At 65.1% G+C, this 452012-nt stretch carries 405 protein-coding genes, 9 tRNA genes and 5 pseudogenes (1 of these 419 running past the window's edge); 223 read left to right on the top strand and 196 right to left on the bottom strand.

The features are described 5' to 3' along the window. Together KVG96_RS06480 and galU are read right to left on the bottom strand one after the other, a co-directional pair. Window positions 1-245, bottom strand: the 5' portion of a protein-coding gene (locus tag KVG96_RS06480) for a phosphohexomutase domain-containing protein (RefSeq protein WP_217891280.1). Its footprint begins 172 nt before the window's first position; 245 of the gene's 417 nt are visible here — the first part of the coding sequence; the start codon lies at window positions 243-245; the stop codon falls past the left edge of the window. A 51-nt stretch (window positions 246-296) separates the two neighbouring features. Then, window positions 297-1130: a UTP--glucose-1-phosphate uridylyltransferase GalU gene (gene galU / locus KVG96_RS06485; RefSeq protein ID WP_217891281.1), complete on the bottom strand. Its 834-nt coding sequence runs from the start codon at window positions 1128-1130 to the stop codon at window positions 297-299. A 387-nt stretch (window positions 1131-1517) separates the two neighbouring features. Between galU and galE the strand changes: the two genes are divergently transcribed. The 6 genes from galE (at window position 1518) to KVG96_RS06515 (ending at window position 7722) form a co-directional block, all read left to right on the top strand. Next, entirely contained in the window at window positions 1518-2534 is a 1017-nt protein-coding gene (gene galE / locus KVG96_RS06490) for a UDP-glucose 4-epimerase GalE (protein ID WP_217891282.1), read from the top strand. Between the two features lie 229 nt (window positions 2535-2763). Beyond that, window positions 2764-3000 (top strand): hypothetical protein, encoded by a 237-nt coding sequence (locus KVG96_RS06495; protein WP_217891283.1) that lies wholly within the window; start codon window positions 2764-2766, stop codon window positions 2998-3000. Window positions 3001-3090: 90 nt separating this feature from the next. Continuing rightward, the gene (locus tag KVG96_RS06500; protein WP_217891284.1) at window positions 3091-4206 is read left to right on the top strand and encodes a polysaccharide biosynthesis/export family protein; all 1116 of its coding nucleotides are present in this window, start codon (window positions 3091-3093) and stop codon (window positions 4204-4206) included. A 14-nt stretch (window positions 4207-4220) separates the two neighbouring features. After that, the gene (locus KVG96_RS06505) at window positions 4221-4886 is read left to right on the top strand and encodes a YjbF family lipoprotein (protein ID WP_217891285.1); all 666 of its coding nucleotides are present in this window, start codon (window positions 4221-4223) and stop codon (window positions 4884-4886) included. After that, a complete protein-coding gene (locus tag KVG96_RS06510; RefSeq protein ID WP_217891286.1) occupies window positions 4883-5647 on the top strand; it encodes a capsule biosynthesis GfcC family protein in 765 nt (254 codons plus the stop codon). Before KVG96_RS06505 ends, KVG96_RS06510 begins: the two co-directional genes overlap by 4 nt. Continuing rightward, window positions 5644-7722, top strand: coding sequence for a YjbH domain-containing protein (locus KVG96_RS06515; RefSeq protein WP_217891287.1), 2079 nt, complete (start codon window positions 5644-5646; stop codon window positions 7720-7722). Before KVG96_RS06510 ends, KVG96_RS06515 begins: the two co-directional genes overlap by 4 nt. A 460-nt stretch (window positions 7723-8182) precedes the next feature. On the opposite strand, the gene KVG96_RS06520 is transcribed toward KVG96_RS06515, so the two are convergent. The 3 genes from KVG96_RS06520 to KVG96_RS06530 all read right to left on the bottom strand — a co-directional run bounded on the left by KVG96_RS06520 (window position 8183) and on the right by KVG96_RS06530 (window position 11667). Then, window positions 8183-9577 (bottom strand): undecaprenyl-phosphate glucose phosphotransferase, encoded by a 1395-nt coding sequence (locus KVG96_RS06520; protein ID WP_217891288.1) that lies wholly within the window; start codon window positions 9575-9577, stop codon window positions 8183-8185. 383 nt (window positions 9578-9960) lie between these two features. Further along, window positions 9961-10620: a winged helix-turn-helix domain-containing protein gene (locus KVG96_RS06525; protein WP_217891289.1), complete on the bottom strand. Its 660-nt coding sequence runs from the start codon at window positions 10618-10620 to the stop codon at window positions 9961-9963. A gap of 303 nt (window positions 10621-10923) precedes the next feature. Continuing rightward, window positions 10924-11667 carry a winged helix-turn-helix domain-containing protein gene (locus KVG96_RS06530; RefSeq protein ID WP_217891290.1) on the bottom strand — a complete coding sequence of 248 codons (744 nt, stop codon included), beginning with the start codon at window positions 11665-11667 and terminating at the stop codon, window positions 10924-10926. A 536-nt stretch (window positions 11668-12203) separates the two neighbouring features. Between KVG96_RS06530 and KVG96_RS06535 the strand changes: the two genes are divergently transcribed. Continuing rightward, window positions 12204-13034 carry an undecaprenyl-diphosphate phosphatase gene (locus KVG96_RS06535; RefSeq protein WP_217891291.1) on the top strand — a complete coding sequence of 277 codons (831 nt, stop codon included), beginning with the start codon at window positions 12204-12206 and terminating at the stop codon, window positions 13032-13034. Between the two features lie 44 nt (window positions 13035-13078). On the opposite strand, the gene dusA is transcribed toward KVG96_RS06535, so the two are convergent. Both dusA and KVG96_RS06545 read right to left on the bottom strand, forming a co-directional pair. Beyond that, entirely contained in the window at window positions 13079-14074 is a 996-nt protein-coding gene (gene dusA, locus KVG96_RS06540; RefSeq protein WP_217891292.1) for a tRNA dihydrouridine(20/20a) synthase DusA, read from the bottom strand. A 254-nt stretch (window positions 14075-14328) separates the two neighbouring features. Beyond that, window positions 14329-15708 carry an AlbA family DNA-binding domain-containing protein gene (locus tag KVG96_RS06545; protein ID WP_217891293.1) on the bottom strand — a complete coding sequence of 460 codons (1380 nt, stop codon included), beginning with the start codon at window positions 15706-15708 and terminating at the stop codon, window positions 14329-14331. A 525-nt stretch (window positions 15709-16233) separates the two neighbouring features. Between KVG96_RS06545 and KVG96_RS06550 the strand changes: the two genes are divergently transcribed. Both KVG96_RS06550 and KVG96_RS06555 read left to right on the top strand, forming a co-directional pair. Then, complete coding sequence (locus KVG96_RS06550) at window positions 16234-16596, top strand: DUF6124 family protein (protein ID WP_217891294.1); 363 nt, start codon at window positions 16234-16236, stop codon at window positions 16594-16596. Between the two features lie 141 nt (window positions 16597-16737). Beyond that, window positions 16738-16947 (top strand): hypothetical protein, encoded by a 210-nt coding sequence (locus tag KVG96_RS06555; protein WP_085584364.1) that lies wholly within the window; start codon window positions 16738-16740, stop codon window positions 16945-16947. 2 nt (window positions 16948-16949) lie between these two features. Here the strand turns inward: KVG96_RS06555 and KVG96_RS06560 are convergent, their stop codons facing one another. The 6 genes from KVG96_RS06560 to KVG96_RS06585 all read right to left on the bottom strand — a co-directional run bounded on the left by KVG96_RS06560 (window position 16950) and on the right by KVG96_RS06585 (window position 22577). Further along, window positions 16950-17741 (bottom strand): transporter substrate-binding domain-containing protein, encoded by a 792-nt coding sequence (locus tag KVG96_RS06560; RefSeq protein WP_217891295.1) that lies wholly within the window; start codon window positions 17739-17741, stop codon window positions 16950-16952. Window positions 17742-17865: 124 nt separating this feature from the next. Then, window positions 17866-18546, bottom strand: coding sequence for a SinI family restriction endonuclease (locus KVG96_RS06565; RefSeq protein WP_217891296.1), 681 nt, complete (start codon window positions 18544-18546; stop codon window positions 17866-17868). A gap of 74 nt (window positions 18547-18620) precedes the next feature. After that, a complete protein-coding gene (copD, locus tag KVG96_RS06570) occupies window positions 18621-19550 on the bottom strand; it encodes a copper homeostasis membrane protein CopD (RefSeq protein WP_217891297.1) in 930 nt (309 codons plus the stop codon). A 3-nt stretch (window positions 19551-19553) separates the two neighbouring features. Beyond that, window positions 19554-19928: a copper homeostasis periplasmic binding protein CopC gene (gene copC, locus KVG96_RS06575; RefSeq protein WP_085584356.1), complete on the bottom strand. Its 375-nt coding sequence runs from the start codon at window positions 19926-19928 to the stop codon at window positions 19554-19556. A gap of 50 nt (window positions 19929-19978) precedes the next feature. After that, on the bottom strand, window positions 19979-20854 hold the full coding sequence (locus KVG96_RS06580; protein ID WP_217891298.1) for a copper resistance protein B: 876 nt from the start codon (window positions 20852-20854) through the stop codon (window positions 19979-19981). Between the two features lie 10 nt (window positions 20855-20864). Continuing rightward, window positions 20865-22577 carry a copper resistance system multicopper oxidase gene (locus tag KVG96_RS06585; protein WP_217891299.1) on the bottom strand — a complete coding sequence of 571 codons (1713 nt, stop codon included), beginning with the start codon at window positions 22575-22577 and terminating at the stop codon, window positions 20865-20867. 214 nt (window positions 22578-22791) lie between these two features. Between KVG96_RS06585 and KVG96_RS06590 the strand changes: the two genes are divergently transcribed. After that, entirely contained in the window at window positions 22792-23484 is a 693-nt protein-coding gene (locus KVG96_RS06590) for a hypothetical protein (protein ID WP_217891300.1), read from the top strand. A gap of 25 nt (window positions 23485-23509) precedes the next feature. Here KVG96_RS06590 and KVG96_RS06595 read toward each other — a convergent pair whose 3' ends face one another. Further along, the gene (locus KVG96_RS06595) at window positions 23510-23992 is read right to left on the bottom strand and encodes a hypothetical protein (protein WP_217891301.1); all 483 of its coding nucleotides are present in this window, start codon (window positions 23990-23992) and stop codon (window positions 23510-23512) included. A 165-nt stretch (window positions 23993-24157) separates the two neighbouring features. On the opposite strand from KVG96_RS06595, the gene KVG96_RS06600 reads away from it, so the two are divergent. Further along, window positions 24158-24826, top strand: a complete 669-nt coding sequence (locus KVG96_RS06600; protein ID WP_217891302.1) for a ribonuclease T2 — start codon at window positions 24158-24160, stop codon at window positions 24824-24826. A 354-nt stretch (window positions 24827-25180) separates the two neighbouring features. Beyond that, entirely contained in the window at window positions 25181-26752 is a 1572-nt protein-coding gene (locus KVG96_RS06605) for a sensor domain-containing diguanylate cyclase (RefSeq protein WP_217891303.1), read from the top strand. A gap of 18 nt (window positions 26753-26770) precedes the next feature. Here KVG96_RS06605 and KVG96_RS06610 read toward each other — a convergent pair whose 3' ends face one another. After that, entirely contained in the window at window positions 26771-27361 is a 591-nt protein-coding gene (locus KVG96_RS06610) for a GNAT family N-acetyltransferase (RefSeq protein WP_217891304.1), read from the bottom strand. 199 nt (window positions 27362-27560) lie between these two features. Here KVG96_RS06610 and KVG96_RS06615 point away from each other — a divergent pair, with 199 nt between their 5' ends. Next, window positions 27561-28388, top strand: a complete 828-nt coding sequence (locus tag KVG96_RS06615; RefSeq protein ID WP_217891305.1) for an arylamine N-acetyltransferase family protein — start codon at window positions 27561-27563, stop codon at window positions 28386-28388. Between the two features lie 3 nt (window positions 28389-28391). Here KVG96_RS06615 and KVG96_RS06620 read toward each other — a convergent pair whose 3' ends face one another. Both KVG96_RS06620 and KVG96_RS06625 read right to left on the bottom strand, forming a co-directional pair. Further along, entirely contained in the window at window positions 28392-28718 is a 327-nt protein-coding gene (locus KVG96_RS06620; RefSeq protein ID WP_217891306.1) for a BrnA antitoxin family protein, read from the bottom strand. A gap of 3 nt (window positions 28719-28721) precedes the next feature. Further along, complete coding sequence (locus tag KVG96_RS06625) at window positions 28722-29006, bottom strand: BrnT family toxin (protein ID WP_217891307.1); 285 nt, start codon at window positions 29004-29006, stop codon at window positions 28722-28724. A 255-nt stretch (window positions 29007-29261) separates the two neighbouring features. Here KVG96_RS06625 and KVG96_RS06630 point away from each other — a divergent pair, with 255 nt between their 5' ends. Further along, entirely contained in the window at window positions 29262-30782 is a 1521-nt protein-coding gene (locus KVG96_RS06630) for a nucleobase:cation symporter-2 family protein (RefSeq protein WP_217891308.1), read from the top strand. A gap of 121 nt (window positions 30783-30903) precedes the next feature. Here KVG96_RS06630 and KVG96_RS06635 read toward each other — a convergent pair. The 3 genes from KVG96_RS06635 to KVG96_RS06645 form a co-directional block, all read right to left on the bottom strand. Then, window positions 30904-30979: transfer RNA gene (locus KVG96_RS06635), tRNA-Asn, on the bottom strand. Between the two features lie 70 nt (window positions 30980-31049). After that, on the bottom strand, window positions 31050-31250 hold the full coding sequence (locus KVG96_RS06640) for a hypothetical protein (RefSeq protein WP_217891309.1): 201 nt from the start codon (window positions 31248-31250) through the stop codon (window positions 31050-31052). 145 nt (window positions 31251-31395) lie between these two features. Continuing rightward, window positions 31396-32592, bottom strand: coding sequence for an amino acid aminotransferase (locus KVG96_RS06645; RefSeq protein WP_217891310.1), 1197 nt, complete (start codon window positions 32590-32592; stop codon window positions 31396-31398). A 337-nt stretch (window positions 32593-32929) separates the two neighbouring features. On the opposite strand from KVG96_RS06645, the gene uvrB reads away from it, so the two are divergent. Then, on the top strand, window positions 32930-34945 hold the full coding sequence (gene uvrB / locus KVG96_RS06650; protein ID WP_085584325.1) for an excinuclease ABC subunit UvrB: 2016 nt from the start codon (window positions 32930-32932) through the stop codon (window positions 34943-34945). 121 nt (window positions 34946-35066) lie between these two features. Here the strand turns inward: uvrB and KVG96_RS06655 are convergent, their stop codons facing one another. Beyond that, window positions 35067-36617: an MDR family MFS transporter gene (locus KVG96_RS06655; RefSeq protein ID WP_225927221.1), complete on the bottom strand. Its 1551-nt coding sequence runs from the start codon at window positions 36615-36617 to the stop codon at window positions 35067-35069. Beyond that, the gene (locus KVG96_RS06660) at window positions 36607-37656 is read right to left on the bottom strand and encodes an HlyD family secretion protein (RefSeq protein WP_217891311.1); all 1050 of its coding nucleotides are present in this window, start codon (window positions 37654-37656) and stop codon (window positions 36607-36609) included. The genes KVG96_RS06655 and KVG96_RS06660 overlap by 11 nt, the downstream gene beginning before the upstream one ends. A 231-nt stretch (window positions 37657-37887) precedes the next feature. Here KVG96_RS06660 and gltX point away from each other — a divergent pair, with 231 nt between their 5' ends. From gltX to KVG96_RS06720, 12 genes are all read left to right on the top strand, one after another. Then, complete coding sequence (gene gltX / locus KVG96_RS06665; RefSeq protein WP_085584319.1) at window positions 37888-39369, top strand: glutamate--tRNA ligase; 1482 nt, start codon at window positions 37888-37890, stop codon at window positions 39367-39369. Between the two features lie 214 nt (window positions 39370-39583). Next, a tRNA-Ala gene (locus tag KVG96_RS06670) sits at window positions 39584-39659 on the top strand. A gap of 80 nt (window positions 39660-39739) precedes the next feature. Then, window positions 39740-39815: transfer RNA gene (locus KVG96_RS06675), tRNA-Glu, on the top strand. A 53-nt stretch (window positions 39816-39868) separates the two neighbouring features. Continuing rightward, window positions 39869-39944, top strand: a tRNA-Ala gene (locus KVG96_RS06680). Window positions 39945-40021: 77 nt separating this feature from the next. Then, a tRNA-Glu gene (locus KVG96_RS06685) sits at window positions 40022-40097 on the top strand. A 181-nt stretch (window positions 40098-40278) separates the two neighbouring features. Then, complete coding sequence (locus KVG96_RS06690) at window positions 40279-40818, top strand: TetR/AcrR family transcriptional regulator (protein WP_085579529.1); 540 nt, start codon at window positions 40279-40281, stop codon at window positions 40816-40818. Between the two features lie 30 nt (window positions 40819-40848). Continuing rightward, window positions 40849-41682, top strand: a complete 834-nt coding sequence (locus KVG96_RS06695) for an alpha/beta fold hydrolase (protein WP_217891312.1) — start codon at window positions 40849-40851, stop codon at window positions 41680-41682. 47 nt (window positions 41683-41729) lie between these two features. Next, window positions 41730-42179 carry an acyl-CoA thioesterase gene (locus tag KVG96_RS06700; RefSeq protein ID WP_217891313.1) on the top strand — a complete coding sequence of 150 codons (450 nt, stop codon included), beginning with the start codon at window positions 41730-41732 and terminating at the stop codon, window positions 42177-42179. Window positions 42180-42271: 92 nt separating this feature from the next. After that, window positions 42272-43231: a tRNA dihydrouridine synthase gene (locus KVG96_RS06705; protein WP_217891314.1), complete on the top strand. Its 960-nt coding sequence runs from the start codon at window positions 42272-42274 to the stop codon at window positions 43229-43231. Window positions 43232-43350: 119 nt separating this feature from the next. Next, entirely contained in the window at window positions 43351-43797 is a 447-nt protein-coding gene (locus KVG96_RS06710; RefSeq protein ID WP_217891315.1) for an Hsp20 family protein, read from the top strand. 184 nt (window positions 43798-43981) lie between these two features. Beyond that, window positions 43982-44677 (top strand): DUF1266 domain-containing protein, encoded by a 696-nt coding sequence (locus KVG96_RS06715; RefSeq protein WP_217891316.1) that lies wholly within the window; start codon window positions 43982-43984, stop codon window positions 44675-44677. Continuing rightward, window positions 44674-47370 (top strand): DUF805 domain-containing protein, encoded by a 2697-nt coding sequence (locus KVG96_RS06720; RefSeq protein ID WP_217891317.1) that lies wholly within the window; start codon window positions 44674-44676, stop codon window positions 47368-47370. Before KVG96_RS06715 ends, KVG96_RS06720 begins: the two co-directional genes overlap by 4 nt. Here KVG96_RS06720 and KVG96_RS06725 read toward each other — a convergent pair. The 3 genes from KVG96_RS06725 to KVG96_RS06735 form a co-directional block, all read right to left on the bottom strand. Beyond that, complete coding sequence (locus tag KVG96_RS06725) at window positions 47355-49046, bottom strand: molecular chaperone HscC (RefSeq protein WP_217891318.1); 1692 nt, start codon at window positions 49044-49046, stop codon at window positions 47355-47357. The two genes, KVG96_RS06720 and KVG96_RS06725, sit on opposite strands and share 16 nt — an antisense overlap. A 109-nt stretch (window positions 49047-49155) precedes the next feature. After that, window positions 49156-52434, bottom strand: coding sequence for a PAS domain S-box protein (locus KVG96_RS06730; RefSeq protein ID WP_217891319.1), 3279 nt, complete (start codon window positions 52432-52434; stop codon window positions 49156-49158). A gap of 69 nt (window positions 52435-52503) precedes the next feature. After that, window positions 52504-53394 carry a LysR family transcriptional regulator gene (locus KVG96_RS06735; protein WP_085579547.1) on the bottom strand — a complete coding sequence of 297 codons (891 nt, stop codon included), beginning with the start codon at window positions 53392-53394 and terminating at the stop codon, window positions 52504-52506. 141 nt (window positions 53395-53535) lie between these two features. On the opposite strand from KVG96_RS06735, the gene leuC reads away from it, so the two are divergent. From leuC to asd, 5 genes are all read left to right on the top strand, one after another. Continuing rightward, complete coding sequence (gene leuC / locus KVG96_RS06740) at window positions 53536-54966, top strand: 3-isopropylmalate dehydratase large subunit (protein WP_217891320.1); 1431 nt, start codon at window positions 53536-53538, stop codon at window positions 54964-54966. Between the two features lie 2 nt (window positions 54967-54968). Then, the gene (leuD, locus tag KVG96_RS06745; protein WP_217891321.1) at window positions 54969-55613 is read left to right on the top strand and encodes a 3-isopropylmalate dehydratase small subunit; all 645 of its coding nucleotides are present in this window, start codon (window positions 54969-54971) and stop codon (window positions 55611-55613) included. A gap of 219 nt (window positions 55614-55832) precedes the next feature. Beyond that, entirely contained in the window at window positions 55833-56600 is a 768-nt protein-coding gene (locus tag KVG96_RS06750) for a class I SAM-dependent methyltransferase (protein WP_217891322.1), read from the top strand. 57 nt (window positions 56601-56657) lie between these two features. Beyond that, window positions 56658-57740, top strand: a complete 1083-nt coding sequence (leuB, locus tag KVG96_RS06755) for a 3-isopropylmalate dehydrogenase (RefSeq protein WP_217891323.1) — start codon at window positions 56658-56660, stop codon at window positions 57738-57740. A 66-nt stretch (window positions 57741-57806) separates the two neighbouring features. Further along, window positions 57807-58919, top strand: a complete 1113-nt coding sequence (gene asd, locus KVG96_RS06760) for an aspartate-semialdehyde dehydrogenase (protein WP_085579557.1) — start codon at window positions 57807-57809, stop codon at window positions 58917-58919. 63 nt (window positions 58920-58982) lie between these two features. Here the strand turns inward: asd and KVG96_RS06765 are convergent, their stop codons facing one another. From KVG96_RS06765 to KVG96_RS06775, 3 genes are read right to left on the bottom strand one after another with little or no spacing between them, the layout of a single operon-like run. Further along, entirely contained in the window at window positions 58983-60020 is a 1038-nt protein-coding gene (locus KVG96_RS06765; protein ID WP_217891324.1) for a purine-nucleoside phosphorylase, read from the bottom strand. 15 nt (window positions 60021-60035) lie between these two features. Next, a complete protein-coding gene (locus KVG96_RS06770) occupies window positions 60036-60995 on the bottom strand; it encodes a nucleoside-specific channel-forming protein Tsx (RefSeq protein WP_217891325.1) in 960 nt (319 codons plus the stop codon). After that, entirely contained in the window at window positions 60996-61184 is a 189-nt protein-coding gene (locus tag KVG96_RS06775) for a hypothetical protein (protein WP_217891326.1), read from the bottom strand. A 363-nt stretch (window positions 61185-61547) separates the two neighbouring features. Between KVG96_RS06775 and KVG96_RS06780 the strand changes: the two genes are divergently transcribed. The 3 genes from KVG96_RS06780 to mnmH all read left to right on the top strand — a co-directional run bounded on the left by KVG96_RS06780 (window position 61548) and on the right by mnmH (window position 74348). Further along, entirely contained in the window at window positions 61548-72065 is a 10518-nt protein-coding gene (locus tag KVG96_RS06780; RefSeq protein WP_217891327.1) for an autotransporter-associated beta strand repeat-containing protein, read from the top strand. A 145-nt stretch (window positions 72066-72210) separates the two neighbouring features. Then, window positions 72211-73245, top strand: a complete 1035-nt coding sequence (gene selD, locus KVG96_RS06785) for a selenide, water dikinase SelD (protein WP_217891328.1) — start codon at window positions 72211-72213, stop codon at window positions 73243-73245. After that, window positions 73245-74348, top strand: a complete 1104-nt coding sequence (gene mnmH / locus KVG96_RS06790) for a tRNA 2-selenouridine(34) synthase MnmH (RefSeq protein ID WP_217891329.1) — start codon at window positions 73245-73247, stop codon at window positions 74346-74348. The genes selD (KVG96_RS06785) and mnmH overlap by 1 nt, the downstream gene beginning before the upstream one ends. 121 nt (window positions 74349-74469) lie before the next feature. Here mnmH and KVG96_RS06795 read toward each other — a convergent pair whose 3' ends face one another. After that, window positions 74470-75144 carry a histidine phosphatase family protein gene (locus KVG96_RS06795; RefSeq protein ID WP_217891330.1) on the bottom strand — a complete coding sequence of 225 codons (675 nt, stop codon included), beginning with the start codon at window positions 75142-75144 and terminating at the stop codon, window positions 74470-74472. A 233-nt stretch (window positions 75145-75377) separates the two neighbouring features. Between KVG96_RS06795 and KVG96_RS06800 the strand changes: the two genes are divergently transcribed. Both KVG96_RS06800 and hemB read left to right on the top strand, forming a co-directional pair. Then, window positions 75378-76076, top strand: a complete 699-nt coding sequence (locus KVG96_RS06800; protein ID WP_217891331.1) for a glutathione S-transferase family protein — start codon at window positions 75378-75380, stop codon at window positions 76074-76076. A gap of 194 nt (window positions 76077-76270) precedes the next feature. Next, entirely contained in the window at window positions 76271-77245 is a 975-nt protein-coding gene (hemB, locus tag KVG96_RS06805; RefSeq protein WP_217891332.1) for a porphobilinogen synthase, read from the top strand. 61 nt (window positions 77246-77306) lie between these two features. Here hemB and KVG96_RS06810 read toward each other — a convergent pair whose 3' ends face one another. Continuing rightward, window positions 77307-78836, bottom strand: coding sequence for an FAD-dependent monooxygenase (locus KVG96_RS06810; RefSeq protein WP_217891333.1), 1530 nt, complete (start codon window positions 78834-78836; stop codon window positions 77307-77309). A 176-nt stretch (window positions 78837-79012) separates the two neighbouring features. Between KVG96_RS06810 and KVG96_RS06815 the strand changes: the two genes are divergently transcribed. Further along, window positions 79013-80101, top strand: a complete 1089-nt coding sequence (locus KVG96_RS06815; protein WP_217891334.1) for a DUF1615 domain-containing protein — start codon at window positions 79013-79015, stop codon at window positions 80099-80101. 73 nt (window positions 80102-80174) lie between these two features. Here the strand turns inward: KVG96_RS06815 and KVG96_RS06820 are convergent, their stop codons facing one another. Beyond that, entirely contained in the window at window positions 80175-80537 is a 363-nt protein-coding gene (locus KVG96_RS06820; protein WP_217891335.1) for a hypothetical protein, read from the bottom strand. Between the two features lie 226 nt (window positions 80538-80763). Here KVG96_RS06820 and KVG96_RS06825 point away from each other — a divergent pair, with 226 nt between their 5' ends. Further along, window positions 80764-81387: a glutathione S-transferase N-terminal domain-containing protein gene (locus KVG96_RS06825; protein WP_217891336.1), complete on the top strand. Its 624-nt coding sequence runs from the start codon at window positions 80764-80766 to the stop codon at window positions 81385-81387. 374 nt (window positions 81388-81761) lie between these two features. Here KVG96_RS06825 and KVG96_RS06830 read toward each other — a convergent pair whose 3' ends face one another. Then, window positions 81762-82202, bottom strand: coding sequence for a CBS domain-containing protein (locus KVG96_RS06830; RefSeq protein WP_085579584.1), 441 nt, complete (start codon window positions 82200-82202; stop codon window positions 81762-81764). 220 nt (window positions 82203-82422) lie between these two features. Here KVG96_RS06830 and KVG96_RS06835 point away from each other — a divergent pair, with 220 nt between their 5' ends. Next, window positions 82423-84783: a DNA polymerase II gene (locus KVG96_RS06835; protein ID WP_217892449.1), complete on the top strand. Its 2361-nt coding sequence runs from the start codon at window positions 82423-82425 to the stop codon at window positions 84781-84783. Here KVG96_RS06835 and KVG96_RS06840 read toward each other — a convergent pair. From KVG96_RS06840 to KVG96_RS06850, 3 genes are all read right to left on the bottom strand, one after another. After that, a complete protein-coding gene (locus KVG96_RS06840) occupies window positions 84748-85218 on the bottom strand; it encodes a DUF1810 domain-containing protein (protein ID WP_217891337.1) in 471 nt (156 codons plus the stop codon). The genes KVG96_RS06835 and KVG96_RS06840 overlap by 36 nt on opposite strands. A gap of 29 nt (window positions 85219-85247) precedes the next feature. Next, on the bottom strand, window positions 85248-86069 hold the full coding sequence (locus KVG96_RS06845; protein ID WP_217891338.1) for an aldo/keto reductase: 822 nt from the start codon (window positions 86067-86069) through the stop codon (window positions 85248-85250). A gap of 92 nt (window positions 86070-86161) precedes the next feature. Continuing rightward, complete coding sequence (locus tag KVG96_RS06850) at window positions 86162-87310, bottom strand: aldose epimerase family protein (RefSeq protein WP_217891339.1); 1149 nt, start codon at window positions 87308-87310, stop codon at window positions 86162-86164. A gap of 273 nt (window positions 87311-87583) precedes the next feature. Between KVG96_RS06850 and KVG96_RS06855 the strand changes: the two genes are divergently transcribed. Together KVG96_RS06855 and KVG96_RS06860 are read left to right on the top strand one after the other, a co-directional pair. Then, window positions 87584-88321 carry a hypothetical protein gene (locus tag KVG96_RS06855; RefSeq protein WP_217891340.1) on the top strand — a complete coding sequence of 246 codons (738 nt, stop codon included), beginning with the start codon at window positions 87584-87586 and terminating at the stop codon, window positions 88319-88321. Window positions 88322-88507: 186 nt separating this feature from the next. Further along, a complete protein-coding gene (locus KVG96_RS06860; RefSeq protein ID WP_217891341.1) occupies window positions 88508-89293 on the top strand; it encodes a sulfite exporter TauE/SafE family protein in 786 nt (261 codons plus the stop codon). Between the two features lie 24 nt (window positions 89294-89317). Here the strand turns inward: KVG96_RS06860 and KVG96_RS06865 are convergent, their stop codons facing one another. Continuing rightward, entirely contained in the window at window positions 89318-89782 is a 465-nt protein-coding gene (locus tag KVG96_RS06865) for a GNAT family N-acetyltransferase (RefSeq protein ID WP_217891342.1), read from the bottom strand. Between the two features lie 210 nt (window positions 89783-89992). Here KVG96_RS06865 and KVG96_RS06870 point away from each other — a divergent pair, with 210 nt between their 5' ends. Continuing rightward, complete coding sequence (locus tag KVG96_RS06870) at window positions 89993-90562, top strand: DUF4174 domain-containing protein (RefSeq protein ID WP_217891343.1); 570 nt, start codon at window positions 89993-89995, stop codon at window positions 90560-90562. Between the two features lie 75 nt (window positions 90563-90637). Here the strand turns inward: KVG96_RS06870 and ampC are convergent, their stop codons facing one another. Next, complete coding sequence (gene ampC, locus KVG96_RS06875) at window positions 90638-91804, bottom strand: class C beta-lactamase (protein ID WP_217891344.1); 1167 nt, start codon at window positions 91802-91804, stop codon at window positions 90638-90640. A 160-nt stretch (window positions 91805-91964) separates the two neighbouring features. Here ampC and KVG96_RS06880 point away from each other — a divergent pair, with 160 nt between their 5' ends. After that, a complete protein-coding gene (locus KVG96_RS06880; RefSeq protein ID WP_217891345.1) occupies window positions 91965-92837 on the top strand; it encodes a LysR family transcriptional regulator in 873 nt (290 codons plus the stop codon). A 103-nt stretch (window positions 92838-92940) separates the two neighbouring features. On the opposite strand, the gene gudD is transcribed toward KVG96_RS06880, so the two are convergent. Both gudD and KVG96_RS06890 read right to left on the bottom strand, forming a co-directional pair. Then, on the bottom strand, window positions 92941-94284 hold the full coding sequence (gene gudD, locus KVG96_RS06885; RefSeq protein ID WP_217891346.1) for a glucarate dehydratase: 1344 nt from the start codon (window positions 94282-94284) through the stop codon (window positions 92941-92943). Window positions 94285-94297: 13 nt separating this feature from the next. Then, window positions 94298-95644, bottom strand: coding sequence for an MFS transporter (locus KVG96_RS06890; RefSeq protein ID WP_217891347.1), 1347 nt, complete (start codon window positions 95642-95644; stop codon window positions 94298-94300). Window positions 95645-95999: 355 nt separating this feature from the next. On the opposite strand from KVG96_RS06890, the gene KVG96_RS06895 reads away from it, so the two are divergent. Then, complete coding sequence (locus KVG96_RS06895; RefSeq protein ID WP_217891348.1) at window positions 96000-96713, top strand: FadR/GntR family transcriptional regulator; 714 nt, start codon at window positions 96000-96002, stop codon at window positions 96711-96713. Window positions 96714-96882: 169 nt separating this feature from the next. On the opposite strand, the gene trhP is transcribed toward KVG96_RS06895, so the two are convergent. Then, window positions 96883-98220, bottom strand: a complete 1338-nt coding sequence (gene trhP / locus KVG96_RS06900; protein WP_217891349.1) for a prephenate-dependent tRNA uridine(34) hydroxylase TrhP — start codon at window positions 98218-98220, stop codon at window positions 96883-96885. 158 nt (window positions 98221-98378) lie between these two features. Here trhP and KVG96_RS06905 point away from each other — a divergent pair. The 4 genes and pseudogenes from KVG96_RS06905 to KVG96_RS06915 form a co-directional block, all read left to right on the top strand. Then, window positions 98379-98963 (top strand): annotated as a pseudogene (locus KVG96_RS06905) (AI-2E family transporter); the annotation flags it as partial. A 74-nt stretch (window positions 98964-99037) separates the two neighbouring features. Further along, entirely contained in the window at window positions 99038-99340 is a 303-nt protein-coding gene (locus KVG96_RS27490) for a transposase (RefSeq protein ID WP_225927222.1), read from the top strand. Window positions 99341-99357: 17 nt separating this feature from the next. After that, a complete protein-coding gene (locus KVG96_RS06910; protein ID WP_264082376.1) occupies window positions 99358-100173 on the top strand; it encodes an IS3 family transposase in 816 nt (271 codons plus the stop codon). A 24-nt stretch (window positions 100174-100197) separates the two neighbouring features. Continuing rightward, window positions 100198-100686: pseudogene (locus KVG96_RS06915) on the top strand (AI-2E family transporter); the annotation flags it as partial. Here the strand turns inward: KVG96_RS06915 and KVG96_RS06920 are convergent. The 3 genes from KVG96_RS06920 to KVG96_RS06930 form a co-directional block, all read right to left on the bottom strand. Beyond that, entirely contained in the window at window positions 100683-100865 is a 183-nt protein-coding gene (locus KVG96_RS06920) for a hypothetical protein (RefSeq protein WP_217891350.1), read from the bottom strand. The pseudogene KVG96_RS06915 and the gene KVG96_RS06920 sit on opposite strands and share 4 nt — an antisense overlap. Window positions 100866-100966: 101 nt before the next feature. Beyond that, window positions 100967-101161, bottom strand: a complete 195-nt coding sequence (locus KVG96_RS06925; RefSeq protein WP_085579616.1) for a hypothetical protein — start codon at window positions 101159-101161, stop codon at window positions 100967-100969. 231 nt (window positions 101162-101392) lie between these two features. After that, the gene (locus tag KVG96_RS06930) at window positions 101393-101740 is read right to left on the bottom strand and encodes a hypothetical protein (RefSeq protein WP_217891351.1); all 348 of its coding nucleotides are present in this window, start codon (window positions 101738-101740) and stop codon (window positions 101393-101395) included. 255 nt (window positions 101741-101995) lie between these two features. On the opposite strand from KVG96_RS06930, the gene KVG96_RS06935 reads away from it, so the two are divergent. Next, window positions 101996-102814 (top strand): shikimate 5-dehydrogenase, encoded by an 819-nt coding sequence (locus KVG96_RS06935; protein WP_217891352.1) that lies wholly within the window; start codon window positions 101996-101998, stop codon window positions 102812-102814. A 120-nt stretch (window positions 102815-102934) separates the two neighbouring features. Here the strand turns inward: KVG96_RS06935 and KVG96_RS06940 are convergent, their stop codons facing one another. Continuing rightward, entirely contained in the window at window positions 102935-103582 is a 648-nt protein-coding gene (locus KVG96_RS06940) for a YceH family protein (RefSeq protein WP_217891353.1), read from the bottom strand. Between the two features lie 125 nt (window positions 103583-103707). On the opposite strand from KVG96_RS06940, the gene KVG96_RS06945 reads away from it, so the two are divergent. Continuing rightward, window positions 103708-104217 carry a DUF1993 domain-containing protein gene (locus tag KVG96_RS06945; RefSeq protein WP_217891354.1) on the top strand — a complete coding sequence of 170 codons (510 nt, stop codon included), beginning with the start codon at window positions 103708-103710 and terminating at the stop codon, window positions 104215-104217. Window positions 104218-104369: 152 nt separating this feature from the next. Here the strand turns inward: KVG96_RS06945 and sstT are convergent, their stop codons facing one another. Continuing rightward, on the bottom strand, window positions 104370-105602 hold the full coding sequence (gene sstT / locus KVG96_RS06950; protein ID WP_217891355.1) for a serine/threonine transporter SstT: 1233 nt from the start codon (window positions 105600-105602) through the stop codon (window positions 104370-104372). Window positions 105603-105940: 338 nt separating this feature from the next. Between sstT and KVG96_RS06955 the strand changes: the two genes are divergently transcribed. Beyond that, entirely contained in the window at window positions 105941-107101 is a 1161-nt protein-coding gene (locus tag KVG96_RS06955) for an MFS transporter (RefSeq protein ID WP_217891356.1), read from the top strand. Here the strand turns inward: KVG96_RS06955 and nhaR are convergent. After that, entirely contained in the window at window positions 107098-107997 is a 900-nt protein-coding gene (gene nhaR, locus KVG96_RS06960) for a transcriptional activator NhaR (protein ID WP_217891357.1), read from the bottom strand. The genes KVG96_RS06955 and nhaR overlap by 4 nt on opposite strands. 149 nt (window positions 107998-108146) lie before the next feature. On the opposite strand from nhaR, the gene KVG96_RS06965 reads away from it, so the two are divergent. Together KVG96_RS06965 and KVG96_RS06970 are read left to right on the top strand one after the other, a co-directional pair. Further along, window positions 108147-108386 (top strand): hypothetical protein, encoded by a 240-nt coding sequence (locus KVG96_RS06965; RefSeq protein ID WP_217891358.1) that lies wholly within the window; start codon window positions 108147-108149, stop codon window positions 108384-108386. Between the two features lie 28 nt (window positions 108387-108414). Next, window positions 108415-109164, top strand: a complete 750-nt coding sequence (locus KVG96_RS06970) for a TerC family protein (protein ID WP_217891359.1) — start codon at window positions 108415-108417, stop codon at window positions 109162-109164. A 72-nt stretch (window positions 109165-109236) separates the two neighbouring features. Here KVG96_RS06970 and KVG96_RS06975 read toward each other — a convergent pair whose 3' ends face one another. Beyond that, entirely contained in the window at window positions 109237-109407 is a 171-nt protein-coding gene (locus KVG96_RS06975; protein ID WP_217891360.1) for a hypothetical protein, read from the bottom strand. A gap of 228 nt (window positions 109408-109635) precedes the next feature. On the opposite strand from KVG96_RS06975, the gene KVG96_RS06980 reads away from it, so the two are divergent. Further along, complete coding sequence (locus KVG96_RS06980) at window positions 109636-110307, top strand: peptidase C39 family protein (protein WP_217891361.1); 672 nt, start codon at window positions 109636-109638, stop codon at window positions 110305-110307. 98 nt (window positions 110308-110405) lie between these two features. After that, the gene (locus tag KVG96_RS06985; protein WP_217891362.1) at window positions 110406-110609 is read left to right on the top strand and encodes a hypothetical protein; all 204 of its coding nucleotides are present in this window, start codon (window positions 110406-110408) and stop codon (window positions 110607-110609) included. Between the two features lie 52 nt (window positions 110610-110661). Here KVG96_RS06985 and pbpG read toward each other — a convergent pair whose 3' ends face one another. Together pbpG and folD are read right to left on the bottom strand one after the other, a co-directional pair. Continuing rightward, complete coding sequence (gene pbpG / locus KVG96_RS06990) at window positions 110662-111600, bottom strand: D-alanyl-D-alanine endopeptidase (protein WP_085580083.1); 939 nt, start codon at window positions 111598-111600, stop codon at window positions 110662-110664. A 228-nt stretch (window positions 111601-111828) separates the two neighbouring features. Next, window positions 111829-112683: a bifunctional methylenetetrahydrofolate dehydrogenase/methenyltetrahydrofolate cyclohydrolase FolD gene (folD, locus tag KVG96_RS06995; protein WP_217891363.1), complete on the bottom strand. Its 855-nt coding sequence runs from the start codon at window positions 112681-112683 to the stop codon at window positions 111829-111831. A 275-nt stretch (window positions 112684-112958) separates the two neighbouring features. Here folD and KVG96_RS07000 point away from each other — a divergent pair. The 12 genes from KVG96_RS07000 to KVG96_RS07055 all read left to right on the top strand — a co-directional run bounded on the left by KVG96_RS07000 (window position 112959) and on the right by KVG96_RS07055 (window position 123718). Continuing rightward, window positions 112959-113035, top strand: a tRNA-Arg gene (locus KVG96_RS07000). Between the two features lie 32 nt (window positions 113036-113067). Beyond that, window positions 113068-113143 (top strand) — tRNA-His (locus KVG96_RS07005). Window positions 113144-113200: 57 nt separating this feature from the next. After that, window positions 113201-113285 (top strand) — tRNA-Leu (locus KVG96_RS07010). 77 nt (window positions 113286-113362) lie between these two features. Continuing rightward, window positions 113363-113438: transfer RNA gene (locus KVG96_RS07015), tRNA-His, on the top strand. 310 nt (window positions 113439-113748) lie between these two features. Beyond that, complete coding sequence (gene tig, locus KVG96_RS07020) at window positions 113749-115059, top strand: trigger factor (RefSeq protein ID WP_085579642.1); 1311 nt, start codon at window positions 113749-113751, stop codon at window positions 115057-115059. Window positions 115060-115151: 92 nt separating this feature from the next. Beyond that, entirely contained in the window at window positions 115152-115787 is a 636-nt protein-coding gene (clpP, locus tag KVG96_RS07025) for an ATP-dependent Clp endopeptidase proteolytic subunit ClpP (RefSeq protein WP_085579644.1), read from the top strand. Between the two features lie 113 nt (window positions 115788-115900). Beyond that, window positions 115901-117184: an ATP-dependent Clp protease ATP-binding subunit ClpX gene (gene clpX / locus KVG96_RS07030; RefSeq protein WP_085579646.1), complete on the top strand. Its 1284-nt coding sequence runs from the start codon at window positions 115901-115903 to the stop codon at window positions 117182-117184. A 241-nt stretch (window positions 117185-117425) separates the two neighbouring features. Next, complete coding sequence (lon, locus tag KVG96_RS07035; protein WP_085579648.1) at window positions 117426-119822, top strand: endopeptidase La; 2397 nt, start codon at window positions 117426-117428, stop codon at window positions 119820-119822. A 148-nt stretch (window positions 119823-119970) separates the two neighbouring features. Then, a complete protein-coding gene (locus KVG96_RS07040; RefSeq protein ID WP_008077714.1) occupies window positions 119971-120243 on the top strand; it encodes an HU family DNA-binding protein in 273 nt (90 codons plus the stop codon). 230 nt (window positions 120244-120473) lie between these two features. Next, complete coding sequence (locus KVG96_RS07045) at window positions 120474-122345, top strand: SurA N-terminal domain-containing protein (RefSeq protein ID WP_217891364.1); 1872 nt, start codon at window positions 120474-120476, stop codon at window positions 122343-122345. Window positions 122346-122571: 226 nt separating this feature from the next. Continuing rightward, complete coding sequence (locus KVG96_RS07050) at window positions 122572-123450, top strand: DUF2242 domain-containing protein (protein ID WP_217891365.1); 879 nt, start codon at window positions 122572-122574, stop codon at window positions 123448-123450. Window positions 123451-123574: 124 nt separating this feature from the next. Next, window positions 123575-123718, top strand: coding sequence for a hypothetical protein (locus tag KVG96_RS07055; RefSeq protein WP_217891366.1), 144 nt, complete (start codon window positions 123575-123577; stop codon window positions 123716-123718). 17 nt (window positions 123719-123735) lie between these two features. Here KVG96_RS07055 and KVG96_RS07060 read toward each other — a convergent pair whose 3' ends face one another. Both KVG96_RS07060 and KVG96_RS07065 read right to left on the bottom strand, forming a co-directional pair. Beyond that, entirely contained in the window at window positions 123736-124776 is a 1041-nt protein-coding gene (locus KVG96_RS07060; RefSeq protein WP_217891367.1) for an AraC family transcriptional regulator, read from the bottom strand. A gap of 2 nt (window positions 124777-124778) precedes the next feature. Further along, window positions 124779-125909, bottom strand: a complete 1131-nt coding sequence (locus KVG96_RS07065; RefSeq protein WP_217891368.1) for a nitrilase-related carbon-nitrogen hydrolase — start codon at window positions 125907-125909, stop codon at window positions 124779-124781. A gap of 206 nt (window positions 125910-126115) precedes the next feature. Here KVG96_RS07065 and KVG96_RS07070 point away from each other — a divergent pair, with 206 nt between their 5' ends. Both KVG96_RS07070 and KVG96_RS07075 read left to right on the top strand, forming a co-directional pair. After that, a complete protein-coding gene (locus KVG96_RS07070; RefSeq protein WP_217891369.1) occupies window positions 126116-128155 on the top strand; it encodes an oxidoreductase in 2040 nt (679 codons plus the stop codon). Between the two features lie 218 nt (window positions 128156-128373). Continuing rightward, complete coding sequence (locus KVG96_RS07075) at window positions 128374-129297, top strand: 1-aminocyclopropane-1-carboxylate deaminase/D-cysteine desulfhydrase (protein WP_217891370.1); 924 nt, start codon at window positions 128374-128376, stop codon at window positions 129295-129297. Window positions 129298-129329: 32 nt separating this feature from the next. Here KVG96_RS07075 and KVG96_RS07080 read toward each other — a convergent pair whose 3' ends face one another. The 3 genes from KVG96_RS07080 to KVG96_RS07090 all read right to left on the bottom strand — a co-directional run bounded on the left by KVG96_RS07080 (window position 129330) and on the right by KVG96_RS07090 (window position 132084). Next, window positions 129330-129878, bottom strand: coding sequence for a cytochrome b (locus tag KVG96_RS07080; RefSeq protein WP_217891371.1), 549 nt, complete (start codon window positions 129876-129878; stop codon window positions 129330-129332). A gap of 193 nt (window positions 129879-130071) precedes the next feature. After that, on the bottom strand, window positions 130072-130899 hold the full coding sequence (phnX, locus tag KVG96_RS07085; RefSeq protein WP_217891372.1) for a phosphonoacetaldehyde hydrolase: 828 nt from the start codon (window positions 130897-130899) through the stop codon (window positions 130072-130074). A 75-nt stretch (window positions 130900-130974) separates the two neighbouring features. Next, window positions 130975-132084: a 2-aminoethylphosphonate--pyruvate transaminase gene (locus KVG96_RS07090; RefSeq protein WP_217891373.1), complete on the bottom strand. Its 1110-nt coding sequence runs from the start codon at window positions 132082-132084 to the stop codon at window positions 130975-130977. A 112-nt stretch (window positions 132085-132196) separates the two neighbouring features. Here KVG96_RS07090 and KVG96_RS07095 point away from each other — a divergent pair, with 112 nt between their 5' ends. Next, complete coding sequence (locus KVG96_RS07095) at window positions 132197-133057, top strand: LysR substrate-binding domain-containing protein (RefSeq protein WP_217891374.1); 861 nt, start codon at window positions 132197-132199, stop codon at window positions 133055-133057. A 21-nt stretch (window positions 133058-133078) separates the two neighbouring features. Here the strand turns inward: KVG96_RS07095 and KVG96_RS07100 are convergent, their stop codons facing one another. Then, a complete protein-coding gene (locus KVG96_RS07100; protein ID WP_217891375.1) occupies window positions 133079-134482 on the bottom strand; it encodes a type VI secretion system Vgr family protein in 1404 nt (467 codons plus the stop codon). 221 nt (window positions 134483-134703) lie between these two features. Between KVG96_RS07100 and KVG96_RS07105 the strand changes: the two genes are divergently transcribed. Next, window positions 134704-135408 carry a YebC/PmpR family DNA-binding transcriptional regulator gene (locus KVG96_RS07105; protein WP_085630602.1) on the top strand — a complete coding sequence of 235 codons (705 nt, stop codon included), beginning with the start codon at window positions 134704-134706 and terminating at the stop codon, window positions 135406-135408. 46 nt (window positions 135409-135454) lie between these two features. Here KVG96_RS07105 and KVG96_RS07110 read toward each other — a convergent pair whose 3' ends face one another. Together KVG96_RS07110 and zapE are read right to left on the bottom strand one after the other, a co-directional pair. Next, window positions 135455-136768: a leucine-rich repeat-containing protein kinase family protein gene (locus KVG96_RS07110; RefSeq protein WP_217891376.1), complete on the bottom strand. Its 1314-nt coding sequence runs from the start codon at window positions 136766-136768 to the stop codon at window positions 135455-135457. 111 nt (window positions 136769-136879) lie between these two features. After that, entirely contained in the window at window positions 136880-138010 is a 1131-nt protein-coding gene (zapE, locus tag KVG96_RS07115) for a cell division protein ZapE (protein WP_217891377.1), read from the bottom strand. A 291-nt stretch (window positions 138011-138301) separates the two neighbouring features. Here zapE and KVG96_RS07120 point away from each other — a divergent pair, with 291 nt between their 5' ends. The 7 genes from KVG96_RS07120 to KVG96_RS07150 all read left to right on the top strand — a co-directional run bounded on the left by KVG96_RS07120 (window position 138302) and on the right by KVG96_RS07150 (window position 144758). Beyond that, the gene (locus KVG96_RS07120; protein ID WP_217892450.1) at window positions 138302-138823 is read left to right on the top strand and encodes a Csu type fimbrial protein; all 522 of its coding nucleotides are present in this window, start codon (window positions 138302-138304) and stop codon (window positions 138821-138823) included. Between the two features lie 116 nt (window positions 138824-138939). Next, on the top strand, window positions 138940-139473 hold the full coding sequence (locus tag KVG96_RS07125; RefSeq protein ID WP_217891378.1) for a Csu type fimbrial protein: 534 nt from the start codon (window positions 138940-138942) through the stop codon (window positions 139471-139473). Window positions 139474-139492: 19 nt separating this feature from the next. Beyond that, window positions 139493-140029, top strand: a complete 537-nt coding sequence (locus KVG96_RS07130; protein ID WP_217891379.1) for a Csu type fimbrial protein — start codon at window positions 139493-139495, stop codon at window positions 140027-140029. 3 nt (window positions 140030-140032) lie between these two features. Further along, a complete protein-coding gene (locus tag KVG96_RS07135) occupies window positions 140033-140533 on the top strand; it encodes a Csu type fimbrial protein (protein ID WP_217891380.1) in 501 nt (166 codons plus the stop codon). Window positions 140534-140567: 34 nt separating this feature from the next. Beyond that, window positions 140568-141350 (top strand): fimbrial biogenesis chaperone, encoded by a 783-nt coding sequence (locus KVG96_RS07140; protein ID WP_217891381.1) that lies wholly within the window; start codon window positions 140568-140570, stop codon window positions 141348-141350. Window positions 141351-141432: 82 nt separating this feature from the next. Beyond that, entirely contained in the window at window positions 141433-143790 is a 2358-nt protein-coding gene (locus KVG96_RS07145; protein WP_217891382.1) for a fimbria/pilus outer membrane usher protein, read from the top strand. Next, window positions 143787-144758, top strand: a complete 972-nt coding sequence (locus tag KVG96_RS07150) for a Csu type fimbrial protein (protein ID WP_217891383.1) — start codon at window positions 143787-143789, stop codon at window positions 144756-144758. The genes KVG96_RS07145 and KVG96_RS07150 overlap by 4 nt, the downstream gene beginning before the upstream one ends. 108 nt (window positions 144759-144866) lie before the next feature. Here the strand turns inward: KVG96_RS07150 and KVG96_RS07155 are convergent, their stop codons facing one another. Together KVG96_RS07155 and KVG96_RS07160 are read right to left on the bottom strand one after the other, a co-directional pair. Then, a complete protein-coding gene (locus KVG96_RS07155) occupies window positions 144867-145619 on the bottom strand; it encodes an anti-sigma factor family protein (RefSeq protein WP_217891384.1) in 753 nt (250 codons plus the stop codon). After that, on the bottom strand, window positions 145616-146122 hold the full coding sequence (locus KVG96_RS07160) for an RNA polymerase sigma factor (RefSeq protein ID WP_217891385.1): 507 nt from the start codon (window positions 146120-146122) through the stop codon (window positions 145616-145618). Before KVG96_RS07160 ends, KVG96_RS07155 begins: the two co-directional genes overlap by 4 nt. A 423-nt stretch (window positions 146123-146545) precedes the next feature. On the opposite strand from KVG96_RS07160, the gene KVG96_RS07165 reads away from it, so the two are divergent. From KVG96_RS07165 to KVG96_RS07185, 5 genes and pseudogenes are all read left to right on the top strand, one after another. Further along, entirely contained in the window at window positions 146546-147442 is an 897-nt protein-coding gene (locus tag KVG96_RS07165) for an AMP-binding protein (RefSeq protein ID WP_437180481.1), read from the top strand. After that, a pseudogene (locus tag KVG96_RS07170) lies at window positions 147385-148290 on the top strand (hypothetical protein); the annotation flags it as partial. The gene KVG96_RS07165 and the pseudogene KVG96_RS07170, both read left to right, overlap by 58 nt. Window positions 148291-148341: 51 nt before the next feature. Continuing rightward, window positions 148342-148650 (top strand): enoyl-CoA hydratase-related protein, encoded by a 309-nt coding sequence (locus KVG96_RS07175; RefSeq protein WP_217891386.1) that lies wholly within the window; start codon window positions 148342-148344, stop codon window positions 148648-148650. 120 nt (window positions 148651-148770) lie between these two features. Then, window positions 148771-149889 (top strand): catalase family peroxidase, encoded by a 1119-nt coding sequence (locus tag KVG96_RS07180; protein ID WP_217891387.1) that lies wholly within the window; start codon window positions 148771-148773, stop codon window positions 149887-149889. Further along, window positions 149886-150431, top strand: a complete 546-nt coding sequence (locus KVG96_RS07185) for a cytochrome b (RefSeq protein WP_217891388.1) — start codon at window positions 149886-149888, stop codon at window positions 150429-150431. The genes KVG96_RS07180 and KVG96_RS07185 overlap by 4 nt, the downstream gene beginning before the upstream one ends. Before the next feature lie 80 nt (window positions 150432-150511). On the opposite strand, the gene KVG96_RS07190 is transcribed toward KVG96_RS07185, so the two are convergent. Beyond that, entirely contained in the window at window positions 150512-151663 is a 1152-nt protein-coding gene (locus KVG96_RS07190; protein WP_217891389.1) for a M14 family metallopeptidase, read from the bottom strand. A 475-nt stretch (window positions 151664-152138) separates the two neighbouring features. Beyond that, window positions 152139-152477, bottom strand: coding sequence for a DUF6124 family protein (locus KVG96_RS07195; RefSeq protein ID WP_085579703.1), 339 nt, complete (start codon window positions 152475-152477; stop codon window positions 152139-152141). A 130-nt stretch (window positions 152478-152607) separates the two neighbouring features. Between KVG96_RS07195 and KVG96_RS07200 the strand changes: the two genes are divergently transcribed. Continuing rightward, entirely contained in the window at window positions 152608-153264 is a 657-nt protein-coding gene (locus KVG96_RS07200; protein WP_217891390.1) for a LexA family protein, read from the top strand. A 39-nt stretch (window positions 153265-153303) separates the two neighbouring features. On the opposite strand, the gene KVG96_RS07205 is transcribed toward KVG96_RS07200, so the two are convergent. The 4 genes from KVG96_RS07205 to KVG96_RS07220 form a co-directional block, all read right to left on the bottom strand. Then, window positions 153304-155253 carry an acetyl/propionyl/methylcrotonyl-CoA carboxylase subunit alpha gene (locus KVG96_RS07205; protein ID WP_217891391.1) on the bottom strand — a complete coding sequence of 650 codons (1950 nt, stop codon included), beginning with the start codon at window positions 155251-155253 and terminating at the stop codon, window positions 153304-153306. Next, window positions 155253-156068, bottom strand: a complete 816-nt coding sequence (locus KVG96_RS07210; protein ID WP_217891392.1) for a gamma-carboxygeranoyl-CoA hydratase — start codon at window positions 156066-156068, stop codon at window positions 155253-155255. Before KVG96_RS07210 ends, KVG96_RS07205 begins: the two co-directional genes overlap by 1 nt. 118 nt (window positions 156069-156186) lie before the next feature. Beyond that, window positions 156187-157791: a carboxyl transferase domain-containing protein gene (locus tag KVG96_RS07215; protein ID WP_217891393.1), complete on the bottom strand. Its 1605-nt coding sequence runs from the start codon at window positions 157789-157791 to the stop codon at window positions 156187-156189. Between the two features lie 104 nt (window positions 157792-157895). Continuing rightward, on the bottom strand, window positions 157896-159059 hold the full coding sequence (locus tag KVG96_RS07220) for an isovaleryl-CoA dehydrogenase (protein ID WP_217891394.1): 1164 nt from the start codon (window positions 159057-159059) through the stop codon (window positions 157896-157898). Between the two features lie 315 nt (window positions 159060-159374). On the opposite strand from KVG96_RS07220, the gene KVG96_RS07225 reads away from it, so the two are divergent. Next, window positions 159375-161072 (top strand): AMP-binding protein, encoded by a 1698-nt coding sequence (locus KVG96_RS07225; RefSeq protein ID WP_217891395.1) that lies wholly within the window; start codon window positions 159375-159377, stop codon window positions 161070-161072. 637 nt (window positions 161073-161709) lie between these two features. Here the strand turns inward: KVG96_RS07225 and KVG96_RS07230 are convergent. From KVG96_RS07230 to KVG96_RS07240, 3 genes are all read right to left on the bottom strand, one after another. After that, window positions 161710-162609, bottom strand: a complete 900-nt coding sequence (locus tag KVG96_RS07230; protein WP_217891396.1) for a hydroxymethylglutaryl-CoA lyase — start codon at window positions 162607-162609, stop codon at window positions 161710-161712. 144 nt (window positions 162610-162753) lie between these two features. Then, the gene (locus KVG96_RS07235) at window positions 162754-163155 is read right to left on the bottom strand and encodes a MerR family transcriptional regulator (RefSeq protein ID WP_217891397.1); all 402 of its coding nucleotides are present in this window, start codon (window positions 163153-163155) and stop codon (window positions 162754-162756) included. Window positions 163156-163331: 176 nt separating this feature from the next. Continuing rightward, window positions 163332-164261, bottom strand: coding sequence for a LysR family transcriptional regulator (locus KVG96_RS07240; protein WP_085579719.1), 930 nt, complete (start codon window positions 164259-164261; stop codon window positions 163332-163334). 159 nt (window positions 164262-164420) lie between these two features. Here KVG96_RS07240 and KVG96_RS07245 point away from each other — a divergent pair, with 159 nt between their 5' ends. Continuing rightward, on the top strand, window positions 164421-165650 hold the full coding sequence (locus tag KVG96_RS07245; protein ID WP_217891398.1) for an acyl-CoA dehydrogenase: 1230 nt from the start codon (window positions 164421-164423) through the stop codon (window positions 165648-165650). A 49-nt stretch (window positions 165651-165699) separates the two neighbouring features. On the opposite strand, the gene KVG96_RS07250 is transcribed toward KVG96_RS07245, so the two are convergent. Together KVG96_RS07250 and xthA are read right to left on the bottom strand one after the other, a co-directional pair. Beyond that, on the bottom strand, window positions 165700-167040 hold the full coding sequence (locus tag KVG96_RS07250) for a substrate-binding domain-containing protein (protein WP_217891399.1): 1341 nt from the start codon (window positions 167038-167040) through the stop codon (window positions 165700-165702). Window positions 167041-167244: 204 nt separating this feature from the next. Continuing rightward, on the bottom strand, window positions 167245-168057 hold the full coding sequence (gene xthA, locus KVG96_RS07255) for an exodeoxyribonuclease III (RefSeq protein WP_217891400.1): 813 nt from the start codon (window positions 168055-168057) through the stop codon (window positions 167245-167247). 198 nt (window positions 168058-168255) lie between these two features. Between xthA and KVG96_RS07260 the strand changes: the two genes are divergently transcribed. From KVG96_RS07260 to KVG96_RS07290, 7 genes are all read left to right on the top strand, one after another. Beyond that, the gene (locus tag KVG96_RS07260) at window positions 168256-168906 is read left to right on the top strand and encodes a GNAT family N-acetyltransferase (protein WP_217891401.1); all 651 of its coding nucleotides are present in this window, start codon (window positions 168256-168258) and stop codon (window positions 168904-168906) included. Window positions 168907-168972: 66 nt separating this feature from the next. Then, window positions 168973-170700 (top strand): autotransporter assembly complex protein TamA, encoded by a 1728-nt coding sequence (locus KVG96_RS07265; protein ID WP_217891402.1) that lies wholly within the window; start codon window positions 168973-168975, stop codon window positions 170698-170700. Continuing rightward, on the top strand, window positions 170697-174371 hold the full coding sequence (locus KVG96_RS07270) for a translocation/assembly module TamB domain-containing protein (protein WP_217891403.1): 3675 nt from the start codon (window positions 170697-170699) through the stop codon (window positions 174369-174371). Before KVG96_RS07265 ends, KVG96_RS07270 begins: the two co-directional genes overlap by 4 nt. A gap of 262 nt (window positions 174372-174633) precedes the next feature. Further along, window positions 174634-175116, top strand: coding sequence for a MarR family winged helix-turn-helix transcriptional regulator (locus KVG96_RS07275; protein WP_217891404.1), 483 nt, complete (start codon window positions 174634-174636; stop codon window positions 175114-175116). After that, window positions 175106-176575 carry an efflux transporter outer membrane subunit gene (locus tag KVG96_RS07280; RefSeq protein WP_217891405.1) on the top strand — a complete coding sequence of 490 codons (1470 nt, stop codon included), beginning with the start codon at window positions 175106-175108 and terminating at the stop codon, window positions 176573-176575. The genes KVG96_RS07275 and KVG96_RS07280 overlap by 11 nt, the downstream gene beginning before the upstream one ends. A gap of 15 nt (window positions 176576-176590) precedes the next feature. Beyond that, on the top strand, window positions 176591-177793 hold the full coding sequence (locus KVG96_RS07285) for an HlyD family secretion protein (protein WP_217891406.1): 1203 nt from the start codon (window positions 176591-176593) through the stop codon (window positions 177791-177793). Window positions 177794-177983: 190 nt separating this feature from the next. After that, on the top strand, window positions 177984-179513 hold the full coding sequence (locus tag KVG96_RS07290) for a DHA2 family efflux MFS transporter permease subunit (protein ID WP_217891407.1): 1530 nt from the start codon (window positions 177984-177986) through the stop codon (window positions 179511-179513). A gap of 127 nt (window positions 179514-179640) precedes the next feature. Here KVG96_RS07290 and lpxH read toward each other — a convergent pair whose 3' ends face one another. Then, complete coding sequence (gene lpxH / locus KVG96_RS07295; RefSeq protein WP_217891408.1) at window positions 179641-180393, bottom strand: UDP-2,3-diacylglucosamine diphosphatase; 753 nt, start codon at window positions 180391-180393, stop codon at window positions 179641-179643. Next, window positions 180390-180896 carry a peptidylprolyl isomerase gene (locus KVG96_RS07300; protein WP_217891409.1) on the bottom strand — a complete coding sequence of 169 codons (507 nt, stop codon included), beginning with the start codon at window positions 180894-180896 and terminating at the stop codon, window positions 180390-180392. Before KVG96_RS07300 ends, lpxH begins: the two co-directional genes overlap by 4 nt. Window positions 180897-181149: 253 nt before the next feature. On the opposite strand from KVG96_RS07300, the gene KVG96_RS07305 reads away from it, so the two are divergent. Both KVG96_RS07305 and cysS read left to right on the top strand, forming a co-directional pair. Further along, a complete protein-coding gene (locus KVG96_RS07305; protein WP_217891410.1) occupies window positions 181150-182847 on the top strand; it encodes a glutamine--tRNA ligase/YqeY domain fusion protein in 1698 nt (565 codons plus the stop codon). A gap of 18 nt (window positions 182848-182865) precedes the next feature. Next, window positions 182866-184248 carry a cysteine--tRNA ligase gene (cysS, locus tag KVG96_RS07310; protein ID WP_217891411.1) on the top strand — a complete coding sequence of 461 codons (1383 nt, stop codon included), beginning with the start codon at window positions 182866-182868 and terminating at the stop codon, window positions 184246-184248. 201 nt (window positions 184249-184449) lie between these two features. Here cysS and KVG96_RS07315 read toward each other — a convergent pair whose 3' ends face one another. Next, window positions 184450-186282, bottom strand: coding sequence for a sigma-54-dependent Fis family transcriptional regulator (locus tag KVG96_RS07315; RefSeq protein ID WP_217891412.1), 1833 nt, complete (start codon window positions 186280-186282; stop codon window positions 184450-184452). Between the two features lie 250 nt (window positions 186283-186532). Between KVG96_RS07315 and KVG96_RS07320 the strand changes: the two genes are divergently transcribed. From KVG96_RS07320 to KVG96_RS07345, 6 genes are read left to right on the top strand one after another with little or no spacing between them, the layout of a single operon-like run. Continuing rightward, window positions 186533-187627 carry an ABC transporter ATP-binding protein gene (locus KVG96_RS07320; protein WP_217891413.1) on the top strand — a complete coding sequence of 365 codons (1095 nt, stop codon included), beginning with the start codon at window positions 186533-186535 and terminating at the stop codon, window positions 187625-187627. Further along, window positions 187627-188742: an ABC transporter ATP-binding protein gene (locus tag KVG96_RS07325; protein WP_217891414.1), complete on the top strand. Its 1116-nt coding sequence runs from the start codon at window positions 187627-187629 to the stop codon at window positions 188740-188742. Before KVG96_RS07320 ends, KVG96_RS07325 begins: the two co-directional genes overlap by 1 nt. Beyond that, window positions 188739-189605 carry a carbohydrate ABC transporter permease gene (locus KVG96_RS07330; RefSeq protein WP_085579755.1) on the top strand — a complete coding sequence of 289 codons (867 nt, stop codon included), beginning with the start codon at window positions 188739-188741 and terminating at the stop codon, window positions 189603-189605. Before KVG96_RS07325 ends, KVG96_RS07330 begins: the two co-directional genes overlap by 4 nt. Window positions 189606-189614: 9 nt before the next feature. Then, the gene (locus KVG96_RS07335) at window positions 189615-190415 is read left to right on the top strand and encodes a carbohydrate ABC transporter permease (protein ID WP_085579757.1); all 801 of its coding nucleotides are present in this window, start codon (window positions 189615-189617) and stop codon (window positions 190413-190415) included. A 10-nt stretch (window positions 190416-190425) separates the two neighbouring features. After that, window positions 190426-190698, top strand: a complete 273-nt coding sequence (locus KVG96_RS07340) for a DUF2160 domain-containing protein (protein WP_085580095.1) — start codon at window positions 190426-190428, stop codon at window positions 190696-190698. A 47-nt stretch (window positions 190699-190745) separates the two neighbouring features. Further along, on the top strand, window positions 190746-192488 hold the full coding sequence (locus KVG96_RS07345; RefSeq protein WP_217891415.1) for an ABC transporter substrate-binding protein: 1743 nt from the start codon (window positions 190746-190748) through the stop codon (window positions 192486-192488). Between the two features lie 59 nt (window positions 192489-192547). Here KVG96_RS07345 and KVG96_RS07350 read toward each other — a convergent pair. From KVG96_RS07350 to KVG96_RS07365, 4 genes and pseudogenes are all read right to left on the bottom strand, one after another. Beyond that, window positions 192548-192649 (bottom strand): annotated as a pseudogene (locus tag KVG96_RS07350) (PIN domain nuclease); the annotation flags it as partial. A gap of 41 nt (window positions 192650-192690) precedes the next feature. Continuing rightward, on the bottom strand, window positions 192691-192933 hold the full coding sequence (locus KVG96_RS07355) for a type II toxin-antitoxin system Phd/YefM family antitoxin (RefSeq protein ID WP_225927224.1): 243 nt from the start codon (window positions 192931-192933) through the stop codon (window positions 192691-192693). A gap of 365 nt (window positions 192934-193298) precedes the next feature. Next, window positions 193299-194699, bottom strand: a complete 1401-nt coding sequence (locus KVG96_RS07360) for a heavy metal sensor histidine kinase (protein WP_217891417.1) — start codon at window positions 194697-194699, stop codon at window positions 193299-193301. Next, window positions 194696-195370: a heavy metal response regulator transcription factor gene (locus KVG96_RS07365; RefSeq protein WP_085580099.1), complete on the bottom strand. Its 675-nt coding sequence runs from the start codon at window positions 195368-195370 to the stop codon at window positions 194696-194698. The genes KVG96_RS07360 and KVG96_RS07365 overlap by 4 nt, the downstream gene beginning before the upstream one ends. A 467-nt stretch (window positions 195371-195837) precedes the next feature. Between KVG96_RS07365 and KVG96_RS07370 the strand changes: the two genes are divergently transcribed. The 7 genes from KVG96_RS07370 (at window position 195838) to KVG96_RS07400 (ending at window position 203482) form a co-directional block, all read left to right on the top strand. After that, window positions 195838-197118, top strand: a complete 1281-nt coding sequence (locus tag KVG96_RS07370; protein WP_217891418.1) for a TolC family protein — start codon at window positions 195838-195840, stop codon at window positions 197116-197118. 58 nt (window positions 197119-197176) lie between these two features. After that, window positions 197177-198376, top strand: coding sequence for an efflux RND transporter periplasmic adaptor subunit (locus tag KVG96_RS07375; RefSeq protein ID WP_217891419.1), 1200 nt, complete (start codon window positions 197177-197179; stop codon window positions 198374-198376). Window positions 198377-198400: 24 nt separating this feature from the next. Beyond that, window positions 198401-201550, top strand: coding sequence for a CusA/CzcA family heavy metal efflux RND transporter (locus tag KVG96_RS07380; RefSeq protein ID WP_217891420.1), 3150 nt, complete (start codon window positions 198401-198403; stop codon window positions 201548-201550). A 150-nt stretch (window positions 201551-201700) separates the two neighbouring features. Further along, complete coding sequence (locus KVG96_RS07385) at window positions 201701-201901, top strand: co-regulatory protein PtrA N-terminal domain-containing protein (RefSeq protein WP_085579771.1); 201 nt, start codon at window positions 201701-201703, stop codon at window positions 201899-201901. Between the two features lie 79 nt (window positions 201902-201980). Further along, the gene (locus tag KVG96_RS07390; protein ID WP_217891421.1) at window positions 201981-202313 is read left to right on the top strand and encodes a DUF2790 domain-containing protein; all 333 of its coding nucleotides are present in this window, start codon (window positions 201981-201983) and stop codon (window positions 202311-202313) included. A gap of 213 nt (window positions 202314-202526) precedes the next feature. Next, window positions 202527-203000, top strand: coding sequence for an Xre family toxin-antitoxin system antitoxin (locus tag KVG96_RS07395; RefSeq protein ID WP_217891422.1), 474 nt, complete (start codon window positions 202527-202529; stop codon window positions 202998-203000). Then, window positions 202997-203482: an RES family NAD+ phosphorylase gene (locus tag KVG96_RS07400; protein WP_217891423.1), complete on the top strand. Its 486-nt coding sequence runs from the start codon at window positions 202997-202999 to the stop codon at window positions 203480-203482. The genes KVG96_RS07395 and KVG96_RS07400 overlap by 4 nt, the downstream gene beginning before the upstream one ends. Before the next feature lie 106 nt (window positions 203483-203588). Here KVG96_RS07400 and KVG96_RS07405 read toward each other — a convergent pair whose 3' ends face one another. From KVG96_RS07405 to KVG96_RS07520, 24 genes are all read right to left on the bottom strand, one after another. Continuing rightward, window positions 203589-204914, bottom strand: a complete 1326-nt coding sequence (locus KVG96_RS07405; RefSeq protein ID WP_217891424.1) for an OprD family porin — start codon at window positions 204912-204914, stop codon at window positions 203589-203591. Window positions 204915-205088: 174 nt separating this feature from the next. Then, entirely contained in the window at window positions 205089-205403 is a 315-nt protein-coding gene (locus tag KVG96_RS07410) for a helix-turn-helix domain-containing protein (protein WP_217891425.1), read from the bottom strand. 260 nt (window positions 205404-205663) lie between these two features. Then, the gene (nuoN, locus tag KVG96_RS07415) at window positions 205664-207127 is read right to left on the bottom strand and encodes an NADH-quinone oxidoreductase subunit NuoN (RefSeq protein ID WP_085579783.1); all 1464 of its coding nucleotides are present in this window, start codon (window positions 207125-207127) and stop codon (window positions 205664-205666) included. Window positions 207128-207134: 7 nt separating this feature from the next. Then, complete coding sequence (gene nuoM / locus KVG96_RS07420; protein ID WP_217891426.1) at window positions 207135-208667, bottom strand: NADH-quinone oxidoreductase subunit M; 1533 nt, start codon at window positions 208665-208667, stop codon at window positions 207135-207137. A gap of 39 nt (window positions 208668-208706) precedes the next feature. Next, window positions 208707-210560, bottom strand: coding sequence for an NADH-quinone oxidoreductase subunit L (gene nuoL, locus KVG96_RS07425; RefSeq protein ID WP_085579787.1), 1854 nt, complete (start codon window positions 210558-210560; stop codon window positions 208707-208709). After that, a complete protein-coding gene (gene nuoK / locus KVG96_RS07430; protein ID WP_003180046.1) occupies window positions 210557-210865 on the bottom strand; it encodes an NADH-quinone oxidoreductase subunit NuoK in 309 nt (102 codons plus the stop codon). The genes nuoL and nuoK overlap by 4 nt, the downstream gene beginning before the upstream one ends. Before the next feature lie 3 nt (window positions 210866-210868). Further along, window positions 210869-211369 carry an NADH-quinone oxidoreductase subunit J gene (gene nuoJ, locus KVG96_RS07435; RefSeq protein ID WP_217891427.1) on the bottom strand — a complete coding sequence of 167 codons (501 nt, stop codon included), beginning with the start codon at window positions 211367-211369 and terminating at the stop codon, window positions 210869-210871. A gap of 9 nt (window positions 211370-211378) precedes the next feature. After that, the gene (gene nuoI / locus KVG96_RS07440; RefSeq protein WP_085579791.1) at window positions 211379-211927 is read right to left on the bottom strand and encodes an NADH-quinone oxidoreductase subunit NuoI; all 549 of its coding nucleotides are present in this window, start codon (window positions 211925-211927) and stop codon (window positions 211379-211381) included. A gap of 11 nt (window positions 211928-211938) precedes the next feature. Continuing rightward, on the bottom strand, window positions 211939-212946 hold the full coding sequence (gene nuoH, locus KVG96_RS07445) for an NADH-quinone oxidoreductase subunit NuoH (RefSeq protein ID WP_085579793.1): 1008 nt from the start codon (window positions 212944-212946) through the stop codon (window positions 211939-211941). Next, window positions 212943-215657 carry an NADH-quinone oxidoreductase subunit NuoG gene (gene nuoG / locus KVG96_RS07450; RefSeq protein ID WP_217891428.1) on the bottom strand — a complete coding sequence of 905 codons (2715 nt, stop codon included), beginning with the start codon at window positions 215655-215657 and terminating at the stop codon, window positions 212943-212945. The genes nuoH and nuoG overlap by 4 nt, the downstream gene beginning before the upstream one ends. 138 nt (window positions 215658-215795) lie before the next feature. Next, window positions 215796-217151: an NADH-quinone oxidoreductase subunit NuoF gene (gene nuoF / locus KVG96_RS07455; RefSeq protein ID WP_217891429.1), complete on the bottom strand. Its 1356-nt coding sequence runs from the start codon at window positions 217149-217151 to the stop codon at window positions 215796-215798. Further along, complete coding sequence (gene nuoE / locus KVG96_RS07460) at window positions 217148-217645, bottom strand: NADH-quinone oxidoreductase subunit NuoE (RefSeq protein WP_085579799.1); 498 nt, start codon at window positions 217643-217645, stop codon at window positions 217148-217150. Before nuoE ends, nuoF begins: the two co-directional genes overlap by 4 nt. Before the next feature lie 2 nt (window positions 217646-217647). Next, window positions 217648-219432 (bottom strand): NADH-quinone oxidoreductase subunit C/D, encoded by a 1785-nt coding sequence (gene nuoC, locus KVG96_RS07465; protein WP_217891430.1) that lies wholly within the window; start codon window positions 219430-219432, stop codon window positions 217648-217650. A 72-nt stretch (window positions 219433-219504) separates the two neighbouring features. Beyond that, the gene (locus KVG96_RS07470; RefSeq protein ID WP_085579803.1) at window positions 219505-220179 is read right to left on the bottom strand and encodes a NuoB/complex I 20 kDa subunit family protein; all 675 of its coding nucleotides are present in this window, start codon (window positions 220177-220179) and stop codon (window positions 219505-219507) included. A gap of 10 nt (window positions 220180-220189) precedes the next feature. Continuing rightward, entirely contained in the window at window positions 220190-220603 is a 414-nt protein-coding gene (locus KVG96_RS07475) for an NADH-quinone oxidoreductase subunit A (protein ID WP_003223812.1), read from the bottom strand. A gap of 613 nt (window positions 220604-221216) precedes the next feature. Further along, window positions 221217-222542 carry an isocitrate lyase gene (gene aceA, locus KVG96_RS07480; protein WP_085579805.1) on the bottom strand — a complete coding sequence of 442 codons (1326 nt, stop codon included), beginning with the start codon at window positions 222540-222542 and terminating at the stop codon, window positions 221217-221219. A 475-nt stretch (window positions 222543-223017) separates the two neighbouring features. Beyond that, entirely contained in the window at window positions 223018-223779 is a 762-nt protein-coding gene (locus tag KVG96_RS07485) for a secretin N-terminal domain-containing protein (RefSeq protein ID WP_217891431.1), read from the bottom strand. Window positions 223780-223935: 156 nt separating this feature from the next. Beyond that, window positions 223936-224361, bottom strand: a complete 426-nt coding sequence (locus KVG96_RS07490; protein WP_217891432.1) for a GNAT family N-acetyltransferase — start codon at window positions 224359-224361, stop codon at window positions 223936-223938. Further along, window positions 224354-225526, bottom strand: coding sequence for a ribosomal protein uL16 3-hydroxylase (locus tag KVG96_RS07495; RefSeq protein ID WP_085579811.1), 1173 nt, complete (start codon window positions 225524-225526; stop codon window positions 224354-224356). Before KVG96_RS07495 ends, KVG96_RS07490 begins: the two co-directional genes overlap by 8 nt. Before the next feature lie 86 nt (window positions 225527-225612). Then, on the bottom strand, window positions 225613-226983 hold the full coding sequence (gene purB, locus KVG96_RS07500) for an adenylosuccinate lyase (RefSeq protein ID WP_217891433.1): 1371 nt from the start codon (window positions 226981-226983) through the stop codon (window positions 225613-225615). Between the two features lie 127 nt (window positions 226984-227110). Then, window positions 227111-227734: a high frequency lysogenization protein HflD gene (gene hflD, locus KVG96_RS07505; RefSeq protein WP_217891434.1), complete on the bottom strand. Its 624-nt coding sequence runs from the start codon at window positions 227732-227734 to the stop codon at window positions 227111-227113. Then, window positions 227731-228855, bottom strand: coding sequence for a tRNA 2-thiouridine(34) synthase MnmA (gene mnmA, locus KVG96_RS07510; RefSeq protein WP_217891435.1), 1125 nt, complete (start codon window positions 228853-228855; stop codon window positions 227731-227733). Before mnmA ends, hflD begins: the two co-directional genes overlap by 4 nt. 59 nt (window positions 228856-228914) lie before the next feature. Continuing rightward, complete coding sequence (locus KVG96_RS07515) at window positions 228915-229361, bottom strand: NUDIX hydrolase (protein ID WP_217891436.1); 447 nt, start codon at window positions 229359-229361, stop codon at window positions 228915-228917. A gap of 135 nt (window positions 229362-229496) precedes the next feature. Beyond that, window positions 229497-231722, bottom strand: a complete 2226-nt coding sequence (locus KVG96_RS07520) for an NADP-dependent isocitrate dehydrogenase (RefSeq protein ID WP_217891437.1) — start codon at window positions 231720-231722, stop codon at window positions 229497-229499. A gap of 483 nt (window positions 231723-232205) precedes the next feature. Here KVG96_RS07520 and icd point away from each other — a divergent pair, with 483 nt between their 5' ends. Next, entirely contained in the window at window positions 232206-233462 is a 1257-nt protein-coding gene (icd, locus tag KVG96_RS07525) for an NADP-dependent isocitrate dehydrogenase (protein ID WP_085579824.1), read from the top strand. Window positions 233463-233542: 80 nt separating this feature from the next. On the opposite strand, the gene KVG96_RS07530 is transcribed toward icd, so the two are convergent. Continuing rightward, the gene (locus KVG96_RS07530) at window positions 233543-233824 is read right to left on the bottom strand and encodes a cold shock domain-containing protein (RefSeq protein WP_217891438.1); all 282 of its coding nucleotides are present in this window, start codon (window positions 233822-233824) and stop codon (window positions 233543-233545) included. Between the two features lie 224 nt (window positions 233825-234048). On the opposite strand from KVG96_RS07530, the gene clpS reads away from it, so the two are divergent. Both clpS and clpA read left to right on the top strand, forming a co-directional pair. Next, window positions 234049-234411, top strand: coding sequence for an ATP-dependent Clp protease adapter ClpS (clpS, locus tag KVG96_RS07535; protein WP_015094394.1), 363 nt, complete (start codon window positions 234049-234051; stop codon window positions 234409-234411). A 30-nt stretch (window positions 234412-234441) separates the two neighbouring features. Next, on the top strand, window positions 234442-236712 hold the full coding sequence (clpA, locus tag KVG96_RS07540) for an ATP-dependent Clp protease ATP-binding subunit ClpA (RefSeq protein WP_085579827.1): 2271 nt from the start codon (window positions 234442-234444) through the stop codon (window positions 236710-236712). Window positions 236713-236994: 282 nt separating this feature from the next. Here clpA and infA read toward each other — a convergent pair whose 3' ends face one another. The 3 genes from infA to aat form a co-directional block, all read right to left on the bottom strand. Next, window positions 236995-237213, bottom strand: a complete 219-nt coding sequence (gene infA, locus KVG96_RS07545; protein WP_002553999.1) for a translation initiation factor IF-1 — start codon at window positions 237211-237213, stop codon at window positions 236995-236997. 113 nt (window positions 237214-237326) lie between these two features. Then, complete coding sequence (locus KVG96_RS07550) at window positions 237327-238034, bottom strand: arginyltransferase (protein WP_217891439.1); 708 nt, start codon at window positions 238032-238034, stop codon at window positions 237327-237329. Between the two features lie 57 nt (window positions 238035-238091). Next, the gene (gene aat / locus KVG96_RS07555; protein WP_217891440.1) at window positions 238092-238772 is read right to left on the bottom strand and encodes a leucyl/phenylalanyl-tRNA--protein transferase; all 681 of its coding nucleotides are present in this window, start codon (window positions 238770-238772) and stop codon (window positions 238092-238094) included. A gap of 495 nt (window positions 238773-239267) precedes the next feature. Between aat and KVG96_RS07560 the strand changes: the two genes are divergently transcribed. The 6 genes from KVG96_RS07560 to cysG all read left to right on the top strand — a co-directional run bounded on the left by KVG96_RS07560 (window position 239268) and on the right by cysG (window position 246829). Next, window positions 239268-241679 (top strand): DNA translocase FtsK, encoded by a 2412-nt coding sequence (locus KVG96_RS07560; protein ID WP_217891441.1) that lies wholly within the window; start codon window positions 239268-239270, stop codon window positions 241677-241679. Window positions 241680-241758: 79 nt separating this feature from the next. Beyond that, window positions 241759-242379, top strand: coding sequence for an outer membrane lipoprotein periplasmic chaperone LolA (lolA, locus tag KVG96_RS07565; RefSeq protein ID WP_085579835.1), 621 nt, complete (start codon window positions 241759-241761; stop codon window positions 242377-242379). Between the two features lie 61 nt (window positions 242380-242440). Further along, window positions 242441-243766 (top strand): replication-associated recombination protein A, encoded by a 1326-nt coding sequence (locus tag KVG96_RS07570; protein WP_085579837.1) that lies wholly within the window; start codon window positions 242441-242443, stop codon window positions 243764-243766. Beyond that, window positions 243763-244137, top strand: coding sequence for a fluoride efflux transporter CrcB (gene crcB, locus KVG96_RS07575; protein WP_217891442.1), 375 nt, complete (start codon window positions 243763-243765; stop codon window positions 244135-244137). The genes KVG96_RS07570 and crcB overlap by 4 nt, the downstream gene beginning before the upstream one ends. A 15-nt stretch (window positions 244138-244152) precedes the next feature. Next, entirely contained in the window at window positions 244153-245433 is a 1281-nt protein-coding gene (gene serS, locus KVG96_RS07580; RefSeq protein ID WP_217891443.1) for a serine--tRNA ligase, read from the top strand. Window position 245434: 1 nt separating this feature from the next. Next, window positions 245435-246829: a siroheme synthase CysG gene (gene cysG, locus KVG96_RS07585; protein ID WP_217891444.1), complete on the top strand. Its 1395-nt coding sequence runs from the start codon at window positions 245435-245437 to the stop codon at window positions 246827-246829. 100 nt (window positions 246830-246929) lie between these two features. Here cysG and KVG96_RS07590 read toward each other — a convergent pair whose 3' ends face one another. The 7 genes from KVG96_RS07590 to KVG96_RS07620 all read right to left on the bottom strand — a co-directional run bounded on the left by KVG96_RS07590 (window position 246930) and on the right by KVG96_RS07620 (window position 251192). Then, a complete protein-coding gene (locus KVG96_RS07590; protein WP_217891445.1) occupies window positions 246930-247937 on the bottom strand; it encodes a glutathione S-transferase family protein in 1008 nt (335 codons plus the stop codon). 90 nt (window positions 247938-248027) lie between these two features. After that, a complete protein-coding gene (locus KVG96_RS07595; RefSeq protein ID WP_217891446.1) occupies window positions 248028-249029 on the bottom strand; it encodes a glycosyl transferase family protein in 1002 nt (333 codons plus the stop codon). Continuing rightward, a complete protein-coding gene (locus KVG96_RS07600) occupies window positions 249026-249361 on the bottom strand; it encodes a TusE/DsrC/DsvC family sulfur relay protein (RefSeq protein WP_217891447.1) in 336 nt (111 codons plus the stop codon). The genes KVG96_RS07595 and KVG96_RS07600 overlap by 4 nt, the downstream gene beginning before the upstream one ends. Next, on the bottom strand, window positions 249358-249651 hold the full coding sequence (tusB, locus tag KVG96_RS07605; RefSeq protein ID WP_217891448.1) for a sulfurtransferase complex subunit TusB: 294 nt from the start codon (window positions 249649-249651) through the stop codon (window positions 249358-249360). Before tusB ends, KVG96_RS07600 begins: the two co-directional genes overlap by 4 nt. Beyond that, window positions 249651-250007, bottom strand: coding sequence for a sulfurtransferase complex subunit TusC (gene tusC, locus KVG96_RS07610; protein WP_217891449.1), 357 nt, complete (start codon window positions 250005-250007; stop codon window positions 249651-249653). Before tusC ends, tusB begins: the two co-directional genes overlap by 1 nt. A 1-nt stretch (window position 250008) precedes the next feature. Beyond that, the gene (tusD, locus tag KVG96_RS07615) at window positions 250009-250401 is read right to left on the bottom strand and encodes a sulfurtransferase complex subunit TusD (RefSeq protein ID WP_217892452.1); all 393 of its coding nucleotides are present in this window, start codon (window positions 250399-250401) and stop codon (window positions 250009-250011) included. A gap of 86 nt (window positions 250402-250487) precedes the next feature. Next, a complete protein-coding gene (locus tag KVG96_RS07620; protein WP_217891450.1) occupies window positions 250488-251192 on the bottom strand; it encodes a YoaK family protein in 705 nt (234 codons plus the stop codon). Window positions 251193-251338: 146 nt separating this feature from the next. On the opposite strand from KVG96_RS07620, the gene KVG96_RS07625 reads away from it, so the two are divergent. Beyond that, window positions 251339-251689, top strand: coding sequence for a hypothetical protein (locus KVG96_RS07625; RefSeq protein ID WP_217891451.1), 351 nt, complete (start codon window positions 251339-251341; stop codon window positions 251687-251689). Window positions 251690-251786: 97 nt separating this feature from the next. Here the strand turns inward: KVG96_RS07625 and KVG96_RS07630 are convergent, their stop codons facing one another. Further along, window positions 251787-252212, bottom strand: a complete 426-nt coding sequence (locus tag KVG96_RS07630) for a GNAT family N-acetyltransferase (RefSeq protein WP_217891452.1) — start codon at window positions 252210-252212, stop codon at window positions 251787-251789. 317 nt (window positions 252213-252529) lie between these two features. Between KVG96_RS07630 and KVG96_RS07635 the strand changes: the two genes are divergently transcribed. From KVG96_RS07635 to KVG96_RS07645, 3 genes and pseudogenes are all read left to right on the top strand, one after another. After that, entirely contained in the window at window positions 252530-253165 is a 636-nt protein-coding gene (locus tag KVG96_RS07635) for a lytic polysaccharide monooxygenase auxiliary activity family 9 protein (RefSeq protein WP_085580105.1), read from the top strand. A 40-nt stretch (window positions 253166-253205) separates the two neighbouring features. Then, window positions 253206-254207, top strand: a pseudogene (locus KVG96_RS07640) (chitinase); the annotation flags it as partial. Window positions 254208-254372: 165 nt separating this feature from the next. Further along, window positions 254373-254963 (top strand): NUDIX domain-containing protein, encoded by a 591-nt coding sequence (locus KVG96_RS07645; RefSeq protein WP_217891454.1) that lies wholly within the window; start codon window positions 254373-254375, stop codon window positions 254961-254963. 21 nt (window positions 254964-254984) lie between these two features. Here the strand turns inward: KVG96_RS07645 and KVG96_RS07650 are convergent, their stop codons facing one another. Then, a complete protein-coding gene (locus tag KVG96_RS07650) occupies window positions 254985-255500 on the bottom strand; it encodes a methylated-DNA--[protein]-cysteine S-methyltransferase (protein ID WP_217891455.1) in 516 nt (171 codons plus the stop codon). Between the two features lie 288 nt (window positions 255501-255788). Between KVG96_RS07650 and ggt the strand changes: the two genes are divergently transcribed. The 3 genes from ggt (at window position 255789) to KVG96_RS07665 (ending at window position 259324) form a co-directional block, all read left to right on the top strand. Then, a complete protein-coding gene (gene ggt, locus KVG96_RS07655; protein WP_217891456.1) occupies window positions 255789-257516 on the top strand; it encodes a gamma-glutamyltransferase in 1728 nt (575 codons plus the stop codon). 68 nt (window positions 257517-257584) lie between these two features. Further along, window positions 257585-258118, top strand: coding sequence for a cysteine hydrolase family protein (locus tag KVG96_RS07660; protein ID WP_217891457.1), 534 nt, complete (start codon window positions 257585-257587; stop codon window positions 258116-258118). A gap of 186 nt (window positions 258119-258304) precedes the next feature. Next, window positions 258305-259324: a lysozyme inhibitor LprI family protein gene (locus KVG96_RS07665; RefSeq protein WP_217891458.1), complete on the top strand. Its 1020-nt coding sequence runs from the start codon at window positions 258305-258307 to the stop codon at window positions 259322-259324. A 35-nt stretch (window positions 259325-259359) separates the two neighbouring features. On the opposite strand, the gene KVG96_RS07670 is transcribed toward KVG96_RS07665, so the two are convergent. Continuing rightward, the gene (locus KVG96_RS07670) at window positions 259360-260001 is read right to left on the bottom strand and encodes a TetR/AcrR family transcriptional regulator (protein WP_217891459.1); all 642 of its coding nucleotides are present in this window, start codon (window positions 259999-260001) and stop codon (window positions 259360-259362) included. Window positions 260002-260125: 124 nt separating this feature from the next. Between KVG96_RS07670 and KVG96_RS07675 the strand changes: the two genes are divergently transcribed. Next, window positions 260126-260584 carry a GNAT family N-acetyltransferase gene (locus tag KVG96_RS07675; RefSeq protein ID WP_217891460.1) on the top strand — a complete coding sequence of 153 codons (459 nt, stop codon included), beginning with the start codon at window positions 260126-260128 and terminating at the stop codon, window positions 260582-260584. A 5-nt stretch (window positions 260585-260589) separates the two neighbouring features. On the opposite strand, the gene KVG96_RS07680 is transcribed toward KVG96_RS07675, so the two are convergent. Next, window positions 260590-260886 carry a DUF7693 family protein gene (locus tag KVG96_RS07680; RefSeq protein ID WP_217891461.1) on the bottom strand — a complete coding sequence of 99 codons (297 nt, stop codon included), beginning with the start codon at window positions 260884-260886 and terminating at the stop codon, window positions 260590-260592. 139 nt (window positions 260887-261025) lie between these two features. Here KVG96_RS07680 and KVG96_RS07685 point away from each other — a divergent pair, with 139 nt between their 5' ends. Then, a complete protein-coding gene (locus tag KVG96_RS07685; protein ID WP_217891462.1) occupies window positions 261026-262471 on the top strand; it encodes a SulP family inorganic anion transporter in 1446 nt (481 codons plus the stop codon). Between the two features lie 194 nt (window positions 262472-262665). Here KVG96_RS07685 and KVG96_RS07690 read toward each other — a convergent pair whose 3' ends face one another. After that, entirely contained in the window at window positions 262666-263178 is a 513-nt protein-coding gene (locus KVG96_RS07690; protein WP_085579881.1) for a carboxymuconolactone decarboxylase family protein, read from the bottom strand. Window positions 263179-263311: 133 nt separating this feature from the next. Between KVG96_RS07690 and KVG96_RS07695 the strand changes: the two genes are divergently transcribed. After that, window positions 263312-264133, top strand: a complete 822-nt coding sequence (locus KVG96_RS07695; protein ID WP_217891463.1) for an AraC family transcriptional regulator — start codon at window positions 263312-263314, stop codon at window positions 264131-264133. Between the two features lie 3 nt (window positions 264134-264136). Here KVG96_RS07695 and KVG96_RS07700 read toward each other — a convergent pair whose 3' ends face one another. Then, window positions 264137-265030: a DMT family transporter gene (locus KVG96_RS07700; protein ID WP_217891464.1), complete on the bottom strand. Its 894-nt coding sequence runs from the start codon at window positions 265028-265030 to the stop codon at window positions 264137-264139. 90 nt (window positions 265031-265120) lie between these two features. On the opposite strand from KVG96_RS07700, the gene KVG96_RS07705 reads away from it, so the two are divergent. Then, complete coding sequence (locus KVG96_RS07705; protein WP_217891465.1) at window positions 265121-266452, top strand: aminotransferase-like domain-containing protein; 1332 nt, start codon at window positions 265121-265123, stop codon at window positions 266450-266452. A 91-nt stretch (window positions 266453-266543) separates the two neighbouring features. Further along, window positions 266544-266948 (top strand): c-type cytochrome, encoded by a 405-nt coding sequence (locus KVG96_RS07710; protein WP_217891466.1) that lies wholly within the window; start codon window positions 266544-266546, stop codon window positions 266946-266948. A 41-nt stretch (window positions 266949-266989) separates the two neighbouring features. Here KVG96_RS07710 and KVG96_RS07715 read toward each other — a convergent pair whose 3' ends face one another. Then, window positions 266990-268666 (bottom strand): sensor domain-containing diguanylate cyclase, encoded by a 1677-nt coding sequence (locus KVG96_RS07715; RefSeq protein WP_217891467.1) that lies wholly within the window; start codon window positions 268664-268666, stop codon window positions 266990-266992. 174 nt (window positions 268667-268840) lie between these two features. On the opposite strand from KVG96_RS07715, the gene KVG96_RS07720 reads away from it, so the two are divergent. After that, window positions 268841-269176 carry a hypothetical protein gene (locus KVG96_RS07720; protein WP_217891468.1) on the top strand — a complete coding sequence of 112 codons (336 nt, stop codon included), beginning with the start codon at window positions 268841-268843 and terminating at the stop codon, window positions 269174-269176. 77 nt (window positions 269177-269253) lie between these two features. Here the strand turns inward: KVG96_RS07720 and KVG96_RS07725 are convergent, their stop codons facing one another. Together KVG96_RS07725 and KVG96_RS07730 are read right to left on the bottom strand one after the other, a co-directional pair. Beyond that, window positions 269254-269655, bottom strand: coding sequence for a hypothetical protein (locus KVG96_RS07725; RefSeq protein WP_217891469.1), 402 nt, complete (start codon window positions 269653-269655; stop codon window positions 269254-269256). Window positions 269656-269790: 135 nt separating this feature from the next. Continuing rightward, window positions 269791-270330, bottom strand: coding sequence for a chorismate mutase (locus tag KVG96_RS07730; protein ID WP_217892453.1), 540 nt, complete (start codon window positions 270328-270330; stop codon window positions 269791-269793). Window positions 270331-270565: 235 nt separating this feature from the next. Here KVG96_RS07730 and KVG96_RS07735 point away from each other — a divergent pair, with 235 nt between their 5' ends. Together KVG96_RS07735 and KVG96_RS07740 are read left to right on the top strand one after the other, a co-directional pair. Then, window positions 270566-271507 (top strand): DUF4347 domain-containing protein, encoded by a 942-nt coding sequence (locus tag KVG96_RS07735; protein ID WP_217891470.1) that lies wholly within the window; start codon window positions 270566-270568, stop codon window positions 271505-271507. Between the two features lie 125 nt (window positions 271508-271632). Next, window positions 271633-272988 carry an MATE family efflux transporter gene (locus tag KVG96_RS07740; RefSeq protein WP_217891471.1) on the top strand — a complete coding sequence of 452 codons (1356 nt, stop codon included), beginning with the start codon at window positions 271633-271635 and terminating at the stop codon, window positions 272986-272988. A 52-nt stretch (window positions 272989-273040) separates the two neighbouring features. On the opposite strand, the gene KVG96_RS07745 is transcribed toward KVG96_RS07740, so the two are convergent. Next, window positions 273041-274474 (bottom strand): amidase, encoded by a 1434-nt coding sequence (locus tag KVG96_RS07745; RefSeq protein ID WP_217891472.1) that lies wholly within the window; start codon window positions 274472-274474, stop codon window positions 273041-273043. A gap of 120 nt (window positions 274475-274594) precedes the next feature. On the opposite strand from KVG96_RS07745, the gene KVG96_RS07750 reads away from it, so the two are divergent. Both KVG96_RS07750 and KVG96_RS07755 read left to right on the top strand, forming a co-directional pair. Continuing rightward, on the top strand, window positions 274595-275500 hold the full coding sequence (locus KVG96_RS07750; RefSeq protein ID WP_217891473.1) for a LysR family transcriptional regulator: 906 nt from the start codon (window positions 274595-274597) through the stop codon (window positions 275498-275500). 51 nt (window positions 275501-275551) lie between these two features. After that, window positions 275552-276109 (top strand): YceI family protein, encoded by a 558-nt coding sequence (locus KVG96_RS07755; protein WP_217891474.1) that lies wholly within the window; start codon window positions 275552-275554, stop codon window positions 276107-276109. A 6-nt stretch (window positions 276110-276115) separates the two neighbouring features. Here the strand turns inward: KVG96_RS07755 and KVG96_RS07760 are convergent, their stop codons facing one another. Together KVG96_RS07760 and KVG96_RS07765 are read right to left on the bottom strand one after the other, a co-directional pair. Beyond that, window positions 276116-276328, bottom strand: coding sequence for a YXWGXW repeat-containing protein (locus KVG96_RS07760; RefSeq protein ID WP_085637608.1), 213 nt, complete (start codon window positions 276326-276328; stop codon window positions 276116-276118). Between the two features lie 41 nt (window positions 276329-276369). Then, window positions 276370-276696, bottom strand: coding sequence for a YXWGXW repeat-containing protein (locus KVG96_RS07765; protein WP_217891475.1), 327 nt, complete (start codon window positions 276694-276696; stop codon window positions 276370-276372). 247 nt (window positions 276697-276943) lie between these two features. On the opposite strand from KVG96_RS07765, the gene KVG96_RS07770 reads away from it, so the two are divergent. Then, window positions 276944-277630 (top strand): GNAT family N-acetyltransferase, encoded by a 687-nt coding sequence (locus tag KVG96_RS07770; protein ID WP_217891476.1) that lies wholly within the window; start codon window positions 276944-276946, stop codon window positions 277628-277630. A 203-nt stretch (window positions 277631-277833) separates the two neighbouring features. Here KVG96_RS07770 and KVG96_RS07775 read toward each other — a convergent pair whose 3' ends face one another. After that, window positions 277834-278463, bottom strand: a complete 630-nt coding sequence (locus tag KVG96_RS07775; RefSeq protein ID WP_217891477.1) for a TetR/AcrR family transcriptional regulator — start codon at window positions 278461-278463, stop codon at window positions 277834-277836. A 99-nt stretch (window positions 278464-278562) separates the two neighbouring features. Here KVG96_RS07775 and KVG96_RS07780 point away from each other — a divergent pair, with 99 nt between their 5' ends. Continuing rightward, on the top strand, window positions 278563-279150 hold the full coding sequence (locus KVG96_RS07780) for an NAD(P)H-dependent oxidoreductase (protein WP_217891478.1): 588 nt from the start codon (window positions 278563-278565) through the stop codon (window positions 279148-279150). Window positions 279151-279171: 21 nt separating this feature from the next. Here KVG96_RS07780 and KVG96_RS07785 read toward each other — a convergent pair whose 3' ends face one another. Both KVG96_RS07785 and KVG96_RS07790 read right to left on the bottom strand, forming a co-directional pair. Next, window positions 279172-280287: a DmpA family aminopeptidase gene (locus tag KVG96_RS07785; protein WP_217891479.1), complete on the bottom strand. Its 1116-nt coding sequence runs from the start codon at window positions 280285-280287 to the stop codon at window positions 279172-279174. Window positions 280288-280452: 165 nt separating this feature from the next. After that, the gene (locus tag KVG96_RS07790) at window positions 280453-281556 is read right to left on the bottom strand and encodes an extracellular solute-binding protein (protein ID WP_217891480.1); all 1104 of its coding nucleotides are present in this window, start codon (window positions 281554-281556) and stop codon (window positions 280453-280455) included. Window positions 281557-281667: 111 nt separating this feature from the next. Between KVG96_RS07790 and KVG96_RS07795 the strand changes: the two genes are divergently transcribed. Further along, complete coding sequence (locus tag KVG96_RS07795) at window positions 281668-282441, top strand: helix-turn-helix transcriptional regulator (protein ID WP_217891481.1); 774 nt, start codon at window positions 281668-281670, stop codon at window positions 282439-282441. 171 nt (window positions 282442-282612) lie between these two features. On the opposite strand, the gene KVG96_RS07800 is transcribed toward KVG96_RS07795, so the two are convergent. Continuing rightward, a complete protein-coding gene (locus KVG96_RS07800; protein WP_217891482.1) occupies window positions 282613-283554 on the bottom strand; it encodes a class I SAM-dependent methyltransferase in 942 nt (313 codons plus the stop codon). Window positions 283555-283742: 188 nt separating this feature from the next. On the opposite strand from KVG96_RS07800, the gene KVG96_RS07805 reads away from it, so the two are divergent. After that, window positions 283743-284159, top strand: coding sequence for a response regulator (locus KVG96_RS07805; RefSeq protein WP_217891483.1), 417 nt, complete (start codon window positions 283743-283745; stop codon window positions 284157-284159). A 65-nt stretch (window positions 284160-284224) separates the two neighbouring features. Then, window positions 284225-284905, top strand: a complete 681-nt coding sequence (locus tag KVG96_RS07810; protein ID WP_217891484.1) for an HAD-IA family hydrolase — start codon at window positions 284225-284227, stop codon at window positions 284903-284905. 227 nt (window positions 284906-285132) lie between these two features. On the opposite strand, the gene KVG96_RS07815 is transcribed toward KVG96_RS07810, so the two are convergent. After that, window positions 285133-285792, bottom strand: coding sequence for a methyltransferase family protein (locus KVG96_RS07815; protein WP_217891485.1), 660 nt, complete (start codon window positions 285790-285792; stop codon window positions 285133-285135). Window positions 285793-285957: 165 nt separating this feature from the next. Here KVG96_RS07815 and KVG96_RS07820 point away from each other — a divergent pair, with 165 nt between their 5' ends. Together KVG96_RS07820 and KVG96_RS07825 are read left to right on the top strand one after the other, a co-directional pair. Then, window positions 285958-286878: a pyridoxal-phosphate dependent enzyme gene (locus KVG96_RS07820; RefSeq protein WP_217891486.1), complete on the top strand. Its 921-nt coding sequence runs from the start codon at window positions 285958-285960 to the stop codon at window positions 286876-286878. A 215-nt stretch (window positions 286879-287093) separates the two neighbouring features. Beyond that, window positions 287094-287687 (top strand): DinB family protein, encoded by a 594-nt coding sequence (locus tag KVG96_RS07825; RefSeq protein ID WP_217891487.1) that lies wholly within the window; start codon window positions 287094-287096, stop codon window positions 287685-287687. Here the strand turns inward: KVG96_RS07825 and KVG96_RS07830 are convergent. The 3 genes from KVG96_RS07830 to KVG96_RS07840 form a co-directional block, all read right to left on the bottom strand. After that, complete coding sequence (locus KVG96_RS07830; RefSeq protein WP_217891488.1) at window positions 287608-288528, bottom strand: LysR substrate-binding domain-containing protein; 921 nt, start codon at window positions 288526-288528, stop codon at window positions 287608-287610. The two genes, KVG96_RS07825 and KVG96_RS07830, sit on opposite strands and share 80 nt — an antisense overlap. Before the next feature lie 102 nt (window positions 288529-288630). Further along, window positions 288631-290025, bottom strand: a complete 1395-nt coding sequence (locus KVG96_RS07835) for a sensor histidine kinase (RefSeq protein WP_217891489.1) — start codon at window positions 290023-290025, stop codon at window positions 288631-288633. Continuing rightward, a complete protein-coding gene (locus KVG96_RS07840; RefSeq protein ID WP_217891490.1) occupies window positions 290003-290686 on the bottom strand; it encodes a response regulator transcription factor in 684 nt (227 codons plus the stop codon). The genes KVG96_RS07835 and KVG96_RS07840 overlap by 23 nt, the downstream gene beginning before the upstream one ends. Window positions 290687-290861: 175 nt before the next feature. Between KVG96_RS07840 and KVG96_RS07845 the strand changes: the two genes are divergently transcribed. From KVG96_RS07845 to hcnC, 5 genes are all read left to right on the top strand, one after another. Then, window positions 290862-291188 carry a YdcA family protein gene (locus KVG96_RS07845; protein ID WP_217892454.1) on the top strand — a complete coding sequence of 109 codons (327 nt, stop codon included), beginning with the start codon at window positions 290862-290864 and terminating at the stop codon, window positions 291186-291188. 192 nt (window positions 291189-291380) lie between these two features. After that, entirely contained in the window at window positions 291381-292304 is a 924-nt protein-coding gene (locus KVG96_RS07850; RefSeq protein ID WP_217891491.1) for a hypothetical protein, read from the top strand. A gap of 373 nt (window positions 292305-292677) precedes the next feature. Beyond that, on the top strand, window positions 292678-292992 hold the full coding sequence (locus KVG96_RS07855) for a (2Fe-2S)-binding protein (RefSeq protein ID WP_217891492.1): 315 nt from the start codon (window positions 292678-292680) through the stop codon (window positions 292990-292992). After that, window positions 292989-294398 carry a cyanide-forming glycine dehydrogenase subunit HcnB gene (hcnB, locus tag KVG96_RS07860; RefSeq protein ID WP_217891493.1) on the top strand — a complete coding sequence of 470 codons (1410 nt, stop codon included), beginning with the start codon at window positions 292989-292991 and terminating at the stop codon, window positions 294396-294398. Before KVG96_RS07855 ends, hcnB begins: the two co-directional genes overlap by 4 nt. After that, on the top strand, window positions 294391-295650 hold the full coding sequence (gene hcnC / locus KVG96_RS07865; RefSeq protein ID WP_217891494.1) for a cyanide-forming glycine dehydrogenase subunit HcnC: 1260 nt from the start codon (window positions 294391-294393) through the stop codon (window positions 295648-295650). Before hcnB ends, hcnC begins: the two co-directional genes overlap by 8 nt. 262 nt (window positions 295651-295912) lie before the next feature. Here the strand turns inward: hcnC and KVG96_RS07870 are convergent, their stop codons facing one another. After that, window positions 295913-297721, bottom strand: coding sequence for a monovalent cation:proton antiporter-2 (CPA2) family protein (locus KVG96_RS07870; RefSeq protein WP_217891495.1), 1809 nt, complete (start codon window positions 297719-297721; stop codon window positions 295913-295915). A gap of 1270 nt (window positions 297722-298991) precedes the next feature. On the opposite strand from KVG96_RS07870, the gene KVG96_RS07875 reads away from it, so the two are divergent. From KVG96_RS07875 to KVG96_RS07925, 11 genes are all read left to right on the top strand, one after another. Then, on the top strand, window positions 298992-302627 hold the full coding sequence (locus KVG96_RS07875; protein WP_225927225.1) for an indolepyruvate ferredoxin oxidoreductase family protein: 3636 nt from the start codon (window positions 298992-298994) through the stop codon (window positions 302625-302627). A 72-nt stretch (window positions 302628-302699) separates the two neighbouring features. Then, window positions 302700-303785: an AfsA-related hotdog domain-containing protein gene (locus tag KVG96_RS07880; RefSeq protein ID WP_217891497.1), complete on the top strand. Its 1086-nt coding sequence runs from the start codon at window positions 302700-302702 to the stop codon at window positions 303783-303785. Beyond that, window positions 303782-304963, top strand: coding sequence for an oxidoreductase (locus KVG96_RS07885; protein ID WP_217891498.1), 1182 nt, complete (start codon window positions 303782-303784; stop codon window positions 304961-304963). Before KVG96_RS07880 ends, KVG96_RS07885 begins: the two co-directional genes overlap by 4 nt. After that, a complete protein-coding gene (locus KVG96_RS07890) occupies window positions 304960-305733 on the top strand; it encodes an SDR family NAD(P)-dependent oxidoreductase (protein ID WP_217891499.1) in 774 nt (257 codons plus the stop codon). The genes KVG96_RS07885 and KVG96_RS07890 overlap by 4 nt, the downstream gene beginning before the upstream one ends. After that, the gene (locus tag KVG96_RS07895) at window positions 305733-306539 is read left to right on the top strand and encodes an SDR family oxidoreductase (protein WP_217891500.1); all 807 of its coding nucleotides are present in this window, start codon (window positions 305733-305735) and stop codon (window positions 306537-306539) included. Before KVG96_RS07890 ends, KVG96_RS07895 begins: the two co-directional genes overlap by 1 nt. A gap of 40 nt (window positions 306540-306579) precedes the next feature. Then, complete coding sequence (locus KVG96_RS07900; protein WP_217891501.1) at window positions 306580-306891, top strand: hypothetical protein; 312 nt, start codon at window positions 306580-306582, stop codon at window positions 306889-306891. Window positions 306892-306923: 32 nt separating this feature from the next. After that, a complete protein-coding gene (locus tag KVG96_RS07905; protein ID WP_217891502.1) occupies window positions 306924-308282 on the top strand; it encodes a class I adenylate-forming enzyme family protein in 1359 nt (452 codons plus the stop codon). 35 nt (window positions 308283-308317) lie between these two features. Further along, window positions 308318-308560, top strand: coding sequence for an acyl carrier protein (locus tag KVG96_RS07910; protein ID WP_085579971.1), 243 nt, complete (start codon window positions 308318-308320; stop codon window positions 308558-308560). A 2-nt stretch (window positions 308561-308562) separates the two neighbouring features. Beyond that, complete coding sequence (locus KVG96_RS07915) at window positions 308563-309615, top strand: ketoacyl-ACP synthase III (RefSeq protein WP_225927226.1); 1053 nt, start codon at window positions 308563-308565, stop codon at window positions 309613-309615. Window positions 309616-309708: 93 nt separating this feature from the next. Then, window positions 309709-310326 (top strand): DUF2867 domain-containing protein, encoded by a 618-nt coding sequence (locus KVG96_RS07920; RefSeq protein WP_217891503.1) that lies wholly within the window; start codon window positions 309709-309711, stop codon window positions 310324-310326. 78 nt (window positions 310327-310404) lie between these two features. Then, the gene (locus KVG96_RS07925) at window positions 310405-311313 is read left to right on the top strand and encodes a LysR family transcriptional regulator (protein WP_217891504.1); all 909 of its coding nucleotides are present in this window, start codon (window positions 310405-310407) and stop codon (window positions 311311-311313) included. Here the strand turns inward: KVG96_RS07925 and KVG96_RS07930 are convergent. Both KVG96_RS07930 and KVG96_RS07935 read right to left on the bottom strand, forming a co-directional pair. After that, on the bottom strand, window positions 311303-312070 hold the full coding sequence (locus KVG96_RS07930; RefSeq protein WP_217891505.1) for a substrate-binding domain-containing protein: 768 nt from the start codon (window positions 312068-312070) through the stop codon (window positions 311303-311305). The genes KVG96_RS07925 and KVG96_RS07930 overlap by 11 nt on opposite strands. A gap of 10 nt (window positions 312071-312080) precedes the next feature. Further along, window positions 312081-313373, bottom strand: a complete 1293-nt coding sequence (locus KVG96_RS07935; protein ID WP_217891506.1) for an MFS transporter — start codon at window positions 313371-313373, stop codon at window positions 312081-312083. A gap of 426 nt (window positions 313374-313799) precedes the next feature. On the opposite strand from KVG96_RS07935, the gene KVG96_RS07940 reads away from it, so the two are divergent. Then, window positions 313800-314108 (top strand): RcnB family protein, encoded by a 309-nt coding sequence (locus KVG96_RS07940; RefSeq protein WP_217891507.1) that lies wholly within the window; start codon window positions 313800-313802, stop codon window positions 314106-314108. Between the two features lie 54 nt (window positions 314109-314162). Here the strand turns inward: KVG96_RS07940 and KVG96_RS07945 are convergent, their stop codons facing one another. Next, window positions 314163-315239: a sensor domain-containing diguanylate cyclase gene (locus KVG96_RS07945; RefSeq protein ID WP_217891508.1), complete on the bottom strand. Its 1077-nt coding sequence runs from the start codon at window positions 315237-315239 to the stop codon at window positions 314163-314165. Between the two features lie 187 nt (window positions 315240-315426). Here KVG96_RS07945 and KVG96_RS07950 point away from each other — a divergent pair, with 187 nt between their 5' ends. Beyond that, the gene (locus tag KVG96_RS07950; RefSeq protein WP_217892456.1) at window positions 315427-315765 is read left to right on the top strand and encodes an FKBP-type peptidyl-prolyl cis-trans isomerase; all 339 of its coding nucleotides are present in this window, start codon (window positions 315427-315429) and stop codon (window positions 315763-315765) included. A gap of 73 nt (window positions 315766-315838) precedes the next feature. Here the strand turns inward: KVG96_RS07950 and KVG96_RS07955 are convergent, their stop codons facing one another. The 3 genes from KVG96_RS07955 to KVG96_RS07965 all read right to left on the bottom strand — a co-directional run bounded on the left by KVG96_RS07955 (window position 315839) and on the right by KVG96_RS07965 (window position 317064). After that, window positions 315839-316174, bottom strand: coding sequence for a hypothetical protein (locus tag KVG96_RS07955; RefSeq protein WP_217891509.1), 336 nt, complete (start codon window positions 316172-316174; stop codon window positions 315839-315841). 194 nt (window positions 316175-316368) lie between these two features. After that, complete coding sequence (locus tag KVG96_RS07960; protein WP_217891510.1) at window positions 316369-316638, bottom strand: hypothetical protein; 270 nt, start codon at window positions 316636-316638, stop codon at window positions 316369-316371. Between the two features lie 54 nt (window positions 316639-316692). Next, on the bottom strand, window positions 316693-317064 hold the full coding sequence (locus KVG96_RS07965; protein WP_217891511.1) for a DUF6124 family protein: 372 nt from the start codon (window positions 317062-317064) through the stop codon (window positions 316693-316695). 626 nt (window positions 317065-317690) lie between these two features. Here KVG96_RS07965 and KVG96_RS07970 point away from each other — a divergent pair. Both KVG96_RS07970 and dmeF read left to right on the top strand, forming a co-directional pair. Continuing rightward, window positions 317691-317966 carry a metal/formaldehyde-sensitive transcriptional repressor gene (locus KVG96_RS07970; RefSeq protein ID WP_085656575.1) on the top strand — a complete coding sequence of 92 codons (276 nt, stop codon included), beginning with the start codon at window positions 317691-317693 and terminating at the stop codon, window positions 317964-317966. A gap of 11 nt (window positions 317967-317977) precedes the next feature. Then, complete coding sequence (gene dmeF, locus KVG96_RS07975; RefSeq protein ID WP_217891512.1) at window positions 317978-318901, top strand: CDF family Co(II)/Ni(II) efflux transporter DmeF; 924 nt, start codon at window positions 317978-317980, stop codon at window positions 318899-318901. Between the two features lie 88 nt (window positions 318902-318989). Here dmeF and KVG96_RS07980 read toward each other — a convergent pair whose 3' ends face one another. The 5 genes from KVG96_RS07980 to KVG96_RS08000 all read right to left on the bottom strand — a co-directional run bounded on the left by KVG96_RS07980 (window position 318990) and on the right by KVG96_RS08000 (window position 325203). Continuing rightward, entirely contained in the window at window positions 318990-320009 is a 1020-nt protein-coding gene (locus KVG96_RS07980; protein WP_217891513.1) for a branched-chain amino acid aminotransferase, read from the bottom strand. Between the two features lie 242 nt (window positions 320010-320251). Further along, entirely contained in the window at window positions 320252-321625 is a 1374-nt protein-coding gene (gene lpdA, locus KVG96_RS07985; RefSeq protein ID WP_217891514.1) for a dihydrolipoyl dehydrogenase, read from the bottom strand. A gap of 7 nt (window positions 321626-321632) precedes the next feature. Then, entirely contained in the window at window positions 321633-322907 is a 1275-nt protein-coding gene (locus KVG96_RS07990) for a dihydrolipoamide acetyltransferase family protein (protein ID WP_217891515.1), read from the bottom strand. After that, entirely contained in the window at window positions 322908-323966 is a 1059-nt protein-coding gene (locus KVG96_RS07995; protein WP_085583401.1) for an alpha-ketoacid dehydrogenase subunit beta, read from the bottom strand. Window position 323967: 1 nt separating this feature from the next. Beyond that, complete coding sequence (locus tag KVG96_RS08000) at window positions 323968-325203, bottom strand: 3-methyl-2-oxobutanoate dehydrogenase (2-methylpropanoyl-transferring) subunit alpha (RefSeq protein WP_217891516.1); 1236 nt, start codon at window positions 325201-325203, stop codon at window positions 323968-323970. A 185-nt stretch (window positions 325204-325388) separates the two neighbouring features. Here KVG96_RS08000 and bkdR point away from each other — a divergent pair, with 185 nt between their 5' ends. Further along, window positions 325389-325877, top strand: a complete 489-nt coding sequence (gene bkdR / locus KVG96_RS08005) for a Bkd operon transcriptional regulator BkdR (RefSeq protein WP_007976593.1) — start codon at window positions 325389-325391, stop codon at window positions 325875-325877. On the opposite strand, the gene KVG96_RS08010 is transcribed toward bkdR, so the two are convergent. Next, window positions 325874-326737 carry an MBL fold metallo-hydrolase gene (locus KVG96_RS08010; RefSeq protein ID WP_217891517.1) on the bottom strand — a complete coding sequence of 288 codons (864 nt, stop codon included), beginning with the start codon at window positions 326735-326737 and terminating at the stop codon, window positions 325874-325876. The genes bkdR and KVG96_RS08010 overlap by 4 nt on opposite strands. A 104-nt stretch (window positions 326738-326841) precedes the next feature. Between KVG96_RS08010 and KVG96_RS08015 the strand changes: the two genes are divergently transcribed. The 3 genes from KVG96_RS08015 (at window position 326842) to KVG96_RS08025 (ending at window position 329383) form a co-directional block, all read left to right on the top strand. Further along, entirely contained in the window at window positions 326842-327192 is a 351-nt protein-coding gene (locus KVG96_RS08015; protein ID WP_217891518.1) for an ArsR/SmtB family transcription factor, read from the top strand. 136 nt (window positions 327193-327328) lie between these two features. Next, window positions 327329-328573, top strand: a complete 1245-nt coding sequence (locus KVG96_RS08020) for an NAD(P)/FAD-dependent oxidoreductase (protein WP_217891519.1) — start codon at window positions 327329-327331, stop codon at window positions 328571-328573. A gap of 9 nt (window positions 328574-328582) precedes the next feature. Further along, window positions 328583-329383, top strand: a complete 801-nt coding sequence (locus tag KVG96_RS08025; RefSeq protein WP_217891520.1) for a sulfite exporter TauE/SafE family protein — start codon at window positions 328583-328585, stop codon at window positions 329381-329383. Between the two features lie 49 nt (window positions 329384-329432). Here KVG96_RS08025 and KVG96_RS08030 read toward each other — a convergent pair whose 3' ends face one another. After that, the gene (locus KVG96_RS08030) at window positions 329433-330383 is read right to left on the bottom strand and encodes a polysaccharide deacetylase family protein (RefSeq protein WP_217891521.1); all 951 of its coding nucleotides are present in this window, start codon (window positions 330381-330383) and stop codon (window positions 329433-329435) included. Between the two features lie 367 nt (window positions 330384-330750). On the opposite strand from KVG96_RS08030, the gene KVG96_RS08035 reads away from it, so the two are divergent. After that, a complete protein-coding gene (locus KVG96_RS08035; protein WP_217891522.1) occupies window positions 330751-332406 on the top strand; it encodes an MFS transporter in 1656 nt (551 codons plus the stop codon). Beyond that, complete coding sequence (locus KVG96_RS08040) at window positions 332403-333542, top strand: HlyD family secretion protein (RefSeq protein ID WP_217891523.1); 1140 nt, start codon at window positions 332403-332405, stop codon at window positions 333540-333542. Before KVG96_RS08035 ends, KVG96_RS08040 begins: the two co-directional genes overlap by 4 nt. A gap of 162 nt (window positions 333543-333704) precedes the next feature. Here KVG96_RS08040 and copD (KVG96_RS08045) read toward each other — a convergent pair whose 3' ends face one another. From copD (KVG96_RS08045) to KVG96_RS08055, 3 genes are read right to left on the bottom strand one after another with little or no spacing between them, the layout of a single operon-like run. Then, window positions 333705-334553, bottom strand: a complete 849-nt coding sequence (gene copD / locus KVG96_RS08045; protein ID WP_217891524.1) for a copper homeostasis membrane protein CopD — start codon at window positions 334551-334553, stop codon at window positions 333705-333707. Between the two features lie 3 nt (window positions 334554-334556). Then, on the bottom strand, window positions 334557-334916 hold the full coding sequence (gene copC / locus KVG96_RS08050; RefSeq protein WP_217891525.1) for a copper homeostasis periplasmic binding protein CopC: 360 nt from the start codon (window positions 334914-334916) through the stop codon (window positions 334557-334559). 48 nt (window positions 334917-334964) lie between these two features. Next, window positions 334965-335399 carry a GNAT family N-acetyltransferase gene (locus tag KVG96_RS08055; protein ID WP_217891526.1) on the bottom strand — a complete coding sequence of 145 codons (435 nt, stop codon included), beginning with the start codon at window positions 335397-335399 and terminating at the stop codon, window positions 334965-334967. A gap of 147 nt (window positions 335400-335546) precedes the next feature. Between KVG96_RS08055 and KVG96_RS08060 the strand changes: the two genes are divergently transcribed. Continuing rightward, a complete protein-coding gene (locus KVG96_RS08060) occupies window positions 335547-336167 on the top strand; it encodes a TetR/AcrR family transcriptional regulator (RefSeq protein ID WP_085583427.1) in 621 nt (206 codons plus the stop codon). A gap of 429 nt (window positions 336168-336596) precedes the next feature. Here KVG96_RS08060 and preA read toward each other — a convergent pair whose 3' ends face one another. The 3 genes from preA to hydA all read right to left on the bottom strand — a co-directional run bounded on the left by preA (window position 336597) and on the right by hydA (window position 340860). Then, on the bottom strand, window positions 336597-337871 hold the full coding sequence (gene preA / locus KVG96_RS08065) for an NAD-dependent dihydropyrimidine dehydrogenase subunit PreA (RefSeq protein ID WP_217891527.1): 1275 nt from the start codon (window positions 337869-337871) through the stop codon (window positions 336597-336599). After that, window positions 337872-339239 (bottom strand): NAD(P)-dependent oxidoreductase, encoded by a 1368-nt coding sequence (locus tag KVG96_RS08070; protein WP_217891528.1) that lies wholly within the window; start codon window positions 339237-339239, stop codon window positions 337872-337874. A gap of 181 nt (window positions 339240-339420) precedes the next feature. Further along, window positions 339421-340860, bottom strand: coding sequence for a dihydropyrimidinase (gene hydA / locus KVG96_RS08075; RefSeq protein WP_217891529.1), 1440 nt, complete (start codon window positions 340858-340860; stop codon window positions 339421-339423). 623 nt (window positions 340861-341483) lie between these two features. Between hydA and KVG96_RS08080 the strand changes: the two genes are divergently transcribed. The 8 genes from KVG96_RS08080 (at window position 341484) to sigJ (ending at window position 350028) form a co-directional block, all read left to right on the top strand. Beyond that, the gene (locus KVG96_RS08080; protein ID WP_217891530.1) at window positions 341484-342968 is read left to right on the top strand and encodes an NCS1 family nucleobase:cation symporter-1; all 1485 of its coding nucleotides are present in this window, start codon (window positions 341484-341486) and stop codon (window positions 342966-342968) included. Between the two features lie 148 nt (window positions 342969-343116). Further along, window positions 343117-344400: a Zn-dependent hydrolase gene (locus KVG96_RS08085; protein WP_217891531.1), complete on the top strand. Its 1284-nt coding sequence runs from the start codon at window positions 343117-343119 to the stop codon at window positions 344398-344400. A gap of 188 nt (window positions 344401-344588) precedes the next feature. Next, on the top strand, window positions 344589-345638 hold the full coding sequence (selD, locus tag KVG96_RS08090; protein ID WP_217891532.1) for a selenide, water dikinase SelD: 1050 nt from the start codon (window positions 344589-344591) through the stop codon (window positions 345636-345638). 1 nt (window position 345639) lies between these two features. Next, window positions 345640-346410 (top strand): sulfite exporter TauE/SafE family protein, encoded by a 771-nt coding sequence (locus KVG96_RS08095; protein ID WP_217891533.1) that lies wholly within the window; start codon window positions 345640-345642, stop codon window positions 346408-346410. 123 nt (window positions 346411-346533) lie between these two features. Next, window positions 346534-347715, top strand: coding sequence for a cysteine desulfurase family protein (locus KVG96_RS08100; protein WP_225927228.1), 1182 nt, complete (start codon window positions 346534-346536; stop codon window positions 347713-347715). Beyond that, entirely contained in the window at window positions 347715-348656 is a 942-nt protein-coding gene (locus KVG96_RS08105) for a DHH family phosphoesterase (RefSeq protein ID WP_217891535.1), read from the top strand. Before KVG96_RS08100 ends, KVG96_RS08105 begins: the two co-directional genes overlap by 1 nt. A 40-nt stretch (window positions 348657-348696) precedes the next feature. Further along, complete coding sequence (locus tag KVG96_RS08110) at window positions 348697-349131, top strand: carboxymuconolactone decarboxylase family protein (RefSeq protein WP_217891536.1); 435 nt, start codon at window positions 348697-348699, stop codon at window positions 349129-349131. Between the two features lie 3 nt (window positions 349132-349134). Further along, window positions 349135-350028, top strand: coding sequence for an RNA polymerase sigma factor SigJ (gene sigJ, locus KVG96_RS08115; RefSeq protein WP_217891537.1), 894 nt, complete (start codon window positions 349135-349137; stop codon window positions 350026-350028). Between the two features lie 73 nt (window positions 350029-350101). On the opposite strand, the gene KVG96_RS08120 is transcribed toward sigJ, so the two are convergent. Then, a complete protein-coding gene (locus tag KVG96_RS08120; protein WP_217891538.1) occupies window positions 350102-350311 on the bottom strand; it encodes a hypothetical protein in 210 nt (69 codons plus the stop codon). Between the two features lie 165 nt (window positions 350312-350476). On the opposite strand from KVG96_RS08120, the gene KVG96_RS08125 reads away from it, so the two are divergent. The 3 genes from KVG96_RS08125 (at window position 350477) to KVG96_RS08135 (ending at window position 352770) form a co-directional block, all read left to right on the top strand. Beyond that, window positions 350477-351973, top strand: a complete 1497-nt coding sequence (locus KVG96_RS08125; protein ID WP_217891539.1) for a helix-turn-helix transcriptional regulator — start codon at window positions 350477-350479, stop codon at window positions 351971-351973. 167 nt (window positions 351974-352140) lie between these two features. Continuing rightward, window positions 352141-352395, top strand: a complete 255-nt coding sequence (locus KVG96_RS08130; RefSeq protein ID WP_217891540.1) for a DUF1652 domain-containing protein — start codon at window positions 352141-352143, stop codon at window positions 352393-352395. Between the two features lie 204 nt (window positions 352396-352599). Further along, window positions 352600-352770, top strand: coding sequence for a hypothetical protein (locus tag KVG96_RS08135; protein WP_217891541.1), 171 nt, complete (start codon window positions 352600-352602; stop codon window positions 352768-352770). A gap of 296 nt (window positions 352771-353066) precedes the next feature. Here the strand turns inward: KVG96_RS08135 and KVG96_RS08140 are convergent, their stop codons facing one another. Both KVG96_RS08140 and KVG96_RS08145 read right to left on the bottom strand, forming a co-directional pair. Next, entirely contained in the window at window positions 353067-353834 is a 768-nt protein-coding gene (locus KVG96_RS08140) for an SDR family oxidoreductase (RefSeq protein WP_217891542.1), read from the bottom strand. A 36-nt stretch (window positions 353835-353870) separates the two neighbouring features. Further along, window positions 353871-354938: a phosphotransferase family protein gene (locus tag KVG96_RS08145; protein WP_217891543.1), complete on the bottom strand. Its 1068-nt coding sequence runs from the start codon at window positions 354936-354938 to the stop codon at window positions 353871-353873. Between the two features lie 190 nt (window positions 354939-355128). Between KVG96_RS08145 and KVG96_RS08150 the strand changes: the two genes are divergently transcribed. Continuing rightward, on the top strand, window positions 355129-355524 hold the full coding sequence (locus tag KVG96_RS08150) for a DUF4280 domain-containing protein (RefSeq protein ID WP_085656565.1): 396 nt from the start codon (window positions 355129-355131) through the stop codon (window positions 355522-355524). 24 nt (window positions 355525-355548) lie between these two features. Here KVG96_RS08150 and KVG96_RS08155 read toward each other — a convergent pair whose 3' ends face one another. The 11 genes from KVG96_RS08155 to tssB all read right to left on the bottom strand — a co-directional run bounded on the left by KVG96_RS08155 (window position 355549) and on the right by tssB (window position 368409). Further along, entirely contained in the window at window positions 355549-356091 is a 543-nt protein-coding gene (locus KVG96_RS08155; RefSeq protein WP_217891544.1) for a toxin-antitoxin system YwqK family antitoxin, read from the bottom strand. A gap of 15 nt (window positions 356092-356106) precedes the next feature. Further along, entirely contained in the window at window positions 356107-358116 is a 2010-nt protein-coding gene (locus KVG96_RS08160; protein WP_217891545.1) for a type VI secretion system Vgr family protein, read from the bottom strand. Window positions 358117-358133: 17 nt separating this feature from the next. Then, a complete protein-coding gene (locus KVG96_RS08165) occupies window positions 358134-358964 on the bottom strand; it encodes a ubiquitin domain-containing protein (protein WP_217891546.1) in 831 nt (276 codons plus the stop codon). 57 nt (window positions 358965-359021) lie between these two features. Beyond that, a complete protein-coding gene (locus KVG96_RS08170; protein ID WP_217891547.1) occupies window positions 359022-359957 on the bottom strand; it encodes a hypothetical protein in 936 nt (311 codons plus the stop codon). Between the two features lie 55 nt (window positions 359958-360012). Beyond that, on the bottom strand, window positions 360013-362553 hold the full coding sequence (gene tssH / locus KVG96_RS08175) for a type VI secretion system ATPase TssH (protein ID WP_217891548.1): 2541 nt from the start codon (window positions 362551-362553) through the stop codon (window positions 360013-360015). A gap of 1 nt (window position 362554) precedes the next feature. Continuing rightward, a complete protein-coding gene (tssG, locus tag KVG96_RS08180) occupies window positions 362555-363580 on the bottom strand; it encodes a type VI secretion system baseplate subunit TssG (RefSeq protein ID WP_217891549.1) in 1026 nt (341 codons plus the stop codon). Then, on the bottom strand, window positions 363544-365337 hold the full coding sequence (gene tssF / locus KVG96_RS08185; protein ID WP_217891550.1) for a type VI secretion system baseplate subunit TssF: 1794 nt from the start codon (window positions 365335-365337) through the stop codon (window positions 363544-363546). Before tssF ends, tssG begins: the two co-directional genes overlap by 37 nt. Continuing rightward, a complete protein-coding gene (gene tssE / locus KVG96_RS08190) occupies window positions 365321-365764 on the bottom strand; it encodes a type VI secretion system baseplate subunit TssE (RefSeq protein WP_085639884.1) in 444 nt (147 codons plus the stop codon). Before tssE ends, tssF begins: the two co-directional genes overlap by 17 nt. Before the next feature lie 15 nt (window positions 365765-365779). Next, entirely contained in the window at window positions 365780-366277 is a 498-nt protein-coding gene (locus KVG96_RS08195; RefSeq protein WP_217891551.1) for an Hcp family type VI secretion system effector, read from the bottom strand. A 77-nt stretch (window positions 366278-366354) separates the two neighbouring features. Then, window positions 366355-367836, bottom strand: coding sequence for a type VI secretion system contractile sheath large subunit (tssC, locus tag KVG96_RS08200; RefSeq protein ID WP_085583471.1), 1482 nt, complete (start codon window positions 367834-367836; stop codon window positions 366355-366357). A gap of 30 nt (window positions 367837-367866) precedes the next feature. Beyond that, window positions 367867-368409, bottom strand: coding sequence for a type VI secretion system contractile sheath small subunit (tssB, locus tag KVG96_RS08205; RefSeq protein WP_217891552.1), 543 nt, complete (start codon window positions 368407-368409; stop codon window positions 367867-367869). A gap of 228 nt (window positions 368410-368637) precedes the next feature. On the opposite strand from tssB, the gene KVG96_RS08210 reads away from it, so the two are divergent. From KVG96_RS08210 to tssA, 5 genes are read left to right on the top strand one after another with little or no spacing between them, the layout of a single operon-like run. Then, the gene (locus KVG96_RS08210) at window positions 368638-369084 is read left to right on the top strand and encodes a type VI secretion protein (RefSeq protein ID WP_217891553.1); all 447 of its coding nucleotides are present in this window, start codon (window positions 368638-368640) and stop codon (window positions 369082-369084) included. A 47-nt stretch (window positions 369085-369131) separates the two neighbouring features. Next, window positions 369132-370463 carry a type VI secretion system baseplate subunit TssK gene (gene tssK, locus KVG96_RS08215; RefSeq protein WP_217891554.1) on the top strand — a complete coding sequence of 444 codons (1332 nt, stop codon included), beginning with the start codon at window positions 369132-369134 and terminating at the stop codon, window positions 370461-370463. An 18-nt stretch (window positions 370464-370481) separates the two neighbouring features. Then, window positions 370482-371246 carry a DotU/TssL family secretion system protein gene (locus KVG96_RS08220; protein WP_217891555.1) on the top strand — a complete coding sequence of 255 codons (765 nt, stop codon included), beginning with the start codon at window positions 370482-370484 and terminating at the stop codon, window positions 371244-371246. Then, window positions 371243-375064, top strand: coding sequence for a type VI secretion system protein (locus KVG96_RS08225; RefSeq protein ID WP_217891556.1), 3822 nt, complete (start codon window positions 371243-371245; stop codon window positions 375062-375064). Before KVG96_RS08220 ends, KVG96_RS08225 begins: the two co-directional genes overlap by 4 nt. Further along, window positions 375061-376161 (top strand): type VI secretion system protein TssA, encoded by a 1101-nt coding sequence (tssA, locus tag KVG96_RS08230; protein ID WP_217891557.1) that lies wholly within the window; start codon window positions 375061-375063, stop codon window positions 376159-376161. Before KVG96_RS08225 ends, tssA begins: the two co-directional genes overlap by 4 nt. Window positions 376162-376300: 139 nt before the next feature. Here tssA and KVG96_RS08235 read toward each other — a convergent pair whose 3' ends face one another. Next, window positions 376301-377269 carry a 2-hydroxyacid dehydrogenase gene (locus KVG96_RS08235; protein ID WP_217891558.1) on the bottom strand — a complete coding sequence of 323 codons (969 nt, stop codon included), beginning with the start codon at window positions 377267-377269 and terminating at the stop codon, window positions 376301-376303. 174 nt (window positions 377270-377443) lie between these two features. Next, window positions 377444-377827 carry a tautomerase family protein gene (locus tag KVG96_RS08240; protein ID WP_217891559.1) on the bottom strand — a complete coding sequence of 128 codons (384 nt, stop codon included), beginning with the start codon at window positions 377825-377827 and terminating at the stop codon, window positions 377444-377446. A gap of 267 nt (window positions 377828-378094) precedes the next feature. Here KVG96_RS08240 and KVG96_RS08245 point away from each other — a divergent pair, with 267 nt between their 5' ends. The 5 genes from KVG96_RS08245 to KVG96_RS08265 all read left to right on the top strand — a co-directional run bounded on the left by KVG96_RS08245 (window position 378095) and on the right by KVG96_RS08265 (window position 382476). Beyond that, window positions 378095-378289 carry a hypothetical protein gene (locus tag KVG96_RS08245; protein WP_217891560.1) on the top strand — a complete coding sequence of 65 codons (195 nt, stop codon included), beginning with the start codon at window positions 378095-378097 and terminating at the stop codon, window positions 378287-378289. A gap of 69 nt (window positions 378290-378358) precedes the next feature. Then, entirely contained in the window at window positions 378359-378544 is a 186-nt protein-coding gene (locus tag KVG96_RS08250) for a hypothetical protein (RefSeq protein ID WP_217891561.1), read from the top strand. Between the two features lie 254 nt (window positions 378545-378798). Next, entirely contained in the window at window positions 378799-380079 is a 1281-nt protein-coding gene (locus KVG96_RS08255) for an HAAAP family serine/threonine permease (RefSeq protein ID WP_217891562.1), read from the top strand. A gap of 125 nt (window positions 380080-380204) precedes the next feature. Continuing rightward, window positions 380205-380822: a ParB-like protein gene (locus KVG96_RS08260; RefSeq protein ID WP_217891563.1), complete on the top strand. Its 618-nt coding sequence runs from the start codon at window positions 380205-380207 to the stop codon at window positions 380820-380822. Then, window positions 380812-382476, top strand: a complete 1665-nt coding sequence (locus KVG96_RS08265; protein ID WP_217891564.1) for a SulP family inorganic anion transporter — start codon at window positions 380812-380814, stop codon at window positions 382474-382476. The genes KVG96_RS08260 and KVG96_RS08265 overlap by 11 nt, the downstream gene beginning before the upstream one ends. A 306-nt stretch (window positions 382477-382782) precedes the next feature. Here the strand turns inward: KVG96_RS08265 and acnB are convergent, their stop codons facing one another. Further along, the gene (gene acnB, locus KVG96_RS08270; RefSeq protein ID WP_085583490.1) at window positions 382783-385392 is read right to left on the bottom strand and encodes a bifunctional aconitate hydratase 2/2-methylisocitrate dehydratase; all 2610 of its coding nucleotides are present in this window, start codon (window positions 385390-385392) and stop codon (window positions 382783-382785) included. A 468-nt stretch (window positions 385393-385860) separates the two neighbouring features. Between acnB and KVG96_RS08275 the strand changes: the two genes are divergently transcribed. Further along, on the top strand, window positions 385861-386331 hold the full coding sequence (locus KVG96_RS08275; RefSeq protein ID WP_085583492.1) for a DUF1289 domain-containing protein: 471 nt from the start codon (window positions 385861-385863) through the stop codon (window positions 386329-386331). Between the two features lie 119 nt (window positions 386332-386450). On the opposite strand, the gene KVG96_RS08280 is transcribed toward KVG96_RS08275, so the two are convergent. Continuing rightward, a complete protein-coding gene (locus KVG96_RS08280) occupies window positions 386451-387314 on the bottom strand; it encodes a universal stress protein (protein WP_217891565.1) in 864 nt (287 codons plus the stop codon). Between the two features lie 158 nt (window positions 387315-387472). Here KVG96_RS08280 and KVG96_RS08285 point away from each other — a divergent pair, with 158 nt between their 5' ends. From KVG96_RS08285 to KVG96_RS08295, 3 genes are all read left to right on the top strand, one after another. Beyond that, entirely contained in the window at window positions 387473-388081 is a 609-nt protein-coding gene (locus tag KVG96_RS08285) for a MiaE family protein (RefSeq protein WP_085583496.1), read from the top strand. 144 nt (window positions 388082-388225) lie between these two features. Beyond that, window positions 388226-388933 (top strand): response regulator, encoded by a 708-nt coding sequence (locus tag KVG96_RS08290; protein ID WP_217891566.1) that lies wholly within the window; start codon window positions 388226-388228, stop codon window positions 388931-388933. Continuing rightward, complete coding sequence (locus KVG96_RS08295; RefSeq protein ID WP_217891567.1) at window positions 388934-390220, top strand: ATP-binding protein; 1287 nt, start codon at window positions 388934-388936, stop codon at window positions 390218-390220. Window positions 390221-390426: 206 nt separating this feature from the next. On the opposite strand, the gene KVG96_RS08300 is transcribed toward KVG96_RS08295, so the two are convergent. Together KVG96_RS08300 and KVG96_RS08305 are read right to left on the bottom strand one after the other, a co-directional pair. Beyond that, on the bottom strand, window positions 390427-391044 hold the full coding sequence (locus KVG96_RS08300) for a DNA-3-methyladenine glycosylase family protein (protein ID WP_217891568.1): 618 nt from the start codon (window positions 391042-391044) through the stop codon (window positions 390427-390429). Between the two features lie 100 nt (window positions 391045-391144). After that, window positions 391145-392227, bottom strand: a complete 1083-nt coding sequence (locus KVG96_RS08305; protein WP_217891569.1) for a bifunctional transcriptional activator/DNA repair enzyme AdaA — start codon at window positions 392225-392227, stop codon at window positions 391145-391147. A 109-nt stretch (window positions 392228-392336) separates the two neighbouring features. Between KVG96_RS08305 and KVG96_RS08310 the strand changes: the two genes are divergently transcribed. Beyond that, a complete protein-coding gene (locus KVG96_RS08310) occupies window positions 392337-392753 on the top strand; it encodes a VOC family protein (RefSeq protein ID WP_217891570.1) in 417 nt (138 codons plus the stop codon). Between the two features lie 32 nt (window positions 392754-392785). On the opposite strand, the gene KVG96_RS08315 is transcribed toward KVG96_RS08310, so the two are convergent. After that, entirely contained in the window at window positions 392786-393469 is a 684-nt protein-coding gene (locus KVG96_RS08315; RefSeq protein ID WP_217891571.1) for a type 1 glutamine amidotransferase domain-containing protein, read from the bottom strand. 194 nt (window positions 393470-393663) lie between these two features. Here KVG96_RS08315 and KVG96_RS08320 point away from each other — a divergent pair, with 194 nt between their 5' ends. Next, window positions 393664-394554: an AraC family transcriptional regulator gene (locus KVG96_RS08320; RefSeq protein ID WP_217891572.1), complete on the top strand. Its 891-nt coding sequence runs from the start codon at window positions 393664-393666 to the stop codon at window positions 394552-394554. Between the two features lie 4 nt (window positions 394555-394558). On the opposite strand, the gene KVG96_RS08325 is transcribed toward KVG96_RS08320, so the two are convergent. After that, complete coding sequence (locus KVG96_RS08325; protein WP_217891573.1) at window positions 394559-395179, bottom strand: LysE family translocator; 621 nt, start codon at window positions 395177-395179, stop codon at window positions 394559-394561. Between the two features lie 170 nt (window positions 395180-395349). On the opposite strand from KVG96_RS08325, the gene KVG96_RS08330 reads away from it, so the two are divergent. Then, on the top strand, window positions 395350-395937 hold the full coding sequence (locus tag KVG96_RS08330; RefSeq protein ID WP_217891574.1) for a LysE family translocator: 588 nt from the start codon (window positions 395350-395352) through the stop codon (window positions 395935-395937). Window positions 395938-395993: 56 nt separating this feature from the next. Here KVG96_RS08330 and KVG96_RS08335 read toward each other — a convergent pair whose 3' ends face one another. The 3 genes from KVG96_RS08335 to KVG96_RS08345 form a co-directional block, all read right to left on the bottom strand. After that, window positions 395994-399671, bottom strand: a complete 3678-nt coding sequence (locus KVG96_RS08335; protein WP_217891575.1) for a hypothetical protein — start codon at window positions 399669-399671, stop codon at window positions 395994-395996. A 189-nt stretch (window positions 399672-399860) separates the two neighbouring features. Next, a complete protein-coding gene (locus tag KVG96_RS08340; RefSeq protein ID WP_217891576.1) occupies window positions 399861-400694 on the bottom strand; it encodes an AraC family transcriptional regulator in 834 nt (277 codons plus the stop codon). Between the two features lie 35 nt (window positions 400695-400729). Continuing rightward, entirely contained in the window at window positions 400730-401233 is a 504-nt protein-coding gene (locus KVG96_RS08345) for a VOC family protein (RefSeq protein WP_085632643.1), read from the bottom strand. Between the two features lie 255 nt (window positions 401234-401488). Between KVG96_RS08345 and KVG96_RS08350 the strand changes: the two genes are divergently transcribed. Continuing rightward, window positions 401489-401746 (top strand): transmembrane sensor/regulator PpyR, encoded by a 258-nt coding sequence (locus KVG96_RS08350; RefSeq protein WP_217891577.1) that lies wholly within the window; start codon window positions 401489-401491, stop codon window positions 401744-401746. Next, on the top strand, window positions 401739-402893 hold the full coding sequence (locus KVG96_RS08355) for an NnrS family protein (RefSeq protein ID WP_217891578.1): 1155 nt from the start codon (window positions 401739-401741) through the stop codon (window positions 402891-402893). The genes KVG96_RS08350 and KVG96_RS08355 overlap by 8 nt, the downstream gene beginning before the upstream one ends. A gap of 169 nt (window positions 402894-403062) precedes the next feature. Here the strand turns inward: KVG96_RS08355 and KVG96_RS08360 are convergent, their stop codons facing one another. Then, window positions 403063-403734, bottom strand: a complete 672-nt coding sequence (locus KVG96_RS08360) for a class I SAM-dependent methyltransferase (RefSeq protein WP_217891579.1) — start codon at window positions 403732-403734, stop codon at window positions 403063-403065. Window positions 403735-403786: 52 nt separating this feature from the next. Beyond that, complete coding sequence (locus KVG96_RS08365) at window positions 403787-404935, bottom strand: GGDEF domain-containing protein (protein ID WP_217891580.1); 1149 nt, start codon at window positions 404933-404935, stop codon at window positions 403787-403789. Between the two features lie 106 nt (window positions 404936-405041). Between KVG96_RS08365 and KVG96_RS08370 the strand changes: the two genes are divergently transcribed. After that, window positions 405042-405434, top strand: coding sequence for a GFA family protein (locus KVG96_RS08370; RefSeq protein WP_217891581.1), 393 nt, complete (start codon window positions 405042-405044; stop codon window positions 405432-405434). 36 nt (window positions 405435-405470) lie between these two features. Here the strand turns inward: KVG96_RS08370 and KVG96_RS08375 are convergent, their stop codons facing one another. Then, window positions 405471-406301: an alpha/beta fold hydrolase gene (locus KVG96_RS08375; RefSeq protein ID WP_217891582.1), complete on the bottom strand. Its 831-nt coding sequence runs from the start codon at window positions 406299-406301 to the stop codon at window positions 405471-405473. Window positions 406302-406527: 226 nt separating this feature from the next. Here KVG96_RS08375 and KVG96_RS08380 point away from each other — a divergent pair, with 226 nt between their 5' ends. From KVG96_RS08380 to KVG96_RS08405, 6 genes are all read left to right on the top strand, one after another. Next, the gene (locus KVG96_RS08380; protein ID WP_217891583.1) at window positions 406528-407451 is read left to right on the top strand and encodes an acetoacetate decarboxylase family protein; all 924 of its coding nucleotides are present in this window, start codon (window positions 406528-406530) and stop codon (window positions 407449-407451) included. A 5-nt stretch (window positions 407452-407456) separates the two neighbouring features. Next, the gene (locus tag KVG96_RS08385) at window positions 407457-408140 is read left to right on the top strand and encodes a type 1 glutamine amidotransferase domain-containing protein (protein WP_217892457.1); all 684 of its coding nucleotides are present in this window, start codon (window positions 407457-407459) and stop codon (window positions 408138-408140) included. A gap of 137 nt (window positions 408141-408277) precedes the next feature. After that, window positions 408278-408733: a (2Fe-2S)-binding protein gene (locus tag KVG96_RS08390; RefSeq protein ID WP_085583535.1), complete on the top strand. Its 456-nt coding sequence runs from the start codon at window positions 408278-408280 to the stop codon at window positions 408731-408733. A gap of 21 nt (window positions 408734-408754) precedes the next feature. Then, window positions 408755-410917 (top strand): xanthine dehydrogenase family protein molybdopterin-binding subunit, encoded by a 2163-nt coding sequence (locus KVG96_RS08395; protein WP_217891584.1) that lies wholly within the window; start codon window positions 408755-408757, stop codon window positions 410915-410917. A gap of 1 nt (window position 410918) precedes the next feature. After that, window positions 410919-411497, top strand: coding sequence for a hypothetical protein (locus KVG96_RS08400; protein WP_217891585.1), 579 nt, complete (start codon window positions 410919-410921; stop codon window positions 411495-411497). Between the two features lie 40 nt (window positions 411498-411537). Continuing rightward, window positions 411538-412503 carry a GGDEF domain-containing protein gene (locus tag KVG96_RS08405; protein ID WP_217891586.1) on the top strand — a complete coding sequence of 322 codons (966 nt, stop codon included), beginning with the start codon at window positions 411538-411540 and terminating at the stop codon, window positions 412501-412503. A gap of 413 nt (window positions 412504-412916) precedes the next feature. On the opposite strand, the gene fabI is transcribed toward KVG96_RS08405, so the two are convergent. The 8 genes from fabI to gloB form a co-directional block, all read right to left on the bottom strand. After that, window positions 412917-413711: an enoyl-ACP reductase FabI gene (fabI, locus tag KVG96_RS08410; protein WP_217891587.1), complete on the bottom strand. Its 795-nt coding sequence runs from the start codon at window positions 413709-413711 to the stop codon at window positions 412917-412919. A 19-nt stretch (window positions 413712-413730) separates the two neighbouring features. After that, a complete protein-coding gene (locus KVG96_RS08415; RefSeq protein WP_217891588.1) occupies window positions 413731-415341 on the bottom strand; it encodes an ABC transporter ATP-binding protein in 1611 nt (536 codons plus the stop codon). 1 nt (window position 415342) lies between these two features. Further along, window positions 415343-416362 carry an ABC transporter permease gene (locus KVG96_RS08420; protein WP_217891589.1) on the bottom strand — a complete coding sequence of 340 codons (1020 nt, stop codon included), beginning with the start codon at window positions 416360-416362 and terminating at the stop codon, window positions 415343-415345. Window position 416363: 1 nt separating this feature from the next. Next, on the bottom strand, window positions 416364-417437 hold the full coding sequence (locus tag KVG96_RS08425; RefSeq protein WP_217891590.1) for a microcin C ABC transporter permease YejB: 1074 nt from the start codon (window positions 417435-417437) through the stop codon (window positions 416364-416366). Between the two features lie 4 nt (window positions 417438-417441). Beyond that, window positions 417442-419283, bottom strand: coding sequence for an extracellular solute-binding protein (locus KVG96_RS08430; RefSeq protein WP_217891591.1), 1842 nt, complete (start codon window positions 419281-419283; stop codon window positions 417442-417444). Further along, entirely contained in the window at window positions 419280-421112 is a 1833-nt protein-coding gene (locus KVG96_RS08435; protein WP_217891592.1) for an extracellular solute-binding protein, read from the bottom strand. The genes KVG96_RS08430 and KVG96_RS08435 overlap by 4 nt, the downstream gene beginning before the upstream one ends. 258 nt (window positions 421113-421370) lie before the next feature. Then, window positions 421371-422837, bottom strand: coding sequence for a transglycosylase SLT domain-containing protein (locus KVG96_RS08440; protein WP_217891593.1), 1467 nt, complete (start codon window positions 422835-422837; stop codon window positions 421371-421373). A 99-nt stretch (window positions 422838-422936) separates the two neighbouring features. Further along, window positions 422937-423704, bottom strand: a complete 768-nt coding sequence (gene gloB / locus KVG96_RS08445; RefSeq protein WP_217891594.1) for a hydroxyacylglutathione hydrolase — start codon at window positions 423702-423704, stop codon at window positions 422937-422939. A gap of 65 nt (window positions 423705-423769) precedes the next feature. On the opposite strand from gloB, the gene KVG96_RS08450 reads away from it, so the two are divergent. The 5 genes from KVG96_RS08450 to KVG96_RS08470 all read left to right on the top strand — a co-directional run bounded on the left by KVG96_RS08450 (window position 423770) and on the right by KVG96_RS08470 (window position 429199). Then, a complete protein-coding gene (locus KVG96_RS08450; RefSeq protein WP_085583558.1) occupies window positions 423770-424528 on the top strand; it encodes a class I SAM-dependent methyltransferase in 759 nt (252 codons plus the stop codon). 91 nt (window positions 424529-424619) lie between these two features. Then, window positions 424620-425072: a ribonuclease HI gene (gene rnhA / locus KVG96_RS08455; RefSeq protein WP_217891595.1), complete on the top strand. Its 453-nt coding sequence runs from the start codon at window positions 424620-424622 to the stop codon at window positions 425070-425072. Between the two features lie 191 nt (window positions 425073-425263). Then, entirely contained in the window at window positions 425264-426007 is a 744-nt protein-coding gene (dnaQ, locus tag KVG96_RS08460) for a DNA polymerase III subunit epsilon (RefSeq protein WP_085583562.1), read from the top strand. Between the two features lie 307 nt (window positions 426008-426314). Next, the gene (locus tag KVG96_RS08465) at window positions 426315-428570 is read left to right on the top strand and encodes an Orn/Lys/Arg family decarboxylase (protein ID WP_217891596.1); all 2256 of its coding nucleotides are present in this window, start codon (window positions 426315-426317) and stop codon (window positions 428568-428570) included. Between the two features lie 14 nt (window positions 428571-428584). After that, entirely contained in the window at window positions 428585-429199 is a 615-nt protein-coding gene (locus tag KVG96_RS08470; RefSeq protein ID WP_217891597.1) for a GNAT family N-acetyltransferase, read from the top strand. On the opposite strand, the gene KVG96_RS08475 is transcribed toward KVG96_RS08470, so the two are convergent. Beyond that, window positions 429165-430058 (bottom strand): LysR family transcriptional regulator, encoded by an 894-nt coding sequence (locus KVG96_RS08475; RefSeq protein ID WP_217891598.1) that lies wholly within the window; start codon window positions 430056-430058, stop codon window positions 429165-429167. The two genes, KVG96_RS08470 and KVG96_RS08475, sit on opposite strands and share 35 nt — an antisense overlap. An 85-nt stretch (window positions 430059-430143) precedes the next feature. Then, window positions 430144-430380 (bottom strand): hypothetical protein, encoded by a 237-nt coding sequence (locus KVG96_RS08480; RefSeq protein WP_217891599.1) that lies wholly within the window; start codon window positions 430378-430380, stop codon window positions 430144-430146. Window positions 430381-430563: 183 nt separating this feature from the next. Between KVG96_RS08480 and KVG96_RS08485 the strand changes: the two genes are divergently transcribed. After that, window positions 430564-431121, top strand: coding sequence for an NADPH-dependent FMN reductase (locus tag KVG96_RS08485; protein WP_085583572.1), 558 nt, complete (start codon window positions 430564-430566; stop codon window positions 431119-431121). A 306-nt stretch (window positions 431122-431427) separates the two neighbouring features. Further along, on the top strand, window positions 431428-432711 hold the full coding sequence (locus tag KVG96_RS08490; protein ID WP_217891600.1) for an arsenic transporter: 1284 nt from the start codon (window positions 431428-431430) through the stop codon (window positions 432709-432711). Between the two features lie 11 nt (window positions 432712-432722). Here KVG96_RS08490 and KVG96_RS08495 read toward each other — a convergent pair whose 3' ends face one another. Beyond that, window positions 432723-433673, bottom strand: coding sequence for a DUF1853 family protein (locus KVG96_RS08495; RefSeq protein ID WP_217891601.1), 951 nt, complete (start codon window positions 433671-433673; stop codon window positions 432723-432725). A gap of 113 nt (window positions 433674-433786) precedes the next feature. Between KVG96_RS08495 and KVG96_RS08500 the strand changes: the two genes are divergently transcribed. Genes KVG96_RS08500 through pepN form a run of 6 tightly spaced genes read left to right on the top strand, consistent with a single transcriptional unit; the run spans window position 433787 to window position 440303 of the window. Next, window positions 433787-434677 (top strand): NAD(+) kinase, encoded by an 891-nt coding sequence (locus tag KVG96_RS08500; protein ID WP_085583578.1) that lies wholly within the window; start codon window positions 433787-433789, stop codon window positions 434675-434677. Next, window positions 434677-435648, top strand: a complete 972-nt coding sequence (locus KVG96_RS08505; RefSeq protein ID WP_217891602.1) for a metallophosphoesterase — start codon at window positions 434677-434679, stop codon at window positions 435646-435648. The genes KVG96_RS08500 and KVG96_RS08505 overlap by 1 nt, the downstream gene beginning before the upstream one ends. Then, window positions 435645-436514, top strand: a complete 870-nt coding sequence (locus KVG96_RS08510; protein WP_217891603.1) for a rhomboid family intramembrane serine protease — start codon at window positions 435645-435647, stop codon at window positions 436512-436514. Before KVG96_RS08505 ends, KVG96_RS08510 begins: the two co-directional genes overlap by 4 nt. A gap of 33 nt (window positions 436515-436547) precedes the next feature. Beyond that, window positions 436548-436808 (top strand): YeaC family protein, encoded by a 261-nt coding sequence (locus KVG96_RS08515; protein ID WP_085583584.1) that lies wholly within the window; start codon window positions 436548-436550, stop codon window positions 436806-436808. Next, window positions 436805-437635, top strand: coding sequence for a DUF2797 domain-containing protein (locus KVG96_RS08520; protein WP_217891604.1), 831 nt, complete (start codon window positions 436805-436807; stop codon window positions 437633-437635). Before KVG96_RS08515 ends, KVG96_RS08520 begins: the two co-directional genes overlap by 4 nt. Before the next feature lie 10 nt (window positions 437636-437645). Then, window positions 437646-440303 (top strand): aminopeptidase N, encoded by a 2658-nt coding sequence (gene pepN, locus KVG96_RS08525; RefSeq protein ID WP_217891605.1) that lies wholly within the window; start codon window positions 437646-437648, stop codon window positions 440301-440303. A gap of 140 nt (window positions 440304-440443) precedes the next feature. On the opposite strand, the gene katG is transcribed toward pepN, so the two are convergent. Beyond that, window positions 440444-442711, bottom strand: a complete 2268-nt coding sequence (katG, locus tag KVG96_RS08530) for a catalase/peroxidase HPI (RefSeq protein WP_217891606.1) — start codon at window positions 442709-442711, stop codon at window positions 440444-440446. A gap of 327 nt (window positions 442712-443038) precedes the next feature. Here katG and KVG96_RS08535 point away from each other — a divergent pair, with 327 nt between their 5' ends. Beyond that, window positions 443039-445069: a TonB-dependent receptor gene (locus KVG96_RS08535; protein WP_217891607.1), complete on the top strand. Its 2031-nt coding sequence runs from the start codon at window positions 443039-443041 to the stop codon at window positions 445067-445069. Between the two features lie 49 nt (window positions 445070-445118). Here KVG96_RS08535 and KVG96_RS08540 read toward each other — a convergent pair whose 3' ends face one another. Continuing rightward, entirely contained in the window at window positions 445119-447329 is a 2211-nt protein-coding gene (locus KVG96_RS08540; RefSeq protein ID WP_217891608.1) for an LTA synthase family protein, read from the bottom strand. 287 nt (window positions 447330-447616) lie between these two features. On the opposite strand from KVG96_RS08540, the gene KVG96_RS08545 reads away from it, so the two are divergent. Continuing rightward, window positions 447617-448645, top strand: a complete 1029-nt coding sequence (locus KVG96_RS08545; protein WP_217891609.1) for a sterol desaturase family protein — start codon at window positions 447617-447619, stop codon at window positions 448643-448645. A 194-nt stretch (window positions 448646-448839) separates the two neighbouring features. Continuing rightward, window positions 448840-449256: an organic hydroperoxide resistance protein gene (locus KVG96_RS08550; protein ID WP_217891610.1), complete on the top strand. Its 417-nt coding sequence runs from the start codon at window positions 448840-448842 to the stop codon at window positions 449254-449256. A gap of 49 nt (window positions 449257-449305) precedes the next feature. On the opposite strand, the gene KVG96_RS08555 is transcribed toward KVG96_RS08550, so the two are convergent. From KVG96_RS08555 to KVG96_RS08565, 3 genes are all read right to left on the bottom strand, one after another. After that, complete coding sequence (locus KVG96_RS08555; RefSeq protein WP_217891611.1) at window positions 449306-449785, bottom strand: copper chaperone PCu(A)C; 480 nt, start codon at window positions 449783-449785, stop codon at window positions 449306-449308. Next, window positions 449785-450390, bottom strand: coding sequence for an SCO family protein (locus KVG96_RS08560; protein ID WP_085583603.1), 606 nt, complete (start codon window positions 450388-450390; stop codon window positions 449785-449787). The genes KVG96_RS08555 and KVG96_RS08560 overlap by 1 nt, the downstream gene beginning before the upstream one ends. 141 nt (window positions 450391-450531) lie before the next feature. Next, window positions 450532-451944, bottom strand: coding sequence for an efflux transporter outer membrane subunit (locus KVG96_RS08565; protein WP_217891612.1), 1413 nt, complete (start codon window positions 451942-451944; stop codon window positions 450532-450534). Window positions 451945-452012: the final 68 nt, after the last annotated feature.

The following is a 452012-nucleotide window of genomic DNA, read 5'->3' on the forward strand; positions in this document are numbered from 1 at the left end:
TCATCGATTTCCAGCGCCTGTTCGCCGTACAGCCGCTTCAGGTGGGCGAGCAGGGGATAGGGATCGGCCAGCGGCCGGCGGATGTCGCCGGACGAGGGAAACATGCCGATGCGCTCCACCAACAGGATCGTGCCCAGCCAGGACTCGTTGGCGCTGGGCAGCGGCTGATGGCGGGACAGCCAGCTCATCACGCCGAGGTTGTCCACCGACCGTTCAAGGTCCGCCGCGTGTTGTGCAATGTTCATAGGGGTTTGCCTGAATGAGGGGTGGACGTTACGGGTGCGCCGGCGCGGGGCTCAGCGCCCCTTCCGGTAGACGTTCTCGTAGCAGAAGTTGGTCGCCTGGAGGTAGCCCTCGGCGTCGCCGCAGTCGAAGCGCAGGCCCTTGAACTTGTAGGCCAGCACGCAGCCGTTCTGCGCCTGTTTCATCAGGGCGTCGGTGATCTGGATTTCCCCGCCCTTGCCCGGCTGGGTGTCGGCGATCAGGTCGAAGATGTCGGGGGTCAGGATGTAGCGGCCGATGATCGCAAGGTTGGACGGGGCGTCCTGCGGGGCGGGTTTCTCCACCATGTTGTTGACGCGGTAGAGGCCGTCGCTGATCGGCTCGCCGGCGATCACGCCGTACTTTTGGGTCTGGTCGCGGGGCACTTCCTGGATGGCCACGATGGAGCAGCGGAAGCGCTTGTACAGCTGGATCATCTGGGCAAGCACGCCGTCGCCCTCCAGGTTCAGGCACAGGTCGTCGGCCAGCACCACGGCGAAAGGTTCGTCGCCGATCAGCGGACGGCCGCTGAGGATCGCGTGGCCCAGGCCCTTCATTTCCACCTGACGGGTGTAGGAGAAGGTGCAGGTGTCGATCAGCTCGCGGGTGCCGGCCAGGAACTTCTCCTTGTCGGTGCCGCGGATCTGGTGTTCGAGCTCGTAGCTGATGTCGAAATGGTCTTCCAGCGCGCGCTTGCCCCGTCCGGTGACGATCGCCATGTGCTGCAGGCCGGCGTCCCGGGCTTCTTCGACGGCGTATTCGATCAACGGTTTGTTGACGATCGGCAGCATTTCCTTGGGCATGGCCTTGGTGGCCGGCAAGAAACGCGTGCCATAGCCGGCCGCGGGGAACAAGCATTTACGAATCATAGAAATATCCTGGACATTCATGGCACACAGCCAATGGCGTGCAATAACGAAAGGTTGCAAGTTTCAATGTTGATTGAACGCCTACTTTAATACCTGAGTCAGGTAATTGATGGCAAATGGCAATGTGTGCGGAAGGCGACAATGTTATTAGATGTCGGCCTTATTGTTGTTGGTTATTTTTAGTCGGTATCTGCCGATAGTGGCAAGTGGGCGGGAGTGTTAATAAGTAGCGGGCAATACAGTTTGGGCTGGATAAATATTTTTCGCCAGTCGTTGAACTTGTTTTGTTTATGGTTGTTGTCGGCCTAGTTTGTGTGAATTGCGACACATATTCAACAGGCCAGGCTTGACGCGCTACTGGGAAGTTTCCCGACTAAGGACCGCGCTATGAAGATTCTGGTAACCGGTGGCGCCGGCTATATCGGCTCGCACACCACACTTGCGCTGCTTGAGGCAGGCTATGAAGTTGTTGTCCTGGATAATCTCTGCAACAGCAGCGATGCGGCCTTGCACGCGGTGGAGGCCATCTGCGGCAGAAGTGCGCAGATGATCCGCGGCGACGTCTGCGACAGGGCGCTGCTGGACCGGATCTTCCGGGAGCACGCGATCGATGCGGTGCTGCACTTCGCCGGGCTCAAGGCCGTGGGCGAGAGCGTGCGCAAGCCGCTGGAATACTACGAGAACAACGTCGGCGGCAGCGTGACGCTGTGCCAGGCGATGGCGGCGGCCGGGGTGTTCCGCCTGGTGTTCAGCTCGTCGGCCACGGTGTACGGGGCGCCGGAGCAGATGCCGATCCGCGAAGACTTCCCCACCGGCCAGCCCACCAGCCCCTACGGCCAGTCCAAGCTGATCGTGGAGAACGTGCTGCGCGACCTGTGCCAGGCCGAGCCGCGCTGGAGCATCGCGCTGCTGCGTTACTTCAACCCGATCGGCGCGCACCACAGCGGCCGGATGGGCGAAGACCCCAACGGCATCCCCAACAACCTGGTGCCGTACATCAGCCAGGTGGCGGTCGGCAGCCTGCAGGAGCTGTCGATCTTCGGCAACGACTACCCCACGGCCGACGGCACGGGCGTGCGCGACTACATCCACGTCGTCGACCTGGCCGACGGGCACCTGAAGGCCCTGGAGACCATCGCCGGCCGCACCGGCATCCACACCTGGAACCTGGGCACCGGCGACGGCTACAGCGTGTTGCAGGTGCTCCACGCGTTCGAGCAGGCCTGTGGCCAGCCGGTGCCGTACAAGGTGATGCCGCGCCGTTCCGGGGACGTGGCCGAGAGCTGGGCCGACCCGTCCAAGGCCGCCGCGGAACTGGGCTGGAAGGCCACGCGCAGTCTGCAGGACATGGTGACCGACACCTGGCGCTGGCAATCGAGCCACCCGCAGGGCTACCGCGGATGATGTCAAATTGGACCGATGTTAGTTTCGGTCAGACTGTTAGATAACGTCGGGAAATTACGCTGGAATTGCCCGGTTCAAGTCCGTAGATATAAACGTGCCGTTCGACATTTATAAGTCGGGATTGATTGTGAATGAACGACGGCTCATGTTCGCGCAGTTTGCGACGTGATCCCTAACATCCAGCGGACGGCCTGATGTTATTAAAGTCGAATGCCGGAAAGGAGTGGGTATGAAAAAAGTGATGGCGATCGCCTTGTTGTCGATGTTCGGCAACTTGGCCATTGCAGCCGAAGCGCCGCTCACGGCGGTGACCAATGTGTCGGGCAACGTGGCGGCTTCTCAAGCGCCCGCCGCCAGTACCGCAATGGTTGCCAGTGCCGTAGCGGCATCCAACAGCGGTGGAAGTGCGAACGGCGGTACAACCGGTACCACTGGTACGACGGGTACAACCGGCACGCACAACTAACGGCAGTAACTGTTGGTGCAGTACAAGGTCGCCCGACGCAAGTCGGGTGACTTTGTTTTTGGATTCGCCCTTGAATAGCGTAGTGCCATTATGACTCGTAGTGTTTATCTTTTAATGTTGGCAAGTCTCGCTCTGCAAGGTTGCATGTTTTCCCCCGGCCAGCACCTGAACACCTTCGGCATCACCCGCCAGGGCGCCAGCGAAAGCAGCCGGGTCGAACTGATCCCGATCACCCCCAAGCTGATCTCCATGAACCGGGCCACCCAGAAGCGCGAAACGCTGCCGCCCGAGTTGCTGGAGGCGCCGGCCGAGTACCGCATCGGCCGCAACGACGTGCTCTACATCACCGTCTGGGATCATCCCGAACTGACGGCCCCGTCCGGCGCGCAGCAACAGATCGACGCCAACGGCCGACTGGTGCGCTCCGACGGCACGCTCTATTACCCGTTCATCAAGGAAGTCCAGGCGGCCGGCCGCACCATCCAGCAATTGCGCTCGGACATCGAGCAGCGCCTGTCGGCCTTCATCGCCGAGCCGCAGGTGGATGTCGCCGTGCTGCGGTTCGCCAGCCAGAAGGTCGTGGTGTCCGGCGCCGTCGCCAAGGCCGGCCCGCAGGCCATTTCCACCAACCCGCTGAGCGTGGTCGAAGCCCTGGGCTCGGCCGGCATCGACACCAACAACGCGGATCTGTCCGGCCTGCTGCTGACGCGCAACGGGCGGGTCTACCCGCTGAATCTCGACACCCTCAACCAGCAGGATTCCGAGCTGCAGAACGTCTACCTCCGGGGTGGCGATCAGCTGTACCTGCCGTACAACGACAACAAGCGCATCTACGTCATGGGCGAGGTCAACCAGCCCCGTGCGCTGAGCTTCAAGACCGCCACCATGAACCTCTCCGACGTGCTCGGCTCGGTCGGCGGGCTGAGCCAGACCACCGCCAACGGCAACGCCGTGTACGTCATCCGCGGGGTCGAGAACCTCGATGTCGAGCCGGCGAAGATCTACCAGCTCGAAGCCGAATCGCCCACGGCCATGGTGCTGGCCACGCATTTCGAGGTGCGTCCCCAGGACGTCGTCTACGTCGGGCCTGCCAACGTGACTCGCTGGAACCGTCTCATCAGCCAGTTGGTGCCGTCGGCGTCGATTGTCGGTACGGGCGCTTCCGCTGCGAAGAACTGGAGCGAATTCAGTAACAACAGCAAATAAGGCCGGGCCCGACAGTGAAAACGTTGAAGACAGGCATCGGCCTGAGCGCGGTCCTGTGGCTGTGCGGCTGCAACCCGTTGATGGTCGCGTCGTTGACCAACCTCAAGTCGGCGGCCGTCGGCCCGGATGAGCTGGAAGTGACGGCGGCTCAGGTGGCCGAGGTGCGCTATCCGCAACTCAAACTGACGACGCCTTCCGGCTCCGGTGTGCTGGCGCTGGTGCGTGAGCGCGGGGACCTGCAGTTCTGGGTCGCCTCCGGCAAGCAGGTGCTGCTGATGCGCGACGGCCTGGCGGTGCGCAGCATCGGCCTGGGCCTGGAAGGCGACCTGGACGGCACGCGGCTGTCCGACGCCGCGCCGTTCAAGCAGGGCCTTCAGCACGTCGCCGACGGCTACACCAGCCAGCGCTGGATCGACCTCTACAAGGGCCAGGAAGTCGGGTTGCAGGTCAACAGCCGCTTCACGCGCAAATCCATGGAAACCCTCGACATCCTCGACAAGGCATACGCCGTGCTGCGCATCGACGAGCGGATCGACGTACCGGCCATCGGCCTGCGCGCGACCAACCGCTATTGGGTCGACCCGAAGGACGGCTTCATCGTGCAGAGCGAGCAGCAACTGACCTCTCAACTGCGGGTGAAGATCGTGCACCTGACCCCAGACCGCAGGCATGTGCCATGAAGCGGCTGAGGATGTTGTCGGCCGGCCTCCTGCTGGCGGCCGGGGCAGGGCAGGCGGCGGTGCTGGTGTCCGGCGACGTGGCCAATCCGGGGCCGGTGGAATTGCCGGCGGGCGGGCGTTTGACCGACGTGATCAGCGTTGCGGTGCCCAACGCCGAAGGCTACTGGCTGGCGGGGGTGCTGCTGCGTCAGTCCTTGCTGGAGCAACAGACCCGGCTCAAGGCCGGGGTGCTGTTCGACCTGGACGTGCTGCGGCGCATGGCTGCGCTGTTCGACCGCCCGAGCCGCGAAGCCCTCGCGGTGCGCACGGCCCAGGAGGTGCGGCAGATGCCGGTCACCGGGCGCCAGGTCGCGAACCTGGATCCGGTGGCGCTGGAGGTCGGCTTCGCCCTCAACCTGCGGCTGGACGACGGCGACCGGCTGATCTATCCGGCGCGGGTCGATGAGGTCGAGGTGCTGGGCGCCGTCGCCGAGCCGTGCCGCTTGCCCTATCAGCCGTTGCAGGAGGCCCGCGACTACCTGCAAGGCTGCGCGCTGCTCGAGGACGACGCAGACGCCGATTACCTGTGGCTGATCCAGCCGGACGGCGCGGTGCGGCGGATCGGCATCGCGCACTGGAACCGCGAGAGCGGGCACTTGCCGGTGGCGGGCGCCCGGATCCTGGTGCCGTTGAAGAACGACGACCTGGATCCGCCCATTCCTGAACTGAATCAGCAGTTGGCCGAGTTCATTGCCACGCAGTTGGCTGAGGTGGTTCGTTGAAGTTACGTTTTGCAGCCGTGTTGCTATTGCCGTGCGGGTTGGCCCAGGCCGAGCCGCGCATCACCCAGAACGATTTCGGCGGCGCGGGCCTGTTGCAGACCCCCACCGCACGGATGTCGCCCGCCGGCGAGTTGAGCGTGAACGCCAACCGCACCAGCCCCTATAGCCGCTACAGCGTGTCGCTGCAGCCGCTGGACTGGCTGGAAGGCTCGTTCCGCTACACCGCCATCACCAACCGGCCCTACGGTCCGTCGTCGATGAGCGGTGACCAGAGTTACAAGGACAAGGCGGTCGACGTGAAGGCCCGCCTGTGGGAGGAGACCCACTGGGCCCCCGAAGTGGCCCTGGGCTTCCGGGACGTCGGCGGTACGGGCTTGTTCGCCAGTGAATTCGTGGTGGCCAACAAGCGTTTCGACAACCTCGATTTCAGCGCCGGCCTCGCCTGGGGCTACATCGGCAACCGCGGCGACATCGACAACCCGTTCAGCGTGCTCGGCGACCGGTTCAAGACCCGGCCGGCCATGGAAGGCACCGGCGACGTCAACGCCGGATCGTACTTTCGCGGCAGCCCTTCGTTCTTCGGCGGCGTCAGCTACCAGACGCCCTGGGACCGGCTGAGCCTGAAGCTCGAATACGAAGGCAACGACTACAAGCACGAACCCAAGGACAACGTGATCAAGCAGGACTCGCCGATCAACCTCGGCGCGGTGTTCAAGGTCACTGACTCGGTCGATGTCAGCGCGGCGTGGGAGCGGGGCAACACGGCGATGTTCGGCATCACCTTCCACACCAACTTCGTCAGCCGCAAGGCCCCGGCCAAGACCTTCGACCCGCCGGCCGAGCCGCTGCCGGCCAAGGCGCCGGTCCAGCCGATGGAGCAGGTCGACTGGGCCGACGTGTCGCAGCGCCTGCAACAGAACGCCGGCTACAAGGTCGAGCGCATCAGCCAGCGCGGCTCCGAACTGCTGGTGTACGGCGAGCAGCAGCGTTACTTCCACTCGGCCAAGGCGGTCGGCCGGGCGAGCCGGATTCTGGACAACAGCGTCAACGACGAAATCGACTGGTTCACCGTGGTCAACAAGCGCTACGACCTGGCGCTGGAAGAGACCAGCGTGCCCCGGCAGACCTTCCGCGAAGTGATCAACAACGAAGAGCCGCTGCAGTCGCTGCACCGCACCACCGAGGTCAACCCGGCGATGCCGCACAACGAGAAGACGCTCTACACCCAGCCGCTGCAGCGGTTCAGCTACGGCATGGGCCTGGGCTTCAAGCAGAACGTCGGCGGCCCGGACGGCTTGCTCTACCAGTTCAGCGCGGATGCGGACGCCGAGTTCCGCTTCACCCGCAACACCTGGTGGAGCGGCATGCTCAGCCAAAACCTGGTGAACAACTTCGACAAGTTCACCTACGACGCGCCCAGCGGCCTGCCGCGGGTGCGCACGGACCTGCGCCAGTACCTGACCACTTCCGACACCACCATGCCGCTGTTCCAGCTCAGCCATGCCGAGCAGTTGGACAAGGATCTGTACGGCATGGTCTACGGCGGCTATCTGGAGTCAATGTTCGCCGGGGTCGGGGCCGAGGTGCTGTTCCGGCCGACCGGCGAGCGCTGGTCGGTCGGCGCGGACCTGAACTACGTGCGTCAGCGCGAATTCGACCAGGGCTTCGACCTGCGCGACTACTCGGTGTTGACCGGCCACATCACCGGCTACACCGACTTGCCCTACGAAACCCTCGCCGCCATCAGCGTCGGCCGCTACCTGGCCGGCGACTGGGGCGTGACCTTCGACATCTCGCGGGAGTTCTCCAACGGCGTGCGCTTCGGCGGCTGGGCGACGATGACCACCGCCAGCGGGGCGGAGTACGGCGAGGGTAGCTTCGACAAGGGCATCTACCTGTCCATCCCGTTCGATGAAATGATGAGCATGTCGACCATGCGCCGCGCCAACCTCGTCTGGGCGCCCCTGACCCGCGACGGCGGCGCGCGGCTCAACCGCAGCTTCCAGCTGCACTCGATGACCGACAGCCGCGACGACGACATGTTCTACCGCAACTTCGAGAAGATCACCGAGTGACCTGAAACCCTGTGGGAGCTGGTGCCCGCAGAATCCATGTGCATCACAAAACCTGTAGGGGCTTGCCTGCAAGCGATGGGGCCGGCACTGCCGACATCTCTATTGCCTGATCCACCGCCATCGCCAGCAGGCTGGCTCCTACAAGGGATCTCAGTTGTCCGCGACATCCCAGCACACCACAGAACCGTGTGGGAGCTGGCTTGCCAGCGATGAGGCCGGCACTGCCGACATCTCTGTTGACTGACCCACCGCCATCGCTGGCAAGCCAGCTCCCACAGGTATCCCGGGTGACCGCAGAATCCATGTGCACCTCAAAACCCTGTGGGAGCTGCGGTGCGACGATTCGACTTGCCGGCGATGGCGCCCTTGCAGGCGCCGCAGGCAAACGCACTCTCCACACAAAAACAGCGCCCACAAAAAAGGGGACTTTCGTCCCCTTGCGGTGCCTGCTGCCTTGCCCTCAATAGATGTCCTTCGACAACAACGTGAACGGCGTCTTCACCAGAATCTTCACATCCAGCCACAACGACCAGTTGTTGATGTACTGAAGATCGATCTCCACGCGCTTCTGCATCTTGTCGAGGGTGTCGGTCTCGCCCCGGCAGCCGCTGATCTGCGCAAGGCCGGTGATGCCCGGTTTGATTCGGTGACGCGCCATGTACGCGAGAATCTTGCCCGAGTAGTAGTTGTTGTGCGCCACGGCATGCGGACGCGGACCCACCAGCGCCATGTGCCCTTGCAGCACGTTGAACAGCTGCGGCAGTTCGTCCAGCGAGGTGCGGCGGATGAAGCGGCCGACCGCCGTGATGCGCGAATCGTTGCGGCTGGCCTGCTTGACCTCACGGTCGTCGTGCACGCGCATCGAGCGGAATTTCCACACCTGGATCACCTTGCCGTTCCAGCCGTGACGGTCCTGCTTGAAGAACACCGGGCCCGGCGAGCTGAGCTTCACGGCCAGCGCGATCAGCAGCAGCACCGGGCTCAGCAGGAGGATGGCCACCAGCGCCACGGCTTTCTCCACCAGGCTTTTGCTCAGCGCCGCGGTCGGTCGGCTGGTCAGCGGGCTTTCGTTCAGGTAGATCGCCGGCAGGCCGTCCACGACTTTCACCGAATGGTTGAGCAGCGTCAGGCTGTTCAGGTCTGGCACCCACACCACGTCGACGTTGGCGTCCAGCAGATCGACGTACATGGCTTCGATCTTCGCCGCTTCGCTCAGGGGCAGGGTGATGTACAGGCGACGGATGCCATGGCGGCGGATCAGTTCCAGCAGTTCCTCCTGGGCGCCGACGACGCGCGGTGCGCCTGCCTCCAGCGCGGGAACGGTGCCGTTGCTCACCAGCCCCACCAGCGGCAGGTTTTCGCTCTGGTTCAGCTTCTTCGCCAGGCCCAGGGCCAGTTCGCCGGTGCCGACGATCAGGGTCTTGTGCTCGCTCTTGCGGGTGCGCTGGTAGTACTTGGAGAACGCGTGCAGCGGCGCGTACAACAGCGCCTGGCCGAGGAAGCCGTACACGGCCCAGTCCAGGATCACCGGCGGCGAAAACAGCTCATCGGCCTTGCACACGAACGCGATGAACGCCAGGGCGCCCATGGTCATGGACCAGCCCGCCAGCAGACGGCCGAGCCCGGTCAGGTAGTTGTCCCGCTTTCGGTACGCGCCGCTGAACGTGTAGGCCGGCACCGAGGCCAGCACCGCCAGCATGGTGCACATCCGGTAATAGAACTCGACCTTGCCGGTGTGCTGCTCGGCCAATATGAACAGCAGTGAAACAATAAAGCACTGCGCCAATGCCCATTGACCCCAGAAGGTAAGTCCCTTGAGGCCGGTGTTTCTGTTGATACGAAGAGAAAGATCCATACGATATCCCCAAAAGACGTCCATTCAGGTTTCGACAGTTGAAAACCGAGTTGTTAAATAGACTTGTTGTTTTTGTTGGAGCCAGTGTCCTGAGGTAACAGCGTCGATATGCCGAACTGTCGTCATTGAATAGACTAAGTTATTGCCGGGGATGGTGTCTGACGAGTTCTAACAAGATGGCAAAGTGCCAACTATTGAGTGGCAATAAGTGTCGGACGTTAGAAAAGGTCAAAAGCGGAGGGGTGAATAAATGATGTTGTGTTTGATACTGTAGGAGGCGTGGGAGGCGGGATCGTTTGGAAAAGGGAGGAGGTCAAACAGGAGTGCTTTTTTATTTTTGTTTTTGCACTGTTTCCGTTTGTTTTACATCTGCAAGGCCGTGGTTACGCGACGACTTCCTGAATCAGGCAGTAGCCTCGGTTGCGCACGGCACGAAACAGACGTTCACCGTTGCTGGCGCTCTTGAACTTGTCTTGCAGGCGGCTCAGGCACATCTCCAGTCCGCGGTAGTGCTCAGGCTCCCGGCCGATGCTGAGGATCAGTTCGTCACGGCTGACGACGCGCTCCTCATGGTGCAGCATCTTGCGCACCAGAGCCGTCTCAAGGCCGGTGAGGCTGATCTCCACTCCCTGCTTGACCAATACGCCATGATCGTCGTCCAGGTGCCAGGCCTCGGTGCCGCCGGCGTCGACGTCGATCGTTCGGGCAATGCCGCCGGTGTCCGCCGTCGCGGCCGGATGACTGTGGAACGGGTTGGCCGATTGGGCCGCCAGCCACTCGGATTCGAGGGTGGCCAATATCTTTTGCGTGTCATGTTCGATACTGCGCGCGACATTCTTCCTTGTGACGCTCGGGTAGGTGAACTCCATCAGCATGGGGGCGGAAGAGGGCGACGCAACACCTTCGATGAACATTTGTGCCTGGGACGTGCCGAACGAGTTGAACCGCTCACTGGACAGGATCGATTCAAGTTCACGTTGCGACGAAGTGCTGTGAGTCACGACGACAAAATATTTTCGGTGGAGGGTGGTACTGGTTTCCATGTCTCTCTCCTAAAACTGCACGCCAAAATTTGGCTAAAAGATATTCGGCAGGCGAGTAATGACCACCTTGGCAATAACCATAAGGCAGGGTCTGGGCTCGAAAGTGGCCCTCGAATAGACTTCACTCGATCTGCTGCGTGAAACAGGGCGTTATTGTTATGGTTCGGTGTTGCCACCGCGCTCATGCAATCGACAACTTATTATTGAATTTGAAACATGAATGAAACGACGAGATCCAGGATCTTTATATGGTTGCATCAGACGCTCCTTCGTATGCATGCAAAAAAACGGCTTATCCTTGGTTCAGGCGGTTGAGATCAACCCCCTCATCAGACGGTATCCGTATCCACGGATACTCTGAATGGCGTTTGTACCATACATGTCTTTGATTTTTCCACGTAGACGGCTGATCGACTTCTCCAGCGCCCGGGGGTCGTAGAAATTGGTGTTGAGCCCCATGATGTTGGCGATTTCATCATGGCTGAGTATGTGATTGCCGGTCTGCGCAAACGCTTCCAGGATCTTCATTTCAGCGAAGGAGATGTCCAGCTTCTTGCTGGTGTCGGACAGGCAGATGCGTGTGGGATCCAGCACCAGGTCGATATCCCGTTGCCATTCTTCGCTGTTGAAGAACTCGGCAAGCAGTTCTGCGCTTTCGTCGGCGAGGGTATTGAGCTTGATGCAGAAGTCGGCGCCGGCCAGATAGTACTTGATCTTGTTGAAGGCGCCGCGGCCGGTGAGCACGGCGCAAATGATCGGCTTGAGATTGTCGCTGCGCAGCGCTTCCACCAGCGCCAGGCTTTCTTCGAGCGCCTGGGGGCTGTCGATCACGATGAAGATGGCCCGGTACGAACCGCAATGTTCATGCTGCTTAAATGAGCGGCCGTACGAGTTGGCCTCGATCTCCATGTCGGCCCGCACATGCCTGGCGACCAGCGCACTGAAATGTTCAGCCACGCCACGGGTGCGGGCCAGGGTGAGGACACCTGGCTCGTCGTTTGTCCGGCGTTGGCTTCTAGTGGTCGCCAAGTTCCCTGTAAGCATCATGCATTGACTCGAAAAAGTGCTGACATCGGGATGTTAAAGCACAGTTTCTCATCTGTGACTGACAATTGGTAACATTTGCGCGGATTTTAGACGTGGCTCCCGAGTTTTCTAACAATAACTAAGCTTTTCAAGCTTTTAGTTGATTTTCTCGGAGGGGTGAACTAGTGGAAGAGGGGGCGTTAGATGATGGCGATGTGGAATTGTGCCATCATTTTGTATCTGTGGCGATTTGTTTTTTATGCCCTTTTGCCACTATCTGCCTGTGCATCGATCATTGTTCAAGTGAATGGATAATGTGAGGCGGGTCACATTTTATTGGGCCAAAGCCGATTTTTCTACCCGGGGCCTAAATTTATTTCGATGAATTCGTATCCGGACGATTAATAACATGGCTTGAGTGCGTCTTTTGATAAGGCCTATTCTCCGTCGCCGAGTAGAACAGTCGGGTATGGATACACGAACTGTTTAACATCATAGACGCAATTTCTGAATGCAATCGACGAAGTGCTCTTCAAGAGCGGTCTGACGGAGGATTAATGGATTTCTGGACCTTATTCCAGGTGTTGATACTAGGGGCGGTGGAAGGACTGACCGAGTTCTTGCCCATTTCCAGCACAGGCCACCAGATCATTGTCGCGGATCTGCTGGAGTTCGGCGGCGAACGCGCCATGGCGTTCAACATCATCATTCAACTGGGTGCGATCCTGGCCGTGGTCTGGGCGTTCCGGCCCAAGATCTTCGAAGTCGTCAAAGGCCTGCCGACCCAGCGCAATGCCCAGCGTTTCACCGCGAACCTGCTGATCGCCTTTTTGCCGGCCGTGGCGCTGGGCGTGCTGTTTGCTGACCAAATCCATCATTACTTGTTTAACCCGATCACCGTCGCCGTCGCGTTGGTGGCGGGCGGGGTGGTGATGCTGTGGGCAGAACGGCGGGAACACGTGGTGAGCGTCGATCATGTCGACGATATGCGTTGGTCTGACGCGTTGAAGGTGGGTTTCGTACAGTGCCTGGCGATGATTCCGGGCACTTCCCGCTCCGGGTCGACCATCATCGGTGGCTTGCTGTTCGGCCTGTCGCGCAAGGCCGCCACCGAGTTCTCGTTCTTTCTGGCGATGCCCACCATGGTCGGTGCGGCGGTGTACTCGGGCTACAAGTACCGCGAACTGTTCCAGGCCGGCGACCTGCCGGTGTTCGCCCTGGGTTTCGTGATTGCCTTCATCTTCGCGATGATCGCCGTGCGCGGGCTGTTGAAGTTCATTGCGAACCACAGCTACGCGGCGTTCGCCTGGTATCGGATCGCCTTCGGTCTGCTGATCCTGGCGACCTGGCTGTTCGGCTGGGTGAACTGGACCGCTGCGGCGGCCTGACACCTATTCGGCCAAGTGGAGCGATCCGCCTGGCCAAACAGTTTTCAACGTCCTTCGAGCAGCCCGGCGGCTTGGTCCAGCAGCGCCAGCGGATCCTTGGCCTTGTGGATGTCCACCGACAGCAACTGACGAAACTTGCGCGCCCCCGGAAACCCGGTGCCCAGCCCCAGCACGTGGCGGGTGATGTGGTGCATCGCACCGCCGGCCAGCAGATGCTCGGCGATGTAAGGCCGCAGCTGCGCCAGTGCTTCGGCGCGGCTGATCACCGGCGTCTGGCTGCCGAATAGTTGTTGATCCACCTCGGCCAGCAGGTAAGGGTTGTGGTACGCCTCGCGGCCCAGCATCACGCCGTCGAAGGTCTGCAGATGCTCGTGGCAGGCCTCCATCGTCTTGATCCCGCCGTTGAGGATGATCTCCAGCTCCGGAAAATCCGCCTTCAGCCGCGCCGCCACGTCATAGCGCAGCGGGGGAATGTCACGGTTCTCCTTCGGCGACAGCCCTTCCAGAATCGCAATCCGCGCATGCACCGTGAAACTGGTGCAGCCGGCGTCACGCACCGTGCCGACGAACTCGCACAGCTCTTCATAACTGTCCCGCCCGTTGATCCCGATCCGGTGCTTCACCGTCACCGGAATCGACACCGCATCACGCATCGCCTTCACGCAATCGGCCACCAACTGCGGATGCCCCATCAGGCACGCGCCGATCATGTTGTTCTGCACCCGGTCGCTCGGGCAGCCGACGTTCAGGTTCACCTCGTCATACCCATGCGCCTGCGCCATGCGCGCGCACGCCGCCAGATCCAGCGGCACACTGCCGCCCAACTGCAACGCCAACGGATGCTCCGCCTCGTTGTGCCGCAGGAAACGCTCGTGATCGCCGTTGAGCAACGCACCGGTGGTGACCATTTCGGTGTAGAGCAGAGCATTCTTCGACAGCAGGCGTAGGAAGAACCGGCAGTGACGGTCGGTCCAGTCCATCATCGGCGCGACGGAAAAACGACGGGAGAGCGGAGCGGGTGCGGCGGTAATCGGGGACATGGGCGGTTCTGGAGTGGGTGGGGCTGGGAGGTGGGGGAGTTTATCAGGAATGGGGGAGCTTGGTTTGGAGGGGGGCACTCAGGGGGTATTTGATGCTCTGGAGGCTGTTGGATGCCTCAAGCAGCAGCCATTGAAACAGATTTCCATTTTTTTGCTCTTCGTTTTTTTGATCCTATGTTGGTTTCATCCAGTGTGAAATTTATTATAAAAGCGGTAAGTATGTTTTTGGGAAAAACACCTACCGCTATCGTATACTAATATTTATTATTCAGCTGCTCTCTCGCAATTTCTTCGATGACGGTCTTCGAAAGACGCATTCCGTTAAACGAGCTAAAGAGGTCGCCAACTATGTCAGGAATTAGTGATGGTATTGATGAGGGCGCAAGGTCAAGCGGGATGTTTGTGTGGCTAATTATTTCGTCGTCGCCACATATTCTTCCGGGAGAGATGTAGCGTGCTGGATTGTATGCGCTTAGTTGTCGTCCTGCTAGCCCACTCCAACGAAATGCAAATTCAAGAGTTGTATCGGTAGCTGGAAACTCCATAGAGTTGGCGAAAGAAATTGCCACGGATATAGCTTCCGCTACTCCGTTAATTACAAGGTCTATTGAGAAGAGTTCGTTGGGGTTGTTACCGTTTTTGATGGCGATTGCGTCATCCAGTAAAATACGAGCGTGATAGAAACTGCCTGGGGGCTCTACTCTCCAGAAATCTAAATGGGGAAGGATAAATGAGCCGATATAATCCTCAATCAGCACCTCCCATCCTCCAGAGCGAGTTCTTGGTCTATCACTAGGCTTTGAAAAACCACGTGTATCCATCCATAAAGGCCATCCAGAGTGATGAGGGTTGGCGTACATAAATGATGATAGAAAATCATCATCGGCTCTAATCCCTTGGCGTACCTCCGCGCTGTTGATTATGAATGCGTACTCAACCCGTCCTATACCCAGATCTTTTGCATCGTCAGACTTTGGAATCTCTATAAATCTTTGACGGCATTGGTTTAGGAATGCATCAACTGCTGTTATTTGTGATTCTACTGGTTCGCCGCTTAATTGCTTGAGCAAGCTGGGGATGTCTATTCCTGTAAGGTGCCGTCTTACAAAATTTCCGATATCTGCTTCTCTGTTGTCAAAGCATACGTTCATAATCTGCGGCCAATCACTGAACAGTGCTGCAGCAGTGCTTGGCGTGTTGTTGGCACCTAAGGTTCTAACGTAGACCGTGTCCTTTTTTACTAACTCTTTTGGCGGGGTGCTTTGGTCTAGAATTCCAACTTTAGCAGCTACGGGAGTGCGAGTTCCGGGCGGAATTACTATGAATGGAAAGCGTACTCCCTGGAATTTTCCAAATTTGACTGATATTTCAAAGGTCTCTGAGGAGTGTCGAGTTATTAGGGCTTGGATCGTATCTTGGTGAAAATGGTTGTCTAAGTTTTTTGGTGCGTCAGAGGTTAGCGGGACGCCTTCGTCAGAGATTCCAATTCCCAAGTGTCCACCGTTAAAGTTTCGAAGAGCAATTGCAGCTTTAACAATCTTTGCTTTCCCCTCTGGGGTAGAGGGGTCGATCCAAGATTTTAGTTCGATGTTTAAGCTCTCGCGGGGTGCTAGTAAAAACTCATCTAAATCCATTTTTTTATCCTTTAAGTGTTGCTTGATCTATTTGTGCTCTTTCCGATGGAAAAGATAATAGTACGAAAAGGAAGGTGGATCTATTTTCTAGATTTGTGCGACGAAAAGGATAAATTGTCCTGCCTGGATCAGTTTTGCCTATATGGCAGGACGGAGATTTCAACGTCGCTCGTCAGGCTTGTTTAAAGAACCATCGAGCCGTAATCCCACCCCTACACCACCTTGCACCACCCCCTACACCTAAGCCAGAATCCGCCGACTTGTGCGTCTAGATCACGGGTTTTATCGTTCCAGGGTCGCTGAAAACCAGTGATCGGGTTTGGTAGCCCGTTTCGTTTCTAGATGTGCAGTGTCCCCATGTGCAGCCGCTTTTTCAGGGCTTCGATTTCATGGTGGTCATGCGTGGGGCCCATCCGTGGGCGCCGGGTTCTAGTGCGACCGGTCTACCAACCCGCGTATGGCCGCCACCCTCGTTTGGTAGCGAGGTTGATGGCTTCCCTAATGTTCGCGCTAGAGGTTCCATCCATGATCAAACCAACACCCAACCCACCCCTCACCGACCCCGCATCCCCCTACGAATCCATCGATTCCAGAAAACTCAACGAAGCCGCCGAACGCGCCCTCGACCATTACCTCAACCCCGCCGCGCAGATCATGGGCGCCCCCCATGAATCGGAACCCATGTACCTGGCCAACCCGGTGTACGACACCGAATCCCTCCTGGCCAACGCCAGTGAGAACCTCGGTTCGGCGTCGGAGATGCTCAATAACTTCGCCGCCGTGCTGGGCGCCGGGCAGCGGCGGATGGCGTTGGGCATTGCGCAGTTGGTGATGTTGAGCGAGGTGGCGGTGAATCAGGCGCTGGATAACGTCGAGCCGAAGACGTAATTCAGGGCCACCTGTCGCCGATAGGGCAGGACAGGGCGGCAATGCTGAACCCCGGCTGTCGAGCCGTGAAGTTTCATGTTGCCGCCCGCCGCAGGCGCCTAGGATGGGAGCGACAAGACCGCATCCCAACGGAGCCCAGCCATGCATGCCCGACTTATTCACGCGCTGTTGATCGTCGCCGCCGTTTCAGCCCTGAGCGCCTGTTCGGGCGGCGGCATGACCACCACCACGTGCTTCTCCGCCGACTGCCAGTCGCTGGACGGCCGTAACGCCAACACCCTGAAGTTCGGCGGGAGCAGCATCGGCAACAACTTCAACCAGTACAGCTCGGGCCTGCTGCACGACGATTGAGGTCACGGCGCCGTGGGCGCCGCGATCCATTCGCCCAGCACTTTCTGGTATTTGCCGGTCACCTTGCTCAGGTGCAGCCACTGGTCGACGTAGAGTTTCCAGCTGATGTCGTCGCGGGGCAGCAGGTAGGCCTTTTCGCCGTACTGCATGTACTTGTCCGGGTTGACGGCGCACAGGCCCGGTTTGAGTTTTTGCTGGTAACGCGCTTCGGACGCGTCGGTGATCATCACGTCGGCCTTGTTGTCGAGCAGTTGCTGGAAGATCGTCACGTTGTCGTGCAGCGCCAGTTGCGCCTTGGGCAGGAAGGCGTGGACGAAGGCTTCGTTGGTGCCGCCGGCGGGTTCCACCAGGCGCACGCCGGGCTGGTTGATCTGTTCGACGGTCTGGTACTTGGCCTGGTCGGCGCAGCGCACCAGCGGGATCTTGCCGTCGACGTCGAGGGTGTTGCTGAAGAAGGCCTTTTTCTGCCGCTCCAACGTCACCGAGATGCCGCCCATGGCGATGTCGCATTTGCCCGCCAGCACGTCCGGCATCAGGGTTTTCCAGGTGGTCGGCACCCATTCGGCCTTGACCCCGAGGCTGTCGGCGAGGGTGCGGGCCATGGCGATGTCGATGCCTTCGTAGTCGCCGTCTTCGCGTTTGAAGGTGTAGGGCTTGTAGTCGCCGGTGGTGCAGACGCGCAGCCGGCCCTGTTGCTGGACGCTGTCCAGGTGCGAAGGGGTGGGCTCTGCCTGGGCGACGCCGGCCAGGGTCAGCAGGCCGCAGAAGATCATCCGTGTGGTTGGGGTGGTCATGGGCGAGGGGCTTCTGTGGGGAGTGGAGGTGGACGCAGTGTAGTGCGAGGGTGGGCCAGAATGGGCAGGCATCCATGAAAAAGGGCGATCTTGCGGATCGCCCTTTGGTTTTGCGGCCGGTGGATTACGTCGGGTTGTTCGAGGTCATCTGTTGGACGACGTAGGCCTGGAAATCCTGCTCGGACAACTGCGGCGCCAGTTGCGTGTCCGGGAAGTTGTGCCAGTTGGAGCCTTCCTTGCGGGCGAACGTGCGGTGCCATTTGAGGATGTTCGTGCCTTCGCGCACGGAGCGCGAGGACGAGTTCTCGGAGTTGTCGCGGTTCTTGATCTGGAGGATTTTCCAGTCGCCGGAGCCGTCGTCCGCGCGCTTGATGAAGTCGGCCTTTTTGGTGGTGTAGCCGGAGCACTGCACCCAGCCGGTGGGTTCGGCCTTGCTGGCGATGTAGTCTTCGAGCAGGTCGCCGGTGAGGTTTTCGGCGGCCATGGCGATGGCATGGGCGGTCTGCATCTTCTGCAGCTCTTCGGGCGCGAAGTTGCCGTGCGCGCCCATGATCACCGGGATGATCGGGTCTTGGACGGTTCTGGGCAGTTTCAGCTGTTTGGCGGCGCGGCCGTCGGAGAACTTCTGCGCCAGCCGGCCGATGTAGGCGTTGCTGCCCAGCGGCGCCGCTTTGGTGGCCTTGGGGGCGAACTCGGGGTTGGCGCTGAGGAACTCGACGACCGTGGCGAACGGGTCGACCAGGTCCGGGTTGACGTCTTCCATGGCCGCACGGGCGGCGGCTTGGGCATTGGCTGGGAACGGCATGCGGTGTCCATACATCGTGGAGGGTGCGGCGTTGATATCACTTTGATGTTGTTTTGTACAACACCTGGATCCAATCACTGTCCCTCTATTGCGGGGCTCAGCGTCCCCAGCCACGCCACCAGACCCACGATCACCAACGCAATCCCCAACTCCACCGCCACGCTGCGGCGCAGTGCGTTCGCCGCCACCCGGTGCTGTCCGTCGCGCAGCGACCGCTCCAGCAACGGCCCGAGGTGGAAGCGGTTCAGCACCGCCAGCACCAGCATCCCGGCAAACAGGAACACCTTGACCGCCAGCAGGATGCCGTAGGCGCCGAGCAGGATATCGCCCAGCGTCGGGCCGACGATGAACAGGTAGTTCGCCACGCCGGTGACCGTGAGCGTCGCCACAATCACCGCGCCTACCCATTCGAAGCGTTTGACGGCAAAGGCTAGAAGCCGAAGCCGCGCTTCGTCGAACCGGGCATCGGTGCGCGCCATCAGCACCAAAGCGAGCAGGGCGCCCAGCCATGCGCCGGCGGCGAGCAGGTGCAGGATGTCGCTGAGCAAGTGCCAGACGCGGCGCGACCCTTCGTCCATCGCGCCGTGCCCGCTCCAGGCCAGCGAGGCGAGGGCGACGGCGCCGGCCAGCGAGGCGATCCACAGGCTCAGGCCGGGCCTGCGCGAATGGATCGTCAGCGCCAGGCCCACCAGCGCCAACGCGCCGACCCGCACCGCCCACGCCATCCCCACATCGGTTTCGCGCAGCATCATTTGCAGGTGCGGCCACAGGGCGGCGAGGTCGGTCTCGCCGCTCATGCTGCGGGTCACCATCACCAGGCCGGCCACCGACAACAGAACGCCCGATGCGGCCAAAAAAGCCAGCATCGGGCGCAGCGCCAGCACTGCGCCGGAGCGCCGCTGTTCGCCGCGAAGGCTGTACACGCCGAACGACGCCACGCCGAACACCAGCAGCAGATCCCCATACAACGCCAGGCGCAGCAGGCCGTTGATCAGCGCATCCATCGGTCACTTCACCTTGAACGTGACGTTGCCGGTGATCGGGTGGGTGTCCGACGACACGGCGCGCCACTGCACCTGATAGGTGCCGGCGGGCAGCGGTGCCAGCGGGGTGACCAGCATGGTCTTGGGGTCGCTGCCGGCGCTGATCCGGGCCTTCATCGGCATGGGCGAGTGGGCCATGCCGGGCATTTCGGTCATCACCAGTTTGGCGCCGGAGAACTGGGTCGTCAGCGGCTCGGAGAAGCGCAGTTCGATCTTCTCGGGGGCGGCGCCGTCCGCGCCTTCGGCGGGGGTGGACGACAGCAGTTTCGGGTGGGCCAGGACCTGGGCGCTCAGCAGCAGTCCGGTGGCGAGTACGACGGCGGTTTTGATGGTGCGCATGCAAGGCCTCTTTCCGCTCGGGGCGGTGTTTTTTGGGATGGGTGAAGGGGTCAGAACCACAGCCGCACGCCGAGCACCAGGCGCGTTTCGCTGCGGTCTTCGCCTTCCTCCCGTGCGAAATCGGCGGTGTTGCCGTAGGTGCGGTTCCAGGTGACGCCGATGTACGGCGCGAATTCGCGGCGGATCTCATAGCGCAGGCGCAGACCGGCCTCGGTGTTGGCGAGCCCGGCGCCGAGGCCGCGCTGCGGGTCGTTCTGCCCGTAGACGTTGAGTTCGGCGGTCGGCTGCAGGATCAGGCGGTTGGTCAGCAGAATGTCGTAGTCGCCCTCCAGCCGGATGGCGCTCTGGCCGCCCTCGCCGAGGAACGCCGTGGCTTCGGCCTCGAAGTTGTACAGCGCCATGCCTTGCAGGCCGAACGCGGCCCAGGTCTGCGGGGCGCCGGGCTTGAAGTCCTGGCGCACGCCGCTGACCACGTCCCACCACGGCGAGATCGCATGGCCCCAGAGGGCCTGGAGTTCGGCGTCTTCGGTGCGGCCGTTGCTGCGTTCGCCCTCGGAGCGCAGCCACAGGCGATCGGTGTCGCCGCCGATCCAGCCGGACACGTCCCAGGCCAGTACGCTGGCGTCGTCGGCGTCCTGCCATTCGAGCTTGTCGGCGAGGAAGTAGGTGTGGACGGCACTGTTATGCACCTTGTGCCCGCCGGGGCTGTTGAACACGGCGGCGCGGTCGGCGTCGGTCAGGGCCGGGATCGGCGTGCGGCTTTCGGTCGGCGCGGCGGGCTGCATGCCGCCGTCGTCCATCGTCTGCAGGGTGGAAGCGTCCATGCCGGGCATCTGGCTGTGGTCCATGCCGGCCATGTCGCTGGCAGCCATGGCCGTGGACAGGGTGCCGGTGAGCAAAACGGGTAACGCTGCGAATCGGATCATGGTCGGCCCCTCATTCTTCCACGCGGACTTCACGAAACATGCCCATTTCCATGTGGTACAGGAGATGGCAGTGGTAGGCCCAGCGGCCGAGCGCGTCGGCGGTCACCCGGTAGCTGCGGCGGGTGCCGGGGGGCATGTCGATGGTGTGCTTGCGCACCTGGAAGTCGCCGTTCCCGTCCTCCAGGTCGCTCCACAAGCCGTGCAGGTGGATGGGGTGGGTCATCATGGTGTCGTTGACCAGCACCAGGCGGATGCGCTCGCCGTACTTCAGGCGCAGGGGCTCGGCGTCGGAGAATTTCACGCCGTTGAACGACCAGACGAACTTCTCCATGTGCCCGGTCAGGTGCAGTTCGATAGTGCGGCCGGGGTCGCGGCCGTCGGGGTCCTCGAAGGCGCTGCGCAGGTCGGCGTAGGTCAGCACCTTGCGCCCGTTGTTGCGCAGGCCCAGGCCCGGGTCGTCGAGTTTCGGGGCGGTGGTCATGGCTTGCATGTCCACCAGCGGGTTGTCCTTTTCGCTGGCGGGGTGCGCCTGCATCGGGCCCATGCCCATGGCCGAATGATCCATGCCGGCCATGTCGTCCATGCTCATGCTGCCGTGGTCCATGCCGCCCATGCCCATGTCGTCCATGGTCACCAGCGGCCGCGGATCCAGCGCCGGCACCGCCGCCGTCAGGCCGGCGTGGGTGGCGAGGGTGCCGCGGGCGTAGCCGGTGCGGTCCATGGCTTGGGCGAACAGGGTGTAGGCCTCGGCGACGGGCTCGACGATGACGTCGTAGGTTTCCGCCACGGCGATGCGCAGCTCATCCACCGTGACCGGTTTGACGTGCAGCCCGTCGGCGGCGACCACGGTCATCTTCAGCCCCGGGATGCGCACGTCGAAGTAGGTCATGGCCGAGCCGTTGATCAGGCGCAGGCGCAGCTTCTCGCCGGGGCGGAACAGGCCGGTCCAGTTGACGTCGGGCGCCTGGCCGTTCATCAGGAAGGTGTAGGTGGCGCCGCTGACGTCGGCGATGTCGGTGGGGTTCATGTTCATCTGCGCCCACATCGTGCGGTCGGCGACGGTGGCGCCCCAGCCCTTGTCGCTGACGTCGTGGATGAAGTCGGCGACGGTGCGCTTGTGGAAGTTGTAGTAGTCGGACTGCTTCTTCAGGGTCTTCATCAGGCTGTCCGGGTCTTCGTCGGTCCAGTCGCTGAGCATCACCACGAAGTCGCGGTCGTAGCGGAACGGCTCCGGTTCCTTGGCGTCGATGATCAGCGGGCCGTAGACGCCGGACTGTTCCTGGAACCCGGAATGGCTGTGGTACCAGTAGGTGCCGTTCTGCCGCACCTTGAACCGGTAGACGTACACGCCGCCGGGCTCGATGCCGTGAAAGCTCAGCCCCGGCACGCCGTCCATGTCGGCCGGCAGCAGGATGCCGTGCCAGTGGATCGAGGTGCTGTCCTTGAGCCGGTTGCGCACGCGCAGCGTCACGGTGTCGCCTTCGCGCCAGCGCAGCAGCGGGCCGGGCAGGCCGCCGTTGATGGTCATGGCGGTGCGGGGAGAACCGGTGAAATTGACCGGGGTCTCGCCGATGAACAAATCGAATTCGCTGCCGCTCAAGGCGTTGGGCAGGCCCGCGTCGCCCAGCGCCCAGACCGGCGTGCGCCACAGCCCGAGGCCGCCGAGCAGCCCGCCGGCGGCCAGTCCCTTTACGAAAGTGCGTCTGGAGGTGTTGGAATGCATGCCCTGAATATCCCCGTCGAGCCGTCTGGTCCGGCAATGACGGGGAGGCTAGCGGCCGGCAGCTTTCAGTTGGCTGAGGGGCGGATTACAGTTTTGACAGGTTGTCATGACCACGGCATTGGCGGTTTTGCGGATTGCCTCTAGGCTTGCGCTTGTGTCGGTTGCCCGATGTTCTGCGGGCAGTCTCCGTTGCCTCTTGAAGAAGGAGCCAAGGATGGTCGATCCCTACATCGAGTTGGGCCTTGCGGCAATCCAGTACACCCGGAGCCAGGGAATACTGGCGTCCAACCGCGAGCATGACCGGCGGCTCAACCATGATCTGGATGCGGCGGTGACCGCAGCCTCCATGGAGTATCTGCGGTTGCACAGTGAGGAGGGGGACCGCGTGATCGAAGAGTACCGGCGCAACAACAACCGGGGGCCGACGGAAGTCTCATGGCAAAACGAGATGAAGCTGAAGGCCCGGGCCGCCGTTTCCCTGGGGGCCGGCAACTGTGAGTCCCAGAGCGCAGTCGCTTTCGGCTACCTTGCAGCCTTGCCGAATCACCCGAAGCTGGAAATGATGAGCGTGGACGGCAGGGCGTTGCCTGACCCGTTCGTTGTCAGGGACTGGCCGGTGTTGAACCAGGCCACAGACCGCTATGAGCTTGAGCAGCAGATCCATACCCCCACAGGCTATGTGCCGTACGAAGGGCCGGATCATGTCTTCGTGGTCATCAACCGGGTGGCGGGGCAAATCACCAACCCGGACACGTGGAACCACAATGCGGTTGTCTGCGATCCTTGGGCCAAGCGCTGTTACCGAGCGAACCGCCTGCAACTGGAAATGCAGTTGATCGGGCGGGTGACGGGCGGCATCACCCGCTTCACCCAAATGCACGAGCTGGCGGCCGGGGCTGCGTGGTAGAGGTTCGCCGGGCCGCCGCAGGTGCTTACAGTCCGAGCCCTTCCTGAACCACCAGCAGCAGGTTGTTCTCCGTCAGGGCGATGGCGTCCAACTGCTGTCCGGTTTCGAGGGTCTGCAGCCACCAATGGCTTTCGCCGTGTTCATCGACGGTGCGCAGCAACGAGGTCTCCTTGCCCGGCAGGTTGATCTGCACGCGGCCGGCGCCGTCTTCGGTGAACCGCGCGATCGGGTCGAACGTCAGGCTGTGCTGGTTGGCTTCGATCACCAGTTGGTCGATGGCGTAGTCGTGGGTTTCGCCGTCGGGCGAACTTTCGCAGACGTGGGTGGGGTTGCGCCGGACCTTCAGGCCGACTTCAGCCACCGGTTGCAGCCAGCCTTCGATGCGGTGGTAAAGGGCGTAGACTTGCGCGGGCCAGCAGTCGATCTCGAGTTCGGCGCAGGTGATTTCGTCTGCATGGGTGTGCCGGGTCTGTTTGAGTTTCGCGGCCAGTTCGTCTGCTTTACTCATGTCGGTTCCCTGTGGTGATGTCAGCTCGATCGTAGTCCTTTCAAAGTAATGCACGTTTTGCCCTGCGTCATGCGCTTGCAACACAAGCGTGACCCAATCGTCTCCTGGCCCGAACCGGGTCAGCTCACCAAAACCACGGACGCAGACGTCCCAAGGAGCGGGAACATGAAAAAGCTTTTTACAATTGTGGCGCTGATCGCGCTGACGGCCGGCGGCATGCAGACGGCTGCGGCGCGTCAGAGCCATGCCAGCAAGCAGGCGGCCACGGAGTCGGTGGCGGGGGTGTTCGACTACTACCTGCTGACGCTGTCGTGGTCGCCGACCTTCTGTCTGACCCACAAGGATGACGTGCAGTGTTCCGGCAAGGGCTACGGCTTCGTCCTGCATGGCTTGTGGCCGCAGTACGCCGGGGGCGGCTGGCCGGAGTCCTGCCCGCCGGTGACGACGCTGTCGGCGGCGGAAACCGCCAAGGGCCTGACCCTGTTCCCGACGCCCAAGCTGCTCAACCACGAATGGGCCAAGCACGGCACCTGCAGCGGCCTCGGCGCGATGGGTTACCTGGATGCGGCGGACAAGGCCGTGGCCGCCGTGAAAATTCCTGAAGAGCTGCAGCCGTTCAGCAAGTCGTACTATTTCGAGGCGCAGGAGATCGCAGACCTGTTCCGCAAGAGCAACCCGGGCATCCCGTCGAACGGCATCGCCGTGATCTGCAGCGGCCCTGAACTGTCGGAAGTGCGCGTGTGCATGGGCAAGGACCTGCAGTTCGGCGCCTGCGGCAAGGGCGTGAAGACCCAGTGCCGTTCCGGTGACATCCGCGTGCCGCCGTCCCGCTGATCCAGGGCGCCAGACAGACCGCATCGCCCGCAGGCTGGCTCCCGCAACAGATTGCGCAATCACCGCAGTTCCCGTGGGAGCGGGCTTGCCCGCGATGACGTCAGCCCATCCAGCACCGATGCGTCAGACATTCCACCACCGCAGGCAGGTCGGTTCCTACAGTTCTCTTCGCTCCACAGCCCAAGAAAAATAAATTGACGCGCAACGGTTATCCAAAACCGTTATGTGCCGATATCCATCGGGCCGGGATTGTGCCGGTAGCACCCGGTTGCCCCTTACAATCGGGTGGACTACGCTCACGGAAACCAAGGGTTTCGGGCCCGCGCCCTTGCAGTACCTGCCCAGGACACGTTTTTGCCAATCCCAATCCACGACCCGCACCAGCCGCCCGGCGGCACGTTGAAACGCCTGCCGCTGCGCAAAGCGGCGGCGCTGTTCATCGTCGCGGTGTGCCTGTGCCTGTTCGGTCTGCTGTACCTGCAACTGGAGCAGTCGCGGCGCCAGGACCTGGCGATTGCGCAGATGGCTTCGGCCAACCTGACACGGGCGATGGCCCAGCAGGCCGAAGACACCTTCCAGGCGGCGGACCTGGTGCTCACCAGCCTGGTGGACTGGATCCAGGATGACGGCTACGGCGCAGCCCAGCGGCCGAGGCTGCAAAGGACCCTCGCCCGGCGGGTGCAGCAACTGGAGCAGTTGCACGGCCTGTTCCTGTTCGACCGCCAGGGCCAGTGGGTCATCACCTCGTTTCCCGACTTGCCCCGGGGCAATGGCGTGGCGGACCGCGAGTACTTCAAGTTTCACCAGCAGAACGAGTCGACGGTGGCGCACATCGGCCCGGCGATCCGCAGCCGGGAGAACGGCGAATGGATCATCCCGATCTCCAAGCGGGTGAACGACCGGCTCGGCAACTTCCAGGGCGTGCTGCTGGCCGGGATCAAGATGTCGTACTTCGACAGCTTCTTCAAAAGCTTCAGCCTCGACGACAACGGCACCATGTTCCTCGGCCTGACCGACGGTACCTTGCTTGCCCGCCGGCCCTTCGACGATGCATTGATCGGCACGTCGCTGGCCCAGGGCGAAATCTATCAGCGGCTGCTGCCCAACGCGCCGGCGGGCACCGCGATGATCGATTCGGTGATCGACGGCGTGACGCGGCTGTATGGCTACCGGCAGTTGCAGTCCTTTCCGCTGGTGGTCGCGGCGTCGTCCTCCCGGGACACGATCCTGGAGGGCTGGCACGCCCGGGCCTTTCAGTCCAGCGTGATCGTGGCGCTGGTGATGCTCGGCGTCGGCCTGTTCGGCTGGGTATTCATCCATCAGGTGCGCGACGGCGAGCGGATCGAGAAGAACCTGCGCAAGGCCCAGCGCGCGCTGGAGCAGATCGCCACCCATGACAGCCTGACCGGGCTGGCCAACCGGCGCCTGTTCGAGCAATCGTTGGCGGTGGAGTTCGCCCGGGGGGCGCGACAGTCGAGCCCGGTGAGCCTGATCATGCTCGATATCGACTTCTTCAAGCGTTACAACGATGCCTATGGCCATGTGGCGGGCGATCACTGCCTGGCGCAGGTCGCCCAGGCGGTGAAGGGCTGCTGCCAGCGCAAGTCCGACCTGGCGGTGCGCTACGGCGGCGAAGAATTCGCGGTGCTGCTGCCGGACACCGACATCAACGGGGCGCTGGCGATTGCCGGGCAGATCCGCCGCAGCGTCATGGACCGGAACATTTCCCACAGCGGTTCGCCCACCGGCTACGTGACGGTGAGCCTGGGCTGCTATGCATTCATCCCCAATGGCCGGGACAGCATCGAAGCGTTCATCCAGCGCGCCGACGCAGCGCTGTACCAGGCCAAGAACGCCGGGCGCAACCGCGCGGCGGTGTTCTCCTACGACGGCGGCATCGGCGAGCTGATGCGCTCGGACCGCTGATCGCTTGCAGGGGCCGGCTCAGTCGCCGATGGCGTAGCCGGCCAGTCTCTTCTCAAGGTTCAGGCGCACCTGCGGCCATTCGTCGTCGATGATGCTGAAGCGCACCGAGTTGCGCTTGCGGCCGTCGGGCATGATCCGCTCATGGCGCACGATGCCTTCTTGCTGTGCGCCGAGGCGCAGGATGGCGTTGCGCGATTTCTGGTTGTTCTCATCGGTGGTGAACTGCACCCGCACGCAGCCGAGCACGTCGAAGGCGTGACGCAGCATCAGGTACTTGGCTTCGGTGTTGACGAAGGTCTTCTGCCAGCTCGCGGCGATCCAGCTGCTGCCGATCTCCAGCTTGCGGTTGAGCGGGTCGATCTTCCAGAAACGGGTCGAGCCGATCACCTGGCCGGTGGCCTTGAGCACGATCGCAAAGGGCATGACGGTGCCGGCGTCACGGCCGTCCAGGGCCTTCTTCAGGTAGCCGTCGACGGTGAGCGCCGAAGGCACCACGGTGACGGTCAGGTTCCACAGTTCGCCGTCGGCGGCGGCCTGGAGCAGGGCGTCGGCGTCGGCGTACTGGAGAGGGCGCAGGACGATGCCCCGGCCTTCCAGGGTGGTTTGCATGGCGGGCGGCTCTCGGCGGTTCGGGCGGGCGACCATTACGCCGCACCGGGCAGGCCTTATGCAAGCGCAGAGGTGGGTCGGAGCCGGAAGGAGCGCCCGGAGCGATTGGCGAAATCAATTGTCGATTCCCGGTCGGGACCCCGTATACATGTCGGCCATCGGCGGAATGATCCGCGGCCCCATGCATAAGGACCCAGCAATGACCGAGCCACGCCTGAGCGATTCGACACTGTATCTGCGGCGCCTGGGCTTCGAGGCGCCCCCGGCGCCGACCCTCGAGACCCTGCGCCAGCTGCAGTTGCGCCATACCGGCGCCTTTCCCTTCGAGAACCTGTCGACGATCGCCGGCCGACCGGTGCCGATCGACCTGGCGTCGGTGGAGCGCAAGGTCCTGCATGAAGGGCGCGGCGGCTACTGCTACGAACTCAACAACCTGTTCCTGGCTTTGCTGCTGGAGCTGGGGTTCGACGCCCGCGGCATCAGCGGCCGGGTGGTGATGAACCAGCCCGAGGGCAGCTGGACGGCGCGGACCCACCGCCTGAGCCTGGTGACCCTCGACGGCGTGCGCTACATCACGGACGTCGGCTTCGGCGGCATGGTGCCCACCGCGCCGCTGGCGCTCGACACCGAAGCGCAGCAGCGCACGCCCCACGAACCCTACCGCATCGAGGCGCAGGCCGACGGCTACATGCTGCAAGCTCATGTCGCCGGCGAGTGGCGGCCGATGTACCTGTTCGATCTGCAGCGTCAGGAAGACATCGATTACACCCTCGGCAACTGGTACGTCTCGACCCACCCCGAGTCGCCGTTCGCCCAGCGGCTCATGGTTGCGCGCACCGGGGACGGCTGGCGGCGCACGTTGAACAACGGCAGCTTCGCCATCCACCGCGTCGGTGCCCAGAGCGAGCGCCGCGAGGTGACGGACGTCGATGAACTGATCGGGCTGCTGGAAGGCGAGTTCGGGCTGAGGGTGCCCATGCACGAGCAACTGCGCCCGGCGCTCGAAAGGCTGATCCGGCCGTCGTGAGCCCTAGGGCTTGGCGTCCGGCTCCAGTACCCGGCGGATTTCGCCTGCGGCCGCCGCCAGCTTCTTCTCCAGGGCCTTGAGGTCGGCGGCGCTGATGCCCGGCTTCAGGCGCCCGCCGTCGCCGGCCTGGGCGGACGTGCCGCTGCCGTCGAGCAATGTGTGGCGCAGGGTGTTGTTGATCACCGTCTGGTAGCCGTAGCCCTCGCGCTCGGCCACTGCGCGGGCGGCGTCGATGACGGCGTCGTCGAGCATGATGGTGATGCGCGTCTTGCCTTTGGAGGCGGAGACGGATCCCCGTTTGGCGTTGCTGAAGTCGTATTCGTCTTTCATGGTTCAAGTCTCCCAAAAGTACTGGCGCCGCTCGCTCGGCGTAGCGGTGCGCGCAGAAATGATTCGAACGACATTCGGTTCCCGGTAGCTGTAGGCGACCGCCAGCAGCCGGTCCTTGCCGTCGAGGCCGAGGGTGATCCAGCGTGGTTCGTCATGGTCGTTATCCTCCAGCGTCAACACGCGTTCGTCGTAAAACACCGGTTCCGTCTCGGCAAGGCTGATGCCCTTGTGCTTGAGTTTGTTGGCGGCGTTCTTGGCTTTGTCGTATTGAATCTCGAATGAACTCATTATGCATACTTTATATGTATATAGAGGTGCGCGGCGCAACCGCCGGTCGCCATGAACACTTCAGCCTAGAGGGATAACGGAAGGGGCCCGGCTCGGATGTATTGCCGGATTTGTGGGGGATGAAAGCGCCGGGCCAGAAGGTCCGGTGGCTGCCGAACCACTTTGTGACCGACAAGTTGTATACAAGTCTATGGACATTTGTCCCGACTCTTGAATACAGTGTGCGCACAACAAAAACCAGGGAATCCCCCCACCATGAAAACGCCCCATGTCTCACACCCACGGCCCGAGGACGAAAATCTCGGGGTCGGCGCGAATATGGCTTACGGCCTGCAACATGTTTTGACCATGTATGGCGGTATCGTCGCGGTGCCTCTGATCATCGGCCAGGCGGCCGGGCTCTCGCCGGCGGACATCGGTTTGTTGATTGCCGCGTCGTTGTTTGCGGGGGGATTGGCCACGTTGCTGCAAACCCTGGGTCTGCCGTTCTTCGGCTGCCAGTTGCCGTTGGTGCAGGGCGTGTCGTTTTCCGGCGTCGCGACCATGGTGGCGATCGTCAGCAGCGGCGGGGAGGGCGGCTTTCAGTCGGTGCTCGGTGCGGTGATCGCGGCGTCGCTGATCGGCTTGCTGATCACGCCGGTGTTTTCACGCATCACCAAGTTCTTTCCGCCGCTGGTCACCGGCATCGTCATCACCACCATCGGCCTGACGCTGATGCCCGTGGCGGCGCGTTGGGCCATGGGCGGCAACAGCCATGCCGAGAACTTCGGCAGCATGGAGAACATCGGCCTGGCGGCGGTGACGCTGGTGCTGGTGCTGCTGTTGAGCAAGATCGGCAGCGCGACCATTTCGCGCCTGTCGATCCTGCTGGCGATGGTGATCGGCACGGTGCTGGCGGTGTTCCTCGGCATGGCGGATTTTTCCGGCGTCAGCCAAGGGCCGATGTTCGGCTTCCCGACGCCGTTCCATTTCGGCATGCCGACGTTCCATTTCGCCGCGATCCTGTCGATGTGCATCGTGGTCATGGTGACGCTGGTGGAGACCTCGGCGGACATTCTGGCGGTCGGCGAGATCATCGACACCAAGGTCGATTCCAAGCGCCTGGGCAACGGCCTGCGGGCGGACATGCTGTCGAGCGTGCTGGCGCCGATCTTCGGCTCCTTCACCCAGAGCGCGTTCGCCCAGAACGTCGGGCTGGTGGCGGTCACCGGCATCAAGAGCCGTTACGTGGTGGCCACCGGCGGCCTGTTCCTGGTGATCCTGGGGCTGCTGCCGTTCATGGGCCGGGTGATCGCGGCGGTGCCGACCTCGGTGCTCGGCGGCGCGGGCATCGTGCTGTTCGGCACCGTGGCGGCCAGCGGCATCCGCACTTTGTCCAAAGTCGATTACCGCAACAACGTCAACCTGATCATCGTCGCCACCTCGATCGGTTTCGGCATGATCCCGATCGCCGCGCCGAACTTCTACGATCACTTCCCGAGCTGGTTCGCGACCATTTTCCATTCCGGCATCAGTTCCTCGGCGATCATGGCGATCATGCTGAACCTGACCTTCAACCACTTCACGGTCGGCAACTCGGACCAGCAGTCGGTGTTCGCGGCGGCAGCCGAGCGGGTGCTGCGCTATCAGGACCTGGCGGCGCTGCGCGAAGGGGACTACTTCAGCGACGGCAAGCTGCATGACTGCGACGGCAACGAAGTGCCGGTGGTCGAAGCGGATCATGACCATGGGCACGGTGCCCCGAAGGCGCACAGCAAGAGCGGCGAGCACGTCTGACCGGCGCCTGAAACGAACAACGCCGCGCTGTCGACAGGACAGCGCGGCGTTTTGCTTGGCGGATCTTTTCCGTCGGCCACAAAAAAGCCCCTGAACCTTTCGATTCAGGGGCTTTGCTATTTGGCTCCACAACCTGGACTCGAACCAGGGACCCAGTGATTAACAGTCACTTGCTCTACCAACTGAGCTATTGCGGAATTGGTGCGTATCTTACTGATTTAATTGGACTAGTCAAGCATCCGCATGAAACTTTTTGGCCAGGGCGCATCAGCCGCCGAAGGTCAGGGTGCCCATCAGCAGCTTGGCGTACAGCGCGGTGGCCCCCAGTTGCACCAGCCACAGGGCCAGGCCGCCGAGAAACACCCCGGCCGCCACCTGCAGCACCAGGCTGCGCTCGCGTTTGCCGGACGTACGGGGAGGATAGTAGTCGAGCTCGTCGCGGTCGGCGCGCAGGTCGTCGTTTTTCATGTCGGTTCTCGCTGGGGATTCAAAAAATGCGCAGTGCTCCGAGGGAGCGGGCGATATGTGCAGTCTAGAGGGTGTGGGAGATTATTCCGCGCCCATAAAAAACGGGAAGCCCGAAGGCTTCCCGTTCTTCAAGCGCAAGGCCGGATCAGATGACCTGGACGATGGCGTCCGTCACGACCTTGATGTTGTTCTGGTTCAGCGCGGCCACGCAGATGCGGCCGGTGTCCAGGGCGTAGATGCCGAACTCGTTGCGCAGGCGGTGAACCTGTTCGACGCTCAGGCCCGAGTAGGAGAACATGCCGCGCTGACGGCCGACGAAGCTGAAGTCGTGCTGCGGCGCCTTCTGCGCCAGCAGGTCGACCATCTGGTCGCGCATGCCGCGGATGCGCAGGCGCATTTCCGCCAGCTCGGCTTCCCACTGGGCGCGCAGTTCCGGGCTGTTCAGCACGGCGGCCACGATGCTTGCGCCGTGGGTCGGCGGGTTGGAGTAGTTGGTGCGGATCACGCGCTTGACCTGCGACAGCACGCGCGCGCTTTCTTCCTTGGACTCGCTGACGATCGACAGGGCGCCGACGCGCTCGCCGTACAGCGAGAACGACTTGGAGAACGAGCTCGACACGAAGAAGGTCAGGCCGGACTCGGCGAACAGGCGCACTGCGGCGGCGTCTTCGGCGATGCCGTCGCCGAAGCCCTGGTAGGCCATGTCGAGGAACGGGATGTGGCCTTTGGCGCGGACGGCTTGCAGGACGTTCTTCCAGTCTTGCGGGTTCAGGTCAACGCCGGTCGGGTTGTGGCAGCAGGCGTGCAGCACAATGATCGAGCCGTTCGGCAGGGCGTTGAGGTCTTCGAGCATGCCGGCACGGTTCACGTCGTGGGTGGCGGCGTCGTAGTAGCGGTAGTTCTTCACCGGGAAACCGGCGGTCTCGAACAGCGCGCGGTGGTTTTCCCAGCTCGGGTCGCTGATCGCCACGACGGCGTTCGGCAGCAGTTGCTTGAGGAAGTCGGCGCCGATCTTCAGGGCGCCGGTGCCGCCGACGGCCTGGGTGGTGACCACACGGCCGGCCGCCAGCAGCGGCGAGTCGTTGCCGAACAGCAGCTTTTGAACGGCCTGGTCGTAGGCGGCGATGCCGTCGATCGGCAGGTAGCCACGGGAAGCGTGCTGAGCGGCGCGAATGGTTTCGGCTTCGATGACGGCGCGCAGGAGTGGAATTCGCCCCTCTTCGTTGCAGTACACACCTACACCCAGGTTGACCTTGTCGGTGCGGGTATCGGCGTTGAATGCTTCGTTGAGGCCCAGGATTGGATCGCGGGGTGCCATTTCGACAGCGGAGAACAGGCTCATTATTACGGCGGCTCTGAATGGAGAATGGAGGGACGTGTCACGCTCCAGCCGAATGCACTAGAGCGGTGCACAAACGGGGAGCTAGTATAGAGGCCATCGGCGACCGAAGGCGACAGGCGAATCGGCATTTAGCTTAAGTTTTTCCGATTATTTCGCGACCGTCAGTCGAACGGTCATGGCCGGGTCTGCGCGGGATGTAGGACGTTTACCTTGAAACCCAAAGAATTAGGCTCCACATTGAGCACATTCTTCGTTTTTCCTTGAGCGACATCGGTCGTTGACGGTCTTCCCCGTGGGGCTCCGGTTTGCCCGGAACGCCGCGCTGCCAGAGGTGTGTATGTCCGAATTCCAGCTTGTCACCCGTTTCGCGCCGGCCGGCGACCAGCCGGAGGCCATCCGCCAGATGGTCGAAGGCATCGAAGCCGGGCTCGCGCACCAGACGCTGCTCGGTGTGACCGGTTCGGGCAAGACGTTCAGCATCGCCAACGTGATCGCCCAGGTGCAGCGGCCGACGCTGGTGCTGGCGCCGAACAAGACCCTGGCCGCGCAGCTGTACGGCGAGTTCAAGTCGTTCTTCCCGAACAACGCCGTGGAGTATTTCGTTTCCTACTACGACTACTACCAGCCCGAAGCCTACGTGCCGTCGTCCGACACCTTCATCGAGAAGGACGCCTCGATCAACGACCACATCGAGCAGATGCGCCTGTCCGCCACCAAGGCGCTGCTGGAGCGCAAGGACGCGATCATCGTCACCACGGTGTCGTGCATCTATGGCCTGGGCAGCCCGGAAACCTACCTGAAGATGGTGCTGCACGTGGACCGCGGCGACAAGCTCGACCAGCGTGCGCTGGTGCGGCGCCTGGCGGACCTGCAGTACACCCGCAACGACATGGATTTCGCCCGGGCCACCTTCCGGGTGCGCGGCGACGTGATCGACATCTACCCGGCGGAATCGGACCTTGAGGCGATCCGCATCGAGCTGTTCGACGACGAGGTGGAGAGCATCAGCGCGTTCGACCCGCTGACCGGCGAAGTCATCCGCAAGCTGCCGCGTTTCACGTTCTATCCCAAGAGCCACTATGTGACGCCGCGCGAGACCCTGCTCGATGCCGTCGAGGGCATCAAGGTCGAGCTGCAGGAGCGTCTGGAATACCTGCGCAACAGCAACAAGCTGGTCGAGGCCCAGCGTCTGGAGCAGCGCACCCGGTTCGACCTGGAAATGATCCTGGAGCTGGGCTACTGCAACGGCATCGAAAACTACTCGCGCTACCTGTCCGGCCGGCCCGCCGGGGCGCCGCCGCCGACCCTCTACGATTACCTGCCGGCCGACGCCTTGCTGGTGATCGACGAGTCCCACGTCAGCGTGCCGCAGGTCGGGGCGATGTATAAGGGCGACCGTTCGCGCAAGGAAACCCTGGTGGAGTACGGTTTCCGCCTGCCGTCGGCGCTGGACAACCGGCCGATGCGCTTCGACGAGTGGGAAGGGGTGAGCCCGCAGACGATCTTCGTCTCGGCGACGCCCGGCAACTACGAGGCCGAGCACGCCGGGCGGGTGATCGAACAGGTGGTGCGGCCTACCGGCCTGGTGGATCCGCAGGTCGAGGTGCGGCCGGCGCTGACCCAGGTCGATGACCTGCTTTCGGAAATCACCAAGCGGGTGGCGCTGGAAGAGCGCGTGCTGGTCACCACCCTGACCAAGCGCATGGCCGAGGACCTCACCGATTACCTGGCCGACCACGGCATCCGTGTGCGCTACCTGCACTCGGACATCGACACCGTGGAGCGGGTCGAGATCATCCGCGACCTGCGCCTGGGCACGTTCGATGTGCTGGTGGGGATCAACCTGCTGCGCGAAGGCCTGGACATGCCGGAAGTGTCGCTGGTGGCGATTCTGGATGCGGACAAGGAAGGCTTCCTGCGTTCCGAGCGCTCGCTGATCCAGACCATCGGCCGGGCGGCGCGCAACCTCAACGGCCGGGCGATCCTGTACGCCGACCAGATCACCGGCTCGATGGAGCGCGCCATCGGCGAGACCGAGCGGCGCCGCGACAAGCAGATCGCGTTCAACGCGGCCAACGGCATCGTGCCCAAAGGGGTGGTCAAGGACATCACCGACATCATGGAAGGCGCCAACGTGCCCGGCTCGCGCAGCAAGAAGCGCAAGGGCATGGCCAAGGCCGCCGAGGAAAACGCCAAGTACGAGGCCGAACTGCGCTCGCCGAGCGAGATCACCAAGCGCATCCGTGCGCTGGAAGAGAAGATGTACCAGTTGGCCCGGGACCTGGAGTTCGAAGCGGCGGCGCAGATGCGCGACGAAATCGCCAAACTGCGCGAGCGTTTGCTGAACGTCTGATGCCACAGTGGCACGGCATGCATCGGTCCATGGTGGTGTCCATAAATCTCGCGAACACTTGAGAGACCTGTGGGGGCTGGCTTGCCAGCGATAGGGCCGCCACAGGCTACGCAGATTTCGGCTAGTGCGCCTCTCCGGCCTTCAGCCCTGCCGGCAGTTTCTTGGTCAGCAGGATCGCCAGCATGCTGATCCCCAACGCGATCCCGACAAAATGGAACGCATCGTTGTAGGCCATGATCAAGGCCTGCTGGTGGGCGATCTCATTCAGTTTGCCCAGCGCCGCGGTGTCACTGCCGAACCGGTCGGCCATCGACGCCAGCCGCTCGGCCACCTGCGGGTTGGTGGGCACGACGGATTCGCGCAGGTAATCGAAGTAGGTCTTGGTGCGCGCATCGAGCAGGGTGGCGAGCAGGGCGATGCCGATGGCGCCGCCGAGGTTGCGCAGGATGTTGAACAGGCTCGACGCCGAGCCCGCGTCCTGCGGCAGGATGTAGGCGGTGGCGATCAGCGAGATGGTCACCATGATCAACGGCTGGCCGAGGGCGCGGATGATCTGGATCTGGTTGAACTGCGGCCCGGCGAAATCCGGGTTGAGCACGCCGGACGAAAAGCTCGCGAACCCGAACAGGCCGAAGCCGAGGGTGCACAGCCATTTCGGCGAGACGAATTTCATCAGCTTCGGCACCAGCGGAATCAGGAACAGCTGCGGCACGCCCATCCACATGATCACATTGCCGATCTGCAAGGCGTTGTAGTTCTGGATCTGCGCCAGGTACAGCGGCAGCAGGTAGATCGAACCGTACAGCCCGACGCCCATGCCGAGGCTGGAAATGCTCGACAGGCCGAAGTTGCGGTTGCGCAGGATGCCCAGGTTGATCAGCGGATGGGGCTTGGAGACCTGCACGATCACGAAGGTGATCAGGCTGAGCAGGGCGATGCTGCCGAGGGTGACGATCAGGCCCGATTCCAGCCAGTCCTTGCGGTGGCCTTCCTCCAGGAACACCTGCAGGCAACCGAGGCCGACGCCGAGGGTGAGGATGCCGGCGTAGTCGGTGCTTTTGAGCAGCTCCCAGTGCGCTTCCTTCTTCTCCAGTCCGTACATCAGCCCGGCAATCATGATCAGCCCCGGCGGGATATTGATGTAGAAGATGTACTCCCACCCCCAGTTTTCCGTCAGCCAGCCGCCCAGGCTCGGCCCGATGGACGGGGCGAACGTGGCCGTCATGGCGAACATCGCCATGCCCTTGGCGCGGTGGTGTTCGGGGAGCTTGATCAGGGTCAGGGTGAACGCCAGCGGGATCAGCGCGCCGCCGGTGAACCCCTGCATGGCCCGGAACACGATCATGCTCTCCAGGCTCCAGGCCATCGAGCACAGCAGCGACGACACCAGGAAGCCCAGCGACACCCACACCGCCAGCCGCCGCGCCGAGAGCAGCTGCACCAGCCAGGCGGTCAGCGGGATCATGATGATTTCCGCCACCAGGTAGGAGGTGGAGATCCACGAGCCTTCCTCCAGGGTCGCCGACAGCGCGCCCTGGATGTCCTTGAGCGAAGAGTTGGTGATCTGGATGTCGAGCACGGCCATGAATGCGCCCAGCATCACGCTCATCACCGCGATCCAGTCCCGCCGGGTCGGTTCGCCGACCGGGCGGATCAGCTGATCACCGGCCATTGTCCGGGGCGTCTTTGATGTTCACGGTGGCGGTGACCGACATGCCCGGCCGGATCTTGCCGCGCAGCGGATTGTCGGCCTTGAACGTCAGCTTGACCGGAATCCGCTGCACGACCTTGGTGAAGTTGCCGGTGGCGTTGTCCGGCGGCAACAGGCTGAACTGCGCGCCGGAGGCAGCGAACAGGCTGTCGACCCGCGCCTCGATGGGCGTGTCGCTGTAGGCGTCGAACGTCAGCTCGGCCTTCTGGCCCGGCTGCATGCGGCCGATCTGGGTCTCCTTGAAGTTGGCCTGCACCCAGATGTCCTCGTCCGGCACGATCGACAGCAAGTAGGCACCGGCCTGGACGACCTGGCCGTTGCGTGCGGCGCGCTGGCCGATCAACCCGCTGATCGGGGCGTGGATTTCGCTGCGGGTGAGGTTCAGCCGAGCCTGGGCCAGGTCGGCCCGGGCGTTGGCGATCTGGGCGTCGAGGCGCTTGACCTCCGCGGTCAGCGCGTTGACCTGCTGGCGTTGGCTCTGGGCGTCCGCTTGGGCCTTGGCCACCTGCGAGCGGGCGATGTGGGCGTCGGCGGAGAGGGTGGTCACCCGTTCCTCGGAAATGAAGCCGGGCTTGCGCAGGGCCTGTGCGCGGTTCAGGTCGATCTGCGAGCGGCCCAGGGTGGCCTCGGTGGTGGCGACTTGCGCTTCGCTGGCGGCGATCAGGCTGGATTGCTGGGTCAGCTTGCTCTGGGCCTGCTGACGCTCGGCTTCACGGGTGGCGAGGGCGGCATTGGCGCGATCCACCGCCAGGCGGAAATCGTCGCCTTCGAGGCGCACCAGCAGCTGGCCTTTTTCCACGTGCTGGTTGTCCTGCACCAGGACTTCGTCGACGCGCGCGCTCAACTGGCTGGAGATGCGCGTGATTTCGCCCTGCACGTAGGCGTTGTCGGTGCTCTCGTAGAAGCGTCCCTTGAAGAACCAATGGGCGAACACTCCGCCGGCGATCAGCAGGACCAGCAACAGGAAAAGGGATAGGCGACGCTTGAGTTGGGCAGGCATGGGGCAAACTGTAGTCGAGGAATTGTAAGGAAAATTATCAGGGGTCGAATCTGGCAGATAGCCGACAAGCGGTAAATGCCATCGGCTGACAGGCGGCCATTCAGGCGGGCCAAAAGGCGTTATAGGCGCAACCTTGGCTTAAATGCCCTGCCTGCTGGAGCGGGGCGGGTGTCGCCTGTTACCATTCGCCGCTTGATTGTTCTTTGCTTTTCATTCTTTTCGAGACATGCCATGACCACCGTCCGCACTCGCATCGCGCCATCGCCTACCGGGGATCCCCACGTCGGCACTGCTTACATCGCACTGTTCAACTACTGCTTCGCCAAGCAGCACGGCGGTGAGTTCATCCTGCGGATCGAAGACACCGACCAGTTGCGCTCGACCCGCGAGTCCGAACAGCAGATCTTCGACGCCCTGCGCTGGCTCGGCATCGACTGGAGCGAAGGCCCGGACGTCGGCGGCCCGCACGGCCCGTACCGGCAGAGCGAGCGCGGCGACATCTATAAGCAGTACTGCCAGCAACTGGTCGACATGGGTCACGCGTTCCCGTGCTTCTGCACCGCCGAAGAGCTGGACCAGATGCGCGCCGAGCAGATGGCCCGCGGCGAAACCCCGCGCTACGACGGCCGTGCGCTGCTGCTGTCCAAAGAAGAGGTCGCGCGTCGCCTGGCCGCCGGCGAGCCTCACGTGATCCGCATGAAGGTGCCGACCGAAGGCGTCTGCGTGGTGCCGGACATGCTGCGTGGCGATGTCGAGATCCCGTGGGATCGCATGGACATGCAAGTGCTGATGAAGACCGACGGCCTGCCGACGTACTTCCTGGCCAACGTGGTCGACGATCACCTGATGGGCATCACCCACGTGCTGCGCGGCGAAGAGTGGCTGCCGTCGGCGCCGAAACTGATCCTGCTGTACGAATACTTCGGCTGGGAAAAACCGACCCTGTGCTACATGCCGCTGCTGCGCAACCCGGACAAGAGCAAGCTGTCCAAGCGCAAGAACCCGACCTCGGTGACCTTCTACGAGCGCATGGGCTTCATGCCTGAGGCGATGCTCAACTACTTGGGCCGCATGGGTTGGTCGATGCCGGACGAGCGCGAGAAGTTCTCGCTGCAGGAGATGGTCGACAACTTCGACCTGTCGCGCGTGTCCCTGGGCGGGCCGATCTTCGACATCGAGAAGCTGTCGTGGCTCAACGGCCAATGGCTGCGCGACCTGCCGGTGGAAGAGTTCGCCGCGCGCATCCAGAAATGGGCATTCAATGCCGACTACATGATGAAGATCGCGCCGCACGTCCAGGGCCGTGTCGAAACCTTCAGCCAGGTCGCACCGCTGGCCGGGTTCTTCTTTGCCGGCGGCGTCAGCCCGGATGCCAAGCTGTTCGAATCCAAGAAGCTGTCGGGCGACCAGGTCCGGCAACTGATGCAACTGATCCTGTGGAAGCTGGAAAGCCTGCGTCAGTGGGAGAAGGACACCATCACCGCGACGATCCAGGCGGTGGTCGAATCCCTGGAGCTGAAACTGCGTGACGCGATGCCGCTGATGTTCGCGGCGATCACCGGGCAGGCCAGTTCGGTGTCGGTGCTCGATGCGATGGAAATCCTCGGGCCGGACCTGACCCGCTTCCGGTTGCGCCAAGCCATTGATTTGCTGGGCGGTGTCTCGAAGAAAGAAAACAAAGAGTGGGAAAAACTGCTGGGCGCCATCGCTTAATTGCGATCGGCGTTCGGTGGAGCCGCCGGGGGCTGCGATCTTTTGATCCTGCCTTGCGGCGGTTTCCCCCCGTATTTTCGGGGGGAGGGCGGTAAGTGATTGTTATGCCGACAAAAAATTTTAAAATTTTTGAAAAATAAGTTTGACAGGCTTCCGATACGCCCTTAAGATTCGCCCCGTCCTCAACGACGAAGCAACAACGAAGCGACATTGAGGGGCTATAGCTCAGCTGGGAGAGCGCTTGCATGGCATGCAAGAGGTCGACGGTTCGATCCCGTCTAGCTCCACCAAATTTACACTTCAAGGTCTGGCCAATTGGGCCTTGAAGCGATCAGCACTCAGCGTTGATCAGATGTACAGAAGGGTTTGCGTCCCCTTCGTCTAGTGGCCTAGGACACCGCCCTTTCACGGCGGTAACAGGGGTTCGAGTCCCCTAGGGGACGCCAGTTTCACAGAAGCGATGTCGCAAGATGCCGCTCCGCCGCGAGGCGAAAAATCTGGGGCTATAGCTCAGCTGGGAGAGCGCTTGCATGGCATGCAAGAGGTCGACGGTTCGATCCCGTCTAGCTCCACCAATTTACACTTCAAGGTCTGGCCACTCCGGCCTTGAAGCGATCAGCACTCAGCACTGATCAGTTGTAGAAGGGTTTGCGTCCCCTTCGTCTAGTGGCCTAGGACACCGCCCTTTCACGGCGGTAACAGGGGTTCGAGTCCCCTAGGGGACGCCACGATTACCCGCCTTGCGGGATTTTTAAGGGTCATTCAATCATTGAATGGCCCTTTTGTTTGTCTGGCGTTTGGCCAATCTCCCTTTTTCCTTACACTGTGCTTCAGACCAGCGGTCATATTTGTGACTTGCAGAATATTATTATGAGAATAATATTCTAATCGTAATATTCGGAGGCGACGATGAACGACAAGAAAGCTCAAACCCGCGAACGCATCCTCAAGGCTGCCAGCGCCGCGCTGATTCAGCGCGGCCCGGCGGAACCGAGCGTGGGTGAAGTGATGGGCGCGGCCGGCCTGACCGTCGGCGGCTTCTACGCCCACTTCGAAAGCAAGGACGCCATGATGCTCGAAGCGTTCAAGCAACTGCTGGGGCGGCGCCGTGACCTGATCGACGACATGGACGCCGAGTTGACCGGCGAAGAACGCCGCGCCTTGGTCGCCGCCTTCTATCTGTCGCGCAAGCACCGAGATTCCAGCGAGGCAGCGTGCCCGATCCCGGCCTCCATCGGTGAGCTGGGACGGTTGCCGGAGGCTTTCCGGATCGCACTGAACGAACACATGGAGTTGATGGTGGCGCAGTTGGCCTCAAGCCCTGAAGACACCGACAAGGCCTTGGCCGACATGGCCCTTATGGTCGGCGGCCTGGCGCTGGCGAGGGCCTTGGGGCCGGGGGACTTATCCGATCGATTGCTGCGCGCCGCCAAGTCGGCGGTGCGTTGACCTGAAGGCGACAGGCCTGAGGAGAGAGCGATGAACGCGTTGAAGTGGGTTCGCGGCGTTAACGGCACCTTGGGCTGGTTCGCACCGAAACTGGTGGCGAACAAAATGCGTCTGGCATTCATGACGCCACGGGAACATCCGCCACGGGACTGGGAGTTGCCGCTGCTGGCGAAGTCCGAACGGATCACGCTGCGCTTCGGCCTGTCGGCCCTGCGTTGGGGCCAGGGGCCGACCGTGCTGCTGATGCACGGCTGGGAAGGGCGGCCGACCCAGTTCGCGTCATTGATCAACGCGCTGGTCGACGCCGGCTACACGGTGGTCGCCCTGGACGGCCCGGCCCACGGCCGATCGCCGGGGCGTGAAGCCAACGTCGTGCTGTTCGCCCGGGCCATGCTCGAAGCCGCCGCCGAACTGCCGCCGCTGCAGGCCGTCATCGGCCACTCGATGGGCGGGGCCAGCGCGATGCTTGCGGTACAACTGGGGCTGCGCACCGAGACGCTGGTGAGCATCGCCGCGCCGGCGCGGATTCTGGGGGTGCTGCGTGGCTTCGCCCGTTACGTCGGCATGCCGCCCAGGGCCCGTTCGGCGTTTATCCGCCGGGTCGAGCAAGACGTCGGCATGCGCGCCGCCACCCTCGATGTCGCGCATTATCAACTGGACATGCCGGGTCTGATCGTCCATGCCGAGGACGACACGTTTGTCCCGGTCAAGGAATCGCAGTTGATCCACGAAGCCTGGTTCGACAGCCGCCTGCTGCGCCTGGCGGACGGTGGCCATCAGCGCGTGCTGGCCGACCCCCGCGTGATTGATGGGGTGCTATCACTGCTCGCCGGGCGCAGCCTTCAGGCGCGGCAATCGGCGTAGGCATCCGTTACACTGCCCCAGTCGAATAATCTGACCGGGAGAGGGGCATGGGCTGGGATCGGGCAACGCCGTTTACGATTGATCTGCAAGTGGGCGCCGAGGACATCGACGGGCTGGGGCACGCGAACAACGCGGTGTACGTGACCTGGCTCGAGCGCTGCGCCTGGCGCCACTCGCAGCGGCTGGGGCTGGATCTGGTCGAATACCGGCGCCTGGACCGGGCGATGGCGGTGGTGCGGCATGAGATCGATTACCTGGCCGCCGCCTACGAAGGCGACGAACTGCAATTGGCGACCTGGATCGTCGATTGGGACCAGCGTCTGAGGATGACCCGGCAGTTCCAGTTGATCCGCCCCAGCGACAACACCACGCTGCTGCGGGCCCGCACTACGTTCGCCTGCATCGAACTGTCCACCGGTCGGCCCAAGCGCATGCCGGCGGAGTTCATCGAAGGCTACAGCCCGGCGATCCAGGCGTCGGAAAGCCTGCAAAGCTGACTCTTTGCGGGAGCGAGCGTGCTCCCGCCCCTGCAGAACCCCTCGATAATCCAGTAAACTGCCGCACGTTTTTCCTTGAGTGTGTTTTTTCCATGCAAATTGCCCTGGCGCCGATGGAAGGGTTGGTCGACGACATCCTGCGCGATGTGTTGACCCGTGTCGGCGGTATCGACTGGTGCGTGACCGAGTTCATCCGGGTCAACGACCAACTGCTCACACCGGCCTATTTCCACAAGTTCGGCCCCGAACTGCTCAACGGCGCGCGCACCGCGGCCGGTGTGCCGCTGCGTGTCCAGCTGCTGGGTTCCGACCCGGTGTGCCTGGCGGAAAACGCCGCGCTGGCCTGTGAGCTGGGTTCGGAGGTGATCGACCTCAACTTCGGCTGCCCGGCCAAGACCGTCAACAAGTCCCGGGGCGGGGCGGTGCTGCTCAAGGAGCCGGAGCTGCTCAACCAGATCGTCGAGCATGTCCGCCGCGCAGTGCCGGCGCACATTCCGGTCACCGCCAAGATGCGCCTGGGCTTCGACAGCCCGGACGGTTCGCTGGTGTGCGCCACGGCGCTGGCCGAAGGCGGCGCCGAACACATCGTCGTCCACGCCCGCACCAAGACCGACGGCTACAAGCCGCCGGCCCATTGGGAGTGGATCCCCCGCGTGCAGGATGTGGTCAAGGTGCCGGTGTTCGCCAACGGCGACATCTGGAGCGTCGAGGACTGGCGCCGTTGCCGCGAAATCAGCGGCGTGGAAGACATCATGCTCGGCCGGGGCCTGGTCTCGCGCCCGGACCTGGCCAGGCAGATCGCCGCCGCCCGGGCCGGCGAAGAGGTGGTCGAGATGACCTGGGCCGAGCTGATGCCGCTGATCCAGGACTTCTGGCTGCAAGCTAAAGCGCAGATGACGCCCCGCCAGTCGCCGGGCCGGCTCAAGCAGTGGCTGGCCATGCTCACGCGCAATTACCCCGAGGCGGTGGAGCTGTTTTCCGTCCTGCGCCGCGAGACCGATGTCGATCAGGTCTCGCGCCTGCTGGGTGTGCCGGTGGCCGAGGCGGCCTGAAAAATTCTTCGCAAGTTCTCTTGAAATGCAATCGGCGGTCCCTATCTAAGGGTTACGCGATGCCGAATCCGGGTCGCGGAGACAAAAAACTTGCTGATTGTTTTCAGGAGATTTGAACCATGAGTACTGCATTTTCCCTCGCCCCGCTGTTCCGTTCCTCGGTGGGTTTCGACCGTTTCAACGACCTGTTCGAAACCGCCCTGCGCAACGAGCCCGGCAGCACCTACCCGCCCTATAACGTCGAAAAGCACGGTGACGACCAATACCGCATCGTCGTGGCTGCCGCCGGTTTCCAGGAAGATGACCTGGACCTGCAGGTCGAGAAGGGCGTGCTGACCATCAGCGGCGGCAAGCGTGACGCCAACGAAGGCGTCACTTTCCTGCACCAGGGCATCGCCCAGCGTGCGTTCAAGCTGTCCTTCCGGTTGGCCGACCACATCGAGATCAAGGCCGCCGGCCTGAGCAACGGCCTGCTGAGCATCGATCTGCTGCGTGTGGTTCCGGAAGAGGCGAAAGCCAAGCGCATCCCGATCAACGGGGCGCAGAAGCCGGCCCTGCAGCACTGATTCATGTGCTGACACACAATCGTCCAAAAGGACGGTAAGCCGTGCGATGAAGGCCCCGACACTGTCGGGGCCTTTTTGCATGCGCACAAAAATCTCCGCACGCTTTGCCGCCCCTCGGCGGTTTCTCTACAATCCGCGCAGTTTTGCCGACCCACTCCTTTCGGTCGGTCTGGAGCCTCTTTTCATGGACGAGATTCAACAGCGCTGGCTGTTCGCCCTTTCAGCGCCGATGGCGGCGCTCAACCCCGGTGCCGGGTACGCGGATCCCGCGTTCTGCGACGATCAATACATCAACCTGCAAGGCAGTTGGGGGATCGACGACCGTGCGCAACTGCTGGACATGCTCGACGGCATGACCGACGGCGGCCATGCGCGGCATCTCGCCCCGGCCTACCGCGCCTGGCAGCGCTGCCTGCCGAGCGAATGGCAGTCGCTGCTCGACACCCTCGAACCCCGCGAACGCATTCTTCACGAGTTCGCCAGCCGCACGTTCGGCAGCTGCGGGCCGGGCGGGATCCTGTCCTGGGACTACGGGCGCATGGGGTTCCTGTTGCGCTGCGGCGTGCGCAACCTGTGGATCGACGAGGCCGAGAGCCTCTGGCTGCACAGCCGGCTGGCGGTGCGGGCGCAGTTTCATTACGGCAGTTGGCTGGCCTATTTCAACGGTTTCATGGTCGGGCGCTCGTTCTGGGGCTGCCTCGACAACCCTGACGATGAACTGGCCCACGAGCTGGACCGGCAGGGGCAGAACGCCAATACCGCATTGATCGCCAAGGGCCTGGGGCAAAACATGCCGGTCTTCCTTGCGGACTTGCCCTGGCACCTGGATCTGGACTTGCCGCCACGCCCGGCATCGCTTGAGGCATTCGACTGGTCATGAGTTGCTGGATACGTTTGGGCATTGATCCCACCTCCGATGAAACGCTGATTCGCAATGCGTACCGGGCACGCCTGCCGGCCCATCATCCGGAAACCGATCCGGAGGGTTTCCAGGCCTTGCGCGAGGCCTACGAAAGCGCGATCCGGCTGGCCCGCGATGACGAGCCGGAAGATGTTGAGGACGCGACACCGGATTCGTCGCAGGTACGGCAAGTGTTCATCGACTTCGACGGGTTGCTGAAGGATCCGGCGCGACGCTTCAACGCCGATGCCTGGCAAGCCTTTGTCCAGAGCCTGGATCGGTTGCCGCTGGGCGAACTGGACGATCTGCGCTGGGGCCTGTTCCGCAAGTTGAGGGAAAACGGTCCGTTCTCCGCCGACGGCGCAGGGCTGTTGGCCCGGCGCATGGACTGGGACCGGCATTTGCTGGAGCTGGGCTTCGATCATGCCCGGCACGTCGAGGATTACCTGGCGCGGCTCGACGATCCGGCGCCGTTCGACACCACGGTCATGGACTCCTGGTCTGCGCCCGCGCAGATCGAAAGCCTCTGGTACGCGCGCACCCTCGACTTCATTTTCAACCAGCGTCCGCTTCACGAGTTCGAGCATTTCGCCCGTCAGCACACCTGCCTGCCGCTGCCCAGCGATCCTGCGTTCATCCGGCGCCTGCTGGTGCAGTTCACTCAGGCGGGCATCGGCGGCGCCGATTTGCTGCAGATGTGCCTTGAACACTGGCGCGAAGCGCCGGATGACGTGGACGGGCTGTATCTGCTCGCCTGCCAGCACACCTTGCTGGGGCAGGACGATCAGGCGTTGCCCCATTGGGTGCGGCTGTGGCGGGAGCACCGTCATCCCAAGGCCGAGAGCCAGTTGCTGGCGCTGTGCGCCAAGCGCCAGCCGGATGTGTTGCCGCTGTTGATCCAGTCCTTCGACCGGCTGGGGGATTTCAGCGAATGGTCGGCCGACCTCGGTCACGTCAGCCAGGAATACGGCAGCCCGTCCCAACGCCCCGAAACCCTGGCGCGCTGGATGGGCGCCGGCCGGCTGCCGCTGCAAGGGTTGGCCCAGTGCTTCGTCGACTGGCGCACGGGCGGCGACGAATGGCCGCTGCTGGCGCTGTTGCTCGACCATCAAGACGACGCCCGGCTGCAACGCCTGTACCGGCACGCCTGGGCGCTGCACCGGGGCGACGTTGCGCTGCTGCGGCAGGTGCTGGATGAACCGGAGCCCATCGATGCCCTTGAAGGGCTGGTGTTGAGCGGATTGCAGCATCAGGCCGAACAACACGTGCGCTGGCTGACCGGGGCGCCCGTGCCGTTGGCGATGGAGCGCTTCGTCGATGGGAACGGGGCGCCCGGCCCGCTGCCGGCCGCGCTCGAAAAGGGCGAAGCGCACAAGGTCTGCCGGGTGTGGCTGCGCCGTTGGCGTCCGTACAGCCGCGGCGGCCTGGAGCGCATCGCCCAGGCGTTCAAGCTCGATGACCCGAAGGCCGACAGCGACCTGTCGACCTTGAGCCTGTTGCTGGAGTTGAGCGAGAGCGGTGCCCTGTTGCCGGCGCCGGGGCAGGGCGAGGCCGTCTGGCAGTGGCACGCCCAAACGGCGTTCCTGCTGGCGCTGCTGGATCAGCCGGAGGGCTGGCTGGGCATGGTCGATGCGCCATGCCTGGAGCGCCTGGCGTTCGACCCCGCCCACCCGCTCAGCCGGGTGCAGCCGTTGTTGAGCCGATTGACGCGCGAGCACGGCGACCTGAGCGCGCTGTTCGGCTGGCTGCAGCCGTCGGATCCGGTGCACGCCGCGCTCGCCCGGCGGCTGCTGGGTGTCCGGCAGGCGCTGGGCAGCCCCCGGTTGCCGGGCAACGACCGTCTGCTCGAATGCCTGCGCAGCGACATCCATGCCTTTGACGATGACCTGCTCGGGCGCATGCTGCTGACCGCCGTGCTGTACCACGACCCGTTGTTCGATGCCCGGCAGCGCCGGTTCCTGCTCGACAGGATCACCGAAGTGGTGAATCCCCAGGACTGGTTCGACGGATTGCGCCACGGCCTGATCAAGGGCGAGCCGCCGCGTCCGCCACGTCAGGCGCTGGAGGACGAAGGGGTCGCCAGCGACGCGTTCTATCTGGCGCTCGATACGCTCAAGGATTTGGTGCGGTACGGCGGCGCGGGCGTGCCGCGCCAGAAAACCCTGCTGCGCCTGCAACAGGCCAAGGACAACCCGGCGCTCGGGCTCGGCCTGCGGTTCGCCTTCAGTGCGTTGCTGTCCCGGTGCGAATGCCTGCTGCTGGCCAAGGGCGACAGCCGTCCGGTGCCCGCCGGCGCCTTCTGGCGGTTGGGCACCCGGTTGGGGCGTGGAGCGTTCATCGGGCAGGTGATCGCAGCGCTGCTGGTCACGCCGTTGGCCGCGCTGCTCAGCGGCGCGGCGCTGACCGGGATCGCCGTATCGTTGCTGGGCCTGATCTTTCTGGTCGGCGCCGTGCTTCGGCGCCTGCACGACATCGGGCGCGGCATCCCGACATTGCTGGTGCTGGCGTGCCTGTCGCCGTTCTTTCCGTTTCTGCCGCTGATCCTGTTTGCCTTCCCCGGCGACCGGTTGCCCAACCGTTACGGCGTTGCGCCGGACAGTGCGGGCAACGACGCGCTGGCCGGCGGTCTGCAGGCTGCGTTACGGCAGCTCGGCGGTCAGAGGCACAGCTGATCCAGCGCTTCGTTGAGCCGGTTGCGCTGGCTGGCGATCTCTGACGGTCGCTGGCCGGCGAGCACGGTGGTGAAGGCGTCCAGCCAATCGGCGATCCGCTGGCGTTCGTCCCCCAGGCTTTGCGCCCAGGCCCGTTCCAGGCGGGCCAGCAGCGTCCGGTTGGGCAGCGTGTCGCGGGGGTGGGTCTTGAGGGCGGTCAACCGCTCTTGGCTGGCCTGCCTGGCCTGTTCGTCGAGCCCGGTGGGGCTGCGGTCGATGCTGTGGCTGTGGCGCTCGCCGGTGGCGAGCAGGGTCACGTCCACTTCCAGCAGGCCGTTGATGTCGTAGCTGAAGCGCACATCCAGTTCCTGGGTCTGTTCGCTGGGCGCCACTTCCACGTCGAAGGCGTCGATGAAAATGTTGTCGCGCACCCACGGCCGTTCCCCTTGGTACACCTCGATGCGGATCAGGTTCTGATACGCATGGGTGGTGTAGAACTTCTGCACCCGGGACGTCGGGATCACCGTGTTGCGCTCGATGATCGGCGCGAAGGCGCCGGTGATTTCATCGCTGCGGCGGGTGGAGATGCCCAGTGTGTAAGGGCACACGTCGGTCAGGATCAGCTCTTCGATGGCGCCGTCGCGTGCCTTGCAGGCCGCCTGTGTGGCGGCGCCCAGGGCGACGATGGTGTCCGGATCGAGGTGGCGGTGGGGCAGGCGGCCGAACAGCGTCGCCACCATCTGCTGCACCGCCGGCATGCGCGTCGCGCCGCCCACCAGCACCAGACTGTCGAGGTCGCGGGGCTTGAGGCGGGCGTCGCGCAGGGCCTGCTCGATGGGCGCGCGCAGGCGGGCCAGCAGCGGCTCCCAGATCTTCAGCGCGCCGGCTTCGTCCAGCGTCCATTCGTACGGTGTGTCGCCGTGGCGCCAGCTCAATGACTGCGGACCGTCGGCGAGTTTGCGCTTGAGCTGTTCCAGGGCGTCGCCGAGGCTGGCCATGGCCTGGACGTCGATCTGCGCCGGCGTGAGCCGCCAGTCCTTGAGGCAGGCCTGCAGCAACGCTTCGGTGAAGTCTTCGCCGCCCAGGAAGTTGTCGCCGGTGGAGGCGTGGACCTCGATCAGCGGCAGCGCGTATTCCAGCACCGTCACGTCGAACGTGCCGCCGCCCAGGTCGAAGATCAGCGTGCGCTCGAACGTCTGCTCGTGCAGGCCGTAGGCCATGGCGGCGGCGGTGGGTTCGTTGATCAGCCGCGACACCTTCAGGCCCGCCAGTTCGGCGGCGAACAGGGTGCGTTTGCGTTGCTCGTCGCTGAAGTACGCCGGCACCGAAATCACCGCTTCCTCCACAGGATGGCCGAGCCAGGCTTCGGCGTCCTGCTTGAGCGCGCCGATCACCAGGGCCGAGAGCTCTTCGGGGCTGAACGAGCGGTCGCCCAGCTCCAGGCGCTTTTCGCTGCCCATGAAGCGCTTGAAGGCCGCCGCCGTGCGCTGCGGATGGGTGGTCAGGCGGGCGCGGGCGGCCTTGCCCACCAGGACGCTGTCGTCCTCGTCGAGGCTGACCACCGACGGGGTCAGCACATCGCCCAGGGCGTTGGGAATCAGCCGGGCCCGGCCGTCCTGCCAGACGGCGATGAGACTGTTGGTGGTGCCAAGGTCAATGCCCAGCATGGCCGGGCGGGGAAGGGTTGCATCCTGCATGAGCGATCTCGTTGGAGCCGGGTGAAAGACCGCGACCCTACAGGTTGCGGCAAGCACTGGCAAATGCCGGCCCGGCGATGACGCGGGCGGTTACGAAACGCCCCGGGCTTCACTTGAGCAGCGCCTTCAGCGCCTCCAGCGGCAAGGGGCGGCTGTACAGGTAACCCTGATACAGGTGGCAGCCCAACCCTTGCAGGAATTCCAGCTGTTGCGGGGTCTCGACGCCCTCGGCGATGATCTCCAGCGCCAGGCTGCGGGCCATGGCGACGATGGCACGGATGATCTCGGCGTCGTTGGGGTCGCTGGTGGCGTCGCGGATGAACGACTGGTCGATCTTCAGCGTGTCCACCGGCAGGCGCTTGAGGTAGGTCAGGGACGAATAGCCGGTGCCGAAGTCGTCCATGGCGAAGGTCACGCCCAGCTTCTTGAGGCGGCGCATCTTGCTGATGGTGTCTTCCAGGTTCTGGATCACGATCCCTTCGGTGATCTCCAGCTTCAGCAGCGAGCAGGGCAGGCCGTGGCCGGTCATGCTCTGCTCGATGCGTTCGACGAAGTCGTTCTGGCGGAACTGGCGCGGGCTGATGTTCACGCACAGGGTGAAGTTGAGCGGGTCGATCAGGTGCTCGGCGATCAGTTGCTTGAAGGCGTCGCAGGCCTCGTCGAGGATCCAGGTGCCGACCTCGAGGATCAGCCCGCTGTCCTCCAGCACCTTGATGAATTCGGCGGGGGACTGCGCGCCGAGCTCCGGGTGGTTCCAGCGCACCAGGGCCTCGGCGCCGATGATGCGGTTGTCCTTGGCGTCGATCTGCGGCTGGTAGTGCATGGTGAATTCGTTGCGCGACAGCGCCAGGCGCAGGTCGGTCTCCATGCGCTGGCGCTCGCTGGCCGCCTTCTGCATGGTGTTGTGGTACATCTGCGTGGTGTTGCGGCCGGAGTCCTTGGCCCGGTACAGCGCGATGTCGGCGCGCTTGAGCAGGTCGGTCGGGGTGGAGCCGTGGTCGGGGATCAGCGCCACGCCGATGCTCGGCGTCACTTGCAGGCGCTGGCCGTCGAGGAACATCGGCTCCGACAGCAGCTCGCGGATGGTGTCGGACAGCTCCCGCACCTGGCTGCTGACTTCGTTGCGCGTGCCCTCCAGGCCGCTGAGCAGCACCACGAACTCGTCGCCGCCCAGGCGCGCGACGGTGTCTTCCATGCGCACGCTGGCCTCCAGGCGTGCGGTGATGATCTTGAGCACCGTGTCGCCGACCGGGTGCCCGAGGGAATCGTTGATGTGCTTGAAGTGGTCCAGGTCCAGGAACAGCAGCGCGCCGCGCAGGTTGTGGCGCTTGAGCAGGGCGATCTGCTGGCTCAGGCGGTCCATCAGCAGCGCGCGGTTGGGCAGGTTGGTCAGCGGGTCGTGGTAGGCCAGGTGGCGGATCTGCGCCTCGGCGTTCTTGAGCAGGCTGACGTCCCGGGCGGTGAGCAGCAGGCAGGCGGTTTCGTTGAGGGTGATCGGCTCCACCGAGACCTCCACCGTCAGCAGTTCGCCGCGCTTGTTGCGCCCGAGCATTTCCTGGTGGTGCACGCGGCCCTTGATCTGCAGTTCGGCCAACAGGGCCGAGCGCTGTTTCTCCTCGGCCCAGATGCCCACCTGGTACATGGTCTTGCCGATCACTTCGTCGGCGCGGTAGCCGGTGAGGCGGCAGAAACCGTCGTTGACCTCCAGGTAGCGCCCGGTGTCGCGTTCGCTGATGGTGATGGCGTCGGGGCTGGAGTGGAACGCCTTGGCGAATTTCTCTTCGCTGGCCTTGAGCGCCGCTTCCGAACGCTGCTGCTGGGTGATGTCGCGCAGGGTGGTGACGATGCAGGGCTGGTTGCCGACGCTGATCTGGCGGCTGGAGATCACGCAGGTCAGGGACTGGCCGTCCTTGTGCTGGACGATGATCGCCACGTTGCTCAGGCCCTGCTCGCGGATCACCCGCTCGATGCGCTGCAGGCTCTTGGCCGAGGCGTCCCACAGGCCGATGTCTTCGGCGGTGCGGCCGATCACGTCGGCGGCGCTCCAGCCGAAGGTCTGGCTGAAGCTGGAGTTGATCTCGATGAATTCGCCGGTTTCCTGGCGGGTCACGCAGATCGGGTCGGGGCTGACCTGGAACAGCGTGGCGAATTTCTCTTCGGACGCCACCAGGCGCTGTTCGCGTTCGACCTGATCGGTGATGTCCAGCAGGGTGCCGGCCATGCGCAGGGGCACGCCGTTCTCGTCGCGGTAGAGGCGGGCGCGGCTTTCCAGGTAACGGGAACTGCCGTCGGGCAACTGCACGCGGTAGGTCAGCTGATAATTGCCCGCCGGGCCTTCGCGCAGGCTGCGGTAGGCGTCGCGCATGCTGTCGCGCTCCTCGCCGGGCACGCCTTCGAAGAACTCCTCGAACGATTCGTGGAAGGGCTTGGGCTCCAGGCCGTGCAGTTGCGCCGCCCGGGCCGAGCCGTAGAGCATGCCGGTGGGGATGTCCCAGTCCCAGGTGCCCAGCTGCGCCGAGTCCAGGGCCAGGTCCAGGCGCTCCTGGCTGTCCTTGAGGGCGTGCTCGGCGGCTTTGCGTTCGGTGGTGTCGAGGAACGTGCTGAGCAGGTACGGCTGGCCTTCGAGCTCGACCTTCTGCGCGCTGAGGATGCCGTCGTGGATCTGGCCGTTGCTGGCGCGAAACTGTACCTCGCGGCTGACCAGCTCGCCCTTGGCCTTGGTGGCCTTGACCAGCTCCGCCCGCTGCTCCGGGTGCACCCACAGGCCCAGTTCCAGGGTGGTGCGGCCGATGGCGTCCTGCACGGGCCAGCCGAACAGGCTTTCGAAATACTGGTTGGCTTCGCTGATCAGGCCGTCTTCCTGGCGGGTCAGCAGCACCATGTTGGGGCACAGGTGAAACAGTGTGGCGAAACGTTTCTCGGAACTGGTGAGGGCCTGTTCCCGCTGGCGCTGGTGGGTGATTTCGCGGATCACCCCGATCATTCGGGGCCGGCCGTGCTTGTCCGGCAGCAGGCTGCCGTTGATCTCCAGCCAGTGCAGGCTGCCGTCGGGCCAGCGGATGCGGTGGTGCATGGCCTGTTCCAGCGGGGCGCCGGCGATCACGGCATGGAAGGCGCGGACGGTCTTGGCCCGGTCTTCCGGCGGCAGCAGGTCGAGGTATTCCAGGTCTTCGGGCAGCGGTTGCCGCGGATCGAAGCCGAACAGCGCCTGGGTGCCGCGCGACCAGCTGATCTTGCCGCGCTCGATGTCCCAGTACCAGGCGCCCAGCCGCGCGCCGTTGAGCGCCGCCAGCAGCTGCGGCGCGCTTTCCCAGCTCTGCTCGGAACGCCGCGGGTCAATGGCCTGAATGCGTGGCATCGGCGGAATACGGTCGACAGATTTCGGCATTGTTGACGGGCCTTGAGCTAATTTGGGCGTTAGGCACAGGGAAAGGCGGCTCTATAGGAGTAGCACAAGTTAGCCGTGAGTCCCTGGCAGATCGATTTGTGCATCCAGCAGGGCCATGAAGGCCCGCGCGGCGTTCGACAGCGTCCGTTCGGTGTGCAGGATATAGCCTAGCTGGCGACTGAGCTGTATGCCCGGCAAAGGTATGCGCGCCACCTGATCGTCGAGCATGGTGCGCGGCAGCACGCTCCAGGCGAGGCCGATGGAGACCATCATCTTGATGGTTTCCAGATAGTTGGTGCTCATGGCGATGTTCGGCGTCAGGCCCTGGGCCTCGAACAGCTTCTGCACGATGTGGTGGGTGAAGGTGTTGCCGCCGGGGAACACTGCCGGATGGCCGGCGATGTCCGCCAGGTTGACGGCGCCGTTGCCGAGCAGCGAATGCTCCGGGGCGACCACGAAATCCAGTGGGTCGTCCCACACCGGCGTGGCCTTGACCAGCGCGTGGGGCTCCGGGGCCAGGGTGATGACCGCCAGTTCGGCCCGGCCGTGGAGGATTTCCTCGTAGGCCACTTCCGAATCGAGGAACTGAATGTCCAGCGCGACCTGTGGGTAACGGCGGGTGAATTCGCGCAGCAGCGGCGGCAGGCGGTGCAGGCCGATGTGGTGGCTGGTGGCCAGGGTCAGGCGGCCGCCGACTTCGCCGGTCAGGTTGGTCAGGGCCCGGCGGGTGTCGTCCAGCACGTTGAGGATCTGGTAGGCCCGCGGCAGCAGGGCCCGGCCGGCCTCGGTCAGGCCGACTTCGCGGCCCAGCCGGTCGAACAGGCGCACCTTCAATTGCTGTTCCAGGCCGGCGATGCGTTTGCTGACGGCCGGTTGCGTCAGGTGCAGGCGTTCCCCGGCGCCGGAGAAGCTGCCGGTCTCGGCGATCGCGATGAAGGCATTGAGGTTGGCCAGATCCATTTTAGTATTCCAGTTGGTTATTCAAAGCATAAAAAATATGAATTTGAGTTATTCAATCTAACGCCATAGGATCGACCTCACAAGCCAAAGGGTTATCGATAAGCCCAGGGCATAGAAACAAGCTGATGAGGAAACCGTCTGATGGCCGGCAAAACGCTCTACGACAAGCTCTGGGATTCGCATTTGGTCAAGCAGCGCGACGATGGTTCGGCGCTGATCTACATCGACCGTCACATCATCCATGAAGTGACCTCGCCGCAAGCCTTCGAAGGCCTGCGTCTGGCCGGGCGCAAGCCGTGGCGCATCGATGCCAACATCGCGACCCCGGACCACAACGTGCCGACCACGCCGGAGCGCAAGGGCGGCATCGCCGCCATCGCCGACCAGGTCTCGCGCCTCCAGGTCCAGACCCTCGACGACAACTGCGACGAATATGGCATCGTCGAATTCAAGATGAATGACGTGCGTCAGGGCATCGTGCATGTGATCAGCCCCGAGCAGGGCGCGACCTTGCCGGGCATGACCGTGGTCTGCGGCGACTCCCACACCTCCACCCACGGCGCGTTCGGCGCGCTGGCCCACGGCATCGGCACCTCCGAGGTCGAGCACGTGCTCGCCACCCAGTGCCTGGTCGCCAAGAAAATGAAGAACATGCTGGTGCGCGTCGACGGCCAATTGCCGTTCGGCGTGACCGCCAAGGACATCGTCCTGGCCGTGATCGGCAAGATCGGCACCGCCGGCGGCAACGGCCACGCCATCGAGTTCGCCGGCAGCGCCATCCGCGACCTGTCCATCGAAGGCCGCATGACCATCTGCAACATGTCCATCGAGGCCGGCGCCCGCGTGGGCCTGGTGGCGGCGGACGAAAAGACCGTCGAATACGTCAAGGGCCGTCCGTTCGCGCCCAAGGGCGCGCAGTGGGAGCAGGCGGTCGAGGCCTGGAAGGACCTGGTGTCCGACGCCGACGCCCGTTTCGACACCGTGGTCGAGCTCGACGCCGCGCAGATCAAGCCGCAGGTCAGCTGGGGCACGTCGCCGGAAATGGTGCTGGCCGTTGACCAGAACGTGCCGGACCCGGCCAGGGAAGCCGATCCGGTCAAGCGCGACTCCATCGTCCGCGCCCTGAAGTACATGGGCTTGACCGCCAACCAGGCGATCACCGACATCCAGCTCGACCGCGTGTTCATCGGTTCCTGCACCAACTCGCGGATCGAAGACCTGCGCGCGGCGGCCGAGATCGCCAAGGGCCGCAAGGTGGCCTCGACCATCAAGCAGGCCATCGTGGTGCCGGGCTCGGGCCTGGTGAAGGCCCAGGCGGAAGCCGAAGGCCTGGACAAGATCTTCCTGGAGGCCGGTTTCGAATGGCGCGAGCCGGGCTGCTCGATGTGCCTGGCGATGAACCCGGACCGGCTGGAGTCCGGCGAGCACTGCGCCTCGACCTCCAACCGCAACTTCGAAGGCCGTCAGGGCGCCGGTGGCCGCACCCACCTCGTCAGCCCGGCCATGGCCGCTGCGGCGGCGGTGAACGGTCGTTTCATCGACGTTCGTGAATTGATCCAGGGAGCACAGTAACCATGAAGGCTTTCACTCAACACCAGGGACTCGTCGCGCCGCTGGACCGTGCCAACGTCGACACCGACCAGATCATCCCCAAGCAATTCCTCAAGTCGATCAAACGCACCGGCTTCGGCCCCAACCTGTTCGACGAATGGCGCTACCTCGACGTGGGCCAGCCGTACCAGGACAACTCCAAGCGGCCGCTGAACAAGGACTTCGTGCTCAACGCCGAGCGCTACCAGGGCGCCAGCGTGCTGCTGGCCCGGGAGAACTTCGGTTGCGGCTCCAGCCGCGAACACGCGCCATGGGCGCTGGACGAGTACGGTTTCCGCAGCATCATCGCGCCGAGCTACGCCGACATCTTCTTCAACAACAGCTTCAAGAACGGCTTGCTGCCGATCATCCTGAGCGAAGAAGAAGTCGATGAGCTGTTCAGGCAGGTCGAGGCCGAGCCGGGCTACCAGTTGCAGATCGACCTGCAGGCGCAGACCGTGACCCGCCCGGACGGCAAGGTGCACCGCTTCGAGATCGACGCGTTCCGCAAGCATTGCCTGCTCAACGGCCTGGACGACATCGGCCTGACCCTGCAGGACGGCGACGCGATCGCCTCGTTCGAAGCGGCGCACCGCAAGAGCCAGCCGTGGTTGTTCCGCGACGCGTAACTGATTCGGGATTCATGTTGCCTGCGCCGGCCTCATCGCTGGCAAGCCAGCTCCCACAGTGATTTGCGGTGTTCACAAAACTGTGGGAACTGGCCGAACAGGCACAACGAGATCAAGGGAAACTCCCACAGTGATTGGCGGTGTCCGCAAAACCTGTGGGAGCTGGCTTGCCAGCGATGAGGCCGTAACAGGCACAACAAGATCAAGGGAAAGTCCACCATGAGCACCACCGCCCAGCACACCCAGGTCGTACAGAAACAGTTCGGTGAACAGGCCGCCGCCTACCTGAGCAGCGCCGTTCACGCCCAAGGCGCCGAGTTCGCGCTGCTGCAGGCCGAACTGGCCGGGCAGGGCGGGGCACGGGTGCTGGATTTGGGCTGCGGTGCGGGCCATGTGAGCTTTCACGTCGCCGCCCTGGCCAAAGAAGTGGTGGCCTACGACCTGTCGCAGCAGATGCTCGACGTGGTCGCGGCCGCCGCCGTCGACCGGGGCCTGGGCAACATCGTCACGGTGAACGGCGCCGCCGAGCGCCTGCCGTTCGCCGACGGCGAATTCGATTTCGTGTTCAGCCGCTATTCGGCGCACCATTGGAGCGACCTCGGGCTGGCCCTGCGCGAAGTCCGGCGGGTGCTCAAGCCCGGTGGCGTGGCGGCGTTCATCGATGTGCTGTCGCCCGGCAGCCCGCTGTTCGACACGTACCTGCAAAGCGTCGAAGTGCTGCGCGACACCAGCCATGTGCGCGACTATTCGGCCGGCGAGTGGCTGCGCCAGGTCAGCGAGGCCGGTCTGCACACCCGCAGCACCGCGCGCCAGCGCCTGCGTCTGGAATACAACAGCTGGGTCGAGCGCATGCGCACGCCCGAGGTGATGCGCGCCGCGATCCGCCAGTTGCAGCAGTCGATGGGCAACGAAGTGCGCGAATATTTTGAGATTGAGGCCGACGGTTCGTTCAGTACAGATGTACTGGTGCTGATGGCCGAACGCTGAATACATTTTTCCGGGCGCGCCGGTCAGCGGCGCACCGACTGAAGACATGAGGAAAGCATGAGCAAGCAGATTCTGATTCTCCCGGGTGACGGCATCGGTCCGGAAATCATGGCCGAGGCGGTCAAGGTGCTGGAACTGGCCAACGACAAGTACGGCCTGGGCTTCGAGCTGAGCCACGACGTGATCGGCGGCGCCGCCATCGACAAGCACGGCGTGCCGCTGGCCGACGAGACCCTGGAGCGCGCCCGCGCCGCCGACGCGGTGCTGCTGGGCGCCGTGGGCGGCCCGAAATGGGACACCATCGAGCGTGACATCCGCCCGGAGCGCGGCCTGCTGAAGATCCGGGCGCAACTGGGCCTGTTCGGCAACCTGCGCCCGGCGATCCTCTACCCGCAACTGGCCGACGCGTCGAGCCTGAAGCCTGAGATCGTCGCCGGCCTGGACATCCTGATCGTCCGCGAGCTGACCGGCGGCATCTACTTCGGCGCCCCGCGCGGCACCCGTGAGCTTGCGAACGGCGAGCGCCAGTCCTACGACACCCTGCCGTACAGCGAAAGCGAGATCCGCCGCATCGCCCGCGTCGGCTTCGACATGGCCCGCGTGCGCGGCAAGAAACTGTGCTCGGTGGACAAGGCCAACGTCCTGGCGTCCAGCCAGCTGTGGCGCGAAGTGGTCGAGCAGGTGGCCAAGGACTACCCGGACGTCGAACTGAGCCACATGTACGTCGACAACGCCGCGATGCAACTGGTGCGCGCACCGAAGCAGTTCGACGTGATCGTCACCGACAACATGTTCGGCGACATCCTGTCCGACGAAGCGTCGATGCTCACCGGTTCCATCGGCATGCTGCCGTCGGCCTCGCTGGACGCCAACAACAAGGGCATGTACGAGCCTTGCCACGGTTCGGCGCCGGACATCGCGGGCAAGGGCATCGCCAACCCGCTGGCGACCATTCTGTCGGTGTCGATGATGCTGCGTTACAGCTTCAATCTGCAGGACGCGGCCGATGCCATCGAGAAGGCCGTCAGCGTGGTCCTGGACCAGGGCCTGCGCACCGGCGACATCTTTTCGACCGGTTGCACTAAAGTCGGTACGCAGGAAATGGGTGACGCAGTAGTCGCCGCGCTGCGGAATCTGTAATCTCTCGGGCCCGCTGCGAAATTCAATGCGAAGCAGCGGCCCACTTTTCAAGAAGGTGTAGTTGCGATGAAACGTGTAGGTCTGATCGGTTGGCGCGGCATGGTCGGTTCCGTGCTCATGCAGCGGATGCTGGAAGAGCAGGATTTCGATCTTATCGAGCCGGTGTTTTTCACCACTTCCAATGTCGGTGGCCAAGGCCCGTCCGTGGGCAAGGACATTGCTCCGCTCAAGGACGCTTACAGCATTGAAGAGCTCAAGACCCTCGACGTGATCCTGACCTGCCAGGGCGGCGACTACACCAACGAAGTCTTCCCCAAGCTGCGCGAAGCCGGCTGGCAGGGCTACTGGATCGACGCGGCGTCCAGCCTGCGGATGAACGACGACGCGGTGATCATCCTCGACCCGGTCAACCGCAAGGTCATCGACCAGCAGCTCGACGCGGGCACCAAGAACTACATCGGCGGCAACTGCACCGTCAGCCTGATGCTGATGGGCCTGGGCGGCCTATTCGAGGCCGGCCTGGTGGAGTGGATGAGCGCCATGACCTATCAGGCGGCGTCCGGCGCCGGCGCGCAGAACATGCGTGAGCTGATCAAGCAGATGGGCGCGACCCACGCCGCCGTGGCCGACCAGCTGGCCGACCCGGCCAGCGCGATCCTGGACATCGACCGCCGCGTGGCCGAAACCATGCGCAGCGAAGCCTACCCGACCGAGAACTTCGGCGTGCCGCTGGCCGGCAGCCTGATCCCGTGGATCGACAAGGAACTGCCGAACGGCCAGAGCCGCGAAGAGTGGAAGGCCCAGGCCGAGACCAACAAGATCCTGGGCCGCTTCAAGAGCCCGATCCCGGTCGACGGCATCTGCGTGCGCATCGGCGCCATGCGTTGCCACAGCCAGGCGCTGACCATCAAGCTGAACAAGGACGTGCCGATCGCCGACATCGAAGGGCTGATCAGCCAGCACAACCCTTGGGTCAAGCTGGTGCCGAACAACCGCGACATCAGCATGCAGGAGCTGAGCCCGACGAAAGTCACCGGCACCCTGAACATCCCGGTCGGCCGTCTGCGCAAGCTGAACATGGGTTCGCAGTTCGTCGGTGCGTTCACCGTCGGCGACCAACTGCTGTGGGGCGCGGCCGAACCGCTGCGTCGCATGCTGCGGATCCTGCTGGAGCGTTGATCCGACGCTGAGACGAACGAACCCGCACCTTGCCGAAGGTGCGGGTTTTTTCTTGCCCGGCGGTCAGGCGTCGGGCACGCCCTTTTCCCACACCGGCCAGTGCTCGAGGATGTCCTGCACCAATGGATTGCCCGTGCGGTAGAGGTTTTCCAGGGCCGGCGCGAAGCCGCCCTGATCGGCGTACTTGAGCAGGTTGTCCACTTCGCTGCCGCCCGGCGCGGGGCGGTCGAAGTCCGAGCCGGCCCGCACCACCGCCAGGCGCTGCACGTCCACCCGGCCTTCGCGGCTGGCGCGCAGCAGGGCCTCGTAGGTGGAGTTGTCTTCCTGCTGGGTGGTGCAGTATTCGCCCTTGCCGTCGGTCAGCAGCCGCGTCCAGACCTCGGCCCGTTCGCTCAGGCGGGTGCCGGAGAACCACGTGTTGCCCGCCAGCGTGTCGCAGCGCGTCACCGTCGGCGGCTGGTTGGCCGGGGCCTGCGGGTACTTCAGGCGCCAGGCCGCCGACTCCTTGCTCTCGCTGAGCGTGACATGGCGGCTCAGGGCAAAGGCCTTGGCCTGCAGCCGCGGGTTGAGCTCGAACACTTCGGTCTTGTAGTCCAGCGGCGGCTTTTCGTTTGGCCCGCGGGTGTTGATGCCCAGGTAGCCGGTCGGCCAGTCCTTGGGCGCGTCACGGGCGTCCAGCTCCCACTGGGTGCCGAACTCCACCAGGTAGTGCGCCCATGCGGCGGTGCCGAGGGTGCCGTGCCTGGGGCTGATGCCGGCGATGCCGGCGATCAGGAAGTAGCTCTTGCGCAGGTCGAACTGCGGCGACAGGGCCAGGGCCAGGGTCGAGGCGGCGGCGTTGGTCTGGCCCATGCCGGTGACCATCAGGCACACCTGCTGCGCATTGCAGCGCACCGTCGGGTACTCGGCCGACAGCCCCGGCACGCGCACTTCCCGGGTCAGGTGCAGGCGGTCGATCCAGTGCTGCGCCTCGGGGGCGAACATGGTGATCAGCACCACCTTGGGCCGCAGCGGCCCGGGTTGGGCCGGCGCGGTCGCCGCCCAGGCGGTGGAAGAGAGCAGGGCCGCAGCGGCCAGGGAAACACGCATCATTGCCTTCATGAAAACCTCCTGTGATCAGAACTGGTAACCGATGCCGGCGTAGTAACCCCAGCCGTTGGAGCGTGCGCGGAAGTCGCCGTCGCCGAAGTTCAGCTCGCTGCCGTCCTCCCAGTTGCCGCCGTTGTGGAAGTAACGGCCCACCAGGGTGAAGCGCAAGTGGGTGAACGAGTACAGCAGCACGTTGGTCGCCACCGTGGCGTTGGCGGTGCGGGCGGGGTTGTCCTTGTGCAGGTCCGAGCCGAAGTCGAAGTTGGTGAAGCCGATGTAGGTCAGCGACGCGCCGTTGCTGAAGCGGTCGATGGGCACGATGTACTTGAGCTGCGCCCGGTAGCCGTCCCACGAGTACTCGTTGCTGGCGCCGTAGTTCTCCCACTGGTAGCGGCCGTACAGGTTGGCCGACAGGTTGACCCGCGAATGGGTGTCGATGTCGGTGCCCAGGCCGCTGTAGAGCGTGTTGGCGCGGTTGGCGCTGTTGCTGCCGTGGTCGTAGATCCAGTCGAAGGCCACGTACCACTCCTTGAACGGGCCGATGGCCAGGCTGCGGCCGGCCAGGTGGTCGATGGAGATGCGCGGTTCGTGCTCCATGAACACCGGCGAGCCGTGGTCCCACACGCCTTTGTCGTGGCTGTTGCCGATGTTGAAGATCTTCGGGATGTCGATGTAGCCGTACAGCTCGAACGGGCCCTTGCGGCCGAAGTATTCGTATTCCAGGTAGATGTCGTCGGCCGGCCGCGGACCGAAGCTGATGTCCTTGCTGCCGATCAGGGTCAGGTTCTGGTTGTACCAGTCCGACAGGTAGGCGCCTTTTTTCGGCGGACTGGCTTCGGGGCTCAGGGTTTCGCCCTGGGCCGACTCTTCGCCGGCCGCCGGCTGCGCCAGAAGGCTGTCGCTGAGAAGTCCGGTAACGCCGGCCAGTAGCAGGGAAACGGCAAATGTGCGCGCGCCGCGGGAAGGGCGGCAGGAGGGAACGTGCATTCAAAGTCCTTTTTTGCGGATCCAGGCCCGGAATTCCGGGCTTGTACGGTTCTGGGTCGAAATGGCCGGGATAAACGGCTCGCAAACGTTTGCACAAGCCGTACCAGTTTTCAAAGAACCCGCAGGCCCGGCATCCCGACCCGGCATCGCCGGTGCCTGATCCACCGCCATCGCCAGCAGGCTGGCCACAGAGGATTCCGGTTGTCCGCAGCATCCCTGCACACCACAAAACCCTGTAGGAGCTTGCCTGCAAGCGATGAGGCCGGTACTGCCGACATCTCTGTTGCCTGACATTGCCGGCATCGCCAGCAGGCAGGCGCCCACAAAAGGCCCGAACACCGCACAGGCCGTGGCTCTGGATCCATATTTCAAAAGCGTCTAGCGCCAAAGTATTAACACCATTTGAAGAATGCCCCATCGCGGGGCATCAACTAGCGTGTGTCGGGAATGTCACGGTTTTGTGATGACCGTCGCAGTCTTGATTCGCGTGCGGAATAAGCGGTGCAAAGCACGCCCCTCAAGGAAGATTTTGGCCACGACAAGGAGCAGTCCGTGTACACAAGGTCCGCTATCGCCCTCGTTTCGCGTTTTTCCCCACTGTCACTTGCCGTGCACCTGAGTGTCGCCGGACTGCTGTTCGGCGGCGTCAGCCAGCCGGCGCTCGCCACCTGTTCGGTGGCCGGTTCCACCGTGACCTGCACCGGCGTGCCGAGCCTGCCGCTGTTTCTCAACAACTACGCCAGCGCGACCAACGGCCTGACGGTCAACGTCAACGCCGGCGCGCAGATGAACGCCACCCTCGGCGGTCGGGTGCTGGACCTGACCGGGGTCAACATCACCCTGAACAACTCCGGCACCCTCGACCCGGCGCTGCTGGGGCTGGTGTCGGTGCTCAGCGGCGGTGCGTTCATCGGCACCGGCGCGGCGAGCACGGTTACCGTCCTCAACAACGCCAGCGGCATCATCCGCGGCACCGGCATGGTGCTGGGCCTGAACCTGACCAGCATCGACGGCCTGGGCATCGGCGTGAACAACGCGGCCGCCGGCACCACCAGCATCACCAACAACGGCACGATCACCTCCACCGGCCTGTCGGTGGGCGGCATCAGCCTGGCCGACACCCCGGTGGTGGGCGTGTACGGCGGCTCGACGGTGAACATGACCAACAACGGCAGCGTGCAGGGCCGGGTGGCGTTCGAGACGTCCGCCGCCGGCAACACGTTCACCAACACCGGCAGCATCACCGGCAGCGTGTCGATGGGGGTGAACAGCACCAACACCTTCACCGCGGTGACCGGCTCCAGCGTCAACGTCGGCGACGGCGTGCAGGTCACCGTCGGCCTCGGCGGGCTGATCGGGGTCAACCTGACGTTCGCCCCGACCGGGCAGATCGACGGCGGCGCCGGCGGCACCAACGCCCTGGTGCTGCAGAACACCCTCGGCGTGGGCGGCGGCACCAGCGGCAGCGGCACGGTGTCCAGCGCCACTTACGTCAACTTCAACAACCTCACCGTCAACAGCGGCACCTGGACCTTGCAGGGGCCGGTGGTCAGCGGCAGTTCGACCCTCAACGGCGGGGTGGTGCAGTTCAACAACAACGCGGCGTTCGGCAGCGGCGTGCTGACCGCCAACGGCGGGATTCTCCAGGCCAGCAGCGCCGGCCTGAGCCTGGGCAACCTGATCACCCTGGGCGCCGGCGGCCTGACGGTGCAAGGCGCCAACGACCTGAGCCTGACCGGCGTGCTGTCCGGCACGGGCGGCCTGACCAAGTCCGGCGCCGGCCAGTTGAGCCTGGGGGCGGCGAACACCTTCACCGGCAACACCACGATCAACGCCGGCAGCGTGCAGGTGGGCAACGATCAAGCGTTCAGCGGCGGCACCGTCACCATCGGCGGCGCGGCGACGTTGACCGCGCCCGGCACCGTCAACCTGGCCAACGCCATCACCCTCAACGGCGCCCTGACCGCCAGCGGCGCCGGGGCGCTGACCCTGAGCGGCGCGCTCACCGGCGCCAGCGGCCTGACCAAGACCGGCAGCGGCAGCCTGACCCTCAGCGGCGTGAACACCGGCTACAGCGGCACCACCACCCTGAGTGCCGGCACGTTGCGGGTCGGCAACAACAACGCCTTGGGCAGCGGCGCCCTGAACACGGCCGCCGGCACCAGCCTGGACAGCACCGCCAACGTCACCCTGAACAACAACGTCGGCCTGACCGGCAGCCTCACCGTGCTGGGCAGCAACAACCTGACCCTGGGCGGCGTGCTCTCCGGCACGGGCGGCCTCACCAAGAGCGGCGCGGCCAGCCTGACCCTGACCGGCAACAACACCCAGAGCGGCGCGACCGCCCTCAACGCCGGCACGCTGTTGGTGGGCAGCAACACCGCGTTGGGCACCGGCGCCCTGAACACCGCCGCCGGCACCACGCTGGACGCAACCACCTCAGTGAGCCTGGCCAACGCCGTCAACCTGGCGGCGAACCTGGTCATCGGCGGCACCCAGGCCCTGGCCCTGGGCGGCGTAGTCAACGGTGCCGGCGGGCTGGTCAAGAACGGCACCGCCGCCCTGACCCTGGGCGGCAGCAACGGGTTCGCCGGCGGCACCTCGCTCAACGCCGGCACGCTGATCGTCGGCGCCAACACGGCGCTGGGCAGCGGCGGCCTGAGCACGGCGGCGGGCACCACGCTCGACGCCAACACGACGGTGTCGCTGGGCAACGCGGTCACCCTGGGCGGCAACCTGAACATCGGCGGCAGCGCCAACCTGACGCTCGGCGGGGTGGTCGACGGCAGCGGCGGGCTGACCAAGAACGGCGCCGCCAACCTGATCCTCAACGGCGCCAACACCTTCCTGGCCGGCACCACCCTCAGCGCCGGCACCCTGACCGTCGGCAATGCCGGCGCGCTGGGCAGCGGCGATCTGACGGTCACCGGCGCCGCGACCCTGGACAGCAGCACCAGTGTGGCGCTGGCCAACAACGTGGTGCTCAACGCCGACCTGAGCATCGGCGGCAGCAACGGGCTGACCCTGGGCGGCGTGGTCAGCGGCGCCAGCCGGCTGATCAAGAACGGCACGGCCAACCTGACCCTCAACGGCAGCAACACCTACAGCGGCGGCACCACCCTGAACGCCGGCAGCCTGACCGTCGGCAACGCGGCGGCACTGGGCAGCGGCGGCCTGACCGTGGGCGGAGCGAGCACCCTCAACAGCAGCGGTGCGGTCACCTTGGGCAACGCCATCACCCTCAACGCCAACCTCACGGCCGGCGGCGCCAACGCGCTCACCCTGGGCGGCGTCATCGACGGTGCCGGCGGGCTGATCAAGACCGGCGCGTCCAGTCTGACCCTGACCGGCAGCAACACCTACACCGGCTCCACGTCGCTCAACGCCGGCACGCTGATCGTCGGCTCCGCCACCGCGCTGGGCACCGGCAACCTGAACGCGGCGGCCGGCACCACGCTGGACGCCAGCACCGCCACCAGCCTGGCCAACAACGTCAACCTGGGCGGCAACCTGACCGTCGCCGGCAGCAATGCGCTGACCCTCACCGGCACGGTGTCCGGCGTCGGCGGGCTGATCAAGAACGGCGCCGCCGACCTGACCCTCAACGGCGCCAACACCTACTTCGGCAACACCGCGCTCAACGCCGGCAAACTGATCCTCGGCAACAGCACCGCACTGGGCAGCGGCACGCTGAACGCGGCGGCCAACACCACGCTGGACGCCAACACCGCCGTCAGCCTGGGCAACGCCGTGAACCTGGCCGGGACCCTGAACATCGGCGGCACCGCGGACCTGACCCTGGGCGGCGCGGTGAACGGCGTCGGCAGCCTGGTGAAGAACGGCACGGCCAACCTGACCCTCAACGGCACCAACGCTTACGCGGGCGGCACCACGCTGAACGCCGGGACGCTCACCGCGGGCAACAGCTCGGCGCTGGGCAGCGGTGCGTTGACCGTCGCCGGGGCCGCGACCCTGGACAACACGTCGCCGCTGGTCAACCTGAACAACACCGTCACCCTCAACGCCGCCCTGACCGTCGCCGGTTCGCAGGACCTGGCCCTGGGCGGCGTGATCAACGGCACGGGCTCGCTGGTCAAGAACGGCACGGCGAACCTGACGCTCAACGGCATCAATACCTACCAGGGCGGCACCACCCTCAATGCCGGCACGCTGACCCTCGGCACCGCGGCGGCATTGGGCAGCGGCGCGCTGACCGTCGGCGGCGCCGCGACGCTGGACAACAGCTCGGCCCTGGTCCTGGGCAACGACATCACCCTCAACGCCGGGCTGACCGTGGCCGGCAACAACAGCCTGGTGCTCAGCGGCGTGGTCAGCGGCACCGGCAACCTGATCAAGAGCGGGCTCGACGACCTGTCGCTGGCGGGCAGCAACACCTTCACCGGTGCGCTGAACATCCTCGCCGGCAGTGTGTCCACCCTGAGCAGCGGCGCGCTGGGCAACGCCTCCGGCGCCGACGTCAGCGCCGGGGCCAGCCTCAACCTGGGCAGCGACGCGAGCCTGGGCGGGCTGAGCGGCAGCGGCAGCGTGCAGGTCGGCGCCGGCAGCACCCTGACCGTGGGCGGGGTCAGCACCACCAGCACCTTCGACGGCGACGTCAGCGGCAGCGGCGGCCTGACCAAGGTCGGCACCGGCACCCTGAACCTCACCGGCATCAACGGCCTGACCGGCAATACGCTGGTGAGCGGCGGCACCCTGAACCTCAGCGGCTCGCTGGCCAGCGCTCAGGTGAATGTCGGCAGCGGCGCCACCTTCACCGGCAACGGCACGGTGCTCGGCCAGCTGAGCGTCGCCAACGGCGGCCATCTGGCCCTGTCTTCGGGCAACCAACTGTCGGCGGGCGCCTTGACCCTCGGCGCCAGCGGCAACCTCGACGTGGCCCTGGCCGCGCCGTCGACCACGTCGCTGATCGATGTCAGCGGCAACCTGACCCTGGACGGCAACCTCAACGTCACCGACGCCGGCGGTTTCGGCGTCGGCGTGTACCGCCTGATCAACTACACCGGCAGCCTGACGGACCTGGGCCTGGACGTGGCCAGCGTGCCGGTCGGCTTCGGCCTCGGCGACCTGGTGGTGCAGACCTCGGTCGGCAACCAGGTCAACCTGCTGGTGTCGGCGCCGAACGCCAACATCCGCTTCTGGGACGGCAGCCAGACCGTGCCCAACGGCACGGTGGACGGCGGCAGCGGCACCTGGAACGCCGCCGGCTCCAACTGGACCAACGTCAACGGCACCCTGAACCAGGCCTGGGCCGGCGATTTCGGCGTGTTCCAGGGCACCGCCGGCACCGTGACGGTGGACGGCACGCAACTGTTCACCGGCCTGCAGTTCACCACCGACGGCTACAGCCTGGTCAACGGCACGGCGGGGCAACTGACCGCCGTCAACGGCACCGGCGGCACCACGGCGGTGCGGGTCGATCCGGGCGTGACCGCGACGGTCGGCGTGGGCATCAACGGCAGCGGCATCCTCAACAAGCTCGACAGCGGCACCCTCGTCCTCAACGGCGCCAACAGCTACAGCGGCGGCACCGCGCTGGACGGCGGCAAACTGGTGGTCGGCAGCAACACCGCGCTGGGCACCGGCACGCTGACGGCGGCGACCGGCACGCAGTTGGACAGCAACGCGGCGGTCACCCTGGGCAACGCCGTGACCCTCAATGGCAATCTGACCGTGGCGGGCAGCAACGCACTGACGCTCAACGGCGTGATCGGCGGCACCGGCGGCCTGATCAAGAACGGCGCGGCCAGCCTGACCCTCGGCGGCAACAACGCCTTCCTCGGGCCGGTGGCGCTGAACGCCGGCGGACTGGTGCTGGCGTCCAACTCGGCGCTCGGTTCCGCCACCCTGAACGCGGCCGGCGGCACCACGCTGGATGCCGCCAGCGCCGTTTCGGTGAACAACGCGGTGAACCTGGCCGGCAACCTCGCCGTCACCGGCAGCAACAACCTGACGCTGGCCGGGGCCATCAACGGTGCCGGCAGCCTGACCAAGAACGGCGCGGCCAACCTGACGCTGTCCGGCGCCAACGGCTTCCTCGGCGGCACCACGCTCAACGCCGGCACCCTGACCGTCGGCAACGCCACCGCCCTGGGCCTGGGCAACCTGACCGTGGCCGGCGCCTCGAGCCTCGACAGCAGCGGCGCCTTCGCCCTGGGCAACGCGCTGGTGCTCAACGCCAACCTGACGGTGGCCGGCAGCAATAACCTGACCCTGGGCGGCGCTATCAGCGGCACAGGCGGGCTGGTGAAAAACGGCGCGGCCAACCTGACCCTCAACGGCACCGGCACCTACAGCGGCGGCACCACGCTCAACGCCGGCACCCTGACCCTCGGCACCGCCGGCGCGCTGGGTTCCGGTGCGTTGACCGTGGCGGGCGCCTCGACCCTCGACAACACCTCGACGCTGGTGCTGGGCAACGACGTCAACGTCAACGCCAACCTGACCGTGGCCGGCAGCAACGACCTGACCCTGGGCGGCGTACTCGCCGGGGCCGGCACGCTGACCAAGAGCGGCGCATCCGACCTGACCCTGACCGGCGCCAACACCTTCAACGGCACCTTCGACGTGCAGGCCGGCAGCCTCACCACCGTCGGCAACGCGGCGCTGGGCAACAACGCCGGGGTCAACCTCGCGGGCGGCACCACCCTCAACCTCGGCGGCTCGGCGGCCATCGCCAGCCTCACCGGCAGCGGCACCGCCGACGTCGGCGCCGGCCAGTCGCTGAGCATCGGCGGCAACAACCTGAGCAGTACCTTCGCCGGCATCCTCACCGGCAGCGGCGCCCTGAACAAACTGGGCACCGGCACCCTGACCCTGACCGGCGCCAGCACCCTGACCGGCGACACCACGGTCGGCGCCGGCACCTTGCGGGTCAACGGTTCGCTGGACAGCGCCAACGTGCAGGTCAACAGCGGCGGCACCCTGGGCGGCTCCGGCAGCCTTGCGGGCGCGGTCGCCGTGGCCGACGGCGGGCACCTGGCGCTGGCCACCGGCAGCGCACTGTCGGTGGGCTCGCTGGCGCTCAGCGGCAACTCGAACCTGGATGTCGGCCTCGGCGCGCCGGTGTCCGGCGGCGGCAGCGCGCTGCTCAACGTCAATGGCAACCTGACCCTGGACGGCACCCTCAACGTCAGCGACCTGGGCGGTTTCGGCAGCGGGGTCTACCGGATCATCAACTACACCGGCGGCCTGACCGACAACGGTCTGCTGTTCGGCACCTTGCCGGGCAGCGTCACCCCCGGCGACCTGCAATTGCAGACCAGCGTCGGCAACCAGATCAACCTGCTGGTCACAGCCCCAGGCGTCACCGTGCAGTTCTGGGACGGCAGTCAGTTGACCGGCAACGGCGCCATCGAAGGCGGCAGCGGCACCTGGGGCAGCGGCACCACCAACTGGACCGACGTCAACGGCACCGTCAACCAGGCCTGGGGCAACAGCTTCGCGGTGTTCCAGGGCAGCGCCGGCACCGTGACGGTCAACGGCGCGCAGACCATCACCGGCCTGCAGTTCGTCACCGATGGCTACAGCCTGCAGAACGGCACAGCCGGTTCGCTGAACCTGGTCAACGGCGCATTGGGCAACGCCACCGTGCGGGTCGACCCGAACGCCACCGCCACCCTCGGCGTGGCGCTCAACGGCAGCGGCACCCTGGGCAAATACGACGCCGGCACCTTGGTGCTCAACGCCGCCAACGGCTACACCGGCGGCACCGCCCTCAACGGCGGCAAACTGGTGGTGGGCAACGACGTGGCACTGGGCACGGGCACATTGACCGCCGCCAACGGCACGGCGCTGGACAGCAACACCGCCGTCACCCTGGCCAACGCCGTGGTGCTCAACGGCGGGCTGGCCATCGCCGGCAGCAACGCCCTGACCCTCGACGGCACGGTCAGCGGCAGCGGCAGCCTGTCCAAGGCCGGCGCCGCGAGCCTGACCCTCAACGGCAACAACACCTACAGCGGCGGCACGCAACTGTCCGGCGGTTCGCTGGTCCTGGGCAACAACAGCGCCATCGGCAGCGGCGCGCTCAGCGTCCTGGGCAACGCCACCCTCGACAGCGCCAGCGCGCTGCAACTGGCCAACGCCATCGGCCTGGGCGCGCAGCTCACCTTGGCCGGCAACCAGAACACTAGCCTGATCGGCGCCATCAGCGGCAACGGCGGCCTGGTGAAGAACGGCAGCGGCGACCTGGCGCTCAGCGGCGCCAACACCTACACCGGCGGCACCACGCTCAACGGCGGCAGCACCCGCGGCGACACCAGCAGCCTGCAAGGGGCCATCGTCAACAACGCGGCGCTGACCTTCGAGCAGAACAGCGACGGCACCTACACCGGCAACCTCACCGGCGCCGGCACCTTGACCAAGGCCGGCACCGGCGCCTTGCTGCTGACCGGCACCAACGGCTTCACCGGCAACACCGACGTGCAGGCCGGCACGCTGCGGGTCAATGGCGTGCTCAACAGCGCCAGCGTCAATGTCGCCAGCGGGGCGAAGATCGGTGGCGGCGGGCAGTTGGGCGGCAACGTGCAACTGGCCAGCGGCGCGACCCTGTTGGGCGGCGGCACGGCGACGCCGCTGTCGGTCGGTTCGCTGGCGCTGTCCTCCGGCAGCGTGCTGGACTTCACCCTCGGCTCGGCCGCCAGCTCCACCACGGTGGTCAACGTCGCCGGCAACCTCACGCTGGACGGCACCCTCAACATCACCAACGCCGGCGGCTTCGGCACCGGGATCTATCAGCTGTTCAGCTATGGCGGCACCCTCACCGACAACGGCCTGACCTACGGCAGCCTGCCGGTGCCGACGGGCAACCTGTCGTTGCAGACCGCCTTCGCCAACCAGATCAACCTGCTGGTGCAGGGCTCGCCGGGCGAAGTGCAGTTCTGGAACGGCGGCAAGACCAACCCCGACGGCAGCATCGGCGGCGGCAGCGGCGTGTGGGGCCCCGGCACCAACTGGACCGACCCCACCGGCACCCAGGCGCTGGGCGCCAATGGCCAGTTCGCGGTGTTCGGCGGGCAGGGCGGCACGGTCAGCGTGGTCGGCAACCAAGCCTTCACCGGCCTGCAGTTCCTGGTCGGCGGCTACAGCCTGACGGCGGGTGCCGGCGGCAGTCTCACCCCGGTCAACGGGCCGGACGGCAGCCTGGCGCCGGTACGGGTCAATGCCGGAGGCAGCACGGAAATCTCCGCGCCGCTGGTGGGCACCGGCGGCATCGAAAAACTGGACGCCGGCACGCTGGTGCTCAGCGGCGCCAACACCTACAGCGGCGGCACCACGGTCAGCGGCGGTACGCTGATCGGCAACAGCACCAGCCTGCAAGGCAACATCCTCGACAACGCCTCGCTGGTGTTCCAGCAGAACGTCGACGGCCAGTTCAGCGGCCGGCTCAGCGGCATCGGCGCACTGGCCAAGCGCGGCACCGGCCGCTTGCTGCTGACCGGTGACCAGCCGTTCAGCGGCGCGGTGTCGGTGGATCAAGGCGTGCTGCAGGTCGGCAGCCGCGCGGCGCGCGCCTCCCTGGCCGGGCAGGTCACCGTGGCCAACGGCGCAGCGCTGAGCGGCAACGGCAGCGTCGGCGCGATCGTGAACCATGGCGTGGTGGCCTCCGGCGGCACCGACGGCACCTTGAGCGTCACCGGCAACCTGACCAACGCCGCCGACGGCCTGCTGGCGCTGACGGTCAGCTCGCCGACCGCCACGCCGCTGGCCGTCGGCGGCACCGCGACCCTCGGCGGCGGCCTGCTGGTCAACAGCCTGGCGCCGTTCTCCGGCAACACCACGTATTCGCTGATCACGGCGGGCGGCGGCGTCACCGGCACCTTCAGCTCGGCGGACCTGCCGCAGTACGCGTTCCTCAACACCAGCCTTGTGTACAGCGCCAATGCGGTAAACCTGGCGGTCAGCCGCAACGGCAATTCGTTCGCCGACGTCTCGGCCACCGGCAACCAGCGCAGCACGGCCCAGGCCTTGTCGCGCAACGGTGCGGCGGGGGCGGCGTTGCAGAACGAGATCGTCAACCTCAGCGTGGCCGGTGCGCGCAACGCGTTCGACAGCCTGTCCGGGGAGATCCACGCCAGCACCGCCAGCGCCGTGCTGGAGGACTCGCGCTATGTGCGCGACGCGGTCAACGACCGCATGCGCCAGCCGTCGTGCAGCGCGCCGGACGATCCGCGCCGGGCCCTGGCGCCGAGCGACAACCAGTTGAGCAGCAACGGCTGCCACGGCGAGATGGTCGGCTGGATCCGCGCGCTCGGCGCGTGGGGCGAGTCGGACGGCGACAGCAACAGCGCCAAACTCGACCGCAACCTCTCGGGCTTCCTGCTCGGCACCGACAAGCAACTGGACGACCAGTGGCGCGCCGGCATGGCCGCCGGCTACACCCGCAGCGACCTCGACGCCCACGACCGGCGCTCGGACGCCACGGTCGAGAGCTACCACCTGGCGGCGTACCTGAGCTCGCAGTTCGACGCCCTGGCGGTGCGCCTCGGTGCGGCCTACAGCTGGCACGACATCGAAACCAAACGCGACGTCAGCGTCGGCAACTACAACGACCGGCTGAAGGCCGATTACGACGCGCGCAGCGCCCAGGTGTTCGGCGAAGTCGGCTACACGCTCGAGGCCGCCGGCATTGCGCTGGAGCCGTTCGCCGGGCTGGCCTACGTCAACTACGACACCGACTCGGCCAAGGAAAAGGGCGGGGTAGGGCGGCTGAAGGCCGATGCCGACCAGGACATCACCTTCTCCACCCTCGGGGTGCGCGCCGGCAAGCTGATCACCCTGGCCAACGGCGGGCAGTTCACGCCACGGGCGGCCATCGGCTGGCGGCATGCCTTCGGCGACACCAAGCCCGACGCCGACCTGACCTTCATCGACGGCGGCGCCTCGTTCAGCACCCAGGGCGTGCCGATCGCCGAGGACAGCGCCATCGTCGAGGCCGGCGTGGACTTCCAGATCAGCCCGACCGGCAAACTGGGGATCGGTTATTCCGGGCAACTGTCCGGCGACGGCAACGATCATGCGATGACCATCAGCTTCAGCCTGGGCTTCTGAGTTTTCATGGCCGGAGCGCTTTAGCCGCCCGCAAGGGCGGTTTTTTTTGTCGTGCGCCTGGCTTCTGTGGCGAGGGCCGCGCGCGAAACATCCGTTGCGGGCGCCTCTGCTAGAATCGGCCCCATTCACAGCCTGAGAACTTTTCATGAGCGAGCCGATTCGTCTGACCCAATACAGCCACGGCGCCGGTTGCGGCTGCAAGATTTCCCCCCAGGTGCTGGAGGTGATCCTGGCCGGCAGCGGGGCGCAGAACCTCGACCCGAAACTGTGGGTCGGCAACGCCTCGCGCGACGACGCGGCGGTGTATGAGATCGACGCCGAGCGCGGCGTGGTCTCGACCACCGACTTCTTCATGCCGATCGTCGACGACCCGTTCGACTTCGGCCGCATCGCCGCCACCAACGCCATCAGCGACATCTACGCCATGGGCGGCGATCCGCTGATGGCCATCGCCATCCTGGGCTGGCCGGTCAACGTGCTGGCGCCGGAAGTGGCGCGGGAAGTGATCCGCGGCGGGCGCTCGGTGTGCGACGCGGCGGGCATCCCGCTGGCGGGCGGGCACTCGATCGACGCGCCGGAGCCGATCTTCGGCCTGGCCGTCACCGGCCTGGTGGAAAAGCGCCACATGAAGCGCAACGACACCGCCACCGCCGGCTGCCGGCTGTACCTGACCAAACCGTTGGGCATCGGCATCCTCACCACCGCCGAGAAGAAGGGCAAGCTGCGCAACGCCGACATCGGCCTGGCCCGCGACTGGATGTGCACCCTGAACAAGCCCGGCAGCCGCTTCGGCAAACTGGCCGGGGTCACGGCCATGACCGACGTCACCGGTTTCGGCCTGCTCGGGCACCTGGTGGAAATGGCCGACGGCAGCCACCTGACGGCGCGCATCGCCTATGACCGGGTGCCGCGCCTGGCCAGCATCGAATACTACCTGGAACAGGGCTGCGTGCCCGGCGGCACCTTGCGCAACTTCGACAGCTATTCGGGCAAGGTCGGCCGCCTGCAGGAGCTGCACAAGCGCGTGCTGTGCGACCCGCAGACCAGCGGCGGCCTGCTGATCGCCGTCACCCCCGAAGGCGATGCCGGGTTCCTCGCGGTGGCGGCCGAGCTGGGCCTGAGCCTTGAGCCGATCGGCGAGCTGGTCGAGCGACAGACCCACGCGGTCGAGGTGGTTTGATGCGCTTCGACTGCACCGATTACCGCGACATCTTCCTCAACGACCGGCCCCTGATGGATGCGCGTGCGCCGGTCGAGTTTCTCAAGGGCTCGTTCCCCGGCGCGGTCAACCGGCCGCTGATGAACGACCACGAACGCCAACGGATCGGCACCTGCTACAAGCAGCACGGCCAGCAGGCCGCCATCGAGCTGGGCTATCGCCTGGTGTCCGGCGCGGTCAAAGCCGAACGCATCCAGGGCTGGGCCGACTTCGCCCGGACCCACCCCGACGGGCTCCTGTATTGCTTCCGCGGCGGCCTGCGTTCGCAGATCACCCAGCAATGGCTGAGGGACGAGGCCGGCATCGACTACCCCCGGGTCGGCGGCGGCTACAAGGCGATGCGCACCTTTTTGATCGACACCCTCGAACAGGCCATCGCCCAGTGTGATTTCGTGCTGCTGGGCGGCATGACCGGCACCGGCAAGACCGAAGCGCTGGCGCTGCTCGACAACGGCCTGGACCTGGAGGGCCACGCCAATCACCGGGGCTCGAGCTTCGGCAAGCGCGCCACCGGCCAGCCGTCGAACATCGATTTCGAGAACCGCCTGGCCATCGACATCCTCAAGAAGCGCGACGCCGGCATTGGCCAGTTCGTGCTGGAGGACGAGAGCCGGGTGGTCGGCAGTTGCGCGCTGCCGTTGCCACTGTACCAGGGCATGCAGCAGTACCCGATGGTCTGGTTGGAGGACCGTTTCGACCAGCGCGTGGAACGCATCCTGCGCGATTACGTGGTGGACCTGTCGGCGGAGTTTTCGGCGGTGCACGGCGAGGCCGGGTTCGCGCTGTTCTCGCAACGTCTGCTGGACAGCCTCAACAACGTGCACAAACGCCTGGGCGGCGAACGGCACCGGCGGATGCTGGAACTGATGGAGCAGGCCCTGACCGAGCAGGGCCGCAGCGGCGCGGTGGAACTGCACCGGGGCTGGATCGAGGGCTTGCTGCGCGAGTACTACGATCCGATGTACGTGTTCCAGCGCGAGAAGAAGGGCGCGCGGATCGAGTTCGCGGGGGAACGGGAAGCGGTTGTCGAGTACTTGCGGGCGCGGGTGAGCCAGCGGGGCTGACGGTGCGGGTGCCGCCCGTCGCCAGCAGGCTGGCCCCCACCCGGATCGGTGTCGAAGGCAAAAATTGTAGGCGCCAGCCTGCAGGCGATGGCGTCAGTGGGGGCAGTGCAGGTTCGGGAACTCAGGTCGGGCAGGTGACCTTGCCGTTGTCCAGCCCCTGCTTGTAGCTGTGGCTCTGCAGGCTGGCCTTGCCGTTGTGCCAGGTCAGGGTCAGCACGTACAGCGAGTCGAAGTCCCCGGCGTCCCAGTCGTCGGTGATGGTCTGCCGCTCGCCCACGGCCTTGCCGGCCACCTTGTTGATCAGCTCCGGCAGGTAGCCGTGGGACCAGGCGGTGTAGATGGTCGCGTTGTGGTACTTGTCTTCGATCAGTTCCCGGGCCAGGTCGCTGGTGTCGTTGGCGGAGAACTCGATGTTCACCGGCAGGCCGAGCCGGATCGCGGCCGGGCTGATGGTCATCAGCGGGCGGATGTAGCTGTAGGCGTTGTCCAACTCGCCTTCCTCGACGTTGCGCGTGGGGTTGGCGGCGAACACGTAGTCGGCCTTGCCGAACTTCTCCGGCAGCAGGGTCGACAGTTCTATCGCCCGGTTCAGGCCCTGGCAGTTGAGCTGGCCCAGGCCGCCGGCGGGTTTTTCGGCGTGGCGCAGGAACACCAGGGTCTGTGTGCCGTCCACCGGTTGCGCGCGGCTTTCGCTGGACTCAAGGGAAAGGAACAGCGCACTGGCCGCCAGCAGGGAAGGCAGGGCCACGTAGGGGCGGTGCTTGAAGCGTTTGGCGAAACTCATCAGGTTCGTCATGGGCAAAGGATTCTTCAGCGGATTCGGTCAAGGCGGACAAGCCTGTGCACCTCGGGCTCCCAGCGCCGGGTGTGTTCCCTGTCTTCGATGGCGTTCCTTGCGAAGTGTGTGCGCTCAGAGTCCCCTGAAGCCCGGTTGGTTCGATCCGTGCCCCGGCAGCCTAACCACAAGATGTTACGGTTCGGCGGAGCCTCCATTATGATCGGGGCTTCAATTGTGACTGGATGCTTCCCATGACCGATCTGTCCGCGTTCCCGATCACCCGCAAATGGCCGGCGCAATGCCCCGACTGGATTCAGCTGTATTCCCTGCCGACTCCCAACGGCGTCAAGGTGTCGATCATGCTTGAAGAGATCGGCCTGCCCTACGAGCCGCACCGCGTGGGCTTCGACACCCAGGACCAGATGTCCCCGGAATTCCTGTCGCTGAACCCGAACAACAAAATCCCGGCGATCCTCGACCCCCACGGGCCGGACGACAAGCCGCTGCCGCTGTTCGAGTCCGGGGCGATCCTGATCTACCTCGCCGACAAGAGCGGCCAGCTGCTGGCCCACGAAGGCGCGTTGCGCTACGAAACGATCCAGTGGCTGATGTTCCAGATGGGCGGCATCGGCCCGATGTTCGGCCAACTCGGCTTCTTCAACAAATTCGGCGGCAAGGACTACGAAGACAAGCGCCCCCGCGACCGTTACGTCGAAGAGAGCCGGCGCCTGCTCAGCGTCCTCAACCAGCGTCTCGAGGGCCGCGACTGGATTATGGGCGAGCGCTACACCATCGCCGACATCGCCACGTTCCCGTGGGTGCGCAACCTGATCGGCTTCTACGAGGCGGGCGATCTGGTGGGCATCGGCAATTTCCCCAACGTCACCCGGGTGCTGGAGCGCTTCCTGGCGCGGCCGGCGGTGGTGCGCGGCCTCACGATTCCTTCCTGACGGTTGCCCTGCAGGAGCGAGCCTGCTCGCGATGACGGCCCTGACGTCACCGCAACGGGCTCGCTCCCACAGCCCATTGTTGCGCGCGCGGTAACGCACTCTTGATTGATCCAGGTTTGTACGCCGCCCTGCGCAAGGCATAAGCTTCGCCCCCTACGACTTTCGTCTCATCCGCCGTTTTCAGGAAAGGCCCCATGTCCAGTCAGTTCCCCGAAGCACGTCCACGCCGTCTGCGCCGCAATGCGAGCCTGCGCAGCCTGTTCCAGGAAACCGAATTCACCCTCAACGATCTGGTGCTGCCGATTTTCGTCGAGGAAGAGATCGACGACTTCGTGCCGATCAAGAGCATGCCCGGGGTGATGCGCATTCCCGAGCGCAAGCTGGCCGGCGAGATCGAGCGTTACGCCCGGGCCGGGATCAAGTCGGTGATGACGTTCGGCGTGTCCCACCACCTGGACGCCAGCGGCAGCGACACCTGGCGCGAGAACGGCCTGGTGTCGCGCATGTCGCGGATCGCCAAGGACGCCGTGCCGGAAATGATCGTGATGTCCGACACCTGCTTCTGCGAGTACACCGACCACGGCCATTGCGGCGTGATGCACAACCATGAAGTGGACAACGACCAGACCCTGATCAACCTCGGCAAGCAAGCCGTGGCCGCCGCCCGCGCCGGGGCCGACGTGATCGCGCCGTCGGCGGCGATGGACGGCCAGGTGCAGGCGATCCGCCGGGCGCTGGACGAGGCCGGGTTCGCCCAGACCGCGATCATGGCCTACTCGACCAAATTCGCCTCGGCCCTCTACGGCCCGTTCCGCGAGGCCGGCGGCAGCGCGCTCAAGGGCGACCGCAAGAGCTACCAGATGAACCCGATGAACCGCCGCGAAGCCCTGCGCGAATCGCTGCTGGACGAGCAGGAAGGCGCCGATGCGCTGATGGTCAAGCCGGCCGGCGCGTACCTGGACATCATCCGCGACATCCGCCAGGCCTCGAACCTGCCGCTGTCGGCGTACCAGGTCAGCGGCGAGTACGCGATGATCAAGTTCGGCGCCCAGGCCGGCGCCATCGACGAGGACCGTGTGGTGCGCGAAAGTCTCGGCGCGATCAAGCGGGCCGGTGCGGACCTGATCTTCACCTACTTCGCGATGGACCTGGCCCTGGCCGGGATCTGACCGATCCCGCCAGCCTGGATGTGGGCGCCGACGGCGTCAGTCCGGGCGCCGCCGGGCCGGGTCAGTTGAAGAACGGCCGGATCCCGTGATCGCGCAGGTAGCGCTCGATCACCTTCGGGTCGGCGCTGTTGTCGGCGACCGCCACGTAGGTGTCCGGGCGCAGCAGGTAGAAGCCGTTGCGCCCCAGGCCCGCCGCCTCGAAGGCCGGGCGCCAGTCGAACACGTGCAGCGGCAGGTTGTGGGCGTGGCACCAGGCGATCATCTCGTCGCTGGTGTCGCCGTACACATGCACCTGCCAGCCGGGGTGGCGCAGCGGTTCGTAGTTGTCGCCTTCACCGTCGTGGGCCCACGGCAGGCGGTCGCCGCCGTGCACATGGCCGGCCAGCCCTTCGCTCAGCGGCATGCCGCGGTAGTTGAGGGTGATCTGCGACACGGTGCGGAACAGGAACTCGCGGCTGGTCTCGAACGACGCCATTTTCGGGATCAGGAACGGCGCCAGCCGCGTGCGCAGCAAGTCGGCCATGCGCCCTTCGGCGGTGACGAAGCTGAACACCTTGTCGGTGGTCGACACCAGGCGCCGGGCGAAGGCGATGCGCTCGGTCTCGTAGCTGTCGAGCAGTTTGGGCGTGGCGCCGCCGCCGAGCACCGCCGCCAGCTTCCAGGCCAGGTTGATCGCATCGCCGATGCCGGTGTTCATGCCTTGGCCGCCGGCGGGGCTGTGCACGTGCGCCGCATCGCCGAGCAGGAACGCCCGGCCGCTGCGGAAGAACTCGGCCACCCGGTGATGCACCCGGTAGGTGGAGAACCAGTGGACGTCTTCGATGTGCACCTTGAGGTGCTCGATGGCGCGGCTGCTGACATCGGAGAACTGCAGGGTCTCAGCGCGCTCCGCCCGCTCGTCGCGCACGGTGCCGATCAGCCGCGCACGGCCTTCGCCGGCCAGCGGAAACACGGCGAGGAAGTCCGCTTCGTCCAGGTCCAGGTGCAACTCGCCGTTGAGCGCAGGACCGCTGGCCCGGACATCGGCGACGTAGAAAATCTGCTGGTAGGTGCCGCCGGGGAACCCGCTGTCCAGGGTCTTGCGCACCACCGAACGGGCGCCGTCGCACCCGGCCAGGTAGCAGGCCTGGCAGGTTTCCTGTTCGCCGTCGGGCAGGCGCAGCCGGGCGGTGATGCCATCGCCGGTTTCCTCGAAACTTTCCAGGGTGGTGTTGCGTTCGACGGTCACGCCGTAGTCTTCCAGGCGTTCGATCAGCAGCTGTTCGTGTTCGTCCTGCGGGTAGATCTCCAGGAACGCATAAGGCGTCAGGCCTTCGCCGATGCGGTGCAGCGGCAACTGCGCCACAGGCTTGCCCTTGACCCAGAAATTGGCCGCCTGCACCCGGTGGCCGCTGCGCACCACGGCGTCGGCCAGGTCCAGCTGGCGGTACAGCTCCAGGGTGCGCGCCTGCACCGCCAGCGCCCGGGAGGTGGTGCCGGGGGCGGAGGTCTTGTCGATGATGCGCACGCGCACCGCCAGTTTGCTCAGCCACAGGGCCAGCACCAGACCGGTGGGGCCGGCGCCGATGATCAGTACGTCGCTGCGGTTCATGGCGGTTCTCCCAGGCAGGTGCAACGGCAAGTATGGATCAGCCGGGGAGGGTGGCCAGTCGGGCTGCTCAACGGAATCCGGCCGGGGCCCTGTGGCGAGGGAGCAAGCGCCCTCGCCACGGAACGGGGCAGAATGCCGGGAGTCATAGCCTGCACCGGATCCTTGGACTGAACCTTATGCCCACCTTTCGAATGCTCGTCGGTCTTGCCGTCTTGGCGGTGCTCGCCGGTTGCGCCGGCCAGCGCGGCGAAGGGCCGGCCGCACGCTCGCCGGCCGAGGTCAAGGCGCAGATCGTGCGGCTGCTGCCGGCCGGCACGGCCGACCGTCAGGGCTGGGCCACCGACATCTATGCGGCGTTCGCCGCCCAGAACCTCGACCCGAGCACCGCCAACCTGTGTTCGGTGCTGGCGGTGGCCGAGCAGGAATCGACCTTCCAGGCGGATCCACCGGTGCCGGGCCTGGGCAAGATCGCCCGTGACGAAATCGACCGCCGTGCCGGCAAGGCCCACATTCCGGGGCTGCTGGTCAGCGCGGCGCTGGCGGTGCGCTCGCCGAACGGCAAGACCTACAGCGAACGCTTGAGCGCCGCCCGCAGCGAAAAGGAACTGAGCGGTATCTTCGATGACTTCATCGGCATGGCGCCGATGGGCCGCACACTGTTCGGCGGCTTCAACCCGGTGCACACCGGCGGGCCGATGCAGGTGAGCATCGAATTCGCCGAGCGGCACGCCAAGGACTATCCCTATCCGGTGGACGGGACGATCCGCCGCGAGGTGTTCAGTCGCCGGGGCGGCATGTACTTCGGCATCGCCCACTTGCTGGGGTATCCGGTGAGCTACCGCGAGCCGCTGTACCGCTTCGCCGACTTCAACGCCGGTTGGTACGCCAGCCGCAACGCGGCGTTCCAGAATGCGGTGAGCCGCGCGTCAGGCATCCCGCTGGCGCTGGACGGCGACCTGATCCGGCCGGGGTCGATCATGCCCGGCAGCACGGAGCTGGCCGTGCGGGCGCTGGGCAAGTCATTGGACATGCGCAATCCGGTGATCCGTGAGCAACTGGAGAAGGGCGACACGCTGGGATTTGAAGACACCCGGGTGTACCGACGGGTGTTCGAGCTGGCGGAGCGGGCCGAGGGCAAGCCGCTGCCCCGTGCGGTGTTGCCGGGGATCGTGCTGCAGAGCCCGAAGATCACCCGCAAACTGACCACCGCGTGGTTCGCCAAACGGGTGGACAAGCGCTACCGGCGCTGCATGGCCAAGCAATGAAAAACCGAAAGGCATAAAAAAACCCGGCTGACGGAGCCGGGTTTTTTCTGGGCTGTTGCGGTGAGGCGAAGCATCAGGCCACGCGACGTTCGATCAGACGATCCGAACCGCCTTCGGCGACGCGGCGTTCCAGCAGGCGATCCGAACCGCCTTCGGCGACGCGACGTTCCAGCAGGCGGTCCGAGCCACCTTCGGCGACGCGGCGCTCCAGCAGACGGTCCGAACCGCCTTCGGCGACGCGGCGTTCCAGCAGACGGTCCGAGCCACCTTCGGCGACGCGGCGTTCCAGCAGACGATCCGAACCACCTTCGGCCAAACGGCTTTCGATCAGTTTGTCCGAGCCGCCTTCGGCGACCGTCGTGTGGGCGGAAGGGGCTGCAACAGCGTTCAGTGCAAGTACCGAGAAAGCGATGCCGAGGATGGTTTGGCGTTTCATGATCGTGTGCTCCAGAGGGTGTTGTCGGTTGGTATGGAGCTGATGTTACGCCCGGGATTTTTTAAGAGAACTTCATTGCCGTGATGGTGGACATCGACGCCGATGATGGTTTGGCGCACGGGCCGTCGGTCAGCGTGATGGGGCCGCATCCGTTCGGGGGCGGCGTTATTCGCCGGGCCTTCTACACTGCAAGCGTGAAGCGCAACCGGCAGCCTTGGGAGGGCGCATGTATCAACTGTACGGGCACAGGAATTCGGGCGCGGCGGCCATCGAGGCGGCGCTGGAGCTGTGCCAGATCGCTTACCGTTTCATCGACGTCGAGGCCAGCAGCGAGGCGGCCCAGGAGTTGGCCCGGCTCAACCCGCTGAAGCAGATCCCGACCCTGCAGTTGCCGGACGGCCGCGTCATCACCGAAAGCGCGGCGATCCTGGTGCACCTGGGCCTGAGCTTTCCGGAGTCCGGCCTGCTGCCGGCCGACGCCGCCGACCGCGACCAGGCGATCCGCGGCATGGTGTACATCGTCAGCAATTGCTATGCGGCCATCGGCGTCATCGATTACCCGGAACGCTGGCTGGTGATGCCGGACGAGGCCTCGCGGCAGAACCTGATGGCCGGCGCCCGCGAGCGGCTGCACTGGACGTGGGAGGTGTTCGCCGACCTGTTTTCCGCCGAGCTGTACCTGGACGACGAAAAGCCGGGGGCGCTGGATCTGCTGGCGGCGGTGGTGACCCGCTGGGCCGGTTCCCGCGAGCATCTGCGCCAGGCCCGCCCCGGCTTCCATGCCTGGCTGGCGCGCATCGATCGCCATCCCGTGCTGGCCCCGGTGTTTGCGCGGCACTGGCCCGCCTGAACGGGTGGGCTTGCCTGCCGACGACTGCGGTGGCAGACCCGCCGCCATCGCGGGCAAGCCCGCTCCCACAGTGGCTGCGGGTGTCGCAGTATCTATGTTCACCACAAAAACCTGTGGGAGCTGCGGTGCGACGATTCGACTTGCCAGCGACGAGGCCGGTACAGGCGCCATCACTGTTGCCTGACCCACCGCCATCGCGGGCAAGCCCGCTCCCACAGTGGCTGCGGGTGTCCGCAGTATCTATGTTCACCACAAAAACCTGTGGGAACTGCGGTGCGACGATTCGACTTGCCAGCGATGAGGCCGGCACTGCCGGCATCAGTGGTGGCTGATCCACCGCCATCGCCGGCAGGCTGGCTCTCACCGTGGAGGGCTCATTCCCCGCGGATGTAGCTCTCCAGCTGCCGGATCAGGTCCGCCTGTTCGGCCAAGGCTTCCTTGACCAGGTCACCGATGGACAGCAGGCCGATCAATTGGCCATTCTCCACCACCGGCAGGTGGCGCAGGCGTTTGTCAGACATGATGCCCAGGCAGGTGTCGACGGTCTGGTGGGTGTCCACGGTGATCACCGGCGACACCATGATGTCGCGCACCGGCGTGCCCACCGACGAGCGTCCCTTGAGCACCAGCTTGCGCGCGTAGTCGCGCTCGCTGATGATCCCCTCGACCCGGCCGTCCTTGACCACCAGCAACGCACCGACGTTCTTCGCGGCCATGTCCATCAGGGCCTGCAGCACCATGTCGTCCGGCGAGATGGTGTGCACTTTCTGGTTTTTCTCATCTTTGAGCTTGAGCAGCTGGGCGACGGTCTTCATGGCGGTTACTCAGGGGTTGTCGTTGTTGTTCCTGAAGCATCGTAGACGCCGGCGCGCAGGGCAAGGCCGCAAAACGGCAGATAACACGCAAAAAACGTCATTCGGCAAAAAAATGCCGGTTCTGCCGGTGTGGCGGGGGCGTTCCGGGAAACGGGAGCAAGCTCCCTCGCCACGGGCCGGGTAGAATGGCCGCCAGATTCCGTTTCACGAGGTTGCAGTGGTGGATGTACAGCAGGGCTTCGTCCTGACCCGGCATTGGCGCGACACCCCGGCCGGCACCGAAGTCGAGTTCTGGCTGGCGACCGACGCCGGCCCGCGCCGCGTGCGCCTGCCGCACCAGCCGTCGGTGGCGTTCATCCCTGCCGAACAGCGCGGGCAGGCCGAGCGTGTGCTGGCGGACGAAAAGAACGTCGAACTGCGTCCCCTGGCCCTGCAGGATTTCGAACACCGCCCGGTGCTGGGGCTGTATTGCCGGCAGCACGGCCAGCTGATGCGCCTGGAGACCGCGCTCAACCGCGCCGGCGTCGACGTGTTCGAAGCCGACGTGCGTCCGCCCGAACGCTACCTGATGGAGCGCTTCATCACCGCGCCGGTGCGGTTCGGCGGCACGCCGGACGCCGATGGCGTGCTGACCGACGCCCATCTCAAGCCCGCGCCCGGCTATCGGCCCACGTTACGGCTGGTGTCGCTGGACATCGAGACCACCGAGCAGGGCGAGCTGTATTCCGTTGCCCTGGAAGGCTGCGGCGAACGGCAGGTGTACATGCTCGGCGCACCGAACGGCGATGGCAGCGCCGTTGACTTCGACCTCGAATACTGCGACTCGCGCACCCTGATCCTGAAGAGACTCAACGACTGGTTCGCCCGCCACGACCCCGACGCGATCATCGGCTGGAACCTGGTGCAGTTCGACTTGCGCATCCTCCACGAACACGCCCGGCGCCTGGGCGTGCCGCTCAAGCTGGGGCGCGGCGGGGAGGAGATGCAGTGGCGCGAACATGGCAGCCGCACCCATTTCTTCGCCTCGGCGGCGGGGCGGCTGATCATCGACGGCATCGAGTCGTTGCGCTCGGCGACCTGGAGCTTTCCCTCGTTCAGCCTGGAGAACGTCGCCCAGACCCTGCTCGGCGAGGGCAAGTCCATCGACAACCCGTACCAGCGCATGGACGAAATCAACCGCATGTTCGCCGAGGACAAGCCGTCGCTGGCCAAGTACAACCTCAAGGACTGCGAGCTGGTCACGCGGATCTTCGCCAAGACCGACCTGCTGGACTTCCTGCTGGAGCGCGCCAGCGTCACCGGCCTGCCGGCCGACCGCAGCGGCGGCTCGGTGGCGGCGTTCACCCATCTGTACATGCCGCTGATGCACCGCCAGGGCTTCGTGGCGCCGAACCTGGGCACCAACCCGCCTCAGGCCAGCCCCGGCGGCTTCGTCATGGACTCGCGGCCGGGGCTGTACGAGTCGGTGCTGGTGCTGGACTACAAGAGCCTGTACCCGTCGATCATCCGCACGTTCCTGATCGACCCGGTGGGCCTGATCGAGGGCCTGCGCCAGCCCGGCGACGCCGAGTCCGTGCCGGGCTTTCGCGGCGCGCGGTTTTCCCGCACACGGCATTGCCTGCCGTCCATCGTGGCGCGGGTCGCCGAGGGTCGGGAACAGGCCAAGCGCGAGCGCAACGCGCCGCTGTCCCAGGCGCTGAAGATCATCATGAACGCCTTTTACGGCGTGCTCGGTTCCAGCGGCTGCCGGTTCTTCGATACGCGGCTGGCGTCGTCGATCACCCTGCGCGGCCACGAAATCATGCTGCGCACCCGCCAGTTGATCGAAGCCCATGGCCACGCGGTGATCTACGGCGACACCGACTCCACCTTCGTCTGGTTGCGCCGGCCCCACGGCCAGGAAGAGGCGGCGCAGATCGGCCGGGCGCTGGTGCAGTCCGTCAACGACTGGTGGCGCGGGCACGTGCGTGAGCAGTACGGGCTGGAGAGCGCCCTGGAGCTGCAGTTCGAGACCCATTACAAACGCTTCCTGATGCCGACCATCCGCGGTGCCGAGGAGGGCAGCAAAAAGCGCTACGCCGGCCTGGTGACCCGGCCCGACGGCCGCGAGGAAATGGTCTACAAGGGCCTGGAGACCGTGCGCACCGACTGGTCGCTGCTGGCCCGCCAGTTCCAGCAGGAACTGTACGAACGGATTTTCCGGCGCGAGCCCTATCAGGATTACGTGCGCGAGTACGTGCGCCAGACCCTGGCCGGCGCGTTCGACGACCGGCTCGTCTACCGCAAGCGCCTGCGCCGCACCCTCGACGACTACGAGCGCAACGTCCCGCCCCATGTGCGCGCCGCGCGCCTGGCCGACGACTACAACGCGCAGCACGGCCGGCCCCGGCAGTACCAGAACGGCGGCTGGATCAGCTACGTCATCACCCTGGCCGGCCCCGAGCCGCTGGAGGCGCGCCGGGCGGCCATCGACTATGACCACTACATCACCCGCCAGCTGCAACCGGTGGCGGACGCGATCCTGCCGTTTGTCGACGACGATTTCTCAACCCTGGTCGGGGGGCAGATGGGCTTGTTTTGAGTCGAGCAGCTGCAGCGTCCATTCGTCCTGGATGCCATGGAAATAGCGCTCCAGGGCTTGATGGAACACGCTGCCGGCGTCGGTGAACTGGGCGAAGAGGGTGGTCGAGGAATGGAACTTCAGGTCGTCCGGATGCCCGAAGATCTGCGCCACCGAGCGCTGCGGAACGTTGAGCACCAACTGCGTGCAGGTGCGCAGCCGGGCGCCGAGCAGGTCATGGGCCAGATAGGCCCGAGCCTCGGCCGCCGAACCGATGGCGAAACGCCGGGACATTTCGCTGCCGCCGAGCCCGGCGAACTGCGGGAAGACGAACCACATCCAGTGGCTGCGCTTGTGGCCGTCGTCGAGCTCGCGCTGCACCCGCTCGAACACCGGATCCTGGGCCTGGACGAAACGTTTCAGGTTGAACGGGTCGTACTGATCTGTGCTTCTCATGCCGAAGCCCTCGGCCAGTCGGTGGTGGCTCAGACCATGGCCAGCCGCCGCTTGCGGTGTGGCGCCTGAAACACCCGGTCCAGCGCCGCCAGATCCCCGGCGTCCAGTTGAAGCTGCGCCGCCTGTGCATTGAGTCGCACGTGCTCCGGGCGCACGGCCTTGGGGATCGCAATCACACCATCCTGACGCAGAATCCACGCCAGCGAAACCTGTGCGGGGGTGACGCCGTGACGAGCGGCGATCTCTTGCAGCACAGGCTCGGCCAGCAGCGCGCCGCCCTGGCCGATCGGGCAGTACGCCATCAGCGGCATGCGCTGATGCTGGCACCACGGCAGCAGGTCGAATTCGATGCCGCGTTCCTCCAGGTTGTACAGCACCTGATTGGTGGCGCAGGTCGGCACCGACAGTTCCTCCAGGTCATCCACGTCGAAGTTCGACACGCCCCAGCGGCCGATCTTGCCGTCCTCGCGCAGGCGCTCGAAGGCCTCGACGGTTTCCTCCAGCGGATACTGGCCGCGCCAATGCAGCAGATAGAGGTCGATGCGCTCGGTGCCGAGGCGGCGCAGGCTGCGCTCGCAGGCCTGGGGAACGCCTTTGCGGCTGGCGTTGTGCGGGTAGACCTTGCTCACCAGGAACACCTGATCGCGCAGGCCGGCGATGGCTTCGCCCACCACGGTTTCGGCGCCGCCTTCGCCGTACATCTCGGCGGTGTCGATCAGGTTCATGCCCTGCTCGATGCCGGAGCGCAACGCCGCCACCTCGCTGCGGTGCGCCGAGCGGTCTTCGCCCATGCGCCAGGTGCCTTGGCCGATCACCGGCACCGGTACGCCGGCGAGTTCGAGTGTACGCATGCAAACCTCCTGTTCTTGAGCGGTCGGGACTTTGGTTGGTCAGCAGGATAGCCCAACCTGATCCGGCAGGAGGTCTGCGGCGGGGATCCGCCTTACTGCGCCGAGAACCGGAACACGACCGATTGGGTGTAGGTCTGGCCGGGATCCAGCCGTGTGCTGGGGAAGCCTTTCTGGTTCGGCGAATCCGGATAGTGCTGGGTCTCCAGGGTGAACGCACCCCAGTGCGGGTACGCCTTGCCGCCCTTGCCCTTGACGGTGCCGTCGAGGAAGTTGCCGGTGTAGAACTGCACCCCCGGCTCGCTGGTGTACAGCTGCAAGCGGCGGCCGGAGTGCGGGTCGCTGACCTCGGCGGCCGGTTTGGCCAGGTCGCCCTTGGCGTCCAGCACCCAGTTGAAGTCGAAGCCGCCCTGGTTCGGTTCGGCGAACGTGAGCTGCGGATGGTCGGCCTTGATGCGTTGGCCGATGGCGGTGGCCTGGGTGAAGTCCATGGGCGTGCCTGCCACCGGCGCCCGTTCGCCGGTGGGGATGAGCTTGGCGTCGATCGGCGTGTAATGGCTGGCATGCAGGGTGGCGAGTTGCTTGAGGACGTCGCCGTTGCCTGCGCCGGCCAGGTTGAAGTAACTGTGGTTGGTCAGGTTGATTACCGTGGGTTTGTCGGTGGTGGCCTTGTAGTCGATGCGCAGTTCGTTGGCGTCGGTGAGGCGGTAGGTCACTTCGGTGGTGAGGTTGCCGGGGAAACCCATTTCGCCGTCCGCCGACAGGTAGGTCAGGGTCACGCCCACCGAATCCTTGTCTTTCGTCTCGCGGGCCTTCCAGACCTTCTTGTCGAACCCCTGGGGGCCGCCGTGCAGGGCGTTGGTCTTGTCGTTCTGCGGCACCTGGTAGCGCTGGCCGTCAAGCTCGAACGCACCGTCGGCCAGACGGTTGCCGAAACGGCCGATGGTCGCGCCGAAGTACGCGGTGCCGCGCTGGTAGCCTTGCACATCGTCGAAGCCGAGCACGATGTCATCGAGCTTGCCGTGGCGGTCCGGCACCCGCAGCGCCTGCAGGGTGGCGCCGTAGGTGATGACGGTCGCCTGCATGCCGTGGCGGTTGCGCAAGATGTATTGCTCGACGGGGGTGCCGTCATCGGTCTTGCCGAAGGCTTTGTGTTCGCCGTAAAGGCCGGCGGCGTGGGCGGGCAGGGTCGTGAGCATCAGGGACAGTCCGAGGCCGGGGAGCAGGTGACGGGATTGAAGCATGGTGACCTTCCTTTTTGTTGTTTTGGCGGTGGCGTCAAACGGTGAAGGCTTTCGCTGAAATCGCTTATTTAGTCATACTAAATAAGCGTGGACTTAGATTTATAGTCGTAGAAATGAGTTAGTCCAATTAAAAGTCTGACTAGAATGCGTGGCGCGACATGCCAAAGGTCGGTTGGTCGATGCGGGCATCGCACTTTTGCCCGATCCCCGGCTCTATGCAGGGGCAGGTTGCGGCGAGCCCCGTCGCGCAGGAACGAGACTGCCGAAGCATTGATGACCCGTTTGTTCGCCCTTATCCAACGCCCGTGCCTGTTGCTGGCCTGCCTGGCGACGCCGCTGCTCGGCGGTTGCAGCCACCAGGACGGCAACGGTTTCATCAGCCAGATCCGCGATGGCCAACCCCAGGAATTCCTCCAGACCAGCGTCGACCGCATGGCCACCCTGGCCATGCGCGACAACCTCAACAGCCTCTACCGATTGATGGGCAAGCTGTACCTGCGCAACCCCGACGAGCTGCGCAAGTCCGGTTTCCTGAACATCGGCGTTGCCGTCAAACAGGTGCGGCTGGCCATCGAGCAGCAACAGCCGCTGCCGGTGCTGGGCGGCCGCAAGGACCTGGCGGCGCTGAGCTATGCCATGAGCCCGGAGTTTCTCGGCGACCGGGTCGGCGCGTTCATCTACGCCATCGGCAGCATGCTGGTCACCGCCCACGGCAACCGCACCGAGTTCTACATGACCGACGCGATCAACCCGACCTTCGTCCACAACGCTGCGCGCAACATCGAGAAGGCCACGTGGATCCTGGCCCAGCGGCAGAACAAGGAAGGCCAGCCTCTGCTGTTCTCCAACGAGATCTCGGAGGAGGGCAGCAACCTGAGCTTCGCCACCGAGTTCGGCAAGATCGTGGCGCGCCTGGATCTGCTGACCCAGATGCTCGACGAGCGCTACCGGCGCATCGGCCTGAACTATGCGCAGAGCTTGCTGTTCCTGAATTTCCTGCCGGTGCAATAGAGCGGCTGCCCCCCAGGCGCGAAAGCGGTGTGTCAGATTGCGATGATGTGGCTGACACGGCGTCATCGCGAGCAGGCTCGCTCTCACATAAATGGCATAACGATAGATCCCATCGATATAGGGAGTTATAAGAAAACTCGCTATGCTGCGGGCCATATTTTTCCTGTGGTTTTTCTGGGCGTCTTCATGGAATTGGCAAATTTCGGCCTGGTGGTTGCCGGGCTGGTGGTGGGGTTCATCGTCGGCATGACCGGTGTCGGCGGCGGTTCGCTGATGACGCCGATCCTGCTGTGGTTCGGCATCAACCCGGCCACGGCGGTGGGCACCGACCTGCTGTACGCCGCCATCACCAAGTCCAGCGGCGTGCTGGTGCACAAGAAAAACAACAACATCGACTGGGCCATCACCGGATGGCTGACCCTCGGCAGCGTGCCGGCGGTGGCGATGACGCTGTGGTTCCTCAGCACCCTGCACGCCGCGCCGGACGCGATGAACGCGATCATCAAGCAGGCCCTGGGCTTCGTGCTGTTCGCCACGGCGCTGGCGATCCTGTTCAAGAAGCGTCTGCTGGAGTTCGCCCACAAGCGTGCCGGCGGCAACTACAACCCAAGCGGTGCGCGCCTCAACGCCATGACCGTGGTCACCGGGCTGATCCTCGGCACCATGGTCGCGCTGACCTCCATCGGTGCCGGCGCCCTGGGCACCGTCGCGCTGTTCATCCTTTATCCGCTGCTGCCGACCCGCCGCCTGGTCGGCACCGAAATCGCCCACGCCGTGCCGTTGACCCTGGTCGCCGGCCTCGGCCACGCCAGCATGGGCAACATGGACTGGGGCGTGCTGGGCTTTCTGCTGATGGGCTCGCTGCCGGGGATCTGGCTGGGCAGCCACCTGACCGGCCGCGTCTCCGATGAGCTGCTGCGGCCGTGCCTGGCGACCATGCTGGTGCTGATCGGCTACAAGCTGGCGTTCTGACCGCGCAGCGAAACCGCGGCGGCCTCAACGGGTGACGGCGTACTTCATCAGCGTCACCGGCAGCCCGTCATAGTCCAGCTCTTCGACCACCTCCCAGCCCAGTCGCGCATACAGCGATTGCGAGGCGTCGGTGTACAGGAACAGTTCCGGCACGCCCAGCGCGGCGGCCTCTTCGACGATGCGCTTGACCAGTTGCGAAGCGATGCCGCGGCCCCGGTGTTCGGCCTTCACGTAAACCCCGGCCAGCCAGGGCGTCAGTTGCGGGCGCAGGTCCAGGTCGCTGTCGATCAGCAGGGCGCCGCCGAGCAACGTCCCGTCTTCGATGGCCACCACCACGCTGGGCACCGCGCCTTTGCCGCAGGCCGCCCGCATGCGTTCGGTGCGGGCTTCGAGCGTATCGCCGGGCCGGTAGTGGCCCCATTCCTTGAAATTGAGCTCGGCCAGTTCCCCGATCAGTTGGGGGTGGTCGCACAGGTAATCGATCTGCATGCCGCTTGAACTCCTTTTCATGGGGGCAGCGGACACCCTAATGCGGTCATGCCCCGTAATCAAATTCACGTCGGGGCTGGCGCCGTGCGGTTGCGCAATGTCGGCCCTGTCCTAAGCTTGGGACATGGCGAAACACTTTTACCGGGGCCGACCCGGAACGATCGCCATGGTGCGCAATCAGTAGAGCGTGGATATCAAAAGGAGATGCGCATGCTCATCAGGTCACTGACCCTGACAATCTTGCTGGCGTTCGCCGGCCCCCTGTTCGCCGCCGCCGACAGCGACTCCCCGTTGGACATCGACAAGGGGCGCGCCCGGCCACTGATCGTGATCACCTCCAGCACCGTCGACTCCGAATGGCTGCGCCTGAAGAAGTCCCTGGAGGATCCGGCCAACAAGCAAGGCGTCAGCGACCGCAACATCCGCGTCTATACCGTGCTGAACATGTCCGGCCAGCTCGACGGCAAGGATCTCGGCCAGCAGGACACCATGGCCCTGATCCGCGCCCTGAAGCTCGGCGCAGGCGCATTGCCCAAGGTGATCCTGGTGGGCAAGGACGGCGAGAAGAAGCTGGAGAGTTCGGGGGACGACACCAAGACGGTGGACCTGAAGAAGATCTTCGACACCATCGATGCATTGCCGGCCGCCGAGAAGGAAATGACCGCGACGGTGGTCACCGCACCGACCGCCACGGAACCGGCCCCGGCCAAAGGCGCCAAGGGCGCCAAACCTGCGAAGCCGGCCAAACCGGCCAAGCCGCCGGAGCAGCCGGATGATTGAGGGGCATCTTGTGATGCCGAAACGAAAACGGGCGACCTTAAATAGGTCGCCCGTTTTTTTTTTTTGCCTTGGGCGTTACTCGGTCAGCGCGCCGAGGATCTTGTGCGCCATCTTCACCCGTTCCGGAATCGGGTAGTTGCGGTTCGCCAGGATCACGATCCCGACCTTCTTCGACGGCACGAACGCCACGTACGCGCCGTAACCGCCGGTGGAGCCGGTCTTGTTGATCAGTACGTTTGCCGGTTCGGGCTGCGGCGGGTTGAGCCAGTTGACCTTGTGCGCCTCCATGGCCATCGGCGTCGAATTGCCGGCCAGCAGGCGGTCGAGGCTGATCGGGTAGGCGTAGCGTTCCCAGCCCAGGCCCTGGGTCATGTCGCCGACGGTGTAGTAGCCGGTGTGGGTGAGGGCGATGGCTTTTTGCAGCGGCGTTTCGAGTCTGGCGGTGTCGAGGTTGGCTTCGACGTAGTGCAGCAGGTCCGCGGCGCTGGTCTTCACGCCGTAGGCTTCGGAGTCGAGTGCGCCGGGGGTGACCCGAACCGGTCGGTCGTTCTTGTCGTAGCCCTGGGCGTAGAGCTTCTGTTCAGACGCGGGCACCGACAGGAAGGTGTGCTTGAGTCCGAGCTTCGGCAGCAGGGTATCGGTCATGGCCCGGTCGAACGGCTGGCCGAGGCTCTTGGCCGCCAGATAACCGAACAGGCCGATGCTCGGGTTGGAGTACAGGCGATGGCTGCCGGCGGGATAGGTGGGTTGCCACTGTCGGTAATAGCCGAGCATCTTGTCGGAGGAGTCTGCGGCGGCCGGGAATTGCAGCGGCAGGCCGCCGGCGCTGTAGGTGCCCAGTTGCAGCAGGCTGATGGTGTCGAAGGCGCTGCCTTCGAGTGCCGGCCAGTGCTGGCTGGCCTTGTCGGAGAAGGCCAGTTTTCCGTTGGCCTGGGCGTAGGCGGCGAGGGTGGCGGTGAAGGTCTTGCTCACCGAACCGATCTCGAACAGGGTGTTTTCGCTCACCGGTTGCCCGGACTTTTTGTCGGCGACACCGTAGTTAAAGTAATGCGCTTTGCCATCGACGGTCACGGCGACGGCCAGGCCCGCGATGTTCTCTTGCTGCATGACCGGCGTCACGCTGGCATCTACCAGGGCGTGCAGCGGGTCGTCGGCTTGAGGGGCAGCCAGGCAGCTGGCGGCGCTGAAGAAAAGTCCGCAAGCGCTGAAAGACTTGAGTTTGTTCAGGTTGATCGATGGCATGGTTGAACCACTCTCCATGAGTGCTGATGGTGTTATCCCGCTACACTGCGAGCGTTGTCCGTTGGGCCGGCTGATCGGCGCCGCCAAATCTAGGCAGTCCGGCGGTATTCGGCAAACGATGAAAACTCGGACGAGCCATTAGAAAGATTTGGGACGTGGCATGATTCGACCTCAATTGCCTCTGAATGCGTTGCGCGCCTTCGAAGCCTCCGCGCGTCATTTGAGCTTCACCCGCGCCGCCGTGGAGCTGTGCGTGACCCAGGCCGCCGTCAGCCATCAGGTGAAAAGCCTGGAGGCGCAGCTCGGCGTCGTTTTGTTCAAGCGTCTGCCCCGCGGGCTGATGTTGACCGGTGAGGGTGAAACCCTGTTGCCGGTGCTGACCACGTCCTTCGATCATATCGCGCAGATGCTGGAACGCCTCGCCGGCGGGCAGTACCGGGAGACGCTGACGGTCGGGGCGGTGGGCACGTTCGCCGTGGGTTGGCTGCTGCCCAGGCTGGCGGACTTTCAGGCCAAGCATCCGCTGATCGATCTGCGCCTGTCGACCCACAACAACCGGGTGGACGTGGCCGCCGAAGGGCTGGATTACGCGATCCGCTTCGGCGCGGGGGCCTGGCACGGGATCGAGGCGACCCGCCTGCTGGAGGCGCCGCTGTCGGTGCTGTGCGTGCCGGAGATCGCCCGGCAACTGCAAGCGCCGGGGGATCTGCTGCAACAGCGTTTGCTGCGTTCCTACCGCAGCGACGAATGGCCGCAATGGTTTCAGGCGGCGGGTCTGGCGACCCACGCGGCACCGCCCCAGAGCATCGTGTTCGACTCGTCGCTGGCGATGATGGACGCGGCCTTGCAGGGGAGCGGGGTGGCGCTGGCGCCGCCGCTGATGTTTGCCCGGCAATTGGCGGCGGAGGCGATCTGTCAGCCGTTCGCGATCGAGATCACCACGGGGAGCTACTGGCTGACGCGGTTGCAGTCGAAACCGGAAACCCCGGCGATGCTGGCGTTCAGGCACTGGCTGCTGCAGATGTCTGCCTGACGCCGACCCGATGCAGGAGCGAGCCCGCTCGCGATGCCGGATGTGCCGCCGCCATCGCGAGCAGGCTCGCTCCCACAGAGGGGTTGTGGTTCCGTCAGAGGACTCAGCGCACCAGGCACGGCTTCTTGTTATCGAACGCCCAACCCGGGATCAGGTACTGCATCGCCACGCTGTCGTCCCGCGCACCGAGCCCCATGCCTTTGTACAGTTCATGGGCCTTGGCCACCTGATCCATGTCCAGCTCCACGCCCAGCCCCGGCTTGTGCGGCACCTTCACGCAACCGTCGACGATCTGCAACGGTGCCTTGGTCAGGCGCTGGCCGTCCTGCCAGATCCAGTGGGTGTCGATGGCGGTGATGTCGCCCGGCGCGGCGGCGGCCACGTGGGTGAACATCGCCAGGGAAATGTCGAAGTGGTTGTTGGAGTGCGAGCCCCAGGTCAGGCCCCATTCGTGGCACATCTGCGCCACGCGCACCGATCCCTGCAGGGTCCAGAAGTGCGGGTCGGCCAGGGGGATGTCCACCGACTGCAACTGGATCGCGTGGCCCATTTCGCGCCAGTCGGTGGCGATCATGTTGGTGGCGGTCTTGAGCCCCGTGGCGCGGCGGAATTCGGCCATGACTTCGCGGCCCGAGTAGCCGTTCTCCGCGCCGCACGGATCTTCCGCGTAGGCCAGCACATGATGCTGGTCGCGGCACAGGCGGATGGCTTCCTTGAGCGACCAGGCACCGTTCGGGTCAAGGGTGATGCGCGCCTCGGGGAAACGTTCGGCCAAGGCGGTCACGGCCTCGATTTCCGCATCGCCGGCCAGCACGCCGCCCTTGAGCTTGAAGTCCTGGAAACCGTAGCGGGCGTGGGCGGCTTCGGCCAGGCGCACCACGGCGTCGGCGGTCATGGCTTGTTCATGGCGCACGCGGAACCAGTCGTTGTCGGCGTCCGGTTCGCTGCGGTAGGCCAGGTCGGTCTGCCGGCGGTCGCCGACGTAGAACAGGTAACCGAGCATCTTGACTTCGTCGCGCTGCTGGCCTTCGCCGAGCAATGCGGCCACCGGCACGTCGAGGTGTTGGCCGAGCAGGTCGAGCAGGGCGGCTTCCAGGGCAGTGACCGCGTGGATGGTGATGCGCAGGTCGAAGGTCTGCAGGCCGCGCCCGCCGGCGTCGCGTTCGGCGAAGGTCTGGCGCACCTGGTTGAGGATCTTCTGGTAGGTGCCGATCGGGCTGCCGACCACCAGGCTGCGGGCGTCTTCGAGGGTCTGGCGGATGCGTTCGCCGCCGGGCACTTCGCCGACGCCGGTGTGGCCGGCGTTGTCCTTGAGGATGACGATGTTGCGGGTGAAGAACGGTCCGTGGGCGCCGCTCAGGTTGAGCAGCATGCCGTCGTGGCCGGCCACCGGGATGACCTGCATGTCGGTGATGATCGGGGCTTTGGCGATGTCGTGTACGGTCATTTCGGGTGTCCTTTCAGGCGTGTTTCGGCGCAGCGTCGGCGGTGACGGCGGCGGGCGAGGATTGGGGGGCGGTGCGGGCGGCGAACACGATGACGGCAGCGATGACCGACGTCGCGGCCAGGCCGTAGAGCCCGCCCTGGATGGAACCGGTGTGTTCTTCCAGCAGGCCGAAGGTGGTCGGCGCCACGAAGCCACCCAGGTTGCCCACCGAGTTGATCAAGGCGATCACGGCCGCGGCGATGCGTGCGTCCAGATACGCCTGGGGGATCGGCCAGAACAGCGACGAGGCGGACTTGAAGCCCAGTGCGGCGAAGCAGATCGCGACGAAGGCGAAGACCGGCCCGCCGGTGGTGGACAGGAACATCCCCGCCGCCGCGATCAGCAGGGCTGCGGCGACCCAGGCTTGCGGGTGTTTCCATTTGGCCGAGAACGACGCGAACGCGTACATGCCGATGATCGACAGCAGCCACGGGATCGAGTTGAACAGGCCGACCTGGAAGTCGCTCATCTCGCCCATCTTCTTGATGATGCTCGGCAGCCAGAAGGTCGCGGCGTAGATGGTCAACTGGATGAAGAAGTAGATCAGGCAGAACAGGATGATCTGGCGGTCCTTGAGCAGTCGGCCCAGCGACGGCCTGACCGTGGTCGCCGCCTCCCGCGCCCGTTGCTCGTCGTCGATGGCCTTGACCAGCGCGTCCTGTTCGGCGCGGCTCAGCCATTGGGCGTCGTGGGGCTTGGCGTCGAGCCAGAACCAGACGAAGACGCACAGGCCCACCGAGAACATCCCTTCGATGAAATACATCCACTGCCAGCCGTGCAGGCCCAGGCCGCTGATCTGCAGGAGCAGGCCGGACAGCGGGCCGGATATCAACGAGGCCACCGCCGAGCCGCTGAGGAAGATCGCGATGGCCTTGCCGCGTTCGGCGGCCGGCAGCCAGCGGGTGAAGTAGTAGATCACCCCCGGAAAGAACCCGGCTTCGGCCAGGCCGAGCAGGAAACGCAGGATGTAGAAGTGGGTTTCGTTCTGGATGAACGCCATGCCGGCGGCCACCAGGCCCCAGGTGAGCATGATGCGGGTCAGCCAGATCCGTGCGCCGACCCTTTGCAGCAGCAGGTTGGAGGGGACTTCGAACAGCGCGTAACCGATGAAGAACAGGCCGGCGCCGAACCCGTAGGCTGCGGCGCCGATGCCCAGGTCGTGTTCCATGTGGGTGCGGACGAAGCCGATGTTCACCCGGTCGATGTAATTGACGATGAACATGATCACGAACAGCGGCAGGACGTGGCGTTTGACTTTGGCGATGGCCGAAGACAGCGCTGGATCGGCGGCCTCGTTCAGCCCGGCGATGGATGGTTTCACTTGGTTTTCTCCCACTCGTTATTTTTATGCGGGGTATGTCTGGGTGTTGCGTTGTTGATAGACATCATACAACTAGATTTTTTTGTCAGACAAGTTGTGCGTACCAACGAAATGATTTGATGACGGTCTGTTTTTATTCGATTTGTGGTTTTTGTGCCGTAATTGCTGAGGTTTCTGTGGTCGTGAGGCCGGTTTTGTCTATTGGGTTTGGGGAGGTGGGGAGTGAGATTTTGGCTCGGGTGAATGATTTATTTGAGTGTTGTCATACAAGTTGTGCCGTGTTGTGAGCTAAAATCCGCTCAATGCCCCGCCGCCGCAGTGCTACGATCCGCAAGCCCCGCCATTGGAACCGACCATGCAAGACGAACTCGACGCTCCCGCCCGCAAGCGCGCCCACAACCTGGCCCATGACCTGGTCGAAAAGCTGACCCAGGGCATCCTGCTCGGCCAGATGCTGCCCGGCGACAAGCTGCCGTCCGAGAATTCGATCGTCCGGGAGCATGGCGTCAGCCGCACGGTGGTGCGCGAAGCCATTTCCAAGCTGCAGGCGTCGGGGCTGGTGGAGACGCGTCACGGCATCGGCACGTTCGTGATCGAGCGGGCACCGGAGCAGGGCTTGCGGCTCAATGTCGAGACCGCGCTGGGGGTGCGCGGCATCCTCGAACTGCGCATGGGGCTGGAGACGCAGGCGGCAGCGCTGGCGGCGCAGCGCCGCAGCGAACAGCAACTGACGCAGATGCGTCAGGCCCTGGACGATTACCGGCGTCTGTTGGCCAACAACGACAGTTGCGTCGAGGCCGACCGGCGCTTCCACTTGCTGATTGCCGAGGCCACCGGCAACGTGTGCTTCACCGAAATCATGCAGCAGCTGGGGAGCGCGATGATCCCGCGCGCCCGGGTCAACGCCGCCGAGCGCGGCGCGGTGGACCTGAGCAAGCTGGGGGAGCTGGCCAGCCAGGAGCACGAGGCGATCCTCAATGCGATCAGGCGCCAGGATCCGGACGCGGCCCGGGCGGCCATGTGGCTGCACCTGACCAACAGCCGGGACCGGTTTCTGGCCCAGGGCTGAACCGGGGGAAGAGGTCGGTACGACTGACCTCTTCATCGCCTGACACACCGCCATCGCTGGCAAGCCAGCTCCCACAGGTACCTGCGGTGGCCTGCCATTTTTGCGAACGCCACCGAACCCTGTGGGAGCTGGCTTGCCAGCGATGGCGCCGGTGAGGGCGCCGTCAGGATCAGGCCGTGCCGATGTCCCGCATCAGCAGCCCGAAGCGCAGGTCCACCGCATCCGGGATCGGCAGGTACACGGTGTGTCCGTCCCCCGGTGCCACGTCGATGGCTTCGTCCTTGAGGTTGTGCAACTGGTGCAGGTCGAAATGGAAGTTGCCCTTGGGCGTCATCAGTTCCAGGTGATCGCCCAGGGCAAAGCGGTTCTTCACCTTGACCTCGGCCAGCCGGCCCCGGCGCTCGCCGGTCAGCTCGCCCACGAACTGCTGGCGCTCTGAGACCGAGCTGCCGTTCTGGTAGTTCTGGTATTCGTCATGCACATGGCGGCGCAGGAAGCCCTCGGTGTAGCCGCGTTGGGCCAGCGATTCCAGGTCGTTCATCAGGCTGCGGTCGAACTCGCGGCCGGCCACGGCGTCGTCGATGGCCCGGCGATAGACCTGGGTGGTGCGTGCGCAATAGAAGTGCGACTTGGTGCGTCCCTCGATCTTCAGCGAATGCACGCCCATGCGGGTCAGGCGCTCGACGTGCTGCACGGCGCGCAGGTCCTTGGCGTTCATGATGTAGGTGCCGTGTTCGTCCTCGAACGCCGGCATCAGTTCGCCGGGACGGTTGGCCTCCTGCAGCAGGAACACCTGTTCGGTGGGGGTGCCGAGGCCAAGGGTCGGCTGCGGTTCGCAGGTCTGCACGATTTCGCCGAGCTGGTTTTGCGTGGCCTCCTGCGCCGAGTACTTCCAGCGGCAGGCGTTGGTGCAGGTGCCCTGGTTGGCGTCGCGCTTGTTGATGTACCCCGAGAGCAGGCAGCGGCCGGAGTAGGCCATGCACAGGGCGCCGTGGACGAACACCTCCAGCTCCATGCCCGGCACCTGTCCGCGGATTTCGCCGATCTCCTCCAGGGACAGTTCGCGGGACAGGATGATCCGGCTCAGCCCTTGCTGCTGCCAGAACTCCACGCTCGCCCAGTTCACCGTGTTGGCCTGCACCGACAGGTGGATCGGCATCTGCGGGAAGTGCCGGCGCACCAGCATGATCAGGCCCGGGTCGGACATGATCAGCGCGTCCGGCGCCATCTCGATCACCGGCGCCAGATCCTTGAGGAAGGTCTTGAGCTTGGCGTTGTGCGGGGCGATGTTGACCACCACGTAGAAGCGCTTGCCCATGGCCTGGGCTTCACGGATGCCGAGGGCGAGGTTGGCGTGGTCGAATTCGTTGTTGCGCACCCGCAGGCTGTAGCGCGGCTGTCCGGCGTACACCGCATCGGCGCCGTAGGCGAAGGCGTAGCGCATGTTCTTCAGGGTGCCGGCGGGAGCCAGCAGTTCCGGGGCGGTAAGGGGCAGGGTGGCGGTCATGGCGGCATCGCTGGCAAAAGCGCGGGAGGGTAAGGCAGCGGCGACGAGGATTCATTGATCTGGATCTATGCTCCATGAACAAAAAGGGCACTTGTGCCGGCGCGGGTTGACCAAGTCCGGATGGGCGCACGGGGCGCCCCGGCCGACGTGGATCGCACATGAACCGAAAGAGCCTGCAATTCAAATCCCTCACGGTGCTGCTGGTGCTGGTGACCGTCGCCTTCATCTGGATCCTGCTGCCGTTCTACGGCGCGGTGTTCTGGGCGGTGATCCTCGCCATTCTGTTCGCGCCGATGCAGCGCCGCCTGCAGTTGCGGTTCGCGTGGCCGCGCAACCTGACGGCGTTGTGCACCTTGGGCGTTTGCCTGGTCATCGCAATTTTGCCGGTGATCGTCATCGGGATGCTGCTGGTGCAGGAAGGGGCGACGCTCTACAAAGGCATCGACAGCGGCGAGATCGACATCGGCGCCTACCTTGCGCAGTTCAAGCACAGCCTGCCGCCGTACTTCCAGCACCTGCTCGACCGCATGGGCGTCGGTGAGCTCAACGCCTTGCGCGAGAAGATCGTCAAGGCCGCGCTGCAAGGCAGCCAGGCGTTGGCGACGCAGGCGTTCAGTGTCGGCCAGGGCACGTTCGAGTTCGTGGCGGGTTTTTTCATCATGTTGTACTTGCTGTTCTTCTTTTTGCGCGACGGCGCCGAACTGGCGCGCAAGGTGCGTACGGCAATGCCGCTGGAGGAGCAGCACTGAACTGGCCTAATAATTCTGGACACCTCAATCGGGCGCTATGATGGCGCCCAAATCTGAGGTGTTTGGATATGCGTAATTCTTATTCCAGTGAGTTCAAACTCAAGGCGGCCGGCATGGTATTGGACGAGGGGCTATCGGTTCCCGAGGTCTGCTCCAGTTTGAGTGTTGGCCCTACGGCTCTGCGTCGCTGGGTTGAACAGGTTCGTCAGGAGCGCCAGGGATCGACTCCGGTCGGGGCCAAAGCGATTACTGCTGATCAGCGAGAAATCCAACAACTCAAAGCCTTGCTCAGGCAAAAAGACCGGGATATCGAAATCCTAAAAAAGGCCAGTGCTCTCCTGCTATTGGACGCCAAAGATCACTCTCGCTGATCGATGAGCTGGGTGAGCTGTACGGCGTTAACGAATGCTGCCGCGTGCTGGGAATCGGCCGCAGCAGCTTTTACGCCTGGCGTCAGCGCCAAGGCCGGGTGCGTCCCGAACGAGAAAAGCTCAAAGCCTTGCTGGTCAAGCACCACAAGGCCTCCAGGGCCTCTGCCGGTTCGCGCACCTTGGCCAAGGTGCTGCAAGCCAATGGGCATCGTGTCGGACGGTACATGGCGCGCAGCCTGATGCGAGAAGCCGGCATCGCCAGTCGGCAGCGTCGGCGTCACAAGTACAAGTCTTCGGGCGTGGAAGCGCTGGTGGCGCCGCATGTACTCAAGCGCCAGTTTGAGGTCACGGCGATCAACCAGGTGTGGTGCGGCGATGTCACGTACATCAAGGTCGGCAAGCGCTGGCTGTATTTTGCCGCGGTACTGGATCTGTTCGCCCGCCGGATTGTGGGCTGGTCGTTTTCGATGATCTCTGATGCCACGTTGACCTGCGAAGCCTTGCGGATGGCCGTCGAGCTACGGGGACACCCCAAAGATGTGCTGTTTCACTCCGACCAAGGCTGCCAGTACACCAGCCATAAGTTTAGAAGTGAGCTGCTGAAACATGGTCACCGGCAAAGCATGAGTCGTAAGGGCGAGTGCTGGGATAACGCCCCGATGGAGCGTTTCTTTGGCAGTTTGAAATCGGAGTGGGTGCCCGAAACAGGCTATGGCTCGGAGCATGAGGCCCGAGCGGATGTACAGCGCTATGTCACGCGCTACAACACCACCAGGCCTCACAGTTACAACAACTATTGGTCGCCGGTCGCGATGGAGAAACTGACGGCGTAAACCGTAATCGGTGTCCAGGATTACTTGACCAGTTCACACAAGCGCCGTCTGCAACTGAAGTTCAACCGGGTGGTGCGCGCCACGGTGAAGGGCAATCTGCTGGTGGCGGTCACGCAGGGGGCGCTGGGCGGGGCGATCTTCTGGTTCCTGGACATTCCCAGCGCGTTGCTGTGGGCGGTGCTGATGGCGTTCCTTTCGCTGTTGCCGGCGGTGGGGGCGGGCCTCGTCTGGGCGCCGGTGGCGCTGTATTTCCTGTTGAGCGCAATGATTTGGCAGGGGGTGGTGCTGGGGCTGTTCGGGGTGTTCGTGATCGGGCTGGTGGACAACCTGATGCGTCCGCTGCTGGTGGGCAAGGACACGCGCATGCCGGACTACATGATCCTGGTCTCGACGTTAGGCGGCCTGGCGGTCTTCGGCCTCAACGGCTTTGTGATCGGCCCGCTGATCGCGGCGCTGTTCATGTCGAGCTGGGCGCTGTACCTCGAGACCCGGCCGAAGGTGCAATTGCCTTAGGCGCCGAGCGGGCCGTCGAGCATGGCCCGGGACAGTGCCTGGGCGTCCGGCAGCGAACGGAGCGGGCCGCTGATCTGCTCGCCGTCGCGCACCACGTACCAGCAGGCGAGCAACCCCAAGGCCCGGAGCGAGGCGGGGACGGCGCTGCCGATGACAGACATGATTTGAACCTGAGCCATTGCCGATACCTCCATCAATCGATGGGGCTACCTTATGCAATCGCCGCCCCGGCGGAAAATCAACGCTTTCGATAGTGGACATCGACGCCGGAGGGGGCTGTTCAGTCGACCACTTGATCGAGCATGTGCACCACTTCCCGCTCGTTGAGCAGGCCCTTGCGCACCAGGTTTTCGGTCAGCAGCGAAAGGAACTTGGCGCTGCGGTGGCCTTCCAGGTGCTTGAGCTCGGTCAGGGCGCTGTAGACCTTGCTCGAGGTGCATAAACCGACGATGCGGTGCGGGTTCTGTGTGGGCATGGCTGTCGTCCTTGTTGTTTTCAACCTGTTGTTTGCGGACGGATTCAGAGTGCGGCTCCGTCATGACAAAGGGATGACCGTCGGATGACCGGGCGCTCCGGGTCTTGTCCATCATGCCGACTTTAACGGTCGGCATTGTCTTCGGAGCGACCTTGACGCGGTGTATACAGACGCGGCCGACGGACGGTCATAAAAAAGCCCCGCTCAAAAGCGGGGCTCCCAGGGGTGCGGTTACCAGCGCGGGCCGCCGTAGTAGCGCGGATGGCCGTAGTAGCCGCGGGGCGGGCCGTAGTAGACGGGGCCCGGCACGTACACCGGCTGTTGCACATACACCGGTGCCGGCTGGTAGTAGACCGGTGGCGGCGGTTGCTGGACGTACACCGGCGCCGGCTGAGCGTAAACAGGCTGTTGGACGTAGACCGGCCGATCCTGGTTGATGAGCGCCGAGCCGATGATGGCCGAGCCGACGATCGCACCGAACACCGCCGGGCCCTGCCAGCCACCGCCGTGGGCTTCTGCCTGACCTGTGACAGCGAATGCACCAATCAACAAGGCCACGATGGGGAGTTTACGAATCATGATAATTCCTCGGTTCTTCGACCCGGCGTCCGGGCCTGCAACAGGCACGGGATGGCGCGGGGATACCTCTATGACAACGAATTTCTGAAAATCAGCACGGCCGCTGGGTAAATTTTGTGTAAGGTCTGTACCGGCTCCGTTACCCGGTTCGCGGCATCGGCTGCGATGCCCGGAACAGACCGGCCCATGATCGTTCAGAACCCGGTGGCCTGGCTAACCCCGTCCATCCGAAAGTGCATTCCGAGGAGATTCTTCATGCAGATGAACCCCAACAAAGACACCCAACTGTGCATGTCCCTGTCTGGGCGTCCCGGGAACTTCGGCCTGCGTTTTCATAACCACCTGTACGAGCAGTTGGGCCTGAACTTCTATTACAAGGCGTTCAGCAGCCAGGACCTGCCGGGCGCCGTGGGCGGGATCCGCGCGCTGGGCATCCGCGGCTGCGGCGTGTCGATGCCGTTCAAGGAGGCCTGCATCGAACTGGTCGACGAGCTGGACGCGTCGGCGGCGGCGATCCAGTCGATCAACACCATCGTCAACACCCAAGGCCACCTCAAGGCTTACAACACCGACTACATCGCCATTGCGCAACTGCTGCAGACCCATGCGGTGCCCAAGGACTCGACCTTCGCCCTGCGCGGCAGCGGCGGCATGGCCAAGGCGGTGGCCAGCGCCCTGCGCGACGGCGGTTACCGCAACGGCCTGATCGTCGCCCGCAACGAACGCGCCGGGCGGGCGCTGGCCGATGCCCTGGGCTACCGCTGGGCGGCAGACCTGGGTGACGAGCGGCCGCAGATGCTGATCAACGTCACCCCCATCGGCATGACCGGCGGGCCCGAGGCTGACCAACTGGCGTTCGCGCCGCAAGCGATCCGAGCGGCGGACACGGTGTTCGATGTGGTGGCGATCCCGTCGGAAACGCCGCTGATCCTGCGTGGCCGGGCCGAGGGCAAGCGGGTGATCACCGGTCTTGAGGTGATCGCCATTCAGGCGCTGGAGCAGTTCGTGCTCTACACCGGCGTGCGGCCGACAACGGAGCAGTTCGAGGCGGCGGTGGCGTTTGCCCGCAGCTGAGATCGGCGGGGGTCTTCATCGCCCGACCTGCCGCCATCGCTTGCAGGCAAGCTCCCACAGGGTGCGGCGGTGTTCGCGGAAATGGCTGGCCACCGCAAATCCTGTGGGGGTTGGCGGCGGTTATTCCAGGCGGGCCAGGCGTTCTTCCAGTGCGGCGATCCGCGCTTCCAGCTCCTCGATGCGCTCGACCGACACACCGCCGGCCGTGCTGCGCTCTCCGGCATGCTGCCGCGCCGCGATGATCGCCTCGATGTCCGCCGGGTCGCCCAGGGCGTGGGTGTAGCGGTCTTCGCGTTGGCCGGCCTGGCGCGGAATCAGCACCGCCAGGCCGCGGGCGATCAGGCGTTCCAGCTGATGCACCACCTGTTCGGCATCTTCGAAGTCATGCATGCGGCCGCTGCGGGTCAGCAGCTCGTTGACGGTCTGCGGGCCGCGCAGAAACATCAGTCCCGTCAGCACCAATTGCGCCGGCACCAGTTCCAGCGCCTTGTCGACCTTGTGTTCCCAGCGGTCGGCGCGGCTGCCCATCACCAGCCTGGCCATGCCCTGGCTCTCGAGGGCGCGCAGGCTCTGGCCGATCTGGCCTTGGGTCAGGTTCATCACCGGTTCGCGGCTGGTCTTCTGGTTGCAGGCCAGCACGAGGGCGTTGAGGGTCAGCGGATAGGTTTCCGGGCTGGTGGCCTGCTTCTCGATCAACGAGCCCAGAATGCGGATTTCCGTGGCGTTGAGCCGCGGTTCGTCGAAAGTGGTCTCTGATTCGGTGGTCATCGCGGGCTCCCTGTGCAGTCGAAGGCGCCTAGCCTAATCCTTGCACGACAAAAGACAAGCCGCACCGGCGCAAGGCATGGCTATAATCGCCCACGTTTGACCACCCGCCACCACGCGAGACTGCCATGACCCTCTCCCTGTACGCCGCATCCGTCCCGGTTTTCCAGCAAATGCTCAACGCCCTGAGCGATGTGCTGAAAAAGGCCGAAGCCCACGCCACCGAGAAAAACATCGACCCAAACGCCTTCCTGCAGGCGCGCCTGTACCCGGACATGTTCCCGCTGGTGCGCCAGGTGCAGATCGCCGTGGACTTCGCCAAGGGCGTGTCAGCCCGCCTGGCCGAGGTCGAGCTGCCGAAGTACGACGACAGCGAAACCACCTTCGCCGAGCTGCAAGCCCTGCTGAGCAAAGTCCTGGCCTTCATCGGCGAGATCAAGCCGGAGCAGATCAACGGCAAGGAAGGCATCGAGATCGTGACCCGTCCGGGCACGCCGAAAGAGAAGCGCTTCACCGGCCAGGCCTACCTGCTGACCTACGGCCTGCCGCAGTTCTTCTTCCACGTCACCACCACTTACGCGCTGCTGCGCCACAACGGCGTGGAAGTGGGCAAGCGCGATTACATGGGCGCGTTCTAAACCGCCCGGCTTCGCAAAGCCATGAAAAAGCCCGCCAAGGCGTAAACCTTGGCGGGCTTTTTCATGCCGTTCTTCTGTAGGTGCGAGCCTGCTCGCGAAGAGGCCGGTACAGACACCGCCAGGGTGCCTGCCGGACTCCTGCAGGTTTGGCCTCAGGCCGGGCGTTGGGCCTTCTGCTCTTCGCCCAGGCAGGCGGCGGCGGTGAACAGCACGTCGGTGGAAGAGTTCAGCGCGGTCTCGGCGGAATCCTGCAGCACGCCGATGATGAAGCCCACGGCCACCACCTGCATGGCGATCTCGCTCGGGATGCCGAACAGGCTGCACGCCAGCGGGATCAGCAACAGCGAACCGCCGGCCACGCCCGAGGCGCCGCAGGCGCAGATCGCCGCGACGACGCTGAGCAGGATCGCGGTCGGGATGTCCACGGCGATGCCCAGGGTGTGCACGGCGGCCAGGCTCAGTACGGTGATGGTGATCGACGCGCCGGCCATGTTGATGGTGGCGCCGAGCGGGATCGACACCGAATAGGTGTCTTCGTGCAGGCCCAGGCGCTTGCTCAATTCCAGGTTGACCGGAATGTTGGCCGCCGAGCTGCGGGTGAAGAAAGCGGTGATGCCGCTTTCGCGCAGGCACTTGAGCGTCAGCGGATACGGGTTGCGGCGCAGTTTCCAGAACACGATCAACGGGTTCATCACCAGCGCCACGAACAGCATGCAGCCCAGCAGCACGGCCAGCAGGTGCGCATAGCCGATCAGCGCGCCGAAGCCCGAGGTCGCGAGGGTCGAGGCCACCAGGCCGAAAATGCCCAGCGGAGCGAAACGGATCACCACCCGCACGATTACGGTCACGCCGTTGGACAGATCGTCCAGCACCTGACGGGTGGTGTCGCCGGCGTGGCGGATCGCGACGCCCATGCCGATGGCCCAGGCCAGGATGCCGATGAAGTTGGCGTTCATCAGGGCGCTGACCGGGTTGTCGACCACGCTCAGCAGCAGGCTCTGCAGCACTTCGCCGATGCCGCCCGGCGCGCTCACCGCGACGTTGTCGGTGGAGAGCACCAGGCTGGACGGGAACAGCGTGCTGGCGATCACCGCCACCACGGCGGCGCCGAACGTCCCCAGCAGATAAAGGAACAGGATCGGCCGGATGTGGGTTTCCTGGCCGTGCTTGTGGTTGGCGATCGAAGCCATGACCAGCACGAACACCAGCACCGGCGCCACGGCCTTGAGGGCCGAGACGAACACTTTGCCGATGAACGCCGTGGCTTTGGCCGCTTCCGGCGCGAACAGCGCCAGGGCGATGCCGGCCGCCAGGCCGATCAGGATCTGCGTGACCAGGCTGAGGTTTTTCAGGCGGTGCAGGAGAGAAGGGGATGAAGCGGTCATTAACGGCATCTCTGAATTTTTATGGGGAAGCAGGTCGCGTGCGCGGGCGACAAGGCGGGGGCAGGCCCGGCTCACGAACCGAAAGTGTCGGCGCGCCAACGACGCCGGCAAACGGGTCGTTGAACAGGGTGTACGTTTTGCAGGGCGCGGACTTTACCACAGCGCAGGCGCCTTCCTTCAGACCTGTGACGATCCGCCGCCCGAACGGTCGGCAAGATCGGCAGCTTTGTGCAAGCCTGGGCGCAAACACTTCTGTTAACATCCGCCATCCTCATTTTCAGATTTGCCGGCGGGCCTTCGGGTCGGACGCCGGTGCCGCCGTTTCGCTGGAGTTTCCCATGCTGTTTCCGATCCTTCTGTTGTCCGCCGCCGGCTTCACGGTGCTGACCACGGAATTCATCATCGTCGGCCTGTTGCCGGCGATCGCCCGAGACCTTGAGGTCACCATCCCGCAGGCCGGGTTGCTGGTGACGCTGTTCGCCTTCACCGTGGCGATGTTCGGGCCGTTCCTGACGGCGTTCTTCGCCCGGTTCGAGCGGCGCCGGCTGTTCATCACCATCCTGATCATGTTCGGCCTGGCCAACACCCTTGCGGCCCTGGCGCCGAACATTTGGGTGATGGCCGTCGCCCGGCTGATCCCGGCGCTCGGGCTGCCGGTGTTCTGGGCCCTGGCCAGCGAAACGGCGGTGGACATCGTCGGCCCCGACCACGCCGGCCGCGCCATCGCCAAGATCGGCTTCGGCATCGTCTGCGCCACGGTGTTCGGCATTCCGGTCGGCACGCTGATTTCCGATGCGTTCGGCTGGCGCAGCGCGTTCGCCATCCTGGCGGTGATCGCGTTCGCCAAGGCGTTGCTGCTGTTCGTCTACCTGCCCAAGACCAATCTGCACCAGCATCAGGTCAGCTTCGCCTCGCAGTTCAAGATCCTGCGCAGCCCGCTGATGCTGGGCCATGTGCTGCTGTCGATCGTGGTGTTCAGCGGCATGTTCACCGCCTACACCTACCTGGCGGACATCCTGGAGCGGCTGGCCGGGTTCAACGGCACCGTGGTCGGCTGGTGCCTGATGGGCTTCGGCGCAGTGGGGCTGATCGGCAACTCGCTGGGCGGCCGCGCGGTGGACCGTCATCCGCTGGTGGCGTCGATCATGTTCTGCACCTTCATGATCGCCGGCATGGTGGCGCTGGTGCCGAACATCCATTCGCCGGTCGGGCTGGCGGCGGCGATGGGCATCTGGGGCGTGACCCAGGCGGCGCTGTTCCTGGTCAGCCACGTGCGCCTGATGAAGGCGGCGCCCGAGGCGCCGGCCTTCGCCGCGTCGCTGAACATCGCCGGGGCCAACCTGGGCATCGGCCTGGGCGCGATGGTCGGCGGCCGGGTGATCGACAGCGCGGGCCTGGGATTCGTCGGTTTCGCCGCTGCCGGCTTCATCCTGCTGTCGATCGTCCTGGCCATGGTGCTGATGGCGCTCAAGCCCCGTGAGGCCTGTGCCGAGGCCTAAAGGGCGGTGAACAGCTCGCGTCGGGCACCTTCGGTGATCGCAACGATGCCGGGGTGCTTGACCTTGCGTTCCACGGAAATCGCGTAGAACGATTCGCTCACCGCGTCGGTCTGGCCGATCGCTTCGACGCCGCACTGACGCTTCACTTCATCGGCGATCACGCTGGGGCCGATGAAGATCCCGCTGCCGGACTGGCCGAACGCCTGCATCAGTGCGCTGTCATCGAACTCGCCGACGATCCTCGGCTGGATCTGCTGTTCGGCGAACCAGCGCTGCAGGCGGCTGCGCACCACGGTTTCCGCGCCGGGAATCAACAGCGGCGCACCGTGCAGGCTGCGCGGAAAGTCCTTTCCGTACTGCGCCGCCAGTTCGGCGGTGGCGAAAAAACTGATCCCGCATTCCCCCAGTTTCTGGCTGTAGCCTTTGATGTCCAGGTGCGACGGCATCGGGCTGTCGGAAATCACCATGTCCAGCCGCTGGATCGCCAGGTCCGCCAACAGCCGTTCCAGCTTGTCCTCGCGGCAGGTGATGCGCAAAGGCTCGCTCAGTTCCATGGTCGGCGCGATCAGGCGGTAGACGATGGATTTGGGCACCACATCGGCCACGCCGACGCGGAACAGAATCTGTTGCTCATTGGGCTGGGTGCGCAGCATCCGCTCCAGCTCGCCGCCCAACTGAAACATCTGTTCGGCATAAGGCAGGGTCTGGCGCCCGGCTTCGGTGAGCTCCAGCTGACGGCCGACCCGGCGGAACAGTTCGATGCCGTAGGTCTCTTCGAGCAGGGAAATCTGCCCGCTGATGGTCTGCGGGGTCAGGTTCAACTGCTCGCAGGCGCGCACGATGCTGCCGGTCTTGGCCACCACCCAGAAGTAATGCAGTTGTCGGTAATTGAGCATGGCGTTCTTCTGTGAAATGTTTTGTTCGTAAAAACCGAAGTATAGCCGGTAAAAATACGAATTTTTCTGAAGTGTCACCTTCCCTAGAATGCCCAGCCATCGACGGCCCGCCTGTGGGGCCGCTGTCTGATCCAATCGAGGGAAGCAAGATGAAACTCAAAGCCACGGCGGTGCTGATCGCGTCTTTACTGGTACTGGCCGGATGCGACCAGGCCGAAAAGAGCGCCCAGCAATTGATGGGGCAAGCGGCGGAAGCGGCCAAGCAGGCCATCGACGACACCCACAAGGCGGCGGAGCAGGCGCTCAGCGATGCCACCGGCAATCTGGCCGGCAAGAAAGAATCGAAGGATGACGACGGAAAATCCGAATCGTCCTCCCAGGAAATCTAAAACGTCTTACAAGAACCAGGACTGAACCATGGAATATCTGTTGGAACTCGCCGCCAGCCCCACCGCCTGGATTGCGCTCGCCACCCTGGTGGTGATGGAAATCGTGCTCGGCATCGATAACCTGATCTTTATCTCGATCCTGACCAACAAGCTGCCCGAGCAGCACCGTCAGAAAGCGCGGCGCATCGGCATCGGCATGGCGCTGATCCTGCGTCTGGGCCTGTTGAGCACCATCGCGTTCATCGTCCAGCTGACCGAGCCTGTGATCGAGATCTTCGGCCACGCGTTCTCCTGGAAGGACATCATCCTGATCGCCGGCGGCCTGTTCCTGCTGTGGAAAGCCACCACGGAGATCCATCACAGCATGGATCCGGCGCCGGAGGATCCGAAGACCGCCAGCTCCACGGTGACCTTGGGCTTCGCCGCCGCCATCGGGCAGATCCTGATGCTCGACCTGGTGTTCTCCATCGACAGCATCATCACCGCCGTCGGCATGACCGAACACCTGCCGATCATGATCATCGCGGTGCTGGTGTCGGTGTTGGTAATGCTCTTGGCGGCCGATCCGCTGGCCAAGTTCATCAACGACAACCCGACGGTGGTGATGCTGGCCCTGGGCTTCCTGATCATGATCGGCATGACGCTGATCGCCGAAGGTTTCGGCGCCCACGTGCCGAAAGGCTATGTGTATGCGGCGATGGCGTTCTCCGCGGCCATTGAGGTGCTGAACATGATGTCGCGCCGGGCCAGGCAGAAGCGCTTGCCGGCCGAAGGCTAAGCACCGCTGAACGAAAAGGCCGCCCGGGCTCTCGCGAGTCCGGGCGGCCTTTTTTGTTTTGGCGGTTATCGATCAGTGCGCGGTGACATGGCGGGCGCGGTGCCTGGCGGCCTTTTGCGCAGGTTCGGGGCGGGGCGGATGAGGGTGGTGGCGCCGGGCGATGCGCAGCACGCCCCACAACATGGCGGCGGCCACGGCCAGCCAGCCGGCTATCAGCATCATGATGGTCATCGTCAGGCTCATCGGTGCCTCCTCTTTGCCCTGCGTCGGGCGCACGCGTTCTCTGTCTTCAAGCCACAGTCTAGACGCTGGCGTGTTTCAGGCTATTGACCGAAGGTCGGGGGCGGCCAATCAGTTCGCTCTATGCCGGCGACGGGTCTGCGGTTTCGGGCTATACCGCAGCGTTGCGCCGTCCTATGATCGTCGGCCAGGCCGGAACACGACGACCGGCGTCTTTGATAGAGAGTGACGATGGTGCAGGTATTTTCTCGGATCCGCGCGGCGCTGCTGGCGGCAGGTTGCGCGGCCGCTCTGGCGGGATGCGCGGGCAGTGTGGCGCCGGAAGTCCAGCGCCTGCCGGAGCGGGTCGAACTCAGCGGCACGTTCTACCGCGGCGAGGCCAACCAAAGCGGGCCGCAGGTGCTGGCCAGCCTGTTGTCGCAGCAGGGCATCGTGATCACGCCGGGCCTTTTGGAGAAGCCGCTGCACCTGCCCCAGGCGCAAGACAAGTTGCAGCAGAACCTGCAGAACCTCGCCCGGGAATACGGCATGGTGGTCTATCCGCTGGACAGCCGGCTGCCGGCGCTGCTGACCCAGGTCGCCGCGGGTTATCCGGTGATGGTGCGCTTCAGCGAAGGGTCGGCCTTCTGGGCCGAGCCGCGCTACGCGATCCTCTCCGGTTATGACCGGAAAAAACAGACCGTGCTGCTGCGCGCCGGGATGAACCGGCGCGAGCTGATGGGCTTCGGCGCCTTCGAGTCCGCCCTGAACAAGGCCGGCGGTTGGGCGGTGCTGATCCAGAAACCTTCGCAGGTGCCGGCTTCGGTCGACCGCCAGCGCTGGCTGAAGGCCGCCGACGAGCTGGCCCAGGCCGGGCAGGAGCAGGAAGCGGCCCAGGCGCGCAAGGCGCTGGGGGCGCAGTAAGGCTCCGTTCGTCATCTCTGGGGCACGGTGTGGCGCATCGGGTTTCTTATGGTCAGAGGCCCGGTCGTTCCGGGCCGTATCCCGGATGCGAGGTGCACATGAGTACCGATTCGAGCTTCGATGACCATAAACCCGACAGCGTGCCGACCACGGCGGAACCCGAGGTGGATCCGGTGCTGGACCCTGAAAGCCCGCTGCGCGACCCGTTGGCCCGTCCGGCGGTGGTGACGCCCCATGCACGGGATCCGAGCGCCGGCGACGGCATTCCCGACGATGACCAAATGCCGCTGCCCAACGACTGAAACCGCAGACGAAAAAAAGCCCCGAACGTTCGGGGCTTTGTCGTTTCGCGGGTTACTTGGACGCTTCGACCACGTTGCCGGGGCGGTTCTTCAGGTTCTTCGCCGCCTTGTACTGCAGCGCCGCCGCCGGTGCGTTGGTGCTCTTGCCGGTCTCCACCCAGCTGCGGATGCGGCTGGCGTCGGCGAAGTGGGTGTACTTGCCGAACGCGTCGAGGATCACCAGGGTCACCGGGCGGTTGCCCATGCGGGTCACCAGCACCAGGCAATGCCCGGCCGGGTTGGTGAAGCCGGTCTTGGTGATCTTGATGTCCCAGTCCGCCTTGTTCACCAGATGATCGGTGTTGCGAAAGCCCAGGGTGTAGTTGGGCTTGCGGAACGACACGGTCTTTTCCTTGGTGGTGGTCAGTTCGCTGAGGATCGGATGCTTGTGCGCGGCCACCAGCAGTTTGCTCAGGTCGCGGGCGGTGGACACGTTGCGCTCCGACAGGCCGGTCGGCTCGACGAAATGGGTGCTGGTCATGCCCAGGGCCTTGGCCTTGGCGTTCATCGCGGCGATGAACGCTGCGTAGCCGCCCGGATAGTGGTGGGCGAGGCTTGCGGCCGCCCGGTTTTCCGAGGACATGAGCGCGATCAGCAGCATCTCGCGGCGCGGCAGCTCGCTTCGCAGTTTGACCCGGGAGAACACGCCCTTCATTTCCGGGGTGTTGCTGATGTCGACGTCGATCCACTCGTCCATGTTCTGTCGCGCTTCCACAACCACCAGGCCGGTCATCAGCTTGCTCACGGAGGCGATCGGCACGACCACGTCCGGGTTGCTGGAATAGATGACTTTATTGGTCTGCATGTCCATCAGCAGGGCGCTGCCGGAGGCGATCTTCAGTTGCGAGGCGTCTCGGGGGGCAGCGGTGGTTTCGGCGGCATCGGCCGTTGGCGTGAGGAGTGTGCCTGAAAATGCAAAAACCAGGCTCAGGATGGAGAGGCGAATATTCACGCGGGCGAACTCGTAAGGGTTGGAAATGCCGTTTTTGTAACGGCTTGTGTCGTAAAAACGACGCATTGTAGGAGTATGGCCGAAGAACTGTCGATGGTTGTTCGAGAGGCATGAAAAAGTCGTGAAAAGCCCTGTGAAAATAGGGGTTTCCGGCGAACGGTAAAGGTTTTTTCGAGGGCATGAAAAACCCCGCGCAAGGCGGGGTTCTCAGGGTGCGGAAAACGCGGCTCAGCCGTGCAGGGTTTCTGCCGCGTAGAGCGTGTTTTCCAGCAGGCAGGCGCGGGTCATCGGGCCGACGCCGCCCGGCACCGGCGTGATCCAGCCGGCGCGGGGCAGGGCGGTCTCGTACACCACGTCGCCCACCAGCTTGCCGTCTTCCTGGCGGTTGATGCCGACGTCGATCACGATCGCGCCTTCCTTGATCCACTCGCCCTTGACCAGGCCCGGCTTGCCGGCGGCGACCACCACCAGGTCGGCGCGGCCGACGTGGCCGGCCAGATCCTTGGTGAAACGGTGGGTGACGGTCACGGTGCAGCCGGCCAGCAGCAGCTCCATCGCCATCGGGCGGCCGACGATGTTGGAAGCGCCGACGACCACGGCGTGCATGCCGTAAAGGTCGGCGCCGGTGCTTTCCAGCAGGGTCATGATGCCTTTGGGGGTGCACGGGCGCAGCAGCGGGATGCGCTGGGCCAGGCGGCCGACGTTATAAGGGTGGAAACCGTCGACGTCCTTGTCCGGACGGATGCGCTCCAGCAGCTTGGAGGCGTCCAGGTGCTCCGGCAGCGGGAGCTGGAGCAGGACGCCGTCGATCGCCGGGTCGTCGTTCAGGCGGTCGATCAGGTCGGTCAGCGCCTGCTGGGTGGTGTCGGAAGGCAGGTCGTAGGCCTGGGAAAGGAAGCCGACCTCTTCACAGTCTTTACGCTTGTGCGAGACATAAACTTGAGAGGCAGGATCGCTGCCGACCAGGATCACCGCCAGGCCCGGCGTGCGCAGGCCTTGCTCGCGACGCTCTGCGACCCGTTGGGCGATCTGCTGGCGCAGGCTGGCGGCGATGGATTTGCCGTCGATTAGTTGTGCAGTCATTGCGCGTGATTAACCATCGAGAGGGGAAAAAATGAGAACGCATTCTCGCATGTCAGGCGGTGAGGGCAAAGTCGCTTGGTCTGCAAATTCCCCTAACCCCTTTAATTAAATGAATTTTTTTCAAAAAGGATTTGACGGTCTTCAGGTGTCTCTATACTATTCGTCGCACTTGTCGGGCACAGCCTAGCACTGGTTAAGAAAGTCGAGCGGAATCAAGGTTCTGCAAGGCCGGAAAGCACTTAGTTTGTAGTCCTCCAAGGGTACAGATTAACAAGGCGCCCGTAGCTCAGCTGGATAGAGCATCCGCCTTCTAAGCGGATGGTCGCAGGTTCGAGTCCTGCCGGGTGCGCCATTAGGCAGCATTGGCACAAGTAGCGCGATATGGTGGGCGTAGCTCAGTTGGTAGAGCACGGGATTGTGACTCCCGTTGTCGTGGGTTCGATCCCCATCGTCCACCCCATATTCAAAAGGCGCCAGATTTAACGGTCTGGCGCCTTTGCTTTAACCGCTTCAAGTCGCGGATGTGGTGGAATTGGTAGACACACTGGATTTAGGTTCCAGCGCCGCGAGGCGTAAGAGTTCGAGTCTCTTCATCCGCACCAATCAAGGCTTCATTCATGCCGCAGGCTTGGTTGAGGTATCGCAAAGGGGCTGAAAGGCTTTTTTGACACGCAATATGGTGGGCGTAGCTCAGTTGGTAGAGCACGGGATTGTGACTCCCGTTGTCGTGGGTTCGATCCCCATCGTCCACCCCATATTTCGAAAGGCGCCAGATTTAACAGTCTGGCGCCTTTTTTGTTTCGGCGGTCCGCGTTTTGGGGCCGGCTGTCAGGGAGATGCTGGCGCGCCTCTTCTATATATAGAATGGTCGGCACGACCCCCTGGCGGGATTGTTGTATTCGCCTGCGGAGCGCGGTGCATCCGTGCATCCGCACCGGAAAACCGCCTGCTGCGTTTCCACCTGATTTCAGTAGGGTGACTTCTTGAGTTTGACCCACTAGAATGCATGCCCTTGATTCTGGGGTCGGAAACGGCCGGCCAACGTCTGTGCAACGAGGAATATCCATGCAAGTTTCTGTTGAAAATACTACTGCTCTTGAGCGCCGCATGAGCGTCACCGTGCCGGCCGAGCGCATCGAGAGCCAGGTCAACAAGCGTCTGCAGCAGACTGCCCAAAAGGCCAAGATTGCTGGCTTCCGTCCAGGCAAAGTGCCAATGAGCGAAATCAAGCGCCGTTTCGGTGCCGATGCTCGTCAGGAAGCGGTGGGCGACGTGATCCAGTCCTCCTTCTACGAAGCCGTGGTCGAGCAAAAGCTGAACCCGGCCGGTTCGCCTTCGATCGAGCCGAAATCCCTGGAAGCCGGCAAGGACCTGGAATACGTAGCCGTATTCGAAGTGTTCCCTGAGTTCACCGTCGCCGGTTTCGACGGCATCACCGTCGAGCGCCTGAGCGCCGACGTGGCTGACGCCGACCTGGACAAGATGCTGGACATCCTGCGCAAGCAGAACACCCGTTTCGAAGTGGCCGAGCGCGCTGCCCAGAACGAAGACCAGCTGAACATCGATTTCGTCGGCAAGGTCGACGGCGAAGCGTTCGCCGGCGGTTCCGCCAAGGGCACCCAACTGGTGCTGGGCTCCGGCCGCATGATCCCGGGCTTCGAAGAAGGCCTGGTCGGCGCCAAGGCCGGTGAAGAGCGCGTTCTGAACCTGACCTTCCCAGAGGACTACCAGAACCTGGATCTGGCCGGCAAGACCGCCGAGTTCACCGTGACCGTCAACACCGTTTCCGAGCCTCAGCTGCCTGAGCTGAACGAAGCCTTCTTCGCCCAGTTCGGCATCAAGGAATCGGGCCTGGAAGGTTTCCGCACCGAAGTTCGCAAGAACATGGAGCGCGAACTGCGTCAGGCGATCAAGTCCAAGGTGAAGAACCAGGTTATGGACGGTCTGCTGGCCACCAACCCGATCGAAGTGCCGAAGGCGCTGCTGTCCAACGAAGTCGACCGTCTGCGCGTGCAGGCCGTCCAGCAGTTCGGCGGCAACATCAAGCCTGACCAACTGCCGGCCGAGCTGTTCGAAGAGCAAGCCAAGCGCCGTGTGGTGCTGGGCCTGATCGTGGCTGAAGTGGTCAAGCAGAACGACCTCAAGCCTGACGAAGCGCGCGTTCGCGAAATGATCCAGGAAATGGCTTCGGCTTACCAAGAGCCAGAGCAAGTAGTGTCCTGGTACTACAAGAACGAGCAGCAACTGAACGAAGTCCGTTCGGTTGTGCTGGAAGAACAAGTTGTGGATACTGTTCTGCAGAAAGCTAGCGTGACCGACAAATCGGTCTCTTACGAAGAAGCGGTCAAGCCGGTAGAAGCTCCAAAAGCCGACTGATTGTTCCTGCGTTAAGAAGTACACACATAAGCCAGCCTTCGCGCTGGCTTATGTGCATTCAAGACATAACTATTTGGGAGTGACTGCAGAGCATGTTCCGAAATTCTTATATTCAGCAGAACTCTGATGTCCAGGCCGCCGGCGGCCTGGTCCCGATGGTTGTCGAGCAATCCGCTCGCGGCGAGCGCGCCTACGACATCTACTCGCGTCTTCTCAAGGAGCGGGTGATCTTCCTGGTCGGCCCTGTCGAAGACTACATGGCCAACCTGATCTGCGCGCAACTGCTGTTCCTTGAGGCGGAAAACCCGGACAAGGACATCCATCTCTATATCAACTCGCCGGGCGGTTCGGTGACCGCGGGCATGTCGATCTACGACACCATGCAGTTCATCAAGCCGAACGTGTCGACGACCTGTATCGGTCAAGCGTGCAGCATGGGCGCTTTCCTGCTGACCGCCGGTGCGCCGGGCAAGCGCTACTGCCTGCCGAACTCGCGCGTGATGATTCACCAGCCGCTGGGCGGTTTCCAGGGCCAGGCCTCGGATATCGAGATCCACGCCAAGGAAATCCTGTTCATCCGCGAGCGCCTCAACACGCTGATGGCCAAGCACAGCGGGCGCACGCTCGAGGAAATCGAGCGCGACACCAACCGCGACAACTTCATGAGCGCCCACGCAGCGCGCGAGTACGGCTTGATCGATGAAGTGATCGAGCAGCGTCCCGCTTAAAACAAGCAGCCCGAAAACAAGGCAGGTCGGCAGGTCCGATCACCTGCGGGCTTGAAAAAGCCCGCAATAGCCTTCATCTTGTGTTGCAAGCCTATCGGATTTGGATCGATCGAATGACTGACACCCGCAACGGCGAGGACAACGGCAAGCTGCTTTATTGCTCCTTCTGTGGCAAAAGCCAGCATGAAGTACGCAAATTGATTGCCGGCCCCTCGGTCTTTATCTGCGACGAGTGCGTCGACCTGTGCAATGACATCATCCGCGAGGAGGTGCAGGAGGCACAGGCCGAAAGCAGCGCGCATAAACTGCCTTCGCCCAAAGAAATCAGCGGCATCCTTGATCAGTACGTGATCGGTCAGGAGCGTGCCAAGAAGGTTCTGGCGGTAGCGGTGTACAACCACTACAAGCGTCTGAACCAGCGTGACAAGAAAAGTGACGATGTCGAGCTCGGCAAGAGCAACATCCTGCTGATCGGCCCGACCGGCTCGGGCAAGACCCTGCTGGCCGAAACCCTGGCCCGCCTGCTGAACGTTCCGTTCACCATCGCCGACGCAACGACCCTCACCGAGGCGGGTTACGTGGGCGAAGACGTCGAGAACATCATTCAGAAGCTGCTGCAGAAGTGCGACTACGACGTGGAAAAGGCCCAGATGGGCATTGTCTACATCGACGAAATCGACAAGATCTCGCGCAAGTCCGACAACCCGTCGATCACGCGCGACGTGTCCGGCGAAGGCGTGCAGCAGGCCTTGCTCAAGCTGATCGAAGGCACCGTCGCCTCCGTTCCGCCGCAAGGTGGCCGCAAGCATCCGCAGCAGGAGTTCCTGCAGGTCGACACCCGCAACATCCTGTTCATCTGCGGCGGTGCGTTCTCCGGCCTGGAAAAGGTCATCCAGAACCGCTCCACCAAGGGCGGCATCGGCTTCAACGCCGAAGTGCGCAGCAAGGAAGAGGGCAAGAAGGTCGGTGAATCCCTGCGTGAGGTCGAGCCTGACGATCTGGTCAAGTTCGGTCTGATCCCGGAATTCGTCGGTCGTCTGCCGGTGCTGGCGACCCTGGACGAGCTGGACGAGGCTGCGCTGATGCAGATCCTCACCGAGCCGAAGAACGCGTTGACCAAGCAGTACGCCAAGCTGTTCGAGATGGAAGGCGTGGATCTGGAGTTCCGCTCCGATGCGCTGAAGTCCGTCGCCAAGCGTGCCCTGGAGCGCAAGACCGGTGCCCGCGGCCTGCGTTCGATCCTCGAAGGCGTGCTGCTCGACACGATGTACGAAATCCCGTCGCAGTCCGACGTGAGTAAAGTCGTGATCGATGAAAGCGTCATAGAAGGCAAGTCCAAGCCACTGTACATCTACGAGAACAGTGAGCCGACCGCCAAGGCAGCGCCGGACGCGTAAGCGTCCACCATGCCGGATCAGGAAGGGGCCTTCGGGCCCCTTTGCTTTTTCGGGCGCAGGCGATCCGGCGCAAGCGGGCCGGGCTGTTCCCACTGCATTCAATCCCTGCGCACGCACGCGTAAGTCGTGATTTTTCAAGCCGATCCTTTATCCGCTTGTATTTTTCGAATGCAGCCCCCATCTTGGATTCAAGCTTACTTCCATCCTTTTACGGCCATCTGGCCGACGCAGAGGCGAAATCATGAAGACAACCATCGAATTGCCTCTCCTGCCATTGCGTGATGTCGTGGTCTATCCGCACATGGTTATCCCGCTGTTCGTGGGACGCGAGAAGTCCATCGAAGCCCTCGAGGCAGCGATGGCGGGCGACAAGCAGATCCTGCTGCTGGCCCAGAGAAACCCGGCCGACGACGATCCCGGCGAAGAGGCTCTCTACCGCGTAGGCACCATCGCCACCGTTCTGCAATTGCTCAAGCTGCCTGATGGCACGGTCAAGGTGCTGGTCGAAGGCGAGCAGCGTGGCACCGTCGAGCGTTTCAGCGAAGTCGACGGCCACTGCCGCGCCGAAGTGTCGCTCATCGAAGAGACCGACGCCGCCGAGCGCGAATCCGAAGTGTTCGTGCGCAGCCTGCTGTCGCAGTTCGAACAATATGTGCAACTGGGCAAGAAAGTCCCGGCCGAAGTCCTGTCGTCGCTCAACAGCATCGATGAGCCGGGCCGCCTGGTGGACACCATGGCCGCGCACATGGCGCTCAAGATCGAGCAGAAGCAGGAGATCCTGGAGATCGTCGACCTGTCGGCCCGGGTCGAGCACGTCCTGGCGCTGCTGGACGCCGAAATTGACCTGCTGCAGGTCGAGAAGCGCATCCGCGGTCGCGTCAAGAAGCAGATGGAGCGCAGTCAGCGCGAGTACTACCTGAACGAGCAGATGAAGGCCATTCAGAAAGAGCTCGGCGACAGCGACGAAGGCCACAACGAAGTCGAAGACCTGAAGAAGCGCATCGACGCCGCCGGCCTGCCGAAAGACGCATTGGCCAAGGCGACCGCCGAGCTGAACAAGCTCAAGCAGATGTCGCCGATGTCCGCCGAAGCCACTGTGGTGCGCTCGTACATCGACTGGCTGGTGCAGGTGCCGTGGAAGGCCCAGAGCAAGGTGCGCCTGGACCTGGCCCGTGCCGAAGACATTCTCGATGCCGACCACTACGGCCTCGAGGAGGTCAAGGAGCGCATCCTTGAGTACCTCGCCGTGCAGAAGCGCGTGAAGAAAATCCGTGGCCCGGTGCTGTGCCTGGTCGGCCCTCCGGGCGTGGGCAAGACCTCGCTGGCGGAGTCGATCGCCCACGCCACCAACCGCAAGTTCGTGCGCATGGCCCTGGGCGGCGTGCGTGACGAGGCGGAAATCCGTGGCCACCGTCGGACCTACATCGGTTCGATGCCAGGAAGATTGATTCAAAAGATGACAAAGGTGGGCGTGCGCAACCCGCTGTTCCTGCTCGATGAAATCGACAAGATGGGCAGCGACATGCGCGGCGATCCGGCGTCGGCGTTGCTGGAAGTGCTCGATCCGGAGCAGAACCACAACTTCAACGACCACTATCTGGAAGTCGACTACGACCTCTCCGACGTGATGTTCCTGTGCACCTCCAACTCGATGAACATCCCGCCGGCGCTGCTGGACCGGATGGAAGTGATCCGTCTGCCGGGCTACACCGAGGACGAGAAGATCAACATCGCGGTCAAGTACCTGTCGCCGAAGCAGATCCAGGCCAACGGCCTGAAGAAGGGCGAACTGGAGTTCGACGAGGAAGCGATCCGCGACATCATCCGTTACTACACCCGTGAAGCCGGTGTGCGCGGTCTGGAACGTCAGATCGCCAAGGTCTGCCGCAAGGCGGTCAAGGAGCACGCGCTGGAAAAACGCTTCTCGGTGAAAGTGACAGCTGACCTGCTGGAGCATTTCCTGGGCGTACGCAAGTTCCGCTACGGTCTGGCCGAGCAGCAGGATCAGATCGGACAGGTGACTGGCCTGGCCTGGACTCAGGTCGGCGGCGAACTGCTGACCATCGAAGCCGCTGTCGTGCCGGGCAAGGGGCAACTGATCAAGACCGGTTCGCTGGGCGACGTGATGGTCGAATCGATCACCGCGGCCCAGACCGTGGTGCGCAGCCGCGCCAAGAGCCTGGGCATTCCGCTGGACTTCCACGAGAAGCGCGATACCCACATCCACATGCCGGAAGGGGCGACCCCGAAAGACGGCCCGAGCGCCGGTGTAGGCATGTGCACCGCCCTGGTGTCGGCTTTGACGGGCATTCCTGTGCGTGCCGATGTCGCCATGACCGGCGAGATCACCCTGCGCGGCCAGGTGCTGGCCATCGGCGGCCTGAAGGAGAAGCTGCTGGCGGCCCACCGCGGCGGAATCAAGATCGTCATTATCCCGGAAGAGAACGTGCGCGATCTGAAGGAAATTCCGGACAATATCAAGCAGGATCTGCAGATCAAACCGGTTAAATGGATTGACGAAGTCCTGCAAATTGCGCTGCAATACGCGCCGGAGCCCTTGCCGGATGTGGCTCCGGAGATAGTTGCCAAGGACGAAAAACGTGAGTCTGACTCTAAGGAAAGAATTAGCACGCATTAGTACGCATTTGCCTGGGGGGCTTCCTTGACAGCTTTTTAGAGCCCTTGTTATAAAGCGGCTCTTAAGTGTCTGTAGGCCATTCAGCACTCGTTTTTGCTTTCACCAAAAAACTTAGAATCATACTCAAATAGATATAAGGGGACTTAGAGTGAACAAGTCGGAACTGATTGATGCTATCGCTGCATCCGCTGATATCCCGAAAGCTGCTGCTGGCCGTGCGCTGGACGCTGTAATCGAATCCGTCACTGGCGCTCTGAAGGCTGGCGACTCCGTAGTTCTGGTTGGTTTCGGCACTTTCTCCGTGACCGATCGTCCAGCTCGCGTTGGTCGCAACCCACAGACCGGCAAGACGCTGCAAATCGCTGCTGCTAAAAAGCCAGGTTTCAAAGCCGGTAAAGCCCTGAAAGAAGCTGTCAACTGAGTTCGATTCAGGTTTTTACCCATCCGGGTCGGGGTCAAGCCTGACTTGGCAGCGGGGCGGTAGGGCAGGCGAGCCGAAGCGTTGCCTGCCACGCCGGGATCGAGGGTTCGAGCCCAGTCCGCTCCGTCAGTTTCGAGAAGGCGCATCCTCGGGTGCGCCTTTCTTCTATCCGGATTCTACCCACGCTCCACGGTTGCCCACTCTGAAGTACAACCGTTTCTGGGGGACGCATGCTGCAGAACATCAGGGACAATTCACAAGGCTGGATTGCCAAGACCATCATCGGAGTCATCGTCGTACTGATGGCTCTGACCGGTTTCGACGCCATTTTCAAGGCTGCCACTCACAAGAATGAGGCAGCCAAGGTCAATGGCGAAGAAATCAGCCAAAACGAGCTGAGCCAGGCCGTCGACATGCAGCGCCGTCAGCTGATGCAACAGCTGGGCAAGGATTTCGACGCTTCTCTGCTCGACGAAAAACTGTTGCGCGATTCGGCCCTCAAGGGCCTGATCGACCGCAAGCTGCTGCTGCAAGGCGCTGAGCAGTCGAAGTTCGCGTTCTCGGAGGCTGCGCTGGATCAGGTGATCCTGCAGACGCCTGAGTTCCAGGTGGACGGCAAGTTCAGCTCCGAGCGCTTCGACCAGGTGATCCGTCAGTTGGGTTACAGCCGCATGCAGTTCCGCCAGATGCTGGCCCAGGAAATGCTGATCGGCCAACTGCGCGCCGGCGTCGCCGGCAGCGGCTTCGTCACCGACGCCCAGGTGCTGGCGTTCGCCCGCCTGGAGAAGCAGACCCGCGACTTCGCGGCGCTGAACGTCAAGGCCGACCCGGCCGCGGTCAAGCTGACCGATGACGAGGTCAAGGCTTACTACGACGAGCACGCCAAGGAATTCATGACCCCGGATCAAGTGGTCATCGATTACCTGGAGCTGAAAAAGGCATCGTTCTTCGACCAGGTGTCCGTCAAGGACGAAGACCTGCAGGCGGCCTATCAGAAAGAGATCGCCAACCTGTCGGAACAGCGTCGTGCGGCGCACATCCTGATCGAAGTCAACGGCAAGACCACCGAGGCCCAGGCCAAGGCGAAGATCGAAGACATCCAGACACGTCTGGCCAAGGGCGAGAAGTTCGAAGCGCTGGCCAAGGAGTTCTCCCAGGATCCGGGTTCGGCGAACAACGGCGGCGACCTGGGCTATGCCGGTCCCGGCGTGTACGACCCGGCTTTCGAGAAAGCCTTGTACTCGCTGGCCAAGGATCAGGTGTCCGCACCGGTGCGCACCGATTTCGGTTTCCACCTGATCAAGCTGTTGGGCGTCGAGGCGCCTGAGGTGCCGACGCTGGCGAGCCTGAAGGACCAGCTGACCCGCGAGCTGAAGGCCCAGCAGGTCGAGCAGCGTTTCGTCGAGGCCACCAAGCAACTGGAAGACTCTTCGTTCGAATCCTCTGACCTGGCCCAGCCGGCGCAGGACCTGAAGCTGACCGTGCACACCTCCAAGCCGTTCGGCCGCGAGGGCGGTGAAGGCGTTGCCGCCAACCGTGCCGTGGTGACGGCTGCGTTCAGCACCGAAGTGCTGGATGACGGCGCCAACAGCACCGCCATCGAACTGGATCCGGAAACCGTGATCGTGCTGCGCGCCAAGGAGCACCTCAAGCCTGCTCAACTGCCGCTGGAAAGCGTGGCTGCGGCCATCCGCACCCAGTTGGTCAAGGAGCATGCCAGCGCGGCCGCCAAGACCCGTGCCGATCAGTTGATCGCCAGTCTGCGCGACGGCAAGGCGCCGGCCGACAAGGCGGTGGACGGTCAGAGCTGGAAAGTCACCGAAGCGGCCACCCGTGCCCAGGAAGGCGTCGATCCGGCGGTGCTGCAAGCGCTGTTCCGCATGCCGAAGCCGGCCGCCAAGGACAAGCCTACCTTCAGCAGCATCACCCTGCCGGACGGTGGCGTGACCATCGTGCGCCTGAACGGCGTGAACGAAGGCGCCGCGCCGACCGAAGAAGAGAAGGCGCAGTACCGTCGCTTCCTCGCCTCCCGCGAGGGCCAGCAAGACTTCGCGGCTTACCGCAAGCAGCTGGAAGGCCAGGCGGACATCAAGCGTTACTGATGTTCGGTTGAGCGCAAAACGTCAGGCCCCGGATGAAAATCCGGGGCCTTTTCGTTTCCGGCGGGCGGCGGATGACAGTATTTTCATCGAACGTTTGTCGGTGCGACTTTTTCCGGCCATCCATGACCGGTACAGTTGTAACCGAATCAAGACACTAATCCATGCGCCGCGGGGTGGCGATCTGATGCACAATACGCCCCGGACCGTTTTTCCCTCAGGATGTTCAATGTTGAATTCAATACCCGTGCGTTTCTTCGGGTTGGCGCTGTTGCTGACCGCCGCTGCCGGCTGCTCCAAGGACAAGCCCGTTTACGAGCACGAGAACTTCGATGACTCCGGCACGTTCTCGCGCAACTATCCGGTGAGCGACATCGTCAGTTGCGAAGCGGCCCGCCGTGCGTTGCTCAGTCAGGGTTACATCATCACCAGCAGCGACCCGAAACTGGTCAGCGGCCACAAGAGTTTCCAGCAGACCGGCGAGAACCACCTGGAAATCAGCTTCAACGTCGTGTGCGCCGAGGACAACAGCGCCGGCCACCATGCCACGGTGTTCGCCAACGCCCTGCAGGATCGCTACGCACTGAAGAAAATCAACAACTCCGCGAGCCTGGGTGTCGGTGTGCTGGGTTCGGTGTCGATGCCGATCGGCTCGTCGGACGACTCGATGGTGAAGGTGGCCAGCGAGACGGTGTCGTCGCAGAAGTTCTATGAGCGTTTCTTCACGCTGGTCGAGCTGTTCCTGCCGGCGGACGCCAAGAAGGCAGCGCACATCACCGAGAAGCCGAAGACCGACCTGGGCGTGCCCGAGGCCAAAACGACGCCGGCGGCCGAAGCGCCTGCGCCGGCCGCAGAGCCTGTGGCGGCACCGGCGCCGGCTCCGGCGGTGCAGGCCGCTCCGGCTGCGGCCGAAACGGCGCCAGCGCCGGTGGAGGCGACACCCGTCAGTGCGCAACCCGTGACCCCGCCCGCCGAAACGGCACCGGTCACGTCGGCGCCAAGCGCGGAACCTGCTTCCGCCACGGAAGCCATCACGCCGCCGGCCAACCCTGCGGACCTGGCGCCGCCGTCCGAGCCGATTTCGGCGCTGCCCGCTGCCGGCCAGTGACATGGGCAGGAGCGGTCAGTCCGCTCCTGCGACGGCACCTTAAAAAAACGCGATAAATTCCCCTCTGGCTGCTACGTTACTTTCATGAAGGCGGTGTTTCATTTTTCCTTCATGCGGGCACTTTATGCTCGGCGCACAGGTCTGTTTTTCAGACCGTTTTCGGCAAGCGGGGGATCACACGATGGATGACTACCAAGAAGAGCTGCTCGAGTCGCAGGCCTTTGAACTGGACTCGCCGGAGCCGGCCGAGGACGCCACCGAGCTCTGAGGCATTGGCCCGGCGCGTCAGGCCGTCTTGCGGTGACTGCGGCGGAACTCGCCCGGGGTCTGGCCGGTCCAGCGCTTGAACGCACGCTGGAAGGCTTCGGCTGAGGCGAAACCCAGCAGGTAGGCGATTTCGCCGAACGCCAGTTCGGTGTCGCGGATGTAGGTCATGGCCAGGTCGCGGCGGGTGTCGTTGAGAATGGCGCGAAACTGCGTGCCTTCCTCGGCCAGCTTGCGGCGCAGGGTCCAAGTGGGCAGCTTCAGGCGTGCCGCCACTTCTTCGAGGTCGGGTTCCCGGCCGCCATTGAGCAACGGCCCCAGCAGTTGCGTGATGCGTTCACGCAGGCTGCGGGTGCGGGTCAACTGCTCCAACTCCCTTTCGCACAATTGCAGCAGGTGCCGCCAGGTGCTCGGACAGTGTTCCGGATTGCGCCGGGCGAGGCTGTCCAGGCTCAGGCGCAACTGATTCTGCTGGGCGCCGAACTGGATCGGACAGTCGCCGAGCTGCGAGTAGGCCTCACGGTAATCCGGCGCGTCGAACTCGATCTCGATCCGCTCCGCCCGTAGCGGTTCGGGACTGACGCTGGAGAGCTGCTGCAGCCAGCCGGCGATGATCGAGTCCACCACGAAGCGGTTGTAGGCGTTGTACGGGCTGATCGAGTAGAAGCGCAGCCAGGCGCCGTCGGTGTCTTCGTGGAAGCTCGACTGGCCGCGGTAGTTGGAGCCGTACAGCGCTTCGAAGCGGATCAGGCAGCGGGCGGCTTCGCGCACGGTGGGCGCCTGGGCTGCGGTGACCCCGGCCAGCCCGGCCTGGCTGAGGCGGCTGAGCCGGCCCATGCGCAGGCCGAGCGCCGCGTCGCCGGTCAACTGGATCGCCCCGTGGCCCAGCCGCATGTAGCGCGGGATCGACAGGCGCGCACCGGCCTCGGCGAGGCGGGCGGGATCCAGGCCGTACTGTTCGAGCAGGGGCTGCGGGTCGGTGCCGTGGCTGCGCATGGCGTCGGCCAGGCTGTGGACGAAGCCCACCGACAGATCCCCGAGGCGCATCGGCAGCGGCTTCACGGCTACAGCCAGAGGTTGAGCAGGCGCGCGCCGCGGGCGTCGCCGTCGGTGAACTGCTGGCCGTTGCTGCTCAGGAAGCTTTGGCCGGTGGCCGGCTTGTCCCAGAACTGGCCGCGCAGGAACACGCTGATGCCGGCCGCCGCACGGCTGCCGGGCGCTTGCGCGGTGAGCGTCAAGCGGTGCCAGGCCTGGCCTTCGCTGACCTCGCCGGGCTTGAGCGGCACCGAGGCCGGTGCGTCCGCCCCCTGATAGCCGCGCCAGGGCAGATCCCAGGCGCCATGGCCGACGACGAAGGCGGGCACCGCCACCAGTTGCGCGCCTTGCTCGTCGAGCCTGCGGTAGTTGTCCGGGTACCAGCTGTCGTTGCCGATCAGCACGCCGAGGCGGCCGGCAGGGGTGTCGACCACCGTGACCGGCGAGGGGGCCTGCGAGGGCCCGGTTTCGTTCTGTTCGAAGATCGGACGCATCTGCCGCTGCGGTTGGCCGATCGGCGCGCCGTCACGGCCGAACACCACGCTGCTGTTGAACAGCGCGCCGCCGCCGGCCTTGAGCTGGCCGTCGATGACGCTGGGCTCCGGCAACACGATCGAGCCGGCCACCAGCGTGACGCGAAATTCCTTGGCCAGGCCGCCGAACAGGGCCTGGTAGTCCTTGGCCATGTCCCTGGACTTCATGCGCAGGTGGGCGTCGTCCAGCCGGCTGTCGCCCCGGGCGCTGAGCCAGGCGCGGGCGAACTGCAAGGGGTTGCTGGCCGCCAGCCAGTTCATGGCTTCGGGGAGGGTGGCGGCCTGGTACAGCTCGTCTTTCTCGCCGCTGATCATCAGCCAGGTGCCGACATGCTCGGGCAGCACCACCACGGTCTTCTCGTTGAGCAGGCCCTGGTCCTGGGCCTGTTGCAGGTAGGCGGCGAGCTTGCGGTGCAGGCGCTCGGTGCTTTGGTAATCGGTGGGAAACAGCTCCGGCTGGATCCCCAGCAGGTTGCCCCGGTCGGCGGGGGTGCCCTGGTCGACCGCCAGCCGGATGCGCAGGTCCGACAGGTAATGGCCCATAGGGCGGTCGGCGGTCCACATCGCATACCAGGCAAGGGCGGCGATGATGGCCATGGAAAAAGTCAGGTACAGAAGTTTGCGCATGAAGACCAACGACAGCCGGGTGCAGGGTGTGCGACTAGGGTAGGGCCGGCGCCGGTGCTTGCCAAGGGGCGCTGCGCATTTGGATCAATAACTTGTCAGTTACGGTCATTGAGTGACGGGGATGCGACTCTTAGTCTGTCGGGCATGACTGACGGGGGACGCAGAGCTCCCGCACTTTTCCGTGATCGCTCGCTGTGGAGTTAACGATGACCGCCGCTCACTATCCGCACCTGCTGGCCCCGCTGGACCTGGGATTCACCACGTTGCGCAACCGCACCCTCATGGGCTCGATGCACACCGGCCTTGAAGAGAAGCCGGGCGGTTTCGAGCGCATGGCGGCCTACTTCGCCGAGCGTGCCCGTGGCGGCGTGGGCCTGATGGTCACCGGCGGCATCGGCCCGAACGACGAGGGCGGCGTGTACTCCGGCGCGGCCAAGCTGACCACCGAAGAAGAGGCGCTCAAGCACCGCATCGTCACCCGTGCCGTGCACGAGGCGGGCGGCAAGATCTGCATGCAGATCCTCCATGCCGGCCGTTACGCCTACAGCCCCAAGCAGGTCGCGCCGAGCGCGATCCAGGCGCCGATCAACCCGTTCAAGCCCAAGGAGCTGGACGAGGAAGGCATCGAGAAGCAGATCCGCGATTTCGTCACCTGCTCGGTGCTGGCCCAGACCGCCGAATACGACGGCGTCGAGATCATGGGTTCCGAAGGCTACTTCATCAACCAGTTCCTGGCGGCCCACACCAACCACCGCACCGACCGCTGGGGCGGCAGCTACGAGAACCGCATGCGCCTGCCGGTGGAGATCGTGCGCCGGGTGCGTGAGGCGGTCGGCCCGAACTTCATCATCATTTTCCGCCTGTCGATGCTCGACCTGGTCGAGGGCGGCAGCACCTGGGAAGAGATCGTCCAACTGGCCAAGGCCATCGAGCAGGCCGGCGCGACCATCATCAACACCGGCATCGGCTGGCACGAAGCGCGGATCCCGACCATCGCCACCAAGGTTCCGCGTGCCGCGTTCAGCAAGGTCACGGCCAAGCTGCGCGGGTCGGTGAGCATTCCGCTGATCACCACCAACCGCATCAATACCCCTGAAGTGGCCGAGCAGATCCTCGCCGAGGGCGACGCCGACATGGTGTCGATGGCGCGTCCGTTCCTGGCCGACCCGGACTTCGTCAACAAGGCCGCCGAAGGCCGTGCCGACGAAATCAACACCTGCATCGGCTGCAACCAGGCGTGCCTGGATCATACGTTCGGCGGCAAGCTCACCAGTTGCCTGGTCAACCCGCGCGCCTGCCACGAGACCGAGCTCAACTATGTGCCGGTGCAGCGGCTCAAGAAGATCGCTGTGGTCGGCGCTGGGCCTGCCGGACTGTCGGCCGCCACCGTGGCCGCCGAGCGCGGGCATCAGGTGACACTGTTCGATTCGGCCAGCGAAATCGGCGGCCAGTTCAACGTCGCCAAGCGCGTGCCGGGCAAAGAAGAATTCTACGAGACCCTGCGCTACTTCAAGCGCAAGCTGCAGACCACGCATGTCGAGCTGTGCCTGAACACCCGTGTCGACGTGGCGCAGCTGGTGGACGGCGGTTACGACGAGATCATCCTGGCCACCGGCATTGCGCCGCGGGTGCCGGCGATCCCGGGCGTCGACAACGGCAAGGTGCTGAGCTACCTGGATGTGCTGCTGGAGCGCAAGCCGGTCGGCAAGCGCGTCGCGGTGATCGGCGCTGGCGGCATCGGCTTCGACGTGTCGGAATTCCTGGTGCACGAGGGCGTGGCCACCAGCCAGGACCGTGCCGCGTTCTGGAAAGAGTGGGGCATCGATGCGCACCTGGAGGCCCGCGGCGGCGTGGCCGGGATCAAGGCCGCGCCCCATGCGCCGGCCCGTGAGGTGTTCCTGCTGCAACGCAAGAAGTCCAAGGTCGGCGACGGCCTGGGCAAGACCACTGGCTGGATTCACCGCACCGGTCTGAAGAACAAGCAGGTGCAGATGCTCAACAGCGTCGAATACCTGAAGATCGACGACGAAGGCTTGCACATCCGCATCGGCGAGACCGGCGAGCCGCAGGTGCTGGCGGTGGACAACGTGGTGATCTGCGCAGGTCAGGATCCGCTGCGCGAGCTGCACGACGGTCTGGTCGAGGCCGGGCAGAGCGTGCACCTGATCGGCGGCGCCGATGTGGCGGCGGAGCTGGACGCCAAGCGGGCGATCAACCAGGGTTCGCGCCTGGCGGCCGAGATCTGACCGACGCGGCGCTGTCCTTGTGGGAGCGAGCCTGCTCGCGATAGCGGTCTGAGGGGCAGCGCTACGGTTGACCGGGCTGACGCCATCGTCAGCAGGCTGGCTCCCACAGGGATTGGGGTTGAATGCAGCCGCTGTGTTCACCTCAAGGTCATGTGGATGCACGGCAGGACCGAGACAGTTGCTTTAAGATGCCGGCTCTTTCTCCGGAACCGGCATCGATGTTTCTTCCCCCCTCCGACTGGCTCGCCCAGGCTCCGCTCGAACGGCTTCGGCTCGACTGGCTCGACCGCGCCGGCATCGAGGCGGCGGTCCTGCGCCTGGACCGCATCGATCCGCTGATCAGCGGCAACAAGTGGTTCAAGCTCGTCGAGCACCTCAAGGCCGCCGACCGGGCCGGTGCCGAAGGCATCATCAGCCTCGGCGGTGCCCACTCCAATCATCTGCATGCCTTGGCCGCTGCGGGCAAGCGCCTGGGGTTCGCCACGGTCGGCCTGTTGCGCGGGCATCCGCAGGACACGCCCACCGTGACCGATCTGCAGGCCTTCGGCATGCAACTGCACTGGCTCGGCTATGGCGGTTACCGGGCGCGGCATGAGCCGGGGTTCTGGCAGCCATGGCAGGCGCAGTATCCGACGCTGCATGCGGTGCCGGAGGGCGGCGGAGGGCTGGCGGGCGCACGGGGCTGCGCAGCGTTGAAGGAGCAGGTCGACGTGCAGCTCGGCGCGCTCGGTTGGGACGGCTTCGACGCTTGGTGGCTGGCCTGCGGCACCGGCACCACCCTGGCCGGGCTGGTGCTGGCCGAGGCCGGTGGCCGACCGGTGCATGGCGCGCTGGCGGTGCCGGACGACCACGGCGTGGCGCCGCAGGTCGATGCGATCGTCCGGGAGGCCGGGCTGGAGAGTCCGCTCTACGCGCTGACCGACGCCAGCCGCGGCGGGTTCGCCAAGGTCGATCCGGCCTTGCTGGCGTTCATCGAACGCACGGAGCAGGCCTGTGGTGTTCCGCTGGAGCCGCTGTACACCGGCAAGGCGTTGTTCGCGCTTGAACGGTCCGTCGAGGCCGGCCGCTTTCCCGCCGGCACGCGGTTGGTGTTCGTGCATACCGGCGGATTGCAGGGGCGCAGGGGATTTGCGGTGCGCTGAGCGCTTTCGAACGAAGCGGTCGCCGGCGGCGATCACCCGCGCTTGGGCATCATCCGCAGCAGCGTGTTGTCGCCTACGACATAGTGGTGATAGAGCCCCGCCAGCGCATGCAGCCCGATCAGCCCGTAACCGATGTTGCCGATCAGCACATGCCAGTGCTCCACCTGCTTGGCGAACGTCTTGTCTTCATGCACCAGCAGCGGCAGGTCGAAACCGTAGAACATCACTTGATGGCCTTCGGCGCTGGTGATCAGCCAGCCGAGGATCGGCATGGCGATCATGAACAGGTACAGCGCCCAGTGCATCAGCCGGGCGAGGGCGGTCTGCCATTGCGGCGACGCCGGAAAAATCTTCGGCGCCGGGCCCAGGCTGCGGGCCAGCAGGCGGAACCACACCAGCACGAACACGGTGAGGCCGAGCATGTAGTGCACTTCGCGGATCAGCGTGCGGCCGCCGCTGCCCTTGGGAAAGTAACCGCGCAGCTCCATGCTGGCGTACACCAGCACCAACAGCACCAGCATCAACCAGTGCAACAGGACTGACACAGTGCTGTAGCGTGATTCGGAACTTGTCCAGGGCATACGGTGTTTCCTCACGGATCAGGGTCGGAACGTGCCGTTCTTGAGCGACGGCCTGTTTTAACTGTAATCCTCTTTAGAAGGATTTGCCTGAACATGAAAACGCTTTCACCGGGCTGAATCAGGGGGTTGCCCAAAAAAATCGCCGCTGTCACGAAGACAGCGGCGATTTTTTTTCCCGAAGCGTACGGCGGGATCAGCTGCCCTGAGGCATTTCGCCGTTGGCCAGGCGCCGGTTGATGTCGGCGATCACCGGGGGCAGGTCGCTGATGGTGTCGATCAGGTAGTGCGGGCGCGAACCCTCGAACAGAGCGTGGATGCGCTGGCGTTCGCTGGCCAGCGTCTGGCTGTCCAGTGCGCGGAAGCCCGCGTAGTCCAGCCCCAACGCGTTGCCGGAGCAGGTCAGCGCCACGGTCCACATCCCGGCGCGGCGGCCCTCGAGGATGCCCGGCACGGTGTCGTCGATCTTCACGCAGGCGGCGACGTCATCGATGCCCAGCGCAATCACGTTGGCCAGGGCCTGGGCCGGCCAAGGACGGCCGTTGGGCACCTCGTCGGTGGCGACCACGTGGTCGGCGACGTAGCCGTTGGCGGCGGCCAGGGCCACGACCTTGTCCATCACCTGCTTCGGATAGCCGGAGCAGGAGCCGATCCGGATCCCTTGCCCGCGCAGGCGGGCGATGGTGTCCAGCGCGCCGGGGATCAGCGCCGAGTGTTCGGCGATCTTCTCGATCTGCAACGGCATGAAGCGGTTGTAGATGGCCGTCACGTCGTCGTCGGTCGGGGTGCGGCCGAACGCCTTGCGATAGCGCTCGGCGACCTGCGGCATGTCGCACAAGGTACGGATGTGGTCCCACTTGCCCATGCCCATCGGCCCGCGGGCCTCTTCGATGGAGACCTGGACGTCGAATTCGGCGAAGGCCTCGACGAAGATCTGGGTGGGGGCGAAGGAGCCGAAGTCGACCACGGTGCCGGCCCAGTCGAGGATGGCGGCTTGCAGGCGGGTTGGGGCGGTGTAGTTCATGCTGGGAATCCTGTATGGGCGATGCGGTTCAAAGGCAGGAGCAGGCTCGCTCCCACAGGGGATGTTCGGGGTGGTTCAGGTGTCGAAGACTTCCATTTCGCGCAGCGCCTCGCCCACGGCGGCGACGGCCTCGCGCATCTGCGCCGGGTCGACGTGGCCGATGCAGCCGACGCGGAACGTCTCGACCTGGGTCAGCTTGCCGGGATAGAGGATGAAACCCTTGGCCTTGACCCGTTCATAGAACGCCTTGAACTGGTAGCGCGGATCCTTCGGCGCGTGGAAGGTGGCGATGACCGGGGCCTGGATGGCGGCGGGCAGGAAACTGCGCAGGCCCAGCGCGGCCATTCCGTCCAGCAGTGCCCGGCAGTTGGCGGCGTAACGCGCATGGCGCGCCGGCAGGCCACCTTCTTCGTTGTATTGCAGCAGGGCTTCGTGCAGCGCCGCGACCACATGGGTCGGCGGGGTGAAGCGCCATTGGCCGGTCTTCATCCTGTAAGCGTGCTGGTCAGCCAGATCCATCGCCAGGGAGTGAGAGTTGCCGGCGGCAGCGGCCAGGGATTCCTTGCGGGCAAACACGAAACCCATGCCCGGCACGCCTTCCAGGCATTTGCCGGAAGCGGCGATCAGTGCGTCGAACGGCACCTGCTGGGCGTCCACCGGCAAGGCGCCGAACGAGCTCATGGCATCGACGATCAGGCGCTTGCCGTGGCGCCGCACGACATCGGCGATGTCCGCCAGCGGGTTGAGGATGCCGGTGCTGGTTTCGCAGTGGATCAGCGCCACGTGGGTGATGGCGCTGTCGGCGCGCAGCAGGCAGTCGACGTCGGCGGCGGTGGTCGGTTCGTCTTCGGCGGTTTCGAAGGTGCTGAACGGGCGGCCGAGGACTTCGCAGATCTTCGCCAGCCGCTTGCCGTAGGCGCCGTTGATCAGCACCAGCACCTTGCCGTCGCGGGGCACCAGCGTGCCGATGGCGGCTTCGACGGCGAACGTGCCGCTGCCTTGCAGGGGCACGCAGTGATGGGTGTCGGCGCCGTTGACGATCGCCAGCAGCTGTTCGCAGAGACTGGCGGTCAGCCGGTTGAAGCCTTCGTCCCACGAACCCCAGTCCACCAGCAGGGCCTGGCGGGTGCGGGCCGAAGTGGTCAACGGGCCTGGGGTGAGCAGGATCGGGGCGGCGGTACTCATGGGGTGTCCTCGCGCGGGTGCTGTGGGCTGAAGCTACGGGGCATACGTTGCAATTCGGCGCCTCATCAATCAAATTGTTTGTTGTTATGCTAGTCATCAGTGAGGGTTATTCATGAACCTGTTCCAGCTCCGGGCCTTCGACGCCGTGGCCCGGGAAGGCAGCTTCACCCGGGCCGCCGCACGGCTGTTCATCAGCCAGCCGGCGGTCACCGGGCACATCAAGGCGCTGGAGGAGCACTACCAGATCACCCTGTTGCGCCGCACCGCACGGCGGGTCGAACTGACCGAAGAGGGCACCCGGCTGGCGGCGATCACCCGGGCCATGTTCAGCCTCGCCGAAGAGGCCCAGGTGATGCTCGAAGCCAACCGCCAGTTGCTCACCGGCCGGCTGGAGGTGGCGGCAGACGGCCCGCACCTGGTCATGCCGATGCTCGCCAGGCTGCGGGAGCGGTATCCGGGGATCACGGTGAACCTGCGCCTGGGCAACGCGCAGGAAACCCTGGCCGCGTTGCTGTCCGAGCATGCCGACGTGGCGGTGCTGACCGAGGTCGAACCGCGCAAGGGCCTGCACCTTCAGGCGCTGAGCGAGTCGCGGATCTGTGCGCTGGTGCCGGCGGGGCATCCTTGGTCGGTGCGTTCGGGCACCGTGGCGCTCAAGGCGCTGGATCGGGTCATCATGGTGCTGCGGGAGCCGGGCTCGATCACCCGGCGCACCTTCGACGGCGCGTGCGCGCAGGCCTCGGTCCGGCCGCGGGTGTTGCTGGAACTGGACAGCCGCGAAGCGGTGACCGAGGCGGTGGCGGCGAACCTGGGCGTCGGCGTGGTCTCGTCGGTGGAGGTCAGCCCTGATCCGCGGGTGGTGGCGCTGCCGTTGGCCGGGGACGGGCTGGAGAACCGGCACATGATCGGCTGCCTGGAGCGGCGGCGGGAGCTGCGTCTGATCCAGGCGTTCCTGGAGCTCGCGCCGGCTTGAGAGAAAAAGCCTCGGCACCGTTCAAGAAGGCGCCGCGCGGTTGAGCAGCCAGTCCAGCAGCAGTCCGTCGGCCGGCGCAGGCGTCGTGGAGGGCGCCGGCCGGGCGTGGCAGGCGTCCAGAAACACAATCGGCCGGTCCGGGTCGCTGTCCAGGAAGCTGACCCATACCCGGCTGCCCGCGCAGGGCAGATGTTCGCAGGCGATCCGGCCTGCGGCCGTGGCCGAAGCGATCGCCAGCCACAGAACGCCGGGTTCGGCGTCGTGGCATTGCTCAGGCCACAGGCGCACGGCCATGCGCCCCTGTTCATCCACTTGCGCAGGCGCTCCGGGCGCACCGACCACTTGCGCCGGCTGAAACCCCGGGATCCGTGGGCGGGGCTGCGTTTGGGGCGGGCGGTATTCGGTCGACCACGGTTGCGCGGTGAAATCGTTGCGGTAATGACGGGGAGGCGACGCCGGTTGCAGGATCGACGGCTGCCGACCCTGGTGGCGCAACTCGGTGATGAGCCACTGTTCGTTAAAGGTGCTCATCGGGTGATCCGCCACCAGCAGCAGATGGCCGCTGCGCAGCTCGGTCGCATCGCTCTGGCCCTGGATGCAGCGGTTTGCGCACCGTTGGCGCTGCAGGTGGCGACGGCTGCGTTGATCGGCATGCACCGCCTCGGCTGATCGGCTGCCCGGCGCCGTCGGCAGGGGCGGCAGCGTATGGTTGGCGGCGGTGCCGTCAGGGTTGCCGTGCCCCCGTTCGAGAACGGTGGGCGGCATGGGCGGGCAGACCGCGTCATGGCGCTGGAACAGGACGCTGATGGCTGAAGGGGACGCGCCGGCCTGTGCGCCGAACACGACGGTCGCCGGCACTGGCGGCAGGCTCAGACTGTCGTCGGCGAACACGGCGACATGGCCGTCGCAGCGGTGTTCGAAGTGAAAATGAATGCCTTCTTCTTCGCACAGGCGTCGCAACAGCGCCAGGTCGGTTTCCTCGTACTGGATGCAGAACGGGCGCGGCGGGTACTGTCCCACCGTCATTTCCAGTCGGTATCCGGCGGGCGGCAGGCGATGTTCGGTCAACAGCCGCTCGATGATCGCCGGCACGCTTTGGTTCACGAAGACCCGCCGGCGGGCCGCCTGGTCGAGCCGTTGCAGGTGCGGCACCAGCACCAGCCGATAACCGGTCTGGTGGACGGCCCGGTGTTCGCAGCCGACGCTGTGTATCGTGCCGTGGATGCCTTGCTGGTCATTGAGCCTCAGAAACGCCGGCTGGTGCAGCAAGGCGTCGGGCGTCAGGGCCGGCGTCACGCCGATGGCTTCCACCTCAAAGCGGTAGGGCCGGTTCAGCGCTTCCCGGCCGCTGAACCGCAATACCGGCAGCGTCAGGGCGCCATCGGCCAATGTCAGGGTGAAGGGACTTTCCTTGTCGTTGTGCATGGGCGGCGATTCTGTCGGGCGGTACGGGCGTGAAAGGGTACGAAACCGCAGTGCCGAATGGACATGGCAAACCGGCTTTTCCGAATCGCCCTACAAGCAGTGGTGAAGATGTCGATTCCGCCGATGGATTTTTTGGTCGATTGCCGACTTTAGGGCGTATAAACTTGGCCCCCTGCGTCGGCCAATAGATGTCTCGGCGCCACAGATCAAGAGAGTGAGTAATGGGCGCACAGTGGAAGGTTAAACACAAAGAAGCGGCAGCCAACGCCAAGGGCAAGATCTTCGGCAAACTGGTGAAGGAAATCACCATCGCTGCCCGCAACGGTGCCGATACCGCCACCAACGCACACCTGCGTCTGGTGGTCGAACAGGCCAAGAAAGCCTCGATGCCCAAGGAAACCCTGGACCGCGCCATCAAGAAAGGCGCAGGCCTGCTGGGCGAGACCGTGCAGTACCACCGCGTGACCTACGAAGGATTCGCCCCGCACCAGGTGCCGCTGATCGTCGAGTGCGTCACCGACAACGTCAACCGCACCGTCGCGGAAATCCGCGTGGCGTTCCGCAAGGGCCAACTGGGCGCTTCCGGTTCGGTGTCGTGGGACTTCAACCATGTCGGCATGATCGAAGCGTCGCCTGACACCCCGGACGCCGATCCGGAAATGGCCGCCATCGAAGCCGGCGCCCAGGATTTCGAGCCGGGCGAAGAGGGCGCGACCCTGTTCCTGACCGATCCGACCGACCTCGACGCCGTGCAGAAAGCCCTGCCGGAGCAAGGCTTCACCGTGCTGTCGGCCAAGCTGGGCTACCAGCCGAAGAACCCGGTCAGCGGTCTGAGCGCCGAGCAGATGGCCGAAGTCGAAGCGTTCCTGGAAGGCCTCGACAACCACGACGACGTGCAGGACATGTTCGTCGGCCTGGCAGGCTGATCAGCCTGTGGTGAGGGAGCGTGCTCCCTCACCAAAAGGGCAAGCGTCACAGCTTGCCCAGCAGCGCCGTCACTTCGCCAAAGCCTGGCCGCGACAGCACGTCCGGCTGGCAGCAGCGCTGCTCCAGCGCCTGAAGCGCTGCACGCCGTTCATCGCTCAACCCTGAGTCGATCCGCTCCAGCAACTCTCCCAGCAAGATCCCGAACGCCCGCACTTCGATGCGTTGCAGCGCGCGGGTCTCCAGGTTGTCCTCGGTGGCATGGAACGATGCCGCACCGAAGTCCCCCAGCAGGCAATCGCCCTGATCGTTCAGCAGAATGTTGTGCCCGTAGAGGTCGCCATGGGTGATGCCGTGCCCGTGCAGATGCTCGGCCACCGATGCGATGCCGCGGGCGACCCGCAGGGCGGCGTCGGCATGGAAGCGGCAGTCGTCGGTGTACACGTCCCGCGAGCAGGACGCCAGGCTCGGCAAGGCGGCCAGGTTGCGGTAGTGCGGATCGATCAACTGCATCACCAGCCCTTGCGCACCGTCCGGATGGCGGCCGATGCGCCCTTCGACGCGGATCAGGTTCGGGTGCCGGCCGGCGGTGATGCAGGCGTTCATCTCATGCAGCGGCGAGCCGTCGCTGGTCATTTCCCCTTTATAGAGCTTGACCGCCACCGGTGTGTCCGGCTGACCGTCACGTTGCCAGAGCGCCCGTGAGATCACCCCCGAAGCGCCTTCGCCGAGCTTGTGCTCAAGGCGCAGCGTCGACCAGTCGATCACCGGCGTTGCGTCGAGCGCGGCCGAGTCCGCCTCGGTCTCCAGCGGATTGCCGGCGTAGGCCAGCCAGGTCAGGGCCGGCAGGGTCAGCAGCCATTGCGGCAGTTCGGTGAAGCGGTTGGCGGCGATGCGGATCAGCTCCAGCCGATGGCAGGCCTGCATGCTCGACGGCAGTCGGGTGAGGCGGTTGCCGGCCAGCAACAGTTTCTGCAGTGCGGGCCGTTCGCCCAGTTCATCCGGCAGGGTCTCGATGCGGTTGTCGGTGAGGATCAGCCAGCGCAGCTTCGGCGGAAGCGCCGCGCCCGGCACATGGACGATGCGGTTGGCCTTGAAGCCGACCATCGACAGCGTTTCGCAGCGGCCGACGCAGGCCGGCAGCTCGGTGAAACGGTTGTCGGAGCAGAACAGGATCCGCAGGCGGTGCAGGCGGTGCAGGTCGTCCGGCAGGCTGCTCAAGGCATTGCCGCTGAGGTTGAGCACCTCCAGGCTGTCCGCCAGGTCGAAGATCTCGCGGGGAAAGTCGGTCAGGCCTTCGCAGAGGTCCAGCCGGGTGATGCCCGACAACTCGCCGGCGCGCAATTGAGCAAGGGTGTGCATGAACGGATCCGCTTCCAGAGGGAAGGCGCGCGGGGCGCCGGAAATGGGCGACATGATAGCGGCAGATCGGAACCGGCGCAGTGTTGTGGCGCACGCAGGTTCCAGCAAGGATCAAGCGGGATCGTGTCGTTCCGACAGTTGCCCCAACCGGCTGCGGGTGCGGGCCAGGTCGGTGGCGTGGCCGCCGAGGCTTTCGCGCAGGGGCAGGTTTCCCAGCAGCGTCAGGTGCTTGTCCTGGTCGTAGAGCACGTCGATCAGGTTGATGAAGCGCTGCTGGGCCGCGATGGAGCATTCGCCCAGGGCCGGCAGGTCGTCGATGATCCAGTGGTCGAAGCGCCGGCACAGCTCCAGGTAGTCCATGACCGCCGTGGGCTGTTCGCACAGATCGCTGAAGCTGAAGCCGACACGGCGCTGATCCAGCAGCCAGGCCCGGACGTGCCGGCTGCCCACCGCCAATGGCTGCGGCTTGGCATCGTGCGGCGGCAGACCCAGGCGTTCGCGCTGCGCCGGGGTCGCCGGCCAGACGTAATGGCCCTGGGTGAACACCTGATGCGCGTGCTGACGCGCCTGGCTGCGGTAATCGTGGGGGCCGCCGACCTCCATCACCTGCATGCGCGCGTTGATCAGGTCGATCACCGGCTTGAACCGGGCGTGGTACAGCGGGTTGGGCAGCAAGCCTTCGGGCGGGTAGTTGGACGTCACCAGCAGCACGGTGCCGCGTTCGAACAGGGCCTTGAACAAACGGGCGATGAGCATCGCATCGCCGATGTCGTGCACGTGGAACTCGTCGAAGCACACCACGCGGCAACCGTGCAGCAGTTCGTCCAGGGTGGCGGCCAGGGCGTCCTCCTGCGCGCGGTGGCTGAACATGCCTTGATGCAGTTGCGCAAAGAATTCATGGAAGTGCAGGCGCCGCTTGCGTTCGGTCGGCAACGCCTGGAAGAAACCGTCGAGCAGCCAGCTCTTGCCGCGCCCCACGGCGCCGTGCAGGTACAGGCTGGGCGGGGTCTGCGCGGTCGCGCCGAGCAACAGGCCCGCTTGCCGCGCCATGCAGTCGATGACCCGCTGCTGGCTGTGGCTGAGGGTATAGCCCTGGCCGTGGGCCTTGTGCCGGAAGTAATCGCGGATCGCCTGGGCACCGGCGCAATGGCCGGCGCCGGCCGGGGCGCCCTTGCCGAACAAGCGGCGCAGCGCCGACCAGCGATGGGCCTGGCGCGGGCGTTCGGGCGGTTGGGCGGACACTGTGGGGGCTCTCCGTGGTCAGGCCGGCTCCCCGAGCTCGGCGGCGTAGTGTAACCAGACGGGTAGTTTTCCTTCCACCACGGTTCATCGGCGCAACGTCGATGTTGGACAGCATCTTGCGGCAGGTACAGGTTTTCGCAGCGGCAACTGTCGACCGTTCGCCAATCTTTCGAAACAAATCCCGTCAGATCGCTGGATCCAATCGACTGGCGGAATCGTCGTCCATTGCTAACCTTCAACACAGTTGCGACGCACAGGTCGCGTACAGGGATCAGGGCCGTGAAGGCAGCACTGAAGGCGGCATGGAAAACCATCGCGGCGTGGGCACTGGCGGCGCCGCTGTCGGCCGCCGACCTGCAGGTCGAGGTGCGGGTCGACGTGCAGCGCGGTTGCCGCTTGATCGGCCAGCCACGCGAGGCGGGCATCGGCCAGGCGGGTGTGCTGGACTTCGGCAACATCGCGCGCCTGGACGATCCGGCGGGGCCGCTGGGGGCTGCGCTCGCCGACCGGCGATTGCCGCGGCTGGAGTGCAACCCGGACACGCCGTACCAGATCCGCATCGACGGCGGGCTCCATGGCGGTGTCGGAGACGTGCGCTACCTGGCAGGGACATCGGGCGGCAAACCCATTCCCTATCGCCTGTACCGGGATGCCGCACGGCAAGTGCCGCTGGGGGTGAACGTGCCGCTCGGCGGGCGGGTGCCGGACAGCGGCACGGTGGAGCTTGCGCTGTATGCGCGGATAGAACGGCTGGCGGAGGTGCCGCGGGTCAGTCGCTATTCGGATCTGATCAAGGTGACGGTCACCTGGTAGGTGGCCGTCCGTACCAGAACAACCGGTAAAGGGCCCGACGGATTCGGGTGCGAAGGGAAGGGCGCTCAAGGTCGGGCGCGGTGATCAAACCACCTGAAGGAGTAGGGACACACGCGATGACAAGCAAGCACTGGCTGTTGGTGGCCGCAGGCGGGTTGCTGTTGCTCGCCGAGGATGCGCAGGCGGTGGTCAGCGGGCAGATCCATGCGCGGCTGACCCTGATCGCCGGCTGCGAGGTGACCAACGCCACGAGCCCCGGCAGCCCCGCCGACGGTTTCGGCTCGCTGGACTTCGGCCGGCAGGGGCCGACCTGGGACGCCCCGCTCAAGGCCAGCATCGACCAGCAGGGCAGCGGTCGGCTCAATGTCGCCTGCAACCCCTCGGTGACCGGCTTCACCGTGACCATCGACGGCGGTGCCCATGGCGACGGCAATACCCGGCGCTTGAGCAACGGCCGTCAGACCATTCCCTATCAACTGTTCCTCGATGCCTCGGGCCACCAGAGCTACAGCATCGGCCAGCAACACAATTTCGCTGTCACCAGCGGTGCGCAGATACCCATCCCGGTGTTTGGCTCGGTGGTGGCGAACACCCGCGCGCTGCCTGCCGGTGTCTATACCGACACCCTGACGGTGACGCTCGACTGGTAAACCGTAGAGGAAGGACACCATGCGTACGTTTGCATCAAGGATAGGCCTGTCGCTGCTCGGCCTGACGCTGGCCTCCAGCGCCGGCGCCGCCACCACGGTCACCGGTCAGATCACCTCCAGCCTGATCCTGATCAGCAGTTGCCAGGTGAACGGCGCGGGCGGCTCGTCCGGCCTGAACTTCGGCGCCTTGAACTTCGGCACCAGCAACAGCCTGTTCACCACCGCCAGCGGGCAAGTGCTGGGCGGCGGAGGCGGCGCGTTGTCGATCCTCTGTTCGGCCGGCACCACGCCGGTGGTCAAGGTGCGGGCCGGCGCCCACGACGGGCAGTCCGCCGGGGGCACGCGGGCGCTGTACGACGGGGTCGCCAACTACGTGCCCTACGACCTGTACACCGACGCGGGGCATTCGCAGCTGCTGGCCATCGACGGCACCATCAGCCTCGCCACCAGCACCGGCGTGGCCCAGACCGTGAACATCTACGGTCAGGCGGTTGGCAAGGCCGGACTGCCGGCGGGCACCTACACCGACACCATTTCCGTCGAACTGACGTTCTAGCCCATGGGCCGGCGGGGCTGGACGGCACTGCTCCTGCTCTGCGGGTTCGGCGTGCCGTTGCCGTTGGCGGCGGTGACCAGCCAGAGCTTCCAGGTCAGCGCCACGGTGACGCCGGGTTGCCTGGTGGTGGGCGGGGTGTCGAACTACGGCGCCTTGAACTTCGGTTCGAGTTCGGCCCTGGCCACCGGCACGGTGCAGGTGGCGCTGACGGGTGGCGTGCAGTTGCAATGCACGCCGGGGGTGGCGCTGAACATGACTGTCGACGGCGGCCTGTACAACAGCGGCGGGCGCAACCTGCAGCTCAACAGCGGCAGTGCGCGGGTGGCCTACTCGCTGTTTCGCGATGCCGCCTACAGCCAGAGCCTGGGCATCGGTCAGAGCGTGGCGGTGACCTACAGCGACGCGAACAACATCAGCCTGCCGATCTACGGGCGGGTGCAATTGCCGGGCAATCAGCCTGGGGGGACTTACAGCGACGTGCTGCAGGTGCAGCTGTCGTGGTGACACGGCGTTCGGACGGCCGACAAGGAGCAGTCACATGGGGGCATTCACGTCACGGCATCGGTTTTGGGTGATGCCGGTTCTGGCATTGGTTGCTGCGCTCAAGGCGCAGGCCGCCAGTTCGGTGCTGATCTGGCCCATCGATCCGGTACTGGAGGCCGATCAGCAGGCCAGCGCGCTGTGGCTGGAAAACCGCGGCAATGAAACCGCCAACCTGCAGATCCGTGTGTTCGGCTGGAGCCAGAGCGGGTTCGAGGAGCAGTACCGCAACCAGCGCGAAGTGATCGGCAGCCCGCCGGTGGCGAAGATCGAACCGGGGCAAAAGCAACTGGTGCGCCTGACCCGCACCCAAGACGTCCCGCCCGGTCAGGAGCTGGCGTACCGGATCATCATCGACGAAATCCCGTCGGCCTTGCCGCCCGCCGCCGAAGACGGCAAGACCGCGGCGGCGATCCGCTTTCAGATGCGTTACTCGGTACCGCTGTTCGCCTACGGCGCCGGGTTGTGGAGCAAGGAGGACAGCACCCGCCAGCGCGACCCCAAAGGCGTCGGCGTGCCGCAGTTGAGCTGGCGCACGGTGGCGGTGGACGGCCGGCCCTTCGTGGAGGTGCGCAACCAGGGGGCGGTGCATGCGCGCTTGACCGATGTGGCGATACGTCAGGGCGGGCAAAGCAAGCCCCTGGCCGAAGGGCTGCTGGGCTATGTGTTGCCCGGTGCGGTGATGCGCTGGCCGGCCCCGGTGCCGCCGGGAGGGGAGGCGGCGTTGCAGGTCCGCGTCAACGGCGCGACGCAGGTGCAGAGCATCGCCCCGGCGCGGTAGCGGGCCGGAGGGGTGAGTGAATACCGCTACGGGACGTGGCGGCATCAGGAGGAACCAGTCCATTGATGGACGTGAAGCGCGAATGAGTCCGGGATGGGCTCGACGTATCCGGCGTCCGTTGTGGTTCATGACCGGCGCGTGTTGCCTGGTGTTCGTTGATCTGGCCGGGGCCGGCGAACTGCCGCCGCCTCCCAGCGGCATGGAGGCCGTGAGCGATGCGCAGCTGTTTCTGGACCTGGTGGTGAACCGGATGAACACCGGACGGGTGGTGGCGGTCGAGCAGCGCGGCGGGCGCCTGTACGTGCCGGTCGCGACGCTGCGCGAGACCGGCATGAACCTGCCGCAAGGGCTGGGAACCGAGGTCGACCTCGAGGGCTTGCCGGGGCTGCACAGCGAATACGACAGCGCCGGCCAGCGGCTGCTGCTCGACGTGCCGCCGGACTGGCTGCCGGAGCAGTTCGTGGGCAACCGCCAGGCCTACCCGCGCACCCCGGCGCTGAGCAGTTTCGGGGCGCTGTTCAACTACGACCTGTACCTCAACGACACCGACGACGCCGGCACCTACCTGGCGGCGTGGAACGAAGTGCGGGTGTTCGACAGCTGGGGCACGTTGTCCAATACCGGGCAGTACCGGCGCACGCTGTCGGGCGATGCGGCGGGTTCGCTGGACAACGGTTACCTGCGCTACGACACCGCCTGGCGCTATTCCGACGACGACCGGATGCTGACCTACGAGGCCGGCGACGTGGTCAGCGGCGCGTTGCCCTGGAGCAATTCCGTGCGCCTGGGCGGCGTTCAGTTCTCCAGGGATTTCGCCGTGCGTCCGGACCTTGTGACCTATCCGCTGCCGCAGTTCGCCGGCGAGGCGGCGGTGCCGTCCTCGGTGGACCTGTTCATCAACGGCTACAAGTCCAGCAGCGCCGACCTGCAGCCGGGGCCGTACACCCTGACCAACATTCCGTTCATCAACGGTGCGGGCGAGGCGGTGGTGGTGACCACCGATGCGCTGGGCCGGCAGGTGTCCACCACCGTGCCGTTCTATGTCACCAGCAGCCTGCTGCAAAAGGGTTTGAGCGATTTCTCGGTGTCCGCCGGCACCTTGCGCCGTGAGTACGGCCTGAAGGATTTCAGCTACGGCCCGGGCGTGACTTCGGGCAGCCTGCGGTACGGCGTCAGTGACGCGTTCACCCTGGAAAGCCATGCCGAAGCCGCTGAGGCGCTGACGCTGGGCGGCGTCGGGGGCAACCTGCGGCTGGGCAACTTCGGGGTGCTCAACACGGCGGTCAGCCAAAGCCGATTCGACGGCGACACCGGCCAGCAGTTGAGCGTCGGTTACCAGTACAGCAGCCAGCGCTACAGCTTTTCCTGGCAGCGGCTGCAACGCCGTGACCGGTACGCCGACCTGAGCGTGATCGACACGCCTTACGCCAGCCTGAGCCGGCGCAGCGAACAGGCGACCCTGAGCGTCAACCTGGAGCGCTGGGGCAGCCTCGGCGCCGGGTATTTCGACATCCGCGCGGCGGACGACACGCGCACCCGCTTGCTCAACCTGACGTGGAGCAAACCGCTGTGGCGCAACAGCAGTTTCTACCTGTCGGCCAACCGCGAGATCGGCGACAGCAACTGGGCGGTGCAGGCGCAACTGGTGATCCCGTTCGACCTGTACGGCAGCCTGGCGGTCAGCAGCGAGCGCAGCAAGACCGGGCAGTCGCAGCAACGGGTCAACTTCAGCCGCGCGGTGCCGATCGAGGGCGGCGTGGGCTTCAACCTCGGCTACGCCAGGGGCGACGGCGCCGATTACCGCCAGGCGGACCTGACCTGGCGCCTGCAGTCGGTGCAGTTGCAGGCCGGGGTCTACGGCACGTCCGAGGCCGAGACCCGCTGGGCCGATGCCAGCGGTTCGCTGGTGTGGATGGACCATCAGGTGTTCGCCGCCAACCGCATCGACGATGCGTTCGTGGTGGTCAGCACCGACGGCTTCGCCGACATTCCGGTGCGCTACGAAAACCAGCAGGTCGGCCGCACCGACCGCAACGGCCACTTGCTGGTGCCGTGGAGCAGCGCCTACTACCGCGGCAAATACGAAATCGACCCGTTGAACCTGCCGGCCAATGTGCGCAGCCCGAATGTCGAGCAGCGGATCGCCGTGCGCCGGGGCAGCGGCTATCTGCTGGAGTTCCCGCTGAGCCGGGTGGTTGCCGCGAGCGTCGTGCTGGTGGACGCGCAGCAGCGCGAGCTGCCGCTGGGCAGCGGCGTGCTGCATGAGCAGAGCGGCGCCCGCACGGTGGTCGGCTGGGACGGGCTGGTGTACCTGGAGAACCTGTCGGCAGAGAACTCGCTGCAGGTGACGCTGGCGGGCGGCAAGACCTGCAAGACGCAGTTCAGCGTAGACGTGAACCAGGACCAGGTGCCGCTGATCGGCCCGCTGGTGTGCCAATGAGCGGCGTGCGGATCTGCCTGTGGCTGGCGCTGATGCTGCCGGGCGTGGCCCACGCCTTGTGTTCGGTGGTCAGCACCGTCCCGGTGGCGTTCGGCACGGTCAGTTCGATTTCCGTGCGCACCACCTCGCAGCCGGGCTCGACCTTGAACGCCGGCCTGAGCTGCACCGGTTCGCTGCTGTCGCTGCTGGCCAGCAACGATCATTTCTGGGCCACGGTCACCTCGACCCAGAGCGGCCTGCTCGGGCCCACCGGCGATGTCATCGGCTACACGATCTACGCCAACAACAGCACCAGTTACCCGTTGACCCGCGGCACCGCCTACGACTTCGCCCGCAACGGCATCATCGATGCCCTCGGCCTGCTCAACGGCACGACGCCCAAGACCGTGCCGCTTTATTTCGGCACCACGATCGGCAGCAACGTCGCGGCGGGAACGTACAGCGAGACCCTGAGCATCTTCTGGAACTGGAACTATTGCTCCGGCATCGGCATCGGCGGCATCTGCCTGGGGCGCGACATCGCCAGCGGCACCACCACGCTGACGGTGAACCTGACCGTGGCCAACGATTGCACCATCACCGCGCCGAACATCGCCTTCGGCAGCGCGCCGGTGGTCAGCGCCTTCGTCCCGGTGACGGGGCAGACCATCAACCTTGCCTGCACCAAGGGCAGCGCCTACACCGTGGGCCTGAGCGACGGGCAGAACCCGGTCAGCGCCGGCGGGCGGCGGCGGATGGTCTCCGGCGGCAACTACCTGGCCTACGACATCTTCAAGAGCGCCGGCACCACCCGCTGGGGCAGCGTCGGCGCCGCCCGCCGGGCCAGCAGCGACGCCGAGGTCAACCCCGGCAACGGGCTGGGCACCGGCAGCCAGGTCTTCAACTACAACGCCAAGGTCTACACCGACCAGACCACGCCGCCGGCCGGGACGTACCTGGACAATGTGGTGCTGGATGTGGGGTTCTGAAGCGGAGGATTTTGTCGGCGTCGGCCGGCGATAGGGCAGGTGCTCAGGTGTAGGCCTCATCGCCATCCTGCCGGCGATGGCGTCGCTGACGACGCCGCCAGGAAGGGATCAGAAGGGCAGCGACTGCTTGAGCAACGGTGCCGCCGGGGTGTCGGTCGGGCTGACCATCGCGTAGTTGTAGCCGTCGCCGGACCAATAGTCCGCGCGCAGCTCGCCGTCGCTGCGGCTGCCGCGGGGCAGGAAGGTGTTTTTCGGGCCCGGCGGGCGCAGGTAGAAGCTGACCTTGTGACCGCTGCCGTCCTCGTACATCACCATCGCCGCCGGCCCCTCGTCGGTGCTGAGCAAGCGGCCGCTGACCGGCCGGAATCCGGCCGCCGACAGATCCGGCAGACGGCTGGCCCGGGCAAAGTAACGGTCGAGCCACTGCTGCATGCCGCTGTCGCCGGCCACGGTGTAGTCCGCCGGCAGCAGGCCTTGCTGGGCGATGAGGCGATAGGCCTGCAAGGCGTCGGTCATGGGCGCGGGGGCGTGCACCAGGGTCATTTGCCGGGCCTGCCAGCCGCCGAAGCCACCTACACCCACGGCGAGCATCAAGACGGCGGCACTGGCCCAGCGGCGCTGGGCGTTGCGCTTGAGCCGCTGGCGGACCGCCAACGGATCGAGCTGCGCATTGGCCGGTTGCTGCAGCGCGCCGCTCAGGGCCGCCCGCAGGTGCTGGGCATCGGTTTGCCAGGCGCGGACTTGTGCGGCTTCGTCCGGGTGGCTGGCGAGCCAGGTTTCCAGCTGTTGCCGGTCGGCGTCGTTGAGCTGGCGGTCGACATAAGCGTGAAGGTCACGCTCGCTGGGGGGCAGACTGATCATTTGAGTATCCGCATGGAAGGGCTGCTGATTTCGCCGTCGCTGAGCTGGCGCAAGGCCTGGCGGGCGCGGGACAGGCGCGACATCACGGTGCCGATGGGGACGTCGAGGACTTCGGCGGCCTCCTTGTAGCTCAAGCCCTCCACCGAGACCATCAGCAGCAGGGCGCGCTGTTCGGCGGGCAGGCGGTCGAAGGCTTGCAGGGTGGAGCGGGCGATCACCGTGCGCTCCACCGAAGGTTCGGCGTCGTCACGGCCGGTGAAGAACTCAAGCATGCGCGCATAACGCCGCGAGCGCCGGTGGGCATCGAGAAACTGACGGTAGAGGATCGCGAACAGCCAGGCGCGCAGGTCGCCGTCCGGGCGCTTGTCCCGCCAGCCCGACAGGGCCCGTTCCAGGCTGGCCTGCACCAGGTCATCGGCGCTGGCGGCGTCATGCGTCAGCGAGACAGCAAAGCGCCGCAATCGGGGGAGCAGTTCGCGCAGCTGTTCGTCGAGTGTGTTCATGGAGGGTGAAAGCTCTAGGCCGGAAGCGGCATCGAGAGGAAGACGCCGCCCGAGCCCCGTTATTCCATTCCTGTGAAGGATGTTTTTACCAGCTTTGTAGGATAGTTCATCGCATTTTGTCATCTCTGTAATCGCCAAGCGTTTCCTCGCTCAACCCGTTGGAACCGCGCCTTCAGGCACTTGTACCTGATGCGCCCGGACAACCTGTTGAGCCAGAAGGAAACGTCTTATATGCAAACTCTCGCGATAAACAGCCAGTCGGAACCCCGCTGCCGGCCTGCGTCGATTGTCGGCCGTGATCCTTGGCGGCGATTCGGGCAGGGCCCGACCGTCACCCCCGACTTTTTCCTGATTCACCGCGCCATCGAAGCGCAGGCGGCCAAGCAGCCGGAGGGTATCGCTGCCCGTCATCTCGGGTAGACCTTGACCTACGGCGAACTGAATCGCCAGGCCAATCGCCTGGCGGCGCACCTTAAGGCGCAGGGCGTGGCCGCCGGGGATCATGTCGCCTTGTTTGTCGAGCGTTCCATTCCCATGCTGGTCGGGATGCTGGTCGGGATGCTGGCGGTGCTGAAGGTGGGGGCCGCCTACGTCCCGCAGCACGTCGGCATCACGCCGGCTGCGCAGTTGAGCCACATCCTGTCGGTCGCTTCGATCCGTGCGGTGCTGACGCTGTCGTCGCTGAGCCAGGCGATCCCGCTGACCGGCGAGCATCGGTGCATCGAGCTGGACACCTTCATGGCAACGCCGGGTGGGGCGGGCGATGAAGAGAACCCGACGGGCATCGATGTGTCGGCAGAGGCGCTGTGCTTCGTGCTGTTCACCTCCGGCACCACCGGCGTGCCCAATGGCGTGCGCGTCACCCACCGCAACGTCTGCAACATCCTGTTGACCGCTCCCGGCAACCTCGGCCTGCGCCCGGGGGTCAAGGTGGGGCAGATCCTGAACATCGCCTTCGACATGGCGGCCTGGGAGACCCTGGGTTGCCTGGCCCACGGCGCCACCTTGCTGATCCGCGGCAAGGACATCGCCGAAACGGCCGAACAGTGCGATGTGCTGATCGCGACCCCGTCGATCCTCGCCCGGCTCGTCCCGGCGCGCTGCACACGGATGCAGGTGGTGGCCCTGGCCGGCGAGCCGTGCCCGCGTCCCCTGGCGGACCGCTGGGCCTCGTTCTGCACCTTTTACAACGCGTGCGGGCCTACCGAGACCACGATCATCAACACCCTGCAGCATTACCGGGGCGCAGGAGCGCGGGCGACGGGGTTTCGCTCACGTTGCTGGGGGTCAGCGGCACGCTGCTCGGGCTGCTGGCGCTGATCGCGGTGCTGGCGATGCCGCGGATCCGCGCGCGCTATCACAACGGCTTCGAACGGATGCACCGATTCGGCGGGTGGACGGCGCTCGGATTGTTCTGGGCGATGACGCTGGCGTTCGCCGCCGACCGGCATCCGTCGGATCCGCTGGCGCAGGCGCTTGTCGGGTCGGCGTCGTTCTGGGCGTTGCTGGTGGTCACGTGCAGCATCGCGTTGCCGTGGCTGCGCCTGCGCAGAGTCCCGGTGACATGGGTCAGGCCTTCTTCGCATGCGGTGATTGCGCGGTTTACCCATCACACGCCGTTCACCGGCTCTTCCGTTGCCATCAGCCGCCACCCGCTGTGGGAATGGCACGCCTTCGCCAACATTCCCGCACCGGGCGAAGACGGCTTTCGCCTGATCATTTCCCGGGCGGGTGACTGGACCGGTTCCTTCATCGAACAGCCGCCGTCCCACGTCTGGGTCAAGGGCATCACCACGGCAGGCGTGGCCCGCATCGAAACGCTGTTCAAGTCGGTGGTGTACATCGCCACCGGCAGCGGCATCGGTCCGGTCCTGCCTCATCTGTTGGCCGGGCAGGTGCCGGCGCGCCTGGTCTGGTCGGCGCGCAGCCCGAGGGCCACCTACGGCGATGCGCTGGTGGACGAGATTCTCGACGCTCAGCCTGAGGCACTGATCTGGGATACCCGGGAGTCGGGAAAACCGGATCTGGTGGCGTTGGCGTACGCGGCCGTCCGTTCCTTCGGTGCGGAGGCGGTGATCTGCATTTCCAACCAGCGCCTGACCGAGCAAGTGGTCGAGGAAATGGAAGCGCGGGGCATTCCGGCCTACGGCGCGATCTGGGATTCCTGACAGGCCGTTGTCGTGGCTGTCGCAAATCAATTGAGGAGAATCAGGGTGAAGATGGACATGATTCTGACCGGACGTTCGATGTCCGCCGATGAGGCGGAGCGGGCCGGCCTGGTCTCTCGGGTGACGGGCGACGAGGACGTGATGGAGCAGGCCCTGGCGATCGCGCAGCGGATCAGCGGTTTCTCGCGGCCGGCCATGCTGGCTGCCCGGGAGGCGGTGGACCGTGCGCTTGAGGTGGGGTTGCGCGAAGGCATTTTGTCCGAGCGCCGCGGGTTTCATGCCTTGTTCGCCACGCCGGAGCAGAAGGAGGGCATGCAAGCCTTTCTGGAGAAGCGCGAGCCTTGCTTCAACCCGAGCTAGACGGCTGAACACCGGTTCGCTCGCGGTTAACTGAAAGAAACTACAGTTCAAAGGGAATAATCCTACGAGGCGTTCGTCTCATAGCACCTTTTCCTATGGCCGATGGCCCTGGAGTCTTTCATGGTTGATCGCAGTTCACCGAACCGCTCGCCCGACACTTCACCACCTGGCGGCCCGCAGCGTCCGCCGTTGGGGGCCGCAAGCCTGTTGGTGCGCTTGACCGGCATCGCCGTGGTGGTCGCCGCAGTGGCCGGGGCGTTTGCCTACGTGCACGGCAGCTTCGACCCGCAACGCCTGACGCCCAAGGCGTTGGTCGATGTGCTGGAGAAGAACAACGGCATCCACCCAGGCTTTCGCCGCAACCACGCCAAAGGTGTGTGCGTGATCGGGCGTTTCGAAAGCAGCGGCGAGGCGCGGGCGTTTTCCGCCGCCCAAGTGTTCAACGAACCCGTCACGCCCGTGGTCGGCCGCTTCGCGCTGCCGGCGGGCAGTCCCTATGCGCCGGACGGCAGCGTGCCGATCCGCAGCCTGGCCTTGCGCTTCAAGCAAGCCAACGGCCAGCAATGGCGCACCGGCATGAACAGCATGCCGGTGTTCCCGGTGGGCACGCCCGAGGCCTTCTATCAGTTGTTGCAGGCGCAGTCGCCGGATCCGGCCACCGGCAAGCCCGACCCGTCGAAGGTGCCGGCGTTCTTCGCCAGCCACCCGGAAACGGTGCCGTTCCTGACCTGGGTGAAGACGGCCAAGCCGTCTGCGAGCTATGCCACGGAAACCTACAACAGCGTCAACGCGTTCTACCTGGTCGACGCCGCGGGGAAAAAGCAGGCGGTGCGCTGGAGCATGGCGCCGCAGGCCCAGGACGCCGCCGGCGCTTCTGCGCCGGAGGGCGCCGACTTTTTGGAGAAAGACCTGGTGCAGCGCCTGGCGGCAGGGCCGCTGCGCTTTCAGTTGAACATCACGTTGGCCGATCCGGCCGACCCGGTGAACGACGCGAGCAAGGCCTGGCCCGCCGGCCGCAAGGTGCTGAACGCCGGCACACTGGTGCTGGAGAAGACGCAGCCGCAATTGAGCGGCGAGTGCCGTGACATCAACTACGACCCGCTGGTGCTGCCGGCCGGCATCGAAGGTTCCGACGATCCGTTGCTGGCCGCCCGTTCGGCCGGTTACGCCAATTCCTACCTGCGCCGCACCAGTGAAGTCAGCCAATTGCCCGCCACCCGACAGGAGGCTCGCCCATGAGCAAGCAACCGACCCATTTTGCGTTTCCGGCGCGGCTGCTGCACTGGCTGATGGCGTTGATGATCATCGCGATGCTGTTCATCGGCGCGGGCATGGTCGCTTCGGTGTCGGCGCGGCATGAATGGCTGATCAACCTGCACAAGCCCTTGGGCATCGCGATTCTGGCGTTGGCGGTCGTGCGGCTGCTGGTGCGGTTTTGCACCCGCCAGCCGCCGTTGCCCGAAGACCTGCCGGGCTGGCAGGCGATGGCGGCCAAGGCGTCACATGTCCTGCTGTACGGGCTGATGCTGGTGCTGCCGCTGCTGGGGTGGGCGATGATCAGTGCGGCGGGCGACCCGGTGATGCTGGGCCGTTCGCTGCAGTTGCCGTCGATCTTGCCGGCCGATGCGCAGGTGTTCGCGCTGTTGCGCAAGGCCCACGGCTATCTGGCGTACCTGCTGTTCGTGACGGTGCTGGTGCATTTGGCGGCTGCCTTGTTCCACGGCTGGGTGCGCCGCGACGGCGTGCTCGACAGCATGTTGCGTGGACGGGATCGCGGTTGACCGCCTGAGTGCGAATCGCCGTCGCAAAAAAAAGATCGCAGCCTGGCTGCGATCTTTTTTTTGGTGCAAGGGGAGGGGGATCAGCGCAGGCCGTCGACGATCTCGGCGATGGCGGTCAGCACGTCCTTGCCCAGTTGCTTGGAGCGCTTGCCCGACCAGCCGGTGAGGGCGTTGGGGTTGTCGTCGTGATCCTTGAACGGCATCTCCAGGGTCTGCGACAGGCAGTCGAACCGCTGGCCGACGCTGTTGCACGCCAGGTTCATGTTGGCCTGGCCCGGTTCGTCGCGGGTATAGCCGTGCTTGGTCTGGAAGTCCTTGGTGATGCGCTTTAGGTGGCTGCGGAAATCCTCTTCGAGTTTTTCCAGGCGCGGCGTGAAGCCGGGGTTGCCTTCGCAGCCGGCGGTGAACACGTGCGGGATTTCCTCGTCGCCGTGGATATCCAGGAACAGGTCGACGCCGTACTTTTCCATCTGCTGCTGCACGAACAGGACTTCGGGGCTGACTTCCTGACTGGCGGTCTGCCAGGCGCGGTTCAGGTCCTGGCCCATGGCGTTGGTGCGCAGGTGCCCGTGGAATGCGCCGTCGGGGTTCATGTTCGGCACCAGGTACAGGTCGGCCTTGGCCAGCAGTTCGTTCAACACCTGGTCATCGTGGCGCTCCAGGCGTTCGATCACGCCTTCCATGAACCATTCGGCCATGTGCTCGCCGGGATGCTGCTGGGCGATGATCCAGACCTTGCGCCGGCCCTCTGCGCCGCTGCCCTTGCGCAGCAACTGGATGTCGCGGCCTTCGACGCTCTTGCCGGTGGCCAGCAGTTCGGTGCCGGCCTTGGTCAGGGCCTGATCGATCAGCCAGTCGTGACGGCCGCGGCTATAGGGCTCGAAGTAGGCGAACCAGGCGTGGGTCTGCTCGGCTTCGAGGCAGAAGCGCAGGCTGTCGCCTTCGAATTGGGTCGGAATGCGGAACCAGTTGACGTGGTCGTAGGAAGCGACCGCCTGATAACCGGTCCAGGCCTTGTTGTAGGACGATTGACTGGCGTTGACCAGGCGGAACCAGTGTTCCTGATGGACATGCAGGCCGCTGGCCTTGAAGTGGAACCACTGGAAATGGTTGCTGCGGGTGTCAGGGCGGATCGCCAGCACCGGGTTGAGCGGGTTGCTGATGTCGACAACCTGGATGTTGCCGCTGTCGAAGTTGGCGCTGATGTCGAACGAAGATTTGGCCACGGTCATATCGGTTCCTGGACAGGATTTTTATGGTGGCTACTTTACACGCAAGACGGGGGTGAAACCGAGGGAAATTGCGGGGTGTGCGGGTGGGGGCGTCCTCCATGACGCGCAGGCAGCTTAGTGGCTGTGCGATTGATTCTCAAGTGCTAAATGTCATTGTCTGGTGCCGGTTCGGCCGGGTTCGGCTTGCCAAGCGATATTCTTTTGATATTATCCGCGCCACCGAATTTGCGGCACCTAAAGACTTCATTAGCCTGAAGCCATAAGCCAGAAAACTGGCAAAAAAAGACCCGGCAAAAAGCCGGGTCAAAAACCGTGATTAGCCTGATGAGGAGATAGTCCAGAAGACCGACCTAAGGTCTCTGGTCCATCGGCCGGTCTCGCGACCAGTTGCGTCCAATAATAATCATTATCATTTGCAAGTCAAATGATTTTATCTGCGCGATCGGAAAAATCTTTCCGGTCCCTGTTCCGTCCCTCAATGACCGCCGCCATCGAGCGAGTGATCGACCATCGCCCGTGCCATGTCCACCATGTGCACCACCGAAAACGCCAGATCCCGACTGACGCCCTGCAGCCCGTCCGTGGCCTTGATCGCCGTTGCCGCCGCGCAGCGCAGAAGGTCGGAGGCATGCACCAGGGATTCCTCGCTGCTGAGGTTGCGGTTGACGCCGAAGAAGCGGTCCTCGGTGTCGGGTTCGGACACAGTCGGTTTCAAGTAATAGTCCAGTGCGCGTTGCGCGGCAGCGCTTCCTTGAGGTGAAGTGAGCGTGGTGTCGATCTGCAGGTCGGGCAAGTCTTTGCTGGTGATGTTCATGGCGTGAGGTCACTCCCTGTTCGTGTTCAAATCCATGAACCAAGCATAATACCCGGCGTATTTGTGACCAGAATTTAAATACTACAATATGTGTTTTGCTGGCCGAAGGCGTCCACGTATGGTGCCGCACATGGATAAATGGATTGAATTGGTCAAGGCCAAAATGAGTGAACTCAAAGTCACTCAAGTCGAACTCGGCGAGCGCGTCGGCATGTCCCAGGGTGGTATCGGCCATTGGCTGAACAAACGTCGGGAGCCGGGCGTCGATGAGATGAACCGGGTGCTCAAGGCGCTGGGAATGGATTTTCTCGAAGTGGCGCTGGTGATCCGCGAACCGCAGCCGGACGCCGACGAGGGGATGCCGCTGGCGCAGAAGTACAACCCGTACTTCCGCTATCCCGTCAACGACTGGCGAGAGCCCCTGCAGGTGCGCGAAGCCGAACCTGCGTATGCGGGCGTCCAGGACAAGCGCCGCTTCGAACTGACGGACTACCATGCCCGCGGCGCGGCGTTCTGGCTGCTGGTGACGGGGGACTCGATGATGGCGCCCAGCGGCCCGAGCATCGCCGAAGGGATGCTGATCCTGGTGGATCCGGCATTGGAGGCGGTGCCGGGCAAACTGGTGATCGCCCAATGGGCGGACAGCGAGGAAGCGATCTTCCGCAAACTGATCGAAGAGGGCGGCCAGCGTTACCTGTTGCCGCTCAATCCGACCTGGCCGAAAGCCCTGTTCACCGACGCATGCCGAATCATCGGTGTCGTGGTGCAGGCAACGGCCAGGTATTAGTCGGATCGATCCTCGCCAGGCGTAGGATCGATCCTCATTTCACGCCTCTTCCAGCTCGACCAACGCGCTGCCTTCGCCGACCATCTCGCCTTCCTGGCAATACAGCGCCTTGACCACGCCGGCGTGGGGCGCACGGATGCTGTGCTCCATCTTCATCGCCTCCAGCACCACCAATTGAGCGCCGGCCTCGACCGCTTGCCCGGCCTCGACCAACACACGCACGATGCTGCCGTTCATGGGCGCCGTCAGGCCGCCCTGATGGCTGTGGCTGGCTTCGACCGCGCTGATCGGATCGTAGGTTTCGATGCGGCGCCATTCGCCGTCCCATTGCAGGTACAGGGCATCCCCCTGGCGGATCGCCCGGTGCTGACGACGCACGCCGTCGCGCTCGATCGACAGCTGTTCGCCGGTCAGCCTGGCGTCGCCGGCGGCGCCGAGCGTCAGTGCCCGGTCCTGTCCCTCGCAGCTCAAATGCAACGTGATCTCTTGCGCCAAGCCCGCCCGCAGGCCGCTGTGCAAGGCCCACGGTGAAGCCGGGTCATCCGCCCGTGCCGTGCCCGGCAAGCTTTGCGCGAATGCCTGCGCCGCCGCGTTCCAGAACGCATCGCTCAACGCGCAAGGCGCCGGCAGCAATTGTTCCTGATAGCGCGGGATGAACCCGGTATCCAGTTCCGCAGCGGCAAAGGCCGGATGCGCGATGATCCGCCGCAGGAAGCCGATGTTGGTCTTCAGGCCGCCGATGGCGAACTCATCGAGCATGCTCAGCAAGCGCAGGCGCGCCTGTTCCCGGTCCTCCCCCCAGGCGATCAGTTTGCCCAGCATCGGGTCGTAGAACGGCGAAACCCCGTCACCTTCCGTCACGCCGCTGTCCACCCGCCGACCCGGCCCGGCGGCCGATTCGCGGTACAGCGCCAGGCGGCCGGTGGCCGGCAGGAAATCGTTGGCAGGGTCTTCCGCGTACAGCCGCACTTCAATGGCGTGGCCGTTCAGCTGCACCTGATCCTGGGTGATCGGCAGCGCTTCGCCCCGGGCGACGCGGATCTGCCAGGCCACCAGGTCCAGCCCGGTGATGGCCTCGGTGACCGGGTGCTCCACTTGCAGCCGGGTGTTCATTTCCATGAAGAAGAATTCGCCGCGGGCATCCAGCAGGAATTCCACCGTGCCTGCGCCGACATAGCCGATGGCCTGGGCCGAACGCACCGCCGCCTCGCCCATGGCCCGGCGCAGCTCGGGGCTCAGGCCGGGAGCGGGGGCCTCTTCGACGACTTTCTGATGCCGGCGCTGGATCGAGCAGTCGCGCTCGTTCAGGTACAGGCAGTTGCCGTGACGGTCGGCGAACACCTGGATCTCCACGTGACGCGGCTTGAGCAAGTATTTCTCCACCAGCATCCGCGAGTCGCCGAAGGACGATTGTGCCTCACGCTGGGCCGAGGCCAGGGCCTCTGCCAGCTGACTGACGTCCTCGACCACTTTCATGCCTTTGCCGCCGCCGCCGGCCGTGGCCTTGAGCAGCACCGGATAGCCGATGCGTTCGCAGGCTTCGCGGAAAGTGTCCAGATCCTGCGCTTCGCCGTGATAGCCCGGCACCAGCGGCACGCCGGCGGTTTCCATCAAGGCCTTGGCGGCGGACTTGCTGCCCATGGCATCGATGGCGGAGGCGGGCGGACCCAGGAAGAGCAGGCCGGCGGCTTCGATGGCGCGGGCGAATCCGGCGTTCTCCGAAAGGAACCCGTAGCCGGGATGGATCGCCTGGGCGCCGCTGGCCTTGGCTGCCGCGATCAGTTTGTCGATCTGCAGGTAGCTGTCGGCCGCCTTGCTGCCGCCCAGGTCGACGCGGATGTCCGCTTCCCGGCTGTGCCGGGCTTCGCGGTCGGTGGCGCTGTGTACGGCGACGGTGGTCAGGCCCAGGGCCTTGGCGGTGCGCATCACCCGGCAAGCGATCTCGCCGCGGTTGGCCACCAACAGGGTGGTGAGAACAGGTGCGCTCATCAACGCGGCTCCTTGGTGGTGGTTGCGGCTTGCCAGCTCGGCGGGCGCTTCTGCAGAAAGGCGCGCAAGCCTTCCTGGCCTTCGGGGCTGACACGGATGCGGGCGATGGCGTTTTCGGTGTAGCGGCGCAGCGCCGGGGTCAGCGCGCCGTTGCCGACCTCACGCAGCAGCTCCTTGCTGGCGCGCAGGGCGGCCGGGCTGTTGAGCAGCAGGTTGTCGACCCACTGATCGACCTTTTGCTCAAGCTCGTCGGCCGGATAGCTCTCGGACAGCAGACCGATCTCCCGGGCCCGCTGGCCGCCGAAGCGTTCGGCGGTCAGGGCGTAGCGCCGCGCCGCACGCTCGCCGATGGCCTGCACCACGAACGGGCTGATCACCGCCGGCGCCAGGCCGATGCGCACCTCCGACAGGCAGAACTGCGCATCGTCGGTGCCGATAGCCATGTCGCAGCAACTGATCAGGCCCAGCGCGCCGCCGAACGCCGCGCCTTGCACCACGGCCAGCGTCGGGATCTTCAGCTTGGCGAGGTTGTACATCAGTTCCGCCAGTTCCCGGGCGTCGTCGAGGTTGGTGTGGTAATCCAGTTCGGCCGACTGCTGCATCCAGGCCAGGTCCGCCCCGGCGCTGAAATGCTTGCCGCGGCCGCGCACCAGCAGAAAACGCAGGCTGGCGTCGCTGGCGATCTTGTCGAGGGCCAGGATCAGCTCGCGGATCATCTCGGCGTTGAACGCGTTGTTCTTCTCTTCGCGGCTGAGCCACAGGGTCGCGAAACCCCGTGGGTCGCTCTGCAGTTCGAGGGTGTTGAAGTCGCTCATGTCGTTCGTCTCCACAGTCTTTGCGAGGCGCACTGGCTTGCGAAAGCGGGGTGTCAGTCACATCGACATCAGGATGTGCGGCCGTCTTCGCGGGCAAGCCCGCTCCCACAAAAAAACATCACATCCGGAACACGCCGAAGCGGCTCGGTTCGATAGGCGCGTTCAGCGACGCGGACAAGGCCAGGGCCAGCACGTCGCGGGTCTGCGCCGGGTCAATGACGCCGTCGTCCCACAGCCGTGCGCTGGAGTAGTAGGGGTGGCCCTGCTCTTCATACTGGTCGAGGATCGGCTGCTTGATCTGGGCCTCTTGCTCGGCGCTGAAGCCCTGGCCGCTGCGTTCGGCCTGTTCGCGCTTGACCTGCACCAGCACGCCGGCGGCCTGTTCGGCGCCCATCACGCCGATCCGCGCGTTCGGCCACATCCACAAAAAGCGCGGGTCATAGGCCCGGCCGCACATGCCGTAGTTGCCGGCGCCGAAGCTGCCGCCGATGATCACGGTGAACTTCGGCACCTTGGCGCAGGCCACGGCGGTCACCAGTTTGGCGCCGTGCTTGGCGATGCCGCCGGCCTCGTACTTCTGGCCGACCATGAACCCGGTGATGTTCTGCAGGAACAACAGCGGAATGCCGCGCTGGCAGGCCAGTTCGATGAAGTGCGCGCCTTTCTGCGCGGCCTCGGCGAACAGGATGCCGTTGTTGGCCAGGATCGCGATCGGGTAGCCGTGCAGGTGAGCGAAACCGCACACCAGCGTGGTGCCGAACAAGGCTTTGAATTCATCGAACACTGAACCGTCGACCAATCGCGCAATCACCTCGCGTACATCGAACGGCTGCTTGGCGTCCGCCGACACCACGCCGTACAACTCGTCGCTGGCGTACAGCGGCGCAATCGGCGTGCGTTGCCGCACCTCGCCGAGCTTGCGCCAGTTGAGGTTGGCCACGCTGCGGCGGGCGAGGGCGAGGGCGTGCTCGTCGCTTTCGGCGTAGTGGTCGGCCACCCCGGAGACCTTGCAGTGCACATCGGCCCCGCCCAGGTCTTCGGCGCTGACCACCTCACCGGTGGCGGCCTTCACCAGCGGCGGGCCGGCGAGGAAGATGGTCGCCTGCTGGCGCACCATGATCGCTTCGTCCGCCATCGCCGGCACATACGCGCCGCCGGCGGTGCACGAGCCCATGACCACGGCGATCTGCGGAATGCCCATGGCGCTCATGTTGGCCTGGTTGAAGAAGATCCGCCCGAAGTGTTCGCGGTCCGGGAACACCTCGTCCTGACGCGGCAGGTTGGCGCCGCCGGAGTCCACCAGGTAGATGCACGGCAGGCGGTTCTGCTGGGCGATGGTCTGGGCGCGCAGGTGTTTCTTCACGGTCAGCGGATAGTACGAGCCACCTTTCACCGTGGCGTCGTTGGCGACGATCATGCACTCGACGCCTTCCACGCGGCCGATCCCGGCAATCACGCCAGCAGCCGGCACGTCTTCGCCATACACGGCGTGGGCAGCCAATTGACTGATTTCCAGAAACGGCGAGCCCGGATCGAGCAAGCGGTTGATCCGCTCGCGCGGCAGCAGCTTGCCGCGCGAGGTGTGGCGTTCCTGGGCTTTCGCGCCGCCGCCCTGGGCCACTTGGGCCAGGAGGGTGTGCAGGGCGTCCACCTGCTTGAGCATCGCCGCGCTGTTGGCGGCGAACTCCGCTGAACGGGGATTGAGCTGGGTATGCAGAATCATCGGCTACTCCGTAGCAGCTTCAAGTTTCAAGCTACAAGCTACAAGTTGAAGCAAGGGCACGTTTTTCCTGCCGCTTGAAGCTTGCAGCTTGCCACTGGCGACATTCATTTCGTCTCGTTGAACAGTTCGCGACCGATCAGCATGCGGCGGATCTCACTGGTGCCGGCGCCGATTTCGTACAGCTTGGCGTCACGCAGCAGACGGCCCGCCGGGAATTCGTTGATGTAGCCGTTGCCGCCCAGGATCTGGATCGCGTCCAGGGCCATCTGCGTGGCGCGTTCGGCGGTGTAGAGGATCACCCCGGCGGCGTCCTTGCGGGCGGTCTCGTTGCGCTCGCAGGCCTGGGCCACGGCGTAGAGGTAGGCGCGGCTGGCGTTGAGCTGGGTGTACATGTCGGCGACCTTGCCCTGGATCAGCTGGAACTCGCCGATGCTCTGGCCGAACTGCTTGCGGTCGTGGATGTACGGCACGATCAGGTCCATGCACGCTTGCATGATCCCGGTCGGGCCGCCGGAGAGCACGACGCGCTCGTAGTCGAGGCCGCTCATCAGCACCTTCACGCCGCCGTTGAGCACGCCGAGGATGTTCTCTTCCGGCACTTCGACGTCATCGAAGAACAGCTCGCAGGTGTTGGAGCCGCGCATGCCGAGCTTGTCGAACTTGTTGCTGCGGCTGAAGCCTTTCCAGTCGCGCTCGACGATGAAGGCGGTGATGCCGTGAGGGCCCTTTTCCAGGTCGGTCTTGGCGTAGATCACGTAGGTGTTGGCGTCGGGGCCGTTGGTGATCCAGGTCTTGCTGCCGTTGAGGACGAAGCGGTCGCCGCGCTTGTCGGCGCGCAATTTCATCGAGACCACATCGGAGCCGGCGTTCGGTTCGCTCATGGCCAGGGCGCCGACGTGTTCGCCGCTGATCAGCTTGGGCAGGTATTTGCTTTTCTGTTCGTGGTTGCCGTTGCGGTTGATCTGGTTGACGCAGAGGTTGGAGTGGGCGCCGTAGGACAGCGCGACGGAGGCCGAGCCGCGGCTGATCTCTTCCATGGCCACCACGTGCGCCAGGTAACCCAGGCCGGCGCCGCCGTACTCTTCCGGCACGGTGATGCCGAGCAGGCCCATGTCGCCGAACTTGCGCCACATGTCGGCGGGGAACAGGTTGTCGCTGTCGATCTGGGCGGCACGCGGGGCGAGCTGGTCAGCGACGAAGGACTGAACCTGATCGCGCAGCATGTCGATGGTTTCACCGAGGGCAAAGTTCAGGGTTGGGTAGCTCATGGGTCACCTTTTGGCTTTTTTGTCGGGTGGGGAGAGCGGCGGTTCGGCTCTCACCTTTACGTTAACGTAAGCCTGTGACGAATGGCTGTCAATCACCCTTTACGTTAACGTCAACTTGAGCGAGAGTAGGGCCAGTTCTGAAAGACCGGCGTCGCTCTTGGTGGTGAGGGAGCTTGCTCCCGCTCGAGCGCGAAGCGGTCGCAAAATCGCAGGCTGCGGTGCGTCTGGCATCGCCGGCCTGCCGGTTTCACGACTGCTGCGCGAGCCTCTCGTCACCAGCGCCACGCTCCTACAAAAAAGACAATAGGGGTCGTCATGGATCAACCCAGTGCAAACCCGCAGCGCAGCTACACCCGCGGTTCCCAGGACAAAGCCTTGCTGGCGATGACCATCGGTCAGAAGTTCGACGAGACCGTCGCGCATCACCCGGACGGCGAGGCGCTGGTGGTGCGCCATCAGCAGCGGCGCTACACCTGGCGGCAACTGGCCGATGAGGTGGATCTGCACGCCAGGGCCTTGCTGGCGTTGGGGCTTGAGGCCGGCGACCGGCTCGGCATCTGGTCGCCGAACTGCGCGCAGTGGTGCATCACCCAGTTCGCCACGGCGAAGATCGGCGTGATCCTGGTCAACATCAACCCGGCCTACCGCAGCAGCGAACTGGAATTCGTGCTCAAGCAGTCCGGCTGCCAATGGCTGGTGTGCGCCGGCGCGTTCAAGAGCTCCGACTACCACGGCATGCTGCAAGGCCTGCTGCCGGAGCTGGCCGAACAGTCCATCGGCCAGTTGCGCAGCGAGCGCCTGCCGGACCTGCGCGGGCTGATCAGCCTGGATGCGCAACCGCCGTCGGGGTTCCTGCCGTGGTCGCAACTGGCGGACCTGGCCGGCGGGGTCACGGCGCAGCAACTGCGCGAGCGCAGCGACAGCCTGCACTTCGACCAACCGGTGAACATCCAGTACACCTCCGGCACCACCGGTTTCCCCAAAGGCGCGACCCTCAGTCACTACAACATCCTCAACAACGGCTACATGGTCGGCGAAAGCCTGGGCCTGACCGCCGCCGACCGGCTGGTGATCCCCGTGCCGCTGTACCACTGCTTCGGCATGGTCATGGGCAATCTCGGTTGCGTCACCCACGGCAGCACCATGATCTACCCCAACGATGCGTTCGACCCGCTGCTGACCCTGAGCACCGCCGCCGAAGAGAAAGCCACGGCGCTGTACGGCGTGCCGACCATGTTCATCGCCATGCTTGATCAGCCGCAGCGCACGGAGTTCGACCTGTCGGCCCTGCGCACCGGGATCATGGCCGGCGCCACCTGCCCGATCGAAGTGATGCGCCGGGTGATCAGCGACATGCACATGAGCGAGGTGCAGATCGCCTACGGCATGACCGAGACCAGCCCGGTGTCGTTGCAGACCGGCCCTGCGGACGAGCTGGAACTGCGCGTCACCACCGTCGGCCGCACCCAGCCGCAGCTGGAAAGCAAGATTATCGACGAGGCGGGCAATCCGGTGCCGCGCGGCACCATCGGCGAGCTGTGCACCCGTGGCTACAGCGTGATGCTCGGCTACTGGAACAACCCGCAGGCGACCGCCGAAGCCATCGATTCCGCCGGCTGGATGCACACCGGCGACCTGGCCAGCATGAACGACGAAGGCTACGTGTGCATCGCCGGGCGCAACAAGGACATGATCATCCGCGGCGGCGAGAACATTTACCCCCGCGAGCTCGAAGAGTTCTTCTTCACCCACCCGGCGGTGGCGGATGTGCAGGTCATCGGCATTCCGTGTTCGCGCTACGGCGAGGAAATCGTCGCCTGGATCAAGTTCCACCCCGGCCACAGCGCCACCGAGCAGGAGCTGCAAGCCTGGTGCAAGGAGCGCATCGCCCACTTCAAGACGCCGCGCTACTTCCGGTTCGTCGAGGAGTTCCCGATGACGGTGACCGGCAAGATCCAGAAATTCCGCATGCGCGAGATCAGCATCGAGGAGTTGCGCGACAGGCAGGGCTGACGTCATCGCCAGCAGATGGGCTCCCACAGGCTTTGCTTCGCGCATCGCCGTGTGGGGGCGCGAGGATCGGTCGTCGGGGGTGTTTTCAGGGTCGCAGACAGCACAAAGGGGAGCCGAAGCTCCCCTTTAATTTTGTCGTCGCGTGCTCTTTTTTATTATTGAGGGGCGGCCTGTTGTTGTTTTTGGTGACCGTGGCCCTGTGCTGCGTTTTTTGGCGATCCCCATCCGGGATCAAGAGCAAACGTATTTTTTTGAGCGCTGATCCGCTTTCTCGCCAAGCGATCCAACCGATACGGGAGCTACCTGAAGGTAGTTTTATTGTTCTCTGCCCGGTTGCGGGTCACTCCGAAGAGCACCCTGAAAAGCACACCTTCTCCAAAAAAATCTGTTAGCTGCGTCTCTGCCGTGTTGTTTTTGTTATGTCAGAGTCGTTTCGTCTTGTTTTTATTGGTTTGCCACTTTTTTATTCTTGTTATGCCAGAGAGATAGCAGTTGCCGTGCCAACTTTTAAAAATCCTTTAAATTCAACGATTTATGTTTTTTGAAGGATTTTTCCCTCAGATAAAACCAGACAATTTGTTTCCGTGTTACTCGTTCGTGCCCGCATTCCGGGCCGCAGCGGTAACACCCTGCCCCCTCACTGTGCGCTGCGGGCCTTGGCCACGCGCGAACCGGTCGGGCGGCCCAGCACGGTACTGATCTGCAGGCCCGCGGCAATCAAGGCGTCCAGGTCGATACCGGTCTCGATGCCCAGGCCGTTGAGCAGGTACACCACGTCTTCGGTGGCGACGTTACCGCTGGCGCCCTTGGCGTACGGGCAGCCGCCGAGGCCGGCGATGGAACTGTCGAACACGTTGATGCCCTCGAGCAGGCTGGCGTAGATGTTGGCCATGGCCTGGCCGTAGGTGTCGTGGAAGTGGCCGGCGAGCTTCTCCCGCGGCACCTGGGCCGACACCACCTCGAACAGCCTGCGGGTCGCGCCCGCCGTGCCGGTGCCGATGGTGTCGCCGAGGGAGACTTCATAGCAGCCCATCGCGTACAGCTCACGGGCGACCGCCGCGACCTGCTCGGGCGCCACCGCACCTTCATACGGGCAACCCAGCACGCAGGACACGTAACCGCGCACGGTCACGCCATGCTGCTTCGCCGCTTCCATCACCGGTGCGAACCGCGCCAGGCTTTCGCTGATCGAGCAGTTGATGTTGCGCTGGGAGAAGGCTTCGGACGCAGCGGCGAACACCGCGACTTCCTTGACCCCGGCCGCCACCGCGTCCTCGAAGCCGCGCAGGTTCGGCGCCAGCGCGCCGTAGGTCACGCCCGGCATGCGCCGGATCTGGGCGAACACCTCGGCGGAGCCGGCCATCTGCGGCACCCACTTGGGCGACACGAAACTGCCGACTTCTATATAGCCAAGGCCGGCGGCGCTGAGCGCGTCGACCAGTTGCACCTTGTCGGCGACGCTGATGGGCCGGGCTTCGTTCTGCAGGCCATCGCGCGGGCCGACTTCGATCAGGCGTACTTGGGAGGGGAGGGACATGGCGTTGACCTGCTCTTTTGAATTCCTGGAGAACCCTGTGGGAGCGAGCTTGCTCGCGATTGCGGTGGTGCAGCCAGCATCAATTTTGAATGTCAGACCGCATTCGCGGGCAAGCCCGCTCCCACAGGAGATGAATTGTGGCTGTTACTGCACGACTTGCTGACTCTTGAGCGTCTGCTCCAGCGCCTGCACGCAGCGTTCCTCGGCGGTGTCGAGCTCCAGCTTCATCTGTTCGATGTCCAGCAGTTGCTGCTCGAGCTGTGCGCGGCGTTCGCTGATCTTCGCCAGCATGCTGTTGAGCTGTTTGGTGTTACCGCTGGACGGGTCGTAGAGCTCGATCAGTTCGCGGCATTCGGCCAGGGAGAAACCGATGCGCTTGCCGCGCAGGATCAGCTTCAGGCTGACCTTGTCGCGCGGCGAGTAGATGCGTTCCTGGCCTCGGCGCTCGGGGCTGAGCAGGCCTTGCTCTTCATAGAAGCGGATCGCCCGGGTGGTGATGTCCAGCTCGCGGGCGAGGTCGGAGATGCTGTAGGTCTGGCTGCTCATGGAAGCGCTCGGAAAAGGGGTACTTGGCGCTAAGCTACTGGCAGGTTGACGTTTACGTCAAGGGGCGGCCTGTTCGGAGTCTTTATTGGCGTCATCGCCAGCAGGCCGGCTCCCACAGGGGGCTGTGTTGCGCACATGGCTGTGGGGGCCAGCGAACGATGACGCGCAGAAAATCCCTACACGCTGTCCAGCTTCTTCTCCTGTGCCGTCACCTGTTGGCACAGCTCGATCATCTGTTCGCGCATCCAGCGGTTGGCCGGATCCTGGTCGGTGCTTTCGTGCCAGTACAGGTGGGTCTCCACCGGCGGCACATCGTTGACCGGCAGGTTGAACGTCAGCAGGTCATGGCGGCGGGCGAAGCGCTCCGGGACGGTCATGACCATGTCGGTCTGCTGCAAGACCTGGGACGCCATCAGGTAATGCTGGGAACGCAGGGCGATTTTGCGCTGGATGCCCATCTTGCCCAGCGCCAGGTCCACATAGCCCAGCCCGTTGCGGCGGCTGGAGATGTGGATGTGGGTCAGCCCCAGGTAGTCGTCGAGGGTGACCTTTTCCTTGCCCGCCAGGGGATGGCCCTTGCGCATGGCACACACGTAGCGGTCTTCCATCAGCTTGACGTGGCGCACCTGCGGGTCGGTGTTGAGCGGGGCGTCCACGGCGAAGTCCAGGCGTCCGGCCGCCAGTTCCTTGGTGGTTTCCCGGCGCTTGGACAAGAAGCTCTCGATGACCACCGTCGGCGCCAGGCGCCGCAGGCGCTGGAACAGCGGCGGCAGGATCACCGCTTCCGTGAGGTCGGTCATGCTGATGCGGTAGGTCTTGACGGCCTGGGCCGGGTTGAAGATCCGGCTTTCCTGCACCGACACCCGCAGCAGCGAGAGCGCGTTGCGCACCGGGCCGATGATGTTCTGTGCCATGGGCGTGGGCACCATGCCCTGGGCGGTGCGCACGAAGAGCGGGTCGTTGAAGGTCTCGCGCAGGCGGGCCAGGGCGTTGGACACCGCCGGCTGAGTGATGCCGACGATCTGCCCGGCGCGGGTCAGGTTCGCTTCGGTGTAGATCGCGTCGAAGACGATGAAAAGGTTGAGGTCGACCTTGCTCAGATTCATTGCGCGGCTTCTCTTGTTATGTAGATGGCCCGGAAAATCAACCGATCATATATCGGTGATGAATGTTTATACATGCCGAGAATAGGCTAGGTAAATTATCAGCGCTGTTCTAGCATCGATTGCATGATCTGAACAACCTCTCACCAAAAGGTAGTGCCCATGGATTTCGCTTATTCGCCCAAGGTTCAGGAACTGCGTGAGCGCGTGACCGCGTTCATGGACACTTACGTTTACCCCGCCGAAGCCGTGTTCGAGCGCCAGGTGGCCGAAGGCGACCGCTGGCAGCCGACGGCGATCATGGAAGAACTCAAGGCCAAGGCCCGGGCCGAAGGCCTGTGGAACCTGTTCCTGCCGGAATCGGAGCTGGGCGCCGGCCTGACCAACCTCGAATATGCGCCGCTGGCGGAGATCATGGGCCGCTCGTTGCTGGGCCCCGAGCCCTTCAACTGCTCGGCGCCGGACACCGGCAACATGGAAGTGCTGGTGCGCTACGCCAACGAAGAGCAGAAACAGCGCTGGCTCGAGCCGCTGCTGCGCGGCGAGATCCGCTCGGCGTTCGCCATGACCGAACCGGACGTCGCGTCCTCCGACGCCACCAACATGGCCGCCCGGGCCGTGCGCGACGGCGACGAGTGGGTGATCAACGGCAAGAAGTGGTGGACCTCCGGCGCCTGCGATCCGCGCTGCAAGATCCTGATCTTCATGGGCCTGAGCAACCCGGATGCACCGCGTCACGCCCAGCACTCGATGATCCTGGTGCCGGTGGACACCCCCGGCGTGAAGATCGTCCGCCCGCTGCCGGTGTTCGGCTACGACGACGCGCCCCACGGCCACGCCGAGGTGCTGTTCGACAACGTGCGGGTGCCGTACGAAAACGTGCTGCTGGGTGAAGGGCGTGGCTTCGAGATCGCCCAGGGCCGCCTCGGCCCGGGCCGCATCCATCACTGCATGCGTTCGATCGGCATGGCCGAACGCGCACTGGAACTGATGTGCAAACGCTCGGTGAGCCGCACCGCGTTCGGCAAGCCGCTGGCGCGCCTGGGCGGCAACGTCGACAAGATCGCCGATTCGCGCATGGAGATCGACATGGCCCGCCTGCTGACGCTGAAGGCGGCGTACATGATGGACACCGTCGGCAACAAGGTGGCCAAGAGCGAGATCGCGCAGATCAAGGTCGTGGCGCCGAACGTCGCGTTGCGGGTGATCGACCGGGCGATCCAGATCCACGGCGGGGCCGGGGTGTCGAACGACTTCCCGCTGGCCTACATGTACGCGATGCAGCGCACCCTGCGCCTGGCCGACGGCCCGGACGAAGTGCACCGCGCGGCCATCGGCAAGTTCGAGATCGGCAAGTACGTGCCCAAGGACATGCTGCGCAGCGAGCGCTGAGCCCGCGCTTTATTGTTGTGGCGAGGGAGCTTGCTCCCTCGCCCGACGTTCAATAGACCCACACCTCCACCCGCCGATTCTTGATCCGCCCCTCGTCGGCATTGTTGGCCGCCACCGGCATCAGCGCGCCGAACCCCCGCACCTCGCGCAACGTCACCCCACCTTTCACCAGTTCCCGCCGCACCGCCATCGCCCGCAGCTTCGACAGCAGGTCGGCCCGCGCCGGGTCGTCCTTGGCGTCGCCGAAACCCACCAGCGTCACGGCGCGGTCAGTCTTGCCGTGGCGTTGCAGGTAGTCCAGCACCCGCGCCAGGTCCTGGCGGGCCTTGTTGTCCAGGCTGGCGCTGCCTTCTTCGAAGCGGAAGTTCACCGTCAGACGCTGGGCGTGGCGGCTGAGGGATTGGTAACCCTCGGGCATCAGCGCGTTCGGGGAGACGGCGATGGGATGGATGGTCTGGGCGATGAAGCCGTTGGCCGCCACGATCGCCTGGCCCTGGGGACTTTGCGCAAACGCCGCCAATGCCTTGGCCCACGGGTTCTGGCTGACGGGCGGCAGATAGAAGAACAGGCGCCGGGACAGCGGGTAGTCCTCGGTGGCGATCAGGCCCGGCAGCGGCAGCATGGCCTGGGACTGGCCGTCGATGATCGCCACCGCTTTGGCCTGGCGGATGTACGGCAAGCCGATGAAGCCGATGGCCTGCGGGTCGGCGCTCACCGCGTCGGACAACTGCTCGCTGGACTCGAAACGCTTGGCCGCGCTGCTCAAGGTCTTGCCGCGCCCGCTGAGCACCAGTTCCTTGAAGGTGTCCCAGGTGCCGGACTGATCATCCCGCGCATACAGGTGGATCGGCCCGCCGCTGGCGCCGACGGCTTCCCAGGTCTTCGCCTCGCCGCTGAAGATCCTGGCCAACTGTTCGGTGTCCAGTTGCCGCACGGGGTTGTCGGGATGAAGGATGATCGCCAGGCCGTCGATGGCGATCACCTGTTCGGCGGCGGGGCTTTTCAGGTCGCCGAGCGCTTGCAGGGCGGCCAGTTCGCCGTCCTTGACCGGGCGCGACGACGCCGCGAGGTCGGCGCCGGCGCTCTTGAGCGCGGTGAAGCCGGTGCTGGAGCCATGGGCGGCGATCTCCACCACCACGCGCCGGCCTTGGGCGGTCTGGCCGACGATGCGTTGTTCGTTGGCGGTGTCCGGGTCTTCGTGGTGGACCTTGAGCAGACCTTGCTCCTGCAACAGTCCTTCGACCAGTGCAGGCCCCAGCGCCGCGCCGATGGTGTTGGAGCCCTGGATGCGCAGCGCCGGGCCGTGTTTCGGGATCGGCAAGCCGTCGGCGCAGGCCATTGCAGGCAGCCAGGCGCCCAGCACGAGGATCAACAGAACACGCGGGATCATGCCGGCACCGTTTGCGGCCAAGGGGATTGCCGGGGAGATTAAGTCAGAAAGGTTTCGGAAAAATGACAGCGGCCCCGCAGGATCTGCGGTCAACGCAAACCTGTGGGAGCGGGCCTGCTCGTGAGGGGGCCGTTTCAGCCACCGTCGCTGCGAGGGGGCGGACGCTGTCGCCGCCCGGAGCAGGCCTGCTCCTGCAGGGGGGAATCAGCTCAGCTCAAGCCAGATCGGCGCATGGTCCGACGGCTTTTCCATGCCGCGCAGCTCATAGTCCACGCCCGCCGCCTTCACCCGCGGCAGCAAGGCCTGGGAAGTGAGGATCAGGTCGATGCGCAGCCCGCGCTTGGGCTCGTCCTCAAAGCCGCGGCTGCGGTAGTCGAACCAGCTGAAGGTGTCGGCCACCTCCGGGTTCAGGTGCCGGAAGCTGTCGGTCAGGCCCCAGTTCTTCAGGCGCGCCATCCACTCGCGCTCCTCCGGCAGGAAGCTGCATTTGCCGGTCTTCAGCCAGCGCTTCATGTTGTCCGGGCCGATGCCGATGTCGCAGTCTTCCGGGGAAATGTTCACGTCGCCCATCACCACCAGCGCCTGATCGTTCTTGAACTGGCTTTCCAGCAACTGTTGCAGGTCGCTGTAGAAGCGTTGCTTGGCCGGGAATTTGGTCGGGTGGTCACGGCTTTCGCCCTGGGGGAAGTAGCCGTTCATGATGGTGACCGGCGTGCCGTCGGCATCGGCGAAGGTGCCCCAGATGAAGCGGCGCTGGGCGTCTTCTTCATCGGTGGCGAAGCCCTTGTGCACGGCGATCGGCGCCTGGCGCGAGAGCAGGGCGACGCCGTAGTGGCCTTTCTGGCCGTGGAAATGCACGTGGTAGCCCAGGGCGCGGATCTCTTCCAGCGGGAACTGGTCGTCATGCACCTTGGTTTCCTGCAGGCCGATGACATCCGGCTGATGTTTCTCGATCAGCGCCGTCAACTGATGCGGACGGGCGCGCAGTCCGTTGATGTTGAAGGAAACAATCTTCATGGTCGGCAGTCCTGGCAAAAGGGCGATGCTAGCTGACATGTGGGATGGGGGCCAGTGCGGGGTAGGGGGATTCGCGGTGTTCTGTCAGATGTGCGTTGTCTTGGGGTGGTCTATACCTTTTGGGAACTGCGCCGCCACCGGCAGGTTCGTACCAACAAGAGCGCCGCCGCAGCCGCGCCACCGGGGAGAATCACCGCCATGCCTGAAACCTCGACCGCCATCGCCGACATCCACATGCTCGACCGCGGTTATTCCCGCGAGGCGCGGTCCCTGCTGTACCAGGCCTACCGCCACGAACCCACATTCGCCTACCTGTTCGAGGCCGAACGCCCGGGCTACGAACAACGGGTGCGGGCCACGGTGCGCGAACTGGTCAAGCAGCATTTCGCCCAGGAGCTGCCGGCCATCGGCCTGCTGGTCAACGACCGCCTGATCGGCATTGCCCTGATCGCACCGCCCCAGCGGCGGCTGGACGTCACCGAAAGCTGGGCCTGGCGCCTGCGCATGGTGCTGAGCACCGGGTTGCGCTGCACCCGGCGTTACCTGGAATACCACGCCGCCGTGGCGGCCTGCGTGCCCGGCGAGGCGGTGCATGTGCTGCCGCTGCTGGGCATTCACCCGCAGTTCCAGGGCAAGCACTTCGGCGAACAGCTGCTGCAGGCGGTGCACAATTGGTGCGCGGTGGATGAGCACTCCCGCGGTGTGGTGCTCGACAGCGGCAACCCGCGCTACCTGGCGTTCTACCAGCGTCAGGGCTATGAAGAAATCGGCGAGGTGGCGGTCGGGCCGGTGCGCGAGCATGTGTTTTTCCACGCCAATCCGCAGGTGTTACATACTGCAACGGCTTGAGGGGCGAACTTTCCGCGCACCCCAAGGCTCTATCACGCTCCCGAGCTCGTGATAGCATCCGCGCCTATGAAGTTTCCAGGAAGATTTACCGGTGGCGTGCTCCTGCTGTTAACCAGCTGCGCGGCGCTGGCGCAAAGTGAATTGGATGTGCGGGTCAAACCGTCCAACGATGAACTCAAAGCCAATATAGAAGGCTATATCGGCAGCCTCGGCGACCGCGACGAAGAAGCCTTGCTGCGCTTCAGCCGCGGCGCCGAAGAGCAGGCGCACAAGGCCGCCCAGGCCTTGGGCTACTACCAGCCGCAGATCGACAGCGAAGTGAAGGGCGGCGACAAGCCGCGCCTGGTGCTCAAGGTCGATCCGGGCGAGCCGGTGCGCCTGCGCAACGTCACCGTGCGCATCGACGGCCCGGCCGCTTCGCTCAAGGCGTTCCGCGTACCGAAAAGCGACGTGCTCAAGCCCGGTTCGGTGCTCAACCATGGCCGCTACGAAGACGCCAAGCGACTGATCCAGAACCAGGCCTCGCGCTACGGTTTCTTCAGTGGCCGCTTCACCAGCCAGAAGCTGTCGGTCGATCCACGCGCCGGCGTCGCCGACATCGAACTGATCTACGACAGCGGCCCGCGCTATGCGCTGGGCCCGGTCAAGTTCGAGGGCGACACGCCGTTCGATGAGGACCTGCTGCAACGCATGGTGCCGTTCAAGGCCGGCGAACCGTACGACTCGGAACTGATCGCCGAACTCAACCGGGCCCTGCAATCGAGCGGCTACTTCGAAGGCGTGCGCGTCGATGCCGCGCCGACGGCGGCCAGGAACGACGTGATCCCGGTGGACGTCAAGCTCGACACCCGCAAGCCGCGCACCATGGGCCTTGGCCTGGGTTACTCCACCGACGTCGGCCCGCGGGTGAAAGCCAACTGGACGCGCCATTGGGTCAACCCCCAGGGCGACAGCTACGGTTGGGAGGCCGAGCTGTCGGCGCCCCGGCAGAACGTCGGGCTGTTCTACGACATCCCGCTGGACCCGCCGTTGACCGACAAGCTGCGCTGGGCCGGCGGCTACCAATACGAAGACATCGACGGCTCCGACACCCTGAGCAAGCTGCTCACCTTCGGCCCGGAATGGCACAGCAAGCTGCCCAGCGGCTGGCAACGGGTGATCTCGCTGAAGTGGCAGCGCGAGGAATACCAGCTCGGCGACGACTCCGGCCTCAGCAACCTGCTGATGCCCGGCATCAGCTATTCGTACCTCAAGAGCGACAACCGCATCGATCCGCACAACGGCTATCGCCTGTCGTTCGAAAGCAAGGTGGCGAAGGAAGGGCTGGGCTCGGACAACAACCTGTTGTACGGCACGGCGCTGGTCAAGGGCCTGACCACGGTGTTCGACAAGCACCGTTTCCTCGGGCGGGTGCAGGTCGGCGGCAGCGCCACCAACGGCTACAAGTCGGTGCCGCCGTCGCTGCGGTTCTTCGCCGGCGGCGACCAGAGCGTGCGCGGCTACGACTACCAGAGCCTGTCCCCGGAAAACGCCGAAGGCGACCGCATCGGCGGACGCTACATGGTGGCCGGCAGCGTCGAGTACCAATACTCGATCGCCGAAAAGTGGCGGGTGGCGACCTTCGTCGATCAGGGCAACTCTTTCAACAAGCTCGAACTGCCGAACCTCAAGACCGGGGTCGGCATCGGGGTGCGCTGGGTGTCGCCGGTGGGGCCGATCCGCCTCGACCTGGCCCACGCGCTGGACGACGACGGCGGCATCCGGCTGCACTTTTCCATGGGGCCTGAGCTGTGAAGCGTGGTTTGAAGATTTCGCTGCTGGCGCCTGGGGCGCTGGCGCTTTTGCTGGTGTCGGGCGCTGGGCTGGTGCTCGGCACCGAGGCCGGCAGCCGTTGGGCCCTGGGCTTCGTGCCGGGCCTGACCGTGGACAATTTCCAGGGCCGGCTCGGCGGCCAGTGGAGCGCCGATCACCTGCTGTGGCAGCAGGACGGCAACCGGGTCGAGCTGGACCGGCCGGTGTTCGAATGGTCGCCGCTGTGCCTGGCCCGCATGACCCTGTGCATCCAACAGCTCAAGGCCGGGCAGGTGCGCCTGCACTTTGCGCCGGGCGCAGAAACCCGCGAGAGCGGCCCGGTCAAGCTGCCGGACCTTCAACTGCCCGTGGCCATCGAACTGGGCGACGTGCAGGTCGGCAGCCTGTTGCTCGACGGCAACGAACAGCTCAAGGATCTGCAACTGGCCGCGCACTGGACGGCCAAGGGCCTGCAGATCGACAACGTGCAATTGCGGCGCGAGGACCTGAGCCTGAAACTGGCCGGCCTGCTGCAGCCGACCGGCGACTGGCCGCTGACCGTCGAAGGCCAGCTGACGCTGCCGGCGCCGGGCACCGAGCCGTGGACGCTGGCGCTGAAGGTCGACGGCGACTTGCTCAAGACCCTCAACCTGCACGCCGACAGCCATGGCTACCTCGACGGCCAGTTGAGCGGCGAGCTGCAACCGCTGGCGGAACACCTGCCCGCCAAGGTGCGCATCACCAGCGACGCCTTCAAGCCGAGCGCCGATCTGTCGGACACCCTGCAATTCAACCAACTGCTGCTGACCGGCGAAGGCGACCTGAAAAACGGTTACCGCCTGCGAGGCAACGCCACGCTGCCCGCCGAGCAAGGCCCGGTGGCGCTGGCGCTGCAAGGGCAGGTGGACGCCAGCGGCGCGCAGATCGCCGGCCTCGAGCTGAACGCCAACGACAAGCAAAGCCTCAAGCTCACCGGCCATCTCGATTGGAGCAAGGGCCTGAGCGCCCAGGCCAACATCGACTGGCGGGACTTCCCGTGGCATCGGCTCTATCCGGAGATCGACGAGCCGCAAGTCGCCTTGCGCACCTTCACCGGTGAAGTCTCCTACACCGACGGCCAGTACCTCGGCAATTTCGCCGCCGCCCTGGACGGCCCGGCGGGGGCGTTCAGCCTGAGCAGCCCGTTCAGCGGCAACCTCAAGCAAGTCTTTCTGCCGCAACTCAAGCTGGAGGCCGGCCAAGGCAAGGCCGAAGGCCATGTGAACGTGGGGTTCGCCGACGGCATCGCCTGGGACACCGCGCTGGAACTGTCGGCGCTGAACCCCGCGTACTGGCTGGCGGAACTGCCGGGCACCCTGGCCGGGCCGCTGAAAAGCAACGGGGAAATGAAGGGCGAACGCCTGAGCCTCAACGCCGACCTCGACCTCAAGGGCAAACTGCGCGGCCAGCCGGCGGTGCTGCAAGCCAAGGCCGACGGCGCGGGCGAGCAATGGAACCTCAACGCCCTGCAGATCCGCCTCGGCGACAACAGCATCAGCGGCAAGGGCAGCCTGCAGCACAAGCTCACCGGGCAGATCGACATCAAGCTGCAACGCCTGGCCCAGCTCTGGCCGCAACTGCGCGGGCAGGTCAACGGCCGGGTCGATGTGGCCGGCACGCTCAAGGCGCCGCAGGGCAAGCTGGGCCTGCAAGGCTCGCAGCTGGCGTTCCAGGACAACCGCCTGCAAAGCCTCAATCTCGACGCCACCCTTGACGGCGCGCAGCGGGCGAAGATCGACCTCAAGGGCAGCGGCATTCAGGCCGGCGACACCTCCCTGGGTACGCTGACCGTCAGCGGCCAGGGCGACATCCGGCAGCAGAAGCTCAACCTCGACCTGCTCGGGCCGAAGCTGAAACTGGCCCTGGGCCTGGACGGCAATCTGGACAAGGGCAACTGGCGCGGGCGCCTGGCCAGCGGCGACATCCAGGCCGGCGGCCAGGACTGGAAACTGCAAGGGCCGGCGAAGCTCGAGCGCCTGGCCGACGGCAAAATCAACTTCGGCGCCCATTGCTGGATGTCCGGCAACGCCAGCCTGTGCGGCGAAGACCAGCGGCTGATGCCCGACCCGAAGCTGCGCTACCACCTCAAGCAGTTCCCGATCGAAAGCCTGGCCGCCTGGCTGCCCAAGGACTTCGCCTGGCAGGGCCGGCTCAACGCCGACCTGCAACTGGATCTGCCGGCCAGCGGCCCCAACGGCCTGATCAGCGTCGACGCCAGCGGCGGCACCTTGCGCGTGCGTGAAAAGAACCAATGGCTGGACTTCCCGTACCAGACCCTGCGCCTGTCCAGCAAACTCACGCCCAAGCGCATCGACACCGACCTCAACTTCGTCGGCGACAAACTGGGCGAACTGATGGTGCAGGCCCAGCTCAACCCGCTGGCGAAGAACAAACCCTTGAGCGGCTCGTTCCGCCTGACCGGGCTGGACCTGTCGGTGGCGCGGCCGTTCGTGCCGATGGTCGAGAAACTCACCGGGCGCCTGAACGGCAGCGGCACGGTGTCCGGCGGCCTATTGGCGCCGCAGGTCAACGGCACCGTGCAGTTGAGCGACGGCGAGGTGTCGGGGCCGGAACTGCCGATGGAGTTGCAGGCCCTGCAACTGCAAGCGGTGATCGCCGGGGAAAGCGTGCAACTGAACGGCGGCTGGAAAAGCGGCAAGGCCGGGCAGGGCAGCCTGAACGGCAACATCGCCTGGGGCCAGGCGCTGGCGGTCGATCTGGCGCTCAAGGGCACGCAGCTGCCGGTCACGGTCGAGCCTTACGCCAAGCTGGAAGTGGCGCCGGACCTGAAAATTTCCATGGCCGGCGACGAACTGGCCATCGCCGGCAAGGTGCTGGTGCCCAAGGGCGAAATCACCGTGCGTGAGTTGCCGCCATCCACCGTGAAAGTCTCCGATGACACGGTCATCGTCGGCCAACAGACCGAAGAGGGCAAAACGCCGCTGGCCATGAAGATGGACATCGACGTGATCGTCGGCCAGGACAAGCTGAGCTTTGCCGGGTTCGGCCTCACCGCCAACCTGCAAGGCCAGGTACACATCGGCGACAACCTCGACACCCGCGGCGAACTGTGGCTCAACGACGGCCGCTACCGCGCCTACGGCCAGCGCCTCAACGTGCGCCGGGCGCGGCTGCTGTTCGCAGGCCCCATCGACCAGCCGTACCTGGACATCGAAGCGATCCGCCAGACCGACGACGTGATCGCCGGCATCCGCCTGAGCGGCAGCGCCGAGCAGCCGACCACGCAGATCTTCTCGGAACCGGCGATGAGCCAGGAGCAGGCGCTGTCCTACCTGGTGCTGGGCCGTCCGCTGAGCAGCAACGGCGAGGACAACAACATGCTCGCCCAGGCGGCGCTGGGGCTGGGGCTGATGGGCAGCTCCGGGGTCACCAGCGGGCTGGCCAAGGACCTGGGGATCCAGGATTTCCAGCTCGACACCCAAGGCAGCGGCAACACCACCAGCGTGGTGGCCAGCGGCAACATTTCCGAGAAGCTCAGCCTGCGCTACGGCGTGGGGGTGTTCGAGCCGGCCAACACCATCGCCTTGCGCTACAAGCTGAGCAAAAAGGTCTACCTCGAAGCCGCCAGCGGCGTGGCCAGTTCGCTGGACATCTTCTACAAGCGGGATTTCTAGGCCGCTCACTCCGAAAACCGAGTCGCTCCCATCGCGGGCAAGCCCGCTCCCACAAGTTCCTGGGTCATATACACACTTTGTGCACGACGCCGAACCCTGTGGGAGCGGGCTTGCCCGCGATGGCGTCCGCCTGTGCGCAACAAAAGACCTAGTCCAATAGTCAACTAATAACAAAGCAACCTAACGATTGCGTTGACATTCGCTGCCTAAGCAGTAATATCTCGTCACATATTCACTGCCTAGGCAGTCATTAGGTGCGCAAATGAAGCATTTCACCCCCGACGAATTCAAGAACTGCCATCTGGGCCTGCTGCTGGGCCGTGCCGCGTTGCTCAAGGACCGGATCATCGACACCCACATGGAGCCCCACGGCATCACCGCCGCGCAGTTCAAGGTGCTGATCATCGTGGCCCAGTACGGCGTCGATACGCCGGCCGAGCTGTGCCGGCACCTGTCGCTGGACAGCGGCTCGATGACCCGCATGCTCGACCGTCTGGAGCAGAAAGGCTTCCTGATCCGCCAGCGCAGCGAAGACGACCGCCGTCAGGTCCGACTGAAGCTGACGGAGCAGGGCCAGCAACTGGCCGACCGCCTGCCGCAGATCGGCGCCGACGCCATGAACGAACTGGCCGGGGCGATCACGTCGGACGAGCTCGTGACCCTGCAATACATCCTCAAGAAAATTCTGCTGGCCGCCGGCGACTCGATCACCGTGCTGCGCCTGGGTGAGAACAATGAGCGGTAAGACCTTGCGCAGCGGCGTGACGCTGCTGCTGTCGGCGATGATCCTCGCCGGCTGCGCCAACTACAGCGGCCTCGAGACTGAAGGCGTGCGCCTGGACGCCAAAAGCCTGAAGGCCGGGCAGTCCCTTGACGGCGTGCCCCTGTCGCCCGCCGCCTGGCCCAAGAGCGACTGGTGGACAAGCCTCGGCGATCCGCAGCTCGACGGCCTGATCCGCGAAGCCCTGCGCGACAGCCCGGACATGCAGATCGCCGAAGCCCGCGCCCACCAGGCCAGCGCCGCCGCCTTCGCCGCCGACGCCGAACGCTACCCGACCCTCGACGCCAGCGCCGGCGTCAGCCGTTCGCGCCTGGCCCGCGACCAGGATCCGCGCGGGCAGGGCGGGGCGTACTCCACCGTGCGCAACGTCAGCGCCGGCTTCAACTACAACTTCGACCTGTGGGGCGGTCAGCGCGATGCGTGGGAAGCGGCCCTGGGCCAGGCCCGCGCCGCCGAAGTCGACCGCCAGGCCGCGCAACTGACCTTGGCCGCCGACGTGGCCCGGGCCTACAGCGACCTGGGCCAGGCGCACATCGTCCACGACCTGGCCAGCGAAGACCTCAAACGCACCCGGCAGATGCTCGACCTGAGCGAGCGGCGCCTGCGTTCCGGCATCGACAGCCAGTACCAGCTGCAGCAGACCCAAAGCCTGGAGGCCAGCTCCGAAGCCAGCCTGGTCGACGCGGAAAAACGCCTGAACAGCGCCAGGATCGCCCTGGCCGTGCTGCTCGGCAAAGGCCCGGACCGCGGCAACGAAATCCCCCGGCCGAACGTCCTCAAGGCCAGCGCCGTGGCGCTGCCGTCGGTGCTGCCGGCCGAACTGCTCGGCCGTCGCCCGGACCTGGTGGCCGCGCGCTGGCGCGTGGAGGCCGCGGGCAAGGACATCGCTTCGGCCAAGACCCGCTTCTACCCCAACCTGAACCTGACGGCCGCCGCCGGCGCCGAATCCTTGCTGGGCGACGCGATGTTCGGTTCCGCCAGCCGCTTCTTCAACATCGCGCCGACCCTGTCCGTGCCGATCTTCGACGGCGGACGCCTGCGGGCCAACCTCGACGCCAAGGACGCCGATTACGACCTGGCGGTGGCCCAGTACAACAAAAGCCTGGTGAAAGCATTGGGCGATGTCAGCGACAGCCTCAACCAGTTGCGTGACATCGGCCGGCAGATCGCTGCCCAGCAGCACGCGACCGAGATCGCCCAGGAGTCCTACAACACCGTCGTCCAGCGTTACGGTTCCGGCATCGGCAACTACCTGGACGTGCTCAGCATCGAGCAGCAACTGCTGCAGGCCCAGCGTCAGCTGGCCAGCCTCAATGCCGAGCAGATCGACCTGTCGATTCAACTGATGCAAGCGCTGGGCGGCGGCTTCCAGGGTGACACCCTGAGCGCAGCCAACGCCGTTCCAGCCACGCGGCACAACTAATTCAAGGTACTTGCCATGGCCACTGCGCAAAACACTCAAGCTCAAGACAACACTCAAGACACTGGCAACCCGCGCAAGCGCAAGGCGATGCTGGCGGGCCTGGCCATCGCGGTCGCCGTCGCCTGCGCCGGCGTCTGGGGCTATCACCAGTTCTACGGCCGCTTCAGCGAAAGCACCGACGACGCCTACGTCAACGGCAACGTGGTCGAGATCACGCCGCTGGTGACCGGCACCGTGGTCAGCATCGGCGCCGACGACGGTGACCTGGTGCACGAAGGCCAGGTGCTGGTGAACTTCGACCCGAACGACGCCGAAGTCGGCCTGCAGAGCGCCCAGGCCAAACTGGCCCGCACCGTGCGCCAGGTGCGCGGCCTGTACAGCAACGTCGACGGCATGAAGGCCCAGGTCAATGCCCAGCAGGCCGAAGTGCAGAAGGCCCAGGACAACTTCAACCGCCGCAGGAACCTCGCCGCCGGCGGGGCGATCTCCCAGGAAGAACTGTCCCACGCCCGCGACGACCTGACCTCGGCGCAGAACGCCCTGGCCAACGCCAAACAGCAACTGAAGACCACCAGTGCGCTGGTCGATGACACCGTGGTGTCGTCGCACCCGGACGTGATGGCCGCCGCCGCCGAACTGCGTCAGGCCTACCTGAACAACGCGCGCAGCACGCTGATCGCGCCGGTCACAGGTTACGTCGCCAAGCGCACCGTGCAGCTGGGCCAACGCGTGCAGCCGGGCACCGCGCTGATGGCGGTGATCCCGCTGGATCAACTGTGGATCGACGCCAACTTCAAGGAAACCCAGTTGCGTGACATGCGCATCGGCCAGCCCGTGGAGATCGAGTCGGACATCTACGGCAGCGACGTGAAGTACAGCGGCACTGTGGACAGCCTCGGCGCCGGCACCGGCAGCGCGTTCGCCCTGCTGCCGGCGCAGAACGCCACCGGCAACTGGATCAAGATCGTCCAGCGCGTGCCGGTGCGCATCCACATCAACGCCGAGGAACTGGCCAAGCATCCGCTGCGCGTGGGCCTGTCGACCAACGTCGAGGTCAACCTGCACGACCAGAGCGGCCCGGTGCTGGCCCAGCAGCCGCCGCAGAAGGCGTCGTTCACCACCCGCGTGTATGACCGCCAACTGTCCGAGGCCGACGCGATGATCACCCAGTTGATCCATGACAACAGCGCCGCCGTCAGCAAGACCGCGCAACGCTGACACCCTCCCTGTGGGGGCATGTTGTGGTGAGCGAGCCGGGCGCGCAGCGGCCCCAAACGATTGCGGCTGCTTCGCAGCCGAGCGGGACGGTGCGGCGATCCGACAAGCTCCCTCGCCACTGAAAACGCTCTCGCCAGGGCGGCTGCGCCTGTGACGGGCGCAGCGACAATCAGGTTTCCAAGGATCCGCGATGAGCAATAACGCCTCTTTTGCGCCGCCCAGCCTGGTGCTCAGCACCATCGGCCTGTCGCTGGCGACCTTCATGCAAGTGCTCGACACCACGATCGCCAACGTGGCGCTGCCGACCATTTCCGGCAACCTCGGCGTGAGTTCGGAGCAGGGCACCTGGGTCATCACCTCGTTTGCCGTGAGCAACGCCATCGCGCTGCCGCTCACCGGCTGGCTGAGCCGGCGTTTCGGCGAGGTGAAGCTGTTCCTGTGGGCGACGATGCTGTTCGTGCTGGCCTCGTTCCTGTGCGGCATTTCCACGTCGATGCCGGAACTGATCGGCTTCCGTGTCCTGCAAGGGCTGGTGGCCGGTCCCCTGTACCCGATGACCCAGACCCTGCTGATCGCGGTCTACCCGCCGGCCAGGCGCGGCATGGCCCTGGCGCTGCTGGCGATGGTCACGGTGGTGGCGCCGATCGCCGGCCCCATCCTCGGCGGCTGGATCACCGACAGCTACAGTTGGCCGTGGATCTTCTTCATCAACGTGCCCATCGGGATCTTCGCGGTGATGGTGGTGCGCCAGCAACTGGCCAAGCGGCCGGTGGTCACCAGCCGTCAGCCGATGGACTACGTGGGGCTGATCTCATTGATCATCGGCGTCGGCGCGTTGCAGGTGATCCTCGACAAGGGCAATGACCTGGACTGGTTCGAGTCGAGCTTCATCATCATCGGCGCGGCGATCTCGGTGGTGGCGCTGGCGGTGTTCGTGATCTGGGAAATGACCGACCGGCACCCGGTGGTCAACCTGCGCCTGTTCTCGCACCGCAACTTCCGCATCGGCACCCTGGTGCTGGTGCTGGGCTACGCCGGGTTCTTCGGCATCAACCTGATCCTGCCGCAGTGGCTGCAGACCCAGATGGGCTACACCGCCACCTGGGCCGGGCTGGCGGTGGCGCCGATCGGCATTTTGCCGGTGGTGCTGTCGCCGTTCGTCGGCAAGTACGCGCACAAGTTCGACCTGCGCCTGCTGGCGGGGCTGGCGTTCCTGGCGATCGGCCTGAGCTGCTTCATGCGCGCCGAGTTCACCAACGAGGTGGACTTCCAGCACGTCGCCCTGGTGCAGCTGTTCATGGGCATCGGCGTGGCGCTGTTCTTCATGCCGACCCTGAGCATCCTGATGTCCGACCTGCCGCCGCACCAGATCGCCGACGGAGCGGGGCTGGCGACGTTCCTGCGTACCCTGGGCGGCAGCTTTGCGGCGTCGCTGACCACCTGGATCTGGATCCGCCGCGCCGACCAGCACCATGCCTACATGAGCGAAAGCATCAGCACCTACGAGCCGGCCACCCGGGAGGCGCTGAACAGCCTGGGCGGGGCGGGCAACCCGGCGTATGCGCAGCTGGACCATGTGCTGACCGGCCAGGCCTACATGCTCTCCACCGTGGACTACTTCACGCTGCTGGGGTGGGGGTTCATGGCGCTGATCCTGATCGTGTGGCTGGCCAAGCCGCCGTTCGCCGCGAAGGCGGGGCCGGAGGCCAGCGGTCACTGATGGGTACCACGATCCAACTGTAGGAGCGAGCCTGCTCGCGATAGCTGACGGTCTCTCAACATTTACATTGACTGACACTCCGCCATCGCGAGCAGGCTCGCTCCTACAGAAGTTTTGTATTTGAGCTTTAGGTTGCGGGGGCCGGAAGGGCCGGCGGCGGGGCGAAATCGAACGGCGCCAGCGCAAAGCCGTTGTCGTCCACCTGCAACGCCCAGCCCTGGCGGTCCCAGTCCCCCAGCACGATCCGCTTGGCGGCCTGGTCGCCCAATTGCAGCTTATGGATGGCCGGGCGATGGGTATGTCCGTGAACCAGGGTTTTCACGCCGTATTCCTGCATGATCCGCGGAATTTCCTCCGGCGTGACATCGACGATGTCATTGGCCTTCATCCGCGTCTGCGCACGGCTTTCGCTGCGCAGCTTGCGCGCCAGCTTGTGCCGCGTGCCCAGGGGCAGGTGGCGCAGGATGAACAGGGTGACGGGGTTGCGCAGGTAACGGCGCAGCTTCATGTAGGCTTCGTCGCGGGTGCACAGGCTGTCGCCGTGCATCAGCAGGACGGGTTCGCCGTTGAGCGGCACGACACTCGGATCCTTCAGCAGCGTGCAGCCGGCCTCTTTGCAGAAGGCCTGGCCGAGCAGGAAGTCGCGGTTGCCGTGCATCAGAAAGATCGCGGTGCCGCTGTCGCTCAGTTCGCGCAGGGCCCGGCAGATGGAACGCTGGAACGGGGTCATGGCATCGTCGCCGATCCAGGCCTCGAAAAAGTCGCCCAGGATGTACAGCGCACTGGCCGAGCGGGCGCGCCCGGCGAGCAAATCCAGAAACGCCCGGGTGATGTCCGGGCGCTCCTCTTCCAGATGCAAGTCTGAAATCAGCAGTATCACGCTTCGATGATCTCGGCTTTCTCGATGATCACGTCGTCTTTCGGCACGTCCTGGTGGCCGGCCTTGGAAGTGGTGGATACGCCTTCGATCTTGTCGACCACGTCGGTGCCTTCAACCACTTTGCCGAACACAGCGTAGCCCCAGCCCTGAACGGTCTTGCCGGTGTGGTTGAGGAAACCGTTGTCGGAGGCGTTGATGAAGAACTGCGCCGAAGCCGAATGCGGCTCCATGGTGCGGGCCATGGCGATGGTGTACTTGTCGTTCTTCAGGCCGTTGTCGGCTTCGTTCTGGATGCTCGGGCTCTTGTCTTTCTTTTCCTGCATGCCCGGCTCGAAACCGCCGCCCTGGATCATGAAGCCTTTGATGACGCGGTGGAACACGACGTTTTCGTAGTGACCTTTCTTAACGTATTCGATGAAGTTGGCCACGGTGAGCGGGGCCTTTTCAGCGTTCAGTTCGATGACGATGTCACCGTGGTTGGTGGTCAGTTTGACTTGAGTCATGATCGCTACTCTTTATGAGGAATTCGTGGTTTTGGGACATTCGGCCCCGCCACCGGTTCAGCCGGTTTCGGCCAAGGTGCGCAGTTTAGCGTGACGGGCGCGAATTTCGAGGCTGTTTTTCGCAGGCCTGCGATTAAATGCGTTCCTTTTGTAAGGCCTGCTCTGTCAGGGCCTTGACGGCATCGGCTATGATAGCGGCTTTGTTTTGTCTGGCCCCCTCACGGCGGCCGCGCACATGTACGTCAAGGATCCTATGAGCAAGCCCACCGTCGACCCGACCTCGAACGCCAAGACCGGCCCAGCCGTGCCGGTCAATTTCCTGCGCCCGATCATCCAGGCGGATCTGGATTCGGGCAAGCACACGCAGATCGTCACCCGCTTCCCGCCTGAGCCCAACGGCTACCTGCACATCGGCCACGCCAAGTCGATCTGCGTGAACTTCGGCCTGGCCCAGGAGTTCGGCGGCGTCACCCACCTGCGCTTCGACGACACCAACCCGGCCAAGGAAGACCAGGAATACATCGATGCCATCGAAAGCGACGTCAAATGGCTGGGCTTCGAATGGGCCGGCGAAGTGCGCTACGCCTCGCAGTACTTCGACCAGTTGCACGACTGGGCCGTCGAGCTGATCAAGGCCGGCAAGGCCTACGTCTGCGACCTGACGCCCGAGCAGGCCAAGGAATACCGCGGCAGCCTGACCGAGGCCGGCAAGGACAGCCCGTTCCGCGACCGTTCGGTGGAAGAGAACCTGGACTGGTTCGCCCGCATGCGCGCCGGCGAGTTCCCGGACGGCGCCCGCGTGCTGCGCGCCAAGATCGACATGGCCTCGCCGAACATGAACCTGCGCGACCCGATCCTGTACCGCATCCGCCACGCCCATCACCACCAGACGGGCGACAAGTGGTGCATCTACCCCAACTACGACTTCACCCACGGTCAGTCGGACGCCATCGAAGGCATCACCCACTCGATCTGCACCCTGGAGTTCGAAGGCCACCGTCCGCTGTACGACTGGTTCCTCGACAACCTGTCGGTGCCGGCGCACCCGCGTCAGTACGAGTTCAGCCGCCTGAACCTGAACTACACCATCACCAGCAAGCGCAAGCTCAAGCAACTGGTCGACGAGAAACACGTCAACGGCTGGGACGATCCGCGCATGTCCACGCTGTCGGGCTTCCGCCGCCGTGGCTACACGCCCAAATCGATCCGCAACTTCTGCGAAATGATCGGCACCAACCGTTCCGACGGCGTGGTGGACTTCGGCATGCTCGAGTTCAGCATCCGCGACGACCTCGACCAGAGCGCGCCGCGTGCCATGTGCGTGCTGCGTCCGCTGAAGGTGGTGATCACCAACTACCCGCAAGGCCAGGTCGAGAACCTCGAACTGCCGTGCCACCCAAAAGAGGACATGGGCGTGCGCGTCCTGCCGTTCGCCCGGGAAATCTACATCGACCGCGACGACTTCATGGAAGAACCGCCCAAGGGCTACAAGCGCCTGGAGCCGGCCGGCGAGGTGCGCCTGCGCGGCAGCTACGTGATCCGTGCCGACGAAGCCGTCAAGGACGCCGACGGCAACATCGTCGAGCTGCGCTGCTCGTACGACCCGGACACCCTGGGCAAGAACCCTGAAGGCCGCAAGGTCAAGGGCGTGATCCACTGGGTGCCGGCGGCCGCCAGCGTCGAGTGCGAAGTGCGCCTGTACGATCGCCTGTTCCGCTCTCCGAACCCGGAGAAGGCCGAGGACGGCGCCAGCTTCCTGGACAACATCAACCCTGACTCCCTGCAGGTCCTCACCGGTTGTCGTGCCGAACCTTCGCTCGGCAACGCACAGCCGGAAGACCGTTTCCAGTTCGAGCGCGAAGGCTACTTCGTCGCAGACATCAAGGACTCGAAACCGGGCGCACCGGTATTCAACCGTACCGTGACCCTGCGCGACTCCTGGGGTCAGTGATTCAGTCAAGGAACTAACGTGCTTACGATCTACAACACGCTCACCAAGAGCAAAGAAGCCTTCAAGCCGCTGGACGGCAACAAGGTGCGCATGTACGTGTGCGGCATGACCGTGTACGACTTCTGCCACCTGGGCCACGGCCGCAGCATGGTCGCGTTCGACCTGGTGACCCGCTGGCTGCGGTTCAGCGGCTACGACCTGACCTACGTGCGCAACATCACCGACATCGACGACAAGATCATCAACCGGGCCAACGAGAACGGCGAGTCGTTCGAAGCGCTGACCGAACGCATGATCGCGGCGATGCACGAGGACGAGGCGCGCCTGAACATCCTCAAGCCGGACATGGAGCCGCGTGCCACCGACCACATCCCGGGCATGCACGCGATGATCCAGACCCTGATCGACAAGGGCTACGCCTACGCGCCGGGCAACGGCGACGTGTACTACCGCGTCGGCAAGTTCATGGGCTACGGCAAGCTGTCGCGCAAGAAGATCGAAGACCTGCGCATCGGTGCGCGGATCGAGGTCGACGAGGCCAAGCAGGATCCGCTGGACTTCGTGCTGTGGAAAGCGGCCAAGCCGGGCGAGCCGAGCTGGGAATCGCCGTGGGGCGCCGGGCGTCCGGGCTGGCACATCGAGTGCTCGGTGATGTCCACCTGCTGCCTGGGCGAGACCTTCGACATCCACGGCGGCGGCAGCGACCTGGAGTTCCCGCACCACGAGAACGAGATCGCCCAGAGCGAGGCGGCCACCGGCAAGACCTACGCCAACGCGTGGATGCACTGCGGCATGATCCGCATCAATGGCGAGAAGATGTCCAAGTCCTTGAACAACTTCTTCACCATCCGCGACGTGCTCGACAAGTACCACCCGGAAGTCGTGCGTTACCTGCTGGTGTCGAGCCACTACCGCAGCGCGATCAACTATTCGGAAGACAACCTCAAGGACGCCAAGGGCGCCCTGGAGCGTTTCTACCATGCGTTGAAAGGCCTGCCGACCGTGGCGCCGGCCGGAGGCGAGGCGTTCGTCGAGCGCTTCACCACGGTGATGAACGACGACTTCGGCACGCCGGAAGCCTGCGCGGTGCTGTTCGAGATGGTGCGCGAGATCAACCGCCTGCGCGAAAGCGACCTCGACGCGGCGGCCGGTCTGGCGGCGCGCCTGAAGGAACTGGCCAGTGTGCTGGGCGTGCTGCAACTGGAGGCCGACGACTTCCTGCAGGCCGGCGCCGAAGGGCGTGTCGATGCGGCCGAGGTCGAAGCGCTGATCGCTGCGCGCCTGGCGGCACGGGCCGGCAAGGACTGGGCCGAATCCGACCGCATCCGCGACCAGCTCACCGCCATGGGCGTGGTGCTGGAAGACGGCAAGGGCGGCACGACCTGGCGTCTGGCTGACTGATTGCCGTTGCTTGCCGCAAAACAAAACCCGCCTTGTGCGGGTTTTGTTTTTTTTGCTGCCTCAGGATCCTGAGGCGACCGGGCTGACGCTATCGCTGGCAAGCCAGCTCCCACAGGTTTTACAGGTGTTCATCAGTTTGCGTACGGCTCAATACCCTGTGGGAGCCGGCTTGCCAGCGATGAGGCCCTACCAGCCACCTTGTTAGTCAGCCTGGCGCAACCGCTTGTACAGGGTGTTGCGGCTGACCCCCAACCGCCGCGCCAGATGGGAAATGTTGCCCCCGGCCGCCAGCAGTTCCCGGTTCAGCGCCTCGGCATCGTTCAGGTCGATCCCCAGCGGCGCCATCGTCTCCACCGGCTCCATGTCCAGATCGACAAAAAAATCATCCGGCAAATGTTCGGGCCGCACCGGCTGATCTTCGGCCATGGCCAGCGCCACCTGCATCACGCTGCTGACCTGGCGCAGGTTTCCGGGCCATGGATGACGGCCGAACAATTGCAGCACCTCCTGGCTTAACCCGGCCCATTGCGTGGGTTCGCGATGCTGCTCCCACAACCGTTTGAACAGCGCTTCTTTATCGCTGCGCTCCCGCAAGGGCGGCAGTTCCAGGGTCAGGCCGCCGATGCGGTAATACAGGTCTTCGCGAAAGCGCCCCAACTGCACCTGTTCGCGCAACGAGCGGTTGGTGGCGGAGATGATCCGCAAGTCCACCGCAAACAGCTCGCTGCTGCCCACCGGCTGCACGCAACGCTCCTGCAGCACCCGCAGCAGGCGGGCCTGGGTCGGCAGGGGCATGTCGCCGATCTCGTCGAGGAACAGGGTGCCTTTGTCGGCCTTGCGGATCAGGCCGATGCTGCCTTTCTGGTTGGCGCCGGTGAACGCGCCCTTTTCGTAGCCGAACAGTTCGGACTCCACCAGTTCGGCGGGGATCGCCGCGCAGTTGACGGCGATGAACGCCTGTTTGCTGCGGGAGCTGGCCTGGTGCAAGGCCTTGACGAAGACTTCCTTGCCGACGCCGGTCTCGCCGTGGATCAGCAGCGGAATGTCTTTCTCCAGCAGGCGTTCGGCCTGGCGCACGGCCTTTTCCACGCGGCTGTCGCCGAAGTGCAGGGTGCCCAGGCTGACGGCGGCGGGCGCAGCCGCCTTCGGTTCGGCGAACACCCGTGGCTGGACGAGCGCCTGTTTCGGCCGTCTCAGCAGGCACTGGAAGCGGTTGCGCCCCGCGGTCTGCAAGGCGAACGGCAGGCCGTCGGGCTGGTTGATCAGCTCCAGCAGCGACACCTGGAACAGGCTTTCGACGCTCACCCGCGACAGGCGCAGGCCCAGCAGGTTGTCGGCCCGGCGGTTGGCCGACAACACCTGGCCGCTTTCGTCGAAGATCAAAAGCCCCGCCCACTGGCTGTCGAGGTTGTTCAGCCCGGTGTTGAAGGTCAGTTCGAAGTGCTGGCCGCGGAACAGGTTGAGGATCAGCCGGTTTTCCACGGTCTGGCTCATCATCTTGACCATGCCCAGGGTGTGGGAGGGCGGCAGGTAGCTGTCGCTGGAGACGTCCAGCACCGCGATCACCTTGCGCTCGGCGTCGAAGATCGGCGCGGCTGAGCCGGTCATGAAGCGGTTGGCCTTGAGGAAATGCTCGTCGTGCTCGATGTGCACCGCCTGCTCGCAGGCCAGGGCCGTGCCGATGGCGTTGGTGCCGCTGGAGCGCTCCATCCAGCTGGCGCCGACCTGGAACCCCCGGGCCAGGCTCGGCTCGATGAAGCGCTGGGTGCCCCAGGACGTCAGCACCTGGCCCTGGTTGTCGGCGAGCATGATCAGGCAGTTGGAGTTGCTCAGGATGTTCTCGTAGTAGGGCAGCACTTCCTGGTGGGTGGTCTGCACCAGCGAGTGGTGGCTGTCGAGCAGGCGGGCGATGCCGGCGGCGGGCAGTTGGTCGAACGCCGGGACGCTCTGATGGCTCAGGCCGTAGGCGCGGCAGCGGGACCAGGAGGTCTGGACGATGGCGTCATGAGACAGCGGCGGGGCGGGTGCGGCCATGGCGGTCAGCCTCCGGATGCAGCGTTCTTATTGTTGTTATGGGGCCCATGGAACCGGGCGAAAGCCTCGGTAGAGTGTTGTTCACATGTGTTCATTGTCAATCGCCGAACTGTTCAAATGTGTTCAGCAATGAACAGGGTTTGTCGGCGATTTCGGTGATTTTCGCGACAAATCAACGGCTTGGGATTTCTGGCACGAATGTCGCTCTGCTGCACACGCCACAGGACTCCAACAATAAAAAGGCCGAGCCATGTCACTCACCCTGGAGCACGTCAGCCGCACCGTCGAGGGCCAGACCTGGATCGACGATGCCTGCCTGACCTTCGAACCCGGATCCTTCAACGTTCTGCTGGGGCGCACGCTGTCCGGCAAGACCAGCCTGATGCGCCTGATGGCCGGGCTGGACAAGCCCGACAGCGGCCGCATCCTGATGAACGGCGTCGATGTCACCCAGCGCCCGGTGCGGTTGCGCAACGTGTCGATGGTCTATCAGCAGTTCATCAATTACCCGACCATGACGGTGTTCGAAAACATCGCCTCGCCGTTGCGCCAGGCCGGGGTCGCCGACGAAGTGATCCAGGCCAAGGTGCTGGAGACGGCGAAGATGCTGCGCATCGAGAAGTTCCTCAAGCGCCATCCGCTGGAGCTGTCCGGCGGCCAGCAGCAGCGCACGGCCATGGCCCGGGCGCTGGTCAAGGACGCCGAGCTGATCCTGTTCGACGAACCCCTGGTCAACCTCGACTACAAGCTGCGCGAAGAGCTGCGCCAGGAAATGCGCGAGCTGTTCAAGGCCCGCCACACCATCGCCGTCTACGCCACCACCGAACCCAACGAGGCGCTGGCCCTGGGCGGCACGACCACCATCCTTCACGAGGGACGGGTGATCCAGAGCGGCGTCTCGACCGAGGTCTACCAGCAGCCGAAGACCGTGCTGGCCGCCGAGCTGTTCTCCGAGCCGCCGATCAACCTGATGCCGGGCCGGATCGCCGGCAACGAGGTGAGCTTCGCCAACTTCGTGCACTTCCCGCTGAACGTCGACCTGCGCCCGGTGGGCGAGGGCGAGTTCCGCTTCGGCGTGCGTCCCAGCCACATTTCGCTGGTGCCGAGCAACGATGACGACCTGGAACTGGCGGTCACCGTCGAAGTGGCGGAGATCAGCGGCTCGGAGACCTTCCTGCACGTGCGCAACGAGCATTTCCTGCTGGTGCTGCACCTGCCGGGCGTTCACGAGTACGACGTCGACGCGCCGATCCGCATCTACATCCCCACCCATAAACTGTTCGTGTTCGATGCGCAGGGCCGTCTGGTGCAGGCACCGGGCCGGCGCGTCGCGAGGGTCGCCTGATGGCCGAGATCCGCTTGCAGCACCTGGCCCACAGCTACACCCGCACTCCGGCGGGGCCTGAGGACTACGCGATCCGCGAGATGGACCACGTCTGGGAGCAGGGCGGCGCCTATGCCTTGCTCGGCCCCTCGGGCTGCGGCAAGTCCACCTTGCTCAACATCATTTCCGGCCTGCTCAGCCCGTCCCAGGGCCATGTGCTGTTCGATGGCAAGGCGGTCAACGACCTGTCGCCGGAGCAGCGCAACATCGCCCAGGTGTTCCAGTTCCCGGTGGTCTACGACACCATGACGGTGTTCGACAACCTGGCGTTCCCGCTGCGCAACCAGGGGTTGGCCGAGGCGAAAGTGCACAGCAAGGTGCAGGAGATCGCCGACGTCCTCGACCTGCAGAACCTGCTGAACAAGAAGGCCCGCAACCTCACCGCCGACGAAAAGCAGAAAGTCTCCATGGGCCGCGGGCTGGTGCGCGACGATGTCTCGGCGATCCTGTTCGACGAGCCGCTGACGGTGATCGACCCGCACCTGAAATGGAAACTGCGGCGCAAGCTCAAGCAGATCCACGAGCAGTTCAACATCACCATGGTCTACGTCACCCACGATCAGCTGGAGGCCTCGACCTTCGCCGACAAGATCGCGGTGATGTACGGCGGCCAGATCGTCCAGTTCGGCACGCCGCGGGAACTGTTCGAGCGGCCGAGCCACACCTTCGTCGGCTACTTCATCGGCAGCCCGGGGATGAACCTGATCGACGTGCAGCCGCAGCCCGGCGGGGTGGGGTTCGCCTCGACCCACCTGCCGTTGTCCGAGGCCTTGCAGCGCCACATCGGGCACGGCCAGTGGAAGAACCTCAAGGTCGGCATCCGCCCCGAATTCGTCCATGTGTGGGACGAGCCGTTCGAAGACGCGCTGCAGGCCAAGGTCGTGCACGTCGAAGACCTGGGCACCTACAAGATCCTCACCCTCAACCTCGACGGCGTGCCGCTCAAGGTGCGCCTGGCCGAAGACAAGCCGGTGCCCCAGGGCACCGCGCACATCAGTTTCCCGGCCCAGTGGCTGATGGTGTACGCCGACGAGTTCCTGCTCGACACCACCGAAGACAGCGAGGTGCTGCCATGAACAAGGTGCAGAACAACAAGGCCTGGTGGCTGGTGCTGCCGGTGTTCCTGCTGGTGGCGTTCAGCGCCGTGATCCCGATGATGACGGTGGTCAACTATTCGGTGCAGGACATCTTCGACCAGTCCAGCCGCTACTTCGTCGGCGCCGACTGGTACCGGCAGGTGCTGCTCGATCCGCGGCTGCACGACTCGCTGCTGCGCCAGTTTATCTATTCGGCCTGCGTGCTGGTGATCGAGATCCCGCTGGGCATCGCCATCGCCCTGACCATGCCGACCAAAGGCCGCTGGTCGTCGGTGGTGCTGATCGTGCTGGCGATCCCGCTGCTGATCCCGTGGAACGTGGTGGGCACCATTTGGCAGATCTTCGGCCGCGCCGACATCGGCCTGCTCGGGGCGGGCCTCAACGCCGTGGGCATCAGCTACAACTATGCGGCCAATACCATGGACGCCTGGGTCACGGTGCTGGTGATGGACGTGTGGCACTGGACGTCGCTGGTGGCGCTGCTGTGCTTCTCCGGGCTGCGGGCGATCCCCGACGTGTACTACCAGGCGGCGCGGATCGACCGGGCCTCGGCCTGGGCGGTGTTTCGCCACATTCAGCTGCCCAAGCTGAAAAGCGTGCTGCTGATCGCGGTGATGCTGCGCTTCATGGACAGTTTCATGATCTACACCGAGCCGTTCGTGCTCACCGGCGGCGGGCCGGGCAACGCCACGACGTTCCTGAGCCAGACGTTGACCCAGATGGCCGTGGGCCAATTCGATCTGGGGCCGGCGGCGGCATTCTCGCTGGTGTACTTCCTGATCATCCTGCTGGTGTCCTGGCTGTTCTACACCGCCATGACCCACAACGACGCCAACCGCTGAGGCCCGGCCATGAGCAAGAGAAAGCTGATTCCGCTGCTGGTCTACATCCTGTTCCTGCTGGTGCCGATCTACTGGCTGCTGAACATGTCGTTCAAGAGCAACACCGAGATCCTCGGCGGGCTGACGGTGTTTCCCCAGGACTTCACCTGGCACAACTACAAGGTGATCTTCACCGATCCGAGCTGGTACACCGGCTACCTCAACTCGCTGTACTACGTGAGCCTGAACACGGTGATTTCCCTGAGCGTGGCGCTGCCGGCGGCCTATGCGTTCTCGCGCTACCGGTTCCTGGGCGACAAGCACCTGTTCTTCTGGCTGCTGACCAACCGCATGGCGCCGCCGGCGGTGTTCCTGCTGCCGTTCTTCCAGCTGTACTCGTCGATCGGCCTGTTCGACACCCACATCGCGGTGGCGCTGGCCCACTGCCTGTTCAACGTGCCGCTGGCGGTGTGGATCCTGGAGGGCTTCATGTCCGGGGTGCCCAAGGAAATCGACGAGACCGCCTACATCGACGGCTACAGTTTCCCCAAGTTCTTCGTGAAGATCTTCATCCCGCTGATCGGCTCCGGCATCGGCGTCACGGCGTTCTTCTGCTTCATGTTTTCCTGGGTCGAGCTGTTGCTGGCGCGCACGCTGACGTCGGTGAACGCCAAGCCCATCGCGGCGGTGATGACCCGCACGGTGTCCGCGTCGGGCATCGACTGGGGCGTGCTGGCGGCGGCGGGAGTGTTGACCATTTTGCCGGGCATGCTGGTGATCTGGTTTGTCCGCAACCACGTGGCCAAGGGCTTTGCCCTGGGCCGGGTATGAGGAAGCGATGATGGAATGGATGAGCTGGACGATCCCGACGGCGGCGTTCTTTGGCGTCATCGCCCTGATCCTGGTGGCCATGACCACCTGGGAGCTGCGTTCGCCAAGCGTTGTGCGCAAAGGTTTCCTGCCGATCGCCACCACCCGTGGCGACCGCTTGTTCATCGGTCTTCTGGGCAGCGCCTACCTGCATTTGCTGGTGATCGGCGTCACCGGTTGGAGCATCTGGATAGCGTTCGCGTTGTCTGTGGTGTGGCTGTTGGCTGTGATGCGTTGGGGGTGACCGAATCGCTCGGCGATGCGGCTCCGGAACTTAAACAGGAGGTCTCTATGTTCGACAAAAACAATAAGCTGCGACATAGCATTTCATTGGCGGCCCTGCTGGCCTTGAGCGGTCTGAGCGCTTCGGCCTGGGCCGATGCCTACGAAGAGGCGGCGAAGAAGTGGATCGGCAGCGAGTTCAAGCCGTCCACCCTGACGGCCGATCAGCAACTGGCGGAACTGAAGTGGTTCATCAAGGCCGCCGAGCCGTTTCGCGGGATGGACATCAAGGTCGTCTCGGAAACCCTGACCACCCACGAATACGAGTCCAAGGTGCTGGCCAAGGCCTTCACCGAAATCACCGGGATCAAGGTCACCCACGATCTGCTGCAAGAAGGCGACGTGGTGGAGAAACTGCAGACCGTGATGCAGTCGGACAAGAGCATCTATGACGGCTGGGTCAACGACTCCGACCTGATCGGCACGCATTTTCGCTACGGCAAGACCGAAGCGATCAGCGACCTGATGGCCAACGAGGGCAAGGACTTCACCTCGCCGACCCTGGACCTCAAGGACTTCATCGGCACCTCGTTCACCACCGCGCCGGACGGCAAGCTGTACCAGCTGCCCGACCAGCAGTTCGCCAACCTCTACTGGTTCCGCGCCGACTGGTTCGAGCGTGCGGACCTGAAGGCCAAGTTCAAGGAAAAGTACGGCTATGAGCTGGGCGTGCCGGTGAACTGGTCCGCCTACGAGGACATCGCCAGGTTCTTCAGCGAAGACGTCAAGGAAATCGACGGCAAGCGCATCTACGGGCACATGGACTACGGCAAGAAGGATCCGTCCCTCGGCTGGCGCTTCACCGACGCCTGGTTCTCCATGGCCGGCGGCGGCGACAAGGGCCTGCCCAACGGCTTGCCGGTGGACGAGTGGGGGATCCGCGTCGAGGACTGCCATCCGGTGGGCTCCAGCGTGACCCGCGGCGGCGACACCAACGGCCCGGCGGCGGTGTTCGCCACCACCAAATACGTCGACTGGCTGAAGAAGTACGCGCCGCCGGAAGCCGCGGGCATGACCTTCTCCGAGTCGGGGCCGGTGCCGTCCCAGGGCAACATCGCCCAGCAGATCTTCTGGTACACCGCGTTCACCGCCGACATGACCAAGCCGGGCCTGCCGGTGGTCAACGCCGACGGCACGCCGAAGTGGCGGATGGCGCCGTCGCCGCGCGGGCCGTACTGGGAAGAGGGGATGAAGCTGGGCTATCAGGACGTGGGTTCGTGGACGTTCATGAAATCGACGCCCGAGAAACAGAAGCTCGCGGCCTGGCTGTACGCGCAGTTCGTGACCTCGAAAACCGTGTCGCTGAAGAAAACCATCGTTGGCCTGACGCCGATCCGCGAGTCGGACATCAACTCCCAGGCCATGACCGACCTGGCACCGAAGCTCGGCGGCCTGGTGGAGTTCTACCGCAGCCCGGCCCGCATCCAGTGGACACCGACCGGCACCAACGTGCCTGACTACCCGCGCCTGGCGCAGCTGTGGTGGAGCCACATCGCCGAGGCCGCCAGCGGCGACAAGACCCCGCAGGAAGCCCTCGACGGCCTGGCCAAGGATCAGGACGCGATCATGACCCGCCTGGAACGCTCCAAGGCCCAGGCCACCTGCGCGCCGAAAATGAACCCTGAGCGCGATGCGCAATACTGGTTCGACCAACCCGGCGCACCGAAGCCGAAACTGGCCAACGAAAAGCCCAAGGGCGAGACCGTGAGCTACAACGAACTGCTCAAGTCGTGGGAGGCGGCGCGCAAGTGAGCGCGGGGGCGTAACGAATGAACGGCACCGGAAGGTGCCGTTCTTGTTTCTGCATCGGATTAAACCAGAACCGCCAGATCGGTGTGTTGAGCCACCACAGGGTCGGCGGTCAGCAATTTCATGGGCTCTGTCAGTGCGGCGGCGATGATCAGACGGTCGAAGTCGAGTGTCCAGAGCAAGATACGGGTATCGAGCAACAACCTCATGCTCGAGTGCCTTCGAAGTCATCCAGCGTCTCGTCTGACAATGGTGCGTCGAAATCATCGGGTAGCGTCAGCTTTCCCTTCATGGCTCCGATGCGCCGGGGATCGGGTTTTCCGGCGGGAACGAGGCGTGCGAGTGCACGACCATGTTTGGCAATCGTGATGATTTTTCCGGCTGCGGCTTCATCGACGAGTTTGGACAGGTTGTTTTTGGCTTCGGCCAACGGAACGATGATCATCATGTTTCCCCTGAGTTCTGGACAAATTTAGCCAGAATGTTGTGGGGCCGCAAAGGGGTGCGATTGTTCAGCGCAGACAAGTGCCCGGTTGACTGATCCCGCTCCGTAGGCCGTTGCCGCGCCCCAAACCTGCTGTCGAACGGCCAACGTATCAAGGCCTTCAATCCATTCGCAAAAGGTGTTCCGTTTCATCATCCGGCCTCGCTCCGATAGTCCATCCGTCAGGCACTACCCTAAAGAGTTTCACTGAGGCTGGCTGTAGGACGAAACGGACGTTACGGCGCGAGCTTTCGGCGTTTGTGGGAGGATGGGGCGCGGCGGTAACGAATCCTACAAGAGTTGCGGTGCACCCATCGAACCGGTGCGACTCACGCCTCCGGATTGGGAAACCCCAACCTGAACACCGTCATCGCCCCCGGCAGGCTCTTCACTTCGGCCACGCCCCGGTGCAGGCTCATGATCGAGCGCACGATGGCCAGGCCCAGGCCGGTGCTGCCCTGGGTGCGCGAGCGGCTGCTGTCGACCCGGTAGAAGCGGTCGAACAGGTGCGGCAGGTGCTGCGCTTCGATGCCGGCGCCGGGGTTGCTCACCAGCAGCGAAGACTGGGCGGCGCCCCGTTCGATCAGCAGGGTGACCGTCTTGCCGTCCGGGCAGTGGCGCAGGGCGTTGGAGAGCAGGTTGGAGATCGCCCGCTGGATCATCAGGCGGTCGCCCAGTACGCGGGCGCTGCCGATCACGCTCAGCTGGATCCGCTTGTCCTGGGCCGTCAGGGCGAACATCTCGGCCACTTTGCGCGCTTCGTCCGCCAGCTCGACCGTTTCGAACGGCGCCAGCGCCGAAGGATGGCTGACCTGCGCCAGGAACAGCATGTCGGACACGATCCGCGCCACCCGTTCCAGCTCTTCGATGCAGGACACCAGCACGTCCTGGTACTCCTCCACGCTGCGTTCCCGGGACAGCGTCACCTGGGCCTTACCCATCAGGTTGTTGATCGGCGTGCGCAGCTCATGGGCCAGGTCGTCGGAAAACTGCGACAGCTGCTGCACACCCGCGTCCAGGCGGTGGAGCATGACGTTGATGCCCTGGGCCAGTTCGCTCAGTTCCTGGGGCATGTTCACCACCGACAAGCGATGGTTCAGGTCCTGGGTCGAGACCATCGCCGCCACCTTGCGGAACTCGCGCATCGGCGCCAGCCCCCGCTGCACGGCGCCCCAGGCGCTGAGCCCGATGAAGATCAGCAGCAGCGGCAGCGCCATGAGCGTCGAACGCAGGTAGGCGCTGAGCAAGGCCTGGTCGTGGGCGTTGTCCACCGACAGCAGCAGCGGCACGCGGGTGCCGTCTTTCAGGCGCACGAGCTTGGTCGCCGTGAGGAATTTTGCCCCGGCGGTGTCGGTGCTGGCGGTGTAGGCCAGTTCGTCGGTCGCCGTCCGTGCGGCCTTGAGCTCCAGGCGCGGTTCGGCCATGCCGGCGCCGGACTTGAGCAGCGGCGTGCGCAGGTTGTCGAGGTCGTAGAGGGTCAGCGTGAGGTTGTCGTGGCCCATGACCTGATCGAGCAGGATGTGGGGTTTTGAGCGGATTTCGCCGGGGTCGGTGTACAGCGACAGGCTGTGCTCGACCTGCTCCATCTTGCTGGCCAGGCTGTCCCGGGACAGCGCGTTCAGTTCGTGGGTCAGGGCGAAGTAGGCCAGCACCGCGAGGAACACCACCAGCAGCGCGCCCAGCACGCTGACCGTGATGCCCAGGCGCATCGACAGGCTGACCGGCTTCATTCCCGCGCCTCCAGCACATAGCCGACGCCGCGCAAGGTGTGGATCAGCTTGCTGGCGAACGGATCGTCGATCTTGGCCCGCAGGCGGCGGATCGAGACTTCCACCACATTGGTGTCGCAGTCGAAGTTCATGTCCCACACCAGCGAGATGATCTGGGTGCGGGTCAGCACCTCGCCGGACTGGCGCATCAGCAGGTGCAACAGGGCGAATTCCTTGGTGGTGAGGTCGATGCGCTGCCCGTCGCGAAAGGCCCGGTGACGGCCCGGGTCGAGCTCCAGGTCGGCCACCTTGAGCACCTGCGGCACCGGGATGTTCTCGCTGCGGCGCATGAGCGTGCGCACCCGGGCCAGCAGCTCGGGAAACTCGAACGGCTTGACCAGATAGTCGTCGGCGCCCAGGTCCAGGCCGCGGATCTTGTCGGCCAGACGGCCGCGGGCGGTGAGCATCATCACCCGGGTGGAGCGGGTGCGGCGCAGTTGCTCGAGCACGCTCCAGCCGTCCAGTTCCGGCAGGTTGACGTCGAGGATCATCAGGTCATAGGCCTGCTGTTGCGCCAGGTGCAGTCCGTCGGCGCCGTTGGCCGCACGGTCGACGACATAACCGCTTTCCGTCAGTCCCTGGTGCAAGTATTCGGCAGTTTTAAGCTCGTCCTCGACAATAAGGATTCGCATGGTCAATCACCACTTTCATTGAAGGGTCAATTAATGGGGCGGGCTCTGGAAGTTGTTGTTCTTATCGGCCGGTTCAGTTGTTTAGTTGCGGCGGTTCAATGTGTTTCCTGCGGGCATTTCGCCGGAGGAAGGTGTGCAGAATAAAGTCTGTAGTCACTTCAGGGTCAAACGAAGTCGCTGATTGGATGTGCCTAAATCGGCCTTCTGCGACGGTCTGTCGCAGCGCTGAGGGCGATTTTTCATGCACTTCATGAATCCAGGAGTGCGGCAAGTGCTGTTCGGCAGATACTCGAAGAGTAAGTGTTTCGTTGTGTTTCTAATTGGTCGTGCACACTTCCATGCTAGAGCAAAAGTTAACGGGCCAACGCTGGATAACGTATTTGTAATGTTCCAGTCACCTTGTCGATAAGTTCAAAACCCTACCGTGGCGGCATCGAAGATTCCCGAATCAAAAAGGAAACATTCAATTGCCCGGTTTAATTGAACGGACGGCGCGCCTGCGCCTGAAAAACACGCGGCGGGTGTTGCATGCCGCCGGCTTCCTGCTGTGGGGCGGCTGCGCCATGGCGGCCGTTTCGCCGGGCCCGGCGTTGACGCTTGACCAGGCCCTGCAAACGGCCTTCGCCGGCAACCCCGAGTTGGCCGCGGCCGGCTGGGAAATCGGCATCGCCGCAGGCGAGCGGCAGCAGGCGGGGCTGGTCCCGAACCCGCAAGTGTCTTGGGAAGCGGAAGACACCCGCCGCGAGTCGCGCACCACCACGGTGACCCTCAGCCAGCCGATCGAACTGGGCGGCAAGCGCGGGGCGCGGATCGATGTGGCGAGCCGCGCCCAGGACGCCGCCGGCATCGAGCTGGAGCGCAAGCGCCTCGGCCTGCGCGCCGACGTGATCCAGGCCTATACCGCCGTGCAGACGGCGCAGCAACGGCTGCAACTGTCCCGTCAGTCGCAGGCCTTGGCCGAGCACGGCCTGCGGGTGGCGCAGGGGCGGATCGGGGCAGGCAAGTCGTCGCCGGTCGAAGGCACGCGGGCCGAGGTGCAATTGTCGCAAGTGCGCCTGGAGCTGAGCCGGGCTGAGCGCGACCGGGCCAATGCCTGGCAGCAGTTGGCGCAGGTGATGGGCGCGCCGTTGCCGGAGGCGGCCGAGGTGCCGGCCGCAGCGGCCGCGCTGCCGGCGGTTCCGCCGTCGTCCCGGTTGCTCGGGCGCCTGAACGAGACCGCCGAGCTGCGCCTGGCGGCGTTGCAGATCGACCAGCGCGAAGCCTCGCTGGGGCTGGAGAAGGCCCAGCGGATTCCGGACCTGACCGTCAGCGTCGGCAGCCAGTACAGCGAAACGGAACGCGAACGGGTCAACGTCGTCGGGCTGTCGCTGCCCATTCCGCTGTTCAACCGCAACCAGGGCAACGTGTTGGCCGCCGCACGCCGCGCCGATCAGGCCCGGGACCTGCGCAACGCCACGGAGCTGCGCCTGCGCACCGAAGTCCAGACGGCGCTGGAGCAATGGCAGACCGCCAACGGCGAAGCGCAGGCGTTCGACCGGAACATTCTGCCGGCCGCACAACGTGCCGTGGACAGCGCCACCCGCGGCTTCGAAATGGGCAAGTTCGCTTTTCTCGATGTGCTCGACGCCCAGCGCACCTTGATCGACGCCCGCACCCAATACGTCCAGGCCGTGGCCGACGCGAGCGACGCCCGGGTGCGCATCGAGCGCATTTTCGGCGATCTCGGCGCGCTCGCCGCCAGTCGCTGAATTTCACTTTTTCGATCACCGCAGCGCTGCGTCGGCGGCGCGGCGCAGAGGAGTTTCCATGGATAAAAAACTGATGGCGGTCGCGGCGGCGACCTTGAGCCTGGGCATCGGAATCGGCGCGTTGTGGGTGGGCAACCTGTCCGAGGGTGCCCACGCCGACGAGGCGGCCGAGCACGCGGAGCATGCTGCCCAAAGCGCAGCGGCCGAAGGCGGGCACGATGAAGGCGAAGAAGGGCAACTGATCCTGAGTGCCGAACAGATCGCCGCGTCGGGCATTCAACTGGCCCGGGCCCAGCCGGCGGGGCTGAGCTTGGGCTTGCCGTTCCCCGGCGAAGTGCGCTTCGACGAAGACCGCACCGCGCACGTCGTGCCGAGGGTGCCCGGCGTTGTGGAGTCAGTGCCGGTGGTGCTGGGCCAGCCGGTGAAGAAGGGCCAGTTGCTGGCGGTGATCGCCAGTCAGCAGATCTCCGATCAGCGCAGCGAGCAGGCGGCGGCGCAACGCCGCCTGGCGTTGGCGCGCACGACCTATGAACGGGAGAAGCAGTTGTGGCAGGACAAGATCTCCGCCGAGCAGGATTTCCTTCAGGCCCGCCAGGCACTGGAAGAGGCCGAGATCGCCCTGGCCAACGCCCGGCAGAAAATCAGCGTGCTCAGCGGCAGCATGGCCGCTGCCGGAGGCAACCGCTATGAGCTGCGCGCGCCGTTCGACGGCGTGGTGGTGGAGAAACACCTGACGCCGGGCGAGGTGGTCGACGAGACCACCAACGCCTTCACCCTGTCGGACCTGTCGCGGGTGTGGGTGACCTTCGGCGTTTCGCCCAAGGACCTGAACCGGGTGCAGGTGGGCAAGCCGGTGACCGTCAGCGCGCCGGAGCTGAACGCCGAAGTGGCGGGCACCGTGGCTTACGTCGGCAATCTGCTCGGCGAGCAGACGCGCACCGCGACGGTCCGCGTGACCCTGGCCAACCCGCAGGGCGCCTGGCGTCCGGGGCTGTTCGTGACGGCGCTGGTGGCCACCGACAGCCGGCAGGTCAAGGTGGCCGTGCCGGAGGCCGCGGTCCAGACCGTGGAAGACCAGCCCACGGTGTTCGTGCGCACCGGCGACGGCTTCAAGGCGCAAACGGTGGCGCTGGGCAGCCGCGCCGCCGGGCTGGTGGAAATCACCGAAGGGCTGGAGGCGGGCGCGCAGGTCGCCGCCGCCGGCAGCTTCATTCTCAAATCGGAATTGGGCAAGGCCTCGGCCGAGCACGCTCACTGATCCGTCTTCGACAAGAAGGTCCCCATGTTTGAACGCCTGATCCAGTTCGCCATCGAGCAGCGCTTCATCGTGCTGCTCGCCGTATTGCTCATGGCCGGCCTCGGCGTCGCCAGCTATCAGAAGCTGCCGATCGACGCGGTGCCGGACATCACCAACGTCCAGGTGCAGATCAACACCGGCGCCGCCGGGTTCTCGCCGCTGGAGACCGAGCAGCGCATCACGTTCCCCATCGAGACGGCGATGGCCGGATTGCCGGCGCTGGAGCAGACCCGTTCGCTGTCGCGCTCGGGCCTCTCGCAGGTCACGGTGATCTTCAAGGACGGCACCGACCTGTTCTTCGCCCGGCAACTGGTCAACGAGCGCCTGCAAGCGGCCAAGGAACAGTTGCCCGAAGGCGTGGAGGCGGTGATGGGGCCGATCTCCACGGGCCTGGGCGAGATCTTCCTGTGGACGGTGGAGGCCCGGGACGGCGCGCTCAAGGACGACGGCACGGCGTACACGCCGACCGACCTGCGGGTGATCCAGGACTGGATCATCAAGCCGCAGCTGCGCAACGTTCCCGGCGTGGCCGAGATCAACACCATCGGCGGGTTCGCCAAGGAGTACCAGATCGCCCCCGACCCGAAACGGCTGGCGGCCCACAAATTGACGCTGACCGATCTGGTGACGGCGCTGGAGCGCAACAACGCCAACGTCGGCGCCGGCTACATCGAGCGCAGCGGCGAGCAGCTGCTGATCCGCGCGCCGGGGCAGGTGGCGAGCACCGAAGACATCGCCAATATCGTGATGGCCAACGTCGACGGCACGCCGATCCGGGTGAGGAACGTGGCCACCGTCGACATCGGCCGCGAACTGCGCAGCGGCGCCGCCACCGAAAACGGCCGCGAAGTGGTGCTCGGCACCGTGTTCATGCTGATCGGCGAGAACAGCCGCACGGTCTCCCGGGCGGTGGCCGGCAAGCTTGAGCAGATCAACCGCTCGCTGCCCAAGGGCGTGGTCGCGGTGCCGGTGTACGACCGCACGCACCTGGTGGACAAGGCCATCGCCACGGTGAAGAAAAACCTGGTGGAAGGCGCGGTGCTGGTGATCGCGATCCTGTTCCTGTTCCTGGGCAACATCCGCGCCGCGCTGATCACCGCGATGGTGATTCCGTTGTCGATGCTGTTCACCTTCACCGGCATGTTCACCAACAAGGTCAGCGCCAACCTCATGAGCCTGGGGGCGCTGGACTTCGGCATCATCGTCGACGGCGCCGTGGTGATCGTGGAGAACACCCTGCGCCGGCTGGCCCACGCGCAGCAGCATCACGGGCGGCTGTTGACCCGTTCCGAGCGTTTCCATGAGGTGTTCGCGGCGGCGAAGGAGGCACGGCGCCCGCTGATCTTCGGCCAGTTGATCATCATGGTCGTGTACCTGCCGATCTTCGCCTTGAGCGGGGTGGAAGGCAAAATGTTCCATCCGATGGCGTTCACCGTGGTCATCGCGCTACTCGGTGCGATGTTGCTGTCGGTGACGTTCGTGCCGGCGGCCATTGCGTTGTTCGTCACCGGTAAGGTCAAGGAGGAAGAGGGCGCGGTCATGCGGGGCGCGCGCCGGGCGTACGCGCCGGCGCTGGCCTGGGTGATGGGCCACCGCAAGGCGGCGCTGGGCCTGGCGCTGGGCGTGGTGGTGTTCAGCGGCGCGGTGGCCGCACGCATGGGCAGCGAATTCGTGCCGAGCCTCAGCGAAGGCGATTTCGCCCTGCAGGCCTTGCGCGTGCCGGGCACCAGCCTGACCCAGTCGGTGGACATGCAGCAGCGCCTGGAAACCCTGATCCTGGGCAAGGTGCCGGAAGTCGAGCGGGTGTTCGCCCGCACCGGCACCGCCGAAATCGCCTCCGACCCGATGCCGCCGAACATCTCCGACAGTTACGTGATGCTCAAGCCCAAGGACCAGTGGCCGGATCCGGGCAAGTCCCGCGACACCCTGATGGCCGAACTGCAACAGGCGGCGGCGACCTTGCCGGGCAGCAACTATGAGCTGTCGCAGCCGATCCAGCTGCGTTTCAACGAGCTGATCTCCGGCGTGCGCAGCGACGTGGCGGTCAAGGTGTTCGGTGACGACATGGACGTGCTCAACGCCACGGCGGCGAAGATTGCGGCGTCGATGCAAAAGGTCAGCGGCGCGTCCGAGGTCAAGGTCGAGCAGACCACCGGGCTGCCGGTGCTGACCATCAACATCGACCGCGACAAGGCCGCCCGCTACGGGCTCAACGTGGGCGATGTGCAGGACACCATCGCGGTGGCGGTCGGCGGGCGTCAGGCCGGCACGCTGTATGAAGGCGACCGGCGGTTCGACATGGTCGTGCGCCTGTCCGACGCCATGCGCAAGGACATCGACGGCCTGTCGGCGCTGCTGATCCCGGTGCCGGCGCTCAACGGCGCCGCCGACCGGGTCGGGTTCATCGCACTCAAGGAGGTCGCCAGCCTCGACCTGGTGCTGGGGCCCAATCAGGTGAGCCGTGAGAACGGCAAGCGTCTGGTGATCGTCAGCGCCAACGTGCGCGGGCGTGACATCGGCTCGTTCGTCAGCGAGGCCGCCGAGGCGATCGGGCGCGATGTGCAGGTTCCGGCCGGTTACTGGACGAGCTGGGGCGGCCAGTTCGAACAGTTGCAGTCGGCGGCCAAGCGTCTGCAGGTCGTCGTGCCGGTGGCGCTGCTGCTGGTGTTCGGGCTGCTGTTCATGATGTTCAACAACCTCAAGGACGGCCTGCTGGTGTTCACCGGCATTCCGTTTGCGCTGACCGGCGGCGTCATGGCCCTGTGGCTGCGGGACATCCCGCTGTCGATCTCGGCGGGCGTCGGTTTCATCGCCTTGTCGGGGGTGGCGGTGCTCAACGGGCTGGTGATGATCGCGTTCATCCGCAACCTGCGGGAAGAGGGACGCTCACTGGCCGAGGCGATCGACGAGGGTGCGCTGACGCGGCTGCGGCCGGTGCTGATGACGGCGCTGGTGGCGTCCCTGGGCTTCATTCCCATGGCCCTGGCCACCGGCACCGGCGCGGAGGTGCAGCGCCCGCTGGCCACGGTGGTGATCGGCGGGATTCTGTCCTCGACCGTGCTCACGCTGCTGATCCTGCCGCTGCTCTACCGCCTGGCCCACCGCCGGGACGAGGACGCGACCCCAGGCCGATAGCGGTCTCCCTGAAGGAGCGAGCAGGCTCGCTCCTTCAGGTTGATTCCCTTGGGCGGCGGGCACATGACGGATATGTAATGTGCGCGCCACCGTCACGAAAGGTACGGGTTGTTACCTTGAACCCGTCAGTTACTCAACGAGGAATCAAGCATGAAACCTGTACAGATCGGTGCCTTTCTGGCTGCGTTGGCGGTGTCTTCCCTGGCCATGGCCGAAGGCGGCGGCGACCGGACGTTCGAGCGGATGATGACGGCCAACGACCGTTCGGTGGAGCTGTTCGTCGCCAAGGAAAAGGCCCGCGAACCTGTGGTCGTCAACGAGAAGAAAGACGACGCCACCCAAGACCTGTAAGCGTGCCGCGCTTGCGCAAGCCCGTCACCGTGCACCGATGACGGGCTTTTTCATGAGTCAGCTACGGAAGGAAACGGATATGAAAGCCATCCGATCGATTGTGTTCGCCGGTGCCATGGCGATGTCCCTGAATGCGTTGGCCGAAGGCGGCGGTGACCGTACGTTCGAAAGGGCCCTCGGCGCCAATGCCAAAGCCATGGAGCAGTACGCAGCCAGCCAAGGCAAAGCGGCGCCGGTGGTGAAGGCCTATGAGTACGGGATGAAGCTGGACGTGGTCAAGGTGGTGAGCGTCGTGCGCCCGCAGACAGCCTGCGCGGTGGTGCCGACGGCGATGACCTACGAGGACTCGCAGGGCCAGCTCAACACGGTCACGTACACCGTGGCGGGCGATTGCCGCAAACGGGGAGGGTGAGTTCCTACAGCAAGGCCCCGGTTTCCATGAATTTCCGTGAATGCTCCTACAGTTTTTTAAGGTTGGCTTCGGAGGACCCGTCACTTACCCTCAGGGCGGATGGATTTCATCGGATACCAAAAGGACGGGGCAATCTTGGAAGCAGCATTCACTTGCCTGAGCGGCGACATTTGGCGTTATGATTGCGTCAAATGTCGTATGGAGGGCGTCGGTATGTCCACGGTTACAACGGCCTCGGTCCCGAGGGTGCGCAAGACCCTCAGAAGGCCGACCGAGGTGCTGCTTCATGGCCGCAAGGGCGACACGCGCCTGTCGATCCTCAAGTTCACCAACGAGGGTTTCAGCCTGAGTGCGGTCAAGGACATGCTGGCCCTGTCGGCGCTGTACATGGAGCACGACCTTGTCCAGCGCATCACGGGCAAGTCCATCCGCACCGTCCAGCGCCTGGCGAAGGAGACCGGTTCGGTTCGCCTGAACCCGCAGCAAAGCGCCGTCGCTTTCCAGTACGCGCAAGTGCTGGAACACGCCACCGAGGTGTTCGGCAATCAGCAGTTGGCCGAAGACTGGCTGAAGAAACCCTGCAAGTACCTGGACGGCAATGTGCCGCTGGAGCTGGTCGACAACCCGCTGGGCTTCCAGGTGGTGGAGGATTACCTGACCCGGATCGAGCACGGGGTCTATCAGTGAATCCCTTGCCCTGGGACGGCAAGTGGTACGCCTGGCGTCTGGACCGTGAGGTCTACAAGGAAACATGGGACAGCGGCATCGGTGCGCAACGCTCCGGCGGCCGCTGGAACCCGCCCGGTCGCCGGGTGATCTACGCATCGGCCGATCCGTCGACCGCCATTCTGGAGGTCGCGGCCCACCTGGGCTTCGATGCGCTGGACACCGTTGCGCACGTGCTCACCTGTTTCGAAGTGCGGGATCCCTCGACGATCAAGGTCGTCCAGCCCGAAGACGTCCCCAATCCCAACTGGCTCATTCCGACCCAACCTTCCCCCAATCAGCAACTGTTCGCCGAGAAGCTGCTGGCGCAACATCCCTTTGTGCTCATCCCGTCGGCCGTGACACGGCATTCGTGGAACCTGCTGGTGAGCTGCGATCTGGCGGCGGATCAATTCACCCTGGTCTCGCAGGAGCGTTTCGGTCTGGATACGCGGTTGGTCTAGCGCACTGCAACACGGCAAAAAAAAGGCGCCCCGAAGGACGCCAAAGATTCACCTCTTACCAAAGGAGCAAGGAGCTTCTAAAGGTGAATGGGGTTGATCCGCCGGGTCAGAGGATCGCCAGCGGATACTCGACAATCACGCGTACCTCATCCAGATCCGACTCGAACGCCGTGGCGCGGGTCGTGGCCTGACGCAGGCGCAGCGACATGTCCTTGAACGAGCCGCTCTGCACCACGTATTTCACTTCGATGTCCCGTTCCCAGCGCTTCTGGTCGGTCAACGGATTACCCTCGGCGTCTCGGCGCATGTACACGGCGTTGGCGTTGGAGTAGTCGGCGTCGGTGCCGCGGGCATAGCGGGTCATGAACGACAAGCCGGGTACGCCGTAGGCGCTCATGTCGAGGTCGTAGCGCACCATCCACGAGCGCTCCTTGGGCGAGTTGAAGTCGCTGTACTGGATGGAGTTGTCGAGGAAGATCGAGTCTGACTGGCGCAGGTAGTCGAAGTCGTCGTCGCCGTTGTTGCGCTGGTGCGACAGGGCCACGGAGTGCGCGCCGAGCTTCACGCCGATCCGGCCGCTCCAGATGTCGTTGTCGAACTTGCCGAGCAGCTGTTTGCCCTCATCGACCGCCTTGTAATAGTTCAGGCCACCGAACAGCGACAGGTCGTCCGACAGCGGATACGTCCAGGCGGTGCCGGCGTAGTACTGGTTCCAGGCATCTTTGAGGCGACTGGAGTACAGGCTGAAGCTCAGGTTCTTGTTCAGCGCATAATCGCCGCCGCCGTAAGCGATCCAGGGCGAGTTGACCGGGCCGGCATAGAAGGTCGCGAAGTTGTCGCGCATGTCGCTGGAGACCGGTTGGCTCATCGCATGCAACCGGCCGCCCTGGATCGACAGGCCTTCGATGCTGGTGTTGGTCGCCGTGACACCGCGAAAGCTCTCGGGCAGCAAACGCGAATCGCCCGCTGCCACGACCGGGTTGGCCGGGAACACGTCGCCGATTTTCACCACGGTATCGAACGCCCGCACCTTGGCGGCGCCGCCGACCTTGGTGTATTCGTCCCTTGCTTCACCGTCACTGTTGACCGGCAACACATCGAACGAACTGCGGCCGCCGTTGCGGCCGTCACCGGTATCGAGCTTCAGGCCGATCATCGCGAAAGCATCCACCCCGACCCCGACGGTGCCCTGGGTGAAACCGGATTCGAACTTGCTGATGACGGCATGGGCCCAGGCTTCGGAATAGCCGTTGCCGGTGGGGCTGGACTGGCCGTCGCGGTGATCGCGGTTGAAGTAGTAGTTGCGGTTGAGCACCGTCAGGCTGCTGCCTTCGATGAAACCCTCGGCCTTTTCCTGCGCAAGCGCGCTGGTCGGTCCGGAGCCGACAACCACGGCCAATGCGGCCATCGACATTCTTGAATTGTTAACCATCAATCACTCCTGGAGTTCGGCAGAACGGGAACGTGCTTCGGCGTGGGTCTTGTTGTTCGGCGGAAAGGGCCGCCGTTAGGGTCGCCGGGTGACATCGTTGCAAGCTGCGGATAACGCCAGGGTGATGGGGGAATTACATTTTCGTCATGTGGAGGAGGGGACAATCCCGAACGGTCAGGTCAGGGCTGCAAGTTGTTCGATCGTCTGCGGAAAGCGCTCGACCAGGCGAATCAGGGTGGTGGCCTGGGCATTGGGGGTTGCCCGTCCCTGTTCCCAGTTCTCGAGCGTTCGGGTGTTGGTACGCAGGTACATCGCGAACACCGAGCGCGAGAGGTTGAGCTGTTGACGGATAGCGATCAACTCATCGGCGGTGACAGGCACCAGTTTCGGCAACTGAACCTTGTGGGTCCGCAGTGTGATCTTGCTTTGGCGCTCGTCGGCCAAGGCTTCGACGCCATTCATCAGTTCGGAAAAAATGTCACGTTTCATAGTGGGATCTCTGTACGTCACCTGCGTATAGTCCTGTCCCGAAAACCGAATGGGTCAAGGCCCTTGGGCCATCCTTTTCGCTCCCTTTTCAACGGTAGTCACCGATCGTAAAAACGCCTGTAAGACAAATCAGCCACGCACGTGAGAGGCTTCGGGCATGGTTGAAGGTGGAAGGGCAGGGCGCTCGCAAGCGATCCCGCAAACGCAAAAACGGCACCCGAAGGTGCCGTTTTTGTTTACCGCCGAAGGTCGCCGGGCGATCAGCCCGCCAGACCCGATTGCTGAACCAGGTTCAGCAGCGGCTGAGGGTACAGGCCGAGGAAGAACGCCAGGACGGCGATGGCCAGCAGCATCACGCCGCCTGCCTTCTGTTCCCAGTGCAGCTGGGCGTCGTGACGGCGCAGGTTCGGTTCGATCAGGTACAGGGTGACCATCACGCGCAGGTAGTAGAACACGCCGATGGCACTGCCCAGCACCAGCGAGCCGACCAGCCACCATTGGTGCGACTCGACACCGGTGGCGATGATGTAGAACTTGCCGATGAAGCCGGCGGTCAGCGGGATGCCGGCCAGGGACAGCATCATCACGGTCAGCACGGCGGTCAGGTACGGACGGCGCCAGAACAGGCCGCGGTACTCGTACAGGGCGTCGGCGTCACGGCCGTTGTACGGCGAGGACATCAGGGTGATCACGCCGAACGCGCCGAGGCTGGTGATCACGTAGGTGACCAGGTACACGCCGATGGCTTCCACCGCCAGGCCCTTGCTCGCCACCAGCGCGATCAGCAGGTAGCCGAAGTGCGCGATGGACGAGTAGCCGAGCAGACGCTTGAGGTTGCTCTGGGTCAGGGCCAGCAGGTTGCCGAACAGGATCGAGGCGATGGCGATGACGGTCAGCACGTTGCTCAGCACGCCGCTGCTGGCGGCAGGGGAGATCTGGAACAGGCGCACCATCACGGCGAACACGGCCACTTTCGACGCGGTGGCCAGGAACGCGGCCACCGGCGCCGGAGCACCTTCGTACACGTCCGGGGTCCACAGGTGGAACGGCACCAGCGACAGCTTGAACGCCAGGCCGATCAGCATCATGCCCAGGCCCAACTGGGCCATCGAGCTCGGCAGGCCGGTGGCGGCCAGCGCCTGGCCGATGCCGTTGAAGCTCAGGGAGCCGGCGTCGGCGTAGAGCAAGGCCATGCCGAACAGCAGGAACGCGGAACCGGCCGCCGACAGCACCATGTACTTGATGCCGGCTTCCAGCGAGCGCTTGTTGAAGAAGGCGTAGGCCACCAGACCGTAAACCGGCACCGACAGCAGTTCCAGGCCGATGAACAGGCCGGCCAGGTGCTGTGCGCTGACCAGGACCAGACCGCCGGCGGCGGCCATCAGGATCAGCAGGTACAGTTCTTCACGGTTGCCCGGGTAACCCGAACCGCCGTCGCCCAGGTAGGCGTGGGCGAGGGTGACGCAGGCGAGGGTGGCGACCAGGATCAGCGCCATGTACAGGCAGGCGAACGTGTCGATCTGCAGCAGCGGGGTCACGGCCAGGGGCGCGACTTTGAGTGCCGGCAGGATCGACAGCAACGCCAGGTTCAGGCCCGCCACCGAAATCAGGAAGGTCTGCGAGTGGTTGCGGCGCCAGGCGATGGCCAGCATCACCACGATGATGGTGAGGCTGGTGATCAACAGTGGCGCTAGCGCAATAAAGTGTTGGATCGTGAATTCCATAGCGCTCTTACCGGGCCGAAGCGAGTTGAGTGAAGGCGGTGCCGAGCCACTGCTGCACGCCATGCATGGTGGCGGCAGAGGTGTCGAGGAACGGCTGCGGGTACACGCCGAGGTAGATCAGCAGCACCGCAAGGCCCAGCACCATGATCAGTTCGCGACCGTCCATGCCGTGCAGGATCGAGTCCGACTTGGACGGGCCGAAGTAGGCGCGGTGGATCATGATCAGCGAGTAGACCGAACCGAACACCAGGCCGGAGGTGGCGATCGCGGTGATCCAAGGTGCGCTGGCGAAGGTGCCGATCAGGATCAGGAACTCGCCGACGAAGTTGCCGGTGCCCGGCAGGCCCAGGGAGGCCGCTGCGAAGAACAGGCTGATCGCCGGCAGGTACGCGATGCGCGACCACAGGCCGCCCATCTCGCGCATGTCACGGGTGTGCAGGCGCTCGTACAGCTGACCGCTGAGGATAAACAGCGCCGCCGCCGACAGGCCGTGGGCCAGCATCTGGATCACGGCGCCCTGCAGGGCCAGTTGGCTGCCGGAGTAGATGCCGATCAGGACGAAGCCCATGTGGGAAACGGACGAGAAGGCGATCAGACGCTTGATGTCGGTTTGCGCGAACGCCAGGAACGCACCGTAGAAGATCCCGATCAGACCGAGGGTCATGGCGATCGGCGCGAACTCGGCCGAGGCGTTCGGGAACAGCGGCAGGGCGAAGCGCAGCAGGCCGTAGGCAGCGGTCTTCAGCAGGATACCGGCGAGGTCGACGGAACCGGCGGTCGGCGCCTGGGCGTGGGCGTCAGGCAGCCAGGAGTGGAACGGCACGACCGGCAGCTTCACCGCGAAGGCGATGAAGAAGCCCAGCATCAGCACGTACTCGGTGGTGGCCGACATCTTGGTTTTCAGCAGGTCAGCGTAGTTGAAGCTGATCACGCCGGTGCTGTTGTAGTTCACCAGCACCAGACCGAGGATCGCCACCAGCATGATCAGGCCGGAAGCCTGAGTGAAGATGAAGAACTTGGTCGCGGCGTAGATCCGGGTCTTCTTGCCGTCCGAGGAGCTGTGACCCCAGAGCGCGATGAGGAAGTACATCGGCACCAGCATCATTTCCCAGAAGAAGAAGAACATGAACAGGTCGAGGGCCAGGAACACGCCGACGACACCGCCCAGGATCCACATCAGGTTCAGGTGGAAGAAACCGACGTGACGCTGGATCTCTTTCCACGAGCAGAGCACCGAGAGGACGCCCAGCAGGCCGGTCAGCAGGATCATCAGCAGCGACAGGCCGTCGAGGGCCAGGTGCACGTTGATGCCGAAGCGCTGGATCCAGACATGCTTGAACTCAAGCGCCCAGGTTGGGTCGGCACCGGGTTTGGGTGCAAACGAATAGTCGCCGTGGGCCCACAGCCAGAGGCCGAGGGCGAGCAGCAGGGACATGGTGATCAGCGCAATCCAGCGGGGGAGGGTGGCGCCGAAGCGCTCACCCAGCCAGCACAGCAGGCCGCCGATGAAGGGGATCAGGATTAGCCAAGGCAGAATCATGACGGGCTCGTTTCCTTTCGCAAATTCGCAAGGTTCATATCAGACCGCTACCAGCACGACAGCACCGATGACCAACACGGCACCGGCTGCCATCGAGGCGGCGTACCAACGCAGTTGACCGGTCTCGGTACGGCTCAGGGCGGTGTGGCCGCCCTTGGCCATGCGCGGGATCAGACCGATGGTCTGGTCGAGCGGGTCTTTGCGCAGTGCATGGCTGATCGCAAGGTACGGCTTGACGAACAGTTTGTCGTAGATCCAGTCGAAGCCCCAGGCGGCAAACCACCAGGCCGACAGCAGACGGCCGATGCCGCTGTTGGCGACGGCGGTCACGAAGCGGCGCTTGCCCAGGAACAGCAGGGCCGCCAGCAGGATACCGGCCAGGGCGATGGCGCCCGAAGCGATTTCCAGGCTGTGCTTGGCTTCGCCGCCGGCGTGGCCGACGCTCTCAGGCAGCACACCGTGCAGCGGTGGAACGATCATGGCGCCGACGAAGGTCGACAGCACGATCAGCACCGACAGCGGCAGCCAGTGGGAGATGCCGTGGCCGGCGTGGGCTTCGGTCTTGGCTTCACCGTGGAACGCGATGAAGATCAGGCGGAAGGTGTACAGCGAGGTCATGAACGCACCGACCAGGCCGGCGTACAGCAGGCCTTCGTGGCCGCTGGCGAACGCTTCCCAGAGGATCTCGTCCTTGGAGTAGAAGCCTGCGGTCACCAGCGGCAGGGCGGCCAGGGCCGCGCCGCCGACGATGAAGCTGGCGTAGGCCAGCGGCAGTTTCTTCCACAGGCCGCCCATCTTGAAGATGTTCTGCTCGTGGTGGCAGGCGACGATCACCGCACCGGAGGCGAGGAACAGCAGGGCCTTGAAGAACGCGTGGGTCATCAGGTGGAAGATCGCGCCTTCCCACGCGCCCACGCCCAGGGCCAGGAACATGTAGCCGATCTGGCTCATGGTCGAGTAGGCGAGGATGCGCTTGATGTCGGTCTGCACCAGGGCCGCGAAACCGGCCAGAACCAGGGTCACGCCGCCGACGATGCCGACCAGGTGCAGGATGTCCGGCGCCAGGGCGAACAGGCCGTGGGTACGGGCGATCAGGTAGACACCCGCAGTAACCATCGTTGCAGCGTGGATCAGTGCCGAGACCGGGGTCGGGCCGGCCATCGCGTCCGCGAGCCAGGTCTGCAGCGGCAGCTGGGCCGATTTGCCGACCGCGCCGCCCAGCAGCATCAGGGTCGCCAGGACGATCCAGAAGTCGCCGGCCTTGAAGTGCTCAGGCGCCTTCACCAGCAGTTCCTGGACGTTCAGCGTGCCCAACTGCTGGAACAGGATGAACAGGCCGATGGCCATGAACACGTCGCCGATGCGGGTGACGATGAACGCTTTCAGGGCTGCGTTGCCGTTGTTGCGGTTGCTGTAGTAGAAACCGATCAACAGGTACGAGCACAGGCCCACGCCTTCCCAACCGAAGTAGATGAACAGCAGGTTGTCGCCCAGCACCAGGAACAGCATGCTGGCGATGAACAGGTTGGTGTAGGAGAAGAAGCGCGAGTAGCCCGCTTCACCGCGCATGTACCAGGAGGCGAACAGGTGGATCAGGAAACCCACGCCGACCACCACGCCCAGCATGGTCACGGACAGGCCGTCCAGGTACAGGGTGAAGTTCGGCTGGAAGCTTTCCACCGACATCCAGCGCCACAGCACCTGGGTGTACACGCCGCCTTCCGGCGGTGCGACGTTGAACTGCCAGATCACGTAGGCCGCGACGATGGCGGACAGGCCGATGGAGCCGACGCCGATCAGCGCCGACAGGTTTTCCGAAAGGCGCCCGCGGGAGAACGACAGCAGCAGGAACCCGATCAGGGGAAATACGAAAGTCAGAAAGAGTAGGTTCATCCGCGCATCTCACTGGCAGCGTCGATATCGAGCGTGTGGAAGCGGCGATACAGCTGCAGCAGGATCGCCAGGCCGATGCTGGCCTCGGCGGCGGCAAGGCTGATCACCAGGATGAACATGATCTGTCCATCCGGCTGCGCCCAACGGGCGCCCGCCACGATGAACGCCAGGGCAGAGGCGTTCATCATCACTTCCAGGCTCATCAATACGAACAGAATGTTGCGGCGGACCATCAGGCCGACGAGGCCGAGGCAGAACAGGATGCCGGCGACCGCCAGACCGTGTTCGAGAGGGATAGCAGGCATACGTTACTCCTTCGCCTCGTTGCGGCCCACGTGGAACGCCGTGACGGCTGCGGCGAGCAGCAGCATCGAGGCGAGTTCGACCACCAGCAGGTACGGGCCGAACAGGCTGACGCCCACGGCTTTCGCGTCCACGGTGGTTTGGCCGATGGCCTGGCCGCTCTGGTGAGCGAACAGGACATACAGCAGTTCGGCCAGCAGCAGCGCGGCGAGGATCACCGGCCCCGCCCAGATGCCGGGCCGCAGCCAGGCACGTTCCTGCTGAACCGAGGCCGGGCCCAGGTTCAGCATCATCACCACGAACACGAACAGCACCATGATGGCGCCGGCGTAGGCGATCACTTCCAGCACGCCGGCGAACGGCGCGCCGAGGGCGAAGAACGTCATGGCCACGGCGATCAGCGAAATGATCAGGTAGAGCAGGGCGTGCACAGGGTTGGTGTTGGTGACCACGCGAAGCGTGGAGACAACCGCGATACCCGATGCGAAATAGAAAGCGAATTCCATCGTTCTTCCTTAAGGCAGCAAGCTCTTCACGTTGATCGGCTCGGCTTCGTTCTGTGCGGCGCCTTTCGGCTTGCCCGCAACGGCCATACCTGCAACACGATAGAAGTTGTAATCAGGGTTTTTGCCGGGGCCGGAGATCAGAAGGTCTTCTTTCTCGTACACCAGGTCCTGACGTTTGAACTCGGCCATCTCGAAATCCGGGGTCAGCTGGATCGCGGTGGTCGGGCAGGCTTCCTCGCAGAGGCCGCAGAAGATGCAGCGCGAGAAGTTGATGCGGAAGAAGTCCGGGTACCAGCGACCGTCTTCCGTTTCGGCTTTCTGCAGCGAGATGCAACCGACCGGGCAGGCCACGGCGCACAGGTTGCACGCCACGCAGCGCTCCTGGCCGTCGGGGTCGCGGGTCAGCACGATGCGGCCACGGTAGCGCGGCGGCAGGTAGACCGGCTCTTCCGGGTATTGCAGGGTGTCGCGCTTGCGGAAGCCATGACCGAAGATCATGACCAGGCTGCGCAACTGGGTACCGGTACCCTTAATGATGTCGCCAATATATTTGAACATGGGTCAAGTCCTCACTGAACCGCGACTGCAGGCGTGTTCCACAACACGATTGCAGCGGTCACCAGCAAATTGATCAGGGTCAGTGGCAGGCAGAATTTCCAGCTGAAGTCCATCACCTGGTCATAGCGCGGGCGCGGGATCGAGGCGCGCAGCAGAATGAACAGCATGATGAAGAACGCGGTCTTGAGTGCGAACCAGACGAAGGACAGTTGCGGCAGGATGCCGAACGGGCCGTGCCAGCCGCCGAAGAACAGCGTGACCAGCAGCGCCGAGATCAGGATGATGCCGATGTACTCACCGACGAAGAACATGCCCCATTTCATGCCGGCGTATTCGATGTGGTAGCCGTCGGCCAGTTCCTGTTCCGCTTCCGGCTGGTCGAACGGGTGACGGTGAGTCACGGCCACGCCAGCGATGAAGAAGGTGCAGAAGCCGAAGAACTGCGGAATGATGAACCACAGGTTCTGCGCCTGGTACTCGACGATGTCGCGCATGTTGAACGAGCCGACCTGCACCACGATGCCCATCAGGGCCAGGCCCATGAACACTTCGTAGGACACGGTCTGGGCCGAGGCGCGCAAGCTGCCCAGGAGGGCGAACTTGTTGTTGCTCGACCAGCCGGCGAACAGCACCGCGTACACCGACAGACCGGCCATGGCGAAGAAGAACAGCAGGCCGATGTTCAGGTCCGCCACGCCCCAGGTCGGGGTGATCGGGATGATCGCGAAGGCGATCAGCAGGGCGCTCATGGCCACCACCGGCGCCAGGGTGAAGATCACCTTGTCGGCGAACGGCGGCGTCCAGTCTTCCTTGAAGAACATCTTCAGCATATCGGCGGCGATCTGGAACATGCCGAACGGGCCGACGCGGTTCGGACCGTAACGGTCCTGCCACCAGCCCAGCAGGCGACGCTCGACGAAGCTGAGCAGCGCCCCGCAGACCACCACGGCCAGCAGGACGACGACCGCTTTGATGACCGTCAGGATCACATCGATCACTTCAGGGGTGAACCAGGTCATTGCGCTGCCTCCTGCAGACCGTCGACGGAAACGCCGGCGAATGCCGGAGGAATGCCGGCGATGCCCGCAGGCAGCGCCACCAGGCCTGCGCCCAGCTCTTCATTGATGCGCAGCGGCAGGCGCAGGCTGACGCCGGCGACGTTCAGGCTCAGCATCGCGCCGTCGTTGACGCCCAGGCGGTCGGCTTCGGACTTGGCCAGCGCGACGTAGGCGGCCGGAATGCGCTCCTGCACCGGGGCGGCCTTGGAAGAGTTCTCTTCGCTGCCGAACAGGTGATGGAACGGCACGGCTTGCCAGGTGCCCTGGGCCGGGTTGAACGCGCGCGGAACGCTGGCGAACCAGCTCAGCGCATCGCCGGTGCTTACGATCAGGCGGGTGCCCGGATCGCCGGCGCGCAGATGGCCGCCGACTTCGTCCTGGAACTTGTTCCAGGCCTGCGGCGAGTTCCAGCCCGGCGACCAGGCGAACGGCACTTGCGAGCGCGGTTCGGCGGAGCCCGAGTAGCCTTCCATGGAGAAGGCGAACGCGGTGTCCTTGTCTTGCGGGGTGCGCGGTTCGTGAACGCTGATGTTGGCGCGCATCGCGGTGCGGCCGGAGTAGCGCAGCGGCTCACGGGCCAGCTTCAGGCCCTTGATGCGGAACGCGGCGGACGGCGCGGCGTCGACGATGCCGGCCAGTTGCGCGGTGCTGGAGGCAACGGCGGCGGTGACCTGGTCGAGCTGGGTCCAGTCGATCGACTGGTTCAGCAGGGTGGCGCGCAGGGCGTGCAGCCAGCGCCAGCCTTCGTGCACCAGGATGTTGGCATCCATGTATTGCGGGTCGAAGACCTGGAAGAAACGCTGGGCGCGGCCTTCCTGGCTGACCAGGGTGCCGTCGCCTTCGGCGAAGCTCGCCGCCGGCAGCACCAGGTGGGCGCGGTCGCTGGTGGCGGTCTTCTGGTGGTCGGCGACGATCACCACTTTCGCGGCGTTCAGCGCGGCATCGACCTTGGCCTGGGCGGTGCGGGTGTACAGGTCGTTTTCCAGCACGACGATGGCGTCGGCGCGGCCGTCGATCACGGCTTGCAGCGCGGCATCGACCGATTCGCCGCCGAGCATGGCCAGGCCGAGGCTGTTGGCCTCAGGCACGACCAGGCTGATGGAGCCGTTCTTGTCACGCAGCTTCAGGGCCTTGGCGATGTTCGCGGCTGCTTCGATCAGGGCCTTGGAGCCCAGCGAGGTGCCGGCGATGATCAGCGGACGCTTGGCGGCGAGCAGGGCGTCGGCGATGCGCTTGGCCAGTTGCAGCGCTTCTGCGTCCAGGCCTTCGACGGCCGGGGCGCTGGCGTCCAGGGCGTGGGCGACGGCGAAGCCGATGCGGGCCAGGTCGTCGGGCGCGGCGTGCACGCACTCTTCGGCGACGTCATCGAGCTTGGTCTCGGCCAGGCTGGCGATGAACAGCGGGTTCAGTTCGTGCTGGCCGATGTTCTTCACCGCTGCGTCGAGCCACGGCTGGACGCGCATGGCTTCGGCCATGTCTTCGGCCTTGCCCTTGACCGACTGGCGCAGGGCCAGGGCCATGCGGGCGGCGGTCTGGGTCAGGTCTTCGCCGAGGACGAACACGGCGTCGTGGTCTTCGATGTCGCGCATCGTCGGAACCGGCAGCGGGCTGTCCTTGAGCACTTGCAGGACCAGGCGGATGCGCTCCAGTTCGCAGGCTTCGATGCCGCTGTAGAAGTGCTCGGCGCCGACCAGCTCACGCAGCGCGTAGTTGCTTTCCAGGCTGGCGCGCGGCGAGCCGATGCCGACGATGTTGCGGCCGCGCAGCAGGTCGGCGGCCTTGTCCAGCGCGTCGTCCAGGCTGAGTTTGGTGCCATCGGCCAGCAGCGGCTGGCGCGGGCGGTCGGTGCGGTTGACGTAGCCGTAGCCGAAACGGCCGCGGTCGCACAGGAAGTACTGGTTCACCGAACCGTTGTAGCGGTTCTCGATGCGACGCAGTTCGCCGTAGCGCTCGCCCGGGGAGATGTTGCAACCGCTGGAGCAGCCATGGCAGATGCTCGGGGCGAACTGCATGTCCCATTTGCGGTTGTAGCGCTCGGAGTGGGTCTTGTCGGTGAACACGCCGGTCGGGCAGACCTCGGTGAGGTTGCCGGAGAACTCGCTTTCCAGGGTGCCGTCTTCGACGCGGCCGAAGTACACGTTGTCGTGGGCGCCGTATACGCCAAGGTCAGTGCCGCCGGCGTAGTCCTTGTAGAAGCGCACGCAGCGGTAGCAGGCGATGCAGCGGTTCATCTCGTGGGAGATGAACGGGCCCAGGTGCTGGTTCTGGTGGGTGCGTTTGGTGAAGCGATAACGGCGCTCGTTGTGGCCGGTCATCACGGTCATGTCTTGCAGGTGGCAGTGACCGCCTTCCTCGCACACGGGGCAGTCGTGCGGGTGGTTGGTCATCAGCCATTCGACGACGCTGGCGCGGAACGCCTTGGATTCTTCATCGTCGATGGAGATCCAGGTGTTGTCGGTGGCAGGGGTCATGCAGGACATGACGATGCGACCGCGGGTGTCGTTCTCGTCGGTGTACTGCTTGACCGCGCACTGGCGGCAGGCCCCGACGCTACCGAGCGCGGGGTGCCAGCAGAAATAAGGGATGTCGAGGCCCAGCGACAGACATGCCTGCAACAGGTTGTCTGCCCCGTCGACTTCGAGCGCTTTGCCGTCTACGTGGATAGTGGCCATGGTTCAAAGGTCTTCGTTGGCCCGGTGTCAGCGGGCGTGGCTAATGGAATCTTGTTGTCCGTCCGAATCCAACCAGCCCCGAAAGGCGTCATCGGACGCAAGGCGAGGGGCACGGACCCTTCGCCTCTCTTTAAGCGTTTACGCGCCGACGGTGATCGGCTTCGCCATAGGCGGGACGGCGGCGCTGGAAGGCGCGATGCCGGCCTCGAACTCCGGGCGGAAATATTTGATCGCGCTGCCCAGCGGCTCCACGGCACCCGGTGCGTGAGCACAGAAGGTCTTGCCCGGGCCGAGGAAACCCACCAGACCCAGCAGGGTCTCGATGTCGCCTGGCTGGCCCTGACCCTTCTCGAGGGCCATCAGCAGCTTGACGCTCCATGGCAGGCCGTCGCGGCAAGGGGTGCAGAAACCGCAGGACTCGCGGGCGAAGAACTGCTCCATGTTGCGCAGCAGGGACACCATGTTGATGCTGTCGTCCACCGCCATGGCCAGGCCGGTGCCCATGCGGGTGCCCACCTTGGCGATGCCGCCGGCGTACATCTGCGCATCGAGGTGCTCCGGCAGCAGGAAGCCGGTGCCGGCGCCGCCCGGCTGCCAGGCCTTGAGCTTGTAGCCGTCGCGCATGCCGCCGGCGTAGTCCTCGAACAGCTCGCGGGCGGTCACGCCGAACGGCAGTTCCCACAGGCCCGGGTTCTTGACCTTGCCGGAGAAGCCCATGAGCTTGGTGCCCATGTCTTCGCTGCCGTCGCGGGCCAACGATTTGTACCAGTCCACGCCGTCGGCGATGATCGCCGGCACGTTGCACAGGGTCTCGACGTTGTTCACGCAGGTCGGCTTGCCCCACACGCCCACGGCGGCAGGGAAGGGCGGCTTGGAGCGCGGGTTGGCGCGGCGGCCTTCCAGGGAGTTGATCAGCGCGGTCTCTTCACCGCAGATGTAGCGCCCGGCGCCGGTGTGGACGAACAGCTCGAAATCGAAGCCGCTGCCCAGGATGTTCTTGCCCAGCAGGCCGGCGGCCTTGGCTTCTTCCACGGCACGGTTCAGGTGCCTGGCGGCGGTGGTGTACTCGCCGCGCAGGAAGATATAGCCGCGGTAGGTCTTCAGCGCGCGGGCGCTGATGAGCATGCCTTCGATCAGCAGATGGGGCAGTTGCTCCATCAGCATGCGGTCCTTCCAGGTGTTGGGCTCCATTTCGTCCGCGTTGCACAGCAGGTAGCGGATGTCGATGGATTCGTCCTTCGGCATCAGGCCCCACTTCACGCCGGTGGGGAAGCCTGCGCCGCCGCGGCCCTTGAGGCCCGAGTCCTTCACGGTCTGGACGATGTCGTCCTGGCTCATGTCGGCGAAGGCCTTGCGGGCGGCGGCATAGCCGTTCTTGGCCTGGTACTCGTCGAGCCAGACGGGCTCGCCGTCGTCGCGCAGGCGCCAGGTCAGCGGGTGGGTCTCGGCCGAACGCTGGATGCGGTTGGCAGGACCGAAAGAAGTCAGGGTCATACGTAGCCCTCGAGCAGTTTGGCGACGCCGGCAGGCTGTACGTCGCCAAAGGTGTCGTCGTCGATCATCAGCGCCGGTGCCTTGTCGCAGTTGCCCAGGCAGCAGACCGGCAGCAGGGTGAAGCGGCCGTCGGCGGTGGTTTGGCCGAGGCCGATGCCCAGTTCGCTCTGGATCTGGCTGACGACGGACTCGTGGCCGCCGATGTAGCAGACCATGCTGTCGCAGACGCGGATGATGTGGCGGCCCACCGGCTGGCGGAAGATCTGGCTGTAGAACGTGGCCACGCCTTCGACGTCGCTGGCGGGGATGCCGAGGACTTCGCCGATGGCGTACACGGCGCCGTCCGGCACCCAGCCGCGTGCCTTCTGCACGATCTTCAGGGCTTCGATCGACGCCGCGCGCGGGTCTTCGTAGTGGTGCATCTCGTGCTCGATGGCCGAGCGCTCGGCTTCACTCAAGGTGAAACGGTCTGTCTGGATAAGCGTGCTGTTCATGCTTAGCGGTCCACGTCGGCCATAACGAAGTCGATACTACCCAGGTACGCGATCAGGTCCGCGACCATGCTGCCTTTGATCACCGAAGGGATCTGCTGCAGGTGGGCGAAGCTCGGAGTGCGGATCCGGGTACGGTAGCTCATGGTGCCGCCGTCGCTCGTCAGGTAATAACTGTTGATGCCCTTGGTCGCTTCGATCATCTGGAAGGATTCGTTGGCCGGCATGACCGGGCCCCACGAAACCTGCAGGAAGTGCGTGATCAGGGTTTCGATGTGCTGCAGCGTGCGCTCTTTCGGCGGCGGCGTGGTCAGCGGGTGATCCGCCTTGTACGGGCCTTCCGGCATGTTGCGCAGGCACTGGTCGATGATGCGCACGCTCTGGCGCATCTCTTCCACGCGCACCATGCAGCGGTCGTAGGCGTCGCCGTTGGCGGCCAGCGGCACGTCGAACTCGAAGTTCTCGTAGCCGGAGTACGGACGCGCCTTACGCAGGTCGAAGTCGCAGCCGGTGGAACGCAGGCCCGCACCGGTGACGCCCCATTCCAGGGCCTCTTTGGTGTTGTACTGGGCAACGCCGATGGTACGGCCCTTGAGGATGCTGTTCTGCAGGGCGGCCTTGGTGTACTCGTCGAGGCGCTTGGGCAGCCATTCGACGAAGTCGCGCACCAGTTTGTCCCAGCCGCGCGGCAGGTCGTGGGCGACGCCGCCGATGCGGTACCAGGCCGGGTGCAGACGGAAGCCGGTGATGGCTTCGATCACGGTGTAGGCGCGCTGGCGGTCGGTGAAGGTGAAGAACACCGGGGTCATCGCACCGACGTCCTGGATGTAGGTGCCCAGGAACAGCAGGTGGCTGGTGATCCGGAAGAACTCGGCCATCATGATGCGGATGACGTCGACCTTCTCCGGCACCTTGATGCCGGCCAGTTTCTCGACCGAGAGCACGTACGGCAGGTTGTTCATCACGCCGCCGAGGTAGTCGATGCGGTCGGTGTACGGGATGTAGCTGTGCCAGGACTGGCGCTCGCCCATCTTCTCGGCGCCGCGGTGGTGGTAGCCGATGTCCGGCACGCAGTCGACGATCTCTTCGCCGTCCAGCTGCAGGATGATGCGGAACGCACCGTGGGCCGAAGGGTGGTTCGGGCCGAGGTTGAGGAACATGTAGTCCTCGTTCGGGCCGGAACGCTTCATGCCCCAGTCTTCAGGACGGAAGCGCGCGGCCTCTTCCTCGAGCTGCTGCTTGGCCAGGTTCAGGCTGAACGGATCGAATTCGGTGGCGCGGGCAGGGAAGTCCTTGCGCAGCGGGTGACCTTCCCAGGTCGGCGGCATCATGATGCGCGACAGGTGAGGGTGGCCTTTGAAGTCGATGCCGTACATGTCCCAGACTTCACGCTCGTACCAGTTCGCGTTCGGCCAGATGCCGGTGACGCTTGGCAGGCTGAGGTCGCTCTCGGACAAGGCAACCTTGATCATCACGTCACTATTACGTTCCAGCGACATGAGGTGGTAGAACACGGTGAATTCGGCGCCGTCCGGCAGCCCTTGACGCTTGGTGCGCAGGCGCTCGTCCACACCGTGCAGGTCATAGAGCATGACGTACGGCTTGGGCAGGTTACGCAGGAAGGTCAGGACTTCGACGAGCCTGGCGCGGGCCACCCACAGCACCGGCATGCCGGTGCGGGTCGGCTGGGCGGTGAAGGCTTCGGCGCCAAAGCGGTTGTTCAGTTCGACGACCACATCCTGGTCGTCTGCCTTGTAGGGCGGGATGTACAGAGCACTGCCTGTAGTCATGGTTATTTTTTCGCTTTCGGTCAACGTAAAGAATGAAGCCAGCTTCTCGTTTCTATGCAGAACAGATCTGGATCAGACTTCGTCAGGGCTGCGCAGGTTGGTTACCTGAATGCGCTGTTCGCGGCGCTGTTCCTTTTGCGAAGGCATGTCGGCGCGATAGACGCCTTGATCGCCAACGACCCAGGAAAGTGGGCGACGCTCCTGGCCAATCGATTCCTGCAGCAGCATCAGGCCTTGCAGGAACGCTTCCGGACGGGGCGGGCAGCCAGGCACGTAAACGTCCACCGGCAGGAACTTGTCCACCCCTTGAACCACGGAGTAGATGTCGTACATGCCACCGGAGTTTGCGCACGAACCCATGGAGATAACCCACTTCGGCTCGAGCATTTGCTCGTAGAGACGCTGGATGATCGGCGCCATCTTGATGAAGCAGGTACCGGCGATAACCATGAAGTCCGCCTGACGCGGTGATGCCCGGATGACTTCGGCGCCGAAGCGGGCGATGTCGTGGGGCGCCGTGAAGGCGGTGGTCATTTCCACGTAGCAGCACGACAGGCCGAAGTTGTACGGCCACAGGGAGTTCTTACGTCCCCAGTTGACCGCGCCGCTCAGCACGTCTTCCAGCTTGCCCATGAAAATGTTTTTGTGGACCTGATCCTCTAACGGATCGGCGACGGTTTCCCGTTTGCCGATCGGGTACTGCTCGTTAGGCGCATCGGGGTCGATTCGGGTGAGATTGTATTGCATTGCCAAAGCCTCATTGTTTCAGCTTCGCCTGCCGCTTACGACGAGCTTCCGGAGCCCAGTCAAGGGCGCCCACTCGAAATAGGTAGACAAGACCTGCCAACAGAATTGCTATGAAAACGAGAGCTTCGACGAATCCGGTCCAGCCGCTTTCGCGGACGGACACAGACCATGCAAAGAGAAAGAGGGCTTCGATATCGAAGATCACGAACAGCATCGCGACCAGATAGAATTTGGCTGAGAGCCGCAGGCGGGCGCCACCGGTGGGCAGCATGCCGGACTCGAACGGTTCGTTTTTGCTGCGACCCCAGGCTTTTGACCCGAGGAGGCTGGATACGCCGAGCATGAAGGCGCACAGGCCGACGACACCCAGAAGGAAAATGGCAAAGCCCCAGTTGTGGGCCATGAGTCCGGTCGCTTCGGGCATGCTGGTAATCCTTAACAGAGAGCAAGGGTCTCTGAGCTTGATAAAGAAATAAGGCAGTGACGATATGTCGCAGCAATCAATCCCGCTGATTTTATGGCTAAACACCCTGCAAGTAAAATTCCTATAGCGAAATTATTTATTGGAATAAGGACATAGCGCGCCTCGAATGCCCCGCAGCCCGCGGGTTGCGGGCATTAGCCCGGATTGCGTCAATGATGTTTTGTGAGGGATGTAACGAACATAGTTGCGGCTAAATGATAATTAATATCGTTTGGAGTGGGTTTGTTACTTTTTGGCGGTGCGGCAGTTGGGAAGTTGTCTTATATCTGCGTTACTGCAAGTAGCGGCGGCGCCTGTTTTAGCCGGTTTTTCTGCTGCCGGCACTGCGCTGGATCAAGGTTCGCGCAGAGAGGTTGCGGGAGGGGCGGTGTCTTGGTCGAGGGCATCGCCGGCAGGCTGGCTCCTGCAGCGATCCCGGGTGGCTCCGGAATCCGCGGCGTTCGTTGGATAACGGGCAAAAAAAACGCCCCGAACCGGTCGGGGCGTCAGTTGTGCGGCTTGGCGGTTAGGTTTCTGTACGATCCGCCAGGGCCGTTCGCTCAGGCGAAGTCGATCAGTGGAACTGCTCTTCTTCGGTCGAACCGGTCAGTGCGGTCACGGACGAGGTGCCGCCCTGGATCACGGTGGTCATGTCGTCGAAGTAGCCGGTGCCCACTTCCTGCTGGTGAGCCACGAAGGTGTAGCCCTTGGCGGCGTCGGCGAATTCCTGCTCCTGCAGCTTCACGTAGGCGGTCATGTCGTTGCGGGCGTAGTCGTGCGCCAGGTTGAACATGCTGTGCCACATGTTGTGGATGCCGGCCAGGGTGATGAACTGGTGCTTGTAGCCCATGGCGGACAGTTCGCGCTGGAACTTGGCGATGGTCGCGTCGTCCAGGTTTTTCTTCCAGTTGAAGGAAGGCGAGCAGTTGTACGACAGCAGTTGGTCCGGGTATTCCTTCTTGATCGCTTCGGCGAAGCGGCGGGCCTCTTCCAGATCCGGTTTGGCGGTTTCGCACCAGATCAGGTCGGCGTACGGCGCGTAGGCCAGGCCGCGGGCGATGGCTTGATCGAGGCCGGCGCGAACCTTGTAGAAACCTTCCTGGGTGCGCTCGCCGGTCACGAACGGCTGGTCGTACGGGTCGCAGTCCGAAGTCAGCAGGTCGGCGGCGTTGGCGTCGGTACGGGCCAGGATGATGGTCGGGGTGCCGGCGACGTCAGCGGCCAGACGGGCAGCGACGAGCTTCTGCACGGCTTCCTGGGTCGGAACCAGTACCTTGCCGCCCATGTGGCCGCATTTCTTCACGGAAGCCAGTTGGTCTTCGAAGTGAACGCCGGCGGCGCCTGCCTCGATCATGCTCTTCATCAGCTCGTAGGCGTTCAGGACGCCGCCGAAACCGGCTTCGGCGTCAGCCACGATCGGTGCGAAGTAGTCGATGTAGCCGTCGTCGCCCGGGTTCTTGCCGGCTTTCCACTGGATCTGGTCGGCGCGGCGGAAGGCGTTGTTGATGCGCTTGACCACGGTCGGCACCGAGTCCACCGGGTACAGCGACTGGTCAGGGTACATCGATTCGGCGGAGTTGTTGTCCGCAGCCACTTGCCAGCCGGACAGGTAGATCGCCTGGATGCCGGCCTTGACTTGTTGCACGGCCTGGCCGCCGGTCAGGGCGCCCATGCAGTTGACGAAATCTTTCTCAGGACGGAAGGCCGGCTTGGCACCCTGGGTCACCAGGTTCCACAGCTTCTCGGCGCCCATTTTCGCGAAGGTGTGCTCAGGTTGGACCGAGCCACGCAGACGGACGACGTCAGCAGCGGAGTAAGTGCGAGTCACGCCTTTCCAGCGCGGGTTTTCAGCCCAGTCTTTTTCAAGGGCTGCAATTTGCTGTTCGCGTGTCAGTGCCATGGAGATAAACCTCGTCGCGTCTTTATGAAAAGTTGTTCTGCGGTGGAAAATTCCTGCGCTCGCTGACCAGAGGTCCGGGTGGTCAAGTCGGGTTCGGCGGGATGGCGACGGGATGAACGACGGGCTCGAGGGGAGAGTGAGCAGGTAAAGGCGAACTGGCGGGCGCAGTCGGGGCGTCGTGGGCCTTTCCTGCGGGCTGCAGCGTGATGCCGGGTTACCTAAAAACGCTTCCGTCCCTCGGGACAACTTCGTTCCAGTCGCAACCTCGTCAAACACACCTTGTGGGCGGTACAGACACGAAACGGTTCGCGGGGTAGGTGCGAACATCGCTTCGAAGGCCCTTGCCAGGGCCTCTGATTAGCGGGAGCGAGGCCATCATGCCTTCGCTTTTTTGGCCCGTCAAACGTTTTGTAGTGCTTTTTTTCAAGCACTACATCTTTCGTCTAATACGACTGTACGGTCAGTTTTCGGGGCTTCAGTCCAGGCTGTCGACTTTCACCCGCAAGGTCATGTCATCCCGGCCTTGAGTCGAGTAGCTGCGGGTCAGGCCCTGTTTGTCGGCCTGGGTCTGGCGATTCACGCCCGCCAGGGTGATCCACTCTCCGAGGCGTCCGGTGACGGTTGTGTCGGTGCTTTGCACGTTCACTACATCGGGACGTTCCTGGCTCATGCGGTCACGGTTGGTACTGATGGCCAGGTGAACGATGTCGCCGGTGACGCTGGCGGTGACATAGAAGCCCTGGGTGACGTTGCGGTACTGGGTCTGGCTGCTGTAGCCGCCCCAGGAGTCGCTCTGGCTGCTGGTGATCGGCACGCTCTGGCCGACCTGGATCAGCGCCGGCATGCCTTCGCTGGCCTGTACCTGCTGGACGCCGCCGTCGCGGCTGGCGGTGCTGCGGCTGATGATGCGGGTCTGGTTCGGTTGGGCGCCGTTGACCGAGTAGCCTTCGTCGCCGCGGCCGTTGTTCTCGTTGGTGTCGACGGTGATCAGCAGGCGCTTGGGCGCGGTGTCGAGTTGCGTCAGCAGATCCTTGAGTTCCTGGATCTTGCCGGGCTCGGCCTTGACGATCAACTGGTTGCCGTAGGCGCTGACCTGGCCGTCCTTGCCTATGAAGTCCTGCGCCATGGGCAGCATGTCGGCGCTGGTGCGGTACTTGAGGGGAACGATTTCTGTGGCTGCCATCGCCGACAGGCTGCAGCCGAGCAGCAGGGTGGCGAGCAGGGTGCGTAGGGACATGTCCGTTATCTCCGCTTTCGAAAGGCTTGATATTGCCACTTTGTCGGCCCGGGGTGGGGCAAGTTGAATCCCGGACGGCAAAACGCCCCGGCATCCGGAGATGGCGGGGCGTTCGCGAGGGTTGTGGCGAAGGAGCAAGCTCTCTCGTCACAGGGCTCAGGCCGAATGGCGGACCATGTCGACATGGGGAATCCCGGCCTCGAGGAACTCCTCGCTGACCAGGTGGAACCCCAGGCGCTCGTAGAACGGCGTCGCCTGAACCTGGGCGCTGAGCATCTGCTGCTTGAGCCCCCGCGCTTCGGCTTCGGCGATCACCGCCTGCATCAGCGCATCGCCGACCTTCAGGCCGCGCCAGTCCTTGAGCACCGACACCCGGCCGATGTGCCCGTCGGGCAGAAGGCGGGCGGTGCCGATGGGGAAGTCGCCTTCGAACGCCAGGAAATGCACGGCGGTGGCGTCATCGGCGTCCCATTCCAGCTCCGGCGGCACCGATTGCTCGGCGATGAACACGGTTTCGCGGATGCGCCGGATCTCGGCGTTGTCCTTTTGCCAGTCTGCGACATGCACGCGAATCTTATTCATCGTCGGCGAACCCCAGGCTGCCTTGCTTGACCAGTTCGTACAGCAGGCCGCGGCCGTCCTCGTCGTCCATCCACTCGCCGAGGTTGTCGATGTGCAGCGCATCGGCGGCGCAGATCATCTTCAGCAGCTCGCGCAGCTTGCCCGGCAGGTAGCGGCTCTGGCCGCTGGCGAACAGCAGCAGGTCGTCGTCGACTTCGGACCAGGCCAGGCGGGCGCTCGGGTTGCGGATCAGCACCGCGCCGTCTTCCAGGGCGCCGAGGAAGTCGTCTTCCGCGACTTCTTCCAGGCCGACCACCAGTTCCGGATAGCGCGGCTCGGTCATGTACTGGCCGAACCAGGTCAGCAGCAGGCGTTCGTCGCCCATGTGCTCGGCCAGCAGGGACTTGAGGCGGTCGAGCGCGTCGTGCTGGATCTGGTGCGGATCGCTGACCGGCTTGGCGTCGGCGTCGGTGTAGCGCTCTTCGTCCGGCAGGAACTGGCTCAGGAAGTCGGTGAAGTGGGTCAGCACTTCGGCGGCGCTCGGCGCGCGGAAGCCGACCGAGTAGGTCATGCAGTCGTCCACGGCAACACCGCAGTGGGCCAGGCGCGGCGGCAGGTAGAGCATGTCGCCCGGTTCCAGCACCCACTCGTCGGTCTGTTCGAATTCGGCGAGGATGCGCAGGTCCGCATGCTGCAGCAGCGGGCTTTCGGAGTCGCACATCTGGCCGATCTTCCAGTTGCGCTTGCCGTGGCCCTGCAGCAGGAACACGTCGTAGTTGTCGAAGTGCGGGCCGACGCTGCCGCCCGGGGCCGCGAAGCTGATCATCACGTCGTCGACGCGCCAGCTCGGCAGGAAGCGGAAGTTCTCCAGCAGTTCGCTGACTTCCGGCACGAACTGGTCGACCGCCTGCACCAGCAAGGTCCACTCGCGCTCAGGCAGCTTGGTGAACTCGTCCTCGGCGAACGGGCCGCGACGCAGCTCCCACGGGCGCTCGCCGTGTTCGATGACCAGGCGCGATTCGACTTCTTCTTCGAGGGCCAGGCCGGCCAGCTCGTCAGGATCGATCGGGCTTTCGAAGTCAGGCATCGCCTGACGGATCAGCAACGGTTTTTTCTGCCAGTAGTCGCGCATGAACTCGCGCGCCGTGAGGCCGCCCAGAAGTTGAAGAGGAGTATCTGGATTCATATGTAACCTATTGAAAAAAAGCACTTTTCAGACGGGAATAAAAACGCCCGGCGCGGCCGGGCGTCTCAAACGGTTCAAGCGGTCGATCAGATGCGCTTGGCTTGCGCCACGGCGTTGCCGATGTAGCTGGCCGGCGTCAGGCGCTTGAGCTCTGCCTTCGCTTCGGCCGGCATGTCGAGGCCGTCGATGAAGGTCTGCAGCGCTTCAGGGCTGATGCCCTTGCCGCGGGTCAGTTCCTTCAGTTTTTCGTACGGGTTCTCGATGTTGTAGCGGCGCATGACGGTCTGGACCGGTTCGGCCAGCACTTCCCAGCAGGCGTCCAGGTCTTCGGCGATCTTCTGTGCGTTCAGTTCCAGCTTGCTGATGCCTTTGAGGCTCGCTTCGTACGCGATCACGCTGTGGGCGAAGCCCACGCCGAGGTTGCGCAGCACGGTGGAGTCGGTCAGGTCGCGCTGCCAGCGGGAGATCGGCAGTTTGCTCGCCAGGTGCTGGAACAGCGCGTTGGCGATGCCCAGGTTGCCTTCGGAGTTTTCGAAGTCGATCGGGTTGACCTTGTGCGGCATGGTCGACGAACCGATTTCGCCGGCGATGGTGCGCTGCTTGAAGTAACCCAGGGAGATGTAGCCCCAGATGTCACGGTCGAAGTCGATCAGGATGGTGTTGAAGCGCGCAATGGCGTCGAACAGCTCGGCGATGTAGTCGTGCGGCTCGATCTGCGTGGTGTACGGGTTGAAGGCCAGGCCCAGCTCGTCTTCGATGAAGGCGCGGGCGTTGGCTTCCCAGTCGACCTGCGGGTAGGCCGACAGGTGGGCGTTGTAGTTGCCCACGGCGCCGTTGATCTTGCCCAGCAGCGGAACGGCCGCCACCTGAGCGATCTGGCGCTCCAGGCGGTAGACCACGTTCGCCAGCTCTTTGCCCAGGGTGGTCGGCGAGGCCGGCTGACCGTGGGTGCGCGACAGCATCGGCACGTCGGCGAAGCGCTGGGCCAGTTCGCGGATGGCGTTGGCGGTCTGGCGCATCAGCGGCAGCATCACGTCGTCACGGCCTTCGCGCAGCATCAGGGCGTGGGACAGGTTGTTGATGTCTTCGCTGGTGCAGGCGAAGTGGATGAATTCGCTGACCTTGGCCAGCTCCGGCAGCTTGGCCGCCTGCTCCTTGAGCAGGTATTCGATCGCCTTGACGTCGTGGTTGGTGGTGCGTTCGATCTCTTTGACGCGCTCGGCGTGCTCCAGCGAGAAGTTTTCGGCCAGTTCGTTCAGAACGGCGTTGGCCTCGGCGGAGAAGGCCGGCACTTCCGGGATGCCGGCGTGGGCGGCCAGGCGCTGGAGCCAGCGCACTTCGACCAGGACGCGGGCGCGGATCAGGCCGTACTCGCTGAAAATGGGGCGCAGGGCCTGGGTTTTGCCGGCGTAGCGGCCGTCTACAGGGGAAACCGCAGTGAGCGAAGAGAGCTGCATGGGGTGTTCTCGGACAGTCGGGCAACGAAATGGGGCGCGTATCATACATGAAAACATCCGCCGATCCGTCACCAACTGACCGGCGTATTACGCGTTACAGGCTACAAAGCAATTGTCGCGGGTCGGTTCACTCGCTGCGCATCAGCGGATACAGCTCTTTGAGCAGCTTGCGGCGGCTGATCACCAGTTGCCAGCGGTGGCCGCCGAGCTGGCGCCACAGGCGCGCCGAGCGGATGCCGGCCAGCAGCAGGGCGCGGATCTTCGAGGCGTTGCTCGGCTGCTGCAGGTTGCGCATGTCGCCGTGCACCTGGATCCGTTGGCGCAGGGTGCTCAGGGTGTCCTGGTACAGCGCGCCGCACGCGGCGATCACGTTTTCGTGGGCCGGGCCGAAATGCTCGACCTGGGACTGGATCTGCGGCAGGCGCTTGCCGATGGTGTCGAGCATGTCGTCGCGCTTGGCCAGTTGTCGCTCCAGACCCAGCATCGATAGGGCGTAGCGCAACGGCTCGCGCTGCAGGGTGCTCGGGTCGCGCTCGAGGGCGCCGATCAGGGCGCGGTAACCGTCGCGCAGGTTGATGTCGTCGCCGCCGTAGACGTCCAGCGTGTCCTTGGGGTCGCGCACCAGCAGGCTGCCGAGCATGCAGGTCAGGCCGGCCTCGTTGGTCTGGCCGGTCTTGGCGATCCGGTCGACCAGCACGGCGGCGAGAAACACGCCGCCCAACGCCGTCAGTTGTTCCTGGATCGGGCTCATGCCTGGCCGCTCCACGGCTCGGCGACTTCGATCACGCCCCCGCCGAGGCAGACCTCACCGTCGTAGAACACCACCGACTGGCCCGGCGTGACGGCGCGCTGCGGCTCGTCGAACACGGCGCGGTAGCCGGTGGCGGTCTGCTCCAGGGTGCAGGCCTGGTCGCTCTGGCGGTAGCGCACCTTGGCGGTCAGGCGGCGCGGCTGGCTCAGGTCGACAGGGTTGACCCAGTAGATCTCGGAGGCGAGCAGGGCGCCGGAGAACAGCCACGGGTGGTTGTTGCCCTGGCCGACGATCAGTTCGTTGTGCTCCAGGTCCTTGCGCAGCACGTACCACGGCTCGTCGCCGGCGTCCTTCAGGCCGCCGATGCCCAGGCCCTGGCGCTGGCCGATGGTGTGGTACATCAGGCCGTGGTGACGGCCGATGACTTCGCCTTCGGTGGTCTTGATCTCACCGGGCTGGGCCGGCAGGTACTGCTTGAGGAAGTCGCTGAAGCGGCGTTCGCCGATGAAGCAGATCCCGGTGGAGTCCTTCTTCTTGGCGGTGGCCAGTTCGTATTTTTCCGCGATGGCGCGCACTTCGGGCTTTTCCAGTTCGCCGACCGGGAACAGGGTCTTGGCGATCTGTTCGCCGCCGACGGCGTGCAGGAAGTAGCTTTGGTCCTTGTTCGGATCCAGGCCCTTGAGCAGTTCGGTGCGGCCGTCGATATCGCGGCGGCGCACGTAGTGGCCGGTGGCGATCAGGTCGGCGCCCAGGCTCATGGCGTAGTCGAGGAACGCCTTGAACTTGATTTCGCGGTTGCACAGGATGTCCGGGTTCGGCGTGCGGCCGGCCTTGTATTCGGCCAGGAAGTGCTCGAACACGTTGTCCCAGTACTCGGCGGCGAAGTTGGCGGTGTGCAGCTTGATGCCGATCTTGTCGCACACGGCCTGGGCGTCCGCCAGGTCGTCCATCGCGGTGCAGTACTCGGTTCCGTCGTCTTCTTCCCAGTTCTTCATGAACAGGCCTTCCACCTCAAAGCCCTGCTCGATCAGCAGGAGAGCGGAAACGGAAGAGTCCACGCCGCCGGACATGCCGACAATGACGCGCTTCTTGGATGTGTCAGAAGGGGCTGGATCACGCATAGGGATTCAATGAGTGTCTTGAAAAAGGACGCGATTCTAACAGGCTCACGGCCTCAAGGCTAAAGGGAAGGGCGGATCAGTTCGAGGCCGAAGCGATTGCCGGCCAGGTAATCGTCGATGCAGCGGATGATCAGATCGCTGCGCCAGTGTTCGCGCTGCTCCAATAATTCGTCGCGGGTCAGCCACTTGGCGCCGACGATGCCGTCGTCCAGCCGGCGGTCGGGGTGATGCTTCAGGGGGTTTGCGCTGAAGCAGACGCGCTGGTACGTCACGCCGTTGCTCGGGGCTGTGTACAGGTAAATGCCGATCACCGCGGAGGGCTCGACGTCCCAGCCGGTTTCCTCAAGGGTTTCGCGGATGGCGGCTTCGATCAGGGTCTCGTCCGGATCCAGGTGGCCGGCGGGCTGGTTGAGCACGTTGCGGCCGGCCTTGTGCTCTTCGACCATCAGGAAGCGGCCGTTGTCCTCGACGATGGTGGCGACGGTGATGTGGGGTTGCCAGGCCATGGGTCTTCCTCGATTCTCAAAACCTGAAACACTATCCCTGTGGGAGCTGGCAAGCCAGCTCCCACAGGGTTTTGTGTGCTCTCCAGAAACGGAAACCCCGGCGCTGGGCCGGGGTTTCTTTACCGTGCTACAACCTTACGCCAGTGCAGCGATGGCTGCGTTGAGCGTGGCGCTCGGGCGCATGGCCTTGCTGATCAGCTCGGCGTCGGCGTGGTAGTAGCCGCCGATGTCCACGGGCTTGCCCTGAACGGCGTTGAGCTCGGCGACGATAGTCGCTTCGTTCTCGGTCAGGGTCTTGGCCAGAGGCGCGAACTGCGCTTGCAGCGCGGCGTCTTCGGTCTGGGCGGCCAGGGCCTGGGCCCAGTACAGCGCCAAGTAGAAGTGGCTGCCGCGGTTGTCGATGTTGCCGACCTTGCGCGATGGCGACTTGTTGTTGTCCAGGAACTGGCCGGTGGCCTGGTCCAGGGTCTTGGCCAGCACCAGCGCCTTCGGGTTGCCGTAGTTCACGCCCAGGTGCTCCAGGGACGCGGCCAGGGCCAGGAATTCACCCAGCGAGTCCCAGCGCAGGAAGTTCTCTTCCAGCAGTTGCTGCACGTGCTTCGGAGCCGAACCGCCGGCGCCGGTCTCGAACAGGCCGCCGCCGTTCATCAGCGGCACGATCGACAGCATCTTGGCGCTGGTGCCCAGTTCCATGATCGGGAACAGGTCGGTCAGGTAGTCGCGCAGCACGTTGCCGGTCACCGAGATGGTGTCCTTGCCTTCGCGGGTGCGCTGCAGGGTGGCCTTCATCGCCTCGACCGGGGCCATGATCTGGATGTCCAGACCGGCGGTGTCGTGGTCTTTCAGGTAGGCCTGAACCTTCTCGATCACCACGCCGTCGTGGGCGCGCATCGGGTCGAGCCAGAAGATCGCCGGGGTGGCGCTGGCGCGGGCACGGTTGACGGCCAGCTTGACCCAGTCCTGGATCGGCGCGTCTTTGGTCTGGCACATGCGGAAGATGTCGCCGGCTTCGACAGCCTGCTCCATCAGCAGGGTGCCCTTGCTGTCGGTCACGCGGACGACGCCGTCGGCCTTGATCTGGAAGGTCTTGTCGTGGGAACCGTACTCTTCGGCCTTCTTGGCCATCAGGCCGACGTTCGGCACGCTGCCCATGGTGGTCGGGTCGAAGGCGCCGTTGGCTTTGCAGTCTTCGATCACGGCCTGGTAGATGGTCGCGTAGCAGCGGTCCGGGATCACGGCCTTGGTGTCGTGCAACTGGCCGTCGGTGCCCCACATCTTGCCGGAGTCACGGATCATGGCCGGCATCGAGGCGTCGACGATCACGTCGCTCGGCACGTGCAGGTTGGTGATGCCCTTGTCGGAGTTGACCATCGCCAGTGCCGGACGAACGGCGTAGACCGCCTGGATGTCGGCTTCGATGGCGGCTTGCTGCTCGGCCGGCAGGGTCTTGATGCGGGCGTACAGGTCGCCGATGCCGTTGTTCAGGTTGAAGCCGATCTGCGCCAGCACGTCGGCGTGCTTGGCCAGGGCGTCCTTGTAGAACTCGGCGACGATCTGGCCGAACATGATCGGGTCGGAGACCTTCATCATGGTGGCCTTGAGGTGAACCGACAGCAGCACGCCTTGGGCCTTGGCGCTTTCGATCTCGGCGGCGATGAAGGCGCGCAGGGCGTTCTTGCTCATCACGGCGCAGTCGAGGATCTCGCCGGCCTGGACGGTGGTCTTCTCTTTCAGGACGGTGGCGGTGCCGTCCTTGGCGATCAGTTCGATCTTCACCGCGTCGGCGGCTTCGATCAGGGCGGCCTTCTCGCTGCCGTAGAAGTCACCGGCGCTCATGTGGGCGACGTGGGACTTGGAGTCCTTGGCCCAGGCGCCCATCTTGTGCGGGTGCTTGCGCGCGTAGTTCTTGACCGACAGCGGAGCGCGGCGGTCGGAGTTGCCTTCGCGCAGAACCGGGTTCACGGCGCTGCCCTTGACCTTGTCGTAACGCGCCTTGGCGTCTTTTTCGGCGTCGGTGGCCGGGGTTTCCGAGTAGTCCGGCAGGTTGTAGCCCTGGGCCTGCAGCTCTTTGATGGCGGCCTGCAGTTGCGGTACCGAAGCGCTGATGTTCGGCAGCTTGATGATGTTGGCTTCAGGCGTGACCGCCAGTTCGCCCAGTTCGGCGAGGTGGTCGGCTACGGCTTTGTCGCCCAGTTGCTCGGGGAAGCTGGCCAGGATGCGCCCTGCAAGGGAGATGTCGCGGGTCTCGACGGCGATGTCGGCCGAAGCGGTGTAGGCCTCGATGATCGGCAGCAGGGAGTAGGTGGCGAGGGCTGGAGCTTCGTCGGTGAAGGTATAGATGATCTTCGAGCGGGTGGGCATATTCGGATTAACTCTCTCTTCTTTGCTAAAGCGTGCGCAGAAACTCGAGGGGCGCCGGGTAAGCGCGTTCGTTCAAAGTCATCCATGAACCGAGTGTCGAGGTTTCTTCGCGGTGATGTTGGGTGCATCAGTAGAGCGTCATGCGGTCAGGCTGCGGTATCAGCCCGGCCAAATCAGGCGGAAAGTCTCGTCGTAGAGAGGCCAGCCGTCGTGACCCTGTGGTCAGCGGGCGGCATTATACATAGGTAGCTGGCAATCTGCCGATGGTTCATATGCAACGATTCTCGTCCATTGGTCTAAAGGTCGCAGGGCAGAGGTGGGCGGTGCGTTGTCGCCAATGCTTGAGATTGGCGCTTTTCCCTTTGCTTTCAGGCTTGTAGGAAGCGGGATGTGCCCGTGCCCGGAACAGAGGGTTTGCGTGTTGATTCAACTGGGTTACGCTCGGACGAAGCCAGATGTTCAATCCAATGAGTGGAGTTCAGCATGGGTTACAAGAAGATTCAGGTTCCGGCCGTCGGCGACAAAATCACCGTCAATGCAGACCATTCTCTCAATGTCCCTGATAACCCGATCATTCCCTTCATCGAAGGCGACGGCATTGGCGTCGACGTCAGTCCGGTGATGATCAAGGTGGTGGATGCTGCCGTGGCCAAGGCCTACGGAGGCAAGCGCAAGATTTCCTGGATGGAGGTCTACGCCGGCGAAAAAGCGACCCAGGTCTATGACCAGGACACCTGGCTGCCTCAGGAAACCCTGGATGCCGTGAAGGATTACGTCGTCTCCATCAAGGGCCCGCTGACCACCCCGGTCGGTGGCGGTATCCGCTCCCTCAACGTCGCCCTGCGCCAGCAGCTGGACCTGTATGTCTGCCTGCGGCCGGTGGTGTGGTTCGACGGCGTGCCGAGCCCGGTGAAAAAGCCAGGCGACGTCGACATGGTCATCTTCCGCGAGAACTCCGAGGACATCTACGCCGGCATCGAGTGGAAGGCCGGTTCCCCGGAGGCCACCAAGGTCATCAAGTTCCTGAAAGAGGAAATGGGCGTCACCAAGATCCGTTTCGACCAGGATTGCGGCATCGGCATCAAGCCCGTCTCCAAGGAGGGCACCAAGCGCCTGGTGCGCAAGGCCCTGCAATACGTGGTGGACAACGACCGCAAGTCGCTGACCATCGTGCACAAGGGCAACATCATGAAATTCACCGAAGGCGCCTTCAAGGACTGGGGCTATGAGGTGGCGAAGGAAGAGTTCGGCGCCGAGCTGCTGGACGGCGGCCCGTGGATGAAGTTCAAGAACCCCAAGACCGGCCGCGAAGTCATCGTCAAGGACGCCATCGCCGACGCCATGCTCCAGCAGATCCTGCTGCGTCCGGCCGAGTACGACGTGATCGCCACGCTGAACCTCAACGGTGACTACCTCTCCGATGCCCTGGCGGCGGAAGTGGGCGGCATCGGCATCGCGCCGGGCGCCAACCTGTCCGACACCGTGGCCATGTTCGAGGCCACCCACGGCACGGCGCCGAAGTACGCCGGCAAGGATCAGGTCAACCCGGGCTCGGTGATCCTCTCGGCCGAGATGATGCTGCGTCACCTGGGCTGGACCGAGGCGGCCGACCTGATCATCAAGGGCACCAACGGCGCGATCAAGGCCAAGACCGTGACCTACGACTTCGAACGCCTGATGGAAGGCGCGAAGCTGGTGTCGTCTTCGGGCTTCGGCGAGGCGCTGATCTCGCACATGTAAGCGAACCCGCCGCAATGAAAACCGCCCGGTTCGATGGTTCGAACCGGGCGGTTTCGTTTAGGGCGGCAGGTGCGCTAGGGTCAGTGGGCGACCGTCTGGGCGTGGCCGGCGGCCGCTGTGCGTTCTTTTGCGGCGTCGGCAGGCGCTATCTTGACGGCGTGCAGGCCTTTGGGCCCTTGCACGATCTCGAAGTTGACGAGCTGTCCGGCCTTGAGGGTCTTGTAGCCCTCCATCTCGATGGCGGAGTAGTGGGCAAAAAAGTCGATTTCCTTGCCGTCCTCGTCCCGGCCTTCGCGGGCGTCGGTGTTGATGAAGCCGAATCCCTTGGCATTGTTGAACCATTTCACCTTGCCGACAGCCATGCTCAAATCCCTCTGCAACAGACTCCAACGCTGGAGTATCATCCAATTCATCCGCAGTCGAATTCGTTTGCGAACAGGACTCCGCGGATCTTTTTTACCCACCGTGGGTTCTATTGGTTGTAACACCGTTTTCCCGATAGTCAAGGTGACCGGGCAGTCGGAGTTGAAAACGCGTGCAGCCGCCCCCACCACTGTATTTGCACAACTGACGAACCTTTCTTTCCATGCATGCAATCAGCCAGATTCGACTAACATTCAATCAGGATCGCCCTGATTTACACGACGACGATTCAGCGGGCATTGCTGTTCAGGAAGCAAAGCCTGCATTGCAGGCGCCGCCGATGTACAAGGTGGTTTTGTTCAATGATGACTACACACCGATGGATTTCGTCGTCGAAGTGCTCGAGGTGTTTTTTAACCTGAATCGCGAGCTGGCGACCAAGGTCATGCTGGCCGTCCACACAGAAGGACGGGCAGTATGTGGAGTGTTTACCCGCGACATCGCCGAGACAAAGGCCATGCAGGTCAACCAGTACGCCAGGGAAAGCCAGCATCCGCTACTCTGTGAAATCGAGAAGGACGGTTAATCGCCGACCACTTGGGTATGAGGTGAAGCTATGTTAAACCGCGAGCTCGAAGTCACCCTCAATCTTGCCTTCAAGGAGGCCCGTTCGAAGCGTCATGAGTTCATGACCGTCGAACACCTGCTGCTGGCCCTATTGGATAACGAGGCTGCCGCCACCGTTTTGCGTGCCTGCGGCGCAAACCTCGACAAACTCAAGCACGACCTGCAGGAGTTCATCGACTCCACCACGCCGCTGATCCCCGTCCATGACGAGGACCGCGAAACCCAGCCGACCCTGGGCTTCCAGCGTGTGCTGCAACGTGCTGTCTTTCATGTTCAGAGCTCGGGCAAACGCGAAGTGACCGGCGCCAACGTGCTGGTCGCGATCTTCAGTGAGCAAGAGAGTCAGGCGGTGTTCCTGCTGAAGCAGCAGAGCGTCGCACGCATCGATGTCGTCAACTATATCGCCCATGGCATTTCCAAGGTGCCGGGGCATGGCGAACATTCTGAGGGTGAGCAAGATATGCAGGACGACGAGGGCGGTGAGTCTTCTTCTTCAGGCAATCCTTTGGACGCGTATGCCAGCAACCTCAACGAACTGGCGCGTCAGGGCCGGATCGACCCGCTGGTCGGCCGCGAGACGGAAGTCGAGCGCGTCGCGCAGATCCTCGCGCGCCGGCGCAAGAACAACCCGCTGCTGGTGGGCGAGGCGGGCGTGGGCAAGACCGCGATCGCCGAAGGCCTGGCCAAGCGCATCGTCGACGGCCTGGTGCCGGACCTCTTGATCAACAGCGTCGTCTATTCCCTCGACCTGGGTGCCTTGCTGGCCGGCACCAAGTACCGCGGCGATTTCGAGAAACGCTTCAAGGCGCTGCTCAACGAGCTGAAGAAACGTCCGCAGGCGATCCTGTTCATCGACGAGATCCACACCATCATCGGTGCCGGCGCGGCGTCCGGCGGCGTCATGGACGCCTCCAACCTGCTCAAGCCGCTGCTGTCGTCCGGTGACATCCGCTGCATCGGTTCTACCACGTTCCAGGAATTCCGCGGCATCTTCGAGAAGGACCGGGCCCTGGCGCGGCGTTTCCAGAAGGTCGATGTCGTCGAGCCGTCGGTGGAAGACACCATCGGCATCCTGCGCGGCCTGAAAGGGCGCTTCGAGCTGCACCACAACATCGAGTACAGCGACGAATCCCTGCGCGCCGCCGCCGAACTGGCCTCGCGCTACATCAATGACCGGCATATGCCGGACAAGGCCATCGACGTCATCGACGAGGCGGGCGCCTACCAGCGCCTGCAGCCGGCGGACAAGCGCGTGAAGCGCATCGACGTGGCCCAGGTCGAGGACATCGTGGCGAAGATCGCGCGGATTCCGCCGAAACACGTCACCAGTTCCGACAAGGAACTGCTGCGCAACCTCGAACGCGACCTCAAGCTGACGGTGTTCGGTCAGGATGCGGCGATCGATTCCCTGTCGACCGCGATCAAGCTGTCCCGTGCCGGGCTGAAGTCGCCTGACAAGCCAGTCGGTTCGTTCCTGTTCGCAGGCCCGACCGGCGTCGGCAAGACCGAAGCCGCTCGGCAACTGGCCAAGGCGCTGGGCATCGAGCTGGTTCGTTTCGACATGTCCGAGTACATGGAGCGCCACACCGTTTCGCGTCTGATCGGTGCGCCTCCGGGGTATGTCGGGTTCGACCAGGGCGGCCTGCTGACCGAGGCGATCACCAAGCAACCGCATTGCGTGCTGCTGCTCGACGAAATCGAGAAGGCTCACCCTGAAGTCTTCAACCTGCTGCTGCAGGTGATGGATCACGGGACGCTGACCGACAACAACGGGCGCAAGGCGGATTTCCGCAATGTGATCATCATCATGACCACCAACGCCGGTGCCGAAACCGCGGCGCGCGCTTCGATCGGTTTCACCCATCAGGACCACTCGTCCGATGCGATGGAAGTGATCAAGAAGAGCTTCACGCCGGAGTTCCGCAACCGCCTGGACACCATCATCCAGTTCGGTCGCCTCAGCCACGAGGTCATCAAGAGCGTGGTGGACAAGTTCCTCACCGAGCTTCAGGCGCAGCTGGAAGACAAGCGGGTGCTGCTGGAAGTCACCGACGCAGCCCGAAGCTGGCTTGCGGCCGGCGGCTACGACTCGGCGATGGGTGCCCGTCCGATGGCGCGCCTGATCCAGGACAAGATCAAGCGTCCGCTGGCGGAGGAAATCCTGTTTGGCGAACTGGCCGAGCATGGCGGTGTGGTGCACATCGACATCAAGGACGGCGAGCTGACCTTCGAGTTCGAAACCACGGCGGAAATGGCCTGAGGCCAAAGCCGCAACACAGCAAAAAGGCGCCACAAGGCGCCTTTTTGCTGTCCGGGCATTCCTGGCCATTTCTGTGCCGTGCCGGTCGGCATCATGGCCGTCATCGCGGGCAAGCCCGCTCCCACAGGGTTTGAGGTGTGCGCGACAGGGGTGAGCACCCCGGTCGTTGCGGGGCGGGCTTGCCCGCGATGGCGGTGGTTCAGCCAATCCTGTTTCCGGGCGAGGTCAAATCGCGTGCAAACAAAAACGCCCGGCAGGGCCGGGCGTCTTGTATTGACTTGCTTAGCGAGCGCGGTAAGTGATGCGCCCTTTGCTCAAGTCATAGGGCGTCAGCTCGACGCGCACTTTGTCACCGGTAAGAATACGAATGTAGTTCTTGCGCATCTTGCCGGAGATATGCGCGGTAACGACGTGCCCATTTTCCAATTCCACGCGAAACATGGTGTTTGGCAGGGTGTCGACGACAGTGCCTTCCATTTCGAAGCTGTCTTCTTTCGACATGCAGTAAAGCCCTCGGTGTCCAGTGAATGGCCCGGTGCAACTGCGCCAGGCAAAAGCGGCGTGCATTGTGCCCGAAAAGTGGTGTTTACGCCAAGGGGTTTAAGGGTTTGCGTTCAGTTGAGGATGACCCAGCGCTGGTTGATCAACAGTTCGATGGGCCGGTACTGGGTCTTGTAGTTCATCTTTTTGCAGTTTTTGATCCAGTAGCCCAGGTACACGGCGTCCAGCCCGAGCCGGCGGGTTTCGGCGATCTGCCAGAGGATGGCGTAGCGCCCCAGGCTGCGGCGCTCTTCGTCCGGCTCATAAAAGGTGTAGACCGCCGACAGGCCGTTGGGCAGCAGGTCGGTGACGGCCACGGCCAGCAACCGTCCGTCGAGCCGGAACTCGTAGAAGCGCGAGAAGGGCAGGTCGCGCACCAGAAAAGTGGCGAACTGGTCACGGCTGGGCGGGTACATGTCGCCGTCGGCGTGCCGTTGCTCGATGTAGCGTTGGTACAGGTCGAAATACTCTTCGCTGAAGCCCGGTTTCACCGGTCGCACCTGCAGGTCGGCATTGCGCTTGAAAATGCGCTTCTGCTGGCGGTTGGGGCTGAACTGCAGCGCCGGGATGCGCGCCGGCACGCAGGCATTGCAGTTCTGGCAGTGCGGGCGGTACAGATGGTCGCCGCTGCGACGAAAACCCATTTCCGACAGGTCTGCGTAGACATGCACATCCATGGGCTGACTGGGGTCGAGAAACAGGGTCGTGGCCTGCTCCTGCGGCAGGTAGCTGCAGGAGTGAGGCTGAGTGGCATAGAACTTCAAACGCGCCAACTCGGTCATGATCAACCCTCGGGATAAGCTTGTGAATTAAGTGTAAGCCAGGTGCGCAAAAGTCGCTCAGCAAACCCAAGTGGCCTGGTTGGGCCGGTCCAGGTGCCGCGCCAGGTAGTCGGCGAAGGTGCAGCGCGAGATCGCCCGGGCGCCGAGGCTGTGCAAATGGTCGGTGGGCATCTGGCAGTCGATCAGGACGAATCCCGCGTCCTTCAGGTGCTGCACCAGCGTGGTAAAGCCGTACTTGGAGGCGTTGTCGGCGCGGCTGAACATCGATTCGCCGAAAAACAGTTGGCCCATGGCCAGGCCGTACAGGCCGCCGACCAGTTCGCCCCCGTCCCAGACTTCCACCGAATGGGCAAAGCCGCGCCGGTGCAGTTCGATGTAGGCGTCCTGCATTGCCTGGGTGATCCAGGTGCCGTCGGCGTAGTCCCTCGGCGCGGCGCAGGCGCTGATCACGGCTTTGAAATCCTGGTCGAACGTCACCCGGTAGCGCTGTTTGCGCATCAGTTTGGCCAGGCTGCGGGAGACGTGCAGTTCGTCGGGAAACAGGACCGTGCGCGGATCCGGCGACCACCAGAGGATCGGCTGGCCTTCGGAGAACCACGGAAAGCAGCCGTGGCGGTAGGCCTGGATGAGCCTGTCGGCGGACAGGTCGCCGCCGGCCGCCAGCAGTCCGTTGGGATCGCGCATGGCCTTTTCCAGGGGCGGAAATGTCAGGGTGTTGCGTTGTAACCAGGTCAGCATGGCATTCGGGCTTGCGGAAGAGGGGAGGGCGGTGGCTGCGCTAGAGTGTGCCGTTAAATGACGGGAATGTCCTCCCGATCCTGCGCGGCTGCAACTTGGCCGGGCAGGCGCGGTCGTAATCGGGCATCGCGCAGACGGGTGGCGCGGCGGGCGTCGGGCATTGTGCGGCGATCTGCGTCGGGCGCTTCGTGACGTTCATCAAATACGCCTCATAAGCCTTTGTCACAAAAGGCAATGCATGCTCAAATTGAGCCGCAGGATCCGTGCGCTTGGCTATGCTTGTTGCACAGGCGCGGGCATGGCAACGCGCTTGCAAACCCGTACAATGCCGGGCTGTTGCAGAATATTCTCCGTGTGCCGAGTTTATTAAGGCACCGATGCAGTGTTAAAACGGGTTCCGGTTGTGCCCGTCAATTTTTTGCCTGCCTGGGATCGGGCAGTTATTGATCGTCATTCAATAGATGGACGCGCCGCGGGCGCAGGAAAAGAAGCGTTTTGAAGAAATCCACGGAAGCACCAAAAGCAGTCGTTCCGCTCTGGCGTCAGCAGTTGCACTACCGGCTCAAGGAAGGTGCGCTGATCGCCATCGGTGCCTTGTGCCTGTTCCTGATGATGGCCTTGCTGACCTACGGCAAGGACGATCCGGGCTGGAGCCACAACAGCAAGATTGACGACGTGCAGAACTTCGGCGGTCCCGCCGGTTCCTACAGCGCCGACATCCTGTTCATGGTGCTGGGTTACTTCGCGTACATCTTCCCGCTGCTGCTGGCGATAAAGGCCTACCAGATCTTCCGTCAGCGCCACGAGCCCTGGCAGTGGAGCGGCTGGCTGTTCTCCTGGCGCCTGATCGGCCTGGTGTTCCTGGTGCTGTCGGGCGCCGCGCTGGCCCATATCCATTTCCATGCCGCAGCCTCCAGCCTGCCGGCCGGCGCCGGCGGGGCGCTGGGCGAAAGCCTCGGCGACCTGGCCAGGAACGCCCTGAACATCCAGGGCAGCACCTTGCTGTTCATCGCCTTGTTCCTGTTCGGCCTGACGGTGTTCACCGACCTGTCCTGGTTCAAGGTGATGGACGTCACCGGCAAGATCACCCTCGACCTGTTCGAGCTGTTCCAGGGCGCGCTCAACCGTTGGTGGGCGGCGCGCACCGAGCGCCGGCAACTGGTGGCCCAACTGCGCGAAGTCGATGACCGTGTGGACGAGGTCGTCGCCCCGGCGGTGCCGGACAAGCGCGAGCAGGCCAAGGTCAAGGAACGCCTGATCGAACGCGAACAGGCCCTGAGCAAACACATGTCCGAGCGGGAGAAACAGGTTCCGCCGGTCATCATGCCGGCCCCGGTCAAGGCGTCGGAGCCGAGCAAGCGCGTACAGAAGGAAAAGCAGGTGCCGCTGTTCGTCGACAGCGCCGTGGAAGGCACCTTGCCGCCGATCTCGATCCTCGATGTGGCGGAAAAGAAACAGCTCAACCATTCCCCGGAGTCCCTGGCGGCGATCGGTCACCTGCTGGAGATCAAGCTCAAGGAATTCGGCGTCGAGGTCACGGTGGACTCGATCCATCCGGGCCCGGTCATCACCCGCTACGAAATCCAGCCGGCCGCCGGCGTGAAGGTCAGCCGCATCGCCAACCTGGCCAAGGACCTGGCGCGTTCCCTGGCCGTGACCAGCGTGCGGGTGGTCGAGGTGATTCCGGGCAAGACCACCGTCGGCATCGAGATCCCCAACGAAGACCGGCAGATCGTGCGGTTCTCCGAGGTGCTGTCGACGCCCGAGTACGACAACTTCAAGTCGCCGGTCACCCTGGCCCTCGGTCACGACATCGGCGGCAAGCCGGTCATCACCGACCTCGCCAAGATGCCGCACCTGCTGGTGGCCGGTACGACCGGTTCCGGTAAGTCGGTGGGCGTGAACGCGATGATCCTGTCGATCCTGTTCAAGTCGGGTCCCGAAGACGCCAAGCTGATCATGATCGACCCGAAGATGCTCGAACTGTCGATCTACGAAGGCATTCCGCACCTGCTGTGCCCGGTGGTCACCGACATGAAGGACGCGGCCAACGCCCTGCGCTGGAGCGTCGCCGAGATGGAGCGGCGCTACAAGCTGATGGCGAAGATGGGCGTGCGCAACCTGGCCGGCTTCAACGCCAAGGTCAAGGAGGCCCAGGACGCCGGCGAGCCGTTGAGCGATCCTTTGTACAAGCGCGAAAGCATCCACGACGAGGCGCCATTGCTGCAGAAGCTGCCGACCATCGTCGTGGTGGTGGACGAATTCGCCGACATGATGATGATCGTCGGCAAGAAGGTGGAAGAGTTGATCGCCCGGATCGCCCAGAAGGCGCGGGCCGCCGGCATTCACCTGATCCTCGCGACCCAGCGGCCGTCGGTGGACGTGATCACCGGCCTGATCAAGGCCAACATCCCGACGCGGATGGCGTTCCAGGTGTCGAGCAAGATCGACTCGCGCACCATCATCGACCAGGGCGGCGCCGAACAACTGCTCGGCCACGGTGACATGCTCTACATGCCGCCGGGCACCAGCCTGCCGATCCGGGTGCACGGCGCGTTCGTCTCCGACGACGAAGTGCACCGGGTGGTGGAAGCGTGGAAACTGCGCGGCGCGCCGGAATACAACGACGATATCCTCAACGGTGTCGAAGAGGCGGGCAGCGGTTTCGAAGGCAGCAGCGGCGGTGGCGAAGGCGACGATCCGGAAGCCGACGCGCTGTACGACGAAGCCGTGCAGTTCGTGCTCGAAAGCCGCCGGGCCTCGATCTCCGCGGTGCAGCGCAAGCTGAAGATCGGCTACAACCGCGCCGCCCGGATGATCGAAGCCATGGAAATGGCCGGGGTCGTCACGGCGATGAACACCAACGGTTCGCGCGAGGTGCTGGCCCCGGGGCCGGTGCGCGACTGAGTCAACCCCCCGGATTCAACAGCCGGGACGGCGCAATGAGGCGCCGTCCGCTCTCCCACGAGTATTCAAGAGGACTCCCATGCGTCTGATCCGCATGCTGCTGCCGGTACTGGCCCTGACCACGCTTTCGGCCCACGCCGACGAAAAGGACGTGGCGCGCCTGACCCAACTGCTGGAAACATCCAAGACCCTCACCGCACGCTTTTCCCAGCTGACCCTCGACGGCAGCGGCACCCAATTGCAGGAAACCGCCGGAGAGATGTCGCTGCAGCGCCCGGGCCTGTTCTACTGGCACACCGATGCGCCGGCCGAGCAGACCATGGTCTCCGACGGCAAGAAGGTCACCCTGTGGGACCCGGACCTTGAGCAGGCGACGATCAAGAAACTGGACGAGCGCCTGACCCAGACCCCGGCCCTGCTGCTGTCGGGCGACGTGTCGAAGATCAGCCAGAGCTTCGACATCACCGCCAAGGAAGCCGGCGGCGTGATCGACTTCACCCTCAAGCCGAAGACCAAGGACACCCTGTTCGACAGCCTGCGCCTGTCGTTCCGCAATGGCCTGGTCAATGACATGCAGCTGATCGACAGCGTCGGCCAGCGCACCAACATCCTGTTCACCGGGGTGAAGGCCAACGAAGCGATTCCGGCGTCCAGGTTCAAGTTCGACATCCCCAAGGGTGCCGACGTGATCCAGGAATAACCCCTGACTTCTGTGGGCGAGAGCCCGCAGGATCAACGCCTAGAGGTTTCAACGGTACGTGATGGATCTGTTTCGCAGAGAGCCCCTGGCCCAGCCTTTGGCGGCCCGGTTGCGCGCCACCAACCTGGACGAATACGTCGGCCAGGAGCACGTGCTCGCCCGCGGCAAGCCGCTGCGCGAGGCGCTGGAGCAGGGCGCGCTGCATTCGATGATCTTCTGGGGCCCGCCGGGCGTGGGCAAGACCACCCTGGCGCGGCTGCTGGCGGAAGTCTCGGATGCGCACTTCGAAACGGTTTCGGCGGTGCTGGCCGGGGTCAAGGAGATCCGTCAGGCGGTGGAGATCGCCAAGCAGCAGGCCGCGCAGTACGGCCGGCGCACGATCCTGTTCGTCGACGAGGTGCACCGCTTCAACAAGTCCCAGCAGGACGCGTTCCTGCCGTACGTCGAGGACGGGACGCTGATCTTCATCGGCGCCACCACCGAAAACCCGTCATTTGAACTGAACAACGCGCTGCTGTCGCGGGCCCGTGTGTATGTGCTCAAGAGCCTGGACGAAGCCGCGCTGCGCAAGCTGGTGCACCGGGCGCTGACCGAGGAGCGGGGCCTGGGCAAACGCCACCTGACCCTCAGCGACGAAGGCTTCCAGATGCTGCTGTCGGCCGCCGACGGCGACGGCCGGCGCCTGCTCAACCTGCTGGAGAACGCCTCGGACCTGGCCGACGACGACAGCGAGATCGGCACCGACCTGCTGCAGAGCCTGCTCGGCGACACCCGCCGGCGTTTCGACAAGGGCGGCGAAGCGTTCTACGACCAGATCTCCGCGCTGCACAAATCGGTGCGCGGCTCCAACCCGGACGGCGCGCTGTACTGGTTCGCACGGATGATCGACGGCGGCTGCGATCCGCTGTACCTGGCCCGGCGCGTGGTGCGCATGGCCAGCGAAGACATCGGCAACGCCGACCCCCGCGCCCTGAGCCTGTGCCTGGCGGCGTGGGACGTGCAGGAGCGCCTCGGCAGCCCCGAAGGCGAGCTGGCGGTGGCCCAGGCCATCACCTACCTGGCCTGCGCGCCGAAAAGCAACGCGGTGTACATGGGCTTCAAGGCCGCGATGCGCGCCGCCGCCGAGCACGGTTCGCTGGAAGTGCCGCTGCACCTGCGCAACGCCCCGACCAAGCTGATGAAGCAGTTGGGCTACGGCGACGAATACCGCTATGCCCACGACGAGCCGGACGCCTATGCCGCCGGCGAAGACTATTTCCCCGAAGCGCTCGAGCCGATTCCGTTGTACCAGCCGGTGCCCCGTGGCCTGGAGCTGAAGATCGGCGAAAAGCTCAAGCACCTTGCCCAACTCGACCGGCTGAGCCCCCGCCAGCGGAGAAAACCGTGATTCCAGCGATCGTTGCAGTCTCCATCGGCGGCGTCGCCGGCACGCTGCTGCGCTTTGCCGCCGGCAATTGGGTCAACGCCAACTGGCCGCGGCACTTCTATACCGCGACGCTGGCCGTTAATATCGTGGGCTGTCTTTTGATCGGCGTGCTGTACGGCCTGTTTTTGATACGCCCGGAGGTGCCTTTCGAGGTGCGTGCCGGGTTGATCGTCGGCTTCCTCGGAGGGCTGACGACCTTTTCATCCTTTTCACTGGATACGGTGCGCCTGCTGGAAAGCGGGCAAGTGCCGCTGGCCCTGGGCTATGCGGCGCTCAGCGTATTCGGCGGGCTGCTCGCCACCTGGGCCGGCCTGTCCCTGACCAAACTTTGACAACGAGAGACCGACATGCTCGATTCCAAACTGTTACGTAGCAACCTTCAGGACGTAGCGGACCGCCTGGCATCCCGTGGCTTTGCCCTGGACGTCGCACGCATCGAAGCGCTGGAAGAGCAGCGCAAGGCAGTCCAGACCGAAACCGAAAAGCTTCAGGCTGAACGTAACGCGATTTCCAAGAGCATCGGGCAGGCCAAGCAGCGCGGCGAAGACATCGCACCGCTGATGGCCAATGTCGAGAACATGGGCACCCAGCTCAACGAAGGCAAGGCCGCGCTGGACAAGATCCAGACCGAGCTGGACGCGATCCTGCTGGGCATCCCCAACCTGCCGCACGAGTCGGTGCCGGTGGGCGAAGACGAAGACGGCAACGTCGAAGTGCGCCGCTGGGGCACGCCGACCGCGTTCGACTTCCCGGTGCAGGACCACGTCGCCCTGGGCGAGAAGTTCGGCTGGCTGGATTTCGAAACCGCCGCCAAGCTGTCCGGCGCACGTTTTGCCCTGCTGCGCGGCCCGATCGCCCGCCTGCACCGCGCCCTGGCGCAGTTCATGATCAATCTGCACGTCACCGAGCACGGCTACGAAGAGGCCTACACCCCGTACCTGGTGCAGGCGCCGGCGCTGCAAGGCACCGGCCAGTTGCCGAAGTTCGAGGAAGACCTGTTCAAGATCGGCCGCGACGGTGAGGCCGACCTGTACCTGATCCCGACCGCCGAAGTGTCGCTGACCAACATCGTGGCCGGCGAGATCGTCGACGCCAAGCAGCTGCCGATCAAGTTCGTCGCCCACACCCCGTGCTTCCGCAGCGAAGCCGGCGCGTCGGGCCGCGACACCCGCGGCATGATCCGCCAGCACCAGTTCGACAAGGTCGAGATGGTGCAGATCGTCGAGCCGTCCAAATCCATGGAAGCCCTGGAAAGCCTGACCGCCAACGCCGAGAAGGTGCTGCAGCTGCTGCAGCTGCCGTACCGCACCCTGGCGCTGTGCACCGGCGACATGGGCTTCAGCGCGGTCAAGACCTACGACCTGGAAGTGTGGATCCCGAGCCAGGACAAGTACCGCGAGATCTCGTCGTGCTCCAACTGCGGCGACTTCCAGGCCCGCCGCATGCAGGCGCGCTTCCGCAACCCGGAAACCGGCAAGCCTGAGCTGGTGCACACCCTGAACGGTTCCGGCCTGGCGGTCGGCCGCACCCTGGTGGCGGTGCTGGAGAACTACCAGCAGGCCGACGGTTCGATCCGCGTGCCGGACGTGCTGAAGCCGTACATGGGTGGCCTTGAGGTCATCGGCTGACATGGACTATCTGCCGCTGTTTCACAACCTGCGCGGCAGTCGTGTGTTGGTCGTCGGCGGGGGGGAGATTGCCTTGCGCAAATCCCGCCTGCTGGCCGACGCCGGTGCGCTGCTGCGGGTGGTCGCACCTGAAATCGAAGCACAACTGCGTGACCTGGTGACCGCCAGCGGCGGTGAGTGCCTGTTGCGCGGCTACCTCGAGGCAGACCTGGACGGCTGCAGGCTGATCATCGCCGCCACCGACGACGAAGCGCTGAACGCGCAGGTCTCCGCCGATGCCCATCGGCGTTGCGTGCCGGTCAACGTGGTGGACGCGCCGGCCCTGTGCAGCGTGATCTTCCCGGCCATCGTCGACCGTTCGCCGCTGATCATCGCGGTGTCCAGCGGCGGCGACGCGCCGGTGCTGGCCCGTTTGATCCGCGCCAAGATCGAAACCTGGATCCCCGCCACCTACGGTCACCTGGCCGGTCTCGCCGCGCGTTTCCGGCATCAGGTCAAAAGCCTGTTTCCGGATGTGCAGCAGCGTCGCGCCTTCTGGGAAGACGTGTTCCAGGGGCCGATCGCCGACCGGCAACTGGCCGGGCAGGGCGCCGAGGCCGAACGTCTGTTGCAGGCCAAGATCGATGGCCAGGCACCGGTGGCCACCGGCGAGGTGTATCTGGTGGGCGCAGGCCCCGGCGATCCGGACCTGCTGACCTTCCGCGCCTTGCGCTTGATGCAGCAGGCCGACGTGGTGCTGTACGACCGTCTGGTGGCGCCGGCGATTCTTGAGCTGTGCCGCCGGGACGCCGAGCGGGTCTACGTCGGCAAGCGCCGCGCCGACCACGCGGTGCCCCAGGATCAGATCAACCGCCAGCTGGTGGATCTGGCCAAGGCCGGCAAGCGGGTGGTGCGGTTGAAGGGCGGCGATCCGTTCATCTTCGGCCGCGGCGGTGAAGAGATCGAAGAACTGGCGGCCCACGGCATCCCGTTCCAGGTCGTGCCGGGCATCACCGCCGCCAGCGGTTGCGCGGCTTATGCCGGGATCCCGCTGACCCACCGCGACTACGCGCAGTCGGTGCGTTTCGTCACCGGGCACCTGAAGGACGGTTCCACCGATCTGCCTTGGGCCGACCTGGTCGCGCCGGCGCAGACGCTGGTGTTCTACATGGGCCTGGTGGGGCTGCCGGTCATCTGCGGGCAGTTGATCAAGCACGGGCGCGGCGTGGACACCCCGGCGGCGTTGATCCAGCAGGGCACCACGGTCAATCAGCGGGTGTTCACCGGCACCCTGGCCGACCTGCCCGGGTTGGTGGCGGAGCACGAAGTGCATGCGCCGACCCTGGTGATCGTCGGCGAAGTGGTGCAACTGCGCGAGAAACTGGCGTGGTTCGAAGGGGCTCAGGGGCAGGTCTGACGGACCGCGCCGCGCCCGTCGCCAGCAGGCTGGCTCCTACAGGGGATTTGTGTCGTTCACGAATCCAATGCGGGAGCCGGCCTGCTGGCGATCGGGGCCCTCAAACGCTGCCCTGATTCCAGATCCCTTTCCCGCTCAGCCGCGCCCGGTCATGGGCCGCGCTGAAATCCTGCTCCGGCCCTTTCGGCACGACCCCGGTCGGGTTGATGGTCTTGTGGCTGGCGTAGTAGTGGTGCTTGATGTGCTGGAAGTCCACCGTCTCGGCGATGCCCGGCCACTGGTACAGTTCGCGCAGCCAGTTCGACAGGTTCGGATAATCGGCGATCCGCCGCAGGTTGCACTTGAAGTGGCCGTGGTACACCGCGTCGAAGCGGATCAGGGTGGTGAACAGGCGGATGTCCGCTTCGGTGAGGAATTCGCCCGCCAGGTAGCGGTTGGCGCCGAGCCATCCTTCCAGGTGATCCAGTTCGGCGAACACATCGTCGAACGCCGCTTCATAGGCCTGCTGCGAGGTGGCGAAGCCGGCGCGGTACACGCCGTTGTTGACCGCCGGGTAGATCCGCTCGTTCAGCCCATCGATTTCACTGCGCAGGGGCGCCGGGTAGAAGTCCAGGCCGTTGCCGGTCAAGCCGTCGAACGCGCTGTTGAACATGCGGATGATCTCCGCCGATTCGTTGCTGACGATGCGCTTGAGCCGTTTGTCCCACAGCACCGGCACGGTGACGCGGCCGGTGTAGTCGGGGGTGTCTGCGGTGTAGCGCTGATGCATGAAGTCGAAGCCGTCGAGGCGGTCGCCCGTGGAGCCCAGCGCCGTGTCGAACGTCCAGCCGTTCTCCAGCATCAGCCAACTGACCACCGAGACGTCGATCAGGCTTTCCAGGCCCTTGAGCTTGCGCAGGATTAGCGTGCGGTGGGCCCACGGGCAGGCCAGCGACACATAGAGGTGGTAGCGCCCGGCCTCGGCGGCAAACCCGCCTTCACCGCTGGGGCCGGGGCGGCCGTCGCGGGTGACCCAGTGGCGGCGTTGCGCCTGTTCGCGCCGGAAGGCGCCGTCCTTGTCGCTTTCGTACCATTTGTCCTGCCAGCGGCCATCCACCAGTAAACCCATGTTCAAGACTCCGAAACCAATGATCGTTGGAGTGGAGTCTATTCCGATGGGTTCGAACAAAAAGCGCAAAGATCGGGCAGCTATGATCGATTAAATCGATTTGTTCCGTGCGGCCCAGAATCGCTCGGCGGTTTCGAAAGCTTGCTCACGGCTCTGGCCCAGCCCTCGGAGGGCGAGTGCCATGGTCGACAACAGGGCCATGTGGGCGTAGCTGTCGTCCGACTCGCCGCGCCAGACCGCCTTCAATTGGCGGGTCTCCAGCGAAGCCGGTTTGACGTGGCGTTGGGCCGACAAACGCGGCCATTCTTCGTCCCAGCTTGCGCCGCCGGCCGTGCCGTACAGGTGACTGTCGGCGTCCGGGTTGATCTCGATTTCGCCGCCGTCGCCCTTGATCACGATGGCCGTGTCGCCGAGCAGGCCGCTGGCTTCGCGGTGCACCGCCTGATAGCCGGGGTGGAAGATACTTTGCAGGCCGCAGCGGGCGCCCAGCGGGTTGAGGATCCGCGCCAGCGAGTGGATCGGCGAACGCAGGCCCAGGGTGTTGCGCAAGTCGATCATCTTCTGCAACGGCGCGGCCCAGTCCACCAGCGGCATGAACGCCAGGCCGCCGTTGTCCAGCGCCGAGCCGACCTGTTGCCAGTCGCGGCACAATGGAATGTTCAGTTCGCCCAGCAGCTGTTCGCTGTACAGGCGCCCGGCGGTGTGGGCGCCGCCGCCGTGCATGAAGATGCGCACGCCGTTCTGCGCCAGGCACTTGGCGGCCAGCAGGTACCACGGCAGGTGGCGTTTTTTCCCGGCATAGGTCGGCCAGTCCAGGTCGACGCTCAGCGTCGGGGCCTGCAAGCGTTCGCGCAGGGCCTCGGTGAAGCCGGCCATCTCCTCGGCGCTTTCCTCTTTGTGCCGCAAGAGCATCAGGAAGGCGCCGAGCTGGGTGTCCTCGACCTTGCCGTCCAGCACCATGCCCATGGCCTCGCGGGCCTCGGCGCGGGTCAGGTCGCGGGCGCCGCGCTTGCCTTTGCCCAGGATCCGCACGAATTGGGCGAACGGATGCTCGGCGGGCGTTTCGAGGGTCAACGCTGGAAAGTCGGTCATAGGCAATTCGTCGGTTTGGGCAGGCCCGCCAGTTTCGCGGCGAGCTTGGCGGGGGTGCCTTTGAACAGGCGGTTCAGGTGCAGGCTGTTGCCCTTGTCCGGGCCCAGCTTCAGGGCGGTGTACTTGATCAGCGGCCGGGTGGCCGGGGACAGCTCGAACTCCGCGTAAAAGGCGCGCAGCAGCTCAAGGACTTCCCAGTGGTCGGGGGTCAGTTCGATGTCCTCGGCGGCGGCGAGGGCAGCGGCGACTTCGGCCGACCAGTCGCCCAGGTCCACCAGGAAGCCGTCCTTGTCCAGTTCGATGGCGCGGGCGCCGACGGTCAGGGTCTTCATAGCCAGGTGTTGACCTTGTCGTGGCGCACCGACAGTTCGACGAAGGCCGGGTAGTCGATGGCTTCGGCCCAGTCCGGAACCGCCAGCCCACGGGCCTGGGCATCTTCGGCCAGTACGTACGGCCTGGCGCGGCGGGCCTGGAGCGCAGCGAACGGCGCGGTGCCGGGTTGCAGGGCATAGGCGGCGTCGCCGCACAGCAGCAGGGCGTCGGCGCTGCCCAGCAGACGCAGGCAACTGCTCAGGCGTTCGTCGCCGAACGGGGAATGGGACAACACATGCAAAGTCGACATCAGAGCGTGATCACCTGGTCGTAACGGTCAATGAGGGCGGTGATGCGGTCGGCGGCCAAGGGCTGCGCCTCGTCCAGCGACAGATCGCCGAGGCCGCGCAGGGCGGCGCTGTCGGCGCAGTAGAACAGCTCTTCGACGCCGAACATCGGCAACGCCTGCAAGTTGGCGCTCAGGTCCTTCTGCTGCAAGGCCCTGGCGTTCTGCCCGGCGGCCAGTTGCAGCACGCCGTCGTCGAGGAACAGCAGGCCGACCGGCAGATCGAACGCGCCGCCGGCCAGCACGATGTCCAGCGCCTCGCGGGCGCCGGGGCCGGACCACGGCGACTGACGGCTGATGATCAACAGGGATTTGGCCATGTCACGCGCCTCCGAAGCAGATCAGACGGTCGGCGTCCTGCACCGCATCGTGCAGTTGGCCCAGCCCGGACAGCTCCCACGGCGCACTGACGGCCACGGCGTCACGCTGGTAGCGGCCGGCCTCTTCGGCGTTCAGCACGCCACGGCGCAGGGCGGCGGCGATGCACACCACGCCGTCCAGCCGCTGTTCGGTGATGAAGGCGCGCCATTGCTTGGGCAGGTCTTGTTCGTCCTGCGGGGTGACCACGCTGTCCGAGGCGTTGTGCACGCCGTCCTGGTAGAAAAACAGCCGGACGATCTCATGCCCGCCGGCCAGCGCCGCCTGGGCGAACAGCAGGGCACGGCGCGAGGAGGGCGCATGGGCGGCGGAAAACAGCGCGATGGCGAACTTCATGACGGACTCGATCAGCGAAACTGCGGCCATGATAAAGCTTTCTCGCCGGGGCGGCGAAGCGGATGTTGCCGCATGCGCCGCGAGTGTCAGCGCGGCATGTAGCCCAGTTGCCAGCGGCGGGGGATCTTCAGGGCCACCACCCCGAGCACGCCGGCCAGCAATGCGCTGAAAAACAGGGCCTGAAGGCCCAGATGGCGCTCCAGCAGCGCACCGATGACCGCGCCGACGAACATGCCAGTCCAGGGCACCAGTTGCACCCGCCAGCCGTTGCGTCGCTCGCCCAGCAGCCAGCGGCCCAGTCCCCGGCCGAACCGTGACAGGGCCCCGGTGACGTAGGTCAGCCCCACCGGCAGCCCGTTCACTTCCTCGACGCAGGCATTGAGCATGCCCATGGCGGTGATCGCCGCCAACAGGGCCGGCAGTTGCTGCTCGAACGGCCAGGCCGCGGCGGCGCACAGCAGCGCGGCGATGCACAGCAGCAACGGCAGCGCCCGGCGCCCGCTCAGCCGGCTGACGATGACGCCGAGGGCATTGCCGAGGACGAACGTGGCGACCAGGATCGACAGGCGCAGGGTCAGGCCCAGGTCGCCGTCGCTGATCGCCACCGCCAGGCGGGTCGTGTTGCCGCTCATGAACGAGACGAAGTCGCCGCTGGCCATGAAGCCGATGGCGTCGGTCATGCCGGCCAGCACCGACAGGCAGGCGACCAGCGTGAGGCCGACGCGGCCGCGCCATTTCTGGGTGTGCAGGTGGCCGGGCGTGGCGCGGTGGGTGGTGGCGGACGGCAGCATGGGCGGGTTCCTGGCCGGGTTCCTGGGTGGGAAAACACGGTTTTACTCCATAGCGCGAGGGTTGTCGCGCCGCCCGATGCGGTAAAGCTGAACGAAACCTTGCCGGGCAGTGATACAGTCCGTTCTTTTTTGAATGAGCGAATGCAATGCGAATGCTGACGGTGGCGCTGGCGGCGACCTTGCTGGCCGGTTGCGCGGGATCGGTGATGGAAGACGCCCGCACCCGAACCCCTTACAAGACCCTGACCTCGGAAAAGCCCGGCAAGGACGTGGCGCAGTGCGTGCAGTTCTCCTGGCAGGACGAAGCGGTGTTCGGCGTGGACGCGGCGGCGTACCTGGAGCCGGGCAAGCAGGGCGGCACGACGGTGTACACCCGCTCGGCGGAATCGTTTGTCGATGTGGTCAGCGGCGCGTCCGGCACCACGCTCAAGTACTACGCGCAGAAGGACGACTTCGTCGCCAAGCGCCGGTTGGCGGCGTTGGCGACCTGCCTGTAGATCGGGTTGAGGCGGTGACAGTTCCGGCCACCTCGCGGGCGAGCCCCACAATGGATCTGTGCCACGCACCGATCCCTGTGGGAGCCAGACTGCCGGTTCAGTCCTTCAACCGCTTCTGAAAGAACAGCCGCTTGTGCCCCGGCGGATAGTCCGCCAGTTCACCGAACTCGCTGTAGCCAAGTTTTCGGTAGAACACCGGCGCCTGAAAATCGAAGGTGTCGAGCCAGATCCCGAAGCAGCCTTTCTCCCGCGCCAGCTCCTCGGCCATGCCCATCAGCCTGGAGCCGATGCCCTGGCCCCGGCCTGCTTCAGGCACCGACAGCAGGTCGACGAACAGCCACTCACAGACAAAACGGCCATACAGTCCGCCGAGGATCGCGCCGCTGTCGTCGCGCACCAGCAGGGTGAGGGGGGTGGAGGGCGCGATGCCGGCCTGGGCGACGTTGTAGGCGTGCAGCGGCGCCAGGATGGCCAGGCGTTCTTCTTCCGTATTGGTGTGCGACAGCTCGATTCGCAGGTTCATGTGCAACGTCCTTTTGGCAACGAAGGCGCAGCCTAACCCGGCGTTCGCCATTGATCCATCCCCCCGGCCGGCCTTCCGCCGTCCCGGGTGCCCTGATCCGCAGATGCCGGTTTTCATGCCTTTGGCGTGTAGGTTTTTTGCTACAGGATGAGTACGCGCTTACTTAGGGTACTGTATATCCATCCAGTATTCATTGGCGGTCGCTGGCGTAAGGCCGCCCACTGCGACAAATCCGCCGATGGACAAAAAATCCCCCTCCGTTAGCTTGAAGGCCTCTCCTCGGGAAGGAGAGTTCTTAAATCAATGGAGTGAACAACATGAATCAAGCAACCCCTGAAACCCAACTGCGACACGGTCGCGTCACCTCTCCGGCCAGCCGTGGCTCGGTGGCCATCGAACAAGGTCTGCTGGGCGGCTGGCAGGTCAACGAAATGGAAGGCGGCAAGAACTTCCCGGCTTTGGCGGCGGGCCCGTTCCCCGCGCCGTTCGGCACGGACAACCCGAGCGTCGTGCCGCCGGCCGACGGCTACATCCTCAGCGGCGGCAAGGACGACGCCCGCGACTGCGTGAACTTCACCGACGAGGAAATGAGCAAGAAGCTCGGTCGCCCGTTCACCTGGCCGCTGCTCAACGTCACGCCGGGCCAGACCCTGGACATCAAATGGGAGTACACCGCCCCGCACACCACCCGCGGCTACCGTTGGCTGATCACCAAGGACGGCTGGGATCCGAAGACCCGCATCACCCGTGCGCAACTGGAGGCGCAACCGTTCTTCGAGGACTTCTACCCTCAGGTTCCGTACTACAGTCATGCGGGCGAACTGAAGGCCAAGGTCAACCATTCGGTGAAACTGCCGGCCAACAAGAAGGGGCGTCACGTGATCGTCCTGATGTGGATCGTCGCCAACACCGGCAACGCCTTCTATCAGGCCTTCGACGTCGACTTCAAATAAGTCCGCGCCAACCGACCCACACGTTCTGAAGGATTAGAACATGTCGAACATTGACTTCACCCTGTTGCACAACCAGGCAGGCGACGCGGCGTCGCTGATGCCGAGCATCGCCGGCAAGAAGATCCTCATGGGCTTCTGGCACAACTGGCCGGCGGGGCCGAGCGACGGCTACCGGCAAGGGCAGTTCGCCAACATCGCACTGGAAAACGTACCCAAAGAGTACAACGTGGTCGCCGTGGCCTTCATGAAGGGCAACGGCATCCCGACCTTCAAGCCCTACAACGTCTCCGACGCCGAGTTCCGCCGCCAGGTCGGCGTGCTCAACAGCCAGGGGCGGGCGGTGCTGATCTCCCTGGGCGGCGCCGATGCGCACATCGAGTTGCGCGCCGGCCAGGAACAGCCGCTGGCCAACGAGATCATCCGTCTGGTGGAAACCTACGGCTTCGACGGGCTGGACATCGATCTTGAACAGAGCGCGATTGATTTCGCCGCCAACAAGACCGTCCTGCCGGCGGCGCTGAAACTGGTCAAGGACCACTACGCAGGCCAAGGCAAGCACTTCATCATCAGCATGGCGCCGGAGTTTCCGTACCTGACCGCCAACGGCAAGTACGTCGGCTACCTGCAGGCGCTGGAAGGCTACTACGACTTCATCGCTCCGCAGTTCTACAACCAGGGCGGCGACGGGGTCTGGGTGCCGGAGGCCAACAACGGCAACGGCGCGTGGATCGCGCAGAACAACGACGCGATGAAGGAGGACTTCCTTTATTACCTGACCGAAAGCCTGGTGACCGGCACCCGCGGGTTCACCAAGATCGCGGCGGACAAGTTCGTCATCGGCCTGCCGGCCAACGTCGATGCCGCCGCCACCGGCTACGTGATCGACAAGACCGCGGTGGGCAACGCCATGAAGCGGCTGGCCATCAAAGGGCATCCGATCAAGGGGCTGATGACCTGGTCGGTGAACTGGGACAACGGCATCAGCAAGGACCGGGTGCCGTACAACTGGGAATTCAGCCGCCGTTACGGGCCGCTGATCCACGGCGCCAAGTTGTCTGAGCACGCGTCGGACGACATGACGGTCGACATCGGCCAACAGCAGTAAGCGAACAGAAAGCCCGGTAGCGCTGCCGGGCTTTTTTTCGTCCGTGGGCAACGTCTTTTCGCCTACCATGGGCGTCCCTCAAGGACACAAGGGTCAGGCGTCATGTCCAACACGGCCGAACGGGTCAAATTCATCGATACGCAGGTGCTGTCCCACGATTGGTATCTGCTCAAGAAAATCACCTTCGACTACCGGCGCAACAGCGGCGACTGGCAGCGTCAGACCCGTGAGGTCTACGACCGCGGCAACGGTGCCGCGATCCTGCTGTTCAACCGCGAGAAGCGCACGGTGGTGCTGACCCGGCAGTTCCGTCTGCCGGTGTTCGTCAACGGCCATGACGGGCTGCTGATCGAAGTGGCCGCCGGGCTGCTTGAGGGCGCCGACCCCGAGCAACGCATCCGGGCCGAAGCCGAAGAGGAAACCGGCTACCGCGTGCATGACGTGAGGAAGGTGTTCGAGTCCTACATGAGCCCGGGTTCGGTGACCGAGAAGCTGCACTTTTTCGTCGCCGAGTACGACGCGTCGTCGAAGGTCGGCGCCGGCGGCGGCCTGGAGGAGGAGACCGAAGAGCTGGAGGTGCTGGAGTGGCGTTTCGATGATGCGCTGGAGGCCTTCCGGCGCGGCGAGATCTGCGATGCCAAGACCATCATGCTGTTGCAGTATGCGGCGATGAACAACCTCTTTGCCGTGTGAGGCGTGTGGCGGGGGAGACGATCAGAACAGCTCCCCCGTCCGACCGACCTCGGCCCACCGGCAACCTTCCAGTCTCAATAGCCGCTCCTTGGCTTCAAGCCCCCCGGCGAACCCCGTCAGCTTGCCCGACGCGCCGATCACCCGATGGCACGGCGCAACGATCGAGATCGGATTGCGCCCGTTCGCCGCGCCCACTGCCCGCACCGCGCTGGGGTGGCCGATCTGCTCGGCGATCTGGCTGTAGGTGCGGGTCTCGCCGAAGGGGATGGTCAGCAGCGCCGCCCAGACCCTTTTCTGGAAGTCGGTGCCGGCGAAATCCAGCTCCAGCTCGAAGCGGTTCCGGGTGCCGGCAAAATATTCCTGCAGCTGCTGCGCGGCCCTGAGCAGCACCGGGTTGTCCGGCGCCTCGACCATCGGCCCCAGGCGCACCCGGCCGGGCTTGTCGTTTTCCCAGAGGATGGCCGCCAGTCGCTGGCCGTTCGCGACCAGCTTCAGTTCGCCCACCGGCGAGGGCAGGGTGATGAACGTGTAGGCCATGGCGACGGACTCCGGACAGGGGCGGGAACAGCGCACAGCATACGGCGTGTTCCGGGAGGCGCAAATCGCAATCGCGGCCATACTGGCTCTTGCAGCGCTTCTCCCTGCTTTCCCGAAGAACCCAGGGTCTGTGTGAAAAGTCTTGAGACGAAGGTCAGGCAAGGCGAAAACAGCCGAGGAAGCGGAGTTTACGGGTTGTAAATGAGCATTCCGAGGCTGTTTTCAACGCAGCATCACCGAGTATCAAGGCTTTTCGCACAGAGCCTAATAACAAGAAAGGACCGACCCATGAAGTACGAACCTTTTGCCAAGACCCTGATCGCGACCTCCCTGACCCTGGCCTGTCTCACGGCCCATGCCGCTTCGGTGGCCCCGGTGGCGGCGGAGAACGGCATGGTGGTCACCGCCCAGCACCTGGCCACCCACGTGGGCGTCGATGTGCTGAAGAACGGCGGCAATGCGGTGGATGCGGCGGTCGCCGTCGGTTACGCGCTGGCGGTGGTCTACCCCGCGGCGGGCAACCTGGGCGGCGGCGGTTTCATGACCATTCAGCTGGCGGACGGGCGCAAGACCTTCCTCGATTTCCGGGAAAAGGCCCCCCTGGCCGCCACCGCGAACATGTACCTGGACAAGGACGGCAACGTCATCCCGGACCTGAGCACCCGCGGCCATCTGGCGGTCGGCGTGCCGGGCACGGTGTCGGGCATGGAGCTGGCGCTGAAGAAGTACGGCACCAAACCGCGCAATGAGATGATTGCCCCGGCCATCAGGCTGGCCGAGGACGGGTTCGTGCTGGAGCAGGGCGACGTCGATCTGCTGGAGTACGCCACCGACGTGTTCAAGAAGGACATGCGCGACTCCGGCGCGATCTTCCTCAGCAACGGCGAGCCGATGCAGGTCGGGCAGAAACTGGTGCAAAAGGACCTGGGCAAGACCCTGCGCACCATTTCCGAAAAAGGCGCCGACGGTTTCTACAAGGGCTGGGTGGCCGACGCCATCGTCACCTCAAGCCAGGCCAACAAAGGCATCATCACCCAGGCCGACCTGGACAAGTACAAGACCCGCGAACTGGCGCCGGTGGAGTGCGACTACCGCGGCTACCACGTGGTCTCGGCGCCGCCGCCCAGCTCCGGCGGGGTGGTGATCTGCCAGATCATGAACATTCTCGAAGGCTATCCGATGAAGGACCTGGGCTTCCGTTCGGCCCAGGGCATGCACTACCAGATCGAAGCCATGCGCCACGCCTACGTGGACCGCAACAGTTACCTGGGCGATCCGGACTTCGTGAAGAACCCCATCGAGCACCTGCTGGACAAGCACTACGCGACCAAGCTGCGTGAAGCCATCGCGCCGCAGAAGGCCGGCGTGTCCGCCGAACTCAAGCCGGGCGTTGCGCCCCATGAGGGCAGCAACACCACCCACTATTCGATCGTCGACCAGTGGGGCAACGCCGTGTCGGTGACCTACACCCTCAACGACTGGTTCGGCGCCGGCGTGATGGCCAGCAAGACCGGGGTGATCCTCAACGACGAGATGGACGACTTCACCTCCAAGGTCGGCGTGCCGAACATGTACGGCCTGGTGCAGGGCGAGGCCAACGCCATCGCGCCCGGCAAGGCGCCGCTGTCGTCGATGAGCCCGACCATCGTCACCAAGGACGGCAAGGTGGTGATGGTGGTCGGCACGCCGGGCGGCAGCCGGATCATCACCGCAACGCTGCTGACCATGCTCAACGTCATCGACTACGGCATGGGCCTGCAGGAAGCGGTCGATGCGCCGCGCTTCCACCAGCAGTGGATGCCGGAGCAGACCAACCTCGAAGACTTCGCCGCCAGCCCCGACACCAAGAAGATCCTCGAAAGCTGGGGCCACAAGTTCGCAGGCCCGCAGGACCCCAACCACATCGCGGCGATCCTCGTCGGCGCGCCGTCCCTGGGCGGCAAGCCGGTGGGCAAGAACCGCTTCTACGGCGCCAACGACCCGCGGCGCAACACCGGGTTGTCATTGGGTTACTGACGCGCGTAAAAAAGAGGGGCGGGCGTTTGTCCGCCCCTGTCTCACGGACCGATCAAGGAAGGCCTGCCATGTCCACCGCATTGCTGATCATCGACGTCCAACGCGCCCTGTGCTCGGGCCAATACGAGTGCTACGACATCCACCGCGTCATCGACACCCTCAACCGCCTCAGCGCCCGCGCCCGCCAGGCCGGCGTGCCGGTGGTGTTCATCCAGCACGAAGAAGAGGGCGACCTGCTGGCCCACGGCAGCGACGGCTGGCAACTGGCGGACGGCCTGGAGACCGCGCCGGGCGACCTGTACGTGCGCAAGACCACCCCGGACTCGTTCTATCAGACACCGCTGCAGAAGCTGATCCCCAAGGAAGACTTCGACCGGTTGGTGATCGGCGGCCTGCAGACCGATTACTGCGTCAACGCCACCGTGCGCCAGGCGCATCAACTGGGCTACGACGTGGTGCTGGCGGCCGACGCCCACTCCACCGTGGACAACGGCAGCATGAGCGCCGAGGACATCATCGCCGAACACAACAAGGACCTGGCCCACCTGAGCGGCTCGGTGGCGCGGATCGACGTCACGCCGGCGGCGCAGATCACCTTCTGACCCGCCGCCCCGCCTTCCCTGTAGGAGCGAGCCTGCTCGCGAGGCGTTGTGTCATTCACCGCGGTCATTGAAACGGATGACGCCTTCGCGAGCAGGCTCGCTCCTACAGGGGGCGGCGGTGAAATGTGCGGGCATCGACCGGCCGCTCCCGGCATACTGCCGGCGCCTCAGGAATGGAATCTGTCGATGCCCGCGTTCAATGCCCGTCATGCCTGGCTGCTGGCCAGTCTCTTGTTTGCCCCGATGTCCCACGCCGCCGGTTTCGACTGCGCGAAGGCGTCCGGGCCGGTCGAGAAAACCCTTTGCGCCGATCCGTACACCTGCGCCCTTGATGAGAAGCTGAGCGCGCTGTGGCGCACGACGCTGGCGAAGGTCGCCGACCCGAAGGCGCTAAGGGCGGATCAACGAGCGTGGCTGAAGAACCGCGACCTTTGCGGCGAAACGTTGGGTTGCCTGCGTCGGCAGTACCTCATGCGCCTCACCGAACTTGAATACGCCGCCAAGCCGTTCAGCTGGAACGCAGTGTGGCAGCGGATTCCCGAAGGCGTGTCCTCAGGCGCAGAGCTGAACACCTCCCTTCGGGACGATTCGCATGTGGCCTTCACCGTGGAGGCCACCGCCGGCGCCAACGAAGGCAGCCTGGAGGGAACCGCCGCACGCCGCGCCTCGGGGGCGGACTACGCCGAGGGCGGTTGCGCGTTGAGCTTCACGGCGATCAACGGCGTGCTGGACGTTGCGCAACAGGGTGACGACGCTGACTGCGGGGCGGGGATGGGGGTGTTCTATGCCGGGCGCTACGTCGCTTCGCCAACGCCCTTGGCGCTGGACTACGATCTGCTCGCCTTGGGCCTGGTGCGTACGCAACAGGAGGACGACACACTGCGCACGCTGCTCAAGGGCGATTACAAGGCGCTGGCGCAAAGCGCGGGGACGATGGTGATCGGCGATCCGTCCGCCGACGTGCCGGGCAGCGAGGTCGATGAACTGTGGGTGCGCGGTTTGGGCAACGTCAACGCCGCCATCGTGATGCGTGCCGCCGACAACCGCTTCTGGATCGCATTGCTGGTGCCCGATGCCCAGGGCGAGTCCCGCGCCCGTTACTACACCAACGTCCCTGACTGGAAAGATCGCCTGCCCGCTGCCGTGCAAGTCTGGTACGAGCGCATGCAGGGCGGCAGAACCCTGCCGCTGGACCGCATGCCTTAACGCAAGCCTGTGGCTCGCGCAGCGGGCCCGCCGCCTCAGGTGGCGAACATCAACCGGTGCGCAGGGGCCGCCGGCTCCCGCACCACGCCGCCCAGCACCAGCCGCGTGACCGTGTCCGCCGCCGCGGCATAGTCCTCATCCTGCGGCACTTCGCGCCCGGTGATGCATCCCATCTGCCAGCCGATGTTGGTGTAGGTGCGGGTCGCCGACCAGATGAACAGCATCAGGTGCTCGGGATCCACCGGGGCCAGCAGGCCGCGGTCGATCCAGCTGCGCAGGCACTCGACGTTGCGTCTCGCCTCGGCGTGCAGCAGGTCGCGGCACTCGTGCGGCAACTGCGGGCCGCCGAGCAGCAGTTCGCCGCTGAACACCCTGGCGATGGCCGGGTGCTCGCGGGCGATGCGGATCCGCGCCGCCACGTACGCCCGCAGGCCGATCAGCGGATCGTCGCTCTCGCGCAGCACCGCCGAGGCTTCCAGCAGCGGCTCGACGAAACCCAGCAGCACCTTGGCGTAGAGGTTTTCCTTGGTCTGGAAGTAGTAATACAGGTTGGCCTTGGGCACGCCGGCGAGGGCGGCGATGTCGCGGGTCTGGGTGGCGTCGAAACCCTTGGCGGCGAATGCTTCGCTGGCGGCGGCGAGGATCAGTTGCTCGTTGCGTTGACGGATGCTGCTCATGGAAGGCACGGCGGAGTCTGGCGGTTTCGGGTTCGCAATATACAAAACTATATAGCGATGAGGCCAGCAGACTCGACGGACAACGCTATGCTGTGCCGATCCACTCGATCCGGGAAACCTCCACATGACCCTTCGCACCTTGCGCGCCGATGCTTCTCACCTCGATGCGGTGGCCGCGCTGTTCGACGCCTACCGCGGCTTCTACGGCCAGCCGGCCGATCTGGCGCAGTCGCGGGCGTTCATCGCCGAGCGCCTGGCCGCCGGCGAATCGGCGATCTTCATCGCGCAGGCCGCCGACGGCCAGGCGCTGGGCTTTGTGCAGCTGTACCCGTCGTTCTCGTCCATCGACGCCCACCGCACCTGGCTGCTCAGCGACCTGTTCACCACGCCCGCCGCCCGTGGCCGCGGCGTGGGGCGGCTGCTGATGAACACCGCGCGGGACTTCGCCGTGCAGACCGGGGCCAAAGGCCTGGTGCTGGAAACCGCCACCGACAACTTCACCGCCCAAGGCTTGTACGAGTCGCTGGGCTGGGTGCGCGACACCGGTTACTTCACCTACAACCTCGATCTGCGCAAGGGCTGAACCGGTCACTCGGCCAGCAGCCGTTCGATCTGCGCCAGCTCCCAGGTGCTCAGCAGGCTGACCGGGTCGGTGCCGAAGCGCTGCGAGGCGTCGAGTCGCCAGACCCGGCCATCTGCGCTGCGGCAGTCGAGGCAATGCAGCAGGCGCCGCCCGTCGAGGTCCAGCGCCAGACGCCAGCCGTCGATATCGACCGTGATCCGGCCGGATCCGCACGGATCGGCGGTGTGCCGCAACGGACACACGCCCAACGCGGCATCGCGCAGGCGCTGGCAGACTTCCCGGGCGTTCAACGGGTTGGGCATGACGGACTCTCGGGCAACGAAACAGGCGCGCCAGCTTAGAGCGCCCGGCGGCCGTTGTCAGTGCCCGCTGGTTTGCCTGCGGACACTTGCGTAACATCCGCAGCCCTGTTTTTTCCGTCGACCCCGTATCAGGTAAGCCATGAAACCGAAACGTCTGCGCGCCGATGTCCTGGCCGGACTCACCACCTCGTTCGCCCTGTTGCCCGAATGCATTGCGTTTGCGCTGGTGGCCCACCTCAATCCGCTGATGGGCCTGTACGGCGCGTTCATCATCTGCACGCTGACCGCGCTGTTCGGCGGGCGGCCGGGCATGGTGTCCGGGGCGGCCGGTTCGATGGCGGTGGTGATCGTCGCGCTGGTGGTGCAGCACGGCGTGCAGTACCTGCTGGCCACGGTGCTGCTCGGCGGTCTGGTGATGATGGCGTTCGGGCTGTTGCGCCTGGGCAAGCTGGTGCGGATGGTGCCGCACCCGGTGATGCTCGGTTTCGTCAACGGTCTGGCGATCATCATCGCGTTGGCGCAGCTGGAGCATTTCAAGGACGGCGAACACTGGCTCAGCGGCGCGCCGCTGTACCTGATGGCCGGGCTGGTGGGGCTGACCATGGCCATCGTCTACCTCCTGCCGCGCCTGACCCGTGCGGTGCCGCCGGCGCTGGCGGCGATCCTCGGGGTGGGGGTGCTGGTGTACCTGTCGGGCCTGCCGACCCGCACCCTCGGCGACATGGCGCACATCGCCGGCGGCCTGCCGGTGCTGGCGCTGCCGGACATCCCGTGGAACCTGGAGACCCTGCGCATCATTGCGCCGTACGCGGTGCTGATGGCGCTGGTCGGCCTGCTGGAAACCCTGCTGACCCTGAACCTCACCGACGAAATCACCGAGACCCGCGGCTACCCGGACCGCGAATGCGTGGCGCTGGGGGCGGCGAACATGGTTTCGGGCGCGTTCGGCGGCATGGGCGGCTGCGCCATGATCGGCCAGACCGTGATCAACCTCAGCTCCGGCGGGCGCGGGCGGGTGTCCGGCGTGGTGGCCGGGGTGGCGATCCTGCTGTTCATCCTGTTCCTGTCGCCGATGATCGAGCGCATTCCGCTGGCGGCGCTGGTGGGGGTGATGTTCGTGGTGTCGCAGCAGACGTTTGCCTGGGCCTCCTTGCGGGTGGTGAACAAGGTGCCGCTCAACGACGTGCTGGTGATCATGGCGGTGACGGTCATCACCGTGTTCACGGATCTGGCCACCGCCGTGCTGTGCGGCATCGTCATCGCCGCGCTCAACTTCGCCTGGCAACAGGCCCGCGAACTGTACGCCGATGCGCATCTGGAGGCCGACGGCAGCAAGCTCTACCGGCCTCACGGCACGCTGTTCTTTGCCTCGACCACGCCGTTCCTCAACCAGTTCGACCCGGCCGGCGATCCGCAGCGGGTGACCCTGGATTGCCGGCACCTGAGCTTTGTCGACTACTCGGCCATCGCCGCGCTGAAGACCCTGCGCGAGCGGTACGCCAAGGCCGGCAAGCAGCTGCAGGTGTTCCACCTGTCCGAGCGCTGCAAGAAACTGCTCAAGCGCGCCGGGGTGGAGCACGGTTGAGCAGGCGGGAGAGGGCGGCACTGTCTGCGGACACCGCTGCGGTGCGACGATTCGACTAGCCAGCGATGGCGCCGGCACAGTCAATATCTTCGGTGGCTGACAGACCGCTATCGCTGGCAAGCCCGCTCCCACAGGTATGACGGATGTTCGCAGGATCGGCGGTCATCCCAAGCCACTGTGGGAGCAGGCAGGTTTCAGATGGCCGGGAAGTCGATGTCGGTCAGCGCCACGTTGTTGAGGTAGTTGGTCAGGGTCTGCACGGCGACCAGGGCGACCGTTTCGATGATCTGCTTGTCGTCGATGCCGGCGGCGCGGGCGGCGGCGATCTGTTCGTCGCTCAGCTGGCCGCGGGTCTCGGTCAGTTGGCGGGCGAGGGCGGCGAAGGCGTTCAGCCGGCCGTGGCGCGCCTGGGCGATGTCCTCGGCCGACAGACCGGCCTTGCTGGCGAACAGGGTATGGGCGCTCAGGCAGTAGTCGCAGCCATTGACCTGCGAGGTGGCCAGGTACACCGCTTCTTTTTCCTTGGCGCTGAGCGAGGTCTTGCCCAGGATGGCGGAGGCTTGCAGGTAGGTGTCCAGCGCCACGGGCGCCTTGGCCAGGGTCGTGAACACATTTGGCAGGAAGCCGATTTTCTTCTGCACGCCTTCCAGCACGGTGCGGGTGGCGTCGGCGGCGGTGTCGAGGCTGATCGGGGTGATGCGGCTCATGATGAATCTCCGGATGTCCGGTGCGGAGTGCACCGGGGATGGAGCTCATGTTAGGGAGCGCGGCTGGTGGTTTGGGTGCAAATCGTCGAGGATATGCGGCAGATCGTCCAAAACCGTCGCCGAGAATGTCGTCATGGATCGCCTCTCCACCTTGCTCACCCACTTCGGCGTCAATGCCGGCACGTTCCACAGCGGCGCGTTCTGCGGCGTCAGCGCCTACGGCGGCGAACAGGCGTGCGGCCATGTGCACCTGCTGCAGGCCGGCGAGGTGCTGCTCAAGCCCGGCAACGACCCTGAGCTGACGCTCAACGAACCGACTCTGATCTTTTTCCCCCGGCCCTTGGCCCACCGACTGTTCGCCGACGAATCGATGGGCACGCAATTGGTGTGCGCCTCGCTGACGTTCGACGGCGGCTCAGGCAACGCGCTGGCGTCGGCCTTGCCGGACTATCTGGTGCTGAAGCTCACCGACATCCCGGAGCTGGGCAGCACGCTGGCGTGGCTGTTCAAGGAAGCCTTCGACGGCCACTGCGGGCGCGAAGCGGTGATGGACCGGTTGTTCGAACTGCTGGTGATCCTGCTGCTGCGCCACCTCATCAGCCGGCGCGACCAGCAACCGGGGATGATGGCCGGGCTGGCCGATCCCAGGCTGTCGCGGGCGTTGGCGCTGATGCACGACGAGCCCGCCCGGGCCTGGAGCGTGGCCGAGCTGGCGGCGGCCGCCAACCAGTCCCGCGCCGGGTTCGCCGAGCACTTTCGCCGGGTGGTGGGGCAAACGCCGCTGGATTATCTGTTGAGCTGGCGGATCAGCCTGGCGCAGAAGCGCCTGCGCGAGGGCCGGCCGATTGCGCTGATCGCCGAAGAGGTCGGCTACGACAGTCCGTCGGCGCTGGCCCGGGCGTTCCGGCGCAAGACCGGGCAAAGCCCGCGGCAATGGAAGGCCGAGGCCCGTTGAGGGCTAGCGGGCGAATTTCTTCGCTCCGGCCACGCACAGGATCACCCCCAGCGTCACGGCCAGCATGCCCAGGCTGACCTGTTCATGCACCAGCGTCGCGGCCAGCGCCAGGCCGAAGAACGGCTGCAGCAACTGCAATTGCCCGACGGCGGCGATCCCGCCCTGGGCCAGCCCGCGGTACCAGAACACAAAACCGATCAGCATGCTGAACAGCGACACGTAGGCCAGACACGTCCAGGCCGTGGCGCTGATGCCGGAGAACGAGACGGGCATCCGCCACAGGCTCAGCGCCGCCATCGCCGGCAGCGCCAGCACGAGTGCCCAGCAGATCACCTGCCAGCCGCCAAGGGTGCGTGACAGTTTCGCGCCTTCGGCGTAACCCAGCCCGCAGGCCAGGATGGCCGCCAGCATCAGCAGGTCGCCGGTGGGCGAAGCGCTCAAGCCCTGTGCCAGCGCGAAACCGACCACCAGCGCACTGCCCAGCAACGAGAAAATCCAGAACACCGGCCTCGGCCGCTCGCCGCCGCGCAGCACGCCGAACACCGCCGTGGCCAGCGGCAGCAAGCCGACAAACACGATCGAATGGGCCGACGTCACGTATTGCAGGGCGAGCGCCGTGAGCAGCGGAAACCCGAGCACCACGCCCAGCGCCACGATCACCAGCGGCCACCACTGGTCGCGCGCCGGGCGTCGCTCGCGGAACAACCACAGCAGGCACAGCCCGAGCAGACCGGCGAGGGTGGCGCGGGCCACGGTGAGGAACACCGGGTCGAATTCCAGCACCGCCAGCCGGGTGGCCGGCAATGAGCCGCTGAAGATCACCACGCCAATGAATCCGTTGATCCAGCCGCTGGTCTTCTCCAGGGCAGTGTGGGGCAGGTTCGATGTTCGTTCCATACGGGGTCGCGCTCAAGGTTGGGGGTTGCCTGCGTCGAATCCTATGGCCGAGAATCAAGACAATCAAAGAATTGTCATGGATACACCGGCATGCCCCGTTCCCGCTACAAGTCCCTGGTCGACCTCTACGCGGCCGACATCCGCTCGGGGCATCTGGCGCCCGGCACCCGCCTGCCGACCCACCGGCAACTGGCCGCCCGCGAAGGGCTGGCGCTGGTCACCGCCTCGCGGGTGTACGCCGAACTCGAGGCCATGGGGCTGGTGAGCGGCGAGACCGGGCGCGGCACGTTCGTGCGCGAAACTTCGTTGTCGCCGGGGCAGGGCATCGACCAGAAAGACGTCGCCGTCGGCATGATCGATCTCAATTTCAACTATCCGTCGCTGCCCGGTCAGGACGACCTGTTGCGCACCGCGTTGCGCCAACTGGCGTTGTCCGGCGACCTGGAGGCGCTGCTGCGCTATCAGCCCCACGCCGGACGCCAGCACGAACGGGCCTCGGTCGCCCGTCACCTGCGCAGCCGTGGATTGTCGGTCGAGGCCGGTCAGGTGCTGATCGTCAACGGCGCGCAGCAGGGGCTGGCGGTGACGCTGATGGCGATGCTCAAGCCCGGCGATGTCATCGCCGCCGATGCCTTGACCTATTCGGGCTTCAAGGTGCTGGCCGAGGCGCTGCACCTGGAGGTGGTGGCGATCCCGGTCACCGCCCAGGGGCCGGACCTGGCGGCGCTGGACACCCTCTGCCGCAGCCGTCCGGTGCGCGCCGTGTACTGCATGCCGACTTTGCACAATCCGCTGGGCTGGGTGCTGTCCTTGGCTCTGCGGGAGCAATTGGCGGCGATTGCCCGCCGGCATGACCTGATCCTCATCGAAGACGCGGCCTATGCCTTTCTGGCCGACGACGCGCCGTCCCCGCTGGTGGTGCTGGCGCCGGAGCGCACGGTGTACGTCTCAGGCCTGTCCAAGAACATCGCCACCGGCCTGCGCGTCGGCTTCATCGCCGCACCGCCGGCGACGGTGCCGGCGCTGGAGCGCATCATCCGCGCCACCACCTGGAACACCCCCGGCGTGATGACCGCCATCGCCTGCGGCTGGCTGGACGACGGCACGGTCGAGCGGCTGGAGGAGGAAAAGCGCCACGACGCCCGGGCCCGACAGGCGCTCGCGGTGGAGGTGCTCGAAGGGCTGCCGGTGGTCGGCCATCCTTCGTCGTATTTCCTCTGGCTGCCGCTGCCGGAGGACGCCCGGGCCGACCAGGTGGTGGCCGAACTGATGCGCGGCCAAGTGTCGGTCACCACGGCGGAGCCGTTCACCGTGTCGGCTCATGTGCCGCACGCGATCCGGCTGGCTTTGGGGTCGGTGGGCATGGACGTTTTGCGCCAGGCCTTGATCAAGGTCAGGCGAGTGGTGGACGCTTATCTCTAATGTCCTCGTTGGCTTGAAGCTTGAAGCTTGAAGCTTGAAGCTAACGTGGAGATCACCCTTACGCCGCCCGCCTGGCCTGTCCGGAACCCCGATGAAAAACACCGTCTCGCTGACCCTCGCCCTGATCCTCAACATGGCCTTCCTGAGCCTTCCGGCCCACGCCGCCGGCGACGCCGAGGCCGGCGGCAAGCTTTTTCCGCGCCTGTGCGGCGGTTGCCATCAAGTGGGCGAGTCCGCCCGTCCCGGGTTCGGCCCGCAACTCAACGGCATCATCGGCCGGGTGGCGGGGACATCGGCCAACTATGTGTACTCCGAAGCCATGAGAGGCTCGGGCATCACCTGGGACCGTGAGACGCTGACGGCCTACCTGAAGGATCCGAAAGGCGTGGTGCCGGGCACGCGGATGATCTTCTGGGGGCTCAGCGACGAAGAGAAGATCGACAACCTGTTGGCGTATCTGGGCAGCTTCTCGGACGCATCCGCGGCACGCCCCTGAACGCTTCGCCGGCTTATCGCTGCCGGCTCATCCCTGCCAGCTCATCCCTGCCGGTTCATCTCGCCGAAAGACGCCTGGCACACCACCCGGTTCCGGCCTTCGGCCTTGGCCTGATACAACTGCCGGTCGGCCCGGCTGACCAGTGCGGTGGGAGCATTGTCGGCCGGGTCGGCCAGGCCGACGCCGATGCTCACGGTGATCTGGCCGACCACCGGGAAGTGCGCCTCGGCGACGGCGGCGCGGATCTTTTCGGCGACGATGTCCGGGGTGTCCGGCTTGGCGATTTCCGGCAGCAGCACGGCGAATTCCTCGCCGCCGTAGCGGGCCACGAAATCGGTGGCGCGGGTGTTGGCCTGGATCAGCTGCGCCAGTTGCCGCAGCACGTCGTCGCCGACCGCGTGGCCGTAGGTGTCGTTGGTGCGCTTGAAGTGGTCGGCATCGATCAGCAGCAAGGCGAACGGGCGGCCGGTGCGGCGGAACAGCAGGCTGTATTCGGTGAGTTTCTCGTCGAAGCGGCGACGGTTGTGGACGCCGGTCAAGGCATCGTGGGTCGCCAGCTTCAGCAGTTCGGCGTTGGCCTGGGTGAGGGCGGCGGTGCGCAGGGCGACCGTGGCTTCGAGCGAGGCGTTGGCCTGTTGCAGTTCGCGTTCCTTGCCGAGCAGGGAGCGGGTCATGGCGTCGATGGACTGACCGAGCTGGGCGATCTCCTGCACCGGGTGCTGCAGCGCGAAGCGCGCGCCGGATTCGTGGTTCTGCACCTGCCGGGCCGAGCGGGCCAGGTGTTCGATCGGACGGCTCAGGTACAGCGCCAGGTAGTGGCCGACCAGTGCGAACCCGACGGCGGCGATGCCGCCCAGCAACAGCAGTTTGTGGAACAGCGAACGCGCCGGCTGCAGGGCGGTGTCCAGCGGCTGGCGCACGGCGATCGACCAGGACAGCGCCGTGCTGGCGGGGGTCGGCACCGTGACCTGGGCGGTCAGGTAGCCGTTGGCGGCGATCCAGCCGGGCGAGGCGGGGTCGGTGGGCGCCAGTTGCTGGCCGACCAGCGCTTCGGGGTACAGCACCTTGCCGTCGTGGTCGATGATCAGCGCTTCGATGTCCGGCGCGGCATCCTTGTGCGAGACCGCCGACTCGACGATCCGCGTCACCCAGCTCCAGTGGGCGTGGGCGCCGAGCACGCCGATCACCCGGCCTTCGGCAGTGTGGATCGGCGCGGCGAAATCGATGAAGCGCAGCGGCTCGCCGTTCGGCAGGCCCGGCAGCAGTTTGGCCAGCAGCACGGCCTCGTGCGGGTCGCCGGTGTACTCTCCGCGCAGGCCGGCCTGGAACCACGGCCGCTGCTGCACCGACTGGCCCACCAGCAGCCCGTTGACGGCCTGGTGTACCCGGCCTTCGGCGTCGGCCACACCCATCCACGCGTATTCGGCGCGGGCCTCGCTGCGCAGCTTCATCGAGGTCAGGATGGCCGGGTTGTCCAGGTCGCCGCGCTCCAGGTGCGGCGCCCGGCTGAGCAGGTAGACCTCCAGTTGCCGCTCGCGCAACTGCTGGCCCAGCAGCGCCGCCGCCGAACGCGCGTTGCTCAGCAATGCGTTGCCGCTGGCCTGTTTCATTTGTTCGGTGGCGATGTGGCCGATGTAGAAACCGACGCTCAGCAGCGTCAGGAGAGAAAGGCCGGCAAACCAGAGAGTCAGGTGGCTTCGCAGACTGGCTTTGAGCATGGGCGGTGTCTGTTCTTATTGGTGTGGCGCCATGGTAGGCGCATTCGCGGTCGGGCTGCCAGTGAGTGCGGGACGAGAAAACGGCCAAGATTGATATCAATGAGCTATCGCGTCCGGTAAAGTGTGCGCCGCCCGAGAGATGGATCCCGGGCGTTCACCTTATGGAGTCACGCAGTGAAGTACCTCAGCAAAGTCGTCGCCGCCGCACTGTTCGGTGCGGTTCTGGCAGGTTGCACCGGCACCCCGATGAACACCCAGCATTACGACAGCAGCCAATACACCGTGATTGGCCACAGCGAAGCCAAAGCCACCGGCCTGCTGCTGTTCGGTTGCATCCCGATCCGTCAGAACAGCCGTTTCGTCCGCGCCCAGAGCGCCGCGATCCAGGCCCGTGGCGGCGATGCCATGATCAACACCCAGGTTCAGGAAAACTGGTTCTGGGCCTGGGTCCTGACCGGTTACACCACCAAGGTGTCGGGCGACGTGATCAAGCTGAAAACCGCGCAGTAAGCGACGGCGAAGGCGAAAAAAAACCGGCTGATCAGGCCGGTTTTTTTATGGGCGATGCGGTGGTGCACTGGTCGGGGTCAGGCGACGCGGCGCTCCAGCAGACGGTCCGAGCCACCTTCAGCGACGCGGCGCTCCAGCAGACGGTCCGAACCACCTTCAGCGACGCGGCGCTCCAGCAGACGGTCCGAGCCACCCTCGGCGACGCGGCGTTCCAGCAGACGGTCCGAGCCACCTTCGGCGACGCGGCGCTCCAGCAGACGATCCGAGCCACCCTCAGCGACTCGGCGCTCCAGCAGACGATCCGAGCCACCCTCGGCGACGCGGCGTTCCAGTAGACGGTCCGAACCGCCTTCGGCCAAACGGCTTTCGATCAGTTTGTCCGAGCCGCCTTCGGCGACCGTCGTTTGGGCGGAAGGGGCTGCAAAAGCGTTCAGCGCAAGTACCGAGAAAGCGATGCCGAGGATGGTTTGGCGTTTCATGATCGTGTGCTCCGGGGTGTTGTCGGTGGGTATGGAGCCGATGTTACGCCCGGGATTTTTTAAGAGAACTTCATTGCGCTGATGGTGACTATCGACGCCGCCGATGAGGGCGGCGATGAACGTCGTGCCACCCGATCAAGGCATCGCGGGGCGAACGCATAATTCGCCCGTGGCGCGGATCAGGGCCAGCTCGTGCAGGGCGTCTCGGGTCAGCCCCTTGCGCGCCCCGGCCAGCCACGCCGTGCAGTCCGGGTCATGGCGATAGGGCGCGAAGGCGGCCCATTGCTGCAGCAGCCGGGTCTGCAGTTCATCGAGGCGGGGCCTGATCTGCTTGCCCAGGTCCGGGCGCGGCGTGTCCGGCGCGGCGCCGGCCGCCTGCCACTGCGCCAGCAGGCCGTACTGCACCAGTTTGTTGGCTTCCATCTGGGCGGCGATCAATTGCGCGACGTCTTCCGGATCCAGCTTTTGCTCGGCGGCCAGCGTCCGGGCATTGGTGATCACCTGGGCTTCCCGGGCGCTGTCCTGGATCGGCTTGCCGCTGTCCCATTTGGTCAGCGCCACCAGGTCGCCGATGTTCAGGCGTTCGTTGAGTGTCTCCAGCAAGGGTTTCAAGGATTCGGGAGATGGAGCGGCGTGGGCGGTGACGGTGAGCGTCGTCAGTACGGCGCACGTCATCAAACATAGGGTACGGGGCACGGTGCAACCTCGATGAAGGGGGCTGTTGTTTACCACATTTGAACCAAAGGCTCGCATTCGTATCGGGCGTTCGATCGCGAGTGCGGTCGCCCTTGGTGCGCAGGTTGGCTGCGCAGACCTCCGAGGGCTGGATCATCGGCTCGCGATCTGTCGATAGTCGACCATAATTGCCCCGCGCGGTCAGGCGCGGTTCACCAGCCAAAGGAGTGGCAAGATGTATTTCTGGTATGGAGTGGTCACCCAACTCGCCAAGCATGTCAAGGGCAAGCCCGACAGGGCCATCATCAAGGATCTGAGCAGTGGCCGGACGTTGCTGGTCGCGCTGTCGACCAATGCGTTGGTGCGGATCAATCTGGACAAAACCAAGATCCACAACGCAAGCGACAATGCGCCCTGGGCGGACGACACGGAAAAGCCATATGTTCAGGTAGGCACCGAAGTCGTGCTGACGACTGAGGTGAATCATTTTCCGACGGACGCGAGTCAGGTCGTGTCCATTAACTTCCGTTACGCCATTGAATTGGTGACAGGCAACTTGCTGGGTCCACTTCCCGTGCGGGGCATCGTGGTCATCTACCATGATTTTCTGGATGAAAAGAGCAGGGGCGACTCCGGCGCGGCGTTTGCCAAATCAATTGAGTGCTGGAGCGAAAAGCTCGGCCGTCCTTGTTGGCTGATCAATGCCAACTCGACATTGAGCAGTGTGGTGGCACGTCTCGAAATGATTGCGGCGCAGAAAAAGGGTGTTGCGGTCGTCGACACGATCCTGATTGTGACCCACGGTCGAGAGGGATGCCTTTACATCGGTGACCCGAATGATGTGAAGGACGAGAACTTCATTGCCGAGGCTGAAACGGGGCGCCGTTACTCCAGCGCCCAAGCCTTTGGCGCCAAGCTGCAAAGCCTGTTCGGCGCGGATTTGGCCATCGGCATCTATTCGTGCAATTTCTTGAATAGCGCGGCAGGTGGCCGGGTGGCCATCGAGCTTCGAAGCTCTTCCGGCGCAAGGGCCGTCTATGGTGCCCAGGGGACAGTGCATTTGATGCCCAATATGGGCCAACGGCCGACGGCGTTGTGCGACGAGTGCTATGCCGTATTTTCAGCGGATGAGATCAAGCACTACGCAAGCGAACAAATACCGGTGTTTGACATTTGACTTGACCCGCCCGGTTCGACGGGCGTCGGACAAAAGATCTGCCGCCGCAGCATGGCCTGTGCGTCAGTCTTCATTGCGACTAGCGTACTATCCGTCGAACCTGCCCACCCCGAGACGGATCCTCAATGTCCAATCCCGCCCAACGCCCCCTCTGGCAAACCTACTTTCTGTTCCTGGCGCCGATGGTGCTGTCGAACTTCCTGCAATCGATGTCCGGCACGGTCAACAGCATCTACATCGGCCAGATGCTCGGCACCCAGGCGCTGGCGGCGGTGTCGGGGATGTTCCCGATCATCTTTTTCTTCATTGCGCTGGTCATCGGCCTCGGTGCCGGGGCGGGCGTGCTGATCGGCCAGGCGTGGGGCGCGCGGGAGGCGCACATGGTCAAGGCGATCTCCGGGGCGACGTTGCTGCTGGGCGTCTTGATCGGTCTGGCGGCGGCGGTGCTGGGCAGCGTGTTCGCGCGGCCGGCGTTGCAGGGGCTGGGCACGCCGGCGGATGTGCTGGACGACGCGGTGGCCTATGCCCACGTGATGATGTGGATTCTGCCGTCGATGCTGGTGTTCGTGCTGTTCACCCAGTTGCTGCGCGGGGTGAGCGACACGCTGTCGCCGCTGCTGGCGCTGATGGTCTCGACCGGCGTCGGCCTGGCGCTGACGCCGGCCTTGATCCGCGGTTGGCTGGGGTTGCCGCAGATGGGCATCCAGAGCGCGGCGTACGCGGGGCTGGCGGGCAACCTGGCGGCGATGGGCTGGCTGGCGTGGCGGCTGATCCGCAAGGGGCACCCGCTGGCGCCGGACCGGGAGTTTTTCGCGGCGCTGCGCCTGGACGGGGCGATCCTGGGCAAGGTGCTGCGCATCGGCCTGCCGACCGGCGTGCAGATGATCGTGCTGTCACTGTCGGAACTGGTGATTCTGGCGCTGGTGAACCAGCACGGTTCCCAGGCGACGGCGGCCTATGGCGCGGTGACGCAGATCGTCAACTACGTGCAGTTCCCGGCGCTGTCGATCGCCATCACCGCGTCGATCCTCGGCGCCCAAGCCATCGGCGCCGGCCGGCTCGAACGGCTGGGGCCGATCCTGCGCACAGGGCTCTGGATCAACGTGGGCCTGACCGGCGGCCTGATCGTGCTGGGCTACCTGGCGTCGCACTGGTTGCTGGGGCTGTTCCTGACCGAGGACGCGACCCGGGCAATGGCCGAGCACCTGCTGCACATCATGCTGTGGAGCCTGCTGGTGTTCGGCTTCCAGGCGATCATCGGCGGGATCATGCGCGCCAGCGGCACGGTGCTGGTGCCGGTGGGGGTGGCGATCTTGTGTGTGGTCGGCGTGCAGTTGCCGGCCGCCTACTGGCTGGACGGGCAGTACGGCCTTCAGGGCGTGTGGATGGCCTTTCCGCTGGCGTACCTGGGGATGCTGGTGCTGCAGACGCTGTATTACAGAATGGTCTGGCAGCATCAGAAGATCGAACGGCTGGTGTAGCCCCTGAGGCGAGGGAGCAAGCTTCCTCGCCCCAGGGATGGCTGCTTGCCGGTCAGGCGCTGCCGGCCCAGAGCGGAGGGCGGCGAGCCCGCCACGGCAGGGCCTGCTCCAGTTGCGCCGCCAGTCGCAGCAGCACGTCATCGGCGCCGAAGCGGGCGGCCAGTTGCAGGCCGATCGGCAGTCCGCTGCGGGACAGGCCCAACGGCAGCGAAATCGCCGGGGTTCCCGCCACGTTGAACACCGGCGTGAACGGCGAATGTTCGAACACCCGTGCCGTCCATTGCCGACCGTCCAGTCGCTCGGCGCCGTGGTTGTAGGTGCCGAGGGCCTGCGGCAATTGCGGCAGGGTCGGGGTCAGCAGCACATCGACCGTCCCGAACCACGCGGCGACCTGCCGGGCGATGCTGTTGCGCAGTTCCAGCGCCGCCGCGAAGTCCGTGCCCCGGGATTGCTGGCCGAAGGCGTAGCAGGCGAGGGTGGCCGGTTCCAGGGTGCTGCGGTCGACGGGCCGGCGGGCGACACCGGCGAGGTGGTCGATCCAGCGCACCAGGCTCGCGCACCAGATGTGCGCGTTGGCTTCGACGAAGGCGTCCCACGAGACGCCCAGCGGCGCTTGCGCGGTCTCGACCCGGTGGCCGAGCGATTCGAGTTCGCGGGCTGCGGCGGACAGGGCCTCCTTGATCTGCGGATCGACGGCGGCGCCGTTCCATGGCGTGTCGAGCACGCCGATGCGCAAACGGCCCGGATCGCGGCCGACCTGGGCCAGAAAACCCTCGGCCGGCGCGGCGGTGTGGTACGGGTCGCCCGGCGCACAGCCTTGCACCACGTCCATCAACGCCGCGCTGTCGCGCACCGAACGCGACAGGCCCAACTGCACGCCGAGCCCGGCGAACACTTCGTCCATCACCGGCCCATGGGAACTGCGGCCGCGGGTCGGTTTGAGCCCCACCAGACCGTTGAACGCCGCCGGCACCCGGATCGAGCCCGCCGCATCGGTGGCGTGGGCAATGGGCACGATGCCGGCGGCGACGGCCGCCCCGGCGCCGCCGCTGGAACCGCCGGCGGAGCGTTGCGGATCCCACGGGTTGCGCGTCGGCCCTTGCAGGACGGAGTCGGTTTCGGTGCTGAACGCCATTTCCGGCGTGGTGGTGCGGCCCAGCGTGACCAGGCCGGCGGCGTTGAAGCGTTGCATCAGGTGGGAATCGTTCGGTGCCACCAGCCCTTGGGCGAGGCGGCTGCCCAATTCGTTGCGGCGGCCGGCGGCGGTGATGGCCAGGTCCTTGATCAGGAACGGCACGCCGGCCAACGGGCCGCTGCCGGGCGTCACGGTCGGCGCCCAGTGTTCGATCACCGCGTTGAGCGACGGGTTGACCCGCTGCACGGCTTCGCTGGCCAAGTCGGCCAAGGCCTGCGGGGTGACGTCGCCGGCGGCGACCCGCCGCGCCAGGCCGATGCCGTCGTGGGCGGCGTATTCTTCGAGCTTCATCAGGGGCACTCCAGTAGGGGGAGGCTTGATCCTATGTCGCACCGGCGGTGCTGATTAGCCCATAATCCCGGCATGCAATGTGCCGCAAGCGGCATAATCCGCCGTCGGGAAGGTGTACGGATGAAGCGCGATTTGAACGATACGCTGGTGTTCCTGCAGGTGGTGCGCCTGGGCAGTTTCACGGCGGCGGCCCATGCCCTGCAGATACCCAAGACCACGGTCAGCCGGCGGGTCCGGGAGCTGGAGCAGGCCATCGGCGCACAACTGCTGCGCCGCACCACGCGCCAATTGAGCCTGACCGAGGCCGGCGCCGTGTACTACGAGCGATGCCAGTCCGTCGCCGACACCCTGGAGCAGGCCGAACACGCCGTGCAGCAGTTGCGCGAAGGACCCCGCGGCTGGCTGCGGGTGACGGTGCCGTTCTCGTTCGGCGTCAGTTGGTTCGCGCCGATGCTGGCCGGGTTTCGCCAACGCTATCCGCAGGTGCGCCTGGAGATCCTGGCGTCCCATGTGCCGCTGGATCTGGTGGGCGAGAAGATCGACCTGGCGCTGCGCCTCGGCGCGTTGCCGGACTCGAGCCTGATCGCCCGTCGGCTGGCGAGCTTTCCCACGGGCCTGTTCGCCGCGCCGGCCTACCTTGAGCGCGAGGGCCATCCCGCAGGTCCCGAAGACCTGATGCAGCACCGGACGCTGGCCTTGCACCAGGCCCGGCGCGATGTCGGTTATGTCTGGCCGTTGCGCCGGGCCGGCGGGCGGCTCAAGGATTACCGCGTCGACCCGCAGATCCTGGCCAACGACCCCGCGCTGCTGCGCGACGCCGTGCTGGCCGGCGAGGGGCTGACGCTGGCGATCGAACAGAGCCTGGATGAGGATGTGCGGGCCGGGCGGCTGGTGCGGGTGCTGCCCGAGTGGATCGGCCCGCCCCAGGACCTGAACGCGGTGACCGCCCGCGAGCACGTGCCGTCGCCGAAGGTCACCGCGCTGATCGCTTACCTGAAGGCGCACATGGCCGGCGATGTGGCATGAGCGGCGGATGTTTGCTTAAGTCAATCGAGGTGCCCGTGAACGGAGAGTCCCATGTCGACCCGATGGCTGTTGGCGGCTGTGTCGTGTCTGTGCGCGGTGTCCGCCGCGTCGGCGGCCGAGTACGAGCGGGTCAACACGGCGGCCAGCCAGATCAGTTTCACCTACAGCCAGATGGGCTCGCGGATGTACGGCACGTTCGGCAGGTTCGACGCCACCCTGGACCTTGACACCGACCGCCTCGCCGATGCCCGCACCACGCTGCGCATCGACCTCACCAGCATCGACGCCGGCAGCGAGGACGCCAACACCGAACTGGTGAAGCCGGCCTGGTTCGACACTGTGAAATACCCGGTGGCGGTGTTTGAGTCGAGCCGCTTCGAACCGGTCGGCAACGACCGCTACCGGGTCACCGGCCGGCTCACCCTCAAGGGCATTTCCCGCGAGGTGCAGGTGCCGGTGCACCTGAAACCGGGCAACGGCATCGGCATCTTCGACGGTGAGCTGACGCTCAGGCGCGACGACTTCGGCCTCGGCGCGGGGGAGTGGGCGGACACCGTGGTGTCGAAAGACATCGACATCAAGTTCAAGGTGGTGGCGCCGCAGCAGTGACGGGCCTCAGTAGGCCCGCCAATGCCCCGGCACCCAGCGCCACTGGTTGCCGCCCCAGCGGTAGTGGCCCTGCACCCAGTGATAGCCCGGCGCAGGCATGACCGGCACCACTTCCACCGGCGGCGGTGGCCGGTGCGGCCGGGCCGGGGCGACGACGCAGCCGGACAGGGTGATCGCCGCCAGCGCGGCGGCGATCAGGGTTTTGACGGATCGCGACATGACGGTGTTCCTGAAGAGGGGCATTTGCGGTCGGTTCACGGTCAGCGCACCCAATGGCCTTCGATCCAGTACCAGTTAGGCCCGCGCGCCTGCCAGTGCCCCGGTTTCCAGCGGGCGCCGTGGCGCGCCACCGGCTGCCAGTGGCCGGGCACCCAGGCGTAGCCGCGTCCTTCCCAGCGCCAGTGGCCCGGATCCCAGGCGTAGCCGGGGCGAGCGCCGGGCATCGGTTCCACGCGCATCGGCGGCGGCGCTTCCCGGATGATGACTTCGGGCTGGGCGAATACCGGCGTGCCGGCCAGCGCCGCGAACGTCAACGGCACCAGCAGCAGCGCTTTGCGCCAACGGGACAACGAACGGACAACGTTCATGACGACTCCTCAAGGCCTGCCTCGGAAAGTGAGCGCAGTTGAAGAATTGGACGCCGAATCGGCGAAAGATCCGCCGCCGGGCAAATGAAATTTTTGTCAGCCGCACGGCACCCTGCCTGAGCGGTTGCCCGGCGGTGCCATGCGCCGCCGGATCCGACGGACAGCCGCAATCCCCCGCACAAGGTATGATGTCGCCGCTTGCCGGGCATCAGTCGCCCGGCGACTGTGCCTTACGCCGGAGTCCGCCATGCCCCGCATCACCCACTTCAAGTCCCCGTGCCCCGAAGGCATCAACAGCCAGATTCTGCAGATGGTGGTCGATTACCTGACCGACATCAGCGCCATCGGCCTGGGCCCCAGCAACCTGCTGTACAACGTCTACCAGTACGCGGTCGGCTACGAGGTGCACCTGTACCTGGAGGCGTTGAACGGGGAGAAGGGCACGGAGGCGGAACTGTTGGTCGCCACTGACGAGGACGATCCGGAGCAGGTCGCCGGGTTCTTGCTGTACTTGCCGGTGCAGGGCGATTGGGAAGCGTGCAACGTCGCCTACCTGGCCGTGCGTGAAGGGTATCGGCGGCAAGGCGTGGCGCGGGCGATGGTCGGCGAGATGCTGGCCCGCTACCCCCATGCCGAACTGACGTGCACCGTGGGCAAGGTGCCGTACTTCGAGGCCATGGGCTTTCAGGTGATCGGCCAACGGGCGACGCAGGTGCTGATGAGCACCCGCCATCACCGCAGCAGCGGCTTGGCCGGTTTCATCGACACGACACCGATCTACCGTTCGCTGGAGGTGCAGCAGATCCACACCTACCTGCTGCACAAGCACGGCAAGCGGGCGATGCTCGATGCGGAAAAGCAGCGCGACCGGCATCTGGACCAGGTGACGCGGCGCACCGAAGCGTTTGTCCGCCAGCGTCTGACCCTGCACTGATTCCCCGAACGGCGGCACCGGTTCGCGCAGACAAAAAAAGAGCCTCAAGACTCTTTGATGGGGAGGAAGTAGAGCCCGTGAGGCTCAAGATGCGCATGAAGCGAGGCGCGGGCTTGATAGGGGTTCAATGCACCCGCGCCTACGCAGCGGTCTGGCGGACCAGCGGCTGCGTCACTCCATCGTAGGAAGGTGCGCGGGCGGCCTCAAGTACCGTCAGTCACCTGCTTTGCGGCTCTTTCGACCAGGGCGAGAATCACGGCGAACAGCTCGTCGCGGGCCTGGGGGGCTGTGATCTCCTCGCTGGCCGCCGCCTGGGACAGCGCCTCGGCGGCGCCCAGCATCGCGCGCAGGCTCGCCTGGGCGATGGCCCCGCCTTGGGTGAAGGGCAGCAGTGCATTTCGGCACTTTTCCAGGAAGATCGCTTCGTACTCCCGCTTGATTTTCTCCAGCTCCGGAGTGCTGGCCAATGCGGCGATCACCCCGGGAATCTCCTTGCCTTGGGTCAGCACGCAATCGACGTATTGCGTGGCGATCACCTGCGCAGTGTCGCTCAGGCGCGGCGCGCAGGTGGCCAGCGCGGCGTCCATCAGGGCGGTCTGGCGCCGGTCGAAATCCTGGTACAGCACGGCCAGCAGGCCGGCCCGGGTGGTGAAGTGGTCGTAGACCACCGGTTTGGTCACGCCGGCCTTTTCCGCCAGATAACCGAGGGTCAGGGCGTCGGTGCCTTGTTCGCGGATCAGTTGCCAGGCCTGGTCGAGCAGTTGGCGATGACGGTCCTCCCGCGACAGGCGTCGCCGGGGCTGGGCGGGTTTGGGGACTTCGGTGGTTGACATGGGTTATATACCAATCGTAGTTTACTTTCGGTAGCTTACCGATAGTAGCTTGTCTGGAGTATAGAGCCCCCGGCGAGCGTCCACCACCTGGAGATTCCCATGCACGCATTGATTGTTGTGGATCATCACGATGCCCGTTCATTGACCCATGCGCTGGCGCAGCGGATCGCGCACGGCGTGACGGCGGCCGATCCGGCCCACACGGTAGAGATCGCCGACCTGCATGCCGAAGGTTTCGACCCGCGTTTCACCCGTGCGGACTGGGCCGTGCACCACCGCGAATCGCCGCCGCCAGCGGATGTCCTGGCCGAGCAGGCGCGCATCGACCGCGCCGACGCGCTGGTGCTGGTCTTTCCGGTGTTCTGGTGGGCGATGCCCGGGCTACTCAAAGGCTGGATCGACCGGGTGTTCAGCAACGGCTGGGCGTTCGATTTCGACGGCGGCGCGGGGCTTTCGAAGAAACTGGGCCGCCTGCGCGTGCACCTGGTCGGCCTCGGCGGGGCGGACGCAGGCACTTATGGGCGGCATGGTTACGGCGCGGCGATGAAGGCGCAGATCGAGCACGGCATCTTCGATTACTGCGGGGCGACGATGGGTAGTTCGACGCTGTTGCTGGAATCGGAGCTGCACGATCCGGCGCTGCATCTTCAAACCGCCCACACGCTGGGGCTCGGCCTGTTCCAGTGAAGGCCGGCCCCGCGCGGTGCATCAGGCGCCGGGCCAGCCGGCCTTGCCGAGCGCGGCGAGCAAGGTGTCGGCGTCCAGCGCCGGCACCGAGTGCCCGTTGCCTTCGGTGGTCTCGGCGGCCAGCAAGGCGTTGATGATGGCTTCTTCGACCGCTTCGGTGGCCGCCAGGAACAGCGCGCTGATGTGGTCGTTGGTGACCATGCGCAGCCCGTCGCAGGTCGGCGCGCCTTTGCGTTCGTAGGCGGCGGGCGGGATATGGTCGTTGCCGGTGGCGAAGGCGATGAACAGGTCGCCGCTCTGGTCCTCGTTGCCGCCCCCGGTGCGGGCCAGGCCGAGGCTGGCCCGTTGCGCCAGGCGTGTGCATTGGTGCGGCAGCAGCGGCGCGTCGGTGGCCAGGCACACCACGATCGATCCCATGCCCGGATGGGGCAGGGCCGCGTCCGTGAACGGTGAGGCTTTCGGTTCCAGAAAGCGGCCCACCGGGTAGCCGTCGACTCGCAGTTCCCGGCGCACGCCATGGTTGGCCTGGACGATGGCCCCCACCGTCCAGCCGCCCTGGGTCGCGCCCAGCCGGCGCGAGGCGGTGCCGATGCCGCCCTTGAACTCATGGCAGACCATGCCGCTGCCGCCGCCGACGGCGCCTTCTGGCACCGGGCCGCCCGTCGCCGCGTTGGCGGCATCGAATACGTGCTCGGGCTTCACGTGAAAACCGTTGATGTCATTGAGCAAGCCGTCGAAGGTCTCCAGCACCACCGGCATGTTCCAGTACAGGCGGCCGTCGTCCGGTTGCTGCGCCCGGTCCAGCGCGATCAACGCATCGCGCACCACACCCAGGCTGTGGGTGTTGGTGAAGGCCACCGGGCTGGTCAACAGGCCCGCTTCGCGAATCCACTCCAGCCCCGTGGCGTCGCCGTTGCCGTTGAGCACATGCACCCCGGCGAAACACGGTTGGCGGTTGGTCGAGCCGGCGCGGGGTTCGATCAGGGTGACGCCGGTGCAGATGTCGCGGCCGGCGGCGCTGCGGCCGCGTACGCTGCTGTGGCCCACCCGCACGCCGGGCACGTCGGTGATGGCGTTGAGCGGTCCGGGCTGCAACCGGCCGATGCGGATGTTCAGGTCTCTGGCGCGGGGTTTCATCGGTTCAGTCTCTCGGTAAAGGTGAGGAAGTGTGCACAAAAGGGTGACAGTTGCAGGGCACTGCAGGCGCCAGTGCCTTGCCGGGCGGTGAACCTGCTGACGCCTTCGCGGGCAAGCCCGCTCCCACAGGGATCTGGGGGTGGAGGAAAAGCTGTGGCCACCTTGCTATTGGCCATTCTTGACCTTGCTCCACACCCGCGTGCGCACCCGTTCGGTGGCTTTGGGCAGCGGTTCGAGGGTGAACAACGTCGCCATCGCCGACGCGGGCGGGTACACCGCGAGGTTGTCACGGGTGGCTGCGTTGAGCAGCGCGGTGGCCGCGCGGTTGCCGTTGGGGTAGGACAGGTGCTCGGTGACCGGCGCGATCACCTCCGGGCGCAGCAGGTAATCGATGAACGCCAGGCCTTGGGCCGGGTGCGGCGCGTCCTTGAGCAGCACCAGCGTGTCGAACCACACCGGCGCGCCTTCCTTGGGCAGACTGTAGGCGATTTTCACGCCGTTGCCGGCCTGTTCGGCGTTGGTCTTGGCTTCGAGCATCGCCCCCGACCAGCCGACCGCCACGCAGATGTTGCCGTTGGACAGGTCGCTGATGAATTTCGACGAATTGAAGTAGGCGATGTGCGGGCGCAGCTTGAGCAGCAGCGCTTCGGCCTTGCGGTAGTCCTCGGCGTCGGTGCTGTTGGGCGGCAGGCCGAGGTAATGCAGGGCCACCGGCAGCATCTCCGAAGGGGAGTCGAGCATGGCCACGCCGCATTCGCCCAGCCTGGCCAGGTTCTCCTCCTTGAACACCAGGTCCCAGGAATCCACCGGCGCGTTGTCGCCGAGGGCGGCGCGCACCTTGTCGATGTTGTAGCCGATGCCGTTGGTGCCCCACAGGTAGGGCACGGCGTAGCGGTTGCCGGGGTCGTTGTCGGCCAGTTTGCCGAGCAGGCCGTCGTCCAGGTTCTTCCAGCCCGGCAGTCGGTCGCGGGGCAGCGGGGCGAGCGCGCCGGCCTGGATCAGGGTCGGCAGGCTGTAGTTGCTGGCCACCACCACATCGTAGCCGCTGCGGCTGGTCAAAAGCTTGCCTTCCAGCACCTCGGCGCTGTCGAAGGTGTCGTACACCGGCTCGATGCCGCTGTCGCGCTTGAAGTCATGCAGGGTCGTCGGGCCGATGTAGTCGTACCAGTTGTAGACGTGCACGCTCGGCGCGTCAGTGGCCATGGCGGCCGAAGCCACCGCCACGCAGGCGCCAAGGCCCAGGTTGATATACCCACGGTGACGACGCATGATGCGGCACTCCTGGCCTGCGGCAGGCCGGTGATTGACGGGAGCGCTCAGGCTATCGGCCCGGCGCCGGCCCTCCCATTCCCATCAAGGGTTACTCAAAAGGGGTAGTGCGTGGACGCATTGCTGAAGGAACTGCCCGTTCACCAGAGCCTGGCGCGGATGTTCGCCGCCGTGGGCCAGGACGGTTTCTGGCGCGCGCTGGTGGACACCCTGCGGTTGCTGGTGCCGCTGGACAATGCCCTGGTGGCGTTGATGGCGCCGGGCCGGGCGCCGCAGTTGCTGACCGATTTCGACAGCGCGGCCCGCCCCGACGAGCAGGAAGACCTGGCCGGCTACAGCGCCGGCCTGTACCAGCTCGACCCGTTCCACCAGGCGGCGGTCGCCGGCATCGCCGACGGCCTGCACAGCCTCGCGTCGGTGGCGCCGGACCAGTTCATGCAGAGCGAGTACTACCAGAGCTACTTCCGCTCGGTGGTCGGGGCCGATGAGTTGCAGTTTCTGGTCAACGTCGAGGGGGGTGTGCTGAGCCTGTCGTTGGGCCGTTCGACGGTGTTCGGCACCGAAGAACAAGGGCGCCTGCTGTGCGTGCGCGACTGGGTGCTGGCGGCGATGCGCCGGCATGCGCAGTTGCTGCCGCCGCAAGGGGCGGTCGCCGAAGCGCCGGCCGGGGATCTGGCGACGTTGCTCGACCGCTTCGACGCGCGACTGACGTCGCGGGAAATCGACACCGCGCGGCTGATCCTGCAAGGCTTTTCCAGCAAGGCCATCGCCCGGGAGCTGGGCATCTCGCCTGAGACCGTGAAGGTGCACCGGCGCAACCTCTACCACAAGCTCAACGTCACCGGGCACGGCGAGTTGTTCGCGCTGGTGCTGCGGCCTGTCTGACACACCGCCATCGCCGGCAGGCGGGCTCCCCCAGGGATCCGGGTGTTCGCAAGAGGTTTGTGCACCGCAAAAACTGTAGGAGCTTGCCTGCAAGCGATAGGGCCGGCACAGCCGACAACGAGGGTGCCTGACAGACCGCTATCGCCAGCAGGCTGGCTCCGGCAAAGGGAATCAGTCCAGGCGCCTGAACACCAAGGCCTTCAGGCCGCTTTCCGGGTCGATGTCGGGGAACTCCGGCGGGTTCTCCAGCCGCCGTTCGAACCGCAGCCCCGGCGCTTCCCGCGTTACGCCCTCGATCAGGAAATCCGGGCCGAACGACGGATCGTTCATGCAGGCCAGCACCGTGCCTTGCGGCGTCAGCAGTTCCGGCAGGCGGCGCAGTACGCGCCGGTAGTCCTTGGTCAGCAGAAAACTGCCTTTCTGGAACGACGGCGGGTCGATGATCACCAGGTCATAAGGCCCGCCGTTGATCACCTTGCCCCAAGACTTGAACAGGTCATGGCCGAGGAAACTCACCTTGCCCAGGTCATGCCCGTTCAGCCGGTGGTTGTCCCGGCCCCGGCTCAGGGCGGCGCGGGACATGTCCAGGTTGACCACATGGCGGGCGCCGCCCTCGATGGCCGCCACGGAAAAGCCGCAGGTGTAGGCGAACAGGTTCAGCACCCGCTGGCCCGCCGCTTGCCCGCGCACCCAGTCGCGCCCGTAGCGCATGTCGAGGAACAGCCCGGCGTTCTGCTTGCGGCCCAGGTCCACCCGGTACTTCAGGCCACCCTCGACGAGAGTCATCTCGTCGACTTCCTCGCCCAGCAGCCATTCGGCGGTGCTTTGCGGCAGGTAACGGTGCTGGATCAGCAACGTGTGGGCGCCGGACTGGCGCCACTGCGCCGATCCGGTGAGGTCCAGCAGCATCCGCTTGAGGGCTTCGAGCTGATCCGCCGGCGGTTCCTTGAACAGCGACACCAGCACCACGCCCTGTAGCCAGTCCACGGTGACCTGCTCCAGGTCCGGCCAGCAGCGCCCGCGCCCGTGGAACAGGCGGCGGGTCTCGGCGGGCGGCGAGGCCAGCGCGTCGAGCAGATGGGCATGGAGGAGGGCAAGGGCTTGAGGGGTCATCAATCGGAATCGGCAAACGAAAAGGGCGGGCATTTTACCCACAAATCCGGCGTCGCGGACTGCCCTTGCGGGCAGCGGGAAAATCGTCTGTACCAAAAAATGAATTTCCTCGCAGGCAGCGGCTCCTACCAGATAAGAAGCGGATCCGATCCGCGACACTGTTCATGCAATTCAGGGAGTGACCGTTCATGTGCCCAGTACCGACAGCGAATTCGCACCGGCCTGGCAGGTTGATTCTGGTGGTCGAGGACGATCCGCTGATTCTGGAGTTTCTCTGCGAAATCCTGCAGGAGGAGGGTTTCCGGGTCGAGCCGCAGACCAGCGCCGACGCGGCGTCGGAGTATCTGGAGGCCCACGCGCCGGAGGTGGCGCTGCTGCTCACCGACATCACCATGCCGGGCACGCTCAACGGAGCGGACCTGGCCAACCTGGTGGGCGACCGCTGGCCGGACAAACCGGTGATGGTCATGTCCGGCTACGAGACGCCGCAGACCTCCGGGGTGCGGCATCCGGTGGCCTTCATCAAGAAGCCCTGGGCCATCGGGCAGTTGCTCGACTGCGTGGCTGTCGCCTTCCAGTCCAAGGGCCCGCGCCTGCTGCACTGATCCGCTGCGCAAGTGTTACATTGCCGGGCACATTAGCCCGGCCCCTTGCCAGAGGATGCGACCCCTTGCCTGCCCTTGATGCTGTGCTCAACCGCGCGTTCGGCGCGTTCCTGTTCGACATGGACGGCACCGTCCTCAATTCCATCGCCGCCGCCGAGCGGATCTGGACGGCGTGGGCAGTGCGCCACGGGGTGGACGTCGAGACGTTCCTGCCGACCATCCACGGTGTGCGCGCCATCGACACCATCCGGCGGCTGAACCTGCCGGGGGTGGATGCGCAGGCGCAGGCGGCGTACATCACTGTGGCGGAAATCGAAGACGTCGAGGGCGTTGTCGAGATTCTCGGCGCGGCGGCGTTCCTCAAGGCGTTGCCGGCGGACCGCTGGGCCATGGTGACGTCCGCCCCGCGGGACCTGGCTCTGCGGCGGATGGCGGCGGCGGGGATCCCGGAGCCGGCGGTGATGATCACCGCCGAAGACGTGACCGCCGGCAAACCGGACCCGGCCGGCTACCGACTGGCGGCGGCGCGCCTGGGCGTCGAGCCGGGCGATTGCCTGGTCTTCGAGGACGCGACCGCCGGCATCCTCGCGGCCGAGGCCGCCGGCGCGCCGCTGATGGTCGTCACCGCGACCCACCAGCACCCGCTTCAGACCCCGCACGCGACGATAGACCGTTACGACGGGCTGCAGGTCCGCGCCGGCAGCGACGGGCGGTTGTCGCTCAGCGCAACGCGGCAGGAAGGCTGACCGCAGGCAGCCAAGACAAGGCATGCCGGGCCCTGTCGGGGCCAGCCTGCTGGCGATAGCGGTGGGGCAGGCACCACAGAGGTCGGCAGTGCCGGCCTCATCGCTGGCAAGCCAGCTCCCACAAGGCTCCCGGGTGTCCACAGAATCCCTGTACACCACAAAACCTGTGGGAGCTGGCTTGCCAGCGATGGCGGCGCGTCAGACGCCGATGATGTCGGCACCCTGGATCAATAAATGCCCGGCAACAAGCGCCAGGTGCGGGCGCAATAGGCGTCGTACTCGCTGCCGAACTGCGCCCTCAGCAGGGCTTCCTCGGAGTGGATGCGCGCGATCAGCGGGATCAGCGTCACCGCCGCCAGCAGCAGGCCCACCGTTGAACGGAACGCCAAGGCCCAGCCGACGGCGTTCACCACCAGCCCCAGGTAGCTCGGGTTGCGCAGGCGCCGGTAAATGCCGTCGGTGACCAGCCGGTGCCCCGGCTGGATGGCCACCAACCCGCTGAAACGGTGCCCCAGCACGAACACCGGCCACAGGCGCAATGCGCCGCCGGCGATGAACAGCACCGCCCCCACCCAGCGCACGCCTTCGCGGCCGAAGGTCCAGAAGCCGATCCGGTCGCAATACGCCGGCAGCACGGCGCTGACCAGCCCGATCACGCCGAACGCCGGGATCACCCAGCGGTTGGCCCGGTCTTCCCGTTCGCCGGAACTCAAATTCACCTCGCTGAACAGCGAGGCCACCACCATCGCCAGGGTCGCCAGCGCCACCACCACCAGCGCCCCGTGGGAGAAGAACACGGCCACGCCGCCGATGCCCCACATCGCCAGGCCCAGGTACGCGAGCGTGGCCAGCACCGCGACGACGGTCATCTGTGCAGACATCTTCATGGAACCCTCAAACCTGACTGCCGTTGCGTTGAGTGTAGTTGCCGGTTCCGTCGCGCGGGGTTCCGCGGCGCGGTGGGCTAAGCTTGAGGAAGGGACATCCGCCATCCTCACCGACCGCGGCCCGGCGCGGATGTCGCCGGGCCGCGGCGCATACCGGAGGCCGTCATGCTGCACATCCGCACGCCGTTGATCCTTCATCCGACGCTCTCGACACCGCAGCGGCGCATCTGGCTGAAACTGGAGAACCTGCAACCGGGCGGCTCGTTCAAGCTGCGCGGCATGGGCCTTTTGTGCAGCCAGGCGGCTGCGCAGGGCAAGCTCAAGGTGGTGTGCCCGTCCGGTGGCAACGCAGGGCTGGCCACCGCGGTGGCGGCGGCGCGGCTAGGCTTGCAGGCCTGCATCGTAGTGCCGCACACCACCCCGGAGGCCACCCGTGCGCGCATCCGCCGGGCCGGGGCCGAGGTGATCGTGCACGGCAAGGTCTGGGACGAGGCCAACCAACGGGCGCGGGAACTGGCGGGCGCGGCGGACACCGAATACGTGCCGGCCTTCGACCACCCGGTGCTGTGGCGCGGGCACAGCTCGATGGTCGATGAAATCCTCCAGGACTGCCCGCAGGTCGACACCGTGGTCACCTCGGTGGGCGGCGGCGGGTTGCTGGCGGGGATCCTCACCGGGCTGCTGCGCCACGGGCGCCGCGACTGCCGCATCGTCACCTGCGAGACCCAGGGCGCCGCCTCGTTCGCGGCGGCGGTCGAGGCCGGCCACCCGGTGCGCCTGAGCCGGATCGACACCGTGGCCACCTCCCTCGGCGCGGCCCAGGTGGCGGCCTGGCCGGTGGCGCACATCGGCGAGTTCGCCCACCAATGCCTGGTGCTGTCCGACGACGACGCGATCCTGGGCGTGGTGCGCTACGCCAGCGACCTGCGCCAACTGGTCGAGCCGGCCTGCGGCGTTTCGCTGGCGGCGGCCTACCTCGACCACCCGGCGCTGGCCGGTGCCCACGACGTGGTGATCATCGTGTGCGGCGGGGTCAGCATCAGCGCGCAACTGGTGGCGGGGTGGGCGCGCACCACCGACCAATAGTCGGTGCCGGCGCCGCTGCGGCGAACAGGGGCTATTCTGGACAGATCCGTTTTTGCGCCTAGGCTCTGTGTGAAAAGCCTTGATACTCGGTGATGCTGCGTTGAAAACAGCCTCGGAATGCTCATTTACAACCCGTAAACTCCGCTTCCTCGGCTGTTTTCGCCTTGCCTGACCTTCGTCTCAAGACTTTTCACACAGACCCTAAGGTACCCGCGATGATCAACCTGGCCACAGCCCATCTGTTCGCCGGCTACAAGCGCTGGGCCAACCGGCGCCTGTTCGACAGCCTGCAAGCGTTGCCGGCGGAAGAAATCACCCGTGAGCGCAAGACCATCTTTAAAACCATGCTCGGCACGCTGAACCACATCTACGTGGTCGACCGGATCTGGCAGGCGCACCTGGAAGGCCGCAGCCACGGCTTCGAAACGTCCCACGATTTGGTCTACGCCGATCTCGCCGAGCTGCGTCGGGCCCAGGAAGAGGCCGATGACTGGTATTGCGCCTGGAGCGCCGGGCAGACCGAAGCGTCGCTGAACCACCCGGTGGACTTCACGTTCGTGTCCGGCGACGGCGGCACGATGAACGCCGGGGCGATTTTCCTGCATGTGGTCAATCACAACAGCTACCACCGGGGCTGGGTGATCCAGATGTATTTCGAGATCCCGCAGATGCCGCCGATGACCGACCTGCCGGTGTACCTGCGCGAGGTCGACCCCGGCTTCAAGGCATTCAGTGCGCCGGCAGCGGCGCCGACATGTGACGGGCAATCAGCGAGCGCAGCCAGCGTTCCGCCGGATCGTTGTCGTTGACCCCGTTCCAGACCATCGACAGCTCCGAGGGAATGATCTCGAACGGCGGCTCGTCGGCCCGCAGCATGCCGCTGCCTTCGACCAGCGCGCAGGCGGCGAAGTCCGGCACGGTGGCGAGCATGTCGGTGCCGGCCAGGATCGCCCGCAGCGGCGCGAACTGCGGCACCGCCAGGACCACCCGGCGCGAACGGCCGATCCGGGCCAGGTCGTTGTCGATGGCGCCGCCCAGATCCCCGGAGAACGACACCAGCGCATGGGGCCGTTCGCAGTAGTCGTCCAGGGTCAGCGCGCCGGGACGGTCGTCGCCGCGCAGGATCTTGCAGCGCAGGTCGCGCAGTTTCTTGCGCTTGGCGTTGGCCGGCAGGTCGGTGGTGTAGCTGACGCCGACGGAGATCTCGCCGCAGGCGAGCATCGACGACATCAGCAGGAAATTCACCCGGCGGATCACCACCACGACATTCGGCGCCTCGTCGCGCAGTTGCTTGAGCAGCGGCGGCAGCAGGCCGAACTCGGCGTCGTCGGACAGGCCGATGCGGAACACGTCGCGGCTGCTCAGCGGGTCGAAGTCCTTGGCCCGGCTGACCGCGCCGGAGATGGTGTCCATCGCCGGCTGCAATTCTTTGAGGATCGCCAGGGCCCGCTGGGTCGGCTCGAGGACGCGGCCGTTGCGCACCAGCAACGGATCGTCGAACAGGTCCCGCAGCTTGGCCAGCGAAGCGCTGACGGCGGGCTGGCCGAGGAACAGCTTTTCCCCGGCGCGGGTCAGGTTCTTCTCGAACATCAGGGTCTCGAAAATCACCAGCAGGTTCATGTCGACGCGGCGCAGGTCGTTGCGGTTCATGCCGATGGGCTCCGGGGTGGCGGAGCCCTCAGTGTAGGAGTTGGCGCGGGATCTGTGAGGCCGGCAGGCCGGATCCTGCAGTTCAGCGGGGAAGGGGAGCCTTCAGGGCTGTGAAATCAGGCTCTCCCGGCAGTCGAGCACCAGCTTCGCGCCGCCCAGTTCGCTGCGGCCGACCGCCAGGCTGAAGCCGTGCAGGCTGACGATCGCCGCGACGATCGACAGCCCCAGACCGAAGCCGTTTTTCGGTTGCCCGCCCTCGGCGCGGTAGAAGCGCTGGAACACCGCCTCGCGTTCGGACTCCGCAATGCCGGGGCCGGAGTCGTGCACTTCGATCCGCGTGTGTCCCGCCTCGTCGACCCCGCGCAAAATCACCGTACCGCCGGGCGGGGTGAACTTGATCGAGTTGCTCAGCAGGTTGGCCACCGCCTCGAACAGCAGCGCCCGGTCGCCGTTCAGGCGCGGCAGGGACTGGGGCATGTGCAGTTCGAAGCGCAGTTGGTCTTCCTCGGCCAGCGGCAGGTAGAACTCGTGCAGTTCCTGAAGCAACTGCACCGGCTCCAGTTCGACGAACCCCGAGCGGCGCTGCCGGTCCTCCAGCTCGGAGATCCGCAGCAGGCCGCGAAAGCGCGCCATCAGCGTATCGGCCTCGGCCAGCACCAGATCGAGCTGCGCCGCTTCGTGCGAGCCTTCGCCGGCCTGCTGCTGCATGCGGTACAGCTGCGCCCGCAGACGGGTCAGCGGGGTGCGCAGGTCGTGGGCGATGTTGTCGCACACGCCTTTGACTTCGTTCATCAGCCGCTCGATGCGCTCGAGCATGGCGTTGACGATGGCGGCGAGCATGTCCAGCTCGTCGCGCCGGTTGGACAGCGGCAGGCGCCGGGTCAGGTCGCCGGCGACGATGGCCTGGGCGCTGGCCTGGATCGCGCGGATCCGGCGCAGCGGCCGGCGGCGCAGCAGGTGCCAGCCGGCGATGCCCGGCAGGATGGTCAGCGACACGCCCCACAGCAGCGCGTGCAGGATGATCCGGGTCACGGCGAACAGCGAACCGTTGTCCCGCAGCAGGATCAGCCAGCGGCCGTCGCGGGTCTGGGTCGCCACGGCGTCGCAGCTGTCGGCGGGCAGGGTCGGGTCGTCGGAGTCGGCGCAGTCGGCCAGGGTGTGGATCTTGCCGTCCAGCGGCAGGCCGTCGGGGATCTGCTGCAAGGCGCCGCCCAGGTAACGGCGGTGCGCATCGAACAGGCCGTAGGCGTCGATGCCGCGGATGTCGAAGGTCATGCTCGCGGCCAGCGCGTCTTCCAGCTGCTCGCCGCGAAAGTGGGAAAACAGGTGCTGGCGCTGCATCAGCGAATGCTTGGCCAGGTTGTCGAGGTAGCTCGACACCTCGAAGTACATGACCCCCATCAGGATCGCGCTCCAGGCCACGAACAGCGAACTGTAGAGCGCCAGCAGCCGGCTGCTGGAGGAGCGCCAGCCGTCAGACGGGTTCGGCAATGACATAACCCGAGCCTCGCACCGTACGGATCAGCGGGACATTGCCCGGCGGGTCGATCTTCTTGCGCAGGCGGCCGATGTGCACGTCGATCAGGTTGGTGCCCGGGTCGAAGTGATAGCCCCACACCTCTTCGAAAATCATCATGCGCGACAGGATCTGGCCGCTGTTGCGCATCAGGAACTCCAGCAGCTTGTATTCGGTGGGCAGCAGCGTCAGCACCTGCTCGGCGCGGCGGGCCTCGTGGCTGATCAGATCCAGCTCCAGGTCCGCCACCTTCAGTGTGGTCGGCTGGGCGCCGCCGTTGTGCTGGCGGCGCAGCAGCACTTCGACCCGGGCCGCCATCTCGTCGGTGGCGAAGGGTTTGGTCAGGTAGTCGTCGCCGCCGGCCCGCAGCCCGCGCACCCGCTCATCGACGTCGGAGAGGGCGCTGATCATCAGGATCGGCGTGGCCACGCCCATGGTGCGCAGGGTGGTGACGATGGCCAGGCCGTCGAGCTCGGGGAGCATGCGGTCCAGGGTGATCAGGTCGTAGTGACCGTTGACGGCGCGTTCCAGGCCTTCGCGGCCATTGTCCACCCAATCCACGTCGAGCCCGTGGCTGCTCAGTTCGGCGACGATCTCCCGGGCGGTCACGGCGTCGTCTTCGATGGTCAGGATGCGAGTCATGAGGGGCCTGCTGATCGGTTCAAACGGAATGGCTGCATTTTGCCAACATTTAGCGGTAACGCTTTAAATTAACTTTCATGTTTTAGCCGTCAACGAGCGAAACCGGAAATCCCGTTTGCCGCAACCTTGATATCATCTGGCCACAAATTCAATCGGAAGGGACACCGTGGGCACCATGATTGGCAGAGGCTGGGTACCGTTGACGGGCTTGTTGCTGGCGCTGGCGTGCGCTTCGGCCTCGGCGGCCAACACACCGTGCTCGGGCAAGAAGGGCGGGATCGCCCGTTGCGACGGGGACCTGTTCCTGTGCAACGACGGTTCCATCAGCGGTTCGAAGAAAAGCTGCGCGGCGATGTTCGGCGAGCGGGGCGCGGCAAGACCGCAAACGCTGCTGCAAAGCGACGACGGTTGCGCCTGCGGCACCGGCTCGTTCTGCACCGGGCCGCGCGGCGGGGTCTACTGCCTGACGCCCAGCGGCAACAAGAGCTACCGGCGCAAGTGACCTTCGCCTGAGCCAATGCATAAAACCCGCTGCGATCGCGCCGTCGTTGCAAACTGCATGGCCGATGCCCGTCGGCAATTTTCAACCCACTGAAAAACAACGATTTATTCAAGAGCGTGGTCTGGCACGGTCGGTGCAATTCGTCTGATGACGAGTTGTAACACCATCTTTCATGCCGGGAGCGCCACAACAATGAATAGATCCTCCGATGGGTTTTATCCTGACTATGAAGCCGGGGCGGGCACGGTCTCGGGCGCGTCTTGGGGCGCCATCTTCGCCGGTGCGGCGGCCGCCGCTGCCCTGTCGACGATCCTGGTGCTGCTGGGCATCGGCCTGGGGTTCTCGGCGGTATCGCCGTGGGCCGGGGAGGGCGTCAGCGCCAAGGGCCTGGGCATCTCCGCCATCGTCTGGCTGGCGGCCACGCAAATCGTCGCCTCGGGCCTGGGCGGCTACATCGCCGGGCGCTTGCGGGTGAAGTGGGCCGCCCTGCACGGTGACGAAGTGTACTTTCGCGACACCGCCCACGGCTTCCTGGCCTGGTGCGTGGCGACGCTGGTCACCGCGACCCTGGTCGCAGGCTCGGTCAGCGGCCTGGTCGGCGGCGGCCTGCACGCCGGTGCCCAGGCGGTCGGCGGTGCGGCCGGCAGCCTGACGCAAGCCGCGGGCACCGACACCGAGCGTTACGGCTACTTCGTCGACAGCCTGTTCCGCGACGGGCGTCCCGCCGCCGTGAGCGACGATGCCGTGCGCGGTGACGTGACCCGGATCTTCGCCCAGAGCCTGGCCAACGGTCAGCTCAGCGCCGAGGACCGTAGCTACCTCGCCCAATTGGTCGCGCAACGCACCGACCTGACCCAGGCCGATGCCGAACGCCGGGTCGACGACGTGTATGCCCGCACCCAGAAAGCCATCGCCGACGCCAAGCTCAAGGCGCAGCAAGCGGCCGATGCCGCCGCCAAAGCGGCCGCCTGGACATCGTTGTGGATGTTCGTCGCCCTGTTGGCCGGCGCGTTCTTCGCCAGTCTCGCGGCCACGTTCGGCGGTCGCCGCCGGGATGCGGTCGAGTATGTCGAGGTCGAGACCTACGCCGCCGTCAGCGTTCCCCCTGTCCGTTAACCGAGGAGTTTCGCCATGCGCTCATTACTGCTGTTTTTCCTTGGCGTGCCGATCCCGATCATCATCCTGATCGCCCTGTTCGTGCACTGACGCACCCTCCACTCAGGCCTGCCTGTCCCCGGTCGTCGGATCGACCCCGGGCAGCAGGCCTTTCACTGGCCTGGATCAATATTCCCTCTCGCGGTATCCCCTACCGTAAAACTTCCACGCCCTTGCCGCTGGATCGACTACATTGCTTGCGCGCGCACTGATGCTGCGCTGACGCAGGAACCGCTGCCGGCCCGATAGAGAGACAAACCCCACGGACCGGCAAAGGTGTAGTGCAGCAAGGAGCTGACGCAACCTCACCTGAACTTTTCACGGATGATTCGCAATGCACTGCCAAGAAAGAACCTTTGATATCCAGCCGTTGGCGCAGGCGGATATGACTGTCCACATCAACGGCCAACCCGTCACCGCCGCCATCGGCGAAACCGTCCTCAGCGTCATTCAGTCCCTCGGCGTGCGCCAGGTCGCGCGCAACGACCACAACCAGATCAGCGGGGCCTACTGCGGCATGGGCGTGTGCCAGTGCTGCCTGGTGAAGATCAACGGGCGGCACAAGCGCCGCGCCTGCCAGACCGTGGTGCGCGAGGGCATGAGCATCGAGACCCAGGTCAACCGCATCCACGGGCAGGAGGTCGTATGAGCCAGCATCCGGTCATCGTCGGCGGCGGTCCGGCGGGCATGGCGGCGGCCACCGAACTGGCCCGCCATGGTGTGCGCTGCATCCTGCTCGAAGAGGCTTCGCGGCTGGGCGGCGTGGTCTATCGCGGACCGTTGCGCGACGGCGTGCAGCTGGACTACCTGGGGCCGCGCTATTCCGAGGTGCTGGGCAAGCTGCACGGCGAATTCCGCGAGCAGGCCGGGCTGATCGACGTGCGCCTCAACCACCGGGTGGTCGGCGCCGAGGGCACGCGCTCGCTGGTGGTGCTGGACGGCGACGAGCGCCTCCATGAGATCGCCTATCCGCAACTGCTGCTGGCGGCCGGCTGCCATGAGCGCAGTGTGCCGTTCCCCGGCTGGACGCTGCCGGGCGTGATCATGCTCGGCGGCCTGCAACTTCAGATCAAGAGCGGCGTGGTCAAGCCTCAGGGGCCGGTGGTGATCACCGGCACCGGGCCGCTGCTGCCGTTGGTGGCGTGCCAGTTGCACGCCTCCGGCGTCAGCGTGGCGGGCGTCTACGAGGCGTGCGCGTTCGGCAAGATCGCCCGCGAAAGCCTGGCGCTGCTGAACAAGCCGCAGCTGTTCCTCGACGGCGTGAGCATGCTGGCCTACCTCAAGCTGCACGGCATCCCGATGAACTACGGCTGGGGCGTGGTCGAAGCCCACGGCGAGGGCGAACTGAAAAGCGTCAGCGTGGCGCCGTACTCGGCGACCTGGGAGGCGGACATGAGCCGCGCCGAGCGCATCGAGGCCAAGACCCTGGCGGTCGGCTACGGCTTCATCCCGCGCACCCAGCTGAGCCAGCAGATGGGCCTGGACCACGGCTTCAGCGACGACGGCTACCTGCGCGCCAACGCCGATGTCTGGCAGCAGAGCAGCGAGTCCCACGTGCACCTGGCCGGCGACATGGGCGGCATCCGCGGCGGCGAGGCGGCGATGCTCGCCGGCAAGATCGCCGCGACTTCGATCCTGTTGCAGCGCGGCGTGCTGGAGGAAGAGCTGGCGCGGGTGCGGCGCGACCGTTACCTGGGCAAGCTCAAGGCCATCGTGCGCTTCCGTGCGGCGGTGGACCGCTACACCGAGCGCGGCGTCGGCCAGACCGCGTTGCCGGCGGCGGACACGGTGATCTGCCGCTGCGAACACGCGACCCGCGCCGACATCGACCGGGCGCTGGAGCAGGGCGTGCAGGACATCGCCAGCCTGAAGATGCGCACCCGCGTGAGCATGGGCGACTGCCAGGGGCGGATGTGCGTCGGCTATTGCAGCGACCGTCTGCGCCAGGCCACCGGCCGCCGCGATGTGGGCTGGCTGCGGCCGCGCTTCCCGATCGATCCGATTCCTTTTTCCGCGTTCCAGTCCCTCGGCACGGAGGCCGTTTCCCATGAGTAAGTTCTATGACGTGGTCATCGCCGGCGGCGGTGTGATCGGCGCGTCCGTCGCCTATCAGCTGTCCAAGCGCAAGGACCTGAAAATCGCCCTGATCGACGCCAAGCGTCCCGGCAACGCCACCCGCGCCTCGGCGGGCGGCCTGTGGGCCATCGGCGAGTCGGTGGGGCTGGGCTGCGGGGTGATCTTCTTTCGCATGATGTCGGCCAACCGCAAGCGCGAGACCCAGGGCGCGGCGGTGGCGGTGGACGCCAGCACGCCGCACATCCTGCCGCCGTCGTTCTTTGACTTCGCTTTGCAGTCCAACGCCCTGTACCCGGCGCTGCACAAGGAACTGGCCGACAACCACGGGATGGATTTCAAGTTCGAGAAGACCGGCCTCAAGTTCGTCATCTACGACGACGAGGACCGGATGTACGCCGAGCACATCGTCGGCTGCATCCCGCACCTGGCCGACCAGGTGCGCTGGCTCGACCAGGCGGCCCTGCGCGAGTCGGAGCCGAGCGTCAGCCATGAGGCGCGCGGGGCGCTGGAGTTTCTCTGCGACCACCAGGTCAGCCCGTTCCGCCTGGCCGACGCCTACACCGAGGGCGCCCGGCAAAACGGCGTGGACCTGTTCTTCAACACCAACGTCACCGGTGTGCTGCACCACGGCTCGCGGGTGACCGGCGTGCAGACCGCCGAGGCCGGGGTGTTCCATTGCAAGACCCTGGTCAACGCCGCCGGCGCCTGGGCGGCGGACTTGAGCGAATGGGCCACCGGCGTGCGGATTCCGGTCAAACCGGTGAAAGGGCAGATCCTGTTGACCGAGCGTATGCCGAAGATCCTCAACGGCTGCCTGACCACCAGCGACTGCTACGTGGCGCAGAAGGACAACGGCGAGATCCTGATCGGCAGCACCACCGAGGACAAGGGCTATGACGTGACCACCACCTGGCCGGAAATCGCCGGGCTGGTGCAGGGCGCGGTGCGCTGCCTGCCGGAGCTGGCGGACATCAACCTCAAGCGCACCTGGGCCGGGCTGCGGCCGGGTTCGCCGGACGAGCTGCCGATCCTGGGGCCGATGGCGGGGGTGGAGGGTTACCTCAATGCCTGCGGGCACTTCCGCACCGGGGTGCTGACCTCGGCGATCACCGGCGTGCTGCTGGACAAGCTGATCAACGATGAGCCGCTGCCGCTGGACATCACACCGTTCCTGGCGGACCGCTTCGGGGCTGCGCCGGTCAGGGAAGAGCGCGAGCTGGAAATGGCGTGATCCGGGAACGGCCTGCCCTCGGCGGCGGCTGACGCGCCGCCATCGCCAGCAGGCTGGCTCCTGCAGGGGATGATGGGGGCCTGCAGAATTTGCGGTCACCACAGAAACCTGTGGGAGTCGGCTTGCCAACGATGAGGCCGGCACTGCCGATGTCTCTGTTGCCAGACATGCCGCCATCGCTGGCAAGCCAGCTCCCACAGGTATCCCGGGTGTTCACAAGATTCATGTACACCCTCAAAAACTGTGGAGCCGGCACCGGGGCTCAGGCCTTGCGCGATTGCTCTTCCAGTTGGTCCGACTCGAACAGCCTCGCCAGTTCCGCCCGGGCTTCCTGGGCGGTCTGCAGCACCTTGGCCGCGTCGTCGTACACCGCGTGCTGGGCTTCGAGCACCTGTTCGTCGTGGTGCTTGAAGCGCTTGATCCGCGCATCGGCCTGTTCCTGGGTCAGGCCCAGGCCGACCAGGGTGCGGCGGCTCATCTCCAGGCTGGAGTAATACGTTTCGCGCACCGCTTCGGCGCCCACATCCACCAGCCGGTGCACGTGCTGACGGTTGCGCGCCCGGGCGATGATCTTCATGTGCGGGTAGAGCTTGCGCACGGTCTCGGCGGTCTTGATGTTGGTCTCCGGATCGTCGGTGGCGATCACGAAGTATTCCGCATCGCCGACCTTGGCCGCGCTGAGGATCTCCGGACGCATCGGGTCGCCGTAGAACACCGGCACGCCGCCGAAGCTGCGCGACAGCTCGATGGTTTCCACCGAGGTGTCCAGGGCCACGAACTTGATGTTTTGCGCCCGCAGGATCCGCGCCACGATCTGGCCCATCCGGCCCATGCCGGCGATCACCACCCGCGGGCTGTCGGTGTCGATCTGGCGGAACTTCTCCGGCACTTCCACCGGCTGCACCTTGGGGCTGACCAGCCGTGCGCAGATCAGCATCAGCAGCGGCGTGAGCGCCATCGACAGGGTGATGGTCAGCACCAGCAAATCATACAGGCGCGGTTCGAACAGGCCCTGATCGCGACCGATCTTGAACACCACGAACGCGAACTCGCCGCCGGCCGCCAGCACGATGCCCAGGCGCACGGCGCTGATCTTGTTCAGCCCGCCGGCCAGGCGTCCGACCACGAACAGCAGCGGCAGCTTCAGGGCGATCAGCAGCAGCGTCAGCCCCACCACGGTGACCGGTGCGCTGAGCAGCAGGCCGAGGTTGGCGCCCATGCCGACGCTGATGAAGAACAGCCCCAGCAGCAGGCCCTTGAACGGTTCGATCTGCGCTTCCAGCTCATGGCGGTACTCGGAGTCCGCCAGCAGCAGGCCGGCGAGGAACGCCCCCAGTGCCATCGACACGCCCACCAGATCCATCAGCCACGCCGTGCCGATCACCACCAGCAGCGCGGTGGCGGTGGACACCTCCGGCAGCCCGGTCTTGGCCACCACGCGAAACACCGGACGCAACAGGTAGCGCCCGCCGATCACCACCACGGCGATGCTGCCGAGCACCTGCAGGCTGTGGCGCACATCGTCGGCGCCGCTGGTGTGGTGATCGACGCCGGCCAGCATCGGCACCAGCGCGATCAGCGGGATCGCGGCGATGTCCTGGAACAGCAGGATCGCGAACGCCAGCCGTCCGTGGGGGCTGGTCAGTTCCTTGCGCTCGGCCAGGCTTTGCAGGCCGAACGCCGTGGACGACAGCGCCAGGCCCAGGCCCAGCACAATGGCGCTGTTGAGTGTTTGGCCGAACACCGACAGCGCCACCACGCCGATCACCGAACCGGTCAGCAGCACCTGGGCCAGCCCCACGCCGAACACCGATTTGCGCATCACCCACAAGCGCCGCGGCGACAGTTCCAGGCCGATGATGAACAACAGCAGCACCACGCCTAGCTCGGAAATGTGGCTGACGCTCTGCGGATTGCCGATCAGGCCCAGCACCGACGGGCCGATGATCACCCCGGCGAACAGATAGCCGAGCACCGCGCCCAACTGCAGGCGCTTGGCCAATGGCACGGTGAGCACGGCGGCGAATAGAAAGACGACGGCGGCTTGCAACAGGTTGCCTTCATGGGGCATGGCACAACTCCAGAACTCGGTACGGCGGGGGAGCAAGGATAAAGGCTCACCCGGCGACGCACCACCGGCAGCGGCCTGGGGCGGCTGTCTTCCTGCTGGCGGCGGCAGTGTGTCAGGCACCCTTGATGTTGGCAGTGCCGGCCTCATCGCTGGCAAGCCAACGGCCACAGGGCAAATGTTGCATCCGTAAGGGTTTACTTATGTAAAGTTAGACTTTGGTCTTAGGTTAATTCAGCTGAAAAGTTACCGAGTAGTTACTCGAAAACAGCAAGCGGTGTTCTTGAGACTTTTTATTGATTTAAGTCACACAATGGTCAAGTCCCCGGCCCATGGGTGGCTGATTCGATAAAGTCGAATCAAATCTGGAACGATGGTTTCAGGTTTGTTAGTGTACTGGATAGTTCATATGTACGCCGGCTGTTAAACTTTCGTTGCAAAGATTGACAAAGCGTTTGTCCTGAATCTACTATTTTTCCCGCATCAGAAAGTACTAACGGCAATTATAAGAAACCGCCGGAAGTCGCCCGAGATTCAACCCGTCGGAACCCTGACTTCAAGAGAGGCGGGTTCCGGTCATTCGCTTGTGTTGTCACGACATTTGCCCAAGTGCGCAGAGCGTGTCGTGAAGCCGCATCCAGGAAGGATGGGCAGGCAAGCGATCTACAGTGAAGTTTTCATAGGGACTTGAAACCTTGTACTCGCATTCCGTCAGCCCGCCATGTATGCGGCCTTCATCTATTCGATCCATGATCCGCCCGTCAGCGGGGCCGCGTCGGCCGCACGCTGTGGCCGGGCCATCTTCTTGCCCGGCGCATGCCCGTCGCCCGCAGCGTTCCGCTGGCCGGCCGGCGTCGGCAAACACCTTCCCGTCTGCGGCCGGCCCTTGCGTGCCCGGCGCTTTCGCAGAGACATTCAAATGAAGTTTTCACAAGGAGTTGAAACTTTGAACTTTGAATTGATCGATCCCGAATAACGACGGCGTTCGTCTGGCCGACTGAGAACGTCGGTCGTAAACCTGAAAATAGAACAATGTTTTTCGCTTAATGCCGCGAAGGCAGGCGCATGCGCGTTGTCTGGAGCAATTGATGATTGCTCGTGCATTCGTTCGCCTTTGATATTTGAAGTTGCATCTCTGTTGTTTTATGGCGCGGCCGGAAGTTCCTGCTGCGGTGAGCAAACAAGCACATTTAATGTGAAGTTTTCATAAGGACTTGAACCCGTGCACTCAGACTCCATTGGATCAGCGCGTCAGCGAACCCAGACCGATCAGATGCCGGCCGGCGCATCCAACGGGGCAGTGCCGGACGGGGCAAACGCTCACGCCCAGGCATCGTCGCTGCGTATCCGGCATTACGACAGCCGCTCGGTGTATGCGCAGGATGCGGCCCCCGGCGAACGCATTTTCCTGAGCGGCCAACAGATGCTGGTGCGGCTGCTGTTCACCCAGGCCGCACTCGACCGGGCCAACGGCCTGCGCACGGCGGGGTTCGTGAGCGGCTACCGCGGCTCGCCGCTGGGCGGCGTCGACCGGGAACTGATGAAGGCCAGCGGTGCGCTGGAGAAATCGGACATCCGCTTCCTGCCCGCGATCAACGAAGACCTGGCGGCCACCGCGCTGATCGGCACCCAGCGTGTCGAGACCGACCCGAACAAACGCTACGACGGCGTGTTCGGCATGTGGTACGGCAAGGGCCCCGGCGTCGACCGCTCCGGCGATGCGATCAAGCACGGCAACGCCTATGGCTCCTCGGCCAAGGGCGGCGTGCTGGTGGTCACCGGCGATGACCACGGCTGCGTGTCGTCGTCGCTGTCCCACCAGTCCGACCGCACCCTGATCGCCTGGGGGCTGCCGGTGATCCATCCGAACGGACTCGAAGACTACGAACGCTGCGGCCTGTGGGGCTGGGCGCTGTCCCGTGCGTCCGGCCTGTGGGTGGGCTTCAAGGCCATCACCGAGACGGTCGAGGCGACCACGTCGGTCGACGCGTCCCCGTTGCCTGAGTTCGTCACCCCCGAAGTCGATCCGGGGCCGGACGGCCTGCACTGGCGCTGGCCGGACCTGCCCGGCATGCAGATCGAACGGCGCATGCCCTTCAAGTTCGCGGCGGCCCGGGCCTTCGCCCTGGCCAACCCGCTCGACAGCGCCGTGACGGCACCGCAACGGCCGAAACTGGTCATCGGCGCAGTCGGCAAGGCCTACGGCGATGTCCGCCAGGCGCTGCAGCAGTGCGGCGTCACCCTGCAACAGCTGGAAGACGCCGGCGTGGCGTTGCTCAAGATCAGCCTGGTCTATCCGTTGTCGCCGGTGCTGGACGAGTGGGCGACGCGGGCCGACAAAGTGCTGATCATCGAAGAGAAGCAGGCCATCGTCGAAGAGCAGCTCAAGCACAAGCACTACAACACCGTGGCCGACCGGCGCGCGGTCATCATCGGCAAGACCGACGAACATGGCCAGCCGCTGGTCTGCGATCACGAAGAGCTGCGTCCGTCGCGGATCGCGGCGATGCTCCAGCACCGGCTGCAGGACCTGGGCATCGCGGTGCAGATGCCGACCTACTGGCTCATGCCTGCGGTGACGCGTGACCACGCCTGGATCCGGCGCACGCCTTACCTGTGTTCGGGCTGCCCGCACAACACCTCCACGCTGGTGCCCAAGGGCAGCGAAGCGCGGCTGGGCATCGGTTGCCACGCCATGGCGGCGCGCATGCCTGAGCGCTCCACCAGCGGCAGCGTGCAGATGGGCGGGGAAGGGGTGGACTGGATCGGCCAGGCGCCCTTCGTCGAGACGCCGCACATCTTTCAGAACATCGGTGACGGCACCTTTTTCCATTCCGGTTTCCTGGCGATCCGCCAGGCCATCGCCGCCGGCGTGACCATCACCTACAAGCTGCTCTACAACGACGCGGTCGCCATGACCGGCGGCCAGCCGATCGACGGCAAGCTGACGGTGAAGAAGGCCGTGGAACTGGTGAAGGCCGAAGGCGCCCAGCGCATCGTGGTGGTGGCCGATGACCTGGAGCGTTACCGCGAACAGGACTGCCTGCCTGACGGCATCGAGCTGTATCACCGCGACCGGCTGGAGGATGTCCAGCTGCAATTGCGCCAGACCCGCGGCGTCAGCGTGCTGGTGTTCGACCAGGTCTGCGCCACCGAAGGCCGCCGGCGCCAGAAGCAGCTGCCGGCCCCGGCGGTGAAGACCCAGGTCGTCATCAACGAAGCCGTGTGCGAAGGCTGCGGCGATTGCCAGGTCAAGTCCAACTGCCTGTCGGTGACGCCGGTACAGACGCCGTTCGGCACCAAGCGCCGCATCGACCCGCATTCCTGCAACACCGACCTGTCGTGCATCAAGGGCTTCTGCCCAAGCTTCGTGACGGTGACCGGCAAGCCCCGCGCGCAGCGGCGCCGGGTGGCCGACAGCGCCCAGGTGCTGGCGCGGGCTGCGGCATTGGCGGCGCCGCTGCCGTCCCGTTCGCTCGACACTCCATACGAAATGCTGCTGGTGGGCATCGGCGGCACCGGGATCGTCACGGTGGCGCGCACCATCGCCCTGGCCGCCCATTTGGACGGCCGCGCGGTCAGCGTGCTCGACTTCACCGGTTTCGCCCAGAAGGGCGGCGCCGTGCTGAGCCACATCCGTCTGGCCAACGAGGCGCAGACGCTGCACCAGCACCGCATCGACATCGGCGGCGCCGACCTGCTGCTGGCCGCCGACCTGGTCGTGGCCAGCGAGGACGATGCGCTCGCCACGCTGCGACCGGAAAAGACCGTGGTGATCGCCAACAGCGCGCAGACCCAAACCGGCGCGATGCTGCGCAGCACCGAGCTGCGCATCGAGACCCAGGCGATCGTCGACCTGCTCAAGCAAAAGGTGGGCGCGGACAACTACCACAGCCTGGATGCCGGGCAACTGGCGGACACCCTGGTCGATCCGATGCAGGCCAACATGCTGATGCTCGGTTACGCCTGGCAGCGCGGCACAGTGCCGGTGTCGCAGGCGGCGCTGAACAAGGCCATCGACCTGGCGGGCAGTGCCGCCGCCAACCACCTGGCCTTTGCCTGGGGCCGGCTGCTGGCGCAGGACGCCGCGTTCGTCGCGCCTTACCTCGACCCGAGCGCTGCCGCCGAGGGCGCCAGGACCATCGCGCTGCACGACATCAGCGCGGCGCCCAACCCCCGTGACAGCCTCGTGCGGTTGATCGAGCGCAACAGCGAATACCTGACGCACTACCAGAACGCGGCCTACGCCGCCCGTTACCGCCGCGTGGTGAACATCGTGCGCGCGGCGCCGGGCGCCGGCGACGGCAGCGCGCTGACCGAAGCGGTCGCCCGCAACCTGTTCAAGCTGATGGCCTACAAGGACGAGTACGAGGTGGCGCGGCTGCTGACGACCGACCGTTTCCTGCAATCCCTGGCCAGCCGTTTCGAAGGCCGCACCCGTCTGACCTTCCACTTCGCCTTGCCGTGGCTGCGCGACAAACAGAAGAAGACCGAATTCTCCGGTTGGGTGCTGCCGTTGCTGAAGGTGTTGGCCAAGGGCCGCGTCCTGCGCCACACCCGGTTCGACCCGCTGGGCTGGTCCGCCGAGCGGCGCGAGGAGCGCCGCCTGATCCAGGACTATGAAGCCATGCTGTTGCGCCTGCTGCCCGAACTGACCCAGGAAAACCTGGCGCACTTCATCGCCTGGGCCAACCTGCCGGATTCGATCCGCGGCTACGGCCACGTAAAGGAACGCTCGATCGCCGCTGCGCGCCTGCGCGAGAAGGCGCTCATCGAACAGATCCTGTTGGGCGAGCACCCGGTTCCGATCCACCGCGAAGCCGCCGGCGTCGAGTCGTGGGTGCCGCCCGCGATCCATGCCGCGCCTTCCAGCAACGAAGCCGAACGCGATGTGATGGAAGCTTCGTGATTGCCGGGGGCTGCCGGCCCCCTTGCCGAAAGAGAGCAGGCCCATAACCTCTTCAAGGATGAGTTGACCGATATGAACAACGACACCATTGCACCCGACCTGCTGCACAAGGGCTCGGCGGACGACGTTCTGATCTGCGCGCCGAAAGTCGCGCTGCCGCTGCACCTGGACGACGCGACCCTGGCGGCCGCTGCGCACAACCCGCTCTCGCGCCGCTTCGGTGCAGGCACCGACGGCCACGCCGCCTTCGGCGTGGCGCCCGAGCTTATGAAGCGAAACCGCCTGGGCGCCGCGTTCGCCGAAGGCGGCGAAGCGCAGAACGAGTGGGAACGGGTGAGGGCGCTGCCTTACCAGATCGTCGCCCCGCAGGGCACCCTGGAGGGCGACGACCCTGAGCAGGCCGTGGCGCAGCTGTGCCAAGCGATCCCGGCGATCCGCCGCTCCAGCTCGTTCCGCTTCATCAACAACGCCGACAACTACTTCTTCTACCGCAAGTCCCACGAGCACGTGCCCGGCACAATGTTCATCGAAGCGGCGCGCCAGGCGGTCTATCACCACCTGTACCACCACACCGGCCATGCGCGGGGCGACGTCACCGTCAGCGTCAACGAGCTGAACGCGAGTTTCTTCGCCTACGCCGAGCTGATGTACCCCATCGAACTGGTGGTCGACAACATCACCCCGACCGACGCCGAATCGCCGAAGAAGATCTTCTTCCGGGTCGCCTTCTATCAGCGCCAGACCCTGTTCGCCACGATCGACACCAAGGCGACCGTCATCGACCTGCGGCTGTTCGAGAAGACCCGCAACATCTTCATCCACGCCAACGATTGGTTCACGCCGATCCACCAGTCGAAGCTGACCTGCACCCTCAGCGACAGCGAGGGCCGCAAGGCCGACGTGCTGCTGGTGGGCCTGGGCAAGGACGGCTGCGTGACGACGACGCCGGAGGTGGGGTTCATCGACGCCGTCACGCTGCACATCGGCTACGAGGGCAAGTTCGAGTTTTCCGGCGCCGTGCGCAGCGTCGGCGAGGGCAAGTACACCTCGTGGCAATTCCCGACGCTGGGCTTCAACGACCTGCAGGTCCTCAGCGACATGATCAAGCGCGGCTTCGTTCACCTGGACGAGGCGGCCCTCGGGGCGCTGAGGCAATGACCGTGACCACCGGCAAACCGATGCCCGCCACCGTGGCCCTGCATTTCGGCGCACAGGCGGTCGCGAAGAATCGACTGTACTTTTCGTCGCTGGGCATGGACCTGTGCGACGGGAACGGCTTTCCCCGGCCGGAGTTCTTCAAGGTCTATCAATCGCTGATGGACGGCGGCAGCGGCTTCGGTTTTTTGGGCAACGCCAGCGTGGACGCCGAGGCGCGCTACAACGGCCGTGGCCTGCGGCTGACGTCGCCGGCCCACGCCGAGGCCCTGCGGCCGCTGTTCGAGGCGGCCCGCCAGCGCAACTTCCCGCTGGGCGTGCAACTGCAGCATTACGGCCCGCAGGCGTTGCCGACGGCGCAGGGCGAGATCCTGACGCCCAGCGGCATCGCGTCCCCCGCCATCCTCAAGGCGTTTCCCGAGGCACGGGCGGTGGCGATGACGCACACGCAGATCCTGCGCTGCATCGATCAGTTCGCGGCCGCCGCGCTGCATGCCCGGCAGGCCGGCGCCGAGCTGATCCAGATCCAGGCCTCGAACGGCTATCTGGTCAGCAGTTTCCTGTCGCCCCGCACCAACCGTCGCGAGGACGAGTGGGGCGGCAGCCCGCTCAAGCGCGCCCGGCTGCTGCTGGCCATCGTCGACGGCATCCGCCGGGCCACCGGCGACCGGGTGCCGGTCACCGTCCGCCTGGGCATCGATGACGGCCTGGGCGAGGAAGGCCAACAGGCCGTGCTGCTGGGCGATGTGGTGGTCGCCCTGGAGGCCGCCGGGGTGGCGGCCATCACCTGTTCCACCGGCGTCAGCGAGACCTTCCCGTTCTTCTTCAAGAACAAGGACAAGGCGCTGGCGATGTCCCGCGAAGGCTGCCGCTACCTCAAGGGGTTCGTGCGCATCCCGATGGGCTTCACCGGCTCGGTCAGCGGTGTGGCCCAGGCCAATGAAATCATCGGCTGCGGCGACGCCGATTTCATCGGGTTCGGCCGTGCCATGCTGGCCGACAACCGTTTCATCGCCAAGGAACTGGCCGGCCGCGACGCCGAGGTCACGCGCTGCCGGGGCGATGCGTTTTGCTTTCGCGACAAAAAGGATCCCATGGCCGAGCGCGTGTACTGCTGCGTCAACCCGGATTACCGGCGGCCGGAAAAACTGCAATTGCACTATGAGGAAAGCCTGAAATGAATTTCACCGGAAAAATCGCCCTGGTTGTCGGCGGCACGCGCGGCATCGGTTTCGACGTCAGCCAGAAACTCGTCGAAGCCGGCTGCATCTGCTACATCACCGGCCGCAACGAGGACGACGGCCTGACCGCGCAAAGCCGCCTGGGCGACAACTGCACCTTCATCAAGAGCGACGTCACCGACGAAGCCTCCGTGGCCGAGCTGTTCCGCGTCATCAACGACCGGCACGGGCGGCTGGACCTGGCGGTGAACAACGCCGGCGTGACCTCCAAGCATGCGCCGATCCGCGAGATGGACTTCGCCGACTGGAAACGCGTGCTGGAGATCAACCTGCTGGGCCCGCTGCTGCTGCTCAAGCACGAGACCAACCTGATCTCGAAACACGCCGGCGGCGCGATCGTCAACGTGTCGTCCTGCGCCGGCCTGCTCGGCGTGGCCAAGCAAAGCGCCTACTCCACCAGCAAGGCGGCGCTGAACATGCTGACCCAGGTGTGCGCCATCGAGTCCGCCGAGGAATCCCTGCCGGAGCGCCATTCGGTGCGCGTCAACGCGGTGTGCCCCGGCCCGACCCTGGGCGGCATGAACTCGCAAGAGCGCCTGGAGGCCAACCCCGAATCCACCAAACACAAGCTTCAAGTGACGGTGATGAAACGGTTCGCCGCCGCCAGCGAGATTTCCGCCGCGATCCTGTGGCTGCTCAGCGACTCGGCCTCGTTCGTCACCGGCACCGTGATGCCGGTGGACGGCGGTTTCTCGGCCGGGAAATTCTGATGGGCCGGCCAGAGCGCGACCCGGCCCGGACGCCGGGCAAACGGGTGTTCATCACTGGCGTGAGCAGCGGCATCGGCGAGGCGCTGGTGGAGCGGCTCCTGCAGGACGGCTGCACCGTCTTCGGCACCGCCCGGCGCGAACCGTACCGGTTCATGAACCACCCGAATTTCCGGTTCCGGCCGTTCGACCTCTCAAAGACCGGCGACATCGGCGAGCTGTTCAAGGGGCCGTTCGCCGAGATCCTGAGCCAGGGCGTGGATGTGCTGTTTCTCAACGCCGGGGTCAGCGGCAACGTGCCGGCACGCGCCGAGGCGTTTTCGCTGGAGGACGTGCAGCACGTGCTCAACGTCAACGTGCTGGCGAACAAGGCCATTCTGGACCTGGTTCTGGCTTCGCCCCATCGGCCGGCCACCTGCGTGCTGTCGGCGTCGATGGCGGGGGTTCGCTTTCGCGCAGGCACGCTGACCTACAGCCTGTCGAAGGCGGCGCTCAAGGCGTTGGGCGGTGTCTACGCGCAAGAGAACCCGGAGATCTTCTTCGCCGTGCTGGGCCTGTGCAACGTCAACACCGGGCTGTCCCGGCAGGTGAGCTTCAGCGAACGGACGGCGCAGTTTCCGGAGCTGCTGTCCCTGCAGCAACGGGCGTTGGTGCCCGGTTACATGGTCTCCGCCGCCCAGCGCGCCGAGGACATCCGCAACGTGATCGCCGCACCCGGCGACTATGGGGTCAAGAGCGGCGAGTTCGTCGACATGCGAACGGTGCTGGCCCATCACGAGAAAGCCCGGGAGCCGTTGCCCCAAGCCTGACGAACCCCTGAACGCGCACCCCCAATAAAGGAATGTTGGAATGCTGAACACCGTCAAAACCCTCGTTGAAGCCGTCGTGCGGCAACAGGACCTGCTGCTGCCCGAGCCCATCGATCTGTCCCGGGGCGAGGACAGCCCGCTGTATGGCATCGAGGGCACCATCGACTCCATGACCCTGGTGTCGATCATCGTCGACACCGAAGAGCAGATCCGCAACCGGTTCGGCGTCGAGGTCCACCTCGCCGACACCTCCGACCTGCCGCCCACTGCCACGCCGTTCGCCACGCTGGGCACGCTGGCCGCCTACGTCATGGGCCGGCTGTCGCCTGCGCTCGAAGCCCAGGCGAGCTGATCCGGCGGCCGCACTTTTATCGAGAGGTGGATATGCAAGTTGTCGAGTTTCTGAATCACCTGAAAGACGGCGCGGACAAGCCGGCCATCGTCAGCGACGAGGGCCGTTTCTCCTACGCCCGACTGCATGAGCGGATCAACGCCTGTGGCGAAGAGCTCGCGTCCCGCGGCATCAGCGACGCCTGCGTCCTGCTGGTGGACAACTACAGCTTCGACAGCGTCTGCATGCTGTTCGCGCTGTGGCTGCGCAACAACGTGGTCGCGCTGTCGGTGCCCAAGGCCGACGAACAGCTGGCGCACCTGGCCGAAGCGTCGGGCGCGCGGTTCACCGTGACGGGCGGCGGTTCACAGGGCTTCGCGTTCACTGCCCATGAAGCGCGTGCGCTGCCGGCCACCGTCGAAGGCCTGCTGTCGCGCCGCGAGGCCGGCTTCATCGTGTTTTCGTCGGGCTCCACCGGGCCGGCCAAAGGCGTGGTGCACGGCGTGGCGCCGTTCTTCGACCGTTACATGAATGCCGAGCGGTGCGGCGCCATCCTGGCGTTCCTGCTGTTCGACCACATCGGCGGGCTGGTCACCGTGCTGCAGGCGCTGGCGACCCACGGCACCCTGGTGCTGCCGAAGGAGCGTTCGCCTCAGGAGGTGGGCCGCTGCGTCGAGGCGTTCCAGGTGCAGACGCTGCACGTGTCGCCGACGCTGCTGAACCTGGCGACGATCACCGGCGTGTTCCAGAAGTGGGACACCCGCAGCCTGCAACGCATCTATTTCGGTTCCGAGCCGAGCTCCCCCGACGCCATCCAACGCATCGCGAACCTGCTGCCGGACGTGAAGCTGCGCCAGCTCTACGGCATGTCGGAAATCGGCGTGCTGCCGTGCGACGTCAAGGCCGGCGACAGCGCCTGGATGAAGATCGAGGATCCGGCCTACCGCCTGCGGGTCGTCGATGGGATCCTGCAGGTGCGCGGGCCGACCAACATGCTCGGCTACCTGACCGGCCCCGGCGACCTGACGGACGACGGCTACCTGATCACCCATGACCTGACGGATGAGCACGAAGGGTTTTTCCGGGTCTCCGGGCGGGCGGTGGACGTCATCAACGTCGGCGGCAAGAAGGTGTTCCCGGCGCACGTCGAAAGCGTGCTGATGGGCGTCGACAACGTGTCCGACGTGGTCGTGTACGGCCAGCCCAACCCATTGCTCGGTCAGATTGTCGCGGCACGGTTCACCTTGCTGGCGCCCCAGGCGCTGGAGGACTTCAAGGCCGTGCTGTACGCCAAGATCCGCGGCGTGCTGGCGCCCGAACAACTGCCCAGGCTGGTGTCCGTCAGCGATACGCCGCTGATCACCAGCCGCTTCAAGAAAATGCGCCATCCCGGCGTCCTCAGCGGGTCGTGAGCCCCGATTGCCATCAAACGATAAGGAAATGACACATGGCTGACATGGAAAAAATGCGCGCAAGCATCGCCGACATCCTGTCCATCCCCCTGGACGAACTGAAGGGCGACACCCTGCTTGAGAGCAGCGACTTCTGGGACTCGATGGCGCGCATCTCGATTGTGGCGCTGGTGTTCGAAACCACCGGCACGACCATTTCCGGCGAAGAGATCGAAGGCGTGGTGACGGTGCAGGACATCTTCGACCTGGCCGCCGGGAAAGTGAAAGGAGTGGCCTGACCATGCACACCATTTCCGGGGTTGCGGTGCGCGCGGTCACGGCCGCGCTGCCCGAACGCAGCGTGGGGCTGGACGGCTTCGCCGAGCTGTTCGGCGCCAAGGAAGTCGCCCGCATCGCAAAAAGCACGGGCATCGAGTCGGTCAGGGAAACCCAGACCCTGCACACGTCCGATCTGGTGATCGCCGCGTGCCGCAACCTGCTCGATCAAGGGCTGTGCGCCGCCGACGACATCGACGGCCTGATCGTGGTGACCCAGACGCCGGATTCCTGGGCGCCGGGGGTCGGCTACATCGTCCAGCAGGCGCTGGGCCTGCCGCAGCATTGCCTGGTCATCAACGTGACCGCCGGCTGTTCCGGCTATGTCAGCGCGCTGGTGCAAGCGGGGGCGCTGATCTCGGCCGGGGCCTGCAAAAGGATCCTGCTGTGCACGGGCGACGTGACCACGCGGATACTCGACGAGCGCGACCGGCACGTGAAAATGCTGTTCGGCGACGCGGCGTCCGCCACCTTGCTGGAGCAGGGCGACGGTTCGTTCGAGTTCGTCTGCGGCACCGACGGCAGCGGCCGTGAGGCTCTGGTCTCCGACATCGCCTACACCCGGGACGCGGACAGCCAGGCCTGCGCAAGCATCCGCTGCCTGCAGATGGACGGCACGGCGGTGATGAACTTCGCGCTCGCCCGGGTGCCGCAGACCGTCAAGGCGCTGCTGGAAGACACAGGCCTGAGCCCCGAGTCGCTCGACCTGCTGGTGCTGCACCAGGCGAACGGCTTCATGCTCAATTACCTGCGCCGGATGATCGGCGTCGCCCCGGAGAAAATGCCGGTGGACATCGACGGCGTCGGCAACACCAGCTCCACGTCCATCCCGATCGTCCTGTCGCGGCATGCCGCCGTCGGTACGCCGCAGGCGCAGCACGTCGTGCTGTGCGGCTTCGGCGCCGGGTTGTCGTGGGGCGCGATGAAGGTCGACCTTCGCCAGACCCGTGCCGTGGCGCCTTGTTTCGTGCCGGAGAAGGCTGAACAGGCGGACGCGCCGGCGCGCGTGCAAGCCTAAGCTGTCTGCGAGACGTGGCGGTGCCTCGGGTTTTCAGGGGCACCGTCACGTCGCGTCTGCGATCCCGCTCGTTCACCCTTCAAGGGAGCTTTCATGAACCAGACGTTCTGGACGGCACTGGGCATCATCCCGAGCCGGGCCGTTGCGCCCTGGATTTCGCCTTCGCCGTTTCTGCCGGCGTTCCAATTCTACGAATGCCATGAGTCGGGCGCGATCCCGGCATCACCGGAGCGCATCATCGAGGCGGTCTGCGCCTTCGACATGCGCGAGGACCGCGTCGTCAACGCGCTGCTGTCGCTGCGCGAGCTGCCGGCGAAACTGCTGAGGGTGCTGGGCCGCCGGCGCACGCAACAGGCCAGCGCGCCGTTCGGCTTTGATTCGTTCACCCGGCTGCAACGCGCTGCGGACGAAATTTCCATGGGCCTGGCGGGGCGCTTCTGGCGCCCGGACCTGAACGTGAACCGCGTGCCCGACGCGCAGGCGTTCATGGCGCTGGACGACCCGCGCATCGCCCGGCTGGTGCTGCGCTTCCAGGTCATCGAGCAAGGGCAGGGCGTGCGCATCCTTCGTACCGAGACCTTCGTGCATTGCCCCAACACCCGTACCTGCCTGCTGTTCACGCCTTATTGGCTGGTGATCCGCCTGGCCAGCGGCTGGATTCGCCGGCGCAACCTGGCCGCCATCGAGCGGCAGTTGTCGGCGGCCCGGTAGGGCGTCCGCTGCTGTAATGATTTGCATCAATTGCTAACATTCATCGCTTCAGCGAATCAATCCAGCCCGAGTCCCGCCATGGCCATCAACTTCGACCTCAACGACCTGCAAGCCTTTCGCGCCGTGGTCGAGCAGGGCAGTTTCCGCAAGGCCGCCGACACCGTGCGCCTGTCGCAGCCGGCCCTGAGCCGGCGGATCGAAAAGCTCGAAGACGCCCTCGGCGTGAAGCTGTTCGAGCGCACCACGCGCAAGGTCAGCCTGACCCAGGCCGGGCGCGGCTTCATGCCCAGCGTCGAGCGCCTGCTGGACGACCTGGACATGGCGCTGCTGGGCATCAGCGAGGTGGCCTCGACCCGCCTGGGCCATGTCACCGTGGCGTGCGTGCCGTCGGCGGCGTACTACTTCATGCCGCGGGTGGTGGCCCGCTATCACCGGCAGTTCCCGAGGATCAAGGTCAAGGTGCTCGACTCCAGCGCCCACGACGTGCTCAGCGCAGTGGTCAACGGCGAGGCGGATTTCGGCCTGAGCTTCATGGGCACCCAGGAGGCGGGGGTGGATTTCGAACCGCTGGTGCAGGAAAGCTACGTGGTGGCCTGCCGCCGCGACCATCCGCTGGCCGGGCGCAGCAGCGTGACCTGGGACGAGTTCTACCGCCAGGACTACATCTCGCTGGACAAGACCTCGGGCAACCGGTTCTTGCTGGACCAGGCGTTGACCCACGTGGTGCCGCAGCGCCCGAGCATCTGCGAAACGCGGCACGTGACGACCATGATCGGTCTGGTGGAGGCGGGGTTGGGGGTGGCGGCGGTGCCGTTGATGGCGATGCCGGCGGCGGACCATCCGATCCTGACGCGGATCCCGCTGACCGAGCCGCAGGTGATGCGCAGCGTCGGCCTCATCAAACGCCGGGGTCGCACCCTGACCCCGGCGGCGTTGGAGCTGGAACGGCTGGTGGTGGAGATGAAGGTCCAGCCGGTCAGCGCTTGACCGAGTCCAGCCCGGTGGCCTGCACGTCGGCCTGGGCGGCCGGTGCGGCGAGGTAGGCGAGCAGCGCCTTGGCTTCCTGCGGATGCTGCGCGCCCACCGGAATGCCGGCGGCGAAGCGGGTCACCGACTGCACTTGCTCCGGGATCTTCGCCACGAAACTCACCCCCGGCACCGGCAGCAGTTCGCTGACCTGCTGGAAGCCCAACTGGTAATCGCCGCTGGCGACCACCGAGCCCACCGGGATTTTCGGGATCATCTTGGCCTTGGGCTTCAATTGATCTTCAATGCCCAGCTTCTTGAACAACTGCTGCTCGATGTACACGCCGCTGGCGCTGTCGGAGTAGGCCACCGAGTGCGCGTCCAGCAGGGTTTTCTTCAGGCCTTCGACGCTGCCGATGTCTGGCTTGGGCGCGCCTTCGCGCACCACCAGGCCGATCCGCGAGTCCGCCAGTTCCACCCGCGAGGCGGGGTCGACCTTGCCTTGTCTGATCAGGTCGTCGAGGGCGTAGCCGACCATGATCACCGCATCGGCCTGCTCGCCACGGGCCAGCCGGTTGGGGATCGCCTCCGGCGCCTTGCCCATTGACGGGCCGAGGACGGTGTCGAGGGTGTTGCCGCTGCTGGCGGCGAACTTCGGGCCGAGGATCTTGTAGGCCGCCGTGAAGCCGCCGGAGGTCATTACCCGCAGCTCTTCGGCCTGGGCGAACGCGCTGACGGCGAACAGGGCGAGGGCGGTGAGGCTGATCAATTTTTTCATGGCAGGCTCCTTACGCCGCGACCGGTTGCAGACGGCCGCCGGCACGGCGGTACAGGTACAGCGTCGCGCACAACGCACACAGTGCGCCCACGCTCATCCAGTAACCGGGCGCGGCCTTGTCGCCGGTGTACTCGATCAGGAGCGTCGACATCGCCGGGGTGAAGCCGCCGAACACCGCCGTCGCCAGGCTGTAGGCCAGCGAGAAGCCCGCCACCCGCACTTCCACCGGCATGATTTCGGTGAGCGCCGGGATCATCGCGCCGTTGTACAGGCCGTAGATGAACGACAGCCACAGCAGCGCCAGCAGCATGTGGCTGAAGCTCGGCGCCTGCACCAGGAACGACAGCGCCGGGTAGGTGGTGGCCAGGGCCAGCAGCGCCATGGCGATCAGCACCGGACGCCGGCCGATGCGGTCCGACAGCGCGCCGCCGACCGGCAGCCAGCAGAAGTTCGACACGCCCACCAGCAGGGTCACCAGCAGCGCGTCGGAGGTGCTCAGGTGCAGCACGGTCTTGCCGAAGGTCGGCGCGTACACGGTGATCAGGTAGAACGCGGTGGTGGTCAGGGCCACCATCAGCATGCCGCCCAGCACCACGGTCCAGTTGCGGCCCAGGGTGCGGAACACTTCGCCCATGCCGGGACGGTGCTTGCGTGCGGCGAACTCTTCGGTCTCCGCCAGGTTGCGCCGCAGCAGGAAGATGAACGGCACGATCATGCAGCCGACGAAGAACGGAATCCGCCAGCCCCAGTCGGCGATTGCTTGCGGCGCCATCCATTGGTTCAGCGCATAGCCCAGCGCCGCGGCGACGACGATCGCCACCTGCTGGCTGGCCGACTGCCAGGCGGTGAAGAAGCCGCGGTTGCCCGGTGTGGCGATCTCCGCCAGGTACACCGACACGCCGCCCAGCTCCGCGCCGGCGGAGAAGCCTTGCAGCAGGCGCCCGATCAGCACCAGCGCCGGGGCGAACAGGCCGATGGTCTCGTAGCCGGGCACCAGCACGATCAGGATCGTGCCGCTGGCCATGATCGACAGGGTGACGATCAGGCCTTTGCGCCGGCCCACGTCGTCGATGTACGCGCCGAGCACGATGGCCCCCAGCGGACGCATCAGAAAGCCTGCGCCGAACACCGCGAAGGTCATCATCAGGGAGGCGAACTCACTGCTCGCCGGAAAGAACACCGCCGCGATCTGCGTGGCGTAGAAGCCGAACAGGAAGAAGTCGAACTGTTCGAGGAAGTTGCCCGAGGTGACCCGGAAAATGGCGCCGGCCCGCGAGCCGCCGTGTGGGATTGAGGCTGTCATAGCAAAGTACTCCACCGCTTTTATGACGTGCGCGACGGGAGGGCGGCGCACGGTTTTTATTGGGGCGGATAGTGGCGCAGCGGGATCGATCTGTTAATTGCATTGTTGGCATGGATTGATGTGTTTTGTGGATCAATGCGTTTTCCTGTGGGAGCTGCGGTGCGACGATTCGACTTGCCAGCGATAGCGGTGGACCAGACAACAGAGATGTCGGCAGTGCCGGCCTCATCGCTGGCAAGCCAGCTCCCACAGGAATTGCGCTGGCCTGCTATTTCCGCGAACACCGCCGGCCCCTGTGGGAGCTAGCCTGCTAGCGATGACGGCCTCACCGGCGACTACACTGTCCAGCCATCCGCAATCCCCAAGGAATGATTCCGGCGCTCCACAGTCGGAGTTCAGGCATCCTCCAATCAAGGAGCTTCACCGATGAACAACAGCACCCTGATCGTCGCCCTGGCCCTGGCCGCCGGCCTCGCCGCCACCGGAACAGCCCTTCAAGCCGCCGAAACCTCCAGCAGCCCAAGCGTGCAATCCCCGACCGGCAACCGCGCCTTGAAGGTCAACGACCGCGCCCCGGACATCTACCAACGCAGCGAAAAAGCGATCACCGACTGGCGCCGCAAAGGCCTCAAGGACCCCGAGCCACAGGCGCAATGGGTACAGATCGACGACAAGTACGTGATGGTGATGATCACCAACGGCACCATCGTGGAGATTCAGCCGGTGGTGCGTTAAACCCTTGGAAACACTGGGCCATGGAAGACTGGTTGTACGCCCCAGCCCTGAGCGTCACTCGACGCGAGTGCCGCTGAGCACCTGGCCGCCCCCCAGCCGATACTGATTGTTCCCGCTGCGCTTGGCCTCGTACATCGCAAGGTCGGCGATGTGCAGCAGCCGGACCATGGTCGGCGCATGGTCGGGGAATACGGCGACGCCGAGGCTGCTGCCGATGTGGCGCTGGTCGTTGCCGATGGTGATCGGCGGGGACAGCTCGACGAAGATCTTCTGGCAGATGCGGCGGGCTTCGTCCGGCAGGTTCAGGCCCGGCGCCAGGCCCTGGAGGATGACCACGAATTCGTCGCCGCCGATCCGCGCGACGGTGTCGCTGGCGCGCAGGATGCGCTTGAGGCGGGTGGCGGTGGTGATCAGCACGCGGTCGCCGGCGGCGTGGCCGTAGCGGTCGTTGATTGCCTTGAAGCCGTTGAGATCCACGAACACCAGGGCCACCCGGGTCGCGGTGAGCCGCGCCTGCTCCAGCGCCTGCGACAGGCGTTCCTCGAGCACCAGGCGGTTGGGCAGGCCGGTCAGCGGGTCGAAGTGGGCCAGGTGCTGAAGGTAACTGGCCGAGGCCTTTTCCTCGGTGATGTCGCGCACCACGCCCATCATCTTGATCATGGTGTCGTGGTCGTTCTTCACCACGTTGCCGGTTTCCCGCAGCCAGCGAATGGTGCCGTCGGGCCAGACCACGCGGTACTCCTCGTCGTGGTTTTCGCCGGTCTCCAGGCACCGCAACTCGCCGGCCCGCACCTTGGCGCGGTCGTCCGGGTGCACGCAGGAACAGAACAGCGCGTAGGAGGGCGTCACTTCACCGATCTTGAACCCGAACATGCCGAAGATCGCGTCCGACCAATACAGCCGGTCCGTGTCGACCTCCCAGTCCCAGGTGCCGATCCGGGCGAAATACTGGCTGCGCTTGAAACGCTCGGCATCGCCGTCCTGCCGGATGTGCGGCCCCTCGGCGGCGCGGGTCAGCAGTTCGCGGTACTCGGCGAGCTGCCGGCGCAGGGAGCGTTCGCGGCGGATCAAGACGATGATCGCGGCCAGCATGACGGTGCCGATGGCGAGGCTGATCCAGAGTTGAGTCATGCAAGCGCTGCCGTCATGGCGTATCGGTCCGAGAGTGATGGCGGGTGGCTATCTTAATGCACGGCCAGTGCCGGAAACAGCGGCAACTGTCGTGCATCAGCGCGCAAACGGTTGCCAACGACCGGCAATTCTGGGAAAACGGCGGCCATTGAGCCCGTCGGGGGCGCTGCACAATAGAGCGAACGCAATGAATGATGAACTGCAGATAATCGATCTTCAGACCGGCGACGGAAAAGCCGCCGTCAAAGGCGCATTGATCACCACCCAATACACCGGCTGGCTGGAGGACGGCACCGAGTTCGACTCGTCCTGGAGCCGCGGCAAACCGTTTCAGTGCGTGATCGGCACCGGGCGGGTGATCAAGGGCTGGGACCAAGGCCTGATGGGCATGCAAGTGGGCGGCAAGCGCAAATTGCTGGTGCCGGCGCACCTGGGGTACGGCGAGCGCACGATGGGCAAGATCCCGCCGAACTCGAACCTGGTGTTTGAGATTGAGTTGTTGGAAGTGTTGACGCGGGAGGATTGAAGCGACGCAAATCCGCTAGAGCACCATGGCGATGGTGCACTCATTGATTCATCGCCATGTTTACTTGATCGGGTCAGGTGTAGGCGTCGATATCGTCCAGTGCATCTGAGACGATGCCATCCAGTGTTGGGAATTGCTCCTTAACGGCTTCCAGGGCTGGAATGACTGTTTCGCGGTCTGTTTCACAATGCCGGCGAGCCAGGTGGCCTAGAGCGGTCACGGCAGAAGCGGCAACCGCTTCGGACTCGCTGGTGAGGTAGGCCAGGCAGACGTTTTGGGCCCAGACTCTGTCCAGTTCATTCAAACCAATGGAAATCAGTCCAGCGATGATGTTTCTGTCCTCGTCGGTGGCCAGCAGTCTTGTGGCTTCATCGTGGCTGATGGAGGGGGCTTGATAGGTCAAATTCACTTTTTGACTCCCTGAACGTTGCCCTTGCTGTCTACTTTCTTGGCTTTGATAAGCGCATAAGTTCGGAAAAATCAGGGCATTGCATGTTGAAGCAGTGTCTGTTCCGACGTCATCGCGAGCAGGCTCGCTCCCACAAGGGAATGCGGTCTCCCTGTGGGAGCGAGCCTGCTCGCGATGAACGAAGACGCGGTCTTTCAGGCGGCCATCGCCTTTGCTTCCAGCCGGTGAAGCGCTGATGTTTCCCATGACGGGAACCGGCGTTTCAGCCGTTCGAGCGTGGGCAACAGCTGTTCCGGATCCAGCGCTTCCAGTTGTCCGAGTGCCTGCACGGCGGCCGTCACCACCCACTCCCTTTCACTTTCGTAGAGCGCCAGGCAGGTTCTTTGGGCCCAGCGGTGATCCCGCTCGTTGAGTCCGATGGACATCAGGGCCGCGACGACGTGTGCATCTGGTTTATGGGGCATGGTCGGTTCTCCCGGTGTGTGGCGAGGGCGCTCGCGCCCTCGCCACGGGGTTGCTCAGCGGTTGGGCGGGTCGATGTTGTCGAGGGCGCGGTTGACGGCCAGTTCGCCGAGCATCACCACTTGGGCGATGCCCAGCACGGTGTTGCGGTAGGGCGGTTCCAGCAGGGCGGCGAAGTCGTTGAGCAGGGTGTTGGCCGAGGCCATGGATTCGCAGGCGTGGGCCAGCAGGGATTCCTGGTCCATGTCCGGGGCGATGAGGAACATCGGCCGGGATCTTCGTCGTTTCGGGGCTTCGGGTTTGAGGTAGTGGTCGAGGGCGCGCTCGGCGGCTTCGTGGAGTTTGCGGGAATCGGGGGTGGAGTAGGGCGACGTTGGATCGGAGTCGTCTGTTTCGGCTTCTGGCGGATTAGGCGTGTACTTGAACATATGTGAGACCTCGAAGATTAAGGCTGCCCCACCCGTCGCGACTAATCGAGGGGGAGGCGGCTGCACGCAGGTTAGTCGACCGGCAGGTCTCACGAATCCGGCGCGCCCGAAGGCGCCCTGCGCACAGCCACCATTGAGCGCAGGTACTGAAAAACCCGCCTGAATGGCTGCTTTAGAATTCGTGAGACGCCGGGCGACTAAACCCGATCACTGACCCTTCAGTGATGCGAATCAAGTTACCGACGCCCCCCAAACCTCACAAGCCGGCGGATTCTGGCGCAGTTGTAGGCAAAGGCGCAAGGCAACGTAGCCTGACGGATGATGCTGAAATGATGCTTGATTTTTCGGGGATTCAGGCCGTCCAGCGCCTGTGGCGCTCTCGCTGACGCCATCGCCAGCAGGCTGGCTCCTACAGAGGATCTTAGGTGGAGGCTGAATCTGAGTTCACCGCAGAACCCTGCGGGAGCCAGCCTGCTGGCAATGGCGTCGGTAGAGGCAATGCAGGCTGAGAGCGGAACATGGATCCCGCGGCACTCCGTTCATCCCTTCCCCCCGCCCCCCCCCCCTTGCCATGCCCGGTCCGAACAGCGATCATCGCGCCCAATATAGGGGTAGGGGGTATAGGTATGTCGCACACGCACGAACACAAGACCGAGCTGCTCAACCGGGTACGGCGCATCGCCGGCCAGGTGCAGGCGGTGGAGCGGTCGTTGGAGGCCGAGGCCGACTGCGGCAAGACCCTGCACCTGATGGCGGCCATCCGTGGGGCGGTCAACGGTTTGATGGAGCAGTTCATCGAAGCCCACGCCCGTGAGCATGTCGCCCACCCCGACCTCAGCGACGAAGCCCGCGCCCAAGGCGTGGAAGAGTTGCTGCTGGCCATCCGTCGCTATTCCAAGTGAGCGCACCCACCATGACACCCAACGCGCAACGTTTTGCCCACGACCATCAGTTCCTCGGCGCCTCCCACGACGAGAACGCCCGCCGCACCCTGTGGGTGGTGGCGCTGACCTTCGTGATGATGATCGGCGAAATCGCCGCCGGCTATGTCACCGGCTCCATGGCGCTGCTGGCCGACGGTTTCCACATGGCGACCCACGCCGGCGCCTTGGGCATCGCGGCGGCGGCCTACGGGTTCGCCCGGCGCAACGCCAGCAACCGCCGCTACAGTTTCGGCACCGGCAAGGTCGGTGACCTGGCCGGTTTCGCGTCGGCCATGGTGCTGGGGTTGGTGTCGCTGGGCATCGCCGGCGAATCGGCCTTGCGCCTGTTCCAGCCGACCACGGTGGCCTTCGGCGAAGCCACGGTGATTGCGGTGGTGGGGCTGGCGGTGAACCTGGTCAGCGCCTTCATGTTGATGGGGCATCACGGCCATGACCACGGGCATCACCATGATCACGGCCACGATCATCATCACCATCACGACAACAACCTGCGCTCGGCCTACATGCACGTGCTGGCCGACGCGCTGACGTCGGTGCTGGCCATCGCCGCGCTGCTGGCGGGCCGGTACCTGGGTTGGGTATGGCTGGATCCGGTGATGGGCATCGTCGGCGCCGTGGTCATCGCCAAGTGGGCGTACACCCTGATGCGCGACAGCGCCGCCGTGCTGCTCGACGCCACCGACGAGCCGGTGGCCGAGGAGATCCGCGAACTGCTGGAAGCCTCGGACGATGTGCGCATCAGCGACCTGCACGTCTGGCAGGTCGGCCCGCAGGCGCGGGCGGCCATCGTCAGTGTGGTGGCCGCCGCCGGCGTCAGCGCCGAGGCGATCCGCGAGCGCCTGGCGCCGGTGCATGAGTTGTCGCACCTGACCGTCGAACTGCGCAGCGCCTGACCCGACACGCCGACAGGCTGACGCTCAGGCATGAAAAAGCCCCTCACCGATTGCTCGGTGAGGGGCTTTTGCGTTTCCGGGCGTCAGGTCAGACCTTGACGATCCAGCCTGCCGGGGCTTCGATGTCGCCGGTCTGCACGCCGGTCAGCTCTTTGTAGAGCTTCTGGGTGACCGGGCCGACTTCGGTTTCGCTGTGGAACACGTGCAGGTGATCCTGGTAGCTGATGCCGCCGATCGGGGTGATCACGGCGGCGGTGCCGCAGGCGCCGGCTTCTTTGAAGTCCGACAGCTTGTCGATGAACACGTCGCTTTCGACCACTTCCAGGCCCAGGCGGGTCTTGGCCAGTTCGATCAGCGACAGGCGGGTGATGCCCGGCAGCACCGACGGCGAGTTCGGGGTGACGAACTTGTTGTCGTGGGTGATCCCGAAGAAGTTGGCCGAACCGACTTCTTCGATTTTCTTGTGGGTCAGCGGATCCAGGTAGATGGCGTCGGCGAAGTGCGCCTTCTTGGCCTGGGAGCCCGGCATCAGGCTGGCCGCGTAGTTGCCGCCGACCTTGGCGGCGCCGGTGCCTTGCGGGGCGGCGCGGTCGAAGGTGGAGATCTGGAAGTTGTGCGGGGTCAGGCCGCCCTTGAAGTAGGCGCCGACCGGGATGGCGAACACCGAGAAGATGAACTCCGGCGCGGTGCGCACGCCGATGTTGTCACCCACGCCGATCACGAACGGGCGCAGGTACAGCGCGCCGCCGGTGCCGTACGGCGGGATGAAGCGCTCGTTGGCGCGAACCACTTGCTTGCACGCTTCGATGAACTGCTCGGTGGACACGTGCGGCATCAGCAGGCGGGCGCAGCTGCGCTGCATGCGGGCGGCGTTCTGGTCCGGACGGAACAGGTTGATCGAGCCGTCCTTGCAACGGTAGGCCTTCAGGCCTTCGAAGCACTGCTGGCCATAGTGAAGGGCGGTGGAGCCTTCGCTGATGTGCAGCACGTTGTCTTCGGTCAGGGTGCCTTTGTCCCACTCGCCGTTGCGAAAGTACGACAGATAGCGTTTGTCGGTCTTGATGTAGTCAAAACCCAGCTTGTCCCAATTGATGCTTTCGTTACCCATGACACCCTCTATCACTGAACAACCGTCGAAACGGTCAAGGCTTCTGACGTTTTTTTGGATGGGCACAACAATACTTCATTCTGATCCGGTTTCGCAGCCCGGACTATCGGATGACGGGCAGATAAATCGCATTGCCTTGAGGAAATCGCCAGCAGGCTGGCTCCCACAGGAGTACGCGATCCAACTGTGGGAGCCAGCCTGCTGGCGATGAGGCCTTCTCAGCCGCCTTCAATATTCCTCAATCAAATGTGCAAGGCATGCCCCAAGGCCCGCAGCGCCGCTTCCTGCACCGCCTCGCCCAGGGTCGGGTGGGCGTGGATGGTGCCGCCGATGTCTTCCAGCCGCGCGCCCATCTCCAGGCTCTGGGCAAACGCCGTGGACAGCTCCGACACGCCGACGCCGACCGCTTGCCAGCCGACGATCACATGGTTGTCGCGGCGGGCGACCACCCGCACGAAGCCACTCTTGGACTCCAGCGTCATGGCCCGGCCGTTGGCCGCGAAAGGGAAGCTCGACACGATGCAGTCCAGCCCCGCGGCCTTGGCCTCGTCCGGCGTCTGGCCGACCACCACCAGCTCCGGGTCGGTGAAGCACACGGCGGCGATGGCGGTGGGGTTGAACTCGCGGGTCTTGCCGCTGATCAGCTCGGCGACCATCTCGCCCTGGGCCATGGCGCGGTGGGCCAGCATCGGCTCGCCGGCCACGTCGCCGATGGCGTAGACGTTGCGCATGCTGGTCTGGCAGCGGCTGTCGATTTTGATCGACGCGCCGTTCATCTGAAGGTTCAGCGCTTCGAGGTTCCAGCCCTGGGTGTTGGGCTTGCGGCCGACGGCCACCAGCACCTGGTCGGTCTCAAGGTTCAGGGTCTCGCCGTTCGGGTCGCGCACCTGCAGGGTGCCGTCGAAGCCCAGGACGCTGTGCTTGAGGTACAGCTTCACGCCCAGTTGCTTGAGGGCTTCGTGCACCGGTTGGGTCAGTTCGGCGTCGTAGGCCGGCAGGATCCGCTCCTGGGCCTCGACCACGCTGACCTCGGCGCCGAGCTTGCGGTAGGCGATGCCCAGTTCCAGGCCGATGTAGCCGCCGCCGACCACGATCAGGCGCTTAGGCACCGACGTGGGCGCCAGGGCTTCGGTGGACGAGATGACCGGCCCGCCGACCGGCAGCATCGGCAGGTCGACGGTCTTCGAACCGGTGGCCAGCACCAGGTGCTCGCACTGGATGCGGGTGTCGCCGACTTCGACGGTCTTGCCGTCGATGACCTTGGCCCAGCCGTTGATGACCTGCACTTTGTTCTTCTTCAGCAGCGCCGCCACGCCGGTGGTGAGGCGGTCGACGATGCCGTCCTTCCACTCGACGCTCTTGCCGATGTCGAGGGTCGGCGCGCCGACGCTGATGCCCAGCGCCGAATGCTGGCTGTGGTGCTGCGTCTGCTGGAACTGCTCGGCCACATGGATCAGGGCCTTGGACGGGATGCAGCCGATGTTCAGGCAGGTGCCGCCCAGCGAGCGGCCTTCGACCAGGATGGTCGAAATGCCGAGCTGGCCGGCGCGGATCGCCGTCACGTAGCCGCCGGGGCCGCCGCCGATGATCAGCAGGGTGGTGTTCAGGGTTTGCATGCGTGCCTCACTCCACAAACAGGGTCGCGGGTTGTTCGAGCAGGCCACGGATGGCCTGGATGAAGAGCGCCGCGTCCATGCCGTCGACCACGCGGTGATCGAAGGAGCTGGAGAGGTTCATCATCTTGCGGATCACCACCTGGCCTTTGACGACCATCGGCCGTTCGACGATTTTGTTCACGCCGACGATGGCCACTTCCGGCAGGTTCAGCACCGGGGTGCTGACGATGCCGCCCAGCGCGCCGAGGCTGGTCAGGGTGATGGTCGAGCCGGACAGTTCGTCGCGGCTGGCCTTGCCGTTGCGCGCGGCGTTGGCCAGGCGAGCGATTTCTGCGGCGCTGTCCCACAGGCTGCGGGCTTCGGCGTGGCGCACCACCGGCACCATCAGGCCGACGTCGCTCTGGGTGGCGACGCCGACATGCACCGCACCGAGGCGGTGGATGACCTGGGCCTCGTCGTCGTAACGGGCGTTCATCTGCGGGAAGTCGCGCAGGGCGACGACCAGCGCCCGCACCAGGAACGGCAGCAGGGTGAGCTTGCCGCGGCTGGCGCCGTGCTTGTCGTTCAGGTGTGCGCGCAGCTCTTCGATGGCGGTGACGTCGATTTCCTCGACGTAGCTGAAGTGCGCGGCGCGCTGGGTGGATTCCTGCATGCGCTGGGCGATCTTGCGGCGCATGCCGATCACCGGGATCTGTTCTTCGTCGTTGCGCCGGGCATACGCGTTGGCGGCAGGCGCCGAAGCGTTCGACTGACCTTGCGCCAGGTAGGCGTCGAGGTCCTCGTGCAGCACCCGGCCGGCCGGGCCGGAGCCGCGCACCAGGCGCAGCTGGATGCCCAGGTCCAGCGCGTGCTTGCGCACCGCCGGGGAGGCCAGCGGACGGTCGCCGGCTTCGCGGGCCACCACCGGGCCCTGGCAAACCTTGGTCGGACTCGGTGCGGCGGCGGGTTTGCTTTCGACGACGGCCTCGACTTTCGGCGCCACGGGGGCCGGGGCTTCCTTGACCGGAGCCGGTGCGGCGGATTCCTTCAGGTTGCCGGCGCCTTCGACTTCGATGCTGATCAGCACGCTGCCGACCGCCATCACTTCACCCGGCTGCCCGCCGAGGGCGATGACCTTGCCGTGCACCGGCGACGGGATGTCGACCATGGCCTTGTCGGTCATGACGTCGGCCAGCACCTGGTCTTCGACGACCAGGTCCCCGACCTTGACGTGCCACTGCGACAGTTCTACTTCTGCGATGCCTTCGCCGATGTCCGGCATTTTAATGACGTGCGTGCCCATTCAGACCTCCATGACCCGTTTCAACGCCGCGCCCACTCGGGACGGCCCTGGGAAATACGCCCACTCCTGCGCGTGCGGGTAGGGGGTGTCCCAACCGGTGACGCGCTCGATCGGGGCTTCCAGGTGATGGAAGCAGTGCTCTTGCACCAGCGACACCAGCTCGGCGCCGAAACCGCAGGTGCGGGTGGCTTCGTGCACCACGACGCAGCGGCCGGTCTTCTTCACGGACTTGACGATGGTCTCAAGGTCCAGCGGCCACAGGCTGCGCAGGTCGATGACCTCGGCGTCCACGCCGCTCTCTTCGGCGGCCACCTGCGACACGTAGACGGTGGTGCCGTAGGTCAGCACGGTCACGTCCTTGCCCGGACGGGTGATGGCGGCGACGTCCAGCGGCACGGTGTAGTAGCCGTCCGGCACCTGGGCGGCGGGGTGTTTCGACCACGGGGTCACCGGGCGGTCGTGGTGGCCGTCGAACGGGCCGTTGTACAGGCGCTTGGGCTCCAGGAAGATCACCGGGTCATCGTTTTCGATGGAGGCGATCAGCAGGCCCTTGGCGTCGTAAGGGTTGGACGGCATGACGGTGCGCAGGCCGCAGACCTGGGTGAACAGGGCCTCGATGCTCTGGCTGTGGGTCTGGCCGCCGTAGATGCCGCCGCCGCAGGGCATGCGCAGGGTCATCGGCGCGGTGAACTCGCCGGCCGAGCGGTAGCGCAGGCGCGCCGCCTCGGAAATGATCTGGTCGTAGGCCGGGTACACGTAGTCGGCGAACTGGATTTCCACCACCGGGCGCAGGCCGTAGGCGCCCATGCCCACGGCGGTGCCGACGATGCCGCTCTCGGAGATCGGCGCGTCGAACACCCGCGAGGTGCCGTACTTGGTCTGCAGGCCTTCGGTGCAGCGGAACACGCCGCCGAAGTAGCCGACGTCCTGGCCGAACACCACGACGTTGTCGTCGCGCTCAAGCATCACGTCCATGGCCGAGCGCAGGGCCTGGATCATGGTCATGGTGGTCGTGGTCATGGCGGTTTCCAGCTGGATATTGTTGTTGTGATCGTTCATCTCAGACCCCCAACTGCTGACGCTGGCGCTTCAAGTGTTCCGGCATCTCTTTGTATACGTCTTCGAACATGGTCGCGGCGCTCGGGATCTGCCCGCTGGTGAGGGTGCCGTGCTGCTCGGCCTGCTTCTGGGCGGCGATGACTTCGGCCTCGATCTCGGCGCTGGCGGCGGCGTGTTCCTCTTCCGACCAGTGGCCGATCTTGATCAGGTGCTGCTTCAGGCGGGCGATCGGGTCGCCCAGCGGGAAGTGGCTCCAGTCGTCGGCCGGACGGTACTTGGACGGATCGTCGGAGGTCGAGTGCGGGCCGGCGCGGTAGGTGACCCATTCGATCATGGTCGGGCCCAGGCCCCGGCGGGCGCGTTCGGCGGCCCAGGCGGAGGCGGCGAAGGCGGCGACGAAGTCGTTGCCGTCGACCCGCAGGGAGGCGATGCCGCAGCCGACGCCGCGTCCGGCGAAGGTGGTGGCTTCACCGCCGGCGATGGCCTGGAAGGTGGAGATCGCCCACTGGTTGTTGACCACATTGAGGATCACCGGCGCCCGGTAGACGTGGGCGAAGGTGAGGGCGGTGTGGAAGTCCGATTCGGCGGTGGCGCCGTCGCCGATCCAGGCCGAGGCGATTTTGGTGTCGCCCTTGATCGCCGAGGCCATGCCCCAGCCCACGCCCTGGATGAACTGGGTGGCGAGGTTGCCGGAGATGGTGAAGAAACCGGCGTCCTTGACCGAGTACATGATCGGCAGTTGGCGGCCCTTGAGCGGATCGCGCTCGTTGGACAGCAACTGGCAGATCAGGTCCACCAGCGGCACTTCGCGGGCCATCAGGATGCTTTGCTGGCGGTAGGTCGGGAAACACATGTCATCGATGTTCAGCGCCAGGGCCTGGGCGCTGCCGATGGCTTCCTCGCCGAGGCTCTGCATGTAGAACGACATCTTTTTCTGACGCTGGGCAACCACCATGCGGTTGTCGTAGATGCGCGTCTTGAGCATGGCGCGCATGCCCTTGCGCAGGATCCCGACCGGCACGTCTTCGGCCCAGGGGCCGTGGGCGTTGCCCTGGTCGTCGAGCACGCGGATCAGGCCACGGGCCAGGTCTGCGGTGTCGGCGGGCTCTACGTCGATGGAGGGCTTGCGCATCGTGCCGGCGTCGGTCAGATGCAGGTAGGAGAAGTCGGTTTTGCAGCCTGGGCGGCCCGAGGGTTCGGGCACGTGCAGACGCAGCGGTTCATACGCTTGGGTCATGGCTTCTACGCTCGATCTTGTGAATTTCTTGTAGTGAGCTGACAGTCGTTCTTCGGTAAAAGAATTCTTGTCCTACAACAATCATAGGCCCGGCCAAGAAGAATATTTCTCTGTGTTTCGTTGCGCTGAAGATCATTTGCAGATAGAAAATCTGCATAAACATAAAAAACAGGTGGTTTTGTCTCATGCGCAAACTGGACCGTACCGACATCGGCATTCTCAACAGCCTTCAGGAGAATGCGCGCATCACCAACGCCGACCTCGCCCGTTCGGTCAACCTGTCGCCGACGCCGTGCTTCAACCGGGTCAAGGCGATGGAGGAACTGGGGGTGATCCGCGAGCAGGTGACCCTGCTCGACGCCGATCTTTTGGGCCTGCACGTCAACGTGTTCATCCATGTGAGCCTGGAGAAGCAGGTGGAGGAGGCCTTGCAGCATTTCGAAGAGGCGATCTCGGACCGCCCCGAAGTGATGGAGTGCTACCTGATGGCCGGCGACCCGGACTACCTGATCCGGGTGCTGGTGCCGACGATCCAGTCGCTGGAGCGCTTCATGATGGACTTTCTGACCAAGGTGCCGGGGGTGGCCAACATCCGCTCAAGCTTTGCGCTCAAGCAGGTGCGCTACAAGACCGCGCTGCCGCTGCCGGCGAACGGTCTGACGCTGGGCAATTAGACCTGGTTGATCGGGATCTTCAGGTACGTCACGCCGTTGCCTTCGGCCGGCGGCAGGTTCCCCGCCCGCACGTTCACCTGGATCGCCGGCAGCAGCAGCGTCGGCATGCCCAGCCCGGCGTCGCGCCGGGTGCGCATCTCGACGAACGCGGCCTCATCGATGCCGTCGTGCACATGGATGTTGCTTCTGCGCTGTTCGCCGACGGTGGTCTGGCACTGCGGGCCGCGGCCGGCCGGCGGGTAGTCGTGGCAGACGTAGAGTTTCACGCCGGCGGGGAAGGCCAGCAGCTTGTGGATCGACTTGAACAATTGATGGGCGTCGCCGCCGGGGAAGTCGCAGCGGGCGGTGCCCACGTCCGGCATGAACAGGGTATCGCCCACCAGGATCTGTTCGCCGTCGATCAGGTAGGCCATGTCCGCCGGGGTGTGGCCGGGGACGTGCAGGGCGGTGGCCTTGAGGCGGCCGATCATGAACGACTCGCCGGGAGCGAACAGGTGATCGAACTGCGAGCCGTCGGCGCGGAATTCCGGCTCCAGGTTGAACAGCGCCTTGAACACGTCCTGCACCTTGCTGATCGCCTGGCCGATGGCGATCTTGCCGCCCAGCTCCCGGCGCAGGTACGGCGCGGCGGAGAGGTGGTCGGCGTGGGCGTGGGTTTCCAGCAGCCATTGCACTTGCAGGCCATGGGCGCGGACGAAGGCGATGATCCTGTCGGCCTGGGCGGTGCAGGTGCGGCCGGCGGCGCCGTCGTAGTCGAGCACCGGATCGACGATCGCGCACTGGCCGCCGTCGGCCTCGTAGACCACGTAGCTGTAGGTCGAGGAGGCGGGGTCGAGGAAGGCTTCAATCAGTGCGGGCATGGAGATGGACCTGTGAAAGGGGACGAGAAGTCAGTCATGGGTTGCAACACTTTATGTAAAAACATAATGTTCGCAGCTTAAGTGACGTTGAAGGCTTCCTGCAAATGCAATCCAGTCTGACCGAATGTGAAGTCGCCCAACTGCGGGCGTCGGCCTCCAAGGCCTGTTCGCTGCTCAAGGCCCTGGCCAACGAGGATCGGCTGTTGATCCTCTGCCAGTTGACCCAGGGCGAGCGCAACGTCGGCGACCTGGAGAAAATGACCGGCGTGCGTCAGCCGACCCTGTCCCAGCAATTGGGCATCCTGCGCGATGAAGGGCTGGTCGCGACCCGCCGTGAAGGCAAGTACATTTTCTACGGCCTCGCCAGTCACGAAGTGATCCAGGTGATGAAAACCCTCTCGGGCCTGTACTGCGGCGCGGTGCTCAAGAGCTGGGAACAACCCGCCGCCCAATAACGAAACACGGCACCTGTGGGAACGGGCCTGCCCGCGATCGCGGCGGTTCAGGCCATGTCGATGTCGAATGTTCCGCCGTCATCGCGAGCCGGCTCGCGCCCACATCCATCCTTGCGTGCAGCAAAAGGAACAAGCAATGAACGACCAACACTGGGGCCCATCCATCAGTGCGGACATCGTGGTCATCGGCGGCGGAACGGCCGGCATCGGTTTCGTCGCCAGCCTGCTCAAGCGTGACCCGACCCTGAGCGTCACCGTGATCGAACCGGGCACCCACCATTACTACCAACCGGCGTGGACGCTGGTCGGCGGCGGCGCCTACGACGTGAAGGACACCGCGCGGCCGATGACGTCGGTGCTGCCGCGCCAGGCGACCTGGGTGCAGGCCCTGGTGACCCGCGTCGATCCGGACAAGCGTCAGCTCACCCTCAACGACGACCGCACCGTCAGCTACCGCAACCTGATCGTCTGCCCCGGACTGCGCCTGGCCTGGGAGAAGATCGAAGGCTTGCAGGAAAGCCTCGGCCGGCACGGCGTCACCTCCAACTACAGTTATCAGCACGCGGCCTACACCTGGGAGCAGGTGCGGAACCTGCGTGGCGGCAAGGCGCTGTTCACCCAGCCGGCGATGCCGATCAAGTGCGCCGGCGCGCCGCAGAAGGCGTTGTACCTGTCGTGCGATCACTGGCTCAGGTCCTCGGTGCTGAACGGCATCGACGTGGAGTTCAACCTGGCCGGGCCTGCCCTGTTCGGCGTGCCGACCTTCGTGCCGCCGTTGATGAAGTACATCGAGAAGTACAACGCCCGGCTGGCGTTCAATTCGAACCTGGTGAAGGTGGACGGCCCGGCGAAGACCGCGTGGTTCGAAGTCAAGGACGCCGACGGCAACGTCACCCGCCAGGCGAAATCCTTCGACCTGCTGCACGCCGTACCGCCGCAGGTAGCCCCGGACTTCATCGCGCAAAGCCCCCTGGCGGACGCGGCCGGCTGGTGCGAGGTCGACCCGCACACGCTGCAGCATCCGCGCTATCCCGAGGTGTTCGGCCTGGGCGACATCTGCAGCACCACCAACGCCAAGACCGCCGCGGCGGTGCGCAAGCAGGTCGTGGTGGTCGCGCAGAACCTGCTAGCCCTGCGCAAGGGCCAGCCGCTGCCGCTCAAGTACGACGGCTACGGTTCGTGCCCGCTGACGGTGGAGAAGGGCAAGGTGATCCTCGCCGAGTTCGGCTACGGCGGCAAACTGCTGCCGACCTTCGCCCTCGACCCGACCGTGCCGCGCCGTTCCGCGTGGTGGCTGAAGGCGACGTTGCTGCCGTGGTTCTACTGGAACGGCATGCTCAAGGGCCGCGAATGGCTGACCGGCCTGTCCAGAGTCGATTAAGGATCGCCTATGTTGCTGGCAAGTCTGTTTGGTGTGGTGATGGGGCTGATCCTCGGCCTGACCGGCGCGGGCGGCGGGATTCTCGCCGTGCCCGCGCTGGTGCTGGGGTTGGGCTGGAGCATGACGCAGGCGGCGCCGGTGGCGCTGTTCGCGGTGGGCAGCGCGGCGGCGGTCGGCGCCATCGACGGCTTGCGCCACGGACTGGTGCGCTACCGTGCGGCGCTGCTGATCGCGGCGCTGGGGGCGGTGTTTTCGCCGCTGGGCATCTATTTCGCCCATCAGTTGCCGGAGAAGATCCTGATGATCCTCTTCAGCCTGCTGATGGTGATGGTGGCCGCGCGCATGCTGCGCCGCGAACGCAAGGAAGAGGGGCCGAGCGACCACGGCCATGCCAGTTGGGGGCAGAAGAACTGCATGCTCAACCAGCAGACCGGACGGCTGGCCTGGACCGCCAAATGCACCGCGACCCTCGCGGCGCTGGGGGCGGTGACCGGTGTGGTGTCGGGGCTGCTCGGCGTCGGCGGCGGTTTTCTGATCGTACCGGCGTTCAAGCAACTGACCGATGTGCAGATGCGCGGCATCGTCGCCACGTCGCTGATGGTGATCAGCCTGATCTCCGCCATCGGCGTGGCCGGTGCGTTCCACGCCGGGGTGCGGATCGATCACGTGGGCGCGGCGTTCATCGTCGCCAGCATCGGCGGCATGATCATCGGCCGCAAACTCTGCTACCTGGTGCCGGCGCGGGCCTTGCAGGTGGGGTTCGCCGGGGTCTGCCTGGTGGTGGCGGCCTACATGATGCTGCGGGCCTGAGCTTGCGGTGACGGCGCGGTGCGGCGAGGAAGCGTCCTCGCCGCAAGCCTCAGTGGTTATAGGCCGCTTCGCTGTCGTCGATCAGCGGATCCTTTTCGGTCAGCACGATCTGCGCGATCCGGTCCTTGCGCATGAAGCTCACCTTCGGATGGGACTGGGCGTAACGGATGAAGCGCTCCATGGCCTCGACCATCGCCGGGGTGCCGCCGATGCGGTCGTGCAGGCTCACCGACATCATCCGCCGTTTCTCCGCGCCCTCGGCGTAGAGGCGGTCGAACTCCAGCACCAGTTGCTGGTAGAACTGCTCGGCGGAGAAGTACCGGCCCTCGACCAGCACGATGTCGTTGTTGCGCAGGGTGTACGGCACCACGGCGAACTTGCGGCCGCGCACCCTCGTCACGAACGGTTCGTCGCGGCTGACGTCGTCGATGTGGTAGGTGAAGTTCAGGTCCTGCAGCACCTTCAGCGTATTGGGGCTGCGCCGCAGCCAGTTGGCGTTGTAGCCCACCGAGCGCTGGCCGGTGATTTTCTCCACGGCGGCCACGCCGTCGCCGATGAACTGCTTCTCCTGGGCGTAGTTCATGTTGTAGGAATCGGCCCAGCGAATGCCGTGGGCCGCCACTTCGTGGCCGCGCTCGGCGATGGCCTTGGCCAGTTCCGGGTGCTTGAGCGCCGCTTCGCCGACCACGTGGGAGGTGACCTTGATGCCGGTGCGGTCCCACAGGTCGAGCATCCGCCACAGGCCTTCCTTGTAGCCGTAGTCGAACCAGGTCTGCGCCGGCAGGTCGGGGTAGCCCTTGGGCAGCGGGCTGCCGGAGAACGGGCTTTCGGCGCCTTCCGGCTGGCCGCCGGTCTCGAATTGCATCGACACCGATATCACCAGCTGCGAGCCGTCCGGCCAGGGGCGTTCCTGGGCGAAGGCGAGGGCGGGCAGCAACAGGGCGGCGGCCAAAAGGCTTTTTAACGGACGCGGGGAGCGTCGACGGCTGGACGTGGTCATAGCGAACACCTTGCAGTTGAGAAGTGCGGCAAGGTTGGCATCGGCGGGCGGCGGGAAAAATCCGGTGCGGGCGAGATGACCTTTAAACAATTTTTACGAATCGGGCGGGCAGTGATCTGCCTTAGGCCCTGCGGTGCCTGGGCCGACGCCATCGCCAGCAGGCTGGCTCCTACCGTTTTTTGCGGTGAGCAGAAACTCCGCAAACACCGCCATTCCCTGTGGGAGCCAACCTGCTGGCGATGGCGTCAGTGACGGCGCCGCCGAACCAAGACAGTTGCTTGCGCAGTTTTAGCTGCACCACGCCTGATATGGGTTTGGCCGTGGTTTTGCGTCACACTTGTTCAACTTTCCGGCACAAGGCCTTTCAATGGATCACTACGCCCCGCGCAACTGGCAGCCCCACGAGAAGCCCAGCCTGCCGGGTTCCCCCTCGACGCCGCTGCACTCCAACCCCAAGCGCCTGGCCTATGCGCTGGTGGGGCTGCTGGTGGCGTTGACCGGCGGGCTGGGCAATTCGCTGGTGGTCGCCAACCTGCCTTACCTGCAAGGCGCGCTCGGCGCGACCACGGCGGAGATGGCCTGGCTGCCGGCGGCGTACGTGATGACCAACGTGTCCATGAACCTGCTGCTGGTGAAGTTCCGCCAGCAGTTCGGCCTGCGGGCGTTCACCGAGGTGTTCCTGGTGCTGTATGCGCTGGTGACCTTCGGCCACCTGTTCGTCAACGACCTCAGTTCGGCGATTGCGGTGCGCGCCGCCCACGGCATGGTCGGCGCGGCGCTCAGTTCCCTGGGCCTGTATTACATGGTGCAGGCGTTCCCGGCCAAGTGGCGGATGAAGGCGCTGGTGCTGGGTTTGGGGGCCTCGCAACTGGCCTTGCCGCTGGCGCGGCTGTTTTCCGAAGACCTTTTGCAGATCGCCGAATGGCGCGGTCTGTACCTGTTCGAAATGGGCATGGCGCTGCTGTCGCTGGGCTGCGTGCTGATGCTCAAGCTGCCGCCGGGCGACCGCTTCCGCACCTTCGAACCGCTGGATTTTCTCACCTTCGCCATCCTCGCCAGCGGCGTGGCGCTGCTCTGCGCCGTGCTGTCGCTGGGGCGGATCGACTGGTGGCTGGAGGCGCGCTGGATCGGCATCGCCCTGGCCGCCGCCATCGTACTGATCCTGGCGGGCCTGGCCATCGAGCACAACCGCAGCAACCCGATGCTGATGACCCGCTGGCTCGGCAGCGGGGTGATGATCCGCCTGGCCCTGGCGGTGATCCTGATCCGCATGGTCACCTCGGAGCAGTCCACCGGCGCCGTGGGGTTCATGCAGAACCTGAACATGAGCAGCCAGCAGCTGCACAGCCTGTACGTGGTGATGCTGATCGGCAGCATCGCCGGGCTGCTCACCAGCGCGCTGACCATCGATCCCAAGCACCTGATCATGCCTTTGATCATTTCCCTGGCGCTGATGGCCACCGGCTCGGTGATGGACAGCTACTCGAACAACCTGACCCGCCCGCAGAACCTTTATTTCAGCCAGTTCCTGCTGGCGTTCGGCAGTACCTTTTTCCTCGGGCCGACCATGGTGCTGGGCACCCGCAACGTGCTGACCAACCCACGCAACCTGGTGAGCTTTTCGGTGCTGTTCGGGATCTGCAACAACCTCGGCGGCCTGATCGGCGCGGCGTTGCTGGGCACCTTCCAGATCGCGCGCGAGAAGTTCCATTCCAGCCATATCGTCGACCAACTGGTGCTGGCCAATCCTCAGGTGGCCGCCCGTGTGCAGGGCGGCGGCTCGGCGGTGGGCTCGCTGATCGCCGACCCCGGCCTGCGCAACCTGCAAGGCATCCGCAGCCTGGCCAACGCCGCCACCCGTGAAGCCAACATCCTGGCCTACAACGATGTGTTCATGCTGATCGCTGTGATCGCGGTGCTGACCCTGATCTGGATTTCCGTCCGCGCGCTGTGGCTGGTCTGCACCACCCGAACCGTCACCCCCACGCCTTCCGTCCCTTCCAGCGGTGCCTCTTCTTCATGACCGAACCGACCGTCACCACCAACGCCATTGCCGCCACGCCCGAGGGTGTGGCGCCGCCGTCGTCGCCCAACACCGAACCGCGCCCGCTGCGGGTGCGGATCATCTCGTCGCTGGGATTCGCCGCCATCGCTCTGGTCGGCGTGCTGATCGTGCTGTACGCCTGGCAGTTGCCGCCGTTCAGCAGCGCCGTCGAAACCACCGAGAACGCCCTGGTGCGCGGGCAGGTGACGATCATCGGCCCGCAGCTCAGCGGCTACGTGTACGAAGTGCCGGTGCAGGACTTCCAGTTCGTCAAGGAAGGCGACCTGCTGGTGCGCCTGGACGACCGCATCTACAAGCAGCGGCTGGACCAGTCGCTGGCGCAGCTGGCGGTGCAGAAGGCCGCGCTGGCCAACGTGGTGCAGCAGCGCAACAGTGCCGAGGCGACCATCAAGCTGCGCCAGGCGGCGCTGGCCGACAGCGAGGCCCAGGCGCGCAAGAGCGGGGCGGACCTGGCGCGCAACAAGGCGCTGGTGAGCGACGGTTCGGTGTCCCGGCGCGAGCTGGACGTGACCCTCGCCGCCAGTGCCCAGACCACCGCGTCGGTGGCCCAGGCCAAGGCCAACCTGGAGATCGCCCGGCAGGACCTGCAGACGGTGATCGTCAACCGCGGCTCCCTGGAAGCGGCGGTGGCCAGCGCCGAGGCGGCGGTGCAACTGGCGCGGATCGATTTGTCCAACACCCGCATCACCGCTCCCCGTGACGGCCAGCTGGGGCAGATCGGCGTGCGCCTCGGCGCCTACGTCAACTCCGGCGCGCAATTGATGGCGCTGGTGCCGAACCAGAAATGGGTGATCGCCAACCTCAAGGAAACCCAGATGGACAACGTGCGGGTCGGCCAGCCGGCGACCTTCACCGTCGATGCGCTGAACCACCGCAAGTTCACCGGCCGGGTGCAGCATGTGTCGCCGGGCACCGGCTCCGAGTTCGCCCTGTTGCAGGCCGACAACGCCACCGGCAACTTCGTGAAGATCGCCCAGCGGGTGCCGGTGCGCATCACCATTGACCCCGACCAGCAGGAGAGCGAGCGGCTGCGGCCGGGCATGTCGGTGGTGGTGAGCATCGACACGGCGGCGGGGGATACCCAGCCGCACTGATTCCCCGCAGGTCTGCGGGCCACATTACCCTGTGGGAGCGAGCTTGCTCGCGATTGCGATCTGTCAGTTGCATTCATGCCGGCAGGCACACCGCTATCGCGAGCAAGCTCGCTCCCACAGGTTTTGTGGCATTCGCAACAGGGGTGAACGCCCGCTGAAGGTTCAGGCGGCGACCATCGGCGGCAGGGTGCCAAGCAATGACACCGCGGCCACCGCGCCGATCCCCAGCAGCCATTCCAGCGTCACGCTGCGCCTGAGGGCACCGGCCCGCCGTTCGCAGTCCTTGATCCGCAGGCGGTTGAACAGCGCCAGCCCCAGCATGCCGAGCACCAGCAGCGCCTTGATCAGCAGGATCAGGGCGAAGCCCGTGAACAGCGGCGTCGGCCACCACTGGCCGGTCAGCGCCCGCACGTTGATCAGGCCGGTGACCAGCAATCCCGCTACCAAGCCATAGCCGATGCCGCTGAAACGCCGCAGCACCGGCGCGATGGCGGTTTCCGGCCGGCGCAGGACGACCGCCAGCACCAGCAGCCCGCCGAGCCAGGCGCCGACGCAGGTCAGGTGAACGATCTGGTTGAGGATCAGCAGTTGCCCGTGCAAGCCGTCGAACATGGCGCCGTGGCCGACCGGCGCCAGCGTCGCCAGCAGCAGGACGGCGAGGCCCAGGCGCAAAGGCCGGCGCGTGCGCCAGGGCGTGAACAGCAGCGCCAGCAGCGCGGCGTTGAGCAACAGGTGCCAGCGCCAGACCTGGCCGAAGAACGTTTGGCCCGACACCAGCGCCAACGTCTGCGGATCGAACGCCGCCGCCAGCGAACCGGCCATGCTCGCGGTGACCAGCAGCGCCCAGACGACGCCGCTGACCAGGGCCAGGCCCGCCAGCCAGCGGCCGGCGCGCAGGTCCGCGTCCGCCGCATCACCCTTGAGCAGCAACGGCCGGAACAGCCAGGCCCCGAACAGCGTCAGCACCACGGTGAAATGCAGGAACCGGCACAGCACCAACGCTTCGGCCATGAACTATTGGCCGACCTTGAACCGATAGGCGCCTTCGCTCTTGTGCGTGTCGACCGACACCGCGTGCCATTCGACCTTGTATTCGCCGGCGGTCAGCGGCGCCTGCGGGGTGACGATCAAGGTCTTCTTGTCGCCTTCGGTGGTCAACGGCTTGACCGCCACCGGCGCGCCGTCGCGGCTCACCGTGACTTTGGTGAACGCGGCCTCGACGCCTTCGGAAAACTCAAGGCGCAGTTCCGTCGGCGCGGCGACGGTGCTGTCGGCGGCCGGCACCTGGGATTTGAGGTGGGCGTGGGCGAACGCCTGAGAGGCGGTCAGCGATGCCAGCAGGGCGCCGGCGGTCAGCAGGGTTTTCATCGACATGGGCAGTTCCTTTTCAGTGAAGTCGCGGGGCTGAGTATAGAGCGCGCGTCAGTCGGCCTTCAGGCGCATGTGAATGACCGGAAACGGCCGGCCTTCGCCGTCGGTCTCCGAGCGGCCGATGTCTTCGAAACCGTAGTGCCGGTAGAAGCCGTGGGCCTGGGGATTCTGTTCGTTGACGTCGACCTTGAGCCGCGGGCGCCGGACATGGTCGAGCAGGCGACGGCCGATGCCCTGGCCGCGCTGCGCCGGGTCGATGAACAGCATCTGCACGGTGTCCTCATCGGTCGCGATGAAGCCGGCCGGGCTGCGGTCGGGGTTCTCGAACACCCACACGTCCAGGGCCGGCAGGTAGGTGTCGCGCACCAGCGGGAACAGCCGCTGGATGTCGTCTTCGGGCAGGAAGGCGTGGGTGGCGCGCACCGAGCGTTCCCACAGGGCGGCGAGGGCGGGATCGTCTGCAGCGATGCGTTGGCGAATGTTCACGGGCAGGATCCTTCAGCGGATGACGGGGAGAAGGGGGGCGATCCTAAACCAGATGAACCGGCGTGTGTGTGAAGAATCGTGCCTGGCTGTCGCCCGCTGCCCAGAGCGGATGGTAGTCTTCAACAACGTTGTCGACAGGGAGCCCTCATGGGCAATCACAAGATCGGAATCCGCCGCAGTAACGTCGAGAAGATCCTGTTGGCGGCGGAAAAGGTGTTCGCCGAAAAAGGCTTCGGCGGCACGGCCATGGCCGACATCGCCGCCGAAGTGCAACTGCCGCGCTCCAACCTGCATTACTACTTCAGCACCAAGGGCGAGCTGTACAGCGCAGTGCTGCTGGACCTGCTGGACGTGTGGAAGCAGGACGCGCTGTGCTTCGAGATGTTCGACGACCCGCGCGTGGTGCTCAGCAGCTACATCCGCGCCAAGATGAACCACTCGCGCAGCCGCCCCTACGGCTCCAAGGTCTGGGCCAACGAGATCATCCACGGCGCGCCGACCCTGGGCGAGGCGCTGGACGCCAGCCTGTACGACTGGGCAAAGATGAAGGAAGCCAAGATCCGCCAATGGGTGGAGGACAAGCGCATCCTCCCGGTGGAGCCGTCGAGCCTGCTGTACATGATCTGGGCGTCGACCCAGCACTACGCCGACTTCGACCATCAGGTGAACATTCTCAACGAGCACCAGCCGCTGTCGGACATGCAGTTCGAGCGGGCGGTGCAGACGGTGACCGGGGTGATCCTGCGGGGGATCGGGCTGGAGCCCTGAGCCTTTGGTTTTGCGGTGCCGGGGCGGGCCTCATCGCCAGCAGGCTGGCTCCCACAGTTCGCAAGATTCATGCGCACCACCAAAGCCTGTGGGAGCTGGCTTGCCAGCGATGAGGCCATCACAGCCGACATTTCTGTTGCCTGACTCGCCACCATCGCCAGCAGGCTGGCTCCTACAAGGGATCCCGGCTGTCCGCAGCATTCCTGCACACCCCAAAACCTGTGGGAGCTGGCTTGCCAGCGATGAGGCCATCACAGCCGACATTTCTGTTGCCTGACCCGCCACCATCGCCAGCAGGCTGGCTCCTACAAGGGATCCCGGCTGTCCGCAGCATTCCTGCACACCACAAAACCTGTAGGAGCTTGCCTGCAAGCGATGAGGCCGGACCGGTTGGCATCTGCGATGACGCCGGGTCAGGCGCCGCCGTCCTCAAGGGCTGACATGGTACGGATTGCGCGGATCATGGTTCCAGTCCAGGAACGGCTTGCCCGTGTCCACCGGCACCATCTCGATGCAGTCCTGCACCGGGCAGGTGATCTGGCACAGGTTGCAGCCCACGCATTCCTCATCGATCACTTCATAGGTGTGCGTGCCGTCCGCCTGGCGCAGGCTGGCGATGGCCTGGTGCGAGGTGTCTTCGCAGGCGATGTGGCAGCGCCCGCAGCCGATGCACGCCGCTTGGTCGATTTTGGCGATCACCTGGTAGTTGATGTCCAGGTACTTCCAGTCGGTGGTGTTGCCCACCGCCCGCCCGGAAAAGTCCGCGAGGCTGGCGTAGCCCTGACTGTCCATCCAGCGTGACAGCCCGTCCTTCATCTCCTCGACGATGCGGAAGCCGTGCAGCATCGCCGCCGTGCACACCTGCACCGCGCCGCTGCCCAGGGCGATGAACTCCGCCGCGTCGCGCCAGCTGCCGATGCCGCCGATGCCGCAGATCGGCAGCCCGTGGGTCTGCGGATCGCGGGCGATTTCCGCCACCATGTTCAACGCGATCGGTTTGACCGCCGAACCGCAGTAGCCGCCGTGGGTGCTTTTGCTGCCGACGGTGGGCAGGGCGACCATGTGTTCCAGGTCGACGCTGGTGATGGAGTTGATGGTGTTGATCAGCGACACCGCATCGGCGCCGCCCCGGTGCGCGGCGCGGGCGGCGACGCGGATGTCGGTGATGTTGGGCGTCAGCTTGACGATCACCGGCAGCGAGCAGTAGGTCTTGCACCAGCGCGTCACCTGCTCGACGTACTCCGGCACCTGGCCGACCGCCGCGCCCATGCCGCGTTCGGGCATGCCGTGGGGGCAGCCGAAGTTCAGTTCGATGCCGTCGGCGCCGGTGGCCTCCACCAGCGGCAGGATGCGTTTCCACGATTCCTCCACGCACGGCACCATCAGCGAAACGATCAGCGCCCGGTCCGGCCAGTCCTTTTTCACCTGGGTGATTTCCCGCAGGTTGATCTCCAGCGAGCGGTCAGTGATCAGCTCGATGTTGTTGATGCCCAGCACCTCGCGGTTGGCGCCGTAGTGGGCCGAGTAGCGCGAGGACACGTTGACCGCCGCCGGGTCCTCGCCCAGGGTTTTCCAGACCACGCCGCCCCAGCCGGCCTCGAAGGCGCGCACCACGTTGTAGGCCTTGTCGGTCGGCGGCGCAGAGGCGAGCCAGAACGGGTTGGGGGCTTTGATGCCGGCGAAGACAATCGAGAGATCGGCCATTTACGCAGCCTCCACGTTGAGCGTCAGTTGGGCGTTGATGGCTTCGGCGGCCCGTTTGCCGTGCTGCACCGCCTGCACGGTCAGGTCCTGGTCGAGGCTGGTGCAGTCGCCGCCGGCGTAGACGCCGGGGATGCTGGTTTGCAGGTGTTCGTCCACCTGGATCCGCTCGCCCTGGCGCTTGAGCTCGCGGGCCAGCGGGTCGGCGAGGGCGGCGCCGTCGAACGCCTGGCCGATGGCCTTGAAGATCGCGTCGGCGGCCAGCTCGAAGGTTTCGCCGGTGGTCTGCAGGCGGCCCTCCACCAGATGGGTGCGGGCGAAGCGCATGCCGCGCACGTGGCCTTGCTCGTCCAGCAGCACTTCGTCCGGCTGGGCCCAGGTCAGCAGCCGCACCTGGTTGGCCTTGGCGATGTCCTGTTCGTGGCCGGTGGCGCCCATGTCCGCGGCGCCGCGGCGGTACACCAGGTTGACGTCGCGGGCGCCGAGGCGGGCCATCTGCACGGCCATGTCGATGGCGGTGTTACCGGCGCCCAGCACGATGCAGCGCTCGGCCAGGGGCAGTTGCGTAAGGTCGTCAGCCTGGCGCAGTTCGCGGATGTAGTCGGTGGCGGCGAGCAGGCCGGGGGCGTCCTCGTGGGGCAGGCCGAGCTGCTTGCTGGCGTTGAGGCCGAGGCCGAGGAACACCGCGTCGAACTGCTGGTGCAGTTCGCTGAGGGTGAGGTTGTCGCCGAGCCGCTGGCCGTGGCGGATTTCGATGCCGCCGATCTGCAGCAGGAACGCCAGTTCCTTCTGTGCGTAGTCGTCCACCAGCTTGTACTTGGCGATCCCGTATTCGTTGAGTCCGCCGGCCTTCTCCCGGGCCTCGAAGATCACCACGTCGTGGCCGTGCATGGCGCTGCGGTGGGCGCAGGACAACCCGGCGGGGCCGGCACCGATCACGGCGATGCGCTTGCCGGTGCTGGCCGCCCGCCGGAACGGGTGTTCGGTGAAGTGCGCATTGTCCACGGCGTAGCGCTGCAGCAGGCCGATCAGCACCGGCGCGCACTCGTGGGCGTTGTTGCGCACGCAGGCCTGCTGGCAGAGGATTTCGGTCGGGCACACCCGCGCGCAACTGCCGCCGAGGATGTTGGCCGACAGGATCTTCTGCGCGGCGCCGGGCACGTTGTCCTGGTGGATGTTGCGGATGAACGAGGGGATGTCGATCTCGCTCGGGCACGCGTTGACGCATGGGGCGTCGTAGCAGTACAGGCAGCGCGAGGCTTCCAGGTGCGCCTGGCGGTCGTTGAGCGGCGGCGCCAGGTCGGTGAAGTGGCCGGCGAGGGCGGTCGCGCTTTCGTGCGGGTGCGGGAGGTGGTTCAGGGACTCGATCACGGTTGTGTGCCTCATGGTGATTTGAGGTTTTCTGCCTCTGTCGGGCAGTGGTTTTGTGGTGCTTGAAAGGGCCCCATCGCTGGCAAGCCAGCTCCCACAGGTTCTTGGGTGGACACAATCGTTGTGTGCGACTGCAATCACTGTGGGAGCTGGCTTGCCGGCGATAGGCCGAAGGCCGCTTTCAGCGCTTTACGGCGGTGGGCTTGTGCTGCTCGGCCCGCTTGCTCAGCAGGTCGAACACCGCCGGGTACGCCGGCCGTTCGATGTAGCGCCCGGCTCCGCGCTCGGCGCGCAGGTCGCCGTCGGCCCAGACCACCCGGCCCTGGCTGATGGTGTGGCTGGGCACGCCGCGCACGGTCTTGCCTTCGAAGATGTTGAAGTCCACCTGCTGGTGGTGGGTCTTGGCGGAGATGGTGCGCGTGCCTTCGGGATCCCACAGCACCAGGTCGGCATCGGCGCCGACCCGGATCGCGCCCTTGCGCGGGTAGAGGTTGAAGATCTTGGCGGTGTGGGTGGAGGTGAGGGCGACGAAGGCCTGCATCGACAGGCGCCCGGTGTTCACCCCTTCGTCCCACAGCACCGCCATGCGGTCTTCGATGCCGGCGGTGCCGTTGGGGATCTTGCTGAAGTCGTCGCGCCCGGCGGCTTTCTGCTCGGCGCAGAAGCAGCAGTGGTCGGTGGCGGTGGTGTGCAGGTTGCCCGATTGCAGGCCGTGCCACAGCGCTTCCTGGTGCCCGCGCGGGCGGAACGGCGGGCTCATCACGTAGCCGGCGGCGGTCTGCCAGTCCGGGTGGCGGTAGACGCTGTCGTCCAGCAGCAGGTGCCCGGCCAGCACTTCGCCGTAGACCGGCTGGCCCTTGCCGCGGGCATAGGTGATTTCGTCCAGCGCTTCCTGGGTCGAGACGTGCACCAGGTACAGCGGCGTGCCGAGGGTCTCGGCGATGCGGATGGCCCGGCTCGCGGCTTCGCCTTCGACCTGGGAAGGGCGCGACAGCGGATGCGCCTCCGGACCGGTGATGCCCTGGGCCAGCAGCTTGCGTTGCAGGTGATAGACCAGTTCGCCGTTCTCCGCGTGCACGGTGGGCACGGCGCCGAGTTCCAGGCAGCGTTCGAAGCTCGCCACCAGGGTGTCGTCGGCGGCCATGATCGCGTTCTTGTAGGCCATGAAATGCTTGAAGCTGTTGACCCCGTGGTGGTGCACCAGCTCGGCCATTTCCTCGCGCACCTGCTCGCTCCACCAGGTGATCGCGACGTGGAAGCCGTAGTCGGACGCGGACTTTTGCGCCCAGCCGCGCCACTGGTGGAAGGCTTCGAGCAGCGATTGCTGCGGGTTGGGGATCACGAAGTCGATGATCGACGTGGTGCCGCCGGCCAGCCCCGCCGCCGTGCCGCTGTAGAAGTCCTCGCTGGCCACGGTGCCCATGAAGGGCAGTTGCATGTGGGTGTGCGGATCGATGCCGCCGGGCATCAGGTATTGCCCGCTGCCGTCGAGCACTTCGGCGCCGGCCGGAACATCGAGGTGTTCACCGATGGCCTTGATCACGCCGTCGGCGCAATACACATCGGCGCGGTAACTTTCATCATGGGTGACAACGGTGGCGCCACGGATCAACAGAGACATTCCGGATTCCTCGCAGGCATGACCGGCTTGTGCCGGCTCTAGGTGTTTTTATCGTTGGCCAGCGCTGATCGGATTAATCTTGTCAGGGCTGTCAGGAATAGACGCTAGTCGCAGATTCTGGATTGGGCAAGATTATTTTTCATAAGCTTATTAGCTAATTAACTTGTTGATTTAAAAGGATAAAAAATGAAAATCACCAAAATGGTGAGGCCCTTCACCATTTTGACGCGCTTGACAGGATGAAAATATGGTCAAGATTTCCTATGTGAAATCAGCCGCTTGAAACCGGGCGGAAAGCGATGCGCCATAACGAAAATAAATGTGATGCACCAAGTTGAGTCCTGACAGTTCGGACAACTTGCCCGGCATTCGGCCTGAGTGCCCGGACAACTTTCCATGGACTTGCCGAACAAAAAATAAAACTGATGGACATCAGTGGCTTGACCCGTTGCAAAGGCACCGCCCGACCGTCATGCGCAGAACCCGGCACGCAATTTGATGCCGCCGCTGACGCCTTGGCCGGTGCGTGAACGTTGTCGATTCCTCCGGCCATCGTGCGGCCCGCACCTTCGTGCGCAGCCGCCTGATGAGCAAAAAATAATCAGAAGAACAGTGGAGCGGCCATGCAACAGAACAGATCGCAAGTGACCGAGCGCGACGGCTTGTTCGAACTCGAAGCCGGCAGCGACGTCCTCGACAGTCCCCGTTACAACCACGACATGGCACCCACCCGGGTGCGCGAACGCACCTGGAACAAATGGCACATCACCGCGCTGTGGATCGGCATGTCGATCTGCGTGCCGACCTATACCCTGGGCGGCGTACTGACCGCCTATTTCGGGCTGACGGTGGGCGAGGCGCTGCTGGCGATCCTCTTGGCCAACGTCATCGTGCTCATTCCCCTGACCCTCAACGCCTTCGCCGGCACGAAGTACGGCATTCCGTTCCCGGTGCTGCTGCGCTCGTCGTTCGGGATCCTCGGCTCCAACGTGCCGTGCCTGATTCGGGCGCTGGTGGCGTGCGGCTGGTTCGGCATCCAGACGATGTTCGGCGGGCTGGCGATCCACCTGTTTCTCGGCTCGGTCTTCGAGGGTTGGAAGTCCCTAGGCGGCACGGGGGAAGTGATCGGCTTCATGGTGTTCTGGGCGCTCAACCTGTGGGTGGTGATCCGCGGCGCCGAGTCGATCAAGTGGCTGGAGACCCTGTCCGCGCCGCTGCTGGTGGCGGTGGGGCTGGGGCTGTTGGTGTGGGCGATGCCCAACGTGTCGATGACGGAATTGCTGGCCATCCCGCCGAAACGCCCCGAGGGCGCGAGCGTGGTCGGTTACTTCGCGGCGGGCCTGACGGCGATGGTCGGCTTCTGGGCCACGCTGTCGCTGAACATCCCCGACTTCAGCCGCTACGCCAAAAGCCAGAAGGATCAGATCCTGGGGCAGATCTTCGGCCTGCCGCTGACCATGTTCCTGTTCGCCGCGCTGGGCGTGGTGATGACCGCCGCCTCGGTGAAACTGGTGGGGGTGACCGTGTCCGACCCGGTCAGCCTGATCGGCCACATCCAGAGTCCTGTGTGGGTCGCGGTGGCCATGGCGCTGATCATCATCGCCACCCTGTCGACCAACACCGCCGCCAACATCGTCTCGCCCACCAACGACTTCCAGAACATCGCCCCGCGGGTCATCGACCGTACCAAGGCGGTGCTGCTGACCGGCCTGGTGGGACTGCTGCTGATGGGCCATGAACTGCTCAAGAAACTCGGCCTGATCGTGTCCGACGTCAGCCTGGAGACCGTGTACTCGAACTGGCTGCTGGGTTACTCCAGCCTGCTGGGGCCCATCGCCGGAATCATGGTGGTGGACTATTTCCTGATCAAGAAGCAGCGGCTGGACCTGGCCGGCCTGTACCGCGACGACGTGTACCCGGCCTGGAACGCGGCGGGGTTCATCGCCTTCGGCGTGCCGGTGGCGCTGACCCTGCTGTCGCTGGGCAGCGATGCCTTCAACTGGTTCTACAGCTATGGCTGGTTCACCGGCTCGGCGTTGGGCGGGTTGATCTACTACGGGCTGTGCGTGTTGCGCACGCAGCCTGCGGCCGTGAAATCGGCGGTGTAGCGGCCGGCCCCTTTGCGGGCAAGCCCGCTCCCACGGTTTCATTTGCGCCACTGAACCCTGTGGGAGCGGGCTTGCCCGCGAAGAGGCCCTATGCAGCACCGCCGAAATACCAGAATGCTACTCATAGGAACTGCCTGAGGAGACCCCCATGAACGCAGCCGTCGACGTCCTGCAATCGACCCTTCAGCACATCAACCGCGACCGCCTGTGGCAGTCGCTCATGGAACTGGCCAAGCTCGGCGCCACGGTCAAGGGCGGCGTCTGTCGCCTGGCCCTGACCGACCTCGACCGCCAGGCCCGCGACCTGTTCGTGCAGTGGTGCCAGGAGGCCGGCTGCAGCGTCAGCGTCGACGAAGTCGGCAACATCTTCGCCCGGCGTCCGGGCCGCAACCCGGACCTGCCGCCGGTGATGACCGGCAGCCACATCGACACCCAGCCCACCGGCGGCAAGTTCGACGGCTGCTTCGGCGTGCTGGCCGGCGTCGAAGTGCTGCGCACCCTCAACGACCTCGGCGTGGAGACCGAAGCGCCGCTGGAAGTGGTGGTGTGGACCAACGAAGAAGGCTCGCGCTTCGCCCCGTGCATGATGGGCTCCGGGGTGTTCGCGGAAAAATTCACCCTGGCCGAAACCCTGGCCAAGGTCGACGCCGACGGCATCACGGTCGGCGAGGCGCTCAACGCCATCGGCTATGCCGGGCCGCGCAAGGTCAGCGGCCACCGGGTCGGCGCCTATTTCGAGGCGCACATCGAGCAGGGGCCGATCCTTGAGGATGAACGCAAGACCATCGGCGTGGTGCTCGGCGCGCTGGGGCAGAAGTGGTTCGACCTCAAGCTGCGCGGCGTCGAGGCCCACGCCGGGCCGACCCCGATGCACCTGCGCAAGGACGCCCTGGTCGGCGCCTCGGTGATCGTCGGCGCGGTCAACCGCGCCGCCCTCGGCCACCAGCCCCACGCCTGCGGCACGGTCGGCTGCCTGCAGGCCTATCCCGGTTCGCGCAACGTGATCCCCGGCGAGGTGCGCATGACCCTGGACTTCCGGCACCTGGAGCCGGCCCGCCTGGACTCGATGATCGCCGAGGTGAAGCAGGTCATCGACACCACGTGCGAGGAACACGGCTTGACCTATGAGCTGACCCCGACCGCCGACTTCCCGCCGCTGTACTTCGAAAAGGGCTGCGTCGACGCCGTGCGCAGCGCGGCCAAGGGTCTGGGCCTGTCGCACATGGACATCGTCAGCGGCGCCGGCCACGACGCGATCTTCCTCGCCGAACTGGGCCCGGCCGGGATGATCTTCGTGCCGTGCGAGGGCGGCATCAGCCACAACGAAATCGAGAACGCCGCACCGGACGACCTGGCGGCGGGCTGCGCCGTGCTGCTGCGGGCGATGCTGGCGGCTTCGGCGGCGGTGGCCGGGAGGCAGCAGGCGGCCTGAGTCCGACGCCGCAGGCAGCGGGGCCCGGTCGGCCCCGCTGACACAATTCGGACTTGCGAAATCATCGGCTCTGTCACATTTGCGTCATGAAACTGTGCGAATTTGCCCTGCCTGAAACATGAAGTAACAGGTATTCAAGGGCGCTAATGCGCTGTTTCAAAACGGAAAATGGATGCTAAGGAAGAGTGATGTCGATGTTTTGTCAGCTTATGGATAAGTCTGAAAGCGGTGGCTGCGGGTGCAAGATTCCGTCCAGCGTACTGACGAAAATTCTGTCTGAGACCGCTGCCGCGAATACGGTCACAGACGACAAGGTGGTTTTGGGGTTCGAGTCTTCGGACGATTGCGCCGTCTATGACGTCGGCGACAAGTACCTGCTGTTCACCACTGATTTTTTCTCCCCCATCGTCAATGATCCCTATGTCTTCGGCCAACTGGCCGCCAGCAATGCGGTGAGCGACATTTTCGCCTCGGGGGGAACGCCGCTGATCGCCAACTCGATCATGGCGTTCGACCCCGAGCAGGTTCCGGTGGAGCAGGTCACCCAGATGATTCTGGGGGCTCAGTCGGTGATGAACGCGTTCAATGTCAGCATCGTCGGTGGCCACACGATCAAGAACAGCCAGCCGCTGTACGGTTTTTCGATCATCGGCGAAGTGGAAAAGGACCGGCTGAAGAAAAACAACACGGCCAAGGACGGGGACCTGTTGGTCATGACCCGGCCGATCGGCGTAGGCGTGCTGGCCAACGCCTTGAAGGATGGAATCATCGACCAGTCGGACATCGACGCACCGACGTTGGCACGCATCACCGCCGACAACCGGTTCGGCCGCACACTGAGCGCCAGTGCGCAGGTCAGCAGCCTGACCGACATCACCGGCTTCGGCTTGATCGGCCATATCAGCGAAGTGGTCGGGCTGGGCCGGCTCGATGTCACGCTCGACTCGGGTGCCATCCGTTTCTACGACCAGGCCGAGTCCCTCGCGGTGGCGGTGACGTCTGCCGGCAGCGGAATCTTTTCCAACATCAAGAAGTACGCCCAGCACGTGGAATACCAGGCCGAGCTGACGCTGGCGCAGAAGTTTCTCCTGCACGATCCGCAGACCAACGGAGGCTTGCTGTTCACGGTGTCCGAGGAGTGCCTTGAGTCCCAACGTGACGCATGGCGGCAACTATGCCCCGATCTGCAGGTGATCGGGCGCGTGACGCAAGGGACGGGCAAGATCAGGGTCTGCTGAAATGGTTGCCGTGACGATCTACCCGGTGATGGCCGGCGTGGGCGTGATGGCCGGTTTCATGTCGGGGCTGTTCGGCATCGGCGGGGGCATCATCGTGACGCCTTTGCTGGTGCTGGCCTATCCGATGCTGGCCGGTCATAAGCTGCCGATCGAGGTGGTGACGGGATTGTCCTCCGCCCAGGGCTTCTTCTCTTCTTTGGTTTCGTTCGCGCTGCATCGGGCGCGGTTCGAGCCGGACTGGCGGGTGATCAGGAGTTTCGCCGTTCCGATGGCGGTCGCCAATTTCTTCGCCTCGATCCACGCCGACGCGTTCAACGAGAATTTCATCCTGTTCGTGTTCGGGCTGCTGGGGTTGCTGTCGCTGCTGGTCACCTACCTGTTCCGCCGGCCGGTGGCGCTCCTGTGCGATCACCAGGCCTGGTCCTTGCCGCTGACCGGCGTGGTGCTGGGGGTGTTGTGCGGCTTGGTCGGGCAAGGGGGCGGGTTCATTTACCTGCCGGTGCTGGTCAGCCTGTTCGGTCTGCCGATCAAACAGGCGATCTCGACCTCTGCACTCATCGGCATCATCGGCGCCAGCGGCGCGCTGCTTGGGCGCGTGGGCACGGCCACGGACTTTCTGGGCTACACCGGCGAGCTGGTGGCGGGCATCGTGCTGGGCGGCTTTCTCGGCGCGGGGCTCTCCCATCGGCTGGACGCCAGGCACCTCAAGCAAGCCCTGAATGCGTTCGTGCTGCTGTGCTCGCTGCAGCTCATGGCGCGCCTGTTGGTTTGAGTTCGCCTTCTGCGGACAACCTCCCGGATGACATGAAACCTGTTGGTTCGAGTCCGCCCTTTGCGGACAACATCCTGAATGACATGAAACAGAAAACTGGAAGTGTTCGATATGGATATTGCAATGGATACCGTTTATGCCGACGTCTGCGGTTCGGCACCAGTCTCGGCACAGGTCAGCGACATGCTGCAGGCCTTGTTTTCGGCGCGTCAGTGCGCCAACCCCAACGCCAACCACGCCCTTGGCGTCCAATTGCTTGAACGGGTGGAATGCGCGCGGGGAAGCATCGCCGGCCTGCTGAACGTCGATACCGATTCCCTGATATTCAACAGCGGTTCCAGCGAAGGGTGTGCGCAGGTCTTTCATGACTTCTTTGAGCGCTTCAAGCACGAACGTCCGGTGGTGCTGTACTCGGCCATCGAACATGCCTGCACCCTGCAGAACATTCGGCGCTACAGCCAGGACGGTCTGTGCGCCGCCGCGATCGAGCATCACATCAACGGACTGCTCGATACCACGCATCTGCAGCAATTGCTGGACGCCCATGCCGGACGGCCGACGCTGGTCTGCGTCATGGCCGTGCACAACGAAACCGGCGTGATTCAGCCGATCCAAGAGATCGCCCGTCAGGTCAAGGCTCAGGGCGGGCTGTTGTTTTCGGACATGACGCAGGCCATCGGCAAGATCCCGGTGAACCTGCACGAGTCGGGTGTGGACTTCGCCATCGCCTCCGGCCACAAGTTCGGTGCGTTGCCGGGGGCTGGCTTTCTGTACGCCAGAAACCGATACGGATTGTCACCCTTGATCGCGGGCGGCGGGCAAGAGGGCGGTTTGCGCGGCGGCACCCAGAACTACCCGGGCATTCTGTCCATCGAAACGGCCTTGTCGGAGAAGCATCTCAAGTTCGGCGCCGCCAGTGCCGAGGCGCAGCAGGCGCGTGAAGCCTTTGAGCGCGAACTGCAATCGATGGTCGGCGAGTCGGTCGTGATCGGCCAGCAGGCGTCTCGGGTTCCCTGCGTCAGCTTCATCGCCTTGCCGGGCATCAACACCCGGAAGCTGCAATGGGCGTTGAATGCCCAGGGCATCTACATCACCGGCGGCTCGGCGTGCTCCGACAAGAAGCTCAGCCTGTCCGGCACGGTCATGCGTTTGGGCTACCCAGAGCGGATGGCCGCCAGCACCGTGCGCATCTCCATCGCGGAAGAGCATTGCCGGGCCGCGTACGCCAAGATCCTCCAAGGCATCGTCCGGGCGTTGGATCTCCCCGCGGCCGGCCTGAGCCCTCGGCAGGCGGCACTCGCCTGATGCGGGTGGTCACGTCAGGTTCGGCGTACCTGGACATCGACGCCTATGCCTGCTGCATCGCTTACGCCGAGCTCTTGAACGGCCTGGGCGTCGCCGCCCGGGCCGTGAGCAGCGCGCCGCCCAATGCGAGCGTTTGCGCCACGGTGCTTGGCTGGGAGGCCGGCCTGGACGATTACCGGCCGCAAGCGGACGATGCGTTCGTGCTGGTGGATGTCTCCGATCCCCACCACGTTGACCCGTGGGTGGCGTTGGAGCGGGTGGAGGAGGTCATCGACCATCATCCGGGCCACGAAACCTATTGGGCCGGCAGGTTAGGGCCTGCGGCCGACATCCGTCCCGTCGGCGCAGCGGCGACCCAGGTCTTCGAACGCTGGGAGGCGAGCGGGCTGCTGTCCCGGATCCGTCCCTCCAGTGCGGCGTTGCTGGCCACGGCCATCCTCGACAATACCCTGAACCTCACCGGGCAAATGACGACGGCGCTAGACGTTCGCGCGTATGACGTGCTCGCCCGCCAGGCCGGTCTGCCGGCGGATTGGCCCGAGCGGTATTTCCTGGAGTGCCAGGCGGCGATCGAAAGGGAGCTTTGCGCATCGTTGGAAAAGGATCTGAAACGGATGAAGCCCGACAGCGGACTGCCGGCGCTGTTCGCGCAAATGACCGTGTGGGATGCCGGGGCTCTGGTTGCCCGGCACCGCGCAGAGATCAGCGGCTGGCTGACGGGGCAGGGCGAGGACTGGTTGCTGAATGTCATCGGCATCCGGGAAGGCGAGAGCCGCTTTCTTGCGGATCCGCCGATCAGCCAGGACAAGGTCAGCCGCCTGGTTGCGCTTGACTGGCACGCCGGGCAAGCCGTTCTGCAACCGTCGATCCTGCGCAAGGAGCTGCTGCGGCTGGGGCTCTCAGCGAAATGTCGAGTCTCGTGTCACAAGCCGCGAGGCTGAATCGTCATCCCGTTGAATCCCTCAAGCACGGAGCAACGCGATGCCGTCCAACACTCAAGCGGTCAACCTGCAACACGCCATGCCCCAGGTCTTCGACAGCCTGGCCCAGGTGCATGTCAGCCTCGGCGCGCACGACCTCGCGCCGTCGCTGGTGCACCTGGTTCACTTGCGCGCCTCGCAGATCAACCAATGCGGTTTCTGCGTGAAGATGCACAGCCGCGAAGCGCGGGAGGCCCAGGAAAGCAACGAACGCCTGGACCGCCTGATCGTCTGGCGCCATGTCAGCGATTTCAGCGCCGCCGAGCGTGCGGCGCTGGCGTGGACCGAGGCGCTGACCGTCCTCGACCCGCACACTGACTACGCCCCTTTGCGCAGCGCCCTGCGCGAGCATTTCAACGACGGGCAGATCGCTGCCTTGACGGGGGAGATCGGCATGATCAACCTGTGGAACCGTTTGCAGGTGTCGAGGCACTGACCGATGAATCCCGCTGAGGACAGCGTCGCCGTCTTTCAGGAACGGCGGCCGTTTCTGCTCGGCCTGGCCTACCGCATCCTCGGCTCCCGTGCGGAGGCCGAGGATGCGGTCCAGGATCTGTTCATCAAATGGCTGGAGGCCGACCGGGCCTCCATCGCCACCCCGGCGGCCTGGCTGACCACCGCCTGCACCCGCCACTGCATCGATGCGCTGCGTTCGGCGCAGCGCTCGCGGGTCGACTACATCGGCACCTGGTTGCCGGAGCCGATCCATACCACCCACCACGCGTCCCCTGAGCACATGCATGAGTTGGCCTCGTCGCTGTCCACGGCGTTTCTGCTGATGCTTGAGCGGTTGAGCCCGAAGGAGCGTGCGGCCTATTTGCTCTACGACATCTTCGACTTCGACTATGCGCAGGTCGCCGCGACCTTGGGTATCCAGGAGCCGGCCTGCCGCAAACTGGTGTCCCGCGCCAAGGCGCGGATCGGCGACGGGCAGGGCCGCTACCGGCCGGAGCCCGAACGCCAGTCGCAACTGCTCGATGCCTTTCAGGCCGCCATCGCCGGCGGCTCGACCGTGTCGCTCAGCGCGCTGTTGAGCGAAGACGTCGAGCTGTGCGCCGACAGCGGCGGCAAAGCGTCGGCGATCCGCCAGACCCTGTTCGGCAAACGGGATGTGCTGGATTTCGTCGGGCAGTCGCTGCATGCCTACTGGCAGGCGCAGGAATGGCTGCCGGTGCAGATCAACGGGGCAAAGGGCGTGCTGATCAAGGCGCAAGGCGAAGTCACGGCGGCCATGACGTTCGGCTTCGACGGGGGCGGGCGGGTGAACCGGATCTACATCATGCGCAACCCCGACAAACTGGCGGGGCTCGGGAAAGGTTTCAGCGTCATTTGACCTGTGGGAGCGAGCCTGCCCGCGAGGGTGAACCGAGTCACGGATCACCCTCGCGGGCAGGCTCGCTCCACAGTCATTCGACCTTATCGGTGTGGCCGGCCGACTGCTTGCGCCGATCCTTGCCGTTGGGGTTGCCGGTGTCCAGCAACCGTCGTTCGATCATCACGGTCTGCAGCGCCAGGCGTTCGGCCGGCGCCATCTGGTGCTCGCGTTTCTTGAGCTCCAGCAGGATCGGGGTGGACCAGGTGCGGTAGACCTGTTCGGCGGTGTTGTCGCTCGTCATCTGTCTCTCCTTGATCAGGTGCTTGCGGGTCGCTGAGTCGTTAACGTTAGTCGAGAATTCCTTGCGGGGCTAACGACCGGACGGGCGGAGCGGGGCATGCCTCGCCCGCACGTTCCGGGACGGGCGCGGTCACAACCTTCACATCCCCGAACCTGTGGAGGGCCGATGAGCCGAGATGTCCTGATCAGCGAAACCAACCGTCGCCAGTTGCAGCAGATCATTGCGGGCCTGTCCGACGGCGTGATCCTGATGGAGCCCGACCGGCGCATCCGCTGGGCCAACGAAGCGGCGCTGGCGATGCATGGCGTCGACCGCGTCGAGGCGTTGGGCAAGGACGCCGACGACTATGCCGGGCGGTTCAGCCTGCGCTACCGCAACAACCATCCCTTGACCCCTGAGCAATACCCGCTCAACCGGGTGGCGGCGGGCGAGTCGTTCAGCGATGTGCTGGTGGAGGCCAGAGCCGCCGGCGACGATGAGCGCACCTGGGTGCACAGCGTGCGCAGCCTGGTGCTGACCGACCGTGACGGCGAGCCCGAGTCGCTGGTGCTGATCATGAGCGACATCACCGATTGGGCCAACGCCGAGCAGCGCTTCGAGAAGACCTTCAATGCCAACCCGGCGCCGGCGGTGATCTGCCGGCTCAGCGACCTGCGCTACATCAAGGTCAATCCGGGCTTCCTGGAAATGACCGGCTACAGCCGCGACCAGGTGATCGGCGCATCCACCTACGAACTCGACATCCTGGAACAGGCCGAACGCAAGGACCTGGCGATCCAGCGTCTGCGCGAGGTGGCGACCATCCCGCAGATGCAGGCCGAGCTGCGCCTGCCCGACGGCGGCAGCAAGCAGGTGATCGTGGCCGGCCAGCCGCTGCAGCTCAACGATGAGGACTGCATGCTGTTTTCCTTCGTCGACATGGAGCTGCGGCGCAAGGCCGAATTGGCGCTGCGCGAGAGCGAAGAGCGGTTTGCCAAGGCCTTTCGCCTGACGCCGGTGCCGATCCTGGTGTGCAGCGCCGACGAGCAGCGGGTGATCGATGTCAACCAGGCGTTCCTCGATGCCTTGGCCTATGGCGACGACGAGGTGATCGGCAAAACCGTTGCGCAACTGGACTTCATCGCCGACCCGGCCAGCCGTGCGCGGCTGATGACGGCCCTGGAGAAGGCCGGCCGGGTCGACCGCGTCGAAGTGCAGGTGCGCAAGAAGGACGCCGAGCTGCTGGAGTGCGCGGTGTCCGCCGACACCGTCAACATCCACGACCGGCCCTGCTACCTGCTGGTGCTGATGGACATCACCGAGCGCAAGCGCACCGAGCTGGAACTGGTTGCGGCGATCGAGGAGGTGATGAAGGACGCCTCATGGTTCAGCCGCACGCTGATCGAGAAACTGGCCAATGTGAAGAAGATCAACGCACCGCAGTTGCCGGGCGTTGCGTTCACCGACCTCACGGCCCGGGAGCGCGATGTGCTGGGGCTGATCTGCGAAGGCCTGGCCGACAAGGAGATCGCCGCGCGGCTGAAGCTGGCGCCGAACACGGTGCGCAACCATGTGGCGACGGTGTATTCCAAGCTCGACGTGCACAGCCGCAGCGAGGCCATCGTCTGGGCACGGGAGCGGGGGCTGTTTTCCGCCGGGTGGGGCAGCCGGGGCCAGCGGTAAGGTGCAAATGCACTAGTGGAGGCGGTGCAAATTCGGGTTCTTGCTGGCCGGGGCGGTTCTTAAGCTGGCGGGGCGCCCATCGTGTGCGCCCCTGAGAACCGCTGAAGGATCCGCTCCATGAACCATTCGCCTTTCACTGCCGCAAGCTCCGCGCACAGGCACTTGCGATGATGACGCTGGCCCAGTTGCGGGCCCGGCTCGAACACAGTTTTTCGCCCTTGGCCTGCGCCTGCACGGTGGACGGCGAGCATTCGCTGACGGTGAAGCTCTATCACCCGGTCTCCGGGCAAGTGGATCTGGTGATCAGCGGCTTGAGCGTCGATGCCTTGCGCACGCCCGAGGCGATGGAGGCGCTGGTCGAGGAGCTGCGTTACGAGTTGCAGTGCAATTCCCTGAACCCATCGAACCCGGGGCTGGCCTGACGCGGAATCGACAGCCCGCCCGGCTGCGCAGCGCCGTTTCACTGGCGCTCGCGAGTGGCTGAGCTATAAAGAATGAGTGGTGGGTTTCCCGTGGCCGGGTGGATCAACGCGCAGCGGCGGGAACTGAGTCATCCATTCATCGCGGGCCAACCTATGAACAGACTTGGGAAACGCGTGCTTGAACCCTTGCCGTGGATATTCGCCATGGCCCTTCTCGGCGGCTGCGCCAGTCCGCCGCCGCCTCCACCGGCCGTACCGCCGCCAGAGCCGGTACGTACCTGCCAGACCCTGGAAAACACCGACGTGTCCGGCGACATGTACGCCGACGGCCAAGTGACCCGACACACCACCACGACCCGCTGCGTCACCCAGTGACATTGCGGTGAGCAGGGATCCTGCGGACACCCGGAATTCCTGTAGGAGCCAGCCTGCTTGCGGTGACGGTGGGCCAGCCACCAGAGATGTCGGCAGTGCCGGCCTCATCGCTGGCAAGCCAGCTCCCACAGTGTCTGTGCAGAACACTGCATTTGCGAACGACTCGGTACCTGTGGGAGCTGCGGTGCGACGATTCGACTTGCCAGCGATGGCGGTGGGTCAGGCAGCAGTGATGTCGGCCGAACCGGCGCCATCGCTTGCAGGCAAGCGCCTACAGGTTTGGTGGTGTGCAGGGATCAGGACAGGAAACCGCCGTCCACATTCAGCGAGACGCCGGTGGTGTAGCTCGACGCGTCGCTGGCCAGGTACAGCACGGCGCCGGCCATTTCGCTCGGGTCGGCCACGCGCTTGAGCGGGATCTGCGCCAGGGCGGTCTTCAGGATGGCGTCGTTCTTGACCAGCGCCGAGGCGAACTTGGTGTCGGTCAGGCCCGGCAGCAGGGCGTTGCAGCGGATGCCGAACTGCGCGCATTCCTTGGCGAACACCTTGGTCATGTTGATCACGGCAGCCTTGGTCACCGAGTAGATGCCCTGGAAGATGCCCGGCGAAACGCCGTTGATCGAGGCGACGTTGATGATGCTGCCGCCGCCGTTCTCGCGCATCAGCTTGCCGGCTTCCACGGACATGAAGAAGTAGCCGCGGATGTTCACGTCCACGGTCTTCTGGAAGGCGCCGAGGTCAGTGTCCAGCACGTTGCAGAACTGCGGGTTGGTCGCCGCGTTGTTGACCAGGATGTCCAGGCGTCCGAACTGTTCCTTGATCCCGGCGAACACCTGGCTGATCTGCTCCATCTCGCCGATGTGGCAGGCGATGGCGGTGGCCTTGCCGCCGGCGGCGATGATCGCGTCGGCGACGTGCTGGCAGCCTTCGAGCTTGCGGCTCGAGACGATCACGTGGGCGCCTTGCTGGGCCAGCAGTCTGGCGATGGCTTCACCGATGCCGCGGCTGGCGCCGGAGACGAAAGCGATCTTGCCGTCGAGGTCGAACAACTGAGTCTTGGACATGGGGTTTCCTTGGGCAATGGGGCTCGGGCGTTGAGTTCAGAGGCTGGATTTCGAAATGACCTGCAAGCTCATCTGCTCCAGCAGCTTGTTCATGTGAATGAACTGAGCGAAGCGTTTGTCCTGGGTCTGGCCGTGATAGAAGCGGTAGTAGATCTGCTGCACGATGCCGGCCAGGCGGAACAGGCCGTAGGTGTAGTAGAAGTCGAAATTGTCGATGGCGATCCCGGCGCGCTCGGCGTAGTAGTCGACGAATTCGCGGCGGGTCAGCATGCCCGGCGCGTGGCTCGGCTGGCGGCGCATCAGTTGCACCGGCGCGGGGTCGTCGGCCTGAATCCAGTAGGCGAGGGTGTTGCCCAGGTCCATCAGCGGATCGCCCAGGGTGGTCAGCTCCCAGTCCAGTACGCCGATGATCTGCATCGGGTTGTCCGGGTCGAGGATCACGTTGTCGAAGCGGTAGTCGTTGTGGACGATGCTGGAGGTCGGGTGGTCGGCCGGCATCTTGTCGTTGAGCCAGGCCTTGACCGCTTCCCAGTGCGGCGCGTCCGGGGTCAGGGCCTTCTCGTAACGCTCGCTCCAGCCCTTGATCTGGCGGGCGACGTAGCCTTCCGGCTTGCCCAGGTCGGCCAGGCCGCAGGCCTTGTAGTCGACCCGGTGCAGCTCGACGAACTTGTCGATGAAGCTCTTGCACAGGGCTTCGGTCTTCTGTGCATCCAGGCCCAGCTCAGGCGGCAGGTCGGAGCGCAGGATGATGCCCTTGACCCGTTCCATCACGTAGAACTCGGCGCCCATCACCGATTCGTCGGTGCAGTGCACATAGGCCTTGGGGCAGTACGGGAAACCGTCGCGCAGCTGGTTGAGGATGCGGAATTCGCGGCCCATGTCGTGGGCGGACCTGGCCTTGTGGCCGAAGGGCGGACGGCGCAGGACGAATTCCTGCTCCGGGTACTCCAGAAGGTAAGTCAGGTTCGATGCGCCACCGGGGAACTGACTGATCCGCGGAGTGCCGGTCAGGCCCGGAATGTGCGCCTTCAGGTACGGGTCGATCAGGCCGGCGTCGAGTTCTTCGCCGGAGCGGATGCGGGTGGACTGGTCAGTAAGCGCCATGCTTATCCCTTCTGCTTATTTTGGAGGCCAGACATCATTGGCTAATCTAATGGCGTGCCGGACGGGTCACAAGGGCGCGCCGGTCTTATAGGTTAGCGTGTTGGCGGATAATCACCCTCGGGAATGTGCGCCCGGCGGCGCGGCAGGCTAAGGTTTAGCGGGTCAGCGGCTTTGGGCAAGGAGCTTTGAGATGGGCTGTCCGCAAGTCTGTGCCGGCGCCACGCTGCAATGCAGTTTCGGCGCCGCGCCGTCAGCGCTCAACGTGCTGCCGGTCAACCGCACGCTGACCGGCGGGATGCCGGCGGCGAACATCATGGATCACATACCGCTGGTCAACATCCTGCCGTTCGGCACGTGCATGAGCATGGCCAACCCGATGGTGGCCGCCGCCACGGCGGCGGCGCTGGGGGTGCTGACGCCGATGCCGTGCATTCCCGCCACCGCCACGCCGTGGATCCCCGGCGGCGCGCCGACCCTGCTGCTGGGCGGCATGCCGGCCATCGACGCCAACAGCACGCTGATGTGCAACTGGGCGGGGGTGATCAAGATCGCGATGCCGGGGCAGGTGCAGATGCTCATTCCCTGAGGCCCGTCCTGGCGACCGTTGCCCTCAAGCCTGCTGCGGATCGGTCCAGCGCCTGAACCACCAGCGCACCCGCGAGATCGGCTTGCCGTCGGCGTCCAGCGGCCGGCCGTCATCGGCGAACGCCTGTTCCGGTTCCACCAGTTGCCCGTTCAGGTAGCGCGCCTGAACCGCCGGTTTGCCGTTGGGGTGGAACCGCTGATAGCGCCCCTCCCGCACGCCGTCGCGGTAGAACTCGGCCTCGGCCAATTGCCCGTCGGGAAAGAAGTTCGACGCCTCGCCGTGCAGCAAGCCGCGCCGGTAAGCGGCCTTGCGCTGCAGCCAGCCTTCGGGGGCGTAGAAACTGGCGACCCCTTGCAGCTTGTCGCGCACGAACGGCAACTGCGCCGAGACCTTGCCGTTGGGGTGATAGAGCAGGGACGTGCCTTGCAGCTCGCCCTGGCTGTAGTTGAGGCTTGCCTGGGCCCGGCCGTCGTCCTTGATCTGCAACGCACCGTCGAGCTGGCCGTCCTGTAGACGGCCCTTGAGGTGCTTGTCGTCCTGCTGCACATCCAGCGGTGTGATCGCCATGCCTTGCCCCCCCCGTCAGTTGACCTGCACCAGCCCGCCCTTGATGGTCAGCATGCCGCCGCCGTCCACGGTCTGCGACGCGGCGCCCTTGTTGGTCAGGCTGATGCCGGCGTCGTTGGTCAGCGTAGTCCCTGCCTTGTTGTCCAGCGAGGTGCCGGCCTGGTTGGCCAGTGACGTACCGGCCTTCTGGCTGATCGACGTGCTCGCCTGAACCGCCAGGTTCGCGCCGCTCTTGATCGTGAAACTGCCGCCGCTCTGCAGGGTGAGGGTGCCGCTGACCTTGATGGTCAGGTTGCCGTCCACCGTCAGGCTGTAGTCGCCGGTGACCTTGTCGGTGTAGTTGCCGCCGGTGCTGTGGTTCTGGTCGGCGCCGACCTTCACGGTGCGGCTGTCCTTCACGTCGAGCGAGTCGCTGCCGGTCTGGATGGTCACGCTGCGCTTGCCCTTTTCCAGGGTCACGGTTTCGTCGCCGTCCTTGACCGTGCGGGTGCGGGCGTTCTGCACCGTGAGGGTCTCGTCGTGGCCGACGGTGGCGGTGGTGTCGTTGAGCACGTTGACCTTCAGGTCCTTCTGCGCTTGCAGGAACACTTCCTCGGCGTCTTTCTTGTCCTCGAAGCGCAGCTCGTTGAAACCGCCGCCGCCCTTGGACGACTGGGTCTTGATGCCCGACTGGGTCTGGTTGGCGGGCAGGGCGTAGGGCAGGGCGTTGTCGCCGTTGTACACGCAGCCGGTCACCAGCGGCCGGTCCGGATCGCCGTCGATGAAGGTCACGATCACCTCCTGGCCGATGCGCGGCACGAACTGCATGCCGAAGCCCTTGCCGCTCCAGGGCAGCACCACCCGCACCCAGCAGGAGCTGGTCTCGTCGTTCTTGCCGTCGCGGTCCCAGGGGAACTGCACCTTGATCCGCCCGTACTCGTCGGTCCAGATCTCCTCGCCGGACTTGCCCACCACCACGGCGGTCTGCGGGTGCATGCGCGGTTTCGCCGTGAGCCGCTGCGGGCGGAACGGCGTGGCCTTGGGGATCGCCTCGAAGCGGTTGCGGTAGTCGAGATGGCTGGCGTCGTGGACGACCCGCGTCACCACCCAATCGACGTTCAGGCTCTCGTCGTCGTGGCCGTCGAGGGTGAACCAGTGCCCCGGCACCAGCCAGCGGCAGTCGCTCTCGCCGACGAAGCGTTTTTCCTCGCTGCGCAGGCCGTCGACCCGCAGCTTGGTCAGCGCGTCGCCACGGGCCTTGGCGTTGTAGCCGCCCGGGTGCTCGTACACCGAACGCGGCCCGGCCACCGCCTCGGCCTGGCCGTAGAGCGAAGTGGTGGGTGTGGTGAATTCATAATCGGTCGCCCGGTACACCCCGGCCACGGCCTGCACGCACACCTGGCCTGTGCGGATGCCGTGCAGCTCACGCTCGCCCAGTTGCTGGCCCAGGTACTTGACCTTCGGCCCGTTGGGGATCTGCACGAAGGCGTCGTTGCTGTCGCCCAGCACCAGGGTGTGTTTGCCGTCGTCGTGGGTGAAGAACCAGAAGATCCCTTCTTCCTCGAGCAGGCGCGACACGAAGGCGAAGTCGGTCTCGCCGTACTGCACGCAATACTCGCGGGGCGTGTAGCTGCCGGTCAGCGAGAGCTTGAAGTCGCTGAACCCGTGGGCGTTGAAGATCGTGGTGACGATGTCCGAGGTGCTGAGGTTCTGGAACACCCGGTTGTTGCTGGCCAGGTTCAGCCACCACAGCCACGGGCGCAGCAGCAGTTGATAGCGCTCGGCGGTGGCGTCGGCCGGCAACTGGCGGATCTCGGCCACCAGCCCGTCGAACGGCCGGCTCTGCGCATCGTTGTGCAGGGTGGTGGTGACATGGGTGGCGACGGCGCTGCTCAGGGTGAGGGCGGCGCCGTCGTTGAGGCCGTTGAGGATCTGCGAGCCCAGCGCGTTGAGCGCTTCGTCGCCGGACAGCGACTCAGGGAATAGCGCCGAGAGTGAGCCGGCGGTCAGGGAGAGGCTGCTGTTGCTGTCGGTGGAGCGGGGCATCGAAGGGCCTCGGCGGATTAGTGGGGCGGGTTCACATCGAAGCCGGTCGCCTTGATCGTCTTGTCGTCGCCCAGGGTGAAGAACTGCGACGGATCGGTCGGCGAAGCGTAGAAGTTGCCGCAGATCAGGCAACAGCCCGGCCATCGGACGATGTGGCCGAAGGTGTCGGGCAGATGGACGGCGGCGATGACGGTTCCCTGGCGCATCAGATCCGCCCCGTATTCGGCGATGCCGGTGGCGAAGGTGGTGAGCCAGATGTCGCAGGCTTTGAGGGCCACGGCGGGCTGATGCTTGTACTGACGCATCTTGCCGCCCAGTTCCCTGTGCAGCAGCGCCCATTCCCCGGAGTGGTAAATCTGTGGGGGCAGGTGCGATTCGGTCCCGTATCCGGGGTCGATCAGGATGATGTTCAAGTCCACCTGATGTTCGATGCAGTACGTGAGCAGGGTGTCCGGGCATTGTTGGCGCTTCACGGAGGCCAGGCTGCCGTGGCCGTTGTCGTAGCTGCCCACGCCGATGAACGTGATTTCGTTTGCGTTGGCCTGCGCGGCGGCCACATACAGAAACCGCTGCAGGGCGCCGAGGACTTCCTGATCGACCACGCTGTCCTGCGCCGGCAGGATCATGATGTTGAAGGTGGTTTCCTTCTGCAGGTTGTAGTGTTCAAGCTTGAGGTCGAGCACCAGCGACTTGTTTAAATAGGCGACCTTGATGCGTTCATCCGCAGGGAGCGCCAAATTGGGGAACGCCTTGTTCCAGGCCATGACGACCAACTGTCGGACGGTGTCGTCCGCGGTCACGTCGAGCGTGAGGATCTTGCCGCCGTTGACCTTCGCGAAAATTTGCATCTTTCACTCCCTATGCCGGAAATGACGCGGGACAGCCTGTCCGTCGACGGTGCCGGGTCACCACTGGGCGTCGGCGGCATGCGCCGCGACATCGGCGCAATTGCTGTTGGCCGCACCATTGAACAATGCCTGGACGTAGGCGCCGAACTCCGCTTCACGCACGTTGGTCGGGCGGTTGCCTGCACCGTCGGCGATGCCGCGGGTATCGTCCGCCGGCAAATCGACGCGCACTTCGAACGCTCTGAGCATCCACGGCTGGAAACGGCCGATCCAGGCGGCGCAAAAGGCGCAAGTCCTTTTCAGGCCGCCGACCCTGACCCTGCCGGTCTTGCGGTGCATCAGGTCATGGGTGTGGGCATACGCCAGCATCCGCATCAGCTTGAGCTCGGCATGCACGGTCGAGCTGTCGTCGAGCAGATTGATGGCATGGATGCCGTTGTAATTCACCGAGTAATGGAAGGCGGTGGCCGCGGGCCGGTTCAGCCCCGCCAGCGCCGGAGCCCCGGTGAACTTCTTGAGGAACCAGGCCAGCGTCCGCAGCGGGCCAGCCGCCGGCAGGACGGCTGTGACGATCAGCGCCCTGGCCTGAGCGATCTCGCCTGCCGTCAGCACCGGCACATGGCCCAGGCTGGCGGCGGCGTAGGTCAGGGTGATCTCCTCCTGGTCGCTGAACTCGCCGTGGTATGACCTGCCGGCGACCGCTGTCCGGGTGACGAAAGGAATGGTCAGCAACCACCGGCTGTAGCGCAGGCAGTTGATGAACGTTTCATGGTTGGAAACCCCGAAGGCCCGGAAATAACTGGCGATGGCGGCGTGTTCGCCATGATTGCCCGCAATGTACAGCGACTCGCGAAACTGCATGCATTGCACTTCTTCGATGGCGGTGCCCGCTCCCGCCCCGAGGTCGGCGCCCCAGCCCCGCAGGCACGCCGCGCGGGCGATGATGGTGGAGAACAGGGTGAGGTCCTTGGCGGTGTAGTCCGGCATGGGCATGGTGCGGCAACTCCTTGCGCTGAACAGTGAGATCCTTTGCGGTTGACGGCAGGCTTCACTCCAGCGCCCACTCCGCCAATTTCCCCGTCACCTGCGTCATCAACACATTCTCGACATCCCGCGCACCCGCCGCGCTGCACTTGGCGAGCACCGCTTTGACGATGCCCGCGTCGAACTCGAACGGCTTGCCGGTCGCGGCCTTGTAGCGTCCGCGCAGTTTCTCAAGCTTGGCCAGCACGATCCCTTCCAGCGTCGCTTCGTCCAGCGGCCGGTAGGCGACCACCGTCATGCGCGCCAGGAACGCCGGGCGGAAGGCTTGCAGCAGCACCTTGTGCAGCGCTTCGTTGAAGGCATCGGAGCCGACCTGTGCGGCGGGCGTATCGAGCAGCAGCTCTGCGCCGACGTTGCTGGTGGCGAGCATCACGGTGTTCTTGAAGTCCACCACCAGCCCGGTGCCGTCTTCCATCAGGCCCTTGTCGAACACGTTGTAGAACGCCTCCAGCACGTCCGGATGGGCTTTCTCGATCTCATCCAGCAGCACCACCGAATAGGGTTTGCGCCGCACGGCTTCGGTGAGCACGCCGCCGCTGCCGTAACCGACGTAGCCGGGCGGGGCGCCCTTGAGCTGGCTGACGGTGTGGGCTTCCTGGTATTCGGAGAGGTTGATGCTGATCAGGTTGCGCTCGCCGCCGTACAACGCATCGGCCAGCGCATAGGCGGTTTCGGTCTTGCCGACGCCGGTGGGGCCCACCAGCAGGAACACGCCCACCGGTTTCTGCGGGTCGGTCAGGCCGGCGCGGTAGGCCTGCAGACGCTGGGCGATGGTGCCGAGCGCCGTGCCCTGGCCCATCACCCGCTGGCCCATGCGCTGGCCGAGGGTGCGCACGGCGTGGGCCTCGTCGGCGAGCATCTTGCCGACGGGGATGCCGGTCCAGCCGGCGATGACGGCGGCGACGGTCTTGCCGTCGACCTGTTCGGGCACCAGCGGATCGTCCTGGCGGATCGCGTCGAGCCCGGCCTCCAGGCGCAGCAGTTCGGCGGCCAGGTGGTCGATGCGGCTGTCGGTGGCTTCGTCGGGCCTGTCGCTGTCGGCGCGCTCGCTCAGGTCGAGCAGCTCGCGGCGGGTGTCGAGCAGTTCGCGCACGGCCACGCGCTCTTCGCTCCAGCGGGTCTCCAGTTCGCGGATCGCTTGCACGTTGCTCGTCGATTCGCTTTCGAGCCCGGTGATGCGTTCGCGGTGGTCCAGGCCCGTGGCTTGTTCGCGGCGCAGGCGTTCGAGCTCTTCCTTGAGGCTTTGCTGACGGTGGCGCAGGCTCTCCAGCGGCGGTGGCACGTCGTGCTGGCCGAGGGCGACCCGGGCGCAGGCGGTGTCGAGCACGCTGATGGCCTTGTCGGGCAACTGGCGGCCGGAAATGTAACGGTGCGACAGTTTCACCGCCTCATGGATCGCCGCGTCGAGCACCTGCACGCCGTGGTGCTGCTCCAGTTTGGCGGCCACGCCGCGGAGCATTTCCACCGCCGTGGTTTCGTCCGGCTCCTCCACCTGCACCAACTGGAAGCGGCGGGCGAGGGCCGGATCTTTCTCGAAGTATTTCTTGTATTCCATCCAGGTGGTGGCGGCGAGGGTGCGCAGTTCGCCCCGGGCCAACGCCGGCTTCAGCAGATTGGCCGCGTCGCTGCCGCCTTCGGAGCCGCCGGCGCCGATCAGGGTGTGGGCTTCGTCGATGAACAGGATGATCGGCTTGTCGGCGCTGCGCACCGCGTCGATCACGCCTTTGAGCCGTTGCTCGAACTCGCCCTTGACCCCGGCCCCGGCTTGCAGCAAGCCAAGGTCGAGCACCCGCAGGCTGACCTCCTGCAAGGACGGCGGCACGTCACCGGCGGCGATGCGCAAGGCCAGGCCTTCGACCACGGCGGTCTTGCCCACGCCCGGCGCGCCCACGAGGATCGGGTTGTTCTGCCGGCGCCGCAGAAGGATGTCGATGCACTGACGGATCTCGCCGTCGCGGCCGACGATCGGGTCGATGCGCTCGGCACGGGCATCGGCGGTCAGGTCCTGGGTGTACAGGTCGAGCACCGAATCCTGCCGGGGGGCCGGGCCTGCGTTCGGGACGGTGCGCGGGCCGACGTGCTCGCGGGAGTTTTCCGTCCATTCCAGCAGGTTCGCCCGCAGGGCTTCCTTGGGGATGCGCAGCAGGGACGAGGCACTGTTGAGCAGCAGGCTGCGGCGTTCGTCGCGGTCGATCAGCGCCAGCAGCAACAGGCCCGAGCGGATGCTGTCGATCCCCAGCACGCTGGCCTGCACCACGGCGTCTTCCAGCAGGCCGAGGGTGTGGTTCGACAGGGCCGGGGTGCGGGTGCTGCCGGACTTGAACAGATCCAGCGCCTTGTTGATTTCCGCCGTCAGGGCATCGCGCTCAAGGCCGAAGCGCGGCAGCAGGAACGCCAGGTCACCGCCTTCGATGTCGAGCAGCTCCAGCAACAGGTGTTCGATCTCGACGAAGTGGTGGCCCCGTTGCAGGCAGCGCTGGGCGGCCCGTTCGAGGGCGCGGCGGTTGTCCGGGTTGAGGCGTCCGATCAGGCTGGCCAGTTCCATCTCAGGTGATCTCCAACTGGCGAAGACGGGTTTCGATCCGCTGCACCGCCAGGCTGGCCTGACGCTGCAGGCCGCCGTTCCAGCTCAGCAGCGCCGGGGCCTGGCGCCCGAGCTTCAGCGGGCCGGCGCCGCGCACCAGCAGCACCAGGGTGACGTCCAGGTCCGGGCCGAAGTACAGCGCAGCGAGGCTGGCCAGCGCCGGGTGCGCTTCGCCGTCCGGCAGGAAGCGTGCGGCCACAGCCTGAGGCAACGGGCCGAGGGTCAGGCGGATGCCGGCGTGCTCGTCCCACACGCGGGTGCCGGCCACGGCGGTGCGGCCGAGCTGCAGGTTGCGTCCGCCGGCCTTCATGACGCTGCGGCTGGCGGGCGGGATTTCGCGCCAGGCGCCTTCATAGGCGTTGAGCTTGACGGGCACTTCGAACTGCTCCCGCACGATGGCGGCGAACCCGGCCAGCGAGCGGCGGCCGTCGGCGTACAGGGCCGTGCAGGCCAGCACCGCGCAGTCGGGCACGGCCTGGCGCTCCTGCAAGGACTTGGGCAGCAGCCCGGTCAACGCCCGCAGCTGCGCCTGCACCGGCGAGGCGCCGGGCGTGGTGAAGCCGAGGGCGATCCGGTGCTTGCGCATCACCTTGTACAGCAGGCTCAGCAGGCGATGCTGGAACAGGTCGAGGAACTCGGCGGGCGCGTGATCCTTGGCCCGGGCCCGTTGCTGCAGCCACTCCTGATAGGCGTAGGGCAGGGGGCCGTCGGGGCCGCCGAGGCCGAACACCGGCGTCTCCAGCGTCAGCGGCTGGCCCGGCTCTTCGCGCAGGCGCTCGATCTGGCTGGTGGGGAAGGTCGGGGTCAGCGGTCCGCGCAGCTTCACGGCCTCGGCCTGGGGCGCGGTGCCGCTGCCCAAGGACTCGGCCTGAGGCTGTTCGCGCTCCAGCAGCAACAGCGCCTGCAGCCATTCGAACGCCTGCGGATCGCGGCGCAGGCGCTGGCCCAGGCTCAGAGTGACAGGGGCATGCCGGCTTGGGGTTGCCATGCCTTGACCTCCCTGTCGGCCTGCATCAGCACCGTGCGCACGAAACGGTTGGCGGTCGCGTAGAGCGAGAAGAACTGCGCCAGCACGGCGGAAAACAGCACGGCGCTGCTGCCGACGAAATGGTGCGGGTCGAGCTGCAGCTGAACCTCAAGGCCATTGCGCCAGCCGCGCCAGGCATCGGCGCCGACGTGGCCGATCACCCGCTCGCAGGCCAGGTGCGCCAGGCCTTCGATCTGCCGTAGTGCGCTGGCTTCGTCGCGCAGGTTGTGCAGATGGAGGATCTCCTTGAGCGCATCGAGCGCTTGCGGGCCTTCGACCAGCGACAGGTGATTGAGGGTCAGCTGCGACACCAGCCGCCAGCGCGACGCGCCGTCCAGCCGCGGCAGGCTCTGTGGGCTCGGCGGGTTGCGCAGGCGCGCCCAGGCCACCGGCCCCGGCCGTTCGAAACTCAGCGGCGTGCCGGCCGGCAGGCTCTGGGCCAGGTGGCGGTTGGTGCACAGCAGCTCGGCCGTGAGGCTGTAGTCGGGCAGGTCGGTCGACGGTTCGAAACGGGTGTCGACCACGCTCACCAACAGGTCGCTGCCGAGCCGGTTCGGCGCCATGCCGCTGACCCGCCGCGCATGCCAGTAACGCTGCTGGTCGCCGCCGCTGTGCTGGCTGCCGTAGTAGGCCGGCACCCGTTGCACACCGGCGACGGAGCTGGCGCGCATGGCGCGGATGCTGTGGATCTCCACGCTGTTTTCCCGGTGGCTGTCGGCGATCAGGCGGTATTCGCTGCGGGTGCCGTCCGGGCGCAGCGGCTCGGACGTGCGCGGGAACAGGTTGATCACCGGCGCGCAGCCCAGGGCGACGTCGCTGGCCTGCAACGTCAGGCGACCGGCTGGGGCCCGGTCGAACACGATGTACAGGTACAGGGTCTGGCTGTCGCTGGCGGCGCCGGCCAGCGGCAGGTCGAAGAAGTGGAATTTGTCCGGGAACGCGAAGTATTCGGCGAGCAGGCGCATGCCCGGATGCACGCCGTCTTCGTCCGGCAACAGGGCCTCGTCATCGGCGAAACCGACGACCTGCGGCAATCCCTTGAGCGCCTCGGGCACGCTGCCCGACGGGCCGGCCAGCACCTGCACGGCATGGGCACCGAGCAGGTCGCACAGGCAAGCGTTGATCACCGGCGAGGCGGTCAGGTGGATGCGCAGCGTCTCGATGCCCAGCTCACGCCATTGGCTTTCGCCCAGGCATTGCAGGCTCAGGCGCAAAGCCGAGCGGGCAGTGGCGACGCCGGTCAGGGCCTGCGCTTCGTCGCTGCCCAGCAGCAACGCTTCGCTGACCTTGAGCGGCCACAGGCGCACCGCCGCGCTGGTGCGAAAGTGGATGCTGTCGCCCTTGTCGGTGGTGACGAACAGCGGCGTGTCCCTGGGCAGCGGGTAGCCGCCGTCGAGCTTGCCTTTGCTCGGGTCGGGCTCGAACTGCACGATGGCGCAGGACGGCATCGGCCGCATGGCCAGCGGGTACAGCTGCTCCAGCAAGGCATCGCTGAACTCGGCGTAGTCGTCGTCCAGCCGCCGTTGCAGGCGTGCGGCGAGCAGGGCGAAGCCTTCCAGCAGCCGTTCCACATGCGGGTCGGGGCACTCGCCCGGCGACAGTTCCAGGCGCCGCGCGACCTTCGGGTAGCGCTCGGCGAACTGACTGCCGGCATGGCGCAGCCAGGTCAGTTCCCGTTGGTAGTAGTCGAGCAGTTGCGGGTCAATCGAGTCGCTCATGGCGCACCTCCAGCCCTTCGTCGCCGGGCTCGATGACGAACGCCACCGGCCAGTGCCGCTGGCCGCTGCGCAGTTCGCCGAGCAGGCGGATGCTCAGCCGCTGGGGATGTTCGGGCAGGGGATTGACCTGAACCTCGCCCAGGCGTAGGCGCGGCTCGAACCGGTCGATGGCTTCGCGGATGTCACGCGAAAGGCGCCGGCGGTCATCGCTGCGCTGCTGTTGCAGGGCGCTCCAGTCCGCGATGCCGTAGTCGATGACGCTGGGCGGGCGGGTCAGGGTCTTGGGGCCCCGGCGGGTGTTGAACAGGCGCGACAGCTCGGTGTGCACCGAGTCGAGCAGCGCCTGGCGGTCGAACACCGGCGCGCCGTCGTGCTCGCTGGAGGCGAGCCGTTCGAACAGCGGCGCCAGGATGCCGGTGTCTGCCATGGCCGGGGCGTCCGCTTAACTGACCAGCTTGTTCGCGGCCAGGTCCCAGGTCGAAGCGGCGGTGCCTTCCTTGGTGCCGTCGTCCTTCTGCGCGGTGAGCTCCCACTTGATCTTGGTGAAGTTCAGGGACAGGGTCTCGACCGGTTTGCCGCCGGTGCCGCCGCTGACGCTGACGTTGGAGATCACCACGTTGGTCAGGGTGTAGATGATGAAGGGCAGCAGCTGGCCGCTGCCTTCGGCGGCGTTGCGGCCGATGGTGATCTTGGCTTCCGGGATCGGCTTGCCGGCGCAGCAGTATTCGTTGAGGGACGGGGTGGAGGTGTCGACGAACTTGGTCAGGGTGAACTCGCCGACGTGGGGCTTGCCGCTGGTGCGCTCCGAGTTGCTGACGTCGTTGGTCACTTGCATGGCCACGTTGTGGCTGTAGGACATGACTTCGATCTTGTCCGCGTAGCCCTCGAGCAGGCTGTCGCCTTTGATGTCGCCGCCGAGGTCGAGAATGATTGCATCCATCGCTTGGAACTCCTGAAGGTTATCGCGCTAGGCAAACGGGGAGAGGCCCGCCGGCGGTGCCGGCGGGCGAGGGCCGGTCAGGCCGCCACCGGCGGCGGCAAGGTCGCGACCAGGCGGATCGATGCGGTCAGTTCCTCAAGCTGGAAGTGCGGCCGCAGGAACACCGTGGCCCGATAGGCGCCGGGCTTGCCGGCGACTTCGGTGACGTCCACCCGCGCTTCGCGCAACGGGTACTGCGCCTTGATCTCCTGGGGCGCGTTGTCGTTGATCAGCACGTAGTCGGCGATCCAGTTGTTGAGGTAGCTCTGCACGTTGTCGCGGGTCATGAAGCTGCCGACCTTGTCGCGCATGATCACCTTCAGGTAATGGGCGAACCGCGACGCGGCGAGCACGTACGGCAGCATCGCCGAGATCCGCGCGTTGGCGTTGGCCTCGTTGGTGTTGTAGACCTTGGACTTGTTGGTGGTCTGGCCGCCGAAGAACACCGCGATGTCGCTGTTCTTCTTGTGGCACAGGGCGATGAAGCCGAGGTCGTTCAGCTCTTTTTCGCGGCGGTCGGTGATGGCCACCTCGGTCGGGCACTTGAGCGACAGGTCGCCGGAGCTGGTGCGGAAGGTGTGCGCCGGCAGGCCTTCGACCGCGCCGCCGCCCTCGGCCCCGCGGATCGCCGCGCACCAGCCGTACTTGGCGAAGGCTTCGGTGATGCGCTGCGACAGCGCCCAGGCGGCGTTGCCCCACAGGTATTTGCTGTGGTCGGTGCCGTTGACGTCTTCGACGTAGTTGATGCCTTCCACCGGAGAGGTGTCCGGGCCGTAGGGCAGGCGCAGCAGGAAGTGCGGCAGCACCAGCGACACGTAGCGCGAGTCTTCGCTCTCGCGGAACGAGCGCCACTTGATCAGTTCCTGGCTCTCGAAGACCTTCGACAGGTCACGCGGCACCGCCAGTTCGGTGAAGCTGTTCATGTCGAACAGCCGCGGACTGGCGGCGGCGATGAACGGGGCGTGGGCAGCGGCGGCGACGTTGGAGAGTTTCTCCAGCAGGCCGATGTCCTGCGGATGCCGGCCGAAGGTGTAGTCACCCACCAGCAGGCTGAAGGGATGGCCGCCGAAGGTGCCGTATTCCTCTTCGTAGATCTTCTTGAACAGGGCGCTCTGGTCGAACTCGACGGCTTTCTCCAGATCGTTCTGCAGCTCCTTCTGGGTGACGTTGAGCAGGCGCAGCTTCAGACGGGTGCTGGTCTCGGTGTTCTGCACCAGCATGTGCAGGCCGCGCCAGGACGCTTCGAGCTTCTGCAGGTCGGGGTGGTGCAGCACTTCGTTGAGCTGGGCGCTGATCAGCTCGTCGATCTGGCTGATGCGGTCGTTGATCATGGCCACGGTGTCCTTGTCGATGGCCATGCCTTCGTCAAGCACCTGGGTGGCGAACTCCGCGAGCATGTCGCGGGCGTAGTCCTGCTGGCTGTCGTCGTGGGCCATGCGGCCCTCGGCGATGATCTTGTCCAGCAGGGACAAGGTCTGGGTCGTGCCTTCACTGGCTTCGTTCTGGGCGGCGGCGGGCATGGTGGATTCTCCCTGGATTCAAGTGGACGGTCAGGCTTGCGGTTCGGCCGGCGCATCGGCGTCAGCGGCCGGGACAGCGGTGTCCGGGCGGGCCGACTTGATCTCCTGCAAGCCTTCGGTGTTGGCGATGACATCGCGCAGCAGCTTGTCCAGGTCGTCGTTGCCGTCGAGCTTGGTCAACAGGTCGCGCAGGCGCTGACGGGCTTCGAACAGACGGCGCAGCGGGGTGACTTGCTCCACCACCTTGACCGGGTCGAAATCGTCGATGTGCTTGAAGTTCAGTTCGATGTTGAGCTTGCTCTCGTCGCCGGTCAGCGTGTTGTTGACCTGGATCGTGGCGCGGGGAGCGATGGAGGCGAGCACTTCGTTGAAGTTGTCGCGGTCGATTTCGGTGAAGCGGCGTTCGGTCAGTTTCGGCAACGGCTCCAGGGGCTTGCCGGACAGGTCGGCGAGGATCCCGACCACCAGCGGCAATTCCTTTTTCTCGATGGCGTTGCCGATTTCGACGTCGTAGGTGATTTGCACTCGGGGCGGGCGAACCCGGTCGAGCTTGTGCTGGGTGCTTTCTGCCATGTCGGCGGACTCCGATGCGATGGGCGGGCGCAATGCATCGGGGAGGCCCGTTCATCGCTTTCCCTTGCTGGACCACAGGTTAGAAAGGGAGGCAGATGACCTGTCGTTCCTTTGACAAACCTTCCACATTCGGCTGTAGGAACCGAACTACCCAAGACGCTAGAACAGGACTATAAAAATGCAAGCGAAAAACTTTTTTGGACTGTACTGCGAAAAGGAAAATTCATTTTGCGTGCACGACTTTTTCTAACGTTCGGGTTTGCGCTGCTCGCCGGCTGTTCACTCTTCGGGCCGAAAGTGGACCTCGACAGCCTGACCCTCGACGTCGCGCCCAAGGCCAATGACGACACCCCCATCGCCGTGGATTTCATCGCGGTCAACGATCCGGACCTGCTCAAGCAACTGTCGGGCATCAGCGCCAGTCAGTGGTTCGCCGGGCGCGAGCAGTACCAGCGCGACTACCGTCAATTGATGAGCGTGTGGGGAGTGGAGCTGGTGCCGGGGCAATTCATCGACCGCCAACCCTTCCCGTTGGGGGGCAAGCGGGCGGCTGGACTTTTGGTCTTCGCCAGCTATAACACACCCGGAGCGCACCGCTTGCGGCTGGATGACCGGAGTGACGCCTGGCTCAAGTTCGACAGTCGCGAGATGAGCCTGGTCAGCAGGGAAAACTGAAAGCGCACCGTCCGCCGCCGGCCTGCGGCGCAGTCGAAGGGAATCACATGAGTCTGCTACCTGACGCGGTTTGCTGGCATGAAGGCATGCAGTTGCTGCCGCAGCATTTTCAGTTGCAGGGGTTGCGGGCCGAGGCGCTCGGCGCGCATTTGGCCCAGGCCTGCAACCCGTGGTTCTGGGGCGTGGCGCGCCTGGAGTTCGACCCCTCGGCGATGAGCGCCGGGGTGGTGCGCATACTGGCGCTGCAAGGGACGATGCCCGACGGCTTGCCGGTGGACGTGCAGGCCGGCGTCGGCCCCGCGCTGGAGCTGGACGTGAGCGCGGCGGTGGACGAGACCGACGACGCCACCGTCACCGTGTACCTGGCCGTCAGCCCGTTGTGGCGCGCCGGTCAGCTGTTGCCGCTCAAGGGCCGTCTGCAATCGGTGGTGGGCGAGGCGCTGCCGGATCTCACCAGCGGCGAGTTCCCCGAATCGATCACTGTGTGGCGACCCAATCCGCGCCTGTGCACGCAACTGAACAAGGCCGACTCGATCTGCCTGCCGCTGCTGAAGATCCGCAAGGAGGGCGGCGGTTTCCTGCCGCTGCCGTACACACCGCCGACGCCGCTGCTGCTGCCGGACTCGCCGCTGGGCCGCCGGGTGGCCGGGCTGTGCGCGCGGGCGCGGGAGAAATGCCTGTTCCTCGGCGGTCGCCTGCGCCAGGCGCAGCAGGCCGGCAACCAGGACGATGCGCTGGAGATCCGCCGCCAGTTGACCGCGCTGTGGACGCGCCTGCCGGAAGTCGAAGGCGCCCTCAACAGCCGCATCGCCCATCCGCAGGCGCTCTATGTGCAGTTGCTGGGCCTGGCCGGCGCGTGGTCGGCGCTGGATCCGCTGGCCGGCGTGCCGGCGTTCGCGCCGCTGGATTTCCTTGAACTGCAGCGCGGCTACGGGCAGGTGCTCGACTGGCTGGAGACCACCCTCGAACTGATCCGCGCCGGTTACCGCAGCATCGCCTTCGAACGGGGCGAGCAAAGCTTTTCCATCCAGCTGCCCGAGGATCGCCCCAGCCAGCGCCTGGTCATCGGCCTGCGCATGCCCAACGGCGTCAGCGAACAGGCCGCCGGCGACTGGCTGCGCGGCGCGATCATCGCCTCGGCGCCGCACATCGCGCTGCTCAGCCGTCAGCGCATGAGCGGCCTGGCGCACCAGGCCATGAGCCGCAGCGAGCAAGTGGCCTACAGCGTCGGCGACGACACCCGCCTGTTCGTGGTGACCGCCGAAGGCACCTGGTTCGACGCCCAACTGCCGCTGATGATCGCCGCCCCGGCGGCCAAGCTGACCAGCAGCCCGTGGCAGGTGGTGCTGTTTGTCCCGCAGACCGGTGAAAGTGCCTGATCACACAAGGAGCCGCTCATGTCGCAGGGGAGTGCCGCAAGCCTGGGGTTGCAAGACGCGCCGCTGAGCAGCGCGTTCCGCCAGGCCTGGCAGCAGTGGTCGCAGGACTGGAGCCAGTTGCCCAAGGACGGCGAGGACGAACAGGCATTGGTCGACACCGTGGTCGAGCTCTCGTCCCAGGCCTCGCAGCGCCTGTGGCGCACCGCGTTTGCCCGGGTCGGCGACGCGGCGACCGAGCAGGTGCGGGCGCTGGTGTACGCGTTCGTCGCACTGGTGGACGAAACCCTCTTGTTCACGCCCTGGCCGGGGCAGGCCGCCTGGCAGGACAAACCCCTGGAGTCGCGCCTGTACGCCAGCCGTCAGGCCGGCGAGCAGGTGCCGGCGGCCATCGCGACATTGCTTGAGGAGCAGCAGCCCACCGCCCGCGATCTGGCCAACGTCTACCTGCAATGCCTGATCCTCGGTTTCCACGGTCGCCTGCGCGGCGAGCAGAGCCAGGCGCAACTGGAGAAGTGGCGCCTGGCGCTGTTCGCCTTCGCCTGGCAGGACGACGCGGACTGGGCCGACGTCAGCCAACGGCTGGTGCAGCCCTCGCAGGCGGCGCCGCTGAACCTGCCGGTGCGCACCGCGCTGCCGGACGGTTTCAGGCTGGCGTTGGGCATTGCGGCGATGGTGCTGTTGCTCGCCGGTTTGGGGCACATGCTGTGGCGCGACATCGGCCAGGAGCTGGAGCCGGTGCTGCAAATGACTGAACTGACGCCCGCGCCGGAGCAAGGCTCATGAGCACGCTGGCGATCGTGGCGTGGGTGGTCGGCATCGTCCTGCTGCTGGTGCTGCTGGCGGTGGCGGTGTGGTGGCTGCGCACCCAGAGCGGCGCGGCGATCCGCAGCTTCTACGGTGCGGTGCGGCACATGGAACAGGAGCAGGGCAGCCGCGACCGCTATCAGTTGCCGTGGCTGCTGATGCTCGGCGACGAAGTCCAAGGCGCGCAACTGGTGAGCGAATGGCGCCTGCAACCCACCGACAAGCCGGCCTGGTTCGGCCGCTGGTGGTCCGATCCGGAAGGCGCGGTGCTGGTGGTGCCCCAGGCGCTGTTCCTGCCCGAAGACGGCATGCACCTGCAACGCGGCGGCTGGTGGCGGCTGCTGGGGTTGATCCTGCGTCTGCGCAGCAAACGTCCGCTGGACGGCGTGATCTGGACGGTGCCCGCCGCGCGGCTGGGCAACCTGGAGCAGGCGACCGGCCTCGGGCTGGCGGCCCGGCGGCGTTTCATCGACTTGCTGCAACGCTTTGGCCTGAGCCTGCCGGTGTACGTGGTGGTCACCGGGCTGGAGGAATTGCCGGGGTTCCAGGAACTGATCAGCGCGTTGCCGGACGAGGCCCGGGAACGCACCCTGGGCTGGTCGTCGCCCTATGCCAGGGATGCGGTCTGGCAAGGGCAATGGAGCGACCAGGCGCTGGACCGTCTGCACCGGGCAGTGGCCGAAGCGGTGATCGAGACCGGCACGCTGTCCGGGCACCTGAGCGCCGACCTGTACGCCTTGCCGGAGCGCCTGGAAAGCCTGCGCCGCGGCTTGCAGAACGTGCTGGAACCGGTGTTCCAGGGCAATGCCCAGGGCGAGGCACCGTGCTTTCGCGGGCTGTACCTGAGCGCCAACCAACCGGCGGAGGATGCGCTGGACGGGTTCTCGGCCGATGACAGCGGCCTGCAGCAAAGCGCCTTCGTGCGCCAGTTGTGGCGCCAGCGCATCGTCGGCGAGCGCGGCGTGGCCCAGGGCGTGCCGCGCCTGTTGCGCCTGCGCCAGCGCTGGCAACGGCTGACGGCCGGGGTGGCGCTGGTGGTCGCGGTGGTCTGGGCGGTGGCGATGCTGCTGGTCTGGCATGCCTCGGTCAAGGATGCCCATGAGCTGGCCCGGCTGCTGCAAGTCGCCCAGAAAGGCTATGTGGCGGTCACCGACGATGCGCACCGGGTCGAGCCGACCCGGCGCAACGTGCAAAGCCTGTGGCGGGTGATGGAACGCTCGCCGCGCTGGGATTTCGCGTCGCTGGTGTTCCCGACGTCGTGGTTCTCGTCGCTCGATTCCACGCTCGAACGGCAACTGCGCCTGTCGGCCCGGCGGCACTTGCTCGAACCGCTGCACGACCTGCTGGGCGCCGAGCTGGCCAAGCTCAAGGGCATCCGCAGCACCGACCGGCGCGTCAGCGTCGAGAGCGAAGATCCGGCGCAGTGGCAGAACTACCAGAAGGCCACGGACCTGGTGGACCGCGCCGTGCGCCTGGAGCAGCAGAACCAGTGGTTCGGCCAGGCCCTGAACAATCCCCGGGCGCCGCTGGAGGATCTGGTGCAGTTGAGCAACAACGCCCTGTCGCTGAACCTCAACGCCGGCACACTGCCCCACGCCGCGTTCTTCAACCGGGTGCTGCTGGCCGATGAGGACGGCAATTTGCAGGCGCTGGACCTGAGCGTCGAGCGGCCGCAGATCGTGGGCAATTTCACCGGGCTGATGGAGCGTTGGCTGGACCAGTATTTCCTGGCCGACAATTTCGTCAGCAAGGCCGGTTACCTCAAGTTGCACCTGGAACAGCTGGAGGTCGGCAGCGGCAACAGCCTCCGCGAGCTGGAGGACCTGCGCGCACTGGTCGACGACTTGCAGGTGGCGATCGCCCTGACCAACTCGACGTGGGGCCGGGGCAAGGGCCAGGACCTGGTGCCCGGCTACCGCGAAATGCTCGACAAGGTGCACAAGAGCGTGTTGCTGGGGCCGGCGGTGGAGCAGCAACTGGAAGCCCAGGCGGCCAAGTTGCAGCAGAGCTTTCGCGACCAGTGGATCGCCCAGGTCGGCTCCCGGGGCAACCTGCTGGTGCAGCAGGGCAGCGGGCAACTGACGTTGCAGGAGCATGTGGTCAAGCTGGACAACGCCGTGCAGTCGCTGTTCAAGCGCGACTTCGTGTCGGTCGCCCTGCGCGCGAGCCAGGACAACATCGACCTGCGCGGCCAGACCGTGGACGGCGACGACCTCGACACCTCGTTGAGCTATTTCGCCAGCTACAAGAGTTACATCGCTGAAGAGCTGCCCAGGATCCCGTCGATCTACCGTGGCGCGCTGTTGCAGGCGGCCGAAAGCGCAGCGGCCCAGGCGATGTGGCTGAGCCTCAAGGACCACGACGATCAGACCCAGCCCTACGCGGTGTTCAACGTACGGGCGGAGCAGGCGATGGAACTGCAGAAAGCCTTTGTCGAGGTGCACCGCATGGACCTGGCGGCGCGTCTGCAAAGCGCGCTGAACCGCCGCGCCATGGCGCAGATCGTCAGCGGCCTGGAGGAGATCGTCGCCCAGCCGCTGTTCGGCGGCCGGGCCGAAATCAGCCAGTGGGACGGCTCGAAGAACCTCGGCCTGCAACTCTACGGCGCCAGCGATGTGCAGGACCTGAAGCAAAGCCTCAAGCAGCAGTTCAACACCATGCTCGGCATCACCGAGCGCCGCACCTCGGCGTTGCAGTGGCTCAAGACCCAACAGGCCAACCTGTCGGCGCTGGACTACGAACGGGTGACCCAGTTCAGCGCGCTCAACGAAGAGTTGCTCAAGTACAAGGACGCCAACCCCGCCAGCTCGCCCGCGCAGATCGAACAACTGGTCAGCCGCGACTTCATAGAGATGGACACCGGCTCTTGCGTGCAGGTGCTGCAGACCGCCAACGTCGCCGGCGGACGCGGCACCCTGGCGATGCGGGCCGTGGAGTTGCAGCAGTCGGCCATGCAGCGTTGCCAGTTCCTGCAACAGCAACAGGCCGCCGCCGCGTGGAACGAGCTGGCCAGCTACTTCAACCAATACCTGGCCGACCGCTTCCCGTTCGCCAACGGTGTGCAGGCGCAGGATGCCGACCCGGCCCGGGTGCAGCACTTGCTGGAACTGATCGACAAGCGTCTGCCGGTGGCGTTGGCGGGCCTTTCCTCGAGCCAGGCGCCGGAGCGCCTGGCGGCAGAGGATTTCCTCAACCGCCTGAAGCAGGCCGGCACCTGGCTGACGCCGCTGTTCGTGCGGGACAAGAGCGGCATCCTCGGCCTGGAGCTGGATGTGCGCTGGCGCACCGACCGCGAGGAAGAGCGGGGCGCCGATCAGGTGATCGCCTGGGGCCTGCTGGCCGGCAGCCAACAGATCAACTACCCCGGCGCCGAGCAGCCGAACCTGCGCTGGATGGTGGGCCAGCCGGTGCGCCTGACCTTGCGTTGGGCACGCAACGGCAACGAACGGCCGGTCAACGATCCGTTGCAGCCCAACCTGGTGGTGCGCGACCTTGAAGCGGGCTGGGAATACGGCGGGCCGTGGTCGCTGCTGCGTCTGATGCGCGCGCACTACTCGGTGCAGCGCCAGCCGAGCATGGACTACACCGATTTTCCGTTGAGCCTGCGCCTGCCGGTCACGGCGCAGAACGACAGCGTCACCACCGGGTTCACCCGGATGTTCGTGCGGCTGTCGTTGATGAGCCAAGGGTCGAAGCTGCCGATGTCCATCGCGCCGCCGCCGACCCGGGCGCCGCGCTCGCCGTTTCAGGTGACCGGCACGACCGCCGCCATCGACACCCAGAAGGAGGGGCTGTGAGCCTGCCATCCACCGCGTTGCCTGACCTCATTGAACAGCTGCTCGCGCCGATCAGCGAAGACGCGCCCTGCGGCGTGGACCTGCGCTACGAACGCGAGTTCGACCAACTGCGCGACCTGCGCCGCGAAGACGACGCCAGCCTGCCGACCGGGGTGTGGGAGTCGACGCTCAAGCGCGCGGACTGGCCGAAGGTGGAAGCGCTCACCACCCACCTGCTGCTGGAGCGCAGCAAGGACCTGATGCTCAGCGCCTGGCTCGGTGAAGCGTGGCTCCATTTGCAGGGGCTGGACGGCCTGCCCGGCAGCCTGGCGCTGGTCGCCGGTCTGTGCGAGCGCTATCCCGAACAGGTGCACCCCCAGGCCGAAGACGGCGATCAGTCCTGGCGGGTGACGCCGCTGGAATGGCTGGTGCGCCGCTATAGCGAAATCCTACTGACCCGGGTGCCGCTGTTCGGTGCCCACAGCCGTGATTTCGAGGGGTACAGCCTGAGTGTCTGGCGCCGCCTGCAGGTGCAGCAGGTGCAGGTCAACGACAGCAAGAACGCCAAGGCCCTGGCGGAAACCGCCCGCAGCGAACAGAAGAAACTCAGCGATCAGGTGCGCGCCACGCCCATGGCGTTCTGGCTGCGCCAGCAGGGCAACCTGCTGCTGGGTTTGCAGCACCTGCAAAGGCTGGATGCCTGGAGCGACACCTATCTGGGGGATCAGGGGCCGGGGCTCAAGCCCCTGCAGGAGACCCTTCAAGCGCTGCTGACGCTGGTCAAGGAGTTCATCGCCATGCACCCGCAACAACCCGCGCCGCCACCGGTTCAGGAACCTGCCGCCCAAGCCCCGCCCGCCGACGAGACGCCTGTCGACCCGACGGCCGAAGCGCCGGCGGCCCAGGTGTTCCGCGAGCCGGCCAGCCGCGAGGAAGCCTATCGGCAATTGCTGCTGATCGCCGAATACCTGGCCCGCACCGAGCCCCACAGCCCGGTGCCGTACCTGATCCGGCGCGCGGTGGAGTGGGGCAACAAGCCGCTGAGCGAGCTGTTGGGCGAACTGATTTGCGCCGACGCCGAGGCGCGGCGGATGTGGACGTTGCTCGGCGTGCTCTAGGGCCTGTGTGAAAAGCCTTGAGACGAAGGTCAGGCAGGGCGAAAACAGCCGGGGAAGCGGAGTTTACGGGTTGCAAATGAGCATTCCGAGGCTGTTTTCAACGCAGCATCACCGAGTATCAATGCTTTTCACACAGAGCCTAGTGCACGCGCTGATTGTTGAGGCGAGGGGGCAGGTCGAGGGGCGTCAGTACCGGTTGCCCGGAGAAGAACGCCATCAGGTTTTTCCCCACCAGCTCGACGGTGCCTTGGGTGGCCTCCGGTGACAGCCCGGCGACGTGCGGGGTCAGGATCACGTTGCTCAGGCCTTTGAGCGCATCCGGCACTTGCGGTTCGTGGTCGAACACATCCAGCGCGGCCCCGGCGATCCGCCGCTGCTCCAGCGCCGCGATCAAGTCGGCGGTGGCGATCACGCTGGCGCGGGCGATGTTGACGATGAAGCCTTTGGGCCCCAGTGCGTCGAGCACCGGACGGGTCACCAGGTGCTGGGTGCCGATGCCGCCGGGAGTGGCGACCACCAGGAAGTCCGAGGCCCGGGCCAGTTCGGTCGGGGTCGAGCAGAACGCATAGGGTACGTCGGTGCGTACCTGGCGGCTGTGGTAGCTGATCTCCATGTCGAAGCCGTTGCCGGCGCGTTTGGCGATGGCCATGCCCACTGCGCCCAGGCCGAGGATGCCCAGCCGTTTGCCGGCCAGGGACGGCCGCATGATCTTGGGCCATTCGCCCCGGCGCACGGCGGCGTCGCAGCGCGGAATGTCACGCACCAGCGCCAGCAGCATGGCCATCGCATGGTCGGCCACCGAGGAGGCGTTGACCCCGGCGCCGTTGGTCACGGTGAGGCCCCGGTCGCTGGCGGCCTGCAGGTCCACCTGTTCGTAGCCGGCGCCGATCACGCAGATGATCTTGAGCGCCGGCAGCGCGGCGATCTCGTCGGCGAAAAGGCCCAGCGGGCCGCGGGTCAGCACGGCGTCGATGCGCGGGCCGTGGGTGGCGATGGCCTGGGCACGTTCGGCGGGGGTGGGGGCGAGGATCAGGTGAAAGCCCTGTCGTTCGAGGATCGGCAGGTAGTCATTGATGGTTTCAACCAGTACCAGAACGGTGGCGGGCATTGCTCGGCTCCTGTGATCGTCGTCGTGTCGGTCGCGAAAGTCGTGCCAGAGTGCGGATTGCGCAGCGGTTTGGCAACCGCAGGCCCTGGGCTCGCACCAGCCAGTGTAGGAGCTGGCGCAGGGGCCGGGAGGGCGCTTGGTCAGGCGGTTGCGCCGCCGGGAGCGGGCGCGGTTTCAGCTCACGTACTGGGCGATGCCGTTGCCGAACGACCAGTTCTCCTTTTTCACCTCCACCAGATTGATGAACACGTCTTCCTGGCGCACCGCCAACTGGTTGTGCAGGTGATAGGCGATCGTCTGGTACAGCTGCTGCTTCTGCTCGACGCTGCGGCCTTCGCTGACCGTGAGCTGGATGAACACCATGCCGTCGCTGCGCGGGATGCCCAGGTACTGCGGGTCGTAGATGAAATGCGGCCCGTCGTGCTCGGCCAGGATCTGGAAGTTGTCGTGCTCCGGCACGTTGAACGTGCTGCGCAGGGCGGCGTAGATCACCTCGCCGATGCGCTTGGCGAAGGTGGGGTCGGGATTTTTCCTGATGTCGACGCGAACGAGGGGCATGGGGCGGCTCCAGGGGGCTTGAGGAACACGGTCGGAATCTCGCCATTGGGTATAGCCGATAAACACCGATCGGTGAGCTTGTTTAAACCTTCTTGTAATCCGAGGTGTTTTCTTGCCTGGCATAAGGACGCAGCCTACAGGCGCGATGCGATTCGTCCGCTATCCGGCTTGGGCCGAAGGTGAAACCATGAAGCCACACGGAAGGGAAAGGCTCTCCAGGATGGAACAGCCGCCCGAAGGGTAACCGCCAACAGCCAAGGACGGCCCATGCTTCAGAACAACCGCAAAAACCTGGAACTGGACAAGCTGCAGGTTGAAATACAAAAACTCGGGGCCGAACGAAGCAAGCTCATGGCGGAGGAAAAAAAGCTGACCTGGGAGGCCACCTTGTATCCGCTCGCGGTCGGGGCAGGGATGCTGACTGCGCTTGTTGCCGCGTTGGGGCTGCTTTTCAAACCGTGACGTCGCCACTCCGGCACCGGAGGCTGCATGCCGTACTTATCCCGTTCTCTTCATAAAAAGGACATTCGCATGAACACAGAAAGCCGCAAGGCCCGAATCGAACACCAGTACCGGGAGGACGCCGGGTTTTCGGGTCGAACGCTGTCCCTGTCCAAAGCCGACATTCGTTCGATGGCGTTTCTTGTCGGGCTCGGTGCGTTGTTTGCCTTGGTCGGCCTTTCGCTCGGCGCCGTCGTGCTGCGGCTGTTGCTCTGACCGCCGGTTCCGGCAGGCTTGCGGTGCTTGGGCTTGTCGGAAAACGACATTTTCCATGTCCTTGGACGACAGTGATTTTGCCGAAAACGACATGCTGGGGATCTGATCCGTACAACCATTCCTCAGCTAAGTCTTTGCTTCTGCTCATTTATCCCGGAGAATCGCGGCCCTGTTTCGGTTGCGACGTTTCTGTCGGTTTTTTCCGGCGCGTTTTGACCGAGTGGCAAGTGACCGGAATGCGGAGATCCGACCGGATGAATGATCAGGCCAATAGCGTCAACGAGCGCTTTGAATCGGCGGCACCAGCTGAACTTTCGAGCTGGAACCGTCAAGACACCACCTGGATGTTGGGACTGTTCGGGACGGCCATCGGCGCCGGCACCCTGTTCCTGCCGATCAACGCGGGGCTGGGCGGCTTCTGGCCGTTGCTGATCCTGGCGCTGCTGGCGTTCCCGATGACGTTCTACGCACACCGGGGCCTGACCCGCTTCGTGCTGTCCGGCCGCGAAGGCGCCGACATCACCGAGGTGGTCGAGCAGCACTTCGGCATCAAGGCCGGTGCCCTGATCACCTTGCTGTACTTCTTCGCCATCTTCCCGATCCTGCTGATCTACAGCGTCGGCCTGACCAACACGGTCGCCAGCTTCCTCGAGCACCAATTGCACATCACTCCGCCGCCGCGTGCGGTACTGTCGTTTGCGCTGATCCTCGGCCTGCTGGCGGTGGTGCGCTGCGGCGAGCAGGTGATCGTCAAGGCCATGAGCCTGATGGTGTACCCGTTCATCGTCGCTTTGGCGTTCCTGGCGGTGTACCTGATCCCGCACTGGACCGGCGGCATCCTCACCACCGCCTCGCACGTGCCGGCGCCTTCCGCGTTCCTGCACACGCTGTGGCTGGCGATTCCGGTGATGGTGTTCTCGTTCAACCACTCGCCGATCATCTCGGCGTTCGCGGTGGACCAGAAGCGCCGCTACGGCGTCCACGCCGATGAGCGCAGTTCGCAGATCCTGTCCCGCGCCCACGCCCTGATGGTGCTGATGGTGCTGTTCTTCGTGTTCAGCTGCGTGCTGACCCTGTCGCCGGAGCAACTGGCCGAGGCCAAGGCGCAGAACCTGTCGATCCTGTCGTACCTGGCCAACCACTTCAGCAACCCGACCATCGCGTTCGCGGCGCCGCTGATCGCGTTCGTGGCCATCTCCAAGTCGTTCCTGGGCCACTACATCGGTGCCAGCGAAGGTCTCAAGGGCCTGATCGTCAAGAGCGGCAAGCGTCCGGGCGCCAAGGCCCTGGACCGCATCGTCGCGGCCTTCATGCTGGTGGTGTGCTGGATCGTGGCCACGCTCAACCCGAGCATCCTGGGCATGATCGAAACCATCGGCGGCCCGGTGATCGCGGCGATCCTGTTCCTGATGCCGATGTACGCCATCCGCAAGGTGCCGGCGATGGCCCGTTTCCGCGGCCAGGCGTCCAACGTGTTCGTCACGGCCGTGGGCCTGGTGGCGATTTCGGCGTTGATCTATTCGCTGGCGGCCTGACCGGCCCGCGCAACCGGGAGCGGCGCAATGCCGCTCCCGTCGTTAACCCATTGATTCCAGACATCCCTCTCCTGAAATAAACGGCTACGCTAGACCGTGCATTCGTACTGTCTCGGAGACGTTCAATGGCCCGTGCCCGTCCGCAATTGATCAGCGGCAAGCTGGAAAAACTGCATCCCACCCAACTGACCGTCGGTCTGGCCGAAGTCGAGGCCAAGCGCCAGCAATGGCAGTCGCTCAAGCGCAAGGAGCGCTCGGCGGCGCTGGAGCACCACTGGTTTCCCTGTGTGCTCGGGCCGGACGGCACGCACTACATCGTCGATCACCATCATTTCGGACTGGCATTGCTGCAAGAGGGCGTCAAGCGGGTGCCGTTGCTGGTGCTCAAGGATTTGTCCTTCGTCGATAAGGTGACGTTCTGGAATGTCATGACCTTCAACCAGTGGGCCCACCCCTATGACGGGCGGGGCGTGCGTCGTCCGTTCGAGGCCATTCCCTCCCGCATCGCCGATCTGCACGACGACCCTTACCGCAGTCTCGCCGGACAGTTGCGCCGTGCCGGGGGGTACGCCAAGGATGTCACGCCCTACAGCGAGTTTCTCTGGGCGGACTTTTTCCGCAGCCGCATCGCTGCGGATCAGATGCTTGCGCAGGATGCCAAGCTGCAAGCCCGGGCCATGAAGCTGGCCCGCAGCCAAGAGGCCCGCTATCTGCCGGGATGGGTGGGGCCGATTGTCGACTGAACCTTCGGGCGTCACCGTTTCACCGTCTTGCGATAAGCCGAACCGCTGGCAGGATCTGCTCGCCGGGCTGTCGATCGCCGGCCTGCTGCTGCCGGAGGCCGTCGCCTACTCAACCATCGCCGCCCTGGCGCCCCAGGCCGGGGTGATTGCGCTGTTCGCGGGTTTGCTGTGCTACGGACTGCTGGGCACCAGCCGCTTCGCCATCGTCTCGGCGACCTCGTCGTCGGCGGCGGTGCTGGCGGCGGCCACGGCGACGCTGGCCAACGGCGACCCGCAATTGCGCTCGACCCTGGCGGTGGGGCTGGTGCTGGTCACCGGCGCGCTGTTTCTGCTGGCCGGGGCGTTCCGCTTCGGCAGCGTCACGTCCTTCATCGCCAAGCCGGTGCTGCGCGGGTTTGCCTTCGGGCTGGCGCTGACCATCATTCTCAAGCAAGTGGCCAGTGTGGTCGGCGTGCACCTGACGGACGCCAATCTGGTGCGTTTCGCCCCGCAGTTGCTGGAGCAGTTGCCGCAATGGAACTGGTCGTCCGCCGCTGTCGCCGCCGTGGCGCTGGTGCTGCTGGGAGGGCTTTCGCGCTTTCCCCGGGTGCCCGGCGGCCTGCTGGTGGTGGTGCTCGGCATTGCGGCGGGGCAGTGGCTGAACCTGTCGGATCACGGCGTGAAGCTGATCGGCGCCATCGACCTGGGCCTGGAGCTGCCCAACCTGCCGGCGCTGCCGTTCGCCGACTGGTTGCGCCTGGGGGAGGTGGCGTTTGCCATGGTGATGATCCTGTACGCCGAGTCCTATGGGTCAATCAGCGCCTACGCGCTCAAGCACGGCGACCGTGTGACGTCCAACCGCGACCTGCTGGCCCTGGGCGCCGGCAACCTGCTGTCCGGCCTGTTCCATGGCATGCCGGTGGGGGCCGGCTATTCGGCGACCTCGGCCAACGAAGCCGCCGGCGCCACGTCCCGCTGGGCGGGCGGCATCGCGGCGCTGACGGTGCTGATCATCGTGCTGACCGTGCTGCCGTGGATTGCGCTGACGCCGGAGCCGGTGCTGGCGGCCATCGTCATGCACGCGCTGGGCAGGGGCTTGAGCCTGCAGCCGCTGGGGCGCTATTTCATCTGGCGGCGCGACCGCGTGCTGGTGGTCTGCGCGGTGACGTCCGTGCTGGTGCTGGGAGTGCTGGACGGCCTGCTGGTGTCGGTGGCGATCAGTGTGCTGCTGATGCTCAAGCAGCTGTCGGCGGCGGACATCCAGGTGCTCGGGCGGATCGACGGCGGCCATGACTTTGTCGACCTTCAGCGCCATCCGACGGCGGCCACCGAGCCGGGCGTGCTGATCGTGCGGCCCGGCGAGGCGCTGTTCTTCGCCAATGTCGAACGGATCCTGGGCGGTGCGTTGCGGTTGGTCCGTCATTCGCAGGTGCCGGTGCACACGGTGATCCTCAGCCTGGAGGAGTCTCCTGACCTGGACGGCACCAGCCTTGAGGCGATGCAGGAGTTCTTCGTGCGGGTGCACCAGGCGGGCAAGCGGCTGATTCTGGCCCGGCTCAAGCACGAGGCGCTGGCGGCACTGGATGCGTTGCCGCAGACCCAGGCCAATGGCGTGATCCTGAGCGGCTTGAGCGTGGACGGCGCGGTGCAGAAGGCGCTCAGTCTGGCTCCCTGAGCAATGATTCCCTGTAGGAGCGAGCCAGCTCGCGATGGCGGTGTGTCTGCCTGAGAGGGTGCTGGCTGTGCCGGCGCCATCGCCAGCAGGCTGGCTCCTACAGTTTTCTTTGGCATGCACGGAATCGGCGAACGCCTGGGAATCTGTGGGAGCCGGCTTGCCGGCGATTGCGGTGGGTCAGGCGCTGGAGATGTCGGCTGTGCCGGCGCCATCGCCAGCAGGCTGGCTCCTGCAGGGGAGGTATCGGAGGCATAAAAAAACGCCGCCCGTCTCGCGACGGGCGGCGTTCTTCATTGCCTTGCGGCGTTAGGCTTGAACGACAGGAATCTTGGCGTTCGCAGCAGCCTCACGGAACTCGGCGATCTGGTCGAAGGACAGGTAGCGGTAAACGTCGGCCGCCATGCTGTCGATCTTGCCGGCGTATTCCATGTACTCCTCGACGGTCGGCAGGCGACCCAGGATCGAAGCCACGGACGCCAGCTCGGCCGAAGCCAGGTAGACGTTCGCGCCGTCGCCCAGACGGTTCGGGAAGTTACGGGTCGACGTCGACACCACGGTGCTGTTCGGCTCAACGCGTGCCTGGTTACCCATGCACAGCGAGCAGCCTGGCATTTCCATGCGGGCGCCGGCCTTGCCGTAGATGCCGTAGTAGCCTTCTTCGGTCAGCTGGTGAGCGTCCATCTTGGTCGGCGGCGACAGCCACAGACGGGTCGGCAGTTGGCCCTTGACCTGATCCAGCAGCTTGCCCGCGGCGCGGAAGTGACCGATGTTGGTCATGCACGAACCGATGAACACCTCGTTGATCTTCTCGCCGGCAACGCTGGAGAGCAGACGGGCGTCGTCCGGGTCGTTCGGCGCGCAGAGCACAGGCTCTTTGATGTCGGCCAGATCGATTTCGATGACTTCGGCGTATTCCGCGTCCTTGTCGGCTTCCATCAGCTCAGGGTTGGCCAGCCAGGCTTCCATCGCCTGGGCACGGCGTTCCATGGTGCGCGCATCGCCGTAGCCTTCGCCGATCATCCAGCGCAGCAGGGTGATGTTGGACTGCAGGTACTCGGCGATGGCCTTTTCCGGCAGCTTGATGGTGCAGCCGGCGGCGGAACGCTCGGCGGAGGCGTCGGACAGTTCGAACGCTTGCTCGACGGTCAGCTCGTCCAGGCCTTCGATTTCCAGGATGCGGCCGGAGAAGGCGTTCTTCTTGCCTTTCTTCTCGACGGTCAGCAGGCCCTTCTGGATCGCGTAGTAAGGGATGGCATGAACCAGGTCACGCAGGGTGATGCCAGGCTGCAGCTTGCCCTTGAAGCGGACCAGGATCGACTCAGGCATGTCCAGCGGCATGACGCCGGTGGCGGCGGCGAACGCGACCAGGCCGGAACCGGCCGGGAACGAGATGCCCATCGGGAAACGGGTGTGCGAGTCACCGCCGGTGCCCACGGTGTCCGGCAGCAGCATGCGGTTCAGCCACGAGTGGATGATGCCGTCGCCCGGACGCAGCGAAACGCCGCCACGGGTCATGATGAAGTCAGGCAGGGTGTGGTGGGTGGTCACGTCGATCGGCTTCGGATACGCCGCGGTGTGGCAGAAGGACTGCATCACCAGGTCAGCGGAGAAGCCCAGGCACGCCAGGTCTTTCAGTTCGTCACGGGTCATCGGGCCCGTGGTGTCCTGGGAACCGACGGTGGTCATCTTCGGTTCGCAGTAGGTGCCAGGACGCACGCCTTTGCCTTTCGGCAGGCCGCAGGCCTTGCCGACCATCTTCTGCGCCAGGGTGTAGCCCTTGCCGGTGTCGACAGGCGCTTCAGGCAGCTTGAACAGGTCGGTCGGGCCCAGGCCCAGCTCGGCGCGCGCCTTCTCGGTCAGGCCACGGCCGACGATCAGCGGGATACGGCCGCCGGCGCGGACTTCGTCCAGCAGCACCGGGGTCTTCAGTTCGAAGGTGGTGATGACGTCGTCGGTGCCGTGCTTGCACACTTTGCCGGCGTGCGGGTAGACGTCGATCACGTCGCCCATGTTCAGGTTCGACACGTCGAACTCGATCGGCAGGGCGCCGGCGTCTTCCATGGTGTTGTAGAAGATCGGAGCGATCTTGGAGCCGAAGCAGAAGCCGCCGGCGCGCTTGTTCGGCACGTAAGGGATGTCGTCGCCGAAGAACCACAGCACCGAGTTGGTGGCGGACTTACGGGAGGAACCGGTACCGACCACGTCACCGACGTAGGCGACCGGGAAGCCCTTGGCCTTGACTTCTTCGATTTGCTTGAGCGGGCCGATGGCGCCTTGCTGCTCAGGCACGATGCCGTCACGGGCCATTTTCAGCATGGCCAGGGCGTGCAGCGGGATGTCAGGGCGCGACCAGGCGTCCGGGGCAGGGGACAGGTCGTCGGTGTTGGTTTCGCCCGGAACCTTGAAGACGGTCAGGCTGTACTTGTCGGCGATGGCAGGCTTGTTGGTGAACCACTCGCCGGCGGCCCAGGATTCCAGCACGGCTTTGGCGTGGGCATTGCCCGCCTTGGCTTTTTCGGCCACGTCGTGGAAGGCGTCGAACATCAGCAGGGTGTGCTTGAGCTGTTCGGCGGCGACGGCGGCCAGTTCGGCGTCGTCCAGCAGTTCAACCATGGTGGCGATGTTGTAGCCGCCCTGCATGGTGCCCAGCAGCTCGACGGCGCGCTTCTTGTCGATCAGCGGGGATTTGGCTTCGCCCTTGGCGACGGCGGACAGGAAACCGGCCTTGACGTAGGCGGCTTCGTCCACTCCTGGCGGAACGCGGTTGGTGATCAGGTCAACGAGGAAAGCTTCTTCGCCAGCCGGGGGATTCTTCAGCAGCTCGACCAGGCCTGCAGTTTGTTCGGCGTTGAGCGGCTGGGGAACGATACCCAGTGCTGCACGCTCTTCGATATGTTTGCGGTAGGCTTCAAGCACAGTTATTACCCTCATCAGTGGTCCCAAATGGGTGTCCGGGACGCTCATCCCGAAATGGACGTATTCATGCGCTGCGTGGCGTTGTGAGCCGCTTAGCCAGAATTACCGACCATTCCTTACAGAAGCTGCTTTCAAAGTTTTACGCCTGCAGAACGGGAGCTGATGAGGGTTGGCGTCGGGCTTTTCCCCGCTGGAAAAACCGTTCGCCAACACCGCTCTGAAGGAACGACTGTGCTCGTGACGCTTTGAAAACAGCTTCTTGACGGACATTGGCGCCTAAAAAGGCTGGCTGATTCTACGGCAAAAAAAAATTAAAGGTAAGTCGGCCGGCATTGGACTTTGGTGGCGGGTCTGGCGGGCCTTCCCAAGCCCCGTGGGCGGCTTGACCTTGCAATCGGAGGGGTGATCAATGGCGGACAAAGGGCTACCATACCGGCCTGTTCCGCGTTGCCGTGTTTTGCCCTTTCTATGCCCAATCAGACCATCAAGACCCCCTGCGTCGGCCTTTGCTCCACCGTTTACGGTGACCTGGTGTGCCGCGGCTGCAAGCGTTTCCACCATGAGGTGATCCACTGGAACGGCTACGGCGAGGAGCAGAAGACGGCGGTGTGGCTGCGTCTTGAGCAATTGCTGTCACAAGTGATGGCGAGCAAGGTCGAGGTGTTCGACCGCGCGCTGCTGCGCCAGCAGTTGGAGCAGCGCAAGATCCGCTTCGTGCCGCACCAGTCGGAATATTGCTGGGCCTACCAGCTGATCGCCCGGGGCGCGCGGGTGATCGTCAATCTGGAGGCCTACGGGATGGTGCTGATGCCGGAATTCCGCGACTGGAACCTGCCGGAACTGCGCGACGCCATCGACCGGGAGTTCTTCCTGCTGTCGGAGGCGCACTACCAGCGCTACATCGCCCCCGGTTTCCTCAAGGATGCCCTCGGCGACTGAGGGCATCGCCAGCAGGCGGGCTCCCACGGAAACGGCGGGTGCCTGTCATTTCGGCAGCCACCGCTGAACCTGTGGGAGCTGGCTTGCCAGCGATAGGGCCGGCCCGGACGCCGCAAGCCTCAGTGCTTGACCGCCAGCTCCACCAGATGATCCTCGACTTCCTGTGGCTTGAGCACCAGCACGTCGCTTTCCAGCGCGTCGAGCACCACTTCGGCGGTGTTGCCGATCAGCGCGCCGGACAACCCGGTTCGGGCCACGGTGCCGATCACGGTCACCGCCGCCTGCAGCTTGTGGGCCATGAACGGGATCAGCACGTCCGCCGGCCCTTCCTCGATGTGCAGGTGTTCTTCATCGATGTCGAACTCGGCCTGGAACGCCCGGCACTGCTCGCGGTAGCGCGCCTCGATGGTTTCCTTGAGCTGGAAGGTCGGGTCGGCCGCCGACAGCATCGGCGACGGATGGGCGCTGATCACGTGCAAGTGCCCCTTGGCCAGGCTGGCGATATCGTAGCCGTGGTCGATGATGGTGGTGTGCAGGTGGCGGTGTTCGCCGTCGGCGTTGCCCACGTCGACGGCGGCCAGGATCACCTTGTCCTTCCAGGAACCGGCGGTCTTCACCAGCAGCACCGGGGTCGGGCAGTGACGCAGCAGTTTCCAGTCGGCCGGGGTCAGCAGGGCCTTTTTCAGCGAGCTGTCGGGGAAGTGCTGCTTGATCACCAGTCCGCAGCCTTCGGCCTGCTGCACGTCGATGATGGTTTCGTGCAGGCTTTCGTTCCACGCCTGTTCGGTGGTGACGCTGTAGCCGTCCGCCAGCAGCGCGGCCTTGAGCACGCTGAGCATGCCGGCGTGGTCGTGCTTCTTGTCGCACACCAGCAGGTGGAGGTGGGCCTGGGTCACGCCGGCGATCAGCTTGGCGCGCTTGAGCGCCAGGCTTTCCGAATGTTCGGGTTCGATGACCACCAGAATGCTGCGAATGGCTTGCATGAGCGGAGTCTCCAGCAATGAAAAGGCACGGCGTTGCACAACTATAGTTGCTGCACCCGCGCCTGCGACTTGATGCATATCAACGGTGGCCGCTGGTGGTCTGCGGGCAGGCCGGTATAATCGCGCCCTTCGCTTGATACCCTTTGCCCGTGAGCCCCATGAACCTTCCCGAAATCCACGAATTCCTTGGTTGCCGCACCCCGGACGCCTGGGTCCAGGCCGCGCTGGCCGATCAGGAGACGCTGCTGATCGACCACAAGAACTGCGAGTTCAAGGCCGCCAGCACCGCGTTGAGCCTGATCGCCAAGTACCATTCCCACGTCGATCTGATCAACATGATGTCGCGCCTGGCCCGGGAAGAGCTGGTGCACCACGAACAGGTGATGCGCATCATGAAGCGGCGCAAGGTCGAGCTGCGCCAACTGCATGCAGGCCGCTACGCCTCGGGCCTGCGCAAGGTGGTGCGCAGCCACGAGCCGGTGAAGCTGGTCGACACCCTGGTGGTCGGCGCCTTCATCGAAGCGCGCAGCTGCGAGCGGTTCGAAGCGCTGGTGCCGCACCTGGACGAAGAACTGGGCAAGTTCTATTTCGGCCTGCTCAAGAGCGAGGCGCGGCACTTTCAGGGTTACCTGAAGCTGGCCTACCAGTACGGCGACGCCAAGGACATCGCCCAGGTGATCGAGAAGGTGCGGGCCGTCGAGCAGGACCTGATCGAATCGCCGGACGTGGAGTTCCGCTTCCACAGCGGCGTGCCGAGCGCCGCGTGACGGCATTTGTAAAAAACTCTTAAGACGATGAAATATCACAGGAAACCGGCCCTTGCGGCCGGTTTTTGCTGCCTTCGGTAACCGCCCGGACACCGATTGCCGCCATAATGTCGCCCACTTCACAGAGGGCGGCAGACAGTCGTTATGGATAACCTGGGTTTTGGCAGAGTCCTGCTGGTGGAAGACGATGAGCGCCTGGCCACGCTGATCGCGCATTTTCTGCGACAGCACGGCTACGAGGTGCGCACGGTGCACCGGGGCGATCTGGCGGTGGCCGCGTTCGTCGAGTTCAAGCCCAAGGTGGTGGTGCTCGACCTGATGCTGCCGGGGCAGAGCGGCCTGCAGGTGTGCCGTGAGATCCGCAGCGTGTCGGACACGCCGATCGTCATCCTCACCGCCAAGGAGGACGACCTCGACCATATCCTGGGCCTGGAGTCCGGCGCCGACGATTACGTGATCAAACCGATCAAGCCGCCGGTGCTGCTGGCCCGCCTGCGGGCGCTGCAGCGGCGCCAGGTGCCGGACGCCGACGTGTGCAACGCGCTGACGTTCGGCCACCTGGCCATCGACCGTAGCCGCCGCGAGGTGCGCCTGGGGGACGAAGCGGTCGAGCTCACCACCATGGAGTTCGAGCTGTTGTGGCTGCTGGCCAGCGCCGCCGGCAAGATCCTCTCCCGGGACGAGATCCTCAACCGCATGCGCGGTATCGCGTTCGACGGCCTCAACCGCAGCGTCGACGTCTACATCAGCAAGCTGCGCGGCAAACTCAACGACAACCCCCGCGAGCCGGTGTGCATCAAGACCGTGTGGGGCAAGGGTTACCTGTTCAATCCGTTCGCGTGGGAGTTGTAGATGCTGCGGCTATTCCTCGGGCTGTTCGTGGTGATGACCATCGGGCTGGTGCTGGCGCTGCAGACGGTGGAGCACACCTTCGATGCGCTGCTCGACTATCAGATGCAGGACTACAACCGCGAAGCCGTCCGCGGCCAGGCCTGGACGCTGGGCGAGCAGTTGCGCGGGCTGGACGGCCCGGGCCGCGAGGCGCTGCTGCAATCCATCCGCCCGCACTACGGCCTGGAACTGACGCTGGTCGAGGCCGGCGAGCTGGGCCTGACCGACAAGGAACAGGCCGAACTGGCACAGGGCCTGCTGGTCATCCGCGACAAGTACATGCGCTACATCGCGTCCATCGACGGCGGCACGCAGCTGCTCAGCATCCGCTTGCCCGGCGAGCCGAGCCTGATGCCGTTCTACATCGCCGGCGCCTACCTGATGGTGGCGGTGATGATCGGCATCGTCCTGTTCTTCTGGGTACGCCCGCACTGGCGCGACCTGGAGAAGCTGCGCCTGGCGGCGGTGCGTTTCGGCGACAACGACCTGTCGGCGCGGATCCAGCTGTCGAAGCGTTCGAACATCCGCGACCTGGCCGGGCACTTCAACCTGATGGCCGCGCGGATCGAAACCCTGATCGCCAACCAGCGCGAACTGACCAATGCGGTGTCCCACGAGCTGCGCACGCCGATCGCGCGCCTGTCGTTCGAGCTTGACCAGCTCAAGCAGCAGCCTGAGGCGGGGCAGCGCCGCGAGTTGATCGCCGACATGTACGCCGACCTCGGCGAACTGGAAGAGATGGTGTCCGAACTGCTCACCTACGCCAGCCTGGAGCGCGGCGCGACGGTGATCACCCGGGAGAACATTCAGGCCTTCAACTGGCTGGAGAGCGTGGTGGGCAGCGTGGCGCTGGAGGCCGAGGCGGCCGGGGTGCAACTGGTGATCCGCGAGTGCGGGGTCGACGAAGTGCGGATCGAGCCCCGGTTCATGGCGCGGGCGGTGATCAATCTGCTGCGCAACGCCATCCGGTATGCCGAGTGGCGGGTGGAAGTGTCGCTGTCGCGCATCGGCGATCAGTACGAGGTGCAGGTCAACGACGACGGGCCGGGCGTGCCGCTGGCGGGCCGGGAAAAGATCTTCGAACCGTTCTCGCGCCTGGACGCCAGCCGCGACCGCCGCACCGGCGGCTTCGGCCTCGGGCTGGCGCTGGTGCGGCGGGTGTCGCAGTCCCATGGCGGGCAGGTGGAGGTCGGGGATTCGGCGTGGGGCGGGGCGTCGTTCCGCATGACCTGGGCGCACCAGGACTGACCGGCGCCGCCATTCCCTGTGGGAGCCAGACCGCTGGCGATGGCGGCGGGTCAGGCACTGAAGATGCCGGCAGTGCCGGCCTCATCGCTGGCAAGTCGAGTCGTCGCACCGCAGCTCCAACAGGTTTTTGCGGGGGGGGCACAGAATCTACGGCCGCTGCCGAGTCCTGTGGGAGCCGGCTTGCCGGCGATGAGCGATGACGCGGTCTAGCGGGCCGGCACCCGCCACAAGTACCAGGCAGCCACGGTGCGGTGCGGGCTCCAGGCCGATCCGATCTCGATCATCTGCTTGCGGGTCGGCTGCGCCTCCAGGCCCTTGAGCCGCCGGTAGCCTTCGCGCACGCCGAAATCGTCCGCCGGCAGAATGTCGGGCCGTTCCAGGCTGTAGATCAGCAGCATCTCGACCGTCCAGCGCCCGACGCCGCGCAGGCTGACCAGGCGTTCGATCAGCGCCTCGTCGTCCATCGCCAGCGCCGTGGCGTAGTCCGGCACCACGCCGTCGAGCGTGGCCTGGGCGATGCCCTGGATCGTCGCGATCTTGCCCGCCGAAAACCCGCAACTGCGCAGCCGGTCGAAACCGGTCGCCAGGATCTGCTCCGGACGGGGAAAGGCCTGATCCGGGAACAGCCCCACCAACCGCCCGACGATCGCATCCCCGGCCTTGGCGTGCAGTTGCTGATAGGCGATGGCCCGCACCAGCGATTCATACGGGTCGCGGGCCGGGTGGGGCTGATGCAGGCAGGGGCCGACGGCGGCGATGTGGCGCTGCCAATCGGCGTCCAGGCCGGCCAGGAAGGCGGTGGCGGGTTGATAGGCGTCAGGCATGGTCTATTTCCGTCGGCCTTTGGCTGCGCCGCGGGGAAACGCCTTTTCGCGGCGGGTGACGAGCGTTCTCATGGAAACCCTTTACGGTGTGTCGACCCGGTCAGAAAGCCAATGGCTGTGTGAGCTGCACGGCCGCGTTCTCCAGCCTGAGCAGGAACGCCTTGCGCGGCTGTCCTCCACCATAGCCGGTCAGCGAGCCGTCCGCGCCGATCACCCGATGGCAGGGCACCACGATCGACAGCCGATTGTGCCCGTTGGCCAGGCCCACCGCACGGCTGGCGCCGGGCTTGCCCAGGCGGGCGGCGATGGCGCCGTAGGTGCTGGTGTGCCCGTAGGGGATCTGCAGCAGCTCGGCCCACACCTGGCGGGCGAACTCGCTGCCGGGCAGGTGCAGCGCCACTGTGAACGCGTTGAGTTGTCCGGCGAAGTACTGCGCCAGTTCCGCTTCGATCCGCCGCAGATGGTCGTTGTGCCCCGGCGCAACCGCATAGCCGAAGCGGTTCTGCAGGTCTTCGACCTCCCGGGTCAGCGCCGGCCGGTCAAGGAACTCCAGCAGCACCAGCCCCCGGCGCTCGGCCATGGCGATCATCGGCCCCAGCGGGGTGGTCAGGCGGGTGAACAGCAGCGGCTCGCTGGCCGCCGCACGCCCGGGCGTGATGTGGAACGACTTCTGGAACGCATCGCGAAAGCCGCTCAGGGATTCGTAGCCCGAATCGAACGCAGCGTGGTCGATGGACGCCCCTTGGCGGATGCCGCCCAGGGCCATGCCGAGCCTGCGGGTGCGCAGCCAGGCGTGGAAGGTCATGCCGAAATGCTGCTTGAACCAGCGCCGCAGCTTCAGCGGTTCAATGCCTTCGGCGAGCAGTTGCGCATCGCTCCAGCGCAGCTCCGGGTCGGCGTCCACGGCCGTGAGCAGCCGCTGCACCCAGTCCGGGGCGATGGCAGCGGCGTCCAGCGGCTTGCAGCGCAGGCAGGCGCGGTAGCCGGCGGACAGGCAATCGTCGGCGTGGGCAAAAAACTCGACGTTCTCCGGTTTCGGCTTGCGCGCCGTGCAGCTGGGGCGGCAGAAGATCCCGGTGGTTTTCACGGCCGTGAAGAACACGCCTTCATAGGCGGTGTCGCGTTCGAGCATGGCGCGAACCATTTCGGCGTGGGGTGGCAGGACAGCGGTCTGTATGTTCATGGGCCGAGGATAAATCCGCTTATCCGATGGCTCCACCGAAAAATCGACAGTGAATTTTTTCCCTGTTGCACTAGAGTGGACGGGTCGTTTCCGCCCAAGGATTGAATGCATGACGCCTTTTACGATTCAACGCATCGACCACATCGTGCTGCGGGTCGCCGACCTTCAGCGCAGCATCGGGTTCTATGGCCGGGTCTTCGGCGCCGAGGTGGTCAAGCGCAACGAGAAGCTGGGCCTGGTGCACTTGCGCGCCGGCACGTCGATGATCGACCTGGTCGACCTCAGCGGCGAGATCGGCCGCAAGGGCGGCGCGGCCGCCGGCGCCGAGCGGCGCAATGTCGACCACTTCTGCCTGCGCATCGAGCCGTTCGATGAGCAGGCGATCACCGAGCACCTGCAATCGGCCGGCCTCACGGTGGAGAAGGCCGCGACGCGCTTCGGCGCCGAGGGCAACGGCCTGTCGCTGTACTGCTTTGACCCGGACGGCAACCAGGTCGAGCTCAAGGGGCCGTCGCAGGCGGAGTGAATGGGGCGACCTCCGCTGTCGCCCCGGCCGGTTCAGCGGGCCAGCTCCTTGAGCAGCAGGTCCGCCACCGCGCCGCCCGACGCCGGGTTCTGGCCGGTGATCACGCGCCGGTCGGCCACCGCGTAGGCGGCCCACGGCTGGTCGGCCTTGACGTAGCGGGCGCCGCGCTTGACCAGTTCGTCTTCGGTGAGGAAGGGCACGTACTGGTCCAGTTCGGCCAGGCGCTCTTCTTCGTTGGAGAACCCGGTCACCTGCTTGTCCTTGACCAGCACCTGGCCGTCGGACAGCGTGATGTTCAGCAGGCCCACCGCACCGTGGCAGACCGACGACACGTAGCCGCCGTTCTCATAGATCGCGGCGCTGAGCTTCTGCAGGTCGGGGTTGTCGGGGAAGTCCCAGATCACCCCGTGCCCGCCGGCGTAATAGATCGCCACATAATCCCCGGCATTGACCTGGCTGGCCGGCAGGGTGGCGCCGAGCCGGTTCATGAAGGCCTTGTCGTGGTACCACGCCCAGTCCACCGGCTCGGCCATGGCCAGGCTGTGGGGGTCGATCGGGGTGTAGCCGCCCTGCGGGCTGGTGTAGTCCACGGTGTAGCCCGCCGCCTCGACCTTCTTGACGAAATGCACCGCTTCGCCCAGCCAAAGGCCGGTGGCGCGGTTCAGGTTGGGGTACTTCTCGACGCTGGTCAGCACAACCAGAATTTTCCTGGACATCGCAAGACTCCTCTTGTGAACGGGCGACGGTCGTCGCACTGCCGGTGAAGTCTAGAAGCCGTCGGCGGACGGCCCAATACACAAAATCCCAAATGGCTTGCCCAATCCTCCAGGCACACGGCGCCGGGCTCGCCCGCTGCGCATCCGCTGGCCTACCATGGGGCTTTCGCGGATATCGACGGGTGGCAAGGCACATGACGGACGGATCGAACGAACGCCAGGCCCTGGCCCACCGGCTGCGCACCCTGGCGGTCAACGACGGTTTCACCGCCGCGCCGCTGGACGGCATCACCTACATGCGCGCCGACGCCTCGCAGCCCAGGGCGCCGGTGCTGCAGGAGCCGAGCTTCGTTCTGCTGGCGCAAGGAATGAAGCGCGGCTACCTGGGCGCAGAGACCTACACCTACCACGCCGGCCAGTGCCTGGTGGTGACGGTGCCCATGCCGTTCGACTGCGACACGCAGGTAGGCCCCGACGGTGCGATGCTGGCGGTGGCGGTGCGGATCGACAGCAGCCTGGTCAGCGAATTGCTGTTGACCATGGACGCACCGATTCAGGCGCCGGCGAATCCGGGGGAGCGGGGCATGATGATCGCCGACATGGCGCCCGGCCTGCTGGATGTCGTGAATCGCCTGCTGGCGGCACTGGCGTCGCCGATGGCCACCCGGGTGCTCGGCGCCGGGCTGTTGCGCGAGTTGCACTACCAGATGCTGCTGGGGCCGGCCGGCGAGTGCCTGCGTTCGCTGGTGTCCCGGCAGGGCCGGTTGGGGCGGGTGCGGCGTTCGATCGACAGCCTGTGCCGCGACCCCGCCGCGCCGTTTTCCGTGGCGGCGCTCGCCGCAGAGGCGGGCATGAGCCTGTCCGGCTACCACCAGGCCTTTCGCGAGGTGACGGGCCATGCGCCGATGCAGTACCTGAAGAACCTGCGCCTGCACCGGGCCCGTCAGTTGATCGCGCAGCAGGGCTTCGGCAGCGCCCAGGCGGCGTACGAGGTGGGTTATGCCAGCGCGACGCAGTTCAGCCGGGAGTTCAAGCGGCTGTTCGGTTGCCCGCCGTCCGCCATCGGCCGGCAACCGGCCGAGTGAGCCCTCAGGCGCGTTTGGCCATCAGCAACACCGACGCCGCCGCCGACAGCAGCCCCGCGCAGCAGCGGTTGAAGATCCGCTTGCCGCGCGGTTCGGCGAACCAGCGCCGCATGTGCAGGCCCATGTAGGCATAGGCGCTGATGGCGATCCATTCCAGCGCCAGGAACAGCAGGCCCAGCACCAGGAACTGCGGTGTGATCGCCCGGGCCGGATCGACGAACTGCGGCAGGAACGCGGTGAAGATCAGGATCGCCTTGGGATTGCCCGCCGCCACCAGGAACTCCTGGCGGGCCAGCGCCAGGATCCCGCCGGGCGCCGCGTCGGCGCTGTTTTGTGCCGTCGGCTCGGCCCGCCACAGCTGCCACGCCAGGTACAGCAGGTAGCCGGCGCCGAGGATCTTGATCCCGTAGAACAGCAGCTCGGACGTCTGCAGCACCACCGCCAGGCCCGCTGCCGCCAAAGCGATCATCCCGGCGAACGCCAGCAGCCGGCCGACTCCGGCCACGCAGGCGCGGCGGTAGCCGTAGCGGGTGGCGTTGCTGACCGACAGCAGGTTGTTCGGGCCGGGCGCCATGTTCAGGGCGAAGCAGGCGGGCAGGAACAAGGTGAGGGTGGCGAGGTCCATGGTGGTGGCTCCGTTGGCGGGTGTGCCTTTTTACCACGCGGCATGTGCGTTCGAACCCATACAGTCAGGCGCGGCCGTCGCGGTACAGGCCAGGGGTGTTTTGTTCAATACGGGTGTTGCGCAGGCGGTTAGGGTGACGACCGGATCAACGGAAAGGGAACAGGTGTGCGATGAGTCTGATGGTGTCGATGGCGGCGTTCGCCCTGGTGGCGTCCATTACGCCGGGGCCGGTGAACATTGTGGCGCTGGGGGCGGGGGCGCGGTTCGGCTTTCTGGCCAGCCAGCGGCATGTGGCCGGGGCGACCCTGGGCTTCGTGCTGTTGCTGGTGCTGATGGGGCTGGGCCTGCACGAAGTGCTGAAGCTGTGGCCGGCGCTGACGCGGGGGGTGCAGGTGGCCGGGGTGGCGTTCCTGCTGTTCATGGCCTGGAAGCTGTTCACCGACGACGGAAAGCTGGGCGCGGGGGAGGCGCAGCGTGCGCCTTCGATGCTGTACGGCGCCGTCATGCAGTGGCTCAACCCCAAGGCCTGGCTGGCCTGCGTGGCCGGGATGGGCGCGTTCGTCGCCGATGGCGAGGCGCGGCTGGTGTGGCAGTTCGCAGCGGTGTACCTGGTGATCTGCTACCTGTCGGTGGGGTGTTGGGCGTATGCCGGGACGTTCTTGCGCGGCTACCTGGAGAATCCCGCTGGGATGCGCCTGTTCAACCGGACGATGGCGTTGTTGCTGGCGGGGAGTGCGGTGTACCTGCTGATCCCGTAGGTTTCGCGCGCGGCCCTTGCCCGGTTCGACAGGGCAAGGGCCTTGCTGCGGCGGCGTCAAGCCAGGCCGCTCAATGCCCCCTCTGAGGCGGGCGCCAACGGGCGGAAGCGATTGGCGCGCAACTCGTGGACTGCGTACAGGGCCCGGGCGGTGCGACCGTTGCCGTCGGTGAAGGCATGGAAACCCGTCACCGCACCGTACAGCTGTTTGCCGAGGTGCTCATGGCCGGCATCCAGCTTCGGCAGATGCTGGTCGAGCATGATGCTGCCGCTGATGGAAGACGGGTAGCCCGTCTCGAGATTCGGTGTCCGCAGGGCCGGAACGGTGGGGACGAGGCGTTTGTGCAGTTCCCGCACCACCGCCGGATCATTCAGCACCAGGCCGTTGCCGCTGTACTCGCGCAGCAGCGCCTTGAGCGTTGCGAATTCATTGCCTTTGGAGTTGGAGGCATTGAGGATCCAGGCTGTCGCTCGGTCCGCGTCATCGGTCAGGCCGGTGGGGTTGAATCGTCCTTCTTCGTACACCTGGTGATACTTGGCGTCGCTCAGGCCTTCCGACGTCAGCAACGCTCGATGGTGTTCGTTCAGGGCATTGATGTTTTTGACGTCGATGGTGACCAACGCTTCCATCGACTCGACCACGTTCGTGGTCTCTTGCGCGGTTTCATAGTGTTTGAAGTAGGTCGACTTGATGCCGCCCAGCAGTTCCTGCAAGGGTTGCTTGCCGATCAAGGCCTCCAGTGCCTGCGCCGGTTGCAATTGCGCCGAGGCTTCGATCAGGGCTTTTTCGAACAAATGGTCCAACTCCGCCAGAGGAATGCCGTCGGGCGGCAGCGCTTTGTCGCCCAATCGCTTGAGCACATGCCCGGCGGTTTCCAGCGTTTCGTCCCTGAACAGCGCACGCCCATGCGCCACGGTTCCAAGGGTCATGCGGATCCGGGCGGCGGAGCCGGTCTTGTCCAAGGCCTTGATCAGGTCATAGGTGCCGCTGCCGCCGGTGAACAAGCGCAACTGGTCGGCACCGGTGCGGGTCATGGCCTTGCCCAGGTGGCTGAGCTTCAGCGCGGTCTTGCCGACGAGTTTGGCGCCGCCGTGAATCAACTGCGGCACGCCGTCCAGTGGGTTGAGCAGCGACAGCAACGAACGCGCGACCACCTTGCTCAAGTTCAGCAGCCTGGAGCTGCTGGCCAGTGCCTTGGTGAACAGTCCGGCTCCGCCTGCAAAAACGGTGACGACCGCCGTGACATCCATGATGCAACTGAAGAGGGCGCCGCTTCGTCGATCCGGGTCGCTGGACGTCGCGTCTTCAATGCAGCCTTTGAACGGGATGACGATGTTGAGAATGGTATCAATCGTTTTGTCGAAGGCCTCGTCCCGTTCTTCAATATCGGTCTTGTCATATCCGATGGCGTAGAAATGATCGTAGGTCAGCGGAGAACGATGTTCGGCTATCAGTCGGCTGATCTGTTCGAACCGTGCCGAGCGGAAACTGCTCATGGGGCTGGCGGAGAAGCGCTGCGGGCCGTCGTTGTAGTCGAGTACGGCGAAGCGCTCCATTCCCATGTTCGTGATGTCGTATACCAGTGGGCCGTCTGGCGACCCGCCCGCAAAGTAAGCCCGCGTGTCGAAGTCGGCGGTTCTCATGTGCGTCAATACTTTGAAACCATCGTTGTTGCCATTCGGGCCTGTGGTGAACCAACTGCCCCTTTCGTCCAGCACGTAGCCTTTGACATAAGCTTCGGCCAGTGCCGGGTTGGCGCGGCACAGGCCTTGGTGGGGGAACACTTCAAAGCAACGGATCTGTTTGTCGTGCCGGCAGAGAATAACGACGCCGAAACCCGCGATCTGGTTTTTGCGCAGATCGGCTCCGCCATCGAAGTTAATGGACAGATTCTTGCGTACGTAATAGAGGCCGATTTTCCCACGCTCAAGCGCGATCCGGTCATCTTTCGGCAAACACGACATCGCCAGGCACAGCATCGTCGCAATCCCGGCCCTGTAGCGTTCGGTATGTGCCTTCGTCCGTTCGGCGTATAAGTCGTTGATGGGCGGCAGTGTGAGGAGATCGGGGTTCTCTTCGAAAATGCTGGTGCCTTGTGTTCTGTCGTACCGTTTCTCTTTCAACACATTTGCCAGATAGAGATCGATAAGCGGTTCTGATGTGTAGCTGTTCAGTGGCACCCAGGCGAACAGTTTTTCTTTGGGGTCAAGCTTGTAAAGCGCCAGTTCGTTGGTTGCCAACAGGCGACGATTGACGGGTTGAGCGCCGATTGCGTTCTGGGCTTCTTCGAGGGTATTGATGTGTGCCGAGTATTGCGTGACCGCGTTCTTCAGGATGTCCTGTTCCGTATCGCTGTGCGCATCGTCCTCAAGGTCGTTGACTGTTGCCCAGTCCTTGATGCTCTGCAATGTCACCCACTCGTGGAGGATCTGCTGTTGAGGGCTGGCGGGCGCAATCGCTCCCAGTTCCATTAGCTTCTTATACGACAAGTTGCGGGACAGGCCCGGAGCAATGTTTTCCGCCAGCATGACCGATTTGCGCAGCATGACCCACTCCAGTGAGCCGATCGTCACAGACACGGGGGCATCAACCAGAAACTCCGGCGCCAATCCTGCGAGTATCAGTTCAATTGCCAAGGGGACAGCGTCTTCGTCGACGTAGCTCAACCAGTCCTTTATCCCTTCCCGTACCTGGTAGACGTTGGCTTGCACATTGGAGCGGGCATACAGCAGGGTGCGGCGGAAAGCGCTGTTCTTGTCGTGTGTGCCAAGGTCGAAGTCCTTGATGATGGCGGATACCAAAACCCGGCTGCACAGTTCAACTGGCAAGTTGGTTTCGGATGACGATGTCTGAAGTCCCAGTTCCTCGATGTATGATTGGGCGATTTGTTTGATAGACGGGAGTTCCAATAGAAGAGGCCAGCTCTCTCGTGGGTATTCCCGCAGGAATGTTGAGGTTTTCTTTACGTAAAGTGCCCTGCTCAGGTAACTGATCAGTGGTTCCCGGGCGGACGTATTATTCACTTTAGTCAGTCCGGATGTGTGCTGATGAAGGATTGAATGCTGGTCTTCATCGATGAAAAGTTCCGGTTCGCTGGCCTGATGGGTGTCTCCCCAGTAATTGCCGTGCGGTGGGGGCGGCGGCAGTTCGAGTGTCAGCAGCGCAATCAGATTCTTGATGTCGTCGACAGTCTTCGGAACGTTCAGTTGGTGAAACTTCAGCCAGTTGACGAGCGGGACGACATTGGATGAAGAGATGACACCGCCCGCGAGGGCAGCCGCTTGAGCGATGAGGTCGATGTCCTCATCCTGATCGGCGGAAGAGAAATGATCGAGATGTCTCTGCGACAGTGAAATGCCAAGTGTCCGGACTTCAACGGCACGCTGAACCTCTGCTAGATCATTCACCATTATCCAACTGTCATTGTCGGGATTCTGTGTGCTTGTCGGCACCTTGGAGGTTTGCTGCGCAATTGTTCGTCTGAGCAATTGCCTCGCTGAGTGTTGGGCAATGTCGAAGCGGCTGCCTGTGTGAATGAAAAAATCTAACTCTCGAAAAAAGGCGCGAAATCCTGGTGTATCAAAAGGTACGACCTCTAGTGTCATGTCCATGAACTGGGATGCCGCCTGAGGCTTCATGGTAATTACAGCCTTCAGTATTGCGACAGCGGCCCGGCTTTCAGCCTGATCGGCGGAGAGTGTTTGCGTGTGCAGTAGTTTGTACCAGTGTTTCATGTCGGCGTCCGTACCATATGTTTGATGTGGGCGCAGACTACGTTAATTTAAACTGCCAGACCGGTAGGTATCGTTTCGGCTTGTAAGTCTCAAATGGAACTCGTGGTTGCGGCGGTTGAATAGGGTCGAGCAACCTAGGGGAACGGTAATGTTTAACCGGAAGTTATCGATTGCGGGTAACTAAATTTGTTACCCGCGATATTGCCCCGGCGTCGCCGCCAAGTGCTGTTTGAACACCCGCTGAAAGTGCGCCTGATCGGCAAAACCCGCCTCCAAGGCGACGTCGGCGATCAACTGCCCGCTGCGCAACCGTTCTTGGGCGAACTGAATGCGCTGATTGACCACGAAGGCGTGGGGCGTCATGCCGTAATGGTGCTTGAAGGCACGGATCAGGTACGACGGCGACAATTGCGCCGCCGCGCAGATGTCGTCGAGGCTGAGCAATTGGGTGCAGTGTTCCCGGATGAAGGCGGCCGCGTGTTCGAGCTTGACGTTCGGCTCGCGCACGGGTGGCTGGGCCGGGTTCAGGCGCGTTTGCAGGTCGCTGAAGAACTCCACCGCCGCGCTCTCTTTGCACAGCACGTCCTGCTGACGGTCGACGAGGACGCCGTACAGCGTTTGAAGATCGCGGAACAGCTCGGGATCGTCCGAGCGGATGGCGCTAAAGCGCCGGAACTCAAGGTCGGCGCTGAACCCCATCTGGTGCTGCAGATCCGTCAGCCAAGGGGTTTCCACGTACAGCATCAGGTACGACCAGGGCTGGTCGTCGATGGGATTGCAGGCATGCACGTCGCCGGGATTCATCAGCACCACGGTGCCGGCGGCGACCTCTTGCTGTGATTGCTCATGCACATAGGTGCTGCGCCCGGCGGTGATGGCGCCGATGGAGAAGTGCGCGTGGGAGTGCCGGGCGTAGCAGACTTCCCGGCCATCGGCGATGGCCCGTGCCTCGATGAAGGGCAGGGCGTCGTCGCGCCAGAAGCGCGGCGCTTTCTCAGGGTGCTTGGCGGCACTGTGTCTCATCGTCGTGTATCCCGGCGGGCCAGGGCTGGAGTGTATTAGCTCTGGCCGGCGAACGCCCGCTCCAGTTCGGCGATGTCGAGCTTTTTCATCCCGAGCATGGCCTGCATCGCCCGTTGGGTCTTGGCGGTGTCGGGGTCTTGCATCATGTGCATGAACGCCACCGGCACGATCTGCCACGACACCCCGAACTTGTCCTTGAGCCAGCCGCACTGCTGCGCCTGCGAAGGCCCCCCGGAAGACAGGTTGCCCCAGAAGTGGTCGATTTCGTCCTGGGTCTGGCAATTGACCTGAAACGACACCGCTTCGTTGAACGTGAACACCGGGCCGCCGTTGAGGCCGGTGAAGCTTTGGCCGTCGAGTTCGAAGCTGACGGTCATCACCGAGCCTTCAGGGCGTTTGTGGAACTCCTGGCCGGCCTTGCCGTAATGGGTGACGGCGGTGATTTTCGAGTGATCGAAGATCGAGCAGTAAAACTTCGCCGCCGCTTCGGCCTGGTCGTCGAACCACAGGCAAGGCGTGAGTTTCTGGAAACGTTGCATGGCGGTTGTCCTCGGCAGGTTAGACACGCTGGATTAACAGCGTAGTCAGTCCGGGGGAGGTGCGGGAGGCCGCAGATCGGTCGCAAAGTCATAGGGGTGTAGTCATTATGACTTGTCTAGTAGTCTGCATGACTCCATCCAATTCGAGTCATATCGACTCATTCGCCGCCAAGACCCTGATTTGACGGGGCTTTGAAACTGGCACGGGAGTTGTAACGTTCCAGGCACACATCCAGCCGCACGGGGATACGAAAAATGCTCGCCTTCTTCGAAAGTCCGCTGAACGTCCTGCGCCTGTCGAACCGGGTGCTTGTCGCCGGCCTGGCCTTGCTGTCGGTCGGCCTCTACGGTGCCTACCTGCATCAGGGCCACCTGCCGCTCGGGCTGCTGGTGACGATGCATGCCTTGACCGTCATCGGGCCGACCCTGCTCAAGATCGGCTACGTCATGCGGCTGGTCTCGGAGCGCCGCTTGGGGCTTGTGCACGCGCCGGCGAGGGCTTGCCATGCGTAACCTGTCCGAGGCGCCGCTGTTCAGTGTCGGTTTCCGCCCGCTGTTTCTCGCCGGGGCCGGGTTTGCCGTGCTGGCGGTCATGGTCTGGGGCCTGTGGCTGCACGGCCATTGGCTTGCCCTGCAACCGGCGGGCGGCATGCTGGCCTGGCACCGCCATGAGATGCCGTTCGGGTTCGCGGCGGCGATTGTCGGCGGCTTTTTGCTGACCGCGGTGCCGAACTGGACGGGCATTGCGCCCCTGCGCGGATGGCCGCTGATCGCGTTGGTGCTGGTCTGGCTGGCGGGGCGACTGGCGTGGTGGGCGCCGCTGCCCGTCGGTGCGGTGCTGCTGGTGCAAGGGGCGTTTCTGCCCTTGCTGGCTGGGCTGCTGGGGCGGGATCTGATCGCTGCGCGCAAGCGAGACAACTACCCGATCGTGCTGGTGCTGGCGCTGATGGCGGGCTGCCAGGCGCTGACCCTGTCCGGCATTCACTACGATGACGCCGGCCTGCAACGTCGGGGCGTGCTCGCGGCGCTGTGGCTGATCGCGGCGCTGATGACCGTCATCGGCGGGCGGGTGCTGCCGTTCTTCATCCAGCGCGGCTTGAACCGGCCGCCTGCGCCGCCGGCCAAGGCATGGCCGACGCGGTTGTTGCTGCCCGCCAGCCTGCTGATCGCCGTGACCTTCGCCGCCGGCCTCGATGACTCGCCGAGCCTGTGGCTGGCGGCGCTGTTCGTCCTTGTCGGCGGTGTGCAGGTGTGGCGCCTGATCCGCTGGCATGACCGCGGACTGTGGCGCGTGCCGCTGCTGTGGTCGCTGTACCTGGCCTACGCCTGGATGGCGCTGGCGACCCTGGCCATGGCGCTGTGGCACCTGGGGCTGATCGGGCAGCAGAGCCTGGCTACCCATGCGCTGGCGGTCGGGGGCGTGGGCGGGTTGATCCTGGCGATGATCGCGCGGGTCTGCCTCGGCCATACCGGGCGCCTGCTGCAGCCACCCAAAGGCATGGTGTCCGGGTTTGCGCTGGTGCTGGCCGCGGCGGCCTGCCGGGTGTGGGTCGTGCCGTTCTCCAGCCTGGGCCTGGGCTTGTCGGTGTTGCTCTGGTGCGCTGCCTTCAGCCTGTTCCTGCTGCGTTACACCGGGTTTCTGTTCAAGCCGAGGCTCTAGGCTCTGTGTGAAAAGCCTTGATACTCGGTGATGCTGCGTTGAAAACAGCCTCGGAATGCTCATTTACAACCCGTAAACTCCGCTTCCTCGGCTGTTTTCGCCTTGCCTGACCTTCGTCTCAAGACGTTTCACACAGACCCTAGGGTGGCCGTCGGGCATTACCGTCGTGTCAGTCCCGCCGCTCGGCCATCAGCAGCAACGACTGCGGCAGCGGACTTTGCGGGTGCTGCGGTTCGCGCAGTTCGGCCAGCCGCCAACCGGCCATGTCCAATGCGTTGATCCAGCTCGACAGGGTGCGCATGTACCACGGCATCGGTTGCCAGTGCCCCTTGAACCCGGCGAACGACTCTTCGCGCCAACCGTCCTGATAGTCTCCGGCCGCTGCGGCCCAGGGGTGCAGCGTCTGGATCACCAGCGCGCCGCCGGGGGCGAGCAGGGCGTTCAGGGCGGCGAGCAGCGGGATGATGTCCTGGTGCAGCAGCGAGAAGTTGGCGCAGATCAGGTCGTATCCGCGTCCGATGTCCACCCGGCCGTCCGCCAGGTCGTCGTAGCTGGCCACATGCACTTGCGCAGAGCCTGCCGCCCGTGCGGCCTCCACCAGCGTGGCGTCGCCGTCCACGCCCACCGTTTCGATCCCTCTTTCGCTCATGGCCCGCAGCAGCCAGCCTTCGCCGCAGCCCAGGTCGAGCACCCGTTCGGGCTGCCGGCCGAGGATCGCCAGCAGGATCGCCTGATCGGTGACGGTGAGGCGGCTTTCGATGGCGCCGCTGCGCACCGCGTCGATCCAGGCCGCCGCGTTGAGGTGCCAGCTGTGCAGGAGGGCGGATTCGGGGGTGGGCATGGCGGGCTCCGCAATCGTGGACTGCCGGCAAGGATAGGCCATGGGCCGAAAGCTAGCTGTGATCGGCCACCTGCAGGCTGTTGCGGCCTCCGCGCTTGGAGGCGTAGAGCGCGCTGTCGCCTTGCTCGATCAGCGCCGCCAGGCTGGCCGGCGGATGGTCGAATATCTTGGCGCCGATGCTCAGGGTCACGGCCTGCGGGGTGGCGAAGTCTTGCGTGGCTGCGGCGTGGAACCGCTCACGCAGTTCGCTGCCGAGCGCCATGACCCGCTCGTGGGATGCATCGCCCGTCAGGATGACGAACTCGTCGCCGCCCAACCGCGCCGCCAGCGCGCCTTCGGGCAGCACCGCGCGGATCAGGTCGCTGAGCGTCACCAGCAGACGGTCGCCGGCGACGTGGCCGTACAGGTCGTTGACCAGTTTGAAATGGTCGATGTCGATCAGCAGCAGCGCACCGGGCCGGGCGCTGGAGACGCCGTCCAGCAGGCGCGGCGCCTGCACCTCGAGGGCGCGGCGGTTGTAGAGGCCGGTCAGCGGATCCTGCGCCGCCAGCCGGGCGATCTGCGTTTCCCGGCGGTGGCGTTCGGTGCCGGTCATCGACAGGGCGATCAGCATGATCGCCATCGCGCCCTCGACCAGGGAAACCTGGATGATCTCGCCGCGCAGGGCCGCGAGGTCGATCAGCGTGCCCGGCACCACCGCCGTCAGGGCTTTGGCCACATAGAACAGCCCGTGGATCAGCAGCACATAGCGCAGTTGCACGGCGCCGATGCTCAGCGATTTGCCGTGGGGGCGCAGCAGGAAACTGGCCCGCAGGGTGACCAGGGCCACCAGCAGCGAATTGCTCATCAGCATGACTTTGGACCACAAGGCGTCATCCGGCAGCCACAGCAGGCCCAGCCAGGCCGGGACGATCAAGTACCAGCCCCCCGACAGGCGCTGGCGGGTGAACCGCGCCACCCCCAGCAGAAACAGCCAGTGGGCGACCACCAGCAAGCCGTTGGCGAACCAGATGCCGATCAGCAGATAGCCGCCGCTGCGCAGCAGGGCGAGGGTCGAGCCCACGGTGATGGTGGCGAAGCCTGCGCTCCAGCACAGCAGCGAGGCTTCGCGGATGCTGCGCCATTCGACCGCCAGGTAAAGGGCCGCCGCCGCAGCCAGGGCGGTGGAGATGGTCAGCATCGTGAGGGGGTCGAGCGCCATGGACGGGCGGGCCTGATCGGGAGGTGAGAGGGCGCACGATTGTAAGCGTTCGCCCCGGCGGCTGCTATTTTCACTCACCGGATATTCCATTTTGCGGAGGTGCAGCATGGATCGGTTCACGGGCGGTTGCCTGTGCGGCGAGATCCGCTTCGAGGCGACGGGCCGGCCTTACCGGGTGGGCATCTGTCACTGCCTCGATTGCCGCAAGTTCCATGGCGCGCTGTTCCATGCGTCGGCGATCTTTCCCGAGGACGCGGTGACGGTCACCGGCCGGCCCAGTGGCTACGGCGGGCGGTTCTTTTGCCCGCGCTGCGGCTCGTCGGTGTTCTCCCGCTCGGGCGACGAAATCGAAGTGAACCTGGGATCGCTCGATGCGCAGGACCGGTTGCAGCCGACCTATGAGCTGTGGACGGTACGGCGCGAGTCGTGGCTGCCGCCGTTCGTCCTGGCCAGGCACTACCCGCGCGACCGCGAAGGGACGGGGCGCGAGGAAGGGTAGGTGAACCGGGGCCGTTCGGCCCCGGCCGCCGTTGCATCAGTTGCGGATGAACGCCAGCAGGTCGGCGTTGATCGTCTCGGCGTGGGTCGTCGGCATCCCGTGGGGGAAGCCCGGATAGATCTTCAGGGTGCTGTTCTTCAGCAGTTTCGCCGACAGTACGCCCGAATTCTCGTAAGGCACGATCTGGTCATCGTCGCCGTGCATCACCAGCACCGGGATCGTCACGCGCTTGAGGTCTTCGGTGAAGTCGGTCTGCGAGAAGGCCACGATGCCGTCGTAGTGGGCCTTGGCGCCGCCCATCATGCCCTGGCGCCACCAGTTGAGCACCACCGCCTCCAGCGGCTTGGCGCCGGGCCGGTTGTAGCCGTAGAACGGCCCGGCGGGCACGTCGTGGTAGAACTGCGAGCGGTTGGCCGCGAGCTGCGCCTGCAAGTCGTCGAACACCGATTTGGGCAGGCCGCCGGGGTTGGCGGCGGTCTTGACCATCAGCGGCGGCACCGCGCTGATGATCGCGGCCTTGGCCACCCGGTCCTCGCCGTGCCGGGCGATGTAGTGGATGACCTCGCCGCCGCCGGTGGAGTGGCCGACGTGCACGGCCTTCTGCGTGCCCAGATGGTTGACCACCGCCGCCACGTCGTCGGCGTAGTGGTCCATGTCGTGGCCGTCCCAGACCTGGCTCGAGCGCCCGTGGCCGCGGCGGTCGTGCGCCACCACCCGAAAGCCCTGGGCCAGGAAGAACAGCATCTGCGCGTCCCAGTCGTCGGCGCTCAGCGGCCAGCCGTGGTGGAAGTGGATCACCGGGGCGTCCTTGGGCCCCCAGTCCTTGTAGAAGATCTCGACGCCGTCTTTCGTGGTGACATAGCCCATGTTCGCGACTCCTCAAAACAGGGTGGTTTGTTGACAAGCGTTATCAACTCTAGGATTGAAGCGGGCTTTAAGGTCAAGGAATTTACGAACGGTCGCCGCGGCCCGCCGATCAGTCCCGTGAATGTCGGCCGACAGGCGCCATCGGCTTGACCTTAAAGTCCGGTTGAATCTTAGAGTGAGGCGCACCGGCTTTCTGCCGGCCACTCACCGAGAAAGGTCAGCCAACATGAGCAAGCGCTTTACAGAGGTCGAATTCGGGTCGCACAAGGTCGAGGTGCTGGAGGGCGGCTACTACGACCGCTTCCGGATGAACCCCGACCTCGACCAGGTGGCCCGCGACAAGGCGGCCGGCAACATCGATTTCTTCCGGCGCATTCCCAAGCAGCAAGTGGCGTCCCGCGTCGGGCCGACCTGGGCGCCGAACTTCTACTACCGTTCCGGCAGCGTCCAGCTGCTGTTCCTGGCGCCCCTCGACCGGCTGCGCGCCACGTTGCCGGCGCCGCTGGAACCGCTGCGGGCCTTTCCCGGCTACGGGCTGGTGGCGCTGACGTTCTTCACCTATTCGGTGTGCGACAACGACCCCTATGACGAAGTGTCGGTGGCGGTCGTCGTACGTCGTCCCGGCGCCCGGGGCTCCCATGCGCTGGAACTGATGGACGCCATGCGCCGGCGCAGTTTCACCGCCCACGTGCTGGCGTTGCCGGTGAACACCGAGATCGCCCGTGTGCGCGGCGTTCACGGCTATCAGTTGCCCAAGTGGCGCGCCGACATCAAGGTCGACATCGGCGCCGAAGTCAGCGCCCGCATCGCCGGGCCCAAGGGCTTGCCGGACCTGCAGCTCAAGGTGCCGCTGCCGTCGCTGACCCACGTGCAGCCCCAGTCGCGCATGAGCACCGCCACCATGATCCATCAGGTCGACGGCCTGTGGCACCAGAGCGTGGTGCAGAGCAACACACTATCCTTTGCCCAACGCCTGTTTCCCCGCAACGTACGGCTGGAGCGCAACGGCGGCCCGCTGAGCCAGTTGCTCGACGGCCTGGGCGCTTCGCGGATCCTGCGCCTGGACGTGATCAAGGATGCGCAGATCGTGCTGAACCTGCCGGTGCCGCTGACGGCGTTCGGCCAGGCCGCCACCCACCGGAGCGAATGACCGAAATGACCCGCCGGATCCTTCATGTCGTCACCAATGTTGCCCACTATGCCGACCCGTCCGAGCCGACCGGGCTGTGGTTGGGCGAGCTGACCCACGCCTGGCAGGTGTTCGCCGCCAAGGGCTTCGAGCAGCGGCTGGTCAGCCCGCTCGGCGGCGCCAGCCCCCTGGAACCGCGTGCACTGAAGTGGCCGCTGCTCGACCGTTCGGCCAGCGCCTGGCTCAACGATCCGGCGAGCATGGCGCTGCTGGCCGACACCGCCAGCCCCGACCGGATCGACGCGGCCGGGTTCGATGCGATCTATTTCACCGGCGGGCACGCGGTGATGTGGGACTTTCCCGAGGACGCCGGCCTGCAACGGCTGACCCGGGAGATCTACGAGCGGGGCGGCATCGTCTCGTCGGTTTGCCACGGATACTGCGGATTGCTCAATACGCGGCTGTCGGACGGCAGCTTGCTGGTGGCCGGGCGCAAGGTCACCGGTTACTCATGGATCGAGGAAGTGCTGGCCGGCGTCGCGGGCAAGGTGCCGTACAACGCAGAGCAGCAGATGAAGGCGCGCGGCGCGCGCTACGAAAAGGCGCTGCTGCCGTTCACCTCCAGGGTCGTCGCGGACGGCCGGCTGGTGACCGGGCAGAATCCGCAGTCGGCCAAGGCCACGGCGCAGCGGGTGGCGGCCATGCTCTGAGCGCATGACCGGCGGTCGCGGCGGCTGGCCGTCGGGGCAAATTGCGCTTAGCTCAAAGGGATAACCGAGGCGCGCGCAGGCATCGACCGCCGCAGCGACGCCCCCTTCAGAACACCGTGAGTCTGAGGAAGTCCCCGATGCTGACCTTGAACATCAACGGCAAGGATCAGGAGCTCGATGTCCCGGCGGACATGCCGTTGCTCTGGGTCCTGCGCGACGTCGCGCACCTGACCGGCACCAAATTCGGCTGCGGCATGGCCCAGTGCGGCGCCTGCACCGTCCACGTCGACGGTGCGCCGATGCGCTCGTGCATCACGCCGGCCACCGCGGTGGCCCACGGCCAGAAGATCCTCACCATCGAAGGCCTGTCCAGCGACGGCTCGCACCCGGTGCAGCGGGCCTGGGCCGAGCTGGACGTGGTGCAGTGCGGCTACTGCCAGTCCGGGCAGATCATGTCCGCCGCCGCCTTGCTGGCGAAGATCCCCAAGCCCACCGACAGCGACATCGACCAGGCGCTCTCCGGCAACATCTGCCGCTGCGGCACCTATCCGAGAATCCGCGCGGCGGTCAAACGCGCCGCTGACATCGGCTGAGCCCGGCAGGGGAGGTGAGCGATGAACGGTTCCGTATCCCGTCGGGGATTTCTCAAGGGCAGCGCCGTGCTGGGCGGCGGGCTGGTGGTGGCGTTCACGGTGCCCGGCGGGCATCGCTTCGCCAGGGCGGCGGACAACGAAGGCAAGGTGTTTGCGCCCAACGCCTTCCTGCGCATCGGCGCCGATGACAGCGTCACCGTGCTGCTGGGGCATTCGGAAATGGGCCAGGGCATCTGGACCGGCCTGACCATGCTGATCGCCGAAGAGCTGGACGCCGACTGGTCGAAGATCCGCGTCGAGCATTCGCCGGCCTCGGCGGCCGACTACGGCATGCCGGCCTTCGGCGGGATGCAGATCACCGGTGGCTCGACCTCGACCTGGATGGAATTCGACCGCTATCGCCTGGCCGGGGCCACGGCCCGACAGATGCTGGTCGAGGCGGCGGCCAAGCGCTTCGGGGTGGCGCCGTCGGCGATCCGCACCGAGTCCGGCGTGGTGATCGCCGGCGACCGGCGCGCCACCTACGGCGAGCTGGCGGACGCCGCCGGGCAACTGCCGGCGCCGGATCCGAAAAGCATCGTGTTCAAGCAGGCCAAGGACTGGAAAGTCATCGGCAAACCCACCAAACGCCTCGACACCCCGGAGAAAATCACCGGCCGCGCCAAGTTCGGCATGGACGTGCAGTTCGACGGCCTGATGACCGCGATGGTCGCCCGGGCGCCGGTGTTCGGCGCCACCGTCAAGTCCTTCGAAGGCGCCGAGGCGCTGGCGGTGCCCGGCGTGCACAAGGTGGTACAGGTGCCCAGCGGGGTGGCGGTGATCGCCGAGCACTACTGGGCGGCCAAGCTGGGCCGCGATGCGCTGAAGGTCGATTGGGATCTTGGCCCCCACGCGGACCTGAGCAGCGAAAAGCTGCTGGACAGCTTCCGCACACTGGCGGCCACCCCAGGCACCTCCGCCAGCCAGGCCGGGGACGCCAAGGGCAACTTCGCCAAGGCGGCGAAGAAGATCGACGTCGAATACAGCGTGCCGTACCTGGCCCACGCGCCGATGGAGCCGCTCAACTGCACGGTGAAGATCAGCGCCGACAAGTGCGAGATCTGGACCGGCACCCAGTTCCAGACGTTGGACCAGATGATCGCCGGCAAGATCACCGGGCTGAAGCCGGAACAGGTCCAGATCCACACCGAGTTCCTCGGCGGCGGCTTCGGCCGGCGGGCCAATCCGACCTCGGACTTCGTCGCCGAAGCGGTGCAGGTGGCGAAGGCGGCGGCCATGCCGGTGAAGACCGTGTGGTCGCGGGAGGACGACATCCGCGGCGGCTACTACCGTTCGATGTTCCTGCATCAGGCCCGGGTCGGGCTCGGCGCCGACGGTCTGCCGCAGGCCTGGCAACATGTGCTGGTCGGGCAGTCGATCATGACCGGCACCTTGCTGGAAGCGACCATGGTCAAGAACGGCATCGACCCGACCTCGGTCGAAGGCGTGGCCGACAGCCCCTACCTCAAGGAACTGGCGCACCGGCAGGTCGAGCTGCATTCGCCGCAGACCGGCATCAACGTGCTGTGGCTGCGCTCGGTGGGGCACACCCACACCGCGTTCGTCATGGAATCGCTGATCGACGAGCTGGCCGCAGCGGCGGGCAAGGATCCGGTGGAGTACCGGCGCTCCTTGCTCAAGGCCCATCCGCGCCACCTCGGGGTGCTCAACCTGGCGGTGGAGAAGGCCGGCTGGAAGGCGCCGCTGCCCGACGGCCACGCCCTCGGGGTGGCGGTGCACGAGTCGTTCGGCAGTTACGTGGCGCAGGTGGCCGAGGTGTCCCAGGACAACCTGGCGATCCGCGTGCACCGGGTGGTGTGCGCGGTGGACTGCGGGATTGCGGTCAACCCGCAGAGCATCGCCGCGCAGATGGAGTCGTGCATCACCTTCGGCCTGGGCATGGCGCTGCACAGCAAGCTGACCGTCAAGGACGGGCGGGTGGTGCAGTCCAACTACCACGACTATCAGGTGCTGCGCCTGAACGAGATGCCGACGGTCGAAGTGCACATCGTGCCCAGCACCGACAAACCCGGCGGGATCGGCGAGGCCGGGGTGCCGCCCACCGCGCCGGCGGTGGCCAACGCGCTGTACGCCTTGACCGGGCAACGCCTGCGGGAACTGCCGCTGCAACTGTCGGGGGTGTGAGATGAGACGCCATCTGCTGTTGGGCACGGTGATCCTGGTCGGCCTGGGCGGCTACGCCTCGGATCTGTTCGCCGACGATCAGGAAGCCTTGAAGGCGTTCGGCACGGTGCAGAAGGTGTTCCAGAGCCCGCGCTGCCAGAACTGCCACATTCCCGGCGATTCGCCGTTGCAGTTCGACGCCGGCACGCCCCATGCGATGAACGTGGTGCGGGGCCTGGACGGCAAGGGCGCCGCCGGTCTGCCCTGTGCCGCCTGCCACGCCGAAAACAACCCGCCGGCCAGCTACGGCCCCCATGCGCCGCCGGGGGCCCCGCACTGGAGCCTGCCGCCGGCCGCGCACAAGATGGCCTGGATCGGCCTGCCGCCGGATCGGCTGTGCGCCATGATCAAGGACCGCGCCAGCAACGGCGACCGCGACTTCGCGGCGCTGATCAAGCATGTCAGCGAAGACAAACTGGTGCTCTGGGGCTGGAACCCCGGCACCGGGCGCCAACCGGTGCCGGTGCCGCACGACCTGTTCGTCGAACAGTTCAGGCTGTGGGCCGGTGCCGGCGGGCCGTGTCCGGTGACGGGCGGTTGATGGTCTACGCTCAGGGGCAGCCCCCTCAATGGAGTGAGCGATGTTGCCCCCCGGAAAACCCGTCAATGAGCAGGCCCGCGTAGCGACGCTGCATGGGCTCAATGTCCTCGACACCGTGCCTGAAGAACGCTTCGACCGCCTCACCCGCCTGGCGCGGCGGGTGTTCAACGTGCCGATCGCGCTGGTCAGCCTGGTGGATGCCGAGCGCCAGTGGTTCAAGTCGTGCGTGGGGCTCGACGCCACGCAAACCGGGCGTGACGTGTCGTTCTGCGGCCATGCGATCCTGGGCGACCAGATCCTGCAGGTCGACGACGCGGCGCAGGACGAGCGCTTCCACGACAACCCGCTGGTCACCGGCGATCCCGGCATCCGCTTCTATGCCGGTTGCCCGCTGACGGTCGGCGACGGCAGCAAGTTGGGCACGCTGTGCCTGATCGACACCAAACCCCGCCGACTCGACGACGAAGAGCGCGAACTGCTGCGCGATCTTGCCCGGATGGCCGAGCAGGAACTGATGGCGGTGCAGATGGCGACCCTGGACGAGCTGACGCTGCTGTCCAACCGCCGGGGTTTCAAGGCCTTGGCGCAGCATGGCCTGGACGCCTGCGCCCGGCTCGACAAGCCGGCGACGCTGCTGTTCTTCGACCTCAACGACTTCAAGCAGATCAACGACCTGTTCGGCCACGCCGAGGGCGACAGCGCCCTGAAGACCTTCGCCGACGTGCTGCGCATCGCCTTCCGGGAGAGCGACGTGGTGGGCCGGCTCGGCGGCGACGAGTTCGTGGCGTTGCTGACCGGCTCCAGCCATGTCGAGACCACGGCGATCATGGTGCGGCTCAAGGACATCCTCGACGAACGCAACGCGACCCTGCAACGCGGCTACGACATCCGCTTCAGCGTCGGACAGATCGAATACGACCCCCAGCGCCACGACACGGTGGACCGGCTGCTGGCCGACGCCGACGGGGCGATGTATGCGCACAAGCAGGCGTTGAAGCGCCGTTGATCGCAGGGGCTAAGCGGTTGTGGATGCCGTCAGTACCGGCCTCATCGCTGGCAAGCCAGCTCCCACAGGTTTCGGTGGTGTGCACCGATTCTGCAGACACTTGCGACCCCTGTGGGAGCGGGCTTGCCCGCGATGGCGGTGGGTCAGGCAGCAGAGATGTCGGCAGTACCGGCCTCATCGCTGGCAAGCCAGCTCCCACGGGTTTCGGAGGTGTGCACCGATTCTGCAGACACCTGCGATCCCTGTGGGAGCGGGCTTGCCCGCGATGGCGGTGGGTCAGACAACAACGATGCTTCGGCCAGACCGCCATCGCTTGCGGATCCCGCGTTCCCACCGGGATCCTGGGGGAATGCAGGATCTGCAGGCCCAAAAAAACCCGCCGGATGGCGGGTTTTTCGTCGGCTAACCGAAGATCACTCTTCGATGTTGCCCATGGCGGTGGTGTTGAAACCGCCGTCCACGTACATGATTTCACCGCTGATGCCCGACGCCAGGTCGGAGCACAGGAAGGCGCCGGCGTTGCCGACTTCTTCGATGGTGACGTTGCGGCGCAGCGGGGTCTGCGCTTCGTTGGCGGCCAGCATCTTGCGGAAGTTCTTGATGCCGGAAGCGGCCAGGGTGCGGATCGGGCCGGCCGATACGCAGTTGACGCGGGTACCGTCCGGGCCCAGGGAACCGGCCAGGTAGCGCACGCCGGCTTCCAGCGAAGCCTTGGCCATGCCCATCACGTTGTAGTTCGGCATGGTGCGCTCGGCGCCCAGGTACGACAGGGTCAGCAGGCTGCCGTTGCGGCCTTTCATCATCTCGCGGCCGGCCTTGGCCAGGGCCACGAAGCTGTAGGCGCTGATGTCGTGGGCGATGCGGAAACCTTCGCGGGTGGTGGCTTCGGTGAAGTCGCCGTCCAGTTGGTCGCCCGGGGCGAAGCCGACGGAGTGCACGATGCAGTCCAGGCCGTCCCACTTCTTGCTCAGCTCCTCGAAGACCTTGGCGATCTCTTCGTCGCTGGCCACGTCGCAAGGGAAGCACAGCTCGGCGCTCGAACCCCAGCCTGCGGCGAATTCTTCGACACGACCTTTCAATTTGTCGTTCTGATAAGTGAAGGCAAGCTCAGCGCCCTCGCGATGCATGGCGGCAGCGATGCCGGATGCGATGGACAGCTTGCTGGCGACACCGACGATCAGTACGCGCTTACCGGCGAGAAAACCCATGTGTTGCTCCTCTTTCAGGTTATTGCGCAGAGGCTGGCGCCAAAAAAGCGGCTTCCAGCAACTGCTGTGTATACGGATGTCGGGGGGCGGCAAAAATGTCTTGCGCGTCCCCCTGTTCGACCACTTGGCCATGCTTGACCACCATCAGCTGGTGGCTCAGCGCTTTGACGACAGCCAGGTCATGGCTGATGAACAAATACGTCAGGTTGTACTTGGCTTGCAGTGAACGCAACAGCTCCACCACTTGCCGCTGCACCGTCCGGTCGAGTGCCGAGGTGGGCTCGTCCAGCAGGATCAGCGCCGGCTTGAGCACCAGGGCCCGGGCAATGGCGATACGCTGCCGTTGCCCACCGGAAAATTCATGGGGGTAGCGGTGCCGGGTCTCCGGATCCAGGCCTACCTCCTTCAACGCGGCGATGATCGCCGCCTCTTGCTCCGCTTCGGTGCCGATCCCGTGGATCCGCAGGCCTTCGCCGACGATCTGGCTCACGCACATGCGCGGGCTCAGGCTGCCGAACGGATCCTGAAACACCACCTGCATCTCCCGGCGCAGCGGGCGGACTTCGTTCTGCGTCAGGCAGTCTAGCTGCTTGCCCTCGAAACGGATGCCGCCGCGGCTGCCGATCAGCCGCAGGATCGCCAGACCCAGCGTGGACTTGCCGGAACCGCTTTCGCCCACGATCCCCAACGTCTGCCCCTGGGGCAAGCTGAAGCGGATGCCGTCCACGGCCTTGACGTGGTCCACCGTGCGCTTGAACAGGCCTTTCTTGATCGGGAACCAGACCTTCAGGTCCTCGACCTCCAGCAGCGGCGCCCCGGCCTTGTTGCCCGCCGGGCCTCCGCTGGGCTCCGCCGCCAGCAGTTCCCGGGTGTACGGATGCTGCGGAGAACGGAACAACTCGGCGCACGATGCCTGTTCGACGATGCAACCGCGCTGCATGACACATACGCGGTGCGCAATTCTTCGCACCAGGTTCAAATCATGGCTGATCAGCAGCAGCGCCATGCCCAGGCGGGCCTGGAGTTCCTTGAGCAGATCGAGGATTTTCAGCTGGACGGTCACGTCCAGCGCGGTGGTCGGCTCATCGGCGATCAGCAGTTCCGGCTCGTTGGCCAGGGCCATGGCGATCATCACCCGTTGGCGCTGGCCGCCGGAGAGCTCATGGGGCAAGGCCTTGAGCCGCTTGGCGGGTTCGGGGATGCCGACCATCTCCAGCAGCTCCAGGGTGCGCCGGGTCGCGACCTTGCCGGTCAGCCCCTTGTGGATGCCCAGCACCTCGTTGATCTGCTTCTCGATGGAGTGCAGCGGGTTGAGCGAGGTCATCGGCTCCTGGAAGATCATCGCGATGCGGTTGCCGCGGATGTGACGGATGGTCTTTTCCTTCAGGTCCAGCAGATTCTGCCCGGCGTAGTTGATGCTGCCGGCCGGATGGCGGGCGAGCGGGTAGGGCAGCAGGCGCAGGATGGAGTGCGCCGTCACCGACTTGCCGGAGCCGCTTTCGCCGACCAGGGCCAGGGTCTCGCCGCGCCTGATGTCGAAGCTCACGCCCTCGACCACCCGCTGGACGCGGTCGCCCCAGCCGAACTCGACGGCGAGGTCGCGCACTTCGATCAGATTGTCCTGATTCATTTCACTTCCTCGGGTCGAAGGCGTCGCGGGCGGATTCGCCGATGAACACCAGAAGGCTGAGCATCAGGGCCAGCACGGCGAACGCGCTCATGCCCAGCCACGGCGCCTGCAGGTTGGATTTGCCCTGGGCCACCAGCTCGCCCAGCGACGGGCTGCCCGCCGGCAAACCGAAGCCGAGGAAGTCCAGGGCCGTGAGGGTGCCGATGGCGCCGGTCAGGATGAACGGCATGAAGGTCATGGTCGAGACCATGGCGTTGGGCAGGATGTGGCGGAACATGATCGCGCCGTTGCGCATCCCCAGCGCTCGGGCCGCGCGCACGTACTCCAGGTTGCGCCCGCGCAGGAACTCGGCGCGCACCACGTCCACCAGGCTCATCCAAGAGAACAGCAGCATGATCCCCAGCAGCCACCAGAAGTTCGGCTGCACGAAGCTGGCCAGGATGATCAGCAGGTACAGCACCGGCAGCCCCGACCAGATCTCCAGGAAACGCTGGCCGGCCAGGTCGACCCAGCCGCCGTAGAAGCCCTGGAGCGCACCGGCGATCACGCCGATCAGCGAACTGAGCACGGTCAGGGTCAGGGCGAACAGCACCGAAATGCGAAAACCGTAGATCACCCGCGCCAGCACGTCGCGGCCCTGATCGTCGGTGCCCAGCAGGTTGACCGCCGAGGGCGGGGCGGGGGCGGGGACCTTCAGGTCGTAGTTGATGCTTTGGTAGCTGAACGGAATCGGCGCCCACAGCACCCAGGCGTCCTTGCTCTGGAGCAGTTCGCGGATGTACGGGCTCTTGTAGTTGGCCTCCAGCGGGAATTCGCCGCCGAACGCGGTTTCCGGGTAGCGCTTGAGCGCCGGGAAATACCATTGGTCGTCGTAGTGGATCGCCAGCGGCTTGTCGTTGGCGATCAGTTCGGCGCCCAGGCTCAGGCCAAACAGGATCAGGAACAGCCACAGCGACCACCAGCCGCGCTTGTTGGCCTTGAACAGTTCGACGCGGCGGCGGTTGAGAGGGGACAGGTTCATCTCAATGCTCCCGGCTTTCGAAGTCGATGCGCGGATCGACCAGGGTGTAGGTGAGGTCGCCGATCAGTTTCACCACCAACCCCAGCAGGGTGAAGATGAACAGGGTGCCGAACACCACCGGGTAGTCGCGGTTGATCGCCGCCTCGAAACTCATCAGGCCGAGGCCGTCGAGGGAGAAGATCACTTCCACCAGCAGGGAGCCGGTGAAGAAGATGCCGATGAACGCCGACGGGAACCCGGCGATCACCAGCAGCATCGCGTTGCGGAACACATGGCCGTACAGCACGCGGCGGCGGGTCAGGCCCTTGGCCTTGGCGGTGACCACGTACTGCTTGTTGATCTCGTCGAGGAAGCTGTTCTTGGTCAGCAGGGTCATGGTCGCGAAGTTGCCGATCACCAGGGCGGTCACCGGCAGCGCCAGGTGCCAGAAGTAGTCGAGGACTTTGCCGCCCAGGCTCAGTTCGTCGAAGTTGTTCGAGGTCAGGCCCCGCAGGGGGAACCAGTCCAGGTAACTGCCCCCGGCGAACACCACGATCAGCAGGATCGCGAACAGGAACGCCGGGATCGCGTAGCCGATGATGATCGCCGAACTGGTCCAGACGTCGAAGTGGCTGCCGTGCCGGGTGGCCTTGGCGATCCCCAGCGGGATCGACACCAGGTACATGATCAGCGTGCTCCACAGGCCCAGGGAGATCGACACCGGCATCTTTTCCTTGATCAGGTCGATCACCTTGGCGTCGCGGAAGAAGCTGTCGCCGAAATCCAGCCGGGCGTAGTTCTTGACCATGATCCACAGGCGTTCCGGGGCCGACTTGTCGAACCCGTACATGTGCTCGATTTCCTTGATCAGCGCCGGATCCAGGCCCTGGGCGCCGCGGTAGGACGAGCCGGCCACCGACACCTCGGCGCCGCCGCCGGCGATGCGGCTGGTGGCGCCTTCGAAGCCTTCGAGCTTGGCGATCATCTGCTCCACCGGCCCGCCGGGGGCGGCCTGGATGATCACGAAGTTGATCAGCAGGATGCCGAACAGGGTCGGGATGATCAGCAGCAGTCGCCGAAAAATGTACGCCAGCATCTGATTACTCCGTGTCCGCTGGGGCGGCCTGCAGTTGGGTCTGGACTTCTATCGCCGGTTTGGCGTCGGGCTTGATCCACCAGGTATCAATGCCGATGTCGTACTTGGGGGAGACTTTCGGATGGCCGATGTGGTTCCAGTACGCCACGCGCCAGGTCTTGATGTGCCAGTTGGGGATCACGTAGTAGCCCCATTGCAGCACGCGGTCGAGGGCCCGGGCATGGGCCACCAGGCTCTTGCGCGAATCGGCGTTGATCAGTTGCTCCACCAGCCGGTCCACCACCGGATCCTTCAGGCCCATCGAGTTGCGGCTGCTGGGCTTGTCGGCGGCGGCGCTCATCCAGAACTCGCGCTGCTCGTTGCCCGGCGAGTTGGACTGCGGGAAGCTGCCGACGATCATGTCGAAGTCCCGCGAGCGCACGCGGTTGACGTACTGCGAGACGTCCACGCGGCGGATCACCAGGTCGATGCCCAGGTCGCTCAGGTTGCGCTTGAACGGCAGCAGCACCCGCTCGAAGTCGGTCTGGGCCAGCAGGAACTCGATGACCACCGGTTTGCCGTCGGCGTCGACCATCTTGTCGTCGACGATCTTCCAGCCGGCCTCCTGCAGCAACTGGTAGGCCTCGCGCTGCTGCGGGCGGATCATGCCGCTGCCGTCGGTCTTGGGGTTTTCGAAGGCCTCGCTGAACACCTGGGCCGGCAGTTGGCGGCGGAACGGGTCGAGGATCGCCAACTGGTCGGCGTCCGGCAGGCCGGTGGCGGCCATTTCCGAGTTCTCGAAATAGCTGCGGGTGCGCGCATAGGCGCTGTTGAACAGTTGCTTGTTGGTCCACTCGAAGTCCAGCAGCAGGCTCAGGGCCTGGCGCACCCGCACGTCGTGGAACACCGGGCGGCGCAGGTTGTAGACGAAGCCCTGCATGCCGGTGGGGTTGCCGTTGGGGATCTGTTCCTTGATCAGCCGCCCTTCGGTCACGGCGGGGATGTTGTAGGCGTTGGCCCAGTTCTTGGCGGTCATCTCCAGCCAATAGTCGAACTGCCCGGCCTTGAGGGCTTCCAGCGCCACGGTGTTGTCGCGGTAGTAGTCGGTGGTCATCACGTCGAAGTTGTAGAAGCCGCGGTTGACCGGCAGGTCCTTGCCCCAGTAGTCCTTGACCCGCTCGTAGCGCACGGAGCGCCCGGCCTTCACTTCGGCCACGCGGTACGGGCCGCTGCCCAGCGGGATCTCCAGGTTGCCCTTGTTGAAGTCGCGGCTGGCCCACCAATGTTTCGGCAGCACCGGCAACTGGCCGAGGATCAGCGGCAGTTCGCGGTTGTTGGTGTGCTTGAACTTGAACAGCACCTTGAGCGGGTCTTCGGCGATGACTTCGTCGACGTCATTGTAGTAGCCGCGGTACAGCGGCGAGCCGTCCTTGGTGAGGGTCTGGAAACTGAACACCACGTCCTCGGCGCGCACCGGATGGCCGTCGTGGAAACGCGCCTGCGGGCGCAGGTAGAAGCGCACCCAGCTGTTGTCCGGGGCCTTTTCGATCTTGCCGGCGATCAGGCCGTATTCGGTGAAGGGCTCGTCCAGGCTGTGGCGGGTGAGGGTGTCGTAGATCTGGCTGATGTTGTCCGCCGGCACGCCTTTGCTGATGAACGGGTTGAGGCTGTCGAAGCCGCCGAACCCGGCCTGGCGGAAAATCCCGCCCTTGGGCGCGTCGGGGTTCACGTAGTCGAACTGCTTGAAGTCGGCCGGGTATTTGGGCGGCTCGTTGTACAGGGTCACGGCGTGCTGCGGGGCGGCGCAGGCCAGCCCGGCGAACAGCAGGCCGCTGGCCTGCAGGAGCAGGGCGCGGAAGGGTTTCATCGATCTTTCTCCGAAGACTTCAGCCACCACGCGCTCAGGCCCAGGGTGTAGGGGGGCGTGGTGACGAAGGCGAACCGGTTGCGGTAGGCCAGGCGGTGATAATTGAGGTACCAGTTGGGAGTGCTGTAGTGCTGCCACAGCAGCACGCGGTCCAGTGCCTTGCCCGCGGCCACCTGTTCGTCCCGGGTGCGGGCGGCGAGCAATTGCTCGAGCAGGTGGTCGACCACGGGGTCGGCGATGCCGGCGTAGTTCTTGCTGCCCTTGACGGCGGCCTGGCTTGAGTGGAAGTACTGCCATTGCTCAAGCCCTGGGCTTAGGGTCTGGTTGAGCGTCATCAGGATCATGTCGAAGTCGAACTGATCCAGGCGCTGCTTGTACTGGGCGCGGTCCACCGTGCGCAGCCGGGCGTCGATGCCGATGCTGTTGAGGTTTTCGACGTAGGGCTGGAGGATCCGCTCCAGGTTCGGGTTGACGAGCAGGGTCTCGAAGCGCAGGGGCTGCCCGGCGGCGTTCTGCAAGCGCTGGCCGTTGAGCGTCCAGCCCGCTTCGGCCAGCAGTCCCAGGGCCTTGCGCAGGGTCTCCCGGGGGATGCCGCGGCCGTCGGTCTGCGGCAGGCTGAAGGGTTCGGTGAACAGGCGGGCCGGGAGCTGATCCTTGTACGGCTTGAGCATCAGCCATTCATGGCCCACCGGCAGGCCTTCGGCGCTGAACTCGCTGTTGGGGTAATAACTGACGCTGCGCCGGTAGGCATCGCTGAACAGGGCGCGGTTGGTCCACTCGAAATCGAACATCAGGCCCAGGGCTTCGCGCACCTTGACCTGGGCGAAGACCGGCCGTCGGGTGTTCATGAACAGGCCTTGGCTCTGGGTCGGGATCCGGTGCGGGATCTGCGCCTTGATCACCTCGCCGCGGCGCAGGGCCGGGAAGTTGTAGCCGTTGGCCCAGTTCTTGGCCTGGTGCTCGATATAGATGTCGAACTCGTCGGCCTTGAACGCTTCGAAGGCCACGTCGCTGTCGCGGTAGAACTCGACCTCCATGCGGTCGACGTTGTACTTGCCGCGGTTGACCGGCAGGTCCTTGCCCCAATAGTCCTTGACCCGCTCGAAGACCAGTTGGCGTCCGGGCGTCACCGAGGTGATGCGGTAAGGGCCGCTGCCCAGCGGCGGTTCGAAGGTGGTGGCCTTGAAGTCGCGGCCCTTCCAGTAATGCTGGGGCAGCACCGGCAGTTCGCCCAGGCGCAGGATCAGCAAGGGATTGCCCGAGCGCTTGAGCACGAAACGGATGCGCTGCGGGCTGAGGATGTCGACCCGCGACACCTCCTGAAGGCTGGTGCGGTACAGCGGATGGCCTTCCTTGAGCAGCAGGCGGTAGGAGAACGCGACGTCGTAGGCGGTGATCGGCGTGCCGTCATGGAAGCGCGCCTGCGGGCGCAGGTTGAACACCACCCAGCTGCGGTCTTCGCTGTACTCCACCGATTGCGCGATCAGGCCGTAGCTGGAGGCGGGTTCGTCGCCTGAGGGCGCGTACTGGCCGGTGCCGACCATCAGCGGTTCGTTCAGCTCGTTGATGCCGTACTGCAGGAAGTTCGGCGTGGTGACCGGGCTGGTGCCCTTGAAAGTGTAGGGGTTGAGCGTATCGAAGGTGCCGAACGCCATCACCCGCAACGTGCCGCCCTTGGGCGCCTGCGGGTTGACCCAGTCGAAGTGGGTGAAGCTGGCCGGGTACTTGAGCGTGCCGAACTGCGCATAACCGTGGCTTTCGGTGATGGTCGCGCTTGCGGGAGAGCTCAAGGCCAGGCTGATCAGGAGCAGGAGGAAGGGACGCTTCAAGTCGGATCCGGTCCAGGCGGCTTGGGCTTTGTGGCCCGTACAGTAACAGCTTGTCCGGACAGGAAAAAGACAGCGCTTAATGCGCCGTTAATTGTGCGGGTCCCACAGCGTATGAATCCGGTGTGCGACATCGATCACGATGGGAGCGAGCCTGCTGGCGATGGCGTCAGTCAAGCCGTCGCCTGAGCGGATCAAGACAGTTGCACCCACAAAAAAAGCCCTGCAAGCGTAACGCTGCAGGGCTTGTCGGTCAGGCTGTCAGTGCGGCTGGTAGACCGTGAGCATCTGCCCAGGCTTGAGGGCCTTGCCCGCGCCCGGATTCCAGCGCTTGAGGTGCTGCATCTCGACGTTGAAGCGCTTGGCGACCACGTACAGGGTGTCGCCTTGCTTGACCTTGTACTGGGTCTGCTTCTGGGCGTCGGCCTTGGCGCCGCCCTTGCTGTTGGCCGCGACCACGGTGTTGATGCGGCCGCCGGCGTTGCGGGCCGGGGTGCGTTTGGTGGTGTCGCGCATCACCAGGGTCTGGCCGACCTTGAGGTTCTTGCCGGACAGCTTGTTCCAGCGCTGCAGGTCCTTGACCTCGACCTTGTTGGCCTTGGCGATGGAGGCGAGGTTGTCGCCGCGCTTGACCCGGTAGGCACGCTTGAGCTGCGCGACTTCGGCAGGGTCGGCGCCCTCGAACACCGGTTTGAGGGAGCGCGGGCTGATCAGCTCTTCAGGTCGCATGGTCTGCAGGCTGGCGGTCAGCAGCTGCGCCTTGGACGTCGGCACCAGCAGGTGCTGCGGGCCGTCGATGGTGGTGCGCTGCTTGAACGCCGGGTTGAGCTGGAACAGCTCGTCTTCGTCGATGTTGGCCACCGCCGCGACCTTGGACAGGTCCATGCGCTGGTTGATCTCGACGACCTGGAAATACGGTTCGTTGGCGATCGGGTTGAGGTTCACGCCGTAGGCTTCCGGCGCCATGACCACCTGGGACAGGGCCAGCAGCTTCGGCACGTAGGCCTGGGTCTCGGCCGGCAGCGGCAGGTTCCAGTAGTCGGTCGGCAGGCCGAGGCGCTCGTTGCGCTCGATGGCGCGGCTCACCGTGCCTTCGCCGGCGTTGTAGGCCGCCAGGGCCAGCAGCCAGTCGCCGTTGAACATGTCGTGCAGGCGGGTCAGGTAATCCATCGCCGCGGTGGTCGAGGCGGTGATGTCCCGGCGGCCGTCGTAGAAACGGGTCTGGCGCAGGTTGAAGGAGCGCCCGGTGGACGGGATGAACTGCCAGAGGCCCACCGCGTCGGCCCGGGAATAGGCCATCGGGTTGTAGGCGCTTTCGATCACCGGCAGCAGGGCCAGTTCCAGCGGCATGTTGCGCTCTTCAAGGCGCTCGACGATGTAATGGATGTAGAGGCTGCCGCGTTCGCCGGCGTTCTCGAGGAACGACGGGTTGCTGGCGAACCAAAGGCGTTGCTGCTCGATGCGCGGGTTGACCCCCAGGCCCTCTTGCAGTTGGAAGCCTTCGCGCATCCGTGCCCAGATGTCCTGGGGCACCTGCGGGCTGGGCTTCTCGTTCAGCCAGATCGGCTTCTGTTTGGCCCGGGCAGCGATGTTCGGCGCGTGGGTCGCGTCAGTCTGCGGCGCATGGCTGGAGCAGCCCGCCAGGGTGGCGGACACAGCCACCGCGATGGCTTGCGCCAGGCGGGTCAGTGCGTCTGAGTTGACGGACTTGCGTATGGATGACGACATTGGCTGGAAGTAAGTTCCGGGCAAAAATGTCGGGCGATTCTAGAAAGCGCACCCCCAACGGTCAACCGTTCAGAACTTTTGTACCGTTTGGGGAGTGCCTCAAAACGTGTCTTTCCAGGCCCGCAGTGCCGCAAAAACCTCACTCGGCGCCCGGTTTTGAGGGCCGCTCCGTTCGTCCACTTTTTGTTTAACTAATGTTTCACCCGTCCGCAGGAAGGGGTTGGTGAGCTTTTCCAGGGCCAGGGTCGAGGGCAGGGTCATCACGCCGTTTTCCCGCTGCTGGCGGACTTTTTCCAGACGGGCGGCGATGTGCGGGTTGTCCGGTTCGACCGCGGCGGCGAACTTCAGGTTGCTCAACGTGTATTCGTGGGTGCAGTAGACCAGCGTGTCTTCCGGCAGCGCGGCCAGACGGCTGAGCGAGTGATGCATCTGCTGCGGCGTGCCCTCGAACAGGCGGCCGCAGCCGGCGGCGAACAGGGTGTCGCCGCAGAACAGCAGGCCATGGCGGTAGTAGGCGATGTGGCCCAGGGTGTGGCCGGGCACGGCGTAGACGTCGAAGTCCCAGCCCAGCACGCGGGCCTTGTCGCCGTCCTTGAGCGCGATGTCGCGGCCGGGGATCTTCTCGCTGGCCGGCCCGTGGACGGTGGCGCCCGTGGCCGCCTTTAGCGCCTCGACGCCGCCGACGTGGTCATGGTGATGGTGGGTGATCAGGATGTCGCCCAGCACCCAGCCCGGATGGGCGTCGAGCCAGTCCTGCACCGGCGCGGCATCCCCCGGATCGACCACCGCGCAGCGGTGGGTCGCATGATCCTGCAACAACCAGATGTAGTTGTCGGTGAACGCGGGGAGGGCACTGATCTGTATCATCTTCGGATTCGCCAAACGGGTAACATTGGCGCATCTTAGAGCTTCGTGGCGCTTTGGAGAACGACATGACCGATAAAGCGTTCGCTCAGGCCGATCCTGACTGGCTGGCCCTGATCAGTTCGGCCCGGGAGTGGCTGTCCGGGCCCCTCGGACAATTTCTGCTGGATGAGGAACGGCGCATGCTCGAAGACGAGCTGGGCCGTTTTTTCGGCGGCTATCTGGTGCACTACGGGCCGTCCGCCGAGACGCCGCCGTCGGCGCCGCAGGTGCAGCGCAACGTGCGCCTGGGCGCGCCGTTGCCGGGGGTGGAGATCGTCTGCGAAGAGCAGGCCTGGCCGTTGAGCGAGCATGCGGCCGATGTGGTGGTCATGCAGCACGGGCTGGATTTCTGCCTGTCGCCCCACGGCCTGCTGCGCGAGGCGGCCAGCAGCGTGCGGCCCGGCGGGCACCTGCTGATCATCGGCATCAATCCCTGGAGCGCCTGGGGCCTGCGCCATGTGTTCGCCCATGACGGCCTGCGCAAGGCCCGCTGCATCTCGCCCTCGCGGGTCGCCGACTGGCTCAACCTGCTGGGCTTCGCGCTGGAGAAACGCCGCTTCGGGTGCTATCGTCCGCCGCTTGCGTCGTCCGCGTGGCAGGCACGCCTGGCCGGCTGGGAACGCCGCGCCGGCGCCTGGCAACTGGCCGGCGGCGGCTTCTACCTGCTGGTGGCGCGCAAGATCGTGGTCGGCCTGCGCCCGGTGCGCCAGGAGCGCCGCGAGCCGATGGGCAAGCTGATTCCGCTGCCGATGGCCAAGGTCAACCGCCGCCGCATCGAACCGTAGACACCTTCTTTATATTCCGGCCGGGCGTGCCCCGGCCTCGGCCATCGTCGGCGGCTGTCCGGCGAGGCCCGGCAATTTCTGGATGACTGGCATGACCGATAGCGTAGAACTGTTCACTGACGGCGCCTGCAAGGGCAACCCCGGCCCCGGCGGCTGGGGCGCCTTGCTGGTGTGCAAGGGCGTCGAGAAGGAACTGTGGGGCGGCGAAGCCAACACCACCAACAACCGCATGGAGCTGCTCGGCGCGATCCGCGGCCTGGAGGCCCTCAAGCGCCCGTGCGAAGTGCTGCTGGTGACCGACTCGCAATACGTGATGAAAGGCATCAACGAGTGGATGGCCAACTGGAAGAAGCGCGGCTGGAAAACCGCCGCGAAGGAGCCGGTGAAGAACGCCGACCTGTGGAAGCAGCTCGACGAGCAGGTCAACCGCCACAACGTCACCTGGAAATGGGTGCGCGGCCACATCGGCCATCACGGCAACGAACGGGCCGACCAGTTGGCCAACCGTGGCGTCGACGAAGTGCGGGGCTACAAACAGGATTGATTCCGGCCGTGCACCGTGGTGCGGCCCATCGCCAGCAGGCTGGCTCCCACAGGGGGGCTGCGCTGTCCATCGGTCCCCTGTGGGAGCCGGCCTGCCGGCGATGGGCGCGGCGCGCTCCACCTGAAACCCTGCGGCGAGCGTGATACCATCGCCGCCTTTGTCCGATTGCACCCGTTGAGAGCTGAACACTGATGGCCACCAGATCCGTTGTACTCGATACCGAAACCACCGGCATGCCGGTGACCGACGGCCACCGGATCATCGAGATCGGCTGCGTCGAGTTGATGGGCCGCCGTCTGACGGGCCGGCACTTTCACGTGTACCTGCAACCGGACCGCGAAAGCGACGAGGGCGCGATCGGCGTTCACGGCATCACCAACGAGTTTCTGGTCGGCAAGCCACGCTTCGCCGAAGTGGCCGACGAGTTCTTCGAATTCATCAACGGCGCGCAGCTGATCATCCACAACGCGGCGTTCGACGTCGGCTTCATCAACAACGAATTCGCCTTGCTGGGCCAGCAGGACAGGGCTGACATCACCCGTCACTGCTCGATCCTCGACACCCTGATGATGGCGCGGGAGCGCCACCCGGGCCAGCGCAACAGCCTCGACGCGCTGTGCAAGCGTTATGGCGTGGACAACTCCGGCCGTGAGCTGCACGGCGCATTGCTCGACTCGGAGATCCTCGCCGACGTCTACCTGACCATGACCGGCGGCCAGACCAGCCTGTCCCTGGCCGGCAACGCCTCCGACGGATCCGGCGAAAGCAGCGGGCGCGCGTCTGAGATCCGGCGCCTGCCGGCCGACCGCCAACCGGGCCGGATCATCCGTGCCAGCGAAGACGAACTGGCGCAGCACGCGGCGCGCCTCGAAATCATCGCCAAGTCCGCCGGCGGCCCGGCGCTGTGGACGCAACTGATCGAGTCCCAGGCATAGGGAGCTGCTGCGGCGAGGGAGCAAGCTCCTCGCCGCAAGCCGCAAGCCGCAAGCCGCAAGCCGCGCCGCAAGCCGCAAGCCGCAAGCCGCAAGCCGCAAGCCGCAAGCCGCAAGCCGCAAGCCGCAAGCCGCAAGCCGCAAGCCGCAAGCCACAAGCCACAAGCCACAAGATGGCCGGCGAGCGTTTCGCGCAAGCACCGCTTCCCCGGACATGGAGCCAACTGGCCACCCTCGCCACAACCGCGTTGACCCTCTACCCTGAGGACATTGGCACGCTGCGCGCTGCCGCCTCAGGACTCTGGGCCCCATGTACAAAGATTTGAAGTTTCCGGTGTTGATCGTCCACCGCGACATCAAGGCCGACACGGTTGCCGGCGAGCGTATCCGGGGCATCGCCCGGGAGCTGGAGCAGGAAGGATTCAAAGTCGTGTCGGCCACGGACTACACCGAGGGCCGGCTGGTGGCGTCCACCCATCATGGCCTGGCGTGCATGCTGATCGCCGCCGAAGACGCCAGCACCAACTCGCATTTGCTGCACAACATGGCCGAACTGATCGGGCTGGCCCGGGTGCGGGCGCCGGAGCTGCCGATCTTCGCCTTGGGCGAGCAGGTGACCCTGGAGAATGCCCCGGCCGACGCCATGGCCGAGCTCAACCAACTGCGCGGCATTCTCTACCTGTTCGAAGACACCGTGCCGTTCCTCGCCCGGCAAGTGGCGCGGGCGGCGCGCAAGTACCTGGACGGGCTGCTGCCGCCGTTCTTCAAGGCACTGGTGCAGCACACCGCCGACTCCAACTATTCCTGGCACACCCCCGGCCACGGCGGCGGGGTGGCGTACCACAAGAGTCCGGTGGGGCAGGCGTTCCACCAGTTCTTCGGCGAGAACACCCTGCGCTCGGACCTGTCGGTGTCGGTGCCCGAGCTCGGTTCGCTGCTCGACCATACCGGTCCCCTGGCCGAGGCCGAAGCGCGGGCGGCGCGCAACTTCGGCGCCGACCACACCTTCTTCGTGATCAACGGTACCTCGACCGCCAACAAGATCGTCTGGCATTCGATGGTCGGGCGCGATGACCTGGTGCTGGTGGACCGCAACTGCCACAAGTCGGTGCTGCACGCGATCATCATGACCGGCGCGATTCCGCTGTACCTGTGCCCGGAGCGCAATGACCTGGGGATCATCGGCCCCATTCCCCTGAGCGAGTTCAGCCGCGAGTCGATCCAGGCCAAGATCGATGCCAGCCCGCTGACCCAGGGGCGCGAGCCGAAGGTCAAGCTGGCGGTGGTCACCAACTCCACCTACGACGGCCTGTGCTACAACGCCGAGCTGATCAAGCAAAGCCTGGGCAACAGCGTGCAGGTGCTGCATTTCGACGAGGCCTGGTATGCGTACGCCGCGTTCCACGAGTTCTTCGCCGGCCGCTATGGCATGGCCACCTCGCGCAGCGCCGACAGCCCGCTGGTGTTCACCACCCATTCCACCCACAAACTGTTGGCGGCGTTCAGCCAGGCGTCGATGATCCATGTCCAGGACGGCGGGGCGCGGCAACTGGACCGCGACCGTTTCAACGAAGCGTTCATGATGCACATCTCGACGTCGCCGCAGTACAGCATCATCGCTTCGCTGGACGTGGCGTCGGCGATGATGGAAGGGCCGGCCGGCCGTTCGCTGCTGCAGGAAACCTTCGACGAGGCCTTGAGTTTCCGCCGCGCGCTGGCCAACCTGCGCCAGCACATCGCGGCCGATGACTGGTGGTTCTCGATCTGGCAGCCGCCGGGCGTCGAAGGCACCGACCGGGTGAAGACCGAGGACTGGCTGCTGCAGCCCGAGGCGGACTGGCACGGGTTCGGCGAGGTCGGCGACGATTACGTGCTGCTCGACCCGATCAAGGTCACGTTGGTGATGCCCGGCCTTAACGCCGGCGGCGCCTTGAGCGAAAAGGGGATTCCGGCGGCGGTGGTCAGTCGGTTCCTGTGGGAGCGCGGGCTGGTGGTGGAGAAGACCGGCCTGTATTCGTTCCTGGTGCTGTTCTCCATGGGCATCACCAAGGGCAAGTGGAGCACCTTGCTGACCGAGCTGCTGGAGTTCAAGCGCAGCTACGACGCCAACGTCAGCCTCGCCACCTGCCTGCCGTGCGTCGCCCAGGAAGACACGGTGCGCTACCGCGGCATGGGCCTGCGCGACCTGTGCGACCAATTGCACGACTGCTACCGCACCAACGCCACGGCCAGGCACCTCAAGCGCATGTACACCGTGCTGCCGGAGATCGCCATGAAGCCGGCCCACGCCTACGACCAACTGGTGCGCGGCGAGGTCGAGGCCGTGCCCATCGATGAGCTGGAAGGGCGGGTGGCGGCGGTGATGCTGGTGCCTTACCCGCCGGGCATCCCGCTGATCATGCCGGGCGAACGCTTCACCGAGGCTACCCGTTCGATCATCGAATACCTGAAGTTTGCCCGCACGTTCGATGCAAGCTTCCCAGGTTTCGTGGCGGATGTGCATGGACTGCAACATGACGACCATGGCAACGGACGGTCGTACACCGTCGATTGCGTCAAGGAATGAGGACGTACAACCCTATGCAAGCGCTTATGAACCCGAAACATCCCGGCCTGTCGGTGCGGGTCGCCGACGAGGGCTTTGCCGCGTACATCTGGGGCAGCGACTTCAGCTTCGAAGTCAGCGCCTACGGCGCCGCCCAGATCGGCCAGCCTGTGGCGGCATGGGCCGTGACGCCCATCGTGCCGTACCGCAAGTGCTACGGCATCGACCCTGAAGAGTTCAGCAGCTACCGCGACGCCGCCGACAGCGAAATCTTCATGGCCTACCTGGGCGACGAGCCGGTCGGCCATCTGGTGGTCAGTACCAACTGGAACGGTTTTGCCCATATCGACGAGCTGGCGGTGCACGCCCCGGCGCGGCGCCACGGGGTGGCCAAGGCATTGCTGGATGTGGCGCAGTTCTGGAGCCGCAAGAAGAAACTGCCGGGCATCATGCTCGAAACCCAGAACAACAACCTCGGCGCCTGCCGGCTGTACGAGCGTTGCGGCTATGTGATCGGCGGCATCGATCACCTGCGCTACCGCGGCATCGATCCGAACACCGCCGAAGTGGCGCTGTTCTGGTATCGGTTGTTCGACAACCCGCTGGAAGGGCCGGTCAGCCCGCCAACATCGCCAAGGCTTGTTCCGTGACGAGGGCGAGCAGCGTCTGGATGGCCGCCGGCGACGGGGCGTGCCGGTAGGTCAGGGCGTAGAGGCTGACCGGCACCGCCGGCGACAGCGGGCACGCATCGAGGCCGGCGGCGCGGGCGCCCAGGGCGGTGAACGGGTCGACGATGGCCAGGCCTTCGCCGGCTTCGACCATGCTGCGCATCATCTGGTGGGTCTGCACGCGGGTGCGGACGGTCGGCGCCGGGCTCAGCGCCTGAAGCTTGTGTTCCAGCGCCGGGCTCAGCGGATCCTGGCCCTCCAGGCCGACCATCGCCTGGCCCGCCAGGTCCGGCAGGGAAACGTACTTCTGCTTCGGTTGCAGCCAGCCGTGGGGCGCCAGCAGTTGCAGCTTGCCCTGGGCCAGCGCCTGGCAATGGATGTCGGGGTGTTCGGGATCGTGCAGGCTCAGGCCCAGGTCGCATTCGCGCAGCAGCAGGCGGCGGACGATGTCACGGGTCGGTTCGCTGAACAGGGTGCAGGGGGCGTCCGGCAGGCGCCGGCGCAGGGCGGCGAAGCTTTGCGGCAGCAGTTGCTGGGCCAGCGGCGGTGTGCCGGTGATCCGCAGGGGCGGGGCGAGGTACTGGCGCAGGCTGTCGGCCAGGCGCTGCACCGGCTCCAGCGCTTCGTAAATGTGGCCGATCTCGACTTGCAGCGCCTTGGCTTCCGGGGTGGCCTGGAGCCGTCCGCGGACGCTGGCGAACAGCATGAACCCCAATTCGCTCTCGGCTTCGCGCAACCGCGCTTCGACCTCGGCCGTCGACAATTGCAGCCATTCGGCCGCGGTGCCTGCATGGCCGGTCTGCAGCAGCGCCTGAATCACTTCGATATGACGTAAACGCATGCGGCAAGTCCATGTCCGGCGGTTGGGGTCAGTGGCTGAATCCTACCCCAACTCGGCACGGAAGACTTCTGCTCATAACGGCCGGTTATGAAGCGATGACGGAATCGGGTTCGCGGATCAGGGTGATGCCGGACTGCACCAGCAGGAATTCGTTTTCGTCGATCTTGTTGATGCGATCGCCGATCGCCAGCTTGTAGGTGGTGACGGGCTCCGTGCCGGTGAGTCCGTCTGCCGACGGGGTGGATTCCTGGTACTCATGCACGGAATAAACGCGGCCTTCCGCATCTCTTGCATGGAACTGACCGACGAGTACTGCTGCCATCTGTTTAGAACCTCTGGAGATAAAACGCTGGATTGACGGCTGGGTAGACCGTCATCGGGCGCGGTAAGTTTTCCTACAGGAAAAAAATAATGCGTGCACCGGGATTTCCCGGGCGCCTGGTGAAAACGCCGGCGGACCATCTATAACTACAGGCTCCTCCCACGGACAGTCGAGAGTCTTCCCATGAGCAATGTCTACAACGTCGCAGTAGTGGTCGGCAGCCTCCGCAAAGCGTCGCTCAACCGCAAGGTCGCCCTGGCTCTGGCGGAGCTGGCGCCGGCGAACCTCAAGCTGAACATTGTCGAAATCGGCGACCTGCCGCTTTACAACGAAGACATCGACGGTGATTCGCCGCCGGCAGCCTACAGGACTTTCCGTCAGCAAGTGGCTTCATCCGACGCAGTGCTGTTTGTCACCCCGGAATACAACCGCTCGGTGCCGGCGCCCTTGAAGAACGCCATCGATGTCGGCTCCCGGCCTTACGGCAAGAGCGTCTGGAGCGGCAAGCCGGGGGCGGTGATCAGCGTTTCGCCCGGCGCCATCGGCGGTTTCGGCGCCAACCAGCATCTGCGCCAGTCCTTCGTGTTTCTCAATGTGCCGTGCATGCAGCAGCCCGAAGCCTACCTGGGCGGCGCCGGCTCGGCGTTTGACGAGGCGGGCAAACTGAACGAGTCGGTGCGGCCGTTCCTTCAGGGCTTCATCGATGCTTATGGGCAGTGGGTGGAGCAGCACAAGAAGTGATCGGCCGACCGGTCTGACGGAGTGGCCTGATGTCTTGCGGTGCCCCGACTGACGTCATCGCGGGCAAGCCCGCTCCCACAAGAGTTGCGCTCCTGCTCTGACACCATCGCCAGCAGGCTGGCTCCTACAGTGTTCTGCGATGAACGCAAACGCTGCGGCCAACGGAGATCCTTGTGGGAGCTGGCTCGCCAGCGATGGCGTCGTGTCAGTCTCAGTCGATCTGAATGACCGGCCGCTCCCCCAGGCTTTTTTCCTGTCCCACATTCGGGCATTGTCCGCGTTTCCATTTCATGAAGGCTTTCGCGGATGCTGGCTGCGTCGTTGATTTTCCTGCTGACCATCACTTTGGTGATCTGGCAGCCCAAAGGCCTCGGCGTCGGCTGGAGCGCGACGTTCGGTGCGGTGCTGGCGCTGCTGTTCGGGGTGGTGCACCTGTCTGACATTCCGCTGGTGTGGCAGATCATCTGGAACGCCACCGGCACCTTTGTCGCCCTGATCATCATCAGTCTGTTGCTCGACGAGGCCGGGTTCTTCGCCTGGGCCGCGTTGCACGTGGCGCGGTGGGGGCGGGGCAGCGGGCGCAAGCTGTTCGCGTTCATGGTGCTGCTCGGCGCGCTGGTGTCGGCGCTGTTCGCCAACGACGGCGCGGCGCTGATCCTCACGCCCATCGTGATCTCGATGCTGCTGGCGCTGCGGTTTTCCCCCGCCGCGACCCTGGCGTTCGTGATGGGGGCCGGTTTCATCGCCGACACCGCGAGCCTGCCGCTGGTGGTGTCGAACCTGGTCAACATCGTTTCCGCCGACTTCTTCCGCATCGGCTTCAACCGTTATGCGGCGGTGATGGTGCCGGTCAACTTCGTGAGCGTGGCCGCGACGCTGGGCATGCTGCTGTGGTTCTTCCGGCGCGACATCCCCAAGGCCTACGACCCTGAGCAGCTGGAACGCCCGGAAACGGCGATCCACGACAAGCCCACGTTCTACGCCGGGTGGGCGGTGCTGCTGATCCTGCTGGCGGGCTGCTTCGCCCTGGAACCGCTGGGCATTCCGATCAGTTTCATTTCCGCCGCGTGCGCCACGCTGCTGCTGGCCATCGCCGCCCGCGGGCACCGGATCTCCACGCGCAAGGTGATGAAAGAGGCGCCCTGGCAGATCGTGATCTTTTCCCTGGGCATGTACCTGGTGGTCTACGGCCTGCGCAACGCCGGGCTCACCGGCTATCTGGCCGGCTGGCTCGATGTCTTCGCCGGGCAGGGCGTATGGGGCGCGGCGCTGGGCACCGGGGTGCTGACGGCGTTGCTGTCGTCGGTCATGAACAACTTGCCGACGGTGCTGATCGGCCTGCTGTCCATCGACGCCAGCCAGGCCACGGGCGTGGTGAAGGAGGCGATGGTCTACGCCAACGTGATCGGCAGCGACCTGGGGCCGAAGATCACCCCGATCGGCAGCCTGGCGACCTTGCTCTGGCTGCATGTGCTGGCGCGCAAGGACATCCGCATCGGTTGGGGGTATTACTTCAAGGTCGGGATCGTGCTGACGGTGCCGGTGCTGCTGGTGACGTTGGCGGCGCTGGCGGTGCGGCTTTCGCTGTAACCGCACCGGCCTCAAACCTGGCCGGGCACGTTCGGCCACAGGTCGGACACCAGGAACAGCCGCTCGGCCTCTTCCCATTCGCCGCGGGCGTTTTCGGTCAGGCGCACCATCAATTGCGCCGGGGCCAGCGGTTCCAGCGCATCGAGCCAGGCTTGCAGATGGCCGTTGCTCCAGGTCTGGTCCGCCGGGTAGCGGGCCGGCGCCAGCCAGGCGTGGCGGGGCAGGGGTTGCCAGCGTCCGGCCGGCCGCTGCGCGACGAACGCCGGCCAGTCCTTCTGGTGCAGCCAGCTGCCGCGCAAATGCTGCGGATGGGCGCCGTTGGGCGGTTGGGATTCTCCGGGCCACGGGTACAGCAGGTAGCCGCCGAGCCACAATTGCGCGCTGAACGGCCCGACATCCAGCGCCGCCAGCGCTTCGCGGCTTTCCGGCCGGGCGGAGATCGGCAACTGGTGCTCGCTCAGGTGCGCCAGCTTGCGGTCCAGCCGGTCATGGCAACCGGGCCCCAGCCACTGCGCCGGATCCTGGCCGCCGCCGTTCTGCGGGCCGAGGTAGAGCTTGATCGCCAGTTCCAGGTGATGCACGCCGTCGCGGTCGCGCAGCAGCATGTCCAGTTCGCCCAGGGTGTGGCCCTCGCGGCGGATCGGCAGGTTCGCGGCGATCAGTTCGATGCCCGGCGCGTGCTCCACGGCAAACTGCCACAGCCGTTCGTAGTACAGGCCCAACCGCCGGGTGCGGGCCTGGGACAGCCAGTGCAGCAGGCCGTAGCTGTCGCGGTCGAGCCGGCGCAGCCAGTGCTCCAGCCGTTCGGGATCGCTCACCCAGTCGCTGGCGGCCAGCGGGTGACGCTGCGGCCACGGCGTGGCGGCCAGCATCGGCGGGGCGAGGATCACCCACGCCAGATCGCGCACCTCAGGGTGGCGCAGGCGGTGGGGCAACTGGAGCAAATCGGGAAATAGGATCATCTTGCGAGCATAGCCCCAAACGCGGGTACGCCCTTGTGGCTGAAAGGATTTTGTCTATGCGCCGCTTTCGCCCATAATCGTGCTTTTCGCCGCATCCGCCCCGCAGGAGTCCCATGGAGCAATTTCGTAATATCGGCATCATCGGTCGCCTGGGCAGCTCCCAGGTGCTGGATACCGTCCGCCGACTGAAACGCTTTCTGCTCGATCGTCACCTGCACGTGATCCTCGAAGACACCATCGCCGAAGTCCTGCCGGGCCACGGCCTGCAGACGTCCTCGCGCAAGATGCTCGGCGAGGTCTGCGACATGGTCATCGTCGTCGGCGGCGACGGCAGCCTGCTCGGCGCCGCACGGGCGCTGGCGCGGCACAACATTCCGGTGCTGGGGATCAACCGCGGCAGCCTCGGCTTCCTCACCGACATCCGCCCGGACGAGCTGGAGGTCAAGGTCGCCGAAGTGCTCGACGGCCACTACCTGGTGGAGAACCGCTTCCTGCTCCAGGCCGAGGTGCGCCGCCACGCCGAAGCCATCGGCCAGGGCGATGCGCTGAACGACGTGGTGCTGCACCCCGGCAAGTCGACGCGGATGATCGAGTTCGAGCTGTACATCGACGGCCAGTTCGTCTGCAGCCAGAAGGCCGACGGCCTGATCGTCTCCACGCCCACCGGCTCCACGGCCTATGCCTTGTCCGCCGGCGGCCCGATCATGCATCCCAAGCTCGACGCCATTGTGATTGTGCCGATGTACCCCCATACCTTGTCCGGGCGGCCCATCGTGGTCGATGGCAACAGTGAGCTGAAAATCGTCGTGTCCAAAGATATGCAGATCTACCCGCAAGTGTCCTGCGACGGGCAGAACCACTTCACCTGCGCGCCGGGGGACACCATCACCGTCAGCAAGAAGGCGCAGAAGCTGCGCCTGATCCATCCGCTGGACCACAACTACTACGAAGTCTGCCGCACCAAGCTCGGCTGGGGCAGCAGGCTGGGTGGCGGAGGCGAGTGATGCTCGATCCTGCGCGAAGTTACGACCTGATCGGTGACGTGCACGGCTGCGCCCTGACGCTGGAGCATCTGCTGGACCGGCTCGGCTACCACAAGCAGGGCGGCATCTGGCGGCATCCGTCGCGCATGGCGGTGTTCGTCGGCGACATCATCGACCGCGGCCCGCGGATCCGCGAGGCGCTGCACATCGTCCACGACATGGTCGAGGCCGGCCAGGCGCTGTGCATCATGGGCAACCACGAATTCAACGCCCTGGGCTGGAGCACGCCGGCGCTGCCCGGCAGCGGCAAGCAGTTCGTGCGCGAGCACACGCCGCGCCATGCGCGCCTGCTGCACGAGACCCTGACCCAGTTCGAGCAGCATCCGCACGACTGGCACGACTTCCTGCAATGGTTCTACGAGCTGCCGCTGGTGGCGGACGCCGGGCGCTTCCGTGTGGTGCACGCCTGCTGGGATGCCGGCATGATCGAACCGTTGCGCGGCCTGTTCCCCGATGCGCGCATCGACGAACACTTCCTCCAGGACTCGGCCGTGCCGGGCAGCTTCGCCTGCACCGTGTTCGACCGCCTGCTGCGCGGCACCGACATGCGCCTGCCGGACGGCCTGACCATGACCAGCGGCGACGGCCTGGTGCGTTCGTTCTTCCGCACCAAGTTCTGGGAGGACGATCCGCAGACCTACGGCGACATCGTGTTCCAGCCCGACGCGCTGCCCGAGCCGGTGGCGCAGAAACCGCTGACCTCAAGCGAGAAAAACAGCCTGTTGCGCTACGGCATCGACGAGCCCCTGCTGTTCGTCGGCCACTACTGGCGCAGCGGCAAGCCGGCGCCGATCCGGCCGAACCTCGCCTGCCTGGACTACAGCGCGGTGCTGTACGGCAAGCTGGTGGCCTATCGTCTGGATCAGGAAACCCGCCTCGATCCGCATAAATTCGTCTGGGTCGACGTCGAGCGGCCGGAGGTGCTGCGATGAGCGCGGTGGCGGTGTTGCGCCTGCCCCTGGCGGCGGATCTGAGCGGTTTCGTCCAACTGCTGCAGCGCATGCAGGTGCCCCACCGCGTCAGCGAAGAGGCGGGCGAGCAGGTGCTGTGGGTGCCGGCGGAGATCAGCGACGACGTGCGTTCGCTCTACGAGCGCTTCCCGGCCGGCGACCCGGACCTGCAGCTGGACATCCCGGCGAGGCAGCCCCTCAGCCGTCCGGGCTTCGTCGAACAGCTGAAGTACGCCAAAGCCACGGCGTCGGTCCTGCTGCTGACGCTGGTCGTCGCCGCACTGACCCTGCTGGGCGACAACCTCGACACGATGCGCTGGCTGACCTTCCTCGAGTTCCGCGTGGTCGGCGAGTACATCCAGTTCACTCCGCTGGCCGACAGCCTGGCGGCGGGGCAGTGGTGGCGGCTGGTCACGCCGATGCTGATCCACTTCGGCATCCTGCACCTGGCCATGAACGGCATGTGGTACTGGGAGCTGGGGCGGCGGATCGAGTCGCGCCAGGGCGGCGTCAACCTGATCGGCCTGACGCTGCTGTTCAGCCTGGTGTCGAACTTCGCCCAATACCTGTTCAGCGGACCGACCCTGTTCGGTGGCCTGTCCGGCGTGCTCTACGGGCTGCTCGGGCACTGCTGGATCTTCCAGCTGCTGGCACCGAACCCCGCCTACCGCCTGCCGCGCGGCGTGCTGGTGATGATGCTGGTGTGGCTGCTGGTGTGTCTGTCCGGGCTGGTTTCGGCGATCGGTTTCGGCCAGATCGCCAACGCCGCCCACGTCGGCGGGCTGTTCATCGGATGCTTCACCGGCCTGTTGGGCGGTTTGTACAACCGCCGTAAACTGGCCGCCTGAACCGTTTACTGGAAAAAGAGACCGGAGACCCTGATGTCCTCTTTCAACGAAATGATCAAAAACATCACCCCGGACATCTACCGCAGCCTGAAGCTGGCGGTGGAGATCGGCAAATGGTCGGACGGCAACAAGCTCACCGCCGAGCAGCGCGAACTGTCGCTGCAGGCGATGATCGCCTGGGAGATCCAGAACCTGCCCGAGGAAGAGCGCACCGGTTACATGGGCCCGCAGGAATGCTCGTCGAAGTCGATCGAAGTGCCGAACATCCTGTTCAAGTCGGACGCCATCCATTGATCGAGATCGGCCGCGGTTCCATCAGCAAGATGTCGGCGCGCCTTGACGGGGCCGACGTGCAGTACGCGTTTCGTCTGGACGGCGTCGAGGTGCCGGTCAACCCGTTGATCGGCAGCACGTTGCGTCTGGAGTACCTGGGTGCGATCCACTGCACCCATTGCGGACGCAAGACCAAGACCAGCTTCAGCCAGGGCTACTGCTACCCGTGCATGACCAGGCTGGCCCAGTGCGACGTGTGCATCATGAGCCCTGAGCGCTGCCACTACGACGCCGGCACCTGCCGGGAGCCCGAGTGGGGCGAAAAATTCTGCATGACCGACCACGTCGTGTACCTGGCCAACTCCTCCGGGATCAAGGTCGGCATCACCCGCGCCACCCAGTTGCCGACCCGCTGGCTCGACCAGGGCGCCAGCCAGGCGCTGCCGATCCTGCGCGTCGCCACCCGCCAGCAGTCGGGGTTCGTCGAGGATCTGCTGCGCACCCAGGTGGCGGACAAGACCAACTGGCGCGCCTTGCTCAAGGGCGATGCCGAGGCGGTGGACCTGGTGCAGGTGCGCGACCGGCTGTTCGACAGCTGCGCCGAAGGCCTGCTGGGCCTGCAGCAGCGATTCGGCCTACAGGCGATTCAGAAAGTGACCGATGTCCAACCGCTGGAAATCCGCTATCCGGTGGAGCAATACCCGGCCAAAATCGTCAGCTTCAACCTGGACAAGAACCCGATTGCCGAAGGCACCCTGTTGGGGGTCAAGGGCCAGTACCTGATCTTCGACACCGGCGTGATCAACATTCGCAAGTACACGGCCTACCAGCTCGCCGTGCATCAATAAGGACGCCAGCATGCGCACCGAACAACCGAAGATGATCTACCTGAAGGACTATCAGGCGCCCGAGTACCTGATCGACGAAACGCACCTGACCTTCGAGTTGTTCGAGGATCACAGCCTGGTGCACGCGCAACTGGTGATGCGCCGCAACCCGGCCCGTGGCCCGGGCCTGCCGCCGCTGGTGCTCGACGGCCAGCAGCTGGAACTGCTGTCGGTGACCCTGGCCGACCGCGAACTGGGCGCCGCCGACTACCAGCTGAGCGACAGCCACCTGACCCTGCATCCGGCCAGCGAGACCTTCACGGTCGACACCAGCGTGCGCATTCACCCGGAGAGCAACACCGCGCTGGAAGGCCTGTACAAGTCCGGCCGCATGTTCTGCACCCAGTGCGAGGCCGAGGGCTTTCGCAAGATCACCTATTACCTCGACCGCCCGGACGTGATGAGCAAGTTCACCACCACCGTGGTGGCCGAGCAGCACAGCTACCCGGTGCTGCTGTCCAACGGCAACCCGGTCGCCTCGGGCCCCGGCGAAGACGGCCGGCACTGGGCAACCTGGGAAGACCCGTTCATGAAGCCGGCCTACCTGTTCGCGCTGGTGGCCGGTGACCTGTGGTGCGTCGAGGACAGCTTCACCACCATGAGCCAGCGCACCGTGGCCCTGCGCATCTATGTCGAGCCGGAAAACATCGACAAGTGCCAGCACGCCATGAACAGCCTGAAGAAGTCCATGCGCTGGGACGAGGAGGTCTACGGCCGCGAGTACGACCTGGACATCTTCATGATCGTCGCCGTGAACGACTTCAACATGGGCGCCATGGAGAACAAGGGCCTCAACATCTTCAACTCCAGCGCCGTGCTGGCCCGCGCCGAGACCGCCACCGACGCCGCGCACCAGCGGGTCGAGGCCATCGTCGCCCACGAATACTTCCACAACTGGTCGGGCAACCGCGTGACCTGCCGCGACTGGTTCCAGCTGTCGCTCAAGGAAGGCTTCACCGTGTTCCGCGACGCCGGTTTCTCCTCGGACATGAACTCGGCCACGGTCAAGCGCATCCAGGACGTGGCGTACCTGCGCACCCATCAGTTCGCCGAAGACGCCGGCCCGATGGCCCACGCCGTGCGCCCGGACAGCTTCATCGAGATCTCCAACTTCTACACCCTGACCGTGTACGAAAAGGGCTCGGAAGTGGTCGGCATGATCCACACGCTGCTGGGCGCCGAGGGCTTTCGCAAGGGCAGCGACCTGTACTTCCAGCGCCACGACGGCCAGGCCGTGACCTGCGACGATTTCGTCAAGGCCATGGAGGACGCCAACGGCGTCGACCTGACCCAGTTCAAGCGCTGGTACAGCCAGGCCGGCACACCGCGCCTGGCGGTGAGCGAGTCCTATGACGCCGCCGCGAAGACCTACAGCCTGACGTTCCGCCAGAGCTGCCCGCCGACCCCGGACAAGGTCGAGAAGCTGCCGTTCGTGATCCCGGTCGAGCTGGGCCTGCTGGACAGCCAGGGCAATGCCCTCGCGCTGCGCCTGGCGGGCGAAGCCTCGGCGCAGGGCACCTCCCGGGTGATCTCGGTGACCGAAGCCGAGCAGACCTTCACCTTCGTCGACATCGCCGGGCAGCCGCTGCCGTCGCTGCTGCGCGGCTTCTCCGCGCCGGTGAAGCTCAGCTTCCCGTACAGCCGCGACCAGTTGATGTTCCTGATGCAGCACGACAGCGACGGCTTCAACCGCTGGGATGCCGGCCAGCAGCTGTCGGTGCTGGTGCTGCAGGAACTGATCGCCCAACAGCAGAAGGGCGAGCCCCTGGTGCTGGATCCGCGCCTGGTGTCGGCCCTGCGCACCGTGCTGGCCGACGAGTCGCTGGACCAGGCCATGGTCGCGGAGATGCTGTCGCTGCCGAGCGAAGCCTACCTGACCGAGATCAGCGAAACGGCGGACGTCGACGCGATCCACGCCGCCCGGGAGTTCGCCCGCCGGCAACTGGCGGACAACCTGTTCGAAGCGCTGTGGCTGCGTTACCAGGCCAACCGCGACCTGTCGAAGAAAACCCCGTATGTGGCCGAGGCCGAGCACTTCGCCCGCCGGGCGCTGCAGAACATCGCGCTGTCGTACCTGATGCTCAGCGGCAAGCCTGAGGTGCTCGCCGCCACGCTTGAGCAGTTCGACACCTGCGACAACATGACCGAACGCCTGACGGCGCTGGCCGTGCTGGTCAACTCGCCGTTCGAAGAGCAGAAGGCCAAGGCCCTGGCCACCTTCGCCGAGCACTTCAAGGACAATCCGCTGGTCATGGACCAATGGTTCAGCGTGCAGGCCGGCAGCACCTTGCCGGGCGGCCTGGCGCGGGTGAAGGCGCTGATGCAGCACCCGGCGTTCAGCATCAAGAACCCGAACAAGGTGCGTGCGCTGATCGGTGCGTTCGCCGGGCAGAACCTGATCAACTTCCACGCGGCGGACGGTTCGGGCTATCGCTTCCTGGCGGATCTGGTGATCGAGCTGAACGCTCTCAACCCGCAGATCGCTTCGCGGCAACTGGCGCCGCTGACCCGCTGGCGCAAATACGACAGCGCCCGTCAGGCGCTGATGAAGGGCGAACTGGAGCGGATCCTCGCGTCCGGCCAGCTGTCCAGCGATGTGTATGAAGTGGTGAGCAAGAGCCTGGCCTGATGTAGAAGTGGGGTGGCCCAAATGCCGGCCACCCCACAGAACCCTGTGGGAGCTGGCTTGCCAGCGATGACGACTGACCCGTCAATGGGGCAGTGCCTGTCATCGCGGGCAGGCTCGCTCCTTCCGGTTTTGGCTTGACGTTATTTCAGGTCAAACCGGTCCAGCTCCATCACCTTGCTCCACGCTGCCACGAAGTCCTTCACAAACTGATCCTTCGCATCGGCACTGGCGTACACCTCGGCCAGCGCACGCAGCTGCGCGTTGGAACCGAACACCAGATCCACACGGGTCGCGGTCCATTTCACGTTGCCGGTCTTGCGGTCCTTGCCTTCGAACTCATCGGCGGCTTTCGACGTCGGCGCCCATTCGACGCCCATGTCCAGCAGATTGCGGAAGAAATCGTTGGTCAAGGTGCCGGGACGGTCGGTGAACACGCCGTGCCTGGTTTGCCCGGCGTTGGTGTCCAGCACCCGCAGGCCGCCGAGCAGCACGGTCATCTCCGGCGCCGACAGGGTGAGCAGTTGTGCCTTGTCGATCAGCAGCGCTTCGGCCGACACCCGGTACGTGGCCTTGGCGTAGTTGCGGAAGCCGTCAGTTTGCGGCTCAAGGAAACCGAAGGAGTCCACGTCCGTCTGCTCTTGCGTGGCGTCGGTGCGGCCGGGCGAGAAGGGCACGGTGACCGAATGCCCGGCATTCTTGGCTGCCTGTTCGACGCCGGCGTTGCCGGCCAGCACGATCAGGTCGGCGAACGAGATTTTCGTGCCGCCATGGCTATCGTTGAATTGATTGCGGATGCCGTCGAGGGTCGCCAGCACCTTGGCCAGTTGCTCGGGCTGGTTCGCCGCCCAGAACACCTGAGGCGCCAGGCGCAGACGCCCGCCGTTGGCGCCGCCGCGCTTGTCCGAACCGCGGAAGGTGGACGCGGACGCCCAAGCGGTGGAGACCAGTTGCGGCACCGTCAGCCCTGAGGCGAGCACTTTGCTCTTGAGCTCGGCGATTTCGCTGTCGCCCACCAACGGGTGATCGACCACCGGGATCGGATCCTGCCAGAGCAGTTCCTCGTTGGGCATTTCCGGGCCGAGGTAACGGGACAGCGGGCCCATGTCGCGGTGGATCAGCTTGTACCAGGCGCGGGCGAAGGCGTCCGCCAACTGGTCGGGGTTGGCCAGGAAGCGCCGCGAAATCTGCTCGTAGGCCGGGTCGAAGCGCAGGGCCAGGTCGGAGGTCAGCATGGTCGGGTCGCGGCGTTTGCTTGGGTCGTGGGCATCGGGAATGGTGCCGGCGCCGGCGCCGTTCTTCGGTTTCCACTGGTGGGCGCCGGCGGGGCTCTTGGTCAGTTCCCACTCGTAGCCGAACAGGTTTTCCAGGTAGTTGTTGCTCCATTTCGTCGGCGTGGTGGTCCAGGTCACTTCCAGGCCGCTGGTGATGGCGTCGCCGCCCTTGCCGGTGCCGAAGGTGCTTTTCCAGCCCAGGCCTTGCAGCTCGAGGCCCGCCGCTTCCGGTTCCGGGCCGACATGGTCGGCGGGGCCGGCGCCGTGGGTCTTGCCGAACGCGTGGCCGCCGGCGATCAGGGCCACGGTCTCTTCGTCGTTCATGGCCATGCGGCCGAAGGTTTCGCGGATGTCCTTGGCCGACGCCACCGGGTCGGGGTTGCCTTCAGGGCCTTCCGGGTTCACGTAGATCAGGCCCATCTGCACGGCGGCCAACGGGTTTTCCAGGTTGCGCTCGCCCTGGTTGGTGCGGCTTTCCTCGCTGCCGTGGATGGCCGGCTCGGCCACCAGGGTGCCGTCGCCAGGCGGCTGCACGTCCGGGCCTTTGCCGTAGCGGTTGTCGCCGCCGAGCCAGGTGGTTTCCGAACCCCAGTAGACGTCTTCATCGGGTTCCCAGACGTCCGGACGGCCGCCGGAGAAGCCGAAGGTCTTGAAGCCCATGGACTCCAGCGCGACGTTGCCGGTCAGCACGATCAGGTCGGCCCAGGAAATGTTGCGGCCGTACTTTTGCTTGATCGGCCACAGCAGGCGCCGGGCCTTGTCGAGGCTGACGTTGTCCGGCCAGCTGTTGAGCGGCGCGAAGCGCTGCTGACCGGAGCCGGCGCCACCGCGCCCGTCGGCGGTGCGGTAGGTGCCGGCGCTGTGCCAGGCCATGCGGATGAACAGCGGGCCGTAGTGGCCGAAGTCGGCCGGCCACCAGTCCTGGGAGTCGGTCATCAGCGCCGTCAGGTCGCGTTTGAGGGCCTGGAAGTCCAGGCTCTTGAAGGCCTTGGCGTAGTCGAAGTCCTTGCCCAGCGGATCGGACTTGGGCGAATGCTGGCTGAGGATCTTCAGGTTCAGTTGGTTGGGCCACCAGTCGCGGTTCGTCGTGCCACCGCCGGCGGCGTGATTGAACGGGCATTTCGATTCGTTTGCCATGTCCGGGTCCTTATCAGGTCTTCTGCGGCCGGCTCGTGCCGACTTCGGACTAGTAAGGCTAGTCCCGACTCCGGCAGTCGGCTAATAGGCCGACTATTGGAAGCCGATAGGGGAAAGCTTTCAGGACTTTACGGGGTGATGCGCCGTGTCGATGCGTGGGATGCACCCGCGAGAGGCGCGTGGTTGAGCGGTTGCCGCATCTCTGATGGCAGAACAGTGATGGCAAACAGAAATGTTATTGTATAACATTAATTTTGTTTCATCCTGTCTCGGCGTGTCGTCCATGACTGCCGGCGACGTTCACTCTTCTGTCTACGGAAACCAGAAATGCCTGCCCGTCCTCTCCCATGGCGCCTGACGCCCCTGGCCGCTGCGCTGCTGTTCGCATCGCCGCTGTTCGCCGCCGAACCCCTCGAACTGCAACCGCAGGTCATCACCGCCAACCCGCTGGGCAGCCAGGCCCTCGCCTCGCCGTCGACGGTGCTGTCCGGCGATGACCTGACGTTTCAGCAGAAGGGCAGCCTCGGCGAAACCCTGAACAAGCAACCGGGCGTTTCTTCGTCGTATTTCGGCCCCGGCGCGAGCCGGCCGATCATCCGGGGCCAGGATGGCGACCGCATCCGCATCCTGCGCAACGGCGTCGGCGCGTTGGACGCCTCGTCGCTGTCCTATGACCATGCGGTGCCGCTGGATCCGGTCAACGTCGAACGCGTCGAGATTGTCCGTGGCCCGGCGGCGCTGCTGTATGGCGGCAGCGCCATCGGCGGGGTGGTCAACACCTTCGACAACCGCATTCCCACCGAAGCCATCGACGGCATTCACGGTGCCGGCGAGTTGCGCTACGGCGGCGCCGACACCACCCGCAGCAGCGCCGGCAAGCTGGAGGCGGGCAATGGTCAGTTTGCCCTGCACGTAGACGCCAGCTCCCGGGAGTTCAACGACCTGAAGATCCCCGGATACGCCAAGACCGGCCGCGAGCGCGCCGACGATGACGGTGATGCGAAAAAGCACCGTCTGGCCAACAGCGACGGTCGCCAGGACGGCGGCGCGGTGGGGAGTTCCTACACCTGGGACGACGGTTATGCCGGTCTTTCCTACAGCCATTACGATTCGAACTACGGCTCGCCTGCCGAAGACGACGTGCGTATCCGCATGCAACAGGACCACTACGCCTTTGCCTCGGAAATCCGCAACCTGGACGGCCCCTTCAGTTCGGTGAAGTTCGACGCCGGTTACACCGATTACGAACACCGGGAAATCGAAGGCGGCGAGACCGGCACCACCTTCAAGAACAAGGGCTACGAAGCGCGGGTCGAGGCCCGGCATCAGCCGCTGGGGCCGCTCAACGGCGTGATCGGCGCCCAGGTCAGCCGCAATGAATTCTCTGCGCTGGGCGAAGAAGCGTTCGTGCCGCAGACCGACACCAACGTCGGCGCGCTGTTCATCCTGGAGGAGCTGCAAGCCACGGAGCGGTTGCTGCTGACCCTCGGCGGACGGCTGGAACACACCACCGTCGATCCGGACGCCAAGGGCAAGGAGCGTTTCGCCGAGGCCGACCGCTCCAGCAGCTTCACCGCCGGCAGCCTGTCGTCCGGCGCGGTGTACACCCTGACGCCCGTCTGGTCGGTCGCCGCGACCCTCGGCTACACCGAACGGGCACCGACGTTCTACGAGCTGTATGCCAACGGCGCCCACGTGGCCACCGGCACCTATGAGGTCGGCGATGCCGGCCTGTCGAAAGAGAAGGCGGTGTCCAGCGACCTGGCGCTGCGTTTCGACAACGGCATCCACAAGGGCAGCGTCGGTGTGTTCTACAGCCACTTCTCCAACTACATCGGCCTGTTGAGCACCGGTCGTACGCTCAATGATGAGGGCGAGCAGGACGCCGACGGCATGCCGGAATACGCCTATTCGGGCGTGCGTGCGCGCTTCAGCGGCATCGAGGCGAAGGATCGCTGGGAACTCGGCGAGAACGCCTACGGCAAATTTGCCCTGGAATTGTCCGGCGACTACACCCGGGCGAAAAACCTCGACACCGGCGAAGACCTGCCGCGCATTGCGCCGTTGCGTCTGAACAGCGGGTTGGTCTGGAGCCTGGATCGTTGGCAGGCGCGGCTCGATGTCGAGCACGCCAGTTCGCAGCATCGCGTGCCGGACAACGAAAGCAGCACGGACGGCTACACCACGCTGGGGGCCAATGTGGGTTACAACTTCGATGTCGGCCGGAGCAAATGGCTGGCGTTCGTCAATGCCGAGAACCTGACCGACCAGACCGTGCGCTACGCCAGTTCGATCCTGCGCGACATTGCGCCGGCGCAGGGGCGCAGCATTCAGGTGGGGTTGCGCACCACGTTCTGATCCACGGATGCGCCGACGTCCCGCACCCGGCGGAACGTCGGCGCCGGCCTCAGCTCGACTGTGCCGTGTCGTCCGCCGGCACGTCGTCCAGCAGGTCGTCCTGGCCGGGCAGTTCGGTGATGACGCTGAAGTCGCTGACCTCGACCGCACCCGCCCCATAACCCAGCAGGTGGAAGGAGAACGCCTTGCGCGCCAGCGGATTGTCGAAGCTGAAGTCCATCTCCAGCGGCTGATCGGCGGTGGCGACCATTTCCGTCGGCAGGCCCAGTTGCACGTCCTGCTCCATCTCCTTGGCCTTGAGCTGGATGAACGCGGCTTGCGCCGGATCGACCGAGCGCACGGTCAGGCGCACGCGGGTGTGGGAGCCCTTGGGCATCTCCAGGTACTGCGCGCCGATCAGGTTGTCGGCCCAGTCATCCTTGATCTGCGCCTGCAGCGGGATCACGTTGGAGCTGCCGAACTGGTAGCGCTGGTTCAGCGGCGAACGCAGCAGCGACAGGTCCAGCGCGGTGGCGCGGGCGGCGATCTGCCGTGCGCTCTGGCCGCTGGCGTTGCCCTTGAACGTGGCGCTGTCGGCGATGAAGCCGGCGCTGGCGTAATCCCGGCAGCGGCGCGGCATGTCGCACTCGGTCAGCACGCCCTGGCCGTTGTGGTAGCGCAGCTTGCCGTTGGTGAAGGACATGATCTCGCGGCCCGTGTCGTAGTCGCGAAACAGCGAACGGCCGCTCAGGGCGGCGGGCACCGGCAGGTCGAAGTAGTCGAGGATCGAGGCGCTGAGGTCGACATGGCCGTAGACCCCGGCGTTCAGCCGCGGCAATTGCGCGTGCTCCGGGGCCAGGGTCAGGTTGAAGCCCCAGGACGAGGCCAGGCGCACGCCGTCGATGCCGTGGGACTCGTCGGAGGTGATCACCACTATCGTGTCCTTGAGCACGCCCTGGCGTTCGAGGCCGGTCAGGAACACGTCCAGCGCATCGTCCAGATACCCGACGGCGGCCTGTTTCGGCGTGTCGTAGCGTTGCAGGTACTCGTCCGGCGCGGAGTAGGGCTGGTGGGTGCCGACGGTCAGCAGGGTGAGCATCCACGGCTGCTTCTGCTTCTTCAGTTGGGCGACGTAGTCCAGCGCGCCTTCGAAGAACGCCTTGTCGTCCTTGCCCCACGGGAACTCCAGGTAGTTGGCGCGGGTGAACCATTCAAGGCCATGGGTCGCATCGAAACCGATGTGCGGCATGATTTTGTCTTTGGCCATGAACCGCAGGCCGGCGCCTTGCAGGTAGTGGGTGGCGAAACCGTGCTGGCGCAGCTGGGCCGGCAGGCACGCTTGGTTGCGTTCGTTCTGGGTGAGCATCTCGACGCCCTTGGGCGTGCCGTTGTCGAGCTTGTCGTAATCGCCGCAGAGCATGGCGTACAGGCCGCGGATGGTCTGGTGGGTGTGCAGCACGTAGTCCGGGGTGTTCATGCCGCGCTCGGCCCAGCGGCTGAGGTTGGGCATGAGGTTTTCCCGGTAATGGCTGCCGATGGCCTCGCGGTTGGCGCCGATGTAGGCGCCCGGGATGCCTTCCAGGGCGACGATCAGGACGTTGCGGGCCTGCCCCGGGGCGCTCAGCAGCTTGTGGCCGTTCAGGTCCAGGTCGGTGAGCCCGGCCATGGGCGGGGCGGCGTGTTCGATGTCGCCCGCCAGCCATTCTTCGGCCTGCATCTGGGCGTCGGCGACCTGGGCGGCGAGCAATTGATGGGGCAGGTTGTACAGGCGCCACGGGTCGGCGTCGCTGGGGTCCACATGCTGCGCGGCCCAATGGGCGCCGAACAGCACCAGCGGTGCCGCCCAGGCGGCGCGGGGCAATGCCTTCGCTTCGGTGGCGCGGCCGGCCCAACGGGTCAGCAGCCACAGCGCCAGGGCCAGCAGCAGGGCCACGGCCACGCCGGGGTGGGCGAACCCGCCGCCGGTGGAGTTTTCCACGAACTGCGGGTCGATCAGGTAATGCAGGTCCGCCGGATTCGGCAGGCGGCCGACGGCGCTGACCAGTTCCGCGGTTGCCACCGCCAGCAGCCCCCAGAACAGCAGCAGCGGCAGCGCCAGCCACCACGGCCGGCGGTGCAGCAGCGCCACCAGCAGGCTGCCGACGGCCAGGTCCGACAGGTAACCGAACGTGGATGACCAGCCCAGCGCCGCACGCAGGCACACAGGCACGATCAGCACCAGGGCGATCAGGGAGAGGAGGCGGGCGTGAGGATGCCGCAACCGGTGAAAAAGAGCGTTCACGAAAAAAGACCTTCCAGCCATCAAACCGTCATAAAAGTGTGCGCGATGATACCAAGGGCAGGCGTTCGGATCGCGCGATTAAACGCAGGCCAGGATCGGCCCCGGACGCATCCGGCGGGCCCGGGCCGGTGAATCGCGGGCACAGGGGCGGGCTGCGGGCGATTGGCGCCGGGTGCGCTTTTTTGTTTCAACCTATTTAAAAAGTATTAATGCCTTTGATCCGACCCTGCTGCATTTGCGAAACATTGCGATTTACAATGCGCAACCTCTGATGGAGTCCGATCCTCGTGGATGTGTTCGCGCAACTCTCGTCTGGCCTCAACCATTTCGTGATCGCTCCGGTCACCGGGCAGTTCCTTGGCCTGTTCGATCTGAACGGGCGCCTCGGCGTGGCGTTTCTGCTGGCGTCCTACGCCGTGGCCTACGGGCTGTACCGTCACCGCAAGCGACGGGGCCTGACCGGGGCGGGGTCGTTCTGGCAGTTCATCGGCGGCGGCCGGGTCCACGGCCACCGCTCGGCGTGGCTGGATTACCGCTACTACTTCATCAAGGCCATCCTGCGGGTCGCGCTGGTGTTGCCTGTCATCGGACTGGTCGATCCGTACATCCTGCGCTCCGGTGACTACCAGCGGTTTTTCACGCAGTTGTGGGGCGCACGGGAGCAACTTCCCGATCATCCGTTGCTCGCCGTGTCCTACGGGCTGGGCGTGTTCCTGTTCAGGGATTTCCTGCATTACTGGATCCACCGGGCCTTTCATTCCCGCTGGCTGTGGGAGTTCCACAAGGTCCACCATTCGGCGCCGGTGCTGGTGCCGGCCACGGCCAGCCGCATCCACATCGTCGAGTCGCTGGCCGAGCGGCTCGTCATCACCGCCGGCCTCGGCGCCTTCGCCGGCGCGGTCTGGTACGCCTGCGGCGGGGAGGTCAGCCGCTACACCCTGTTCGGCGTGACCTGGCTGGTGCTGATCGTCAACAGCCTGGGGGCCAACCTGCGCCACAGCCATGTCTGGCTGTCGTTCGGGCCTGCCATCGAGCATGTGCTCAACAGCCCCGCCCAGCACCAGATCCACCACAGCGACGCACCGCGCCACTTCAACAAGAACTTCGCCATCAACCTGTCGCTGTGGGACTGGCTGTTCGGCACGCTGTACGTGACCACAACGAGGCCCGAGGCCTTGCGTTTCGGCACGGGGGAGCAGGATCGCGGGCGTTACCTGACGCTGTACGGGCTGGTCGTCACGCCGTTCGTGGAGACGGCGCGCAAGCTGTTCCCAAAATCCGTGTGGGGACGAGGGTGGCGGGTCAGGCACCGGTGATGTCGCCTGTGTCGGCCTCATCGCTTGCAGGCAAGCTCCTACAGTTTTTGCTGGTGTGCATGAATCTTGCGGACACCCAGCGTTCCATGAACGCCCGTCTATAGTGAGAAGGCTGTGCGAAATGGGTGGTGCGCCTGTCGGTGAGCGGCGGGGCGCCGAGACGACAGGCTGTGCCTCTGAATCAGGAGATCGCCATGAGCCAGATCGATAAAGTGCTGTACACCGCAAAGACCCACACCACCGGCGGACGTGACGGCGCTTCGCGCAGTTCCGACGGCATCCTTGACGTGAAACTGTCCTCGCCCGGCAGCAACGGCGGCGGCACCAACCCGGAACAACTGTTCGCCGCCGGCTGGTCGGCGTGCTTCATCGGCGCGATGAAGGCGGTGGGGGCGCAACAGAAGATCAGCATTCCGGCGGACGTGGCCGTGGACGCCGAAGTGGATCTGGGCACCCATGCCGGAGGGTATCTGCTGCAGGCGCGGCTCAACGTGAGCCTGCCGGGGATGGAGCGCGCCGCCGCGCAGAAGCTGGTGGAGGATGCGCACCAGGTGTGCCCTTATTCCAAGGCTACGCGCAACAACATCCAGGTCGAGGTGAAACTGGTCTGAGCCCAGGCGGCCCGCCCGCGTTGCGCGGGCAGGCCGGTTCAGCCGGGGATCAATGCATCTTGCTGTGATCGTGGCCTTCCATGTGGGTCAGCGAACGCACGGCGGCCTTCACCTCAACCGTTTCCTGCTCGCCCTTGGCGTTCTCGACGGTCAGGGTCAGCGGCACGCTGTCGCCTTCCTTCACCTGGCCGGTCAGGCCCATCAGCATCACGTGGTAGCCGCTCGGGTCGAAGGTCACGGCCTTGCCGGCCGGCAGGTCGACGGAGGCCACCGGGCCCATCTTCATCACGTCGTCCTTCATGCTCATTTCGTGGATCTGCACGTCCTTGGCCACCGGCGACGCCACCTTGACCAGTTTGCTGTCGCTGTCGGCGGTGACGGTCATGAATGCGCCGGTCGCCGGCTGGCTGGCGACGGTCGCGCGCACCCAGGCGTCATCGACCTTGGTCTGCGCCGACGCCTGGAAAGCCAGGCCCAGCAGGGACAGGGCGCAAGCGGCGCGTTTGAGGGTGTTCAGAACGGGGTGCATCAGCAGACCTCCATAACGGTAAGCAAATCTTCCGTGCACTCTTGTGCCGAAAGCGATTGGGACAGGCCCAGGCGCAGTTCGCCCCGGGAGTCGTAGACGTAACTGGTGGCGGTGTGGGAGATCGTGTAGGTGTCGCCGGCCGGCACCTTCTCGAAGAACACGTCGAATTCCTTGGCCGTGGCCTTGGTCTCTTCCAGGGTGCCGTACAGCGCGACGAAGCTCGGGTCGAACGCCTTGACGTAGGTGTCGAGGATCTGCGGCGTGTCGCGCTCAGGGTCCAGGGTGATGAAGATCACTTGCAGGCGGTCGCCGTCCTTGCCCATCAGCTTCTTGATCTTCGCCGCGCGGGCAAGCGTGGTGGGGCAGATGGCCGGGCATTGGGTGAAGCCGAAGAAGACCATCGGCATCATGCCGCGAAAGCTCGACAGGGTGAGGGTGTTGCCTTCGGTGTCCTTGAGCTTGAAGGTGCGTCCCAGGATCTTGTTGCTCAGATCCTTGCCGTACTTGTACGACAGTTCGCCACGGGTGTCGCAGCCGGCGAGCAGGCCCAGGCCCAGCACGCCCATGCCGGCCAGCACCTGGCGGCGGGTCAACGAAGCGGTCATCGATTTAGCGCCCTTTGCGAGCCCGTCGGCGTGCAGCCGTCCGGGCGGGGTTACCGTAAAAGCGGCGCATGATAGCAAAGCGGGGAGCGCTCCCGGCTGCCGAACGGCGGTCTAGACACATGGTGCGACAAATGGCCGCGATCAGCGGGCGGTGTCCGGCGGTGCCTTCCAGCCTCCGCCCAGGGCGGTGTACAGGTTCACTTCGGCGACCAGTTGCGCCAGCCGGTCGTTGATCAGGTCTTGCTGGGAACTGAACAGCGAGCGCTGGGCGTCGAGGAACGTCAGGCTGCTGTCGACGCCGCTCAGGTAGCGGTGCTGAGCCATGTCGTAGTAGTCCTGGGTGGCCTGCACGAGGTCGTGCTGGGCCTGGAGCTGATCCTGATAGGTCTTGCGCGCCGCGAGGCCGTCGGCCACTTCCTGGAACGCGGTCTGGATCGATTTTTCGTACTCGGCCACCGTGATGTCCTTCTGCAGCTTCGCGTAGTCCAGGCTGGCGCGCAGGCTGCCGGCGTTGAAGACCGGCAGGCTGAGCTGCGGCTGGAACGTCCAGGCGCCGGAGCCTCCCTTGAACAGCCCGGCCAGGTCGGTGCTGGACGTTCCCGCATTGGCGGTCAGGCTGACGCTGGGGAAGAACGCCGCCCGCGCCGCGCCGATGTTGGCGTTGGCGGCCTTGAGCTTGTACTCGGCCTGAAGGATGTCGGGGCGGCGCTGCAGCAGGTCCGACGGCAACCCCGCCGGCAACTGCGCCACCAGGTCGTTGGCCAGCGGCAGCGCCGGCAGGTGTTCCGGCACCGGCGCCCCCACCAGCAGTGTCAGGCTGTTCAGGTCCTGGGCCACCTGCCGCTGATAGCGCGCCAGGCTGGCGCGGGTGCTGTCGACGCTGGTCTGCGCCTGGATCTGCTCCAGCGCCGACGATTTGCCGGCCTGGCGGCTGCGGGTGGTCAGGCGCAGGCTCTGTTCGTCGGCGGCCAGGGTTTCCTGGGTCAGGGCCAGCAGTTCCTGGTCGGCGCGCCAGGTCAGGTAGGCGCTGGCGACGTTGGCCACCAGGCTCAACTGCGCGCTGCGCCGGGCCTCTTCGGTGGACAGCCAGGTCATCAGCGCCTGCTCGCTGAGGCTGCGCACCCGGCCGAAGAAGTCCAGCTCGTAGGCGCTGACCCCGAGGTTCACCGCATAGGTCGAGGTGATCATCGCCTTGGTCCGGGTGACGCTGGGCGGCATGCGCCGGCGCAGCTCGCTGCCGGTGGCCGACACCGCCGGGAAGAGGTCGGCGCGCTGGATCCGGTATTGCGCCTGGAAGGCCTCGACGTTGAGCGCCGCCACCCGCAGGTCGCGGTTATTGGCCAAGGCGCTTTCGATCAAGCGCTCCAGGGCCGGATCGTTGAACAGCCCCCGCCAGTCATCGACGCTGGCCGCAGGTTGCGTGTTCGCCGCGTACGCCGGGCCTTGCGGATACTGCGCGGCATTGGGCGACTCGGGGCGGCGGTACTCGGGGATCAACGAACAGCCGCTCAGAAACAGGGCGGCGCACAACAGGGAAAGGGGCAACCTGGACATCAAACAGCCTCATGCACGCAAAGGACGGGCGCCGCTGTGCAGGGGCCCTATGTGAACCGACCGCCGGA

The organism is Pseudomonas ekonensis, from assembly GCF_019145435.1.
Lineage (GTDB): Bacteria > Pseudomonadota > Gammaproteobacteria > Pseudomonadales > Pseudomonadaceae > Aquipseudomonas > Aquipseudomonas ekonensis.

Excerpts from the sequence above, each read along its gene's own strand:
- KVG96_RS06655 (WP_225927221.1), bottom strand. The coding sequence starts at position 36,617 with ATGGCCGGTGATCAGCTGATCCGCCCGGTCGGCGAACCGACCCGGCGG.
- aat (WP_217891440.1), bottom strand. The coding sequence starts at position 238,772 with ATGCTGACCTGGTTACAACGCAACACCCTGACATTTCCGCCCCTGGAA.
- KVG96_RS07090 (WP_217891373.1), bottom strand. The coding sequence starts at position 132,084 with ATGAGTACCGCCGCCCCGATCCTGCTCACCCCAGGCCCGTTGACCACT.
- KVG96_RS27490 (WP_225927222.1), top strand. The coding sequence starts at position 99,038 with ATGCGTAATTCTTATTCCAGTGAGTTCAAACTCAAGGCGGCCGGCATG.
- KVG96_RS08255 (WP_217891562.1), top strand. The coding sequence starts at position 378,799 with ATGAATGATCAGGCCAATAGCGTCAACGAGCGCTTTGAATCGGCGGCA.
- KVG96_RS06955 (WP_217891356.1), top strand. The coding sequence starts at position 105,941 with ATGCTGTTTCCGATCCTTCTGTTGTCCGCCGCCGGCTTCACGGTGCTG.
- KVG96_RS08030 (WP_217891521.1), bottom strand. The coding sequence starts at position 330,383 with ATGACCACGTCCAGCCGTCGACGCTCCCCGCGTCCGTTAAAAAGCCTT.
- serS (WP_217891443.1), top strand. The coding sequence starts at position 244,153 with ATGCTCGATTCCAAACTGTTACGTAGCAACCTTCAGGACGTAGCGGAC.
- KVG96_RS07760 (WP_085637608.1), bottom strand. The coding sequence starts at position 276,328 with ATGTCGCGATCCGTCAAAACCCTGATCGCCGCCGCGCTGGCGGCGATC.
- mnmH (WP_217891329.1), top strand. The coding sequence starts at position 73,245 with ATGCGCTTCGACTGCACCGATTACCGCGACATCTTCCTCAACGACCGG.
- KVG96_RS07895 (WP_217891500.1), top strand. The coding sequence starts at position 305,733 with ATGGGCCGGCCAGAGCGCGACCCGGCCCGGACGCCGGGCAAACGGGTG.
- KVG96_RS08470 (WP_217891597.1), top strand. The coding sequence starts at position 428,585 with ATGCAAGCGCTTATGAACCCGAAACATCCCGGCCTGTCGGTGCGGGTC.
- KVG96_RS07260 (WP_217891401.1), top strand. The coding sequence starts at position 168,256 with ATGCCTGAAACCTCGACCGCCATCGCCGACATCCACATGCTCGACCGC.
- KVG96_RS07995 (WP_085583401.1), bottom strand. The coding sequence starts at position 323,966 with ATGAACGATCACAACAACAATATCCAGCTGGAAACCGCCATGACCACG.
- KVG96_RS07915 (WP_225927226.1), top strand. The coding sequence starts at position 308,563 with ATGCACACCATTTCCGGGGTTGCGGTGCGCGCGGTCACGGCCGCGCTG.
- KVG96_RS07050 (WP_217891365.1), top strand. The coding sequence starts at position 122,572 with ATGTTGAATTCAATACCCGTGCGTTTCTTCGGGTTGGCGCTGTTGCTG.
- KVG96_RS07745 (WP_217891472.1), bottom strand. The coding sequence starts at position 274,474 with ATGAAGCTCGAAGAATACGCCGCCCACGACGGCATCGGCCTGGCGCGG.
- KVG96_RS07230 (WP_217891396.1), bottom strand. The coding sequence starts at position 162,609 with ATGTCCCTCCCCTCCCAAGTACGCCTGATCGAAGTCGGCCCGCGCGAT.
- KVG96_RS08515 (WP_085583584.1), top strand. The coding sequence starts at position 436,548 with ATGTCCTCTTTCAACGAAATGATCAAAAACATCACCCCGGACATCTAC.
- KVG96_RS07305 (WP_217891410.1), top strand. The coding sequence starts at position 181,150 with ATGAGCAAGCCCACCGTCGACCCGACCTCGAACGCCAAGACCGGCCCA.
- KVG96_RS06920 (WP_217891350.1), bottom strand. The coding sequence starts at position 100,865 with ATGGCTCAGGTTCAAATCATGTCTGTCATCGGCAGCGCCGTCCCCGCC.
- KVG96_RS06935 (WP_217891352.1), top strand. The coding sequence starts at position 101,996 with ATGCAGATGAACCCCAACAAAGACACCCAACTGTGCATGTCCCTGTCT.
- KVG96_RS07950 (WP_217892456.1), top strand. The coding sequence starts at position 315,427 with ATGAATGATGAACTGCAGATAATCGATCTTCAGACCGGCGACGGAAAA.
- KVG96_RS07360 (WP_217891417.1), bottom strand. The coding sequence starts at position 194,699 with ATGAAGCCGGTCAGCCTGTCGATGCGCCTGGGCATCACGGTCAGCGTG.
- KVG96_RS08440 (WP_217891593.1), bottom strand. The coding sequence starts at position 422,837 with ATGTCGTCATCCATACGCAAGTCCGTCAACTCAGACGCACTGACCCGC.
- KVG96_RS07880 (WP_217891497.1), top strand. The coding sequence starts at position 302,700 with ATGAACAACGACACCATTGCACCCGACCTGCTGCACAAGGGCTCGGCG.
- KVG96_RS07935 (WP_217891506.1), bottom strand. The coding sequence starts at position 313,373 with ATGACAGCCTCAATCCCACACGGCGGCTCGCGGGCCGGCGCCATTTTC.
- KVG96_RS07275 (WP_217891404.1), top strand. The coding sequence starts at position 174,634 with ATGAAGCATTTCACCCCCGACGAATTCAAGAACTGCCATCTGGGCCTG.
- ggt (WP_217891456.1), top strand. The coding sequence starts at position 255,789 with ATGAAGTACGAACCTTTTGCCAAGACCCTGATCGCGACCTCCCTGACC.
- KVG96_RS06565 (WP_217891296.1), bottom strand. The coding sequence starts at position 18,546 with ATGCCGTTCCCAGCCAATGCCCAAGCCGCCGCCCGTGCGGCCATGGAA.
- copC (WP_217891525.1), bottom strand. The coding sequence starts at position 334,916 with ATGTCGATGAAAACCCTGCTGACCGCCGGCGCCCTGCTGGCATCGCTG.
- KVG96_RS07650 (WP_217891455.1), bottom strand. The coding sequence starts at position 255,500 with ATGGCCTACACGTTCATCACCCTGCCCTCGCCGGTGGGCGAACTGAAG.
- KVG96_RS08010 (WP_217891517.1), bottom strand. The coding sequence starts at position 326,737 with ATGCCCGCACTGATTGAAGCCTTCCTCGACCCCGCCTCCTCGACCTAC.
- KVG96_RS08080 (WP_217891530.1), top strand. The coding sequence starts at position 341,484 with ATGCAACAGAACAGATCGCAAGTGACCGAGCGCGACGGCTTGTTCGAA.
- KVG96_RS07235 (WP_217891397.1), bottom strand. The coding sequence starts at position 163,155 with ATGAGCAGCCAGACCTACAGCATCTCCGACCTCGCCCGCGAGCTGGAC.
- KVG96_RS07390 (WP_217891421.1), top strand. The coding sequence starts at position 201,981 with ATGAAAGCCATCCGATCGATTGTGTTCGCCGGTGCCATGGCGATGTCC.
- KVG96_RS06720 (WP_217891317.1), top strand. The coding sequence starts at position 44,674 with ATGAGTTGCTGGATACGTTTGGGCATTGATCCCACCTCCGATGAAACG.
- KVG96_RS06810 (WP_217891333.1), bottom strand. The coding sequence starts at position 78,836 with ATGAACCGCAGCGACGTACTGATCATCGGCGCCGGCCCCACCGGTCTG.
- KVG96_RS07195 (WP_085579703.1), bottom strand. The coding sequence starts at position 152,477 with ATGAACATCACCAGCAAAGACTTGCCCGACCTGCAGATCGACACCACG.
- KVG96_RS07870 (WP_217891495.1), bottom strand. The coding sequence starts at position 297,721 with ATGCCCCATGAAGGCAACCTGTTGCAAGCCGCCGTCGTCTTTCTATTC.
- leuC (WP_217891320.1), top strand. The coding sequence starts at position 53,536 with ATGGCCGGCAAAACGCTCTACGACAAGCTCTGGGATTCGCATTTGGTC.
- KVG96_RS07335 (WP_085579757.1), top strand. The coding sequence starts at position 189,615 with ATGAGCAAGAGAAAGCTGATTCCGCTGCTGGTCTACATCCTGTTCCTG.
- KVG96_RS07875 (WP_225927225.1), top strand. The coding sequence starts at position 298,992 with ATGCCGGCCGGCGCATCCAACGGGGCAGTGCCGGACGGGGCAAACGCT.
- lolA (WP_085579835.1), top strand. The coding sequence starts at position 241,759 with ATGCGTCTGATCCGCATGCTGCTGCCGGTACTGGCCCTGACCACGCTT.
- KVG96_RS07490 (WP_217891432.1), bottom strand. The coding sequence starts at position 224,361 with ATGAATAAGATTCGCGTGCATGTCGCAGACTGGCAAAAGGACAACGCC.
- nuoG (WP_217891428.1), bottom strand. The coding sequence starts at position 215,657 with ATGGCCACTATCCACGTAGACGGCAAAGCGCTCGAAGTCGACGGGGCA.
- KVG96_RS06815 (WP_217891334.1), top strand. The coding sequence starts at position 79,013 with ATGCCCACCTTTCGAATGCTCGTCGGTCTTGCCGTCTTGGCGGTGCTC.
- KVG96_RS06800 (WP_217891331.1), top strand. The coding sequence starts at position 75,378 with ATGACCGATCTGTCCGCGTTCCCGATCACCCGCAAATGGCCGGCGCAA.
- KVG96_RS07900 (WP_217891501.1), top strand. The coding sequence starts at position 306,580 with ATGCTGAACACCGTCAAAACCCTCGTTGAAGCCGTCGTGCGGCAACAG.
- KVG96_RS06535 (WP_217891291.1), top strand. The coding sequence starts at position 12,204 with ATGGATTTCTGGACCTTATTCCAGGTGTTGATACTAGGGGCGGTGGAA.
- xthA (WP_217891400.1), bottom strand. The coding sequence starts at position 168,057 with ATGAAGATTGTTTCCTTCAACATCAACGGACTGCGCGCCCGTCCGCAT.
- KVG96_RS07300 (WP_217891409.1), bottom strand. The coding sequence starts at position 180,896 with ATGACTCAAGTCAAACTGACCACCAACCACGGTGACATCGTCATCGAA.
- nuoL (WP_085579787.1), bottom strand. The coding sequence starts at position 210,560 with ATGAACCTACTCTTTCTGACTTTCGTATTTCCCCTGATCGGGTTCCTG.
- clpP (WP_085579644.1), top strand. The coding sequence starts at position 115,152 with ATGTTCCGAAATTCTTATATTCAGCAGAACTCTGATGTCCAGGCCGCC.
- KVG96_RS07475 (WP_003223812.1), bottom strand. The coding sequence starts at position 220,603 with ATGCCCGAAGCGACCGGACTCATGGCCCACAACTGGGGCTTTGCCATT.
- uvrB (WP_085584325.1), top strand. The coding sequence starts at position 32,930 with ATGTCCGAATTCCAGCTTGTCACCCGTTTCGCGCCGGCCGGCGACCAG.
- hemB (WP_217891332.1), top strand. The coding sequence starts at position 76,271 with ATGTCCAGTCAGTTCCCCGAAGCACGTCCACGCCGTCTGCGCCGCAAT.
- KVG96_RS07830 (WP_217891488.1), bottom strand. The coding sequence starts at position 288,528 with ATGAACCGCAACGACCTGCGCCGCGTCGACATGAACCTGCTGGTGATT.
- KVG96_RS07705 (WP_217891465.1), top strand. The coding sequence starts at position 265,121 with ATGCCCCGTTCCCGCTACAAGTCCCTGGTCGACCTCTACGCGGCCGAC.
- tssC (WP_085583471.1), bottom strand. The coding sequence starts at position 367,836 with ATGCCCGCCGCCGCCCAGAACGAAGCCAGTGAAGGCACGACCCAGACC.
- KVG96_RS08225 (WP_217891556.1), top strand. The coding sequence starts at position 371,243 with ATGAGCACGCTGGCGATCGTGGCGTGGGTGGTCGGCATCGTCCTGCTG.
- KVG96_RS06860 (WP_217891341.1), top strand. The coding sequence starts at position 88,508 with ATGGAATTGGCAAATTTCGGCCTGGTGGTTGCCGGGCTGGTGGTGGGG.
- KVG96_RS07205 (WP_217891391.1), bottom strand. The coding sequence starts at position 155,253 with ATGAGCGCACCTGTTCTCACCACCCTGTTGGTGGCCAACCGCGGCGAG.
- KVG96_RS06520 (WP_217891288.1), bottom strand. The coding sequence starts at position 9,577 with ATGGATCTTTCTCTTCGTATCAACAGAAACACCGGCCTCAAGGGACTT.
- KVG96_RS07180 (WP_217891387.1), top strand. The coding sequence starts at position 148,771 with ATGGTTGATCGCAGTTCACCGAACCGCTCGCCCGACACTTCACCACCT.
- KVG96_RS07980 (WP_217891513.1), bottom strand. The coding sequence starts at position 320,009 with ATGGGTAACGAAAGCATCAATTGGGACAAGCTGGGTTTTGACTACATC.
- KVG96_RS06610 (WP_217891304.1), bottom strand. The coding sequence starts at position 27,361 with ATGCAAACCACCCTGGAAGGCCGGGGCATCGTCCTGCGCCCTCTCCAG.
- KVG96_RS08160 (WP_217891545.1), bottom strand. The coding sequence starts at position 358,116 with ATGCCCCGCTCCACCGACAGCAACAGCAGCCTCTCCCTGACCGCCGGC.
- KVG96_RS07740 (WP_217891471.1), top strand. The coding sequence starts at position 271,633 with ATGTCCAATCCCGCCCAACGCCCCCTCTGGCAAACCTACTTTCTGTTC.
- KVG96_RS07470 (WP_085579803.1), bottom strand. The coding sequence starts at position 220,179 with ATGCAATACAATCTCACCCGAATCGACCCCGATGCGCCTAACGAGCAG.
- KVG96_RS06615 (WP_217891305.1), top strand. The coding sequence starts at position 27,561 with ATGACCGAGCCACGCCTGAGCGATTCGACACTGTATCTGCGGCGCCTG.
- KVG96_RS07080 (WP_217891371.1), bottom strand. The coding sequence starts at position 129,878 with ATGCCCTGGACAAGTTCCGAATCACGCTACAGCACTGTGTCAGTCCTG.
- hydA (WP_217891529.1), bottom strand. The coding sequence starts at position 340,860 with ATGTCTCTGTTGATCCGTGGCGCCACCGTTGTCACCCATGATGAAAGT.
- KVG96_RS07660 (WP_217891457.1), top strand. The coding sequence starts at position 257,585 with ATGTCCACCGCATTGCTGATCATCGACGTCCAACGCGCCCTGTGCTCG.
- tssE (WP_085639884.1), bottom strand. The coding sequence starts at position 365,764 with ATGGCAGACACCGGCATCCTGGCGCCGCTGTTCGAACGGCTCGCCTCC.
- selD (WP_217891532.1), top strand. The coding sequence starts at position 344,589 with ATGTCGATGTTTTGTCAGCTTATGGATAAGTCTGAAAGCGGTGGCTGC.
- KVG96_RS07495 (WP_085579811.1), bottom strand. The coding sequence starts at position 225,526 with ATGAATCCAGATACTCCTCTTCAACTTCTGGGCGGCCTCACGGCGCGC.
- KVG96_RS08405 (WP_217891586.1), top strand. The coding sequence starts at position 411,538 with ATGTTGCCCCCCGGAAAACCCGTCAATGAGCAGGCCCGCGTAGCGACG.
- KVG96_RS07675 (WP_217891460.1), top strand. The coding sequence starts at position 260,126 with ATGACCCTTCGCACCTTGCGCGCCGATGCTTCTCACCTCGATGCGGTG.
- KVG96_RS08400 (WP_217891585.1), top strand. The coding sequence starts at position 410,919 with ATGAGACGCCATCTGCTGTTGGGCACGGTGATCCTGGTCGGCCTGGGC.
- KVG96_RS06925 (WP_085579616.1), bottom strand. The coding sequence starts at position 101,161 with ATGCCCACACAGAACCCGCACCGCATCGTCGGTTTATGCACCTCGAGC.
- KVG96_RS07135 (WP_217891380.1), top strand. The coding sequence starts at position 140,033 with ATGGGCCGGCGGGGCTGGACGGCACTGCTCCTGCTCTGCGGGTTCGGC.
- KVG96_RS07280 (WP_217891405.1), top strand. The coding sequence starts at position 175,106 with ATGAGCGGTAAGACCTTGCGCAGCGGCGTGACGCTGCTGCTGTCGGCG.
- tusD (WP_217892452.1), bottom strand. The coding sequence starts at position 250,401 with ATGAAGTTCGCCATCGCGCTGTTTTCCGCCGCCCATGCGCCCTCCTCG.
- KVG96_RS08125 (WP_217891539.1), top strand. The coding sequence starts at position 350,477 with ATGAGCCGAGATGTCCTGATCAGCGAAACCAACCGTCGCCAGTTGCAG.
- KVG96_RS07285 (WP_217891406.1), top strand. The coding sequence starts at position 176,591 with ATGGCCACTGCGCAAAACACTCAAGCTCAAGACAACACTCAAGACACT.
- KVG96_RS07515 (WP_217891436.1), bottom strand. The coding sequence starts at position 229,361 with ATGGCCTGGCAACCCCACATCACCGTCGCCACCATCGTCGAGGACAAC.
- KVG96_RS08025 (WP_217891520.1), top strand. The coding sequence starts at position 328,583 with ATGTTGCTGGCAAGTCTGTTTGGTGTGGTGATGGGGCTGATCCTCGGC.
- KVG96_RS07850 (WP_217891491.1), top strand. The coding sequence starts at position 291,381 with ATGAATAGATCCTCCGATGGGTTTTATCCTGACTATGAAGCCGGGGCG.
- KVG96_RS06545 (WP_217891293.1), bottom strand. The coding sequence starts at position 15,708 with ATGGATTTAGATGAGTTTTTACTAGCACCCCGCGAGAGCTTAAACATC.
- KVG96_RS07185 (WP_217891388.1), top strand. The coding sequence starts at position 149,886 with ATGAGCAAGCAACCGACCCATTTTGCGTTTCCGGCGCGGCTGCTGCAC.
- KVG96_RS07100 (WP_217891375.1), bottom strand. The coding sequence starts at position 134,482 with ATGCACAACGACAAGGAAAGTCCCTTCACCCTGACATTGGCCGATGGC.
- KVG96_RS08280 (WP_217891565.1), bottom strand. The coding sequence starts at position 387,314 with ATGCAAGCCATTCGCAGCATTCTGGTGGTCATCGAACCCGAACATTCG.
- preA (WP_217891527.1), bottom strand. The coding sequence starts at position 337,871 with ATGGCCGATCTCTCGATTGTCTTCGCCGGCATCAAAGCCCCCAACCCG.
- KVG96_RS07520 (WP_217891437.1), bottom strand. The coding sequence starts at position 231,722 with ATGCCCACCCGCTCGAAGATCATCTATACCTTCACCGACGAAGCTCCA.
- KVG96_RS07375 (WP_217891419.1), top strand. The coding sequence starts at position 197,177 with ATGGATAAAAAACTGATGGCGGTCGCGGCGGCGACCTTGAGCCTGGGC.
- KVG96_RS06550 (WP_217891294.1), top strand. The coding sequence starts at position 16,234 with ATGATCAAACCAACACCCAACCCACCCCTCACCGACCCCGCATCCCCC.
- nhaR (WP_217891357.1), bottom strand. The coding sequence starts at position 107,997 with ATGCTCAATTACCGACAACTGCATTACTTCTGGGTGGTGGCCAAGACC.
- nuoF (WP_217891429.1), bottom strand. The coding sequence starts at position 217,151 with ATGACCCTGACTTCTTTCGGTCCTGCCAACCGCATCCAGCGTTCGGCC.
- KVG96_RS07970 (WP_085656575.1), top strand. The coding sequence starts at position 317,691 with ATGTCGCACACGCACGAACACAAGACCGAGCTGCTCAACCGGGTACGG.
- KVG96_RS07930 (WP_217891505.1), bottom strand. The coding sequence starts at position 312,070 with ATGAAAAAATTGATCAGCCTCACCGCCCTCGCCCTGTTCGCCGTCAGC.
- KVG96_RS07960 (WP_217891510.1), bottom strand. The coding sequence starts at position 316,638 with ATGCCCCATAAACCAGATGCACACGTCGTCGCGGCCCTGATGTCCATC.
- KVG96_RS07355 (WP_225927224.1), bottom strand. The coding sequence starts at position 192,933 with ATGATGATCATCGTTCCGTTGGCCGAAGCCAAAAACAACCTGTCCAAA.
- KVG96_RS07625 (WP_217891451.1), top strand. The coding sequence starts at position 251,339 with ATGCGAATGCTGACGGTGGCGCTGGCGGCGACCTTGCTGGCCGGTTGC.
- KVG96_RS08085 (WP_217891531.1), top strand. The coding sequence starts at position 343,117 with ATGAACGCAGCCGTCGACGTCCTGCAATCGACCCTTCAGCACATCAAC.
- KVG96_RS08155 (WP_217891544.1), bottom strand. The coding sequence starts at position 356,091 with ATGGCGATCACACCGCTGGATGTGCAGCAGGACGACAAGCACCTCAAG.
- KVG96_RS08495 (WP_217891601.1), bottom strand. The coding sequence starts at position 433,673 with ATGATCCTATTTCCCGATTTGCTCCAGTTGCCCCACCGCCTGCGCCAC.
- KVG96_RS06525 (WP_217891289.1), bottom strand. The coding sequence starts at position 10,620 with ATGGAAACCAGTACCACCCTCCACCGAAAATATTTTGTCGTCGTGACT.
- KVG96_RS07105 (WP_085630602.1), top strand. The coding sequence starts at position 134,704 with ATGGGCGCACAGTGGAAGGTTAAACACAAAGAAGCGGCAGCCAACGCC.
- KVG96_RS06725 (WP_217891318.1), bottom strand. The coding sequence starts at position 49,046 with ATGCAGGATGCAACCCTTCCCCGCCCGGCCATGCTGGGCATTGACCTT.
- leuB (WP_217891323.1), top strand. The coding sequence starts at position 56,658 with ATGAGCAAGCAGATTCTGATTCTCCCGGGTGACGGCATCGGTCCGGAA.
- KVG96_RS08195 (WP_217891551.1), bottom strand. The coding sequence starts at position 366,277 with ATGGATGCAATCATTCTCGACCTCGGCGGCGACATCAAAGGCGACAGC.
- KVG96_RS06965 (WP_217891358.1), top strand. The coding sequence starts at position 108,147 with ATGAAACTCAAAGCCACGGCGGTGCTGATCGCGTCTTTACTGGTACTG.
- KVG96_RS08095 (WP_217891533.1), top strand. The coding sequence starts at position 345,640 with ATGGTTGCCGTGACGATCTACCCGGTGATGGCCGGCGTGGGCGTGATG.
- KVG96_RS07330 (WP_085579755.1), top strand. The coding sequence starts at position 188,739 with ATGAACAAGGTGCAGAACAACAAGGCCTGGTGGCTGGTGCTGCCGGTG.
- clpA (WP_085579827.1), top strand. The coding sequence starts at position 234,442 with ATGTTAAACCGCGAGCTCGAAGTCACCCTCAATCTTGCCTTCAAGGAG.
- KVG96_RS08505 (WP_217891602.1), top strand. The coding sequence starts at position 434,677 with ATGCTCGATCCTGCGCGAAGTTACGACCTGATCGGTGACGTGCACGGC.
- KVG96_RS07855 (WP_217891492.1), top strand. The coding sequence starts at position 292,678 with ATGCACTGCCAAGAAAGAACCTTTGATATCCAGCCGTTGGCGCAGGCG.
- KVG96_RS08245 (WP_217891560.1), top strand. The coding sequence starts at position 378,095 with ATGCTTCAGAACAACCGCAAAAACCTGGAACTGGACAAGCTGCAGGTT.
- KVG96_RS07215 (WP_217891393.1), bottom strand. The coding sequence starts at position 157,791 with ATGATTCTGCATACCCAGCTCAATCCCCGTTCAGCGGAGTTCGCCGCC.
- dusA (WP_217891292.1), bottom strand. The coding sequence starts at position 14,074 with ATGTCCCCGATTACCGCCGCACCCGCTCCGCTCTCCCGTCGTTTTTCC.
- KVG96_RS07345 (WP_217891415.1), top strand. The coding sequence starts at position 190,746 with ATGTTCGACAAAAACAATAAGCTGCGACATAGCATTTCATTGGCGGCC.
- KVG96_RS06695 (WP_217891312.1), top strand. The coding sequence starts at position 40,849 with ATGAACGCGTTGAAGTGGGTTCGCGGCGTTAACGGCACCTTGGGCTGG.
- KVG96_RS07820 (WP_217891486.1), top strand. The coding sequence starts at position 285,958 with ATGCTGCACATCCGCACGCCGTTGATCCTTCATCCGACGCTCTCGACA.
- KVG96_RS08020 (WP_217891519.1), top strand. The coding sequence starts at position 327,329 with ATGAACGACCAACACTGGGGCCCATCCATCAGTGCGGACATCGTGGTC.
- nuoE (WP_085579799.1), bottom strand. The coding sequence starts at position 217,645 with ATGAACAGCACGCTTATCCAGACAGACCGTTTCACCTTGAGTGAAGCC.
- KVG96_RS06865 (WP_217891342.1), bottom strand. The coding sequence starts at position 89,782 with ATGCAGATCGATTACCTGTGCGACCACCCCCAACTGATCGGGGAACTG.
- lon (WP_085579648.1), top strand. The coding sequence starts at position 117,426 with ATGAAGACAACCATCGAATTGCCTCTCCTGCCATTGCGTGATGTCGTG.
- mnmA (WP_217891435.1), bottom strand. The coding sequence starts at position 228,855 with ATGCGTGATCCAGCCCCTTCTGACACATCCAAGAAGCGCGTCATTGTC.
- KVG96_RS08285 (WP_085583496.1), top strand. The coding sequence starts at position 387,473 with ATGAACCTTCCCGAAATCCACGAATTCCTTGGTTGCCGCACCCCGGAC.
- KVG96_RS07340 (WP_085580095.1), top strand. The coding sequence starts at position 190,426 with ATGGAATGGATGAGCTGGACGATCCCGACGGCGGCGTTCTTTGGCGTC.
- KVG96_RS08235 (WP_217891558.1), bottom strand. The coding sequence starts at position 377,269 with ATGCCCGCCACCGTTCTGGTACTGGTTGAAACCATCAATGACTACCTG.
- KVG96_RS08450 (WP_085583558.1), top strand. The coding sequence starts at position 423,770 with ATGACCGATAAAGCGTTCGCTCAGGCCGATCCTGACTGGCTGGCCCTG.
- KVG96_RS07885 (WP_217891498.1), top strand. The coding sequence starts at position 303,782 with ATGACCGTGACCACCGGCAAACCGATGCCCGCCACCGTGGCCCTGCAT.
- KVG96_RS08260 (WP_217891563.1), top strand. The coding sequence starts at position 380,205 with ATGGCCCGTGCCCGTCCGCAATTGATCAGCGGCAAGCTGGAAAAACTG.
- KVG96_RS08145 (WP_217891543.1), bottom strand. The coding sequence starts at position 354,938 with ATGGCGCTTACTGACCAGTCCACCCGCATCCGCTCCGGCGAAGAACTC.
- KVG96_RS08120 (WP_217891538.1), bottom strand. The coding sequence starts at position 350,311 with ATGACGAGCGACAACACCGCCGAACAGGTCTACCGCACCTGGTCCACC.
- KVG96_RS08360 (WP_217891579.1), bottom strand. The coding sequence starts at position 403,734 with ATGCCCACCCCCGAATCCGCCCTCCTGCACAGCTGGCACCTCAACGCG.
- KVG96_RS08110 (WP_217891536.1), top strand. The coding sequence starts at position 348,697 with ATGCCGTCCAACACTCAAGCGGTCAACCTGCAACACGCCATGCCCCAG.
- KVG96_RS07290 (WP_217891407.1), top strand. The coding sequence starts at position 177,984 with ATGAGCAATAACGCCTCTTTTGCGCCGCCCAGCCTGGTGCTCAGCACC.
- KVG96_RS08310 (WP_217891570.1), top strand. The coding sequence starts at position 392,337 with ATGACGCCTTTTACGATTCAACGCATCGACCACATCGTGCTGCGGGTC.
- hcnB (WP_217891493.1), top strand. The coding sequence starts at position 292,989 with ATGAGCCAGCATCCGGTCATCGTCGGCGGCGGTCCGGCGGGCATGGCG.
- KVG96_RS07765 (WP_217891475.1), bottom strand. The coding sequence starts at position 276,696 with ATGAACGTTGTCCGTTCGTTGTCCCGTTGGCGCAAAGCGCTGCTGCTG.
- KVG96_RS08325 (WP_217891573.1), bottom strand. The coding sequence starts at position 395,179 with ATGGACCTCGCCACCCTCACCTTGTTCCTGCCCGCCTGCTTCGCCCTG.
- KVG96_RS08035 (WP_217891522.1), top strand. The coding sequence starts at position 330,751 with ATGGATCACTACGCCCCGCGCAACTGGCAGCCCCACGAGAAGCCCAGC.
- KVG96_RS07595 (WP_217891446.1), bottom strand. The coding sequence starts at position 249,029 with ATGACCGACTTTCCAGCGTTGACCCTCGAAACGCCCGCCGAGCATCCG.
- KVG96_RS08485 (WP_085583572.1), top strand. The coding sequence starts at position 430,564 with ATGAGCAATGTCTACAACGTCGCAGTAGTGGTCGGCAGCCTCCGCAAA.
- KVG96_RS07175 (WP_217891386.1), top strand. The coding sequence starts at position 148,342 with ATGGACATGATTCTGACCGGACGTTCGATGTCCGCCGATGAGGCGGAG.
- KVG96_RS08465 (WP_217891596.1), top strand. The coding sequence starts at position 426,315 with ATGTACAAAGATTTGAAGTTTCCGGTGTTGATCGTCCACCGCGACATC.
- KVG96_RS08335 (WP_217891575.1), bottom strand. The coding sequence starts at position 399,671 with ATGAAACACTGGTACAAACTACTGCACACGCAAACACTCTCCGCCGAT.
- nuoI (WP_085579791.1), bottom strand. The coding sequence starts at position 211,927 with ATGTTCAAATATATTGGCGACATCATTAAGGGTACCGGTACCCAGTTG.
- KVG96_RS07790 (WP_217891480.1), bottom strand. The coding sequence starts at position 281,556 with ATGCGTCGTCACCGTGGGTATATCAACCTGGGCCTTGGCGCCTGCGTG.
- KVG96_RS06975 (WP_217891360.1), bottom strand. The coding sequence starts at position 109,407 with ATGAGCCTGACGATGACCATCATGATGCTGATAGCCGGCTGGCTGGCC.
- infA (WP_002553999.1), bottom strand. The coding sequence starts at position 237,213 with ATGTCGAAAGAAGACAGCTTCGAAATGGAAGGCACTGTCGTCGACACC.
- KVG96_RS06770 (WP_217891325.1), bottom strand. The coding sequence starts at position 60,995 with ATGCACGTTCCCTCCTGCCGCCCTTCCCGCGGCGCGCGCACATTTGCC.
- KVG96_RS07690 (WP_085579881.1), bottom strand. The coding sequence starts at position 263,178 with ATGAGCCGCATCACCCCGATCAGCCTCGACACCGCCGCCGACGCCACC.
- KVG96_RS07395 (WP_217891422.1), top strand. The coding sequence starts at position 202,527 with ATGTCCACGGTTACAACGGCCTCGGTCCCGAGGGTGCGCAAGACCCTC.
- KVG96_RS07845 (WP_217892454.1), top strand. The coding sequence starts at position 290,862 with ATGATTGGCAGAGGCTGGGTACCGTTGACGGGCTTGTTGCTGGCGCTG.
- nuoH (WP_085579793.1), bottom strand. The coding sequence starts at position 212,946 with ATGACCTGGTTCACCCCTGAAGTGATCGATGTGATCCTGACGGTCATC.
- KVG96_RS08320 (WP_217891572.1), top strand. The coding sequence starts at position 393,664 with ATGACGGACGGATCGAACGAACGCCAGGCCCTGGCCCACCGGCTGCGC.
- KVG96_RS06880 (WP_217891345.1), top strand. The coding sequence starts at position 91,965 with ATGATTCGACCTCAATTGCCTCTGAATGCGTTGCGCGCCTTCGAAGCC.
- KVG96_RS07925 (WP_217891504.1), top strand. The coding sequence starts at position 310,405 with ATGGCCATCAACTTCGACCTCAACGACCTGCAAGCCTTTCGCGCCGTG.
- KVG96_RS08015 (WP_217891518.1), top strand. The coding sequence starts at position 326,842 with ATGCAATCCAGTCTGACCGAATGTGAAGTCGCCCAACTGCGGGCGTCG.
- KVG96_RS06795 (WP_217891330.1), bottom strand. The coding sequence starts at position 75,144 with ATGACGAACCTGATGAGTTTCGCCAAACGCTTCAAGCACCGCCCCTAC.
- KVG96_RS06985 (WP_217891362.1), top strand. The coding sequence starts at position 110,406 with ATGAGTACCGATTCGAGCTTCGATGACCATAAACCCGACAGCGTGCCG.
- KVG96_RS07250 (WP_217891399.1), bottom strand. The coding sequence starts at position 167,040 with ATGATCCCGCGTGTTCTGTTGATCCTCGTGCTGGGCGCCTGGCTGCCT.
- KVG96_RS07125 (WP_217891378.1), top strand. The coding sequence starts at position 138,940 with ATGACAAGCAAGCACTGGCTGTTGGTGGCCGCAGGCGGGTTGCTGTTG.
- KVG96_RS08535 (WP_217891607.1), top strand. The coding sequence starts at position 443,039 with ATGCCTGCCCGTCCTCTCCCATGGCGCCTGACGCCCCTGGCCGCTGCG.
- KVG96_RS07735 (WP_217891470.1), top strand. The coding sequence starts at position 270,566 with ATGTATTTCTGGTATGGAGTGGTCACCCAACTCGCCAAGCATGTCAAG.
- KVG96_RS07990 (WP_217891515.1), bottom strand. The coding sequence starts at position 322,907 with ATGGGCACGCACGTCATTAAAATGCCGGACATCGGCGAAGGCATCGCA.
- KVG96_RS07065 (WP_217891368.1), bottom strand. The coding sequence starts at position 125,909 with ATGCGCAAACTTCTGTACCTGACTTTTTCCATGGCCATCATCGCCGCC.
- KVG96_RS06530 (WP_217891290.1), bottom strand. The coding sequence starts at position 11,667 with ATGATGCTTACAGGGAACTTGGCGACCACTAGAAGCCAACGCCGGACA.
- KVG96_RS07825 (WP_217891487.1), top strand. The coding sequence starts at position 287,094 with ATGATCAACCTGGCCACAGCCCATCTGTTCGCCGGCTACAAGCGCTGG.
- KVG96_RS07780 (WP_217891478.1), top strand. The coding sequence starts at position 278,563 with ATGCACGCATTGATTGTTGTGGATCATCACGATGCCCGTTCATTGACC.
- KVG96_RS07600 (WP_217891447.1), bottom strand. The coding sequence starts at position 249,361 with ATGAAGACCCTGACCGTCGGCGCCCGCGCCATCGAACTGGACAAGGAC.
- KVG96_RS07815 (WP_217891485.1), bottom strand. The coding sequence starts at position 285,792 with ATGAAGATGTCTGCACAGATGACCGTCGTCGCGGTGCTGGCCACGCTC.
- KVG96_RS07550 (WP_217891439.1), bottom strand. The coding sequence starts at position 238,034 with ATGACCGAGTTGGCGCGTTTGAAGTTCTATGCCACTCAGCCTCACTCC.
- KVG96_RS08395 (WP_217891584.1), top strand. The coding sequence starts at position 408,755 with ATGAACGGTTCCGTATCCCGTCGGGGATTTCTCAAGGGCAGCGCCGTG.
- KVG96_RS07890 (WP_217891499.1), top strand. The coding sequence starts at position 304,960 with ATGAATTTCACCGGAAAAATCGCCCTGGTTGTCGGCGGCACGCGCGGC.
- KVG96_RS08380 (WP_217891583.1), top strand. The coding sequence starts at position 406,528 with ATGAGCAAGCGCTTTACAGAGGTCGAATTCGGGTCGCACAAGGTCGAG.
- rnhA (WP_217891595.1), top strand. The coding sequence starts at position 424,620 with ATGACCGATAGCGTAGAACTGTTCACTGACGGCGCCTGCAAGGGCAAC.
- copD (WP_217891524.1), bottom strand. The coding sequence starts at position 334,553 with ATGGCCGAAGCGTTGGTGCTGTGCCGGTTCCTGCATTTCACCGTGGTG.
- KVG96_RS06970 (WP_217891359.1), top strand. The coding sequence starts at position 108,415 with ATGGAATATCTGTTGGAACTCGCCGCCAGCCCCACCGCCTGGATTGCG.
- KVG96_RS07645 (WP_217891454.1), top strand. The coding sequence starts at position 254,373 with ATGTCCAACACGGCCGAACGGGTCAAATTCATCGATACGCAGGTGCTG.
- KVG96_RS07770 (WP_217891476.1), top strand. The coding sequence starts at position 276,944 with ATGCCCCGCATCACCCACTTCAAGTCCCCGTGCCCCGAAGGCATCAAC.
- KVG96_RS08135 (WP_217891541.1), top strand. The coding sequence starts at position 352,600 with ATGGCCCTTCTCGGCGGCTGCGCCAGTCCGCCGCCGCCTCCACCGGCC.
- KVG96_RS08140 (WP_217891542.1), bottom strand. The coding sequence starts at position 353,834 with ATGTCCAAGACTCAGTTGTTCGACCTCGACGGCAAGATCGCTTTCGTC.
- katG (WP_217891606.1), bottom strand. The coding sequence starts at position 442,711 with ATGGCAAACGAATCGAAATGCCCGTTCAATCACGCCGCCGGCGGTGGC.
- KVG96_RS08490 (WP_217891600.1), top strand. The coding sequence starts at position 431,428 with ATGCTGGCTGCGTCGTTGATTTTCCTGCTGACCATCACTTTGGTGATC.
- nuoJ (WP_217891427.1), bottom strand. The coding sequence starts at position 211,369 with ATGGAATTCGCTTTCTATTTCGCATCGGGTATCGCGGTTGTCTCCACG.
- aceA (WP_085579805.1), bottom strand. The coding sequence starts at position 222,542 with ATGGCACTGACACGCGAACAGCAAATTGCAGCCCTTGAAAAAGACTGG.
- KVG96_RS07570 (WP_085579837.1), top strand. The coding sequence starts at position 242,441 with ATGGATCTGTTTCGCAGAGAGCCCCTGGCCCAGCCTTTGGCGGCCCGG.
- KVG96_RS08370 (WP_217891581.1), top strand. The coding sequence starts at position 405,042 with ATGGATCGGTTCACGGGCGGTTGCCTGTGCGGCGAGATCCGCTTCGAG.
- pepN (WP_217891605.1), top strand. The coding sequence starts at position 437,646 with ATGCGCACCGAACAACCGAAGATGATCTACCTGAAGGACTATCAGGCG.
- gudD (WP_217891346.1), bottom strand. The coding sequence starts at position 94,284 with ATGACCGTACACGACATCGCCAAAGCCCCGATCATCACCGACATGCAG.
- KVG96_RS07785 (WP_217891479.1), bottom strand. The coding sequence starts at position 280,287 with ATGAAACCCCGCGCCAGAGACCTGAACATCCGCATCGGCCGGTTGCAG.
- nuoM (WP_217891426.1), bottom strand. The coding sequence starts at position 208,667 with ATGATTCTGCCTTGGCTAATCCTGATCCCCTTCATCGGCGGCCTGCTG.
- KVG96_RS08555 (WP_217891611.1), bottom strand. The coding sequence starts at position 449,785 with ATGCACCCCGTTCTGAACACCCTCAAACGCGCCGCTTGCGCCCTGTCC.
- KVG96_RS08290 (WP_217891566.1), top strand. The coding sequence starts at position 388,226 with ATGGATAACCTGGGTTTTGGCAGAGTCCTGCTGGTGGAAGACGATGAG.
- KVG96_RS07940 (WP_217891507.1), top strand. The coding sequence starts at position 313,800 with ATGAACAACAGCACCCTGATCGTCGCCCTGGCCCTGGCCGCCGGCCTC.
- sigJ (WP_217891537.1), top strand. The coding sequence starts at position 349,135 with ATGAATCCCGCTGAGGACAGCGTCGCCGTCTTTCAGGAACGGCGGCCG.
- KVG96_RS06510 (WP_217891286.1), top strand. The coding sequence starts at position 4,883 with ATGAAGCGGCTGAGGATGTTGTCGGCCGGCCTCCTGCTGGCGGCCGGG.
- KVG96_RS06830 (WP_085579584.1), bottom strand. The coding sequence starts at position 82,202 with ATGAAGACCGTCGCCCAGCTGCTCAAGCTCAAAGATGAGAAAAACCAG.
- KVG96_RS06620 (WP_217891306.1), bottom strand. The coding sequence starts at position 28,718 with ATGAAAGACGAATACGACTTCAGCAACGCCAAACGGGGATCCGTCTCC.
- KVG96_RS06600 (WP_217891302.1), top strand. The coding sequence starts at position 24,158 with ATGAAAAAGCTTTTTACAATTGTGGCGCTGATCGCGCTGACGGCCGGC.
- KVG96_RS07805 (WP_217891483.1), top strand. The coding sequence starts at position 283,743 with ATGTGCCCAGTACCGACAGCGAATTCGCACCGGCCTGGCAGGTTGATT.
- tusC (WP_217891449.1), bottom strand. The coding sequence starts at position 250,007 with ATGGCCAAATCCCTGTTGATCATCAGCCGTCAGTCGCCGTGGTCCGGC.
- KVG96_RS07835 (WP_217891489.1), bottom strand. The coding sequence starts at position 290,025 with ATGTCATTGCCGAACCCGTCTGACGGCTGGCGCTCCTCCAGCAGCCGG.
- KVG96_RS07045 (WP_217891364.1), top strand. The coding sequence starts at position 120,474 with ATGCTGCAGAACATCAGGGACAATTCACAAGGCTGGATTGCCAAGACC.
- icd (WP_085579824.1), top strand. The coding sequence starts at position 232,206 with ATGGGTTACAAGAAGATTCAGGTTCCGGCCGTCGGCGACAAAATCACC.
- hcnC (WP_217891494.1), top strand. The coding sequence starts at position 294,391 with ATGAGTAAGTTCTATGACGTGGTCATCGCCGGCGGCGGTGTGATCGGC.
- KVG96_RS07730 (WP_217892453.1), bottom strand. The coding sequence starts at position 270,330 with ATGACGTGCGCCGTACTGACGACGCTCACCGTCACCGCCCACGCCGCT.
- KVG96_RS06855 (WP_217891340.1), top strand. The coding sequence starts at position 87,584 with ATGACCCGTTTGTTCGCCCTTATCCAACGCCCGTGCCTGTTGCTGGCC.
- KVG96_RS07095 (WP_217891374.1), top strand. The coding sequence starts at position 132,197 with ATGAACCTGTTCCAGCTCCGGGCCTTCGACGCCGTGGCCCGGGAAGGC.
- KVG96_RS07140 (WP_217891381.1), top strand. The coding sequence starts at position 140,568 with ATGGGGGCATTCACGTCACGGCATCGGTTTTGGGTGATGCCGGTTCTG.
- KVG96_RS07800 (WP_217891482.1), bottom strand. The coding sequence starts at position 283,554 with ATGACCCCTCAAGCCCTTGCCCTCCTCCATGCCCATCTGCTCGACGCG.
- KVG96_RS06710 (WP_217891315.1), top strand. The coding sequence starts at position 43,351 with ATGAGTACTGCATTTTCCCTCGCCCCGCTGTTCCGTTCCTCGGTGGGT.
- purB (WP_217891433.1), bottom strand. The coding sequence starts at position 226,983 with ATGCAGCTCTCTTCGCTCACTGCGGTTTCCCCTGTAGACGGCCGCTAC.
- KVG96_RS08365 (WP_217891580.1), bottom strand. The coding sequence starts at position 404,935 with ATGGCGCTCGACCCCCTCACGATGCTGACCATCTCCACCGCCCTGGCT.
- ampC (WP_217891344.1), bottom strand. The coding sequence starts at position 91,804 with ATGCCATCGATCAACCTGAACAAACTCAAGTCTTTCAGCGCTTGCGGA.
- KVG96_RS07840 (WP_217891490.1), bottom strand. The coding sequence starts at position 290,686 with ATGACTCGCATCCTGACCATCGAAGACGACGCCGTGACCGCCCGGGAG.
- KVG96_RS07380 (WP_217891420.1), top strand. The coding sequence starts at position 198,401 with ATGTTTGAACGCCTGATCCAGTTCGCCATCGAGCAGCGCTTCATCGTG.
- KVG96_RS08355 (WP_217891578.1), top strand. The coding sequence starts at position 401,739 with ATGCGTAACCTGTCCGAGGCGCCGCTGTTCAGTGTCGGTTTCCGCCCG.
- KVG96_RS07190 (WP_217891389.1), bottom strand. The coding sequence starts at position 151,663 with ATGACCGTGGCCAAATCTTCGTTCGACATCAGCGCCAACTTCGACAGC.
- KVG96_RS06660 (WP_217891311.1), bottom strand. The coding sequence starts at position 37,656 with ATGCCTGCCCAACTCAAGCGTCGCCTATCCCTTTTCCTGTTGCTGGTC.
- KVG96_RS07325 (WP_217891414.1), top strand. The coding sequence starts at position 187,627 with ATGGCCGAGATCCGCTTGCAGCACCTGGCCCACAGCTACACCCGCACT.
- KVG96_RS07695 (WP_217891463.1), top strand. The coding sequence starts at position 263,312 with ATGGATCGCCTCTCCACCTTGCTCACCCACTTCGGCGTCAATGCCGGC.
- fabI (WP_217891587.1), bottom strand. The coding sequence starts at position 413,711 with ATGGGTTTTCTCGCCGGTAAGCGCGTACTGATCGTCGGTGTCGCCAGC.
- KVG96_RS06850 (WP_217891339.1), bottom strand. The coding sequence starts at position 87,310 with ATGCTTCAATCCCGTCACCTGCTCCCCGGCCTCGGACTGTCCCTGATG.
- sstT (WP_217891355.1), bottom strand. The coding sequence starts at position 105,602 with ATGACCGCTTCATCCCCTTCTCTCCTGCACCGCCTGAAAAACCTCAGC.
- KVG96_RS08330 (WP_217891574.1), top strand. The coding sequence starts at position 395,350 with ATGAGTCTGATGGTGTCGATGGCGGCGTTCGCCCTGGTGGCGTCCATT.
- tssG (WP_217891549.1), bottom strand. The coding sequence starts at position 363,580 with ATGGCAACCCCAAGCCGGCATGCCCCTGTCACTCTGAGCCTGGGCCAG.
- KVG96_RS07750 (WP_217891473.1), top strand. The coding sequence starts at position 274,595 with ATGAAGCGCGATTTGAACGATACGCTGGTGTTCCTGCAGGTGGTGCGC.
- KVG96_RS07965 (WP_217891511.1), bottom strand. The coding sequence starts at position 317,064 with ATGTTCAAGTACACGCCTAATCCGCCAGAAGCCGAAACAGACGACTCC.
- KVG96_RS07245 (WP_217891398.1), top strand. The coding sequence starts at position 164,421 with ATGGATTTCGCTTATTCGCCCAAGGTTCAGGAACTGCGTGAGCGCGTG.
- KVG96_RS08390 (WP_085583535.1), top strand. The coding sequence starts at position 408,278 with ATGCTGACCTTGAACATCAACGGCAAGGATCAGGAGCTCGATGTCCCG.
- folD (WP_217891363.1), bottom strand. The coding sequence starts at position 112,683 with ATGACTGCACAACTAATCGACGGCAAATCCATCGCCGCCAGCCTGCGC.
- galU (WP_217891281.1), bottom strand. The coding sequence starts at position 1,130 with ATGATTCGTAAATGCTTGTTCCCCGCGGCCGGCTATGGCACGCGTTTC.
- KVG96_RS08420 (WP_217891589.1), bottom strand. The coding sequence starts at position 416,362 with ATGAACCTGTCCCCTCTCAACCGCCGCCGCGTCGAACTGTTCAAGGCC.
- KVG96_RS06980 (WP_217891361.1), top strand. The coding sequence starts at position 109,636 with ATGGTGCAGGTATTTTCTCGGATCCGCGCGGCGCTGCTGGCGGCAGGT.
- KVG96_RS07240 (WP_085579719.1), bottom strand. The coding sequence starts at position 164,261 with ATGAATCTGAGCAAGGTCGACCTCAACCTTTTCATCGTCTTCGACGCG.
- KVG96_RS07905 (WP_217891502.1), top strand. The coding sequence starts at position 306,924 with ATGCAAGTTGTCGAGTTTCTGAATCACCTGAAAGACGGCGCGGACAAG.
- KVG96_RS07160 (WP_217891385.1), bottom strand. The coding sequence starts at position 146,122 with ATGAACACACTCGACGAACAGCTGCGCGAACTGCTCCCCCGATTGCGG.
- KVG96_RS07220 (WP_217891394.1), bottom strand. The coding sequence starts at position 159,059 with ATGAGCTACCCAACCCTGAACTTTGCCCTCGGTGAAACCATCGACATG.
- KVG96_RS08130 (WP_217891540.1), top strand. The coding sequence starts at position 352,141 with ATGATGACGCTGGCCCAGTTGCGGGCCCGGCTCGAACACAGTTTTTCG.
- KVG96_RS07670 (WP_217891459.1), bottom strand. The coding sequence starts at position 260,001 with ATGAGCAGCATCCGTCAACGCAACGAGCAACTGATCCTCGCCGCCGCC.
- KVG96_RS08350 (WP_217891577.1), top strand. The coding sequence starts at position 401,489 with ATGCTCGCCTTCTTCGAAAGTCCGCTGAACGTCCTGCGCCTGTCGAAC.
- KVG96_RS06945 (WP_217891354.1), top strand. The coding sequence starts at position 103,708 with ATGACCCTCTCCCTGTACGCCGCATCCGTCCCGGTTTTCCAGCAAATG.
- KVG96_RS06730 (WP_217891319.1), bottom strand. The coding sequence starts at position 52,434 with ATGCCGAAATCTGTCGACCGTATTCCGCCGATGCCACGCATTCAGGCC.
- KVG96_RS06625 (WP_217891307.1), bottom strand. The coding sequence starts at position 29,006 with ATGAGTTCATTCGAGATTCAATACGACAAAGCCAAGAACGCCGCCAAC.
- KVG96_RS08430 (WP_217891591.1), bottom strand. The coding sequence starts at position 419,283 with ATGAAACCCTTCCGCGCCCTGCTCCTGCAGGCCAGCGGCCTGCTGTTC.
- KVG96_RS07145 (WP_217891382.1), top strand. The coding sequence starts at position 141,433 with ATGAGTCCGGGATGGGCTCGACGTATCCGGCGTCCGTTGTGGTTCATG.
- KVG96_RS07200 (WP_217891390.1), top strand. The coding sequence starts at position 152,608 with ATGGATAAATGGATTGAATTGGTCAAGGCCAAAATGAGTGAACTCAAA.
- KVG96_RS06690 (WP_085579529.1), top strand. The coding sequence starts at position 40,279 with ATGAACGACAAGAAAGCTCAAACCCGCGAACGCATCCTCAAGGCTGCC.
- gloB (WP_217891594.1), bottom strand. The coding sequence starts at position 423,704 with ATGATACAGATCAGTGCCCTCCCCGCGTTCACCGACAACTACATCTGG.
- KVG96_RS07910 (WP_085579971.1), top strand. The coding sequence starts at position 308,318 with ATGGCTGACATGGAAAAAATGCGCGCAAGCATCGCCGACATCCTGTCC.
- tusB (WP_217891448.1), bottom strand. The coding sequence starts at position 249,651 with ATGTCGACTTTGCATGTGTTGTCCCATTCCCCGTTCGGCGACGAACGC.
- KVG96_RS07665 (WP_217891458.1), top strand. The coding sequence starts at position 258,305 with ATGCCCGCGTTCAATGCCCGTCATGCCTGGCTGCTGGCCAGTCTCTTG.
- cysG (WP_217891444.1), top strand. The coding sequence starts at position 245,435 with ATGGACTATCTGCCGCTGTTTCACAACCTGCGCGGCAGTCGTGTGTTG.
- KVG96_RS07315 (WP_217891412.1), bottom strand. The coding sequence starts at position 186,282 with ATGGCCGCACCCGCCCCGCCGCTGTCTCATGACGCCATCGTCCAGACC.
- KVG96_RS07755 (WP_217891474.1), top strand. The coding sequence starts at position 275,552 with ATGTCGACCCGATGGCTGTTGGCGGCTGTGTCGTGTCTGTGCGCGGTG.
- KVG96_RS07685 (WP_217891462.1), top strand. The coding sequence starts at position 261,026 with ATGAAACCGAAACGTCTGCGCGCCGATGTCCTGGCCGGACTCACCACC.
- KVG96_RS08510 (WP_217891603.1), top strand. The coding sequence starts at position 435,645 with ATGAGCGCGGTGGCGGTGTTGCGCCTGCCCCTGGCGGCGGATCTGAGC.
- KVG96_RS07620 (WP_217891450.1), bottom strand. The coding sequence starts at position 251,192 with ATGCTGCCGTCCGCCACCACCCACCGCGCCACGCCCGGCCACCTGCAC.
- dnaQ (WP_085583562.1), top strand. The coding sequence starts at position 425,264 with ATGGCCACCAGATCCGTTGTACTCGATACCGAAACCACCGGCATGCCG.
- copD (WP_217891297.1), bottom strand. The coding sequence starts at position 19,550 with ATGGATGCGCTGATCAACGGCCTGCTGCGCCTGGCGTTGTATGGGGAT.
- KVG96_RS06630 (WP_217891308.1), top strand. The coding sequence starts at position 29,262 with ATGAAAACGCCCCATGTCTCACACCCACGGCCCGAGGACGAAAATCTC.
- KVG96_RS08385 (WP_217892457.1), top strand. The coding sequence starts at position 407,457 with ATGACCCGCCGGATCCTTCATGTCGTCACCAATGTTGCCCACTATGCC.
- KVG96_RS06580 (WP_217891298.1), bottom strand. The coding sequence starts at position 20,854 with ATGATCCGATTCGCAGCGTTACCCGTTTTGCTCACCGGCACCCTGTCC.
- KVG96_RS08425 (WP_217891590.1), bottom strand. The coding sequence starts at position 417,437 with ATGCTGGCGTACATTTTTCGGCGACTGCTGCTGATCATCCCGACCCTG.
- KVG96_RS06645 (WP_217891310.1), bottom strand. The coding sequence starts at position 32,592 with ATGAGCCTGTTCTCCGCTGTCGAAATGGCACCCCGCGATCCAATCCTG.
- KVG96_RS08345 (WP_085632643.1), bottom strand. The coding sequence starts at position 401,233 with ATGCAACGTTTCCAGAAACTCACGCCTTGCCTGTGGTTCGACGACCAG.
- KVG96_RS06870 (WP_217891343.1), top strand. The coding sequence starts at position 89,993 with ATGCTCATCAGGTCACTGACCCTGACAATCTTGCTGGCGTTCGCCGGC.
- KVG96_RS06845 (WP_217891338.1), bottom strand. The coding sequence starts at position 86,069 with ATGCGTACACTCGAACTCGCCGGCGTACCGGTGCCGGTGATCGGCCAA.
- trhP (WP_217891349.1), bottom strand. The coding sequence starts at position 98,220 with ATGACCGCCACCCTGCCCCTTACCGCCCCGGAACTGCTGGCTCCCGCC.
- KVG96_RS07210 (WP_217891392.1), bottom strand. The coding sequence starts at position 156,068 with ATGAGCGACTTCAACACCCTCGAACTGCAGAGCGACCCACGGGGTTTC.
- KVG96_RS06555 (WP_085584364.1), top strand. The coding sequence starts at position 16,738 with ATGCATGCCCGACTTATTCACGCGCTGTTGATCGTCGCCGCCGTTTCA.
- KVG96_RS07635 (WP_085580105.1), top strand. The coding sequence starts at position 252,530 with ATGAATCAAGCAACCCCTGAAACCCAACTGCGACACGGTCGCGTCACC.
- KVG96_RS07715 (WP_217891467.1), bottom strand. The coding sequence starts at position 268,666 with ATGCTCAAAGCCAGTCTGCGAAGCCACCTGACTCTCTGGTTTGCCGGC.
- KVG96_RS08550 (WP_217891610.1), top strand. The coding sequence starts at position 448,840 with ATGAGCCAGATCGATAAAGTGCTGTACACCGCAAAGACCCACACCACC.
- KVG96_RS07630 (WP_217891452.1), bottom strand. The coding sequence starts at position 252,212 with ATGAACCTGCGAATCGAGCTGTCGCACACCAATACGGAAGAAGAACGC.
- KVG96_RS07920 (WP_217891503.1), top strand. The coding sequence starts at position 309,709 with ATGAACCAGACGTTCTGGACGGCACTGGGCATCATCCCGAGCCGGGCC.
- KVG96_RS08305 (WP_217891569.1), bottom strand. The coding sequence starts at position 392,227 with ATGAACATACAGACCGCTGTCCTGCCACCCCACGCCGAAATGGTTCGC.
- KVG96_RS08565 (WP_217891612.1), bottom strand. The coding sequence starts at position 451,944 with ATGTCCAGGTTGCCCCTTTCCCTGTTGTGCGCCGCCCTGTTTCTGAGC.
- KVG96_RS06500 (WP_217891284.1), top strand. The coding sequence starts at position 3,091 with ATGACTCGTAGTGTTTATCTTTTAATGTTGGCAAGTCTCGCTCTGCAA.
- KVG96_RS06825 (WP_217891336.1), top strand. The coding sequence starts at position 80,764 with ATGTATCAACTGTACGGGCACAGGAATTCGGGCGCGGCGGCCATCGAG.
- KVG96_RS08150 (WP_085656565.1), top strand. The coding sequence starts at position 355,129 with ATGGGCTGTCCGCAAGTCTGTGCCGGCGCCACGCTGCAATGCAGTTTC.
- KVG96_RS08170 (WP_217891547.1), bottom strand. The coding sequence starts at position 359,957 with ATGCCCATGCCGGACTACACCGCCAAGGACCTCACCCTGTTCTCCACC.
- KVG96_RS07070 (WP_217891369.1), top strand. The coding sequence starts at position 126,116 with ATGACCGCCGCTCACTATCCGCACCTGCTGGCCCCGCTGGACCTGGGA.
- KVG96_RS08220 (WP_217891555.1), top strand. The coding sequence starts at position 370,482 with ATGTCGCAGGGGAGTGCCGCAAGCCTGGGGTTGCAAGACGCGCCGCTG.
- KVG96_RS08040 (WP_217891523.1), top strand. The coding sequence starts at position 332,403 with ATGACCGAACCGACCGTCACCACCAACGCCATTGCCGCCACGCCCGAG.
- KVG96_RS08250 (WP_217891561.1), top strand. The coding sequence starts at position 378,359 with ATGAACACAGAAAGCCGCAAGGCCCGAATCGAACACCAGTACCGGGAG.
- KVG96_RS08560 (WP_085583603.1), bottom strand. The coding sequence starts at position 450,390 with ATGACCGCTTCGTTGACCCGCCGCCAGGTGCTGGCCGGCATGGGCGTG.
- KVG96_RS07055 (WP_217891366.1), top strand. The coding sequence starts at position 123,575 with ATGCTCGGCGCACAGGTCTGTTTTTCAGACCGTTTTCGGCAAGCGGGG.
- KVG96_RS08240 (WP_217891559.1), bottom strand. The coding sequence starts at position 377,827 with ATGCCCCTCGTTCGCGTCGACATCAGGAAAAATCCCGACCCCACCTTC.
- KVG96_RS07590 (WP_217891445.1), bottom strand. The coding sequence starts at position 247,937 with ATGGGTTTACTGGTGGATGGCCGCTGGCAGGACAAATGGTACGAAAGC.
- KVG96_RS07365 (WP_085580099.1), bottom strand. The coding sequence starts at position 195,370 with ATGCGAATCCTTATTGTCGAGGACGAGCTTAAAACTGCCGAATACTTG.
- leuD (WP_217891321.1), top strand. The coding sequence starts at position 54,969 with ATGAAGGCTTTCACTCAACACCAGGGACTCGTCGCGCCGCTGGACCGT.
- KVG96_RS07530 (WP_217891438.1), bottom strand. The coding sequence starts at position 233,824 with ATGGCTGTCGGCAAGGTGAAATGGTTCAACAATGCCAAGGGATTCGGC.
- gltX (WP_085584319.1), top strand. The coding sequence starts at position 37,888 with ATGACCACCGTCCGCACTCGCATCGCGCCATCGCCTACCGGGGATCCC.
- KVG96_RS07130 (WP_217891379.1), top strand. The coding sequence starts at position 139,493 with ATGCGTACGTTTGCATCAAGGATAGGCCTGTCGCTGCTCGGCCTGACG.
- KVG96_RS07775 (WP_217891477.1), bottom strand. The coding sequence starts at position 278,463 with ATGTCAACCACCGAAGTCCCCAAACCCGCCCAGCCCCGGCGACGCCTG.
- KVG96_RS08060 (WP_085583427.1), top strand. The coding sequence starts at position 335,547 with ATGGGCAATCACAAGATCGGAATCCGCCGCAGTAACGTCGAGAAGATC.
- KVG96_RS08475 (WP_217891598.1), bottom strand. The coding sequence starts at position 430,058 with ATGCGTTTACGTCATATCGAAGTGATTCAGGCGCTGCTGCAGACCGGC.
- asd (WP_085579557.1), top strand. The coding sequence starts at position 57,807 with ATGAAACGTGTAGGTCTGATCGGTTGGCGCGGCATGGTCGGTTCCGTG.
- KVG96_RS08480 (WP_217891599.1), bottom strand. The coding sequence starts at position 430,380 with ATGGCAGCAGTACTCGTCGGTCAGTTCCATGCAAGAGATGCGGAAGGC.
- KVG96_RS07155 (WP_217891384.1), bottom strand. The coding sequence starts at position 145,619 with ATGATCAGTCTGCCCCCCAGCGAGCGTGACCTTCACGCTTATGTCGAC.
- KVG96_RS07410 (WP_217891425.1), bottom strand. The coding sequence starts at position 205,403 with ATGAAACGTGACATTTTTTCCGAACTGATGAATGGCGTCGAAGCCTTG.
- KVG96_RS06930 (WP_217891351.1), bottom strand. The coding sequence starts at position 101,740 with ATGATTCGTAAACTCCCCATCGTGGCCTTGTTGATTGGTGCATTCGCT.
- KVG96_RS06705 (WP_217891314.1), top strand. The coding sequence starts at position 42,272 with ATGCAAATTGCCCTGGCGCCGATGGAAGGGTTGGTCGACGACATCCTG.
- KVG96_RS08165 (WP_217891546.1), bottom strand. The coding sequence starts at position 358,964 with ATGCAAATTTTCGCGAAGGTCAACGGCGGCAAGATCCTCACGCTCGAC.
- KVG96_RS07385 (WP_085579771.1), top strand. The coding sequence starts at position 201,701 with ATGAAACCTGTACAGATCGGTGCCTTTCTGGCTGCGTTGGCGGTGTCT.
- tssH (WP_217891548.1), bottom strand. The coding sequence starts at position 362,553 with ATGGAACTGGCCAGCCTGATCGGACGCCTCAACCCGGACAACCGCCGC.
- KVG96_RS07680 (WP_217891461.1), bottom strand. The coding sequence starts at position 260,886 with ATGCCCAACCCGTTGAACGCCCGGGAAGTCTGCCAGCGCCTGCGCGAT.
- phnX (WP_217891372.1), bottom strand. The coding sequence starts at position 130,899 with ATGAACTACACCGCCCCAACCCGCCTGCAAGCCGCCATCCTCGACTGG.
- KVG96_RS06750 (WP_217891322.1), top strand. The coding sequence starts at position 55,833 with ATGAGCACCACCGCCCAGCACACCCAGGTCGTACAGAAACAGTTCGGT.
- KVG96_RS07225 (WP_217891395.1), top strand. The coding sequence starts at position 159,375 with ATGGATCAACCCAGTGCAAACCCGCAGCGCAGCTACACCCGCGGTTCC.
- KVG96_RS08100 (WP_225927228.1), top strand. The coding sequence starts at position 346,534 with ATGGATACCGTTTATGCCGACGTCTGCGGTTCGGCACCAGTCTCGGCA.
- KVG96_RS06940 (WP_217891353.1), bottom strand. The coding sequence starts at position 103,582 with ATGACCACCGAATCAGAGACCACTTTCGACGAACCGCGGCTCAACGCC.
- KVG96_RS06820 (WP_217891335.1), bottom strand. The coding sequence starts at position 80,537 with ATGAAACGCCAAACCATCCTCGGCATCGCTTTCTCGGTACTTGCACTG.
- KVG96_RS07405 (WP_217891424.1), bottom strand. The coding sequence starts at position 204,914 with ATGGTTAACAATTCAAGAATGTCGATGGCCGCATTGGCCGTGGTTGTC.
- clpX (WP_085579646.1), top strand. The coding sequence starts at position 115,901 with ATGACTGACACCCGCAACGGCGAGGACAACGGCAAGCTGCTTTATTGC.
- KVG96_RS08375 (WP_217891582.1), bottom strand. The coding sequence starts at position 406,301 with ATGGGCTATGTCACCACGAAAGACGGCGTCGAGATCTTCTACAAGGAC.
- KVG96_RS06560 (WP_217891295.1), bottom strand. The coding sequence starts at position 17,741 with ATGACCACCCCAACCACACGGATGATCTTCTGCGGCCTGCTGACCCTG.
- KVG96_RS06585 (WP_217891299.1), bottom strand. The coding sequence starts at position 22,577 with ATGCATTCCAACACCTCCAGACGCACTTTCGTAAAGGGACTGGCCGCC.
- clpS (WP_015094394.1), top strand. The coding sequence starts at position 234,049 with ATGCATGCAATCAGCCAGATTCGACTAACATTCAATCAGGATCGCCCT.
- KVG96_RS08340 (WP_217891576.1), bottom strand. The coding sequence starts at position 400,694 with ATGAGACACAGTGCCGCCAAGCACCCTGAGAAAGCGCCGCGCTTCTGG.
- KVG96_RS07075 (WP_217891370.1), top strand. The coding sequence starts at position 128,374 with ATGTTTCTTCCCCCCTCCGACTGGCTCGCCCAGGCTCCGCTCGAACGG.
- KVG96_RS06590 (WP_217891300.1), top strand. The coding sequence starts at position 22,792 with ATGGTCGATCCCTACATCGAGTTGGGCCTTGCGGCAATCCAGTACACC.
- nuoN (WP_085579783.1), bottom strand. The coding sequence starts at position 207,127 with ATGGAATTCACGATCCAACACTTTATTGCGCTAGCGCCACTGTTGATC.
- KVG96_RS07725 (WP_217891469.1), bottom strand. The coding sequence starts at position 269,655 with ATGAAACGCCAAACCATCCTCGGCATCGCTTTCTCGGTACTTGCGCTG.
- KVG96_RS07700 (WP_217891464.1), bottom strand. The coding sequence starts at position 265,030 with ATGGAACGAACATCGAACCTGCCCCACACTGCCCTGGAGAAGACCAGC.
- dmeF (WP_217891512.1), top strand. The coding sequence starts at position 317,978 with ATGACACCCAACGCGCAACGTTTTGCCCACGACCATCAGTTCCTCGGC.
- KVG96_RS06595 (WP_217891301.1), bottom strand. The coding sequence starts at position 23,992 with ATGAGTAAAGCAGACGAACTGGCCGCGAAACTCAAACAGACCCGGCAC.
- selD (WP_217891328.1), top strand. The coding sequence starts at position 72,211 with ATGAGCGAGCCGATTCGTCTGACCCAATACAGCCACGGCGCCGGTTGC.
- nuoK (WP_003180046.1), bottom strand. The coding sequence starts at position 210,865 with ATGCCTGCTATCCCTCTCGAACACGGTCTGGCGGTCGCCGGCATCCTG.
- galE (WP_217891282.1), top strand. The coding sequence starts at position 1,518 with ATGAAGATTCTGGTAACCGGTGGCGCCGGCTATATCGGCTCGCACACC.
- KVG96_RS08415 (WP_217891588.1), bottom strand. The coding sequence starts at position 415,341 with ATGAATCAGGACAATCTGATCGAAGTGCGCGACCTCGCCGTCGAGTTC.
- KVG96_RS08315 (WP_217891571.1), bottom strand. The coding sequence starts at position 393,469 with ATGTCCAGGAAAATTCTGGTTGTGCTGACCAGCGTCGAGAAGTACCCC.
- bkdR (WP_007976593.1), top strand. The coding sequence starts at position 325,389 with ATGCGCAAACTGGACCGTACCGACATCGGCATTCTCAACAGCCTTCAG.
- KVG96_RS06700 (WP_217891313.1), top strand. The coding sequence starts at position 41,730 with ATGGGCTGGGATCGGGCAACGCCGTTTACGATTGATCTGCAAGTGGGC.
- KVG96_RS07945 (WP_217891508.1), bottom strand. The coding sequence starts at position 315,239 with ATGACTCAACTCTGGATCAGCCTCGCCATCGGCACCGTCATGCTGGCC.
- copC (WP_085584356.1), bottom strand. The coding sequence starts at position 19,928 with ATGCGCACCATCAAAACCGCCGTCGTACTCGCCACCGGACTGCTGCTG.
- nuoC (WP_217891430.1), bottom strand. The coding sequence starts at position 219,432 with ATGACTACAGGCAGTGCTCTGTACATCCCGCCCTACAAGGCAGACGAC.
- KVG96_RS08275 (WP_085583492.1), top strand. The coding sequence starts at position 385,861 with ATGCCCAATCAGACCATCAAGACCCCCTGCGTCGGCCTTTGCTCCACC.
- KVG96_RS08000 (WP_217891516.1), bottom strand. The coding sequence starts at position 325,203 with ATGACCCAAGCGTATGAACCGCTGCGTCTGCACGTGCCCGAACCCTCG.
- KVG96_RS06715 (WP_217891316.1), top strand. The coding sequence starts at position 43,982 with ATGGACGAGATTCAACAGCGCTGGCTGTTCGCCCTTTCAGCGCCGATG.
- KVG96_RS06895 (WP_217891348.1), top strand. The coding sequence starts at position 96,000 with ATGCAAGACGAACTCGACGCTCCCGCCCGCAAGCGCGCCCACAACCTG.
- KVG96_RS08300 (WP_217891568.1), bottom strand. The coding sequence starts at position 391,044 with ATGCCTGACGCCTATCAACCCGCCACCGCCTTCCTGGCCGGCCTGGAC.
- KVG96_RS07485 (WP_217891431.1), bottom strand. The coding sequence starts at position 223,779 with ATGTCCCTACGCACCCTGCTCGCCACCCTGCTGCTCGGCTGCAGCCTG.
- tssK (WP_217891554.1), top strand. The coding sequence starts at position 369,132 with ATGAGTCTGCTACCTGACGCGGTTTGCTGGCATGAAGGCATGCAGTTG.
- hflD (WP_217891434.1), bottom strand. The coding sequence starts at position 227,734 with ATGAGCCCGATCCAGGAACAACTGACGGCGTTGGGCGGCGTGTTTCTC.
- KVG96_RS07110 (WP_217891376.1), bottom strand. The coding sequence starts at position 136,768 with ATGCACACCCTTGCTCAATTGCGCGCCGGCGAGTTGTCGGGCATCACC.
- KVG96_RS06495 (WP_217891283.1), top strand. The coding sequence starts at position 2,764 with ATGAAAAAAGTGATGGCGATCGCCTTGTTGTCGATGTTCGGCAACTTG.
- KVG96_RS07265 (WP_217891402.1), top strand. The coding sequence starts at position 168,973 with ATGAAGTTTCCAGGAAGATTTACCGGTGGCGTGCTCCTGCTGTTAACC.
- tig (WP_085579642.1), top strand. The coding sequence starts at position 113,749 with ATGCAAGTTTCTGTTGAAAATACTACTGCTCTTGAGCGCCGCATGAGC.
- KVG96_RS07710 (WP_217891466.1), top strand. The coding sequence starts at position 266,544 with ATGAAAAACACCGTCTCGCTGACCCTCGCCCTGATCCTCAACATGGCC.
- KVG96_RS06840 (WP_217891337.1), bottom strand. The coding sequence starts at position 85,218 with ATGAGAAGCACAGATCAGTACGACCCGTTCAACCTGAAACGTTTCGTC.
- KVG96_RS08105 (WP_217891535.1), top strand. The coding sequence starts at position 347,715 with ATGCGGGTGGTCACGTCAGGTTCGGCGTACCTGGACATCGACGCCTAT.
- tssB (WP_217891552.1), bottom strand. The coding sequence starts at position 368,409 with ATGGCAGAAAGCACCCAGCACAAGCTCGACCGGGTTCGCCCGCCCCGA.
- lpdA (WP_217891514.1), bottom strand. The coding sequence starts at position 321,625 with ATGCAAACCCTGAACACCACCCTGCTGATCATCGGCGGCGGCCCCGGC.
- tssF (WP_217891550.1), bottom strand. The coding sequence starts at position 365,337 with ATGAGCGACTCGATTGACCCGCAACTGCTCGACTACTACCAACGGGAA.
- KVG96_RS06735 (WP_085579547.1), bottom strand. The coding sequence starts at position 53,394 with ATGGATCTGGCCAACCTCAATGCCTTCATCGCGATCGCCGAGACCGGC.
- KVG96_RS06765 (WP_217891324.1), bottom strand. The coding sequence starts at position 60,020 with ATGAAGGCAATGATGCGTGTTTCCCTGGCCGCTGCGGCCCTGCTCTCT.
- KVG96_RS07320 (WP_217891413.1), top strand. The coding sequence starts at position 186,533 with ATGTCACTCACCCTGGAGCACGTCAGCCGCACCGTCGAGGGCCAGACC.
- KVG96_RS08295 (WP_217891567.1), top strand. The coding sequence starts at position 388,934 with ATGCTGCGGCTATTCCTCGGGCTGTTCGTGGTGATGACCATCGGGCTG.
- KVG96_RS07150 (WP_217891383.1), top strand. The coding sequence starts at position 143,787 with ATGAGCGGCGTGCGGATCTGCCTGTGGCTGGCGCTGATGCTGCCGGGC.
- KVG96_RS08500 (WP_085583578.1), top strand. The coding sequence starts at position 433,787 with ATGGAGCAATTTCGTAATATCGGCATCATCGGTCGCCTGGGCAGCTCC.
- KVG96_RS06640 (WP_217891309.1), bottom strand. The coding sequence starts at position 31,250 with ATGAAAAACGACGACCTGCGCGCCGACCGCGACGAGCTCGACTACTAT.